Below are 461,373 nucleotides of genomic sequence, written 5' to 3'. Positions count from 1 at the left end.
ATTGCCGCTCGCTTAGACCGAACATCCATTGCAAATTTTGGTGAGCATCTTGACGGTTTTTCGATGCTTTGATCGCTGCAATGACTTCATCGAGTACATTCAGCGCTTTGGCGAGCCCTTCCAGCACATGGGCACGCGCTTCCAGCTTGTCCAGATCATGTTGTGTACGGCGTGTAACGACCTCGCGCTGATGGGCAATATAAGCTTGCAAAATGCCTTTTAAGCCGAGTTGATGTGGGGCTTTGTTGACGATCGCTACCATATTAAAATTGTAGTTTACTTGCAGATCAGTCTTTTTGAGCAAATAAGCTAAAATTCCTTCGGCATCGGCATCTTTTTTCAGTTCAATCACGATGCGCAGACCGTCGCGTCCGCTTTCGTCGCGCACTTCGGCAATGCCTTCAACCTTTTTCTCCAAGCGAATATTTTCCATTGCGGTCACAAGTCGAACTTTTACAACTTGATACGGAATTTCGGTAATGACGATCTGCTGCTTGCCACCGCGCACTGTTTCGATGTCGGTTTTGGCACGCACATAAATGCGGCCTTTACCGGATTCATAGGCATCACGAATACCCGAGCCGCCCATAATGATGCCACCTGTCGGAAAATCGGGGCCTTTGACATACGTCATCAGCTCGTCCAGCTCCATCGCCGGATTTTCCATTAAGGCGATACACGCATCGATCACTTCCTGCAAATTATGCGGCGGAATCTCGGTCGCAAAACCGGATGAAATACCGCTCACACCGTTGACGAGCAAATTCGGATACCGCGCTGGCAGCACCATCGGCTCCTGTGCGGTATTGTCGAAATTATCTTTAAATTGCACCGTATTGCGATCGATATCGCGCAAAATCTCCATCGCAATCGCTGACAGACGCGCTTCGGTATAACGCATCGCTGCTGCCGGATCATCGTCCGGGGAACCCCAGTTACCGTGTCCATCAACGAGCGTATGCCCCATTTTCCACGGTTGTGCCATCCGTACCATACCGTCGTAAATCGATGCATCACCGTGCGGATGATAATTACCCATCACATCACCGACCGTTTTGGCGGATTTGCGGTAGCCTTTTTCCGGCGTATTGCCAGATTCGTACATCGCATACAAAATACGGCGCTGTACCGGTTTCAGACCATCCCGTACATCCGGAATCGCCCGATCTTGAATAATATATTTGGAATACCGACCAAAACGGTCACCGACGACTTCTTCCAAAAACGCCGGCATATATTTTTCTTCGCTAGCCATACGTTCACCTTACCTTACCTTCCGGTCATGCCGGATTATAATCAAAAACTGCTGGCGTGCAAAAAGGAATGAACACATCCATCCTAAGAGGTACGTCCCATTCCCGTTTGCAGCTTCACCGCAGCTCGCTGTTTATGCATCATACGACGGGGGTTATGCCCGCTCACTGCTTATTCTACGTATTCGGTAAAATCGACATTTTCGACGATCCAGCGTTTGCGCGGATCAACCTTATCGCCCATCAATGTGGACACACGGCGTTCCGCTTTGGCGGCATCTTCAATTTGCACTTGCAGCAATGTGCGTGACTCTGGATTCATCGTCGTTTCCCAAAGCTGCTCTGGATTCATCTCGCCCAATCCTTTGTAACGCTGTAAGTCCACGTTTTTGCCAAATTCCTTAAGTGACTGTTCCAGTTGCTCATCTGTCCAGACGTAACGCTCGTTCGCTTTTTTGCCGGAACGCTGCGTAATTTTGTATAGTGGCGGCTGGGCGATATATACACGCCCCATATCGATCAATGGTTTCATATACCGATAAAAGAACGTCAGCAGCAGCACCTGAATGTGCGCGCCGTCCGTATCGGCATCAGTCATAATGATAATTTTGGCGTAATTGCTATCTTCAACCGCAAATTCAGTGCCGATGCCAGCGCCGATGGCAGAGATGATCGCCCGATATTCCTCATTTTTCATAACATCCGCCAGCTTCGCTTTTTCCGGATTCATCGGTTTACCTTTGAGCGGCAAAATCGCTTGAATTTTGGAATCTCGTCCTTGTTTAGCTGAGCCGCCAGCGGAGTCACCTTCGACGATAAACAATTCGTTTTTGGAAAAGTCTTTTGATTGTGCCGGGCTAAGCTTACCGTTCAGATTGGAGCTTTCGCTGCGTTTGCGTCCACTGCGCATATCGTCACGCGCTTTGCGTGCCGCTTCACGCGCACGGGACGCTTGGATCGCCTTTTTGATCAGCTTTTGGCTAATCTGTGGATTTTCCTCCATAAAACGCTGCATATTTTCGGCTACGATGGCATCGACGACACCGCGTGCGGATGAGCTGCCGAGCTGATCTTTGGTCTGACCGACAAATTCCACTTCCGCCATTTTGACGCTAATGACCGCCATCATGCCTTCGCGCAGATCGCCGCCTTCGAGATTTTTGTCCTTTTCCTTTAGCATCGCGTTTTTGCGAGCATAATCGTTCAGTATGCGCGTGTAGGCTGTTTTGAAGCCGGTCTCGTGCGTACCGCCGCCGCGTGTCGGAATCGAGTTGACAAAGGACGCGATCGTTTCCGTATAGCCTGCATTGTATTGCAGCGCCACTTCCACTTCAATATCGTCACGCTCTGCACTGAAATGAATGACATCGTGCAGCACATCTTTGCCTTCGTTTAAATATTCCACAAACTGACTTGCTCCGCCTTCATAATAAAAGCGATCCGCTTTGTCGTTACGCTCATCACGCAGCAAAATCTCCAGCCCTGAGTTCAGAAACGCAATTTCCTGCAAACGCTCTGCCAGCGTATCATAGTTCAAAGCAATGCCGTTTTGGAACACACGGATATCAGGTTTAAAGGTGACTTTGGTGCCGGTCGTTTTCGTTTTGCCGATTTCTTCTAATCCGTTTACCGGCTCACCGACATGCTCTTTACCCTTTTTATCGACCCAGTATTCAAACCGCTGCCGATGAATCAAACCGTCGCGATAAATTTCGACTTCCAGCCATTCGGATAGCGCATTGGTAACCGAGGCACCAACCCCGTGCAAACCGCCGGACTTTTTATAGCCACCGCCGCCAAATTTACCGCCAGCATGCAAAATCGTAAATACGACCTGGGGCGTCGGAATGCCGCTTTTGTGCATACCTGTCGGAATACCCCGGCCGTTATCGTGTACGGTTACGGAACCGTCTTTGTTGAGGCTAATCTCAATTTTGTTGCAATATTTAGCCAGATGCTCGTCGACTGCATTGTCCACAATCTCCCAGACAAGATGATGCAGTCCGGACGAGCTTGTACTACCGATATACATCCCCGGACGTTTTCGTACGGCGACAAGCCCTTCAAGCACCTGAATGTCGTCAGCATCATACCCGGATGGCTGTGGATTTACGCCACGGGATGAATTAGTTAAAGAATCAATCTGTTCGACCATTCAAGGTCCTCCTTCTTTCTTTGCAATATCGCTACGTGCTGTTGTAACTGCGCTGTAGTCAGTATAATAGTTACTTTGCAATTACGCCAGAGTAGCACTACAATAAACCGCTAAACACAATCATGTACGATCCGTCAGCATGAGCGCTTATTCAAACGTTGTTCAGCATACCATAAACAGGTACGTTCCGCATATGTTTCATCGACAGAAATGCAGCGTTCCCACTAGCATTTCAACAAAAATGCAAACACATGTTTCCATTGGCATAATCTATTCTAATTCATCTGCTGCGGTTCGTAAAGACAATGTTTACAAACGAGCGCCGACCTACATACAAAAATCACCGTCCACAAAGGAATCGACCCCGGCGGACGGTGAAACGATAATACCACAGCTACATCATAATAACGAGCTTTAATTGAGCACATCCCGTTTCGTAAACACGGCAAACGAAATGACGAGCGATACCGCAGCCCAGACGGCGAGCACGATGAGCGAGAACGGCAACGTCATCCCTTCAATCGGTGCCGGGCTACCGGACAAATAATTGGTCAGCCCTAAATTGACCATAAATAAATATTTGGCGCTCGCCCACGATGACGCCATATTCGTCAAAATCGTACCGGCGATGAGCGCTGCCATCATAATGACGATGCTGGCAGCCGTACTACGCACAAGCACCGATACCATAAATGCGAGCAAGCCGACACATAAGCCGACAAACCAGATCAGCCCCATTTGCATCAAAATAAATTGCCATTGATCAACCGCATGTACCGTAGCCATACTCACACCGGTATCGCTTGGCTGAAAACCGGTAAACACCGGCATCGTAAAACCGGAATAACCGAACACAAGCCCTGATATGCCATAACAAATCATAAACGTGGCGAGCACGATCAACGCTACAAACATCGTCAATGTGATCAACTTGCTCAGCAAAATTTTCCAGCGCCGCACCGGACGCGTAAGCAGCATTTTGATCGTACCGCCCGTGCGCTCACCGGACACAAGGTCAGAGGCGATCGTCATAATGAGCAGCGGGATAAACAGGCTGCTGGAATTGTCGAGAAATTCGCGCGTAAATGTGACCCCACCAGGCTCGTTTGGATTTACGTCATTTTGCAAATAATATTGCATCTGCTGGATGAAAATTCGGCGATATTTTTTCCATTCTTCCGGCACCCGGTCGCTGCCGAGCGAGTTCTGGTTGTCGGTAATTGCCTGTTGTAGCTCCACACGCCAATCATCCCCGAATTTGGAGCGATTTTCTTGCGCCTCACGCATAGACGCATACGTAAACATCGGCACGAGTACGAGCAGCACGAGCAGTACGACGTAGAAGCGCTTCTTTTTAATAATTTTAATCGTTTCGTTTTGTACGAGTGGCCAGATGCTATTCAATCGTCTCACCTTCCGTTATGCCGAGGAACAGCTGCTCCAAGGTCGGATTTAATTTGCGCACATTGTGCACGGCGATTCCAGCTTGCACCAACTCGCGAATCGCCACCGGAATTTGTTCTTCCGGCGTGCGGGTAATGATGCTGCTCGCGGTGAGTGAAGCGGCGGTATCGTTATCCAGATGCGCCTCATTATGATCGAGCATATTAATGCCTGGCAACGCACCTAGCAGTGCGGTCCCACGCTCGCATTGATCCAGCTCCCAGATGACCAGATGTTCCTTGTCTTCCACCAGTTCCTCGACGCTGCCTACCGCCATCACGCGCCCACTGCCAACGATCGCGACCCGATCGCACAATAGCTGAATCTCGCTCAACAGATGGCTGGACACAAACACCGCCATCCCCTGAGCGGCAAGTTCACGGATAAACAGCCGCATATCCCGTATCCCTTTTGGATCAAGCCCATTCGTCGGCTCATCCAAAATAAGCAGTTTAGGTCTGCCGAGCAGTGCTTGCGCGATTCCGAGTCGCTGGCGCATACCGAGCGAGTATTTGCTCACTTTATCGTGAATACGCTCGTCCAGCCGCACGATTTCGGTCACTTCTTGTATGCGGCGCTCATCTACACCTGGCTGCATGCGAGCGAAATGCTGCAAATTTTCCCACCCGGTCAAATAGGGGTACATTTCCGGGTTTTCCACAATCGAACCTACATACGCAAGCGCCTTTTCCGGTTCACGGTTCACATCGTAGCCACAGATTGTAATTTTGCCTGCGGTCGGACGGATCAGATCGACCAACATCCGAATCGTAGTCGTCTTGCCAGCGCCATTCGGACCTAAAAAGCCAAAAATTTCACCAGCACGCACCGTAAACGTAACGTCTTTAATAATCCAGCGCTTGCCGATCTTCTTTTTTACATGCTCGGCGGACAGTACGATTTCATGTGCTGACGACGAATCGCTTGCCAAAAAAGTAGGCGCTGCCGTAAGCGGAGACGCTTGTGCGGATATTGTTTTTTTCATAATTTCATGCTCCTTCCACCTGCTAGCAACGAAAATTGGGAATATACGTTTGTAATCGATTGCATCCTATTATTTCCGACCGTTCTACTCCAAACTTTGCACAATACGCTCGGCAATTTGCTCATAGCCTGTGCCGTTTGGATGGAAATGATCGGAGGACAAATATTTATTCAAATTGTTCTGGAACAGATCAAATGTAGGAATAAGCATCATATGCGGCTGTTTGTTGATCATGTCCAGCACCGACGTATTCCATGCGGTTACCGCCTGATTACCAGGTATGCGCAGCTCTGGCAAATCGCCAAACGGATTGTACAAGCCGAGATAAATAATTTGCGCATCCGGGTTAATCGTTTGCAAACGGGTCAAAATCCGCTGTAATCGCGCTGCCGTTTCCGGCGCATTTTTGAGAATTTGGCTCGTTGTTGGCGCTTTTTGCTGTAAATTGCCTAGCGCTTCGCCGCCGTTAAACAGATCGTTTGCACCGACCGATAGCATAATCAGATTCGCTTCTTTTAGCGCATGCTGTACGCCAGCTTGATCGAGCGAGGACAGCACTTGCGCTGTTTTCTGCCCGTTAATACCGAGGTTGGCGATCAATTTGGCATTTATGCCTTTTTGCTTCAGCAGCTCAATCGTACGACCGACAAAGCCGATGCCGGCGTCATCGCCTGTACCTTTGGCAAGCGAATCGCCGAGTGCAACGACCCGTACGCCATCACGAAGCGGTGGCACCGTACTTGCGGCGGAGTCGCCTGGCGTCTGCGTACCGCCTGTTTCACCGGCAGTATACTTACTGCCGACCGGATGAACGACGTCTTGAATCGCATACACAAAACCACCGATTAGCAGCACGGTAGCAATAATCGAGGCGATACTCGTAAGCCTCCAAATAAGAGAAGAAGATGAGTGTGGCTTCATACATGAACCTCCAGCTAGTCATTTGAACGTACCTAATCTGCACTACCTTGTGTAATGGTTGCATACGCAACCGTGCCTGTCCCCTTCATTATATACAACGATACAGGCAACTTCCAAATGAGCAGGCACTATCTTTTTGATATGACGACAGTATGTGCAAATTAATAGTCTGCATTCGATGTCTCCTCAACGACAAAATGCTTCCCCCATCGCAAAAGCGGCGCTCCAACCTGCCGTTATCTTTTACCCGGAGAAAGCATATCGGTATCAGCGTTCGAGATGATCCGATAAAATCGTTATGACGATACGTCTGTACAAGTTAAAATCGTGCTATCCTCGATCCAAATCGATGCTGATTTAAAATATAACCATGCGTTCATGTGCTACGATAAAATCATCTTATAACTTCGTATATCCGACATTCATTTACGTTGAAAATAATGCCCTGCTTCCAGATCGTCCATCAATCCTGGATGAGACGGTTGCCAGTCCAACCATTGTCTCGTCAAGTCATTGGCAATCGGTTTGTCCGCTGCAGCAGCGAAATGAATCCAGCCAAAATGGGCGGCTGCCTGTTCTGCAGCAATGCTAATCACAGGTACATTCAGCTGACGACCAATCATTTCAGCGATCTGTTTAAAAGGGATACTTCCTTCCGCTACTCCGTGCAGTCTGGAACCGGCGGCTGCCTGCTCCACCGCTTTGCGGAACAAAACGGCTGCATCGAGCCGATGCAAGGCTGACCAGCGATTGTTGCCGTCGCCCACATAGGCGGAAAAGCCTTTGCTGCGTGCAAGTTCAATTAGTGTGTACATAAAGCCATGATCGCCTTCACCATGTACCGTCGGTGCTAGACGTACTACTGAAGCATGAACGCCGCGTTCTAGCAGTTGATCTGCCGCTGCCTCTGAATGACGTGATGAGTGGGCAGCGATGCGATCAGTTTCGATTCCTATTTTACCTGGTGTTAACAACAATGCACCTGATGTGAGCACAATCGGCTTGTTCGTTCCTTCCAATTCGCTGCCCATCGCCACAATCGCCTGTCGATCAATTTCTGCCGATGCAGCATAATTGGCAAAATCGTGAATAAAACCGAGATGGATCATGCCATCCGCCGCTCGTGCCGCTTGCCGCAAGCAGTCCGTATCTTCCAATGACCCGCGATGCACAGCTACACCTGTTGTCTGCAATTTCTGTTCCGCTTCATCCGACCGTGCCAAGCCGGTCACCTGATGCCCTGCCTTGATTAACTCCTGCACGACGACTGTGCCGACAAATCCGGTTGCTCCAGTAACAAATAGTTTCATTTGAATAGCCTCCTAAAGTGCTCTATATTTCGTACAAACACAGCATAAAGTATAGAGTTTACTCTATAGCAATAGGGAATTTTTGGGTTTATACTATTGTTATGGAAACTACATTTTCAAGCAAACAAGTCGCTGCCGAAACCGGTCTGAGTGTACATACACTTCGTTATTACGAACAGCTAGGATTGATTCAAGGCGTCCAGCGCGATCATAACGGGTACCGCCAGTACACCGAATCCGATATTAAATGGTTTCAAGTTATTCGCCATTTCCGTGATCTAGGACTGCCGATCAAAGACATGCAACAATTCCATGCTATGCCCAAAAACATTCCCGGTTCTGCTACCGCACGCCGCGAATTTATGGAAGCTTATCGGATCAACGTTGTTGAACAATTGGCAGAACTGCAACGCACATTGCAAAGAGTCGACAATAAAATTGAATTTTTTAAAAATTTGGAAAGGAAAGAACAACTACTATCCAGCTCATCGTCTGTTCGTGAATAATGCACAACTATCGTGGACAACTAAGTCGAAGCGTAGCCCATTCGCCGATGCGTGTCCATTTTGTTACGGTGTGTATGCAAACTTGGCTCGCAGCATACGAGTTTGCGTACACGCTCTACTTCGTTTCGCATGACATAACCGCTGTTAACGATATAGTGACAGCGATTTATTTGATTTTTGTAAACTGAAGTTGTATACTTTGTTATGGCATTTATGGTTATACATTGTATAGATTGCGATTGTTCAATCGTGACCGCCAGCCGTATACAGATAAAGCATACGGGGCATTAGCTCAGCTGGTAGAGCATCCGACTCTTAATCGGCAGGTCGTAGGTTCGACCCCTACATGCCCCATTGTAACCAAAACCCGGACAGCATACGCTGTCCGGGTTTTTAGCTTTCATGATGATGATTTTTACTATATGTGCAAATGAGCTTATTTGTTAGCCTGCTCGTCCGATGTAACTACGCTGTGCAACGATAGTGCTTGTCTATCGGTCAGGCGATCGATTCCTGTGCTGCTGTTGCAGCTGGCGGCGCTTCAAGCGCAGTCAGATACACCTGCACCGCTTTCTTGCCACCAGAGCGCATACATGTACGCGGCTCGCTGTTCAGCACACCGGTTTGCACATAATGCTGCAACCGCGAGCAAACTTCCGCCAGATCAGCGCTGGTCAACTCCAAAAATAGCCGTTTTTTGGCTGTATCTAGTTGGCTGGTCGCCGTTTCCGTATGCGTGATGACGATGCGGGCATCGATGGTGCCGCTTTTTTTGCTGCGCATAGCTTTGATCTTTTGGCGTTTACCGGATTGCTGTAATGCTTGCAGACGCTCGATCATAAGCTGTGCCGCTGCGGAATTGAAGGACAAGTACAGCTCCTTTTTCCCGTCTCCACCGAAATGATATATGACTGTATCTGCTGATGGGTCATTGTCCGCCTTTTTCGCCTTCGTTTTGGCGGGCTTATTGACTGTTCGAACATCGTCCGGCAACGTCGCTGTTGACGCAAGGCGTGTGCGCAATTGCCCAATGAGCTGGTCTGGCGATTTGGCGCGTACGATTTGCTTTTTATCAATCAGCACAAACGGCTGACGGCGACATAATTTGCATTCTCCGAGGCAGCCTTTACGCTGTTGGGTTAGCTCGGGAAATTGTTGTTTCAGCTGCTCGTACATTTGTTTGGTACCCTGCTTGTCATTTTTGCTGCAATATTTAATGATCGTCATACGTCCAGCTCCCCATCCTGCCCTGTCGTTTACTTACGAATAAATTCTTGTACCCATACCCCGTTTTGGAAACCGACACCGATATGCGTATATTGCTTGTTCAAAATGTTCGCTTTATGCCCTTTGCTGTTCATCCAAGCGTTCATCACCTCGGCTGCAGACGATTGACCTTTGGCGATATTTTCACCGGCATACGTATATTTGATGCCAAATGTGTTCATCATTTTGAACGGCGTGCCATACGTAGGCGATGTATGGCTAAAATAACCTTTGTTCGCCATATCAACTGCTTTGATTTGTGCCATTTTTTGGAGCTTGCTGTCTACTGCGAGCGGTTTTAAGCCTAATTTGGCACGCTGCTGATTGACCAGCTTGGTCACTTTGGTAGCGGCTGCCGCACTGGTCGCGCTTGAAGTTGCCAGACGCGGTGCAGTATAGGCGTAACTGCCGGTATCGGTCACCGCCGCGTTCGCTGTTGGTGAAGGTGTATTCCAAATCATCGCGCCTGTCAGTAGCACGGCTGCTGTCGTTGTGACGATGATGCGTTGAAACGTTGTTTTCCACATTGTATACGTTACACTCCCCTGTTGTTTGCTCTCGTTGTTCCATCATAGGATTACACTTTACAGTTTATCATTCGCACACTTTCCCCATCAACCAGCAATGCCATTTTTGCCGTAATAATAGCGATCATTTTACAAACAAGTAGGATACAAAAAGCGGCTGCCCGCTTAAGACGGACAGCCGCTGTACCGATGACGTTTACATCCTGTGCATCGGAAACGAGTACATGTATGTGCTTGCCTTACATTTGCTTAATAAAATGACAACCGATTTTTTCGTAGCCCATATGCTCGTAGAACGAGCATGCAGATAGGCGCTCATCCCGATTCATCCCGGTTACAAATACCGAACGATCGCCCGCAGCACGCGCTTGCTGTTCAGCAGCACCGATCAGTTCACGACCGATGCCTTTACCACGAAACGCTTCCGCGATGACTAGACCAGTAATTTGGGACGTTTGTTGTCCTGTTTCATACGATGTTTTGCGATACAGAGCGATCATGCCAACGACTACATCATCTCGCTCTGCCACCAGCGTCAAAAATTGAGATTTGCCTTCCAACGCTTCCATCCGGTCACGCAGTACACTTTCTGTCATCGGGTAACGAAGTTCGCGCATCAACGAAGTGAGCGCCCCAACATCTTTACTTTCAAACTTACGGACTTTCGCAACTGGCAATAAAACATTAGTCGACATGTACATACTCCTCTTTTAGCAGAGCGGCAGCTTGCACTGCCCGCTTCCGCGCGATTTCCACACTTTCGTCTGCACTGAGCGCTACCGCCATCCGGCGTCCTGGCTTGGTGTCCGGTTTGCCAAATACGCGAATTTGCGTACGCGGCAGCTTCAATGCTTCATCCAGTCCGCCAATAACAAAATCGGTTGAAGCCTGTGCTGCTTTGAGTGTTGCCGATGCGCCCGGTGTGAGCAGATGAACGCCCGGGATGTCAAAGCCAAGAATCGCTCTAACATGCAGCGCGAATTCGGATAAATCCTGCGTAATCATCGTCACCATCCCCGTATCGTGCGGTCTTGGTGATACTTCGCTAAATACAACGCCGTCTGCCGTCAAAAACAGCTCGACACCGAACAGGCCATATCCGCCCAGATGACCGGTAATCGTGCCGGCGATCTGCTGTGCCTGTTCTAGCTGTTCCGCAGTCATGTGATGCGGTTGCCAAGACTCCACGTAATCCCCATCACGCTGGATATGTCCGATTGGCGGGCAGAACAACGTACCGGATGCCGAACGCACCGTAAGCAGTGTAATCTCACTTTCAAAATGGACAAACGCTTCGACGATGACCCGAACCGACTTGCCTCGGGCGCCCTCCAGCGCTGCATTCCAGCACGCTTCCGCATCTTCCGGTGTGCGGCATACGCTCTGACCTTTGCCGGAGGAACTCATCAACGGTTTAACGACGCAGGGTGTGCCAAGCTGAGCGACCGCTTCTTGGAGCTGTGGCAAATCGTCTGCGAACCGGTACGCTGCTGTAGGCAAGCCGAGTGTTTCGGCGGCAAGGCGGCGAATCCCCTCACGGTCCATCGTCAAACGAGCTGCTGTTGCAGTAGGCACTACATAGTAACCTTCCTGCTCTAGACGCACAAGCTCATCCGTCGCAATCGCTTCAATTTCTGGTACGATCAAATCCGGCTGTTCTTGCTGAATGATACGGCGCAATTGTTGCCCGTCCAACATATCAATCACATGAGCACGATGTGCAACCTGCATCGCTGGCGCATCCGGATAGCGGTCAACGGCGATACATTCCACGCCGAGCCGCTGTGCTTCAATAACGACTTCCTTGCCAAGTTCTCCGCTCCCAAGCATCATCATTTTCTTAGCTTGGCGAGAATTTGGTGCCCCCCACATGATAAACAGCACTCCCTTATCCACTTTTTTTACACCTGTCATTAACACATTGTAAAATTTCCGACGATATTGCTTATAAACTTTACAATATGATGACACTCTTATTTTCTTACCTTCCAAGTCAGATTGCAACCCAAATGAGTTAAATTTTTTGACAAAAATCGTATATCTATATTTGTAAGCGTTAACATTGCCGAAAACGGTCGGTACCGATTCCAATTCGCCTCATTTCTGTACGATCCGACATAAACAAATCGCCATATATTCGTCGGTTGCTGCGAACGATGTCGGTTGCAACCAACGAAAATATGGCGATTTGATGACGTTATTGATGTTATGTTTACAAAAACCGGAATTGTGCTTCAATTAGCCCATTGTACACACCGCGATGCTGGATCAGCTCATCATGGCTACCTTCCTCACGAATCTCACCATGATCAAGTACGACGATATGATCGGCATGACGAATCGTTGACAAGCGGTGGGCTACGATAAACGATGTGCGTCCTTGCAGCAGCACTTTGAGCGCCTCCTGGATGCGCAACTCGGTCTCAGTATCGATGCTCGCTGTCGCTTCATCAAGAATAAGAATACGCGGATCGGCAAGCAGTGCACGGGCAAATGACAGCAATTGCCGCTGTCCCATCGACAACACACTCCCACGCTCCTCGACTTCGGTATCATAACCTTTAGGCAATTTTTCGATAAAAGTATGCGCATGCACCGCTCTAGCAGCCGCTTCCACTTCTTCATCGGTTGCACCGAGCCGACCGAAGCGAATATTGTCGCGAATCGTACCGGAAAAAATAAACGTATCCTGCAATACGATACTGATCTGACTGCGCAAACTTTCCAGCGTTACATCACGAATATCGTAACCGTCGATCGTAATGCTGCCGCTTTTAATGTCGTAAAAGCGACTGATCAAATTAATGATCGTTGATTTACCAGAGCCGGTATGTCCAACAAGCGCAATCGACTGCCCTGCCTTTACGTTTAAATTAATGCCTTTCAGCGCCGGACGTCCGACTTCATATTCAAACACTACTTGCTTGAATGCGATATCGCCATGAATGCGTGGCAATGGCTTCGCATCCGGCTTATCCGCCACCGATGGCTGCTCGTCCATAAACTCAAAAATGCGTTCCGACGATGCCATCGCCACGAGCAACTGATTGTACATATTGCCAAGCCGGTTAATCGGGTCCCAGAAATTGCTCACATAGTTGGCAAACGCGACCAAAATCCCGATCTCAATCTCGCCGCTAGCAATAAGCATCGTACCAAAACCGAACAATATCATCGAACCTAGCCCACCCGTCACTTCAATCAATGGCCCAAACATCTGATTTAGCGCAGACGCTTTGTCCCATGATCGCTTGCTGGACAAATTCATATTGTCAAAATATTTCATATTTTGCTGTTCTTGCGTGTACGCTTGTGTCACCCGAATGCCTTGAATCGACTCGTTCAGGTGCGAGTTAATGCGCGAGTTTTTCATCCGTACTTCCTGCCATGAACGCCGAATCACTTTACGCAACTTGGTCGATACCAAAAACATAATCGGTACGGTCAAAATAACCGCCAGTCCCAGCTTCCAGTTAATGAGCAGCAAAATGACTACAATCCCAAGCAATTGCACACAGTCGATCATTACATTGACCGCACCGTTAGTGAACAAATCCTGTAGCGAATTCACATCATTCGTTACCCGTACTAGCACAGAACCGGCAGGTCGTTTATCAAAAAAGGAAAATGACAGCCGCTGAATATGGGTAAACAGATCGGTACGCAGATCATAAATGACGCGCTGACCGATAATGTTCGTATATTTGATCCGATAAGCGTTCGCCACCCATTGCACAAGGTACAGACCAAGGGCGAGCGCCGTTAAACCGTACAGCAAACCGAGACTTGGTTGTCCATTTGGCGGCTGAATCGCATGATCGATCGCTGAACCAGTAATAAACGGAACCGCCAGCTTCGTAATCGTACCGAGTATCATCATTAGCAAAATAAACGGTAACAGCTGCCGTGCATATGGCTTCATATATGCAAACAGTCGACTAAACTGCTTCCAGTTAAACGCCTTATCGATCAGCTCATCATCCTGGTAGACGAACCGGTCTTCGACTCGTACCGCTGATGTGTCCGCCACTTTTTGACGGCTATCGATCGATGTGTTGTTCATCGATGGATTACTCATGATGTCTCACCTGCTCCCTGCTGCTCGCCGCATCGGATCGGTCGTTCCACAGCGCCTTATCTTCCTGCTCACCAGCAGGCGAATCGTTTGTATGAACGTCTGTATAATTGCCGTTCTGCCTGGTCGAATCGTGCGCTGATTGCCCAGACAGACGATGCTGTTCTTCCACACGCTGAATATGATCGGCATACTGCACATGATACGTATCTTGATACAGTCCCTGCACTTTGATCAAATCTTCATGCTTGCCGCGCTGAATGACACGACCTTCTTGCAGCACCAAAATTTCATCGGCATGACGCAGCGACGAAATACGATGGGCGATAATAAATGTCGTCCGCCCGCGCATTACCTCTTGAAAACCAGACTGAATCTCATGCTCGGTTTCCATATCGACCGCACTGGTCGCATCATCAAGAATGAGAATTTTCGGGTCTTTCAGCAGCGCACGGGCGATGGCAAGGCGCTGCTTTTGTCCACCGGATAAGCCAAGTCCACGCTCACCGACAATCGTATCGTAGCCGCCCGGCATTTCCATAATAAAATCATGCGCTTTTGCAAGCTTGGCGACACGGATAATGTCATCCATACTTACCTCATCGATGCCGTAGGCGATATTGTTTTTGATCGTCGATGAAAATAAAAACGTTTCCTGAAATACAGATGCAATGCTGGCGCGCAAATCACCGATGCGAAGATCGCGAAGATCGGTGCCATCAATACGAATACTGCCTTCATTGACATTGTATGCACGCATCATCAGCTGAATAATCGTCGATTTGCCAGAGCCGGTACCACCGAGCAGACCGATCACCGAACCGGGAGGCGCATCGAGATTAATATCGACGACCGCCGCCATTTTATTGCCATAAGCGAATGTGACATGATCGAATTGCACATGCCCTTTCATCGTCGCGTGCTGAAGCGGACGCGCACTTTCACTATCGATCACATCAATCGGCTGATTCAAAATTTCCAATACACGCTCTGTCGACGCTTTAGACTGGGTATAGTTGTTAATATGGAAACCAAGCCCCCACATCGGCCCGATAATGTACCAAATGAGCGTAAAAAAAGCGACCAACTCACCGAGCGTCATCGCGCCACGAATGACAAGCGTCCCGCCAAAACCGAGCAAAATAACGATACAAACCGAAGCGAGCAGCTCCATCACCGGAAAATAACGACTCCACAGTGTGGACGTGAAAATCTGATTCGTACGATACCGTTCATTGCGCAGCGAAAACTTGTCCACTTCATGCGGCTCACGCGCGAACGCTTTGACCGTACGAACGCCTGTAATATTTTCCTGTACAGCTGTTGTTAGCGAACTTAATGCCAGACGCATTTCCTGAAATGCTGGATGAATGCGCGATTCAAATCGTAAAGCGACATACACGAGAAACGGAATCGAAATGAGCGTAATGAGGGTAAGTTGCCAGTTAAGCGAGAACATAACTGCCGCGCCAAAAATGACCATCAAAAACACATTCAGAAGCTGGGCAAAACCGAATCCGATAAAGTTACGGATCGCTTCCAGGTCACCGGTAAGCCGTGACATCAAGTCTCCCGTTTTGGCGGTGTCATAGTAACGGAAGGACAGAAACTGAAGTTTTTCATAACAAGCATTACGCAGACGGTAAGCGAGATAATTGCCTAATCTTCCGCCAAAAAAACCGTGTAAAAACTGCATAAGTGCTTTGACAATCGTCACCGCAAACAGGGTAACGACCAGCATCGGTACTTGATTGAATTGCTTCAGCCTAATGATGTCATCAATCAAGTATCGGAGCAGATTCGGATAGACCAGCCCGAGAGCGGTAGCGGTTGCAAGACATAGGATGGAAAGATACAGATAGCTCCTTCGTTCGCGATAAAAGTCCTGCAATTGCCTGAGAACGTCCATAGTGTTCCTCCTTCAATCTCCTGTCAGGTTAATTAGCATAATGAAGCTTACCACCGCCGCATTTGACCCGCAAAGAGAATAAATCCCCATTTACAGCCCTCGTTCGCAACGTAGCTTCATAATTGTTAACTAATAAACGGATTCTAATGAAATCATGCCAAATTCTCCTGATACCAGCTGATTATTCACGGATCAGTTATTTTGTAAACTAGCCTCTGTAAACAGAAAGTAAAAGCGCTATAATTTTAAAATATAAACACGTTTTTACGCTATTTTAATATAACAATAAGGAACATGTTTACATATAAAAAGAAGGAAGCCGCCAGCATCGGAAGCTTCCTTCTATCATTTTTTGGTATCGTATCCGTATTTTTGTCAATTTAATGCTACGGCTTAACGTTCCAACGCTTCTGTCATAGCGATCGGTTGCAAGCTGTACAGCAGTTCGCCAAGTTGTGCCCAATGCTCCGGGCCGTCTGCCATCTGTAACGATGCTTCCGTCCCTTGCGCCCATTCGGCAATCCGCCGTTTTAGCTCGGCTGCCGTTTGCTGAAGACGAATATTCAGACCTTCGATATAATAATGAGCCAATCCGTCACGTTGTTCGTCCAGCGCACGCCCGACCATACCGTCCAGCTCGGCGGTCAATTGCTGGCGCAGCTTGTCACGTCCCCCTTGCTCGAAAAACTGCCGCGGATTGCGGAATAGCGGCCAAAATGTTTTCCAATCCAGCGGCTTGCTCGATAACAGTGCGGAAATGTCCGGCGTTTTCCAATCTTCTGGCTCGACGGTGGAGAAACGAAGCCCTGGCGCTTGTTTTTCCGCTTCTCGTCCGTACGTTTGCATCCGATCAGCGATCAGACGACGAGCTGCCTTCTCCATCCGTAACGTCGTCGCCAGCACTTCCTGCTCTAGCTCAATCCCAAGCCTGCGCTGCAACTCACGTCCACAGGCGGCAAAATCCGCTTTCAGATCAGCGGATTCCTGATTGAGTTGTGCCGGATTGAAAATTTCCGGAATCCAGTCAAGCGTCTTGAGCTTTAGCCGCTGGCGCACATGGAACAGCAGCTCTGTGCTTTCCTCCTGCACACGGCGATCCGGGTCGGCTTCGGCAAGCGCATCGATCGTGCGACTTGCCGTCTCCTTCTCCTGCTGCAACTGCACAATACGCTCGGCACGATATTGCTCTCCACGTTCTGCCGCTTCCTGCCATGAATAGACGATATCGCGAATACGACCGAGTTCCTCGTGCGCGGCATGGATCGCTAACCCGGCAAGCGTATCATCGGCAAAGCTCATAAAGTGCCGACGGAACGCCGCAAAGCCTTCATCTTGCCCTTGCAACGCCCGGCGACTGGACAGCGCATAAATATGCGGTTCACGAATGCCGGCACCATTTAATTCCTGTTCAATGCGCTGCACGACTTGCTGCTTTTCCTGCTCTGACGAGGCAAGATCAGCAGCATTGACGATAAAAAACATATTGTCCAGCGCCAGACTGCCTTTTACCCGTCCAAGTTGTTCCAGCAGCTGCCGATCGCCAGCGGTAAACGCATGATTATAATACGTTACAAACACGAGTGCATCCGCTGTTTTCATATATTCAAACGTAACGCCGGTATGGCGTGCATTGACAGAATCGGCGCCAGGCGTATCGACAAGCACCATACCTTGCGCCGTCAGCGGGCAATCGTAATACAGATCGATGCTGCGCACAAAACAAGATTGCTGTTCTTCCGATACATAACCGCGGAATTGCTGCATATCGACGATCAAATCTTGTCCCAGCTTATGACGCGCCGCTTCCCAACCAGCCGCTGCCGCTACGACAAAGTTATAATGCGCACGCGCAGACGGATGAATGCGCGCCGGTGACAAATTGTGCACAGCACGGCTCCAATCCTGGTCGAGCGAACGATCCGGCAGCCCGAGCAGACGCAGCGCTCCGCTAATGTCCTCCTGCAATTCCTGTGCCGATTTCATATAAATGACCGCTGTGCCATGTGGACGTTCCGGCTCTGACGACATAATTTGCGTAATCGCCGCCGTCATCGGATGCGGTGATACCGGCAGCACCGATGCACCGAGCAACGCGTTGGCAAACGATGATTTGCCTGCACTAAATGCACCGAATAGGGCAAGTGTAAACTTGCCATTTTCCATCACCGCCGCACGGCGACGCAGTTCCGCTCCTTGCGATGTCAGACCAGCAATGCCATCGATCCAACCTGCTGCCTTACGAAGCTGCTCTGCTGTCGCCAGCAGACGGGTACGGCGATCGGCAGGTGGCGCACTGATATCGCTTGGATCGGCTTCGATTACGGATGGATCAGCAGCGGTTGTCTGTGCATGAACGTTCGGGTCGCTTGCTGCACTTGGAGCAGCTGCAACTAACGCTGCTGTTTGATCATGCGCTAGTGCAGCGCGCTGTTCGCGTTGTTGCGCTGCTGCAACGTCGCTTGCTGCATCAGAATCAGGTATTGTTTTATCCGCTGCTGTCATAGCATTAAATGCGTCAGCATCGACAGTATAGGCTCCATCTGCTGCGCAATCAACTTCTGCTGACTGTTGTGTCTTCATGCCTTGATTGACAGAGGCAGCGATTATTCCATCCTGCTCTGCTGTTGCAGCATTTTGATAAGCAGATGATTGAGGCTGTACGGCTGCGGCTGAACGTGCTATTGCCGCAGCGGATATGCTCGACCGATTGGCATCATTCGGCACGCTCGAATTCGATTCATTTCGCCCAAGCTGGACAGCAGCCTCATCCATGCCAATCCGTTCGATCTTAGGCAACCATTCCGGCACGCCTGTTTCGCGTGTCGGCAGCAATTGGCGTACCGCTTCATCCTGGCGTTGCTGCTGTTGTTCGCGCTCAAGTGTAGCGGTCAAGCGCTGCAAGCGCGACTCAGCTATCGCAATTTGCCCATGAAGCTGGGTCTGCTGCGCTTCGATAGACGGCTGCAACTGCGCGATCAGGCGATCGCTCGCTTCCAGTGCAGTACGCCGATAACGGGCAGCGGTCTGTTCGCGCAATGCACGCGTATAATTCAGCACATATTCACCGGAGATCGCCATATCTGAACCTGCACCAGCCGCGATATCATGTTCACTGATCTGTGGCAATGATGCGGTCAGCTCAGATTCCTGCGCCTCATTCCATAGCTCATATTCCATACTCCAGCCGCGCAGCAATGCGCGCACATGCACATCCAGATTAGCGGTGACCTGCTCACGAAACGCTTGTAAAAACTGCTGCTTACGGCGAATACGTTCCTGCATCGTTTTGTCGCGCGATGCAAACAGACCTTTTTTAAAACCAGGACGTTCGCCTTCCAAATACTGTTGTGCCAAATCGCGCACATCCGCAGGCGTAATATTCGCCTGTTCGACCAAACGACCGATCTCCCATGCCCATTGATCCTTGAGCACAGTCAATTGCTTGCCCAACGCTTGCGCTTGCTCACGCAGCTGCTCTAACTGTTGTTGTGCCGACGGCGATAGCTCGTCGCTATGTGCTGACGATACGTGTTCATCATCGCCTTCTGACTGCGGATTATCCGCCTCCAAATCAAACGACATATGATCGAATTCGTCATCATCTACGCCATCTTGTTCCCTATCATCAACATCGCCAAGCTGCTCACGCAGCCATTTGCGATGTTCCTCCGCCAGCTCCCATGCTGCTTGCGACAGGCTATAACGCAGCAGCGGCTGATAATCATGCAATAGCTCCGCGATCAGCTCACGCAGCTGCTCCAATCGTCCATAGCGATGATTGGGTGCCATGCGCGATACGTACAGCACGCCAGCAGGCTGAATGCCACGTCTTGCAAATGCCTGCTCTACCCCGCGCCGATAGTCCGCAAACGGCAACTCCTCCTCCTCATGCTTATCGATCTGATTAACGATCAAATAAAGCGGCTTCCCACGTTCATACAATGTGCGTGCAAACGACAAATTCGTCTCCGATTGCACATGATTATAATCCATCACATAAAAGACAACATCCGCACGGTGCAGCGCCGAATACGTCGCCGCTTCATGCGCATCATCGGTAGAATCAACCCCCGGCGTGTCCAGCAGCACACCATGCTCGCCCAATAGCGGAATATCGTCCCATAGCTCTACCGCTTCGTAATCGCCACCATTTTTGCAATACGCCTCTAATTCATGCAAACCGATCTGTAATGTGCCACCATCATGGGTATGCACAATCACATGCGGCTCACCGCAGCGAATCGAAGCGATATTCGCTGTCGTCGGCACCGGACTTGTCGGCAGCACCTGATGACCGCATAACCAGTTCATCAAACTGGACTTGCCCGCCGAAAAATGACCGCAAAAAGCGAGCACCAGCTCTTGTGAGCGGTACTTGTCACGCAGCTCGCCCGCTTTGCGCGCTGCTGCCGTATTTCCTTGTTGCCGCAGCTCCGCTTCCAGCCGCTCCAGCACAAGTTCAAAAGATTGTTCATTTTCCGTTGTAATCGCTTGCATCCGTATGTCCCTCCGCACTTTCTTGATCTTCTCTACTCGCTGCATGCGGTACTTCCGCTGCCTCGTTATACTGACACGAATACGCTGACTGCCGATCGCCAACACGTTGGTAACAGCCGTCCGCTCGTTCGGTGTTCATTTATCCTTAATCATTTCATCCTCATCTATTGTATCACTGTATAACTTGGATCGGAAACAGTTCATTTTTTAATTTCCGCCCGCATCATTATGTATAAAAAAGACGGTCTGCACGCTTTATGCGCAGACCGCCCATGACATCCTCTTGCTTAAATCAAGCTAACTTCAGCTTCAGCAACCGGGACAAGAATTTCGAACATTTTGCCGTGTTGCAAAATCGTAATGCCTCTGCCTTTGTCTTTCATCACAACGACATCACGCTTTTGTGCCATACGCTCGATATAATGCTCCGGTACGTCACCGGAATAATTTACCGCAATGCCTTCAACTACTTTTTCTTCATTTTCAGCGATTTCCTCGGTTACGATTTGCTCAAAAATATCCGAGAATTGTTCAAAGTTGTCTGTGTAGACGGAAATGCATTTCATAACGTTCGACCTCTTTTTATGTGTAGTATTGGTTTTCTCCCCTGGTCGGCGGGTTGCCCTTAGTCAGGAGCTTTTCGGCCTGGCTGCCTTTTTGCTCTTGACGACCAGGGATGTTTTCATCCGTTTTTTGCCTTCGCGGCAAATATCGAGCAGCGGGCACACCTGACAGGCGGGATTTTGCGCCTTACAGTGGTATCTGCCAAAAAAGATAAAGCGGTGATGCGAAAGCGTCCATTCCTCACGCGGCACCCGCTTCATCAGCTTGCGCTCAACTTCCATGACATTGTCTTTCCAATTTGCGAGACCGAGTCGTTTGGATACCCGTTCCACATGGGTATCGACTGCAAATGCAGGCACGCCAAAAGCGTTGGACACCACGACATTCGCCGTTTTGCGTCCCACTCCGGGTAGCTGAACGAGCAGATCGTGCTCACTTGGCACATCCCCACCGTACTTCTCAATTAAAATATGGCACAGGTTTTGAATATGCTTCGCTTTACTTCGAAATAAGCCGATCCGCCGTATATCCTGTTCCAGCTCCTCCAGCGGCACACGCACGTAATCTTGTGGTGTCCGGTACTTCTGAAACAAATCAACTGTCACCTTGTTAACGGTCGCATCGGTACACTGGGCGGACAGCAGCACCGCAATCGTTAGCTCAAAGGCATTACTATGATTAAGTTCGCAGTGCGCATCAGGAAACATGCCGGCGAGCGTATCCAGAATATGTCTTACTGTAGCGGCATTCATTTTCATTCCTCCTGCAAAAAACCGCCTGTACACGAGTGCAATCGTGCTGCAGACGGTATCGTCTCACGGGACCTGATGATGGGATTGCCCGTTATGTTTCAGACTCTGGTGCTCCATCTTCAATGACAATACAATTCGTATCTTATCATGTTCCGGCTGTAATTGCACGCAAACTTTACATGAAATTTCAGTAATTTTATTGTGCGTTCATACAATGATTTAATACGTACATTTCCGGCGCTTGATTGTGTTGCGGTGGAGTTTGCAGACATCGCCTACTGCTGTTCATAAAAAATAGCGCCTGCCCTACGTATTGCACGCAGAGAGCAGGCGCTAACGACTCCATCATCGGCGGCACGCTCAGTGTATACGCTATATGCGCCAACACACCGGGAGCGAGCCAACTTATGATAAATATCGATTCATTTCATACCGATTAAAATACACCAAGGTATTCTTTGATCCCTTTCACAATCGAAGCCGCGACCTGATCTTGCTTGGCAGAATCCATCATTTTGGATTCCTCTGCACGGTTGCTAATAAAGCCAACTTCCAGCAGTACAGCAGGCATTGTCGTTTCACGGATGACATGGAAGTTACCGTATTGTACACCACGGTCTTTAAAGCCGGTTGCCGCGACCAAATATTTGTGGATCGTTTGTGCCAGCTTTTTGCTGCTAGTACGCTGATAATACGTTTCCGTACCGGAAGCGGCGGATGAACTGCCACTATTAGCATGAATCGATACAAACACATCTGCGTTCAGCTTCTCGGCAATTTTCACGCGTTCTTTTAACGGCAAGAATGTATCGTCCGAGCGTGTCAGTACAACGTCGATACTCGGATCGTCTTTCAGCAATGCTTCCACTTTGAGTGCGAGTCCGAGGTTGAGTCTTTTCTCACTCGTTTGCGAACCGATCGCACCTGGGTCTTGATCGCCGTGACCAGCATCGATCACGATCACCTTTTTGCCGTCTGTGCCAACGCCTGTTCCAGGCTGTGTTGGGCCTGTTGTAGGTGGTGTTGCAGGCGGTGTTGGAGCCGGTTTACCATTGTCGGCGACAAGATCGACAATCAACAGACTGCCTTCCGTAAACACTTCATAATTTTGTTTGTTTTTCAAATCGATTACGAGACGGATCGAAGACGGATCAGAGCTGAACTGGGAATATCTCACTTGAGATACATTATCATTGTTCACTACGTTCAAACTGGAAATTCCGTCCACACTTGTGTTTTGATCCTGTGCAATAAATGCTTTGCTAAAATCGGTTGCCGGCAAATCGATAACGATCCGATTCGGAGCATCCATTTTGGATACTTTTGGCGTTACGCCTTTACTGAGTGTCACCAGTAAACGACTTTCGCTAAAGCTGATCCCATTCACCAGTGCAAGACCATTTTCGGCATCTTCTGTCGTTGATCCCGAATTCGTTCCTCCGCCGGTGCTTGTGTCTGTACCAGTACCTGTATCTGTACTTGATAGTGTAACGATTTTGTCGCTGTTGTTCCAATCTACGCCGATGCCCATCTGCTCGCTCACGAGACGGATCGGTACAAGCGTCGTACCTTTTTGAACGACCGGTGCGGTGTTCAAATCATACGTTTTGTTGCCAACCGAAGCTGCTTTTTTGCCGATAAACAGTTGAATCGATTTGCCCTCGCCATCGATCATGACGCGTCCCTGGGACTGATTCCACTGTACCTTATACCCCAGATTTTCGGAGATTACGCGGATCGGCACCATTACCGAACCTTGCATATTCTGCACGTCCTCTGGAATGCTAAGCTCCTGGCCGTTCAGTACAACTTTTGTGCTAGTGGCGGCCTCACCGAGATGGGGAAAGGACCACAAACACACAAACAAAAACAATAAAAAACCAAACTTCTTCATTCTTCACCCCTACCATTCTCATTTTGATTACCGAACTACCTAGCACGGCTGTACCGGCAAAATATAACCAGACGATTAGTTAGACGCTCCTGCCTATTAAAAGTTGCGAATAATTCCAAGCTTCATTTTCAACCTTATAAGCTGACTTCTAACGTATTCGTAAATTCTGGCACACAAACAGACCGATATAACTATGTACATCGGTCTGTACGATATCATTTTGTAGATTCATTACGTATAAACTTGCTTGAATAAGTAATTAACTGTTCCACAAACGTATTTACGCGCAATATGATATCCGGATTTTGCAGCAAATAGCTTTCATTTTCAATCACAAAATCGCTATTGCAAGCAGCTACTTGAGCAGGAATCGCCAAACCGAGCAATCCTCGTATGACAATTCTAAGATGATCCAATGGCTGCGTACTTCGTAGCCCACCTCCATTAGCCATTAACCCGACTACTTTTTGTTTAAATATGTCCATATTCGTCCAATCCAACGCATTTTTTAAAACGCCTGAATAAGAATTGTGATAATTGGGCGAGCCTACTATAATCGCATCCGCTTGTTGTACACATTCAATAAAACGTTGCACGACCGCATCTGGATAAAGATGCGGATCATGATGATATGCAGGATCAACCATCGGTAATGGCGTTTGGCGTAAATTCCAAATAAGCGTCGTCCATCCGGCTTGTTGCAGACGTTGTTCCGTATACTGCAATAAGGCAAGGGTATGTGCGTTTTGGGCTAAACTTCCACAAATCAGCAAAGCATGTGGCATTTTGTTCACTCCTTTAATCGATAAAGTTAAGGTAAATTCACAGTCGTGTTGACCGTTTGTTGTTGAATATGATTTGTTTTGAACCAAACCAAATACAATCCAATGGCTGTAATGAATGAATAAACAGCGACTATAAACAATGAAGTGGCAAAACTGAACACGGATAACAGTCCACCGATTACCAAATAGGCAAAAGCGTCCGCTACATTGCCAATGCTGGAACGCACAGCCATTACTTTACCCAACATATTGGTAGGGGATTGCACTTGTAATACAGTGGTCATATTCGTTCCAGAAATCGTACTTCCTAGTCCGAGTATACAAGCAGCGATGACAATCATCGTCATCTGATTAGCGTACGCCAACATAATGTACGCTACACAACGGATCACATAACCCATAAAAACCCATTTCACATGTTGTTTGATCGTAAGCTGGGCTAATGCCAAAGAAGACACCATCGCGGAACAAGCAACAGCAGACATTACAAACCCCAAATTCTGCTCACCACCAGCACCAATAAATTGCAACAATTTAGGAATGCCAAGTTGCAATACACCTACACCAACTAACAATTGAAGCGCAAAAGCGATCATCATAATAAAAATAGTTCGATTTCCTTTGCATATAAAAGTAAGCCCAAGCCATGCATCATACAAAATATTATCTTTCTTCCACATATTGTTCCACGTTAACTTTGTATGAGCGAAAGCAGGATATTGAATAAAATAAATAAACAAAGCTGAAAGCATATAACTCAAACTATCTATATAGAGCAAATTAGCCACATCAAAATGAAACAGCAACAATACACCTCCAAGCGAAGGACCTAGCATTAAACTCAAATTTTCGGTAGAACCCATATACGCATTAACCTTATTCAGCTCATTTTTGTCATTAACTAACAACGGAACACTAGCTTGATTGGCTGGATGAAAAAAGGCACGAAAGCTCGTAATCAGAAAGCTAACGATAACAATTTGCGCAACATTTAATACGCCTAATTGATGTGCAATCGGAATCCATAATGTAATTACGCCTCGCGCCAGATCGCAAAACACCATTAACTTTTGGCGATTTAAACGATCGCTAACCGCTCCACCAATCATCCCAATAAACAAATAAGGAATAACAGATGCAAATAAAACCGCACCTGCTCCTAATGCACTTTGTGTATATTCAAGCGATAACAATGTTAAAGCAAGTGTATAAATGGACGTTCCAAACAGAGAAGTCGTATTGGCTAACCATAACAAAGCAATATTACGATTCATAGCGACCTCCATTCTCTGAACACTCAAATGAAATGAGTACAGGTTGTTGAGCAACCATATGTTGCAAGTAACTGACAAGCGTATTGGAGCTATTGATATTGGGCAATGTATCGTGTGCAGAATACTTGTTCTGAATCACATCATAATAAACAAGCCGATCCGCAGCACGCAAAAACTGGCTGACTGAATAATATTGTTTGGCGTTATGATGTCCCCAACGTGTACGCGCCCACTTCTCCAGCCAATCGGTTCGTCCCTGCAAATCGATCAACCATCGCTTCACAACCGCAACAAAAGCGAGCCGTTCATTTTTACCGCATTGTACGCCAAAATAATGATAATATTGCGATCCTGATACAATAATGCTCTGTACGATTCGGTAGGCGAGTCCGTCTTCACGAACTCTTTTCTCCAATGTATCCATATCTTGCTCGGTCAATCCAAATGCTGCTTCTTGCACAATAAAAGTAGCTCTATTTATGAACGGAATAGGATATACAACAGCAATTCCATCCCAATTGCTTTCATAGCTAACTAAACAACGATCCGTCCTATCATATGTTATGTCGTTAGAACAAGCTGAATTCAAAGACTGTACTTCATAGGTCTTTTTTACGGCATCTTTGATCTCGATCTGCATGGCGGATGGTAAAGCAGCAGCAAGGCTGATCCCTTTTAACAACAGTCCTTGATCTGCGGAACAATGGACGAGATCATTGTCTTTTAACGCTTCATACACATTCCATTTCAAATCATCTTCGAGTCTTTTTGGACGAACAGAAACAGGAGCTATCTCTGTTGCATCATATGGTAGCAAATGAATGGCGGAACACATAGATTGAATCGAATGTAAAACATCAATAGCTCGGAAAAAAGAAAGATGGATGATCGTCTCATTTCCTTCATAACGAATCGCTTCTATCATTCCATTTGCATATAGTTTTGAGGGCAAATCAGCTTTTTGCAGCAAACGTGGCGATCCAATGCGGTATAACATATGATAGCGCTCAGCTAAAGGCGTGTATGTCATATGAAAATAAGGCGTATTGGACGACCATCCTTCACCACTGCACAACCGATCATGTTGCCAAAAGGAAGCGCCCTCTTGATTCGCCAAAAATTTTTGGGGCTGACTATATTCGTTTACCCGTATGCCGCTTAATAAACGAACTCGGTTTTGATCGGAATGGGTATACATCCTCTGCGACATAAGCTGTTTAGATTCATTTGTATGCAACAAAGTATATGGCTGGTACGTGGATAATATAGATCGATCAGTACTAAGACCTACCATAATAGATCGCTTTAATTGATCGATGACAAGCTGGGATGCAAATTGAAGTTGCTGTAGATCGAGTAATTGCTGTTGCCAATTGCTCCAATCCAATACGGGTCTTGTCAGCAAATTTTCTCGTTTACGTACATATTCGATGATAAGCTTTAATTCAGCGCTTTTATATTCAGCTTCAGTAATAGGTATTTGCATCAATGACAACAATTGCGGTATCTGTTGTTCAAACACGGCAAACGTTGCAGTCGATGAGTCAAATGTAATAATTCCCGCCTGCTCGTACATAAACATTCGTATATGGATGTTTGTACGATTGGCATAACTAGACGAGTCAAATCGTTTCTGCCAAATCGCCACTAGCATGGAAGCCGCAGACGGTGTAATAGCTTTATTGTCGTTCAATCTCCATCCACCACATTGCAAATCAATCGAGCGAGCGTCATGCGCTATGACGCTTGAATCAAAAAGGGCGTACCCACCATACCGATGCTCGCTAAAATCCGTCTGCTGCTCCATGCTACCAACATGCCATTGCTGCACATAAGGCTGCATATAGTCAAGCATGTCGTTTGCGTTCCACGGTGCACTGCCTTCTATTTTTATAGGTGCTGGATAGGCACGAGTATACGCATTCAAACACTCTGTTGTAATCTCACTGAGACTATCTTTATTGCCCAAAATGCTGCACCCATAACCGTGACCGCCAAAGACGGCAGCTTGTAATTGTTCCAAATATACAAGCCTGGTGTTCAAATAAAACTGGTCTAGTTCGCGCAGCACAATCCGAATCTCTCGCTGTACTTCATCTTCATTCCATTGTAGCTGACACAAAGTGCTCAAAAAATGAAGCACCTGCTTTAACTGTGTTACAGTTGCAATCATCGTAAATTCGGTCAAATCGCGCGTCGTTTTCGCTGTAATCTCTGTTACGAAAGGAGCGATCCGACTCGCAATCAGGTGCTCCAACAGATGAGCAACACCTGGCACCATCGCAGACGCAGCACCGACCGGATAATAAAAAGTTAGTTTACCCGTTGTTCGATAAGGAAGTTCTTCCCAATTCAATGTTGTCGCCTCGGTTAGTGTCCCCATAATGCCCTCCATAATATTGATCAATATATTGAAGTGAATCGAACAGACTATACCTTGGTCGATAATTATAGTTGTCTATTGCTTTTTGAATAGGCAATGGTTGTAAGAGCGATGCCTCTCCAGCTTGATTAGGGTAAAGTAAAGTGCTCGGAGCAATACCAAAAAATCGTTCCAATTCATAATAAAGCTGCCTTGGAGACACTATCTTTCCTGAACCTATATTTAATAATTGCGCATCTGCTCGTTGTACTAGCGGCTTTGTGCCCAGTAAATAAGCAACAAAGAAGGCGAGATCACGAACATCCATCATTTCCAAATCTGTTTGTAATTGACGGAATGCACTCCAATCCGAAGCCGATTGTATGAACAAACGATTGATCGCCGTACTCATCCAATTGCCGCTTTTGGCTGGGTTCGGTCCTAGCACGCCGACAGGTCTCAAAATAGTCGCATGTAGCGATGTCTCGACAGCCAATCTAGTTATAAATTGCTCACTGTATAGCTTGGAAATACCATATGCGCTCACCGGCACAGGCAATACATCCTCTTGTCTATTGGTAGCTTTACCATAGACAGCGAGTGAACTTATGTAAATCAAATGTTCCGGTGGCAAAACTGCACAAGCTTCATACACCGACATCATCAATCTCGCTTCATTCATCACGGCAATACCGGCGTGTTTTGCAAAAGTATCATGCATCGAACCGGCTGCAATGACCAACTGCCGTATATTATATTGCTGAAAAAGCTGCAGCAACTGTTCTGTCGTACCGATCGCTATATCCGTCATAGCAGAGGGCTCTATCCCTGACACTTGTTGAATATAATTCTGTTCCAAATGAAACCCAACCACTCTCACATTGTAACCTTGGGCAAGACAACTTTGCGCAATATGGCTTCCTATTAACCCACCACCTATAATCAATACCGTCATGTTATAGCCTCCTGATTGGTAATGATCTCATGATAGAGATGACTTATGTTCTGTACTGCACACAAAACGCGCTGTTCATCCGCCCCCATACTAAGCCTAATCATTTGCTGTGCTTGCTCACCAAATTCGCTACCTGTCATTACTAAAATTTGATATTTTTTATAAATCAGCACCGCAAACTCAGCAGCACTCACATTCAGTTGGCTAATATCCAAACAAACGAATATGCCAGCTTTGCAAGCATAGAACGGGACATTGGCATTACGCAGCAACTGATGTGCTTTTTCTATTGTGCCTAAAATTTGTGCTGACAATGTACATGGATAATCTGCATAATAAGTTAACGCATATAATGCGGCTCGTTGCGAAAAGGATGGAGCCGACATGCTCGTATTCCAACTACGACTCATTAATGTACGAATCATGAGCGGATGACCGACAATACAGCCCAATCTCGCGCCAGCCATCGCAAATGCTTTAGAAAAACTGTACACTAACAACGTTTGCTCAGGTAACCATCGAGCAGGGCTATAAAATGGTTGTCCGCCAGCAAAATCACGATATACCTCATCTGAAATACATAACGCTTTATACGTTTTGCATAAAGCGCAAAATTGCTCTACAACTTCTGGCGGTGGCACGATACCTAAAGGGTTGTTAGGAAAATTCCAAATGACCGCGCTTGCTCCTTGCTGTAACTTCTGCTCTAACATCAGCAAAGTTTCGCTCCAATTATTTTCCGTATGGAGTGGGTATTGTTCATAAGCGATATCCATTTGGGACAACAATTTATGATACAGCGGAAAACCTGGATTGGGAATGAGCACCGTTTTGTTTTTCAGCAACGAATAAATGACTGCAAGCGCTGCAGACGCACCGTTTGTAACCATAATATGATCAGCCGTAATCGTTGTATGTTCATAAGCACTTTGCAAATGTTCAGCTAATCGTTCACGCAGCTCCCGTAATCCACCTGATGGCACATATCCTTCCCACACATCCAAAGCCAATTCTGAAACATACTTTCGGATCGCTGGATGCGGTCCTCCACGAATATCACCAAATGATAAATCCAGTACGGTTTCGGATCGATTTATGTGCATGGCGTTTGCCTCCTTATGGGCGAATGCTGATTTCCACACCGCATTCGTCAATAGGTAATGTAAGTGTCTTCGTAAACAATGCTTTATTGGTCACTACCTGATGATACGCTGCAAAATCTTGCTGAAACTTAGCAATCAACGGATCATGTGCCAACACAATCGCTCCTTTGCTCAGCTTCGGTAGCCACTGCTGTAACAATGGAGCATAATCCGACTTTCCATGATGTTCTACATCGATAAACAGCAGATCAATGCTGCCATCTTCATAATTTTCGGTAGCAGTATAAGCATCTTTGTTAAAAATATGCGCCTGTTGCAAGCGACTTCGCTCCATATTCAGCCGCGCCAGCTCACAAGCTTGCTCATTAATATCAAATCCATCGATCACGGCATCAGGTTTGCTTTGTAAGCCTGCCGCCATCCATAACATCGCATATCCGCAATAACTTCCTAACACAACGATATGCTGAATCGTTTGCGTAGAACTTATAGAAAATAATAAACGTTCCATCACTTTGCTAATTGTAGTGGAGGATACGTGTACTTGTGATGCCACAAAGCGTTTAAATTCGTGAAATGAAGCTGCATCAAATGTCGCGTCACTGGCGAGCAATTCATAATCGACAAGACGCGCAATCAGCTGTTGCATTTTGTTGTCCAAAGAATGGGGTTGCACGGACGTTTCCGCCATCATAAAACCTCCTGACGATGTTGCTCAGCAATGCGTTGCCCCAGTTGATACAAATCATTCGCAATCCGCGTTCTCGTCGCTTGATCGGTCTGCCTTAAATTGCCTACTACAATATCTTTCGGTGCGACGGTAGCGCCCATTGCGCTAAACGTGGCTCGCAGTTGCGAAGCTCCAAGCACAGCATCCGCGTACTCAGCACCTACAACGACTAAAAAAATCGTCTTCCCTTTTAAGAAGTCCGCTTGTTCAGGATAATCGTATAAAGGTCCTCCAAGCACATTGAGCGCATTAATAAATCCACCGGACAATGTACGCCAATAGGCAGGAGCCGACACAATAATATGTTCAGCTTCCATAACCGATTCATACCATTGCTTCACACTAGCTTCGGCATATTCCAAAGGCCCTCTGCCATCAAAATAAGGTAGCTGCAACTCACGCAAATCCACGTAATTATAGTGATCATAATGATGATCAGCAAAACTTTTTTGCACAATTTTTAGCAGTTCACGAGCAGCTGATTTACTATCTTTGCTTGGGCCCGGTTTTAAGCTTCCACAGACGATAAGCGTTTTACCGGAGATATGAGAATTATTCAACATGATTATCCCTCCAAACCTAGCGAGATACCGGTGTTATTTTTTGTTTCATATGCGCTAAATGTTCATCTTGATTAATCAAAAAATCATTCATATCGACATCAGGCGTCATTTCCAGATCAACGGAAGGATGATAAGATGATAATTTACTTTTAGGCATTTTCAGTTTATAAGTAGCTACTTGAGACCATATGTCCACTCGTGATTGAGCAAAAAACTGACGTTCCGCTTGGGCGATACGCGGTTCTTTTGCAAATTGAATCATCTTATTCCAAATGCGTTCCGGAGTTTGCTGTTGCATTTCTTGCATCGCTTTCAAACATCCAATCAGTTGTCGCTTACATTCTGACCAGTGAGCCAACGACCAGGATAGTTCCATCCCTAACTCATAATAATCAAATGCTTGCTCATACTGTCCTTTGTGAAAGAAAATATATCCTAACGCCTCATTAATTCCTTCCAAATCCAAACGATCCTCTTGTCGTGTAGCTTCATCCCGTGCCTTTAACAGTAAAGAAATAGCTTTTTCAAGTTCGCCAGCCTTCCAAGCAAGCATTCCTGTGCGGTACTCAAATGCATGTTGATTTTTTAGCAGTCGATTAAAAGCACTTTCCCACATTTTCAATGCATTTTGATAATCGCCTTTAATTTCAAGCAAAAAAGTCATATTGGACAGTAAATTATAACGCAAATATAAAGCACCAGGATTGTTATCTTGTTTGATAAGTTGGAACGCGGTACGCTCCCGATAAAACACAGCTTCAAGTTGCTGCTGTTTGTCTGAACCGGTCAAACGCGATGCGGCAACAGTATCCATAAAACTTAATCCGTTGTAGACCCAGCCCCGTTCTAACCGATTTTGCTCATCGGATTCATTCACTAGTGTTAATGCTTTTTGATAATGTTCATTAGCAATGTCTAGATTATAAAATCGTTTTACCGCGAGCAATGCACATAAACATTCAATATGCGCTTGAACAGGTAACGAACGAGCATGTACAGCTGCAGTTTGGAACAACGTATACGCTTGATCATAAAGAGACAAATTAGCATGAACAAGTCCACAAATCCGATACGCTTCCTCGCTTACGACCGGTTTGTTAAACGCAGCAAAACATGCCAAATACGCATTTTCATAATTTTGTGTTACAAGTGCCAAGGCGGCATCAGCTAAAATTCCATACTCGGATGCTTGGTAGGAACAATTGTGGTATGTAGCAACCGGTACTTCACCTGCACAAATGAGCGGTGATTGTTCACTCAGCAAACGTTTAAAAATTCTTGCGCGTGCAACCGCAATACTGCAACTAATATCAAACGGTTCATCCAGTTCCGTAATCGCAGGAATCGCACAAGCAAATCGCAAAATTAATCCGGTCTCTCCGAACGGCATCAGCTTATATAAACGATTAAGCAACCGAATGGAAGGTCGATCCAGCCATTCTGCTTGCTCGATGATACAGACGACTCGTTTGTTCGTATGCATCGCTAGTGCTTCAATAAGTCGAACCATTTTAGCAGCACTTTGATCGATCCATTTGGCAGTCGTATTTGATTCACGACTGATTCTGCGAATAATGCTATAAATAATGGAATCAGAGTTCATGTCCAGTCTTTTCCAGCTATTCATTAATTGTTCAAATGAATGACGCGTATCGTGTACGAGCTTAAAATTTACGCCAGCCTGTTCAGCGTAAGTGATCAGCTGATTCCAAATATGTTCTACGGTGGAGTATGCTGCAAAAGAACGATCTTCGATGGAATAATGGATAGGGATGCACTGTTCCAATGACAATGAATCTGCATGAAATGGGGCAAGTTGCTCGATCCAGATGATCGGCTGTGTCGTTAAACGTTCCGGCAAAATCTCACTTATGATCACTATTCTCACTCCTTTATATGCGGAATAGATATAAAGAAAAGGGACGAGCGTCCCTTTTCACAAGCAAGTATTCTTTTCGTACCATCGTCATTACCATGCCACAACTAGGGAAGCAACTTCGATTTCTTCCGTTTGTGCTTCTTCAGTTTCGATGCTCAAATCTTCCAAAAATTCCAGAAGTTCTTTTTCCATATTTACACCTCCTCTATGTAGTTTTTGGTATATTGTGTTGCACCTAAAATTTACAACATCCCGATTTTGATGTCAATATAGTTCACTTAATTTTTTTAATTTTTTCCATTTTTTTATATTTAACATCAAAAAAGGGACTTTATTTAACATAAAGTCCCTTTTATATCATTATATGATTATAATTCTATACGTTTTTTTGACATCATGTAATGTTATATCACTCTTAACCTACACAAACAAATGTGCCCCACGTGTACGCTCGTATTCGCTAATATCCGCTTCATGTTGCAGCGTCAGACCGATATCATCCAACCCTTGCAGCAGAAATTGACGACGGTGCTCGTCCAGATCAAACTGAATTTCTAAGCCTTGATCATCGCTAAGCGTTTTGCTTTCCAGGTCGACTTTCAGACGGTAGCCTTCATTCGCATACGTACGCTCGAACAGCTCTTGTACTTGCTCCTCAGACAGCTTGATCGGCAAAATGCCGTTTTTGAAGCAGTTATTATAGAAAATGTCCGCAAACGAAGGTGCGATGACACAGCGGAATCCATAGTCCATAATCGCCCACGGTGCATGCTCACGGGATGAGCCACAACCAAAGTTAGCGCGCGATACGAGCACAGAAGCGCCTTTATAACGCGATTTGTTCATATCGAAATTTTCGTTCACATTACCTTCTTCATCCCAGCGCCATTCATAAAACAGAAACTGTCCAAAACCAGTACGCTCAATCCGTTTCAGAAACTGCTTCGGAATGATCGCGTCTGTATCTACGTTTACCCGGTCAACCGGGGCTACAATACCGTCCAACTTTTTAAATGGTTCCATTGTTAAAAACTCCTCTCAATTCGGTTCGTTCAAGTTAGCTTAATACAGGCTCGGATTTAAATTCCCAGTCGCGCACATCGGTAAAATGTCCTTTGATCGCTGCTGCTGCTGCCATTGCAGGAGATACGAGATGCGTACGTCCGCCGCGTCCTTGACGACCTTCAAAGTTACGGTTGGAAGTGGAAGCACAGCGTTGTCCAGGCTTCAGCACGTCCGGGTTCATCGCCAGACACATACTGCAACCCGCTTCACGCCATTCAAAACCAGCTTCTTTGAAAATAACGTCCAGTCCTTCTTTTTCCGCCTGCAATTTCACGCGACCAGAACCCGGTACGACGATTGCGGTCAGACGATCGGACACGGTATAGCCTTTTGCCACCTGTGCAGCAGCGCGCAAATCTTCGATCCGACCGTTGGTGCAAGAGCCGATAAACACATAATCGACCGGGATTTCTGCCATCGGTGTGCCTGGTGCCAAATCCATATATTCAAGCGCTTTTTCAGCCGCTTTGCGTTCATTTTCAGTAGTAAAGTCTGCCGGATTCGGTACGGCGGATGTGATGTCTGTCCCCATACCTGGACTTGTGCCCCAGGTTACTTGTGGGATTAACGTTTCCACATCAAATTCGATCACATGATCATAATAAGCGCCTTCATCGGTAGTCAGCTCTTTCCAACGTGCGACCGCTTCGTCAAATGCCGCGCCTTGTGGTACGTACTGCCGTCCACGCAAGTAGGAAAATGTCGTTTCATCCGGTGCGATCAGGCCCGCACGTGCGCCACCTTCGATCGACATATTACAAACGGTCATACGTTCTTCCATCGACAGAGCGCGAATCGCTTCGCCGGTGTACTCGATCACATAACCAGTTGCAAAGTCAGTGCCGTATTTGGCAATCACGCCGAGGATCATATCTTTGGCGGTTACACCTGGTTTACGTTTGCCGTTAAAACGAATTTCCATCGTTTTGGACTTCGATTGCTGCAAACATTGCGTCGCCAGTACGTGCTCAACTTCACTCGTTCCGATACCAAACGCAAGTGCGCCAAATGCGCCGTGTGTCGATGTATGGCTATCGCCACAAACGATCGTTTTGCCCGGATGCGTCAAACCAAGTTCCGGCCCCATAACGTGCACAACGCCCTGGTCGATCGTATTCAGATCAAACAGTTTAACACCGAAATCTTGACAGTTTTGCGTTAACGTATCGATCTGTTGCTTGGAAATCGGATCGGTAATATTAAAACGGTCAAATGTCGGCACATTATGATCCATCGTCGCAAATGTCAGCTCTGGACGACGAACTTGACGATTGCTAAGACGCAAGCCTTCAAATGCTTGCGGTGATGTTACTTCGTGCACGAGATGCAAATCAATGTACAGTACGCTCGGTTTGCCTTGCTCGCTGTAAATTTCGTGATTGTCCCAAATTTTTTCAAATAATGTTTTTTTACTCATCGTATTCACCCCATCTTAAATTGAGATCAGACTTTGCCTCGATTTTCGCCAGAGCATATGTACACTCTGTCTTGCCTTCGGACCCGAAAACCGATGTGTCTCATCCTAAATGACTTCAATTATTGCGTGTGACTCATTCATTAACTGAATCATTGCTCGTCACCGATTCATGCACTGGCTGGATCGTTGCCGGCAGCTTTATCAACGCCTGCATACTCTCCACTTCATCCCACTCTGTACGCCTGTATGCTATGGAACGACTGTTTATAATAACTACAATATAGCATTGTCAGAGCGATAGGTCTAAGATATTATAACTATAGAAGCTATAGGTTTATCTTATAAGCGAACCGTCTGTTTATTCCGTTAAAACAACCGGATAGCGCTACCTATTTTCTGTTTTTTGGACACTGACTTCACTTTTCTTAATACTCACTTCACAAAGGAGCTTTTACATTATGGAACTTCGACAACTACAATATGCGCTGCAAATCGCTGCCGAGCGCAATTTTTCGCGTGCTGCCGAGAAACTGCATATCGCCCAGCCTTCGCTTAGCCAGCAGCTGTCCAAGCTGGAAAAAGAACTCGGTGTGCTGCTGTTTCAGCGCAATACGAGTACGGTAGAGCTTACCCAAGCGGGAGCAAGCTTTGTCGAACATGCGCAAAAAATTATCGATTCGGTCGAGCAATTGCGCCGCGAAATGGCGGACATTTCCCAATTGCAAAGCGGGCGTGTCATCGTTGGCAGTATGCAAATTACCGGTTCCCATCTACTGCCCCATGTGCTGCCTGATTTTCGCACGCAATATCCGCAGATTGAAGTGATGCTGCTGGAAGATACGTCGCTCAATTTGGAAAAGCTAACCGCGAGCGGACAGACCGATCTAAGCTTGTTGGCGTTACCGCTAACCGAACCGTCGCTCACGTATGAGCCGGTTGCCGAGGAGCTAATCGATCTTGCTGTACCGCCCAATCATCCACTGGCAGAGCGTTTTCTGGCAGGCGATCATACCCCGGTAAAGCTGTCCGAGCTGCGAGACGAATCGTTTATCGTGCTCAAAAAAGGACAAGGCTTCCGCAAAATTGTGTTTGATGTGTGCAAAGAAGCTGGTTTTGAACCGAAAGTTGTATTTGAAAGCAACAATATCGAGACGATCCAGTCGCTCGTCGCTACCGGTATGGGCGTGACGTTTGTACCGCATTATATCGCCAGAGCGCGCCGTGGCGAATTTTTGCCGGTTTATTTGCCGCTCGCAGAGCCGATTCCAAGCCGGACGCTTGTGCTAGCACGACGCAAAGGACGTTATTTGTCCAAAGCAGCAGAAGCATTTATCGAATCGTTTAAACATACGATGGAACAGGTCGTGTCGAAAGAACAGCTGTAATGGCAATGGCAGACGACCAATGGATAGGTCGGTATGGACGTCATATGAATACATTGCGATAATGATTCGCCCTTCCAGTTAACGAAGTAGTAAATAAAATTACACAGTTGCTTCCCACTCCATTTGGACGTACGCCTTTTATACACAAAACCTATTACATTGACTGCTTTAAACATATAGTTTGATGTTGCATAGTAGACTGTCTCAATTAAAAATCAGGTTCGAACATACCTAAACATGTTCATTATCAAGCAATTATGAAGTAGGCATACCGTGAATTTTTCTAAGACAAGCTAATAGATTTCCACCAAAATTAAAATTTAATACAGTCAAGTTATACTGCACACTCTGTTTATTTTATTCAGTTGATTATTAAAAGTAATAATAGTACGATAGACATAGATTATACGTGCTGTCACCGGACGTATGCCTACTGGCTACGAATGGAATGGTGTATAACATAATCACCAATACCGGAGGTATAAACAATGAAAATCGATATCTGGTCTGATTACCAGTGTCCGTTCTGTTATATTGGCAAAGCTAGACTGCAAAAAGCGTTGGCGCAATTTCCACATGCCGACCAAGTGGAAGTAAATTTTAAAAGCTTTGAACTAGACCCATCCGCCGAGCGTGATGTACCGATGACGAACAATGAAATGCTCGCCAGCAAGTACAACACAACGATCGAGCATGTTCGCCAAATGAACAACAATATCGGCGCACAAGCTGCACAGGAAGGTTTGCATTTTGAATTTGATGCGATGATTTTGACGAACAGCTTTGACGCTCATCGGCTGATGCAATTTGCCGTTTCCAAAGGCAAAGGCGCGGACATGAACGAAGCGCTGTTCCGTGCCTTTTTTACCGATTCCCGTCATATTGGCGATCACAATACACTTGCCGATATCGCCGCTGAAATCGGATTGGATCGCCAGGAAGCGCTGGACATATTGCAAAGCGATCGGTACGGCGAAGATGTGCGCAGACATGAACAGCTCGCCGGACAACTTGGTGTTACCGGTGTACCCTTTTTTGTAATCAATGATAAATATGCCGTCTCCGGGGCGCAACCAACCGATACGTTCACCCGTGCGCTGAACGATATTTGGGCGGAAGAACAGCCACTGCAAATGTTAGGCGATGCTGCACAAGGTGCGCAATGCACGGATGATGCTTGTGCTGTGCCTGCTACCGACAACGAGTCAGACAAACAGTAATTCGCTAAATTGCATTTGATACGTTATGTACGATCCAACAAGAAGCCAGCTCCTGACATGATAGTAGGAGCTGGCTTCTTGTTCTTTTATAAACGGATAGTCGATAGCACACCATGCAAGTACCAAACTACGCAGGCGATGAGCTGTTCATACAGTAAGAAAGCTCCCATCCACATTTTACAAAATAGGCTATTCAGCTTGTACGCAACATGTAAACTAGACTCGATCTACATATACACAGCTTCTGACTCGCTCTAGTACCTAGACCAAGATTAATTTGAGTGTTAAAGCTGGAACAAGCTATTATTTATCAGGATTCCAGTGCATGATCAAAATTAACATTTAACTTGGTCAAGGTGCTAGATCAAATGTTTATACTCTATCCGTACAACACTTTACTCCATCGTCTCGGTGGAAATGCTATTGCTGTCACACCAATACGATTAAACCAACAAGCTCAACATACATTTTCAAACTATAGTCAGCGCAGTAACGCAAAACAAGCACCATGCCAACGCACAAGTTCAAAATACGTTTTTAAACCATGCCGCTGCCGCATGCACTTCGGATGCGGTTAGTTGATGTCCATTATTTTCCCAATGCAGTTCAACTTCGGCACCTGCCTCAGCCAGCAGTTGACCGAGTTCTTCACTTTCGGCACGTGGTACGATCGGATCGTTCGTGCCTGAAGCCATAAATACCGGTACCCCCGTCAAATCAGGCAACTTAATACTGCGTAGCGGAACCATCGCATGATGCAAAATCGCTCCACGCAACGCTTCTTTATTATGAAAAAGCAAACTTGCCGCAATGTTAGCACCGTTGGAATAACCGATAGCAACGATATTACGGCGATCCAATCCGTATGCTAGCGCAGCTTCATCTAGAAAAGCGTTCAGCTCATAGGTACGCGCGATCAGATCAGGCTCATCAAATACCCCTTCTGCCAGGCGACGGAAAAAGCGTGGCATCCCGTTTTCCAATACATTGCCGCGCACGCCAAGTACCGAAGCGGACGGTGCAATCAGCTCTGCCAGCGGCAGCAAATCATGTTCATTCCCGCCCGTACCATGCAGTAGCAGCAATACCGGCTCGTTCGGGTCTGTACCTTGCTTGAATACATGCTTCATCGTTGTTGTCATCATTATAGCCTCCTTGATCGATATGAATCCGGTATTATAGTGAACGAACTTCAATCGGCAGCAAATTGTTTTCAATCAATGTGCGCTGTGGCTCATACCAGTGTGGCAACATTAATTTGCTACCAAGCGCATCGGCTGGCTCATCATTAGCAAAGCCGGGCGGATCGGTGGCAATTTCAAACAAAATCCCGCCATCTTCACGGAAATAAACGGCATTAAAATATTGGCGATCAATGACCGGTGTCGGCTGAAAACCTGCCTTAGCTACTTGCGTACGCCACTGCTCATGCTGTTCAAAATCGGTTGCACGCCACGCGATATGGTGAACCGTACCCGCTCCGCCTATACCGCGTGGCAGCTCATGCGCATTGACGTCGATTATGTTGCCGATATCGCCAGTTGCCCGAAAACGCACATATCCATCTTCTTCCGCAATCCGTTCCAGACCAAGCACATGCTCCACCGTATGCAGCGTACGTTCCGGCATTGCGCTAAATAACACACCACCGCCAAAACCTTTGACCGCTTCTGTAGCAGTAATATCTTCCCATTGCCAGTTGCTGGATGTGCCTTCCGCACGTTCAACCAGCTCGATCCGTAACCCATCATAATCGGCAAAACGCAGCAATTGTTCCCCAAAACGACTCACTTTGTCCACATGCACACCGAGTCGGCTCAAACGCGCTTCCCAAAATGGCAATGCACCCGGCGGAACAGCGAATACGGTAATACCAAGCTGCCCGCTGCCTACTGTCCCACGCCGTGCTCCAGGCTGTGGAAAAAATGTAACGATCGTGCCCGGCGCCCCTGCCTCATTGCCAAAATAAAGATGATACACATCCGGCGCATCAAAATTAATCGTTTTTTTCACCATCCGCAAACCGAGAATACCCGCATAAAAGTCCACATTGCGCTGTGGATCGGTCACAAATGACGTAATATGATGAATACCTGCTGTACGAAGTTGCATACATTTCAGCTCCTTTTTTATAGCGTAAATTATAGTGCCAATACAGATCAAATAAACGTCTGATTTTAAATATCTTTAATTATAAACATTTTCTAATGTTTATTATATCCAATTTTTCCCCAAAAGAAAGTTATTCGAATAAATCTCTCGTGAATTCAAAACTAACTTACTTTATGTAAGTAAAATAGAAAGATTAGCCTATCGTGCTAACGTATGTATATCAACTTAGCAGTGCAACGATTCGGTATTGTAATAAATAAGCTGATAAATCAGCTATAGATATGCTTAGATGCAAGTTAGAATGTACGGATAAGGGTAAGCACGACTTCAATATTTGCGTTCTTCAAACGCGGTGTATAATGAAAAAGATTTTGCACAGCAAAAGACCCTACATCGTCCGCACGGGAATCTAGCATATACTTCTATTCCATAGATTCCTGTGCGTGATGGGAGTCTGTTTCCTTATGCTGTACCGCAGTAGGGGTTACACTATTGCTTTAGTATGCGCATAGGATCATCGCTTAACCAATTCACCTATTATATTAATTTTGATTATGCTTTGGCATAGCTATATTCGTGCTAGTAGCTTGTCTCAAATTTGTTCAGGGATTGCGTTCGTCTGAATGCTGCACGGTTCAAGCACGGTTCAGATGGACGCAACCTTACATCTGCTTGAGACAAGTCACTAGTAGCTTGTCTCAAATACATTTACGGTTTTTCGATCTAACCATTGCTTGATGATGAATCGGTTAAGGTACGTTTAAACACAATTTCCATTTGAGACAGCCCACTAGTAGGCTGTCTCAAGTACATGTACAGTCTGTCGATCTAACCATCGCTTGATGCTGAATCGGTTAAGTTACGTTCAAACACAATTTTCATTCAAGACAGTCTAATAGTAACTTGACCAAGCTAAATTTCAATTTTGATTGTGTGCTGATATCCTCATCCATAGGGCTTGATCCAGCTTTAAAACTCAAATTAATCTCGGTCAAGGAACTAGTGAGCTGACCGCGTTACGTGTGTAGTGTAATGTCATATAGCCTAGACAACGTTTATGTTCTGATGCAGTTATGTGCTCATACGATGGAATCGGTCAGACAGCACATTTTAGCTGGTTCTGGTTCTGGTTCTGGTTCTGGTTCTGGTTCTGGTTCTGGTTCTGGTTCTGGTTCTGGTTCTGGTTCTGGTTCTGGTTCTGGTTCTGGTTCTGGTTCTGGTTCTGGTTCTGCAAATGATATCCCAATCTCACTCTTGATGCTTGTACAATTGTGGTCGACGATCGGCAAATACCGGAATGCGTCCGCGTACATCTTCAGACAGTTCGAGATCGATGGTGGCGCGCACGATACATTCTGTTTCCCCGCCTTCAGCAATGATCTCGCCCCACGGATCGATAATCATCGAGTGCCCGAAAAATTCGCTTTTCTCATCCCGTCCGACCCGGTTGCAAGCGATCACGTACATCTGATTTTCGATCGCGCGCGCCGTCAGCAATGTGCGCCAATGATGCAGGCGCGGGTGCGGCCACTCCGCTGGCACAAACCATACTTTTGCCCCTGCCAACGCCAATGTGCGCGCCAATTCAGGAAAACGGATATCATAACAGATCGAAGCGGCAGCGGTCACATCACCGAGCGGGAATAACGCCGTCTGTTCGCCAGGCTGCATAAACTTTTCTTCATCCATCAGCTTAAACAGATGGATTTTATCGTAGCGGGTCAGTTGGTTGCCGTTCGGTGCGTACGCATATAATGTATTGTAAAACCCGCTGCTACGCTGTTCGGAGATCGAGCCGCCGACCAGTGTCACGCCATAATACGCTGCCGTCTCGCTTAACCAGCGACAAATCGGTCCATTTTCCGGTTCAGCAATGCCGTCCAAGCGATCGAGCGCATAGCCGGTATTCCACATTTCCGGCAGTACGATCACATCCGGTTTCGGTTCGGCTGTCATCGCCTCAGCGATCCATTCCCCGGCACGCTGCTGATTGTACTGCGGATCAGCGAGCCGAATATCCATTTGAATCAGGCTAATATAGTATTGCTGTGCACACATAAAACATCGCTCTCCTTGTACAAAATTTAGGGATCATTCATACCTACTAATTGGACCAAGTTAAATGTTAATTTGGATTGTGTACTGAAATCACTGATCGATACGACCTTAAAACAGCTTCAACACTCCAATTCCTCTTGGTCAAAGTACTATATTCGTTATCATCTGCCCCAAGTCATTATTTTGTTTATCATATCCTCGGTGTGCGCGGAAAAGCAATACTGTGCTAACAATCCCCCCCTGCTCGCTCTATCTTTTCCAATAACATAGCTATGCCAATCGGAAAAATCGTGATAGATTAGGATCATTATGTACATGCAGCACAAGCTGACCATTCAAAATTGAATCAACCGGAGTGATGAATACGATGTCGAATGTAAACGATACTGGCGTTTCCGCCTTCCCGATTCGCCCAGCTGCGATAATGAATGAGCTGCCCGAGCAGTTTTTTGCCAAACTGGTGCAAGATGTGAATCGGCAAGTTGCCGCAGGTCATGATGTGATCAATCTCGGTCAGGGCAATCCTGATCAGCCGACTCCACCGCATATCGTTGAAGAACTGCGCGTCGCGGCAGGCAATCCGCAATACCATAAATATTCTCCTTTTAGCGGGTACGCCTTTTTGAAAGAAGCGATCGTACAGCGGTACAAACAAGATTATGATGTGGACATCGATCCTGAAAACGAAGTGGCGATTTTGTTTGGCGGCAAAACAGGGCTGATCGAGATTAGTCAAATTATGCTGGAGCAAGGCGACATCTGCCTCGTGCCTGATCCCGGTTACCCGGATTACTGGTCTGGGGTAGCGCTAGCTGGGGCGGAGATGAGCTTTATGCCGCTGACCGAATCCAACGCTTATTTGCCAGACTACAGTGCGATTGCACCGGATGTGCTGGAACGGGCGAAGCTGATGTTTTTAAACTATCCGAACAATCCGACTTCCGCAACAGCGCCGTTATCGTTTTATGAGCAAACAGTCGCTTTTGCCAAAGCAAATAAGATCGTCGTTGCTAGCGATTTTGCTTACGGTGCGATTGGTTTTGATGGACAAAAGCCGGTCAGTTTCTTGCAAGTGCCGGGTGCGAAAGAAGTTGGGGTCGAATTTTATACATTGTCCAAAACGTACAATATGGCAGGCTGGCGGGTTGCCTTTGCGCTCGGTAATCGTGAGATTATTCGTTTGATCAATCTGATGCAAGATCATGTGTATGTAAGTTTGTTTGGCGGCATTCAAGCGGCAGCGGCACGAGCGCTAACCGGTGATCAGCAATGCGTAACCGAGCTGGTGGCACGCTATGAATCGCGGCGTAATGCGTTTTTTGAACAATTACAACAGATTGGCTGGTCGGCTGAAGCGCCTAAAGGTTCGTTTTTCTGCTGGTTGCCGGTGCCTAATGGTATGACATCACGCGAATTTGCTACTTTATTGCTGGAAAAGGCGCATGTGGCAGTTGCGCCAGGCATCGGTTTTGGCGCAGGCGGCGAAGGGTATGTGCGCATCGGTCTGCTAACGTCGGAAGAACGACTGCGTGAAGCAGTGCAACGGATCGGCAAATTGAATTTGTTCGTTTAATCATTACACGCTGCTCATGCACAGATGATCGTTCATTAGGCTAACTCGTTGTAACTACTCCACAAGTCTACTTCCTTGTTACATTGACCATATTCAATATTAATGTTGTGATGTGCTAGTATGTTACAGCGCTTGAACTAGCTTTCACACTCCAATGGATACTGGTCAAAGTACGATGATTTTACATTAAATTTCTATCGAACGCTGGCGCGGTACTTGGCAAAAGTCCAAGTCCGTGCTATCCTAATCAGCAACAACAATTAACGCAATGACGGGAATAGTAAGCAAATCAAGCGGCGTGTATAGAGAGTGAATTCCGGAGGCTGAAAGGATTCACCGCCAGCTCCTGCCGAACCTGCCCCTGAGCTTCCGGCGCCAAACGTCGGACGGTCTTCCCACCGTTATCCGGGCACGAAGCCGGACAGCTCGAGGCTGTCAATAAAGGTGGTACCGCGGAAGTTCAGACTTTCGTCCTTTGTATTCTGTATGGATACGGAGGGCGAAAGTCTTTTTTGTTGTTATGCCAAAGGAGTGAATAAGCATGGAACATCAGCGCATTGTCGTGAAAATCGGCAGCAGCTCGCTGACAGGCCCACAGGGCGGATTACATCATGAGGCGGTTGCTTTTTTCGCCTCGGAAATCGCTGCATTGCAGCAAAACGGACATTCGGTGCTGCTCGTCACCTCCGGTGCGGTCGCGGCTGGATTTCGGGAAATCGGATATGCCGCCCGTCCGAAGCTATTGCATGAAAAACAAGCGGCGGCTTCGATTGGACAGGCGCTGCTTATGCGGGATTATCAGCAAGCATTTGCCGCGCATGGTCTAGTCAGTGCACAAATTTTGCTGACACGCGGCGACTTTACGCATCGCAAACGTGCCGCCAATGCGAGCATGACGATCGAGGAGTTGCTTAAGCAAGGCGTAATCCCGGTCATTAATGAAAATGATACCGTATCGGTCGATGAGCTAAAATTTGGTGATAATGATACATTGTCCGCACTCGTTGCCAATCTGGCGCGCGCATCCCATCTGCTTATTTTGACCGATGTGGACGGGTTGTACAGCGCTAATCCGAATAAAGACCCCAATGCGGTGCGCTACGATGTGATCGACGAGATTACGGAGGAAATTTATGCGGTTGCCGGCGGTGCAGGTTCGGCTGTCGGCACAGGCGGGATGCGCTCCAAAGTCGATGCTGCCAAAATCGCAACCCGTGGCGGTATTCCCGTCTTTGTCGGACGTGTTACACAACCGGGCGATCTGCTGACGGCGGCGCGTGGTACGGGAAAAGGTTCGTATTTTGCCACCCATAGCGCATCATTGCCGATGAAAAAGCAATGGCTCGGCTTTCTTAGCGTTCCGCTGGGCACACTCGTCATTGATGAAGGAGCGGAAACGGCGCTAATCGACAATGGACGTAGCTTGCTGCCGGTCGGCATCCGTCAGATCGAAGGGCAATTTCATGCAGGTGATGTGGTCGAGGTGCACAATTTACAGCGTGAGATGCTCGGGCGCGGCATTGTCAATTATGATCATGATCAATTACAACAAATCGCCGGGCTGCCAAGCAGCCGCATTGCTGCCACACTCGGTCTCGATTATATTCAACATCTGGAAGCGATCCATCGGGATGAATGGATTACGTTGTAACATGAGCGATTTTGCATTGTATTTTGCATCACACCAGAACATAACGTATTAGCATACACAAACACGATGAGCCTGCTCGATTTGGGCTAAGCGCAAATGAGCCGGGAAGTATTATCCAGAACGGATTATGATTATCACTTCGCCTGCGGGCGTCAGGAGGTATACAAATGAGTGAAGTCGTACAAAAAGCAACACTGGCGAGCAAAGCCGCACTCCCACTTGCTAGCATTACTACCGAACACAAAAATCAGGCATTGTTAATGATGGCAGATGCGTTAATCGAACAGGCGGATGAAATTATCGCTGCCAATCATAAAGATATCGAGCATGGTCGTGCCAATGGCACATCCGAGTCACTGCTTGATCGTCTGCGTCTAGATACGAAGCGTATCGGCGATATCGCTGAAGGCTTGCGCCAGATCGTGGAATTAAACGATCCGATCGGCGAGCTGCTCGAAGTGATCGAGCGTCCGAACGGACTGCATATCGAGAAAATTCGCGTGCCGATCGGTGTAATCGGCATGATCTATGAAGCGCGTCCGAACGTAACCGTCGATGCCGCTGGACTCGCTTTGAAAACAGGCAATGCGATCGTACTGCGTGGCGGCTCAGCAGCGCTGCATTCCAACCGTCAAATCGTCGCCGTGCTGCATCGTGCACTGGAACGCTCTGCCGTTCCTGCCGATGCATTACAATTAATTGAAGATTCCGATCGCGCATCGGTCAATGAACTTATGCGCCTGAACGGATTGATCGATGTGATCATCCCACGCGGCGGCAGCTCATTAATCCAAACTGTCGTGCAAAACTCGACCGTACCAGTCATCGAAACCGGCGCTGGCATTTGCCATACAGTTGTCGATGCATCGGCGCTGACGACAATGGTGGATGAAATTTCCATAAATGCCAAAGTACATCGTCCGTCCGTCTGCAATTCGATGGAAACGCTGCTCGTACATGCCGATTATGATACGGATGCATTTGTAAAGCTGGCAGAGCGTCTGCGCGAACAATATCAAGTCGAAATTCGCGGATGTACCGCTACACTGGCACGTTTGCCGTGGGCAACCGCTGCAACCGAGCAAGATTATGCGACCGAATACAACGATTATATTTTAAACGTCAAAATCGTCGCTTCATTAGATGAAGCGCTCCAGCATATCGCCACCTATAGCACCAAACATTCTGAATGCATCGTGACCGAGGATCAAGCCCATGCGGTACGCTTTATGCAGGAAGTCGACGCAGCAGCCGTCTACCACAATGCGTCCACTCGTTTCACCGACGGCTTCGAATTCGGCTTTGGCGCCGAAATCGGCATCAGCACCCAAAAACTGCACGCTCGCGGCCCAATGGGATTGCCTGCGCTCACGTCAACCAAATACAAAATTTACGGCAACGGCCAAATACGCGGCTAATCCCTATGTGCCATCATCACTGAAGCCTGGCTGACAAAGCCGGGCTTCGTACACATCGTGGCGGTTAAGCACTTGCCCTACATGCCACACCTACCAAGCGGATACGCAAACTGCATGTTGCGAGCAGCACTTCACTGCGGACAGGAAATAAGGGGTAAAGACGACTTCAGTGTTTACGAACTTCAAACACGATGTGCAATGAAAAAAGGTTTTTGCGCAGCAAAATACCCTACCTCTTTTGAGCACGGGAATCTACATTCTCTCCCTATCCGTAGATTCCTGGTCGAGACGGGAGCCCGTCCCCTTATTCCTTCCCGGAGTGGTGTCTACTAAAGCAAAAAAGTCTGCGCACAAGCGCCTTCAAACGAAAGGAAAGATCAATTATGAGTCATTCTTCAACACAACATGCGTTAATCGAACAATCGATCTGTTTTTACGGAGCAGGTTCAATGGCGGAAGCTATTTTACGTGGGCTCGTCAATCGCTCGGTCGTTGTTCCGGGTCAGGTGACGATGCTGAATCGCAGCAATCAGGATCGTTTGCAATATTTAATTCAGCGCTATGGCGTTACGGTCGTCAACGATGAAACAAAGCGTAATGAAGCGTTACAGCAGGCAGGCATTATCGTGCTGGCAATGAAGCCGATTGATGCAGCGGCAGCATTACGGCAGCTTAGCCCGCTGCTCAAACCGGATCAACTACTCGTCTCGGTCATCGCCGGTTTGGAAATTCGCACGATTCAGGAGCTGCTTGGCAAACCGCAACCGATCGCCCGTACGATGCCCAACACATCGAGTACGATCGGTCTAGGTGCGACTGGCATCGTCTATGCGGATGAAGTGTCCCATGAGCAGCGTACAACGGTACGCCGTCTATTTGAAGCGGTCGGTACAGTCACCGAAATCGCTGAACATCAAATGGAAACATTAACCGGTATTTCCGGCAGCGGCCCTGCTTATATATACTATATGATGGAAGCGATGATTGCAGCCGGCGTACAGGGTGGGCTTTCGCTCGCACAAGCACGCGAGCTAACGATCCAAACCGCGATCGGTGCTGCCCATATGGTACAGCAAACCGGAGAAGAACCAGCCGAGTTGCGTGCCAAAGTTACCTCGCCTAACGGTTCGACCGCTGCGGCAATCAAACTATTCGATGAGCACGAAATGAAACAAACGATTATGCACGGCATCGAACGCTGTGCCGAACGCTCCCGTGAAATGGGGGCAGCATTAAAGGAGGAACTTTCATGAGTTATTGCATCGCAACGTACCGCTGTTATGACGAACAGGCGGATTTTCACAAAAAAGCAACTGCTATCGCGATCGGTATGACCGTAGGCAGTTGGACAGAACTACCTGCCGCCAAACAAGCATCGATGAAACAACATCTGGGTGAAGTGATCGCTATCGATGAAGTGCGTTCAGCAGACGGTGAGCGTTATGCCGATATTCGGATCGCGTATCCTGACGTTAATTTCAGCGGTGATATTCCTGCCTTGCTCGTGACCGTATTTGGCAAAATTTCGATGGACGGACGGATTAAGCTGACCGATCTAGAATTGTCGGAACGTTTTCTGCGCCATTTTAACGGGCCGAAGTTTGGCGTGCAAGGTGTGCGTGAGCTGCTTGGTGTGCCACAGCGTCCGTTGTTAATGAGCATTTTCAAATCGGTCATCGGTCATGATCTCGATGAGCTAACCCGCCAATTTAGCGCACAGGCGCTCGGCGGTGTCGATCTGATCAAAGATGACGAAATATTGTTCGAAAATGAACTGACACCGCTTGAGAAACGCGTGGAAGCGTGTCGCAAAGCCGCCGAAGCCGCGCAGGCGGAAACAGGCAAAAAAGTGCTGTATGCCGCCAATTTGACCGGCTCGACGTTCAAATTGCGTGAACAGGCGCAAAAAGCGATTGATGCCGGTGCCAGCGCATTGTTGCTCAATGTGCTGTCTTATGGCTATGATGTGCTAGCTGAGTTAAGTGCCGATCCGGACATTTCGATTCCGATTATGGCGCATCCGGCGCTTGCCGGTGCTTATTATCCTTCGCCTTATTACGGCATCTCCGCTTCCGTATTGCTCGGACAGCTCATGCGTCTTGCTGGTGCCGATCTGGTGCTGTTCCCTTCTCCATACGGCTCAGTAACGATGCCACGCGCGGAAAATATGGCGATTCAGGAACAGCTTATTACGAGCCGTCTCCCGTACAAACATAGCTTTCCAGTGCCGTCGGCAGGCATTCATCCAGGCTTGGTGCCGCTCATTTTAAAAGATTTTGGCACCGAAGTGATCATTAACGCGGGTGGTGGCATTCACGGTCATCCGGGCGGCGCCAGTGCTGGCGGACGCGCCTTTCAGCAGGCGATCGATGCGGCGCTTGCCGGTAGCCCGCTTGCTGATTATGCGGCGCAAGGGCATCCCGAACTGGCGCAAGCGCTGGAATTGTGGGGTGGCGAGCGATGAGTACACGACAACCGGTCATCTTTTGCGATTTTGACGGTACGATTACGAATTCGGACAATATCGTTGCGATTATGAAACATTTCTCCCCTGCCGGTTATGAGCCGATTATCGATGACATTTTGAATCAGCGTCGTTCGATTCGTGATGGCGTAGGGGCATTATTTGCGCTGATGCCTTCCACGCAAAAACAGGACATTATCGATTTTGTGATGCAGCATGCTAGCATCCGTGCAGGGTTTGCTCAATTTCTCGCCTTTGTGCGCGAGCAGCATATTCCGTATTATGTGACCAGCGGCGGGATCGACTTCTTTTTGAAACCATTGCTGGCACCGTTTGACATACCAGAGCAGCATATTTTTTGTAATGGCGCCGATTTTGCGGGTGAACGGATCGAAATTTTATGGCCGCATCCGTGTGATGAGCATTGCGACAATGAGTGCGGAATGTGCAAAACGACCGTCATGCGCGCTTTCCCGCCGGAACGTTATGAGCGCATTTTGATCGGTGACAGTGTGACCGATTTTGAAGGTGCCAAAATCGCTGATTTGGTTTACTCGCGTTCCACTTTAACCGAAAAATGCCGTGAGCTAGGTGTGCCGCATGTGCCGTTCGAAACATTTCACGACATTATTACCGACTTTCGCCAAAGAACAGGAGCGATCCATTCATGAGTTTTGTGACGATTCCATTAGAGCAAAAACAAGCGACATTACAACAGTTAAGCGGTATTAAGGAGCAATTTGCCGCCCGCCATTGGTTTCCAGGCACAAGCGGCAATCTGTCATTACGGGTCGGTGAGTACACGCCGGACAATTTTCATTTTGCGATTACAGCGAGCGGTAAAGACAAATCGGTAAGTACGCCTGCTGATTTCCTGTTTGTAGATCAGGACGGTCGTCCATGTGAAACTACCGCGCTCAAACCGAGTGCCGAGACGCTTATCCATTGCGAGATTTATCGCAAAACCGGCTGTGGAGCCGTATTCCATGTGCATACCGTCTTTAACAATCTCGTTAGCGAATATTTCGGTGCAGCCGGTCAAGTTCCGATTCAAGGGCTGGAACTGATCAAAGCGTTTAACATCTGGGAGGAAAATGCCGCCATTACTGTGCCTGTGCTGCCTAATTATGCGGATATTGCACGGATTGCCGAACTGGTGCCAGATGCGCTTAATCCGGCGGTGCCAGGCATTTTACTGCGTGGTCATGGTATTTATGCGTGGGGCGACAATGCGTTTGCAGCAAAACGCCATCTGGAAGCATTCGAGTTTATATTCGAGTATATTTATCGCGATCTGTTGCTGCGTAAGTAAATACGTATGCACATTATGCATAAAAGTAGAAAGATAAGCGCAATAACTATACTAAAATCGAACATTTTAGCAAAATATTTGTCGATTATTCGCTTTTCTCGCCATAAAAACGTACAAAAAAGCTGACATCGAATGAAATGTCAGCTTTTTTTGCATAAAAATCGATTTTTATTATTGCCCTTTATCACAAATACCCGTATACTAAATCCAATCGCATAAAACAAGCATGCAATTATCATTTGTCATCTCTACATAATCTGATGTTGTTGCGTTTGTTGCACACAAAAAAGGATAGCGTACGTACGAAACCGATTGTGGCAGCAATCGATTTCGAAGGGATGCGTTATGCTATTCATCTGTTCTTGGCAAATCAGATGTTTCTTACTTTTGTGGAACAGTCAATTGGAAACCAACTGGCAGCAGGTTGTTGGCAGCAACCAGCTCGTCTACAGTTACACCATATTGAGCAGCAAGTTCAGTCAGGCTGGCACCTTGTGGAACGACAACAGTGATTTGTTTGTTAGCTTGTGTTTGTTCATTAGCAGTTGTCTCTTTAGGGGCAGCTGCTTCTTCTTTTGTTGCTGGTTTACCAAACAGCGCTTGGAATTGAGCTTCTTGAGCTGCCAAGAAAGCGGCGTTGTCAGCAAGACGATCTGCTTTTTCTTTATTTTTTTCATGATTCGATTTTTGTTCCGATTGAGCAAAAGCATGGTTTGCGCTAAATGGAGCGGATACAGCTACAGCGCCGAAGCCTGCAACTAAAGCAGTGGATAACAGAACTTTTTGAATTTTTTGGTTCATGATTGAAATCTCTCCTTGAATTATGTTTTTAATATCATTTGTGTATTACACCGTCTGCTGACGACGCCATTTAAGTAAACAAGCTGAGTTAATGCTGATGACGTATTTACGGATAACGATACGTGAGCAGCATCATATGGATGTATAAATATAAAACAAACATAGCTTTTTTAAGCATCCGGTACTTGTTTTCATGAGGGCAAAAGTTACTTTACTCCTATTTCAAATAAATTGCAAGCCTATCGAAATAACTGCGGACACATAGAAATGCGGTTATTTTTGTTATTTGGAAATATATAACAATTAAATATAACGCTTACATTTTACATACGCTTCAAACTTTTTTGAAATAAAATGCATATTTTTTCACAATTCGTTTACATTTCAGCACATAAACTATTTTGGTTCACAATTTTGAAACAACTGTTATTTATGTAATATATACTGACATAATTTCATAAAAAGAAGCATTTTTATGATTCCAAATAGGCTTAATATAATCATTATTTTTCCAGCTGCTCGGTTAACGATACGTTACTTGATAGCTATGCGACCACTAATCGACCTTTAGTATAATAATTAGCATAGCTATTTATTTGCTATATAACTGGATCGTTTGTTTTTTTAAACTGCTCATCTACCATCCGGTCGTCTGCTTTGGACGATCATTTTGTCTATTGTTGTACAATTTTTAAACTAAATTACCTTTTTCGTAAACCTGACATGAAAAGTGATTGCTTGCTCTCATTGCCGGAAATTTCGATCATTTGTTTACGATATGTCATTTTATTAATATCGAATAGTGCTAGCCTCTACGCTGTATATTATGCACTATATTCGGATTTTTATTCACTTTTGTATGATATCCTTTTTATTATATTAATTGTATATTTTAGTAATAAAAACGAGCGGATTGTACGTCATATTTTTTTATTTTTTTTAAAATAATGTTATTTTCAAGTTCAGTTCGTGCTGTCTATTTCAATATTTTGCGCTAATCACTCCATCAGCTCTGGGACAAAAGGTAGATGATCGAAACAAAACTGGCTGCTCGATCAATTTATGAGCGACCTTATATTGACGTAAAATCGTTCGATTGGATCATTTTGTTAAATACGGATTGGATCATTTTGCTTGATAAGGTTAGTTGTCATGTAGGCTATCGTGTCATAATCGACTTCATAGTTAACGTTGTACATAAAATAAGGGATACACCTTCCCGCTGTGTATCCCTTGCCCATTGTGCTCCATTTACGATGATTCGGCATAACGAATTTCAATACGGGACAACAGCTCGGTGACTTGCTCTCTAGCGGCAGCAGGTGTATCGGCTTCAACGATTACATAACCAAGCCGATCATCCGAGCTACGGGCAATATCGACGGTTGTGCCTGGCTCCGCTCCAATATGATACCGTTTCACTTGCTGATGATTGTGCAAATGTTCCAGTCCGTTAATCGACTGCACCGTTCCTTTGCGATGAGCTAGCACATAACCGATGGCGGAAGCGTGCACTTTTTGTTTTTGAATATCGAGTGGTTCGGACAAATATTTGCGGATCGTTTCGCGAAAAATATTAATGCCGTACGCATGAATGATCAAATCAGACGTAATATTGTCGCCGCCCGGACGACCGTTCACTTCAATAATTTTCGCACCTGTTTCGGTATATTTCAGTTCGACATGGGCAGGACCATTACGAATACCGAGCGCCAGCACTGCCTGCCGGGCAACGTCGATGATCTCGTCACGCTGTTCCTGATAAATAGATGACGGAAATACATGCAATGTTTCAACAAAATAAGGTAGATCGGACGTATGCTTCTCGGTAATTTCCGCAAACGCCACCTCCCCCTGATCGAGAAAAATTTCCACACTAAACTCGGGTCCGGTCAAATATTCTTCAATCAAATACTCCTCACGCACTTTAAAATCCATATACGTCGTTTTAAATTGACGCAGCTCGGCAAACGCTTGCTGTAACACCTGTTCATTGTCCACAAAATATACACCCTGGCTGCTAGCGGCATTTGTCGGTTTGAGTACAACCGGATAACCGATCCGTGCTGCCGCCGCTAGCGCTTCCTCCAGCTCGCTGACGACAGCAAATTGGGCACTTGGCACATTTTGCTGTGCAAATACTTGTCTTGCCCGATCTTTGTTACGCGCATTTAGCGCCGCTTCCGCCGATGTACCATGAATGCCAAGCCGTTCCCCCACTTCCGCAGTGACGGCAGAAGCGTAATCGGTCGCTGGAATAAGCGCTTGAAATTGTCCATCATACGGGCTATTTTTAATCGCTGTATAAATCGATTCCGCATCCCGAATATCCGCAACTAGCAGATCATCATACCAACCTTCATATCCGTACAATGCCGGATTGTCTTTGGACGAAACGATCACAACCGCTTCGCAACCGAGCGCTTTTGCTTCTTTGACAAAGTTAACGCCATAAAAGCTCGGTTCCACAAAAATTATTCGTTTGTTTGCCATCTTGTCGTCTCCTTCTTCGTCAAACTATGAATACGTTCCGCAAGCGCCACAAAACCGATCAACCCGATTGCCATCATTACACTCATAATCAAAAATCCATAACTTGCGCCAAAACGGTCAATGATCAAACCGATACCGGACGAACCACCTGCCTGAATGAGCAGCGACAATCCAGTCCAAACCGCCATCGCGCGCCCCATAAACGCCTTCTGCACATTTTCCATCAATAGTGTATTCATCACAATTCGCAATGAAGAATTGCAAAGCCCGAGCAACAAGCTGCCAACATATACTAACCATACATACGGATTCGCATACAGAGCGAATAAATTGACGACCGCGATCGTAAAAAATAAATACACCAGTTGCTTATTAGACAAATTACCAATCAGCAACGAGACGAGAAAGCCCGATACTAACCCACCAATACCGTAAAACATATCCGCTAACCCAAATACGATACTGCTGCTCTGCAAGGTGATATTGACATAGGCTGGCAGTACGACATTGTATAACATCGTTACCGCTAGCGGTACAATCGAGATGACCCCGAGCCAGAACAGCGTTTGCCGTTGCCGCAAAAATGTGAAACCGGCGCGAAAGCTTTGCCAAAAGCTATCCTGCTTTCCTTCAGTTGGGGCATGGACAATCGACGGATACCGAACCGCTGCCAAAACAGCGCTGCTCACTAAAAACACAGTAATATTAATGAGCAAAATAACTTCGAACCCATAAAACTTATAAATGATACCGGACAACGCACCCGCCGAAAACATGCCCACTTGCAAACTGATTTCAATAAACGAATTACCATTCGCCAGCACTTTTTCCGGCAAAATCTCCTGCACCAAACTGCGTGAAGCTGCCATATAAATCGTCCAGCCGATTCCGTTAATGACCGCAAACCCGTACATAAGCGGAATGCTGAATCCCCGTACTATAAACAGTACCGCCAGCAATGCCAGCAAAACGGCTCGCAGTACATACGTCCACAAAATGACCTTTTTACGATCAAATCGATCGGTAATCATACCGGCAAGCGGTGAAACGAGAAAACCGGATAGCACATTAAACGTCAGCAAAAAGCCAACATATTGATTGGAGCCGGTTTCGGTCATGACGTACCAGTTTGCCCCGATCGTCGCCATCCCAACACCAAAGCCGGAAATCACATCGGAAATAAGGAAGTTACGAAACTGCGCATTTTTCAGTACGGATAAGAACATAACAAACTTCCTTTCCGAATATCGTGAATAAACTGGTACAGTCGCTGTTCCGTAAAGCCCAAATAGTCAAGCACATCGTGATGACTGCCACCATATTTGGGCCATTGCTCATTCGGCGTAAAGGCATACACCTGTTTGTGTGGCAGCAGCAAGCTTAAATAAGAGCCAACACTACCAGCACGACGATGTTCTTCCACTACGATAATATGTTGCCCACTCTGTTCAATGCGTTGCAAATTAGCAATCAATGCTTGTTTGTCCACATAACATAGATGCACATGATTCCATTCCGGCTGTTGCTGTTTGAGGCGGATCGCCATTTCGGTTGCCTGTTCACCGATCGAGACGAGCGCAATCGGTGCATCGTCGTTCCAGTTGCTATCGACGATCAGCTCATCGCCTTCCGCCAGTGCAGGAAGACTATCGAACGTATCGTTGCGAGATAGGCGAATATAATAAGGCTCTGGTGAAGCTGCCGCTTCACGGATGACACGGCGTGTTTCCTCCTCTCCATGCGGACAAGCAATACGAATATTTTCAAATGTTTGCAGGACACCGATATCTTCCAGCGCATGATGGGTCGTACCAAACCAACCGCCAGATACGCCGCCATAACAACTGACGATCGTAATATTTTTGCGCATATAACCAAGTGCCAGCTTGAGATGCTCTGCACAACGCAAGGCAACAAATGGCGCAAAGGTGGAGAAAAACGGTTTAAATCCTCCTTCCGCCAAACCAGCACACACATCAACCGCCGTCATCTCAGCAATGCCCAAATTGAAAAAACGATCTGGAAATCGCTGCTGAAACGGATGCTTTTTGCCGCCCAAATCCGCTTCCAGCGCCACGATCTGCGTATCAGTCTGGGCGAGTTGTGTTAATTCGTCCTTGTATGCGTCTCGTCCCGACAGTGTCATGCTAGCGCCTCCTTCCATTTGTACGCTTGCGCACGGCTAATTTTGGCATAATGGGCAGCCGGATTGCCTTCCATCGCTTTAATACCTTTCCCTTTGATCGTATGTGCAATAATCGCTAGCGGACGATCTGTGCGAATTTCTAGGGCAGCGCTAATTTGCTGGAGGTCATGACCATCAATCTCGCGCACGTCAAACCCGAATGCGCTAAACCGATCCGCTAGCCGGGGCAGCGGGGAAATGTCCTGCACAAGCCCATCATTTTGCCCGCCATTATAATCGACAATTTGAGTAAAGGAATGGAGCTGTTTGGCAGCGATCACTTGCAGCGCTTCCCAGCAACTGCCCTCCTGCAACTCGCCGTCCCCGCTAATTACAATACTTCGTCCTTGCTCACCGCGCAGCCGCTGTGACAATGCCCAGCCTGCTCCGTAGGCAGTGCCATGACCGAGACTGCCGGTTGCAAATGGAATCTGTGGCAACAGATGATTCGGATGACCGGTAAACAGCGAATCCTTTTGCCCATAGCTGTCTGCCGGATTGTCGTGTAACCAGCCGAGCACGTACAATGTACTGTATAATGCAGCGGCGGCATGCCCTTTACTTAAAATAATGCGGTTGCGCTCATCACCACCGTACAGCGCAAAGCTAGTCAGCAGTACATCGATCACCGACAGACTGCCACCGATATGACAACCGACTTCCGTTGCCGCCATATCGATAATAAGTTTACGCGCCTGGATCGTCTGTTCATGTAACTTGTTCACTGTTGAGAGCATACACTTCCTCCTTACTTGTGAGCGAGAACCAAGTTTGAATGCTGTTTAACAACACCTGACGGCTTAAACGCACTTCATCCACGTCCACATATTCTGCATCCGTATGATCAAGGCTCGCATCACCGGGACCGTAAGCGACCATCGGAATCGTCGTCCACGTCGTTGCCAGTGTGTTCATATCGCTAGTACCTTTTTTCATTTGCAATATCAATCGATCCGGCAGTACGGTACTTGCTCCACGCACAAATGATTTGACCAGCTCGTCGCGCCGGGAATTTTGGTAACCCGGTGTATGACGCAAAATGGTGATGCGACTATGCGGTGACTCCAGTTCGGCAAGCGCTTCGTGATACCCCGGTTTTGCCTGTGGGGATATGCGAAAATTCAGAACCGCTGAAGCGTAGTGATCGCCGCCATCGATACCGGAATGAAGCTCAATTAGAGCGGATACATGATCCGGATCATACGCCGTCATCTGCTGACGTAGCTGGGCAGCCAATTGATAGATACGATCGATCGGACTGATGCTGTCTTTGCCAGCGGAATGCTGTTGCTTTTGCCGCACGTCCAGCTGTAGCTTGAACAAACCGTAATAACCGAGCGTCAGATGAGTTGTGCCACTTGGCTCACCGATAATGACAGCGTCTGCCTGCACATGATCACGCACATAAAAGGCGCCAGCAGACGAAGATATTTCTTCCTCCACCGCTCCGATGACTAACACTCGAAATTGCGGGGGCACATCCAACTTTTTCAACACCTCGATAAAATTGATCAAACTGCCTTTGGCATCGACACTTCCACGCCCTGCCAGTTGGGTCGCATCGGCTGTACTCCGCCATAAGTAAGGAACGGTATCCATATGCCCAAGCAGCAGCAATGTATGTGCTCCTTCTCCTTTACTGCACACGATATTGCCAGCGGCATCGATCGTTGTCGCAATCTGCTCTGAGCGTACACGATCGCGCAAAAATTCAGCCAGCACCTTTTCATCGCCAGATACGGACGCAATGCTAATCGCTTGATGCAGCAACTGCATATCTTCCGGCACATCGATTCCGCGCCAAAACCATGTTTTGCCTGTTCCATGCAGCGTATGCGGCCCGGTAATCGCAATATCCGCTACCCCTTGTGCCAACACCAGCTCGGCAGCGCGCAGCTTTTGCTTCATTCGTCCAGATACGCCAATCTGCTCCTGCTGCGGATAAATATCGGCAATCGTCGAACCTGCATCGTTCACATCACGCAATACACCTGCCGTTCCGGTCACAAAGCGCATATGACTCGCCCTAGTAGCCACCGCCAGATGCGCAGCCAGCATATCGGCATCGATATTAATATATTGGGCGATCGACTCATCATAGATCGGCGGTGTCACACATACGACATCATACGCTTGCAACAATTGCAGCAGCAGCTCATGGCGAGTCGTTGTATAACTGCCATATAACGAATCGCGCACGATCAGCTTTTTGCCGTCTTTGCGAACTTTAAGCGGTTTGCCTTGTTTGCCTTGTACCCAGCCATGAGTACCGGCAACTTGCGCAAATACCGATAAGCCATATCCTTGCAGCGCCTGGCGAATCGGAGCCAAAATGTAATCTTCATATGCCTGCATAATTTTGCTCATATCGGCTGGTGGGCAATAACGCGCTTGATCCCCATTTTCCAATTCCAAAAATTTAAGCGGCTCATTCAGCTCAGCAAACTTTTGCTCAATCGCTTCTGCACCACCGCCGACAAGCAAAATTTTGGCACCACGACCGGACAATGCGGCTATTTCGGCAAAGATCGTCGGGTTGTTTACGATCGTGCTGCTGCCCAACTTGATCACATACAAATTGTTTATCACGGCCATATCCCCTCATGTTCAGTTATCAAACCGGTCGTTTCCGGAATGCCATAATATATGTTGGCTGCCTGAATCGCCTGCCCTGCCGCCCCTTTGAGCAAATTATCGATCGCAACTAGACTGAGACATTTGCCCTCTTGGACGACAAAGCCAACTTCTGCATAATTGGTACCATGCACCGTTTTAAGCATCGGGCCGGGCGCAGCATGACCGGAATAGCGAATAAACGGTTTGGCACGATACGCTTGAAAAAAAGCTTTTTTCACATCGCTTTCTTCGACACCTTGCTTCAATACCGAATAGGCGCTCACAAAAATCCCCCGCGCAATGTCCAAACTAAAAGCAGCAAACGAAACATCTAGCGCGTCGGAGCTGTATGTATGCGCAATCCGCGCGATTTCCGGCACATGTCGATGCTCAAATCCTTTATGCAATCTGAAATTGTTCACACGATCGGCATGGGTTTCACTACTGCTTTTGCCTGCACCGCTAGAACCGGTTTTGGCATCGATAAATACATGTCCTTCAATTAACGAATGCAGCACTAACGGATATATCGCATAAATGGACGCAACTGCCATACAGCCCGGCAAATTAACGACTGTCGCCTTAGCATTCACCTCCGATAGTTCCGGAATAAAATAATGACTGTTCGCCTGGGTGATCGTTGCTAATGACTTGGGATAATATCGCTCCAATACATTGTTATCCGTAAATCTATAATCACCACTTACATTAAAAATACGCTCTGTATGTTGCAGCACATGCGCCAAATGCTGTGGCAACACGCCGGTCGGCAATGCGGAAAAAATGCAATCATACTGCCCATCCAACTCGCTTAGCTTCGCATACGTCAGTTTCGGATTCACTTTGCGATACAAAAAAGCTTTATGCATCTTCTCAACCGCTGTGCCTGCCTTCGATTCGGACGAAACAAATTCAACGCGAAACTGCGGATGTGCGCTCAACAACCGATACAGCTCGCCGCCAACAAATCCATTTCCGCCCAGTATGCCGACTCTGTATTCACTCATCCGAGCCGTGCATCCCGCTCATAAGGTGGCTGGCTGTGCAACTGACGGGCATAGTGGGCAATTTGATCAATATGCTGATCAAGCTTTTTAAAAGCGAGTTCATACGTCAGCAGCTTTTCGTATTCAACAGGTGAGCGCAATTCCCGGCAAATGGCGAGCGTCGTATTGAGCATATGCAGTGTGTGCGGAAAGTGTTCCAGTCCGTATGGCAATTGTTCCCCTTCATATAAATGAAACGGATACTGGTTACCAAAGCCTTTCTGATTGATAAACGGCAAATGTCCAGGAATCGGTACATTTTGCCATTCACGTGCAAATACCCCCTCCTCCATCAAAATCGTTTGAATCGCCTCTTTCACTTGATAAGGGGGAATCCCGGCAAATTGCGGCAGTTCGACCTGAAGCTGAATCCGAAACATATTAAAGCTATGCGTATACCCGTCCGGAATGAATGGACCGCGAAACAATGTCGTCGACTGCAATGTATCGATCAAATGATGTGCATTACGCTGCCGGATCGCATCATAATAAGGCAAGCGCTGTAACTGACTAATCCCAAACGCCGCGGCAATCCAGGAGATCGTATAATCAATGCCAGAAGTTTGCAAAAACCGCTGTGCACGTACATAATCCGCTTCATGTTTAAAAAAAGCAATTCCACCTTCCCCGCCGACCGGAAAGTTTTTGTCTGCCATTAAACTTTGCCCGGCGGTATCACCTAGCGAACCGCATAGCTGTCCATCGATCGAAGCGGAATGAGCATGAGACGCATCTTCAACCAATTTTAATTGATAGTGCTCGCACAGTTGCCGGATCGCCGGTATATTGGCAGGCAAACCGTGCACATGAACCGGCATAATTGCTTTGGTGCGCGATGTGATCCGCCGTTCGATCTCGTCCACATTTAAGCAATATGTATCCGGATCGATATCGACAAAGATCGGGATCGCTTTGGCAGCGACTACCGCTTGCGCGGTCGCGATAAATGTAAATGCAGGTACAATGACTTCATCGCCTGGTTGTACCCCTGCACCGACAAGCGCCAAATGCAAACTCGATGTGCCGCTGGCAGTGGCAATCGCATAATTGGCACCGACATATTGTCGATACTGCTCGGTAAATTCGGCAATGACTTCGTCCGGCTGCTTCTGAATCGAAATCATCATTTGCAGTACATCTTCCTTCGTAATATTCGGAAACAACGTTTTGCGTCCGGCTGGAGCTAGTACTGCTCTGCCACCTTCGATCGCCAGCTGCTCATTTGCCCATCGCTCCTGTGGCAATTCCAATACATTCAGATTAAAATCAGTCTTCATGCTGTTTATCCCTCCGTAACAATGCCAATTTTACACATGCTCCGACTAACGGGCTTAAGCGATAATTAAATTGCACTCCTGGCTGAATATCCAGCTCTTGTTCCGTTTGTGTCCACATCGTACGCAAATCAAAGGCGCCGAATATTTTTAATCGTTCTGATTTTTTGTATAGCGTCTCATCATTCGTGAGCAGTGCCGCCACAGGTCCAAACGATAAACCGGTAAAATTAACGATAATGACATGTTCCTGACTGTGTTGTTGCAACAATCGATCGAGCTGCTGTAAATTGTTCCAATCGATTTCGATCACCGTATACGGATGATGTATACCGTTGATCGTACGAATACCGAGCCAATCGACAAACCGCCGTTCCTGTTCGGTCGCCGCAGCGTGCAGCGATGTTTGGCTACCGTATACGATGTCTTGTCCCCACAGTGCGCCATGAATGGCGCCTGTGAAGCTGTTGTACAAATTTACATACGTTTTACGGGACAATTTGGACAGTGTCGCTTCCAAACCTTTTAATTCTTTCTCGTTTTTTTCGATGCTCATAATGATACCGCTATTTAATACACGCGCCAGCACAAATGAGATCGAAAAATAATCTTTGCGCGATACTTTAGATGGTAATTCCGGTATGTTCGTTAACGACATCACTCACATTCCTTCCTGTTCCAGTATTGATGCTATTTACACATAGCTCGGCAATCGCCTGCGCTACATCGACATGATGAACAAGCCATGATTTGGCAAACTCCGGGTTTTGGTTCACCTCACATACTTTGTAGCGATGATCGGTATGATCGTAAAACAGATCAAGTCCATAAACACCTTTTCCAATCGCATCAATTAGTTGTTTTGTAATTTCTTGGATCGGTTTATTGAGGGCAATCGGCTCGATGTCGGCACCGAGATGCGTATTCGTTAACCAGCTATCATGCGAAATGCGTTTAAAAGCAACGATCGGTTCGTCCCCAACAATCACCACCCGAATATCGTAATTGGACTTATCAATATACTGCTGCACAAGCACAGGTAATGCTTTGCCTTGCGGATCGATCGATTCACGAGCAGCAATCCATGCATGAAGTGTCAACCGGTCATTAATCAATGTTACACCTCTACCCCATGATGAGCTAACTGGCTTAATGACAAATGTACCGTTAAAACGTTCCAAATATTCGTACAGCTTATCCAGTGTAAAAGCAATTTCAAATGCCGGCTGTGCGATGCGATGACGCTCAAACAGAAGCGCCTGAAATGCCTTATTCGTACACATACGAATCGATTCATAATTGTTGAGCGTGCGCACGCCAGCAAGCTCGATATATTGCGCACGCTCCAACGCTTTGCTTTGAGACATACAACGGATCAGTGCCAGCTCATATTGACGAATATCGGCAAGCTCCAGCTGCATATTATCGGTGCACACATCTATGGCGATGCCTGCTTGCAGCAAATAATCATAAATGCGGCGTTCTTCCTCACGCAACTTGGTTACACAAAACAGCAATTTTGTCTGTGCATACAAATTGGACATTATTCACCCCAATCTTCTTCGACTTCCGGAGCAAACACAAGATTGGGCTGCCCGTTAAGCCATTGAAACTCATGCTCTTGTCCGCATTCCTGGCATTCGACAATTTCACCGGTTACCGTCTGTTGATCTAGCGCCACCTCTGCCCCGCAAGTCAAGCACTTTACTGCAATTGTATTCATTGTATCCGCTCCTCCACTTCCACTTGTTTTAATTGTTTATTAAGTTGTGCTGCTTGTTCCAGTGCAATCGAATCCTGCCAAATATCACCAGGCTTATTGCCTAACCCGATTAAATGCCCTTGCCATTCCAGTTCCAAAAATTCCGCAATATATTGAAATTGTTGTACGATCGGCTGCGCTTTACGCTGTGGATCATCGCCACCGACAAGCACGAGGAAAATCTTTTTGTTTTGCACTCGTTGTTTAAAATCCGGCACAATCCGCAATGACTCTGACCAGCGATCGATAAAAACTTTTAACTGCGCGGATAGTCCATACCAGTACACTGGCGAGCTAAACACAACATAGTCTGCTTCCAAAAATGATGTGAGCACCTGTTCATAATCATCCTGCCGCGGACGGAACCCTTCCGGGTCATGCCGCTTATCGTCAATCCACTCGATCCGATGATGACGTAGCGCAACCTCGGTATAATCCAGTCCGGCTAACAATTGGCGTGCTAATATTGCCGTATTGCCATCTTCCCTGGCACTGCCATTAAGATGTAAAAAGCTCATGGTTCACCTCCATATTGAATCTGAATGAACTGCTATTAACTAACCTGCCAAGTCGTTAAGATTGTGTCCTATTCCTGACTAATCACAGTATATTACTCGATTTAAACTTTGTAAACTATTAACATATTTTACTTTTTGTCTTTTTGAACACAATATAAATACACTGCCAAAATTCGTTTAACAATACATTTATACTATCTTATAACAACATAGCTACCAAAATGCCGCTTAATTTTTTTGTCGATTTATATGTAAATTTGTAAATGATATTTTTTCTTCTATCAAAATACGCTTTTCTCCAAAATATTCTATACTTAAAAAAGCAACTTGATTTCACCGCTATATTTTGTCTGTTATGTGCGAAAGCGACGGCGCTTATGTATAGCAAATAGCTCCATCGTTGCGGCTATGGACGTTCGGCTTTCCGAACTTATGGTGACACTTACGCATAACAAAAAGGCTATTTTCCGCAGCTAACGGAAAATAGCCTTTATTTTCTTCAAATGATCGCTCGCCATACATATGCTAATTTAGCGCTGCCGAAACTTCTGTGTATACGCACGCACATCATCTGCGGTGCGAATACGATTACGGTTCCATTCTAACAAAATACGATCGATATAACGGAAATGAAGCTTACCGGCGAATACCGATTCTTTTAACGCCATTAAGATTAGTTCCTCTGGATAACGATCTTGATCAAGCCAACCGGAGATCGTTTCGCATTCCATCGGTGACAATGGACGTGCAAATTCTTTTTCAAAAATAATAAACAGATTGCGCTGTTGATCCGCTTCTTTGGCGACTTGCGTTTGCGCTGCTTCTTCGGCTTTGCGCACGACCGTCGTCCGCTCCTGCTGCTCAGACGCAAGCACTGTACCGAGCTTTGCATACAAACCGCTCAAATCATAACGTTCATAACGTACACCGGTTAACGGGTCTTGTTCATCTTCAATTGCGATAAAACCGGCTTTCATCAGCTTTTGAATGCGAGCAGCGATCATTGCTGGCGCGGCACCAGTACGCCATTCCAGTTCTTCCAATGTCGGAAATTCATTATGTTCGATCTGGCGAAAAGATAGCAACTGCAACAGCAGCATCGCTTCCGCATCGTCCAAATCAATCGCTTGATAATACTTCAGCAATGCATACGGAATATTCGCCGTCTGCATGCCCATTGCATATGCGGCACCTTGTGCCCATGATTGCCATTGTTCTCCACCCATATTCATCAACCTTTCCATGTTTCCCGAAGGAAACGAAACCACCTGTTCATCCTACACAGCAAGCGCAAGATGAATAAGCAAAAATGACAGGGCACGATGAACGAGCCATCTGTGCCCTGTACATTGCACGTTCCTTTGCCAGAACGATACTCACCAGCCTATACACTGTACATGGAATGACATCCGTTCATTCCGATGTACAGCTTTTGTTGCTCGTGCTTCTATATTACCATGCTTATCAGTCGGTTCAACCTTCTTTTGTCTATTCTAGCTATACGAGCATCATCGCTTACGGATATAAACGGTACAACATACGTGGGAAAGCGATCGTTTCACGCACATGATCAAGACCGCAAATCCATGCGACCGTACGCTCGAGACCGAGACCAAAACCGGAATGTGGAACCGTACCGTACGTACGCAAATCCATATACCATTGATACGCTTCGCCCAGATTATGCTCCTGGAAGCGTTCTGCCATCAGTTCTGGGTCATCGATCCGTTGGGAACCGCCGATAATTTCGCCATATCCTTCCGGTGCGATCATATCCGCACATAACACTACTTCCGGACGATTTGGATCGGGTTTCATATAGAATGCTTTAATATCTTTCGGATAATGCGTAATAAAGACCGGTTTGTCGTACGCTTCCGCGATTGCCGTTTCATGTGGTGCACCAAAGTCATCGCCCCACGGAATATCAAAACCTTTGCCTTTCAGGAACTCAATCGCTTCGTCATACGTAATACGTGGGAATGAGCCTTGAATGTTTTCCAGTTTGGTCACATCGCGCTCTAGCGTTTCCAGTTCGGCACGGCAGTTTTTCAGTACCGATTGCACGACATGGGACACGAATTGCTCCTGCACTTCCAAACTTTCTTCATGGTTTGTAAATGCCATCTCCGGCTCGATCATCCAAAATTCGATCAAGTGACGACGGGTTTTCGATTTTTCGGCACGGAATGTAGGACCGAACGAATATACTTTACCAAGTGCCATCGCTGCTGCTTCCATGTACAGCTGTCCACTTTGTGTCAAATACGCATCTTCGTCAAAATATTTAATATGGAACAGCTCGGTTGTATCCTCTGCCGCAGACGGTGTCAAAATCGGCGGGTCTACTTTGGTAAAACCGTTTGTATTGAAAAATTCCTGTACCGCACGGATAATTTCCGCACGAATAACCATGACCGCGCGCTGTCTAGTCGAACGCAGCCACAGATGACGATGATCCATCAGGAAATCGACGCCATGCTCTTTGGGCGTAATCGGATAGTCGGATGTCACATGAATCACTTCGATGCCAGTGACGGTCATTTCGTAGCCGGATTTACTGCGTGGTTCTTCACGAATGACGCCGGTTACGTACAGTGAGCTTTCCTGGGTGAGACTTTTCGCATCATTCCAGACGCTCTCTGGCACTTCACTTTTAACGACAACGCCCTGGATATAGCCTGTTCCATCGCGCAATTGCAAAAATTGAATTTTACCGCTGGAGCGTTTGTTGTTGATCCAAGCTCCAATCGTTACCGATGCGCCAACATGTTCATTGACTTGTTTAATCACGGTTTTAGTCGACATTGCTATATTCTCTCCTTGTCTATGCGTTGCTGCCGTGCTTACTTGTTGATGAGCTTGTACGTATCGCGAGCGATGACTAGCTCCTCATTCGTAGGCACGACCAGCACTTCAACTTTGGAATTTGGTGTAGAAATACGGCGTGCATCGCCAGAACGGATTTTGTTCAGCTCCTCGTCGATCTCCACGCCAAGATAGCTTAAATTGTCGCATACTGCTTTACGAACAACAGCGGAATTTTCCCCCACCCCTGCCGTAAACACAAGTACGTCAACACCGTTCATCGCTGCCGCGTAGGAACCGATATATTTGCGCAACCGATATTCGTACATTTCGAAGGCAAGTTTCGCGTGGGAATCGCCTTTTTCAAGACCATCTGTAATTTCGCGCATATCGCTGCTAATGCCTGAAATTGCCAGCAAGCCGCTATGTTTGTTCAGCATCGAGTTGACTTCGCTAACGGTCAGTTCTTCTTTGTTCATCACATAAGGTACGATCGCCGGGTCCAAATCGCCGCTGCGTGTGCCCATCATCAAACCTTCAAGTGGAGTCATGCCCATCGACGTATCGACCGATACGCCGCCTTGAATAGCTGTTAGACTACCGCCATTACCGATATGTGCGGTAATGATTTTCAAGTCTTCGATCGGCTGAGCGAGGAAATCGGCTGCCGCCTGGCTCACATAATAATGAGACGTGCCGTGGAAACCGTAACGACGCACTTTATATTTGTTGTAAAGTACGCGCGGGATCGCATACAAATAGGAACGCTCTGGCATCGTCTGGTGGAACGCTGTATCAAATACAACGACCTGTGGTACGCCAGGCATATTCGTTTCAGAGGCGTTAATACCCATAATTGCCGCCGGGTTGTGCAATGGAGCTAGATCGATCAGTGCGCGAATATTCTTTTTCGCTTGGTCGTCCACGATGCTGGACTCTTTAAAAAACTCACCGCCGTGTACGACGCGGTGTCCGACTGCATTGATCTCATTTACGCTGTCTACAACGCCATGCACGCTGTCAGTCAGCTTTTCGATCACTTTGCGAATCGCGGTGTTATGCTCCAAAATTTCGCTCACTTCAGTCACTTCATCTTTGCCTGTCGGCTTATGGGTCAAAATGGAAGAATCCATACCGATCCGCTCGACCAAACCTTTAGCCAGTACCGATTCATCGGTCATATCGTACAGCTGATATTTCAGCGAGGAACTACCTGAGTTGATTACGAGCACTTTCATATCCGGTCACCATCCTTGTCATACTTGAAGAAGCCTTCGCCTGTTTTGACGCCGAGACTGCCTGCACGAACCATCTTTTTCAAAATGATCGCCGGGCGATATTTCAGCTCGCCATACTCGCGGAACATCCGTTCCAATGCCGCATTAACCGAGTCCAAACCGAAACGGTCTGCCATTTCCAGTGGGCCGTATTGGAACTGGTAACCGACACGCATCGCGTCGTCGATATCTGCGGCGGAAGCTACGCCTTCTTCAAGCACATGCAACGCCTCATTGATCAGCAGGCAGATGATGCGGCTTGTTACGAAACCTGGGGATTCGTAAACGGTAATCCCTCTTTTTTCGACCGTTTCTTCCACAAATTGCTTTGTTTGCTCAAACGTATCGTCCGATGTACGCAGACCGCGAATAATTTCCACCAGATCGATTTTCGATACCGGATAGATGAAATGCAAACCGATTACACGCTCCGGATATTTAGTCGAACTTGCCAGCTCGGTCAAGCTGAGCGTCGATGTGTTGCTGGCGAGAATGACTTTGCTAGAGCACACTTGATCCAACTGTGCGAACACTTCTTTTTTCGCTTCAGAATCTTCACTGATCGACTCGATCACGAGTTCACATGAACCGAGTTCAGCGAAATGAGTCACTTTTTGGATTTTGCCGAGAATTAGCTTTTTCTCCGCCTGGGTCAGCGCCCATTTTTCCATTTGTTTGTCCAAACTCATTTCGATCATATTCCAGGCGTTATCGAGCTTCTCTGGCGTTTTTTCCACCAGCAATACTTCGATCCCTTTTTTGGCAAGCATCTCTGCGATCCCTTGACCCATCGTACCGCCGCCGATGACGCCGACTTTTTTAAAATCCATGTTTCCTACTCCACCCTTCCAATATTATGGTATGGCACGCATGTGACTTGCTAAGCCGTATACCATGCTGCCCTTACATCTTCATTAATTCTTCTCAAGCTGTATTAAAGCAAAACCGACTCGCACAAACGTCATGAACGACTGTAAGTACGAGCGCAGGATGCGCGAAAACAACGAATGAAAAATGCCGGGCTTCTATATAATCTCCAACATCTAATAATACCGTAGCACAGCCGAAAAGTAAAAAAAAAGTACCGGCTTTGTGAATTAAGCCGGTACATTTGAACTTTTCTTGAACTGTTCGCGGAATTGATCGCCAGACAACACTTCTTCACGCAGTAAAATATCGAGTGAATCGACAAAAATGTGACGACGATCTTCGAGCAGCTTACGTGTGCGCCCGCCCAGCTCCTCCAAAATCGCATTGCTTTCTTTCATCAACAGTTCCTTTGGCACCATATTGACGGTGACGATACCAAGCCCGGTCAACCCTGCCTCGACCATATTTTGCACGATGTTGAGCGCTTGATCAAAGTCGCCGCGCGAGCCGGTGCTGCGGCCTTCGTAATACATTTCTTCCGCCACCGAACCCGCCAGCGTAATCATTAACTGCTGCTCTAAAAATGGCTTTGTATATAAATACTGTTCCTGCTGCGGATTGTGACGCACATAACCGAGCGCTTGACCGCGCGGGCTAAGCGCAACTTGTCCGACACTGCCAGGGCGAACAACTTCCGCCATAATCGCGTGTCCAAGCTCATGAATCGCCACCCGTTTTTTCTCCTCAGCACTGGATTCACGGTCGGTTTTCTCGCCCATCATCACTTTATCGATCGCCATTGACATATGACGCTGCGAGATCGTCTGTTCATTTTGCCGCATCGCATAGATCGCCGCTTCATTCATGACGCTTTCTAGCTGTGCACCGGAGAAGCCGTACGCTTCTTCAGCTAGCTTATCCAAATTCGCATCGTCTGCAATCGGCTTGTTGGCAGCATGCAGTTCGAGAATATGCTTACGACCTTTTTTGTCAGGCAGATCGACCTGAATATGACGGTCAAACCGACCTGGACGCAGCAGTGCGCTATCGAGCATTTCTTTGCGATTCGTTGCCGCAATAATGAGAATGCGCGGCGCTTCATTGCTGTAAATGCCGTCCATCTCGGTTAGCAACTGGTTGAGCGTCTGGTCATATTCACGCTGTTGTCCGCCTTCACGTTTGCCGCCGATCACATCGATCTCGTCGATAAAAATGATCGCGCTTTGTTTGTTTTCACGTGCAGCACGGGTACGTGCATCTTTGAACAGATCGCGGATTCTGCCTGCACCGACACCGACGTACATTTCCACAAATTCACTGCCGGATGCGCTCACAAAAACGGAGTTTGTATAATGAGCCGCCGCTTTTGCCATGAGCGTTTTGCCGGTTCCCGGAGGACCTGTCAGCAAAATACCTTTGAGCGGGCGGATGCCGAATTTATTAATTTCATCATGGCGAACGAGAAAGTCGAGCGCTTCGCGCAGTTCGCGTTTGGCGTTGTCTTGACCACCGATTTGCTCAAACGTTAGCTTGGTTGGACCATTTTTTTTGCGGTTGCGCTCTTGACCAGCACCTACGGTCAGTCCATTACGCATTTGCATAAATAATACCAATCCACCGATCACCGCAACGAGCAATACGAGCGGTACGATGTTATAACCGAGAAAAGCGAGAAAAACAAGCAACACAGGGACGAATCCGACGACGATCTCTTTAGTCCATTTTGGCATTAGGCATTCCCTCCCGTAGCTTGGGCACTCAGCGGCAAAATGAGAAATTTGCTCGCCTTCCCATTACTGATCGATACGTATACATTACGGTCATCCATCTGTGCTTTGGCAGATATACCGCTGTTGGCACCGGCAATACGCTCCATCGTTTTTGGAATATCGGTGTACTGGCGATTTGCCATCGCTTGCGAAACAGGAAACATCGCATTTTCCCAAATGTTATTTAACTGCTGATCCGAATGATCGACCACTTCCAATTTCACTTGGCGTGTGCCGATAAGCGGTGTACTTTGTTTGCTGAATTGTTCCATAATCGAACCTAAATCTGCATTTGGTTTCAGATCGAGTTTCAAATCGATCTCTTTCTGGTTAATGGTTATTTGAGCAGAATTGACACCGGGATACGCGGTCACCATATTCATCAGCGGCTTGTAGAGCGTAAGCTGACGATAAGTGAAAAATCCCCCGAACAACACTGCAATCGACACGATGACGGTAATAATAATAGGCAAAGCCCGGAGCTTCATAAACGTCCTCCTTTAAATGTATGCATACGACATGATGTAAGCGTCAAAGGTTATACATTTATTTCGGCTGGCAACGACCTTTCGATAAGCAAAAAGCGACAGGTTTTTTTGTGTTATTCAAATTTTTTTAATATCATTTACATATAATTATAGTATACCATACGAAATATACCGATTCTAAGGCAACTCTATGAACGTTTACGATTCGTAAAATAAAGCTTATAACGCTATACCATTTGTTGACCCCCTCCTTTAGGACTACGCATGCTAAAGGTTTTCGGGGCTTTTTGTCGTTTTATGACACTTGTCTATAAACTAAGTTACTAAATTGGTCGATAATTGTATTTATTAGCGGTAATTCGCATGTTCGTAACAATACGGCAATCGCTTGAAGTTCACATTTACGTTCGGATCGTTTTCAATTTGTTGCTGTGAGGGGGAAAGCAAAGCTTAAAATTTTGTGTAATGTTCGTAAATTGTTGCCGTTACAAGCAGTCACGCTTACAGATCATTAAGTATTTCTTATCATCGTACCGTTTTTGCTGCATAGGTTGCAAGTTTCGCAGCGGTGATGTAGCAACGAGATATCGACATGCTCGTTGCATACATATTACAACTAGATTGTGTATACGAGATGGAAGATAAACATTTTAGCATCACCGTTTGATTAGATGAATGGAGGATATCGTTATGACTATGAGACGTTTTATAATCATGCTTGTCAGCTTGTGCTCGCTACTGCTTAGCGCCTGCACGTCAGCTACTACAGCTGTCACCGACACAGCTGCAAGCAATGCGACAACAGCATCATCTCGCGATACGAGCAGCCAAATTGGGGTGTCCATTTTTGATATGAACAATAAATTTGCCAGCTATATCGTACAAGGTATGAAAGTGACCGCTGCCAAAAATAACATCAAAGCAACATATGTCGATGCTGCTAACAACAGCCAACTGCAAATTCAACAGGTCGCTAATATGATCAAGGACGGCATGCGTACGATCGTAATCATTCCAAGCGATGCAGCGAGCGCGGCAGGCTCTATCAAGCTGGCGAATGAGGCGAACATTCCGATCATCGTCGTAAACCACTACTATCCAGAAGTAGACAAGGCGACTTCGTATATCGGTTCCGATGCGCTTACAGCCGGTACGATGCAGATGGAAGCTGTCGCTAAACTGCTCCACGACAAAGGCAATGTGGCGATTATAGAAGGTGTCGTAGGCAGTGATATGCAAGTTAAGCGCACTGAAGGCAACAAACACGTCATCGCCAACTATCCGGATATGCACATCGTGGTGGAAGATGCCGCGTATGACAATCGTACCCAAGGTATGACACTTATGCACAAATGGCTTGCTTCAGGCAAAACGATCCAAGCGGTCGTCGCCAACAATGACGAGATGATTATCGGTGCCATGCTCGCCGCACAGCTTGCCCATAAAGATAAAGATATGATTTTCGCCGGCGTAGATGCCACGATGGATGCATTGGAATTTATGCAAGCTGGACGCTTGCAGGTGACGGTATTCCAAAATGCGCCAGAGCAAGGCGCTGCTGCGATTCAGACTGCTTTGATGGCTTCACAAGGAAAAAGCGTCCAGAAGCAAATTATGATTCCGTATGAACTCGTCACTCGTGACAATATGGAACAATATATTGCCAAATGGAAATAAATGCACATTATGACCACAGCCAAAGGAGCCTTGTTTATGAAATGGACGATTTTAAAAAAACTGCTCACTTCTTTCTTGTTAATTGCATTTATTGCCGGTAGCGCTGGCGTTATTTATATCTATTCGCTCAATAAAATTCATCGATCGACCGACAATATTTTGGATCGATATGCGGTGTTGAAATCGGAAGCCGACAATTTGAAATTTTATGCAACTATGCAAAATTTGCATCTGCTAACGTATATGCTCAATTTTGACTCCTATTATGGCTCCGAGCTATTGACTGCCAACACTCAAACAGAGAAACTGCTCAACAGTATGAAATCGAAAGTGACCGAAGCGCAAAGCATACAACAAATCGATTATTTGCTGCAAATGAACGAGTACTATAAATCCGGTTCTGAGCGTTTGCTTGAAATGAACCCTACCCAGTTAAAAAATGCTTATATGGACATTAAAACAAGTCTAATTCCGATGGGCGGTATGATCGTTAAATTCGCACAGCAATTTTCGGATGAACAGGATGCGTTAATGACAACAGCGCGTCATAGTACCGAGGCGACGATTTTGCAAGCACGGATGACGGCGCTGATCGTAACTATAATCAATCTGATACTGGCGATTGTAATTGGTATAGTCGTATCTCGCCTCATTTCCAAGCCGCTGCAACTGCTGTCAGGCAATGCCAATCAAATCGCTAACGGCAAGCTGAATATGGCGGATGTGAACATCAAACAACAGGACGAGATCGGTCAACTTGCCGAATCGTTCAATCTAATGAAAAATAATTTGCGTGAACTTGTGCAGGAAATTAACGGCAATGCCGAGCAGGTCATCACGATCTCAAGCGAAGTGGCGAGCGGCACATCCGAGACGAGCAAAGCGGCGGAGCATGTTACCGGCATTATGTATGAGCTATCCAGCAATACCGGCACCCAGGTAGCGACCGTCGAAGATGGACTCAAATCTATCTATGATATTAGCTCCAATATCGATCAGATTGATACGAGCAGCCAACAAGCGCGGGATATCTCTATTCAGGCACAGACCGAATCGCTAAAAGGCGAGCAGGAAATTCAGCGGGTTATGGCACAGATGGGAGCGATTCAAGCACGGATGGCTCAAATGAAACAAGTCATCCGTACGCTAGGCAAACGTTCGGAAGAAATTGAAGACATGAACAATGCCATTTCCTCGATCGCCACGCAGACGAATCTGCTATCACTAAATGCAGCGATTGAAGCTGCTCGTGCAGGCGAGCATAGGCGCAGGTTTGCCGTCGTCACCTCCGAAATTCGCAAGCTGTCCACTGAAACGGACGAATCGGCAGTACGCATTCGCCAGCTTGTACAAGCTATTCAGGCAGAAACTAGCAAAGCGGGTCAATCCGTACTTGCTATGGTGGAAGATGTGCAGCAAAGTACAGCGGCGGCGGAATCGGTCAATGATCGCTTCCACTCTATCAAAGAGCTGACCGATCATACGACAGGACAGATCGGCAGCGTAACAGAAGCGCTTCAGCATTTGAATGGCAGCTCCCGCAATGTTGTGCAATCGATGGAATACATTTCTTCCACTACTGGCAATATCGCCTCTGGTGCGGAAAGTGTGAGCGCTGCCGCTGAAGAACAGCTTGCCTTTTTGGAGCAAAATGCCGCCCACACCTCCACCTTGCATCATATGGCGGAAAAGCTGCAACACGCGGTTTCCCGCTTTGAGTTGAATTAACAAGGGGCATCCTTTATCATTCCCATTTGCCAATTCAATCCAAAACATCATTAATAGTGCAACTGATGTTTTGGATTTGTTACGGTCATGGAGCACTGAATTTAGAACGGAATATGAAACGTAACAATCGCTGTTAGCATTCAACGTGAAGCGGATTGGAACATATGCAGCCGCTCCTGCATAGCTGCATACTTATCGCTACTTTACGATGCTGCTTGTAAAATAACGCTTGCATCATCGCAAAAAGCTATGCTATAGTAAATCCAATCTTTTACAAACAAATGAATGAATATACAATCGATACAAATGCAATGAGTAGAAGAAGTACGAATGAGGAGCTTTGCAGAGAGCCGCTGGTTGGTGAGAAGCGGTAGTGAAATCATTCCGAACTGGTCTATGAGCAGCCGCCTGATATGTAGGGTGAGCCGGTTTCCCCCGTTACCGGGATAGATGGTGATTGCCATCGAAAGAGCTGAAGCGCCATCACTGGCGTTTAAGTAGAGTGGTACCGCGGGTAATGCCCCGTCTCTATTATAGAGACGGGGCTTTTTGCTGTTCATATTCCGGATGTGAACAGGCTCGCTTGATATATAGGGGCAATCGATCTGCCTTGCACCAAGAACGAAACATAATCAGCAATCATAAGCACATAATGCTGGCAGCTATAGCTTATGCTCTCATATGGAATACGGTAATTTCTGTCCGCAACGATGAATATACAATCCATGAACACAGAACGGTTGATACATCGATGAATGTTCATCCTACTGCCGTACCGTTAACCTAACTTCTATAACTGCTATTAACTATTAAGGGCAACAGGCGATCATGCTAAACACGCCTCACACTCATTCGTTCGCTTACAAATAATGTGAGCCTGCTGTGTGGATGGACTATGTTTTTTTAGCTTACTTGTCCCCTGCTCTTGCCTTTTGCAACGGCTGACGAGTCGCGAATAGGGCAACACAAGCAGACGATATTTTCGGATTGAAGCGTATAAATGTCAACTACATGAAACTGGGAGGACTATGGAATGAGCCGAAATATTATTGTACTGGATACGACGTTACGCGATGGTGAACAGGTGCCTGGAGCACGGATGAATTTGCAGCAAAAGCTGACATTTGCCAAGCAACTGGAGCGGTTGCAAGTCGATATGATCGAAGCCGGTTTCCCTGCCTCGTCACGCGGCGACTTTGAAGCCGTACAGCAAATCGCTCGGACAGCCGGGCAAAACATATCGATTACAGCGCTGGCGCGTGCAGTCAAAGGGGATATCGATTCCGTCTACGAAAGTATTCGCGATGCCCAGCATCCGTTTATTCATATCGTGCTCGGCACGTCCAATGTGCATGTAGAGAAAAAGTTTAACCGTTCCCGTGACGCTGTAATGCAAATGGGTGTCGATGCGGTGCGTTATGCACGTACACTGCTGCCGGATGTACAATATTCCACCGAAGATGCATCACGCTCGGAATTTGAATATTTGTGGCAAACGATTGAAGCGGTCGTGCGCGCTGGCGCAACGATCATTAATGTGCCGGATACGGTCGGTTATGCGGAGCCAGAGGAATTTGGTCAGCTGATTGCCAAACTGAATGAGCGGCTGAAAAATTTGGATGAGCGCGTCATACTAAGCGTGCACTGTCACAACGATCTCGGTCTTGCTACCGCTAATACGCTGAGCGCAATCCGCGCCGGTGCACAAAAGGTGGAGTGTACGATCAATGGACTCGGTGAGCGAGCGGGCAATACATCGCTCGAAGAAGTCGTGATGGCGCTCAAAGTACGCGAGGAACGCTACCAATGCAGCACGAATATCCGTACCGAAGAAATTATGAACGCTTCACGCTTACTCACTCATCTGACCGGGCTGGATGTACAAGTGAACAAAGCGATTACCGGCGAAAATGCATTTGCCCATTCGTCCGGCATTCATCAAGACGGACTGCTCAAAGACAAAAATGTATACGAAATTATGTCGCCGGATCAGGTTGGTGCCGGTGAGATGGAACTGGTGCTGACCGCACGCTCTGGACGACATGCGTTTAAAAATGCGATGGCACGGCTTGGTTATACCGCTGCTGAACCGGAGCAATTGGAACAATGGTTTGTCCGTTTTCTGGAACTGGCAGATCGTAAAAAAGAGGTGTATGATCATGATCTGTTCTTTTTGCTGAGTGATACAAAAGATGCGCAGCAGATCGTCTCGCCACTGTATGAATTGGATCATTTTCAAGTCATTAGCGGCGGCTTGCAACCAACAGCGACCGTACAACTCAAAAAGAGCGGTGTCATTCATACCGGCAGCGCCATCGGTGATGGACCGATCGATGCGCTGTACAGCGCGATCTTTGCGCTCACTGGAGTCGAAGCAAAGCTGAAACATTACAAAATTAACAGCATTTCCAGCGGCAAAGAAGCGATCGGGCGCGTGCATATCCAGCTCCAACATGACGGGCAGCTGTATACAGGTCGGGCGATGGACACCGATATTATTAAAGCGAGTGCACTCGCATTTTTGAACGGTATCAATGCGGTGCTACTCGCCACGACAGAAGCAGCGACAACAGCAAGTACAGCTAGCCATTCATAATCGGTTGTTATGTGTCGATTGTTATGCAGATAGTTAGATCGACAACCTGTACATGTACTTAAGACAAGCTACTACTCTTGTTTACAATGAGCGAACTTAAATCGTTTATTTCATATGATTGATGCGCTGAAGTTTACACACACAAAAACATCCGACCAAGAAGCGAATGATCGCTTGCCTGAGTCGGATGTTTTGATGTTGTTTGAAATGTTTTCACTTGTCCATTATGGAGTGAGCGTATTCGGCAATTGCATCGGGCCGCCAAGCTTGCTGCCATCACGGAAATTGTAAAATACATAATAATAATGATCGCCTGACTTGGCAAATACTTGCCAGGCATATTTACCGTTATACGAGCCAGGTACAGCGCGTATGACTTCTGCGCCGGGCAAATCTTTTTGTAGCAATGTTGCGGTTTGCTGCTCGGTAATCGTACCCGCTGTCGACTCCACATGTACAGCATTTGTGCCTTTGGCGGGCGTGCCGTCAGGATTAAATTTAACCCATACCATAACATTTTGATTTTGTGCGGTATTGCCTTGAATGACCCAATAAATGGAAGTGTCATTCCAAACCGACTTGTAGCTATGTGTGACCGCTGTCAGCTTAGCATTTTGCTGGGCAATTTCCAATGCCATTTGCTCCTGGCTCCACGGCTTTGCCATTACATGAATATAGAACTGGTTTACACCAAGAATGATTAGCCCCAGGATCGTAATCATAATCGCGATCCATTTGCCTGTTCCCAAATTTCGCAAGACATGCCATCCTTTCTAATCTGTTGCAAGTCAGCGTGTCAGCAAGTCTTCAAACGCCGACTGCGCTTCACGACGGATTTTCTCCTCGTCCAGCGTCAGTGATACGCCATCCTTAATTACTTGTTTGCCGTCCACCCATACATGTAGCACATCTTTTGCACTTGCCGAGTAGACTGTATGCGAGATAAAGTCCGTAAATGGCAGGAAATGCGGCTGATCGATATTGAGTGACGTAATATCGGCTTTCATGCCAACTTCAAAGCTGCCGGTATCGTTAAGGAACACCGATTTGGCACCGTATTCTGTGCCCATTCGTAGCGCCTCGCTTGCCGGTACAGCGGTCGGATCGCCGGATACGCCTTTATGAATAAGCGCAGCCAGTCGCATTTCTTCAAACATATCAAGATTGTTATTGCTTGCCGGGCCGTCGGTTCCGAGCGAGACGATCACACCTGCTTTCAGCAGATCAGGCACGCGTGCGATCCCGCTTGCCAGCTTCAAATTGCTGCCTGGATTGTGCGAAATGGCCACTTTATGTTGCGCCAGCACTTCAATTTCTTCATCATTCAAATGAACAGCATGAGCTAGCAATGTCGGACGGGTAAACACGCCCAATTTTTCCAAATGGGCAACCGGACGCAGACCATAATCGGCTACATTCAGCTCGACCTCGGCAATCGTTTCGGACATATGCGTATGCAATGGCACATCCAAATCATGCGCTGCTTGTACAAAACGCTCGATAAATTGCGGTGGGCAAGTGTACGGCGCATGTGGAGACATCATCGTCGTAATACGTCCATCTGCTTTACCGTGCCAGTCGCGTACAAATTGCACCGCTTGATTCAGCTTGTCCGTCTGCTCCTGTTCTGAGCACAGACCGATAACGCCGCGCATAAGCACGGCTCGCATACCCGACTGCTCCACCACTTCAGCTACGCGCTCGGAACGATCATACATATCGAGGAATGTCGTTGTGCCGCCTTTGAGCATTTCCAGTACAGACAGCGCTGTACCGGTGTACACATCATCGCTCGTAAACTTCGCTTCCATCGGCCACATTTTCTCTTGTAACCATACTTGCAGCGCCAAATCATCACCATAACCACGCAATAGCGACATCGCTGCATGCCCATGACTATTTACAAGACCTGGAATAAAAAATTGATGGCGTCCGTCTACGACCGTCACATCGTCTTCCAGTTGCGGCTCCTGTTCACCAATATACGTAATCCGGTCATTTTCGATCACCATATGACCGTGCAGTACAGGCTTGTGCCCGTTTAAAACGGCAAAAATACCGTTTTTAATTATCCATTTACTCGGAGAGTTGTTCATTGGCTTCTAATTCCTTTCCATCTTCAAGGTAATAGGCAAGACTAAGCAAATCGGTCGTAAAATCGGCTGTATGCACACGCACATGCGGTGGTGTACGCAAAATGATCGGCGCAAAATTCAAAATCGCTTCGATGCCGGCATCGATCAATTGATCAGCGACACGCTGCGCTTCTGTATTTGGCACCGTGATGATGCCAACGCGAATATGTTTCGCCTGAATCATCTCTGCCAGATCGCTCATCGGCTTCACGGTTAGCGTATTGATCTTCGTGCCGACCTTTGGCTCATACGAATCAAATACAGCGACGATTTTCATCGTCTCCTGCAAATAGGCGTTATAGTTGGATAGCGCATGACCGAGATTACCAGCACCGATCAGCGCCACATTAATCTGCTGATCGAGCTTTAAAATATGACGAATTTTCTCGATCAAATAAGACACATCATAACCGATCCCTTTGCGTCCAAAATCGCCAAAATAAGCGAGGTCTTTCCGGATTTGCGCTGGATTCAAATCGAGCTTTTGCCCTAGCTCCTGCGACGATACGGTCGGCACTTCACGGGCATGCAGCTCATTTAGATATCTTAAATAGACAGGTAATCTTCGCACGACAGCTTCAGATATTTTTTCGGATTTCATGCTTGCTCCCCCTCTTGATTTGCAGCTTCCGTTTCCTGTGGCAGGTCACTCAACCATTCGGCAATACGGGGAATCATCTGACTTGTGTACATATGTTCCATTTTGGGACCTGGCAGTGAATACAGGAAATGTCTGCCGTAATAAGCCTCAATGACCCGCGTATCGTAAATCAACACGATCCCTCGATCGTTTGCCGTGCGGACAAGTCGCCCAAAGCCCTGTTTGAACCGGATTACTGCCTGTGGCACAGATAATTTCATAAACGGGTTTTTCTTTTCCCGTTTGAGCCGTTCGCTTTTCGCTTCTACAAGCGGATGGTTTGGCGGCTGAAAAGGCAAGCGCACGATCGCCAGGCAAGTCAGCGCCTCACCCGGAATGTCGACGCCTTCCCAGAAGCTGCTCGTTCCGAGCAATACGGATGCCGGATGCTCCTGAAAACGACGGGTTAGCTTTGTGCGACTACCACCGTCCACACCTTGACCGAAAACAGCAATCTCACTCGTAGATAATTTCTCCTTCAGCGGCTCATACACCTGCTTGAGCATGCGATAGGAAGTGAATAGCACGAGCATACGTCCACGGGTCGCACGCGCCGCATCGGCAAGCGATTCCACCAGCATCGACACGAAATGTTCATCGCCCACACTTCCTTTTAAAGTCGGAAAATCACGCGGAATGAGCACCAATGACTGTTCGCGATAATTAAACGGTGATTCCAGCATGACCGTATTCAACTTGCCCTGCTGCTCGGCTTCTTTGAGTCCAAGCTGCTCGATCATATACTGGAAATTTTTATCGATCGATAACGTTGCCGATGTCAAAATAATGCTTTTCTTTTTATCGAAAAAATGCTCTTTGAGCTGTTCGCTCACATCGACCGGTACAGCGTACATTTGCAGCGATTTGCTGCGGTAACTGGCATTGGCTTCATACCAATATACTGTATCTGTGCTATCCAACTTCACAAAATGACGCAGATCGTCACGCACACTGCCCAAATCTTTGAATAGTCCGGTCACATCGGTCACAAGTCCGTCCGTGTCCACGATGTCATCCGAATCTTTGATTTTGCCCATAATATGTTCGCCCTGCCGAATCATTTGACTTAGCGCGATATGGATGCGGTTTTCCAGCTCGGTAATGTGCGCCCATTCCTCCGGCTTTTTGTCAGGCAGCAGTCGCAGTGTAAATTGTGCCGCTTCCCCTGGCCCGGCATCGCTGCGCTGCGGCAAAAGCGCAAACAGCAGCTCGTTTAGCTTATCCCAATCTTCTTTAATATCCGCCAGCTCCGGATACAAATTATCGATCGCGATCGCCCATTCCATCGCCCGTTCGCTACCGGATGAACCGAGTTGCTGACGCAATACGGCAAGCTGCCCGTTTTTGCTGTCTTTGAACAGACGCAGCAGCGGATGAACCAATGTGAAATATTTCATGTGCATGCCCAAATGCTTACCCGCCACATCTTCCAGATGATGTGCTTCATCGATGACGAGCCGTTCATAGCTTGGCAATAGCTGATGCCCTGCCTTAATATCAGTGAACAGCTTGGAATGGTTCGTAATGACTACATCGGCGGCACCGGCTTCATGTTTGGCGCGATGATAATAACATTGTTTAAACCACGGACAAGCACGACCGAGGCAGGAATCGGTGTCACTCGCTACCGTTTCCCAGAAATCACCGCCACGATTGCCCATATTCAGTTCTTCATCGTCTCCGGTTTCGGTGGCGGTCAGCCAGACGATCATCTGAGCAGCGATTAAAACGTCCTCTTTGGGACTTTGAAATTCCTTCGTATTTATTTTATGCTCAAATTTGCGCAGACACAAATAATGTTGCCGTCCTTTAAACACAGCCGCCCGGAACGCAAACGGAATAACTTGTGTCAGCAGTGGCACATCGCGCTCACGCAGCTGTTCCTGCAAATTGATCGTATGTGTGCTGAGCATGACCCGTTCATTATGCTTTACACTATGATAGATCGAAGGCAGCAAATAACCGAGCGATTTGCCTGTACCGGTGCCTGCTTCAATCAGCAGATGCTGCTCATCGGTCAGCGCCTGCATCACTTCGTCAAACATATGGTTTTGCGGGGCGCGTTCTTCATAATCCGGCAGCAGATTGCGCAAATTGTCCTTCACCTGCTCGATAAACTGCGCAAACGATGTGTCTGCAAGCGGCATATTGCCACGTTCGTCCGCCGCTGGCGGAATATCGATCCAATCGCCCACCTTTAACGCCAACTGGCGATAAAAGCGATGGCTGTCAAGGTCTTGGGCAGGCTGCGCTTCACGCTGCATCCGTACACCGTCAAAATACCAACCGAGATCGCTATCCTGATTGTCGAACAGCTCGGATAAACGCTGCACCGTAATGAGCGGCAAATCGTCCAGCTCGGCAATACATTTTAAAAACACATGCGCAGTGGCAAGTGCATCACTATCCGCCTGATGGGGACGGTCATGCTGAAAACCAAGCGAGCTGCTCACCATACTGAGCTGGTAGCTTGGCAAATTCGGAAAAAAAATACGCAAAAAGTCCATCGTATCCAGCACTCTACCCGTAAACGGCAAATAACCGGTACGATCGAGCGCTCGCTGCAAAAAGCCGAGATCAAAGCCGACATTATGTCCGACGAGTACGGCATCCTCCAGCAGTGGAATCATATCCAGCATCACATCGTCCAGCTCTGGCGCATCTGCCACATCGGCATTGCTAATGCCAGTAAGCCCGGTAATAAATGCCGGGATGTTCCCGTTTGGCTTGACCATCGAACTGTATACTTGGCTGACGGTTAAATCATGATCTATAATGGCAAGGCCCACCTGAATAATATCATCTGTTGCCTGGGTCCCTGTTGTCTCAAAATCGAGTACAGCAAATTTCATGGATGTCTAAATCCTTTCCCAGCAGTCTGTCGGCACCTGATGTAAAATCGTCAACTATCAGCATACCAGAAGACCGCAGTTTTGAAAATCAACCATAATAAAAGGTGATACCGGGCGCGAATCGGCTCGCACAGTATCACCCTGCTTCGGCGTTATAGTAATGATAGTATACCGCAAAACGAACGGTTGTTCCAGTTTGTTTGTATAAACCGGCTTGAATGTTTGACAAATCGCGGAAACTGACCAAGCAATGATTTACAACTGTAGCCGACTGGATTATAGTAAGCATAAATACCTATATGCATTGATTAATAAGACCTATACGATTATACTTACTTATTTGCGACATGTATACAAACGAGAGCGGTGCCACTAGATCATAATCCGAAAAAAATGACGGGATGATGCCTGTACTTTTCAGAACTGCACTTTAATCTAACACGGATTCATCCAAAGGCTAAACGGACTTACGATTTGTATACATGTCCTAATCAAGCGCGTACACCATGAAGGGGATAATCGATTGAATAGCCTATTTGCAAAAATGATGTTATTTTTCTCCAGCCTAATCGTCATCGGTATTGCTGTCATCGGTATTACCGTATATCAATCGTCCAGTTCGCTAGTCATTCAATCGATCGGCAAACAGGCGGAAAATGTCGCACTGCGCGCCGTTTCGTTGATTGACCCGGCACAATATGCGGCGATTCCGCCCCGTGAAGGCGGTGAAACCCTCTATTATACAAAGCTACGTCAGCAATTGAACAAGCTGCGTATAGATAACGGGTTTCGCTACATTTATACATTGAACCGGATCGAGCAAAACGGCAAAACCGAATACGTCTACATCGTCGACGGTGCACCGCAAAATGCAGCGAAAGATGATTTTTCGCCGCTCGGCACAGTCGAAGATCATATTTACCCTGCGATGAAACAAGCGCTTGATACCGGGCAAGCAGCGATTGGCGATCTAAGCCAAGACCAATATGGCGCGATTATTACCTCTTTTGTCCCGATCAAAAATGCTGCCGGGCAAACGATTGGTGTGTTAGGCGCTGATCTGGATGCAACTAACATTTATGCGCTAATGCAGAAGTCCAAGCAGACGACGATCGCCGTCTCGCTCGTTATTTTGCTAGTGAGTCTGCTGCTTGTGTATATGCTCGCCCGCTATTTGATTCGTCCGTTGCAACGGCTGACGCAGCAGATTCACCGGGTGAATGAAGGCGATTTGACGGTAGCGATCATCCCGACAAGCAAAGATGAAATCGGGCAACTGTCAGCGGCATTTGGCAGACTCGTGACCGATACACGAGGAGTCATCGTCGGCATTCGCGACAGCGCAGCGGAGTTGCAACAGGCGGCGGTCGGATTGTCCGCACAATCGCAGGCGACTGCCGATACGAGCCGCACGATTGCCGGGCATGTGCACGAGACAGCTGCCGATACGCAAACACAGGCGGCTCATGCACTCGAAATGCAGCATGGCATGAATGAAGTGAGCATCGGGATGCAGCGCATTGCCGAAGCGGTTACGATCGTCTCCGATCGATCCGGCGATACGCTGGAGCAAAGCGTGCAAGGCAAGCAGTCGATCGGACAGGCAGTTACGCAAATGGAAGCGATCACGCAATCGTCAGAGCGAATGGCGGTAGCGACCGAACAGTTGCAGCAGCACTCCGACCGGATTGAAGGCATTTTGCAATTGATCAACGATATTGCCGGACAAACGCATCTGCTCGCTTTGAACGCCTCGATCGAAGCGGCTCGTGCCGGTGAACATGGACGCGGCTTCGCGGTCGTCGCCGGTGAAGTGCAAAAGCTCGCCGGACAGTCCCAATCCTCGGCAACAATCGTGGCGGAAATCGTCACCGCGATGCAGCGCGAAATCCATGAACTATACCGCCATATGGAAGTAAATCGCACTGAAGCGCATACCGGCATGAATGTTGTAAACCATGCCGGGCATGCCTTTGAACATATTCACGATCGCCTCGGTGAAGTCGCTGCCCAGCTTCATCAAGTGTCCGAATCGTCAGCGGAAATATCCGCCATCTCCCAGCAAATGCTCGCTTCGGTTGACGAAATGGAAGGCATCACCCGCCAATCCGCCCATCGCTTTGAGCAAGTTACAGAAGGTGCCGAGGAACAACAAGCTGCGATGGAACATGTGAACAGTTCGGCGCATCATTTGGAAGGATTGTCAGAGCGGTTGAATGGTTTGATTGGACGTTTTAAAGTATAATGCTGTTCCGGTTGTTGATCAGGCGCGCTGTTGTGCGCTTTACAAAGCAACTACACAGATGGACAGAAGCAGACGATCTGTCCGAAACGCTAGCGACCAAGCCATTGTTATGGGAATAAAGGATTCATGGAAAATATTCGTAAAACGTATGTAACTTAATTGTACCGCTTCATAACGAAAAACGGATTGCCTGTCACTTGAACCGGCAATCCGTTTATTTCGTTTATTTAACAGCAAGTCGATTCAAATCAACGTCTTTCACGTATAACTTGCCTATCTCCTCGAAACGAACTCGCTTTCTTCCCTTTACACAATCGTCGCGTGCACTTCCTTGTGCGCTTCCAGCACCACTTTGTTCGCATCATCCACAAATACGACTGTCGGACGGTGCGTCTGCGCTTCAGCGTTATCGAGCACAGCATACGAGATAATAATTACATTGTCGCCCGGCTGTACTAAACGCGCAGCTGCACCGTTCAGACAAATCACACCGCTGCCGCGCGGCCCGGTAATGACGTACGTTTCCAGACGGGCGCCGTTGTTGTTGTTGACGATCTGTACTTTTTCATTTTCCAGCAAATCGGCAGCGTCCATCAGGTCTTCGTCGATCGTAATGCTGCCGACGTAGTTCAAGTTCGCTTCGGTTACCGTCGCACGGTGAATTTTGGATTTCATCATCGTTCTAAACATGCAGGGCAACCCCTTTCGTTTCCAAAATAGCATTATCGATCAGACGTGTTTTGCCGAATTTAACAGCGAGTGCCATAATCATTTCCGGTTTCACGTCATCAAGCACGGTGTGATCGGACAGCGCTTCAAGCTGCGGAAAGCTCATCACTTCAGCATAGTCGATTACCGCAATTGGAGAAGCGGCAATTTCATTGCGCAGCAATTCGCGCACTTGACCAGCCGTCATACCCGGTTGTTCTTGCAGACGTCGCTTCGCCAGCTCTAGCGAACGGGACAGCACGAGCGCTTGCTGGCGCTCATCTGCCGACAAATATACATTGCGCGAGCTAAGCGCCAATCCATCCGCTTCGCGTACGATCGGACATGCCACAATCTCGATATCCATATTCAGATCGGCAACCATCTGGCGAATGACCGCCACTTGTTGCGCATCTTTGGCGCCGAAAAACGCCGCATCCGGCTTTACGATATGGAATAACTTGGTCACCACGGTCGATACACCGTCAAAATGACCTGGACGCGAAGCGCCGCACAATGTGTCGGTCAGCTCGGCAACGGCCACATGCGTTTTGGTCGGTGTCGGATACATATCCGCTACCGTAGGCATAAAGACGATATCCACGCCTTCACGTTCCGCCAGCGCCAGATCGCGCTGTTCATCACGCGGATAACGCTCAAAATCTTCATTCGGTCCAAACTGAATCGGATTGACAAAAATGCTAATGACGACGATATCGCTCGTCTGCTTGGCACGGCGCATCAGGCTTGCATGACCATCATGCAAAAAGCCCATCGTTGGCACCAACCCTACCAGCGTCTCTTTACCATTTTGACTGCGCTGCTGCCGCAGCTGTTTAACGGCTGCTCTAACTTCAGCAATGCTGCTTACGACCTTCACGATAAATTCTCCACCTTCCGTTGTTGTCCATACAGTGAATCAAGTGCCTTTTCATCCGGGTTAAACACATGCTGTTGTGCCGGAAAGGCGCGTGTTTTCACATCGTTTACATATTGCTCCAACGCCGTGCGGATCGTCGTGCCCACATCGGCATACGTTTTGACAAATCGTTTTTCACGATAATGATCGGTATATTGAACCACATCATGGAAGACGAGCACTTGACCGTCACAACCGCGACCAGCACCGATGCCGATCGTTGGGATGGACAGTTCGCCGGTAATGCGCGCAGCCGTATCTTCAGTCACCAGTTCCAGTACGACGCCAAATGCGCCTGCCGCTTCCAGTGCCTTAGCATCATCTAGCAAACGCTGTGCATCTTGCTCATCTTTGCCTTGGATGCGATAGCCACCGATCTGATGCACCGATTGCGGTGTCAGACCGATATGGGCGAGCACCGGTACACCGGCGCGTGTGATCGCTGCGACGGTATCAGCAATTTCGGCGCCGCCTTCCAGCTTCACCGCATGGGCATGACCTTCCTGCATAATGCGCTTAACGGTGCGCAGCGTCTCGTCTATACTTCCGTGATAGGTCATAAAAGGCAAATCCGCCACAATAAAAGTCGACTGTGCACCACGTGCAACTGCACGTGAATGATACACGATATCGTCAACCGTAACCGGAATGGTCGAATCATAGCCTAGCACAACATTGCCAAGCGAATCCCCGATCAACAGCAGATCGATACCGGCTTCTTCAGCCAGACGAGCTGTCGGATAATCATACGCGGTTACCATCGTGAGCGGAATGCGCTCGGATTTCATCTTTTTCATTTTAACAATATTTAGCGGCGTTTTGGCTGCCATGTGACATCAAGCTCCTTTGAATGTAGTATCAATTTCGGACAAAATAAAAAACCTTTTCGCCTCACACGAAAAAGGTCCAGAGTCCAAAAAAGAGTCACTTTGCGATCATCTCTCCCGTCTCGGTCCTGTAGCGGCTCAGAGCAGAATTGAATGGTGGCCAACACCTCGCTTCATCAGCGTATCCAGTTGTCGATACGAATCGTTAGTTACAATGGCAGTATTGCCGGATGTACGAAGTTTACACTCCAGCTTGTCCAGCCTCATAAGACGGTATTTACCGCTCGGTCAGCAAAATCACAGACTTTCTTTCACTAGGCGATAGGCTGCTGTCAGCAAATACAGATGATCCGGCTCATCATGATGCCGTTCTCTGATCTGTGTACAATCGCACAGGGCGGATTGCCATTAACGGTCAAACTCCCTTATTCACCACGGATGCGGTCTGCCAAATGTTCTGCCAAACAACGGTAACACATACCGTATGACGGTGCTCGCCTGCCAGCTTACACCAATCTAACATAATAAAGTACGGCTCGGTCATGCCGATACCGTCTTCCTGCATAGTATACCAGAGTGTACACGGAATTACACTTATTTTGCCGTAAAAAATATAGCTGTTTACGAATGATATAGTTATTCACTTTAAGAGCTATTCCGACTGTTTTAAAATCCAACTTCACCCGAGTACACACGAATGATGTCTCCATCCGGCTGCTCAAGCAGCAGTTCGCCATTATCCCCCAACCCGCGGGCAATGCCTGCCAGTGTGCCTTGCAATGTTTTGACCGTTACCGCTTTGCCGATCGCAAATGCAAATGCTTCCCACAATGCCGCAATCGGCGCAAAACCTTCACGATTGTACAGAGTATACAGCGATTCCAGCTCGCCCATAATCGCCGCCACGATAGCGGTACGATCGATCGGCTCGCCGCGTTCAATACGCAGCGAAGTCACAAGCGGACGCACTTCTTCCGGCAAATCTTCTAACGCCACATTCACATCGATTCCGAACCCGCCCAGCGCATAACGCACATAACCGTCCTCGGCTGCTGACTCGACGAGAATACCGCATACTTTTCGATTGCCGATCAGCAGATCGTTAGGCCATTTAATGCCGATATCGAGCCCGCTCACATGGCGCAGCGCACGGCAGATGGCGACAGCGGCAAGCAGTGTCAATTGCGACGTATATTGCAGCGGTTGCTGCGGACGCAATACGACCGTCATCCACACACCGCGTCCGGCAGGCGAATAAAAGGCTCTGCCTTGACGACCACGACCTGCCGTTTGCTGTTCAGCGATCACAAGTGTTCCTTCCGCTGCACCGCTCTCCGCCAGCTCGCGTGCCATATCCTGCGTCGAGCCGATCGTTTGTAACAAATGTAGCGGTTGTCCCCATGAAGTGGACTTGCCAAGCTGCAAACGCAGCGACACTTCATCCAATCGATCAGGCAAACGTACAATTCGGTAGCCGCGACGTGTGACCGAATCGAATTCGTACCCTTGCTCTTTCAGCCGGTTAATGCCTTTCCAAACAGCGGTACGGCTAACCGACAAACGGCGACTAATTTCCTCACCGGAAACGTATTCACCAGGTCGCTCGGTTAACAACGCCAGCAATTGCTCATCATGCATCCGTCTTCCCTCCTGTTTCCGCACAAGTACGCGCATAATCGAGCACCGCATGACGTTCGTTGACCAGTTCGCCGCTCGCCACCGCCAGTAACAGTTGCTGCATCAGCTTACCGAGCCACGGCCCGCCACATGTATTCAGTGCAGATAACACATCCTGACCGTTTACACACAGATCAGCCAAACTGTAAGCGTGCATACTATCGATCCATGTCGGTGCTTGTTCATACAATAAGCGCAGTCGATCGGTATGATCATGATCCGGCAAAGCGCTGTATAACTGCTGCCACAGCGCTGCTGTATCGCGCCCATATTGCAGCACTCCAGCGATGAGCAATAAACGCAATCTTTTCATTTTCCCATAGGCAGCGCTGCCCGGCGCATCCACTGTCAACAAATGCTCATGCAGGCGCAATAACTTCACGACATGATCAACCGCTGCATTGGAAAATGTCCACTGTTTCAGCGCCTGCCGTGCCGCTTCATCATTCAAGCCGAGCGCAAGCACCAGTAGCGTCCAACGCAGCACCCACGGCTCACCCGGCACTTTTTCCAGCCGTTCCAGCAGTTCCGAGCGTGCTGCCGGGCAAGGAATATGCACTTTCATGTAGCGCAGTAAACCGCTCGCTTGCAACAAACGAATGCCTTTGACCGGATGCGAACCGGCGATCATCTTTTCCATTTCGACCCGGATGCGCTCGGTGGCGATATAACGAATCAGCTCCCGGCGCTCCAACAATGCCGCCCACGTATCCGACTCCAATTCAAAATCAAACACCGATGCAAAGCGCAACCCGCGCAGCATACGCAGCGCATCTTCATCAAAACGTTCACCAGGCACACCAACCGCACGAATCATCCCTTTTTGCAAATCGTCCCGTCCGTGAAATGGATCAACATAGTTGCCATCCAGTCCGCGCGCAATCGCATTCATCGTAAAATCACGTCGCCGCAAATCTTCATACAGATCGCTGACAAATTCCACCTGTTCTGGACGGCGATGATCGACATATTGCCCTTCCGTCCGGTAGGTGGTCAATTCAAAATGCTCACCTTCCACAATGACCGTTACCGTACCATGCGCAATCCCGGTCGGCACCGTATGCTCGAACAGTTCCAGCACTTGCGCTGGCGTCGCATTGGTAGCGATATCCATATCGTTAATCGGCCTGCCGATCAGTTCATCACGTACACAACCACCGACAAAATAACCTTCATATCCGTGGTCAGCGAGACGGCGGAGCAGGGACAACCCCCGTTCCGCCGTGTGCGCCTCCACCCATTTCCATTGCATCATCGTATCAATCAACCCCGCACCGGCGAAGCTGTCGGCATCTGCCGTCCTAGCACCCGGTAATAAATTTGTTCATACTTGTCCATCATCGCTTCATTGCTAAACTCCCCGTTTGCACGCGTAATACAATTGCGACGCATCTGCTCCATCAGCGCCGGATTTGTTAACAATTGGATCGCATGGCGTGCCATATCGTCCGTATCGCCAATCGATGACAAATAGCCGGTTTCTCCATGCACAACCAATTCAGGAATACCGCCTGCACGTGAGCCAATCGTCGGTACGCCGCATGCCATCGCTTCCAAGGCAACGAGTCCAAAGCTTTCTTTTTCCGACGGCAGCATCAAAATGTCCGCCATCGAGATCACCTGTGGAATATCGTCTTGTTTACCGAGGAAATGTACACGCTCGGTCAAACCTAGCTCCTGAATGCGCCACTGAATTTTCGGCAAATCCGGCCCTTCACCGACAAATACGAGTCGTGACGGCACCTCACTATTAATACGCGCAAATGCTTCAACGACATCGCCGACACGTTTGACCGGACGAAAGTTAGAAATATGCATAATGATCCGGTCATCGCCAAAACCAAAATCACTGCATAGCTGCTCAATTTCGCGCGGATAATAGATGCGTTTGTCGACAAAATTGTAGGTCAGATCAATATCGCGCGTAATATCAAGCAACTCGCGTGTCTCACGAATCAAATCGCGCGAGACGGCGGTAACGGCATCGCTTTCGTTAATGGCGAGCCGGATCAAGTCTTTCAGCGATTCGTCTTGCGCCAGCACTGTAATATCGGTGCCATGTAGCGTAGTGACCACTTTCAGATGCTCACCGACCATCTGTTTAGCAAGAAAAGCGCAGACCGCATGCGGCACCGCATAATGCACATGCAGCACATCGAGTTGCTGCATTTTGGCGACCTGTGCCATTTTGTTCGCAAGGGTCAGATCGTATGGCGGATATTTAAAGACATAATAGTCGTTTACTTCAACTTCGTGATAAAAAATATTTTTATGAAAAGTTCCTAAGCGAAAAGGTACGCTATGCGAAATAAAGTGAACTTCATGCCCTTTTTCGGCAAGCAGTTTGCCCAGTTCGGTAGCCACGACGCCCGATCCGCCAAGTGAAGGATAACAAGTGATGCCTATTTTCAGCATCGTGTCCATAAGGGCAATCTCCCTTCCTTTATGTGTGTCATTCTGTGTATATGTTAATCGATTCCGCTTTCATTTCATTGCGCTCACTCGGCACATCTGTAATTGTATACATTGACCAGCGCTAGTCGTAACACTTACGTTACAGCAACCGCTCCGCCACAAATGGCGTTTTGGTCACAAAACCTTCTGCATACGGAATCATGCTGCGCTGCCCGGCAATCGCATCACGGTAACGGACACGCTCCACATAACCTTGAGTGAGCGGCGTGGCGACCGTATCATCGCCCGCTGCCAGACCGAATTGCGAAGCATAACACGATAGCGCGTCGACTTTACGCTCATAATGAGCAGTCACATCGACGAGCACGCTTGCTGGTGCCGTATCATTAATAAAATAATAATATAGTTGCTCCACCTGCACTGGAGCGAGCTCCGGCATGTAGCGGCGCAGCTTGGCATTAAATACCGCTTCTTCCACTAATCGACTGCACCATATATGATCCGGATGGCGATCTTCCCAGTAAGGCGCAAACACGATCCGTGGGGCACAGCGGCGAATTTCCGCCGTAATCGCGGCAAGTTGCGCTGCATTACGCTCCAGCCCGCGATCTGGCAACCCGAGATTGCTGCGATAGGACAGACCGAGCACAGCAGCGGCGGCAGCGGCTTCCTGCTGGCGCCGCTCCACCGTACCGTTGGAAGACATCTCCGCATACGTCAGATCACAGATGCCGACTCGCACGCCGGCAGAGGTATGTTTTATAATCGTGCCCGCCATACCGATCTCCGCATCATCGGCATGAGCACCGAAGACAAGGATATCTAGCTTTGTACTCATTTTAGTTCCTCTCCGGCAGGCTTGTACTTATGTGCAAGCTCACGCCAGGCAAAATCGCCACGATCCAGCGCTTTGACGAGAATTTCCGCAGTCGCAATATTGGTAGCAACCGGAATACCTTGCACATCGCAAATACGCAGCAAGGCGGTAATATCCGGTTCATGCGGCTGCGCCATCAGCGGATCACGCAAGAAAATGATCAAATCCAGCTCATTTTGCGCCACTAGCGCTCCAATCTGCTGGTCGCCGCCAAGTGGGCCGGACATAAAGCGGTGAATGTCCAGCTTCGTTTGCGCCATAATGCGCTGTCCGGTCGTGCCGGTCGAATACAGCTTATGACCGTGAAATACATGCTCATAGGCGGTTACAAAATTAACCATCTCATCTTTTTTGCGGTCATGCGCGACAAAAGCTATCTGGAACATGGCAATCTCCCCTAATAATTTAGTCTGTGCAAGCATATAGGCAAATCAGGCTGGATATGCCCAACTTATCATGAAGTCTCCGCTTCCTGTTTAACGTTTACGTTGAACAATATCGCATCAAACGCTGCCATCTCGACGATCATTAATCGACAAAGCGCTCAAACCCGTACACCATGCCCGTATACTCCATTACCTTTTGCACACCGATTTTGACACCTGGCATATAACCGGCACGTTCATACGAATCATGACGAATTTTGAGCGACTGTCCAAATGCGCCGAAAATAACTTCTTGCTGCGCAAACACTCCTGGTAGGCGTACGCTATGAATGCGGAAACCGTCAAATTCACCGCCGCGCGCGCCTGGAATCGTTTCTTTTTCATTCGGATTACCTTGGTGAAGCGATTCGCGCACTTCGCGCACCATTTCCGCCGTTTTGACCGCCGTACCAGAAGGTGCATCCAGCTTATGATCACCGTGTGTTTCAATAATTTCCAGATGCGGAAAATGCTTTGCCGCCTGCGCCGCAAAACGCATCATCAAAATGACACCGATCGAAAAATTTGGCGCGATCAAGCCACCGATGCCCGCTTCCTGGCATAAACGATCCAGTTCCTCAATCTGCTCTGGTGTATAACCGGTCGTGCCCATTACCGGACGCACGCCATGTCCAATCGCGAGCCGGGCATGCTCATACGCAAATTCCGGCGTCGTAAAATCAACTAGCACGTCCGCGTCCGCCGCTGCCAACGCTTGTTCCAAACTGGCAACGAGTGCAACACCAGCCGTTTTCAGACCGACCAGCTCACCCGCATCACGTCCGGCATCTGAGCGTCCAATCGCCGCTGCCAGCGCCAATTGTTCGTCACCCAGCACCAGCTTCACCACTTCGCGGCCCATCCGTCCGCCGGCTCCTGCTACAATCACTTTAATCGGTTCACTCATGTTATTCTCCTTTGCCTGCTTGTGCAGAATCGTCGGCAGTACCGTCTTCGATCCGTGTCCAACGGTCTTTATCCCGTGTATTAAATTTATGCATTACTTTGTTATGCGCTTCAGTCAGATCGATGCCGAGCGAATTGGCAAAACAGATCGTAATGAATAAAATATCGCCAAGCTCCAGCTCGATCGAATTGTCCGCTTCATCGCTTTTTTTCGGCTTTTCGCCATAAGTATGATTCACTTCGCGCGCCAATTCGCCCACTTCCTCGGACATGCGCGCGAGCAGCGCCAGCGGCGAAAAATAGCCTTCTTTGAACTGTGAAATGTAAGCATCGACTTCCTTTTGCATCGTTGCCAACGTTTTGTCTGTCATTCGTATTCCCTCCATCAACCAAATTCATTCTGTGACCGAACGCGCTGTCACAGCACAAAAAAGCGATTGCTGTATCCATATGCAGCACGGTCAGTGCAGGCTGTCCCTGCCTATTGCCGAATGTGTAACTTCCTCCTATAGTTAGGATGGAGTGGCTGCAAGCATGCTGCCGGATGAGCTATCGTTTATTTCGATTTGGTGTCATCCAGAGCGCCTACCATTTCATTCGTGCCTGTTATCATTACCATGTTATCCTAAAGCGATTTTGAAAACAAATGCTTTTTTGTTCAAAATGACATACTCATTCTTCACAATCTCGTTTATGGAGGTGTTCACGCGTGACACAACGTTTCTGGAAGCAGCTACGCGTCATATTGCCGATTGTATGTGGTGCTGCGATCTATGCGTTTGGCTTGCTCTACTTTATTATTCCGAACAAACTGATGGAAGGCGGCGTAACCGGCATTACCATTTTGCTCAATTATGCCTTTGGGATTGCGCCTGCTTTGTCGACGCTGTTGCTTAATATCCCGCTGTTTTTGATCGGGCTGAAAATGCTCGGCTGGCGGCGTATGATCTACACCGGTGTCGGGATTGGCTCATTATCGTTTTTTCTATGGTTGTTTGAATGGCTGATCAAACGCGACTGGATTACCCCATTTCAAACGGAACATGATTATATTCTTGCTGTACTGTATGCAGGTGTCACGCTTGGACTTGGGCTTGGCATTGTGTTTCGATTTGGCGGTACGACCGGCGGTTCAGACATTATCGCGACCATTTTGAATCGCAGCTTTGGCTGGTCGATCGGTCAAATTATGCTCGGACTCGATATTGCGATTATTGGCGCATCGCTGTTTTTTATTTCCAAAGAGCTGGTGCTGTATACGCTCGTCACCGTATTTATCGCCACCAAAATGATCGATTTTATTCAGGAGGGCGCTTATTCTGGCAAAGCGTTTACGATTATTAGCGATCATGCCGAAATGATCGCCGCGCAAATTATGAGAGAAATGGATCGCGGTGTGACGCTCATTCCGGCGATTGGTGCCTATTCCGGGCAAGCGAAACAGATGGCATACTGCGTCGTCTCACGTCAGGAAATCCGCCGCATCCACCTGATCGTCAAAGCGATCGATCCGCGCGCCTTTGTGATCATTAATGAAGTAAACGATGTACACGGCGAAGGCTTCCGCGAGGAGCAGTCGCATTAAAAAACTTCTACACAGCAAAAAGCCGCTTGTGACCAAGCGGCTTTCGGCAGCGTTGCAGCCGAATACGTTCGATTTCCAACCACATAAAGCGATGCTCGCTACACAGAAACGATGCTCTTTCCTACACAGGGCGAGGCAGCGAGCGCTACAACGGCTATCTTTTCCGTTTTAGAGGAGTTTACGTTACCCATGTACAGCTTACTTGTTCCATCTACGCTCATGACGTGCTTGCCACAGTGCCCAGGCACCAGCCAGCGCTGATACAAACGTCAATGTCACCGTAAAATTACGCACCTGATTCAAACGCCGGACAAGCTGCTCGGTCAGCCACGGGTAAATGCCTTGACTGTAATCCATATAATCGTTGAGCAACGTCCAGCCGAGTGCGAGCAGTAGTGTCGTATGCCGAAACATAAAGAAACGTACATATAACAATGCTTCAATCGCCATCGTCAAATGCGAAGCGGTCAGCATCCAATCCTGCCATACGAGCGGATCGCCAAGCGCGGCTCCCCAGAAAATCATCGTCACCGCCCAGACCCCATATTTTACCGAAGTGACCACAGCGAGCGCTTCAAACAGCGCCCGTAGCGCTTGCAACCAGCGCGAGCGTGGCGGAAACAACAGAAATACAATCGCTACACTAAAAAACAGACTCGCCGTCGGACTGTCCGGCACAAACACGACCATCCATGCCGGCCAATGCAGCAGCGTATATTCCAGTTGCAGCGCATACCAATAATATCCGTAAATCGTACCTAACCCATTGCAAATGAGCAGCAGCCACAACAGCGCACGGCTCGTCAAAAAAGCTCTGCTCCAAAAATAACAAATCGGCATGCCCAGTCTCCTTTGTCTCTATTGGGTATCCAGCCGTCGTTCCTGGTAACGGTGACTAGATTTGCATCAATCTTTATTATTGTAAAAGTACAAACCGTACGTGTAAACAACCAAAAAGTCCACCTTGAATTCCGGTGGACTTTTATCGAAATGTATTGTGTATACGATATTTAATGTGTATGTCCCGTATTGCGCATGCATGATCATTAGTGTGACAGCGATTTGCGTTCATAACGCTCCACTTCTGGCAATGTCGTATTGATCGCCGGTGTTAGTGAGCGTAATTCGCTCGTCCATTGTTGGAAAGCCTGTTCATCGCGATCGGCAAGCGCCCGGTCAATGAGTGTGTTCAGTTCTTCAATCCGATGGTCACGCAAGATTTGATCCCATACCATTTCTGCAGCCAGACCCAACATAACTTCGTAGGTTACCTTCATCTTGTACATAGGGCGCACCTCCATATGCTATTCAGGGATTTCTGAACTCCGCTCCTTTATCCACATAGCTTTGCGTCGTTTTGGCCATGCGCTGCAAATCTGCTTCCGTCAGTTCACGGATAACCCGTGCAGGTGAGCCTAGAGCTAGAGTATAAGGGGGAATCGTTTTGTTCTCCGTCACAATGGTGCCTGCGCCGATGAGCGAATACTCTCCAATATTCGCACCGTTCAGCACAATTGCGCCCATGCCGATCAGCGAACCTTTGCCGATGCGACAGCCGTGAACGATAGCCGAGTGTCCGACAGAAACGTCATCTTCGATAAGTAATGGATGAATTTCATGCACATGCCCTACAGCTAAATCTTGAATATTGCAGCGCTGTCCGATTTGGACAGGAGCCAAATCACCGCGAAGGACGGCGTTAAACCAAACACTGCTGTATGCTCCGATATTGACGTCACCGATTAGCTTTGCGCCTTCGGCAATAAAAATATTGTCCGCCACACTCGGCATGCGATTTTTGTAGGGTAATAACATGTCATCCGCTCCTTATCTGCATTTTAACCAAAATCAATGTAAGCGTATCAACAAATTTGTAAAAAAGGGGGGCAGATTTGATAAAACAATTGTCATATTTACCAACAGAGCGACCTTTCCTCATTCCATCCAAAACCGCCAAAACGACTTGTGCGTGTATAAACAGCGTAAAATGCCCAAATTCATAAAATGAATCGCTGTTTATTCCAATTATAACCAAATAGCCCGGCATACGCCAGGCTATCTTTAAAACTATTTAATAAAACGATTTATTGCAAATGAGTACTGTCGTTATACAGCACCGTATTCCACACATCCGTTTCGCGCTCCAACACGGTAAGCGACAAATTGCCAACACGCTCGGTATGGCGCTCTTGCATGAGCAATTTGAACAACTGCGACAACAGCCCGCCGTGGCTAACGACCAATATATTATCGTTAGGAAACTGCTGCCAGCATGTATCTAAAAAGTCCAGTGTCCGACTTTGCAGTCCAGCAAGCGGCTCCTGTCCCAGTTCAATCGTCTCCCAATCCGCGCCCCATTTCGCTTCGCGTTCTTCCCACGTCATCCCTTCAATTTGTCCAAACCCGCGCTCTTTGAGCCGCTCATCCGGCTCCAACAGTGGAATATCCAGTCGCTGTGCAATAATATGCGCCGTTTCATGCGCACGCTGCAAGCTGCTGGAAATGATATGATTCCACTGAATCGGCTCGACCGCAAGCCGCTCGGCAAGCTTTGCCGCCTGCTGTCTGCCCTGTTCATTTAAAGGGATATCACTATGTCCCTGAATACGTCCAAGCGCATTCCAATCGGTCAAACCATGCCGAATCAATCCGATACGCATCCTAACTGCCACCCTCTCCGCACTTATACTGTCTCTGACCATCTACCAGCAATCCGCTCAAAGTATATTGCTCTATATCACAAAAAGCAACCGATTTTCACCTAGTGACTTGTCTCAGGAAAATGTAAGGTTGCGTCCATCTGAACCATGCTTGAACCGTGCTTGAACCGTACAGCATTCAGACGAACGCAATCCCTGGATAAATTTGAGACAAGCTACTAGATAGGCATTATCGGTTGCTTATACGAACGTGAATGAGCAGAGCGATTGTACAGCATACGATCGTACTTCACCGATGGCGCACACGTCCGAGCCAGCGCAGTGACAGCAAAGCAAGCAGCATGCCAACGACAGACAGTATCATCCAATATTGCGGATGACTCGGGTCCATCTGAATGACGAGCGGATCGATTAGCCCGCGCTGCGAACCGGCAAAATGCAGCGACGAATGCATAACGGTCGTGGCATCACTTGTTGCCACACCGGTAGGCACAATACCGGATACCGGTTCCTGCGCAACATCGATATGGAAACTGTTCGATACATCAAGCGTTAAATACACAAAACTGCACAAAAACACCCCAATTACCGCCGCAATCCAGAAGGACAGACGGCGTCGGAACATACGCAAAATCGGGCCGCGTTTGGCACCATTTTGCAGCACCCACGGCGTTTCCGCATAAATTCGCTCCATCACATTGCGATTCATTTGTTCAGCCCGTAGCTCCAACTCTGGATCGATCGATAGTGCGGCTGCTTCCGCTTCCATCAGCTCGTGACTTTCCTGCCAGATCGCAAATTCGGCTGCGCAGTTTTCACATTCGTTCAGATGCTGATGAAGTGCCTTACGACGCGGATCATCCGGCTTCATATCCCAATAGATTCCGAATAATAGCTCGGCATCTCTGCAATTCATTTTCCCTTCATCCCTTCAATAGGCTCATCGTAGACCGAATCGTGAAAATACGGCTCTAATCGTGTTTTCACACTCGCCCTCGCCCGAAACAAAAGAGATTTGACGGAGCTTACACTTTGACAGAGGATATCGGCAATCTCTTGATAATCCAACTGGTCATATTCGCGGAGGATCAAAGCGGACCGCTGCTTTTCTGGCAACTGGTCAATTGCATCACGTACCATTTGTACACGTTCACCGCGCAATACCGCATGCTCCGGCACCATCGTGCTTGGAGCGACCGGCGTATAACCGCTTTCCTCCAGCGGTACATGGCCGGCTTTTTGCTTGCGCAGCTCACTTAGCACCGTATTACGGGCAATCGTGTACAGCCAAGTGGAAAAGGATGCATCCACCTCGCGAAAGGAATGAAGACTTTTGTACGCTTTGTAAAACGTTTCTGAACAAAGGTCTTCCGCCATCATTTCCAAATTGGCACTTTTCAGCATATGATAAATGAATGCCAGAATTTTGCGCTGATAACGACGCATTAGCTCTGAATACAGCTCTACATCGCCATTTTTTATTTCCTGAATAATCAGGGAATCTGTCATCGACATGCGACCCTCCTCGTTGTTGCCGCCGCATCGTCCCGTTCCTTATGTATTCATTAATACTGAACAGGAGCGTAAAAGTTGCGGTTCATTACTGAAATTCCGCCATCTGTAGCCGGATTGCACAACAGATAGCGGAGCAAGCACCTGCCTTTTGACCGATTGACGATCATCCAATAAGCCAAAACGATGCCTTCCCCCAGGCGCCTTGTAACCGAAAAAGAGCGTTCTTCGCCCCATTCGTTCATCTATGTTGACATGCATTATGATCCGTAGCTCCATCGTAGCTATATCGACCTGATGATCGCGATCGCATTCGGCTTAATCGGGCGTCCAGGTTGCGACCCGCTGCATCATACCAACCTGGCGATCACGATCGCGTTCCTTATTTGACTCGTTAATACAAGTAAAAGGCAACGCACAACCTTGTTATCATACCTGACTTATAGACGCAAAGCAAAGTCAAAAGGTTGCCCTATTTTGCCATTTTATCCGAACGAGTGTAACCGCTTCGGCTATCAATGTGCACATACAATCGATATAATTAAGCGATACGGCAAGCGATATGACGAACTTTGTTCATTTCCATTCCAACATAACGACTATGTATACTCTACCTGCATGCTGTACAATCGAGCAAGAGAGCAATGTAAATCACTTTTCTGTTATACCATAAAACAATAACAAGCACCAAGTCGATAGGACCTATTTAATGGCTATACACAAAAAAGAAACCGCTAACATTTGTTAGCGGCTGAGTACCCTATTTCAGGTGCTCCAGTTATTGGATAGGAGTGGAGAGAAACCATACTGTAGTTAAAGTATACTGTATGCGCTTTCATTTCGTCAACCCTTTTGCCAAATATTTTTGATTTTTTTACGATTTGACTTTTGACGCTGGAAAATTCTCTGTAGTCCATCAGACATTGAATTTAAGCCGGTCAGCCTACTGGCAGTACATTGACTAAGTTAAATTTAAATTTTTATAGTATACTTACTCCCTTTTAAATACGTGCTTGAATCAGTTTTAAAACTTAAATAAATCTCGCTTAATGCACAATGGCAACGTTCGACTTTATGAGGTGTACAGCGACGTCAGATGCTGCATGCAGTAGTTTGAACCGTTGTTAGAGTTTAACCATTTTGGCGCTGATGTACTGCGTGAACGCACAGTTCGAATGTCACAGTCCGCAATCGCTAACTTCAGACGATCTATGTTCACCAACCAAAATGCACCCCTTTAGTACAGCGGTTTCTGTCAGCAGACACCGCTGTTCATAAATGAGGTGCATGTTGATATGATAAGCACTATACGCGTGCAAATACGCTGTATTGACGATCGAGCAGCATCGCCTTCGCCTGCTCCATCTCGTTCTCATTACGGAACGACAGCCGCATTACGCCAGGCACGTCTTCACGGCTTTCGATAATTTGCACATTGCTAATATTAATGCCGCGATTGCCAATTTCGGTCGTAATTTTGCCAATAATGCCCGGATGATCCGGCACGTCCAAGTACAGGTCGTACAATGTGGTGATCATGCCTTTACGACGCTCAGGCAGTTCATCACGGAAAGCACCTGCATGTTCAAACTGCTGTTCAATACCGCGCGCATCTTGCGTTTGTAACAGCTCTATAAACCGCTGTACCCCTTCGTTCCAATCTTCCAACAAATTCAGCACAATTTGCCGATTACTAAGCAAAATATCCCGCCAGACGATCGGATCGCTGGAAGCGATACGCGTAATATCGCGAAATCCGCCTGCTGCCAGCATACGATATAGCGGATTATGTTCGTTATAGCCTCGAATCTGGTTGACGAGCGCTACCGCGATCACATGCGGCAAATGACTGATTGCACCAACGATTTCATCATGCAGTACCGGCTCAACACGTACGACTTGGGCGCGTGTATGCTGAGATAGCAACCCGGCGAGACGGTCATACGCCTGCTCTGGCACATCGGCTGGCGGCGTAAGCACATAATATGCATTTTCAAATAATAGCGCAGACGCTGCACCAACACCGGAACGTTCCGAGCCTGCCATCGGATGCCCGCCAACAAAATGTATATCTGCCCGAAAATGAAGCTGCTCGGCGCAAGCGATAATCGATGCTTTTGTACTGCCAACATCGCTAATAATGCAACCTTTTTTCAATGGCAGACGGCTAAGCTGCTCCAAATACGTGTTGAGCAAGCTGACCGGCACACAGAGGAAAATAAAGTCCGCTTCCAGCGCCGCTTCTTCCACTGACAATGTTGCATGATCAACAACCTGCCTTTCCCGAAATGTATGGATCAATTCCGGCAGATGTGTATATCCGGTCACATGCAGACCCGGTTTTCCTTTAAAGCATAGAGCGAGCGAACCACCGATCAACCCTACACCGAAAATTGCAATTTTTGTCATCATTATAATCCCACTCATTCTTTATCGATTGTCTTTCCTGCTGCTTTAAAGCGACACAATGTGAATAACCGACAAACAGCCGCTCGATGCCGTGAAGCAGTTTGCGCTGCGTCTGTCAAAGATGCCGTCTGTTTGTCGTTAAATTGCGATACTGCCATCCCTGTATTTATGAATACACTCAGTTACATTCAAACTTGATTTTACTTGAGACAGCCTATTAGACCATCTGAATGTTCCCGTGCACATCAACGTACTAACGACGTGCCAATATCCATTTAGACGTACCCATATCCATTTATTCATACGTATACACATACAACGTCTGGATCGTCACTTTACGCTAAATTCATTTCTGCCTGCTCATTTGCCTTTTTACACTTACACCATCAGACCGTCGCTTTGCGTTCTTGCAATATTTGTTCCAGCGCCTGAATAAACGCTTCATTTTGCTCCGGCTTACCGATTGTGACACGAATCCAAGTCGGATATTTGCTATGTCCGGCACGAATAATAATGCCGCGCTTTAACAACGCCTGGAAAATATCGCTGCCTGCATGACCGGTATCGACCATAATAAAGTTCGTTTCGCTTGGGAAATGCGTCAATCCGAGACGATCAAACGCAGCCGTTAAATCATCCATCCCTGCGCGGTTTTTGACACGGCAATCGTCGACAAACGCTTGCTCACGCAGCGCCTGACGTGCTGCTGCCTGGGCAATACGTGATGTGTTAAACGGCTCACGTACTTGATTGATCAGACGAATCGTATCTGGACGTCCTACACCATAGCCGATCCGCAGCGCAGCCAGACCATAAATTTTGGAAAATGTACGTAAAATGACGATATTCGCGTAACGCTCCAACAATTCCACACTGCGCGGGTACTCGTCTGCAACGACGTACTCATAATAAGCTTCATCCAGTACAACCATGACATCGGCTGGAACTTGATCGAGAAATTGAACCAGTTCTGCCTCGGTAACGATCGTACCGGTTGGGTTATTCGGATTACATACCCAAATAATTTTCGTTTTGTCGGTGACCGCCGCCAGCATTGCTGGCAGATCATGCTTACCTGCTTGCAGTGGCACTTCGACGACAGTTGCTCCTTCGATATCCGCATTGCTTTTATACACCGAAAACGTCTGATCCGCCATAATCGTCTCATCGCCTGGTTCTAGGAATGAACGTGAGATTAGCGCAATCACCTCATCCGAGCCGCAGCCAAACACGATTCCATTCGGCTGTACACCGATATGCTCTGCCAGTTGCGCAGTCAGCTCCACCGCACCGCCGTCCGGATACAAATACAGCTCGGACAGCTCGTTCATGATCGCCTGCTGCACGGATGGTGCCGAGCCATACGGATTTTCGTTGGAGGCAAGCTTGATTACCTGCTCCAATCCTAGCTCGCGCTTCACTTCTTCAATTGGCTTACCTGGCTGATAGACGGGAATGTTAACAATACGTGATTTTGGTTTCAATCGGAACAACTCCTTGTAAACGTAATAAACAGAGACGGTAGCTTAACAGAGAATGACGTAATAGGCAAAAGCACAAGCTAATAAAGCTACTTTATTTCAGTTGATCACCTCGCACCAATATAAACAGATGGTTGGTGTTCATATTGCATCAACAGGGATGATATCAAGCTGAATTTTCGTACAGCTAGCGATGAACATGCCCTGTTAACAAGCTAACGGATGTAAGCAAGGTGCCTTTTGCATAAAAGGCACCTTGCTTGCGCTCCGACAGTTCACTGTTGTGCAACACTGTAAATTCGATTCATGTTTCAATGTATCGATACGGATGATCTCATCTATCCAAAAACTGATATCATCATGTACATTCAACCGTTATGCACGCGTTCCTTTTAAGTCGGCAACGAACCGATGAATTTGTTGCAAACCGTCTGCTTTGCGCTGCGGATCAGTTAATAGCGGGATTTGCGACTCGATTTGGCGCACGATCGCACTGCCAACGACGACACCATCGCAAAACGCCGAAAACTGTTTTACCTGTTCATGGCTGGAAATACCAAAGCCAACCGCAACCGGCAGATCGGTGCTCGCCTGTACGCTTTTGATAAACTGCTCCACATTGGAGTGGAACGATGTGCGTTCACCGGTCACGCCGAGCGAAGATACACAATATACAAAGCCTTGCGCACCGTCCAAAATCGAAGCGATCCGCTCCTGCGACGTTGGCGCTACGAGCGGCACCAAACTAACACCGGCGGCGCGTGAGCGTGTACGCATTTCTTCCGATTCTTCGATTGGCAGATCGGGAATGATCATACCGCTAATATCGTGACGTTGTAATGCTTCAAAAAAGCGCTCCAGCCCATATTGCAAAATCGGATTGTAATACGTAAACAGCACAAATGGCATTTGGACGCCACGTTCGCGTGCCTTTGTTGCCACTTCCAGACATGTATCAATCGTCACGCGATGAGTTAATGCACGTTGGGATGCGCGCTGAATGACAGGACCGTCTGCAAGCGGATCGGAATACGGTACCCCAAGTTCCAAAATGTTGGCACCGGCAGCTTCAAGCTCGACGATCACATCGACCGTCGTCTGCGGATCGGGATCACCGACCGTCAGGAACGGGATAAGCGCTGTTTCGCCCTTTTCTTTTAATGCCGCAAACGTGACGTCCATGCGGTTTTGGCTTTGTCCGGTTACGCTCACAGCGATCCCTCCTGTTCGTATCTCATAATCGATTCCACATCTTTGTCACCGCGACCAGACAGACAGATGACGAGCAGTTGATCCGGCGTCATTTCTTGCGCCAGCTTGACCGTATAGGCGATCGCATGCGCCGATTCCAGCGCGGGGATGATCCCTTCGGTACGACAGAGCAGCTTAAGTGCATCCAGCGCTTCCTGATCGGTAATCGGCACATATTGCGCGCGCTCGATATCTTTCAAATAAGAATGCTCTGGCCCTACGCCCGGATAGTCCAGACCAGCGGAAATGGAATGGGCTTCCTGCACTTGACCAAACGCATCCTGCAACAAATAGCTCATCGAGCCTTGAAACACACCTTTAGTGCCGAGGCTCATCGTTGCCGCATGCAGCGGCGTATCGATTCCGCGTCCGGCAGCTTCCACACCGATCAAACGCACCGCTTCATCCCCGATAAACGGATAAAACATACCGATCGCATTGCTGCCGCCACCGATTGCAGCGACGACCGTATGCGGCAGACGATTTTCTTTTTCCAAAATCTGACGTCTTGTTTCGTCCCCGATAATGCGCTGGAAGTTACGCACCATCATCGGATACGGATGCGGTCCAACCGCCGAGCCGAGAATGTAAAATGTGTCTTCTACATTGCTCACCCAGTAACGAAGCGCTTCATTACCTGCATCCTTCAATGTGCGTGTACCGGACGTCACCGGTACGACTTCAGCGCCCAGCATATTCATCCGGAACACATTGAGCTGCTGACGCTTAATGTCTTCTTCACCCATAAACACTTTGCATTCCAGTCCGAGCAGCGCCGCTACGGTTGCTGTCGCCACACCGTGCTGACCAGCACCGGTTTCAGCGATCACTTTTTGTTTGCCCATCCGTTTGGCAAGCAGCCCTTGACCGATCGCATTGTTAATTTTATGGGCGCCGGTATGGTTTAAGTCTTCGCGTTTTAAATATATTTTAGGGCCACCTAGTTGTTTTGTTAGTCGCTCCGCATAATAGAGCGGTGTTTCACGACCGGAATATTGTTGGAGCAGGTAGTTTAGTTCTTCCTGAAATTGCGCATCGTCAGCATATTGGCGGTAGGCATCTTCCAGCTCGATCAGTGCATTCATCAGTGTTTCCGGTACATAACGTCCGCCAAAATCACCGAATCTTCCTTTTGCATCAGGTAGTATTTTCATTATGCTCTCGCCCTTTCCACAAACCGTTTGATTTTATCGATATCTTTTACGCCATCGGTTTCCACTCCGCTCGATACGTCGATCCCTTCCAGCGGATAACCTCCGACGAGTTCATGTACATTGTCTGGCGACAGACCGCCCGCAATGAGCAATGGAATGTCATGCGCCTCTGTCCAGCGGTGATACGGTGTAATGCCATCCCAGGCAAATGTTTTACCGGACCCGCCGCCATACAGCGGATCATGCGTATCCAGCAAAAACGCATCGACCGCTCCTTCATAAGGGGCAAGCTTAGCAGCCGCAGCCTTATCCGCATGAAGTCTATCGCTTGTGCCTGTAACTGTATCGGATAGAGTGGCGGAATGATCGGCTCCTTCGCTGTCCACTTGTGCTGCAATCGAGATTACTTTGATCACTTGCACTTGCAATGTCGCTCGCACTTCCCGGCAAAACGCCGGTGTTTCGCTACCGTGAAGCTGAATCACATCCAGCGGTGCCACAGCGGTAATATGCAGCAACTCGTCTAGCGTTGGATTGACAAACACGCCGACACTTTGCGGTGCCTGTCCATGCCATCGTTTCAACACTTCTAGCAGCTCTGCCGCACGCTCGCGATCAATTTGCCGCTTGCTGCGGGCAAATACAAATCCGATGTAATCAATCGGTAATGGTATCATAGATTTTAGCACTTCAACGTCTTGAAGTCCACAGATTTTTATGCGGACAGCAGACGGCTCCGGCACGATGCCAGAGCCCTCTTTTGCATGCTGTCCATTAAGGAAAGGTGACGATTCACTCATGGGAAGCGCCTGCTTCACGATTGGCGGGCGCCATCAATGTGTGCACCGCTGCCGCAATGTCCGGTTGCCGCATAAAGTACTCGCCTACGAGCACACCTGCCGCTCCGGCATCGGCAACATAACGAATGTCATCCGGCGACATAATGCCGCTTTCGCTAATCAACGGTACTCCTGCCGGTAACAGTCGAATCAGCTCTGCTGTAGTGGACAGCGACGTTTCGAATGTTTTCAGATCGCGATTGTTTACGCCGATCAATCCATGCTCAATGCTACCTTCAATCGCCAGCACCGTTTCCAGCTCGGCACGATCATGCACTTCGATCAAAATATCGAGTCCAAGCGAGACCGCTATCTTAATGTAACGATCAATCTGCTCTGCCGTCAAAATCGCCGCAATGAGCAAAATCGCATCCGCCCCGATCAGGCGAGCTTCATAAATTTGATGTTCATCGATAATGAAATCTTTACGCAACAGCGGCAAATTAACAGCTGCCCGAATATCGGTTACATACGCATTATTGCCTTGGAAATACTGCACATCCGTCAAAATCGAAATGCAATCTGCGCCTGCTCGCTCATACGCCTGTGCAATCGTAACCGGATGGAAATCAGGACGAATCAACCCTTTGGATGGAGAAGCCTTTTTCACCTCAGCGATCAGACCGACACGACGGTTCGCACGCTTCGTGAGCGCATCGCGAAAACCGCGTGTTGCTGGCATATTGGCAATGTTGCGTTCTGCCTCGGCAATGGACAATCTTTGGATCAACTGTTCAACTTCCTGCTTTTTCGTCACAACAATACGATCAAGATACATAGCTGAATGCCTCCGTAGTTTGAATTAGTTGTTGCAGCTTGTTAGCTGCCGCTCCTGAATCAATCGCCTGTGCTGCAATGACAGCACCTTCTGCCAAACTGTTTGCTTTGCCTGCCAAATAAATGCATGCTGCACTGTTGGCAAGCACTACATCACGATAAGCTCCCTGTTCACCTTCTAGCACACGCCGGATAATCGACGCATTTTCGTCTGCGTTTCCGCCGAGCATATGCTCAAGCGGATGACTGTTCAACCCAAAATCATGTGGTGTCACCTCATACGTATGCACCTCGCCATGTCGCAGCTCGGCGATGCGTGTTGGTGCAGCGATGCTAATCTCGTCGAGTCCATCATGACTTGCTACTACCATCGCGCGTTCTAGACCGAGCAGCTTTAAAGTATGTGCTACCGTTTCAATTTTACCTCCATCGTACAGTCCAATCAATTGTCGGTCGGCTCCGGCGGGATTGGTCAGCGGTCCTAACATATTAAACACCGTACGCACACCGAGTTCGCGGCGGGTTGCAGCCGCATGTTTCATCGAAGGATGGAACACTTGGGCAAACAGAAAACAGATACCGATCTCATTCAGACAGCTTGCCGCCTGCACCGCATTTAGCCCGATATTGACACCGAGCGCCTCCAACACATCTGCACTGCCCGCTTTGCCAGAAGCAGAGCGATTGCCGTGTTTGGCGACACGTACCGATACCGAAGCAGCGATGATCGCTGACACGGTGGAGATGTTGAATTTATGAATGCCCGAGCCGCCTGTACCGCATGTGTCGAGCAAGCCTGCCGACATGACCGGCACACGCCCACCACTGCTGCGCATCGCCTCGGCAAAACCGGTAATTTCTTCCACCGTCTCGCCTTTCATTCGCAGTGAAGTTAGCAAACCGCCGATTTGTGACGGTGTTGCCGCGCCGCTCATAATCGCGCTCATCACCTCATACGATTGCTCCCGTGTCAGATGCTTGCCTTCGATTACATTCATAATCGCTTGTTGGATCGTTTCCACTGTGTGCATACCCGTTTCCTCCCGAACTGTAAAATTTACTATGTGCAGCTATTGTTATCTGTCATCTATACGTACATGCTGTGCGATCGCTCAATCGCCCAGCTTCACCGGTTCATATCCGTACAAATAATCCGGATTGGCGATCTGTGATTCCGCTCCTTTACGCGGGAACATCGCTTCTGCGACACGGATCGATTTCAGCATGCCTTTTGCCTTGTTAACCGTTTCTTCGTATTCCTTCTCCGGCACCGAATCCCAGACGATGCCTGCTCCAGCTTGCACATACGCTTTGCCGTGTTTGAAAATGATCGTGCGAATCGTAATGCACGCATCCATATTGCCGGAAAAGCCTAGATAGCCAATCGCTCCGGCGTACGCGCCGCGCGCTTCATTTTCAATCTCTGCGATAATTTCCATCGCTCTTAGCTTCGGCGCACCAGATACCGTACCCGCTGGCAGACAGGACAGGAAAGCATCGAAGAAATCGCGATCTTTGCGCAGCTTGCCTGATACATTGGATACGATATGCATCACATGAGAATACCGCTCAATTTGCATAAATGAATCGGTTTTGACCGTACCGTACTCAGCAACACGTCCCAGATCATTGCGTCCCAAATCGACCAGCATCAAATGTTCAGCACGTTCCTTCTCATCTTGTAGTAGCTCCTCGGCAAGCGCTTGATCTTCCGCTTCATTTTGTCCACGTGGACGCGTACCGGCGATCGGACGCGTTTGCAGTCGGTCGCCCTCTACTTTCACGAGCGCTTCAGGTGACGTGCCGACGATAATTTCATCATCTAGCTTCAAATAATACATATATGGCGACGGGTTCATCGTACGCAGCACACGATACACTTCCAGCGGTGCTACTTCAGTCTCGATATGGAAACGTTGCGACAATACAACCTGGAAAATATCGCCGGCACGAATGTACTCTTTCGCCCGCTGAACACCGTCCAAATATTGTTCTTTTGTCATATTGGACTGAATTTCGCCCAGCTCGATATGTTCCGATACCGGCGCACGTCCTGCACTGCTAATCGGCGGTTGGGTGTGCAGCAATTGTTCCATCGCTTCCAGCTTGGCAGCAGCTTCTCCGTACGCTTCACGAATATGATCATCGCTAGCCCCTTCGGGAATATGCACATTGCTGACGAGCAAAATATGCTGTTTCACATGATCAAACACGATGATCTGATCGCAAAACATAAACCGAATATCATCCATATTCATATCGTCAATACGGTGTGCAGGCAGCTTCTCATAATATTGCAGCAGGTCATAACCGAAAAATCCGATCGCTCCACCGGTAAATGGCGGCAATCCGTCCATTTTTGGACTGCGGTAACGACGCAACAGCGCTTTAAGCTGCTCAATCGGCTTACCGGACAACTCGCTGACTTCCCCATTCATATCGACTTCAATTTTGCCATGCTTACCGGAAATAAGCAGAAATGGATCACTGCCGATAAACGAGTACCGTGCCCATTTACTTCCTCCCTCTACACTTTCCAACAGAAAAGCATGGCGCCGCTGTGCATAGCGCTGGAAAATACGGATCGGTGTTTCCATATCGCCCAGCAATCGCTTGACGATCGGAATTAGATTATACTGGCTGGACATGGCAATCACTTGTTCTACATGAGGTTGGATCATTATACTCGCTCCTTTGGCTGATCGATTCATTGGCTTATGCTAGTTTGGTAACAAAAGCTATGCGGTTACTGCACTTGTCTGCTATCGCTAAACGTAAACAAAAAGCCTCCATGCGGATGGACGCATGAAGGCTGCATGATCGTACAAATGCGGACAGCAAGCTCAGTGGCTGCCGGCTTCACCAAATGAAAACGTAAGCTACCTCCCATCATGATGTGGATGTCAGCTTCAATCCGGGTGATCAAGCTACACCGATCGCGATTGCATACACTACACGGGTACAATCGTTCACAAATGCATCACTCGTCTGTTGCTGTATGGGTACTTCTGTTCCAAAGGCTCTGCTCTGAAGCGACACGGTTCTTGTCTTCCTGCGCACACACGACCCGGAAGGCGATCAATGGCTATCCATTTGCACCTTCCGCCCTGTCCGCCGACAAGACCTACGCTTCGTTCTCATCTATACTATACTCTACTACCTGCATCTCATCTCAATACACGGCTCTGTTTGCCTGTTGATCTTGTTGTCTACTATACTCTATAACTTGTAGCTTACGCAACCCTTACGCTGTAATTTATACTCAGGAAGTTGCCAGATCAGGACGAAGACGAGTTGCCTCATTCAAATACACATGCTTGATTTCCTGCTGTGTTTTGGTTGTATTGATATGAATCATCAGTCGAATGCACTGGGGCAAACTGTTCTGCACCGCCGCTTCCACTGCGCACATCAATGGCACCATACTCCAGCCATCCATTTCACGAATGGCAAGTGCGGGAAATGCCGCATCAAGATCAGCAGTCATCGTAATCCAAATGCTGCTCACATCCTCGGCATCAAATTGATTGCGCTCAACAATTTCTCTAAGCAATACCAATGTTTCACCCAGAATCTCCTGACGATCATTGCGGGTTACTGTCGTCGCCCCGCGAATACCTCGTGTATACATGTTACGCCTCCTTCTTTAACTGCTCAACCGTTCGGACGACCAGATTGTAATCGACATGATGATCAATCGCGACTTTACCTATGGCAGATGGGACGATAAACGTCATCCGACCTTCCTGGAATTTTTTGTCGTGCATCATCGCTTCCATAATACGCTCGGTGTCCAAATGCGCCGGCAGAACCGTCGGCAAACCAAGTGCCTGCAGCATCCGCCGTGTCGTATCCGTCAAACCTGGCTCCGCGCCAAGCGCTTCACCGATCATCGCTGATCCGACCATGCCGATCGCGATCGCTTCACCGTGAATAATCTCACCATAACCGGCAACTGCTTCAATCGCATGTCCAATCGTATGCCCCAGATTCAAAATGGCGCGCAAATCCTGTTCACGCTCGTCACGAGATACGACAATCGCTTTGATGGCACAGCCTTTTTCAAGACCATAACCGATCGTTTCGGGATCGAGCGCTTGCAATCGCTCTGCATGTTCCAAACACCAGTAAGCAAATTCGGCATCCCAGATCAATCCGTGCTTAACCATTTCGGCAAGCCCTGCGCTGACCTCGCGTGCCGGAAGGGTTTGGAGTGTGGACAGATCGTACAATACAAGCTCCGGCTGATGGAATACACCGATCATATTTTTGGCAAGCCGGTGGTTGATCGCTACTTTGCCGCCTACGCTACTATCGTGAGCAAGTACAGTCGTTGGCATCTGTACAAAACGAATTCCGCGCATATACGTACCTGCGACAAAACCCGCCAGATCACCGACTACACCGCCACCAAGCGCAATTACAGCAGATTTGCGGTCAAGCCCGCCTTCGATCGCCCGGGTCATCACCTCCTCAAATACAACAACCGACTTGGATGTTTCACCAGCACCAACAACAGCAGTCACAAAACGAAACCCGGCGGCTGCAAGTGATTGCTCCAACTTGCTCAGATGCAAAGGGGCAATTTGCTCATCCGTCACGATCAGCAGCGGGCTTTGTTTGGACAATCCGTGTTGCTCCAAATAGCTGCCCGCTTGTTGCAATAACTGCTCACCGATATAAATCGGGTAGGAACGTTCGCCAAGTTGAACGTCCACTACGCGCACAGCAGGCATTAATAAGCCTCCAACTGTGCTAAGTAATTGTCATAATTTTGGCGAATCTCCGTCATGGAGTCACCGCCGAATTTCTCCAGAAAAGCCTTGGCTACTTCCCATGCCACCACACTCTCCATGACGACGCTTGCCGCAGGCACCGCGCATGCATCAGAGCGTTCCACCTGTGCGGTAAATGGCTCTTTCGTATCGATATCTACACTTTGCAGCGGTTTGTACAGCGTTGGAATCGGCTTCATCACGCCGCGTACTACGATCGGCATTCCGTTCGTCATCCCGCCTTCAAATCCACCCAGACGATTTGTCGCACGATGGTAGCCACGCTCCGGTGTGTACAAAATTTCATCATGCACTTGCGAACCGCGAATATGTCCAGCTTCAAAACCGATGCCGATCTCTACCCCTTTAAATGCGTTAATCGACATGACCGCTTGCGCGATGCGCGCATCAAGCTTACGATCATATTGCACAAATGTACCTAGACCGATCGGTACGCCTTCCACGATGCATTCCACGATTCCACCGATCGAGTCGCCTTCTTTTTTGATCTGGTCGATATAAGCTTCCATCTTTTGCTCGGTTTCTTTGTCTACGACACGAACGGACGATTCCTCGGTACGAGCAATTAGTTCATCGAGCGGCAGATCATGAGCCGGTGCTTCGATTTCACCGATACGGATGACTTGTCCGCCGATTTTAATGCCAAACTGTGCCAAAAACTGACGTGCTACCGCACCGACACCAACGCGAATCGCTGTCTCACGCGCACTGGAGCGTTCCAGCACGTTACGCAAGTCTTTGTGATTGTATTTTAAGCCGCCGTTCAGATCAGCATGACCTGGACGTGGACGATGTACACGGCGTTTTTCTTCATCCGTGCCTTCCATCGGCTCAATATTCATAATTTTTGTCCAATGCTTCCAGTCATTGTTGGCGACGACCATCGCTACCGGCGCACCGGTCGTATAGCCGTGACGCACACCGCCAACGATATCGGCTGTATCTTTCTCGATCTGCATCCGGCGTCCGCGTCCATAACCTTTTTGACGACGGGCAAGCTGGAAGTTCAGCGCTTCAAAATCGAGCTCCAAACCGCTCGGCAATCCCTCAATAATCGCAGTCAACTGGGGACCATGCGTCTCCCCTGCTGTTAAATAACGTATACTCATGTTGCGTTCCCCCTTTAAACTGTTAAACTGTGCATCGCTAAAATCCGGATTTACCTTCGCTTATTATAGTACATCGTTTAGCCATTTGACAAGGAACACCAGGCGGCACATTTATCCTTATATACACTCCCTTTAACCGCTTGGCAACTCGCCGCTTCAACGCAAAAAGCATACCGTTGCCAGCCTCAACTGGCGCTTCGGTATGCTTTGGAATACGATTCATTTAGGTCGGTAATGCTTGTTTTGCTTGCTAGCTTTGTCGATCGATTCAGCATAGCACCCGCATGACATTTAACCCTTTTTGTAATAAAAAAACGTCTCGGACGAATCAAAGCCATATTGTGCCGGAGAGAAAATTTGCTCCGTACTGCCTACAAACAATACACCACCAGGGCGCAGACTCGCCGCAAATTTGTGATACAGCATATGCTTGGCTTCTTCAGTGAAGTAAATCATAACATTACGACATACGATCAGGTCATAGCCGGTTTCAAACTTGTCCGTCAGCAGATTGCCTTTACGAAATTGCACCGCTTTTTTCAGCGTATCGTTAACGCTGTACATCATCCCGTCTGCACTAAAATGACGTTTGGCAACATCAGGTGGGACGTCTTTGAGCGAACGTTCCAAATAGACGCCTTTTTTAGCTTTTTCCAATGCACCATCATCAATATCGGTCGCATGCAGCGTAGTTGATGACAACAGATTTTTATCGGCAAGAATGGTTGCAATCGTATATGGTTCCTCGCCCGTAGAGCATGCCGCACTCCAAATCTTCAGGTTTTTGTTATTGCGTTGAAGCTGGGGCAAAATCGTATCGCGCAGCACTTCCCAGCGATTCGGATTGCGCCAAAATTCGGAGACGTTAATCGTCATACGATCGAGAAACTCATAAAACAGCGCTTTATCTTTTTGCATCGCCTCAAAAAAGGATGCAAACGTCGAATAACCATTTTTCGTACGCAATGTGGTCAAACGGCGTTTCATTTGGGCTTCTTTATACTGTGCGAGGTCAATGCCCGTACTATCTTTCACTCTTTTGATGAAGCCTGTATAGTCCGAGTCTGGTTGAATGGCGTCATTTGTAAGCATGGCATCACTTCCTTGATCATCATTATGAGTTCAGTCCATGCGGGGGCAGTTTTACATCCAAGCTGAAATATTTTTGTCGTAAACGCTTAACTCATCAGGTGCAAAAAAGTTCGCGATTTCGCGTGCTGCACTTTCCGGCGAATCAGAGCCATGAATCAAATTGAACGGCGTATGGGCGGCAAAATCGCCACGGATCGTGCCAGGCAACGCTTCTTTCACCTGAGTTTTTCCCATCAGCATACGGGACAACGCGATCACATCATCGCCTTCCCAGACCATTGCAAATACAGGGCCTGATGTAATAAAGTTAATCAAATCCCCATAAAATGCTTTGCCTTCATGCTCGGCATAATGGTGTTTTGCCTGTTCCGTGGAAGGAATAAGAAATTTGCCTCCGATCAATTTGAATCCTTTGTCTTCCAAGCGACTGATAATGCGTCCGATTAGCCCCCGCTGTACTCCGTCAGGCTTAATCATCAAAAATGTCCGTTCCATTGACTCACTCTCCTGTTATCTACAAAGTAATCTGCTATCGGAGCAATATGTATGCCCACTTGTGTATTCTAACAGAAACGTTGAAGTACAGAAAGAAATGCTGTTATATCAACATAAGGATATTTTTGATATCATAACCCGACTATGTGGAGCAGATTACTCGTTATGCGCTTTACGAACGGGAAAACCTGCCCTAAGTTCAGGCTTCCGCAAACGATGCGCATACACTGTACTGTATATATCGACAACGGGTGGCTGGTCTTTTAGTTCTAGCCGTTAATTATTTCATTATAACCAAAATACACCTGATGCGATTTGTGCACCAGGTGTATTTCGGTTAGCCTATTTTATTAAATTACGATGATGTTGTGCCGGATTTGACGGTGGCAAATCGCTTCATTACGAAGATACCAACATCGCTCTGTCGGCACATATGCCACCCAATAGCGAACCGATCGCCTCGCTGCGCGAAGGCGTTAACATCGCTCTGTCGATACTTTGTCAGTGTGAGCGCTTTGCCACAAAATGAGCAATCTCCTGCAAATGTTTGCGGGTTTTGCCTTCCGGCAATTGCTGCAACGCATCCATCGCTTTCTGGATATATCGATCTGCTAACTGCTCGGCACGCTCAATTCCGCTGCTGCCTTTGACCAGCTCCACCGCATGCGTAACATCGGTAGCACCGTCCGCGTCGTGAATACGGCGAATTTCCGGCAACAAGGAAAGCTGAATATCGTGCTCTTGCAGCGCGTACAATACAGGCAACGTAATATTACCTTGACGCAAATCACTGCCTGGCGGCTTGCCGATCTGCTTCTCCGTACCACACAGATCAAGCACATCGTCGCGAATTTGAAAAGCCATGCCCACATTGTAGCCATAACGATACAATTGACGCGTATATGCAGCCGGCGCATCGGCAGCTAGACCGCCTAACTGACAGCTAATCGCAATTAGCAATGCCGTTTTGCGACGAATGCGCAGCAAATAGCGCCGAATCGTCTGCTCGGTATTGAAAAAGTCGCGAATTTGCTCCATTTCCCCGATCGACATCTGCACTAAAGCTTTGGCGAGCACACGGTGAATGTCCGGGTTTTGCAGACGCGCCACAATGACGAGCGCTTTGGCATAAATGTAATCACCGGTATACATGGCGATCCGATTGTCCCATTTGGACTTCACAGTCAGCTGTCCACGCCGTGTATCGGCATTGTCGATCACATCGTCATGTACGAGTGAAGCCATATGAATGAGCTCAAGCGGCACCGCTACATTGCTCAGACGCTCCAGATCATAATTGCCGTACTTGCCGCCAAGCAGCACAAAAGCGGGACGAAGCCTTTTCCCGCCCGCTTTGAGTAAATGCAAAGACGCCTCATTCAGCAGCGCATGGTCGGTATCGATGCTACGGCTAAGTTCGCGTTCAATTCTGTTCATGTCTTTTTTTAATGTGCCGAAAATATCCAGTAGTTTCATTCGTTCACCCGTGTCATCGTATTGTCAGTCCATAATTGCATGTGCACTTCATGATCCAGCAGACCAAGCTCATAAGCATACTGAAAATACAGCCCCAGCCCCTGCTGTTCCTGCTTACCAAAATCATACCATAATTGACGGAAATAATGCTCCCAGTACGCGGAATCACCGCCCATTTTGTGCTGTGCTTCCGCGATGACCGGCGTCAAATCGTTTAGACTTTGCACCTTGCTTTCATGCAGCCGCTCAGCAATCTCGGTCACAAGCCGAGGATACGCGTCGGCAAATTTGCGATTTACCGCCCAGACGGCAAACGTCATACCGTAGCCTGTCCATTCCTGCCATACTTGACCGAGATCGGTTATCATATAGCCGCTATCGCTGCGCGCCGCTGCAATCGCATGATCACCGATTAACAACGCCGCATCACAGCGCTCCATCATCTCGTCCAAATTCGGATTCATCGATACGTATTCCGGCTTAAAACGATACCGCTTTTGTAAAATAATTTTCAACAGATTGATCGATGTTGCTGAAGTGTTAGTCAGCGCAATCGTTCCATCTCCCAGCTCGGCAATTGGCTTTCTGGAAAACAGAAGAATTGATCCGACGGCATGTTTGGCACTGACCGACAGACCAGGCAATAGCCAGAAATCATCCGAACGGGTCGCATATGCAAACGAAGATACCGGCGTAATGTATAACCGTTCTTCCAGCAGCGCCTGATTCAGGTTTGCCGGCAAATCGCTATGAATGACAGCCGGCTGGGACAGCGACTGCGGATCAAAATGCTGATAGATCGGCCAATCGTTCGTATACTCAATTTTACCAATTCGAATCGGCAATTCAAATGTTGTCATCGTTACTCCCCCAGCGTTCAAATAAATTATGTTCGATTCCGAGGATATCCAGCACTTTACCTACCATAAAATCAATAGCATCCTGTAACGTTTGCGGACGATAATAAAAAGCCGGCATCGCCGGAATGATACTGACTCCCATACGAGCCAGCTTAAGCATATTTTCCAAATGAATCGCATGCAGCGGTGTTTCACGCGGCACGATTACGAGCTTGCGCTGCTCTTTCAGCATCACATCCGCCGCCCGTGTCATCAAATTGGCGGACATCCCGCCAGCAATATTCGCCAGCGTGCCCATCGAGCACGGAACGATAATCATCGCTTCGACCCGAAACGAACCGCTCGCAATCGATGCCCCGATATCGGAAAAAGAATGATATACGAGCTTGCCCGGCAATGAACCAAATTGTGCCGCCAGCATCTCCTCACGCCCGGATGCCGACCAATCCAGTTCCTCTTTCAACACGCGCCAACCTGCATTAGAAATGACCAAATGAACCGTATAACCATAGGATAACAGCACCTCAGCGAGCCGGATACCATATACCGAACCACTTGCGCCCGTAATGCCAATCACATAACGTTTGGTCGCATGCTGTGGATGAAAGCCAAACACCTCGGCAGCCGCCGCAGTGTTTGGCAGATCAGCAGAGCGATCGTTTACCACCATTGTTTCACCGCCAGATCAACTAGCGTGAACGCAAACATAATGATACTAAGCGCCCCGTTCATCGTAAAAAAGGCGGTTTGCAAACGGCTCAAATCTTTTGGTGTCACAATATAATGCTCATAAAACAAAATCGCAATCGCAATGATCACACCAGCCGCATACCACCAACCAAGATGAGCGATAAATAGCAGACTGATCAAACCGATCGCCGTAATGACATGAAACCCTTGCGCGATTTTTAACGCGCGTGGCACGCCGAATCGACTCGGAATCGAATGTAACCCTTCCTTACGGTCAAACTCCGCATCATCACATGCATAGATCACATCAAAACCTGCCGTCCAAAATGTAATCGCCACAAAGAACACGATCGCCGTCCAAGTTACCGTACCGGTGACCGCCACCCAGCCGCCAAGCGGAGCAAGTGCGATCGTCATCCCGAGCACGACATGGCATAACCATGTGAACCGCTTCGTGAACGAATAAAAAATAAGCATAAATACCGCAATCGGCAACAGACGCAGCGCAAGTGGAGACAACTGCATAACCGCCCAAAAAAAGACGACCATTGAAATCACAATAAAAATAACGACTTCGCCGGAACGAAGCAGCCCTGCCGGAATCGCCCGCATCATCGTCCGCGGATTTTTACCGTCAAATGTACGGTCAATCAAACGATTAAGTCCCATCGCTGCACTGCGTGCACCGACCATCGCCACCAAAATCCAAACGACTTGCTGCCATGTTGGCAAATGTCCATTCACCACATAAGAGCCGAGCATCGCCCCCATAAACGCAAACGGCAACGCAAATAACGTATGCTCGACTTTGATCATTTCGAGAAAAATTTTAATTTTCTTAAACATGCTGCTTCTCCTTGCTTCCAATATGAAGTGCCGCAATTCCGCCTGTTAACGGATACGCCTGCACCTGCTCCAAACCGATACGCCGAAAAACAGCGGCAAGTTCTTCCCTACCTGGGAAAGCGATCAACGAATCTGGCAGCCATTTATACTGCTCATAGCTTTTGGCGACCATTTTACCCATTAACGGCAGCAAGTTTTGGAAATAAAAATAATAAATACCTTTAAACGGCTGCCATGTTGGCTTGGACAATTCCAGGCAAACGACCATCCCGCCCGGCTTAACGACCCGCTGCATCTCACGCAACGTTTTTTCCAGATCAGGCACATTGCGCAGTCCGAAGCCAATCGTTGCGTAATCAAATGTATTATCTTCAAACGGCAAGTCCATCGCATTGCCTTGTGTCAATGTAATATTGTCCTGCCAGCCATCGCGATCGATCTTCGTCTGACCGACACTAAGCATATTCGGACTAAAGTCCAACCCGTAAATCGAACCGGTCTTGCTCGCTTCAGCGATGCTAATCGTCCAATCGCATGTACCGCAGCAGACGTCAAGCGCCGAATCACCCGGCTGTACATTCATCTTTTGCATCGTAAATTTCCGCCATGTTTTATGCATGCGGAAGCTGAGCAGATCGTTCATCATATCGTATTTAGGCGCAATCGATTCAAACACCGATTGCACAAACTGTTCCTTCGGTTTTGCACTTTCCGGTTTGCTCATAAGCAACTTCACCTCTCCTGATGATCTTACACCTGATGCACAAGCGCAGCATAGCTGTCGGTTAACTCCAAGATCGCTGTCTTCAGCTCGGTATGCTGCTCTTGCTGCATACGTTCCGTAATAGCAGCAAGCGTCTGTTGCAGCAATTGTTCCACCCGGGCACTAATCTGATAACGCTGCTCCCATTCCTGACGGTAGCGAGCACTCGTTTCCGCAGTCAAGCTCTTTTCCAGCTCGCTTCGTTCGGCTAGTGTCAACTGTTCTAGCACATAGTACAGACCGTATTCACCGAAAGGCTGTACGTTTGAACCACTTTTCAGTTCGGCAGCCAACAACTCGCAACGACTGAACAAATACAATATGTCCTCCCATAACTGACGAGCAGTCATTTCTATATACGGTGTAAATGAAAGAAACAGTTGCATTTTCAACTGTATATTAGCTTCCATATACTGCTCTGTCGTTAAACTACAGCGATTGGCATGCTCATACAAGTCCATTTTCAGGCGATTATTTTCACAGATCGCTTCACTAAGACGCGCCACCATTTCAATCTCGCCCGCTCGTGCCAACAGCTCGTAAAATCGGCTACTAAAATAATCGCCAGCCAGTACATTCAGCTGACGCGACCGCATCTGTTGTTCCCGCTGATAGGCGGATGAGGTGTCGATTCGGTCATGGGTATCCAGTGCCATTTGCACAATCCCTGTGACGAGCGGAAACAATTGTTCCCGATTAGCTTGCAACCGGTTATGCGCTGCTTTGCTCAAAAACAGGAATAGCAACCGAGCGCGCACATCCGGAAACGAAGCAACCTCTGTATGCTTTTGAATCATATCGTATTCGGTGTATTTTTGGGATGTTTCCAGCAAGCGATACGGTTTCATTTCAGCCTCCGTGCCTTATCCAGGCAAGTCTTTATTTTCACAAACTTAAGCTAGTAAAACCTTCAGATTTGAACCATTCGGTTCATTATATCATATGTTGCCAACACAAGACAGGGCACTTCGGCAAATGCCAAACGGTGCTAAATTAACTTGGTCAATGTACTACGTAGTCGCAAACGAAAAACTGGCTGCCCCATTTCAACTTGCGTCATACGCTCGTAATGGGCAACCAGTCTTATGCATTTTTCAGCCTATACGAATGATACAACCCTATCTACATCTCGCTGATACAGTTGGCATTCGCACTCTAACTCCAATCATTCGATCCTTCCCAAATTGCTCTATAGTTGTATTTCAGCATCAATCATCGGTGCGAATTACGCCGTGCTTTGTTTGCACTTCAGCATCGCCGCGAATTTTGATCGCGGATGTGTTTTCGGTAAACTGGACGATCAATACTTCGCCTTTATCCAGCTTTTCCGTATGATGAAAGCGGGTATCGCGTCCGCGTGTCAGACCGATCACCTGTACGCCGTTATCTTTTGCTTTGATCACAACATATTCGCTATTTGTGTAATTGTTGGTCGAATCCATCCTGCTCCTCCTTCCGCCTGCGGCGGGATTGGTCATCGTCTGTTGCTCCCTCTCTATCATACCGAACGGTTTCGTTCCCGGCAAATGACAATCTGACAGCAACAGATGCAAAAAGACCGTGAACAATTATGATCACGGTCCCTTTCCTGAACATGGAATATGTACAGCTTATTTAATTCCATCTTTCAAAGCTTTACCAGGCTTAAACGCCGGGATTTTGCCTGCTGGGATTTCAATTTCTTCGCCAGTTTGCGGGTTGCGACCTTTACGGGCGGAACGCTCGCGCACTTCAAAGTTACCGAAGCCGACCAGTTGTACTTTATCACCGTTTTGCAGTGCGGTGGAGATCGCTTCAAAAACAGCTTCAACTGCTTTTGTTGCCTCTTTCTTTGGCAAGTCGGTTTTTTCAACCACTTGTGTAATCAAATCCGTTTTGTTCATCTTGTGTCACCTCCTGGAGTAAAATAGAACATTGCCACGTACTATTGGTTTTCGTAAATACGAAAATATACGTAAACGTTGCGAATTGGACGATTATAGTTAAGCTGCTACAAACTGCGGCAAACAGAACAAAACTATAGTAATACAGCCATCCTATAATTTCAAGCATTTTGCTGTTTTTTCCATTACCAATCGCTCAAATCGTCGTCCTGCTGCTGCATTTGACGTCGAATCGCCTGTTTTAAACGATCTTCAGGCAAATGAATCACTGCTGGGCCTACAATCCGTGCCTGACAACCAAGCCGTGTTGTGCGTTCATCCACTATCCCGAGCTTACGGCACTCGACTTCGGCAGGCTCTGACAGACCGTCCTGCTGTCCATTGTGCGGTTGCTCTACCTGGACTTTACACATTAGACATGCCGCACGACCATCACAGCGCACAGGCAGCGATAAGCCTGCAAGGCGAACGGCTTGCAGCACGGTTGTACCGCGTGCAATCGAAACCGTTTTACGTGCAGGCAAAAACAAAATATTTTCTTTTGGCATCGGACTCATTCTTCACCCCTGTTCCAAACCCGCCAGACGCAAAATACGCTGGATCAGCTGCGGATGAAAGCCGTTATGATCGATCAATTGCCGCACCAGTGCTTCATGCTGATGAGGCTGCTGGCGCATATGTGCGGATATCGCCTCATAGCGATCAGAACGATCGCGCAGCAGATTGAAAATAAGTTCATGCGAAAGCGGCATCAGACGGATCGACACGCCACCGACCGCAACAGGCACAGACGCCGGATATAGCAACTTGTCCACATGTACCCGATAATACGATTCGCGTGCCCGTACTTCAAAGTCACCGACCAGTTCTACCGTACAAGCTTCTGTTTCATAGTGACTCAACACCGAGCGGTACATACGTGTTTCATTAAGCTGAGGTCGATCCAATACATGCAACGATTGCGCCAAAGCATTGTGTAGCTTCGGAATTGCCGCAATATCGGCATATAGATCGATATCACGCGGCGCTCGTTCCAGCTGGATACCTTGCAGTAGCAAGCTACAGCTTCCGCCGAGCAACCAGTTTGTGTGCGGAGCAGACGGATTTAGCACATCGGCAAGCTTTTCCAGCGCCGCCTGTAATAACGGTGGCAATGCTAGCGAATGACCAGGCTTAGTCATTGTACTCTCCCCTTCCGCAGCCCAGGACAATAGCGTTCCATTAAGAATGCCACTGCTTCCAGGTTTCAAGCTTCATCGATTCCATTTCGTTTTTTGGATCGCGTCCCATTAGTGCTTCTACCGCTGTACGCGGGTCTGCCTGCTGAAATAGTACACGATACAATTGCTCTGCAATCGGCATCTGCACCTCATAATGACGCGACATATCATGGGCAGCCTGCGTACTACGTACGCCTTCCACGACCATATTCATCGAGTTCATCACTTCATCAAGCGATTTGCCTTGCCCGAGCATATAACCGGCACGCCAGTTACGGCTATGCTTGCTCGTAGCCGTAACGACCAGATCACCAATGCCTGCCAGCCCGGAAAAGGTTAACGGGTTCGCGCCCATCATACTGCCGACACGAATCATCTCCGCCAGCCCACGCGTCAGTAGAGCTGCTTTGGCATTGTCGCCAAATCCAAGCCCGTCAACCAGCCCGGCTCCGAGTGCAATAATATTTTTCAGTGCACCGGCAAGCTCCACGCCGATCGTATCCCGATTCGTATACACCCGAAAATATTCTTCATTCATAAACAGCGTCTGTGCCGCAGATGCCGCCTTTTCATTAGCAGAAGCGACAACAACGGTCGTTGGCATACGTTTAACGACTTCCTCTGCATGGCTTGGACCGGAAAGTACAACGACGTCCTGCTCCGGCATATCCAGTTCTTCGCTGATCACTGTGGACATGCGTTTGAGCGTGCCGACTTCAAAACCTTTGGTCGCATGCACACATAACATATCACGCTTATACAATGGCTTTAACTGTTGACATACATCACGCATCGCTTTGGAAGGTGCCACAATAATGACGGCAGCCGTCCCTGTCATCGCTTCCTCCAAATTGGAAGTCGCTGTAATCGATGCCGGCAAAACCGCATCCGGCAAATAACGATCATTACGATGATTCGTATTGATCTCTGCCGCCTGTTCGGATGTACGTGTCCATAGCGATACCTGAAATCCGTTATCCGCCAGCACACACGCAAGTGCGGTTCCCCAACTTCCAGCTACCAGAACAGTCACCTTATCAGACAACGCCAGTTCCTCCCTTGCTCGCTTTGGAGCCAAGTTTGCTTTCCGTGCCTTTGACAATACGCCCGATATTCGCGCGATGACGCCACACCGCCAGCGCCCAGATGACAATGCTGGCGACTACAATTGGCGTTGTATAGCCCATAATGAGCAACACAACCGGTGTTAACGTCACAAAGATTAGCGAACCGAGCGATACATAACGGGTAAACACAATCGCCAAAATCGCAAACACACCCGCCAGCAACGCCGGCACGAGACAGAGCGTAGCCAGCACACCAATCGTCGTCGCAATCCCTTTACCACCGCGAAAATTAAAATAAATCGGCCAGTTATGCCCCAAAATGGCGGCAAGACCACATAGCGCCGGTACCCAGTAATCCGGTGAAGCATTCAACCCTACGCCGATCCAGACGGCGGCAACACCTTTTAGCGCATCTAGCAGCAATACGCAAATCGCCGGGCCTTTACCTAGTACACGCAGCGTATTCGTTGCGCCGGCATTACCGCTGCCATGATCGCGAATATCGATGCCTTTAATCCCTTTAGCAATCAAAACACTAAAGCTGATCGAACCGAGCAAATAACTGATCACGATAGCCAACACAGATAAGATCACGTGCTTCTCTCCTTATTCGTCCGACGATTTGCGCCGGGTAAAGATGCGAATCGGTGTGCCCGTAAAATCAAAAGCGGCACGGATTTTATTGTCTAAATAACGCTCATACGAAAAATGCATCATTTCCGGCTCGTTGACGAATACGATAATCGTGGGCGGCTTCACCGCAACTTGCGTCACATAGTTAATGCGCAGACGTTTCCCTTTATCTGTTGGCGGTGGATTGATCGCAATCGCATCGGATACAACATCGTTCAGTAAATGCGTTGGAATACGCAGTGCATGCTGCTCAGCAACTTGCTTCACGACTGGCAACAGCTTATGAATACGCTGTTTGGTCAGTGCGGACAGGAAAACGATCGGTGCATAAGACATAAAGAGGAAATGATCGCGAATCGTCGTTTCAAAACGTTGCATCGTTTTGTCATCTTTTTCGACTACATCCCATTTGTTCACTACAAAGATCGCCGCTTTACCCGCTTCATGCGCATAACCGGCAACATGTTTATCTTGGTCGATAATGCCTTCTTCGCCATTGATGACCATCAATACAACATCCGCACGTTCGATCGCTTTCATCGCACGCATCACGCTGTATTTTTCGGTATTTTCATACACTTTACCGCGTTTACGCATACCTGCGGTATCGATCAATACGTAACGCTGACCATCTTTTTCAAATGGTGTATCGATCGCATCACGCGTCGTGCCTGCCACATTGCTGACAATAACACGTTCTTCGCCCAAAATCGCATTCACGAGCGATGATTTACCGACATTTGGACGACCAATCAAAGCGACTTTGATCACATCTTCATCGTACTCATCGTCTTCTAGCTCAGGCAGCTTGTTTACGATCTCATCCATCAGATCGCCCATGCCGCTACCATGACTGCCGGAAATACCGATCGGATCGCCAAAACCGACATTATAAAACTCATAAATATCGTTCATCCGGTTCATATTGTCCACTTTGTTGACAGCGACAATAACCGGCTTGCCGGAACGATACAAAATTTGTGCAACTTCCTCATCCGATTGGGTCAGTCCGGATTTGACATCACACATAAATACGATCACATCTGCTTCTTCAATTGCCAGTTCTGCCTGTACGCGAATCGACTTGAGCATCGTATCTTCGCCGTCCACTTCGATACCGCCGGTATCGATCACACTGAACGCTTTACCGTTCCATTCGGATGTACCATATATCCGATCACGGGTCACTCCCGGTCGATCCTCTACAATTGCCAACCGGTCACCGATCATCCGGTTAAAAATCGTTGATTTCCCAACATTGGGACGGCCAACGATAGCCACTACGGGTCTTGCCATAGGTATGATTCCTCCTGTTCGTTCTTTCCGTTAACCATCATAGCAAAAAACGCCTGTGTTGGCTAACAAATATGCTGTTTGATCGCGATTATCGTATGACTTGAGGATATTTGTACATATAAAAGCAATAATCGGCGAACCCATTTTCGGATTCGCCGATTATGCTGCTAGCCTGCTGCTTGTGTCCATGCTGTAAGCATGGGGGGCAAGGCAGGGGTCGTATTGGTGATTCATTTAAAGATGGGTAAACCGGTTGAAGCATTCCAGTTCACAGCGAGCAAGCCAAGCGCTTGCTCTTTACTTAAATTTGCTTAGTTTATCACCGAACAAGTCGCCCAGTGTTACGTTCATACCTTGGTTGCTCAAGGAAACGTTAGGGTTGTTCAGTTCTTCTTGCTTCGGAGCTTTGGATTTGTTTTCTCTTGGTGCTTTTGGCTCGTCAGCAGGCGCTTCCTCAGTTTCTTTGATGCTCAGGCTGACACGTTTTTCGGAAGGGTTGACGTCCAGTACTTTAACTGTAACGGTTTGACCTTCTTCCAGTACTTCTTGCGGAGTACCGATGTGTTTGTGGGAAATCTGGGAAATGTGCACCAGACCTTCTACACCTGGAGCGATTTCAACGAATGCGCCGAATGTTACGAGGCGTTTTACTTCGCCAGTAACAACGTCACCTGTATGGAATTTGTCAGCAGCGCTTTCCCACGGACCTGGTTGAGCAGCTTTGATACTCAGGCTGATTTTGCCTTTTTCCGGATCAACGCGCAGCACTTTTACTTTGACTTCGTCGCCTTCGGACAGCACGTCAGCTGGCTTATCTACATGCGTCCAAGCGATCTCGGATACGTGTACGAGACCGTCTACGCCGCCTACGTCAACGAATGCGCCGAATTGAGTTAGACGCTGAACAGTACCAGTCAGCTCTTGACCTTCTTGCAGGCTTTCCATGATGGATTGTTTATTCGTTTCGTATTCAGCTTCCAGCACGTCTTTTTGGGACAGGATCACTTTGTTGTTTTCACGATCCAGCTCTTTTACTTTAACGCGCAATGTGCGGCCTTTGTAATCGCTGAAGTCTTCAACAAAATGACGCTCTACCATCGATGCAGGAATGAATCCGCGCGCACCAACGTCTGCTACGAGTCCGCCTTTTACAACGTCAGACACGGTAACTTCGAATACTTCGCCAGCTTCAAAACGCTGTTCCAATGTTTCCCAAGCGTTTTCGCTGTCGATTGCACGTTTGGACAGAACGAGGCTTTCTTTGTCGTCGTTGATGCTGACAACCTTGCACTCTACTTCTTGGCCAACCTGTACCGCTTCAGCAGCGTTATCTACGTGTACTGAAGAAAGTTCACGAACTGGAATAATACCGTCATATTTATATCCAATACTTACATAAGCTTGATTATCTTCGATTTTGACGATTGTTCCGGTAACCGTGTCACCTTTGTTTACGGACACCACTTGCTCCAGTGCCTCCTGGTTAGTCACTTCGGTAGTTTCTTGGTTATTGTTTTCTTCCGACATGTCAATACCCTCCTCAATTCAAATCCCATTTATTTAAACTTGTCCATCCTAGAATAGAGCGTTTGCTTACTCCAATATGTCAAGTTCAAAACACTTATAATTGATTTTGATTTATGAGCTGACGAATCTCAGCCATAATTTTATCGGTCGCTTCTTCGGCTGTCCCCGTTGCGTCCTTGCCTTTGTAAGCGGTCAGATCGACAGGTGGGCCGTATACAACCTTAATTTTACTGAACAGCTTATACTGTCCGATAATCGCGACCGGAACGACGGCTGCATCGCTGCGCAATGCGAATACCGCTGCACCTTTTTTGGCAACCGCGCTTTGTGAGTTGCGTGTACCTTCAGGGAAAATCCCCATTATACCGCCTTCACGCAGCACCGTCAGCGCGATGCGGATCGAGTCTTTGCTAATCCCTCCGCGCTTGACCGGAAAAGCGCCAAGCTTGTCGATAATCGGGCCCAGCACTGGCACCTTGAACAATTCCTCTTTAGCCATAAAACGAACCGGACGCTTAATAAAAATGCCAACGATTGGCGGGTCCAAGTTGCTAATATGGTTAGAGCACAGCAACACTCCACCTTCGGCAGGAATATGTTCGGTTCCGCTGATCCGGATTCGGAATAATGCTCTGTACAGCAGACGAAGGACGGCGCGAGCGAATCGATAAAATGTCATCGGGTTTGCCCTGCCATTGCGGTATGAGCAAGCTCCAGTATGCGCGTTGCTACATCTTCAATGCCCATCGTTGTCGTGTCGAGCACGATTGCATCGTCTGCACAGACGAGCGGCGAAAATTCCCGCTGTTCATCCAGACGATCACGCTCGGCAATTTCTCGTTCGAGTTGTTCTAGCGTAATGCTTTCGGAAGCGTCCATTTCGGCAAAACGACGTCTTGCACGCTCCTGAACGGTTGCCGTCATAAATATTTTCAGTTCGGCATCCGGAAGCACATGAGAGCCGATATCGCGTCCGTCCATCACCACGCCTTTGCGTGAAGCCATCTGGCGCTGAATGGTTGACAATTGCGAGCGAACGCCTGCAATTTGTGCATATTGCGATACGCTACGATTAACCGCAAGGGTGCGGATATCGTCCGTAACATCGAGCTCATTCACCAGAACCTTTTGCCCGTTTTCATCGGGTATTAATTCAATTACTAGCTTTTGTGCTTCTTGAAGCACGCTTTCGGCATCATCAGGCTCAATGTTTAATTGAAGCATATGCCATGTGACAGCGCGATACATCGCCCCTGTGTCTACATAAACGTAGCCAAGTCGCATAGCGACCATACGGGCAATTGTACTTTTCCCCGCGCCGGCGGGTCCATCAATTGCAATGTTGATTTTCCCGTGGTTTTGCAAATCCTGGCGTTCCAATCGGGAACTCCCCCTCAACCGTATACTCCATTTCAATAAAAAAACAGGCAAAGCCTGCGTCAAGCAAATTATAACACAGTCGATACGAACATGCAAAAGCGTCTCCATTACTTATTACTTACACAATTCAAACGGTTTACTTACAAAATTAAAACGATCGCTCACAGCGGTAACGAATCAGCCGCTGACAATTCGGCTCTGTCATTGCGGTATATTTCATTGTGTAATCGAGCCATTTTCAACCATTATATAAAAAAACGGATATCACAACACCGTTTCCGGCTGTAAAATCCGTTCTGCTCGCAATCACGTATTCATTTCTTCTTCCCGTTTGACAAAACGCAGTGGTGAACGACTGTTCGCCCGGGCGATTTTGATCATCCCGCCATACCAGAGAAACAGCATCAATGGCACGATATACCATAACCAGTTTTGCGTGACCGTATTCAAAATAAAGTCGTATACACCATGCCAGAAAATCGGCAACACGAGCGACAATAAAATTACCCAGCGCCGTTTGCGCGAATTAGTGTTAAACTTCGCCTTGCCCATATAGTAGCCCATAATGACGCCGAATAGGGCATGTCCTGATACCGGCAATAGCCCGCGTCCAAGCAGCGACATAATCGACATCGAATTGTACAGCGCATATAACACATTTTCGAGCGTCGCGAAGCCGAGCCCGATCGCCACCGCGTACACGATACTGTCATACGGCTCGTCAAACTCGGTATGATTGTACAAAATATGATACAAAATAAACCATTTGATCGTCTCCTCCACCCCGGAGGAAATAATAAACGAGTCCACATATGGATTATTACCTAGCCCCAACAGGAGCGCACGCTGAATAATCATGATCGGAAACACGATCGCAATACCAAATACAAAAAAGCGGGCGACCAAATGCAGCGGCTCGGTGTCATACTTATCCTTCAGGTAAAAATAGATCAATAGCGCAATGCCCGGAGCAATTGCCGCCATCAAAACCGAAAATAAAGACACCCGTATACCCCCTCATTAATATAGCCCTGCGACCGGCAGACATAACCGTAGCATGCGAACAGGAACTCCTTCCGGTCGACTAAGACTATTTAAAATGAAGGACTACCCGGATGCCTTGTATTCAATCAGTCATTGCGTTTGAAATGCTCGCAAATGGTCTGAATGGCGTTCTCAGACATAACGACTTTTCCATATTCGTCCAGTACAGCTTCCGTCAGTGATGTCGCATCACCAAACTCCGCCAATACGGCGATCAACGCGGCATGCTTGGACATGTCCACATCCGCAGGATCAAGCGTGAATACCCACTGGTCTCTGTAATGATAAAGTCGACCGGCTTCGGTTACATTTTGCGATAATGTATGTGCCGCTTCGATTAACGTTTCAAAATCTTTAAAGGAATACGCGATAAAATCGGTTTCCTCCAATGTGACTTCCATTTCGTATATCTCATCTGCCAGATCATCTTCGTTCATCGTACCCAGATGCTGATCATATTTACCGCGCGTAACGATCACTACCATCCCTTGTGCCGGAAGCGCAAATACTTCTACAGCGAGTGGGCCGGTAGCATCAAAGCCAAGCTCTGTATAAGCTTGATCCATCATTTCAGTGAACAGGTCATGCACCTTGGGAATCTCCTGCCACATATCTTCCTTTTGAATCCCGCGCTCAGTCAGATCGTCAAACGTAAGGAAAATCCGTATTTTGTCTGAACTTAATCTTTCTAATTTCATGAGAGGATCCCCCTTAAAAACATAGGTTATGACCACAGTGAATGACCGGTCATTTCTTCCCTATTCATTTGATGATAAATATAGCGATGCTATATCTACTATGTTACCATTTATTATCCGCAAATGCACGTAATAAAACGCCTTGTACACAATTCCTTAAATTAACGCATTATTCAGTCATGATCTAGCGTTTATATGATTCATTATGGGAGCGGTAAGGTTAATAGGATGCCGTGCGTTTGTGAGCTGTAAAATCAGAGTAACAGTTGATTTTCTGTGCCTTTTATGGGTTTAATTTACATAGCGATACAGGCTCGCAAGCGCCACGTATCCCAATACATAACGGAAAAGAGCTGAATATGATGAAAAACAAAACGGTAGCATGTATGCTACTATCGCTGCTTATGCTATCGGCATGCAGCAGTCCGGCAACAAATTCATCCGCCCCGGCAGCATCCTCTGAACAGTCAACTGAAAGCGGTTCGTCCCCCGCCGCAACAGGCACGGAAACGAGCGGAACAAACACGCCTGCCGCTGACGATAAGGCGACTGGAAACGAAACGACAGCCGTGGATAGCACAGGCACAACCGATTCATCCGCAACCGGGCAAACCGGCAACGGCGGCGAAAATACAGCCGCAACTACCGACAACGCACAGGTCGCTTACACGTATCATATGAACAAAAGTTATAACATCGTGCCGAACGAGGAATCTGCGGCGACGCCGAAAAAAGTCGTGCTGCTCACCTTCGACGATGGCCCCAAAGACAAAAATATGATTAACAGTATGATGGATACGCTGGACAAACATCATGCCAAAGCGATCTTTTTCGTTAACGGCTATCGGATTAAAAGTCATCCTGAGCTGCTCAAGCTTATCCATGATCGCGGCGGTGTGATCGGCAATCATACATACGATCATATCGTGCTAAAAAAAGAATCAAAAGCGAAAGTGACCCAGCAGATCGAAGATACGCAAACATTGATCAAGCAAACGATTGACGTATCGCCGCGCTTTTTACGTGCACCTAACGGAGCGACCAATGATACGGTACATGAGCTTGCCAAAAAGCATAATATGCTTTATATGAACTGGTCGGTCGGCTCGCTCGATTGGGTCAATCAAAAAGACCCGGATGCGGTCATTACGAACGTGATGGATCAGCTTCATTCCGGCAGCATTATTTTGATGCATGAGCTGCCGTGGACGGTCGAGGCGCTTGACCGTTTGCTGACCAAGCTGGAGCAAAAAGGCTACAGCTTCGTCGATCCGAACGCCATCGACAACAAAGTGCAATAATGAACGTTTTTACTAGCGATTGTAGACACGATAATGGTCATGTGCACAGATTGCGCTCGCTCAAAGTTTGTTCACATGACCAAGCTTGCACATCATTCCTACGCAATTAACCGAAAAACGCAGAGCCGGACAATCGTCCGCACTCTGCGTTTTTAGCTATGTTTATCGCTCGTTTACATCATTAACTGCTGGAACCAGCTCCACGTCAGCGTAAAGCCGGAGAGCTTAAAGCCCCACCACAGCAGCATGCCGGTAAGCACAACAAACATAAAGATCAGGTAGCCGTAGAAAAATTTCGCCAGCTTGATTTTGCGAGACGGATAGATCGTGCTGCGGGGCGCGTATTGTTGATCGCCCTCTGCTTCTCCATCTTCTTCGGTCAGCTCCTGTTCAGTTGCTTCCCCATTTGGTTGTAATCGTTGATATGACGCTCTTTTTACCGTTTGTGATGAGCGGTTGCTACGACCTCCAGGCAGCTTAATGCGCCCGCTCGTAAGTAAACCTTCATCCCGATGTGTTCCATGACGTGCCAACCGGCTTAGACGTTCGCTCATTTTTCCCTCCGCAACGAAATAATCAGACCGGATATTAGGTCAATCATAAAATGACATAAAATTGGTGCCCATAATGTACCGGATTCAATATAAATATACCCAAGTGCATAACTACTGACGAATACCCAGCCTGTCGGAATCCAGTGACGCAAATAACGAAAATGAATCGCTGCAAACAAAATGCTCGTCCAATATGGTCCAAACGCATACTGAATCGCTCCGCGGAACAATATTTCCTCACAAATGCCAACCATAAGCGTAATAATAATAATATGCCAAAGCGGACGATGTTTGAAAATTAGCTCGTTAATGCCGCCATCGTCCATACTGCTCTCCGGCACGATGCGGGAAATAAACAGATCGACCAGCAACATCGCTGCGGCAAGACCAAGACCCCACCAAACAAACTCCATCCCTGACGGTAAAGACAGCAATGACAACGGATTGCGTCCCTGTAGCCAAATCCAGATACAGCCGACAAGCAGCGTCAATCCTTGCGTCAAATACAGATTAGCAAGCAAAATGCGATCCGTCAGTTGACCCGGCTGCACACGCTGTAATTTGAATGAACGAAACTTCTTCTTTTTCATAATCACGATCCTTTGGATGACGGAGCACACGGTGAGGTGACCGTTTAGTCTGTAAATAACTATTTCTAATACGCTCCAGATAGCAAGAAGTCGCACCGGCAGTCACCGCTTTATGTACTTCATTCGTGCACAGAATGATGAACACGACGTTGGATCGATGACCATCATGCACGTGTTCGTTTGCTTGTCGATCATGCCGCTGCTTTGCTATAAGGCGGTTACATTACCGCCATGTACCTGTTCGTTTAATTCCATGCCTAGACAGCAATATAGCATGCCGAGCATGTATTATAGCATGATCGGCTCGATGTTCGAAGCCCCTTTTTACAAATCGTTCGCTATGCCCAGATCAGCAGCAGCATGCAGCACCGTTCCGCCTATTTTTCCAATCTAGCATAGTTATGATTGTATTATCTCACACTACTGCGTTACAATAATAGTCAGACCGAGCGAATACGTATGTTTTATTGCATACTGCACTTTAATATTCGTGTTTTTAATTTAAAATCGTTATTGACATGCTATGTAACCCATGATACATTATGAAACAATTAAATCAACACGAACGCCAATGAAGGAGAAAAGCTTCAGTTCAGGTTTTCAGAGAGCCGGTGGTTGGTGCAAACCGGTAAGCCTGTCGTCGCTTTGAGCGCTCCGGAGTCACTGTATTGAACATCGTAGTAGGTACAGTCGGATGATCCCGTTAACGATCCGGTCAAGTTTTAGCTTGACCATAAGGCTTGTTCTTGTGAAAGAACAGCGAATTAGGGTGGTACCACGATAGCTCTCGTCCCTTTGCTACGATCGTAGTGTGCGGGTGAGTGCTTTTTTTGTATGAATTTTGCTTCGATGCGTTACTGCGTTCATCCATTAACCAATCATAGTTAACCAAAACATTGAACAGAGAAAATGCGCCCCAAACAATGATCTTCCATGCTTCAGACAGACCGATTTAATATTAACATTTGCTGCTGCGTGTCAGCGCTGGCGACAGTGACAGATGTTTATATAAATTATGCTCTACCCTGCAAGTTACAATCGCCAATTATACGTACATTAACAAGGAACGACCATTTTGGAGGAGGAACAAACATATGTTTAAGGTACTCGTATCCGATCCGATCAGCGATCTCGGAATTCAACAGCTGGTAGATGCACCCGATATTGCGGTGGACAAAAAAACAGGCCTCAGCGAAGATGAGCTGGTGGCGATTATCGGTGACTATGATGCGCTGCTCGTACGCAGTCAGACGACCGTTACCGCTCGCATTATGCAGGCGGCAACAAAGCTTAAAGTCGTTGGACGCGCCGGTGTAGGCGTTGACAATATCGATCTGGAAGCGGCGACACAAAGCGGCATTATCGTCATCAACGCACCGGACGGCAATACGATCACAACGTGTGAGCACACCTTTGCGATGATGATGGCGCTGGCGCGTCATATTCCGCAAGCTTACGCCAAAACGGTTGGCGGTACATGGGATCGCAAATCGTTCCTCGGCGTCGAGCTGCGCAACAAAACGCTGGGCGTACTCGGTATGGGTCGTATCGGCAGCGAAGTCGCAAAGCGTGCCAAAGCATTCGGCATGGACATCCTCGGCTATGATCCGTTCCTGACGCAAGAACGGGCGGAGAAAATAGGCGTGAAGCTGGCGAGTGTAGATGATATTTTGCGCCATGCTGACTTTATGACTGTACACACACCATTGACACCGGAAACGAAGCATATGATCTCCACTCCACAATTTGCCATAATGAAAAAAGGGATGCGTATCGTCAACTGCGCGCGCGGCGGGGTCGTCGATGAGCTGGCGCTCGTGGAGGCGATCGAAGCGGGTATCGTAGCAGGTGCAGCATTTGACGTATTTGAAAGTGAACCGCCACAGGCAGATCACCCATTCCTGCACAATCCGCACATTATCGTTACCCCTCACCTCGGCGCATCGACGGTCGAAGCACAGGAAAATGTAGCGATCGACGTATCTGAGCAAGTGCTGCACATTTTGCGTGATGAGCCGTTTAAAAATGCGGTCAATATGCCGCCAGTTGCCGCCAGCGTGATGAACAAGCTGCAACCGTACTTTGGTTTGGGCGAGAAACTGGGCAGTTTTGCCGCACAAATCTCGGCACAAGCGATTCAAGAAATTCGTATCGACTATGCCGGTGAATTGTCTGAAGTCGATACACAGCCGCTGACACGTTATATTTTGAAAGGCATTTTGTCCCGTCACCTCGGTTCAGAAGCGAATATCGTGAACTCGCTCCATCTTGCCAAAGTACGCGACTTGAATGTGATCGTTACAAGTGCGCCATCGACACGCGGCTTTACGAACTTGATTACAGTAACGCTCAAAGCACAGGATAACAGCACACATCAAGTCGCTGGCACATTGCTAAGCGGTTATGGCGAGCGGATCGTACGCATTAACGATTACTCGGTTGACGTATTGCCAGCCGGTCACCAAATTCTCGTCTCCCATACAGATAAGCCAGGTATTATCGGTAATGTCGGCTCATTGCTCGGACAAAATGACGTCAACATCGCCTCCATGCAAGTAGGACGTCAAATCGCAGGTGGCGAAGCGATTATGATTCTGACCGTCGATAAAGATGTGCCCAAAGAAGTATTGGTCGCACTCGTTGAGCTGCCCAACTTGAAAACAGCGCAAGTTGTCGTGCTAGCATAATAAAATAAAAACGAGTGATGTAGTGAACGTTCCGCTTGAATAAGTGGAATCAACATTGTATTACGCAAAAGCAGCCTATCTGCAATAGATAGGCTGCTTTTTAAACGCTAGCTTATTTACGCCGTATACAAGGCAGTCACATCACACAAATCGTTGACACTAAAGCAAAGCAATGCAATCCTCGCCGAACTAAGCGACAGAAGCAGGTATAGTTATACACTACTACCTTGACCGAGATGAATTGGAGTGTTGAATCTGTTTTAAGATCGCATGGATCAGGATTTCAGCACACAATCCAAATTAACATTGAACTTGGTTAAGGTACTACGAGTAAATCAAGCATGTTCTCACCCTAGCAGGATGAGCATGATCGATACAACTATAATTGCGTGCATCGTGCCTGTTCTCCCTTGTGATTGCCTTAAGCCCTCTCCGTTTTTTCCTATTCCATATAAAAATGCATTTTCTAATGTGCGTCATACCGTTGTCGGCAAAACCAACATCTGCATGAGCACAAGAAAATGCATAATGTAAAACGTTTGAAAATTTATATATAGCCTATTCGAAAAAGCAAATCGGCAGCCAATGAACCATTTTAGCGTAACGCACCAAAATGAATTACGACTTCCTCACCTGCAATCACACACGATCGCTATGTCGCAACGGCAACAGCAACGTAAATGTCGTGCCCTTCCCGACTTCGCTCTCCGCATGAATCGTCCCATGATGCGCCTCTACGATATTGCGCACGATCGCAAGCCCTAGCCCCGTACCACCTGACTCGCCGCGTACACGCGCTTTGTCGGCTTTGTAAAAACGTTCGAATATATGCGGCAAATCTTCCGGTGGAATGCCAGCGCCGGTGTCGGTAAACGTCACTTTGACTTGATCGTCCTTCAGCGCCGCCTGCACAGCAATATGTCCGTCTGCTGGCGTATGGCGAAACGCATTATCAAGCAAATTCGTAAACACCTGCTCCAACCGATCGGTATCGGCTTCAATGAGTAGCGGTGTCGGCTGACAGCTCGCTTCCAGCTTAAGCTCACGTTCTTTGGCACGGACGGAAAATTTACGATACATACGCTCGATCAGCTCATTTAGCTTCATTTCGCCAAAGTTCATATCCATATGCCCGGCTTCCATTCGCGACAGATCAAGCAAATCTTGCACCAATCGGCTCATGCGCAGCGATTCTTCATAAATGACTTGTACAAGTTCATCGCTTTCTTCTTTGGAAGAAGCCATACCGTCCAGCAGTGCTTCGCTATACCCTTGAATCATTTGCAGCGGTGTCCGAATTTCATGCGAGGCGTTAGCAACAAAGTCGCGCAACATTTTCTCCGTCCGCACTTCCTCGGTCACATTGCGCAGCACCGATACCGTCCCATGCACATCATTGCCGGAATAGAGCGGTGTCATATTGACCGCCCACACCTGCTGTTTGACATGAATGTTCGAACTTTCTTCCTGTCGCTCACGAATGACACGCTCAAACAGCGGATATAGCGGCTCTGGCACACGCGCTGCCGCTGTATCTTTACCCTCTTGTAGTTCATGTTCCCAGCCGGTTTTGTGCCAGCTATCCATAATCATTTCGCCGAGTGGATTATGCAAAATCATATTGCCTTGCTTATCAAATGTAATGACCGCATCGCCCATACTGCGCAGCACACTTGCCATCTGCTCTTTTTCCAATTGCAGACTCTGTATGTTACGTTCCAGTTCCTGTGCCATATGGTTAAAGGCGCTCGCCAGCTGTCCGATCTCATCGCTCGTATGCAGCGCCAGACGCGTATCATACTTTCCTTTACGGATCGCATCGGTCGCCTGAATTAACTGCTGCATCGGCTGCGTAATCTTCGTCAGCAAAAACAGAGCAAAAAACGTCGTCAGCGCAAAGCCGATAATCGACACATACGTAAACAACCGTTTGATCGCATCCGAATTCGTAAAATTCGTATCGATATACGGCAACAAAAACAACCCTAATGTCAGCAGCACACAAGCAACGAGCCCGCTAATCGTTAGCCATAACTTGCCGACCAGTGTTCTCCAAAAGTCCACTTACTTCGGTACCTCAAGCTTATAACCTACACCCCAGACGGTAGTAATCATCGCGGCTGACTCGGGAGAAACTTTATTCAATTTTTCACGCAACCGTTTGACATGGGTATCGACCGTACGCAAATCGCCAAAAAACTCATAATTCCATACATCTTTCAGCAGTTCTTCACGCGAAAATACTTTGTCCGGTGAAGTCGCCAGGAAATGTAGCAACTCATATTCTTTTGGCGTTAAGCTAATCTCATGACCGCTTGCCGTCACACGGTGCGCATCATGCTCGATCACCAAATTCGGGAATACGATATTGTTGCTGGAATTGCTGTCTTGGGACAAATAAGCGGTTGCCGATGAACGGCGCATAATCGCTTTTACCCGGTAAATGACTTCCCTTGGACTAAACGGTTTGACCACATAGTCATCCGCACCGACTTCAAAGCCTTGGACACGGTTCACTTCTTCGCCTTTGGCGGTCAGCATCAACACAGGCGTCGATTTGGACTGACGCAGACGATTGCATACTTCAATCCCATCGATTCCTGGCAACATCAAATCAAGCATAATTAGACCATAGTCGTCGGCAATCGCTTTACGGAGCGCGGTTTCGCCGTCTTCAGCTTCATCGATTTCATAGCCTTCTTTTTCCAAATACATACGCAACAGACGGCGAATACGTTCTTCGTCATCTACTACGAGAATGCGATTCATTGGTTCACTCATTACTAATGGCCCCCTAGCTGTGCGACAAAATATTCGGCAACTGCCGGATTGTCAATCTATTGCGTACAAATGGACAGAAGTACGCTAAGAATAAGCTATATGCTTGTATCTATAGCTTCCTAGCGTACTCGTTGTCCCGTCTGAGCAGCGCTATAACGTACTGGCTCAGTTATACATTTATTGCTTGATTCCTTTGTGAAGCTGGTCGATTTCCTCTTTGGTCAGCGGACGATAAATACCGCGCTTCAAATTGCCGATCAGCAACTCGCCAAACGAAATACGTTTTAGTCTAATAACCTTATGTGACAACGCTTCAAACATACGGCGAATTTGACGGTTTTTGCCTTCATAGATCGTTACGCGGATCGTTGCCTGCTTTTTATCGGTATCGACATCATAATAATCCGCTTCGGCTGGTTTGGTCATCCCATCTTCCAACTGAATACCATTGCGGAATTTCTCAAGCGCTTCACCATGAGGTACGCCTTCGACGGTAACGAGATACGTTTTGGGTACGTGGTGTCTTGGATGAGTAAGCTTGTTCGCCAACTCGCCATCATTTGTCAAAATGAGCAATCCTTCGGAGTCATAATCAAGACGTCCTACCGGATATACCCGTTCTTTGACACCTTTCATATAGTCTTGCACGATTTTGCGACCTTCTGGGTCAGAAGCGCTTGTAATGACGCCTTTGGGCTTGTTCAGCATATAATATACTTTTTTCTCGGCTGCGATCGATCGTCCGTCCACTGTAATTTCATCAACCGTCGGATCAGCCTTCGTTCCAAGCTCGGTTACAACCTCGCCGTTAACCATCACTTTGCCCGCCAGGATTAATTCCTCACTTTTGCGACGCGAAGCAATTCCAGCTTGAGCCAATATTTTTTGCAATCGTTCCATAATAGTCAATTCACCTCACACTAATGATACTCATACGCGAACAAAATCACAAGACAGGATGTAAATTAGCTGCCTTGCGTCTATACAAATAACCTGTAGATTCATCTTAAATGAAGAAGAATATCTACAGGTTATAGATAGCTATATTCGTTTAGCCGTTTTCATCCAGCCATACACATTGCCCACTGTACGCGCAGGAAATTCAGGATTTTCGTATACGTATAATACATAGTTATAAGGATCATTCACGATCTTTTGGATCATTTGCGCCGTTACATGTGCCTGCAACGGAATACGCATATCGACAACATAAACCTGCCCTACCTCTCCATTCAGCTTGGCACCAGGTGTTACTGCGGACTGGGCGTTAGCAAACGAAGATTTCCATTTTGCCGGAGCTTCCAAACGAAAATAATGCGGATGCTGCCCGCTTTGAATAAATTCCGTTGCAGCAGCACCCAATTGGTATTCGATATGATAGGCAATCGCTTTATTTCGCTTATCATAGGTCAGCTCGAAAGCTTTAATTACAAAATCAGAATTTTGTTTAAATTTGTCCCCTGTCAAAAAACCTGCTTCCTCTGAAGATGCTGTCTGCTCATCAGATGTAGCGATTTCTGTCGTATGTTTTACCTGCTGAATAGAATCGGTAGGTGCCGATTTGGGCTGTGCATTCATACAGCCGCACAATAACAGCACAACTAAAATCTCTATGTGGATTAAAAATAGCTTTAATCGCATTCGTCACCCTCATTACACTGTTGGCAGGAAAATTGGAGTCTTTATTCAAATCAAATGTATACTTTGCCTGAAAAATAACAACCGGAAAGCTAACATTATCATTATCTATATCTCCGATATAAATAGCATCAATGAAAATACAAGCAATCGCCGGATGATGCAGTACGATGAACATATGCAACAACCTGTAGCTGTCCCGCTAATTTCAGGGGAAAGCTACAGGTTGTTGTCATTTTATAAAATGTACACAAATTCCATCTACATCATATTACATTTGAACATAATCCGCCATCGAAGTAACTTGCAACCCTTCCACTATAGCCGGCGTAAAATGAGCAGCCCGAACGCCATGCGGTGGCTGCTCGGCATCACTAGGTGGTACAGCGGCGAGCTGATTGAAATAAACGGTATGCGTCTGTCCTGGCAGCAAGTCAAAATAGTTATCGCTAAATTCACCGCTATTGTCAGCCGACAGCCACACTTGACGTGCTAGCTTATCGGTCGTCAATTGGATGACGCTAACTCCATTGTCAATCGTTGCGGTTACGGTAATATGAGGCTGGCTTAGCGCTATTTCTTTGGCTGGAACGAAGTAGTTTAGCTTGCTGTCTATGACCTCGCCTTCATGCTCTAGTTCGACTAGCAATACCGCCTGCTGCGGATCGATACCGTCCAGCAATTGCTGTTTGGATAGGGACATCTGCTTCACGCAATCATTGCCTGCCAGATGGAACGATTGTGGAATTTCTTTGTACAGTTCGCCGTCCACACCGAGTACTTTCACCCGCAACGTCAATGCAGCAGGCGACAGCACATCTGAAATCGTATAAATATGGAAGTTGTCGCCATCCGTACCATCGACGGACACGGCGATATCGCGGAAGCTGCGTTTAGCGTAATAATGCAGTGCTTTCCAGCGACCATAGTAGTCCATACCTGCCCATGAAGCGACCGGCCAACAGTCGTTCATTTGCCAATACAATGTGCCCATACAATAAGGTTTGTTGCGACGATGCGCTTCGATCGCCATTTGCATCGCTTCGGCTTGCAGCACTTGACTCATATACAGGAAAGACGGGAAGTCCTTTGGCTGCGGCAAATATTTATCCATATACTCTTTGATTAGCCGGTTACCCGCACCATTTTTCTGATGACGCAGCATCACTTCGGATTCCAGTTCGAGATCGGATTCCTCTGCATACATACGTACAGATCGATACTCTGGAAACGACTGGAACCCATATTCGCTCATAAAGCGCCCGACGAAGGAGTTATAATTTTCAAATGGCTCGCTACCATGCCATACGCCCCAATAGTGAATATCTCCAGTATCGGTCAAACCTTGCGTATGCTGACTTGCATCTCCATACAGATCAACAAGCGGTGAAGACGGCCAATATTCCGCCCCCGGCGCTTCGGCTGCGACTACTTCTGGTAGCAGTTCATGGAAGATCGCTTCATAATCCGCCCAGATCGTATTACGCTGTTGCTCGGTGTAGTTTTTCTTCCAGCCCCAGCCGCCGTCTTCGATATAATGCGACCATGCCGTATCGATCTCATTGTTGCCACACCATAATACAATCGACGGATGGTTGCGCAGACGGCGTAGATTATCTTCCGCTTCCGCCTGTACACTGTCCAGAAATGCCTCATCACCTGGATACATGCTACATGCAAACATAAAGTCTTGCCAGACGAGAATGCCGTACTCATCACATAGCTCATAAAATTCATCGTTTTCATAAATGCCGCCGCCCCATACACGCAGCATATTCATATTCGCCTCCGCCGCCGACACGATCTCATGCAAATAACGCTCTCGTGTCACACGCGGGCTAAAGCTGTCATTCGGAATATGATTCGCACCTTTAGCAAATACAGGCACCCCATTTAGCTCAAAATAAAACGATGTGCCTGGCAAATCTTCATGCTGCTGACGTACGAGTCGTACGGAACGCAGCCCGGTGCGCACTTGTTGACGCGCTAACGGCTCGCGGCTAATAGCGTCCAGCACTTCCGTTGTAAACGTATACAGATTCGCTTCACCAAGACCGCGCGACCACCATAGACGCGGCTGTTCTACCGTAAGCGGCAGCTCAACGATATCCGTCCCTTCCTGTAGCGTCACTTTGCGCTCCCAGTGCTCGCCGTCTGTCCTGATATGAATATTTGCTTCCCGTTCACGCTCCGAATAGACCTCAATGACCGCTGTCAAATCGGCAGCGTCGGCTGTCACTTGATTTTGACGAATAAATACGCTCTCAATGCGCACATCTGACCAGGCAACCAGCTCGACTTCACGCCAGATGCCGCTTGTAACTAAACGAGGACCCCAATCCCAGCCGTAGTGATACGGTGCTTTACGGGCAAAGATGCTAACCCGTTTATCGCCCAGCTCGCCTACATCAGACTGATCATTACTAGCTGGCAATGCATAACCGAGCGCTTCCAACTTCGGCAAATCTTCCTGAATCGGTGAACGAAATACGATTCGTAATGTGTTATCGCCAGCTTTCGCATACGCTTTCACATCTGCACGCCAAGTGCGAAACATATTGTCTGCTGACAGCACAAGCTGACCGTTCAAATATACATCCGCATACGTATCCAGTCCGTAAAATACGAGCTCCACATGCGAATGGCGCAGCGTAGCTTCTTCTATCGTTAATGTCGTTATGTACTCCCAATCCTTTTTATCGATCCACTGCACGTCTTTTTCATTCGTTCCATAAAATGGATCAGGAATTTGGTGATGAGCGAGCAGATCGGTATGTACGGTGCCAGGCACGGTCGCCTGTAGCCACTGCGTCTCATCGGTCGCTTTAAAGCTCCAGTCGGTTAACGGTTGTCGGTAAGGCGTCAATTGCAAATCGGTCATGGGTGAAATCATCCTTTCCAATTAGCTAAAATGTTATGCATACACCTTACTACGACTGCACGCAAGAAGCAAATGCAGGGTTGACAAAATATGTTGCGACACGTAAAGTTTATAAATGCTGATGATAATGATTATCAATTTCAACAAAGAAAAAGGGGATTATGGCATGAGAAAATGGTTTTTACCTTTAATGATGGCATTTGTATTGATGCTCGCAGCATGCGGCAATGCGCAAAGCGGCAGCACGACAGCTAGTAATGAACCAAACGGGTCGGGCAACCAGTCGGGCGCAGCAACTACGACTGAAGCGAAGACGATTACATATCAATCGGAAAATGGGCCGGTTGAAGTTCCTGCGAATCCACAACGGGTAGTCGTGTTGGACGGTTCTGCCGGTACACTTGCTAAGCTCGGTGTACCGATTGTCGGTATGGACACATGGACGATGTCCAATCCGAATATGAAGCCATATCTCGGCAATGCCAAAGAAGTATCGGCTGAAAATGTAGAGCAGATCATTGAGCTAAAGCCCGATCTGATCATCGCTAGCAGCTCTACGAAAAATCTTGATAAATTGAAGCAAATCGCACCGCTTGTATCGTTTACGTACAACAAAGTCGACTATCTGACACAGATTGAAGAAGTCGCTAAAGTTGTCAACAAAGCCGAACAAGGCGCTGCCTGGGTTGCTGACTTCAAAACACGCGCCGCCAAAGCAGGCGCAGACATCAAAGCGAAGATCGGCGCTAACTCCACCGTATCCGTATTTGAAGTATACGGCAAACAAATGTACACATTTGGCGATGCATGGGGACGCGGTACGGAAGTGCTGTATCAGGCAATGGGGTTGAAAATGCCGGAAAAAGTAAAAGCCATGACGCAAAAAGACGGCTACTATACACTGTCTGCCGAAGTATTACCGGATTATATGGGTGATTACGTGTTCTTCAGTAAATATCCGGATTCGGATACATCGTTCGAAAGTACGGACACATTCAAAAACATTCCAGCGGTGAAAAATCATCATCTGTACGAAGTCGATGCACGCGGGTTTACGTTTAATGATGCAACAACATTGGACATTCAGTTGGAGCTGATCAAAAAAGACTTGCTTGGTCAAGCTTAATGATTAGACTAGTAGCTTGTCTCAAATTTATCCAGGGATTGCGTTCGTCTGAATGCTGCACGGTTCAAGCACGGTTCAGATGGACGCAACCTTACATCTTGCTGAGACAAGTCACTAGGTAGTGTCTTCAAACGATCATCCTTGTCCGTTTATCGGTCGAATGGGTCACGCTTCAAGTGAGTTGAGCTGCTTATACGACAATAATCTAATGAAAAAACGCATCAAACTGCTTATAAAGAAGTTTGAAGACACGTTCTATTACGTTGACCGAAATGAATTGGAGTATTGAATCTGTTTTAAGATCGCATAGATCAGCATTTCAGTACACAATCCAAATTAACATTGAACTTGGTCAATGTACTAGGCAGGTTCAGCGACCCTTGCTTCGTTGTTCAATTACACATCGCTATACTCAAAAAAGGAACGCCATGCGTTCCTTTTTGCCAAATTCAGTGAAGGAAATGATCGATCGATGAAAACTTCTCCTTTTAACAAGCGTTTGCGTTATTTTCCGTTACAGCTTTTCATTAGCCTTATGTTGTTTGCAGCTGTGTTTGTCGTGGCGATTATGCTCGGTGCTAAAAGCATTTCGCTCGTCGATATTCGGGATGCGATATTCAGCCCACATGTAAGCGGTGGCGACATTTCGATTATTCGCGAAATTCGGCTGCCGCGTGAAGTAGCTGGTGTGCTCGTCGGAGCAGCGTTGGCGGTCGCAGGTGCAATTATGCAAGGCTTAACACGCAATCCGCTCGCTGATCCAGGGCTGCTTGGACTAAGTGCCGGAGCGAGTGCGGCGCTAGCATTTGTGTTTGCCATTTTCCCGGCGGCAGGCTATTTCCTTACGATGATCGCTTGTTTTATCGGCGCTGCGATCGGTGTGCTGCTCGTATTTGGCATTGCCGCACTGCGTAAACGCAATATGTCACCGCTGCGGATGGTGCTGGCAGGTGCCGCCGTCTCAGCGCTATTAAGCGCGATTGCCGACGGCATCAGTCTGAAATTTAAAATCGCTAAAAGTGTATCGATGTGGACATCCGGCGGTCTGGCAGGTACGACATGGGCACAAGTGCAAGCGATCACACCGATTATTATCGTCTGTCTGCTCGTTGCGATTATGTTGTCGCGGCAGCTGACGATTTTGAGCCTAAGCGAAAGTACTGCCATCGGTCTCGGTCTCAAAACGATGCCGATCAAAATTGCGCTGTTCATACTCATTACATTGTTAGCTGGCTCAGGCGTAGCGCTCGTTGGTAATTTAGCTTTCCTCGGGTTGATGGTACCGCATATTGTGCGAATGTTTGCCGGCACGGATTATCGGGCGATTTTACCATTGTCCGCTGTGATTGGAGCGGCATTTATGGTGTTTGCTGATATGTTGGCACGTACGATTCATGCTCCGTTTGAAACACCGGTTGCAGCGATCCTTTCGATTATGGGCTTGCCGTTCTTCCTGCTCATCGTGCGCAAAGGGGTGCAATCATTATGATCAAAGCGGTACAAACGTTTCGCCGTCAACAGCTCGTCATGTTCATTTTTGTACTGCTTACCATCGCTACGCTCGTCGTCTCGCTCGGTCTCGGTTCTTCCACGATCTCATTCGATCGCATCATTCCGACATTGCTCGGGCACGGAAGCTTTATGGATCAATTCGTGTTGTTCTCGATTCGGCTGCCGCGCATGCTCATTACGCTGCTTGCCGGGATGGCGCTCGCTTTATCAGGTGCGGTGTTGCAGGGCATTACACGCAATGAGCTTGCCGATCCAGGCATCGTCGGCATTAATGCCGGTGCAGGAGTCGGAATTACTGTGTTTTTCCTGTTTGCTCCGCTTGAAGTGAACAGCTTTGCATATATGATTCCGATCGTCGCTTTTGCCTCGGCGCTTGTGACCGCGATTATTATTTATTTGTTCTCGTATAGCCGTGCCGAAGGATTGCAGCCGATGAAACTGATCATTACCGGTGTCGGCTTCTCGCTCGCTTTATCCGGGGTCATGATCGTACTGATCGCTTCGGTTGATCAGGTCAAAGTTGATTTTATCGCTCGCTGGCTTGCCGGTAATGTATGGGGAACGGATTGGCCGTTTATTGTTGCGCTGTTGCCGTGGCTAATCGTGCTAATTCCGTTCGTATTGTACAAATGTCGCTCGCTGAACTTGCTTGCGTTAAATGAAGAAACCGCCGTCGGTGCAGGCGTACCGATTCAGCGCGATCGGCTGCTGCTTATGTTGGCAGCAGTGGCGCTTGCCGCATCAGCGGTATCGGTCACAGGCGGCATCGCCTTTGTCGGACTGATGGCACCGCATATTGCGCGCGCACTCGTCGGACCGAAACACCAATTGTTTGTCCCGGTATCGATTTTGATCGGTGGCTGGCTGTTACTGCTCGCTGACACGATTGGACGCAATCTAGCTGAACCGGATGGATTACCTGCCGGTGTCGTTGTTGCTTTTATCGGAGCGCCGTATTTTTTGTATTTATTGCTGAAAAAGTAGGCGTACTCGGGCTAGTAGATTGTCTCAAGTAAAAACCGTGTTTGAACTTACCTAAATCGATTCAGCACCAACCCATTGTTAGATCGACAAACCGTCAATGTATTTGAGACAAGCTACTAGTACGTTGACCACGTTAAATATCAACTTTGATTGTGTAATGATATCCTCATCCATAAGAGCTTGATCCAACTTTAAAACTCAAATCAATCTCGGTCAATTTACTAGAGTATGTACACAAACCTAGCGTATTGAAGCATCCATTACTGCGGTACAGAATACCACTATAAATAAACCCATACAGCAGTTTCAAAAATATTTTCGTAAAAAGTCAAGCTATTAGCTCAACACCCAAACACCACAAAGGCTTTGTTTGCAGCACTATTGCAGACAAAGCCTTTTGCCTATCATCATTGCGTCATTGCCAGTACACAATCGCAAAAATGGACAAGCCGAGCCTATATTCGTTTTGCTACAATGAACTTACCGATCGGGAGGGAACGAATGTATGAACTATAGGGAATGTATTCAATCAACGATTGATTATATCGAGCAGCATCTGAAACAACCGCTTCGTGTGGAGGAACTTGCTGCGCGATCAGGCTTCTCACTGTATCACTTCTACAAAGTGTTTCAATCACAGACCGGGCTGCCGGTGATGGAGTATATTCGCAGACGGCGACTTGCTTATGCTGCTGCCGATATGGCAAGCACACGCACATTGCTCGATATTGCACTCGACTATGGCTTTGAAACACATGCCGGCTTTACGAAAGCTTTTCGCAAAACATACGGTTTATCACCGGAACAGTACCGTATGCACGCTACCGGCTATGTTCCCGAACAAATAGATTTGGCGAAACTGGCAGATTATCAACTAATCGGAGGAATGATGATGCGACCTACTTTTATAATTAAACCTGAATTTAAGCTTGCCGGTTATGCGCTGGAAACGCGTGTCAATGGCGAAAATATGACCGATATCCCCGCCTTCTGGGAACGATACAACAACGAAAATTGGGCACATACATTGCACGAAACGATCCAGCCAATCAGCCATGCCGAATATGGCGCCTGCATTATGAATGACGCTCAATCCGAGCATTTCCGCTATGTGATCGGGGTGGAAGTAGATAGCTTTGCACATGTGCCGGAAGGTCTGTTCACAACGACTGTGCCTGCGGCGACATATGCGGTGTTTACGACGCCACCTGCCAACCGTGCTGATGGCGGTTTTGTACGCGCGATTCAAGGCACAACGACGTACATTTACAATGAATGGTTCCCCAGCTCTGGTTATGCGTATGCAAGCGGTGGTGTAGATTTTGAAGTGTATGATGAGCGCTGTTATGGGGATGACAATCTAGTAATGGACATTTATATTCCGGTGCACAAAAAGGAACAGGCGTAAACGGGTGGACAAAATGATGTAGGCTGTAACAGCGACTCGTTAGCTGTAGCTAACAGACCATTTACAACTGTGCAAAATTTAATATTAGTTTGTTCTGTATTATAAAAAGGCTGTTCTGCATGGCATTATAGTTTGTCCAAAATACGGCGTTATTATACAATCCCAATCTGCTAACCGATGATGACTTTACGACTGCAAAACGAAAAAGCAAGTTCATTCGTTAAAAAGAATGAACCTGCTTTTTTGTTAGACTGTGCGAATACGCTAAGCATACAGTAGATTAAAACTAAATCATGAAAGCGGTCAAGCTACTACTCTGACCGAGATGAATTTGAGTGTTGAATCTGTTTTAAGATCGCATGGATCAGCATTTCAGTCCACGATCAAAATTAACATTGAACTCGGTCAAGCTACTACGTTGTTCCATCTAAAATCAGGCTTGAACGCAACTCAACTTGTTTATGACTAAACTATCATAAAATAAGCTCGGCATACGATGAATGTAGATGAATGTAATGGACACAAGTCAATACGATATCAATCGCGCTGATCCGGCTTAGCTTGCTCAGACTTATCCCTCTGATACGGCTGTTCTGTATTTTCCGCTTCCTCATCCTCACGTATGAGACCGCCTGTTTCCACCAGCGACGCGGGTAATTCGATTAAGGGCGCTCCCGCCTCTGCTGCCGCTTCGATCAATTCTTCCCCCAGCTCTGCCAGTTCGGGAATATCCTCGCCATACGTTTGTTCTTCCAGGCGGTTAAACAGCAACTGTGTTTCTTCTTCCAAATCGCCTTCGGTTTCAAACTGGGACGCATCCGGCAATTCACGCAAACCGCTCAAGCCAAAATAATTTAAAAACGATTTGGTCGTACCGTACAAAATCGGACGCCCAATTGCCTCCGCGCGGCCTACTTCTTGAATCAAATCTTTGTTCACTAATGTATAAATGGCACGATCGGTTTTAACCCCGCGAATTTCTTCGATCTCTACCCGTGTAATCGGCTGGCGATACGCGATAATCGACAACGTTTCCAGCGCCGCTTGCGACAGCGAGGAACGGCTTGGCGAATCCGCCAGCCGTTTGTAATAGATCGCATGTGCAGGCAGTGTGGATAGCTGGTAGCTGCCGGCGATATGGATAATCTGAATGCCACGGCGCGCCTTTTTCAAATCGGCTTGCAGCTCGTCGAGTGCGATTTGGACAACATCGGTCGGCTGCTCGGTCACTTCGGCAATCTGCCGTACATTCAACCCTTCCTCCCCTGCCAAAAATAACATGCCTTCAATAACTGCTTTCAACTTCTGGGACTTCATTAAGGCTTATTTCTCCTCTCCACTCCATCACAATGTCATCAAACAGACGACTCTGGTAGCAGCAAATTTGCCGCATTTTCATCATTTCAAGCACCGCCAAAAACGTCACGACGATCTCCTGACGCACCACTTCACTTTCAAGCAATTTGGAAAAGAGCAATTGCTCGCCCTGCTCTAACGTACGGAAGCGCTCTACCACTTGCCGAATACGATCTTTGACCGAAATCTCGTCACGCTGAATGCGCGTTACCCGTAAACGCCTAGTCGCCCGGCGTAGCGCCTTCTGGAAAGCTTCCACCAAGTCCATCGTATGTAAGCCTTCCACCGGATTGTAATTCACTTTGGCGACAAAAGGAGTCATATCCTCCGCTTCCTTCGTAAAAATCAAGCTGCGTTCTTCTTCGCGTTCACGCAAATGACCGGCAATGCCTTTATACTTCCGGTATTCTTCCAACTTACGCACCAGTTCAGCACGCGGGTCCATCTCATCGTCTTCAATATAATCAAAATCATCGATTTCCATTACTGGTGGTTTGGGCAGCAGCAGTTTGCTTTTAATTGACAGCAACGTTGCCGCCATCACCAAAAACTCACTAGTAACTTCAAGTTCAAGTTCCTTCATACTATGAAGATAATCCAGATACTGTTCCGTGATTTCACTAATCGGGATGTTCTGGATGTCAATTTCCGATTCGTCAATTAAGTGAAGCAGCAGATCGAGCGGCCCTTCAAACGTAGCGAGTTTGTATAGTACAGTCACAGGCACACTCCTTTGATTCAATATCGGTTAGCATCATGCTTACCGTAGTCCATAGCGATACATACAGCGTATCACACCAACCTTATTTTATCCTTAATGTGAATGGATGACTATACATATTCAGCAAAAAGAGGCTTAATCCTTTGCGGACAGCCTCTTTTCATGCCTTTTATACGTTTAATGGAATCAGTTTTTGAATTGGCTGGACAGATTTGCCATTTCGATCGCAGCATTTGCCGAATCCCAGCCTTTGTTGCCTGCTTTCGTGCCGGCACGCTCAATCGCTTGCTCGATATTTTCAGTCGTTACAATGCCGAAAATGACCGGTACGCCCGTTTTCAAATTAAGCGCCGCCACGCCTTTGGCGACCTCGTTGCACACATAATCATAATGGGTAGTGGAGCCGCGAATGACCGTACCGAGCGTAATGACCGCATCGTATTTACCGGATTCCGCCATTTTTTGCGCGATCAACGGAATTTCAAACGCTCCGGGCACCCAAGCGATATCGACATCTTCCTGTGCCGCTCCGTGACGATGCAGCGCATCCAGCGCCCCGCTTAGCAGTTTGTTCGTAATAAACTCATTAAAACGCGCAACCACGATCCCAAATTTTAATCCTTGTGCAACTAAATGTCCTTCAAAAATATTCGCCATAATTAGATTCCTCACTTTAGTTAGTTTAGTAGGTTAACTGTATAAAATGCACCGTACATTAATTACTGTGCGCAGCCGTACCATGTTGCTGCAAATAATGGATTAGTTCCTGAATGCTAATCAGCTTTAAATCATGCTTGCGTGCGAGTGCGCGCAATTGATCGAGCCGTGCCATCGTACCGTCTTCGTTCATAATTTCGCAGATGACACCGGCAGGATAGGCTCCGCTTAAACGTGCCAGATCAATCGCCGCTTCGGTATGACCCGGTCTTGCCAGCACACCGCCCGGATTGGCGATCAACGGAAACATATGCCCTGGACGGCGAAAATGCTCTGCACCGACCTCCGGCTTCGTAATCGCCATTGCAGTCAGCGAACGCTCATAGGCGGAAATGCCGGTCGTCGTATCGACATGATCGATCGAAACGGTAAATGCCGTTCCATGATAATCGGTATTGTGCGATACCATCGGTTCCAGCATTAGCTCGCTGGCACGCGCTGCCGTAATCGGCAAACAAACCAATCCGCGTCCTTGTGTCACCATAAAATTGATCACTGCCGGTGTCGCTTGATCGGCAAGCGCAATAAAGTCGCCTTCGTTTTCCCGATCTTCATCATCTACTACGATAATGACTTTGCCTTGCTGCAAATCATGCACAGCATCTTCAATCCGGCTTAAACCGGTCAGTTCGTCACTCATCTGCTCCGCCTCCTTCTGTCTGTATACATGTTTGTTTACATATACCCGTTTTGCTGTAAAAAATTCGCGGTTACGCCGCTGTTGCCGCCGACTGCTTGGGCATCATTGGGCGTCGCTTGACGGTATTGCAACATATGCTCTACATATTTGCCGAGCACATCGCATTCCAGATTGACCGTATCGCCTGGCTTACGGTGTGCCAATACCGTTTCTTTAAGCGTATGCGGAATGATCGAGATCGTAAAACTGCCGCTTTCGACCGCCACGACGGTCAAGCTAATGCCATCGACCGCAATCGAGCCTTTTGGAATGATATAGCGGAACAGATCAGCTTGCTGCGGCTTAATGCGGAAAATGACTGCATTTTGGTTGTTTTCAATCCCTTCGATCGTTGCTACACCGTCCACATGACCTTGTACGATATGACCGCCAAAACGTCCATTTGCCGCCATCGCCCGTTCCAAATTGATCGGGCTACCCGTACGCAGCTCCTTTAGGCTGGACAGACGATACGTTTCCGGCATCACATCAACCGTGAACAATGAACCAGCAATCGTCGTAACGGTCAGACAGACGCCGTTACAGGCGACACTATCACCCAGCCCAAGACCGTGCATAATATGGGCAGCTTGAATACCGAGTACCATCGCTTCGCCGCGGCGATCTATTTTTTTTAAGGTACCGATTTCTTCGATTAATCCGGTGAACATTTGACGTCACCTTCCTTTGCCAATTTTACAAATGATGGTACAATGCGCGCCCGCTAATACACACATTATCTTGCAAACGCTCGACTTCGACCTCATCTAGCGTCACCGCTTGACTCATCTGGTCAAAGCCGTTAAACACAAACGTAGACATGTCGCCGCCGATTAGCTTTGGTGCAAAGAACAGCGTAATCCGATCGACCAACCCTGCTTCCAGCATCGCTCCATTCAGCTTGCCGCCACCTTCCAGCAAAATGGACGAAATCTCCAGTTCACCTAGACGGCGCAGCGCTTGGTGCAAATCGACATGCTTGCCTTCTCCACAAATGAGCACTTGCACATTGTGGCTTTCCAGCTCCGCGATCCGTGCCACATCCGCCTGTGCAGTTGTGATGATAATCGTCGGCGCAACTTCCGTATTAAGCAAATGCGCATCATGCGGGATACGCAGCTGTGAATCGATGACAATTCGAAGTGGGTGCAAGCCTGGCACTTCCGTACGTGTCGTCAACTCCGGATCATCTGCGAGCGCGGTGCCGATGCCGACCATAATTGCCTGGTGACGATGACGCAGTGCATGGACATGTTCACGAGCAGCCGCATTAGAAATCCATTTACTGTCACCGGTGCGAGCGGCAAGACGCCCATCGAGCGTACTCGCTGTTTTTAAAGTGACAAAGGGCATGCCGGTCGTAATGTATTTGTTAAACGTCTCATTCAGACGTTCCGAGCGCTGTGCCAGCACACCGGTCACGACCTCAATGCCATGACTGCGCAGACGTTCAATGCCGGAACCTGCCACTTGCGGATTCGGGTCAACTGCCGCCACAACGACACGTTTAATCCTTTCCGCAATTAGGCGGTCGCTGCATGGCGGCGTTTTGCCGTAATGACTGCAAGGCTCAAGCGTTACATAAGCGGTCGCGCCTTCCGCTTCCGCCCCCGCCATATTGAGTGCATGCACTTCGGCATGCCCGGTGCCACGCTTCAAATGTGCGCCCATGCCGACTACACGTCCATCTTTAACAATGACACAACCGACGACCGGATTAATCTCGGTCTGTCCCTGGGCGCGCTCCGCCATATCGAGTGCAAGTGACATATAAAATTCATCGTTTAACAAGTTCATCTTCAGGGCTCCTTAACGTGTATCATCGTTTGTGATCCAATACGTATGTTGTATTTTAGTTACCAATAATAACATAGCAACAAAATTATATCATCCACACAATCCACCAAACGTCAAAAACCCCGCACCTCGGCAATTACCGAACGTACGGGGCACTATAGATACAGGATTGTATGACATTATATTCACAAATAAAGCTGGAATCCTTAATATGCAGCAGATTCAAGTGTGCATCGCTCTGTTCGAATCAACGAACGGAACGGTGCCACAGCGATAAACAGACATAAGCGTAGTACAACAGTAAATGTAAGCACAGCATATCCGATGGACAATTTGAAACAAGCGCAGCGATTATAACCGTAGCGTCTGCATCAAGTCTAGGTAACGATGCGAATATAAACAACAAGCACATCGTCCACTCTAAATGCTGCATTACAACAGGCTAGAAGTAACAGGCATAGCAAGCCAAGTCAGACTGCGGATGCTGAAAACAGCGGCACTCTCATGTATAGATTGCTCACTGTTGCCAACAATGATAGGCACGAAAACGTCATTCAGTGACGGCAACATCCGTTAGGATTATTCGCCCGTCGCTTATGCATACTTTGCCCATCCTGACTAGACTGCATGGATATGACAGAACATCCGCCTATACTTTGCTTGCCTACAGCATCGTACTAATACGATTGGCTTCAGCGACAGCATTGCTCCAACTATTCTGCTTCATGATTCATCTGTTGTCTGTTTATCGCTAATTTGCGAATATAATGCATGTAACGGGCTCACCGCTGATCCATATGACCAACGCTCCCGCTTCCTCTCCCATCCAGACTATACTGTCGGCTCCGGATTCTCACCAGATCCACCGTTTAATGCCAGAAGCATCGTACGGGTCACGGACTGAGAGCAAGCTACTAGCGATGAGTTGTGCCACAACTGGCTTCTGCTCATCGATTCCACTATGCTCAACACCGCCGGTGGGGAATTGCACCCCGCCCCGAGGAATTATGCTATTGAATTTTATAACCACCAAATGTTTATAAACGTGGTGAAAAAATCATATCATCGTAACAAGCAAAAAGCAAGAATATGCATTCGTTAATCTCGTCTTTCACTCCTTGGCAACCACATGCTATAGTTTTTCCACCAATAAAGTAATTTCAATTATTCCATATGGCAAATAGGTTGCAGTATCAATATAGATGGCACTATCTGTGTCTGAAAAGTCCGCATTTGAAAAAACACCTGATAGTGCCAGACCTTTAAAACCGCCGAGCAACAATGTATATATTCCTTTCCGTTCTTCTCGGATAGAATGAAATATCTCTAATGTATTCGATCTCAAACACGCTAATTGTTCGTTTAATTCGATCTTATCCTCCGCCACTTGTTCTATAGCCGAATCTAATTTAACTATAAACTGCTCCAACTTCTTCATTGTATCTGTTTGAGCAGAATGTAAATATCCTTCTATTTCTCCTGCGCAAATGATTTCACTTTGCAATTCGCAACCTTGTTCGATCATCTCAATAGCTACATTTGGAAAAAACGGCTCTAACACAACCTTTTCGTCCGTTAGCTTTGAAGTATTTTGCAACTTGTATAATGTATTTAATTTTATATTTTCATAGTGTACGTTAATATCGTCCACTAGCATTTTGGGGCGCATAGATTGTTGAATAAGAGAAAGAACTACTCCCTTTATAGATGAACCAGGTACATAATAAAAGGTACGTTTCGGATCAAATGAAGCATAATCACCATATTGATAAAATGGATAAATAATGTTGGTTCTATGAATAGCATCATGATCCTTGCTATCTGAAAAAAATGGTTTCAATTGTGGTTGTGTGAAATCTCCAGCATCTGCATAAAATGCGTGCTGGTTTCTTGGAGATAGTACTACTTTGGAAATCGTTTTGAAACGATACGGATACTTCCTCATGTTACGCCTCCTTCCAAGCTAATGGATATAATAACGAGTTACCAAATATAATATCTCTGCTGTAAAAAGGAGACTCTATAGATTTACTAGCAAGTACGACACTTTCCGATGCACAAATAATGCTCCCTGCCTCAATAAAACTAATAAACTTTCCAGCATGCTGTGTATCCCATCCGCCAATTGGATTGTACGGTCTACGTTCTGAAGTAAACAATTTCAGCGCAGATTTATTAAATTCAATCTTATTCGGCAATAACATACCCAAGTTTAAATAGTTTCCTGCTTGATTGGATGGCATAATAACATCATCAGTAATTTTTTTGACTATATAAGTATTAAGTCCTTGAGAACTTCTTGGTCCTAATATCAATAGTGTTTGTTCCGCTTGCACTAGCTTAAGCATGTCCAGTATACATGTTAGTTCTGAATTTTCTGTAATGGCAATATAGAAGTTGAACTCTTTGACCAACTTGGTTTTCTCTTTTGCAGATGGTTCAAAAACTTCGCTGACTATCACTTCGGGCACTGAAAAAAGATTCGGATCAAGACCGGGGATATTGTAACGTGCGCTATCCATAGCAGCATGAATTTGCTGAGTCGGTTCGATATGGATGTAAGGATATACGGCACCGGCATTTTGAATCTCCTTTGTCATTTCCTCAATTTGTTGAAGTTTCAAAAAAGAGCGTTTCTTTATTTCTTTATATATAGCCTTATTATGCTTCTTACTTTCAGTTGCTTCCAAACGTTCTAGCAATTCTACATGCGGGACTGGCATATACCCAGACGGAAGCAAATTAGAAATGAAAATTGCTCCTGAATTTTTCTTTACTTCATCTACGAGTTTACTTGCTTCTACTGGGGAGTGTCTGTTAGAAAATTGATGAATCAATGTACCAAAAATTTTTTGGGAATCAGGTAGTTGTGTTACCCTGCCTTTAAGTTCCATATGTACAGAGTAATACTTTAAGTTGGTCATCAGTTTCCCTCCCCAATAAACTCAACTTTAACTCGTCCATAACCACGACTACCCGAATTACCGACACGATGGATGCCATCATTCAATTGATCAATAACATCTACCATAAATGCTTTAATTTGCGCTTCGGTTACACCTGTATTCGACTGCTCCAATTTTTTGAGATTGTGTAACAATAAATCACCACTAAAACTAATGCCAGGACGAACTACTTTATATGTTCTTGGATTTGCTTTTACTTGTGGTATACCATTCTCAAAGGAATTTTCGATATTATTTTTAGAATCGATCGAATACCAGACTTGGTTTTCTTTTTTTAATTTTTGTGCACAGGTATCATCCATTTCCAAATCATTAAAAAATAATTTGGGCGTATCATTAAATCCTTCAATGCCAAACAGATATTCTGCGGATACTTTACTAATTACCTGCTCGTAGCGTTTTTTTACTCGCTCCATCCGATCAGACTCTATCTGATTGGAATTAATGCTTAAACGCTCAAGTTCTTCTTGAGCTTGCTTCCAGGCGCTCTGTAAATATTGTCGATAAGCTTCAGCGATCTGATTCGCTCTATTTTGAAAATCCACATCGGAAGCAGATACTTCTCGTACAATGTTGCGTACAATTCCTTTATAAGACGATGATGGAATATACGGTAATTGCGCCGCATTCGTAACTGTATACGCATCTACTCCGCCAATTTCAAAAGTGGTTGGCGAACCACCGATAAACAGATTAGAACAAGTCGTAAGTTTAATTGTGATTTTTGAAACACTCATTTACGTTTCCCCCTATTACTATTATGTTTTGCGTTTTTATTAGCACGAGTGGGTGCAGTTTTAGTTTTATAAAAAGCTGAGTCTACTCTAAATTGGATTAATTGTTCTCGAAGCTGGTAAAAGATTAGCAATGAATCGATATAGTCGTTGTTCCAATTATTTTGAGATTCAGCTAATTTTAAAAATTCAGCTTTGTTAAAGTAGAGTTTAGGCGGGGCTTTATGCTGTTCTTGGCGATCTTTTTCGAGTTCCTCCACTTCTTCCTTTGATTGAGGATTGGTTGCCTCAATCAAATTGGCGACTTTTCGTTTATCTGTTATCGTTTTTAAACGATGAAGCAATGAAGTGGATAACGGTAAAACTCGATATACTTCAACTTCATTGGAACCGGAAGAACTACCTCCCCTTGAAACAGTTTGGTCATCATTTGATGTTGTATACTTGGTGAATTTTACAAAGATGTCTCGAAATGTATCATTTTTTCTTTTACCAAGATTATACTCATATAAAAATCGGAGTGTTTTATTAAAAATGGTCCTACGAACTCGGTTTCGCTGTTCTTCTTCTTTTTGCTGATCTTGTTTTATAGTTGTATTCTTCATCATATCGAAACGTGAATCAGCAAATAATAATAGCAAGCGTACATAGTTTTCCAATTTATTTTGCCGATTAGACGTAAAGCTTAGCTCTCCTTGTTGACGGGAGTTTTTAACAATTACTTGCTGAACTAAAGATTCCAGAATAAGAAGCTCTAGCTCTCTTAGCAATTTGTTATGACTATTTTGATATTGCGGTATGACATGATAAAGGAATGCATTGCTGTATCGGATATTCCTGGTGCGAATATCACTATTATTGCGAATATCATCATGAGCCAGTTTTTCTAGTAAAGTATAAAAAAAGTGATGGGCAGCAAAGCCTTCATGCATCGCCTGCTGTATACGCTTCACTTGTGATACAAAATGATGCCATTGGCTCTTGTCCTCATTAGCATCTTTAAAATCTTGTAGCATTTTCAATATTTTTGAATCTGATTTGCCTTTATACTTTTTGCTATTCTCTGTTCTCACAGTTGCTGTGTCTGCTTCTTTAGCATCGAATTTATAATCATAAAACACATAATTGTTCATACTGATTTTTGTACAAGTCAGATTATCTACCCAATCCTGATTTGCGATCTTTTCCGCTTTTTTCGCAACATCAAGTTGTTGTTGCACCCGATTATAATAGTAACGGATGGGCTCTCGATTAAACGTAAACTCAATGCCAACGCTCATGGATAAAGGTGGAATGGAAATCGGATGCTTTTGACTAAACGCTGCCAATTCATAATTAATATCGTTCAAAATTGCTCTGCATACGTTCACTCCATCCATAAGCTTGGAGACAGGTACGGCTATAAAAATATCATCGCCTGCGATGTATAGAGGATACATCCTAAATGAGGCATCCTTTTCTACAAACTCAATCACTTTTTGATGCAAGTATTCGATACATATGTACTTCGAAAGAATTGTACTGATTTGATGATATTCGTCATAGGTTTGCAACTGGCTCAACATATCTCCCATTCCGTCCAAATCAGCTTTTATTACTGCAATTCTGAAATGGTTGTCGTTCGTTGCCTCCTGTTCGGAATATAGTGCATTGATATTTTCGGTAAATGCGTTGAATGTTACAGCTTGTACTTTAACATTTTGTTTTTCGGTAACCTTCTTTTTAATGGAATGAAATTTAAATAATAAATCTTTATTTCTGTCGATGATACCGTTAAGGCACGATTTCTCTTTCAATTGTTTTTTTCCTTTTTTAATGGCTTGCAAACGATCAATTTCTCCATTCACTGCAACTTCGGATAGGGTAAAAAATGTATATTTCAACAATAGCTGTCCATTTAATTTCAAATAATACGTCTCAAACAGTTCGTCAAGTTTGGCAGTTAGTTCTTTTTCGGATAGAGACGTTACAAATATGCACATGCCGGAACACTTTAGCAATTCCATATCAATATGTGAAGCAAATGAGCCTTGCTCTCCTTCTACTCCAATTTCCTCGTAAAAATCTTCGGAAATCAAACGAGAAGAACCGATAATGGTTTTGAGTGTACCGCTATTACTTTGCTTTTCTTGTTCTGACGCTTGAAGCACGTAATATAAGAAGGACTGTACTTTATCGATTGATATGGCTACTACATATTGTTCCATCATTCAGTGTCCTCCTGTTGGTATTGATTAAAAAGCGCTACATACGCTTGATGAGGGAACAATATAGGGTTATTAATTAGCATTAATAACTGATTCAATTGAAAATTAAAAGTCATTAACGAGATCGTTTCCCCTTTTTTATCTTTGACGCTATAATCTTGAAGTTTAATTTTTTTCAAACCTTCTGCAACATCTTGTACTTTAGGCAGAGCATTCTGAGCGCTTGCTTCCTCGTTTTGATTATTTGGTTTATCATCGCTATTGTTCGTCTCAGATTCACTATTAATTCCATGAAAATTAAGGCTTTTATGCCAATCAAATAAATTTCCTTCTTCTTCGTTCATTGTGCACTGGACGTCTATGCGTCCAAGTTTAGCGCCAGCTTGTTTTGAAGCCAATAACGTAAAGTCAAAATATTTTTTAATATCATCATCACATTTGTCTTTTAAAGCGCATAATATGCGGATGGGACGAGTAGATTGTTGTGTGATAGGCGGTTTGTTAATAGAAAAAATAGTTGCTAGGCGAGCTACGGATTGTTTGGAAGTTTTTAGCTTTTCAATACTATCTGCCCAATTTTTGAGAGTGTCCCCCTCCAGTTTTGTACTTTTGCATTCCATAACAGCCGCTACAGCTTCAATTGGCACAAATTTGATTTTTCCATAGCGAAAAATATAAGGCGTATATGTCTCATCTAATATGGCAAAATCAACTTCTTTTGATACAGCACCATTAGAATCAATAATAAATACAGACGGTTCGATCACAAACTTTTTAGGAATGATCATTTCAAACAATTGAGACCATATCAATTCTCTTTCCGAGCCGATTGTTGTTCCATGCAAATCATGCTTCATGTATAACTGATTTACTAGCGATTGTTCAAACTGAAGATAGTTTTCTATTACATTAGTAATCATCTTTTGTTTCTTTTCTTCAAAGCTCAACTCTGTCATAGTTAGCACTCCCCTATATCATTTAAATTTTCGTTACATCCGATTGGACTATACAAAAGCACGGTATTGTAAACAGTAATTTCACAACAATTTCTGATTCATAGCTTCATCTGTATACCACATCAATCTGACCATACCCAAGCGTCGAGTTTCGTCCAATATTTAAAATACGCGCCACATTTAGCCAGGGAGTAAATACGGAAAGATCGCCTTCAAAAGTCATTGTACCGAGTATGCCATTCCATTCCATCGATTGTTTTTGGCGACTGGAATATCGGTGCATTTCGCTCATATAAAATGAAGCTGACTGACAGTGGACATGCTGCGCCAATTCGCATGCTTCCACTGCAACCTGTTCATCCACATGTCCACCATAACGTGCCGTTAATGCTTGTACCCTTCTCGTTATGTTACGTATAATGGTCGCAAACTCAAATTGCTGTAACAATTCACCGTTACGCCGAATACGAATAGGGGTGATGAATTGAACAGAACACCATGAAGCAAGCTCTTGAAAACGATAGCTGTCTATATTTTGAGGGATAGCAGCCTTCATCATTATTTCTTCGTTCTGCCAAATAGGAGCGAACTGCTCGCCATGCAAAATGTCGATCAGTTTAAACGCTTTTCTTTGGGCTCCGAGTTTAAATTCATCATCTTTAGCTAACGAGCAAATAATTTGCTCTGTATAACGAATGGAATCTCCAAATAAAACTAACTGAAAACAAAGAATATCTCCTACACAGTATATTGTTTTTGGTCTTGGTGGCTGGATCAAATAAGGGTTTACTATGTCTTTTTGAGTATTACTTGTTTGCTTGTTTTCGAACAAATATTGATACGACTCTTTATGTTGACGTAAAATCCAACCTGTCACACCATGCAAAGTTGATCCAAGAAATGGCGGTAATCTCGTATCCTCTTTACATTGCAATCTTATCAATAAAGGTACATATGACATCGAAAATATTGTGTTCTTTTTTTTCATATCGCCCTCTGATTATCAATTATCTTTTGTATATTCATCATTTTCATTTAAATCTCCATCCATTTGATACAATGTATTAAGCCCACAATTTAATAACAAGTATAATAAAACCTAACTCTAAAGCCATGCATTCTAGTCCTAATTCAGTATAAAAAAATGTAACACAATTACATTCAATGCCAATAGACCTATATAAAACAATAATTCATTTTCAAATAATTAACAATAGTTGAATTTAAATGAAAGAAATGATTCCTCACAAGCTGGTTTCTTCACTCAATCACTAAAACAAATTGAGGTTGACCGAACTTTTGCATGGAATCATTTCAATATAAGTAAGGATATTAATTTAATGATTATTTTATTCTTAGTTGGTTAATCCGCCCGATACCCTACTTCCCCATTCACCACCGTCATCTTCACCCGAGCATCCAGCAACTGCTGCTCATGCTCATAAATATCCCGATCGAGCACCGTAAAATCTGCCGCTTTACCGATCGCGATCGTGCCGCGTGTCGTTTGCTCACTCACCGCTGCGGCGCTTCCTTCCGTAAACAGGCGTACAGCCTCGGCGATGCTCAAACGCTCATGCGGCAAATACCCGGCGGCTGGCTCGCTTTGTTGCGGATGGCGGCGCGTTACAGCGGCATGGATACCGAGCAGTGGATCAAGCGGTTCAATCGGTGCATCGCTACCGCCAGCACAAACAATGCCCGCCTGCACCAGTTTGTTCCAAGCGTATAAATAATCGGTGCGTTCTGCACCGACACGATCCAATACCCACGGAAAATCACTTGCTACAAAACGCGGCTGAATATCGGCAATAAGCGGCAGGCGCGTCATCCGCTCTACCAATTCCCGATCCAGCACTTGCGCATGGATAAAACGATCTGGCAAATGACTAATTCCAGTTAGCGGATAACTTTCCATCGCGGTCAATGTCATCGCAGCAGCGCCGTCACCGATCGCATGCACAGCGATTGGAAAACCGAGCCTACGTGCGCGTGCGGTCAGTTCATGGAGCCGCTGTTGATCATGAATCGCCATCCCGCAAGTGGACGGATCATCCGCATACGGCTGGCGCAATAATGCGGTACGTCCGCCAATCGCGCCATCGGAAAAGATTTTGGCAGCACCGATACGCAGCCACTCATCCCCAGCACCAGCACGTAGTTTTAGCGATTCCGCCTCGTCCAGATGGGTATAATAAATAAGCTGATGACTGCGGAAACGTAACCCTTCTTCATGTAACTCGCGATGAATGCGCAGCATCGTATCGATACTACCGAGAAAACGCAAATCTTCGGTATGTGCTCCGGTCAACCCGAGACGTAGCGCATCTTGACAAGCACGGCGAATAGCGTCTTTTTTGGTTGCATAATCCGGCGTGGGTTGTACAGATACAAACGCTTGATTCGCTTCTTCATATACCCAGCCATTCAATTCGCCAGATAAATCGCGTCCAAATGAACCGGATGGCGGGTCAGGTGTATGCGCGTCGATACGTGCCCGGCGAAAAGCTTCGCTATTGGCGAGAAAAGCATGGAAACATGTACGTGTCAAATAAATCGGATGCTCCGTCGTAATCTCGTCCAGTTCGGTACGCAGCGGCGGCACAGCTGGCGTAAACGCATTTTCATTCCAGTTTAAACCGACAATCCATTCGCCCGGCGGCGTTACTGCGACACGCTGGCGAATCATGTGCAGCATTTCCTGTTTAGAATGCACATCGGAAAAGTCCAGCATCGACAGCTTCATACCGTGCATAGACAGATGCATATGCGAATCGACAAGTCCAGGCAGCACATAACTACCGTCCCAATCGATCGTATGATAATGTTGCCCGCTAAGCTGAAGCGTCAGCTCGTCATGACTGCCAATCGCGCGAATGATGCCCTTTTCAGCATAGATGGCAGGTAAAGGCGGATTGGCAGCGATGCCGCTTTGCGCGTGAAAACGTCCATTTATGTACAATGTTCCGGTCATCGTTATTCTCCTTTTGTGAGTAGGTGTATAGGTAGAGCAGTACATATGCAAGATTAAAACGAATTTTCCAAGCGGTTAAGCTTGCAATTAGCCAGCCACAGCAAATTGTAATGGCGGCTAGGCTTGTGAGCTTTTGCGCCAACGATCGGCTCTATTATATAACGATGATGTACGTATACCTTTGCATATCGGTCGTCATCGCTTGCGCCTAAATCACTACCATAGTGTAGCATAGTGGCAATTTCATAAACCAGCGCCGGACGATCGCTTCGTTATAGTACCTTCAAATCGTTACTCTCATCATTTGATCGTTCAAAAGAAAAAAGGATAGATTTCAATTAAAATGAGCCACGTATACAGCATAATCTGACGAGGAGCGACGTACTAATCTTGCTCTCATTAATCCGGGCAAGGACTTCAATCCACGCTCCTGCACGAGTTAAATACTACCTTATCACCTACCTAACGATACAAAAAAGCGAGAACTGTTTGAAACAGCCCTCGCTTTTACTGCACTATTTTTCACTACGCTTAATACGATACGTGAAACGTAATACGCTACGTATACATATGCCAAATCAGATGCGTGAAACGCGTAAAATTAAGCTTCTACGATTTCAACGGTTTCCATTTTGTCACGGCCTTGCAGTGCGTCCACATATTCCATCCCTTTTACCACTTTACCAAAAACGGTATGTTGACCGTCCAGATGTGGTTGTGGTTGGTAGCAGATGTAAAACTGGCTGCCGCCTGTGTTGCGTCCAGCGTGAGCCATCGCCAGTGTGCCGCGCTCATGTTTGTTCGGGTTAATTTCACAATTGATCGTGTAACCTGGGCCGCCTGTACCTGTTCCGTTTGGACAGCCACCTTGTGCAACGAAACCAGGGATGACGCGGTGGAATGTCAGACCGTTGTAGAAGCCATCATTTGCCAGCTTCTCAAAGTTTTCGACCGTATTCGGAGCATCTTGATCGAACAGATCGATGACAACCTCGCCACCGTTTGCCAATTTGATTTTAGCCTGTTTTGTCATAATTACATCTATCTCCTCTCAGCAATGGGCATGATCATCATGCCGAATGAATAAAAATGCGACGAAATGGTTGGCACCGTCCATGCTATCCATATGCGGAAGTCAGCTAGGCTAATTTGCCGCTGACAGCTAAAACGATGCGCCGCCATTCCGGTTATGTGCCCGCATCATAAATACAGGATGCCATGCCCGCAGCAGTACAGCCGTGGCACAGCACCCTATCAGTTTACTATGAAATGTCCGTACCCGTAAAGGGTAAACGAAATACTAACGCTTAGCGTTGTGCCGGAACCTCGCCGCGTAGACGGGCAGGCACGATATCATTGCGTGTAATATCCGTAAATGTTTCACGCTCCACGATCAGGTCGGATTCGCCATCACGCACAAGCACGACCGCTGGACGGCGAATGCGGTTGTAGTTGCTTGCCATCGAATAATTGTAGGCACCGGTGCATGCAACCGCCAGCAAATCGCCTGCAATCGGCTCTGCCAGCTCGATATCCCAAATTAGCATATCGCCGCTTTCGCAGCATTTACCAGCGACTGAAACCAACTCCGTCGCTTCATCGTGCGCCCGGTTTGCCAGCACTGCTTCATAGACCGCATCATACAGCGCCGGACGCGGATTGTCGGTCATACCGCCATCAACTGCGACATATTTGCGCACATTCGGGATATGTTTGCTTGTACCGATCGTGTACAGTGTCGTACCGGCATCGCCAACGATGCTGCGTCCTGGCTCGATCCAAATTTGCGGCAATTGTCCTTCCAGACCAGCAAACTGCTGCTTCACCGCATTAGCGATCGCACTCACATAATCCGCTGCATGCAGCGGGCTATCTTCCTCCGTATACCGAATCCCAAATCCGCCGCCCAGATTGATCACTTTAAACGTGACACCAATCTGCTGCTGCAATTGACGCGCAAAATCAGCCACACGCTGCGCCGCCACTTGAAAACCGTCCACCTCAAAAATTTGCGATCCGATATGCGAATGCAGCCCCAGCAGCTCCACATGGGTTAACTTGTGCGCCAGCTTGACCGCTTCTTCCGCCGAGCCGTTACCGATATCAAAACCAAATTTGGAATCTTCCTGACCGGTTGAAATAAATTCATGCGTATGCGCCTCCACACCGGGCGTGACGCGCAGCAAAATGCCGGGTTTCAGCCCCTTTTCGGCTGCGATCGCATCAAGCATTTGCAGTTCGATAAAGTTATCGACGACAAAACAGCCGATACTTGCATCCAGCGCCATTTCTAGCTCATCCGGTGTTTTGTTGTTGCCGTGAAAATGAATGCGTCCAGCCGGGAAGCCTGCTTCTAATGCCGTATGCAGTTCCCCTTCGGAAACGACATCGAGCGATAATCCTTCTTCTTCAACGATTCGGCATATCGCCATCGTACAAAATGCTTTGCTCGCATAGGCAACTTGAAACTCCATCCCGGTCGCGCGAAACGCATCCATATATTCACGACAACGTTGACGAATCAATTGCTCGTCCATAATATACAACGGCGTACCGTATTGTTCCTTCAGTTCTACTGTATCACAGCCACCGATTTCCAGATGGCCTTGTTCATTGATCGTGCTCGTTCCATGTAAGTACATCGTTGTCCTCCGTTCGTTCTGTCAACTGGATGCAGCAATGGGTAAAGCTAGCATTATCCGTATCGCTGCGGATTGTGTAATGTATCGTCAGTATAAAATTGTTAGCTGGTGTTCAGAATGGACTATTGTGCTGAACATTTGTATTTTGCACGGTTTGTGCGTTGTCTGCTTAGTGTTCTGTCATATTGTAGCATCAAATGGAGGTGGGAGTGTTAACTTGGCATAAAGTTGTACAAAGTGATGCAGATTGTACCGTACACTTTTAAACCTAATCTCACCTACTGGTGACTTTTGTTGCTACACTCACTTCCAAACGATCCTTCATGCTCCATTTCGCTACAATATCAACTATTATTTTATATTGAAGTAGCCACTATAAGTCATCGTATTTGCCCAGAAACTATACTGCAACTATACTGCGCTAAATAACGCGTTTTAGTTTCCGATCAGGTAGGGAATGTGCTGTGGTTGGGATGATTGTATTGATTACGATGGTAATCCGGCAACTTAAGTTGAAAATGTAACACTTTATTCAAAAAAGCCTCACAAGGTAGTATACGATATGCTGGATGAACAGCATCGTATATTACTTTTATGAGGCTTTTAAAGCTTCAAAGGTAAAAGTTTTACCGTTTTCACCTGAATCCTCGGCTAACTACGCGCCCGAAATCGACAACTCGCGCACATGCAGCGATGGCGAAGTACACCCGCCCGTAAAGCGCAGATCGTTCCCCAGCTCTACTACATCATTTAACAATTCATGGAAATTTCCAGAAACGGTAATCTGATTCACCGGACGCGAGATCGCCCCATTTTCGATCAAATAGCCGAGACAACTTAGCGAGAAATTGCCGCTCGTCGGGCTTGTACCGGCATGTAACCCTTGCAACTCGGTAATGAGCACACCGTATTCGATGTCGGCAATCATTTGCTCCAAACTGCGTGTGCCCGCTTGCAAATACAAATTATGATAAGAGACGCCCAGCTTCCCTTTATACCCTCCTCTGGACGCATGACCGGTCGTCATCGTACCCGCTTTGGCAGCGGTTTTGCGATTGTGAAGGAAACCGTTCAGCTTACCTTGCTCCACTAGCACATGACGGCTGGCGGCAACACCTTCAGCGTCAAAGATCGTCGTGCCTGGTACACCTTGCATAAGCGGATCATCGACAAGCGTAATATTGCTGCCCGCAATCGTCTGCCCCTGCTTGCCGACCAGACTGGAAAAGCCTTTTTCCACCTGTTCCGCCGAAAAGATCGACGCGTGCGCAGCAAGCAATGATGATGCCGCATCTTCACGCAAAATGACCGGAACTTTACCCGAAGGCAGCGAGCTAGCCCCTAGCTTTGACACGACTTCATAGGCGGCACGCTGCGCAATCGCCTGCGGATCAATCGCTGTAAAATCGCGTAGATCATAATCAAACCAACCACCACTAACCGTCTCGCTCTCCGTACCTGCCAACACATACACGCTCATACTGCCGATGCTATCTTGCTGATGGCAATGCAAGCCGCGCGTATTGGCGATGAGCGTCTCATGCTGACGGACGCTGGCAGAACTTTGCCGCACCATCGTAATCCGTTCGTCCGCTTCCAATACGAGCTGCTCCAATCGCTTGGCAGCCGCGATCAATGTAGCAGGCGCTGTATCGATTAATCCAGCCGTGTACGTCTGTAGCTGTGGATATTGATCGGAGCCGCCAAACAGATCGCTTTCATCGTCCGTATCCAGCACCGCCGCATTGCCTGCCGCTTCCTCTAACAAAAAGTCGATACTATCCGCTTCTACCTGCTCTGTCGACGCATAGCCCATCCGTCCACGAATTAACCCGCGAAACGAAAGCCCGTGCGTTTCCGCCACACGATAACTGTCCACTTCACCAGCACGTACCGTCACTGCAACCGCGCGGCTTGCCGCATAATACACCTCCATCTCGGTATAGCCATACGCTCGTCCTTGCTCAAATAGCTGCTGCTGAAATTGCGTAATCTCCATCGCTTATTCCCCCTTTCTGCCGCCAACGGTCATTTCGGATACACGCAGCGTAGGCTGACCGCAGTTGACTGGCAAACTGCCGCTCACCGAGCCGCACATTCCCTGTCCATGATCCAGATTGCTACCGACCATATCGATTTTTTGTAGCGTATCTAAACCTTTACCGATCAGTGTTGCTCCTTTGATCGGCTCGGCAATTTTACCATTGCGAATCATATACGCTTCATTGATCGCAAAATTGAAATCACTCGTTGCCGTATTGACTGAACCACCGCCTAATGAACGGGCATAAATGCCATATTCCGTCGCTGCAATCATCTGCTCACGCGTCGAATCGCCTTCACTAATAAACGTATTGTTCATACGCGATGTAGGTGCAAATCGATACGACTGCCGTCTGCCCGAACCGGTCGGTGCCATATTCATCCGGCGTGAACCGACACGATCGATCAGATAGCCTTTGAGCACACCGTTTTCGATCAGCACATTGCGCTGTGTTTTCATCCCTTCATCATCGATATTGAGCGAGCCCCAAGCGTTCGGGATCGTGCCATCATCGATTGCGGTCACGAGCGGGGAAGCGATCTGCTCGCCTAGTTTACTAGCAAATACGGATGCACCGACACCAACAGCGGTTGCTTCTAAGCCATGACCGCATGCTTCGTGGAACAATACACCGCCAAAACCGTTTTCGATGACAACCGGTAATTTGCCGCTTGGCGCATAACCTGCTTTGACCATCGTCGCTGCGATCCGTGCCGCTTCTGCGGCTTCTGCACCGATATCCAGCCCTTCGATAAATTCCATTCCGGCAAGCGCACCTGGTGCCCGCATACCTGACTGGCGATTGTTGCCGTCCACCGCTACCGCGCTCAGACGCAGACGTGTATACGTACGTGTATCTTCTGCCCATAACCCGTCCGAGTTGGCGATCAGTACTTTCTGCTGCCAGCTCAATATGCCGACAGACGTTTGCTCGATTAACGGATCACCTTGCTTTAACGCTTCATGAGCGGTGCGCATCATGTCCAACTTGCGTGTATGCTGCGCTGCCGATGGCGGTTGCAACACCGGATGGCGATTATCGATCCGGACATGATCAAAGTTCAGCACCGTATCCAGTCTAGAGCCATCCAGCGCTCCCGCCGCTTTGCGTGCAGTACGAAGCAAATTGTGTTCGCTCAGATCGCTCGTGTACGCATATACGGAAAATACCCCTTTTAAAATGCGAATCCCCATCCCATAATCACGCCCGGACAACGCACGTTCCAACACACCGCCAATCATACCGAGATCACGATCGATCCGATCCTCCACGAAAACTTCCGCAAAATCGCCGCCTGTCTCCAGCGCAGCCTGCAATATTCTTTCCACTACGATAGGTTGCAGCATCGCTTTTCCTCCAGTCGTTAATATCGACATTTAAACATATGTAGCCATATCGAATGCAGCTTACCGCTTACATTTCCTTATATTGTAACATTTTAAATGATGCCATCCTAGGCGTGTACGTCTACCGATGTGAGCTGGCATTCGTTTCTTGATCGAATCCCCCTCATATCTAACCAAATAAATAACAACACCGACAAATTTCGATACCGTTCGTATCGAAATAATGGTTATACTGTTACTAAGCATAGTTCATATTTATAATTCAGATTAATGGACACGACCCATTTCCGACAGGAGGATTCATTTGAAAAAATTGCTGCTGATGGGGTTTAGTCTGCTGCTGTTGCTGACCTCGATTCCGCTCCATCCCGTTTCCGCTGCTGGTCAGATTGTTGCTGCAACTACGATGTATACGTATGAACGGATGACACGAGACATACAAACGCTCGCCCAAACGTACCCGGACATCATTCAATACCGCTCCATCGGCAAAACAACATACGGTCGCGACATCTGGGCGATCGGGCTTGGCAAAGGTGCAGCCACCATTTTTATTAACGGCTCTCACCATGCCCGTGAGTGGCTAACGACGACGCTCAATATGACGATGATCGAGCAATATGCCGCCGCATATGCCGCTAACCGCAACTATGCGGGCTACAATGCCCGCGCCATTTTGGAGCGGACGACGATCTGGTTTGTGCCGATGGTGAATCCGGATGGTGTAACATTGCAGCAGTTCGGTTTAAGCGCATTTCCTGCATCTGTACATAGCGCGCTCATTCGTATGAATGGCGGTAGCAGCAATTTTAAGCGCTGGAAAGCGAATCCGCAAGGCATCGATCTCAATCGACAATACGATTCATACTGGGCAACGTTGGAAGACAATATCGCGTATCCGTTCTGGCGCAATCATAAAGGCACCGCACCGGTACAAACGCCGGAAAATCAAGCACTTGTCCGCTTTACGCATGAGATTGATCCCGAAATTGCCGTATCGTATCATTCGGCTGGACGGATTATTTATTGGAGCTTCCACACATTGCCCGCCAATTTGCCGCGTGATCGGCGGCTTGCCAATCTGTTTAGCAGCATGACCGGCTATCGTTTAATGCCACAACGCAGCGACTCATCCGGCGGCGGATATACGGATTGGTTTATTACGACATTTCATCGCCCTGCCTTTACACCGGAGATCGGTATCAAACCAGGCGAAACGAATTTGCCACTGGCTGCCTTTGCCGAGGAATGGCGACGCAACCAAAAAATCGGACTATCGCTCGCCCAGGAAGGGTACAGTCTATGGAGCAAACGCAATCTGCATCCGGTGCGCACGGTCAGTGTACGCATCGACGGACAACTACCAGCAACCGACATCAAAGCATTTGTGCAAACAGGCGTTAATTATGTAGCGTACAAACCGCTGCTGGAGCAATACGGCTTTACCGCATTTTGGGATCAAAGTACACGCACCGTAACCGCCACAGCGAGCGCAGCCGGTACAGTAAGCTTTACGCTCGGCAGCAGCTACGCACAAGTCAACGGCAAAACGGTCACACTGTCCGGCAAACCGATCATGACTGACGGCTTCATCTATGTGCCCGCTCGCCTAATCAGCCAAGTTACCGGCGCAGCGCTTGCAGTAGATAGGAAAAGCGGGCAATTAAACTTTACGAGTCCGAAACCGGCAACTGCTGTCGTGCCGCCGACTGAGGCGCAGCAGCCACCGGAAGCGGCGAATGTGCCGGGCGAAACGACGGCAGTGGAAGGTGCAGCGACTGCGACAGTGGAGCAATCGACATATGGAAACTGAGCAAAAGGGATGGATCGTTCATCCTTATCTTCAATCGTTCATCCTTATCTTTATCGGGTTTTAATGATGACAGTATGTCACTCCATTTTAAAAGACATCGTTATTCTGTCGCTCATTCTAGCTAGGACAGCATCAATAAAGAACCGTTCATCCTATGATGTACGGTTCTTTGGTCTAATTCGGTAACTGGCATGACGTTCTTTATTCGATGCACATCATACGGCATTATCCCCACTTACACACATCCACCCATCCTTTCATTGCTGCATAACGCTCCAGCTCTGGCAATGTCAACTCAATCGCGGAATTGCTGCTACCGCACGCTGGAAATACGGTGTCAAACCGTTTTAACGACTCATCGAGATACACTTTCAGTGGATGAGCCAGTCCGAATGGACAGACACCACCAATCGCATGCCCAGTCTGCTGCAACACGTCCTCCGGGCTGAGCATACGCGGCTTTAACGTAAAAGTGGTGCGGAACTTTTTGTTGTCGATCCGTGCGTCACCAGCAGCTACGATCAATAAAGCGTGCTCATCCGTTTCATGTCCGCGAAATGATAATGTTTTGGCAATGCGTGCCGGGATAACACCAATCGTGTCGGCTGCCTCCTGTACGGTTGCGCTGGACGTGGCAAATTCCAATATATCCGCTTCGCGCCCAAATTGGCGAAAATGCTCTTTTACTTGTTCGATTCCCATCTGATTCATCCTTTCTTGCTCATTCTATGTACATAAATTCATTTGCCGAAGCTATAATGCGGTACGGGAGCCGACTCATTACAGCTTAATCCGTAAGCGTTAACCGTGATAATCCTCGCTTTGTTTACGCCGTAGTCGTCAGCGGCATAGGCTACAAAGCAATTTGTAACCGATATCGCCCGCTAGTTGCCCCATACCTATCCACATGAACCGGATAGTGGATCGGCTCACCTTAATAGTTGTCGATCTTAGCAAACTATACTAAAACAATCCGTCCTCACCGTCAATTCCGCTTGAACGAACAGGAAACGCCTGACATAATAACGATAGCTTGCCAAACAGATGCGACAACGCGGTGACGTAGAGCAGAGTGTCGAGCGAGACGTCACCGTTTGTGCGGCTCATTATAGGATAAGGAGAGCTTGTTCGTATGAAAGGAATCATTACAATGCTTGGCAAAGATAAAGTGGGCATTGTCGCGGGAGTGCGTACATATGTGGCTGGACAAAACGTCAATATTCTGGACATTTCGCAAACGATTGTACAGGATTATTTTAATATGATGATGATTGTCGACGCATCAAACGCAGTCAAAGCATTTGAAGGACTGGTGGAAGATTTGCAACAGCTTGGTATCGAGATCGGCGTAGAGATCAAATTACAGCATGAGGATATTTTTAATACGATGCACCGGATTTATTAGTTTAGCTAGAACACTTGCAAGCTGTACTTGCCTCTTTCCGTGAGAGGGGAGCATTCATTTGCAGGTGTTTTTAGGTATGCGATCCACGCGGTTTTATTTTTGTAATACGTATTTTACTCCTACAATATATCTTAATTTTTTAAACGTTTGTTTGCCTACTAAAAAAGAGCATCATCCCGCACAAAGCATGGATGACGCTCGCTTGCAAATGAACCGAATCATATACTGCATACTCTTTACTCTAGTCGATACGGACACTGTACTCTAACTCTACGCAATTACATCTGCGGGATAATCGCCAACACAAGCTTCAGAAACTGATCGCGCACCCGCTCCGCCGTTTCCATCACTTCATCATGCGACAGCGGCTGATCGAGAATGCCTGCTGCCATGTTCGTAATACAGGAAATGCCCAGCACTTCAATCCCGGCATGACGTGCGACGATCGTCTCGGAGACGGTGGACATGCCGACCGCATCGGCGCCGAGTGTGCGCAGCATACGGATTTCGGCTGGTGTCTCGTACGTAGGACCAAGCAGACCGGCGTATACGCCTTCCTGTACGTTCAGGCTTTGGCTTGCTGCCGTATCTTTAAATATTTGACGCAAACGGCGGCTGTACGCTTCCGACAAATCCGGGAAACGTACACCGAGCGCAGGGTCATTTGGCCCGATTAGCGGATTGCGTCCGGTCAGGTTCAAATGATCGCTTAATACCATCAGATCGCCCGGCTCATAAGCGGTGTTCACGCCACCCGCAGCATTCGTAACGAGCAAGCTTGATACGCCCAGCTCTTTCATAACACGTACTGGGAATGCCGTTACTTCCGGGCCATATCCTTCATACATATGGAAGCGACCTTTCATCATGACAACCGGGCGACCTTGAATCGTACCGAGCAGCAGCTCGCCATCATGACCTTCTACCGTTGACACCGGAAAATGCGGAATATCGCTATACGCAATCGATACACCATCCTCGATCAGATCAGCTAGCACGCCCAGCCCGGAGCCGAGAATGAGACCGACTTGTGGTGTTAGCGCGCTTTGGTTGCGAATATATGCTGCCGCTTCTTGAATCGTTGCTTGCGTAATCGTTGTCATTGTTTATTCCTCCTGAGCACCGATCGCTGAACTGTCCGTTAAACTGGCAGCACAGCGATCGGTATCGTTATGTGTAGTCCATGTTAAGCACGTAGTGCTGTCGCTATCATAAGCACAGTGAACTGGCTTTATTTAAAATGAATATCCAGCTTCATCGTGCATGTACAACCTGCTTATCGATTAACTCGTTCCGTATTGAGCAAGCAGCATCTGTACCAGCTCATTGCCTGCAACACTCATAACAGGGTAGTTTTGGTATTCCTCTATCGCCAGGATGCGAACCTATTCATCATTATGATACAGATGACCACCGACGTGAAACGATTGTAGCGCCTGCTGTTGTTCGGTTAGCGGCAGATGAGCGATGATTTTCCATTTACGGCGCAAATTCGACGAAGACGCAAATAGCAGTTGCGGAAATGCGCGCTGCTGATCCAAAGCGATAAATTCGCCAGCCTGCTCTGGTATATGTCGTTCAACTCCAATCGACAGCACGCCAAACGAAAATGCTTGCTGAAATCGATCATGCAGCGCACACACAACCTGTCCGATCGCCCATCTGCCATCATACAGCGGAATTGTAAACAGATCGCCAGCTTGATAGTTGTTCATCTATACCTCCTGCTTGCCCGCTACCGTTTGCCGGACAGCCTTTAGTAGCTTAACCGAGCTTAATTTAATTATTAAATCGGGTTCAACCTTTTATTTTATAAAGGTTTTATGACACAATCAAAATTCAATCAAAATTGAAATTTAACTTCGTCTGCGCCCTCATAGCTTGTGGCAATTGTATTCAGTGTATGTGTATTCCTTAACCGCTTAAACACGAACAGATGTGAGCACATAGACGATCAGGTCGCATTAGCACGCGGGTGATGCGCTTCGTACACGTCCTTCATATTCTTTTTGGAAATGCGCGTATAAATTTGCGTCGTCGAAATGTCCGCATGACCGAGCATCTCTTGCACCGAGCGCAGATCGGCGCCATTTTCCAATAGATGTGCGGCAAAGGAGTGGCGTAGCGTATGTGGCGTAATATCGGCTTCAATACCGGCTTCACGCGCGTACTTTTTAATGATTTTCCAGAAACCTTGCCGCGTCAAGCGTGTACCGAGCTGGTTCACGAACAATGCCGTTTCATCCACTCGTCCGCGCACGAGATGTGCACGACCGTCTTGCACGTACTCGCCAATCCGTTTCACGGTTACGCCTGTGATTGGAATGATGCGCTCTTTGCCCGAATTGCTCGCACAGCGCAAAAACTTTAAGTCCAGTCGCACATCTTCCACATCGACCGAAATTAACTCAGATACGCGAATACCTGTCGCATACAGCAGCTCCAGCATCGCCCGGTCGCGGCGTCCTTGTGCCGTATGTTTGTCCGGTGCATCGAGCAGTTGTTCTACTTCGCCCACACTCATCACCTGTGGCAGACGCTTTTCCGCTTTGGGTGCTTCCATATGGATCGATGGGTCTTGCTGAATTATACCTTCACGCACAAGATATTGACAAAACGAGCGCAGCGATACGGTCATACGCGTAATCGTAGATGACGCTCTGCCGATCAGACGCATTTCACCGAGAAATAAAGCGATATGTGTTTTGCGAATTTGATCTGGCATCATAATGTCACGCTGATGGGCAAACTCGATAAACTGGCTTAAATCGCGTCGATACGATTCGAGCGTATTGCGTGAAAGCCCTTTCTCCTCTGTAAGATAGCGGATAAATTGTTCCAAATATTCATTCATTATCAATCAGCCTCCTCTGCGCCTGGGCTACAGACGCGCTCGAATTTGCCGGATTGGGCGTATACGCCCGGTGGCAAAAGGCTGCTCGGCTAGCTGTCGCCGTCAGTCCTTCTTCATCCGTTGTCACAGCCTGCCCGATGGTCTAGCATGCAGTCCTATGATCGAGTTATGTACATGTATATGTGCCGTGCATATATACAGTTTAAAGCACACAGATATTGCTGCAAAAAGACTCTCTCCCGAACAGCCATATTATCGGGCGAGAGTCTCTGGTATTCAAATCATCTATTCAGTTGTATCGTCGATCATCTGATTGCACGGTTGCCCTGGCGTCCAATAGTAGACAGCAAGATCGCGCATCAGACGGTATCCAGCTTATTGGTCGGTTGCACCGTTATCGCCGTTTTCCTTGTCTTTGCAGCGGTGACAGATGCCGTAAAAGTCCAGACGATGGTCAAGAACAGCAAAGTTAAACTCTTTGTCCAACCGTTCTTCCAGCGGCCCGAGCCAATCCTCACGAATCTCGTCCATGCTTCCGCATTGTACACAGATCAGATGGTGATGATGGTGCTTGCTCGTATCGGTACGCAAATCGTAACGCGCTACGCCGTCGCCAAAGTTAATCTTTTCCACGACATGCAGTTCACTCAAAAGCTCAAGGGTACGGTACACGGTAGCCAGACCGATTTCGGGAGCTTTTTGTTTCACGAGCATAAATACATCCTCAGCACTCAAATGATCTTCTTCGTTCTCAAGGAGCACTCGCACGGTAGCTTCCCGCTGGGGTGTTAATTTGTAACCTTTGGATTGTAACTGGTGTTTAATTTTATCGATCCGTGCTTCCATTTTTGCCCTCCCCCTGTGGAAATCACTGCATCGCTGAAATGCTCACTTCAATTATTATAGGGGGATTGTGAAGTTAAAGTCAAACGTTTTAGCAACTCATACAAACGGTTGTTGCACCAGGGCAAAATAGCAACGGATGCCGCTGCAACTATAAACTGCACGACCTGAATAGCGGCGAAAAGGGGACATCCTTGCCGCCCAACTCCGATTGTGCCTATGCCAATCAAACGCTACTTGTGCGACATAAGCTGCCTTTGAACAGACAGCACATTTGCACAACAAGCCTATCGGCAGCACGATACAAACAACATGTATCGTATGTTCATTCATATGTCTCGCATTTATGATACGGTGCTTATCATTTTTTGATCCAAGCATTTTTGAATCAAGCAGAATAGCGGGCATCATCGCTTTCTGAGAAGCATTAGCACTATTCAGTCAGCATGGTAGCTACATTGCATTTCGGTCATCATTCCCGTTCGCTGCGCATACCGTTCGCGCACAGTTATGCTCACCGGTAGCCATACGAACATGGTCATCATGCTGCAATATTCGCTCATCCACTCCATTTTACCCGGTCACGACTTTACCGTACGCACCACCGCCGCCAGCGCTAAGCGTAAGTCGTTCTTCCCTTGCCAGCACGATATAACCGGCGATTTCACCGCCAACGACCGCTGCCAACTCCGCCGCCGAAGATCGATGCAAAATTGCCATTTCCGTCCCAAACGCTGCCAGCAACCGATTCATTTTGGCAGGGCCAAGACCGGGGATAAAAGACAGCGGTACTTGATACCGATACGGCGGACGAGCAGCAGGTGGCTGCGGTTGCTGGCGATCGGCAATATGCAGCACCCGATCGAGCACGCCGCTCGTCAATTGCGTGCTGCCACAATACGGACACCGTTCCAATATCGCGCCGGATTCGTGAATAATATGTTCACAATTACGGCAATACGTACGATGATATTTGCCTAGCCGTGGATCGAGGCCATAATTTGCTTCAATATGGGCACCATGATGCTGGCGTAGCACATCGACCCATCCATCAAAACTCGCCTCCCGCATCTGTAACACATTGTACTCGCGTCCGATTTTGCCAAGTGAATGGGCATCCGAATTGGTCAGCAGCGGATAGCGATCCAGCTCGCTTATATAACCAGCCATCGTCGTATCTGCGCTCAGTCCCAATTCGCCGCCATCCACTAATGCCAGATCAAGCACATCGCCCATCCGTGCGGTCACATTGCCGTAAATGCCTTTATGCGGAGTAAACATATGAGCAGGGATAAACAAACCGTCCCGCTGCTTCACCTGCTGCTGTAGCTCACGATAGGTCGTATGCAAGCGCTGTGAGCTCAGCTGGATATTTTTCATACGTGTGCTCATCCACTGGGCAAAGTCATCCATCCGTTCCAGATCGCGCAAATAAACAAGCACATGGCATTCCTGCTGTTCCGGCTCACGAATTTCAATCTCCGCTCCGAGCAATACGGTCGTATCGCGGTAACGAATCCCCCCGCCAGCCAGCTCCTCCATCTCACCTGTGGCGATCAAGCCACGAATATCGGCGCGTACGCCGGGCGAATGACAATCGATAATGCCGATTAGCCCGATGCCTTTACGCTCGGACGCTTCATGAGCAATATTGGCAAACGTCAAATTGCGGCTGCCGCTAATTTTGACGGGCTGCCCATCCTCGCTGCGTCCGATATGAATATGTAGATCGGCATACACCTGCTGTAACTGTGCAGAACGTTCACTGTGTAGGTCAATACCGGACAGCGGCGTTGCCGATTGCATCGGTTCCTTCATGATTGCGGCGCTACACCTTGTTTGATTAGATGCCATGCTTGCACAGCCATGATCGTTTTAGCATCGCTAATTCGTCCGGCGCGAATTTGCTCGTATGCTTCATCCAACGTAATCGCACTCATTTCCAGAAATTCATCTTCATCCAGTTGCGCTTCGCCCTGTTCCAGCTCATCTGCCAAATACAAATGAATCAGCTCATCGGCAAAGCCTGGCGATGTATAAAAAGAATACAGCAGCTTCAATTGTTTCGCCGTATAACCGGTTTCTTCCTTCAGTTCACGTGCAATCGCATCTGCCGGGTCTTCGCCCAGTTCCAGCTTGCCTGCCGGAATTTCCACCTGCGTCCGTCCGAGTGGCTGGCGGAATTGCTCGACGACGAGCATACGATCATTATGAATCGCCAGCACGGCAACCGCACCGTTATGACGCACAATTTCACGTCTGCCCGCTTTACCGTTCGGCAACAGTACGGTGTCAACTTGTACACGAATGACTGTGCCATCATAGATCGATTCGGTCGCTAGCGTAATTTCATCAAGTGCAGGATTCGGCTCGTCATTCGTTGGTTGGTGAGCATTTTTCGGTGAATCGGTCATCATGATCCCTCCTAGGTAAATGTCCGCCGTTAGCGGTAATGTATGAATAACATAAGTCATCAGTGAAGATGCTGAGAACATACTAACTTCTGAACGGTAAACAACTATAATGTAACATAATTGGCAGCTAGCTACGACTATATTGTGGCACGACTGAACGCTAAACAACCGCAATGTAAAACGCTTATATAGACCGCTTGCTCGATGACGCTCCTGACAAATGACAAAGCTTAGTTTGATGGTTGGGGTTTGGTTGTCCGTTACGGATAGGAAGCTGTAACAACATCAACGCATCATGTACATCGATATCATCGCCATAAAATCGCCTAAGCTATATGAATATGACAACCTAGACGATCCGTCTAATTATACCTGCACTTTACCCGTCTCGCGCACAATCTCGATCACAAGCCGTGCCGCATTAATCAGTTCATCGCGATGGATGCGCTCGCTCGTCGTATGAATATTTTCATAACCAACCGCCAAATTTGCAGTCGGCACGCCCATACCGTTGAAAATGTTAGCATCACTGCCGCCACCGGTATGGAAAATATCATTTGGCAGTCCGAGATTTGCCGCCGCGCGCTGAGCAAGCTGCACGACCGCATCGTCCGCTGTAAATTTAAAGCCCGGATAAACGATCACGCTCTGGAATTTGCAAGTTGCGCCCCAATCGGCACAGGTCGCTTCCAGCGCTTCTTTCATCGCCGCAATTTGCGTTTCCACTTTTGCATGAACAAGACTGCGCGCTTCGGCTTGCAGTTTCGCATAATCGCAAACGACATTAGTAGCACCGCCGCCTTCAAAGCTGCCGATGTTGGCGGTCGTCTCATGATCGATACGACCGAGCTTCATGCGCGAGATCGCTTTACCTGCCACTTGAATTGCGCTAATGCCATCTTCCGGATTCACGCCCGCATGTGCCGCTTTACCGAAAATCTCCATAATGATGCGCGCTTGCGTTGGTGCTGCGACCGCGATTGTCCCGACGGCACCGTTAGAATCGAGTGCATAACCAAAGTCGGCATCGAGCAGCGCACGATCCATCGCACGCGCGCCCATCAAGCCAGACTCCTCGCCTGCCGTAATAATAAACTGAATCTGCCCGTGCTCAATCTGCTGCTCCTTCAACACACGCACCAGTTCAAACAGCGCCGCCACGCCCGCCTTATCGTCCGCCCCGAGAATCGTCTCACCGGCGCTGCTAATCCAGCCGTGCTCATCGATAACAGGCTGAATGCCGATGCCTGGCTTTACGGTATCCATATGGGTTGTGAAAAAGATTTTGGGCAGCGCAGCATCCGTATTAGGCGCTAGCGTTGCAATCAGATTGCCTGCACCATGCCCTGTTTTTGCTGCCGATTCGTCTTCCAGCACGGTAAAGCCGAGCGCTAGCAATTGCTCGGTCAGATGATCGGCGATTTGACGTTCGTTTTTCGTTTCGCTATTGATTTGCACCAGTTCCATAAATTGTGCAACTAATCTGCTTGAATTGACCACGATAATTCGCTCCTTTTGATGACAACTAATCTGCAGTTACAACGTATATAACCGCTATGTACGTGCCGCTACCGTTTCGGCATGCTCCCAACATCGCAAACGCTTTGCAAACCGGGCGCGTACACGTTATGATAACAATTGATGTGCATTGTACCGATCATACGGTACAAGCATGAACTAGATTGACATGCAAAGGAGTTCAGCTGATGCAACAGAAAAAATGGTTTAAAGTGTTCGTTTATGTGATGCTGCTCGCCCTAATCGGCTCGGTCATTTTCACGCTTGTTCAGCCTTTCCTGTAAGGGCTGCTCCCCATTCCGGCTGTTCGTAGCCAAAATGACGCGCAAAATGCGGCACAATCTCGTCCGCAACTTGACGAATGTCATACGTACGGCCGGTAATATCCTCTAGTGACGTCACACCATATTGTTCAATCCCGCACGGAATAATACCTGAAAAACCTTGCTGTTCAATGCCTGACGCAATATTAAAAGCAAAGCCGTGACTCGTAATAAAACCACGCCGACTGCGGCATTTGTTAAATTTGATGCCGATCGCCGCGATTTTCAGATCGCCTACCCACACACCGGTGTAGGCTTCTTTACGTCCAGCTTCAATGCCTTGCTCTGCCAAATAATCGATAATTACTTGTTCTAATGTACGCAAATAACGGTGCGGGTCCATACCTCTAGCGGTGTCCAGCAACAAAATCGGATAACCGACCAATTGTCCGGGGCCATGATACGTAATATCCCCGCCACGGTCAATCTGAAACAGTGCGATTCCACGCTCTTTCAGTTCATCTTCACTCCACAGCAAATGCTCCGGATGGCGCTGCGAGCCGATCGTATACGTTGGCGGATGCTGAAGCAGTAGCAACTGTTCACCTGCCTCACCGGCGTCGATCGCTTGCACCCATTCCTTTTGTTTATCCCATGCCGCTGCGTATTCCATCAGCGGGGTATAGGAGACGTGAATAATCTGACTCATGCCAAAACACTCCTTTTCCCTATCATGACCGACTTGCCCACATCCCGGATACATAAGCAAAAGGTCGACAAAGCCACGGGGCCGTCAACCTTTTGCATGTTTATTCCGGTACGGTTCGTTGTACTGTTAACTGTACCTTACCTGTAAAACCAATACAACTTTATAGCAAATTGTTTTGCGTAAAACACAATCGTAACTATACATTATTGATCATCTGTGTGTATAATTACCACTCGCATCGGAGCAACTGCTCATTATTAAACATTAGTACAGCTTTGTATCCATACCATAGCCTTCCAAATTATCTTTTACCCGCTGCAAGAACCGTCCACAAATGACGCCGTCCAAAATCCGGTGATCTAGTGACAGACACAGATTCACCATCGAACGCACACCGATCATATCGTTAATGACGACCGGACGTTTCACGATCGATTCAAATGTCAAAATTGCCGCCTGTGGATAGTTAATGATCGGATACGATAGCACCGAGCCGAATGAACCGGTATTGTTGACCGTAAATGTACCGCCTTGCATATCGTCTAGCTTAAGCTTGCCTTCGCGTGTACGGCGCGCTAAATCGTCGATCTCATGCGCTAGTCCGGCGATATTTTTCTGATCGGCACGTTGGATGACCGGCGTCATGACCGAATCTTCGGTTCCGACCGCCAGCGAGACGTTAATATCGCGTTTGACGATAATTTTGTCGACCGCCCACACGGAGTTCATAATCGGATAATCTTTAATCGCATTTACAACCGCTTTGATCAGGAATGGCAAATACGTCAATGTCATGCCTTCGCTGCGTTTAAATTCATCCTTTAGTTTGTTGCGCAGCATGACCAGATTGGTCACGTCCACTTCAATCATCGTCCACGCATGCGGAATTTCCGATACGCTCTGGCGCATATTACGCGCGATCGCATTGCGCAGCGGTGTCACATCGATCAGATGCTCACCGCGTCCGCCGGCATTTTCATTTTGCTCCAGTTCGATTTTCGGAATGGCTGGCGTTTCGCTAAGATGGATGCCGGAATTACGCACCGCATAGTCCGTTTGAGACGGCTGAGCTGTTCCCGCTGCGGCAGCGGAAGTAGTCGGAGTCGCCGGTGTTTGAACAGGCGCTTGAGCGGTCGAAGCGGCTGGCTGCGCAGTGCCATTTTCCAACGCTTTCAGCACATCGCGCCGGGTAATCCGTCCGCCTGCACCTGTACCGGTGATGAGTGATAAATCAAGCTGATGCTCGGCAGCAAGCGATTGTACTGCCGGTGAATAACGTCCTGCCATGCCGGAAGCGTTAGCTGTACCTGTTGTCGTCGGACGTGGAGCGGAAGCGGATTGTGGCTGTGATTGCACCTTTGCCGCTGGTGCTTGCGTCGGAACGGCGGGCTGCGCAGCAGGTTCGCTGGCTGCTGGCGCTGATGCAGTACTGCCAGCTCCATAAATACGGCAAATGATTTCACCGACAGCAACTTCCTGTCCTTCCGCTGCCAGCAGTTCGCCCATCGTGCCTTCCATGACAGACGGAATTTCGGCGTTCACTTTATCGGTAATGACTTCACAGATCGGTTCATATTGCTCAACCGCATCGCCAGGCTGCTTGAGCCATTTGGCAATCGTTGCGGATACGAGCGATTCCGCAAGCTGTGGCATCGAAATATCGGTCGGGTTTCCTTGTTGGGACATCGTATTCACTCCTGAAAATTGCCGGTTCATCAACATGATGACCGGCAATTTATTTTAATAATTCCAGATGGGCAAGCTGCATGACCGCAGTAGGACACAACGGTTCTGCTCTATAATTAGAACAGTGCCAGCTCGCGCATTGCCGTTTTGACTTTGTCTTTGTTTAGCATATAAGCTTTTTCCTGTGGCGGGTTAATCGGCATCGCTGGTGAGTCCGGGCCTGCCAGACGGCGAATTGGTGCATCCAGATCAAATAGACATTCCTCCGCGATAATGGCAGCTACCTCGCCGCCAACACCGCCGGTCAGATTGTCCTCATGCACGATCAGCACTTTGCCTGTACGACGCGCTGCTTCCACAATCGCTGCGCGATCGATCGGCTGAATCGTACGCAGATCAAGCACATGGCTCGTAATGCCTTCCTGCTCTAATTCCTCTGCTGCCTGCATAATGAAATGCAGTGGCAGGCTATAACTGATAACCGTAATATCGTCGCCTTCACGCAGCACATTCGCCTTGCCAATCGGCACTACATAATCGTCTTCCGGCACATCGCCTTTAATCAGCTTATAACATTTTTTATTTTCAAAAAAGAGCACCGGATCAGGATCACGCACAGCCGCTTTCAGCAATCCTTTGGCATCATAAGCGGAATACGGTGCCACAATCTTCAAACCTGCCGTGCCGAAAAAGACCGACTCCATACATTGCGAATGGTACAAACCGCCAAAAATGCCGCCGCCAATTGGCGCACGCACAACGAGCGGACAGCTCCAATCGTTGTTGGAACGATAGCGGATTTTTGCCGCTTCGCTAATGATCTGGTTCGTCGCTGGCAGCATAAAGTCCGAATATTGCATTTCCGCAATCGGCTTCATGCCATACATCGCCGCACCGATCGCCACACCGGCAATCGCTGATTCCGACAGCGGTGTGTCCATGACGCGTTCTTCACCGTACAGTTCCTGCAAGCCTTTGGTCGTCGTGAATACGCCGCCTTTGACACCTACATCTTCACCAAGCACAAACACGTTTTCATCCAGCGCCATTTCTTCTTTCATCGCTAGCCGAATCGCATCAATATATTCCATCATTGCCATTACTATGCATCCTCCCCGTCACCTGCAAACACATGCAGCAGCGTGTCCTCTGCGCGCGGATAAGGAGCGTTGTCGGCATACTCGGTCGCTTCCTTCATAATCTGCGTGCATTCCTTTTGCAATTCCTCATCCTGCTGCTCGCTCCAGATGCCACAATCGAGCAAATATTGCTTGTAACGCGGCACACCGTCTTTTTTCCAGTTCTCATCAACTTCTTCCTTCGTCCGGTACGCCAGATCATTATCGGAAGTCGAGTGTGGAGCAAGGCGGTATACCATCGCTTCGATCAGTGTCGGGCCTTCACCGGCAATCGCACGCTCACGCGCTTCTTTCACGGCTGCATACACTTCCAGCACATCATTGCCATCCACACGCACACCGGGAAAGCCGTAACCAAGCGCACGATCGCTAATTTTGCCGCTCAGCTGTTTGTGCAGCGGTACGGAGATCGCATACTGGTTATTTTCGCACATTATAATTACCGGCAATTTATGTACACCGGCAAAGTTACAGCCTTCATGGAAATCGCCCTGATTACTAGAGCCTTCACCAAATGTTACAAATGAAACGAGCTTTTGGCGTTTCATTTTCGCGGCTAGCGCCACACCGACTGCATGTGGAACTTGTGTCGTCACCGGACTGGAGCCGGTCACAATCCGCAGACGTTTGCTACCGAAGTGGCCTGGCATCTGCCGTCCGCCGCTATTCGGGTCTTCCGCCTTCGCAAACGCGGACAACATCAGCTCACGTGCGGTCATCCCAACCGTCAATACAAAGCCATAATCACGATAATAAGGCAGGAAATAGTCATGCTGACGATCCAGTGCAAAAGCAGCGCCCACTTGCGCAGCTTCCTGCCCTACACCAGATACGTGGAAATTAATTTTACCGGCGCGCTGTAGGAGCAAAGAACGCTCGTCAAACTTGCGTGCCATCATCATATATCGATACAATTCAATCGCCTGGTCATCGGTCAGCCCAAGCTGCTCATGCCGGGTTTGCTGGTCAATAGTACCTTTTGCCTTCATTGCAGGTACCTCCTTCATAAATAACGAAGCTGTAAATGATACATTATGGACGCATTACGCTTCATGTTCACTTCTCATGCTCACTTCGCATTTACTATCGGCGTTGCTGTCCGCTCATTTGGCATATAGCCATGAGCAGGCAGCAGGCGAAAGCAAATGGATTACACGCTTTTTTGTCGGTCAGGCTGCTACTTTTAAGGGTACACTTCCTATGACCCATTTCGCAATCCCACATCTGTCATACTGGTCGAGCTAGCGATTGGCATATGATCATCACAGCCTGTGAGACGGTGATTAGCGCTTGTCTTAAAACCTGGTACTAAGACTTGAGTATAATCCTATTATAAACATACTTGCAGCGAAAAGAAAAGATGGAGTTGTCCTGCATCTGAGCAGGACAGTCCATCTTTTCCATTTTGTTCACTTTTCCATTACATGCCAATCGCTTTGCCGTCGACAGCGAGCATCGCTTCACCGAGAATTTCCGCCAGTGTTGGATGGGCATGCACCGTTTGTCCGATTTCCCACGGCGTCGCATCGAGAAATTGTGCTAGCGCTGCTTCACTAATCAGATCGGTCGCTTGTGGACCGATCATTTGCACGCCTAGCAGATCATCCGAATTCGCATCCGCAATCACTTTGACAAAACCTTCACTATCACCATGCACAAGCGCCTTGCCGATCGCTTTGAACGGGAATTTGCCGACCTTAATTTCGCGCCCTTGTGCCTTCGCCTGCGCGGCGCTTATGCCGACACTTGCTACCTCAGGACGTGTGTAAACACAGCGCGATATTTGCGACGGATCGTAGTGTACCGGCTCTCCACAAATATGATTGACCGCTGTAATGCCTTCATGACTCGCTGCATGAGCAAGCTGCAAACCACCAATCACATCACCGATTGCATAAATATGCGCTTCACTCGTCTGCATAACGTCATTGACTTTAATAAAACCGTGCTCAACCGCAATATCCGTATTCGCCAACCCAATCGTCTCCACGTTAGCACGACGACCGACCGAAACGAGCATTTTGGCAGCAGACAGCTCAATCGTCTGCTCATTGTGCAGCAGTGTGATACGGATATGATCAGCTTGCGCTGTATACGAATCAAGTTGCAATGAAGCGCCTGTATAAATCGTTACGCCGCGTTTTTCCAGCAGTCGATGCAGCTCACGTGCAACTTCTTCATCTTCCTGCGGCAAAATATGCGGCGCCGCTTCCACTACCGTCACCTGTACGCCAAAATCATTCAGCATCGATGCCCATTCCATCCCGATCACACCGCCGCCTACGATCAGCATCGATTCCGGCAATTGCTCCAATTGCAGCGCATGATCACTGTTCAAAATCAGCTTGCCGTCCGCTTCCAGACCAGGCAGATCACGCGGACGCGACCCAGTGGCGATAATTAGATTTTGGGACACAATCGTTTCCATCTCGCCATCTTCTAGCTCCACCGCCACCGCACCGCTTTGCGGGGAAAAGATCGATGGTCCGATCACGCGTCCCTGTCCGCGTACGATCGTAATTTTATTTTTTTGCATCAAATATTGCACGCCACGATGTAGCTGCTCAACAATGCCTTGCTTGCGCGACTGTACACGCTCAAATTGCAAATGTACACCGTCTGCGGCAACACCGTATTGCTCGCTATCTTGCATCAGCGCAAACACTTCGGCACTGCGCAGCAAACTTTTGCTCGGAATACAGCCACGATGCAAACATGTTCCGCCCAGCTTATCTTGCTCGATAATGACAACTTGCTTACCTAATTGAGCGGCACGAATCGCTGCCACATATCCTCCGGTGCCGCCGCCAAGCACGGCAATATCACACTGTATCGTCATAAATTACGTCACTCTCTTTTCCATAGTTTAAATGGATTGCGTGGATGTTTGCTGCTGATGCTGCATATGTACACCCGATCCAATGAACGTCCGACATGTACCGATCCGTTATCCATGCAAGCGCTGCCTACGGACACTGATCCGTCATCTATCGATCCGTACATTCCATCCTGTTGACACCACATCATCTTAATACTGAATCGCCCTTGAGTTCAAGCGGTAAAATAACCGTTTGTCCGTTAATGGACAAATACGATGTAAAGCCGAGCTTCTGTTGTCTGTATGCAAGCAAGCTCGGCTAGACCGGAATTACTCGTACAATGCGTCTTTCAGTCGACTGGACATTTTCGGCTTCGTGCTGTTCGCTTTGACGAGTGCGGTACGCAGTCTTTTATTGTCGGCTTGAAGCTGTACGATCGTGTTCAACAGCTGCTGCACCGCATCTTCTTCCTCCATGCTCAGTCGCTGTTGATGCAACAACTGCTCCATTTGATCGACGGCTGACTGTATATCGTTTGGCTGTATATTATTGTTCATGCGCATATCCTCCTTTGCACTACTATAACCGGATCAAATCGCAAAAAACCGGGCTTAGCATGCCCGGCTCCATCTTGCATATCCGTGTACATTCGTATCATCCTACTTGTTTTCTATACTTTCATAACGATTCAATCGCGTCAAGCGACATTTGCAGCAAGTGTGCTCGTTTTCTATTTTCCGTCACCATTAAAATGTCGAGCATAACACATCGCTATTGGCATGTATACGTTGGCATGCAGCATCATGAACTGAACGCAACAACACTACTTTTTGCAATTATAGCGTGCATTCGTATGAGGGCGTGTATGCAAACTTAGCGTGTTAGAACAGCCACCAACCACTGCTACTGCTACTGCTCGCATCATTTTATACGCGTTTGCGCACAGCAGCACAGCACCTCGTTGGCAGCCAAATACATGCTATTCATCGCCCTCTGCACATCGCCTATAACGAACCGCTTTAGCCGCTGCATTGCGCTTACAGTCCCGGCGTAAACAACCCTGACGCACCACGCAATTTTATAAGCGCTTCCACAAAAAAGTAATCCCCATAAATAATCGGTACATTCAAATGCCGCTGCTCAGGATAATGCACCGTACCGTGCGTAATTAAACCTTCGTCAGCACTGTCTCGTGTCGAATAATGATCATACAAACCGGTCAACAGCCGTGTTGCCACCTGTTGCAGCGTATGCCGCTCCTGATCATCGACAACATGCCGTGCCAGCTCCAGCAAGCCGCTTGCGGCAATCGCTGTTGCCGAAGAATCATACGCATTACGACAAGCTTCCGGTGCGCGAAAATCCCAGTATGGCACGATGTTCTCACCGAGCTGTGTTAGGAAAAATTGCGCGGTTTGACGGCTCAGCTCCAAATATGACGCTTGCCCTGTATACGCATAAGCAAGTGCAAATCCGTGTAGCGCCCACGCTGTACCGCGTGCCCACGCTGATCCTGGCGCATAGCCCTGACCGCCATGCTCGCAGCGCTTCTGACCGCTCACCGGATCAAATTCCACCACATGACAGATCGAATGATCCGTCCGCACAAATTCGCGTGCTACCGTGTCCGCATGCGCAATCGCCAGTTCACGATAACGCGGATCACCGGTTTCAAGTGAAGCCCAGTACAATAACGGCAAATTCATCATACTGTCAATAATCGCCACCCCACGTGTATCCATATGAGCGGATTCAAAATTCCAGGCACGAATATAATTGCCGTTCACATTAAATCGCGCTGCCAGCAAATTGGCAGCGAGCAGACTGCGACGACGCGCATCGGCATTGCCTGTTTGCACATAATGAGCAACACCGCTAAGCAGCCAAATAAAACCGAGATCATGATCGACCAGCTCTGTATCGTGCAAACAAAACTCCAACTGACGCTCACAGCTCTGCGCCCATTCGGCAATTTGCTCGTATGTCTGGTCGTGCTGTTGCTTATGCACGTTCTTTTCCTGTGCCAATAGCGATAAATGTTCGGCTAGGTCGTTCCGTTCGTGTGCATCCGTCTCTTGTTCCAATGCATTCATATGCAGTGTACACATCGCTGTATCGGCACCCGAAGTTGCGGTAATTTCAGCCGCCCTAGCAGCAGACCGACCATGTTGATAAACGAGCCACAACAGCCCAGGCCAAAAGCCTGCTGTCCACCACTGCGGCTCACTGCGATCATAACGTCCCTGTTCAGCTACATGCGGAAAATGATCCTGACTTATGCTAGCCTGTGCCACCGTTTTGCGTATTGCCCAATTCCACGCTTTGTTGATCGACTCAGTTAATGTCATATTACTCATCATCTCGCTCCTTCGCTTTTGACAGATGCCGCTAGCTGGCTGCTACTCGTTCACCGCAGACGTCCTTTGCTCCATAGACAACTCCTTTATATACCACGCATCACACGCATTATGTTCGGTACCATCCAGCGGACGTTCCAATTGGCGGAAGCCGAATTTAAGATAGAGCGCATTCGCCACTTCCAACCGGTCAAACGTTTCCAAATAACAATACCGATAATGCTGTGCCGCAAAATCAAGCGACTGTTGCACAAGCAATCGCGCCAGCCCTTTACCTTGTGCTTCCGGCGCGATATACAGCTTTTGCAGCTCACACACTTCCGTTTCCTTGCCAAATGTGCCGATCCCCGCACCACCAACAACAGTATCTTCATCATTAACAGCTACCCAGTAAGCGATTCGCGGGCTGCTGTTATAATAGTCCGCCAGCTGGCTTAGCTGTGGATCAAAATAAGCGGTACCCGGCAAATTTAGCGCAAACGACTCCAGCGATTGCTTAATAATACGTTCAATCGCAGCATTATCCCTCGGTTCAATCGGTCTAATCTTCATCTGTATTCCTCACTCTCCGCATCAGCGTAAATGCCGTAACGAAACGGTACTTGCCAAATCTATTAGGCTAAAGCTTCAGAACATGGATGCAAATGGGCACACATTAAACATGCGGACGCAGTTGCACCGCCATCCTATTCGCTAACCGCTTCTTATTTGTGCCCTGTCACCGAGCAAAGTCGACCTAGCTTAGCAATATCGCTCACCAATTCATCGACCAATTCCGGTTGGGTCGCCCAGCTAGTGCAAAAACGAATCGCACTATGCTGCTCGTCCACTGTCTCCCATAAAGAAAAAGAATACTTTGCCCGCAATTTATCCAGCACCGTATGCGATACGATCGGAAATTGCTGATTGGTCGATGAATCATAACGAAACGTAAAGCCTTGCGCAGCAAATGCATCGCGAATACGTAACGCCTGTCGTACCGCATGCTGCGACAGTTCCATATACAAACCATCTTCAAACAACGTCTCAAACTGAATGCCAAGAATACGCCCTTTGGCAAGCATGCCGCCGCGTTGCTTGATCAGATAGCGAAAATCTTTTTGCAGCGCATCATTTACGATCACAACCGCTTCGCCCATCAGCGCGCCCACCTTCGTACCGCCAATATAAAATACATCGCATAGCTGGGCGATACGCGCTAGCGTCAAATCATTGTCCGGCGCAGCAAGCGCATAACCGAGCCGGGCGCCATCGATAAACAACGGCAAACGACGCTCACGGCACACCTCATAGAGCGCTTCCAGTTCCGCATGGCTATACAGTGTACCATTTTCGGTCGGCTGGGAAATGTATACCATGCCTGGCTGCGTGACATGCTCATGTGTCGCATCGTTCCAGTGCTCATCGTACACACGCTGCACTTGTGCAGCCGTAATTTTGCCGTCATCGCTTGGCAATGTGAGCACTTTATGACCGGTCGATTCGATCGCGCCTGTCTCATGTACGGCAATATGCCCGCTAACCGCTGCCACGACGCCTTGATGCGGACGCAAAATAGCCGCGATCACCGTTGTATTCGTCTGTGTACCACCGACTAGAAAATGCACATCCGCCTGCTCATTTCCGCATGCTTGACGGATATATTGACGAGCACGCTGGCAATATTCATCCATCCCGTACCCACTCGTCTGCTCCATATTGGTCGCTACCAACTTTTGCAAAATACGCTCATGCGCGCCTTCCGTATAATCGCTCTCAAATCGTATCATCGTGTGTTCGCTCCAATTGATCCAGTTTTTGTTCAATCTTTTGCATCGCGGCATGCAGCTCGTTAAGTTCATCCGGCGGCAAAGCGCAAAACAGACGGTTAATCTGCTCATTAGAGCGATCATCCAATTGTTTATATAGCGCTTTACCTGCATCTGTTAACCGCAGCAAACTAATCCGTTGATCGTCAGCCGATGATTGTTTATACAATAGCCCCAGCTTCACGAGACGACGAATAATCCGGCTCATATAGCTGCGATCGATATTCAGCGAATCAACTAGCATATTGGCGATACAAGGTTCATTCATACCAATTTCGACCATCACCCGCGCCTCGGTAAACGAATACCCGCTATCCAGCACATGGCTGTTCAATACACCGATCATATTCGTGTATCTGCGATTGAAATGCCGAATATCAGCGATCATCGCTTTATCCATCTTGTTCACTCCCAGGTGTATTATGTAAGCTGCTCGTTCCAGATGATAAATGGTGAGGTTGCGGCGACATATCACCTAACCGCGCCACCTATCGTCTATCATTTAGTGGACGATGTCCACTTTTGAGTTACGATTACTATAGTTGCTTTTGTGGACATTGTCAACTAAATCCCAAACACTCATTACATCAAATCATCTCCCGTTAGCTACGCATGGAACGCAGCGAACAGAGGCTTATTCTAAATTATAAATAGTGATGACCCTGTATGATGCAACACGTCCAGCCCAATTAGCAACCAAACTACATAACTGCCCTACATAACTGCGAGCCACACTAAAAAAGCACCTCATCGTCCCCCAGCCTAATCTCATAACCAATCGCCAAACGACCACCAACCCCACTTTCTAACCGCATCCCGGTTAACAGCCCATTCCGACTAGCCACATGACGTGCTTCCACCGGAAAAGTAAATGTCGATTCCGCTGTGAGACGACTCACCGCCAGCAAACCATGTGTATAACATAAACGGATCGTATGAATGGACGGTTCCGCTCGCTCTGGCAATTCGCTTTTCGCTCCCTCATGCTCGGCGATACAAGCCTGCTCATACAGTTCAACTCGCTCACTGGAACTAGCATTTCCAACTAACTCCACCGCCGCAGACTGCTTGCCATCATACATAAACAGTGGAATCCATGCGCCAAGCTGCCGGATATTGCTCTCATCCGCATCGGTCAAATGATAATTTACACAAATGATACCAGGTCGCTGTTCATAACAGGCACGAATGCGGCGCACACCAGCTGGCAGCGGGCCACTCCATTCGAGCGTAAACTTTGTCAGCTGTTCGTCCTGCTCTATGTCCACGATCGTATAACTTCCACCGCCATCAGCAGGATCAACCCCTGCATCACAGTCAAACGGTATGCTCGTACGAATGCCATCCGCAAGCTGATGCCCTGTTCCATCCATCGTTTGCCATGCCGGTGCATGGATTAACGGAAACAAATCGCCTTCCGCAAACCGGGTAAATCCTTGCTCCCGATACCCTGCTGCCGACGGCCCGATCAGACCGGGCATGCCGGTACGATGAATACGGGACAAACCTGGAATATTGTACGGATCATTCAGCGCTGTATGCCAGACCAACTGCTGACCCGCCACAACGCTAACTACGGTCTGAAACCAGCCATCCGTGTCCAGTGTATAACTTGTGCACTGTGCCGGAGTCGGATACGCAGCGATCATTTCCAACTCCGCACCACAATGAATCGCATACGCAAGCGCGGCGGCTGTCCACAGGTTATAACAAGTGTGGTTCGTATACACTTCATAGCCATGTCGTCGTTCCGGCGGATAATAATTACGCACAATGTGCAGATCACCCGCTTCCGTCTGCCAGCGCTCTATCGCTGCCCAGCGAGATCAGCCGCATGGCGAAAGGCACCTGCCCGTTTGTGTGCTCCTTGTCTCGCTTCTCGTACCGCCTGTACAGTAAAGATTAGTGCGGCTGTTGCCTCATTCCATTGATGCTGTGAACTGCGTCCACGGGTTGGCAGCTCACCAAGCGGCGAGAGCATCAACAGCGAGCTATACGCACCACGCTGTAACAGCTCATGAATTGGATCAACAGCAGCGCCTGCGTAACCTGCCTCCATCATCAATGTGAGATGATAACGTGTCACAATGTCGTACGCAAACGGACAATTCGGCATATGCAGCGGGCCATCTTGGTACAAGCCAAGCGCAGTAAAACGCGGCAGATGGTATCGCTGCACATACGTATCGATCCAGCCTGCATCTTCACCGCCCAACCCTTCCGCATAGCGCATATATTCACCGGATAGCATAATCGCGTTCCAATTGATCATCCGATTCGGATCGTTCAGTTTGCTCATCGTAAATACATACGTATGTTCCGGCTCGATCTGTTGCAATTGTTGCTGCCAATACACCGCCTGCTCTGGCAACAGCGGTTTCAGTATGCGATAGGCGCCCATGATCATCACCGGGAAAAAGTCCGCATGACCATCCGGCGCACGCTGCTGCACGAGCGCTGTCAAACTGCATGTGAGCGCCGCTGCCGCTGATTCCAGCAGTTCGCTCTGTCCGTGCGTAGCGAGTACAGCAGCTGCAAGCGCATATGATGGTGTCGAATAATAGCGCTCCTGCCCGGAATACGGATCATAAATCGCACCATCTCGCTGCTGATATTTCCGATAATGCTCCACTATGCCGGTCAGCAGTTTCAAGCGGCGCTGCCCATTCCACGCCGCTGGCATCGGCGCACACTGTTCCAGCTTACGTTCATACAACGTCCATGCTTTCTCCCAACGATACGGCTGCTTATAGGCAGCTTCCAACTTCACCTGCTTCATCGAATCTCCCCTTTGGCTCATTCAATCCGTTCACATTGCGAGCTGACCGTAAATGTAAATCGACATTGTATCCGTACCGCATGCTGTACATATTCGATCGGTTGAACAGCATCTTCATCCATCTGCTGCAAGCACGGCATGTCCAGCTGTTGCCCTAGCCGCTCCCTACGATGCTCCCCAGCCGTCACCTGATTTGAAACAGCCTTCCATTCCCGACTGCTCTGCTCTACACTAATATGCAAACGAAAACTTGTTCGATAAAATACAATCGCCCGTCCTTCATGATCATGACTAGCAATTTGCTCAACATCGACCTGATAACGCCCATGTTCCAGATCAAGCCGCACTAGCGCCGACTCCCCTTGCCATAATACAAAATCTTTCCCAATATGCGGCTCAATCCGGCTTATCAAACGCTCGTTAATATCGATATCATGCCCATTGTCCTCATCACCTGCGCCAGGACGATACAGCAGAAAACAATCATGTACTTCAAGCTGTGCCTGTTCCCGTCCCACCTCTGTATGTTCAAAACACTGCCAGTGAAAGCGCCGGGTAAAGCTGTTTAGCTGTGCTTCCTTCGGATATGCACCAGCTAGTTCCAGCATCATCACTGTCTCCTGTGCACGCTGCTCTAGTTGAAGCACAGCCGCCGCGTATTGACGCCCGGATTGCTGCTCCTGCCCGTTAATCGATGGAACCGAATGCCCTGCTGACGAAATATGCAAAATCGCCTCTCTGCCCGCCGCAAAATAAGCTGCCGTATACATACCTGCACCCGGATCACATAATAAATTTTGCCCACCACCATGAATAATAAAACTGCCCACATCATTATGATTATGCGGCTCATCATTATGACCCCCTTTCGCCGCCCAACCAACAACACCCGGTACGACAAGCCACTCCAGATCACGCCAATACCGACTACCCCTATGATGATAATTGGGCGTATCCAGTTTGAGATGACGGCTTGCTGCATACGAAGTCCGTTCCATACGTTTGTCCGTATTCTCTGCACGTTTTACTTGTATCGTGTTTTGCACAGTTCCATCTATGTTTACAGTTCCATCTATACCTGCACCTGTTTCCGCGTCTACACCTGCACCCACATCTTTACCTATTTCTCCGGTTACCTCCGCGGCTACACTTTCATCTAGCCCTCCTTCAATCCATCCCTGCTCCCGTTCCCCTGTTCTTACTCCACACCATGCCCCGGCATCATCACTACTTTCAAAATAAGCCGGCTCCGACCATAACAGATCACGCCACATATGCGCCCACCGCTGACAATGATCGTCACTGAACAATGGAATCGTAAATGGCAACGAAACCGTCCAGCCGTACCGCTGCGCCAGACGACTTAACAATCCGGTCGGTAATGCCTGCCGCTCCTCACTGTCCGAAAAATTAACAAATACACCGCCCGACAAATGCGCAGCCTGTGGAAAAGAAGCGATCGCACGAATTTTGCGTTGCTGTGACTCGCTTAGCTGTACCGGATACCCTATAGCTTCCAGCATCTCTAACCAATATGTAAAATAGCCAAACCCGTACACCCAATAGCCAATCCCTTCCGCACAGCCCCCGTCGTCGCCATAACTAGCCAAAAAATAAGCAAGCGCTTTGAGTAAACGATTCAATATAAACTGCTGTCGTTCGGTGTCACGCTCGGCAAGCAGCGCTGCGATTCCACAACCACTCGCACAGACAGCAGCCCAATTATGCTCCGCTGTCTCCCAATCAAATTGCCGCTCCGGATCGCTGAGCACATCCAATACCCGCCGTCCGATTTCCAACTGTATTCGTTCCAAAATACGCTGATCGACCAACCCATCCAGCAGTACAGCCAGCTCGGCAAGCATACCTGCCGTCTCCGCTGTAAACAGATCGATCTGCTGCCATGCCGGTGTATCCGCCCGTTCTGGCAAATGTGCAGGTAAACACCATGTGTATTCTCCACATACGTCCCATAACACGTCTTCAAGAGCTGTCTGAACGATACAAACATCAAACTGTGCTAGACGATCCGATGCATCCACCGCTAACGAAAAATTACGATATGAAGCGATCGAAGCAGCTAATGAACCAAAAGGAATGTCAAACGACATTGCAGCAGCAGCTACTGCTTCATGATCAATTGTTTCGATTGGAACGAATGGTGCTGAAGCTGACAGTTTCGAATCCGCCATCCCCGCCGCTATGAAATGAACATCCGTGCTCATCAAACCAATTTCGGCTTGTCCAGCTGTGGCTGTTGCTTCACCCGCGCCTGCCTGCTCTATATTTGGCGCCTCTACATCATCTGGGACATCACATATTAGCATCCCCGATTTCGGCTCCACTTCGGTATGCTCGTCCATTCCGGTATGCGCACATTGTTCATCAGATGCTACATTTCGCGCTGCCACTGACAAATTTTGCAGTTGCTCCTGCCCCTCCGCTTGCAGCCGCAATCGCATAAGCGCCAATGCGACAAGCCGTCCTCTACGCTCAAAATATATCTTTTCATACGGAATGCGCTGCCCATCATCCCGAAACTGTCGAAATGACGCAAAATGCAACACCGGCAACGGCTCGGTCAAAGCCCGCTGCGCAATTTGCTCCAGATCACGCCACCATTTTGCATAAGCCGGATGCCGAGCCGTCGCCAACAATCGCTCGCCTATATTGTTAACATTCCATACATGCCGAACTTGTCGAATCAAACGTATATAATCTGCTTGATCCTTTCCCATATCAACACCCCTTTATCGCAATGTGATTGCATTCATTTTCAAACAATGTACACTGGCTTACTGTATCCGATCTTGTGCCGATGCTATATTACACGTATGCCAACTATTACTATGACCGTGTTAAATGTTGCTTTTAATTACACACTGGCTTTCAATTGTGCACAGACATTACTACCATTAAGAACTTGAAGCCGATTTAAAATTAAAATTAATCTCGATCAAGGTACTCTATACTACATCATCCCAAAATAAATTCTCGTCTACCGCTCGCCTATCAACAATAAAATAACGCTTTCATAAATAAAAGTATAGCCATCATCCTGCTACATCTATACATAATTTGGTCATATTGCGATTCTTCCCCGTTCTGTTTCCGCGTTTTTGCTCCTATTTCCTCCTTTTGCTTCTGTGCTCTCTAGCTCGTTTCCGTTTCAAACTAGGGCGTGTCTTTAAACATTCATCGTTGTCATTTTATTATTCAAGTTGGTCGCGTTTTTAAGTGAGTTGACCTGTGTACAAACATAATCTAATGAAAAAACCGTATCGAACTGCCTATGAAGCTGTTTCAAAACACGTCCTAACCTGCTCTTTTCCAATCTTAATCCCTATTTTCAACCTTAAATTCCCGCCATAACAAAAAGGCAAGCCCGTATGGCTCACCTTTTGATCGATTCTATTTCACCTGTTATGCCGCCGATAACGAACGATACCATACACAACAACTACGATCACAATTCCGAGCGCATCAATTAACGTATCGCCAAAATGACCGGTACGACCGGCGATCCATGTCTGGTGCCATTCATCGGTCGCCGCATATCCGTACGCAATCACCGCCGCCCATAGCAGCGGCATATACGCTAATTTCGTCCATTGCGAGCACACTCGTACAAGCAAAAAGGTCAATATCGCAAATTCGGACACATGACCGCCTTTACGAATAAAAAATTCCCAAAACGCATACGGCTCACTACCAGTAACCGTATAGCCACCATAACTGAACTCCATTAACGGCGTGATCGCTGCCAGTGACGGCTCAGCAATCCAGCTTGCCAGTAATGGTTTCACATCTTGCTCCTGATACGGCTGATTGGACATCATAAACATAAATGTCATCCAGCCCAACGTCAGCACAGACCAGATCACTAGAGGAACGATTTCAGGGCGGCGAGCGGAGTGCGAACGATAGGAAGGTAAAGTCGAGCGCATCGTATATCCTCCTTTCGAGATCAGCCCGTTCTCGCACAGATGCTGTATAGTTGCCTACTCGACAACAATCCGACATTTTTTGCAAGCAGACTTGTAACAGTAAAAGCAGTCATACAACGCCTATGGATAGCCAAAAGACCCGTACATTCGCTAAGTTCGACGGTCTGTCTGTAGCACCCACTTGCTGCACTGTAGACTGCTTTTCTGATTGTATTATTCGATCGGAGCACGCTCCACAAAATATTTATTAGTCATATAGTATGCATCACCACGAGATGTTTCCACTTTTCCTTTTTTCGGGTCCAAAAAGACAATTTCTTTACATTTAGTACAGTACCATTTCGTACGCATAATCGGTGAATCTGTTGTGTACGCAGTGCCGCATTTGCAATCTACTTTGATGAGCACTCCATTTTGCTTATAAGCACTACTTAGATGATCCTCTGATTCATCAGGTTGCTGATTCGGTGTAAGCACACGCTGGTAATCGGAAAACTGATTTTGTACTTTAAAATCGGCAACAAGCTCTGGATTCAAACCAAAAAACTCTTTGCCTATACTGGTCACAAAACGTGTATTCGTTCTGTAGCTTTCCAGCCATTCTTCAATCTGTTGGTTGGACAAAGGTACGGTACCCTTGATTCCGCTGTTCAGTGTGTATGTCATGATGTGTAAAGCATCACTCTGTTTGCTTGAGTACATTAGAAACCTCCTCTTTCTTCAAAAGCTAATGTACTACAAAATATCGTTTTAATCAAAGCGTGAATTTAACTCAAATTCCATGTTATTCAATTCGTAATCAACTTTGACCAAATTTAGGATATTCCGTAGCAAGACGTTCAATCCAGCCGTGTATACGAGTAGGAATCTCCTCAGCCAGTTGCTCCCATGTCGTCATCAGCTCCTGGTTGATGTCAAAATATTCAAATTGCAGCGAGGGCACAAATACGTGCGTTTTCAAATACTGTCGTACTTGCCAGTCTATTGTATCATTCGTTGTAAATGCGTGCTGAAATAACTCATTAACGAGCAGCCTACCATCACCCGCCATCGTTTCACTGCATGCTTCTTCCACATTGGGCAATAGCTCAAACCAATCGCGAATCGGGCTAAATGTATGCTTGCCTGGTTGCGCATAAATGACCATATGCGTCTCATCCCGCATATTGCTGCGATCCCGGCGCAGCGCTCGCAAATACCGTCCACGAAAGCTGCATTCTGCATTCAGTACACGTCCATCATGAGCGATATATACCTATACATGCTCCAACCCATACAGATGACCGATATCATAATCCCACCAAACCGCATACTCACTCAACTGCGCCAGCTGAGGATCGGCAAAATCCAAATAGCGATTGTACGAAAGTGAAGCACCCGGCGCCTCCAACACCGTTACACCAATTCGTTCCGGATAAAATGGCTCAAGGCGATCAAAATGCAAATGCGGCACATATTTCGTCCCCAGCTCCACACTCATTAAAACTCTCCTGGTGAATGTCATTCATTCGGATAAAAGGAGCATCATTTCGATTTTATCCTGTTCACTATACAAAGTATTTCATCTGTACATGCTTGTCTGTCCAGCCGCTCCTATCGAACCCGAAACATACAATAAGTTTGCCCGTATGACAGACAGAAAAGCCATTTCAAACCGACTAGAAGCTGAATTTTATGCTCTTTACCTACAGGCTATCGCTTATGACAATGTAGCTTATGTACCTCCTGATCTTTTCGCCGTCCGCAAATGGCGCAGGCATAAACATCATGACGCTAAATATGCGAACGATGCCGCGCCTAAGCAAGCGGTAGGCGTTGATCTTACTTCGTACATTCACATTCATTGTATAAATAAGCACTCATTCAATCGCTAGCTTGATTTGTGGCTTCCAATACATCATGTTGATAAGACTGTGTTTATTATTTTTGTATACAGACGATTTTACGTACGTTGCTTACTGCTTGTGTGTATCGATGTAACGCCGCATTGTGGCTTGTCGTTTGTGTATATACTGCGTGATGCTACCACCGTACAGCGATCAGCCAATCTGTCTCACTGCGTGCACGTGATGGTACATGTTTGTGTATTACGTACATGTATATGTACGTAACATCGTATTGTTGTTTACTACTCATGCGCAGATTGCAGTAATGCCGTATTATTGTATATTACTCGCTTGCATTTCCATGTAAGATGATATTATAATTTACCACTTATGCGCAAATTTCATCTAACATCGTATTGTTATTCACCAAATTAGGTACAGATTCCAAGTAACGCTGTAATGTTGTGCAACATTCGCACGCATATCTATCTAACGTCGTATGCTTGTGTACCGTTCGCTTGCATATCCATGTAACATCGTATTGTTGTTTACCCTTGCATATATACCATGTAACGTCACATTGTAGTTTATCACTTGCGTACACATTCGTGTAACACCGTATTCTAGCTTTCCGCTCGTGTGTAAATCAGATGGAAGTCGCACTGTTGTGTACTGCTCGGGTATAGATCGACGTGACATCGAATTTTTGCTTATTACTTGTAGGTATACCCAAGTCACATCGCATACCTCATTCTAGTACATTGACCAAGTTAAATGTTAATTTTGATCGTGTACTAAAATCCTGATCCATGCGATCTTAAAATAGATTCAACACTCCAATTCATCTCGGTCAAGGTACTAGTTTACTGTTTGTCTCGTCAGCGGCGTACTAGCAAATACTTGTTTACTGCTTGCTGTGTATCTATACATCGCTGCGTCCTTTGCTTATCCGTTACAGTCGTAACCGAAAAATCCTACTATCGTTTTCACAAATATCTCTGTTTCTGCCCGTATGGTAGCTTGTTCCCTATCTAACTCTAGTCGGTTTATCGATGCTCCCCATGCTAACGACCGAGTTACTATTCTACCACTACAAGTCAAACAAACACCAATCCGTTCGCCATCAACCTATTATTGCACATAATTCCCATTATATACTTTTAATTTTTTCTCTATATTTAATAGCGATTATACATCAAATCGACAAAAATTCACTAATTATTTGCCCATAATAGCTCTTTATCCGAAAATAAATTAGGGTTGCGGCTTATTTGTTCATATTTTCGAATATTAAAAAGACTATGTATACGAACAATTTTATATTTTTTGATTTTTTGTAAATAACACTGGATGTTTATGTAAACCTATGCTAAACTATCTCCATACAGAAAGGAGGTGCGTCAACATCAATAATCACATGTTGAACGCGTCCTTTACCCAAGCCGAGGTTCTAGCGTAACAACTAGAACTTTCCGGTGGCGCGGGATGCGGTCAGATTTAAATAGCGCCATTTGGGTTAGAAAGGTCACCTGCGGGTGGCCTTTTTACTTTGCTCTTGCTCTTGCTCTTGCTCTTGCTCTTGCTCTTGCTCTTGCTCTTGCTCTTGCTCTTGCTCTTGCTCTTGCTCTTGCTCTTGCTCTTGCTCTTGCTCTTGCTCTTGCTCTTGCTCTTGCTCTTGCTTAAGCATGTTTGTTGAACACCTTTTTGTAAACAGATCATGTGCACATTAATTGAATATGTTCGGAAGATCAGCTTGGTTAGTGTTTACTAAGTAAACGTAATGTATGGATTGATATGCAGTCAGCTTCCATTTTTTCTGCTTGATTTTACCGTTTGACAGCGATATATGCTTTGTATCTATATCCTTTCCAGCCCAAATTATTGTTTTTATTTCCATTTGTTTTCATTGCAAAGTTCCGCTAACATATACACAAGTATGAAATACGCCAGTTGTTAACACAGTCTTAGCCTATAATATAACGTCCATTCTACTGTACAAAAAAACAGTACGCCCACAATATTTTATACGAGCAAATAAGTGAATTAACGTATACGTTTTATTGCACATTCACCTTCCAACTCTTTTCAGTATAGACTCCTCCAGTTCCAGTTCCAGTTCCAGTTCCAGTTCCAGTTCCAGTTCCAGTTCCAGTTCCAGTTCCAGTTCCAGTTCCAGTTCCAGTTCCAGTTCCAGTTCCAGTTCCAGTTCCAGTTCCAGTTCCAGTTCCAGTTCCAGTTCCAGTTCCAGTTCATTATAACTCGCCTTGCCAAGTCAACATCTTTATATTCAGCGATCCTGCTGCCATTTTAATACTGTACTATTTGCGGTTGTTGTTCACTTTATATATGCCAAAAAATAGACGAACTAATTGATTAATTTGAAGATAACGCTTACAATTTAACTATCATTCCGAATAACTTTAGCTGTCTTCAACTCAGTATAGGCAAATGTATATCGGCTACTGATTTATTTCCAGTATTTGCAATCAGTCTACTATAACCTGCAATTTTGAACGTTATCGCTGATTCATGCCCTATGGATCGCATCATGAACCGGAATGAACTGTATTTTAACCCTACCTATGCAGGAGGAAAAGCTACATGACGAGCTACTGGGAAAAAGCTTCACATATACGAACGGAAGATTCGATTCGTCTTATTTTAACGCCATCTTCTACTGCACAGGCGTTTTACTTTTTTTTACAGGAGATCGGCCATTTTAAGACTTCGTTTCCTTATGTGACCGAACGTGAGCATTTAAATTCGTATTTGATTTTGTACACATTATCCGGTCGCGGCAAGCTCCGTTATGGCAATACAGACTACACGCTTGAAAGCGGTGATCTGTTTTTTGTTCATTGTATGGACTACCATCGTTACGAAGCTGTGCGGGAGCAAGAGTGGGAGTTTTTGTGGGTGCATATACGCGGTGAAGCGCTCGAAGGCTATTACGCACCGTTTAGCCAGCGGCAAACTCCGGTCTGTCATGTGAACGAGTATTCCGCAATTCCAGGGCTGATGCAACGGTTGCTGAATATCCAAACACCACGCAGCAACAAAACCGAGTTGATTAGCTCACAATTAATCGTGCAATTGTTAACCGATATTTTGCTGCATGCTGTGTATGTTGGCGACAAACATGGACGTATTCCGGCTCCAGTGCTAGATTTGCAACAATATTTGGAACAACATTATACCGAACCGATCACACTCGATGACCTGGCTAAAAAATATGCTGTAAACAAATTTCAACTTAGCCGTGATTTTAAACAACATATCGGTTTACCGCCGATTGAGTATTTGATCAATATTCGCATTAATACCGCCAAACATATGTTACGCTACTCCGATCAAAGTATCCAGCAAATCGCCAGCGAAGTCGGTATCTACAATGTATCGCATTTTATTAATTTGTTCAAAGCACGAGTCGACTGCACTCCGCTCGCTTATCGTAAAGAGTGGACGTAACAAGTATATAGATGCCACTGTAAAGCATAAAATGATATGTATAGACTATGATCATACGAAGCATAGCCGGAAAAGCCGTTTCTCTGCATAAGCCGATCGTTGATTACCTTGTTCGTAAGGTGGCGAGCGGCTAGACGGAGAAACGGCTCTTTGGATACTTTTGCATATGCAGCTGAATTTATGTTTAAGCTAACTTATCAAATTGCGCTGCGTATTAACGGAAAAAAAGCAGATCACTTATTTTCCATACCCCGAAAAAGAGCGCCACTGCTACAACATACGTACTGAGCACAAATACCCAAGCATTCATTTTTTCCATGCGTTATCCCTCCATTGTAGTAAAATTCTCTCGGCAGTCTGAATCCGAATGCTACAGGCTGCATAATTGAGATTATTTTTGTTTGTTTGTCCATTTTTGCTGCTGATGTTTTGTTTGCTTATGCTGTTGTGTTGATGTTCTGTTTGCTCATGCTGTTGTGACTTTGTCGGTTGCTTTGATTGCGATACTGCTACACTGCTACACTGTAGTGTAATCGGCAAACTTAGTACGGTTGTTGTATTTGATTGAATGGCAATGCTTACTAAGCTATTCCGACGGCTTACTTGAGCACAAATCTTATTATAACGTGTTTTGCTCGTTTATGCATGGAACAAGCTGATGTAGTAAAATAGTCCAACAATCGGCACAATAATAACCGATAGCTTGTTAATGGTCAAAATAGGTCATACGAAATTGACTTGATCCAATGATATGAAAAAAGAGCAACATTGATCCCTTTTCAAGGAGCATGCTGCTCTTGCTTTTAATTTATTATCGATATAAATTTGACATATAGGCACGACCCAAACATGCTAACTTCTACATCAGTTAGGAACTTTGTGCTCAATCCGCAGTTTATCAGCTACCATAGCGATAAATTCACTGTTCGTTGGCTTGGATTTGCTAATATTGATCGTATAACCAAACAGATGGCTGATCGAATCGATATTGCCTCTCGTCCAGGCAACTTCGATCGCATGACGAATGGCGCGTTCCACACGCGAAGGTGTTGTTTTAAATTTCTCCGCAATCGCTGGATATAGCGTTTTCGTAATCGAACCGAGAATTTCGATATTGTTGTACACCATCGTGATCGCTTCACGCAAATACTGGTAGCCTTTAATATGAGCAGGCACACCGATCTCGTGAATAATCGCCGTAATGCTGGCATCCAGATTGCGACCTTTAGCTGGCATCGCTACGGCTGGCTTGTTCATCGCATTGCTCATATTACTAGCAGAACTGCCATTGCTGCCCAGCGATTCACCAGTGCCGACTAATTGACGCACACGATTGACGAGTACTTCCATATCAAATGGCTTCAAAATATAATAGGAAGCACCTAGTTGCACTGCACGTTGTGTAATATTTTCCTGACCAAACGCGGTCAGCATAATAATTTTCGGTGCCGGATTCAGATTCATATCGCGCAACCGTTCCAATACACCAAGCCCATCCAGATGAGGCATAATAATATCTAAAATTAGTACATTTGGTAGCTCTGGCAAGTTTTCCATCGTTTTTAAAACTTCCTCACCGTTAAATGCGATTCCTACGACTTCCATGTCCTGCTGATTGGAAATATAATCAGCCAGCATATTAGTAAATTCACGATTATCATCTGCTAGCAATACTTGAATAGTTGACAATGGATATTCCTCCTTCATTTTGGTCACGCTCTCCTGCTGTGTTGCATCCATTTGTAGTGTGTTCATTATGCTCGATCTAATCATTCACTTCATAATTACTATAAACTTTCATTCGACACAAAAAGCATGAATCCTTCTGTCGAAAACAATAATCTCATAATTTTCCCAATTTTTCTATCCTATATGCGATAAACAGACACAAAAAGACGTAGCACGGCAGCTTATCTCATTTATTTATGATCACATATAGAAACGGGAAGCACTGCAATTACAGGCAGGCTTCCCGAATAAAAATAGTACGATGACCATTTCAAATATACAATTTAGTGTTGTACACATACATTCTATGCGTGAAAATAACTGATACATTCAAACTCGCTATTACAATCATTTAACGTAATAGTACATTATAATATGTTGACCGAATAGCACATTGATCGAGATCAATTTTATGTTTAAATCTGCCTTATGTCCTGAATGATAGCCCTATCCGTACATGATCAAAATTAAAAACATCATCAACATTAAAACTTAACATCGTCAAAATAATAATGTATTACGATGATCGCTTTAAATATAGTTTGATAGTATACAAATTATCGCTCTAACTAAGGTCATACAGCGGATTTAAAACGATTATGTTACACAGTCAATTATATACAATCGCTTAGTGTGTAATCGTTCCTACATAGGCACTACAAAAATGGATAAATGACGCATAACAATGACATAGCCACACTACAAATCAACAATATATCATATTGAAACATCGATTAACGCATCCATTAAAACTATATTGCCTCATTCACCTTAATTTGTACTTTATAATATGACATAACGATCGGAATGATGATCTTACTACATAACAATAATGACTGAATAGCTCGATCTGCTCATTTACTAGCTATACTTTGCAGCTGCTTCGGCTCCATTAATGGACAGCGTAGGCTGAACCGCCATCTTTGCGTGCTTCTGCCAGCTTAAGCATCTCCAGTGCATGATGATTCGTTTTCTCGGTAATCTCGACTCCACCTAGCATACGTGCCAGTTCGTCGACACGACCGTCCTCATGCAGCGAGACGACGCTCGTCGCTGTACGATCGCCCACAATTCGTTTTTCGATCAAATACTGATGATCTGCCATACATGCTACTTGCGGTAAGTGTGTAATCGAGAACACTTGGCATTCGGAAGACAGTTTAAACAACTTCTCTGCAATCGATTGTGCAGCGCGTCCGCTCACACCGGTATCCACTTCATCAAATACGAGTACAGGCACTTGTTCATGACGGGCAAAGATACTTTTGAGCGCCAGCATAATACGCGATAGCTCACCACCGGAAGCGATTTTGCCCATTGGGCGCAGCGGCTCACCAGGGTTAGGCGAAATGAGGAATTCAGCCGTATCGATCCCTTGGCGGGTAATCCGAATACGATGGTCATTCCATTCGATTCCGTTAGCATCATAAATATAATCAATTTTAACTTGCAGTGTTGTACGCTGCATTTGCAAGTCTTTAAGCTCGGCTTCCACTTGTTTGGATAACTCACCTGCTGCTTCACGGCGCAGCTTGCTCAGCCGCTCACCAGTTTCCAATAGCTGTGCACGAAGTTTATCACGCTTCGCTTCCAGCTTGAGCAAATGTTCGTCTTTATTTTCCAACAGATCGGTCTCACGCTGGATTTTCGCGTAATAAGCCAAAATCTGCTCAACATTTTCGCCATACTTGCGGCGCAAGCCAGAGATCATATTCAAACGTGATTCCACTTCTTCCAAGCGGCCTGGATTGAATTCAATATTTTCCTGATAGTTGCGAAGCTGATAAACGACATCTTCAAGCTGATAATAAGCGGATTGCAGTTGCTCCACTAACGGATCAAGATGTTTGGCATCATAACGTGCTACATCGCTTAGACGTGACATCGCCACACTAATCGCGCCCATCGTGCCCTCACCGTTCAGATGATGATAACCGCCTGCTACCGCTTCCATCATTTTCTCGCTATGCGCCAGCCGCAAACGTTCTTCTTCAAGCGTCTCATCTTCGCCTGGCTGCAAATTTGCGGCGGCGATTTCTTCAAGCTGGAAGCGATACAAGTCCATCATTTGATACGTTTTTTGACTGTTTTCTTGCAATTCGCGCAGTTCACGTTCGATTTTAATATAACTGCTGTATTGTTCATTGTATTTCAGCTTCACTGGCCCAATCTTCACGTCGGCAAACGTATCCAGCAAGCCTAGATGGCGCTCTGGCTTCATTAATGATTGATGTTCATGTTGTCCGTGAATGTTGACGAGCTGTTCGCCCACTTCACGCAGCATCGATAAATTGACAAGCTGACCGTTAATGCGCGCTGTGCTTTTACCGCTGCTCGTCACTTCACGACGAATGACGAGATGTTCTTCGGCGGTACCTTGAATGCCAAGACGCGCCAACGTCGACCAAACCGGGTGTGTAGACCGCAGTTCGAATAGAGCTTCCATTTCCGATTTGTCACAACCGTAGCGCACAATCTCCGCTGAGCTTCTTCCGCCTGCAATCAGACCGAGCGCATCGATGATGATGGATTTACCCGCACCGGTCTCACCGCTCAGTACATGGAATCCTTTATGAAAGTAAACGTCGATTTCTTCAATAACAGCCAGGTTTTTGATGCTCAGCATAACTAGCATGGAGCTCACTCCTTCTCGTATAAAAGACTGTTTGACCACGCTTCAGACGAAACCGGATCAAAGTTCCACAGTCAGCTGGCGCCAAAAAACGGCATGGCTGTATCGATCATACGACGGAAGCAGAACGAGCGTATTTATCGTCTTAAGACATACTATCTACCATCTTAAGAAATAAAGCCCATAATCTGCTCGATCACTTTCTGGCTGTCGTTCTCGGTGCGGCAAATAATCAGCATCGTATCATCACCTGATATCGTGCCCATAATTTGCTGCCATTCCATACTGTCCACAAGGGAAGCGATCGAATTGGCTGTACCCGGAAGGCATTTCATCACAACCAGATTGTTCGTAAAATCGATCTGCAGAAAATTATCCACCAGTGCGCGCTTAAGCTTCTGCACCGGATTGTAGCGTTGATCGGTTGGCAAGGAATATTTATATCTTCCGTCATCGGTCGGAATCTTGATCAGTAAAAGTTCTTTAATATCGCGTGATACGGTCGCCTGGGTCACCTGAAAGCCTGCTTCTCGCAACGCTTCAACTAGATCATCCTGGGTTTCGATATCTTGATGTGTAATAATTTCACGAATTTTAATATGTCGCTGTCCCTTCATAAAGACCTCCGCTTGGTAGTATGCTCTATTATAATCATGCACATGATCGCTTTGACGAATGCATTATAGCGCCTAGTTTGGTAAAACAGACTCTATAATTATTCGAGATTGTGCAGGTATATTCCTTTTTGAGCTTTGCAATTGGAACATAGTCTGCGTCTCTATCGATCATCAACGTGGCATCGCACATTACCCTATTGTAACATCAAGAACGGGAGAGTCCAAACGCTGGCTGAAACAACGAACCAGGAGGAACGTTCGTTCTCATTATATAGGAATATCTGTTCGTAAATCAATAGCCAAATTGAGTTTCGATGTAAAATTCGCCAGCAGCTTTTGAATTGCCGTATTCCAGTTGTATATTCAGTCGTATGCAAGCCGAAAGACCTGCGCCGGGCTGCAAGCTGCCAGTGCAGGTCTTTTCTTATCTCCCCTAAAGGCATGTTCATTCCTACTTGACCTAGCGCAGCGTTAGCTCCCTAATACGGCTCCTACACGGTCAAATGCCCATTCTGTTCATCTGCAATCGAAATGGTGAGTGACCGTCGATAGACAAAATCAGGGAAAATCCCCTAAACTTTCAATCCACACGCTCGCATAGCGCAATAAATCAAAAGCGGTGATGTCAGATGAGTAATCATGTTACTTTTTCGCTGCACCGCCGCGAAAACGATGTCCTGCCTCTGTCGCTGTACGCGCGGCAAGCTCGCTTAAATCCGCCAGCTCCGGAATCGGCTCCAACACCTCATCGGCAGCTGGCAGATGCCAATGTGCCAGAAACTCGATATTGCCTTCTCCGCCTGTGATCGGGGAAAAGGTAAGCCCGCGCAGCTCATAACCGAGCTCTTTGGCAAAGCCGAGCACATGCTCTAACACTTCCTGATGCACCTTCGGATCACGCACAACGCCGGTTTTGCCTACTTTTTCCCGTCCAGCTTCAAATTGCGGCTTGATCAGCGCCGCCACATCGGCAGGACGTGACAATAGCTCTTTGAGCGGCGGCAACATCAAACGTAGCGAAATAAACGACACATCGATGCTAGCAAAGTTTGGCGTTGGCCCTTCCAATTGCTCAGGTGTCATATAACGAAAATTCGTCCGCTCCATCACTTGTACTTGCGCATGATTGCGCAGCGACCAGTCTAGCTGATTGTAGCCGACATCAATCGCATACACATGCGCTGCACCATGCTGCAAAGCACAGTCTGTAAATCCGCCGGTGGAAGAACCGATATCAAGCATAATACGTCCTTCCATATCCAAACTAAAATGCTGGATCGCCTTTTCCAGCTTCAACCCGCCGCGACTGACATACGGATGTACCGCACCTTTGACATTGAGCGCGGTATCGCGTGGAATTTTCATGCCCGGCTTTTCCAAGCGCTCGGTGCCGCCGTAGACGAGCCCTGCCATCACGGCTGCTTTTGCTTTTTCCCTGCTTTCGTAATATCCCTGTTCGACGAGCAGGACGTCAAGACGTTCTTTATCACTTGCCATAAATAATCTCCTGTACGGATTCCGTATTTTTAAACGCTATTTGTAGCGCCTGATGTTTTGGCTCATTGTAATCATTCCACATTAAAAGCAGCTGTGTAAACAGCAAACGAAGCGGAAAATAAAACTTTCCGCTTCGCTGCTGTCATCGTTCAACGGTCAGACCGAATTTTTTTGAAATGTCCATGCTTGTCCCGGTGCGAGCGCTTTAAGCGAGGCGGCGATATGCTCCGGTGTCAGCCCTGCTTCACGTTGCTGATCTTTAATGCTGCCGTGCTCGATAAACGCATCAGGAATGCCCATCAGCCCAACGGTAACATCATACAAACCGCGCGCTGCATAAAACTCCAACACCGCACTGCCCATACTGCCCGCCTGTGACACTTCTTCGACGACGAGCATCCGTGTGCCACGCGCTGCCAGATCAAGCAGCATCTGCTCATCCAGCGGCTTCATAAAGCGCGCATTGATCACTGCCACATGCATGCCGTCGCGTTTCAGTTCGTCGGCAACTTCGATCCCCATTTGCACCATCGGCCCGGAGGCGATGATCGCATAGCCGTCACCTTCACGTACGTTTTCCCATTGTCCGATCGGAATCGGCAGCAGCTTTTGATCAAGCGGTACGCCCAAACCGCTAATACGCGGATAACGGTAAGCGATCGGTCCATCATTGTATTCCAGCGCCGTTTTCATCATATGGCGCAGTTCATTTTCGTCCTTTGGCATCATAATGACCATATTCGGAATATGACGCATAAAAGCAACATCATATACGCCTTGGTGTGTCTCACCATCCGCCCCGACAAAACCGGCACGGTCAATCGCAAACATAACGTTGGCGTTATGACGACAAATATCATGCACGATCTGATCGTAAGCACGCTGCATAAAGGTTGAATAGACCGCATAAATCGGCTTCATACCTTCCATCGCCAATGCCGCACACAATGTTGCCGCATGTTGCTCGGCAATACCGACATCGATCATACGCTCAGGAAAGCGATCGGCAAACGGGAACAGCCCCGAACCGCCCGGCATAGCAGGCGTAACGGCAACGATGCGCTCGTCTTGTTCCGCCAGCTCGATCAGCGTTTTGCCGAATACTTCGGTATACATCGGATTACCGGCAGCTTTGAGCACTTGACCGGATTCGATTTTGTACGGTGTAATGCCATGCCATTTGTACGAATCGGCTTCGGCTGGCAAATAGCCTTTGCCTTTGATCGTCACCACATGGATTAGCACCGGGCCGTCTACATTGTCTGCCTGATGGAATGTTTCGAGCAACTTCGGCAGATCATGACCATCGATCGGACCAAAATAAGTAAAGCCCAACTCCTCAAACAAGACGCCGGATACCATCGCATATTTCAGCGAATCTTTTAGCTTTTCGGCGGTTTTGGCAATTTTGCCGCCAATCGCTGGAATTTTTTTGAGCAATTGTTCCACTTCATCTTTGGCGCGTAAATAGCCGCGATCCGAGCGAATTTTGCCCAAATATTTATGCATCGCCCCTACATTCGGTGCGATCGACATCTCGTTGTCGTTCAGCACAACGGTCAGCTTGCGCTGCTCATGTCCGATATGGTTAAGCGCTTCAAAAGCCATACCGCCTGTAAGCGCTCCGTCACCGATTACGGCGACGACTTTATTGTGTTCCCGTTTGAAGTCACGCGCAAGCGCCATCCCCATCGCTGCTGATAGTGATGTACTGCTATGCCCGGCTTCCCATACATCATGCTCGCTTTCATTGCGTTTAACAAAACCGCATAAGCCTTTGTATTTGCGCAATGTATCAAAACGATCCATCCGCCCGGTTAAAATTTTGTGCACATACGCCTGATGACCAACGTCAAAAATAAACTTGTCTTTTGGACTGTCATACAAATAATGCAGAGCAAGCGTAAGCTCCACTACACCCAGATTGGAAGCCAGGTGACCGCCTGTTGCCGATAGCTTCTCGATCAGAAACTGGCGAATTTCTCCTGCCAGCACGGTTAACTGTTCTGTTGTCAAATCTTTGAGATCACTTGGTTGATGAATCTGTGGAAGCAGCACACCATTTCCCCGCTTTCCTTTGAACGCCACTCGGCGTCCAAATATTGTTTACATGCAAAATAATCAATCGATAATTGTACCTGCGTTTTATATTACTATCCACTATACCACAAGCCGGTTCGTTTACGAAATCAGCTATCCTATATTGCCGGATAAACGGTTTCCGCTCAATTAGAGCAGCTAGTTTTACGACCAAACTGTACACAGCGTCTGTAAACCAAACAGCCATACTTGCCAAAACGCAGATAACGGATAAACACCAGCAGGCAGTAAACTCCCGTTCATACTAAGAGTTTTCCGGCTTGCTCGTTTTATCCGCTTCTTCAATTCGTACGCTGACGCACGCCTAACTATCATCGATTGCTGAAATAGACCCTGATGGCTATACGTAACCATTAATGGTCACGTTGCACCAAATAATCTGCGATTTCTTCCAAACGACTGGCGTCTTGCAAATTTGCCGCCTGCAAAGCTGTTTTAGCGCTTGCCGTCAGACGCTCCACTTCCTGTCTGGAAGCGTCCAAACCGATAAAGTAAGGATAGGTCACCTTTTGCAGCTTGCTGTCGCTTTGCGTTTTTTTACCGAGCTTAGCTTCGTCACCGATTACGTCCAAAATATCGTCTTGAATTTGGAACGCCAGCCCGATATCAGAGCCAAAACGACGTAGCGCATCCAGTTGCTGCTCGGTCGCTCCTGCTGTTCTTGCCCCAGCCGTAAGCGAAAACATAAATAAATCCGCCGTTTTGTGCAGATGGATATACCGCAATTGCTCCAACTCGGTCATGCCCTGTTCGCCTTCCATATCTGCCACCTGTCCACCGACCATACCACGCGGCCCGGCATATTCCGCCAAATCACGCACGATCGCTAGCGCTGCTTCCGGTTGTACGCCCAACGCAGTACAGCCTGTCACCGCATAAAAAGCATGTGTAAGCAATGCATCACCAGCGAGAATCGCCAGCGCTTCGCCATACACTTTATGATTGGTCAGCTTGCCACGACGGTAATCATCATCATCCATCGCCGGCAAATCATCATGAATTAGCGAGTACGTATGTACCATCTCGATCGCACACGCTACCGGCAGCGCCGCTTCACGACTGCCGCCCAGCGCTTCTGCCGCCGCAATCACAAATACCGGACGCAGACGCTTGCCGCCTGCCATTAGCGAATACAACATCGATTGCTGCAATGTATCCGGCACATCCCAGCCGGAGGGCAAAAAGCTTTGTAGTTGCTCCTCCATCTGCACGGCAAGTTCATCGATATAGTGCTTCAGCTCTGGACGCTCACTCAATCTCGTCACCGCTTTCGGCAGATTGGAACGGCTGTTTGCGCAGCTCTCCATCTTCTTCAACGATCATTTCAATTTTGCGCTCCACTTCTTCCAGCTTGGAACCGCACACTTGGGATAACTTCATTCCTTGTTGAAACAGATCAATCGCTTTTTCCAGCGGCACATCGCCATGTTCCAATTCGGAGACGATTTCCTCTAGCCGGTCCATCGCCTGTTCAAAATTAAGCTCTTGTTCCTTTGCTGCCTTCGCCATCGTTGTCCGCCTCCTTAATGCTCCATATGTTACACTGCAATTGTCCATCCTGCAGATGTACTTTGATAATCTCTCCCGGTGTTACCTGTTTGACCGATTTGATCAATTGCTGTTCTGGCTCATCGTACACAAGGCTATAACCGCGCGCCATCACTTTCAGCGGGCTCAGCGCATCAAGCTGTTTTAAGCCAAAGCCGTGCTGCTGCTGCTTTTGCCGTAAAATTTGCTGCATGCGCAATTCCAACTGCCGGCGCGCCGCATCGGTACGTCGTCTTGCATAAATGAGTTGCTCCTGCGGATTATGCCGTGCTAGCCGCTGACTCATCCGTCCCAACCGTTCGCGCTGCACATGGCTGCGCCGCAGCAAGCTGGCGGTCAGGCGGCGTTCCAGCATATCCAGCCGTGTCATATGCTGTACAAGCTGACGCTTAGGATGAAGAAGTGCCGTAGAACGCCGCAATCGGTTCAAACGTTCGCGCTGACGCTGCGACAGACGCAGCAACCCTTGGTGGAGCTGCCGACGTATTTGGACGAGCTGTGCACGTAATTCATTGACACTCGGCACCGCCAGCTCAGCAGCAGCAGTCGGTGTAGCAGCACGCAAATCGGCGGCAAAGTCAGCGATCGTAAAGTCGGTTTCATGTCCGACCGCCGAAATGACTGGAATATGCGAGCTAGCGATCGCCCGTGCTACCATTTCTTCATTAAATGCCCACAGTTCTTCGAGCGAGCCACCACCACGTCCGACAATTAACACATCGGCTTCGCCCATCCGGTTGAGATCACGAATCGCTTTGACGATCGCTGGTGCTGCCCCCTTACCTTGTACAAGCACCGGATAAACGACGATCTGTACCGCTGGATAGCGGCGGCGCAATGTGATCACCACGTCGCGCACCGCTGCACCTGTTGGTGAAGTCACGACACCGATCACTTTCGGAAAATGCGGAATCATGCGCTTGCGTGAAGCATCAAACAGACCTTCATGCTCTAGCCGTTGCTTGAGCTGTTCATAAGCGAGATACAGACTGCCGATGCCATCCGGCTGCATCGAGGTTGCATAAAACTGATACTGTCCGTCACGTTCATAGACGGAAATATAGCCACGGGCGACAACCCGTGTGCCTTCTTTCGGAATAAACGGAAGCCGCTGATTGTACGAAGCGAACATAATTGACTTTAAGCGACTGCCTTCATCTTTTAATGTAAAATACATATGCCCGCTTGAATGATGAGTGAAATTGGAGATTTCGCCCCTCAGCCATACTTCGGAAAGCAGCGAATCGGACTCCATTTTCATCCGGATGTATTTATTAATCTCCTTGATGGAGTATATACGCTGCTGTTGCCCCATAACGGTCTCCTTTCTTACTTGAGCCCTTTATTTGAGTCCATATGCACGGCGCGCGGCGACGAGCGTGTTTTTCATCAACATCGTGATCGTCATCGGGCCTACGCCGCCCGGAACCGGAGTGATCGGCCCGGATACTTCCTTCGCACTTTCAAAATCAACATCACCGGCAAGCTTACCGTTATCAAGACGGTTCATACCAACATCGATCACGACCGCTCCCGGCTTGATAAAGCTGGCGTCGACAAAATTAGCACGCCCAATCGCGACCACGAGAATGTCCGCCTGTTGAGTCAGTTCCTTCATGTTCGCTGTACGAGAATGACACATCGTTACCGTTGCATGTTCGCGCTGCAACAGCATCGATACCGGTTTGCCGACGATATTACTGCGACCGATTACGACCGCATGTTTGCCAGCCAGTTCGATACCGGTACGTTTGATCATTTCGATCACGCCTGCCGGTGTGCATGGCAGCAAACTTTCGTCACCGATCATCAGATTACCGACATTGATCGGATGAAAGCCATCCACATCTTTTTGTGGAGCAATGGCGTCGATGACCGCTTTTTCTTCAATTTGCTTCGGCAATGGCAACTGTACCAAAATACCGTGAATATTGTCCTGTTTGTTCAGCTTGTCTACCAATGTCAGCAGTTGTTCCTGTGACGTATCGGCAGCCAGACGGTGAACTTCCGAATAGTAGCCAAGATCATGGCAAGCTTTCTCTTTATTGCGTACATAAACATGGGAAGCCGGGTCGTCACCGACGAGCACAACCGCCAATCCTGGCTGAAAGCCCTGCGCCTGCATCGCTTCCACTTCCCGCTTAATATCCTGACGAATTTCCTGCGAAATCTGTGTACCGCTAATAATCGTTGCTGCCATGATAAATCGCTCCTTTAACATATGAAAATGAATATGAATGAGGGCATATGCCCTTGTATCACTGAGCTTAAATCGTTTACCTCGTAGCGATGATCGCTTGCCTGTTGCCGCTTGTCACCTATCGATTGTCGCTTATTGGCGACCTTTCAGCTTATCCAGATCGTGGATCATTTTACCAAGCACACCGTTGACGAATTTGCCTGATTCCTCACTGCCAAAATGTTTGGACAGCTCGATCGCTTCGTTTACAGCTACCTTTGCCGGCACATCTTCGGTGAAAATCATCTCATACACTGCCAAACGCAAAATTTGACGGTCGACCCGGGACAGACGACTGACTTGCCAATTTTGCAAATAATCGACGAGCAAACCGTCGATCGCTTCACGGTTACTGTTCACACCAGCTACGACATCAAGCACATACGCTTTGAGCTGTCGTTCATCTTGTACTTCCACTTCAGACTCGTTGTCCGCCGCCGCTTCCTCTAGCAACATCTCTACAGCAACTTCGGCTTTTACTTCATTCATTTCCATTTGATACAGACTTTGTACGGTAATTTCCCGCGCTAATCTTCTTTTCATACGATTCATATCCTTTCGGCAACATGCACTGCGCGCCAGCTTGCCATTAGCTATGCTCTAAGCTACGCCAAACGTGGCTGCATCTGTCGCCTGTATATTTTATTGAAAAATAGTTAGCTTCCGCAAGTATACGGACGGCAAACAAAAAAACTGTCCACCTTCATTTCCGGAAAAGCGGGGATATTGCTCACTTCAAACCGGGAATGATGATGGACAGGGTTCATCGAAACGGACGCCAGCGATCGGCTAGCCATTCGCTGACACGTTGCCAGTGAATAAATGGACCTAACCGCAAATCACGGTGACGACCGACCGTATAACCTATGAACACTAACAGTGCAAAGAACAACATATCCCAAAACCCAACCGTCAAATACAAAATGCCGCAGCCGATGCCTGCCAGCACGCCGAGAATTCGTCCGCCGAAGTTCTCCCAGATCAGTTGCCATCTCATGAGCGAAGCCCCTTTCTACTGCACTCTGCTTTTGAATGCAGGCGAATGAACGATATTCGCAATATAGACCGAAACCGATGAGACCGGAATACCGGTAATCTCCTCAACTTCGGTATGAATACTTTTTTGCATGCTTTCCGACAGACCCGGAATCGGTGTCTCGCCATCTACAACCGCACGAATGACGATATCCAGTCCCGACTCCACCACCCGAACACGGGTTTTCAGATCACGTACACCACGTGTGCGCTCGGCAACTTTAAGCGTCATATTTTCAATCGTATCCAGCGAAATTTGCACATCGCCAAATTCGGTACGCTGATGTACCGAATGCATGGAACCGCGTTCCGTTCGAATCGATACGTAAAAAAAACGGATACTTAGCAAAAACAGCATGACCGCAATAATGACGACGGTAATATACACATTTTGCTCATTGCGGTAATCTATCGTAAAAGGAAACTGTCCGGTCAGCAGCAAAATAACAAGCACAGACAAAATGCCAATACTCAGACTGTATACAAACAATAGCAGCCGATCGATAATTTTAGCCAAAACATTGCAGCCCCTTTACATTGTACTAAACCCCAGACTGCTCGTCAGGGGTTTATGATGGGCGGCTCTACCGGATCACCTATCCCGCAGAGCACAACCCGCTGCTCGTATCCGCATTCCGCACATACGCTGTTTCATGAAAAGTGGTATTGCTCGCCCATAACGAATCAAGCGTTAATGATTTGAGGCGAATTATTTTACACGGTGGGTAAATTCGCTTTCTTCCTGTTTGTCCACCGTTTCCAAATGCACATCATGAATTTGCACGTTAACCTCAATGACAGTCAAACCGGTCATCGTTTCAATCGAGCGTTTTACATTGCGCTGAATAAGCGCAGCGACCTCTGGCAAACGATGTCCGTATTTCACAATAACCGACACATCCACCGCCGCCTCGCGTTGACCTACTTCAACCTTTACGCCACGGGACAAGTTTTTACGTCCGAGCAGCTCGGCAATTCCACCGGCAAAACCACCGCTCATACCGGCTACACCGTCCACTTCGATCGTAGCAAGACCGGCGATCACTTCGATCACCTCGGGCGCGATCTGGATTTCACCGATGTCTGTCCGTTCAAATTCAGTCGGGAATGTACTCATTATTTATACACCTCCTGCCAAGTAAACTTAATATAACATGGACCCGGTTCATTGACAAACCGAAGCGCATTGCCATTATACTTCGTTTTCTTCCAGGAATTTAATATCAAAATCACCGCGTACAAACGTCTCATGATTCAGCAAACGCAGATGGAAAGGAATCGTCGTATGGATACCTTCAATGGCAAATTCATCGAGCGCACGCTTCATACGGGCAATCGCCTCATCGCGTGTCGGCGCCCAAACGATCAGCTTGGCGATCATCGAATCGTAATATGGCGAAATTGTATAGCCCGGATAAGCGCCACTATCGACACGTACACCCGGCCCACCTGGAGCAAGATAGAAATTAATTTTGCCTGGGCTGGGCATAAAGTTACGCTCAGGGTCTTCCGCATTGACACGGCATTCGATCGACCAGCCGTTAATTTCCACTTCGTCTTGGGTAAACGAAAGCGGATTGCCTTCTGCCACACGAATCATTTCCTGAATCAGATCGACGCCAGTCACCATCTCGGTCACCGGATGTTCCACCTGAATACGGGTATTCATTTCCATAAAATAAAATTGTCCATCTTGTCCAAGCAGAAACTCCAATGTACCTGCGCCAGAGTAGTTGACCGCTTGCGCTGCACGTACAGCCGCAGCGCCCATCTCGGCACGCAGCTCAGGCGACAGCACCGGGCAAGGCGCTTCTTCGACGAGCTTTTGACGACGACGTTGAACAGAACAATCCCGCTCACCTAAATGCACGGCATTGCCGTGACGGTCAGCGATAATTTGCACTTCAACATGTTTCATGCCGGTCAGGAATTTCTCCAAATAGACGCCGCCATTACCAAACGCTTTTTCCGCTTCTTGTTGAGCGTTTGTCATCTGTTTAACGAGCGATTCTTCGCTTTCAGCGAGACGAATCCCTTTACCACCGCCACCGGCAGTTGCTTTAATAATGACCGGGTAGCCGATCTCACGCGCGATTTTGACCGCTTCGTCCAAATCGTCAACGATACCGTCCGAGCCAGGAATAACCGGTACACCCGCTTGCAACATCGTGCGCTTCGCTTCGGATTTGTCACCCATCCGATTGATCGCATCTGGAGATGGCCCGATAAACGTAATATTGCATGATTCACAAATCTCGGCAAAGTCCGCATTTTCGGCAAGGAAACCGTAACCTGGATGCACTGCATCGCATTCGGTCAGCGTTGCAACACTCATCAAGTTGGTCAGGTTTAAATAGCTATCTTTGGACAGCGTCGGGCCGACGCAATACGCTTCATCCGCAAGGCGAACGTGCAGCGAATCACGATCCGCTTCAGAATAAATCGCCACCGTCGAAATGCCCATCTCACGGCAGGCGCGAATAATACGAACCGCAATTTCGCCACGGTTCGCAATTAGAATTTTTTGAAATTTCATTGTGTATGTCCTCCTCCAGCCTGTGTGCGTAAGCTCCGTCTTACTCCGGTTTTACCAGAAACAGGGGCTGGCCATATTCAACCAGTTGCCCGTTTTGAGCAAGCACTTCGACGATTGTTCCGTTTACTTCGGCTTCCAGCTCATTCATCAGCTTCATCGCTTCGATGATACAAACGACGGATTTACCGTTTACTTTGTCGCCTGCGCTTACAAATGGACCTTTTTCCGGAGATGGAGAGCGGTAGAACGTTCCGACCATTGGAGACACAATTTTATGTAGTGTCGGATCGGCTTCCGGTGTCGTTGCAGCAGGTGTTGTCGCTGGCGCGGATGCTTGTGGTGTTGCAACCGGCTGGCTTACTTGTGGTGCGGCATCTGCAACAGGAACCTGTGCTTGCACATATACGGTTTCGGATTTACCCGGCTTGCGGATAACGAGACGGGAGCCTTCGTTTTCAATCTCCACTTCCTGAACGGAGGTTTCGTCCACCAGTTGAATCAATTCTTTAATTTCGTTTAATTTAAACATCTATTCATTCACTCCTTTGGCTTCTTCGCCTAGCAACTGAGCACAATAGAGCGCGCTCATTTCGGAAAATTGCACATAACGCTATGTATTATAGCACATTACTGAAAAAGGCGTGAATATGTTTGTTCACGCCTGGTGGAAAAGAGATAGAGTTGGCATCGCCCTACTTTATGATCCGTCCGATGCGTACCAATACACCGCTTGGATCGCTTACCGCAAATTCATACATTCCCCACGGCTTGGCATGTGGCGCGCCTTGTTCAATAATGAATTCCTGCATACGCTCTGCTACCGCATCCACATCATCAACATACAAATACAGCCCGAACGGATTGCTTTCAATCGTTGGCGGCCAACCTGGTGTATAATTCAAATGCAAATGCCAGCCACGTCCATCTTCCAAAATGCGATATTCACCATAATGACGTACTACCTTAAAGCCAAGTCGTTGATAAAACGCCTCACTTGCATCCAAATCATAACACGGCACAATAGCGACTACATGATGATTCATTCCAATCGCCCCCTCATTTTCAGTTATTGGACATCCTGTTAGCTAACTGCTTGTTCATTTTATGCTACCGCTTCTCTTTCTCTGCAAGCATACGATTGCAATACATGCCCAAATCAAAAATGGAGATGACCAGAACACGTCTGTCATCTCCATTACACTTACGTTTACATTTAATTACCGCTTAACGACGATCTTGCGGGCCACCTACAAATGCTTGTTCTTCCGTATCCAAACCGTATGCGGTATGCAGTGCTGCTACCACATCATTCAGACGACCTGCTTCGATCACACACGATACTTTGATTTCGGACGTGCTGACCATTTTGATGCTAACGCCCTGCGAGGAAATCGCTGCAAACATTTGGGCAGCTACACCCGGATGGCTAACCATACCGGCACCGACGATCGATACTTTAACAAGATCGGTTTCAGATGTTACTTCATCGTAGGGCAATTCGCCACGAATCGCCGTGATCACTTGCAGTGCACGCTCGCGTTCTTCCAAATTAACGGTGAAGGAGAAGTCGGCTTTGCCGTCCATCACACCGCTCTGGACGATAATGTCAACGTCGATCTTCGCTGTTGCCAGCTCGCTGAACATTTTGGCAAGTACGCCGGGCACATCGTTTACTCCTCTAATCGTAATGCGTGCCACATTTTTATCGTAAGCGATGCCGCTGACTACCGCTCCTTGTTCCATCGTTGCTTCCTCCTTCACTAACGTTCCTTCATTATAGGTAAAGCTAGAGCGCACAACGAGACGCACATTGTTGTGCTTAGCATATTCGACCGCACGCGGATGCAATACCGCAGCGCCGAGATTTGCCAGTTCCAGCATTTCGTCATAAGAGATTTCTTTTAGCTTGCGCGCGCATTTGACAATACGTGGGTCAGTGGAATAAATGCCATCCACATCAGTATAAATTTCACACACATCCGCCTGAATAGCAGCTGCCAGTGCAACAGCAGTCGTATCGGAACCACCGCGGCCAAACGTAGTAATCTCGCCGTCTGCCGTAATGCCCTGGAATCCGGCTACGATGACAATTTGCCCTGCTCCAAGCGCTTTTAGCACACGCTCTGGACGAATATCGCGAATACGTGCACGTCCATGTTCCGCTTCGGTTTCAAAACCTGCTTGCCAGCCTGTAAACGATACCGCTTCTCGTCCTTGATGCTGGATCGCAATCGATAACATCGCTACGGAAATCTGTTCCCCTGTTGTCATCAGCATATCCAGCTCACGTGCGGACGGATTCGGATTTAGCATTAGCGCCTGATCGATCAGATCATCGGTCGTATCACCCATCGCGGACACGACGACTACGCATTGATGTCCTTCATCCTGCTTTTCAATTACACGTTTTGCTACGCGCTGCATGCGCTCTACATCACCGACGGAACTGCCGCCGAACTTCATTACGAACAAAGCCAAGACATCTTCACTCCCTACTTGATACAGGCTGTGACCTACGCCAGCGCCCGGATTAAAAGCATATCCACTGTGCAGATATGACATCATATGAAACGATTCTCTTTAACAGTATAATACGACAACGCGTGAATCACTACTGCAAATTTTATGCGTTGGCTTATCCGTGCAATATCCGCATCATCTCAATGTTCATAAGGTGCGAACGATTGCAAATGTTAGGTGACATCATGCAAATTTATCATCAAAACAGTATAAATATACAGTGGCATTTATAAAAAACAGGCTGCCAACACCTTCGCGTGGAAGATGCCGAACAGCCTGTTCTTATTCAGGCTACGTGTATGTGCATAATATTAAGCACGGGAAACGTATTTACCTTCGCGTGTATCGATGATCAGTACATCGCCTTGGTTAATAAACAGTGGCACTTGAACGTTGTGACCTGTTTCCAACTTAGCATTTTTGGTAGCACCGGTTGCTGTGTTGCCTTTAATACCTGGCTCGGTTTCAGCAACTTCCAGCTCGACCGAAGTCGGCAAGTTAATGCCGATAATTTCGCCTTGATAGCTCACGATGTTAACGGTCATGTTTTCTTTCATAAATTTCAGTTCCCATTCCAGTTGCTTTTCGTTCAACTCGAACTGGTCGTATGTTTCGTTATCCATAAACACATGATCATCGCCGTTTGCATACAGGTATTGTACGCCACGGTTTTCGATCTGTGCACGAGCGATCGTTTCGCCAGCGCGGAATGTACGCTCGACCACGTTACCGTTACGCAGGTTTTTCAGTTTGGAGCGCACGAATGCTGCACCTTTACCTGGTTTTACGTGTTGAAATTCAAGGACGGAATAAATGTTACCTTCCACCTCTACGGTCAGACCTGTTTTAAAATCGTTAACTGAAATCAAAATAACGCCTCCTCATGTATGGTAAAGCCAATTGTCATACAATATATGCTGATCATTCCATGAACCGGTTACGGTTACAACCGGCTCCAGTCCGTACCTACTATATTGTACTATACCCTGCAATCAGGGAAAACATACGCCGCTAAAAGCGCATGTCACAGGACGAATGATCGCTGTTCGTAAGCCGCTATGCACTGCTGTCTGCCCTTGAGATACGATGCAGACCAAAACACATTACGGTACGAAACAGCTGTTTACGTCATCTGTACTATTTTATTCGCCATTCCTATTCTGTCAACCTTCCGATTGGCAAAAAATGTTAGACCGGTAAAATCGTGAATTGTTTGCTGGAATGCGTCAGTACGCGAATACCGTCTTCGGTAATGAGCACATCATCTTCAATCCGCACACCGCCAAAGCCCGGTATGTAAATGCCCGGCTCGACCGTAACGACCATACCTGGCAGCAATACGGTATCGCTTAGCTTGGACAGGCGCGGCTCCTCATGTACTTCAAGCCCGATACCGTGTCCGGCGCTATGTCCGTAAGCCTCTCCATAACCGTGCGCGGCAATAATGTCGCGGGACAATGCATCCGCTTCACGTCCGCCCATACCTGGCTTCAAATGCTCCAATGTGTGCAGTTGCGACTTCAGCACCACATCATAAATTTCGCGATGTTTGTCGGAAGGTGTACCGATAAACACTGTGCGGGTCAAGTCGGATACATAACCGTTGTAAATGGCACCAAAGTCAAACGTAATCAACTCATCCACACCGATCGGCTTGTCGCTAGCAACGCCATGCGGCAAAGCGGAGCGAACGCCGGATGCGACGATCGTCTCAAACGACGGGCCGGATGCACCGAGACGGCGCATGAAAAATTCCATTTCAAGTTCCAGTTCTTTTTCGGTTACACCTGGTTTGATGTAATTTAAAATATGTGTGTACGTTTTGTCGGCAATTTCCGTTGCCTTTTCGATCGTAGCGATCTCCTCGGCATCTTTGAAGTTGCGAATGCCTTCCAATAGACCGGATACCGGCACAAGCGTGACCGGTGCCAGCTTTTCTTTGTAAGCGGCATAACGGCTGTACGGCATTTGATCCTGTTCAAATCCGAGCGAGCTGACGCCCCAATCGGCAAGCAGTCCTTTGATCGTGTCAGCTACATTCGGTGCATGCTCGACAACTGTAAACGCGGTCGCCTGCTCCGGTGCCTGTGTCATGTAACGGAAATCGGTTAGCAAATAGGCATGCTCTGCCGTAACGAGTACATAACCTGCTGAACCTGTAAACGCTGTAATATAACGACGGTTCACGCTGCTCGTAATGAGAAGCGCTTCAAGTTGACGCTCTTTCATTGCCTGACGCAATTGCTGTAAACGTGCTGTAGTCATGAACTCTCTCCTTCGCTCCGTTCTGTCTTCAAATAGCCAAACATTATTTTACCATAGGGCAAGCATTTTTGAGAATAGCTAGTTGTAACATTCGTAGCATGAACGTTTCGTCTGCATACGCTGTGGCAATGAGCTAGGAAATCCGCTACAATGTAACGTATCAACACTTTGCATCATGCTGCCCTGGCACAGGGGCAATTCGCTATTTTAACGATCATCCCAAACGGGTGATTCATTATGGAAGGGTGACTGTATTTGCCAAAACAATCTACTCCAGTCAGCTATGGGGGCCAAGCCGTCATTGAAGGCGTAATGTTCGGTGGGAAAAATGTAAACGTAACCGCTGTACGGCGCAAAACCGGCGAAATCACCTATCTGGAAGTTCCACGTTCCGACAAACCTTGGGTACGCAGTTTGCGCCGGATTCCACTGTTGCGCGGTATTGTCAGCCTGATCGATTCAAGCGCCAAAGGCTCACGCCATTTAAATTATGCAGCAGATGCTTATTCCGAAGACCAGATGGACCCGGAAGAATATGCCAAAGAAAAGGAAAAAGAACAATCCAAAACGAATCTGAGCATGATTCTCGGCGTCGCTGCCGTCGGCATATTGTCTTTGATCGTCGGCAAGCTAATTTTTACAGTCGTGCCTGCCGCTATAGAAGGATTTCTGTTTGGACGTCTGTTCCATAGTCAGTTTTTGCACACATTGCTTGAAGGTGTAATCAAAATTATGTTGCTGCTCGCTTATTTGTGGGGCATTTCGCAAACACCGATCATTAAACGTCTGTTCCAGTATCATGGAGCCGAACATAAAGTGATCACCGCTTATGAACATGGCTCTGAACTGACGCCGGAAAAGGTGCAGCAGTTTAGCCGTTTGCACTACCGCTGTGGCAGCAGTTTTATTATATTGACCGTTATTGTCGGTGTGCTAATTTATTCACTCTTTCACTGGGACGGTATGACCGAGCGCATTGTACAACGAATTGTGCTGTTGCCGGTCGTCATCGGCGTTTCATTTGAAGTTTTAAAGTTTACGAATAGTTTGCGGGACATTCCGGTGCTGCGTTATCTCGGTTATCCAGGCTTATGGCTACAATTGCTCACGACCAAAGAGCCTACCCTTGATCAGCTTGAAGTATCGATCGCTTCCTTTAACCGGATGCGTGAGCTGGATGCCCAGTTGGAACGACAAACCGCCACAGCTACTGTGCCGGATGCTTCTCCTGACCCTGTGAAAGGATGATGAATGATGAGAAAGTCACCTCTGCAAGCGATTTTTGTTGCTATTATGGCATTGCTCGCACTGATCGGATTGGCATGGGGCGTATATCGGATGATCTTTATGCCATCTACATTTGATTGGAGCGGCATCATCGTCACGCTTGTGCTACTCGGGGTTGTGCTGTATGCGCTGCGTTCCTCAGCCGCTTTACAAGGCGGTCGCAAGCAGCCGAAGATTAAGCCGTCCGCACGTACGATGGCTAAAGTCAAAGCACAACAAGGCAATTACAAACAGGTTACCAAATCATCTCCTTTCGCCAAAACCGGCACGCCTGGCAGAAGCACATCCGCTTCGGGTGGCAGCAAGCCGAAAAAGCATTATCCATTCCAGGTCATTCAAGGCAATAAAGGCAAAGATGACGAGGAAATGCCCAAATATCACTAATATCACTAATATCACTAATATCACTAATATCACTAATTGGATCGCTCTATACGATAAAGCGTAATGATAAAACTCCAACGATTAGGCTGTAGCTAACTGCTGCTAATTGTTGGAGTTTTGATTTTATTGCAAACTATAAACTATGGCAGTGTTCGCTCCAAAAAGTACCGGCTTGCTGCCATCCATAACATGATCATACGCCCGATATTCCATTTGCTTGCATACAGCTCCACTACAATTTGCCTGTCATAAACCCGAATGCAATACATACAGCAAGCCCCCAACGTCTACTGCGCTGGGGGCTTGCTGTAGAGCGATCGCTTGCTCCAATCTGAACCTTTTCATATCTCCGCGATCTTTATCTTTATCTTTATCTTTATCTTTATCTTTATCTTTATCTTTATCTTTATAAAAAGTTTAGGCTTGTTATCGCATTACAGTCCCCAGTACGAACGCAGTTTACTTAGCACATCGAGCGGATTTTTTTTCAAATCTTTGGCGCTAAAGAAAATGCTGCCTTTGATCGTACTGTATTTGGCATTATATTTGAGCTGGTTAATAATCTCATCCGAGGTATTCCAACCGATCTCTGGTGTGTTGAGCTTGTAAATAGCTTGACCGATATACAGATCGACACCGGTGTTTTTCGTCTCGTTGACCCACCAGTCTACCACTTTGTCATAACGTGCTACTGGCAATGACAAACTCCAATATACTTGCGGAGCGATATAGTCGACCCAACCATTTTTGATCCATGTGCGTGTGTCCGCAGACATACTATCATAGGCGGTCACACCGGCTTTGGTGTCCGAACCGGTCACATCGCTTGCTTTGTTGCGCCATACGCCGAACGGGCTGACCCCAAAGCGTACGGAAGGCTTAGCAGCATGAATCGAACGATCCAATTGCTGGATAAAGTTGTTGATGTTATCGCGTCGCCATTCAGCTTTGTTAGAAAATTTGCCTTTATACTGGGCAAATGTTGCATCATCGTTGAACGGGTTACTGGACGTTTCCGACGATGGATAAAAATAGTCATCCAGATGTACACCGTCCACATCATAGTTGTTGACCACTTCCATCACCGTATCGATAATCGATTGACGCGCTGCCGGAATGCCTGGATTAATATAATATTTATTACCAAATTTCACTACCCAATCCGGATGCTTCAGCACGACATTGCTTGGGTCCAATGAGCCGACATTCGCATCTGTTGTCGCACGGAACGGGTTAAACCAGGCATGCAATTCCATACCGCGCTTATGCGCTTCCGCTACCATATATTCCAGCGGATCATAGCCCGGATTTTTGCCTTGTGTGCCGGTCAAATATTTAGACCACGGCATCGTAGACGATTTGTACAACGCATCACCAGCAGGGCGTACTTGTACAAATACCGCATTCATGCCCATCCCTTGCAACTGATCAAGCAATGTGGAAAATTCTTGCTTTTGCTTGGCTGCATTGCCAAATGAGCCTGTGCTTGGCCAATCCAAATTAAAGACGGTCGAAATCCACGCCCCACGCATTTCCTTTTTAGCGGAAGGTGTCGTCGGCTGCGAATTGCCTGCTGGCGTACCAAGCGTGCTGCCATTGCCTGTTGTACTGCCTGTCGCCTCGCCGTCGTCACCGGTATACCCGCTTGTACGTAGCGTTACCGTCTCACTGCTCTGGTTCCAGTTTACGGTTAATCCGAGCCCTTCACCGATAAAACGCAACGGCACCATCACCCGTCCGCTCCGAATTTGTACCGATGTATCCAGCGATACAGACTGGTCGTTGACCATCGCGGTCTGCTGACCTGCCGTAAGCACCAACTTTTTGCTACTACTGCTCGTAATCGTAACCGTATTCGTTTGCCCATTCCAATCGATCGTTGCGCCCAAATTTTCACTGATCAGACGCAGCGGCACCATCGTTACATTGCTGCCGCTTGTAATATACGGAGCGGCATCTCCCTTAATTGGCTGACCATCCAACACGATCGTAATATTAGGCGCTGCCGAAGCTGGCGCAGCACTAAGCGCCGGAACCAGAATGATGAGTGCCAGCAATAACGACATGTAACGCATCCATTTCATCGTTTTAGAACCTCCAGTATCTCTTTTCGTAACCGACCTACCGACTTTTGTTAGAAATTGCTCACTTTTGCTGCTGTTTTCATTGGTTTAGGTTGTCTATGTAATTAGACCGCATCCCCTCGCAAAAGTTGCGCCCAAAATAAAAGACATCTGTCATGTGATCGACAGATGTCTGCCTTATGAGTCGCTAACAAGCTCGCTTTGCAGCTTTTTGAGTGCTGCTACCCGCTCCGGGTCACGACGGAAATATTCCACCAACGTTTCGATCTGAGTGATCGAATCCCAGCTCAAATGATGCTCGATGCCTTCAACGTCCTTGTATATATAGTCCGGATTTACGCCGATAATATCCAGAAAATCCTCCAATAACTGGTGGCGATCAACGAGCCGTTTACCCATTTTCTTACCTTTGCTCGTTAAAATAAGACCACGATATTTTTCGTAAATAAGGTATTCATCCTTATCCAGCTTTTGGATCATTTTGGTAACGGACGAAGGATGTACTTCTAGCCCTTCGGCAATATCCGATACACGCGCATATCCCTTTTGCTCAATTAATTGATAGATGCGCTCCAAATAGTCTTCCATACTGGGCGTTGGCATCTTGCTCCCCCTTTGAATACACGTTCTCGTTAATGTGCTGACGATTGTATACGGCAATAGATGTTGGTTCATTCAATAATCATACATGGAATGTCGCGCAATTGGCAAGTTTTTGCGTGCTTTTTTTGCCAGTTAAAGAACCTTTTGCAAACGGTAAAACCGAGGCTCACCAGCCTGCAAAAGGTTCAATAAAGGCAACGATTCGGCTCGTTTATGTTCAACATGCCAAACGGTCAAAAACGTTTATTTTGATCCGTTACTACGTTCGTTTATACGGTCGCTTACTTGACAAGCGCGCCATTAGGCATGTTGTCTGGCACGGTCGCTAGCGTCAATTGATCGCCTACAGAAGCAGCCAAAATCATTCCGCGTGACTCCTCACCGCGCAGTTTGACCGGTTTCAAATTCGTCACGCAAATTACTTTGCGACCGACCAGCTCCTCTGGTGTGTAAAACTTGGCGATACCGGATACGACTTGACGTTGCTCAAATCCAAGATCAAGTTGCAGCTTGAGCAACTTATCCGCCTTTTTCACCGGTTCAGCAGCGATGACTTGTGCTACACGAAGCTCCACCTTAGCAAAATCGTCGATGCTGATCTCCTCGCTCACTTCCGTCGGTTCAGCTACTGCCGGCTTGCTTGCCTCCGCTTCCGGCGCTGGATCAGCCGCAGACTTTAGCACACCACCCATCGCTTCTACGATATAAGCGACTTCTTCTTTGGCATCAAGACGCGGGAAAATCGGATCGCCTTTGACGACCGTTGTGCCTGCCGGTACAAGACCGAATTGGCGTGTGCTGTCCCATGTCGTCAGCTCGCCAGCGGCAATGCCAATCTGCTGGCGAATTTGCTGTGGTGCACGCGTCAGGAACGGCTGCAATACGACGGAAATAATACGCAGCGTTTCAGCAAGATGGTACATGACCGCATCAAGCTGTGCACGATTGGCTTCATCTTTTGCCAGCACCCACGGCTGCGTCTCGTCGATATATTTGTTCGTACGGCTGATCAGCTGGCTGATTGCAGTTAGGGCAACCGAAAATTCCAGCTTCTCCATCGCCGTCTCGATTTTGTCGATCGTTTGTACGATAAACTCCTGCAATTTGCCATCCACTTCATTAACCGCACCCGCATAAGCAGGAACCGAGCCACTACAGTATTTATCGATCATAGCGACCGAACGGTTGAGCAGATTGCCCAAATCGTTGGCAAGATCGGAATTCACACGATCGACAAAGCTTTCCGGTGTAAATGTACCGTCCGAGCCAAATGGCACTTCGCGCAGCAAATAGTAACGCAGTGCATCCAAACCATAACGGTCGATCAACGTAACCGGGTCAACGACATTGCCTTTCGATTTGGACATTTTGCCGTCTTTCATTAACAACCAGCCGTGTCCGAACACTTTTTTCGGCAATGGCAGATCAAGCGCCATCAGCATAATTGGCCAATAAATCGTATGGAAGCGCACGATTTCTTTGCCGACAAGATGAATATCGGCTGGCCAAAATTGATTGAACAGTTCTTCATTGTCGCTGCCATAGCCAAGTGCGGTAATATAGTTGGACAGCGCATCGATCCATACATACACGACGTGTTTTGGATCATTTTTTACTTTAACGCCCCAATCAAAGGTAGTGCGTGATACCGCCAAATCTTCTAGTCCTGGCTTAATAAAATTGTTGATCATCTCGTTTTTACGCGATTCTGGCTGGATAAAGTCAGGATGATCTTGATAATATTGCAGCAGACGATCCGCATATTTGCTCATCCGGAAAAAATAAGACGCTTCTTTGACCAGTTCAACCGGATGACCGCTATCCGGGCTTTTGCCGCCGATCACTTCACCTTTATCATTACGCTCGATCTCGACAAGCTGTGTTTCGGTATAAAACGTTTCATCCGGAATGCTGTACCAGCCTTCATATTCACCTTTGTAAATATCACCTTGCTCTAACAAACGATCAAAAATATTTTGCACGACATCTTTGTGGCGCTGCTCGGTCGTGCGGATAAAGTCATCATACGAAATGTCCAGCTTATCCCACAAACTTTTGATCCCTGTCACGATGCCATCGACGAACTGCTGTGGAGTCTGCCCTTTTTCGGCGGCTTTGCGCTCGATCTTTTGACCGTGCTCATCGGTGCCAGTCAAATAACGGACATGATAACCTTTCAAACGCTTGTAACGTGCCATCGCATCGCCTGCTACCGTTGTGTATGCATGACCGATATGCAGCTTGTCACTCGGATAATAGATCGGTGTCGTAATATAAAATGATTTGTTTGCCTCTGGCATGAAAATACCCTCCTTAATAAAATAGTTGAACCGCCCAAACCAAACAACAGACACAAAAAAGCCCCCGCCCCTATGGGACGAGAGCTTGTGCTCACGTGTTACCACCCAACTTCCCTGCTTCCTTACGGAGCGCAGGCTCGTCAGCCTGTTCAGGCCAGCCATTAACGCTGGCTCACGCTGTAATCTTACGCCCGAATGATCGCGCTACGCTCGATTGCAGTTCCTCCCGGACCATTTTCTACAGCGGCGCTCAGACCGGTTCGCAGCAACTCCGGCTCTCTGCACTGTGCCTCATTCTGTATACTTATCCGTTCACTGGACGTCTATACTATGACTATGTTCTTCAATATACCTAACGAGCGCCCGTACTGTCAAGCGATGTCATTATACGCTATGATCGATTGGCATCTTCAGCACGATCAGGAGCGGCTATGTCCTGTATCGGCTCCGGACGTCTGTGTGCGCTCCCGTGGCGGTGGCACAAGATCGATCCCGCCCGGATGAAAGGGATGACATTTACCGATCCGTTTGGCGGCAAGCCAGCTTCCTCTCAGCACGCCATGCACTTCGATCGCTTCCAGCGCATATTGTGAACAGGTCGGATAAAAGCGACAGCTCGGCGGCTTAAGCGGCGAAATGAATTTACGATACAAATGAATCGGCACCTGCACCGCCCGACGGCTTAGCTTTTGCGGCGTATTCACTTGCTTTTGCCTGCGACAGACTCACTGACAGCGGCGGTCGCAAGCGCGTCTTGCTTAATATGCAGTGCTGGGCCTTCTTTACCGTTGCCACCGCTCACATCGCCTGGCTCACTCGGCAGATTGCCAAGCTGCACACGGCAATCTTTGCAATAACCAAACACCTCAAATTTATGCCGAATCACTTCAAACTGCTCCGGCATATCGGTCATATCCATCGGGCAAAAGGCGATCGGATACGTTTTCTCACATTGCAAACAAATCATATGATGGTGATGATGATCCTGACTGCAATGGCTTTTAAATTTGACCCCATCTTCAAATACAATCTGTTCCAGCACGCCCAGCTCCTGCATCACACGTAAGTTGCGATACACCGTATCAAAGCTAAGCCCGCTATATTTACGCTCCATATATTCATATACGTCCTTCGCCGTCAGATAGCCCGGCGCTTCCGCAAACAGCCGTGCCAGCGTACGACGCTGATCGGTAATACGCAGCCCTTGCTTGGACATCGTGTCAATAATCTGCTCTGTAGACAGCATGAGTTTTTCCTCCTGTCATCATTCCGATACGGGATGCTCGTCTTCATACCGGATGGTCTATTCCAATACATAAAATGTGCTTTTATATCGCACACTCTATCGCTACTATTCGTAATCATAACTATTATACACGAAAATAAACGCTGTGCCGAATAATTATGACCGATTCACTGACGAATTTTAAACGAAATATTCTATTCATTATGAACGATCAGCGCACTTCGGCTGCCTATAATTGTTCATAACAAAAACGAAGCCGCCACAGGCGACTTCGTTCAGATGCAGCAAGCTTGTACAACAGTACATACCGCTCAGCGATCGATGTATACTGCCGTTCCAACTGCCTGCTCTATATCGTTACATATCGATTATTGCTTTTTCGCTGGCATCTGGTTAAACAGCAAGTTAACCGGCAAGTTACTGCCCGGTGCCGCCGTGAACCAAATTTCTACAGCTTCTGTATCCAATGCACCGGTACGGTAAATCGGCACATCTTCATTAGCGGTCAGAATCGAAGCATTGTTTTTGATCGGTACACTTACTCCGTTAACAAAAATATAACCGGAATAACGTCCGCCACGCGCATTAAAGGAAATGAGCGTATTCGGTGCCACCATATCCAACTTAATTCTGTACAGTACGCCAAAGTTACCTGCGTTCGATGCATCGGTAGCGGACAATGGGTCAGTACCGATCAAGTTTTTATCGCTGTTATTGTCACCCATCGGCAGACGAACACTCGTATTGCCGATCAGATCAGGCACATGAACGAGCAATGTGGAATTGTCATACGTACCACGGTTATGAATACCATCGCGATCAAGTTTTGGCAATGTGTTCATCGCTTGCAATGGATCAGCATTTTCATCGACCATCAATACGGTGTATTGAATGTTGGAATCACTCACCACATCAGCAAATAGCGAGATTACGGTATCATTTGGCATCGTGGATGCGTTTAACTGGTTAAAGATAATCTGGCTTTGTCCTGGCTGCAATGTCATCATCGTAGCATCTTTACCGGATTGCATCGACTGGTAATAACGGTCAACCGATACTTTACCGACCGCTGTTGCATATTGATTCGGGCCGCCAAAGCCGATTGCCAGCTGGTTGATGTTCGCTGGTGTAGCATTTTGGTTGGTGGCAATTACGTACATTTTGACGCGTTTGCCGGTTTCATTTAAATGGTGAATCATAAAACGGGTTGCGCCATTGGCAGTTTCCTGGTACACAATGCCCTCAGACAGTACGCGTTCCGGACTGTTACTGCGGATCAAACGTACCGGCTCGGAAGATAACTGGAATGGAGCAATCGTACGTCCTGGCACATCGCCACCGTTAAAATCAAATGAATCCCCAATCGGTGTAAACAATGGATAAAATTCATCTGCTGTGTACAATGTATTGTCCGTAATATTGATCGTTTTGCTGAATGTGCCTGTTGCACCGTGCTTGTCGGTTACGGTCAACGTAATCGTTTGTGGACCTGGTGTGAAAAACGCGAGCTGGTTGTTTGACCAGTCGGTTTTCGTAATCGCATTTTCATCGTCTGTACTCAGATCGGTATACGTGATCAGTTCACCCATACGATAAGAATCGCTATTCGTCGTAAACATCGCGACCGGCGGCAAATTCGGCGGACGAACAGTGATCGTCATGCTATACGGATCACTCCATTGTCCATTCGCATCCATCACCTGATATGTGACCACATGTGCGCCTGCTTCTGCGAATACATCTTCGCGACCTGTCCAGCGCTCATCGACGATTGGTGTACCGTCAGATGTGCTCGATTTGGTCGTATAGGTCACTGTCGTTTGGGTAGCATAAATATCTTTTGGCGATACGGTGAAAGAAGCGGTCGGCTTCACTTGCAAGTCCATAATGACCATTTTGCCTTGTACCGTGTACGGAATATTCAATGCTGCCGTGATCGAAGTCAGCGGCACCATGAATGTTCCTTTTTGCTGGAACGATGCGCCTTTCATCAGCGATTGTACACCGTTGACGGTGTAGTATTTGCTGTCGGTTTTGAACCGCAGTTCTTTGCCGTCTTTGGACATTACCGTTTCTTTTGTTATGGAATCATATGTAAGCGTAAGCCCAACACGTTCCACCAGCGCACGTACAGATACATAGGAGACGCCATTTTTGACGGTCATCGGCTGATTGGAGAAATACAGCTTGCCATCACGGTAAATCTGATTGGAGTTCATTATAAAAATAAGCTTATTAGGCCCTGCTGTGTACACATCGGTTACGACAGAAGGCGCAGTCGTTACTGGTGGTACCGTTGTTGTAGATGGTGTTGTAGTTGCAGGCGGTGTAACTGGCGGTGTCGTTGTCGGAACCGATGTACTATCCGTTCCTGTTGCCGTGCCATCGACACTCGTTCCATCGGTGCCTGTTGTACCGGAATTTGTAGACATTCCATTATCGGTCAGCGACCCGTCACCATACACATCCTTTACAATCCCGTTTGTTGGATCGCCTTCTGCCGCGAACGCCTGACCCGCAGGAAACGTTGCTACCGCCTGCGTAAAGGCAAGCACAGCGATCAGCATGCTTTTCTTGAATTTCATTGTTCGACTCCTTCTTATGTCTTTTTTCTATACATACTGCTGCCAAAATAAAACTCCCCCGAAATGACACGTTATATAAGACGCTCCGATTTCAGAAAAGTTTCTGTCCCATTCGTAAATCCTACGTTAAAATGCGCTTGTTCACATTTCAGCCACAATTGTGCAGTTATTCATATGTATGCTAGGCAGTATACAAACGCCTACTGAAAAAACCTGTTCGGCTGTGAACAACAGGCTTAACGGGTAGGCGTTTGAGTTTGCGGCATTGCAGTGAAAGGCTATGCCTGCGTATTTAAACTAACGTGATCTGGAGCCTCATAGTAATTAAGATAAAACACATACGGACAATGGGCTCAAAACAACTTCATCGTCCATTGTCCGAGATTCATTTGATTTTTGAAGCTGGCTTAAGCTCTTATGGATGAAGATTTCAGTAGACAATCAAAGTTGAAATTCAACTTGGTCGCTGTAGCTGTAATCGTACATGAATCGCTATAAATTTGAGCGTTCGATCCACTGCAAACGATCAACTGTCATACTAGCATCACATTCAAACTACAATTTCAAACCGTCAAAGCAATGAACTCCTCTATCCGAATCCATCAAATTTGTACGCCATATCGCTCATTCAACGTTACAGGTAGACGTCCGCTCGCGGTAGCCTTGCCTGCCAATACTGCCGCCAGCGCTTCCACCGCATATTTACGGTTTTCATAGGCGCAAATATACGTTTTCACATTAGGCAATGCATTCAGATCATACGGATTGCGCATCGATGCCACGATAAACGGAATGCGCAATTGCTCATGTAGCTCACATGCCAATTGTGCCTGTCCATACGGCAACTGCCCTGCTGCGGTATAGGTAACTAGCACGACAAAACTTGCTGTAGCCGCCTGCTGTAACACATGCCGACGCGCCTGTTCATCCGGCTCTACATCAATCACAAGCTGGTGTGCAGGCAAACCGCAGAGCGATAATGCTGCCGCAAGATTCGTCTCATGTCGGGCAGGTTCGTCCACTTCGGTACGCCGGGTAATCTGTGGCCATACGACTAGCCCTGCTGCGCCAGCAGCGGGTCGCCGTAGCGGAAGTTGTCCTGTATCTTTGACGACCGTGATGCTTTGTGCAGCCACAGAACGCAATAGAGGCTTCGCATCACGCGCATCCAGCAATGCGGCAAACTGTGCTTCACTGACAGCTGGTGCATCCATCCGGCGACGCGCTTTCAGCTCCAAAATTCGCTGCAATGCCCGCTCGATCTGCTGCTGCGACAGTCGCCCTGCTTGCACGGCAGTATGCACCGCTTCGATCGCCGCCATCTGCGCGGTCAACGTATGGCTGACGAGCAATAAATCCGCTCCCGCCTGTAACGCTTGCACCGCCGCTTCCGGAATGGAAACATGCTTCGCAATCGCCTGCATTTCCAGACAATCCGTCACGATCACACCATTATAGCCCATCTGCTGACGCAACAAACCGGTCAATACAGCATGAGACAGCGTAGCCGGTATCGGTTGCGGCTCAAATGCCGGAAAGATCACATGCGCGGTCATGATCAAATCCGTTTCGGCAGCAATCGCATGGCGAAATGGCAGCAGTTCCACCTGCTCCAGCCGCTGGCGATCATGCGGCACTGAGGCAAGCCCGTAATGCGAATCGACCTCGGTATCACCATGCCCTGGAAAATGTTTGGCGGTAGCGGCTACTCCTTGCGCTTGCATCGCTTGGATCGCAGTCGCACCATGCAGCCCGACCCATTCCGGCTTTTCCCCATACGAGCGCACACCGATGACCGGATTGCGTGGATTGTTGTTCACATCTACACACGGAGCAAAATTCACATTAATGCCAAGCGCATGCAGTTCGCGTGCACTAATCGTTGCTGCCGCCGCCGTCAGCTCAAGATCATCCGCCGCACCGAGTGACATATTGCCTGGAATAAGGCTTAGCTCCTCCTGATCGATCCGGCTCACCATCCCGCCTTCCTGATCGATAGCGATCAACAGCGGCGGCAAACGGTGCTGTTTTGCCAATTGCTGCAAACTGGCAGATAGATGATACACTTGAGCCGCCGTACCGATATTGCGCCGAAAATAAATAACACCGCCGATATAATATTTTTCAATCAGCTCTGTCACTTGCGCATCCGGCACAATATCGTGAAACCCGCATACAAATAATTGTCCAATTTTTTGCTTCAGTGTCCACTGCGTCGTATCGATCGTCATGCTGTTGTTCCCCCTTTGCGATCATGCATAGGCTACATTGCTAATTTGCCTTTATTATACGAAGTTTGGCAACTGGTAAACAAGTGTAATAAAGCATAAAAAAGTATCTTTTGGAAACGATATATTACCAAAAAGCAGGTACAATCAGCATCATACGTCGACCAAGTTACACGTATCAGGCAAGACATACTGACCATAAAAAAAACCTACAGCAGCGCTACCTTTATTAAAAGGCATCACTGCTATAGGGTACACGATCATACCGGAGGAACAAGGTACACTAACGACGAGCATTTCGATGTCGGTGCTACACTAGCGTACTAGAGCGTGTCTTCAAACTACTTTACAGATCGTTCCATACGGGTAATTTGCGGCAGACTACGCTGTACAGTGTCTTATTTCTGACCTTTGTGAACAATAAAATGAGACGTAGCATCGTTTGAAGTCACCACCTAGCGTACGATCATACTGGAGAAACGCAGTAGTTGTCCGACAGTACAACTAAAGAAGGTCACCATGACACATTATAGTGCTAACGCCTGCACAAACGTCAGCGCTCACACAATGTGTAACTGCCGCATGTTCACTGACCATTTCTATCACTTATATTACCGGACACAGTTCGTTTGGCGTCGTCCCTGCTCAATCAGGCGATACGCCCGTTCCACTTCGGCTTCGGTCGGTGAAGGCACGCCATCCAGCGGATAGATGCGGCCGAGCGACTGCCATTTGTAAATGCCCATCTGATGGTAAGGTAAAATTTCGAACTTTTCCACTCCATCCAATGTGCCAATACATTCGCCTAGTGCGATCAAGTCTTCCTCCGCATCATGAATACCGGGTACAAATACATGTCGTATCCACATTTTGCGACCGTGATCCGATAACCACCGTGCCAACTTCAATGTGCGCTCATTGGATACGCCTGTTAGCTGTTTATGTTTTTCATCGTTAATATGCTTCAAATCAAGCATAACCAGATCGGTTACTGCCAGCAATTCATGAATTTTCTCACCATCATTGTATCCGTTGCTATCGAGTGTTGTATGCAAATTCCAACGCTCTTTTACTTCATGAAATAATGCTTTAACAAAAGGGGCTTGCAACGTTGGTTCACCGCCCGAAACGGTAAGTCCACCGCCGGAGCTGCGATAGTAGTTGAGATAAGGCTCGATTTCAGCCAGCACTTCATCCAGCTGCATCACCTTACCTCCATCCAAATTCCACGTATCGGGATTGTGACAATATTGGCACTTCATCAGACACCCCTGCATAAATAATACGAACCGAATACCTGGACCATCGACGGTACCAAATGTCTCCAGCGAGTGAACACGGCCTGTTACCATGATCATTCAGCCCCTTTCTTATCCATTGTCATTACCGAACAGAATCGGATCGCCGTTTGTAGTTAATAGTGTGTAGTCAATAGTGGTACCAACAAGCGAGCGCGCAGTATATCGATTGTACAAGTGCACGATCCGACTTCGGTTTGCCGTTTATTAGCTGCTCGCTTCTGTTCGGTAGCCATTGATTGTATATGGAGCTTTAAGCACCAGACATCCATCATAGCTGGATTTGCTACTGCCCCTGCACTAACCGGGGAAAAATACAATCGTGCCAGCTTTACATCCTTATATCCTTATATTTTTAAAGCTTTACATCGTGCTGTGGAACGTACGGTTGATCACATCAAGCTGTTGCTCACGCGTCAGCTTAATAAAGTTAACCGCATAACCGGATACACGGATCGTCAGCTGTGGATAATTTTCCGGATGCTCCATTGCATCCAGCAATTGCTCACGGTCAAACACGTTTACATTCAGATGATGCGCATCGCTGCCAAAATAGCCGTCCAGCAGCGCCACCAAATTCGCTTTGCGTGTTTCTTCTTCTTTGCCAAGCGCCTTCGGCACGATCGAGAATGTGTTGGAAATACCATCCAGGCTATGCTCGTATGGCAGTTTTGCTACCGAGCTCAGCGAGGCAAGCGCGCCTTTTTTGTCGCGTCCGTGCATTGGGTTCGCACCTGGTGCAAACGGCTCGCCCGCTTTACGTCCATCTGGTGTCGTACCTGTTTTTTTGCCATAGACGACGTTGGATGTGATCGTCAGTACCGATTGAGTCGGTACAGCATCACGATACGTTTTGTGCTGACGGATCATGCTCATAAAACTTTCTACCAGTTCAATCGCGATGTTATCGACACGATCGTCATTGTTGCCATAGCAAGGATATTCGCCTTCGATTTCAAAATCGATCGCAATGCCGTGTTCATTACGAATCGGTTTTACTTTGGCATATTTGATCGCACTCAACGAGTCGGCAGCGACCGATAGACCGGCAATTCCACAAGCCATCGTCCGCAAAATATCACGGTCATGCAGCGCCATTTCGATCCGTTCATAGCTGTATTTATCATGCATATAGTGAATGATGTTCAGCGCATCCATATATACTTTGGACAGCCATTGCATCATCGGTTTGTAGCGTTTCATCACTTCATCATATTGCAAATATTCGGATGTGATCGCCGGATATTCAGGGCCAACCTGTGCACCGGATTTCTCGTCTTTACCGCCATTGATCGCATACAGCAATGTTTTGGCAAGGTTGGCGCGTGCGCCGAAAAACTGCATTTGTTTACCGATCCGCATCGCGGATACACAGCAGGCGATACCGTAGTCATCACCGTAAATCGGACGCATCAGATCATCATTTTCATATTGGATCGAGCTCGTTTCGATCGATACTTTGGCACAGTATTTTTTGAAACCTTCCGGCATTTGTTCCGACCACAGTACAGTTAAGTTTGGCTCAGGTGCTGGGCCGAGATTGTATAATGTGTGCAGGAACCGGAAACTGTTTTTCGTCACACGGGTCGTGCCGTTGACAGCCATCCCGCCGATCGATTCTGTTACCCAAGTCGGGTCACCGCTGAACAGCTCGTTATAATCCGGGGTGCGCAGAAATTTGACGATCCGCAGTTTCATCACAAAATGGTCAACGAGTTCTTGCGCTTGTTGTTCGGTCAGTGTACCTTCTTGCAGATCGCGTTCGATATAAATATCAAGGAACGAAGATACACGTCCGAGCGACATCGCCGCACCGTTCTGTTCTTTGACGGCTGCCAGATAGCCGAAGTATAGCCATTGGAACGCTTCTTTGGCATTTTGTGCCGGTTTGGAAATATCAAATCCATGCTCGGCAGCCATCTGTTTTAGCTCGTTTAGCGCTCTGTACTGCTCGCTAATTTCTTCACGCTGGCGAATCGTCGTTTCGTCCATATATTCGCCTACTGTTTCATCATATTCTTGCTGTTTTTGCGCCATCAGGAAGTTGACACCGTACAGTGTGATCCGGCGATAGTCACCGATAATGCGACCACGCCCGTAAGCATCCGGCAGACCGGTAACGATACCGGATTTGCGAGCGTTACGAATTTCGGCAGTGTAAGCATCAAATACACCTTGGTTATGCGTTTTACGAATATTGGTGAAAATGTCGATTACAGATTGCGGAACTTCAAAACCATATGCTTTACAAGCATCAATGACCATGCGGATACCGCCGTAAGGTTGAATAGCACGTTTGAACGGCTCATCGGTTTGCACGCCGACAATTTGTTCTTTGTCTTTATCCAAATAACCAGGGCCGTGGGAGACGATCGAAGCTGGTGTGTTCACATCCACATCCCATACGCCGCCACGTTCGCGTTCTTCACGGGACAGACGGGATACGATGTCCCATAGTTCTTTTGTATGTTGTGTTGGACCTGCCAGAAAGGCTTCGTTGCCAACATAAGGATTCATATTTTCATCAATGAAGTTTTTCGTATCTACGTGATTTGTCCATTTGCCTTGTTTGAACCCTCTCCAAGCTTGCTTGGTTTGTTCGTTTACATTTCGTTCGATTACGGACATTGATAACCCCTCCATGATTTGTGAATTAAATCACAAATATTGTTGTACGTTGACGTGTGGCGGTATGCCACGGGTTGGTGTTCCGGTATGTTGTGCTTTGTTATGATGCTCTGGCTATGTCTTTATTATGCGGGATGGTGGGGGATAAATATGTGATAAACATCACAGTCAGGGGGGTTTATTATGATTTTTGTCACGTTCTGTAGTGGGTACAGATTGGGATGAAATATGGTACAGATTAGCCGGATTTGTAATATGTTGTGTTATCGCTTCGGTCGGAATGTAGGTTGGGATGGTGGAGTGGCGATAGGTATTGTAGGCATACAGACGGTTGATGAGCTTGGGTACAGTTGAAGTGGATTTGAAATAGTTCAAATGGGGATAGGGCTACGCAAAACCTTTTTTCATTGCACCCCGTGTTTGAAAAGCGCAAACACTAGAAGTCCGTCCTTTCCCCTTATTTCCTTGCTTACGTTCTGTGGGAATTGCAGCAGATCATTTTTTGAAGGGCATAAAGTCGCATTAGCGTGGAGAGTGACTCTGGCAGGGCAAGAAGGATCACTGCATGTAGGCATTTCAATCCATACTCTTGCACGGAGAGTGACCCTTTACCAAAGCAGATCGTAACCGTTATGTCGATGAATTTCAATCCACACTCTCGCACGGAGAGTGACCGGTATATGTAGACGCTCCTACCTATACCGTTTTAATTTCAATCCACACTCTCGCACGGAGAGTGACGCCACTCTGAGGTTGTCAGCCATCGTAGATATCATTTCAATCCACACTCTCGCACGGAGAGTGACTCGATGCGGTTACGTTTGAGGGACTGGATGTAACTATTTCAATCCACACTCTCGCACGGAGAGTGACGACGCCGGACTACCGCAAACCGGTACCACCTGGCTTCATTTCAATCCACACTCTCGCACGGAGAGTGACTGCCGTGGGAATCCACTGTGATTTCCGGCATGCAAATTTCAATCCACACTCTCGCACGGAGAGTGACGTTCTTAATTTAAAATTGATGTCTTTTATCTATAATATTTCAATCCACACTCTCGCACGGAGAGTGACGGCGTTGTACACTGTGCTATTTTTATCATTCGTGATATTTCAATCCACACTCTCGCACGGAGAGTGACCGCTATGAAGTCGGAGCTGGACAGAATGAAGGAAATTTCAATCCACACTCTCGCACGGAGAGTGACAACGGCTTCCTCTAGCTTGCGACCATAGTTACGTAAATTTCAATCCACACTCTCGCACGGAGAGTGACGGCTCTAGCCATTCCACCGGTGTATAGCCTTTATCATTTCAATCCACACTCTCGCACGGAGAGTGACGGCTATTTCGCGGCGGTAGCGATCGGTAGTCTGGCATTTCAATCCACACTCTCGCACGGAGAGTGACGTCCGTCACAATCCGTCGTCCATCTGACATGCGGCGCTATTTCAATCCACACTCTCGCACGGAGAGTGACAAGAGTTGCACCGTTGATAGTGATAGGCTTACCGAATTTCAATCCACACTCTCGCACGGAGAGTGACGCTTCTGCCTTATTGTCGTATTCCCTTCTGTGCAATTTCAATCCACACTCTCGCACGGAGAGTGACTAACGTGCCGTCCGCTTTCAGTACACGCCATACTTGCTATTTCAATCCACACTCTCGCACGGAGAGTGACCGAAATCAGAGCCCGCTCCGGTTGATCGATATGACATTTCAATCCACACTCTCGCACGGAGAGTGACTGCACCCCTGTTCCCCCCTTACACAGCAAGGGAAAAACAACCAAAAAGCGCGAACCTCCCTTTTAGCCTACTCGAAACAGGCTCAAAAAACAACAAAAAACCTCAAATCCCTTGTGTAGCAAGGAGCGCGAACCTCCTAGGGATTTTATGTGAGCTTGGGGTTCGCGCTTTTTGATCCTTTTATAGGCACATTAAAGCTTTGCTGCTCGCAAGATCATAAGAAGGATTTTAAGAACCGACTAATCGCTTAAATCTCTAGGATAGCTTGTATACGCAAACCTATATGATGCGATTCGCACTTCACTGCGGGAAGAAATAGGGATAAGGACGACTTCAGTGTTTACGGTTTCCAAACACGGTGTGCAATGAAAAAAGGTTTTTGCGTAGCAAAATACCCTACCTCACACCACTACAAAAAAAGCTCCCGTCCACCCCGCACCGGGACAAACAGGAGCAATCATCTAGATTAGACAGGAGGAGAAACAGATTTTATTAACAGCATACACAAACTAATGCTGCTCAAAACATAACAGTTAAAAACGATACCACACACGATATAACACCGCTCATTCAGCCGGCTTGCTTCCTTACTCAAACCGACCATAAAACGCATCCCGATACACATCCGCCAGCTCTGTTACAAGTGGCATTTTAGGATTCGCGGTCGTACATTGATCTTCAAAAGCACGGTCGGCAAGATCGTCCACATGCGCTTCAAAATCTTTGGCATCAAAGCCCAGTTCCTGGAACGTTTCTGGAATGCCGAGTTTGCGGTTTAGATCGCGAATCGCATTGACCAGACTGTTCACGCCTTCTTCGATAGTGCGAGCTGGCAGTCCGAGAATACGGGCGATTTCGGCATAACGCTCATCAGCGATAAAGTGCGAATATTTTGGGAACGACGCAAATTTAGTCGGTTTTTTCGCATTGTAGCGGATGACGTGTGGCATCAGAATTGCATTCGTGCGACCGTGTGCGGTATGGTATTGACCGCCCCATTTGTGGGCAAGGCTATGGTTAATGCCGAGGAACGCATTCGCAAATGCCATCCCTGCGATCGTCGAAGCATTGTGCATTTTTTCGCGTGCCAGTTTATCGCCGGTCAGTGCCGATTGCTCCAAATATTGGAACACGAGTTGGATCGCTTTGATCGCCAGTCCGTCGGTGTAGTCGTTCGCCATATTCGATACGTACGCTTCAATCGCATGCGTGAGCACATCCATCCCGGTATCGGCTACTGCGACGCGTGGCAAAGTGTACACAAATTCAGGATCGACAATCGCTACGTCCGGTGTCAGTTCATAGTCTGCGAGCGGGTATTTCGTATTGCCTTTTTCTTTATCGGTAATGACTGCAAACGATGTCACTTCCGAGCCTGTACCCGATGTCGTTGGAATCGCTACAAATTGCGCTTTTTGACCGAGATGTGGGTATTTGTAAATTCGTTTGCGAATATCCATAAATTTCTGCTTCAAGTTATCAAAACTTACGTCAGGGTATTCGTAAAACAGCCACATGCCTTTGGCAGCATCCATTGGCGAACCGCCGCCAAGCGCGATAATGCAGTCCGGTTGGAAACGTTCCATCATCTGGCGTCCGCGTTCGACGGTCGTCGTCGATGGATCAGGCTCCACCTCGGAGAACACTTCGATCACAACCGGAGTTTGACGCTGACGGAGATAATGTTCCACTTTTTCTACATAACCGAGCTGTACCATCATCGGGTCGGTGACGATGGCGACACGACTAATGTTGGGCATTTTGGCAAGATATTGTGTCGAGCCTTTTTCAAAATAGACTTTCGCTGGGATTTTGAACCATTGCATATTCACAGTACGGCGAGCCACCCTTTTAATATTAATCAAATTAACGGCTGTAACGTTCGACGATGTGGAATTGCGTCCATACGATCCACAACCGAGTGTGAGCGACGGCAAATTCGTATTGTAAATGTCGCCGATTGCCCCATGTGTCGATGGCGAATTGACGATAATACGTCCGGTTTGCAGACGATCTGCGAATTTTTGAATCACTTCTTCATTGTTCGAATGAATTGCCGACGAGTGACCCATCCCGCCAAACTCTACGATTTGGGCAGCACGCTCGATGCCTTGCTCCGCATTTTTCACTTTATAACAAGCCAGCACTGGGCTTAACTTTTCGGCGGACAATGGATATTTGGTACCTACGCCTTCCAGTTCGGCAATCAGGATTTTGGTGTTAGCTGGCACGGTAATGCCGCTCATTTCGGCAATTTTGGTTGCAGGTTGTCCGACGATGGCTGGGTTTACAGCGCATTTTTCCACATTCATTGCACTAGCGGTCAGTTTGGCAACTTCGTCTTTGCTAAGGAAATAGCAGCCATTATCGATCATCAACTTTTTCACTTGCTCGAATACCGGTTCTTCAATCACAACCGCCTGCTCGGACGCACAGATCATCCCGTTATCAAACGATTTCGATAAAATTAAATCTGTCACCGCTTGCTTCAAATCCGCACTTTTCTCGATAAAAGCAGGTACGTTACCTGGACCTACGCCAAGCGCTGGTTTGCCGCAGCTATATGCCGCTTTTACCATCGCGCCGCCACCGGTAGCGAGAATGAGTGCCACATCCGGATGATTCATGAGCGCATTCGTTTTGTCCATCGATGGCTGTTCGATCCATTGAATACAGTCGGCTGGTGCACCGTGTTTCACCGCTGCTTCAAGCAATATTTGGGCTGCTTCACGGCTACACTGTTGGGCGGATGGATGGAAACCGAAAATGATCGGGTTACGTGTTTTGATTGCGATCAATGCTTTGAACATCGTCGTCGATGTCGGGTTCGTGACAGGCGTAATGCCCATAATGATGCCGACCGGTTCAGCGATTTTTTGGAAGCTGTCATACGCGTTGTCCTCGATCACGCCGACCGTTTTTTCATTTTTAATGCTATGATAAATGTATTCTGTCGCAAAGATGTTTTTTGTAATTTTGTCTTCGTATACACCACGACCGGTTTCTTCGACAGCCATTTTGGCAAGGTGCATATGTTTATCCAGCCCGGCAAGCGCCATCGCCTGTACGATCTGATCAATTTGCTGCTGATCCATTTTCATAAATGCGGAGTAGGCTCTGTTCGCTTTATCGATCTGTTTTTGAATTTCTTCCTGTGCAGTTACCTCTACCGTGCGGGCGACATCATTTTTAACAGCCATTTCTCTCATCCTCCTCAGAATGTGCGTTGCTCTTGTCTACGCACTGATCATAGCATAGCGATAAATGTGATAATGTGATGTTTTTCACAATAAATTTTGATTTTTAAAAATTTTCTTGTCTTGTTTTTTGCTTTTGCATTTTAAATCATAGCGCGCTATAATATAAGTGAAAATAATCACAAACTTTCACAACTTAAAATTTCTTTTATTTCAACCGATAGCAAATAGAGGAAAAGTGGCATATTTGAAATTATTTTACTAATTTTTCCTTTAATTTAATGCAATTTGCTTATTTTCACGTATAATGGGGACATAAAGGAGAGGAACAATGATGAACAAATCGATGGAATTGATGAAGCATAGCGAAAAAAGCAATACGAGCAGCTTCTCGCCTGTGAATTTGGAGCGCATGCTTGCTTATGCGACAGATCGCAATATTGCGGCGGGATCGCATCTGTTCTGGGAAGGCGATATTTCTGACAAATTGTATTACATTAAAAGCGGACGCGTCAAACTAACTAAATCGACGGACGAAGGGAAAGAGCTAATCCTGTACCTGTATCAGGTTGGTGATATTATCGGTCAAGCTGATCTGTTCTCAGGCACCCGACTCGGTTTCACTGCCGAAGCACTGGAAGATACCGAAGTAGCGGTCATCGATCATAAAGACTTGGAGCTGATCATCTGTCAGCATTGTGACTTTGCGCTCGATTTTATGAAATGGATGGGCACGCACCATCGCCTGACACAGACCAAAGTGCGCGATCTGATGCTGTACGGTAAACCAGGTGCGCTCTGCTCCACTTTGATTCGCCTAGGCAATACGTACGGTAAACCACATAATGAAGACGGATCGATTTTAATCAACAAAAAGATCACTCATACCGATCTGTCGAATATGATCGGTGCGACCCGTGAAAGCGTCAACCGTATGCTAAGTGATCTACGCAAACAGGATACGATCGAGTATGAGCACGGTATGATCATTATCCATGATCTGGAGGCGCTACAGGAAGTGTGCCATTGCGAGCTGTGCCCGAAAGAAGTTTGCCGGATTTAATCCCCACTCCCCTCCCCATTGTACGGGCTTTACTGCAACCCGGTTGTGATAATGCGAAAAAAGCTTTCCACCGGAATCGTACCGGGGAAAGCTTTTTTTATGGTCGGATACTGCTGCCTTGACGTTGCAGACGGCATGTATACATTAATCAGTCTACCCAATGCTCTGCCCAGTTCTGAATCTGCTCCATCACCGGCTTGAGGGCATGACCTTTCTCTGTCAGTTCATACTCAATCCGTACCGGCGTTTCCGGATATACTTTCCGAACGAGTATGCCACTTGCTTCCAAATCTTTCATGCGCTCCGAGAGCATTTTATCGCTCATCATCGGAATAAGGTTTGATATGTCCTTGAACCGTTTCGGTCCGCTCATCAACGATTGAATAATGAGACCATTCCAGCGTTTGCCTAGGAACGAAAAGGCTGTCTCAAAGCGCGGACACAATCCCAATTGATGCTGTTCCATCATCTCACCTCTTTACTCGTCCATAGCCCAATCACATATGGATGCAAATTCAACTCTCCACTCGCAACTTTCAACTTACAATAAGTTAGCACAAATATCTTACCATATTTCCGATCATAAGCAAACGAAAACATGGCAATTTATGCGCTTTAGCAGGCGTTTTGGCGAGCAGACTAGCTAAACATCATCCACTATAATAATTGTTCGCTACCGCTTATATTTTACTCTTTTTCCAATCCATTACGGAGTCGTCACTGTCTCATCTCCACACGTCCCCTTGCAAAAAATTACGCAAATGATGCAAATCTTGTTCAATTACCGTTTCTAGTGCACGATTGTACAAAATCGCTGCTGGATGATACAACGGGAAAATCCAATATGACGTTGTACCTTCATAATAACCGCGTTCCGGGTGATCACGCTCCACATGTCGAATGACGCTTTGCCGAGGCTGCCCGTGCAGATCAGACACACGCATTCCGTTGCCGAGCAGCCGTTGCAGTCCAATATTGCCAACTGTAATGAGTAATCGTGGTTGCACGACTGCAAGTTCATAATCAAGAATCGGCGCATGTGCAACAATTTCGCTCGCCGTCGGCGTACGATTGGAACGGCTTATACGCTCCGGATTCCCTTTGACTGGACGATCTCGATATGGACGGCTACGTACCGCGCTCGTCATATACAGATCGTCGCGCGTAATGCCAGCAATGTGCAAATATTCATCCAACACTTTACCAGCCTGTCCGCAAAATGGACGTCCTTGCACGATTTCATTCCCGCCAGGTGCTTCTCCGACCAGCATAATGTCACCAGGCCATTTGCCAAATCCAGCTAAAAAACCTTCCAGCTTTTTATGTTCCACACGCCGCCGACAAGCTGCAACGAGCTCGGGCGGAAGCGGCACATGACCGATATGAAAAGAGTGCTCGCTACAATCGTTACCGTTCGCGGCTGACTCGTTCGGGTGATCTGGCTGACCGCATGAGGATGTATGAGGATGAATCATCGGTATCACTCCTTTGCGTTTCATCTGCGAATCGTTGAAAAAGGCTGGCAATCCGATCATAATGTGCGTATCCAACTATGCACAAATAAACAACGGCTAGTAGGCTGTCTCAAGTAAAAATCGTGTTTGAATGTACATTAACCGCTTCATCATCAAGCGATAGTTAGATCGACAAACTGTGTATGTACTTAAGACAAGCTATTAGTAGGCTGTCTCAAATAAAAATCAGGTTCACACATACCTAAACGTGTTCATTGTCAAGCAATTATGAACTAGGCATACCGTGAATTTATCCGAGACAAGCTACTAGTGACTTGTCTCAAGAAGATGTAAGGTTGCGTCCATCTGAACCCTGCTTGAGCCGTACAGGATTCAGACGAACGCAATCCCTTGATAAATTTGAGACAAGCTACTAGGGCGTGTCTTTAAACTGCTGTACAGATCGTTCGGTACGGGTAATTTGCGTCACACTACGTTGTACAGGGTGTTATTTCCGACCTTTACGAACAATAAAATGATACGTAGGATCGTTTGAACACACCATTTAGTCTGTTGATCAATTTTCTCGGTTGAGACACTAGTCCATACATTTATAGATCGATTGCATACAAAAATGCGTCTGCCGCTATATTACCTGGCAGACGCATTTCAAACACGTCATACAATTATTATGCAGCTCATGCTAGCTATCACATAAAAGTAATCGATACGAGACCAACGGTTACTTGCAGTATGATTAACAGGGACTTGCTGCCATCATAGATTGCAATGCAGCAAGGTAACAGCCCTTCTCTTATGCTAATAATTATCCGTACATTATGCGAATCATACTATTGTATAGTGTCAACCGATCGCCAACTCACTGCGACCATAACAACGAAGACGCTGACCTCTATTTAGTTGACGATACCGCCAATCAGATCGTTACATGACCTGCTAGCGCACGTTGCGGCTCGGTGCGACCAAATTGAGGACGCTCGTTCGTAACCGGATATGCCCAGCGTACCGCATTAGCGATAATGTGCATAATATCTTGATTGTGATACGTCGGATACGTTTCATGACCGGGACGGAAATAGAAGATTTTGCCGTGACCGCGACGGTACGTACAGCCGCTACGGAACACTTCGCCGCCTTCAAAATTGCTCAAGTATACCAGTTCATCCGGAGCAGGAACATCGAAAAATTCGCCGTACATTTCTTCTTTGTCGAGCGTGATCGAAGGGTTAACGCCTTGAGCGATCGGATGCGTCGGATTGACACACCACAAAATTTCTTGCTCATCCGCTACACGCCATTTCAGATCGCAGCTCGTGCCCATCAGTTGCTTGAACGGTTTCGAGAAATGTCCGGAGTGAAGAACGATCAGTCCCATTCCTTCGTGAACCCGACGTACGACGGCTTCTGCAATATCGTCGTCAACTAGATCGTGGGCGGTATGACCCCACCATAGCATCACATCGGTCGAGTTCAAAACAGATTCGGTCAGACCGTGTTCTTCCTGATCGAGTGTAGCGGTACGGCAGGCAAAGCCTTCTTTGGACAGCCCGTCTGCTAGTACTTTGTGGATTCCTTCCGGATATATAGCCTTCACGTCGTCACGGATTTGCTCATGTACAAATTCATTCCAGACTGTTACGTTAATCATACTGTTACTGCCTCCCTGTTGTTAAACCCACCACATCTCACCGAGTTCTTCCTCGATCATCACCTGTTGCAAGTTGTGGACGGCTTTAGTAAAACCTTCATTGACGGACATCAATCCGTCTTCGTGTTCAATGCTGACAACATAGTCATAGCCTACAAGACGAAGCGCACTAATGATATCAGCCCACGTTTTCAGATCGTGACCGTAGCCTACAGTGCGGAACTGCCATGCGCGGTCTTGCATCTCCGCGTAGGAGTGCATGTCCGTGACGCCGTTCATATTCATATTATCGGTGTCTGTAAGCGTATCTTTAGCATGAAAATGATGAATTGCGCCATTTTTCCCCAAAATTTTTATCGCAGCGACCGGATCGATACCTTGCCACCACATATGGCTTGGGTCCAAATTGGCACCAATCGCCTCGCCAGCCGCTTCACGCAGGCGCAGCATCGTGCCTGGTGTATGGACGGAGAAGCCGCCATGCAGCTCGATCCCGACTTTGACATTGTGATCGGAAGCGAATTTTCCGTTTTCCGTCCAGTACGGAATAATTTTCTGATTCCATTGCCAATCCAGCAGCTCACTGTAATCGTTCGGCCACGGTGCGACTGGCCAGTTCGGATATTTAGCATTGTCGCTATCACCTGGACAACCGGAAAAGGTATTGACTACCGGTACGTCCAGCTTTTGCGCCAATTGAACCGATTTTACGAAATCATCATGCGATTCCTGTGCGATCGCTTTTTGCGGATGCAGCGGGTTACCGTGACAACTGAGTGCACTGATCGTCAAACCGCGCGATTCAACCGCTTTTTTAAACTCGCGCAGCTTACCTGCGTCAGCGAGCAGCTCGTCCGGCTTGCAGTGTACAGCGCCCGGATTGCCACCCGAACCGATCTCTACTGCCTTGACTCCTTTTTCGGCTACATAGTCAAGCGCCTCCTCAAAGCTTTTATTGTTCAGCAATACCATAAATACGCCCAATTTCATTCGTGTTTCCTCCTGGTTCATCCGTTTTTTTAGGTAAAAGTGCGGTCGCTATCGTGTCCGATGATGTCGAATAATCTTCTATTTATTACTACGAACCGAGCGCCGATAAAGTTTTGAATTTCCAGTAATTTAATTAATAAAATTTATTCGATATGCACGCACAATAAGCAGATTGTGCTACTACCGCTATCGTTTACTAACTAAACCTGCTTTAAAAGCGATATGAATCACGTTCAAAGTACTAAACATATAACGTTGATTTTGATAATGTCATGCCATTCCTATACAGGTTCGCATCAAGATGAAGTATACGGCAACTTACCTTAAACCGTAACCGTCTCCGGCTGCAACTCGATCGCTTTACCGGTACGTGCAGATTCATAGATCGCTTCCAAAATCTGTGTTACGACGAGCGCTTGCTCCGGTTTGACGAGCGGCTCGGTATCGTTGACGATCGCTTCCAGCCACATTCTCGCTTCGCGTGCACCAGCATCTTCCGCTTCGCCAGAGTAAAAAGCGACACCGCCGGAACCGAGATCAACTTGACTGTCGATCAGTCTGCCGTTTTTCTCACCGTTAATATGCAGCCCGTCGCTCATATCCGCGCCGCCTTCTGTACCGCATAACAGCGCTTGTGCTTCGCCAAATTTGCGTACATTCAGCGCCCAGCTCGATTCGAGCGAGATTACCGCACCATTTTCCATCGTAATAAAACCGAATGCGGAATCTTCCACTTTAAATTGTTCCGGGTCCCACGGGCCGAATGCATTAGCAGAGTTTGGACGCGGGCCAAGCTTATGGAAGGTGGAACCGAGCACTGTTTTAGGCTTGTAATTATCCATCAGCCATAGTGTCAGATCAAGCGCATGGGTGCCGATATCGATCAACGGGCCACCGCCTTGTTTATCTTCATCAAGAAAGACGCCCCATGTCGGTACGGCGCGGCGACGCAATGCAATCGCTTTGCCATAGTACACATCGCCCAGATCGCCTTCTTCTACCATCTGTTTTAAATACAGACTGTCATCGCGGAAACGGTTCTGGTAAGCAATCGATAGCTTTTTGCCAGTCCGTTGCGCCGCTGCTACCATCGCCCGTGCTTCGGCGGTCGTCTTTGCCATCGGCTTTTCGCATAATACATGCTTGCCTGCTTCCAATGCGTCGATACTGATGACTGCATGCGAATCGTTCGGCGTGCAAACGTGAATAACATCGATGGTATCATCTTGCAACAATTGCTTGTAATCGGTGTACACTTTCGCGCCTGTAGCGCCGTATTGCTCGGCTGCCTCGGTAGCGCGTTTTTCCACGATATCGCAAAATGCAACGATCCGTGCGAGTGGCTGTTTGGCAAGACTAGGCAAATGTTTGCCTTGCGCGATGCCGCCACAGCCGATGATGCCAATATTCAGCGTCTGCTTAGACATTGACAGGTCCTCCCTTAGCGCCATAGCTTTTTACCCAATTGATGCTTTGCTCAACACTTTGCAGCGGTGCTTGCAGACTGTTATCCTGCTCTACGATAATCCACTCTGCGCCCGCTTTGTCGGCAGCATCCCCTACACGTGCTACTGGCACTTCGCCTTCGCCCAATTCCATCATTTGGATACCATCATCCGTACGCTTGAAATCTTTCCAATGGACGAGCGGCAAACGACCTGCATATTTGTCGATATATTCGATCGCATCATAACCGCTATATTGTACCCATGCGGTGTCCAGCTCAACTTGGATCAGGTCAGCAGGCAATTCGGCATACAGCGCATCCAGCACCGTGTGGTCGCCAATTTTCTCGGTCAATTCAAAATCATGGTTGTGATACAGCAGTACGACATCGTTCTGGTTGCACACTTCGGCAATTTTGCGCAAATTGGCAAACAGCTCCGACCAATTGCCACGCTGTTCTTCGGACAAATAAGGAACGATAATATATTTATTACCAATCGCTTTGTTATAATCGATCAGCGACTGGGCATCATTTAGCAAGTCATTGTATTGCGTATGGGAACCGACCACTTCCAAATTGTGCTGTTTTAACAGATCAGCGATCTGCTCGGCACTACGCCCGTAAAAGCCAGCAAACTCCACCCCTTGATAACCAAGCTCGGCAATCTTTGCAATCGTACCTTCAAAATCACGTTCCAAATCTTCACGAACCGTAAACAGTTGCAATCCTACTTTTAACATCGTTGTATTCACTCCTGTATGATAGATTAGTAGATCGATATGACGATCGTTATTTACTTTGTTTGTAGTGAAGTTTTACTGGTAAAAACTGCCTTGACGGTAACCGGCACGACTGCCGATAATGACATGTTTGCCTTCCAATGAAGAACGCTGGAACGCATGCATCACTTCAAGCACATGGTACGCCAGTTCACCGCTGGCACGATGCGGACGATGTTCACGAATCGCTTGCACCATCTCGCTCACGCCTTTGCCGCGATCATTACTAATCGGCTCAAATACGGGCGGCAATTCCTCAAAACTGTCCGCTCCTGCACGTTTTAAACGTACCGCACCGTCAAAAAAGTTTGGATCAGGCACATCAAGTGTACCTTCGGTGCCATAAATTTCGATCCGTGGCAGCTGTGAGCCGCCCGGAATATCGAAGCTGGTCACCATCGTAGCGATAACGCCATTTTCAAAATCGATCGTGCCGGCAAGATGAGTCGGCGTTTCGACCCGGATCGATGTGCCTGCCTTTGGCCCACTATGAATTTTGCGATCCGGGATTTGAATGCCTGCCGATGAGCTAACCCGAGTCATCGAACCGAGCAAGCTTGTAAGCGCAGTCAAATAATAAGGTCCCATATCGAACATCGGGCCACCACCCGGTGCGTAGAAAAATTCAGGGTCAGGGTGCCAGCCTTCCGGTCCCGCTCCCATCATAAACGCGACCGCGGCGATCGGACGACCGATCAGCCCGTCATCAATCGCTTTGCGCGCCGTTTCCAAACCGGCACCGAGAAATGTATCCGGTGCACTGCCGACGCGTTTGCCGGTTTCTTTCGCTTTTTCCAATGTACGGCGACCGTCATCAAGCGAGACCGCCAGCGGTTTTTCGGCGTACACATGCTTGCCTGCCGACAACGCTGTCAGATTAACGCCGGCATGAGCAGCAGGAATCGTCAAATTAATAATGAGTTCGATATCGTCCTGTTGCATCATTTCTTCCGGTGTGAAGACGTTTTCAATACCGAATTCTTTAGCCCGTTCTTCCGCACGTTCTCTCACCATGTCGGCACAGGCTACGATTTCGATCACCGGATTTGATTTCAAGTTTGTAAAATAAATAGCGCTAATGTTACCGCATCCGATTAATCCGGCTTTCATTCGCTGCACGGGTAATCCTCCTTTGGTGCTTACGAAGCGTATGATAACCCCTTATGTACGTTGGACTTATCGATACGATTGTCCGCGATTTTCAGGTACAGCCCGCTGGTCTTGTTCATTATGTGCAAACCGCACATCCAGAAGCTGTCCTTTTATGTTGTTTTTGGCTCGTAACCATAGTATTACGAAATCGTTTCAATTAAAATGAATAATATGATCAAAACATGAACAATTTGGTCAAAATTTAAATTTGTTGCTGAAATGAGGAACGTTTAATGGAAGGACACGGAGAAGATTGTAAAGTATTTACAGCAGGCTACTCCTTTCACAGGAAACCTTTTTATATGCATGAACCGGATGGAATTCAAAATTATTTATTTCGTTTGCAAACTGAAGGCAATTGTCAGCTACGTGCGGATGGCAAGTTTGTCGATGTGGAAGTAGGCGATTTGCATATGTACGGGCCAGACGAACCGTATGAGCTACGAATTGATGCGATGCCCGGTTCTACTGGCAAACAGGCTGTCGAAAGCGGGGATTATCATATTTTTTTTGGTGGAGAATGGGCAGATCGTTGGTGGCATGAACAAGGGCGTCCAGCCAAAATCAAAATTCCGTTAACCGACAATATTACCGATCTGATGCGCCAAATCGCTATGGAAAAGCGGCGGATCGACAATCCGTATCCGGAAATTTGCAGTCATTATATGAAGATACTGTGCTTGTCCGTAGATCGGTATTTATCTGAACAGCCTACCGGAGGGCCGCGCACTTATCTGGCTTATCAAATCAAAAGCTATATCGAAGAAAATGCTTCTTCCGCCTTTAAATTAGAGGATGTTGCACTACATATCGGCATTAGCATATCGCGTGCCGTACATCTGTTTAAAGAAGCATTTGACACAACGATTATGCAGTATGCGCTTGATGTACGGCTGAATATGGCGCAGGAGCGAATTATGTTTAGCCCGATGCCATTGGAGGAAGTGGCTGAATCGTCTGGCTTTGCCAACTATACGTATTTTCACCGCGTTTTCCGCTCGCGCTTTGGCATGTCCCCCAAAGAGTTCCGGCTAACCAAACGAGAGCAGCAGCATATTACTTGATCACCACTACGGATATAACGCTGATCACTCGTCAAAACTCAAATGACACTGATTTAATCTAGCGACAACGATGTAAGCCAGCATATCGGTATGTAAAATGATGAACATGTGCAGTGTACAGCAAGCTAGTTCACCGCTGACGAGATCACGCTCATTGCGCAAACGATTCTACAGCTTATCCTTTTCGCTTGCACTTTATAGACAACCAAAACAGGCATATTGGTACAGCGTATCGCTGCCAATATGCCTGTTTGTCTATTTAACACATTGAGTTGAAAAACGGGGATCGGCTGCTTGCGATTAATGAGGGTATCTTTCATCCACAATGCGTGCAACGCGCGCGCTTTGACGATCATAATTCACTTTCATTGCCTGTTGTTACCCGACTTTAGCATGTACAGCTGTATCGATATCATTATTACAGTATGACATCTGTATCTGGCTTACACTGCTAATACTGCATCATGTTATTGGCAATTGTATTGCCCTCATACTGATTATAATAACGTCTACAACGCACAATATTGCGTTCATGACAAAGCGTCTTATTTTTGCGTGCTGTGCAGACGGTGCAATTCTTCGACCACATTACGACTGATCAGTTTGCCTTTGAAATAAATCAAATCTTCCGTATCACCTGTAAAAATACAGGAAGGTTCATACTTTTTAAGAATAATACGGTCGCTATCAACAAAAATTTCCAGTCCATCTTTAACATCGATATTCATAATACGACGCAGCTCAATCGGAATTACGACACGTCCAAGTTCATCTACTTTTCTTACAATACCAGTTGCTTTCATCATTTTCGTTTTCCTCCAATATCATAATTCTACATTTATCTACAAAATTTTTAAATCGTAATTGTTATTATTAAACCACATCATTTGCCGGATGCCAAGTTAATATTTATAAGAATATGAAAAATTTTTACTATTATTTATGCTCAAATTCGAATTACGATACATTTGGCGTCGAAATTACCCCCTTTTATATGAATGGTGAGTAATATTTATCTTTAACCTCTCCATTCCAGCTTTAAACATTATTCGTCATTTTTCTCTGTTTCTCCTGCTGTTAATTGTCGATTTATAATTTTTATTTAAATTTTTTATAAAAAAGAAAGGACAGGCATTACATCCCTTTAATGGATGAAAATTCCTGTCCGTATACTTCATTGCGTTATTTTGACTTTAGCATGAATTTATGAATATCATTCGTTTATCCAATATGATATACAATCTATTGAGCTTGCTGCCTAATATTGTTTATTTACTCGGAATAAACTGCCGCACCCAGCTGCCAAATCCTGCCGGATTACGCGATTGTATCAAAATGACCCCTTCGCCGCGGAAACGACAGACGATGCCTTCGCCACTGGTCACACTGGACAACCAGCCTTTGGACGCTTTTTCAATCTGATAATTCATATAGTTTGGCCATGCGACAAGGTGAGCATTATCAACGATCACTTCTTCTCCTTGAGCAAGATTGATCGCATGAATAGCACCATATGACGATAAAAATACGGTACCTCTGCCACGAATTTCGATAATAAAGAAGCCTTCACCTGAAAATAACCCTTTTTTCAAGTTTTGCATCTGTGTGCCGACTTCGATTCCTTCGGTTCCTGCCAAAAATCCGTCTTTTTGCACGTACAAATTATACGATCCATCCAATTCAACCGCAGTCACATCGCCAATGCTGGAAGGTGCCAGCAAGACTTCCGCCGGGCCGCGAGTGGAACGCAGCTCTTGAAAAAAGAATTTCTCCCCCGATAACATACGACCGAGACCACCCATCAGCCCGCCATCCATTGTGCCTTTAATGTCTACATTTGGAGACATCGACACCATCGCGCCCGACTCGGCTTTGATCGCTTCTCCTTGTTCGATATGTACTTTCAACATCGCAAACGCGCCTTCATACAAAATTTCATATTTCATGTTCATGCACCTATCCCTTCCAAAATATTGAGATATCAAGCTTATATGTATTATGACATTTCAGCTTGACCGCTGTATATATGCGCTCTACTGGATGCGTATTATCGTTGCTCGCTGCCTATACGTTATGCCAGCTAGCATACCATTGTATGCTATCGCGATTGCATGAATCGAGTTGGATACGAATTCGATATCAGGCTGTTTTATCCGCAAGGTGATTGTACAATCGGCAATCGGTATGCCAAGACAAAGCATCCATCTAATTGATCACAACGGGAGAGGAGCTTTATTTTTCAATATAAATAGCCGTATCCTCTTTAATTACGCCAAAAAGGATACGGCTACTGCCAGCAGATCGATCATATGAGTTCTGCGAGCTTAGCGTTTACTCATCTTCCTGCTGTTGACGCTGTTGCAGCTTCTGGCGCGCATCCAATGCTTCGCTTACCACAAATGCCAGATCGTCATTTCCATACATCGACAATACGCCAAACAGCGTATCATTTGGAATATCGCCAGCTTCTTCTTTGGGCACAGTCAAACGAATGCCCTGCTCCAAACGCGGATTGTCCAACTGATCCGGATAAGCGCTGTAATACAACTCCCTCGCATCAAAGCCACGATTCACACACCATTGCGTAAACACTAAAATCATCATATCTTCATCCTGGCGATAACTTTCCACAATCTGTTCTTCGCGCTGTTTGATCATTTCGGCGCGAGTCATTTCCATATCATCAAAGTCACTCATTATGCTGTCTCCTTTTTATACATTTGCAATTAGCTCCTCCACTAACCGATGCGTATCCAGCACGAGATCGGCGCGAATGTTACATTGCTGCGGTGTATCCAAATGACTCCAAAAATGCTCGACCACGCCCGTAAAACCGCGCCGCTGCCAAATACTTTCCCAATTGCCAGGGCTTTGCTGCTGTGGCAGTGTGTCTTTTTCATACAAATATAACTGTTCCATATTCACCACTTCAGCCGAACACCCACTACCATGCAATACGAGCTTTTCCAAATCAGCGCCCGCATTGCGCGCCATGCTGTATTGCCCATAGCGTCCTTTGCCAAGCGACAACATTCCTGAAGTATGCAGCAGTGCGCCATTGCTATCATTACTTTGCTTATGCAATTGATGGGCTAATATGTCATACCGTTCATTACCCAACCATACTAGCAAATCGAGCATATGAATCAAATCATCATACATCGTCTCGCGTGCAGGCAAATGTTGTAACCGTGTACGATGCTTGCTCACCTCACATAGCTCAAAGCCCCCTGCTTCCGCCAGCCATGCCGACGCCTGCTTATATAAAGGCGCAAACCGACGATTAAACCCAACTGCAAGCAGCACACCTTTCTGTTCGGCAAGCGCTGCTAGCCGCTCGGCTTGCTTTAGCTCATAAGCGAGCGGCTTATCGACATAGACCGGCAAGCCCATTTTAAGACAAGCGCTGACCACTTCAAAATGAGTCGTTGTCGGGCTATGTACAAACACAGCATCCACATCCCATTTGACGAGCTCGTGCAGCTCTGTACTACCGTGCACAATACGATACTGATCCATCGTCTGCTGAACGGTCGTTTCGGTTCGACTCACGACACCGACCAGCTCAACATCAGAGTGCGCTGACAATAACGGCACATACACTTTGTGCGCGATATCACCAAGTCCTACGATAGCGATCCGTTTGCGTTTTCCTGTTCCTGCTGCCTTGCCCATCCTACCGTCTCCCCTTTTTTCACAGATCATCTTATTATAACAGTATCACCGCATACGGTCATGGCGCGGCTCGCTAGTGTATAACATCGCTAGCCACTTGACCGCGAATGATTGGCATTCGTATTTGTACCAAAACATACTTCTATATGATCGCTACTATCGTTCATCCTTAATGACCTCTATTGCGTATAACGAGTAGGCTAGCTCCCTCTAACTGATCGTATGCTTGTGTTATTCGATTGAACATGACACATGATGAACGAGAGAACATGATAGATGAGCAAGATCAGAATAAAAGAGCGGACATCGACCAAAATAAGTCTAAAAACGTATTCGGAGTCGCTATCCTACAATAAAATGACAAAAGATTGAATGTATAAAGCTAGCATCATTAAATTTAGAAAGCATAAATAAGTGTTATGATTACGATCATCGTTCGCTTTCTTTTGAAATAATTACCATATACGCTATCCTTTTTATATTGCATGTGATATAATAGTGTTCCAGTATCTTGTATGTATATTAAAAATAAAGTACAGGTGTTTGATGATGTAAGCTTATGTTATGATGTAAGCTGCAAAGCAAGATTGAATATAACCTCGCAGCTACGGGTATATTACAATGACTGGCATTGTCCAGCATTTCCAATTTTAACGACTCTGATGAAATGGAGTGAATGATACATGACTGAAGCTCATTATGAACAAGCAACCTTTGCCGGTGGATGTTTCTGGTGCATGGTCACACCGTTTGAAGAACTTCCTGGCATTATTAGTATCCGTTCCGGCTACACCGGCGGACATACCGAAAATCCGACCTATGAAGAAGTATGCACCGAGACGACCGGGCATGCAGAAGCAGTACAGATCGTATTTGATCCAACGATTTTCCCGTACAGCAAGCTGTTGGAACTGTTCTGGCAACAGATTGATCCGACCGATGCGGGTGGACAATTTTACGATCGCGGTTCTTCGTATCGGACGGCGATTTTTTACCATAACGAGCAGCAACGCGAACTTGCCGAGCAAACGAAGCAACAACTGCAAGCTAGCGGACGATTTGATAAACCGATCGCTACGACGATCGAACCAGCACAAACGTTTTACGAAGCAGAAACGTATCATCAAGATTACCACAAAAAAAATCCAGGTCATTACAAACGTTACCGCAAAGGTTCCGGACGCGATGCGTTTATCGAAAAACACTGGTCCAAACCGATCGACAAACAAGAGCTTAAACAGCGCTTGAGTGATATGCAATACAAAGTCACGCAGCAAAACGGTACAGAACCCGCTTTCCATAATGAGTTCTGGGATCATCATGGCGACGGTATTTACGTGGACATCGTATCCGGCGAGCCGCTATTCAGCTCTACCGACAAATACGATTCCGGTTGTGGTTGGCCAAGCTTTACCCGTCCGATCCGCGACTACCATGTCAAAGAACATATGGACCTTAGCCACTTTATGGTACGTACCGAAGTCCGTAGCCGTGAAGCCGACTCCCATCTTGGACACGTCTTTGATGATGGCCCAGGTGCAAACGGATTGCGCTATTGCATCAATTCAGCAGCATTACGCTTCGTACCGAAAGAGCAACTAGATGAAGAAGGTTATGGTGAATACAAAGTGTTGTTTCAATAAGCAAAATGTGATGACAAATGCAACTATGTACGTTTGAAATTAAACAGCATAGACTATACGAATATGGGGGCGGCAGAGATGATTCTGCCGTCTTTTTGTTGTGCTGATAAGGCTATACTCGATACTTAAGCATGTGCGCATATTTAAAAAACATATCAAACTGCCCATAAAGCCGCCTAAGCATATCATAACAACTAGCACACGCATCCAACCGTTTCGGCATAGTTAAATCGGGTAAAACATCGTTACAGAACATTATATTATGATCAGATACAATGAAATGGACAGCGCTGCGTTGTATAATGCGTTGTATACGTAAATGGCAAATGTATCGCTCTGTAATGATGATGCTACCTTATATACAAACATATCCGTTTGCATCAGCATCATTCATCTACCAACATGATGCTGGACAATGTTAAACTCATTTTAACATTCAACAGGCGATCCCCATTCGTATACTCTTTTACACATGATCCATTTCCCATTGTTATCTATCACCAAAGGAGCGATCACCATGCCGTGGAGCCAAAATGATTACCCAACATCGATGAAAAATTTGGACAACCGTGTACGTAATAAAGCGATCGAGATTGCCAATGCATTGCTGGAAGAAGGCTATGAGGAAGGTCGCGCGATTGCGATCGCCACCTCCAAAGCGGAAGAATGGGACGACAATCATCCTGAGGGCAAAGCCAAAGATTGAGCGTAGTTGGACGGTATGTAGTTATGAAGGCGTTCACTTGTAAAGACGGTATTATAATGTCAATGCGTATTTTACGCTGGTACATTGTCTTGAATCGGATCATTCTATTATGATCTCTATAGTATAAAAGATAGGTCGCGCTACATCGATTTTGTTTACGAAGCTTGTTTTGTAAACGTAGTATCGTTCAATAAGTATCCATATTCACACAATGCTGCGCTTTATCCCTGAGTATAATTTGTTCCAAAGCAGCCTGTCTGCACGGTATCGCTATGTCAGCCAAATAGCGATATCGCGCAAACAGGCTTTTTGATCTGTTATTGCTATTGTTAATGTTTTATTGATGCGCCGCTACTTCCTTTTATGTCATTCTCGCTCGCTTAAGTCTAGCGCATCAACTAATCGTATCCAATCAAAAAATAAACCCGCAGCCGTGCAGCATAGTGCACAACTACGGATTACAATTGCTGCTGAAATTACTAGACGACCACGTGCATCGACGATCTTTTTCAGTGTAAAGATCGGCATAGTCACGCTAACTACAAAGATATGAGCTAGCTACAGATACGATACATGCGTTCGCTTAATACTATCGTGCTACATCATCTTCAACAGATCAAAGCCCTTTCAACGCATCCGCTACCGACTGCTCGCCGGAAATGACATCATACCCTTTACGATACGTGTTTTTATTGTCGATCAGATGAGCGATTACTTTCGCTACATCGGCGCGTGGGATGCTGCCGCTGTCCGCCAGACGCTCGGCAATTTGCACTTTTCCAGTGCCTGGATCGTTCAGCAAACCGCCTGGACGCACGATCGTGTAGTCAAGCGAGCTTGCTTCCAACAACCGATCAGCATAATGTTTAGCGACATAATACGGCTTGATCGCGTCCGACCATTTAGTCCGGTCATAAGCGAACAGTGCACTGACCAGTATAAAACGCGATACTCCTGCCTGTTCAGCCGCTTCCATACATTTGACCGCACCATCCAGATCGATGAGTAGTGTTTGGTCATCACCTGTACTGCCGCCCGAACCGGCGGTAAATACGATCGCATCCGCACCTGCCATCGTCTTGGACAGCTCCTCCACCGTTCCTGCTAGATCGCCAATTGCCGTCTGCGCACCTAGCTGTTCCAGCGCTTCCGCTTGCTCCGGCTTACGAATGACAGCGGTGACGCTATGATCGGTTTCCTGAGCGATATATTGTGTGAGCAGTTTGCCGATTTGTCCGTTTGCCCCGATAACGGTAATGTTCATATTCAAATCCTCCTCTAACGAGCGAATACGTGGATATCCAATCATCCACAGCGATGTCAGCCTGCTCTATTCAGGCTCCATTACATCGTTACCCTAAAATGGATACCGATTACCACCTATCACTTGTTAGCTGAGCGGATATTAGTTCCACGATGCCGGTTTGATCTCGACTGGCTCGATTTCCGCCACTTTCATATAGTTCTGCCCCCAATTATACATCGCATCCAAAATCGGCATTAAACTTTCGCCAATTTCGGTGAGTGAATATTCCACTTTGGGCGGTACGACCGGATACACTTCACGGTGCACGATCAAGTCTTCTTCCAACTCGCGCAACTGACTGACTAGCATACGCTGGGTAATGCCTGGAATAAGTGATTTAAGTTCACCAAAGCGTTTGGTGCCTGTTTTGCCCAAATGCCACAAGATGAGCATCTTCCATTTGCCCCCGATCACCGACAATGTCAGTTCCTTTTCACAGTTAAAAATACGTTCTCGCATGTATCTGTTCCTCCATTTCGATCTGTTGTTATCCGTCAAAACCGTTGCTATAGCTCATAGTATACTTTTAGGCACTATGTAAAAAAAAAGTGCGTACTTACTTGAACTAACGTCTTTACTTTATACTAGCACTATAGCGAACGCAATGGTGATCGTGCAGATAAGATCATCATTTTGCTCACAAAACCGATTGTTCGCATTGAAATAATAACTTATGCCGGATATGGCTACTACAGGAGGAATTTTGAATATGGAACTGCAACTCGCACTTGATCTCGTTAACATCCCAGAAGGCATCGCACTCGTAAAAGAAGTGGAGCCATTTATCGATATCGTAGAAATTGGTACACCGATCGTCATTAACGAAGGATTGCATGCTGTTAAAGCGATGAAAGAAGCTTTTCCTAATCTGAAAGTACTTGCCGATCTGAAAATTATGGATGCAGGCGGTTATGAAATTATGAAAGCATCCGAAGCTGGTGCTGACATTGTTACCGTACTGGGCGCAAGCAATGATCTGACGATCAAAGGCTGCGTCGACGAAGCGCAAAAACAAGGTCGCAAAGTGCTCGTCGATATGATTAACGTACAGGACATCGCCACTCGTGCACGAGAACTTGATGAGCTTGGTGTCGACTACATCTGTGTGCATACAGGCTATGATGGACAAGCGGCAGGGCAAAGCCCATTTGCTGATCTGGCAACGATCAAAAGTGTCGTAAAACATGCCAAAACAGCGGTTGCAGGCGGTATCAAACTAGCAACGATGCCTGAAGTGATTCAAGCGAACCCTGATCTCGTGATCGTTGGCGGTGGTATTACAAGCCAGGATGATAAAGCGGCTACAGCTTCGCAATTCCGCGAGCTGATCGCACAGGCGTAAAGCGATGAGCCAGCTTCATTCCGCGAAAGTTCCGGTTTCAGCGCAGCTGGAGCGCATTTTGCAAGAGCTACAGGGCACATTAGCCGCTATTTCCAGTGAACAGGTCGAGCAGCTTGCTACCCGCATTTTGCAGGCTCGTTCTATTTTCACAGCAGGCGCAGGACGTTCCGGGTTAATGTCGCGTGCACTGGCGATGCGGCTTATGCAGCTTGGACTACAGGCGTATGTCGTTGGTGAAACGGTAACGCCCAAAGCAGGCAAAGGCGATCTGCTCATTATCGTCTCCGGTTCCGGTGAGACAAAAGGACTGGACAATATGGCAGATAAAGCGCTGCAAGCTGAAGTTGATATCGCCGCCGTCACGATCTTTCCCGAATCTTCCATCGGACGCAAAGCCAATCTGATCATCCAGGTGCCAGGCGCTCCCAAAGACCGTGCTCAGCAAGGCAACACAAACACCGTACAACCGATGGGTTCACTGTTTGAGCAGACGGTACTGCTGCTGTTTGACGGTTTAATGCTGCATTTAATGGAACAACGCGGCGGTGATACGGCAGCGATGTTCAGCAATCACGCCAATTTGGAGTAGTCGTGCAGCGTTACGTATCGTGTAATACTGTGCCAGGCAGATTATTGCTGCACAGAAATCTTTGGATGATTACCGCTTATACGGCTTCTACATGTAACCGTTCGTCTACAAGTAACGGTTCGGTATGTTCAACATCATAAAAGCACGCTCTTGTCCTTCATATGTTTATATTGATCCCTAAACGATCCTGTTGCGTCTGTATTGGCGCATATAGGATCGTTTTTGGTATATTATTGTTTATTTATGTAGAAATGATCGATCATTCATTCTACTCCATCTTTTACTGGACTTTAGTTGAGTCTATATTTATCCATTACCTGCGACCTCGCCAACTCGAATTTAAAGTTCAAGCTACTTCAGCTTATTAAAATATACTTGCATCACAAATTATGCCGCTCCTGTTTGCTTTACAAGATTGGTATTCACATTTAGTGTAGTCAAGACGCTACTCTATCTCAAATAAAAATCAGGATTGGCTTTGTTTATATGTGTTCCCAATTAACATTAGCAATCGCCTTTGTCATTTGGAACGTTTTGTAATATAATATTAGTAACGACACACAAGTAACATAGTATCTAAAAGTAACAAATATTAAAATCGAACTGGATAGCCGCTGACAGCAGCTATTCATTTTATTTGAGGTGATGATTATGTTAAAACTGGGCATTCTTGACCAGTCTCATATTAATGAAGGTCAAAACGCAATCGATGCGTTAAATAACACATTGGAGCTTGCACAAGCGGCAGATCGTCTCGGTTATTCGCGGTATTGGATGTCCGAACATCACGATTTCCCAAGTCTCGCCCATTCCAGCCCGGAAATTATGATTTCGCATATCGCTGCGCATACAGCGCGCATTCGCGTCGGTTCTGGTGGCATTATGTTGCCACATTACAGTGCGTATAAAGTAGCGGAAACATTCCGTTTGCTGGAAGCACTGTATCCGAAGCGGATCGATCTCGGTGTAGGGCGTGCACCTGGCGGTACACCGCTTGTCAATCGGGCGATGCAGGAAGGCAAATTTCCGTCTATGCATGCCGCCGATCGGTATCCGCAACAGATCGTTGATCTGATCGGCTATTTGAACGATGCTACGCCAACGGATCATCGTTATGCCGGTTTGACCGCTCAGCCAAACATCGATACGATGCCAGAATTGTGGCTGCTCGGTTCCAGTGGCGGCACAGCGGAGCTGGCGGCGATGACAGGCGCGTCGTATGCATTTGCCCAATTTTTCGGCACCACTGGTGGCGAAGATGCGGTTGCCCATTACAAAGCAAATTTCAAACCATCCGTCATGTCGCCAACACCGAAGTCGTTAGCAGCGATTACGGTCGCATGTGCAGACACCGAGGAAGAAGCCGAATATTTGATGCGTAGCAATGATCTGTATTTCTTAGCGTTGCGTCAAAATCGTCCATTGCCTTATTTGCCATCCGCACAGACGGCTGCTGATTATCATTATAATGCGATGGAAATGACGAATATTCGCGATAGCCGCCGCTTCCGCGTAGTCGGTACACCGGAGCAAGTCAAAGAGCGTTTAGTACAGTTTGCAGCGGATTACCAAACCGATGAGTTGCTGATCGTATCGGCGATCCACGATAACAAGGCGCGCATTCGCTCGTATGAGCTGCTGGCAGAGGCGTTTAAGCTAAATGAGCATACAGCGGTGAACGCTTAAATTTTATATTGATTAATCTTTATGATAGAGCAGACGACAGCACATAAACTAACCCAAAAAAGCAGTGGTGCTTAGGATATCCCTACCGCTGCTTTTCCGGTTAGTTTCATTTTCCGCTTACTTCCAATTACGATCTGAGTTATATTCCGTTTGTTTTGTGATAATAACGATGCGTACTTATTCGCACTTACGCACTTGTAACTTGTATGATGCCAAGCGATCGTTTTATGTGCGGTAAGTCATCGATCGAAATGAACAGAGCGCTGCGATTATTTGGATTTAACTATGGCTAACCGTCCTGCTGAATATAATTTGCTGGCAGATGGTCGACAAGCCATACGTCATGACCGGCATCATAAAATTGCACGCCGTGCAAGGCAGCAGCTGCGGCATCAATACGCAGCATTAGCAGCTTACCTTTACGTTGACCTGCCAGTGCGGCAAACGCCGTGCTCGCTGACAGATGTACATACTGTCTTCCCATCGGCTTTAAACCTTCACGGTGAATAACATCCCAGACGGATTCGGCTGTACCATGATACAGCACAGATGGCGGCGTTGTCGCCGCATAACGAACTTCCGGGCGGCTATGCCCATAACGCGCGCGGATGCGTTCTCCAACGATTTCAAAGCGCTGCTTATCCGACTGTGCGACAACGTTACGTACTTCCGCCTCGGTTACTACACCTGTATCGCCATGCGTTGACAATGCCAGCACTAGCTCGTGCAGCAGACAAGAACCGTCTTCAGGATCGAGTACAATGCCATACTCATCCGGGCGATGTCTGAGTACAAAACTCATTTGCTTGCTCAGTTGTCGTTCACGTTTAACGTTCATCATTGTTCATACTTCCTTTCCTCGTCTAACACGGATAAAGCTGTTTTATTCGTAGGTTTGCACCAAAATGACATGATTAAAACGATGTTCATTTACAATTTGAAATGTTAGGATGAATATATCAAACGTAGAGAATGTTCACGAAATGGAGAGAAACTATGCAAAATAACGAAATATCCGCAACCGGAGCAACCACAAATGGACGCTTTCCGGTCGCTCTGTTCTGCCTGACCGCAGGCGCATTTGCGATCGGTATGACCGAATTTGTCATTATGGGTTTATTGCCTAATGTCGCTAGCGATCTGCAAGTAACGATTCCACAAGCAGGGCAGCTTATTACCGGTTATGCGCTTGGCGTCGCTGTCGGTGCACCATTGCTAACTATCGCAACGAATCGGGTGGCACAAAAACCGCTGCTTTGCTTGCTCATGTTCATTTTTATCGTCGGTAATCTGGTAGCAGCACTTGCTCCCAATTATAACGTACTGATGATCTCCCGGCTTTTCACTGCACTTGCACACGGTACATTTCTCGGTACAGGTTCATTGATCGCTGCCAGACTCGTTCGTCCTGACAAACGTGCTGGCGCAGTATCGTTAGTGCTTGCCGGTTTGACGATCGCTAACATTATTGGCGTGCCATTTGGTACATTGATTGGACAGCAGCTTGGGTGGCGGTCTTCATTTGGCGCGATCACTGTCATGGGCGTCATTTCGCTGCTCGGTATTATATGGCTTATTCCGAAAATTCACCAGTCCGAGCAACCGAGTTTGGTCAAAGAAGTACGCAGTTTGTTGCATCCGCAAGTACTGCTTATTTTGTTGACCGGCGCTTTTGGATGTTGCAGTTTATTTACAGTATTTACGTATATTACTCCGCTGCTAACCGATGTGACCGGATTTCAGGAAAGCAATGTCACTTGGATTCTCGTTATGTATGGCATCGGCGTAACACTTGGCAATTTGCTCGGTGGGCGGCTTGCCGACTGGAAGCTGATGCCGTCCGTCATTGCGATTTTCGCACTGCTGTCGATATTGCTGTTTATTTTATCCGCTGTGCTGCACTCGCCGGTATTAACACTAATCGTTATTTTCCTATGGGGGATGGCGGCATTTGGCATTATGCCAGGCATTCAGTTGCGGATTATGAATCTGGCGCATGAAGCACCACGGCTTGCCGCCACCTCGAGCCATTCGGCGCTTAATCTTGGCAATGCGGCTGGTGCGTTTATCGGTGGCGTCGTGATCACCCATGCCGGATTGATCGAAGTGCCGCTAGTTGGTGGCATGCTCGCTGCGCTCGGAACCGGCGGTGCGGTGCTCAGCTATTATTTGGTGGAAAAACGCAAACTGCGCGCGGCATAAGCAAATCGTCGACGATCGTTATCGATGTAAATGAATGCGAAGGAATCGATCTCATGGTCATTCCTCCTATACAATAAGGGCGTGCTGCACGGAGAAATCCGATACAGCACGCCCTTATTGGTAATTCGATGCATCGCTCATGCGACCAAGCCGATATGAGCCGTACATGTCGAGTATGACGATGCAAACCGTTAGCATATCCATCTGCAACGATGCCATCCTGAATATACGCTAGCATATTAAGACGAACGAGGCAGTGTCGAAGCTGTTGGCACTTGAACAGCAGTAGCTGCATCCTTTACTTTACGTACTGTAAATGGCATTCTCAGCTCTACCGTCACAGTCCAAGTAATCATTTTGCCAGCGAGCCATACCGCTAACATCGTAAACATCGTTTCTTTAAATGGCAGAAACAGCAAGCACAGACCGAGCACGATTACGTCTCCAACAAAAAAAACGTTACCGATCTTCCAACCTTTCCAATCACTGATCAAACGGGACAATACATCGTCGCCTCCCGTGGCCCCTCCGTAACGGAGAACAATTCCAGCGCCAAGTCCAGTTAATATACCAGACAATACAGCGGCTGCGAGCAGACTTCCGTGCAAGTCCACGACAAACGGCGATAATTGCTCAAATCCCGCATAGAACAGTGAGAATGCACCTGCTCCGATCATCGTCATTATCATAAAGCGATGCCCTTTGAGCCACCAGGCAAGCGCAATTACCGGAATATCAAGCACAAGCGTACTCCATGCCGGCGACCAACCAAACAAATATTTGCCTAGCAAAGCCAAACCAACAAATCCGCCTTCCGACAGATTATTGTGAAAATTAATGTGATAATAAGTAAACGCAAGAATAAACGTACCGATTAAAATTGCAGCAACTTGCTTTGCTACAACCTTCCAATTGTCATTTGTTCTTCTCCTCATACAGGCTCCCTCTTTTTCTCGTAAGTGTGGTCATGAATGACCTGTTCTCACGGGAGGCGCACCTGGAGGAATTCATCCTTCGCATACATGCTGCTCCTTTTCCGTAAGATAGGCCAATAGGTTGGGCACTACATTACGGAGGAGCTAAGTATAAGAGAGATCATAACGTTTCCAAATCGTCCTTTGGGAAATCATCCTTCGGGGACACATGGTATCCTGATCCTTTCTGGTGTTAGAGTTTAAATCTGTATCTATTATACCACGGACAGCAGATCGCTAAACAACTTACCAAATCGCCGCATTTTGCAATAAGTCGCAACAGTTTGCAATAAACTGTCATTTTCCTGCTCTTTTGTGCTACAGGTTCACTATCCTACCGCTTTTGCTTCCATATGCTCTGTTTCTCATCATCGTGGTTGAAGGAGTCGTTAATCCGCGCCATTACGTCATTTTCCGCGATAATAAAGCGTTAAAACAACGATAACATACCGTTTACACTTCTCGCTCCCTCTAGCTCGCTAAAAGGGGAAATTTAGCTATTTTTTGCTTGATTATTCTATCTACTTACAGTTGCTTACGCAGCGAAATGATCATCGATCGGCAACCATACGTGCATATATCTATGCAGCTCAATATCGATATACGATCCTAAACACTACGCTTATGGCTTCGATCGATCCAGATGATGTAGCAGCTGTTTAACGATATAAAACGAATGACCCGCCGCTTCCAATTGTTGACTAACTTCTGCTGCTGGCATCGGTCGGTTAACATAATAGCCCTGGATTTCATCACAACCAGCCGTTTTCAAAAATTTCAATTGCGCTTCTGTCTCCACGCCTTCAGCCAGTACATGAATATGCAGCGCCTTGCCAAGTGCGACAATCGCTTCTGCCATCCGGCAATCTTCGTCGACATCGTCGATACAACTAACAAAACTGCGATCAATTTTCAGTAGCGATGGACGCAATTGTTTAACATAAGCGAGTGAAGCATATCCACTGCCAAAATCGTCAATCGCCAACTGTACGCCACGTTCGCGCAACTTATTCAGTTGGATGATTACACGCTCTACATTATGAATCGCCAGCGATTCGGTAATTTCCAACACGAGCTGTTGTGGCTCCATGCCCGTCTCCGCCATAATTTCCAAAAAGCGTTCTGCCAGATGCTCATCATGAAACTGATGCGGTGATACGTTCACACTCATCCGAAAATTACCGTACCCCAACTGTTGCCAAAGGCGCTGCTGCTCGCACGCCGTTCGCAGCACCCACGCACCGATTGGAATGATCAGTCCGGTTTCCTCAGCAATCGGGATAAACTCAAGCGGCGAAATGATGCCAAGTTCAGGATGCTTCCAGCGCAGCAGCGCCTCCATCCCTTCAATTTGTCCGTTATCAAGTCTGACCTGATACTGGTAGTACAGTTCCAGCTCATTGCGGCACAATACGCTACGCAGTGAGCTTTCCAGATGAAGACGATTGCCATAATGCGCACCGATCGCATCGGTGAAAAAGACGGCTTCCTGACGGGCACTCTTTTTCGCTTCATACATGGCGGCATCGGCATTTTTGACCAACTCATCCAAAGTGATTCCATCTTGCGGGTAAATCGCCACACCGATACTGACCGAAATATACAATAGATGACCATCGATATTCATCGGCTCTTGCAAACATTGCTTAATCTCGTCGACAACCCGTTCTACATGAGCATGACCTTGCAACGGATCGATCAGCAAAATAAATTCATCCCCACCAAGACGTGCCAGCGATCTATCCACCGATAACTGATTGCGAAAGCGTTCAGCCGCCATCTGTAAAATGCGATCGCCTGCCGCATGCCCAAGACTGTCATTCACATATTTAAAACGATCAAAATCAAAAAACAGCACTGCCAGTTCACGTTTACCAGCAGCAGCTTCAACTTGTGTCTGCAATTGCTCATAAAATTGACGCCGATTAGGCAGTCCGGTCAATTCATCATGCCTTGCTGCATGATCGCTTAGTCGCAAATGCTGACGCAACCGACGCAGCAATATATCGTTTTCGGAAAGAGACAGCACTTGGCGAATCGAGATCAACAATATACCAAGTACACAACTGAACAGCAGTATGCTAAATGAACCGAATTGCGTCACAACTACAATCATCAGCAACAATGTCACACTAACATAAGGCAACAGCCGCTTGACGGATAGCTTTGCTTCGAACGCATACAACACCGGCAATATGTCCTGCGCTACAGGTTGCTTCAAAAAATGAATGCCTGCAAATGCCGTCAACATTAGCGATATGCTCCATAATGGATCGATCAAGCTACCGCTCCGGTACAGCCCATGCTCCAGCATATAAAAATAAACCATATCCGCTGCGGCAAATACGAGCAATGACCACATTAGCAACCATCCGGTACGACTGTACTGCTGATCTACGCGTGCAAACAACAACAATACAAGCATAAAAATAAGCACCAGCTCCACAATCGGATAACTAAGATTGACAAGCAATATGCCCCAATTGCTATGATCGGCATCCAAACTGCGCTGCATGATCGGTTCCACAATTAGCGCCCAGCTCATCGCCACAATCGTCAGCATAAAAATCGATGTATCTAGCAAAAAGCGAATTTTCCCTAACCCGCGTAAATTGCGGCGGCTTAACAATAATAATGCGATCAAAATAAGCACATTATGAAGAATCCAAAAAAAGTCATCATACCCGACTATCGCCGTCGCAAACGGAGCATGCTGAACAGGCAGTAACAAAACAAAAATGGAGCAACCATAACAAAAATGGCTCAGCGCAAGCAATGTCCAAAATGTCCTCGTCCTGCCGCTGCACTGACTCGCCACAATCGCTAATACCGCAGTCGTTAGCAAAGCCGGAATCATATTAAGTAGCGGTCCCATCGCTGCTAGCATAGACTCATTATGCCGATAGCTGAATAGCAGCGCATAATTGATAAGTAGCCCGCTCGCTGCAATCATATAAGCATAATGACGATAACGATACATCATACTTTCCCCTCCTAGTACTTTGACCAAGATTAATCTGATTTTTGAAGCTAGATCAAGCTCTTATTTATAAAGAATTTAGTACGCAGACCAGGTTGAAACTTAACTTGGTCTGCGTACTAGGGCGTGTCTTCAAACTGCTTTACAGATCGTTCGATACGGGTAATTTGCATCAGATTAGGCTGTACAGGGCTTATTTCTGAACTTTGTGAACAATAAAATGATGCGTAAGATCGTTTAAAGACACCACCTATTGGTTTGTCTCAAATGGAAATTGTGTTTGAACGTCCCTAAATCGATTCAGCACCAAGCGATTGTTGGATTGACAAACTGTAAATGTACTTGAGACAAGCTACTAGTCTATCCAGACACGAAACCCTTTATTAACTTGGTCATTATATCGGCATATATATGGTATTTTTTAACTATAAAAATAAAAAATAGGTGTTTTTATTTTTAAAAGCACGGTGCAGTAGCTACAGATTTTGCAATCAAAACAAGCACAAAAACGCCGTATCAATACGATACGACGCTGTTGTGCTGCCCTATGCTACCTATATCCATTCCAGTTCGCTACGAAAATTCATCGCTTACTGACCCATATCCACACAAAGTTAACTTTTAATGTTGATTGTGTGCTGAAATTGTGATAGTCAGGGCTTAAATGAGCTTTAACGTTCAATTTAATCACGGTCAATGTCATAGTATGCAATACGCAAGCTAAGCATGATATAAGTGACAGATGATCAATATGTGTATGTCCACGACGTTCATTTAGCGGGGCAACTTTTCATGCAACTCTGTCGCAGATTGATCCGGTTCCTTGCTGCTAACGAGCACTTTCTGTTTCCTGTTTTTCTGCCGATGCCCAGAGGTGACGATACTGCCTTTCGCGTGTACAGCTTCGGATCGCTTGCTACGCGTTAATACAAGATTGCGACGCCAGAAACGTTCTGCCTGAACAGCAATTTTGAACCATTTAAGCGAAGCGCACCGTTTGTTGGCGGACACTGCCAACCCCCAGTGAATTACACGCGACAAAATCGGTGACGCAGGCTGACAGCTGCCAAGTCGCTCCAATGGATCATGGAATATTCGCTTCGGCACATCGATCGGTGCCTGTCCACGGCAGCAAAAGTAAAATGTCGCCGCCAAACTATAAATATCCGAAACCGGTCCCTGAATGGAACGTCCGGAATAAAATTCAATCGGTGAATAACCGGCTGTCGTCAAAATTTGATGCGTTTTTTCTTCGTACCGTACAGCTGAGCCAAAATCAAGCAACTTCGTCTGCCCATCCTCTGCCAGCAAAATATTAGATGGCTTCACATCGCGATGAATATAACCGAGATTATGTATGTATTCCAGCGCATCAATGACCGGAAACAGCCGTTTTTGCAAAAATTCCGTATCGAGCGAAGGCGCATATTGCTGAATGTATATATCCAGTGTCATCCCGCGATAATACTCCAGTACAATATATACAGTACCATGATGCTCCAACTCATCTTCATAGCGTACGATGCCAGGATGCTCCATCCGCCTTAGCAGTTCGCCTTCCTGTCGGAATTTCTGGCGCATCTCTGCAAACTTGTCTTGCAAATTAGCGGCTATACATTCGACCGTACAACGGTCTTTACTGCGCCTTGCCAGTGCGGCTGGGAAAAACTCCTTAATAACGTGCAATGTACCCTTTTCCATATGTCGTGCCACATAAATTACCGACAATTCGCCAACCGACAATGTGCGGCGGAGCTGATAGGTATCGGCAAGCTTATGATTACGGGCAAGTGTCTGATTCGTGATCAGTTGGCTCTGGCTCATCATGTCCACCTTTCTTTACATCCGATTATGGCATCCTTGCATATATTATGCTAGCCAGTCGCAGAAAAAGTAAAGCCGCACACCTGCTGAAGCAACCGATACCCAAACCGGCAGCTTACCGAAAAATGTACGACCATTGTTACAGCCATTTTAGCATAAATTTGCAAGCTTGCAATTGCCTAGACAAATAAAACAGCCCGGCATGTCGATATATTGCCGGGCAATCGCTTACAATTACTTAATTTGGTGAGTAATCTGAATAGTTCCAGTCGCTTTCACGCATAATGCGCAGCGCGCTTTGTGCAATCATCGTTACCCGCTCATCAGGATCATGCTCCAACGCGATCTGTAGCAGCGGCTCAAACTCCTGCCAACCGATAAAACTAGTTGCAAAAATGGCTGATTGACGTACCCGTGCATCCGCATCGCGCATATAACGCTGGAAGATGTCCAGCACTTCAGGCTGTGCTTCATCCATATAAGTGGCAATGCCAAGCCGACAGATCGCATCGATTTTGTCGTCCACATGTGTCACTTCCAGGCAATGCGCTTGCACCTTTTCCTTGTTGTCGACAATACCGAGCATCTGTAGCAACCATGCACTTTGTGCAGCGAGCGGGCCATGTAACAACATATACGGCAAGCTAGTTGCACGATCGACGATCATATAGATCATCGTTATTCCGTCATTCATTACAAACGCATAATATTCATCATATTGCTGTTCATTCACCTGATCGCTAACAGGCACTAGCGTAAGGCTGTCTTCTCCCGACAATCGTTCTACTACATCTTGCACAGCAAGCTGTCGACGTATACATAATCGAATCTGGTTCATACTGCGTGTTCCTCCTTCACTAATGTGGAATCGGTGTACATGCATGATCTGAACGCTCCGCATTAAGTCCGCTACTCCAACACAATGATCCAGCACCGAGCATATGGACATCAAACTTCGAATAATGCACTATCCTAACGAACATTTGTAAACGATTACTTATTATGGCATGCTCAATGCCATTATACCCTCAATACCAGTACGTATACCAATCTATTTGCAATTCGTAAGCAGCAAATTTAAGTGATGGCTAGCTCTTAATGAACATACAATGCTCTGCACTTCTTTTCTAAACAACTATACTGCGCTATGCAACTAACTATAGACGCCGAAGCGAAGCGACCCTTAAACGTGACGCTGAACTATGCAGCTAACTTCTAACGAGTAGACAGCGATAGCAACCGACTCGCTGGCTAACATGTACTGTTTACCGGAAAGATCGATCATTCACAACTCCCCGCTGCTGCTCTGACCCAATACGATCAACAGCAACGTAGTTATTTGCCGATTAATCCAGCTTGCAAACTTTGTTCAAATGTGCATCATCAATTAGTTCGTCATTCCACTTGCTGATAACTTAATTTGCTTCCGCTCCACCGCTTTTCTTTCAAACGAAATCCCTGCCACAACAAATAGGAGCAGGGATTTTGAAATAGTTACAAACAACTCGATATAAGTAGCGTACATTAACCATAATGAATTTAAGTGTTAACTCCGCTGCACGTCCTGAGTGATGACGATATCGATTTACAATAAAAGTCAATGTACAATAACAATTAACTATGGTTGATGCAATATACAGCGATAGTGTACATCAACCGCTTACCAGCACAATAATCCTGTTATTAGCGTACAGTATGCGGATTCGCTTTCCATTTAGCATGTTTGGTATCGGTTGTCGGTTGTTCACGTTCGCCATATAGCGGCGGCTTGATCATGATCGCGATCAAAAACGAGATTAGACAGAGAATACCGATAATGATAAACGTTGGTTTAAAACCGCCCATCCAAGCGGCGATACATGCACCGGCTAGCGCACCGATTCCGAAACCTTGGTAAATGACACCATAGTTTTTGCCGTGGTTTTTCAGACCGAAAAAGTCACTGACGATCGCCGGGAAGACGGTAATATTGCCGCCAAAACAGAAGGCAATCGCGGCAACGGCGGCAAAGAAAATACCGAATGTTAACGGTATAAAACTTAAGATGGCAACTGCTGCTGCTGTGACGATAAAAGTGCCGCACAATACTTTCAGTCGACCTACTTTGTCAGACAGAGCGCCAAGGATAATGCGACCGACCGTATTAAAGATCGCGATCATCGCCACCGCATTAGCGGCTGTTGCCAGATCAAGCCCGGCAAGCTGCACACCGATATCTTTGACGATCCCGATTAAGTACAGACCGCTCATACAAGCGGTAAAAAACATAATAAACAGCAAGTACGCTTGTTTTGTTTTCAGCATTTCTTTGACCGTATAGTTATGGGCGATCGCAGTGGTGACACCAGTCGATACAGGCTGGCGAATCGTCCCCTGTGCCGTATGTGCATTGTCATTAGACAATAGAGCTACATCGGTTGCCGGCGCTTCACTGACGACCGCTTCTTTAATCAAACGCGAGCCGATCACAATCATCAGCAATACGATGATACCCCAGTACAAAAACGCCATCGATACGCCAACCGAACCGATTAGCGCGCCATTAATGTATTTGAACAACAAACTACCTGTCCCGTACGCACCGACGGAAATACCGGAGATCAGACCTTTGCGCTCTGGAAACCATTTGATCAAGTTGGAGAGCGATGTCATATAAGCGGTACCGTCGGCAAATCCGACTACCACACCTGCCAATATATATAGCAGTAGCAGTGAGGACACTTGTGAGCTAAGCATCAGTCCAATACCGAGCACAATCCCCGCTGTACCAATCAAGCGGCGAATGCCCCATTTTTCCTGTAACTTGCCTGAAAATAAAGTTGCAAAGGCAAGCGCAAAGCTCGTAATGGAAAATGTAATTGCAACCGAGCTAAGCTGCCAGCCAAATTTATCAACTAGTGGCTGGTTGAACAAGCTCCATGTATAAATCGTTCCGAGTCCCATCTGGACGATAATCGTACCGAGCACGATTAGCCAGCGTTTGACCGCCGGTGCATCCGCACCTGTGTGTGTAGTCGATTGATTGGATGGATTAGCAAATAATGTTTTCATAATGGATGTTCCTTTCCGTCATAACTGCAATGTGCACTCATTGCTGCGAGAATGATCTATACATACAATGATTTATACATAATGATCTATACATCGAGTATACCCCTGCAACGTTTACAGCATAACGGAAATGGAATGAGATACCTTATGTCGGAATGAAATGCATTTAGATGTGCATGAGTTGCCGAAATTCTTTCACTTTACTACGACTGACGGGCACCTCATCGCTCACATCATGCAGCCGGAGTAAATAGGTGCTGTTAAACCAAGGCACAATTTCACGAATTTTGCCGATATTGACGATATACGAACGATGACAACGGAAAAAGGAATCTTCCGGCAATAGCGCCTGGAATTCGGTAATGCTGGCATGCACTGTATAACGATCACGCCGGGTGAACACCTCGGTCACCTTTTCGCTTGCTGATGCATAATACACATCGTCGATCGGGATAACATGTATATTGTCATTTTTCCATAGGCTGAGTTTGCCTTGTAGCGCAGGGGTATAGTTCGTCTGTGTATATGATGCCGGACGCACAAAGGCACGGCTGCTACCGACGGGACTGTGCTCTTGTTGTGCTGGAATTGCGTTTGACATTGCAGTTGGTGGCACCAATGACGGAGCGTGCACAGCGTTAGCCCCAGCATGATCACGCGCATAGGTCGCTTCCAGCTTATGCAACATCGAAGTAATGCGTGATTCACTGTATGGCTTCAATATATAATCAAATGCTTCGATCTCGAATGCTTCTGCCGCATGCTCTTTGTATGCCGTAATGAAAACAATGTACGGTTTGCGCGAAAATTTGCTAATATTATGTGCCAACAGCACACCGTCCAGCGAAGGAATATTAATATCGAGAAAGATCGCATCAATCTCATGATCCTGCACATAACGAAGCACATCTAGCCCATCTTCAAAACTGCCTGTAATTTCGATATTGCTGTACGTTTGAATATAGTATTCCAGTTCCTGTCGTGCCAGAAATTCATCTTCTACTACGATCGCTTTCATGATGCCGAACGCTCCTTTTTAATGTTAAACCGGATGCGAGTTCCTTTTTCCAATCGTTCGATCTGCAATCCTTCACCATAGATCAGTTTGACGCGCTGATGGACATTGGACAGACCGATTCGATTTTCCGGCATACTGCCGTCGTACACTTTAGCGATAATGTCAGGATCGATACCGGTTCCAGTATCTTCTACACTAATTTCAACCGAATTGCTGCAATCTTTGACCGCTAAGGTGACGGTGCCAGAGCCGCGTCCTTTTAAAATACCATGTACAATCGCATTTTCAACAAGCGGCTGAATAATCAGGCTCGGCATTTTCACTTCCACTTCGTCGATATCGTACACAACGTTTAATTTGCTGCCAAAACGTGCCTTTTCGATTTCGACATAGTTTACGACTTGACCAAGCTCTTTATTAATATCGATCAGCTCATCGCTCCACTCCAAACTATGCCGCAAATAGCCGGACAGATTGATGATCATCTCCCGCGCATTGTCTGGGTTGATACGAATCGACGAAGCGATCGCATTGAGTGCATTAAACAGAAAATGGGGATTAATGCTCGTCTGTAGCGCCTTAATTTCAGCTTTGTTAGCCATTTCTTTCATCTGTTCGATACGAGATACTTCCATCAATGTAGAGATAATCTGGGACAGACCGACAGCGAGCGTTTGCAACGAATACGTAATTTTGTGGGCGTTACGATAGTAAATTTTGAGCGTACCGGTAACGATGCCTTTTTCCTGCAACGGGATAATGATCAACGATTGTATATTCGGCACTTTGCCCTCAGCATCATCGTTAATAAGCACGATTTCGCCGCTTGAAATCGCCTGTTTAGTCGCATCGGTAATAATCTCATGACCGATATTGTACCGCTCCTCGCCCAAGCCGACATAGGCGAGAATATAGCGTTTGTCCGTAATCGCGACCGCATCTGCCTGAATATCTTGCCGGATAATCGTGCAAATTTTGCGCAATGAATCGCTGTTAATGGAGCGGAAATACGGCAGCGTTTTGTTCGCAATATCTAGCGCCAGCTTCGCCTGCCGAGCAGCGATATTTTCGCGCTCTCCTTCTACGCCTTGTACAAACAATACGATCAAACCGACACCAACCTGCCCGAGAATCATCGGCACCGCAATGATCGATACGATCTCGCGCCCGAGCGCATACGGATGCGACATTAACAAAATAAGCAGCATCGTCAACGCTTCACATGCCATCCCTGCGGCAATACCAACGATCCAGCGCCGACGGCTGCTAATTCGGTTATGAATATAGCCGGACACAATGCCTGCGATAATGCTCGTAATTAGACACGGCACCGAGGTCACACCGTTCATATCAATCAAATAACGATGCGCCCCGGATACGATACCTGTAATTAATCCAACCGGCCAACCAAATAAAATCCCGCCCGACACAATGGCAATAATGCGCACATTGACGAGCGAGCCTTCTACATTAATGCCTGTATACGTGCCCAGAATAGCAAAACCGCTAAAAATGACGGACAATATAATACGATCTTTGATGTCCAGCACTTCTTTTTGAAAAATCTGCCGAAAATGGGGCAACTTGCTTAACAAAAATAGACAAATTAACAGCAATGCCGCACGTTCCAGCAGCTGCAATAAAATAATCGGTGTAATATAGCTATTCACATTCATAATCCTCCAACGATTTCATTCCACTCTAGTCCATCCCTCTATTATAAACGTTCAACTTGCCATAATCATGTAGAAATTCAAACAAACAGGTTGGATATGTTAAATGAAGGTGACCATCATGTGAACAATGTTAAGCAGTATGTGCTTTTTATCGTTTTTTAAGATTCGTTTAACGAACCGTTCATATGACTGTTTTACAATCGACTTTATAATTATCGCAAACACATCAAGAGAGGCAGGAAGTACGATGAACCTAATGCAACGATTCCTACCCGGACAGCTCGCATGGAATGGTACATATGCGGAAGCGACGGTCACCCCTGCCGCCCATGCTGCCTTCCCTATGTTGCACCGGACAGACGGTACGTTAAGTTATTTGACCAGTTGTGTGTACAATATTCGTTATATATACAATGAAGCATCAGCATCAGCATCAGCATCAGCATCAGCATCAGCATCAGCATCAGCATCAGCATCAGCATCAGCATCAGCATCAGCATCAAAGTCATTATCCGAGCCGGATCGTACTTCTGTCTATGCCAAATTTGCCGATATCGAGCAAGAGACAGAGCTTGCTTCCACACTAATATTAAGCCAACTGCTTGACCATGCTGCCAGCTTGCTAGGATTAACGTCGCTGGAACTCAAACAATATTTGCAAGATGGCGACCATATTGCTCATATTGCCGAACACCAAGGCATCGCAGCCGAGCAATTCCGAGAACTGCTATGCCAAAACATAAGCTTGACCCTAAAAGAGGAACATTCCTCCGGTAAAATTACACAATCGCAATATGATCAATATATGCTTACGTTAGAGCAACAATTGGAACTGGTGTTGGCTTTGTAGGGTAGGTTTGGAGTTGGGGGAAGTGCGTAGGATTAGAGAGGTTTGGTCGTTGTTAATATGATGGATTAGCTATCCGGGGAGGGTGGCTTTTTGGGTTTATTTTGGGAAGCGGATCAGGCACATACGCCAGCGATTGCTAATAAACAAAAAAGACACCGGATTCGAGTTCGCAACCTCTATGACCAGCGAGCAGTTTCTCTTATTTTTGCAACTTGTCTGCTTCGGTCTCTGCTTCTTTAACAGATGGTGTATGTGTAATGAGATCAACAAAAGCTGAATGGCTAACGAGTAAGACATAACTGCTTGCTCATCTCTAAATTTTTAAAATCAAGTAATCTTTCTTAATTAGTATAACTCTGTAGCCGTCTCAAAACGTTTAAACAGCTCTAGTCATATAGAAAATCGATTATTGTAAGTAAAATTTAACTAGGGCGTGTCTTCAAACTGCTTTACAGATTGTTCGATACGGGTAATTTGCGTCAGACTAAGCTGTACAGGGTCTTATTTCTAACCTTTGTGAACAATAAATAATACGTAGGACAGTTTGAAGACACCACCTAGTACCTTGACCAAGTTCAATGTTAATTTGGATTGTGTACAGAAACCCTGATCCATGCGATCTTAAAACAGATTCAACACTCCAATTCATCTCGGTCAAAGTACTAGACTTACTTTATATCTTTAAAAACGATATCAATATCACTACCTTTGTTGATTTTAATATATTCGATTGTTTTCTTTAATTCTGCCATATGGTCAATCAGCATATACGCAGAACTTTTAACATTAGGTGTTCCTAATATAGCTGCAAATCCAGGATTGCGAGGATATAGGATTAAGTTGGTTGGTAGCTCAGGTTCATCAGATAGTCTATACATCACAGCCTGGGTAAACGGGTTTATTACTGTTTGTCTAGTTATTTTTGATATTCGACGCTGTGCTTCCTTAATTAACTCGTCTTTATCATTATTTTCGTTATAATGTTGTTCAGCTGCATATTTGTATTGATGCCATAACAATTCGGAATTATCAAGTACCATGTGATTTTGTTTATTTTTTGCCTTCTCATCAATATCCTTAGAATTTAGAGTTGCAATTATAGCACCACTTGATAGGTTAAACTCATTACTATAATGCCCTTCATCTTTCTCTTGACTAACATCTTCGTTATTCTGTGATCCAGGAACCCTGCCCTGTGAATTAACAAAATAATGATCATGATTGTCTTCGTTAACTAACGCAGCGTAACTAGAATAATAGGTATCAAATTTAATTTGTGAATCCTTTTTTTCATTGCTCTTTTCATTAGACTCATACTTCTCAATCGCTTCATTTAATTTTAACATGAGCTTTTTTCCAGTTTCCTCGCATTTTTTATATTCGTGCAAAATTTTTTCCCATATTTTTGGTCCAAGTACATTATTACCGGCTTTTTCATCTACTTCTTCCATAATGTCAAAAATGTCGATCTGTTTACCGATTTTCACAAGTTCATCATCGCTAGGTTTTGTTGATTTCATCCTCTGTATAATTTTTGTTTGTGAAATAGCATTATCTTTTTTAAACGTATTTAATACAAATTGATTCCCCTGCAATTTTTGCAACTGAATGAGTGGGTTCACTTGGTTGGTTGCAATAGTTGGTGAATATAAAGAAGCATGAAATGATGTTTTGTGATTTAAGTCTTTATTTTGAGATGGAATTTTATACAATATTCATCACTCCCTAATTATATTGTTTCTATCTATTTTGTTGACGTTTATACTTTTTAACTTTAATCTATACTCTTGCAGAAGCGGTAACTACGTACTTTCTCAGAGTAGTTGCATCCAAGCAAAAACTCAATTAAAACTTGGGCTAGTGACGTTGATAGTTTATTGTCTATTCCCCATCATACATGTTGTCGTTAATATACTATTGGCGATCGGTATAACCAGCGTATTCATTTTATTTTTTTGGTTTTCATATGCATTCACACCAAAATCTAGAAAATTCTTAATTGTATTACCTTGACTGTTTTAAATATTGGCTTTAAATCCACTTTATGTCCTTATTTGTAGCAGTAATCTACACGGTTTTAAACTATATATTTAAAACGGTCAGAGTAGTAGTATATTCAACTTCTCTCACTTGCTTAGTCGTATTTCGAAGTATACCACTCTATTGGCAAAGGATATAAAATGCAAAAAAAGCCGCGCTCAATTAACAATATCCTGTCTACGCGGCTTCGTTCTTTGATATCAAGTTGTTCATTTCAACGATTCATATAAAGCGGTAACTTCTTGTTCGGAAAGTCCAGTTGCCATAGCAACATCAGCAATAGCCATTTTTAGACGCAGCAAACGCAAGGCGGTTTGTTTCTTTTCATGCTGGATGCCTTGTTCCATACCTTTTTCTATTCCTTTCTCTATTCCTTGCTCTATCCCTTTTTCTATTCCTGCACGAAAACCATACTTCTCTGCATTTTTAGCCGCTTCCATCAGCGATGCCTGATCATGCAAATATTTCTGCCTTGCCTCATACTGCATCCGTGCCTCATGATCCTGACTCAAAAACTCCAATGTATCCATCGCTTTTTTCAATTTCGGTTCATTCATGGTTAGCACCTCCCATTGATCGGGCGTTGCGCCTTTCAGAAACAACAGCCAATTCGCGAGTCCACCTTGTTCAATCGGAATCGACTTCGCATTCAGTTTAGGTAACTCCAAAAAATGAATCTCGATATCATCCGTTAAGGCGATGCCCGTCTGATCTTCTCGCAAGTGAAACACACTATGGTACAAATCATTGTGTAGCAGCTCAAAATTCAAAATGTTAATTGTAACACATCGTTGCAGCGTACTATACGACTGCCCTTGAACGAGCTGAGACGAATATAACTTACTCCAATAAAACAGCGTTCGCTTTTCCATATCATAACGGTTAAAGAGCTGCATTTCTACATTAATTAACTCGCCGTCTGTCGTACGTGCGTGAATATCCAAAATGGACTGTTTATCGCTCGGTGAGTCTTTATCCGTATACGGATTCAGTAAAATAATTTCGCGCAATAATGGTTTCTTCGCTTCCATAAACGTGCGATTCAGAAAGGTTAGCAGTACATCCCGATTTTCCTCGCTACCAAAAATACGTTTAAACAAGAAATCATTTCGAGGATCAAGCAATTCCGTCATGATACGTCCTCCACTGACTACGCCTCGTCTTCCTCTACAACTAAAAACAACCTCAACATTGAAGTTATGGATCGTAAATAAGACGATGGGCGCTTTTTGGGCTAACTTCATTATAACGAGGAAATCAAGAGCTAGCAAGAACATTTGTTCTTATTTTGAAAATAAATAATACCGGTACGCATCAGAGATTAACGCCACTACTCATACTAACACAGCGAAAGCGACCAACTTCACATGGATGATTCCGGATGACGAACACCTATTTCAATCCATACCCCTGCATGAGGGGCGACAGTTGTACGCCATCCCATATGGTAATTTCAATCCACACTACCCTGCCGATAGCGACTATGTGCACCTTCAGATTAACTTCATCCGGTTGAAAGTTCAATGGCAATATTGGGTTGGAAACGAGTCGGTTGCCGATCCGCCTGCTACAGTAGCAGCCTATGAATCCACTCCCTCCTTCATCCCCGCAGCTTCATAAGCTAACTTTGCTCTTACGCCAACAGCATACATGGAGAGCGACCAATAGTAGCAGTAAGGCTACCAGCAATCTAATCTTTCAATCCACGCCCCCACGCGGGGAGCGATTATCAGCCTCATCAGCTCCTATCTCTCAAAGATCAGGTGAGTCGACGATCCAACCTTGAAATATGCTGCGGTTGAATAGCTTTAAAAAATTTTCGAACGGTACTTTTCTCCGCTACTCCATAGTTGATCACAAAATAACAGAAGTCTTCTAGGGTATCTTGCTGCATGAATACGCTTTCTGTATCCTCGTCGTCTTGCGTAATATAAATAGCCGCATCTTCGATAACTTCACGAATGTCAAAATCATTGCTACAAATGATACCTGCACTGAGAAGCATAGCCGCTGCTAAGCTATGAATCTCCCCTAGATCGTTTGTGTTTTTTAATGGTCGCCCTTGAAGTTCTTTTTTTACATCTAGTTGAGCGAACGCTTCCCGTATATCACGCAAATAAATCAAGTACAAATCGTATAATTCTTCTGTAGGCACATATGTTTCTTCTTGCGGATCAAATAGCATCCACTGTCCGCTATCAATAAAGTGCTCTACCTTTTTCTTCACCGAGGCGACCTGAAGTTCCTTCAGCACCTCAATATGAATATAGATTTCTTCATACAGATTGTTGATCCATTGAAACACATCTGCCCGTTAGAAAGTTTCAGCATGAATGATCACATTAGCGTCAATAAAGACTTTCCCCTCACGCTTCATGCTTATTTGCTGCTCTCATTTGCTCAATCGCTTGCATTTGCCAGATTTCAGTTTGTTGTGGAATGTATTTGGCAAGTTTATTGGATGCAGACAAAAGATCGATCTTTCCATTAGATAGCGCTTCTTCCACTACATCTTCATAAGCAATAAACCGCGTAAGTGGCTGGGGCATATCTAATGGACTGTCAGGTAAATTCAGTCGTTTTCGCTCCAACTGCCATTCGTCTTCTGTAAGTTTGATTGACTTCACGGTTAGCTTAAGTTCCTTCAAGCGCCGTACAACTGCTTCGTATGGCGTTGCTGCCATATCTGCTAGATGAATAATGGCTTCCATTGGCTCATACAGGTTACTGAGCTTAGACCATACCTCTTTTATGATAGCTTTAGGCAGCATGATCGCTGCTGCAAATCGATCCGCGGCGCGCTCATGATCAAAATCTTCATCTTGGAGCTGGCTAGCTTCTTCCAAATGCCACAGCTCATGTGCTGCTGTAAAATAACGAATCCGCAAAGGATGCAATGTATTTAAAGCTATAAACTGCTCACCAGAAAAATGACGAATAGCTGCTCCAAAATAAGTAGAGTCTTCTACATATTGATAAATGACCTTCGCTTTATTAGCTAAAATACGTTCAATATACGAGCCGATAAAGATTGGGGCATTAGCCGTTTCTTCTAAAAAATCAGCAGCTAAACCTTCCGCAATCACTTCTGCTTGCCTTTTACGATCCATGTGCTCACCTACTTCTTCAACCCAATATAATCTTCAACCGCAAATAATAGTTCTTCTAATGCTTGTTTGGATCGACGATTCGATACCGCGCCTCGTAGCTGGACTGAACATCGTTTTTCTTCGGATGACGTGCTTTGGATTAGTTGTTCCACCGATACACCCATCAAGTTCGCCAATTGCACAATTCGTTTTGGCAACAATGTGCGATTGCCCGTCAACATGTGTCCGATCAATGATTTACTGACATGTAATTGATCAGCTAGCCATTGATGCGATTTGTCATGTTCCTGCATCCAAGCCTTTACCTTTTCAATAACAATTTCATTAGTGCGCATGTTACTCGCCTCCTTGACTACATTTATCATAACACAATCAATAATTTATTGTAGTCGACTACAATAAATTATTGAATTTGCATATCATTTCAAGTCTTATATAACAAAAAATGCGAAACTTCCAGCAACTGTATGTATGCTGGAAGTTCACGCTTTTTGGCGTTTATATGATGTTCTTAAACCTGTAACTAATGTTCTTACGATAGGAGTAACAAATGGCAAATAAGCCAAAAGCTATTTCAATCTACACTCCCGCACGGGGAGCGACATCCAACAACTTTTTCTTCTCTAATCGCTCCGATATTTCAATCTACACTCCCGCACGGGGAGCGACTGCGGACGCTCACACCCCTTGCTACGCAAGGCTTAACCCCCCAAAAAACGCGAACCCCCTTTTCAGACTACTGTAAAAAAGACCCAAAACACAACAAAATCGCCGCAATCCCTTACAGGGCAAGAAACGCGAACCTCCCAAGGATTTGATGTGAGCTTACGGTTCGCGCTAAAAACGATCATTCCGCTATTTACTACCCTATCTTTTATCGTAAACAAGCAAAAAAGACACCGGACTTCAACTCCGGTGCCCTACAATTTAAATTGTAATATCTATCCATATCAACCACTACAACCTACAACCGATCTCGCCCACATCCCCAAGCAACGATCAATCGATCAATTCCCCTTGAAACACCTGCTGCCGCATCAAATATTCGCGCAATCCTTCATATTCCGGCGAAGTCCAGAAAAACTCATCATTTACCAGCTTGGCGGCATCGTCGCGGGCGACTTCCAAAACTTCAAAATCGCTCATCATATCAGCGATTTTAAATTCGGGCAATCCACTTTGACGGGTACCGAAAAATTCGCCGGGACCGCGCAATTCCAAGTCGCGGCGAGATACTTCAAAGCCGTCGTCTGTCTCGGTCATCGCACGCATCCGCTCCTGTCCGATCTCCGACTTCGGATCAGCGACTAGAATACAAAACGATTCATGCTCTCCCCGTCCGACTCGTCCACGTAGCTGATGCAATTGCGATAACCCAAACCGATCCGCATCCATCACGACCATCAATGTCGCATTCGGCACATCTACTCCAACTTCCACAACCGTTGTAGAAACAAGCAGCTGGATATCGTTTGTATAAAAGGCGCGCATCGTTTCTTCTTTTTCGGCAGCATTCATCCGACCATGCAGTAGACCGACATGTACATCCGGCAATGACTGATCGAGCTGCACGTACAGATCGATCGCATTTTGCACATCCAGTTTGTCCGATTCTTCGATGAGCGGACAGATGACATACGCTTGTCTGCCTTGCTTAATTTCGCGTGAAATAAAGCCCATCACCCGATCCATCATATTGTGTTTGACCCAGTAGGTCGTAATCGGTTTACGTCCTTTCGGACGCTCAGCGATCGTAGACACATCCATATCGCCAAATGCCGTAATCGCCAGCGTACGTGGAATCGGTGTTGCAGTCATTGTCAGCACATCCGGGTCAAAGCCTTTGCGCCGTAAAATACTGCGCTGATTTACGCCGAAGCGATGCTGCTCATCTGTCACCACAAAGCCAAGACTGCGGAAAAAGACGTCTTCCTGAATTAACGCATGCGTACCGACGATAATATCGGTCATGCCCAATTGCAGCGAGGCGAGCAAGTCTTTACGTTTGCGCCCGGTCACACTGCTTGTCAACATATCCACCGTAATGCCAAACGGTTCAAACATCTTTTTCAGCGACCGTACATGCTGCTCCGCCAAAATCTCGGTTGGCACCATTAACGCGCCCTGATGACCGGATTTGACGGTCGCATACAGACCGATCGCTGCGACGACTGTTTTGCCGGAGCCAACATCGCCTTGCAGTAGCCGATTCATACTGTATGGCGAGCGCATGTCTTTGAGAATATCTAGCTCCACCTGCTTTTGCGCATCGGTTAGCTCAAATGGCAAGCTGCGCACAAATTCACGAATCGTCGCATTATCTGCCGTATGCACAATCCCGGTTTTGCGTTTGCGATTCATGCTGCGATACGCTTGCAGTTTAAGCTGAAACAGAAACAGTTCCTCGTATACCATCCGCCGCCGTGCTTGTTTGCCTTCGCCCATATCGTCCGGCTGATGAATTTGCCGGATTGCCTGTTTGCGTGACATCAGCTTGTACCGCTGTAGCAACGCTTGCGGCAGTACTTCCGGAATCATCTCACCGTATTGCTCCAGCGCCTGATGGATCATTTTGCGAATCCAGCTTTGCGTAATATTGCCGCCGATCGAATAGACCGGCTGCAAACTGCCGCTGCGCTGTGTGCCACGATCCGGAAATTCCGAATCGGTAATCGTCATCTGGGCGCGGCGCTGATCCCATTTGCCTGTCAAAATAATGTCGCGACCGGTCGTCAGCTGATCTTTCAGAAAATGACGATTAAACCAAGTCGCTTTTACCATCCAGTTATCTATCATCACATTACAGGTCAGGCGTGATTTTTTGCCGTAACGCTGCAATATCGGCAGACCGACAATTTTGCCTTCGACGGTAATTTTGTCACCGTCCTTCACATCCTGCAGCGCCCGCAGCCGGTAGTCTTCGTACCGGAACGGGAAATACTCCAGCAAATCAAGTACGGTAAAGATGCCAAAGGCGTGAAGCTCCCCCTCTTTGGAAGCACTCACGCCGTTGACCTGCCGAACGCCAATCTGATCCAGACTGATATTCATTGTTCATCCCTCATCTATTCCTCATCCGGCCAGGCATACACGGCAATCGTGCCCGCTCCCGTATGCGTACCGATTACAGGGCCGATCTCCGAATAGACCAGCTCTGTAATCTCATAATGCTCACGCAGCATCTGCAACAGCGGCTCACATGATGCACGATTTGCCGTATGTCCTAGCGCCAGATGGATTTTGCGTACAGTCAGCTTTTGACGCAGCATATCTACGATGCGTGCCATCGCTTTTTTCTGTCCGCGTACTTTTTCAACCGGGTAAATGACACCGTGCTCATCGATCGACAAAATCGGCTTCACATTCAGCAATGTGCCAAGCGTAGCGGACGCACGTCCAATCCGTCCGCCTTTGCGCAAATATTCCAGATCATCGACGAGAAAATACAGCTCACGCCCTGCTAGTAAACGCGCCACACTCGCCTGAATGTCTGCTACCGAAGCCCCCTGACGGGCAAGGCGCGCTGCATGCACAACCGCCATCCCATAACCATATGACGCCGACAAGGAGTCAATAATCGTAATGCGTTCTTCCTGTTCCACCATCGAACGACCGATCGTTGCCGACTGATACGTACCGCTCAAACCCGAAGAAAGATGGATCGAAATGATCTGACTGTCCGGGTGTTCATGCAGCAGACGCTCATACATTGCCGCATAATCAGCTGGTGACGGCTGTGATGTGGTTGGCAATTGCGCTGCTGCTGCCAAACGCTCGTAAAATTGCGCCGACGTAATATCGACACCATCGGCATACGAATCCTGTCCGAAAAACAGGCGCAGCGGAATGATCTGAATAGCGTACGCTTGAATTAGTTCTGCCGGAATATCGGCGGTACTTTCGGTTACAATAATCGGATACGCCATCTGGGTTCCTCCTCTATGAGACTGCGGCGAATCGCTCTGATCCTAAGCAGTGCATCAAGATTCAACAGAGAACAGATAATGATACACCGGCTGTCCGCCATTGTGAATTTCCAGCTCGGTATCCGGATAATGTGTTTCAATCCAGTTAGCAAGCTGGCTTGTATGCTCATCCGTAGCTTCACTGCCGGTCAGAATCGTAATCACTTCCTGACCGTCATCGATCATTGCGCTCAACAATTGCTGGCATGTTGCAACTAGCTCGGCTGCTGTCGCGACAATTTTGGAATTGTGAATACCGATATAATGACCTTGACGGATCGACATCTCATCCATCGTCGTATCGCGCACAGCCAGTGTCACCTGACCGGATTTCACATGGGTTAGCGCCTCATTCAAATTCGCTGTGTTCGTGTCCGCATCTTCATCTTCTTGGAAGGCAAATGCAGCCGCAATGCCTTGCGGAATACTTTTGCTCGGAATAACGGTCACTTGCCGCTGATCTTCCAACAAATCACGCGCCTGCTGAGCAGCGAGCACGATATTGGAGTTATTCGGCAAAATATAAATATGACGTGCAGACAAGCTTTCAATCGCTTTGACAAAATCCTCTGTGCTCGGATTCATCGTCTGTCCACCTGCCAAAATCACATCTACGCCGAGACTGCGGAAAATTTCTGCAATGCCGTCACCTGACGATACGGCGATCATGCCGTACGCTGCCACTTCTTCTGCCGGCACGGCAGCTTCGGTCTGCGGATTGATCGGCTCCTGCGGAATATCCGCAAATAGCTCCGGCGGTGGGGCAACGTCTAACCCTGCCGACAGCAAATCACGATGCTGCTCACGCATATTCAAAATATGAATTTGCGTAATTTCGCCGTATTGCAGTGCCAAATTGAGCACCTCACCCGGCGCTTTTGAATGCACATGCACTTTAATAATCTCATCGTCCGAAATGACGATAATCGAATCCCCATTAACCGCAAGCGCCTTCCGAAATTGTTCTTCATCAAAGCGCACCTGTGACGAACCGCCCAGCTTACGATTGATAAAAAACTCCATATCATACAAAAACTCGATATCATCGGTATCCAGCTTTGCCTGCGCTGACAACGGCGTATCGATCACTACCGCTGTAGCGGATGATGGAGCGGTCTGTCCGCCTGCTGCTGCATTCGCTTGTGACGCTGCATTGCCTGTAGCTGCTTGACCGTGCTGCAAATAGTGATAAAACCCTTCATAAATGTATACAAGCCCTTGCCCGCCCGAATCGACAACGCCAACTTGCTTCAGCACCGGCAATATTTCTTGCGTCTGTGCGAGCGTCGTCTGCGCTTGTTTGAGCACTTCGCCCATCAACTCGGTAATGTCGGTCGTGCGGCGTGCATAATAGACCGCATGTTTTGCCGCTTCACGTGCCACCGTCAAAATCGTTCCTTCGACCGGTTTGACTACCGCCTTGTAAGCTGTTTCTACCCCTTGCTGCAACGCTGCTGCAAACTGGGCTGCATTCAGCTCATCACGCGAAGCCGCAGAACGGCTAAATCCACGGAACAGTTGGGACAAAATCACACCGGAATTTCCGCGTGCTCCCATTAACAGTCCTTTGGACAGCACGGTTGCTGCTTGTCCGATTACAGGCAACGAGTTCAGCTTTAGCTCTGCTACCCCTGCTGTCATCGTCAAATTCATATTTGTTCCCGTATCACCATCCGGTACGGGAAACACATTTAAGGAATTGACATGCTCCGCATGCTCATGCAGTTTCTCCGCTCCAGCCAGTACCATTGCGGTAAAATCAACCCCGTTTAAAGAACGCTTGCTCAATGAAAAATCCCCTTCCTCATCTATCATCACGACTCGTATGATCCGGCTTGCCGAATTGCCTAAGCATAGCGATCATATTTGATTCCACATGTTATGATTGCTCATTTCGTTGTTATGATTGCTCATTTCACATTTGCCTGCATGCATTGCGTACATCTGATGTTGTCAGTACGTTCCAGCCTCGTCTAACGGTTTAAACATTGTCCATCGCCCATCGAAAACGAAGCGGTCTGACATACAGTACGCAATAGCCTAACAGTCGTTGCAGTTATTTTAGCACCATGTATTCGTACCAAGTACCAAGAACAGGCATTCGCCCACATAACAAGCATAAACAACGGCTAAATATACATCTTACGTCCGGTTTTCCGAAAATAAAACGCTTTTACATTTGTCCGCAAATAAGCTTGCTCCATTGCCAAAATGTCACACGGAACTATGTTACATTGTACTATAACCAAGTTCAGAAATAAATAAAGTATTTAGAAGTGTTGACGTTGCTTTCTTGACTATGATAATATGTTATGAGTGTTGTTTCCATGCACTTTTTTCGGAAATAGGAGGTGTAACTATGGCTCGTAAATGTTATGTAACTGGTAAAACTGCTGGTAGCGGTAACCACGTATCTCACGCAAACAACCGTAATCGTCGTACTTGGGGCGTGAACGTTCAAAAAGTTCGCATCTTGGTAGACGGTAAACCAAAGCGCGTATATGTAAGTACTCGTGCTCTGAAATCCGGTAAAGTTACTCGCGTATAATGATATGTCGATGAAGAAAGCACTCTCAACGAGAGTGCTTTTTTGCTATGCAGGGTACGGATGGCGATGTATAAATAAACAAAAGCGCAGCAAAAGTTATTTTACACTTTTGCTGCGCTGTTTAATATTACACCAAGCTATCCCGAATACTACGAATTGCTGCTGCGCGGTCTGGGGCGCCGAAGACGGCGCTGCCTGCGACGAGTACGTCTGCGCCAGCCTCAACTACTTGACGGGCTGTGGAAGCGGCGATGCCACCGTCTACTTCGATGTGGAGCGCGGTATGTCCGGTTTCGTTTGCCCATTGGCGAATTTCACGGATTTTGTGCACGGTGCGCGGGATAAATGACTGTCCGCCAAAGCCCGGGTTTACCGTCATAACAAGCACCATATCTATATCTTCCAACACTTCACGAATGACGCTTGCCGGGGTTGCCGGATTGAGCGCCACGCCTGCTTTGGCACCGTGTTCTTTGATCAGGTGGATAATGCGATGCAGATGGGTACACGCTTCGGCATGTACGGTAATCATCTGTGCGCCAGCTTTGACAAAGTCAGCGATATAGCGATCCGGGTTCTCGATCATCAGATGTACATCGATGAACAATCCGGTATGTGCGGACACTGCTTGCAACACCGGCGCGCCAAATGTAATGTTCGGCACAAAATGTCCATCCATCACGTCGACATGCAGCCAGTCGGCACCAGCACGTTCCACTTCTTTGACTTCGTCCAGCAAATGTCCAAAATCGGCGGACAAAATAGAAGGAGCAATTTTGATATTATGCATCGGTTAGTACCTCCGTTTCTCGTCTTTCATCTCCTGGTAAAACTGTTGATAATGTTTGTAGCGCGTAGCGGCAATTTCGCCAGCTTCTAGCGCTTCAATCACTTTACAGCCCGGCTCATGCAGATGGGTACAGCCACGGAACTTGCAGCCATCGGCATATTCGTTAAATTCACGAAAACAGGAGCCGAGGTTTTCTACGCCAAGCTGGGTAAAATTAAGCTGACTGAATCCCGGCGTATCGGCAACATAGCCGCCACCTTCCAGCTCAATCAGCTCAACATGACGTGTCGTATGTCGTCCACGTCCAAGCCGCATACTGATCTCGCTTGTATGCAAATCACTGCCCGGAATGATCTTGTTTAGCAGCGATGATTTGCCAACTCCGGATTGACCGGCAAACATGCTAATTTTGTTGTTCAGCTCCGCCCGAATTTGAGCGGTACCTAGCTCATTTTCCGCACTGGTCAAAATGACCTGATAGCCAATCCGTTCATACAGCTGTCTCGCCTGCTCCACTTCATCCAATGTAGCGCTATCTTGCGGGTCGAGCAAATCCATTTTCGTAAAGCAGATGAGTGGCTCTAATCCGGCATGCTCAATATGTACCAGAAATTTATCCAGCAAAATCAGGCTAAGATCAGGTTCCTTGACGGAAAAGAGCAGCACCGCTTGCCGAATATTCGCCACCGGAGGACGGATTAACTCCGTCTTCCGCGGCAAAATTTGCTCAACAGTGCCTTCTCCATTCTCAGTCAATGAATAGATGACTTCATCACCGACAAGTGGTGAGATGCCTTTTTTCTTAAAGATGCCTCTGGCGCGACATTGGACTGTGCCCGTCTCGGAGAGTGGGTTATCCCCGCTCTCCGTTTCCGGTTTAACATAATAATATCCGCTTAGCGCTTTGACAATTAAGCCTTCAGGCATGCCATCCGTCCTTTCATTTGTTAAGCTTGGCAATTTGGCGATAACCGTTATCTTATCGAACGATCTGTAAGGAAGTTTAAAGACATGCTCTCGTACGTTAACTAGAACTCATTTGCATGTTAAAGTTAGTTCAAGTCGGAAGGGATAACCGTACCGATGTATAACAAAAGATAAAATTGAACTTAGTTTAGGTACGAGCTTACGGTGTACTCGTTCCCGCAGCAGGGTCGGCGGCGGCTCCACTATTCCCGTTATTATTACCCGGTCCCTGGTTATCACTACCATTGCCGTTTCCATTATTTGCGCCATTGCCGTTGTCTGGAGTATTGCCATTTCCGCCTGCATTCGGATCGGTGCTTCCGTTACTAGGTGGCGGATTAGTCGGTTTCGTGTTTGCTCCGTTATCAGGAGGCGTCACTTCGCCGCTGTTGCTTGGCTCAACGATCCCTTCCTGTACCGTACCTTGCTTCGCATCATTGTAGCTAATCGCAAACGTATCGAGGAATTTTCCATCACGATACACTTTGACAACACCATTTTCGCTTGGATCAAGGATCATGTTCACTTGCAGCGTTTGACGCGAATCGATCGTTTTCGTGCCCCAGTTACGATCGGCACCACGCGCATCCGTATACAAAATATTAATTTTGCTCGGTTGACCTGCCGTTTTTGGAGGTACAGACACAGAATACGTAAAGTCGAGTGCTTCCGGTGGATAACCACTGCTAACCCATATGTCCACCTTGCTGCCTTTTGTCTGCGCTGATCCAGCTGGTGGATTTTGACGGGTTACTTTGCCTGCTTCGATCGTATAACTCGATTCTTGTTGTACATTACCGAGTTTGAAACCTGCCTTCGCTAATGTCGATTGTGCGGAAGATTGACCCGAATTAGTCAAGTCCGGCACGGTCGCTGTGGATGCGCCTTTGCTCACCACAAGTGTGACCGCCTGCGTTTCCGGTTTTACATCTTCATTGGCGCCCGGATTTTGATCGATGACGATGCCGCTGTCCACGCTATCGCTCGTCTTATCTTCACGGGTAATCTGATTATCTTTGAAGCCAAGCGCCAGCAACTGTTTGCGCGCATCGTCATAAGTCGTCTGCCCGTCTTTGAAGTCAGGCATTTTGATCGGGTCTTTGTCTACCGTTACACTAAGTGTCACTTGTGCACCTGATTTGACGATCGAATTCGGCTGCGGGTCTTGTGCAAACACGATGCCCGCCTCTTTGCCTTCCTGATATTCGTAATTGATCTTGTTCGATACGGTCAGCCCTAACGCTTCAAGCTGCTGCACCGCACTTTGCTCCGGTTGATTGAGCACGCTTGGCACAATGACATCTTTTGTATCCAATGTCGAGCTGACGTACATCACGATCGCAGTCATGATCAATAATACGACCACAACGAGCGATACCCATACCGCCGGCTTTTTCCAGAAGCTTTTCGGCTTTGCGGCAGGGCTTGTTCTGCCACGGTCGCGTTCCATATGACGAACATCCTCCTTTGCGGGCGGTGGGATCGGAATCGAATTGGGACGAATCGCTGATATGACTTTTGTCTGCTCATCATCGTCATGGCTCGGAAAATACATCTTTGTCTCCGTACTGCGCTCCGGCAGCAGACATGTATCCAAATCGAGCAGCATATCTTGTGCCGAATGATAACGTTCGGCTGGATTTTTGCGCATCGATTTGAGGATAATATTTTCTACACTTTGCGGGATTAACGGATTGATCAGACGTGGGTCTTCAAACTCATCTTGCAAATGTTTGAGCGCCACGCTGATCGGGCTTTCTCCTTGAAATGGCAATCTGCCGGTCAGCATCTGGTACAGCACGATGCCAAGCGAATACAAATCCGACTTTTCGCCGGTCGCTACACCTTTGGCATGTTCAGGTGAAAAATAATGCACCGAGCCGACAACCGAGCCGGTCTGTGTAATCGTCGTCGATGTGACCGCACGAGCGATCCCAAAATCCGTCACTTTCACACGACCGTTCAAACCGATCAATATATTATGCGGCTTGATATCCCGGTGAATGATCTGATTATGATGGGCATGTTCCAACGCATCACAAATTTGAGTCGCAATGCGAACCGCTTCTTCAACTGACAACGGTGCACGCGCTTTGATGATTTCGTTTAGATTTTGCCCGTTGACATACTCCATTACGATAAAATGAATATCGTCTTCCTGCCCCACATCATAAATGCTCACGACATTCGGATGGGATAGCGAAGCCGCCGATTGCGCCTCACGGCGAAAACGACGAATAAACTCCTCATCATACACAAATTGCTGCCGCAACACTTTAATTGCCACATGGCGATTTAACAGCACATCAAGCGCTTTGTATACAAGCGCCATACCACCGCCGCCGATTTCTTCCATAATTTCATAGCGTCCGCCCAGAATACGTCCGATCATGGCGTCCACCCCTTACGTTGTGAATCATATGTCGTTTTATCCAGTTCAAACAAGGCAACGGTAACATTATCTTCGCCGCCTGCTTCCAGTGCGAGTGCAATGAGATGACGGGCACGCTCATCCAGCTCAATCCCTGCCAGCGTCACCGTTTCGATCTGATCACCGGTAATCATATTGCTCAGCCCATCACTACAGAGCAGCAGCACATCACCGGACACCAGCTCGATCTCGTCCAATTCCACCTTTACCTCGGCATCGGTGCCAAGCGCACGTGTTAATACATTGCGACGCGGATGAGCGGCTGCTTCTTCCTCGCTAATTTGACCGGTTTTCAGCAGCTCATTCACCAGACTGTGATCTTGAGTGAGCAGACGCAATCCGTCTTCGCTAATCAAATAGGCACGGCTATCGCCAATATGACCGATAATGCCCTGATTTCCTTTCAACAATACGGCAACAATAGTCGTTCCCATATTATGATAGTCATCACTCATCTGCGCGGTATGAAAAACAACATCATTCGCATGTAAAATAGCATCGTGCAACGCGGCGCGGCATGCCTCAGCCGACAGCCCCGCTTCCAGGCCTTGCAAATCCGAAATTACAGTTTGCACAGCCAGACGGCTCGCGGTATCGCCTGCACGATGTCCACCCATACCATCCGCTACAATACCAAGCACATACTCATCCTGTATATTGCCAACCCAAACGGAATCTTCATTTACCTGTCTGACGCGTCCCTTATCACTCAACTGTGCTGTTTTCATCAACACCGATCACCTCGCAGTCGACTCCATGTGCTTCGCACGTAATTGTCCGCAAGCGGCAGCGATATCATGTCCCTGCTCACGACGAATCGTTACGTTCACACCTTTGTCTGCCAGAATACGTTGAAACTCGAAAATATCTTTACGCGGAGTGCGTACATAATCGCGCTCAGGCACATAGTTAACCGGAATCAGATTGACGTGGCACATCATATCTTTGAGCACGTTAGCCAGTTCCTCGGCATGTTCTGGACGATCATTAACGCCACCGATCAATGCGTATTCAAATGTAATTCGACGACCGGTTTTTGCCATATAATGACGCAACGATTCCATGACATCATCAAACGGGAAGCGGCGGTTAACCGGCATTAGCTTGGAACGCAGCTTATCGTTGGGCGCGTGGATCGAAATCGCCAGATTGATCTGTGTATTCTCATCCGTAAATTTGTAAATGCTTGGTACGATCCCGCTTGTCGATACGGTAATATGGCGTTGTCCGATGTTAAGCCCTTTTTCGTGAATCATAATGCGTAGAAATTTCATCGTTGCATCGTAGTTCTCAAACGGCTCACCCGAACCCATAATGACGATGCTGCTGACACGCTCATTCGTTTCATCCAAAATCTTTTGCGCTTGTACGACTTGGGCGACGATCTCGCCAGCCGTCAAATTACGCTTCAGACCGCCCAGCGTAGACGCGCAAAATGTACAACCGATCCGGCAGCCAACCTGTGTCGTTACACAGATGCTGTTACCATAGTTATGGCGCATAATAACCGTTTCGATCGCATGGTTATCGTGCAAACCGAACAGAAATTTAACCGTACCGTCCTTCGATTGCAGCTTTGTAATTTCATTTAACATGACAAAAGAAAACTGGTCGTTCAGCTTGGCACGCAGCCCTTTGGAAAGGTTCGTCATTTCCTCAAACGAAAATACGCGCTTCACATACAGCCAGTCAAAAATTTGTGCTGCCCGGAATGCAGGCTCATTATTCTCTTTCACCCAGTCCTGAAGGTCCTCCAGGGAGAAATCGTATATAAAGGGTTTCATTGGATTTATCACACCTATTCTTCATATCTTAAATTTGTTCGTTCGCTTGCCGTGGTCACCTATACAATATAACAGCTGTTACTTACTATCGGGTTCACATCTTTACTATTTTAGCACAAAACAAACAAAGCCTAAAGAGGCGCGTTGCCAATCGGTGCCACAATAAGTTTGAAGCATCTGGTGACGCGCCAGCTATAGGCTCTGTTGGTGTAATTCGCTTCATTGCTTCATTGCAACGATAGTGCATTCCTTTTCCGTCTCCGCTCCAACGGGCTGTATAGAGCTACGTTTATGCTTTCCGGCGCAGCGCAGCGATATAAAATCCATCCGAATGATAATGTTGCGGCAAAATTTGTACGCCGAGCGCCGTCTTATCCGAGCTGGCATCCTGTGTCATTTTGTCCGTAAACAATGGTACGACGACCGGCTCAAATTCGGGATGTGCTTCCACAAAGCTGCGCACCACATCTTCATTCTCGCTCTGTTCAATCGTACAGGTGCTGTACACAAGTATACCGTCCGGTTTAAGCAATCCGCAAATGCGTTCCAGCAAGCGGCGCTGCAAAGCGGCAATCTCCTTAATGTCGGATGCGGACTTGTTCCATTTTAAATCCGGCTTGCGGCGAATGACGCCAAGCCCCGAACACGGCGCATCCAGCAAAATGCGATCAAACGAGGCAACCGGATATCGTTCCGCCAGCATCATCGCATCGCCTACCGCTGTATCGATGATCGATAGATGCAGACGCTGTGCCTGATCGTCGATCAGTTTGCGTTTGTGCTCATGAATATCGTTGGCGATAATATGACCTTTATTTTGCATTTTTTCCGCCAAATGAGCGGTTTTGCCGCCTGGTGCTGCACAGCAGTCCAGCACGCTCATACCTGGCTGCGGCTGCACCGCTTCGGCAACGAGCATCGAGCTTTCGTCCTGAATCGACAGCAAGCCGTCACGATACCAGTCCGTCAATGCCATATTGCCGCTACCGCCAACGAGAATGCCATCCGGCGCAAGCGCGGACGGCTGTGCATAATAACCCGCTTCGTTCAGCATTGCCAACATCTGCTCACGTGTCGTTGCATAGGTATTCACACGCACGCTTACGGCAGGCGGCTCATTGTTGGACATGCAAATCTGCTCGGTAACCGTTTCGCCAAATTGCCCGATCCAGCGCTCGACGAGCCATTCCGGGTGAGAATAGTGCAGCGCGATCCGCTGTATGGCAGACAGTCCTTCGGGAATGACCAGCTCATCCAACTGGCGCAGCACATTGCGCAGCACGCCATTGACCATACCGGAAACCCCTTGATGCCCACGCCGCTTGGCGATATTAACCGCTTCATTGACCGCTGCATGCGGCGGAATCCGGTCGAGATAATAAATTTGGTAAAAGCTTAGCCGCAGCAAGCTGCGCACCCACGGCTGCAACTTGTGCATTCCTTTTGCTACAAAACGACCGAGAAAATAATCAATCGTATTCAAATGCGAAATCGTACCGTATACGATCTCGGTCGTCAGCCCGGCGTCCGCACGCTCCAAACCAGCTTGCAGCAACGCCTGATTCAATTGCAAATTGCTGTAAGAGCCGCTTGACTCCACATCGGTCAGCACATTCAGTGCCACATCACGTGCTGACAGTTTGCGTGCTCCAGCTGGCTTGTTAGCTTGCGGTTTACCGCCGCTGTTATTGTTGCTACGATTCGCCGACGATGATGGTCGTGTGCCCTGACCGTCTTTGGCGCTAGCCGATGATGGCTGTCCCGGACGACGCGGGCGTTTATCAAATGAATTCACGATAACACCGTTCCTGTAGCCATTGCATTTCCGCGTGCAAAATCGGCGGCACGCAGCGCTTTTTTACCGGCAGGCTGTACTTCGGTTAGCGTGAGCACACCATCACCTGTGCGAATCACAATCCCGTTTTTGTTCAAATCAACTACAGTGCCTGGCACCGCCTCGGCAGCACCGCTTGGCAACGCATCATCCGCTTGCGGTTTGAGCGTTTTCCATACTTTAAACACATCGCCATTCCATAGCGTAAATCCGCCTGCAAACGGCACCAGACCGCGAATTTGGTTGTAAATGGCACGACTGTCTTTGTTCCAGTCGATTTTCTCGTCTTCACGCGTCAAATTCGGCGCATACGTCGCTTCATCGTCATTTTGCGGCTCAGCCTCCACTTTGCCTGTCAGCAGGCGCGGCAGCTGTTGTTGTAGTAGCTCGGCACCGGCTACGCTCATTTTGGCAAACAATGTGCCGGATGTATCTTCATCGGTAATCGGCACTTCCAGACGTGCGATCATATCGCCGGTATCAAGCCCTTCCGCCATATACATAAGCGTAATGCCGGTTACGGTTTCGCCGTTAATAATGCAGCGCTGAATCGGTGCACCACCGCGATATTTAGGCAGCAGCGAACCGTGTATGTTCACACAGCCAAGCGGTGGCAGCTCGAGCACAGCTTTTGGTAAAATTTGTCCGTACGCTGCAGTGACGATCAGGTCAGGCTCATATGCCGCCAACTCAGCGACCGCTTCCGGATTGCGCATCCGCAACGGCTGCAATACAGGCAGACCATGTTCCAGTGCAGCGGCTTTGACCGGCGATGGTGTCAAAATTTTTTTGCGGCCTTGCGGTTTGTCGGGCTGTGTCACGACGCAGACTACATTCATGCCTTGTTCCAGCAGCAGTTTGAGGCTCGCTACCGCAAAATCAGGCGTTCCCATAAAAGCGATTCTGGTCAATGTTTATTCCCCTTCCTCATCCAGTCTGCGATCATACACACGCTCAGCGATATCGGTGAACAGCACACCGTTCAGATGATCGATCTCATGCTGCAATGCACGCGCCAGCAATTCGCGTCCGGTGACCGTAATTTCGTTGCCGTCACGATCCAAACCTTTTACCGTTACTTCCATCGCCCGGCGCACTTCACCGTTCAGCGCCGGAATGCTTAAACATCCTTCCGTACCCAGCTGCTCGCCGCTGCTCGCCACAATTTCAGGGTTAATCAGCTCGATCAGACCGTGCTCATCGCCTACGTCAACGACGATGGCACGCTTCAAAATGCCGACCTGTGGTGCGGCAAGCCCTACGCCATTAGCGTCATACATCGTTTCCGCCATATCGGTCAGCAGCTTTTGCACATTCGGTGTAATTTTAGTAATTTCTTTGGCGCGTTTGTGTAACACTTCATCCGGTTCTTTGACAATAATACGAATAGCCATCGTCTCATCCATCCTTTACGTCATATCAGTTAATTTTGTGTACTTGTCATTCCTAATCCGCAAACAGTAGCCCCGCCACTCATGCTGCACCCTACTATAGGCGTTTGCACGAGCAATCGGGGCAGTTTGTCAATTTGTGTTACATCATCACCTGTGGATCAACATCGATGCTGATCAACAAATCTTTGTCGCGCGCGCTGTCTTGCAGCTGCTGAGCTACAAATTCAGCTAGTCGAGGAACGTCCATATCTCCACGCCATTTTATCATACATTGGAATCGGTATCTATTTTTTAACCTTGGAATTGGTGAAGCGACCGGTCCAAGCACATCGAGCGCCTCGGATGAGAAACGTTCCAGACTGCCTAACCAGCCGACACGCTGTGCCTGATCTTTGACCATTTGCACATAATTTTCGGCGATGCGTACGAGCAGCGGCAACTTTTCATGCGAAAAAGTAATCAGCGCCAACCGACAATATGGCGGATAGCTTAGCACCTGACGATGCTTCAATTCTTCACGCACAAACGAAGCGTAATCATGACGACTTGCATGCACGACCGAATAATGATCCGGGTTGTACGTCTGTACGATCACCTCACCAGGCAAATGATGTCTACCCGCGCGTCCCGCCACCTGAGTCAACAGTTGAAACGTCTTTTCACCCGCCCGGAAATCAGGTAGATGGAGCGCCGAATCGGCTGCGATGACCCCAACTAGCGTCACATCGGGGAAATCAAGCCCTTTTGCGACCATTTGTGTACCAAGCAGCAAATCAGCCTGCCGATCGCGGAATATGTTCAGCAGCTTTTCATGCGAACCTTTCTGCGTCGTCGTGTCCACATCCATGCGCACGACGCGAATACCCGGAAACAGCTTAGCCAGCTCCTCCTCCACCCGCTGTGTACCGGTGCCAAAATAACGAATATGCTCGCTGCCACACTCTGGGCAAACTTCCGGTGCTGGCTGGGCGTGCCCGCAATAATGACAACGCAAATTGTTGGAACGCTGGTGGAACGTGAGCGAAATATCGCAGTTTGGACATTCCGCTACATAACCGCATGTGCGGCACATGACAAAGGTTGAATGTCCACGCCGATTGAGCAGCAGTACGATCTGCTGTTGTTTCTCCAACCGATCAGCGATCGCTTCATGCAGTGGGCGGCTGAACATCGAACGATTGCCTTCTTTCAGTTCCTCACGCATATCAACGATCTGTACCGCTGGTAGCTCACTACCAAGCGCACGACCGTGAATTTCCAGCAACATCGGTTTAAATTCCTCATTGCTTTGCGAACGTGACGCATGATAACTTTCCAGCGACGGGGTTGCCGAGCCGAGAATCACGACGGCTTGATGCTGATGGGCACGGTGTACCGCCACATCGCGCGCATGGTATTTCGGGCTTTCCTCCTGCTTATACGATGTTTCATGCTCCTCATCCATAATGATCAACCCGAGATGGGCAAATGGGGCAAAAATCGCGGAGCGTGCTCCGATCGCGACCAGCGCCTGACCTTCCCGAATTTTGCGCCATTCATCATACCGTTCGCCACTGGATAGCCGGCTGTGCAGCACGGCAACATGATCGCCAAACCGACTTTTAAAACGTTCGACCATCTGCGGAGTGAGCGAAATTTCCGGCACGAGCATAATCGCTTGGCGCCCTTGCTCCATCACACGCTGAATCGATTGCAAATACACTTCCGTTTTGCCGCTACCGGTAATGCCGTGCACGAGAAATTCGCCTTCGGTACGGCTATCGATCCGCTGTGCGATCGCGTTATACACTATTTGCTGCTCAGCGGTCAGCACAAACGGCTGGCTCGGTTTAAAATGTCGATCCTTGTACGGATCGCGAAATACCTCGGTATCTTGAATCGCAATATAGCCTTTGTCGGCAAGCGCTTTGACCGTACCCGCCGTAACGCCAAGCACAGTTAAAATCTGCTTCAGCGCTACTTCGCCGCCGATATCCGCGATAAAAGCAAGCACTTCCTTTTGCCGACTCGCCCGCGCCGGGAATTCATCGATAATGGTGCGAATATCGTCTTCCGGCAGCCGTAATGCAACGGTGCGTACCGTCTTTTTCTGCACTTTATCGCGAATGCTGCGCGTCTCCGCCAGTACGCCGCGTTGCAGCAGACGTTTGATCGTATCCGCTTGCCCGGCAAATTTGCGGCTTAAATGCTCCATCCGCACTTCCTGCTGCTTGCGAATATGCGCCACGATTGCCGCTTCCGCTTCATCCAGCTCATCCACCGTTTCGAACAATACCGGCTCATCGTCCACTCCTGTTACAGACTGTTCACGTTCGCCCCATTCCGCCGGATCAGCTACGCGAATATAACGCTCTGCTTTCCCTTTAAGCGCTGCGGGCAACATCGCTTGCAGCGCCGTAATCCGGTGGCATGCATAACGCGCACTCATCCAAGCGGACAACTCGATCAAATCTTCAGATAGCGGTGGCACCAGATCAAGCAGTTCTTTAAGCGGCTTCAGCTTGATATCCGGCGTTTCCGCTTGCTCGGCAAGCCCGATTACAAACCCTTGCAACGTACGCGAACCAAATGGCACACCGACACGGCTGCCGATTTCCAGCCAGCCTTGCATCGAATCCGGAATTAAATAATCAAACGGTCGGTCAGTGCCACGGCTCGGAACATCAACGATCACCCTGGCAATCCGGCTCATCGTGCAGACACCCCGCTCATACGCTGCGCCGCCAGTTGCAATAAGCGGGCAGCGACCTCGTCTTTGCTCAGCAGCGGCACATCAGCTGCTAGCCCATGTTTATCAAAAATTTGCACCCGGTTCGTATCGGTGCCAAAGCCTGCACCAACAGCAGTCACATCGTTGGCTACAATCAAATCGCAGCGTTTGCGCTCCAGCTTGTCCATCGCATATTGTGCCACTTGTTCGGTTTCCGCAGCAAAGCCGATTAGAAATTGATCCGTTTTGCGCTCGCCCAAACTTTGCAAAATATCAACCGTCTTTTCCAGCTCCAGTATGAGTTCGGCATCTTTCTTTTTCATTTTGGTCGTATGCACCGTTTTGGGACGGTAATCCGCAACCGCAGCGGTTTGCACCATCAGATCGGTATCGCCCCATTCCGCCAGTACTGCTTCATACATCTGCTGTGCCGATTGGACGCGAATCGTCTCGATCTCGGCTGGCAGTGGCACTTGAACCGAGGCGGCGATCAGTTTGACTTTCGCTCCCATTCGCTGCGCCATTCGTGCGACCGCGATGCCCATTTTGCCGGAGGAATCATTCGTAATATAACGAACCGGATCGATGCGTTCGATCGTTCCGCCTGCCGTAACCGTCACTTTGCGCCCAGACAGCAGCCCGGCAAGCTGACGTTCACGCGCCTGATCGGCAAAATATTGCTGTACGACCGCGATAATCGTGTCCGGTTCTTCCAGACGACCTTTGCCTACATAACCACATGCCAGCATACCTTCACCTGGTTCGACCATCATCACACCGCGTTCAACTAGTGTATTCATATGACCAACAATTGCCGGATGCTGGTACATATGCACATTCATCGCTGGCGCGACCATGATCGGTGCCGTCGTTGCTAGCAGCAGCGAAGTGAGCATGTCATCCGCCAGACCGAGCGCCATTTTGGAAATCGTATTTGCGGTTGCTGGCGCGATCAGCACCAGATCAGCAAGATCAGCGAGATGAATATGGGTCACGACTTCAGGATTGCGTTCATCAAATGTATCGATATGGACAGGGTTGCGCGATAATGTTTGCAAAGTCAGCTCGGTAATAAACTTAGCAGCCGCTTCAGTCATCACCACATGCACATCGGCTCCCTGCTTCACTAGCCCACTACAGAGCGCAGCGGCTTTATAAGCGGCAATACCACCGGTAACGCCGAGCACGATCTTTTTGCCTTTTAGCATCGTATTCCCTGCTTTCATTTTGAAATCACTGCCTAGCGCAGCAGTGTTAATCGGTTAAATCAGCATTCACCATATGCTACCGACATTTTTTATGAAATTACACACTCAACCCGTTTCTTCTGCACTGTATAAAACAAGGTACTCGCTTCATCAACGATATCGTTGTTCCAGCGCTCAACGCTTCCGAAACCCAAATGATCGCTTACGTCGCCCACCTTGATATTCAAACTAAAAAGGACTGAGAAATCGTCTTCTCAATCCCTTTATTATACCGCTAATCGTACCAAAAGGGTACACGTATTCGTCTATGCTCTATCCCGTGTTCCGATCATATGACGAGCATTTTCACACAAAAAATAACAACCTCACGGTTGTTATCATTGCCCTTACCTGACCGTACAGCATAACGATGCTGCCCGAGGAAGAAGGATTTAGTTTTCGCGGTCGCTTTGTTCCAGTTCCGCTTCGGTACGACGCTCGATCTTAATGTTGTCGTTGTAAATTTCTTCCAGTGCTACACCGACAAATTTGTGAGCTTTTGGATGATGCAATTCGCTTTTGCTGCCATCGCGCAGTTGTCTTGCACGACGGGAAGCTGCTACTACGAGCGAGTATTTGCTGTCTACTTTGTTCATCATTTCATCAATGGACGGATATAACATAGTTTTCGCACCTCATATTCTGTCGGAACATTTACGCTCCGAAACTTATTTACGAATCTTGCAATGTTCGGCAACGATAATGCTTTCGATCCGCTGGCACGCCAGTTCGATCTCGTCATTTACAACCGAGTAATCATAATGCTTCATCATTTCCAGCTCATCCGCTGCCACCGTCATGCGATTGTTGATCGTATCGACCGTTTCCGTACCGCGATTTTGCAGACGGTTTTGCAATTCTTCAAACGAAGGAGGCGTCAGGAAAATAAACACACCTTCAGGAAACTTTTCCATTACCTTTAGTGCGCCCTGCACTTCGATTTCCAGAAAAATATCGTTGCCCGCTTCCAGTGTGCGTTCCACAAAATCGCGCGGTGTACCGTAATGATTGCCTACGTATTCCGCGTATTCCAGCAGCATATCGTGTGCAATCATATTTTGAAACTCAGCGCGTGTTTTGAAGAAATAGTTAACCCCATCCACTTCACCGGCACGCGGCTGACGAGTGGTCGCGGACACCGAATAGATTAGCTCCGGCTTGCGTAAGCGCAGCTCTGCGCTGACGGTTCCTTTGCCGACACCGGACGGGCCGGACAGTACAAATAATAATCCTTTAGACATGATACACTCCAATGTAGACTGCCGGCGCTGTATCCAGCTACCGGCAGTCTGATTTTGTTTATTCGTCGTTATCGTCGTCCTTAAGGGACAAACGATGCGCTACGGTTTCCGGCTGAACTGCCGATAAAATGACGTGATCACTATCGGTAATAATGACCGCGCGTGTACGTCGACCATAGGTTGCATCAATCAGCATATGGCGATCGCGCGCCTCCTGAATAATCCGTTTAATCGGTGCGGATTCCGGGCTTACGATAGAAATGATCCGGTTCGCGGATACGATATTACCAAAGCCAATATTGATAAGTTTGATTGCCATGTTCAGGTTTTTCCCCCTATGCATTTGACTCCATCGCGCCGAAACTCAGGTCGCTGCTTAGTCTTATTCCAAATTGGCGGCTTGTTCACGGATTTTTTCCAGCTCCGCTTTCATCTCGACGACATGATTCACTAGAGCCAGATGATTAGCTTTGGAACCGATCGTATTGACTTCCCGGTTCATTTCCTGAAGCAGGAAATCGAGCTTACGACCGATCGAATCATCGCTGTCCAGCAATTGCCGGAACTGCTCAAAATGACTCGCCAGCCTAGTCAATTCCTCATCGATATTGGAACGATCGGCAAAGATCGCTATCTCCATGCCGATTCTTGATTCATCCCAGTGAAAGCTGCCGTCCTGAAGCTCATTTAACCGCTGCTTCATCCGTGTACGGTATTCTTCCACCACCGTGGGCGCAAGCTCTCGCATCTCCTTATAAAGCTGTTCCAAATGAGCAAGCCTGCCCTGCAAGTCAAAGACCAAATGCCGACCTTCACGCACCCGCATGTCCACTAGGCCGTTCAGCGCCTCGTCCAATCCTTGCCTTAACAGCATCTGTAGCCGTTCGGAATCATGTTCCGGTTGGCTATGCTCCTGCACAGTCATCACACCAGGCAACGCAAGCAGCTGGCTAACTTCCAATACACCTGCCACCTCGTCATGTTGCTTCAGCTCTGCCGCCGCTGCAATATAAGCTGCTGCTGCCTCATGATTGAGCTGAAGGGATGACGGTTGCCCATCATCCTGTTCTTTATTTACAAATACGTCAATCCGTCCACGCTTCACTTTGCTCTGTACGAGTTTGCGCAGGCTGTCTTCCAACATTGCCCATTCACGCGGCATGCGAAGCATCACCTCGCAATAGCGATGGTTTACAGATTTGACTTCAATCTGGATTTTGTAGCCACCGTATTCCACGGCGGACTGACCGTATCCGGTCATACTGAATGACATCGGCATCACATCCGTTATACTATTGTAATTGATTATTTGCCTTGAAACAAGGGGTTTGGACGTTGCTTTGCTTTTGCCCATACGTATTCGGTCAGACGGGCGCTCATCTCATATAGCATAAACGGAGTCATAATGTAAATTCCGTTGAAATGCTCCAGCGCCACATCGATCAATTCCTCAGCGATCGCTACGCCCATCTGACGTCCTTGCTCCCCTTCCAGCCCGGACATGCGTCCACGAATATGATCCGGTAGCTGAATGCCAGGCACTTCATTGTGTAAATATTCAGCATTACGCCCGCTCGCAAGCGGCATAATACCGATAAATACCGGTACGTTTAAATGACTCGTTGCCGCGCGAATATCCGCAATTAGCTTCGGATCGTACACCGGCTGGGTCATCACATAATCGGCGCCGGCAGCGATTTTCTTTTCCAAGCGCTGTACCGCTTTGTCCAGATGTTTTACATTCGGATTTAGCGCTGAACCGACGACAAAGCGCGCGCGATGCTTCAGCGTTTTGCCGGAAAATGCCACACCTTCGTTAAGCTGCTTGATCATACGAATCATATCAAATGAGGTCATATCATACACCGAGCTGGCACCCGGTAAATCACCGAATTTAGACGGATCACCGGTGATCGCCAGCACATGATCAATGCCGAGCGCATTCAGCCCCATCATATGCGACTGGCTGCCGATCATATTGCGGTCACGGCACGTAATATGCACAAGCGCACGCAGTCCATACTCGCGCTGCACAAGATGTGCAAGCGCCATATTGCTCATGCGGGTAACCGCAAGTGAATTGTCCGCCATCGTGACCGCGTCGGCACCTGCCTTTTTAAGCGCTTCTGCTCCGCTCATAAAATTGCTAATATCAAGATCGCGTGGTGGATCAAGCTCAACGATCACCGTTGGACGCTCACGCACAAGATCGACCAATGTCGGCGGCGCTTCCTCCCCAATCGAATCCCAGCCGTGCAAAATATCTTTTTCCATCGTAATGCTCACCTGTGGTGAAGGCACCTTCACATTGGAAAAATCAAGCACCGGCGCACTGTAATCTTCCAGCGCACGCGCAATCGCAGCGATATGCTTCGGCGTTGTGCCGCAGCATCCGCCGACGACCCGTGCACCAAGTTCCGCCAGCCGTACCGAACTTTGTCCAAAATAGGACGGCTTCGCTTTATAGCGATACTCCCCATCGATATAGCTCGCCACCCCGGCATCCGGATAGACGGACAATGGCAATGCGACTTTGCCGCGCACGTATTCCAGCGCTCGCATAATCCCGTTTGGACCGACACGGCAGTTCAAACCGACCATATCGGCGCCCGCCTCAGCAAGAATCGCAAACGCATCCGGCAAAGCGTATCCGTCCTGCGTGCGCACCGAATCTTCCACGGTCAGCTGACACATGATCGGAATATCGGTCATTTTACGCACCTGACGCAACGCTAACGCAAGCTCCTCCAGCTCGAAAAACGTTTCCAGCAAAATGCCATCCACGCCTTCCTCCAAAATCGCATTTAATTGCTGTTTAAAATATTTACGCAGCTCTGGCAGCGGTGTATTGGAACGCTTGCCTTCACGAATCGCGCCGACCGAACCGACCACATACGCCTTGTCACCAGCAGCTTGCCGCGCAATACGCACACCAGCACGATTAATTTGCTCCACCTTATGCTCCAAGCCAAACTTGGCAAGGCGCTCATAGTTCGCTGAAAATGTATTCGTTTCGATCAGTTCGGCACCTGCGTTCACATACTGACGATGAATATCTTCAATGATCTGCGGATTAAGCAGATTCAGTTCTTCATATGAAATACCAACCGGAAAACCGAGCTGGTACAAATAAGTTCCCATTGCGCCATCGCCTACGATCACGCCTTCTGTCCATCTTGTCCGCAAATCACGCTTCATAAACGTACACCTCGCTGTCATAATGTACGCTTAATGTAACATAAAATGCAGGCAATTAAAGGCAGAATCGACTGATATAGCTAAAAGGTATAACCGCGCAACGAGCGATGTGCATACAGGCTACAGCGTACTTCATTACGTTGCAGATACATTAAACTCATATTCCTATTTGTTAAGTGTAGTACGCAAACTTTGCTGCTAGGGCATCATCCACTTCGGTATGGAATTGTAGCATCAGCATATCATTATCCTACTTTATCCATCAGACAGCGATACTAGTCTGCATTTTAAATATCCTCTAAATATGACGCCTATCACCAAATTACGCACCCGCTTTAATCCAGCGTCTGCCCGCTATACACCATGTCCGCTGGCCCAGTCATAAATACATGATTGGTCGCCTCATCCCATTCGATATACAAATCGCCGCCTTTAAGCGATACGTAGGCATTGCGATCACTATAGCCATTTAGCACAGAGGCAACGAGTGTCGCACATGCGCCTGTACCGCAGGCAAGCGTCGCGCCTGCTCCGCGTTCCCATACACGCATATCGATCCGGTCGCGGCTACGCACGGTCGTAAACTCGACATTTGTTTTGCGTGGAAACAGCTCATGCTTTTCCAGCAGCGGTCCCCATGTATGCAGATCAAACTCGACAGCGTCATCCACATAAATCACACAATGCGGATTGCCCATCGATACTGCCGTAAATGTAAACGTCTGCCCGGCAACTTCAATCGGTGCATTCAGCACTGGATTGCCAGCTATAGCAACCGGAATGCGTTCCCCATCCAAAATCGGCTCGCCCATATCAACACGTACTGTTTTCGCTTTGCCTTCCTCCGCTTGAATCGTAACGGTCTGCACGCCCGCACCGATCGTTTCGATCCGAATATCGGGTTGTGCGACGATGCCGCGATCGTATACGTATTTGGCAACACAGCGCACGGCATTGCCGCATTGCTCCGCTTCCGATCCGTCCGAATTAATAATGCGCATCATCACATCCGCACGCGCTGACGGCAATATGTATACAAGTCCATCCGCACCGATCCCAAAGTAACGGTTGCAATAGCGAATCGCCAATTCTCCCGCATGAGCAGGCAGTGATGGTTCGCCGTAGACGACGATAAAGTCATTGCCAAGCCCATTCATTTTTGTAAATTCCATGTTGTGTCTCTCCCTGCTCTATATACTGGTCAAAATGCACTCTCTCGGGTAAGCATAGCATGAGATAGCTGTCAATTGCGAATGGTTTGTGGCATCATAGAAAGGGCGGGCATAGCAAGCGCCCGCTTTCCGATAAACAGAGGAATAGGAGAATTATACACATGGCATTGGATGGTATTGTAACCCGTGCGATCGTACAGGAACTTCAGATTCTCGTAGGATCGCGTATTAATAAAATTCATCAACCGACCGAGAACGATATCGTATTTCAAGTGCGTGCACAGCGCGACAATCGCAAACTGCTGCTAAGCGCCAATCCGACTTATCCACGCGTGCAATTTACGACGCAATCGTTTATGAATCCACAGGAAGCGCCGATGTTCTGTATGCTTATGCGCAAGCATTGCGAAAGCAGTATTATCGAGTCGATCGAACAGGTCGGCATGGAGCGCATCATTCATATGCATGTTCGCCAACGCGACGAGCTGGGCGATGTATCGTTCAAACGCATTATTATCGAGCTGATGGGTCGTCATAGTAATATCATCATCGTCGATCCAGCGACCGGCACTATTTTGGACGGTATTCATCATGTCACACCAGCCATTAGTAGCTATCGTGTCATTATGCCCGGTTTTCAATACCAGGAACCGCCACAGCAAAACAAACTGAATCCGCTCGAAACGACAGCCGAACAGTTCGATGCAGCATTTGCCGCTAGTGAAGAAGCACCGTCGCGCTGGATCGTACAAACATTTACCGGTATTAGCCCGCTGATCGCGGATGAAATTGTGCACCGCACAGCCGCAGCCCATTCGGACAATCGGCAAACCGGAACCGAGCAGCCGGAACACACACAAGCCGAAGCGGTGCCAACACAAGCCAAAGCGCTGGCAAACAATGCCGAGCATAGCGGGCAAACCGAGCATCAACTGACCGCCCCACGTCTCTGGCACTATTTTTCCGAGCTGATGGAGCAAGTCCGTACTGGCTCGTTCGCACCGATGAGCGGTCTGAATGCCAAAGGGAAAATTGTCTTTTCCGCCGTCCCGCTCACATTGATCATCGACAAACAAACTAGCTATACTTCGATTAGCGAATGTATGGAAGCATATTATGGCGAAAAAGCCGAACGTGATACGGTCAAGCAGAAAACAAGCGATCTGCTGCGCTTTTTGCAAAATGAACGCAATAAAAATATTAAAAAGCTCGACAAACTGCATCAGGATCAACTGGAAGCAGGCGATGCGGAGAAATATCGGATTCAAGGCGAGCTGCTGTTTGCATCTCTGCACCAGCTTAGCAAAGGCGATCGCGAAATCGAGCTCATTAATTTCTATGATGAAGAACAGCGCCCTATTACGATTCAGCTTGATCCGCAACTGTCACCTTCCGACAATGCACAGCGTTATTTTAAACGGTATAACAAATACAAAAATAGCCTTGCCGTCATCGAAGAACAATTGCTCAAAACCGATCAAGAGATCGCCTATATCGATTCATTGCTGCAACAACTGCAAAGTGCGGCACTGCAAGACATCGACGAAATCCGCGAAGAACTTGCTGAGCAAGGTTATGTGCGCAACCGTAACAAAAAGGCGAAAAAGAAGAAAAAAGACAATCGTCCCACCTTGCATGTGTACACTTCAAGTGAAGGGATCGAAATCTATGTCGGCAAAAACAATTTGCAAAACGAATACATTACAAACCGCCTAGCAAGCAACAATGATACATGGCTGCACACGAAAGATATTCCAGGCTCACACGTCGTTATTCGCAGCAGCGAATTTAGCGATACGACGCTGGCGGAAGCCGCTCAGCTTGCCGCTTATTTCAGCCAAGCGAAACAATCGAGCAGCGTGCCGGTCGACTATACGCTCATCCGCCATGTGCACAAGCCGAGTGGTGCCAAACCGGGTTTTGTCATTTATGATCATCAGACGACATTGTTTATTACACCGGATGAGCATATAATCAAAAAGCTGGATAGTACGATTAAGCTGTGACGAGGACGGATGAACGATGTACAATACATGTTTGGACATGACACAAACACAAGCATTGGAAGTCGCCTGATCCGCTTCGTTCCCCTAACAAAGTGCTACTTCGTTGATCAAGTGAACGATCGTACTCATAAGGCTATCATGACAAACAAAGCTTCTGTCCGGCATCATGAATGCCATGGCAGAAGCTTTTTCCATATGTCCATTCATCATATTGCGTTTGTAAACGTAGTCCATTGACCGAGATTAAGTTCAACTTTAAAGCGGCTGCACATCCTGAACTATAGCATGGTCAATGCACAATCTTATCCGCTTAGTTCTTCCCCACTCGACTCGCCTCACGAAGCTGCTGTACGACAGCAACCGGAACTTTTCGACCGCCTAGCGGGCCGTGGAACACTTTACCTTGACGTTCACCGTGATAGTCAGAACCACCGGTTACGATCAAATCGCGCTGCTCGGCTAACTTCAAGTAACGCTGCTCATCCTCTGGCAAATGGTCGGAATGATACACTTCGATGCCCGCCAGCCTGCTGTGATCGAAAATGCGTACGACCAAATCGTCATCCCCATAAATACCCGGATGCGCCATCACCGGCACGCCGCCTGCTTCGATAATCCACTCTGTCGCTTCGATTGGGGTAATGCTCCGTGGCGCTACATAAGCAGCAGCTCCCTGTGCCAAATACTTATCAAATGCTTCGCGCAGATCGCTCACATAGCCTTTCGCTACTAGCGTATCTGCCATATGCGGACGTCCAATGCTCTCATCCGGTAAAAGTTCACGCCCCAATTGTGCCAGCACATCGTCGATCGTAATCTGCAAGCCAAGTTCGCGCAGCTTCTCCAAAATCAATTCATTACGTTCATCGCGAATACGGCGCAAGCCTTCCAGCCGCTCAAGCAACATCGTATCCGCTATGTCGAGGTAATAACCAACAATATGAATGTCCTTTCCATCCTCCATCGTACTAATTTCCACACCTGGCACGACGATAATTCCATGCTGTTCGGCAGCAGCGAGCGCCTCAGCTACACCTGCAACGGTATCATGATCGGTAATCGCAAGTGCAGCAAGACCCGCTTCCGCAGCCAGCTTTACGTTTTCGGCTGGCGTATTCATCCCATCCGAAGCCTGTGTATGTGTATGCAGATCAGCGAATGCTAACTGCACGTGATTTGGATTGTTCATTTCACTCACTCCTGTTCATACATCAAATTGGCAAAAAAAGCACATCCATGCGTATATATGATCCATACCCATCGCAACTGCTGCACTAATCGGACTTAATCAAGCGAATGCTCCTGCAAAAACTGCAAAAACGCCGTTGCCGGCATCCGCAGCAGTGTAGATTTAAGCTGAATCGAATAAAATTGACGCGGAAAGGACATCCCTTCGATCGTCAGCACTTTCAGCAGTCCGAGCGCCACTTCATGCTTAACCGATGATGGCGACAGCACCGTAATGCCAAGACCCGCTTCCACTGCCGATTTGACTGCTCCGGTGCTGCCCAGCTCCATTACCGTGCGTATGCGTGCCAGATCGATATGGTGGCGAATCAATTCTTCCTCCATCACTTGACGGGTACCTGATCCTTTTTCACGCAGCACAAACGAATGCTCCAACACATCATCCAGCGTCACCTGCTCCTGCGCTGCCAACGGATGCTGTGCAGGCACGATCAGCTTGAGTTCATCTTGCATCACCGGCGTAATCGTCATATCCGGGTGCTCTACTGGCGCTTCAATCAAGCCAAAATCAAGCTGATTACGGCTAATTTCGTCCAAAATTTGCGTCGTATTCATAATTTTCAGTACGACCTTCATTTCTGGGTAACGCTGACCGAGCGGTACAAGTAAACGCGGTAGTACATATTCGCCAATCGTATTGCTCGCCCCAAGCAGCAAACGTCCGGCAAGATCATCTGTAAAACGCGACATCGCCGCATCTGTTTCCCGCATCAGCTCGATTCCGCGGCGAGCAAACGGCATTAACGCATGCCCAGCCTCAGATAGCCCAATCCGCTTGGTCGTGCGATTAAACAGACGTGTGCCAAAATGCTCCTCCAACGCCTGCACCTGCATCGTCACCGCCGGCTGTGTCATATGCAGCGCCTGCGCAGCTGCCGAAAAACTGCCTCGCTCTGCTACCGTATAAAAAATATGCAATTGATGAAAATTAAACGCCACTTCCGCTTCCCTCCTTGATCCTGTCTTCCATTGTACCCGATTTACCGGTGTCAGCAACAAAACCGCTGCCAACATCACAAAAAGAGCCTGCCGCAGCAGACTCTTTTCCAAAATAAAATATACATAGGATGCGTGTTTTGACGTTCTGCTGCCGCATGTTTATGTTGCAACAAGAACCAATTTTTTGCTTATATGTCAATTATGAATACCCGTGTTACTGGAAGTTGCTATTTACGTTTACGGCTATTTTTGATAAGTGTCATTCGACGGGAATGTCTGAGCCAGGAATAATAAGACTTCAGATCACGCAACTCGATCGTCTCGGACATTTTGCCGAGGAAAGTAACAACGATCATCTTATGGAGCGGATTACCGGTAAGATCGAACTCTCCAGGCAATTCGGCAAATTCGGCAACAACGACGATATCTTCGTCGATTAGGTACACGTCTTCTTCTTTACGATAATACGAAACGATCCGAGTTTGCTTTAAACTTTCCCACATAAATCCAGCGATATCTTCGATTGGGGTTTGACCTTTGGCGATGCGGTCATTGTAACGGCTGATTGCATGATTCGTAATAACGATGTCGGCTACTTTCTTTTCTCCCAATACAACATGGAAAGGTTCATATGTGCTCCAGCGCTCCATGATTTTGTCTCTCATTAATTATTCACTCCCCATCTTCACAGGTCTTTCCCTTTAAGTATGCTCCCCTTTAGTTGTACGCCATATGCATCTGAAGACCTACACAGAGGGGCAATCTTACGCTGTATAGCCTGCCGACTTTGCGACCAAACCTATAATACGCATTTTAAAGCTAATTAATAACTTAATGTACTACTTATTAGGTACTAGAGTCCCACTAAGCATTATATCGACACTTGTATACTATCTTTTAACCCATATCTACAAAAAGTTAAAAAATATCACTGATATATCTTCAAATTAATTACATTTACACTTTAACTGAAATGTAAAGAGAATGATAAAATGAGATCGTTCCCTATGTTAAAACCCGGCGACACGGTGATCCAGCCGCAAAACAAACAGTAAAGGATCGTCAGTCTATGTAAAAGAGCGGCCTTCCGGCCGCTCCATTGTTCACGTTATTGGCAACTACAGCAATATTATCGTTCCTAAAAAAGATGATGGCATGTGTAGCGCCTGCATTTATTAGCGATACATTAGCCTGTCGTTTTGCATTAAATTCCAAAAAACTGGGTTGGATCAGGTACTTTTTTGCTATATTCGGTTTTGATCTCGTTACGATATGAGCGTTCCACTTTGCGTACATAAGAGAGACGAGACATATTTTTTACGATATCCGGTTCCCGTTCGGCATTCACATACATAACTACATAATGCATACGGCGTGAGATGTAATGTACACAACCGTACTTTTCCAGATTGCGGGCGGCTTTCAGATCGCTGACCCAAATAATATAACCGATACGCTCCGGAAATGTTGCTTCTTCTTTTAGCGGATGATTATCCGCCGCATCCACATGAGCCTCCACTGCCACATCCGCCTCCTTTTGGTAAAGGATCATTGCTAGGAACCTTGATCGTCTGTGAAACGGAATGTGCAATCGTTTCAGACATCTCATACAGCATTCGATCCAGATTGCTCTCCGCTTCTGTAAAACGGCGAACCGCCTCGATCTGCTGCATTTCCTCCTGAACCGCTTCCACTTCTGCGCGGGCGGCATGATAGTTCGGGTGGAAATGCCCAAAACGCTGGGTTTCCTCAAACAGCTCCTTTTTGCTGTTCAGCTTGCTGATCAAGCGCTGTACTTCCGGATGCTGCTGCATCCGCTCTTTCCAATATAAATAATTAGCGACTTCGATAGAATTGTTGATCATATCGCCCAAATCATAGGCGCATAATAAAACTTCGGCCATATCAACCGTTCTCGTCTCGGTAGCGCTCATGAAGTTCATCCCATTCCTCTATAATAATAGACAGCCTTGCTTTCAACTGTCCCTATCATCATAGCATAACAAAAGAACAGATTAGAAGCCCCTTTCCAAAAAACGGGTTACTCATGTGAATGATCCTGCCATCAGCAGGTTAGCCAGCAATGTTGTCGTTCACTTGTGTTCACACTTCGTATAGAGCCTCTAACGAGCGCAAAGCTGAGCTGACATTTGTTCCTATCTAGCCGCTTCCGCCAAATAATCTTCCGCCATCGCTACCAACATACGCGCCGCATGCAGCATCGACGACTCATCGATATCAAAGCGTGCATGATGATGTGGATACGTAGCCCCGGTCGCTTCATTCCCCGCACCGACAAACATAAAGCAGCCCGGCACCTGCTGTACATAATAAGCAAAATCTTCCGCCGGCATCATCGGCGGTGTTTGCGCAATCTGCGCTTCGCCAAATACAGTACGACCGACACGGAAAAAGCGCTCCGTCTCTCCTTCATGATTGACGAGCGTCGGATAGCCCATCACATATTCGATCGCCGCTTCCGCCCCATGCAATGCGCATAGTTGCTCGCTCACCTCATGAATCCGGCGCTTGATCAACAACCGTGTTTGTTCGTCAAAGGCGCGCACCGTACCGGTAATACGACTCGTTTCCGCAATTACATTTTGCGCACTGCCGCTATTAAATGTGCCTACACTTACGACCGCAGGTTGCAGCGGATTGACATTACGACTAATGATCGACTGTAACTGTACGACGAGCTGAGCGCCGATTAATAAACTATCCACCGCCATATGCGGCATGCCGCCATGACCGCCTTTGCCTGTAATATCGATAAAAAATTCATCGGTTGAAGCCATTAATGGCCCCGGCGCACTGGCAAGCTGACCGTACGGAATCGGCGTCCACAAATGCACACCATAGATCACGTCGACCCCTTCCAGCGCACCATCTTCGATCATTTGTAGCGCTCCACCCGGACACACTTCTTCGGCTGGCTGGAAAATAAGCCGAATCTCACCTTGTAATTGTTCCCGGCGCTCACTAAAATAGCGGGCGACCGCGAGCAGTCCAGCCACATGTCCATCATGCCCACACGCATGCATCACACCTGGGACCTGTGATGCGTACTCACATTGCTTCTCATCTTGAATCGGCAATGCGTCCATATCGGCGCGTAGCGCTACCGTTTTGCCCGGCTGTGTGCCGCAAATGATACCGACTACGCCGGTTTTGCCCACACCTACGCGCGTGTCCACCCCCCATGAACGCAAGCGTTCTGCAATAAAATGCATCGTTCCATGCTCCGCATAAGACAGCTCTGGATACATATGAAGATGTCGCCTCCACTGCACCATTTCCGGAAACAGGGCATTCCAATTATAGTCCCCCATCTGACTCATCCTTCCCTTCATCTCCCGGCTTGCTCGTATTTAGTTGTACCCGCGCTGATTCATCTGCTGTGATCGGGTTAAATAATTCTTTAGGCATTATTTTGACGGAAAAACAGAAGTTTGTAAAATCATCTTTTACATTTCCCCCTCTGTTCCACATTGTTATTTATACCCAAATCGCCTAGTCACAGGTAGCGTAATTAGCAGCCAAACCTAGTATAATGAACCACTTGCCTGGAAAGCTGCGCTAGACAGCCAAAAAGCCTTGTCAGAGCTTGCACCTGTGCTCAAAACGTACTATCATGAAAAAATGAACTTAACATAATTTTGCAGGCATCTTAAAACAAGGAGGATTTGTACATGACCGATACATATCGAGATGGTCATCGTCTCCCGTCACTTTTGTACATATCCATTCCGTTATTGGAGATACATCATGAACAAAATTAGACAACCCGCACCTGGTTCAAGCACGCAAAGTCTTGCCAATCGGTATCGCAGCGGAGGCAACAATCGCACGAACAATGTACGTAACATTCCAAAACCTACCGATCCGAATCGTAAAGTGATCAAGCACGGCGCGCCTGATTTTCAATTGCTCGTGCTCACCTTTATTTTGGTCGGATTTGGCATCTTAATGGTATTTAGTGCTAGTTCCAGCTTAACTTTTACGAGTGAACGTTTTCATTATGATTCGATGTATTTCACCAAACGGCATATCATTTTTGCATTGATTGGATTTGTGGCGATGTTTTTCGCGATGAAGGCGCATTACAGCAAATACAAAAAATGGTTTGCACCTTTTTTTCTCGTCACGCTGTTAATGCTGCTTGCTGTACTCGTCATCGGCAGTAAAATTAACGGTGCACGAAGCTGGATTGCGCTGCCAGCAGGCGCATCGATTCAGCCAGCCGAGTTTGCCAAGTTGGCGGTTATTCTGTACTTATCCGCCCTGATTGCCAAAAAAGGCGAGCGTTTGCGCGATCTGCGCACCGGCTACATTCCGGTTATGTTGATCGTCGGGCTTGTCGCTGGTCTCATTATGCTACAGCCTGACCTTGGTTCCTGTATGATTCTCGTTGCTACAGCTGGCTTGATCATCTACACCGGCGGGGCAAGCGTCAAACATATTTTCGCTTCGGTCGCCTTGCTTGTATTAGGCGCTGCACTCGTGTTTGGAGTCAATTCGCTGTTTAGTCATGACAGCAGTGACAAAGGCGATTCCAACTACCGAATGGGCAGGATTGAGACATTTCTCAATCCATTTGCCGATGAACGCGGCGCCGGCTACAATATGATCCAATCGTTAACAGCGATCGGGCAAGGCGGGTTTACCGGTTCTGGTTTCGGACAAAGTATTCAAAAGCTGCACTATTTGCCCAATCCGTACAATGACTTTATTTTCTCGGTCATCGGTGAGGAATTTGGCTTTGTCGGCACAGCGCTATTTTTGCTCGCCTACATCTACTTTATCGTGCGTGGCATATGGATAGCGCTCAAATGCCCGGATATTTTCGGAACGCTTGTCGGTGTCGGCATTATGGGCATGTTCGCAATCCAGGCATTTATTAATATCGGCGGTGTGACCAATACGATTCCGTTAACCGGTGTACCGTTGCCATTTATTAGTTATGGCGGTACGTCATTGATCATTACGATGCTTAGTATGGGCATTATGCTGAGTATTTCGCGCGAGACCAACCGTGCGCTGGCAGAGCAGCAAGCGACAGGCAGTGAATATGGCACACGTCGACAATCGATTTCGATGCGGATGAAATAATAGCTTTTGCTTCCATTGAAAGATTGGATCGTTAAAATAGTACATTCAACTTTCGTATTAACCACATATAAGCTGCAAAAAAGGAACGACAAGCACTAAGCTGTCGTTCCTTTTTCGCTTTATTCATGTATGTGCATGCAGGATCGATTGATCACATTACTTTAACCGAATGATTGGAGCTTCTTGTTTTGTCCATATCGATCAGCTCATCTTTGAAGGCAACACCTTCCACCTTCACATTCACTTCAACGACCTTTAAGCCAGTCAGCGTTTCTACCGCTTCGCGCACGTTTTGCTGAAGCATACGGCATACTTCATGAATCGGCGTTTCATATAGTACGATAATACGCAAATCGATCGCCGCTTCGAGCTGCCCAACTTCTACTGTAACACCCTTTTGTACATTTTTCCCGCTTAGACGCTTGGCAAAACCTTCCGATAAACCGCCCGACATAGCAGCGATTCCCGGTGTTTCCAGTGCGGCCATGCCCGCCACCTTTGCTACGACGTCATCGGCAATCTTAATTGTGCCCATATCTAATTGTAATGACTCGGTCATGTCCATCCTCCTTCGGACTTGAACCTTTTCCCCTAAAACATTACCGGTTCAAATCACATAGTTCGTACCACTCTATTTTATTGCATCTGGCGCGGATATTCAAAATTAATATTTTGTCACCTACGCTATATGCCTCAATTGCAAGTGAGCAGCTACAAAATAAGCAGTTGCCACTGCTTTTCATTTAACCTGTCTACTGTTGGCATTGGCGATAGGATAGAGGATTATCCGTACATAAGATCATGTATATATGTTTATGTAATCTTGCCAACTGCGTTTACTTTTAGAAGCTTATTGGGTATATTGTTTAAGAATTTACATAGTGAGGTGGCTTATGAAAAAGCACATATCTACCATTTTACTCGCAATCTTTTTCGTATTAAGTGCAATCGCGCATTATGCCGGTTTCCATCCGGTGCTGCAATTTTCATTTTCAGCGATCGCCGTCATTCTAGTTGCCGGATTTCTCGGACGGGCGACGGAAAGTGTGGCGCATTACGCCGGGCAGCGTCTGGGCGGCTTTCTGAATGCAACATTCGGCAATGCGGCAGAGCTGATCATTGCGATTATGCTGCTACGTGAAGGGCTGTACGATATGGTCAAAGCGAGTTTGACCGGTTCCATTATCGGCAACTTGCTGCTTGTGCTCGGTTTGAGCGTATTTGCAGGCGGACTCAAACATAAAGTGCAAAACTTTAACGTCACCTTGGCAAATATGAACGGCTCGCTTATGATCGTAGCGGTCATTGCGCTGTTTGTGCCAGCACTGTTTTTGAACACGCACTCGATCACCCATCCGCAGGTGAATACGCTCAGTTTGATCGTGGCAGGGCTACTCATTATCGCTTACATCGCCTGGCTCATTTTCTCGATGGTCACGCATAAACATGATCTGGCGGACGTAAAAGTAGCCCCGGCTAGCGCAGGCGGTCACGGTACAGGGGCAAGTGTTGCCGAACTGACTGTCGCTTCGGCTGGTGCGAGCGGCAACCAGCCGGTAAATCAGCAGACAGCAAGCGTTGCTCCTCTAGAAGAAGCGAATGAAGAAGAACAACCGGCATGGTCAAAAGGACGTTCGATTGCCTATTTGCTAATCGCGACGATCATGACGGCATTTGTCAGCGAATGGCTTGTCGGCACATTGGAAACGTTCACGTCCAGCTTTGGCTTTAGCGAGCTGTTTGTCGGGGCATTTGTAGTGGCGATTATCGGTAATGCTGCCGAGCATAGCGCCGCCATTTTGCTAGCGATGAAAAATAAGATCGGCGCGTCGGTCGAAATTGCTGTCGGCAGCAGTTTGCAAATTGCCTTATTCGTAGCACCGGTGCTCGTATTTGTCAGCTTTTTCCTTGGCAATACGATGGATATCGTATTTACAACACTGGAACTGGTCGCGATTATGGTATCGGTGTTTATCGCCAAATCAATCATACAGGATGGCGCGACCAACTGGTATGAAGGCTTGCTGCTGATCGTAGTGTATATTATTCTCGGCGTCTCGTTTTATCTCGTGTAAGTCGATTCAATCCTAGATCGTACTCGCAACGACATAATGCATGAGGCGGTGTTTTCAAACGATGTTACGCATCATTGTATAGTTCACAAACGTCACTTTTAACATAAAATAACACCCTGTATAGCTTAGTCTGATGCAAACTATCCGTATCGAACGATCTGTAAGGCAGTTTGAAGACATGCCTTAAGCGATCTGCACACAAAAAATGCCTGTACTCCGCAATCGGGTACAGGCATCTCTATGTGATCCACTCTGCTATTCGGCAGACTGTGTCTTATTATTCATCGCTTCATACAGCACGGACAAATTGCGCTCCAAATTGCTGATCAGCTGCTTACCGACCGGTTCGGACACTAGCCCGGCGCGAATCGCAAAGTCCACTTCTTTGGAAAAACCGTATACTTGTGTGTCCAACACTTCTTCATAGAGCGGACAGTAGCGTGTGTCCAAATTCTCCATCTGGATTTCAATCAATTTCTCAATTTTATCTGCATCTTCTTGAAGAAGATTTAATGCTTTTATATTCAACTGTTCCTGCAGATCAGATGAAGTCATGTTCTTCCCCCCTATGTTCGAGAACTCTCGGCCATTACTACTCCTAATATTAGACGAAATTGCAGGTCAATACAAGAACCTCACGTCAAATCAAAGCGAATTATCTTATATTTAAAATAATAACTTGCCTTATGTATTCCATACTTCCGCTAACGCTTCCCTGAAAAGTTAAAATGCCGTCCTTCCGAGGAAGGACAGCATTTTGCAATCAATCATTGTCAGCCAGTTTAACGTGCAAACCGTGTTTTTCGAAAACGGCAACGACCGCTTCCTTCGCTGCTTCTTCATCCGGACCATGAACATGAAGCTCATACTCATGATTTGTCACCAGTGTAGTGAACAGCCCGAGAATACTTTTAACGTCGATAAATTTGGTTTCATATTGCAGTACGATGGACGATGTGAACTGACCTGCAGTTTGTGCGATTTCGACTACTGCGGCATTGTTCGTGTTGCTAGTTGCCATTGAAACCCTCCTATCCTTCACTTTAATGTGTATTAACACCGTTTTCCCTACCATCATAAATGAATACGCTTTCTTATGCAACTGCTTTCTTGCGCATAAAATATGAAAAAGGGGCTATAAGCGATAAGCGCGCCACATACGGCGCCCTACCTATCTTATAACCCTTTTTGTTAGCGGATTTAACGCCGGAATTGTATTATATTGCGAGACGATTTATTTTAAATGTTCCGGGTTAAGCGGCTCCAGTTCAGGCAACACAAATCGTCCGTCTTTACGGATTAGCACATCATCAAAATAAATTTCGCCGCCACCGTATTCCGGACGTTGGATGAACACAAGGTCCCAATGCACCGCAGAACGATTGCCATTGTCAGCTTCGTCATACGCTTGTCCAGGTGTGAAATGGAAGCTACCGGCAATTTTCTCATCAAACAAAATATCTTTCATCGGATGCAAAATATGCGGGTTAAAACCGATTGCAAACTCACCGATATAACGTGCGCCTTCGTCCGAATCGAGAATGCTGTTCAGCTTCGCGGTATCGTTGCTTGTCGCTTCTACAATTTTACCGTTTTCAAAACGGAAGCTGACATTTTCAAAGCTGGTGCCATTGTAGATAGTTGGCGTATTGTACGTAATCATACCGTTAACCGAGTCACGTACCGGTGCGCTATACACTTCGCCATCCGGAATATTGCGATGACCAGAGCATTTTTGCGCGCCGATATTTTTAATCGAAAATGTCAGATCGGTCTGCTTGCCAACGAGCCGAACGTTGTCGGTACGATCCATCAATTGTTTAAGCGCATCTTGAGCTCTGTCCATTTTGGCGTAATCGAGATTGCATACGCTAAAATAAAAATCTTCAAACGCTTCGGTGCTCATGCCCGCCAGTTGCGCCATGCTTGCATTAGGATAGCGCAGCACAACCCATCTCGTATGCTTCACACGTTGCTCGCTATGTACGACATGGTGATAGAGACGGTTATACATAGTAAACTTATCATCCGGCACATCAGCCAGATCGTTAATATTTTCACCAGCACGAATACCGATATAGCCTTGCATCTGTTTCATCCGCTCCAAATCGAGCGCTGCCCATGTCATTAGACTGTCTTCGGTTGCATTCATCAGCATCGTGCGCTGCACTTTACGGTCGATCAATTGTACAAACGCATTGCCTCCACGCGCTCCGATTTCATCGATAATAGCGTTCAGCAGATCACGCTCGGTTCCGATCATTTCCACCAGTACGTTTTCACCTGGCTGTACATCAACCGAATAGTGCACCAGATTTCTGGCTAATGTTGCTACTCTTGGGTCCTGCATTTATATTCATCCTCTCCAGTTTTTGAACAACGGTTAATTATTCATCGTTTAGTTTACCATGTTGGATAGCAATTGTCTTTAATTCAAGCCATATGATCTGCAATAGATTGGTGCCTGCTGACACACAAAACCGCCGTAATGTCCGCTAACAAGGACATATACGACGGGTCGATTTAACTGCTGTATGTTATTGGGTTATATTTTCTAGTAGGCTGACCAGCTTACATTCAGTGTCTCATTCACTTTATCTTATGAGAATACACTGGAATTGTAGCAGGATAACATCGCTGCTCTGCACTAGCAAACTACTTATTTAACGCGGTCAGCCTACTAGTAGCTTGTCTCAAATACATTTACAGTTTGTCGATCTCCCCCTCACTTGATGATGAATAGGTTAAGGTACGTTCAAACACAATTTCCATTTGAGACAGCCTACTAGGACTTGTACGCAAACCTGATGTGCTGGAGCAGCTACCACTGCGGTACGGAATAAGGGGACGGACGCCCGTCTCGCACAGCAATCTACCGATGAGGAGGGAATGTAGATTCCGGTGTCTGAAAGCCGCAAACATTGAAGTTCGTCCTTACCCCTTATTTCCTTCCCTCCGTTCGCTGCATCTCGCATCCTGTAGGCAGATCACACTGCGTGTAGAGTTTAACGTCATATATCGTGTGATGTAGGAAGGGGTATGTTCAGACGATGGAATCGATCAGATAGCATAAGTAAACTGGTCAAGCTACTCGTTTGAGCTACACATGGCAGCTTAAGAGCGGAGACTCAGATCGAGGCACACTTGATTACGTCCGCTATGCTTCGCCTGATATAGTGCACGATCAGCACGATAAAATAACGATTCGACGCTCACATCATGATCTTTCCAGTTCCAATCCGCAATGCCGCACGATACGGTTACCGTCGGATTCGTTTCTTGAGCTACGCTCATGCGTATTTCTTCTGCAATCGTCTGCGCACGGCTTTTATCCACTTGCGGAAAATAGACGGCTAACTCCTCACCACCCCAACGAGCGGCAATATCGCCATCATGAGTTAGACGCTGAATAATCCGGCTCACCTGTTTAAGCACCTCGTCACCGACCTGGTGACCGTACGTATCGTTCACCGCTTTGAATTTATCGATATCGACCATTAGCAATGCGCCGCTATAGGTCGCATTTTGATAATTTTTGATCGATTCATCCAGATAGCGACGCTGATAGAGACCGGTCAATGCGTCTTTGCTCGCCATCCGGCTTAATTCGGCATGCAGGCTAGCATTGGATACCGCCAGACCGATATGGGTCGCAATAACCTGTAACAATTTAAAGTTATCATAGGAAAAATAGCGCCGATCCCGATGCCCGAGAAAAATCGCCCCATTCACTTCTCCACCGCTCATCATCGGTGAAGCAATCATCGAGCATGCCCCGGTTGCACGCATAAACACAGACTCTACGCTCGGATTGCTGCAATAGTCGGACAATATGATCGGCTCCTGATCACGATACAACATACCGGTCAGCCCTTCATCCTTCTCCACCGTTCCGCCAATGAGCGTGTCCACATTGCCATCGATCACTTCAAACCGCCCTTGTGCTGGGTCCAAATACATCACAACTACAAAGTCAGCGCCAAACACTTCAAGCAGCTCATCCGCCGCAAATTTGAAAATTTGCTGCAAATGCAAACTTTGGTTCATCCGTTTCGATATATCATTAATAAGACGCAAGTCTTCATTCATCAGCTTGGACTGCTCATACAGCTTCGCATTTTCAAATGTACGCCCCGCTGCATCGGCAATTACCGCCAGCAGCTCCAAGTCTTCCTCGTCCAGCGGCACATCGGATAATAAATGAAATACGCCGTATACGCCCTGCTTGCCCATCAGCGGAATCGCCGTCTCCATACGATCAGAATGACCTTCAGAGCGGGAATGCACTTCCATCGCTACCTGGCCTGTCGTAAACGAACGTACACACATATCTTCCAGCGGATTTTGCAATTGCAGTAGCTTGACGCGTGGAATGCTACTTTCGTAATCTTGCGCCACCAGCAGCTCAAATCGTACCTGTGGGTACATTTGATCGACGATATCGAACATTTCATGAATCAGATCATCAATCTCGAATTTATCGTACATGCGCTGGATCATCTGAAACAGTACCGAACGACGTTGTGCTTCACGTTCTACGATTTTAGCGGAATAAAGCATATCCGCCACATACGTATATTCAAACCGTTTGTAAAATAGCGCCACATAATACATGCCCAAAATCTCCAGTTCGTTCAAAGACAATGGATGCTCGGCAGCAGCGATACAGCCAAGCAGTGCAAAACATTTCTGATGTTTGCGTGTGTACAGCGGCATCGCAAGCATATGCCCCCCAGCAGCGTTAAAATCGAGCTGACTTTCGACAGGGACACGCAGTCGCAACGCTTCACCAGCTATTTTTTGCACCTGTTCACACAGGTCATCATGTGAATGATTTGGACGCACAAGCGGTTTTAATTCATCGCTGAACAAAAACCAGCTTGCCTTGCACACTCTGTCCAACGCTCGATTTTGCTGCAACCATTCGGATAAGCTCTCCTCCAGCAATGGCTCAATATGTGGGAAATCAGAGGCTGTAATATCGACATGTTGCAGCCAGAACGATTCGTCTGCCACTGGTACGACCGGATATGAGGTCATTTGATCTTCAGCACGCCAGTTATGTGCAGGCGAGTTCCACGAATTGTTTGACATAAAAGCCTCCCCAATTTCTACCCTGTATATTCCATAAAATGTGTATGCACGTTAGCTGTAATCTATACAGTTACATACGTATATGTCATTTTAACATGATGTTATCCAGAAAAAGAAAAAGTTAAACAAAAATAGTATAAATCGCTCTATGCATACTTGCCATCGCTTATGTTATACCGAAAAGCCGATTACATTTTCAGTCAAATGCGGGCTAAGTTGCTTTATTATTTATATCGGCAATTCTAAAAAAAATATCAATAATTATTTAACCGAAAATGATTGACTTTGCTATTTTTGATGAGATATAATTTATCCTTGATGAAGAATGGATAGATTCTTATTTGGGCGTAACGTTGTTTCACCCTCGCGCTTTTTGTCGCTACTAGGACAGCGGCTGAACTCTCCTAGTAGTAGTGCGGTTTTCTATCCGACCCACAACAGACAAAACGCGGCAACATGAATCAAAGACCCAAAGCCCCGATATTAACCAACTATATTTATTTAAAAAGGAGCTTGCTATAAATGGCACGTTACACTGGTCCAAAATTTAAACTTAGCCGTCGCGTAGGTATTTCCCTGAGCGGCACTGGTAAAGAACTGAAACGCCCTTTCCCTCCGGGACAACATGGTGCAAACCAACGCAGAAAAATGAGTAACTATGGTATGCAGTTGCAAGAAAAACAAAAACTGCGTTTCATGTACGGTCTGGGTGAAAAACAATTCGCAACTCTGTTTGCAAAAGCACAAAAAATGTCCGGTATCGCTGGTGAGAACTTTATGTTCCTGCTGGAAAGCCGTCTGGACAACCTCGTTTACCGCACTGGTTTCGCGAACAGCCGTCCTGGCGCACGCCAACTCGTTGCTCACGGTCACGTGACTGTAAACGGCAAAAAAGTAGATATCGCTTCTTACTCCGTAAAACCAGGTGATGTTATTGGTCTGCGTGAAAGAAGTCGTGGTCTGAGCTCTGTTAAAGAAGCTCTGGAAAACCGCACTCATCTGGTAGCTTACGTTGAATTCAACGAAGCAGCAGTTGAAGCGAAATACATTCGTCTGCCTGAGCGCTCTGAGCTGACTCAAGACATCGACGAAAGACAAATCGTTGAGTGGTACAACCGTTAATCTTAACGAACCCGAAGCGCCGGAATATTCCGGCGCTTTTTTGTTTGCTAATTTACTCTGCGATCGAGTATGTAATGATCCGGTATGTAACGTAACGGTGCGAAATTTGCTTTTCGTATACTCGTCTGCATCATGGCGCGCGTAAATGTTACAGATTGATATAGCGATAGCCTGACCTTTATAACCTGCTATGCATGGCAATAAAGGTCAGGCTATTTATTTTACAGCGTATGACTTCGTACTGAGCGATGACGAATGTATCGTTATGAGATTCGTTTCGCTTGTACGTTCTGATCGTGCTCGTTAGCTGCTGTCTCCGATTCATCATGTTCATGTTCAACTGCTGTAGGCGCTCTATCTAGGGCAGCCGGATCAGTAGCGTCATTTGCCTCCAGCGTCGGCGTCGCCTCTGTCACTTCTGCTTCCGTCTTAAACTGGGCAACTAATTCATTCAGCACATCGGCAACTTGTTGCAAGGAATGAGCGGACGTTTCCAGACGCTCCAGCGATTCCAACTGATCAGTCGAACGTTCCGCTGCTACCGAGGCACGCTGTGCAGTATAGTTAGCGATCTCTGCCAAGTTTTCCAATGAAGCATTAATCTGTTCAGAGCCTGCCGACATTTCTTCTGAGGCAGAGGATACTTCCTGAATTTCGGCAGACATGCGCTCTACCCCTTGCTGAATTTGTTCAAATAAAAGGCTCGTCTCTTGCAATGAAGCCATGCCTTTAGTAACACGAATCGCCCCATTGTCCATTCCGGCAAGCACGGTTGCCGTTTCTTCTTGCATCGCTTTAATCTGTTCGGTGATCATGCGTGTCGAGTCTGCTACATGACCGGACAAATTGCTAATTTCGGTGGCGACGACCCCGAATCCACGCCCGGCTTCACCGGCACGAGCCGCTTCAATCGAGGCGTTTAGCGCCAGCAATGTCGTCTGTTTGTTAATGCCATGAATAATATCGATAATACCGTTAATTTGCAATGCACGCTCATGTAACATACTTGCCATTTTGCCGGACTCATCCATAACGAGCTTGGCGGAATCGATCTGCTTGACCGCTTTGCGTAGCTGCTCGCTGCCTGTACGCGTCTGCTGCTCCATCTGCTGCGCCGCTTCAGCGACTTCTTGTACCGACTCCGCGATTCGCTGCACACCGATCGCCATCTCGTTCATCGCTAGTGTGCTTTCGTCTGTCGCCTGCAACTGGGTGCTTGAATCCCGCTCGACTTGTTTTAGCTCGTCCACATTGTATTTGGCTGCCTCCGCATTGGCGGCAGAACGGTGAGCTACTTCAGCCGATGTATCGCGAATCGCATGGGCTTGCAAACTAAGCTTGCGCACGATCTGCGACGTCGCTGCCAAAATACGATTGAACTCCGTTGCCATCTGTCCAAATTCATCTCTACGATCGACCTGCAAACGACCGGAATAATCACCATTCGCCATACGGCGACTCATATGCATCATACTACGAATTTGACGAATCATGCCCAAATTGTTCCACAAAATCGCTGCTGTTAGCACAATCAGACTCACGGCACCGATAATAAGCAATGTATTCAGCATTTCGCGTGCAGGCTGTTGAATTTCGGCTTCCGATAGCAATACCGCCGTCTTCCAGCCGGTATCTTTCAATGTATTAAAATAAAGCATATACGCGTTACCGTTCAACATTACCGATGTCGTGCCTTTCGGCTGACTTTCGATTAATGCTAATGCTTGTTTATTCACTCCATCCGCTCCGCTAAACGGCTGCTCTGGCTTCAAATCCGCCTGACTGCTCGCCAGTACAAGACCGGTATGATCAAGCAAAACAGCATGTCCTACATTGCCAATGTTCATATTGCCTACATAATCCTGAATACTGCCAATATTAAAATCAGCAGTCGCTACACCAATCGCCTGTCCAACACTATTGCGAATCGTTTTGCCTGCGGTAATCATACGAATATTCGTCTTTGTATCCAATTCAGGCTCAGTATAATAAATGTTATCGAAATTGTTCAATGTCCCTGTATACCACGACTGATTTAAATAATCGTACTCCGCCGCATCATATTCAAATGTCGCACTAATACGATCGCCATCTCTGGATGCATAGACTGAATGATATGTTTTGCCATCATTATACACATCAGATGCTAGATAAATTCCAGTTCCGTACGTCATCGGATTCATGATCGTCCAGCGTTCTACCAGTTGTGCATATTGCTCCATCGTCATCGCCGAACCGCTCTGTCCAACCGCATTTGCCAGCGAAGTGGCGATAATGGAATTGCGTGATACTTGCTCATTAATATTTGAAGTCACGCCAACTAATGTGCTGTTGGCAGTTCTGCCCATCTCCTCATTCAGTTTTTGTTTGGCAAACTGATAAGCCAGCAAACTAATCAATATAACCACGATGAGCACGATCGGTAATAGCGTGCTTAATGTGCGTGCCTGGATACTTTTAAATTGCAATTTTTGCAGCATGATTTTGTCTCCTCTTTTGTATGTAGTGATGCGTTGTTCACGTCACAATTTATATATATCGGTTAAATGACGCATATATTTAGCTTTGTTTTACTCTCATTTTGGACGATATGTTGTTTATATTCAGCTCTTTGATTGCCAAAATCGTCAAAAGCGTTTTTACCTTAAGTTACACGCAGTGATGGTTTTGTTGCTCCAAAATAAATTTATAATAAAATTAGTTTTCGCATCGGTTGCTATTTCATAGTGCGCTCGATCTACATAGGTATTCACCAAAAAAGGAACCTTCGTTAATATGAAGATTCCCTAATGGACACCCGTTATAGCAAAGCTTTATACGCCCAGCAATGCATTGTGCACAGATTGCATACACGATGTATGCAGTCTTGAGGCATATTAATTTGGATTTGCCCGTATTCCTTTTCTATTTCACTCCAGCTATACTTTAGCGCATGCTTAAGCTCACCTGTTACATCTACTCACGAATTCGGAATTTGCCGATCACTTCGTTCAGCTTCACCGTAACTTCCTGGAGCGAATCGGTCGAACTATTCAGCTCGTCCAGTGAATGTAGCTGATGACGCGAACGCTCCAGCGCTTCGGTTGAATACGTAGCCGATGTGCGCGCGATATTCGCCAGTTGAGTGAGCGATGCGCTAATTTGTTCCGAGCCTGCCGACATTTGTTCCGATGCCGACGATACTTCCTGTACCTCATCGGCAACACGAGCGATATCCGTACGAATCAAGGCAAAACGTTCCTTAATCTCATCGAGCAGCTGCAATCCATTGCCTACTTGTAAGCTGCCTTCCTGCATTCCTTGCAGTGCATTACGTGTTTCTTGCTGCATTTCGCCAACTTGGGATGTGATTCGGCTTGCCGATGTACCGACACTTTCCGCTAGTTTGCCGATCTCGGCGGCGACAACCGCAAAACCGCGTCCATGTTCTCCCGCACGTGCCGCTTCGATCGATGCATTTAAAGCGAGCAATTTCGTTTGCTGGCTAATCTCATGGATAAAATGAATCACTTCTCCGATCTGTTCGGAGCGTTCGTTCAACGATTGGATCACTTCGCCCACTTCATCTAATGCACCTTTGGCAATATGAATTTGCTGGTTTACTTTACCGATATGTTCATTGCCTTGCTCTGTTTTGGCCTCGATGCCATATGTCGCTTCCGATACTTGTTGTACCGATTCTGCAATTCGCTGAATGCCGATCGCCATTTCCTCCATTGCGGTTGTGCTTTCAGATGTAGAGATTAACTGCACTTCCGCACCTTGGCGCAACTGCTCCATCTGCTCCACATTAAAGCGCGCTTCAGCGGCGGCTTGCTGCATGCCCTTGGACAAGCGATCAGCAGAATGATGAATCGTATTGGCTTCTTCACGCAATGTGCCGACAATCGTCGATGTACCTGCCATAATTCCATTAAAGGCTTCCGACATCTGTCCAAATTCATCGCGGCGTGTCGTTTGCAAATGGTGCGCATAATCGCCTTCTGCCATCTGTCCGCTCAGCTTACGAATCGTCTGAATTTCGCGAATCAGATCGCGATTGCTCCACCAGATTGAAGCCAAAATGATCAACAAGCCGACGATGCCAACCGCACTAAGCAGCAGCAACAATTGATTCATCGGTCGCTCCACTTCGGCAAGCGGCAGCAACACAGCGATCTTCCAGCCTGTTTGCGCGATCGTACCATAGATCACTTTATCGTTTACAGCGGCATGCAGCACCCCTTCGCCTGTATCATTTTGCAACATGTTAGCAGATAGGTCTGCTCCAAGTACGGTCGATGCTTGTGCTCCCTGTTTGGTCAACGATGTGCCACTCGCCAGCACCATACCGTTTTTGTCAAACAAAATCGCACTGCCATTGTTGCCAACATCAAGCTTACGCACCGTATTTTCGATATTGCTCAAATCGAGATCGGCTGTAGCTACACCAGCGAGCGCGCCACCGTTCGGTTTATAAAAAGCTTGCCCGGCTGTAATGAGCGTCAAATTCAGTGTTTTATCATAATACGGCTCCGTATAAGCTACTTTCCCCTGTGCTGCTGTACTATCGGTATACCATGTCTGGTTTAAATAATCATAGGCAGGATCATCGTACGTCTGTGTCACTTTAAGTTGATCGCCTTCACGATACGCATAAATCGAACGATATTTCACATTTGGCGCATACGCGCCATTCGCAAAAAAGACACCTGTTCCATACGTGAATGGAGCAAATTTTAAATTGTCGATGCCGATTTGGCCATAATTTGCAATCGCTGTACTTCCTTCAAGTGTGCCGGCAACACTTGCCATCGCTGAGACGAAAGCAGCATGATTGACAAGTTGGGCGTTAATGTCATTCGTAATCAGTTGTAGCGATTTGATCGTGCTTTGATCGACCTGTTCGCTTAATGAGGCGCGCGAAAATAAATACGACACCAGACTAATCAAAATCAGCGTAATCAGTACGATCGGGATTAACGTTGCCATCGTTCTCGTTTTAATACTGCGGAAACGGTATTTCAGCATGCTTTCTCCTCCTAATATATAAGGCTCTATACTTTCAATATCGACAATACTGTAATAAATGATGAACTATACTATGTAAAATTTCGACAGAAAAAACGCCTCCGTAATTGGAGGCGCTTTTTCAGGCAAATAAGCTGTTTTATGCATAAACACAATCGATAAACGACAGCCGATCAGCAATAATTGCTTATTTTAGCGAGCAAAACTAAGACAGCTTCAGTTTGGCAAATTTACGTTTGCCCACCTGTACGATATCACCATCTTTCGGCTCAATCGCTGCGTTCACATCATCCAGCTTTTGCTCATTTACTTTCAGTGCACCTTGCTGAATGCTGCGCCGTGCTTCACTTTTCGATGCGGCAAAACCAAGCAAGCTTACGAGCTCAACGACACCGATGCGACCATCTTCAAGTTGGGACGGTTCCAGTACAAACTCCTGAATATCATCCGGCAGCGCGCGCTGCTGGAATACGGTCACAAAATGATTTTTCGCCGCTTCCGCTGCCTCCACACCGTGGTACATTCGTACAAACGTATACGCCAAATTCATTTTGGCATCACGTGGATGAACGGTGCCATCTACCAGACCTTTTTTCAACACTTCCAGCTCGTCATTGTTAATGTCGGTTGCCAGCTCGTAGTATTTAGCCATCAGCTCATCCGGAATGCTCATCGCTTTGCCGTAAATTTCATTCGGTTGCTCGTCGATACCGATGTAGTTGCCTAGGCTTTTACTCATTTTTTGCACGCCGTCCAAACCTTCGATCAACGGTAACATAATCGCCACTTGCTGTTCTTTGCCGTATTCTTTTTGCAGCGTACGACCCATCAGCAAGTTAAATTTCTGATCTGTACCGCCAAGTTCGATATCGCTTTCCAATGCCACCGAATCCATTCCTTGCATCAGCGGATAGAAAAACTCATGAATGCTAATCGGCAAGCCGCCTTGAAAACGCTTCGTAAAATCATCGCGCTCCATCATACGGGCTACCGTCACTTTTGCCGCCAAATTAACGACATCGGCAAAACTCATCGGGCTTAACCATTCAGAGTTAAAGTATACGGTCGTTTTCGCGGGATCAAGAATTTTGCTAATCTGCTTTTGGTACGTTTCGGCATTATGTTTCACCTGTTCTTCAGTCAGTTGTTTGCGCGTTTCAGATTTGCCGGTCGGATCACCGATACGTCCGGTAAAATCACCGATAATTAGCTGTACAACATGACCAAGCTCTTGAAACTGGCGCAGCTTTTGTAAAACGACCGTATGACCGACATGAATATCCGGCGCTGACGGATCAAGACCGAGTTTTACGGTCAATGGTTTGCCGGTAACGAGCGATTTCATAATTTTGTTGCGCAGTTCATCTTCCGGTACGATTTCTACCGTACCGCGTTGGATCACACTCAGCTGACGTTCAACTTCTGCTTGCTGCTGAGCGGTTAGTTGTTCCCATTTTGCCATTGTTTTGTCCCTCTTTTCATTATATTGACGACCATGCGCACATGATAGATGAATCATTATGCGTACATAACACAGATTAAGCGCGGATGACAGACCGATAAATGTCTTTTCCTTAAAGGCAGCACAACACAAAAAGACCTGCCGCCCCACAAGGGACGAGCAAGTCTCGCGTTACCACCCTAATTGAAATCGCCTTACCGTCTCACCGCTTATCATTGCTTCCTCGTACGTGCCTATTCACGTCCATGACAGGACGAATATACACAACGATTCAGCATCATAAACTAGCTTCAACAGGCTGATTCCCACTTCATTGACATAACGGAATGGATATTCCGGTCGGACAGAACGGTATCGCGTCTCCTGTTAAGGAACAAACGAATACAGAGGACTGCCAGACAGCTCAGGACGTGTAATTCAAAGGAAGTCTCTACCGGTTTGCACCAACCACCGGCTCTCTGTCAAGAGTGCTCTCCACTTCTACTGGGCGTCTGTCCACGCTTTTCACCTATGAAATTGTTGCCAAACTTAAATATACCTACCTTTATATCACGACTGCTTACAACAAGTCAATCATAGCATACTCCGACTTTTGACCTATCCCGCACTTATGCTCCATAAGAAACTGATTGCTGACTAGTATTTTATGCTATAATAGTGGCTGGTAAAAGGGGGAAAAAGAATGGCTGAAAAGAATGACAATCGCCCATCCACAAAACCTGCTAGTACTTCCAGTGGCCGTACTTGGGGGCGCAGAATTTGGCTCACATTCAAGTGGACCGTTATTTTCTGCGTTACGGTTGGATTGCTTGGTGGGGGAATGATGCTCGGTTATGTGTCTGCAATTGTAAAAGACGAGCCAGTACGTTCACGTGATGAGATTGTTAAAGCTATTAATGAAAACGCCGTAACCGGGTTTGCCTATTTTAGTGACGGCTCTCCAATTGGACAGCTGCGTACGGAAGAAGACAGGCGTCTGGTGACATTTGACCAAATTCCACAATCCGTTATCAATGCCATTATCTCCATCGAAGATAACCGCTTTTATGAACATATGGGTGTGGATATGAACGGTACACTCCGTGCCGTCAAACAAAAAGTGCTGCACGAATCCGTTCAGACGGGCGGCAGTACACTTACCCAGCAGCTTGCCAGACGTGTGTTTCTTAGTGCAGATAAAACGGCAGATCGCAAAATTAAAGAAATGCTGTTGTCGATGCGAATTGAACGCTTTTTGACGAAAGACGAAATTTTGACTGCTTATTTGAACAAAATGCCGTTTGGTAAAGGCTCCAACGGCTATAATATTTTTGGGATTAAAGCAGCCGCCAAAGGTATTTTTGGCATCAATGATTTGGAGCAACTCAACATTGCAGAAGCGGCTTATATCGCCGGTCTGCCGCAATTGCCAAGTGCCTACTCCGCGTTTAGCAGCGGCGGTAAATTTAATGAAGCAGGCTTCAAACGTGCCGTACAGCGGCAACAGCTTGTGCTCAAGCGCATGCAAGAGCTGGGCAAAATTACGAGCGGCCAATACAATGACGCGCTTGCCTTTAACATTAAAGGTGCACTTGCCAAATCAACTGCCAAAGCGTATTCCACCTATCCGTATTTGATGATGGAAATCGAGCGTCAAGGCGCGCTGTTGATTATGAAAAAAGAAAATCCAAAGCTGGATACGTCCAAACTTTCAACGGCGGAATATAATCAACTGTTTGAAGAATCAAGACAAAAATTGCTGACCGGCGGGTATCGCATTTATACGACGATTAACAAATCGGTTTACAATACGATGCATGAAGTCGCTGAAGACAGCAGCAACTTCTCCCCAGACAGCAAAACAAAAGGCAAAGAACAAACGGCAGCGATGATGATCAATCACAAAACCGGGGCAATTCTCGGCATGATCGAAGGACGCAACTTCCAGGAAGAACAAATGAACTATGCTACCCAGATGACGCGTCAGCCAGGCTCGGCAATGAAGCCGATTGCCGCTTATTTGCCCGCACTTGAAAGCGGAGCCGTACAACCGGCAAGCATTTTGGACGATGCGCCAATTATACTGAAAGATGGCAGCAAAGGCTTCCATATTCCAGGCAATGCTAACGGGCGTTATCAAGGGCTTGTGACAGCACGTACAGCGCTCAATGAATCGCTCAACTTGCCAGCACTGAAAATTTTCTTAAACAAAGTCGGTATCGACAAAGCATGGGCATTTGCCAAAAAGCTTGGCATTACGACGATTCAGGATGCCGATTATTCCGCTCAAACCGGTGTGCTCGGCGGTCTGAAATACGGGGTAACAGTAGAGGAATTGACGAATGCGTACGGTTCGATTCCGAATCAAGGTGTATACAATGATGCATATATGATCCGACAAATCGATGATCCGTACGGCGCTACCGTTTACAAACACGAAGCTGATCCAAAACGCGTCTTTTCCACACAAACCGCGTATTTGATGACCGATATGCTGCGTACGGTCATCTCCAGCTCCGACGGTACCGGACGCTCGATGCAAAGTCTATTTCACAAATACGGCAAAATTCCAATTGCCGGCAAAACAGGTACGACGCAAAACTATGCAGATGTATGGTTTATGGGCTATACGCCGGATGTGACGCTTGGCGTATGGGCAGGTTATCGTGAACCGATCAATACGCTATCCAATGACGGCAAAAAGCGTGCACGGACAATTTGGGCAGCGATTATGAACAAAGTGACCGATCGCGATCCCGAGCTGTTCCAGACCGATTCGTTCAGCAAACCGGACGGTATCGTCACTCAGACGGTATCCGGTTATAGCGGCAAATTGCCAACAAGCGCAACACGCGCTTCGGGCAAACTCGTCACCGATATTTTCAATGCCAAATATGTACCAAAAGACTTCGATGATGGCGTATCGTACGCCAAGTACATTACGTACAACGGAGTCAACTATATTCCACAGGACAGCACACCGGACGATATGGTTAGCCAGCGCACGGTAGTGAAACGCGAAATGCCAATCTCGCAATTGATCAAAGATTTGCAAAACGCTTTGTCCAAAATGAAAGGCAATCGCTATTCACTAAGTCACTATTTGCCGGAAGATGCTAGTGCTGATGCACCGACTCAAGTCGATCCGCGTCATGATGACGGCAATCCGCCAACCGCACCAAGCAATGTGCGTATTGCGATCAATGGCACGAATGCAAGCATTACATTTAACGGCAGCAGCTCAGCCGATGTGGTCGGTTACCGTCTGTACCGCTCTAGTGGCGACGGTGGATCGTATCAATATCAAAAATCCGGTCGCCTCGGTACAGGAAGCTTTAGCTCTACCGTATCCGGCAATGGCAATACGGCATTTTATGTAACAGCGGTCGATGTGGGCGGGCATGAATCATCGCCAAGCGCCTCGGTCAGCTACAGCTCGATTCCAACGCCATTGCCGCCTGTAGAAGTAGAAGGCGAAGAAGTTCCCGAGATGGACAAACCGGGGATGGAAACAGGTGAAAATACGCCTGGCGAAACGAATACAGAAGCACCTGCCGCACCTTCTGGAGTAAGTGCACAAGCAGACGGCTCCGGCATCGTCAATGTGAGCTGGGCAGCATCCGCTCAACCAACGACCGGTTACAAAGTGTATTTTAGTCAGAATAATGGCGGCCCCTTCAGCCTTGTAGGTACGGTACGAGACACGGCGTTCCAATATAACGCTGGCTCCACCAAAGGCGGCTGGTTCTATGTGGTCGCTGTCAACGGCAAAAAATCGTCAGCACCATCTGCAGCCGCACAAGCACAATAAGGTGGAGCTGAATACGAGCAGATGTGAATAGGATGTTATGAATATTGCATCCTATGTGCATCGTGTCGGATTGTGGTGTTGGATCGTATTAAAATGAAATTGGGATACCCATACCTCGTTTAATGCAGTGATCGTACAATTGCTTATTGGCTGCTGACTTGCCTTGCCAAAAATAGTATAAAGCGCCTCTCGTAGATTATAGGAGAGGCGCTTTTTTGTGCTATATAACATGAATACAACTACGAATAGCTACAATACTTGCAACCAAAATAGCCTGCTGCAGGATGTACTTCCTACAAGCAGGCTATAACAGATAACAGACTTATCGTCCATTCAAACTCGTATTAACGCTGATTCACAGACAGACGCAAAATCGTCTCATGCGGCAAAATAACACGCGAGTTGTCTACATTTTCCTTTTTCATCAGCTTGGTGAGCAGACGCATCGCCACTGCACCCAGATCATACATCGGTTGTGCCACAGTAGTAAGCTGCGGGCGAACCATCGAAGCAAGGCGGATATTGTCCACCGAAATGACCGAGAAATCGTCCGGTACTTTCAAGCCTTCATCTTGAATACTATGAATCGCACCGATCGCCATTTCGTCTGTAGCTGCAAAAATAGCCGTTGGACGCTTTTTCAAACCGATAAAATATTTCATCGCTTCCACACCGGATTCATAACGATAGTTACCGATCCGTACCCAGTCTTCTTTGTACTCGATATTTGCCGCTTCAAGCGCTTTCTTATATCCTTGAAAACGAGCGTAACCGTTCGCAGGGTCTTGCAATGTACCACTAATCATCGCGATATCGCGGTGACCGTGACGGATAAGCGTGTTCACCGCATCAAAAGCGGCTTGCTCATGATCGATATCAACAGACGGGATAATACCTTCTTCATCGCGTGTTGCGCACAGTACGATTGGCACTGCCGCCGTTTGAAACGCTTGCAGATGATCCTCTGTAACCGTACCACCCATGAACAGCAATCCGTCTACTTGCTTTTCCAGCAACGTATTCACAACGCGAATTTCTTTTTCCTTTTTCTTATCGGCATTACAAAGGATAATATTGTAATGATACATATTGGCAATATCCTCGATTCCACGCGCAATTTCCGCGAAAATCGAATTGGAAATATCGGGAATAACGACCCCTACGGTCGTCGTTTTTTTGCTTGCCAAGCCGCGGGCAACCGCATTTGGACGATAGCCCAGACGCTCGATCGCTTCGTACACCTTTTTACGGGTTTGCGGTTTGACGTTCGGATTGTTATTGACTACACGAGATACGGTAGCCATAGAGACGCCGGCTTCGCGTGCTACATCGTAAATAGTTACTGTCACGTTCATTCTCTCCATTACAGGTAAATTTTCGTCATGTTTTCAACGATTTTCTTAATTTTTCATTTACATTCATAATACGATAAATTGCACTATGATGCAATCATGTTAACAATTATTTAAGATAGCGCTTTACGCAACGCGTCAGCCGTAATGCTGGAATGAGAAGTGTCCCATACCGGCTTGCCTTCTTTGATCAAAATGACCTGTGGTGATTGATGTTGTACATCTAGCGCATCTGCGGCTGCCAGCGAAACATCGCGATTTTCCACCACATAAATCAGACTATAATCGACATCTTCATTGGGCTGACTGCCCAGATAGGACTGAAATTGTTGATACGCTCCTGCACTGATTGGACAGCGCGTACTATGTTTAAAAACGAGAAGCGGCTTCTGTGCGGTATGATCGATAGCTTCATTCAACTGTTCGATCGTTGTCAATTCCGTTACGTTTGCCATTTACCCACACATCCCTTTTAGTTATATTGTAATGTAAGAACGTTTTCATAATCAACTATCATAAGTATCTTATCAAAAAAGGGCTAAAAAATCTATTTTTTTGTCAATGTTAACGCTTTTTTCGCCCTTCTTGTACAATGTAACTTTCATGGTAGTTATCATTTCCATTTCAAAAATGGGTTAATAATCGCTCATTTCTGCTTCATTGGTTGCACGGATAGCTCGTTTGAACAGTTATTGTTACAATAGAACAGGAATGAGTTATAAGCATTCAAAATAGTCATACGAGAGGAGCGATTAGATGAGATTAGACGGCAAAAAAGTCATTGCACTCGTCGACGAAGAATTTGAAGATTTGGAACTATGGTATCCTGTCTATCGCGTGCGTGAGGAAGGTGCGGAGGTGCATCTGGCTGGCGCTGAAAAAGGCAAAACGTATATTGGTAAATACGGCGTACCTGCACAAGTGGAATATAGCTTTGATGAGCTAAACAGCGCGGATTACGACGGCATTCTCGTACCGGGTGGCTGGGCGCCGGACAAGCTACGTCGTTATCCAAAAGTGCTGGAATTGGTGCGTGAAATGCATGAAGCACGCAAACCGATCGGGCAAATTTGCCATGCTGGCTGGGTGCTAATCTCCGCTAAAATTTTGGACGGTATTACCGTTACATCGACGCCAGGCATTCGCGATGATATGGAAAATGCCGGTGCGATTTGGAAAGATGAAGCTGTCGTCGTGGATGGACATATTATTTCGGCTCGTCGTCCGCCTGATTTGCCGCCGTATGGGTTGGCATTTTGCGATGCGCTTGCTAAGTGAAATCAGATTGCCGCAGGTAGGTTCATACTTTGACCGTATCAAATATTCATTTTGGGGTACTGTACGGTTCGAAAGTATATCCAATCGTTGGATCGTCATATCGATGTACAAAATGCGGTGACAGCACCGAAATACAATAAGGCTGCATCCATACAGAACAAACATGAATAACAGATCATAAAAAAGCGGCTCTCCTGCAAAGGAAAGCCGCTTTTTCACTAGGACATGCACGCAAACTTGGTGTAATGGTGCATCAACCACTGCTGTACGGAATACGAGTTTGCGTACACGTTCTCATATCATCAACGCTATGACAGCAGCGTATCATCGACTCGATACGCTGCTGTTTCTATTATAATCAATCACCGTAATCGCGATTGAGTGCAAGTACGGTGATCGATCGCATGCTTAGCATTTAGCTTATGATTTATCGTGTGCAGTTCACTGCCACCCTATACATATCGCGCATGCAGTTACACTACATCCAGGCATCAATTCGCTTTACAAGAAGCAAGTGAAGCGAGCTTTTGATCTTGATGTACAAGCGCATGAAATGCTTTTACATACACGTCCAGCTCACGTTCAATTTCCGCTGCTGTACGCAGCTTCATCCACTCCGACGCCATCGCAGATGCATCACGAGCGGTCGTATGCAACACAGACTGCTTAATGCGCAGCAATGATTGTGGAGACATACTTAACCGATGCACACCGAGATGTAGCCAAAATGGCAACGAGCGCTCATCCCCTGCCATCTCACCGCATACACTTACCGGTATGCCTGCATCATGTGCGGCATTTACCGTCGCACGCAGCATACGCAGTACGGCTGGATGATACGGATTGTACATATGGGCAATATGCTCGTTCATCCGATCAACGGCAAGCACATACTGCACCAGATCATTGCTGCCGATGCTAAAGAAATCGCATTCTCCTGCTAACAGATCGGCAATCGCTACCGCTGCCGGCACCTCGATCATAATGCCCACTTCGATGCCGCGATCATAAGCGCTCCCTTCCCGATCCAGCTCTCGTTTCGCTTCGTCTAGCACATCACCGGCAGCACGCAGCTCCTCTAGTGACGAAATCATCGGATACATAATTTTCACTTTACCGTGAGCACTGGCACGTAAAATCGCCCGCAACTGTGTTTTGAACATATCGCGGTGATCAAGACAAATACGGATCGCACGATAACCGAGGAATGGATTTTCTTCTTCTGGCAATTCAAAATAATCCAGCTCTTTATCACCGCCGATGTCCAGCGTACGAATGACGACCGGCTCACCGCTTGTCTTCTCGGCAACAAGACGATAAATATCAAGCTGTTCCTGTTCTGTTGGCAATGACTGCCGATCCATATACATAAACTCGGTCCGGAACAGACCGACGCCCTCGGCACCGTTTCGCAGCGCAATTTCAAGCTCTTTCACCGAGCTAATATTGGCGGACAAACGCACACGTACTCCATCGCGTGTTACCGAATCGACTTTGCTCAGCAGTTCAAGCTGCTGTTTGCGCTGCTGTTGCTGTTCCCGCAGCTTACGGTAATGCGCTACCGTATCGGTATCTGGGCTGACGTGTACTACCCCGTTATCTCCGTCCACGATGACCTTTTGTCCGGTCTGTACGAGACTGTCCAGCTCCACTTCCAGTCCCGAAACGAGCGGAATGCCAAGCGCACGCGCCATAATCGCAGAATGCGATGTTTTGCCGCCCATTAATGTAATAATACCGAGCACATGCTGTGGATTAAGATGCACAAGCTGTGACGGCGGAAGCTCCTTCGCTACGAGCACATACGGCTCATTGTCACTCGGCAGCTTCACTTCGGGTGCACCGAGCAAATGTTTGAGCAGTCGGTTGCCCACATCTTTAATGTCGGCAGCACGCTCTTTCATATACTCATCATCCAGCAGATCAAACATCGTTACAAAGTGGTCGGTCGCCTCCTGCACAGCTACCTCTGCCGCTTTGTACTGACGTTCAATAATGCCGCGAATTTCGTTCATAAATTCAGGGTCTTCCAAAATCGCAATATGCGCATCAAAGATGCTCGATTCCTCCGGCCCGGCAATTTCTGAAAATTCGGTTTTCATCGATTCGATCTCATGCTTGGACGTACGAATTCCTTCGTACAAGCGTTCAAACTCCCGAGTCAGGTCAACCGCATCCAGCTTTTGATCCGGCACATCCCATTCCCAGGTTGGCAGCACAAATGCTTTGCCAATGGCTACTCCAGCAGCAGCCGCAATTCCTTGAATCATGCTTTTTCCTCCCCACCGTTCTTGTCATACATGACCACCGACATTACCGTGCCCTGTCCCTTTTTCACCTGTTTAAAAGGTGCATAGCTCCATGACTTCACGCGGTCAGGATTGGTAACTACCATTGGTGTCGCAAGTGACGGTGCGTTTTTTTGCAAAGTATCCAGGTCGAACTTGATCAATAACTGTCCAGCTTCCACCACATCACCGGCAGCGACATGCGCTTCAAAACAGCCCTTTTGCTGAGACGTATCAATCCCGATATGCAGCAAAATTTCCAATCCCTCCACCGTTCGGATGCCGAGCGCATGCATCGTTGGGTACAGATGGATAATCGTGCCCGCGACCGGCGATACAAGCTCACCACTTTCCGGTACAAACGCTACCCCTTCACCAACAAGCTTGCCCGCAAAAATTTGATCCGGCACATCGGTTAGCGGAATCATCTTCCCTTGTACCGGTGCGCAAAATTTGACATGCGACAGATCGCGATCCATCAGCTTGCGAATTTCTTCGCGAATTAGCTCCGAATACGTGCCGAATACGATCTGTACATTGCCGCCGCCAAGCTTGATCAAACCGGCGGAACCGAGTTCTTTTAACGCCTTGCCATCGAGCATCCGGTCGTTCACTACCGTGAGACGTAGACGGGTAATACATGCTTCTACCTGCACGATATTTTCTTTACCGCCAAGCGCTTGCAAAATGAGCGGTGCCTGATACGGAATATTGCCCACCCAATCTCCAAGTGTGGACGCTTCTTCCCGACCTGGTGTCGGAATGCGGAATGTGCGAATCGCATAGCGAAACACATTATAATAAATAACGGCATATACGAGTCCGATCGGAATAAGCAACCAGGCATTTGTTGATAAATGATAGTTAAGCACATAATCGATCGCACCAGCGGAATACGAAAACCCATGATGAATATCGAGCGCATACGTAATCCACATCGCCAGCCCGGACAGAAAAATATGCAAAACAAACAACCCCGGTGAAGCAAACAAAAACGCAAACTCAATCTGTTCCGATACCCCGGTCAAAAAGCAGACCAATGCCGCCCGCATAAATGTTTTGCGAACTTTGGGCTTTAAGTCTTCCCGCGCTTCTTGAATGATCGCGAATGCCGCCGCAGGCAGCGCAAACATCATGACTGGATACAAACCCGCCATATAAATGCCTGCCGTTGGATCGCCGCTAAAAAAGCGCGGCAAATCGCCTTGTACAATATCTCCATGCGCCTCAAACGATCCAATCTGAAACCAGACGATATTGTTCAGCAAATGATGCAGTCCAAACGCCGATAAAATCCGATACAACGCCCCGTACAGAAACAGACCAAAGCCGCCCATTGTGGACAGCACCCACGTTAACGCATTGAGCATTTCCTGTAACAGCGGAGCAAGCCATAACATCAGACAGGCGAAAACGGACGAAAACAGGCCCATGAACAATAACACGAACCGTGAACCGCCAAAAAACTGAATCGCTTCGGGCAAACGGACATTTTTGAAACGGCGGTATGCCGCCCCAGCGATCACACCGATAATAATGCCGATCAGCGTCGATGGTTGCAGCAAAGCATCGCTAAAATGCTTGACCACATAATCATATAAAGCCATACCCGCAAATGCTGCGAGTCCAGCCGTTCCTTCCTGATTGGCAAGGCCAAGCGCTACACCGATCGCAAATATAAAAGGCAAATAATGAAATATACTCTGTCCTGCAATCGTAGCGACTTCCGAAACCATGGGCAATCCCCATGTCCCCCAGGGCAAGCCGCCCACGCTAAGCAGAATGGCTGCAGCTGGAAGCACCATCGTTGGAAGCATAATGGCTCTACCGAACTGCTGCAGGGAACCTAGCCAATTCAACGCGTCTTCCCCCTTCCTATACCTGATGGTACGCTGTCAGCCATCTTTTGTCAAAGCACTTTGCCACCATTTCAGCATCATTTCGGCATGATGTTAGGTGATATATGAAACCTTCTACCCTAAGCGTGCACAAGCACCGAGCAAGCGTTTACGAATATGTAAAAATAAAGCCGCTCCAGCAACCTGTTATCGATTGCTGGAGCGGCTTATTGACCGCTTGCCGTCTATACGTCCCTGCCTGTCGCTAGCGGAACATACCTATAATGCACGCCACAGCACAATCCTCTGGCTCTGGCTCTGGCTCTGGCTCTGGCTCTGGCTCTGGCTCTGGCTCTGGCTCTGGCTCTGGCTCTGGCTCTGGCTCTGGCTCTGGCTCTGGCTCTGGCTCTGGCTCTGGCTCTGGCTCTGGCTCTGGCTCTGGCTCTGGCTCTGGCTCTGGGCAAGTGTAGGAACGCTTACGTGACCTGTCAAGCTTTATTTTAGCTGCGCACTGGACGGACGATCGCGTCTTCCACTTTAATACAGCGATCCATAATGACCGTCAAACCCGCATCAGCAGCGATCGTCGCCGCTTCCACATTAATGACACCAAGCTGTAGCCATAGTGTACGCGCACCAGCCTGTACCGCCTCATGCGCCACCTCGGTGCAATATTCGCTACGGCGGAACACATTGACCATGTCGATCGGTTCCGGCACCTCTGCCAGTGAAGCATAACAGTTTTCACCGAGAATCGTTGTTCCGGCTGCCATTGGATTGACGGGAATAATACGATAGCCACGCTGCTGCATCGCCGCCGCGACCATATACGATGTACGATCTGTTTTATCAGACAATCCAACTACCGCGATATTACCGGTTTGCTCCAGAATGGTCTTAATTTCTTCCCTTGAAGGATTTTCAAAAGCCATTGCGGACGCCTCCTTTGTCATCTTGAACACATCGTCAAGCGTTGTAGCTGCTCACCTACAAACCCTGACATGCTCCTATACCCATTCTACGTTAGCGCCAAGCGAGCGGATATGATCAAAGTATTGCGGATACGATTTGGCAACATGATGCGCATCCTGAATACGGATCGGTCGTTTGGCACGCAGACCGACGATCGACAATGCCATAATGACGCGGTGATCGTAATGCGCATCGATCGTTACGCCGCCTTCAACGCCTTCTGGACGACCGTGCACGATAATTTCCGCTTGGCGTTCCTCCACATTTGCGCCCGCTTTGCGCAGCTCATTTAAATAATCGGTAATCCGATCACATTCTTTGTAGCGCAAATTTTCTACATTGTAAAAGCGGGACGTTCCTTCGGCAAATACGGCTGCTGCTACCATCGCCAGCACCGCATCAGTAGCCGCATCACCGTCAAACTCCACCGCTTTAAGCTGTCCATTGCCTTGTACATGTACGATATCGTTCTCATGAGTAAGCGGAACGTCCATCATTTTCAGCACATCAACAACCGCTTTTTCCCCTTGCTTGCTCTGAACAGGCAGACGATGAATCGTCACATCGGACACGGTTACCGCTGCCGCTGCCAGCACGGCTGCCGAACCTGGATAGTCCCCTTGAACTGTATATTCCTGCGCTTTGTATTGCTGACGTCCTGGCACACGGTAATGCATCAGATCATCACTCGCTTCGATCGTAATCCCCGCCTGTTCCAGCACCTCCAGCGTCTGTCCAACTACGACTTTCGATTTCAGATCATGCAGCACCGTAATCTCGCTATCTTGCTCCAGTAGCGGAGTCAGGAACAGCAATGCGCTCAAATATTGCGAGCTAACGCTACCGGAAACCGTAATTTTACCGCCTTTTGGCTTGCCACCGCGAATCGTAATCGGCAGACGTCCCTGCTGATGCTCCACCTCCACACCAAGCTGACCAAGCGATTCGATCAGATCATCATGCGGACGTTTACCGAGCGAATCCGGATATGTATTGACAAATGTCACTTCCGGACAAAGCGCTGCAATCGCCATCAAAAAGCGCAATACCGCACCCGCATTGCCTACATTCAGTTGTTTTACATCGATCGGTTTGCTGCCAAATCCTTGGATGACAATCTTCTCATCATCTTCTTCAAGCACAGCCCCAAGATCGCCAATACAACGACGCATCGCATCGCTATCCTCACTATGAGCCGGAAAATGAATCGTACTTGTGCCCTCTGCCAGTGCAGCAACGAGCAAATAACGGGTCGTATAGTTTTTGGAAGAAAGGGCTCCAATCTCTCCTTTCAGCTTCGATGTAGGGGTAACAATAACATCCATAGTTTTATTCTCCTTCGGGGTTTGGTATGATGAACACAGATTGCCTTATCGATCACAATACGGCATATGTGTGAACTACTTAATGAATAGAGGGATAACGATGTCGAACCAAACACAGATTACGACAGACGAGCTGCGTGAGCGTATTAACGCTGGCGAACAGCTGCAACTGATCGATGTGCGTGAGCATGAAGAAGTCATCCAAGGAATGATCGATGGCGCGCGTCACATTCCGATGGGTGAAATTCCAGGTCGTCTGGACGAAATTGATCTGGACGCAACGACCGTGCTCATCTGCCGCAGCGGCTATCGCAGCGAGCGTGTACGCGAATATTTAAGCCAACATGGCTATACCAACTGCCTGAACATGGAAGGCGGTATGATGGACTGGGTGGAGGGCGAATAGCCCCCGCCTTTTTTCGTGCTTTACCCTATTCACTCTTAACCTGCTCTAAAAGCTGAACTTCGTCCCTATGAGCAGCACATATTAGCTATTTGTTGTGTAATCTGCTTGAATCCAGCTCGTGCACAATAAAAGCAGCCGCTAAGATGAGGAGATCACTGGACTGGTACTGTAAAAAGTATCCTAATCGGTGTATCACCCCATTATGCTTACATCGTACGGCCCATCCTCCACCGTATTGTTTACACACACGGCATGACCCCAGAACAGATCACCATCATCGAACCAGAATGTAAACTCCTGTTCCGAGAAACTAATCTGCTGAAGCGATAATTGCTTGGAAACATTCGCTTTACTCCATTCCTGCTCGTCTTCCTCCAGCCAGCTATCGTTTTTAAGCTCTGTCAGTTCTTCAGCAGCGAAAGTACGAATACGTTTATCCCACTTGACGGCATCATCAAGCAGGCGAATCAGGTGATCGAATTGAGTTTGCATATTTTCATCGTAGTCTATGCTTACCCCGACCGTTTCACCTAACCACTCGATTTGTCCGCGTAATGTATTGAACCTGCGGTCTAGCATGAACGTACCGAGACGTTCATGCTTAATGTTCACCTCACGCGTTTGCTCTTCTCGTATTTTGGCAAGCTTAGGCTCCTGCGCGGCATCGTGTTGCTGTTTGAGCTTCAACAATAAAAAGCGATTGTCTGCATGACGGACAGTCATTTGCCAGATTTGATCCGCTTGTAGCGGATTAAACAATAACTCTAGCTGTGTTCGCTCGCCTTTGTTTGTTAAAAAAAATTCGCCCTGCTGAACTTCTTCATGATCGTGCAAACGCCAGGCTGTAATAGAAATTCTAGCATTCCATGCCTGTTTGCCACCGGTTGTACCAAGACTAGCGCTATTAGCCCCGGTTAATGCAATAATATCCAGCTCAGGCCCGGTAAAAGCTTGCTGGAATTGCTGGACTTGTTCTGTAATCGATAATTCGGCATCACTCATATCGCTCACCTCTTTTTACTTTCTCACCCGAAAGCCAAGAAGCTTGAACGCGGTAACGTAATAAAACATGCGTGACGACTTCATCCGGAGTCAACAACGATGTATCCACCGTAACATGAGCGAAATGATACGCCTCTTTACGTTCTTCCATAATCGTCTGTACCCGTTCCCTTGTATCACCTGCGAGCAATGGACGATTCGTATCGCCTGCTACACGACCTACAATATGATCCACATCCGCTGTCAGTGCCACGACTAAGCCTTTAGCGAGCATCACTGCACGATTCAACTCCCGCAGTACACAGCCGCCGCCAGTGGAAATCACCTGACCGGTCGATTGCAGCATTTCTTCCAATACCTGACTTTCGAGATCGCGGAAATAGGCTTCACCTTTAGTACGGAAAATATCCTGTACCGACATTCCTTCTCTCTCGGCAATGATCGTATCCATATCCACGAGCGGATACGATAGCTGCTGTGCCAGCAGCGTGCCGACCGTCGTTTTGCCGGTTCCCATCATACCAACGAGAATAATATTGGAATGCTGAATTTCGCTTTCCTGATGCAATATGCACACCTCTTTCAGCATCTGTTTTATTCCACACATCATAACATATGGGGGGAAGTTTGGACAATCCTCTGTGGGCGGATGTGAACTCATTGCTAGATGGGAGCAAAAAGTGATAAGTTCATTGTCATTAAATAACTGTATGTAAAATAAAGGAGCGGAAATGATCCGCTCCCTTCATTTAAAACTACGAATAAAACTACCGATGAAGCTTGTGACATGTTAGATGATGAAATAACTTTGTCCGCTCAGCTCCTCGTGCACATCAATACAATTACTTCATCCACTCGTAGTGGAATGTACCTTCTTTGTCCACACGTTTGAAGGTGTGAGCGCCGAAGTAGTCGCGCTGTGCTTGCAGCAGGTTAGCTGGCAGGCGTTCCGTACGGTAGCTATCGAAGTAAGCCAATGCGCTGGAGAAGCCAGGCACCGGGATACCGTATTTTACCGCTGTGGCAACGACTTCACGCCATGCGTCTTGGTAATTTTCGACGATGTTTTTGAAATAGTCGTCAAGCAGCAAGTTTTTCAGACCGCCATCTTTGTCGTATGCGTCTTTGATGTTTTGCAAGAAGCGGGAACGGATAATGCAGCCGCCACGGAAGATCATAGCGATGTTGCCGTATTTCAAATCCCAGCCGTGCTCATCGGAAGCAGCGCGCATTTGGGCGAAACCTTGTGCGTAGGAGACGATTTTGGAAGCGTACAACGCTTTGCGAATCGCTTCGATAAATTCGGCTCTGTCGCCGGAGAACGGTTCGGTTTTAGGACCGCTCAAAATTTTGCTTGCTGCTACGCGTTCTTCTTTGATTGCGGACAGGAAGCGTGCGAATACGGATTCGGTAATCATCGACAATGGTACGCCCAGATCAAGTGCGCTCTGGCTTGTCCATTTGCCTGTACCTTTTTGACCGGCTGCATCGAGGATCACATCCACCATTGGCTTGCCTGTTTCTTCATCATATTTAGTAAAGATATCGGTTGTAATTTCGATCAGGTAGCTGTCCAGCTCGCCTTTGTTCCACTCATCGAAAATGGAATGCAGTTCTTTAGTGTCTGCACCTAGTACGGATGTGAGCAGATTGTACGCTTCACCGATCAGCTGCATGTCGCCATACTCGATACCGTTATGAACCATTTTGACATAGTGGCCTGCACCGTCCGGTCCGATATATGTACAGCACGGATCGCCGTTTACATGGGCAGAAATGGAAGTCAGGATCGGCTCAACTAACTCGTACGCACTTTCCTGTCCGCCCGGCATAATCGCTGGGCCTTTCAATGCGCCTTCTTCGCCGCCGGATACGCCAGCTCCGATAAAACGGAAACCTTTTTCTTCAAGTTCTTTGTTGCGACGCTGTGTATCAGGGAAATGGGCGTTACCGCCATCAATAATAATATCGCCTTCATCCAGATGCGGAACCAGTTGCTCAATGGTAGCGTCGGTTGCCGGGCCTGCTTGAACCATGATCAGAATTTTGCGCGGAACTTCCAGCGATTGTACGAATTCTTCAATCGAAAAAAATCCTTCCAGATTTTTGCCTTTTGCTTCTTCGAGCAGATCATGTGTCTTTTGCGGGGAGCGGTTAAATACAGATACGCTAAACCCTTTGCTTTCGATGTTAAGAGCCAGGTTCTTACCCATAACGGCAAGACCAACTACACCAATTTGTTGTTTGGACATTCCGGTTCTCCATCCTTTACATCAGTATTTGTATGTGCTCATTTGAATCTTTCATGTGACTACATTCAACATTCTACATGTTTTATGCATATAAAGAAAGTCCAAAGGCGTGATCCCATGAAAATTCATAAAAACGTTGAATTTTTGTGTAAAATTCTAACTATTTTTATGAATCGCATGTATATCACGCCCAATATTTCACTTTTCCAACCGAATAAGTTCAAAACGCAGATTTTCCAACATTTTTTTACACACTTCCACCTGTTGTTGGTCGCCTGCTTTTAACGCTTCATTGAGACGATCAAGCAGTTCATCAATTTGGGTTTCAGTGGAAGCGATGCGCTGTTCTCCCTCCATCGATAGATACAAATTTTGCAGTGATTCGCGGTTAGGGGTAGTTTCTTTCTGATACAGGATGCGCTGTTCCAACCCGGAAATTTCCACCATCCGAATGACTTCGCCAAACAAAATATTTTCCACCAAAATCTGCTGGTCACGGAAACGCTTTACGATCGCATGACCTTTCGTATCACCGATCAGCTTTTCCATCCACTCGGCAAGCCGTGCGTCATGAATACGATAATCACCGATCAGTTTATAGCCTTCCTGACTTTGCTGAAAACGCAGCTTAGTCATATGGTTGTCCGTACGGATCGACACGATAAAACAATCATCTGTCTCACGCCAGTACAGAGAATACCCTTCTTTGATCAAATCACGGATCAGGTTCTGGATATCGCGACGGGCAAAGCGAAGCTCCACGTTGCAATATTCCACTTCATAGCTTTTGTTCATAGTAATCCCTCCTTTGTGCCTTATCATTTATACTCATGCGTGTATTGTTATCATTATGCGTTATGTTGTGATTAGTAATGTGATGGTAATGTTTCATTGCTGCTGTCATAACCTGATCCGGTGGATCGAGATGTTGCGATAGACCGGAGTAGCTTGATTATTTTTACCCGTTTGCCTGTTCGTCTAAGCAGCAAAGCGCCTTGGCACACGTAATCTTCATGAAAACATCGCGAACAAATATGCTATTATAACTGTGACTTATCCAAGTAAGAAACAATGATAACGATGGATCGAAAGAGAGGTTTAATCTAACGATGAATTCGACGACAACAACGACATTTTCCGGCTTTACCGCCGCAGACTTTGATGTATTTGCCATTGATGGACTGGAGCCGCGTATGGAGGCACTAATCGCCCGTGTGCGCCCAAAGCTGACTGCACTAGGTGAGCTCATTCAGCCGCATTTGGCAACGCTGTGCGGTGAAGAAATGTACGTGCATGTTGCTAAGCATGCACGCCGCACGGTTAATCCGCCCAAAGATACTTGGGTCGCATGGGCATCCAGCAAGCGCGGTTACAAGGCGCTGCCACATTTTGAAGTTGGCATGTTTGGCACTCACGTGTTTGTCGTATTTGCCATCATTTACGAAAGTCCCCGCAAAGTTGATTTCGGACGTGCAATGGCAGCTCAGCTTGACCAAGTGAAAGCGATCGTACCTGACCATTATTACTGGTCACTAGACCATATGTCTCCACAGTGCACGCCACAAGCTGATTGGTCGGATGAGCATTTGCTGGACATGGCAAACCGTCTGCAAACGGTCAAAAAATCCGAAATCATCTGCGGTTTGCGCATCGATAAACATGATCCGCTACTAGGTGACGGTGACGCTTTCGTACGTCAGGTGGAACATACATTTCAGCAACTGCTTCCATTATATCAGATGGCATCCGTCTGAAGCTTCGGAAACAAGTCTCAATTTATAGGCGATCTCGCTATATTGGGCAGTGAATGCTGATTGGCATTTGCAAATGACGTTCGCGTTAAAATGATTATAGTAGCGACTATCGGTTTATTACGTTTGCGATATGCAGACAATAGCGGAGCAAAAGCAGCCCCACCTATGTAGCTTCCGCCATCCGCTGCTTGTATGATTAGGTTTTCATAGTTATAAGGCTTCTTCTTTATAAGACTTCTTCCATATCATTATTGTACAAAAAGCCGTACGTTTCTGCCATGAATAGCATGGTGTGAAAACGTACGGCTTTGCTTTGGGAGCAACTTCGCGAATAGTTGCACATTCTGCTGATTGTGTATTCCTTTTGCTGCTGCTCTCTTTTAACGAATGTCCGGGCGTTGCCGTACCATTAACCAGTGAATAATAAACAACAGCAACATCGCCGCTGCACTCACATAAAACGGTGCCTGTGGGCTAATTTCGTCCCAGATTTTACCGGATACGATCGGCCCCAATACTAAGCCAGAACCTTGTAACGTTAGGAACAATCCCCATACCGCCCCTTTTTCTTTGGCAGGTACCAGATTAGCCAGCAGCGCGTTCCATGCTGGCAAAATCATTGCATAGCTAAAACCGGCACATAATACAAACACCCATATCCATAGTAACATATGTGTTGAAGCCAGTCCTAACAATGCCGTTGACGCTAGCAAAAAGCCAGCGCGCAAAAACATTTTGCTGCCGAGCCGATCAATTAGACGTCCAGCCGGAATAAGTCCGAGCACGGTCACCGCACCGCCACCGATCAGCAATGCATTAAAATAAGCAGGCGTCAGCCCCAGTTCACTTACTACATACAATGTAACAATCGGCGTTAATACACCTAATGCAAAAGATTGCATAAATAACGCCGGATACAGCAACGGATGAATATGAAGCGAGCGCAAAAGCTGCCCATAATAATGCAGCCGCCCTTCGCCAGGCTGGCGTATATAAGCGGCAGAAGCTGCTTCATGACCGCTTTCCACAGCTGCTGTAGTTTGTGTAACAGCTTGATCGCCTGTACCTACTGTATCCGTAAGCGGTCTGCGCCGAGCCGTACGTCCAGGCAAAAACAATGCCACTACAACGACTACGATCATACAGAGCAATAACATGCCAAATGAAAAAGCATACGAATCCCCGCTCAGCCAGTTCATGACGACCGGTCCCAAACCCGCTCCACCGAGCGAAGCGATTTCGATAATGCCCATATGAGTACCATAATTGCCGGTCTCGCTGGAAATATCGGTAATTTTGGACATCACACACGGCCAGAGCGGTGCACTACCGACGCCCATAGCTGCACATGCCACGATCAACCAGCCCGGATGTTGAACGGTAGACATAACGACGACCGCCGCCAAAATAAGCAGCATACCGAGCGTCATCGTCAGCCGGAACCCGAGCCGCTCCGCCATCCAACCTGCCGGGCTACGCAGCGCATTATCACCGACATATTGGGAAGCAAACGCAATCCCGATCGCAAACGCTGGTAACCCGAGTCGATGTCCCATATACAGAGGCAGCAGCGTAACGAGCAAGCCCCCTTTTACAAATTCCACGAAAAAAATAAGCAACCATAAGTACACAAACAGCAATCGGTTGTTTTTTCCAGTCTTAGATGCAGCCTGATAAGTGAATGAAGACATGGGTACTCCCTTCAACGTTACGAATTTCGTCGTTTACCTATTTTATTGTAGCACAGCTAAGCACGTATTCAGCAAATTTCATACTGCTGCTTGCACATTGCCAGCTAAACAACTTTTACCCATAACATAGCGGTATGATGCCGTTTTTGGCGCTTGTCCAAAATCTGACACAAGATAACTATTGCATTCGTCACTCTTTTTGCTATACTCATTTTTGTTTGGTTTTTAAATACAGCACACTTACTCCAATTCCGAAAGGTTGTGACAGCTTAAAATGGATCATACGCAAACCCCGCTTTTCACTGCGCTTAAGCAGCATGCGGCCAGCAATCCCGTTCAATTTCACATTCCGGGACATAAAAAAGGACTCGGCAGTGATCAGGAGTTTAGAGAGTTTATTGGTGACAATGCTCTTTCCATAGATCTGATCAACATTGCGCCACTTGACGATCTTCACCAGCCAATGGGGGTTATAGAAAGGGCGCAGAAGCTCGCAGCCGACGCTTTCGGCTCCGACTATACGTACTTCTCTGTACAGGGCACTAGCAGTGCGATCATGACGATGATCATGGCTACTTGCTCGCCGGGCGATAAAATTATCGTACCGCGTAATGTGCATAAATCGATCATGGGAGCCATTATTTTTGCGGGTGCCAAGCCTATCTTCGTCTCGCCTGTGCGCGACGAAAACCTCGGCATTGATCACGGCATTACGACAGCGTCTGTACGCCGTGCGCTCGATCGCCATCCTGACGCCAAAGGCGTATTGGTTATCAATCCAACCTATTTCGGTGTCTGCGCCGATCTAAAGGAAATTGTGGAACTGGCTCATAGCCGTGGGGTACCTGTGCTTGTTGATGAAGCACACGGCGTTCTGATTCATTTTCATGAAAAGCTGCCAATGTCTGCGATGGCTGCCGGAGCCGATATGGCTGCGACTAGCGTACACAAGCTGGGCGGCTCGATGACACAAAGTTCGGTGCTGAATGTTAATGTGAAAAACGGACATGTGAACCCGCAGCGGGTTCAAACGATCATCAGCATGCTGACAACGACATCAACTTCTTATATTTTGCTCGCCTCCCTCGACACATCGCGCCGCAATCTGGCGTTGAACGGTCATGACATTGCCGAGCGAGCGATTGCACTGGCACAGGATACACGCCGCCGCATTAATGAAATCGAAGGCTTGTACTGCTTTGGCGAAGAACTGTTGGGCGGAGAAGCGACATTTAACTATGACCCGACCAAGCTGACGATTCATATTCGCCATCTAGGCATTACGGGCTATGATGCGGAAAACTGGCTGCGTGAGCATTACAATCTCGAAATCGAGATGAGTGATATGTATAACATACTCTGTCTCGTTACACCAGGTGATACGGAAGATAGCGTCAACACACTCGTTGCCGCATTAACACAAATGTCTGCCGAATTCCACGGCTCCGATCGTGAGATTCATGAACTGGTCGTAAAAATCCCGGAAATTCCACAGCTGGCGCTGATCCCGCGCGATGCATTTTACGGCGATACCGAAACGGTACCACTCGCTGAAGCCGCTGAGCGGATCATTGCCGAGTTCATTTATGTATACCCGCCAGGCATCCCGATTTTGCTGCCAGGTGAAGTGATTTCGCAAGAAAATATCGATTACATTACCGATCACGTTAAAGTCGGTTTACCGGTCAAAGGGCCGGAAGATCGCACCGTCCGCAATGTGAAAGTCATTGTAGAGGCTGATCCGATTTCCTGATTGGGTTCGGTCGAGCATATTAAAATGTAAATAGCGTCGAATGTTATACTAATAAATAAAAGATTACTCCAGCCTATCGCTTTAATTGCAATATAAATAGCCTTCATTCTAAAAAGAATGAAGGCTATTTGTGTATTACAAACTCTTACTTGCTTCAAAAGATAGCTGTGAATAATTTCAATCGAATAACTGATTTATGATTAGATGTAATGAGCTACCTAACTCATGCTTTAATAATCGATTATCTTGTTTATAATTTTTGATGTTTTCTTTGTAATCTGGATACTTATTAATAAAGAAATTAGCGTCATATTTATTTTTTTTATACGTTTGTTTATAATCTTTTAAATACTGATTCAAAGTATACTCTATATACTTTTTATTGCTAGTTTGCTTTGGATTAGTTCTTAAAATTTCATGATCTAAATGGTTACAGTCATTAATATGCAACAATAAATAGAACTCAAAATTCGGGTTGGTTACGCCCAGTAAAAAACCTGATCTTTCACATATATTGATCACTTCATCATATTGCTTCTCTTTGAAACTTCTATAATCTCGATCAACAATCAAGCAAATTTTATCAAACCCTTTCTCATAAGAACTGATTTCATTTAGCGCATAAATTTGTTCGATTACATTTTCATTAAATTGAGTTATAAGCGCTTCTGCGCGATCTCCTAAAATTAATTGTACTTGTTCGACTAACTGTTCTTCAGATATTTCATCTTCTTCATAACAATTCGTTAATCTGCGCAATTCCTCTATGATAGTAATTTCTAATTCAGCTTGAGTTGATAAATAACTTTCAATTTTAGCTGTCATTTTATATTGATTGGATTCAGAAGCAATTACTCTTTCTAAAATAACTATATCTACTAAAAGATTTTTCGGAATATACTGAGATATCGCTTTAATATAGATCGCTTCCGTTTTTTCTCCTTCCAATACAAAGAAAAACTTTTTCTTAGCTTCTTGCTTTACATGTATACGAGATTCAGATGGCATTGTCTTCGACAACCTAAACGACATATCACTAACCTCCATCTAAAAATATCAACTTAAAAAAATTTGAATTTAGGAACACTTCCGTATCTACCATCCAAATATGCTCTCAGTATGTCCCTATCAAATCTTTCTTTATATTTTTCTAAAGAATAAAGACGAGATTCATTATTGTCTTGCTTTTCAACAAACCAAATCTCATCCCTTCTAAGCATATCAAGGTCTAACAATCGATCCTCATGTGTTGTTACAATCAGTTGAGAGATAGTATTCTTATTCAAATACTTTTTAACAAAGTTGAATGTTAGATTTGGATGTAAACTTCGATCAATTTCGTCTACTACAAATACCTTCTCACTTTCGCTAGCCAAAATATCATAAATATCAACCAATCTTATAGTACCATCTGATTCTTCCCCCAATGTGTAAAAACCATCGTCGTCTGCATGTTTAAAAGTAAGCGTTTGTATTTGAATTTTATCGCCCAGCTTCTCAATTTGATGAATATTGTATGGCGTTCTTATGAATAAGTGTTTTCTTTTGCTATGCTTACTTTTCTCGTTTTTATCGCTAGTATATTCATTAAACCGATCCAAAATTCTTTTTACGATCATTTGAGGTAATTCTTTGTATAACTCCTTCTCATGTATTTTTTTAGTACATACTTCAGTAATTCCAGTTCCAAATTCCTCCAAAAAATGAGATAGCGCCAATGCTTTATCTTGATCCATAAATGTAATGCCGCTTTCAGCTAAAGACTCATTAGGAGCTATAACTTCTAACTTTTCTTCAAACCAATCATATATAGCGTTCAAAATCGATATTTTCCCTGTAACCTCAAAAGTTTTTTTGTTTTTATTTAATTCCGTAATTAATAATGTAGTAGGAAAATTTGACAAATCTGCCGCATAAACTTTTAATCTCATTTCGTCATCTTTTTCTAAGTTTAGCTCGGCATAATTAATTTTCAATTCATAGTGTTCACCATTCCATGCTCTAGTAAATAATTCTGTTTCTTGCTCATCTTCTAAAGAATATAGCCATTCTTTTTCGACTTTTTTCTCAAGTAAATGAATGGCAAATCCATATGCGTATACAATTCCATTAATCAAAATCTCATATTCAAATTGACTCGATTTTTCTTGATTTCCACAATCTATTTTGCAATATTTATCAAATGTTATACTTTTGTCCAAACTATCTACGATAATATTTCTTGAAAATTTAATTGCCTTTACTAGATTAGATTTACCAGCAGCATTGGCTCCATATAAAGCAGAAAACTTTAGTACAGAAACTGATTTAAAATCTACAACATGATTTTTATGTCTTCTCGTACTTCCTTTAACCATAGAGAACTGTTCCAACGTATGATAAGACAAAAAATTTTGCACCCGGAAATTAACTAGCATCGCGTTCCCTCCAGTGATATTTTCACTTTTATATAAATATGATATACATAAGCAAATAAAAAAACCACTTTACTTAAAAGTAAAGTGGTTTTTTCACATATCATGTATTAACCTTCTTCAGAATGAGCAACCAGTTCTTCATAAGCTTGCTCAACCGCTTTCCATTCGGCTTCATCTTCGATGTTAGCCAGTACCGTACCTTCTTCTCCGTCTTCCAGGCGCATAATATAACCATCTGCTTCCGGATTGCCGCGTTCCAGCAGCAGTGCATACAGCTTTTCGCCTACATCAAATGTTTCAACGAGTACCATTTCGACATCGTTGCCATCTTCGTCTGTCAGCGTCAGTGTAAGTTCCTCCACCTCATGATCATGATCGTGGTTGCAGTTTTCATCGTGTACGTGTTTGTCGCTCATCTTATAACCTACTTTCGATATAATTTGAATATGATATCTTTACACTTGCGTACAGCCGGCAGCTGTCCAGTAGTTCGATCGGGCGATCCGCAGCTATTGCTTCGTGCGCCCGGCTCCGCTTCAGTCCGGAGCATAGTGCTTGTCCGGAAGTTAAAAATAACACCTGTGTATCGTACCACTTTACCTACTATAGGTCAATTGAACAGCATACAGTATAACAGCGTATGTTCAGCTCTAATTGAGCGCTGTAATGACCTTTTGCGATACGAGCGTATACTCGCTCGCCCCCGCTTTTTTCATATAAAACCCGACCGTATATTGACCTGTCGTATCAAAGTTATACGTAAAGTCATACGTACGGAACCAAAAATTGTCCTTTTGCTGCGAAATGGTCTGACTCTGGATATCTTTTTGATCGCCGGAAGGATCAGTGATTGCAATCTTTACCGCCGAAATGTCTGTTTTCAAATTGTCCACTTGGGTGAACACATTAAATTTCACTTTGCCTTTATTCACATTTCCAAACGCGGTATCCCCTTTGAACAGGAAAATATGTACATTCGGCTTGTACAACTTTACGGTTTTGGCATCATTGTCATAATCAACTAGCCCGTCAATTTCACGCAATGGAACGTACGTTTTGCCGTCAATGATATAGGAACCACCTTCCACTTCATTGCCGTTAATCCAGACCCGTACTTGCTGGTAAGCAGCATCCGCAAACAACACCGAGCTGCCCATCAAAAAGAAGGCGAGCGTAAAGGACACTACTATTTTCCATTTCATCATACTGTTCCTCCTTCGACTATATACCAAGCATGCAAACATGCTGATCTTCTATACATGTATACTCCATCATAGCCGTTGTGTTGCGGTAAAAAAATTGTAATTTTTTAGGTGCTTGATTGTTTTGTTTTTATGTGTTGCATAAGGGATGCTCCCATTAGATTTGCATTGTACGTTTGAGAAATGAAACCAAAGTAATACTTTAGATAAACTATAAAATGTTATCCAAAATTAACAATTTACAACTTTACAAAAAAATTATATAGTTACCGCGTAAATACAATCATATTAAAGGTGCTTATATTTAAATATAAAATAGGAGCGTGATCTATTTTGTTTACTAAGGCGATGAGGATTTTATTAACAAGCTTTGTATTAACAGCATCAGTTTTAGGCATTCATAAGGTTCAAGCACAAGGCGATCAGCAACCAGACTTATACATAAGTAACGCTATACAAGGCTCGGAACGGCAAGTTATGGAAAATGTTATATCAACTCTCCCGGTGGAAGATAGAGAAAATGTAATTTACGTCAATAAAGAGGGGGATGTTTACGCAAATAAACCTGAATTAAAGGATGATATCGAACTATTAACAACAGTAAAAAATAACGTTTATCAAAACAGCGAAGGTGAGAAATTCGTATTTCCGCAGCTAGAGCCTAGACCCGTAGTAACAAAAGATACTTATTTTTCAATAAACAAAGTAAGTGCTCCCAGTACATGCCAAACTGACGGAACAGGACCCTATAGAAGGGTGTATAGCAATACAGGGTACTCATGGATTTCTATGAAAGTACATCTGCCGTCTGAGACAGAAATACAAGATTCAGGACCTAACAGTTCAACTGGGGATACAGGTTATATTTACACAGGTGGTTGGGGTGGAGATCAGTCACAAGCTGTTGATGCTGGAATGCAACATAATACTGCTAGTCGAAATTGGTCTGGCGCAATTAGGGTTTCTGGTCAATTACCACTTAATATGACAACTCGTTATCAACCAAACCAAGATATTCAAATGAAATTTTATGTAAATGCTAACAATCAAGTAACACTGGTAGTTACAGGAATATTAGTTGATGGTACTAAAAACTCGCAAACAGTAACTGCAGATGTCCAAGGCTTTACTACAAATGGATCAAGCAATATTTTAAAAAGAATTACAAGTATTGGTCAAAATAAAGGTAAGGAAAATTTATCTACAGGTAGTTATATGAATAATGTTCACTGGTATAACACTTATATTGGTAAAAGTTCAACTTCTAATACTGCATGGAATAGTTCAGCTCAAACAGGGGGAATGTGTTCTTATCCTAATAGTAGCAAGATAAAAGTATCTTATGTTAATCAAGGGGAAGAAACAGTAAATATCCATTTATAATCTATATCCTAACTAACGATGTACTGTTTCTTTTATTCTCAACATAGAGAAACAGTACATCGTTATATTGATATTCAAACTCTGAAACATAATTTACTTTCATACCGTCTACCTTGTAGAATTTAATTTATTCGTTTAGGAGAGGATATTGATGAAATATTTCAAACTGCTCTTGGTACTTTTTACAACTATAGCCATCAGCATGCCGCATTCGACTTATGCTCAATCCGCGTTACATGTATCTTCACCGCCCATTCTTAAAATCAACCAATACTATATTTTATTCACTTATCCCACTTCGCCTTATGTAGATCAAAATAATCGTTTACTCGTTCCTTTACGTTCACTAAGCGATTTGTTAGGCGCTAAAGTTGACTATGATGCAGCTACCAAACAAGCAACCATTCAATTGGATGGTCATCAATTAGTGCTAACCGCCAATTCTAAAACTGCCATTGTCGATCAACAGACCAAAACGATGGATACGGTTCCTGTACAACAATATAACGCTCTATTTGTGCCACTGAAAGTCATGATCGATTATTTGGCAGTGAACGGAGCTTATCATGCTGAAACGAAAACAATCGAATTAAATGATCCTAAATATATGAAAAACACACCGCAATTGACCGAAATTCCTCATGACCGAATAAATTTGAATGAAGATCAAAATGCTTTTGCCGTAACTTCGTATCAAATTAATTTGAACGCAACAGACAAAAAAGCTCGTTCCTGGACAGGTACTCTAACGTACACGTTTAAAAACATTACTGACCATACGATCGAGCAAGGAAAAGAAGACGTGCAGTCTTCTATGATGCTAGTCAATGGCGTTTCACAGAATGGAACAGTGTATAACTACATGCGCGAAAAACACAAAGCCGTAAAAGCAGGACAATCCATTACCAAAACACAAAAATTAATAGGTAATGCTGATCTGGCTTATATTATAATTAAACCTTACGCAGTCAAATAATGCGCTCCGCCCAATAAATACATTCACCCACCAAAGCTTTCGATCTGTCTGATGACCTTATCAACAGTAGAAAGCTTTTTTATTTTATAGTCGTTTTAGAGTGTGTACGTAAACTTATAGGCTGCGAGCAGCATTTCACTGCGGGAAGGAATAGGGGTACGGACGAATTCAGTGTTTACGTTCTTCAAACACGGGAGCAATGAAAAAAGGTGTTTGCGCAGCAAAATACCGTACACGCTCTAGCAAGTCATCATTACCTGAACATAAACACACCACTTACTTGATCGACCCTACCCATTTCGCTTATGGTGGAGTTACAACATATCCAACTTAGGAGGTTTATGATGTCCATTACATTGCAAATGTTAGGCACTGGCAATGCGTTTGCCAAAAAATATTACAACAACAACGCGCTCGTTGAAGCGGACGATTACACATTGATGATCGATTGCGGGATTACAGCGCCGATCGCACTGCATCAGCTAGGCAGAGAACTGGATACGATCGATGCCATTTTGATTTCACATATTCATGGCGATCATGTGGGCGGCTTGGAGGAGTTCGGGTTTCGCGGTTATTTTGTGCATCAGCGTAAGCCAGTGCTGTATATTGCTAGCACATTGCTCTCGCCGTTATGGGATCATACGCTCAGTGGCGGGATGACGCAGGAAGGCATTGCCTCGCTGGACGATATTTTCGATGTGCGACCGCTTGTAGCTGAACAATCGGTACAGCTAGCGCCAGGACTCAAAATCGAACTGTTGCAAACGCCGCATATCGAGGGTAAACATAGCTATTCGATCCTGCTCAATGACCGTATATTTTACAGTGCAGATATGAAGTTTCAGCCGCAACTATTGGAGCAGCTTGTGCGCGAACGTGGTGTGCATACGATTTTGCATGATTGCCAGCTTTATCCGCCAGGCATCGTACATACGACGCTAGATGAACTGCTCAGCTTGCCAGAAGATGTGCGTACGACAGTGAAGTTAATGCACTATAACGACACTAAAGACGATTTTGTCGGCAAAACGGCAGAGATGGAATTTATCGAGCAGCATAAACGGTACACATTGCCCGACTAAACGATAGCGGCGCACCGCAAGTAAGATTAGTACTATTTACTTTAGCAACAGGACGGTGACAGCATGTATCGTAATTTGAATACCGGTGTCGTTGAGATTGAAGGGCAGCTTACGCACGCCGAAGCTAATGAAATTGCCGATATGCCTTCCATCCATACGCTGCAATTTACCGCTGCACTGCAAGGGCAGAGCTTTCAGCATATCGATACGATCGTGCTGCCGGCGTGTCCGAATATGCGCATACGGGCATACCACTTTTACGGGCAGGTGTGCGATTTGGCATTTGTAAGCCAATTGCCCACATTGCGGCGGCTGGAAGTAATGTGTGAAGGCGAATTTGCCAATCTGGAACAAATCGCCACGCTCGGACAGTTGCAGGAGCTTCGTTTGCGGCTGTACAAACTGGATCACTTTGACTTATTGCAGCAGCTTACACCTGCCCTCATCTCACTCACGCTCGGTAAAACAGCATCGAAAAAGCCGTCGCTAGCAGGCATTTCCCGTTTTACTAAGCTACAGGAACTCACGATTGAAGGTCATGCCAAACAGATCGATGAGCTTGCCAGCCTTGTTCATTTGCAAAAGCTTCGTTTGCATCATATGACATTACCAAAGCTGGACTTTCTGTTGACACTTCCAAAGCTATGGTCGTTGCAGCTGCATTGGGGCGGTACAAATCGCTTGGATACACTTGCCGAGTTAAAACAGCTAAAATATATCGATCTAGCGCAAATACGCGGCATCACAAAGCTTGATTTCATCTCAGCGATGACCGGATTGCAATATATTCGAATCGGGGCGATGCCGCATGTTCACGAGCTGCCTGCACTTCATCAGCTGCACCAACTGCGTAAAATCGAGCTATACAATATGAAAGGGTTGCGTCAGCTGGACAGCTTGCAAACAGCGCCCGTATTGACTGAATTTGTGCAACGGGAAGCATGGGAAATGGAAGCCGATTACTATATCCCACTGCTGCAAAATCCGGCGCTCCAACGTGCATATGTCCATTTGCGCAATGAGAACAAAATGCACCGATTTCAGCATTTACTAGAACATTACGGCAAACAGAATGCAGCTACAGAGCAGGCAGCTAATCGTGAAAGCTGGCTAGGCACAGCTTTTCCTTTTGAATAAATAAGTGTAAATCAACACTTGAAAAAGAACATTTGTTCGTATATAATCAAAACAAATACAAGAACATTCGTTCTGATTAGAGGGATGATTATGCTAGCTCACCATATTGGCGAATTGCTTGAAATTGTTTATATGGATCAGACAGGCAAGTTGACCCAGCGTCGAATCGAGATCAAGCATATTCGCAATGGACGGGTATATGCCGATTGCTTGCGCTCCGGTGAACCACGCACATTCAAGCTGGAAAATATTCTCGCCTGGCAGCCTTCCAAAGCGATCCGACCTACCATTTCGGTCAAACAACTTGCTGCAATGACTACAGCTATAGCAGGCAATAATCCCGCCTCAGCCGCTGTAACGACATCTGTGTCTGCCATTTCAACACCAACAGTGCAAATGCCAAACTATAACCAACGATCCCAATCTGCGACAGCTACTTCATCAGCAACACGATCTTATTCAGCGGCTTCACTAACGAAACAACCTGCGCTTCATTTATCGTCTCCTGCGGCTACTGTCTCGCATGTTTCGTCACTATAAATGAACAGACACAACAACTTAGCTACGACTGAACTGTATGTACCGTTAGCTTAAACAAAAGCAGCGGCATCCGTGAATACAATGCCGCTGCTTTTATATATTATTGGATTTTTATACAATATATTCATATTACGTAAATCATGCATCTGTATTTAATCAAGCCGGTTCAACAACCGCTCATAATCCGCCAATTCTGTCGCAGATTCCACACGTTCATTAGAGCGCACAAATTCAATCTTCCCCTTACCGCCGCCAAGTTGTCCGCGCGCTTCCAATACATGGCGTAAATGACGTGCTGTCCCATTGCTGCCGTCGATAATATCCACTTCCTGCGGAAAATAGCGACGCAAATGCTCACGAAAAAACGGGAAATGCGTACAGCCCAAGACGAGCGTTCCATATTCATCCAGTTTATAACCGGCAAGCGCTGTATCCAAATAAGCGATCACATGCTTATCGTCAAATTGGCGCTTTTCCGCCAGCTCTACCAGACCAGGCATCGGCAAACTTTCCACAATATCGTGCATATCGATACTTTTTACAAGATTATGAAACTTTTCTTCATTTAGCGTCAGACGGGTTGCCATCACCAACACTTTTTTATGTTTGATTGTACTGTTTTGTACCGCCGGTTTGACCGCAGGCTCAATGCCGAGAATCGGAAAGTCATATCGCTGGCGCAGCTCATTTACCGCAATGCTTGTCGCCGTATTGCATGCGAGCACGATCGCTTTCACTTGCTGCTGTGCCATATATTGTGCCGCTTCCAGCACATATTGTTTGACTTCTTGCTTGCTCTTTTCACCGTAAGGCACATGCTTTGTATCCGCATAAAATAAATAATCCTCGTCCGGCAGCAGCTTCATCGCTTCATGCAATACAGTCAGCCCGCCAATGCCAGAATCAAATATTGCGATCTTCACTCCGTTCACTCATCCTTCTGTCCATTCATTCGCCGCTTGTTCGCTCGATTCGAACGATGCCGGTCTTTTTCCATGTATGATTATAGCTTGTTCTGTGCTAATTGAACATATTGACGTACCGGCAAATTACGATTCATTCATCCAAGCTAATGCAGCCGTCAACAATTGCTCAAAATGAACCGGATAATTATGCCCAAGCCCAGGCATCAGATGCAGTTGATGTTCAATTCCTTTGAGGCGCAGTTCAGCTACCAGTTCTTCAGTTCCAGGCAAACAGTCGTCATCATGCTCCCCACATACGATATACAGCTTCACACCGTATTGTTGCCAATATGTCAGCGCCTCCTGCCATTCGGTCGCATCCGGCAGCCACGGCGCAACGAGGATCAACCCAGCGATTGCTGCCGGATACGTTGCTGCCGCATGCAGACCAGCGCGAGCGCCAGACGAGAATCCGGCGATAATCGGTTTGATGGATGCAGCGCTCGCTTGCTCTAGCGGCGCTGGCACATGATGTTGTAACGCTTCCACCTGTTGAAGCTGCTCTGACGTAGCAGCGGTATCATCCACACCGATTCGTCCATCGATACGCCCCAGTTCTAGCAATGCCTGTTCCAGCTCATCACTGCTTTGTTCGAGATCAGACCAATCATAAGCACCGGAAAACTGAATTTGTGACGATTGCAGAAGTGCCAGCTTATAATTGCTGTTCAGTGCAGTATGCCATATCGGCTCTACCGCTTCATTGTTTTCCAATTCCCCATGTAGCACGAGCAATGTGCGATATGCCGCCGGTGCTGCGCCTGTTTCCGGTAGCACAATATGAAGCTGCCCAGTGCTCTCGGCAAGCGCCTCCGCTTCTCGCAATCTGCACAATTCCAGTACATGCTGCATATCCGGTTCAGCTTGCAGCACTGCCAGATCATCATCCGCGCTTAGATCATCCGCATTGTACCAGTACCCTTGCTCCAGCACAGCTTCTTTTAACAAAGCGAGTGCTTCATCCTTACGTCCACAAGCAGCTAGCAACGAATAACGCAAATTGTACATTTGCGCCGGATTCGCCTGTCCTTCTTCCAAATGTTCACATATAAAATGATACGCTGCCGCACTGCCATGCTCGGCATATATATCCATCACCCGATGCATTAACCCTGTATATGTAAAACGACTCATTCTATCCTCTCCTGTCTGTACATGCCTTGCTGCATCCTATACGGCTACGTTGACCAGCTCCAATGTAACATCAAATCAAAATGACATCACGGCATTGCTCATTCTATTCTTTACACCATATCGTAGCTTACGGAACCATCACTATATCCGATCATGTGCCGGCTTAACATTACAAACACGTCTGGCTGCTCCATCTGTCTCATTCCTTAGCTAGCGCATATAGCATGCCAATACGGACGATATTCATCCTTATCCATTGTGTTTGCCATACAGCGGTACTATGGATCGACGCTCCCATTTACCGACAGCTCGCTTCCAGAAACAGCAGCAACTTAAGCACCAACTTATTCATAACGTGTAATAGCCTCACACCACAGCAAAAAGACTGCCGGCTTCCCCGCTGCAGCCCTCCCCTATCGCTACACATAATACAAACGACGCTCTCGCAACGCTTCATCCAGATGTTCCACCCGAATTACACGTTCCAGTGGTACCGCTCCGGTTACCCCTTGCAAGCGACGCGTCTGTTGCCCGCCTCGTTTAACATGATCCGCAACAGGCGGCTCCAACTCGAAAATACGCTGCCAGCTTTCTTCTTTTGTGATCGCGGAGCGACCTGCACAGTAGCGCAACCATTCACGCCGGGTACGTGCGTTAAACGTATCATTTAATACCGCATGCCATTCATCAAAATCCGACAGCAATACTTCATCATGCTTCAACTCCAACGTTAGACAAACAAAACCTGCACGTCCTGTATAATGATGAAGCTGTAACAGATCAGGCTTTTCCGTCCATACCCACACCGGGTAACTTCCATCATAACCAGACAGACGCTGACCCATCTGGCTCATCATCCAATGATAAGGCTCACTAAACATAATATGCTTGGCATGACCGTGCAAAAATCCGATCTTTTGCGCAGACTCCCAAGCGTCTTGAGACTGAATCGTCCAGTATCTCGGCACAGCATGGCGGATGCTCATCGCTGCATTCACCTCCTGATCGACATTGACCTTCGTATCATATCAGAAAATAGACGCTAGTTTAACCCCCTATTTAATAACAGCTCATCCATGCTCACTAGATGGGTCAGCGGCATAACGAGTACGTTGACCGAGATTAATTTGATTGTTGAATCTGTTTTAAGCTCGTATGGATCAGGGTTTCAGTACACAATCAAAATTAACATTTAACATGGTCAAAATACGAGATGGTATCTTCAAACGATGCTACGTATCATTTTATTGTTCACAAAGGTCAGAAATAAAACCATGTACAGCGTAGTCTGACACAAACTACCCGTATCGAACGATCTGTAAAGCAGTTTGAAGACACGCCCTAATACTGTGACCGTTTTAAATATATCGTTTAAAACGATGTAGATTACTGCTACAAATAAGCACATACAGTGGATTCAAAGCCAATATTGAAAGCAGTCAATGTAATAGTAGATTGTCACAAGTAAAAACCGTGTTTGAACGTACATTAACCTATTCATCATCAAGCGATCGTTAGATCGACAAATTGTAAAAGTACTTCAGACGAGCGACTAGCTTCAGATTGGCAAGTATACGATCTACATACGCTATATTAGGCGCATAAAATAACACGCACAGTCCGGTATGTCTCTACCGTTCTGCGCGTGCAATATGTCGCCTAATAAGGCGTATTATTCACAACATACAAAATTTCCAAATTGATCAACTGGGCACTTAAATTGGTCAAGCCTGCTTCCATACTATTTGCAAATGACCACTCTCGAATGCTAACCACTTCACTACAATCATCGAACCGTATTATCATCCGGCTTCATAACAGAGCCGGCTTAATTAGCTTCCATATATTGATTCAGCAATTGTGTAACTTTACCACGTACCGCAAGATCGGAATTTTCACGATTGGTCACGATTTGACGCAACTGCGTCATCAGATCAAGTTCAGGACGTGCCATTTCAAGTGTAGTCTGGTTGTTTGTGTTTTTCATGATGCCATTCCCTCCAACAAATTAAATGCATTTCCTATCCTAATCATACATGTGAATCTATGCTGTTAATCGAATAGTATGAACCGGCTGCCGACTCTTATATTCAATATGCGGCAATACCGATACATGATGATTTCATAATTGTATATCACCCGTTTAAGACAACTTTAAAACAGTTGCTGCATACTTTTTTTACCAAATCCTATTAATCTGTACGCCTGCCTTTACGTTTGATCTGATCGGGAAAAACAGGCTATATTAAGCGGCTTTACCGTTATTTTCTTATACTGGTTTCTTCTTCTACACTTCTGTTATGCAATAATTGACACCATTATAAATGCTGATATATTCTACATAAGTATTGATATGTTGTGTGTCGTAAAGGTTACGATTTTTTCATTAAATGATGGCAAATTGTTTCATTGTGGCAGGGAACCGACATGTTGTGGTCGAACATACTTTTTAAACAAATAAATGTTGAGCACATTTTCGTATATAGGGGTCAACACACCACAAAGGACGACCGATGAATATAATACATATTCATTATGATGCAAAAAACAATGTGAAAATTGCTAAGGAAGTCGTGACAGCCGTTCGAAACTAATCGAAACTACCGCTCTGTCGCACAGAACGGTGATGCGTCATTTTTGCTCCATTACTTCTTAGACGAGATCATAACGAAATTTGTATACAAAGGATGGCATACTATTGAAAACATTCGTGTCCTTTGCAGCCGTACTGCTGCTAGTTAGCGCATTAACCCAAACCGGTTATGCAGCCAAATCTTCAAGCGATATTAAAAAGGAAATGGATGCTGTTGATCAGCAAGCTCATGATGCTGCTGTCAAACAAAAACAAGCACAAGCCCAAAAGCAACAATCCCAGCTACTCAAAGAGCGTACACAGGCAGATTTAAGCAATGTGCTGCTAGCGATTAACGATGTGAGCAGCCAATTGGCGCGTGTTTCTAACAATCTTTCTCAAACGGAAACCGGCTTGCGCCAGGCAAAGATCGATCTCGCAGCCGCCAAGCAACGCATCCAAGCACGCGAAGGTATGATCGATACGCGAGTGCGTATGATGTACACCGACGGTATGGTATCGTATTTGGATGTGCTCATGTCCTCCACTAACTTTTCCGATTTTCTCGCGCGAGCCGATTCGTTGCGGATGATCGTCGAGCAAGATCAAGACATTTTACAGCAGCAAGAGCAAGATAAACAGGCTGTGATCATCACCCAAAAACAGCTTAATTCCGACTATGCGCTAGCCAAATCACTTTATGCCGAAAAAGCGCAACGCAAACAAGAACTCAATGCCAAGGAACATGAAAAAGAAGTATTGATCGCCAAATACAATGCACAGATCGAAAATGCGGACGATATTAGCGCTCATCAGGAACAGCAGTTATGGGCATTAGCCGATCAACGCGCTTCTCTGTATAAGGAAAAAACAGCCGTCGAAGCACAAGAACGTGAAGAACGCGCACAAGCAGAAGCGAGTGCCAGAGCGGCAGAGGAAGCACGCCGTGCCGCGGCTGCACGCACAAACGATTCGTCTTCATCCGGTTCCAGCGACTCCGGCACCGACAGCGGCGCAGATTCCGGTGGCAATGCACAGCCTAGCGGCTCAGGTATGATGACGATGCCGGTCGTTGGTGCGCGTATTTCCTCGCCATTTGGCTATCGTATCCACCCGATTACCGGCGAATACAAAATGCATACCGGTGTCGATCTCGCCGCACCACAAGGTACACCGATCTATGCGGCAGATAGCGGCACCGTCGTCGTTGCCAGCTGGATGAACGGCTACGGCAATGTGGTCATTATCGATCACGGTAATGGCATCCAAACACTGTATGCGCATATTCGTAATGGCGGCACACTCGTCCATGTCGGTCAAACTGTCGAACGCGGTCAACAGATTGCCGAAGTAGGCTCAACCGGCAATTCAACCGGCCCGCATTGTCATTTTGAAGTGCGTATAAATGGAACGCCGGTCGATCCAATGGGGTATTTATAATATGAACAAATGCAATATGATCTTTTATCGTACGCACAACGGAGGCTCATGGCTGGCGAGAACGTATACGCTAGCCTTTTTGCTGGTGTTATGTTGCAGCAGTTTGTCGGTTCCGGTCGCTTCGGCGCACGCATACAGTGTTGCCTTTACGAGAATTAGCTATGCTAATGGTCAAATGACGCTACAATACGCGCTTGATGATTTGTCTGTACTGGAAGCTTTGCCTGGCATCGATACAAATGGAGACTATTACCTAGATGAGCAGGAAGTTCAAACCGGGCATGATCGGATTATGCAATGGATCACTGCCCACTTACAGCTAAGCGATAACGATCATCCGGTCGATCTGAGTAAAGGACAGCTTGCGCTCAATCGCGAGCTGCCGGACAAAGATAGCTTTCATTTTAAAGATAGTATGAAATATGGCGATCTGCTCATGCCTAATGCCAAACTGGTTATGCTAACCGTAACTTTCCCTGCCGCAGGCACGACCGACCGTATTCGCCTTGACGATGAATTTCATAGCGTGATCCCAAGCGAATACGCCAATTTTATCAATGTGCTTAACAACGGACAAATACAATCCACTTCAGCACTGTTTCAGTCGCCGTGGACGTTTACGGTCACGATGAATCATGCGAACGGCACGAGTCAAGTACAGCATGGCGGCTGGCTTAATTTTATTTGGCTCGGATCACAGCATATTTTGACCGGCACTGATCATCTGTTATTTCTGCTCACTTTGTTGGCACTGCGCATGCGCATACGCGATTACGTCAAAATTATTACTTCATTCACGATCGCCCATAGTCTAACGCTCGCACTGTCTGTACTGCATATCGTCACATTGCCGTCCAAATTCGTCGAATCGATGATCGCCGCTAGCATTATGTATGTCGCGCTTGAAAATTTGTTTTTCCAACGTAATGCACGCAATCGCTGGTGGATTACGTTTCTGTTCGGCTTAATCCACGGTCTCGGCTTTGCCGATTTGCTGATGGAAATGAATTTGCCGAACAGTCAGCTCGTGCCCGCCCTCGTCGGCTTTAATCTGGGCATCGAACTAACGCAACTGGCATTGCTCGCGATTGCACTGCCATTACTTACGCTATGGCATCGCTCACGCTTCTATGCGCGCACATTGCCGATTTTGAGTGTGATTACCGTTTGTATCGCGGCATTCTGGTTGTTCCAGCGGTTGGCGGCTTAAGTTTAGCTATTACATTACACTAAGGCGTGTACGCAAACTAAGCGTGTTGGGGCATCACGCAGTGAAGTGTAGCTCGCAGCATCCGAGTTTGCGTACACGCCCTAACACACCTAACAAAAAAGCCTGCCATTCAGGCAGGCGAAGTTATACTCAGACTCGGATTCATACGATGCAGCTCATCGACCGTATTCAGGAAACGATGATGGGCGATGCTGCAACGTTTGGATTTGCGTGTCGGATAAGTTTCAAAATAAGCTTCCTTACGCACCAGATTGATCCATACGATGTTATCCGCATTAATTAATGTGCCACGGTCAACTTCAAGAAAACGATATCCTTCATCACGCAGCGAAATCTGTATATGCTTGATCGAGCCTGTCATATAATATGTACTGTCTTGTGCATGAACGATAATCCGATCTTTACGACGATCATATTCCATATACCAGACAGCATCAGCTATAAGCTGGATTGTTTCTGTCGTGTACTTGTCTAATTCTCTAATAACCTCCAACAACATAATCACTCCTATATCATCGAATTTTAGTAATGGCTTCAATATTTCGGAGCAATGGTTTGAAATTGATTAACAACAAACATTGCACAAAAGCAGCCAGCGCAAACGAACTTGATCCAAACCAAAAGTTTAAACTAATAAACAGCATGCCCAACAATTTTAAAAATGGATACCATTTTTCAGGTATACGAGAGTGGTTTTTAATATTGGAAGGCGCAAAAGCAATGACGAGTACGATGCTTACACTATTCAACAGTAAAACCATGTTAGACGAAATCGTAATCAGCGCTAACAGTACAAACAATGACGATGAGACGATCATACAAGCTATACCGGATTTCAAATGATAGCCACCAGTAATTTGCCTCAAAACGGCAAACACACATAAAATGATGACCGTATTCCAAAATGTCCCGATTAGTAAACTACAAATAAGCGCGATCACAATAATGCCTACCATATTAATCAAAATAGCTAAAGCATGCTTTAGTCTAGCAATACTTGCCGGGTGTTCAGGAACGACCCGTTTAATATGCTCGGCTACATATTGAGCTATATGTTCAATCATTTGCCACCTCATCGTTAAAACTACAGTGATATCATCTATTGTTACATAGTTAGCTATGTAGCATACATACTTCCATTATACGGAAAAAACTGGTTTTGGCAATAAAATAAGGGAGGCTCCTGTTGGAAAGGAGTCTCCCTTATTCAATTCGCGTAACAATTCATTTACTACAAATCTTATTATTCATTTCGAATTTTTGCCTTGCTTTATTTCAGTAATTCTTCTGGAGGCTCGGGGTTGAAAACAAATCCGAAACTACCCAGTGATACCGAAAATAATGCTAGTGCAGACAAACAATTAGCTAGTAAAAAATAAGTTTTTTTCATCTCTATTCGCCCCATAACTTATAATTTTATGAACTTTTTCGAAAAGCTTTTCTTTCATTTCGCAAAGAATAATAGAAGAAAATGCCAGCTAAAAGAATAAAAAACAAACCAATATGCAATAAGTTATTCTGATACATAAGCACGCAAACAACAATCATAGATATTAAAATGATCGCCAAAATAAAGAAAAGCTCAAACTTAAAACGCAATTTTTCAAAATAAGCAATGAATCCTATCTTGAAAAAAGACAAAGTATAAGCAATTCCGACTGCCGTGATTGATGTAATCACTTGAATCAAGCTGCCGGTAGATGAATACTGCATGTCTGAACTAAAGTTTCCAAAAAGAGCCATAATAATAATCGCTTGTAAAAACATATAAATTCCAGTTCCTACAATTGAAACAACGATAGCCCAAATAAATGGAAGTCTAGTGATGGTAACTAAAATAAGTAAATATACGATAATTCCAAGTGTTGGCACAATGTAATAAAGATGTAGCTCGGATCGCAACAAATAAGAAACTACAGACATAATTAAAAATATAAACGCCGGCATCCATCCTTGATCTAAAATTTTCAATCTAAAAATAGAAAGCATTAAGAAAAACAGAGCATAATATTCAACGCTCGAAAAGAACAAAAACCTCACAATATCCAGCAAAGTTGTTCCCCCAGATGTCTCATAATTTAGTAGATTTAGTATACTCTATGCCCGCATAAATACACAACATAATATTATTGTCCAATAACTTTTAATCTTCCGAAATATCGGCACGTAAGACGCTGGCGACCTGGATCATTTTTGGAATGACCACTTCGTTAGTGCCGGATACGTATAAATCGCCGTCGTAATGCCGGAACGGAATGACCGCTGTGCCTTCATGCCATAAAAAGAAGTCGCCTTCGATCGACATCGTTGCTTCGCCTTGCACCGTAAATACGGATGTATATTCCATATCAGGCTGCGTAGCAAAATACGCTTTGCATTCTTCAAGCGTAATCGGTTTGTGCAGATCATCGATTTGCTGCATTTCTCGTGTAATGCGGTAACGCTGGGCCATAATAGACCTCCTCTAATTTTGCTCATTTTCAAAGTTTTATTATACACAATGCAAAAAGCCCCCGCTAGCAGGGAGCCATAACAATCTATTGCTTATGCACGGTAATAACGGATCATCGAGAACGGAGCGGTCGGTTTAAGTAAACGTGTACCTACTCCACTTGTATGTCAATCTACCTGAATCTACTTGCTGCCGCATAAAACAGAACGCTAACCGACACCACTCCAGCGTTAACTTACATGATCGGTGTGGCGTCAGTAGCCCTCCTTTGCAAATACTACTCTACATTCATCTCATTACCGATTCATCAAATGCTTCTTGTTCGTGTAATACATATACGCAGCCAGTCTGAACAGCACTAACAGCAATATTACAAACATAATGATCGGCAACGGAACATCCCGCAGCGCAAGTCGTAATGTCTCTACGAGCGCTAAGATTGGAAATGTGAGCACGCACAAAAATAGTAATGGGAACACTATTCTTGGCAATATTTGTTTCATACGAACTCCTCCTTTTCAGTTAGATTAATGATTCGTGTTTTATGACCGCTAAACGTATCTCTATGGTATGTATATGTTGATCTATGGAGTAATAGCAGCTAAATTCACGACTAGATAAGCCACTTAGTTAATTCGCGCTGACGTTGAACTATTCCTGCTACACTCCAAATAAAATTATGTGAATCGAGCTGGATCATCGCTTTTTCCAGCATGTTTACTGTTTCCTGCTCGCTGCTAGCGCCACATGGATACGTTTGATAATGTCTACCCAATGAGTATGGATAAAAAAATGCCCTCCTTCATAATAGTATACATTCAGATCATTTCCATATAATGCCCATTGCTCGACACGCTGATCGGTAGCTGGATCATCTGTGCCTACAAACACGGTAAGCGCACTATTATTGTTTTCGATGACAGGCGCTTCATAATATTCGCATATTTCAAAATCAGCACGCAAAATAGGTTCAAACAAAGTGAAAAACTCATCGTTTTCCAAAACTTCATCCGATACTCCACCGAGGTCAGCGACTTTCCGTTTTAATTGTAAAGTTGTCATAGTTGCAGTTGTTCCCGGCTCGGTCACTCGCAAATGAGGCGGCAACATGCCGGATAAAAATAGATGTTCAGGGCGGCATTGCCCAGCTTTGCTTAAGCGTCGACTCAATTCCAGCGCAATCAGACTACCCATACTGTGACCAAAAAAAGCAAATGGCTCGGCAGGTGTTTCGCTAAATAAACGTACATACAGCTCGTCCACCAAATCATCCATGCGCGTAAAACAATGACGATTCATTAAAGCTCCATGTCCTTGTAGCTCGACAGGCACCAGTTCAATAAAAGATGCCATATGTTTTTGCCATCGCACAAATACGGATGCAGAACCTCCTGCATACGGAAAAGCATATAATTTCATTTAAAATCACCTCTATGTCTGAATATAACGCATGCTCCCATCCTATACAAATGATCCGTCCAATGAATGCGATTGGACGGATCAGCAAACTATTTATGACTTGGATTGTACTATTTACGACTTAGCTTGCACTACTTGTTGCGGTTTAAGATACGGGATATACGTTTTTTTGCCTAGATAGCTTTGCAGTGTTAATCCCTTTTCCGAATAATCCATAATCGTATCGATCGAAATTGGAATTTTGCCGTTAATCGTCGTGATCACGTATGTAGGAATGGCAAAGCCGGTTGTATGCCCTACAAGACCACGCAAAATTTCGATACCTTTTTCGAGTGTTGTCATAAAGTGAGATACACCTGTCACATTGTCGCAATGATACAAATAATAAGGTCTTACGCGAATTTTCAACAATCCGTGTAATAGTGCTTTCATCGTATCGAGATCATCATTGATTCCTTTTAATAGAACCGATTGATTCTGCACAGGTACGCCATGTTTTAACAATAAGTTACACGCTCTTGCTGATTCCTCGGTAATTTCTTTAGGATGGTTAAAATGAGTATTCAGCCACACTGGATGGTACTTTTCCAACATCTCGCAAAATTCTTTCGTAATTCGTTGCGGCAGTAATACCGGATACCGACTGCCGATTCGAATAATTTCCACATGCGGAATGCTGCGCAAACGAGAAATAATATGCTCTAGCTTGCTGTCTGAATAAGTAAGCGGGTCTCCGCCTGTGAGCAACACATCGCGAATTTCGGGATGTTCGGAAATGTATTTAAAATCTTCCTCAAACGATTCGGCTTCCTGTTTTTCAAAGTACGTTCCATTTACATCTGTTGTATGATACTTGCGTGTACAATGTCGGCAATAGACAGAGCATTGTTCGGTCACAAGCAGTACGATGCGGTCTGCATATTTATGAACGATACGATTCGTCACACGATATTTCATATCGCCAACCGGGTCAACATCGGAAAACTGGTTTACGATCAGCTCATCTGCGGCAGGCAAAGCTTGCAAACGAATCGGGCAATTGGGATCGGTTTTATCCATCAAAGAAGCATAATAAGGCGTGACTGCCCAGCGATACAAACCTTCACTTTTGCTGATCGCTTCTTCTTCATCCGGGTTAAGATCGATATAGTTTTTCAGAGCATCTACCGTTTGAATCCGATTTCTGAATTGTGCTTTCCAATCATTCCAATCCCATTTCTCGTTCATTTTTTGTTCCTCCTGTTATCGATTTGATGTGATAGAGCAATCGCAAGCATAATCATCGTTGAACTATACAAATTCGATTGTTGCACACCGTGCCGTTTATTCAGCATCCGGCTCTGTCGGCAAAGAAAGGGTACGTACAGAGGAAAACATAATAAAAATAGATGAACACATTAAGCCAATCGCGCCTACAATTAGCGTTGGCGTCGTGCCTATAAAGCCACCAAGCCATCCACCTAACAGTGCGCCGATAGGTACAACACCCATCCCAAACATACGCATACAAGCATTCATTCTGCCCTGCAATTGATTTGGCGTAATCGCCTGGCGCAAGCTGCGCTGATTAATGTTGTAGACGATCACCATCGCCGCATCAATCATATACATGACCATAATGAGCAATACCGCCGGTAATACGGGCAGCAGCGTCGCCACCGGGATGATCAGCGATACGAAGCCCGCCAAAAACAAAGACAGCACTAATGTTTTGCCGATACCGAGCTTGTTAACCATAGGTCCTGCCAGAAAAGCTCCTAGCAGTGCACCGACCCCGGACATCGAAAAAATCAGTCCGATATAGATCGGCGCTAACGCTAACGTACGTGATATATACAAAATGAATACAGGCTCAATCACATACGTAAACATATTGAAAATGACAGTACCGATCAAAATGGCACGTAATGCATTGTTGTTAAAGACGAAGCCCGCTCCTTCGCGGATATCACTCCACAAGTTTTGTTCGGTTCCTTCCGGCACAACAATAACGTCCTCTTTCTTTTTAATAAAAGAAAGATATACCGCAGACAGCAAATACGTACCGACATTAAACAAAATCGATATTGGAGCCGAGAACACTTGAATTAGCGCGCCGCCGATACTTTGACCGACGACCGTAGCGCTTGAACTGCTAAATTCCAATTTGCTGTTGCCTTCCACCAGCTCGTCTTTTTTGACCACGGTAGGCAAATAAGATACGTGGGCAATTTCAAACACGACTGTATTGACGCCTACGATCGCAGCGATAATATACAGCATCGGCATGCTTAGCACATCGAAAAACAGCCCTACTGGAATACCGATCAATACGATCGCACGCACGATATCGGACACAATCATCATCGGACGCTTTGCTTTACGGTCTACCCATACACCAACAAACAAGCTAATCAGTAAAAAAGGTAAAAATTCAACTGCTGTCAAAATGCCCATTTGCAGTGGTGAAGCATGCAATGTTAACGCCGCGATCAATGGAATAGCTACGGTCGTAATCTGTACGCCAAACGATGAAATCGTATGCCCTAGCCAGAAATTCCGAAAATCATGATGCTTCAATAAACCTAATGAAACTCTACTCATAACATCCTCCTGAAATTCAATTACTTCACTTTAACTTCAATTAGCTCAAGCGCTTGCTCCAACGTCTGCACCGTTTCATCCATTGTAGGGCTATGGGCGATAAGATAGCCTAAACGTTGATAAGCATTTTGCGGAGGAACGATCATTTCGCCTGACTGAATATGAATCCGGCTAGCTTGAATATGATTCATCCGCTGTACGCGATCGATGCCTGTTAATTGTTCCAACTCTCCTTTCACGCTTGACATTACAAAACGAATACCAGCTGTGCCTGTATAATGAAGCGGTGGAAGACGGGGGCCATCAACCGCGCAATACATCTGTTGCTCCAGCAGATCGATCCCTGTTGTAAGCCGGATCAATTCAGGGATCATACCACCTGCCAGACGCCCATTAATTTCTACAATGGAGCAGCCTGCTTCTGTCCATTTCACTTCGGTATGAGCCGCCCCATTTTTAAACTGTACGGTGTTTAGCGCTTGCAACACTGTGTCCGTCATATTTCGGTATTGATCCGCTGACAGCGCCGCTGGAAACAGATGACCTGCTTCCACAAAAAAAGGTAAGCCTGCCAGCGATTTTTGCGTGATGCCAATTACGGTCGTCTGTCCTTGCCAGCTCATCGTCTCCACACTGTATTCAGGAGCGTCGACATATTGTTCAATCAACACTTCATGTGGAACAGCTTGCCCGCGTACATTCACCTGATGACTTAATATCATTCGTACTTGCGCTTGCGCAACTTCCATACTCGTACACAGTCGTACTTCGTTGGAGCCGCTATCTTCGGTCGGTTTGACTACACAAGGCAGTCCGATGCGCCGGATCGCTTCATCCAGTTCCGCTTCGGTATGCACTACTTCAAAACGCGGTTGTAACACCCCAGCTTGCTCCAGTACACGCCGGGTTTGCGCTTTGTTACGAACATAACGTACCGTGTCCACATCATTACCGGGTAGCCCATAAAATGTAGTTAACTTTGCTACTTGCTCCAAATAAAATTCGCTTGTCGTTGTAATGCCACGAATACAATCAACATCGATCGTTGTGGCAATCTGCCGCTGCAACTCATCGATATCGTTTGTATTACACACATACACTTCACACGGTATATCCTCTAATCCCCGGTATCGCTGCGGCTGATTCGTATACAATACAGGCTCCAGCCCCGATGCTGCTGCACGAGCTAACGCCATCATACCAGTACCGGTCGTATTCGCTTCGATAAATAGCAACTTAGACACGATGAATCACTCCTGACAGCACCGCATAAGACCATGAATGGACAACGGTTCGATATGGTACATGCCTCGGTTGCTCAGGCAAACGCAACCGATCGATTTGTTTGGCTATTCTGTAATTTGGATTGTAGATTGTATCGACATAACGATCGCCACGATCAGGGAAAATAGCGAGTATGTTAGCTCCATCAGACACTTGAGTTTGTAGCCATCTTGCCACCGCATATACAGAGCCGGAAGAATTACCTGCAAAAATATGCTGTTCTTTGGCTAGGTCAAGCGTGGCAGCAAATGCCTCCTCGTCATTGAGCCAGTGCACTTCATCCACAAGTGTATGATCGACATTCGCGGCAACAAGTGAATTGCCAAGCCCTCCTTGTAATCGCTGAGGCCAATCCGGCTGTTCAAAAATAACACTGCCTGTACAATCAACCGCAATGACGCGCAATTGAGGATTGTACCGTTTTAATGCACGCGCCGTGCCGCTCATTGAACCTCCGCTACCGACAGAGACAACGAGATAATCAATTTGTGCGATATCTTGCATCACTTCCTGAACGAGCGCTTCATATGCGGCAGGATTGTTGGCATTATCATATTGTCGTGGCCAATATGCACCTGGCAGCTCTGTCATTAACTGTTCCAGCCGCTCTAGACGCGCACTTTGCCAACCGTTGCTACCCATTGCGGATACGATATCAATGCGACATCCGAGTGCAGTCAGTTTTGCCATCGTAATCGCATCCATACGCGGATCGGTCACAATATGCACATCATGTCCTAGACAAGCGCCAACCATCGCTACCCCGCAAGCCATCGTCCCCGATGAGCTTTCAATAATAGGTGCTCCTTCTTGCAATTGCCCTGTGCGCTTAGCTTCCAAAAGGATTTGTTTGGCTACACGATCTTTCATGCCAAATGGATTCATCAATTCCAATTTGGCATAAATCGAGCTGTCATTCGCAGAAGCAGGCTTTAATTGCACCAAAGGCGTATGTCCAATCGCTTCAATCATATTCATACTTATCAAATGGCTGTCCCCCTTTCGCAGCATGATCCGCTTTAACCTAGTGACTCGTCTCAGGAAGATGTAAGGTTGCGTCCATCTGAACCCTGCTTGAACCGTGCAGCATTCAGACGAACGCAATCCCTGGATAAATTTGAGACAAGCTACTAGTGTGCACATTATGATTTGAGTAAAGCATCCACTTCCTCATCGCTTAATTGCTCCATATGCGCATACATACGTTCTTCTACAATAGCAGCGAATTGCCGAATCGTTGGATACAAAAACACATCGCGTAAAGGCAACTCAAGCTGTAATTGACGACGGATTCTGGACACTATTTGTGTTGCCAGCAGCGAATGTCCACCTACATCGAAGAAATGATCATCAACACCGATCCCTTCGATGTGCAGCAATTCAGTCCAGATGCCGGTGACATAGTGTTCCATTTCCGATTCCGGCGCGTTCGTAGAAGATGGCTGATGATAGCTCAGTTTGTCAGGCTTTTTTAATTGGCTGCGATCCGTTTTGCCATTTGCGTTTAACGGCATCTGTTTTAGCGGAATAATAAAGGTGGGCACCATATAATCAGGCAATAACGATTGTACATAGGCACGAATAGGCTCGGTCACATTTGCCGCTGCCGCCTCACTGAAATCAATGCTTCGATTTGTTGGCACGATATATGCAAGCAGACGTTTGATGCCAGACACTTCTTCATCCAGCATCACAACCGCTTCGTTCACATCAGGATGCAGCAGCAATACGGCTTCAATCTCACCTAATTCAACACGCATACCGCGAATTTTCACCTGATTATCGATGCGGCCGCTAAATTGCAATGCACCGTCTGAACGATAAAAGCCCAAATCGCCTGTACGATACATGCGTTCCCCTGGAAAATAACGGTCTGGAATGAATGACTGTGCCGTTTTATCAGGCAAATGCTGATAGCCACGAGCCAAACCAACACCGGCGAGGTACAACATACCGGTTACTCCCGGTGGAACAGGCTGTAAATATTCATCCAGCACATAGCAGCGATTGTTATCGATCGGTTTGCCGATACAGATTGCGCCTTCTGCCTCCATATCTTGCTCGACAACTACATGCAAAGTGGAATCGATGGACACTTCGGTCGCTCCCCATGTGTTGTTCAACGTACCCGGCATTTTGGTCAAAAATCGTCTGACGATACTAGCTGTTAACGGCTCACCAGATGAGATCGTACTGCGTAGTCGCCGCAACTTTAGGTGCTCATCCGGTGCAAGTTCATCCAGCACCAAATTCAACATGCTAGGTACAAATTGCACATGCACCACTTCATAATGGATACAAGCATCAATGATCGAGCGTGGATCGCGATGTAAGTCTGGCTCCAACAAAGCGACACAACCGCCATAACTTAGCGGCCAAAAAAATTCAACAGCGGCATCATCAAACGTTAACGTCGTTTTTTGCAGCACCGTTTCGCCAACTTGCAAATGAAACTGATTTTGCATCCAGCATATCCGGTTTACCCATCCTGCATGCACATTGAGCACACCTTTTGGTTTGCCGGTTGAGCCGGACGTATAATAGAGCGATACGAGCGACTGCGGTGTTACCGCACATTCCGGCTTCGTATGTGGGTGCTTTTGTACGATAGCCCACTGCGAATCGATGCACAAAATCGGAATGTTAGCTGTACGAAGCTTCGTTTGTGTATGCTCCTGTACGAGGCATAACGCTGCGCCTGCGTCCTGTACAATATGTCGGATACGGCTTTCCGGCAACGCCATATCAATCGGCACAAAAGCAGCTCCTGCTTTTAAAATTGCTAGCAAGCTAATAACCAATTCCAGCGAGCGCTCTACTCCTACAGCAACGACTTTATGCACATCGGCAACAGCCGAATCCGTCCAATAGCGCATTAGTTCATGTGCCAATTGATTGGAGCGTTGTTCCAGTTCGCCATAAGTAAGCGGCACATCCCGATAAATGGCAGCGATCCGTTCAGGATGAAGCTTTGCCTGTTGTTCAAACAGTTCATGCAAGCAAACATGCGCCGGAAACGGAGTTACTGTATCATTTTGCCCATAAATCATCCGATGCTGCTGTTCTGGCGATAATAACGGTAATTTGGCGATATTCATGTCAGGCTGGCTTAACATCCCAGCCAATAACGAACAAAAGCTGGATTGCATATGTTCTATTTTGGGTCTACTAAACAAACGACGATTGTATTCGAAAGTAGCCGCCAACGCTCCGGAAGCGAGTTCTTTCAAAAATAAAGTCAATTCAAAACGTGCTGTACCATTGTTCACCTCGATCGGAGACACAGCCAAACCGTTCAGCTCCAATCGTTCCTCCAATTGGTTTTGATAAGCAAACATCACCTGAACGATCGGTGAATACGCTTGATTACGTTCCGGTTGTAGCTCTTTGACGAGCAGTTCAAATGGCATATCCTGATGATCATACACACGCAAACAACGCTCTTTCACCTGCTCCAAATAGGTCAAAAATGAATGTTGTTTATCGAATCGACTGCGAATTGCTACCGTATTTACAAAAAAGCCGATCATTCGTTCCAGTTCATCCTCATTACGATTGGCAACAGGTGAACCGATAATAATATCATTTTGACCGGAATAACGATGCAACATAATATTAAATACGGCTTGCAAAATCATATAAGGAGACGCTTGCGTACGCTGTGCCAGTAAAGCAAGCTGTTTCATCTGCTCCGCCGGCAGCTCAAAATATAATTTGTCCCCTTCGAATGTTTGGACAGGCGGTCTCGGTTTATCGGTCGGTAGCTGTAATACTGGCAATTCACCGGCAAGCTCTGTTTTCCAAAATGCAAGCTGTTTCTGTAAACGATGTGATGTCATCTGCGCTTTCTGCCAGCGTGCATAGTCGGCATATTGCCATACAGATACAGATAATGGAGAAGATTTGCCTTTCACATACGCTGTATAGAGCATATTCAATTCATCGAGCAACACTACATTTGACCATGCATCCGTAATAATATGATGAATCACGATACAGATTACAGCTTGAGTAGGTGACAGCGAAAATAGACAGACTCGAATCAACGGCACTCGTTCCAGATCAAATGGTCGGCTTGCTTCTTCACTCAATCGCTGCTCAAGCAATTGCTCCATTTCATCAGCTGTAGCGGCTGTAAGTGGAACATGTACAAATGGAAGCGGAATTTGTGCGGCTACTACAGGTACAGGTTGATCGTCTACGACCTGAAATGTCGTTCGCAACAAATCATGCCGCTGAATCAATTCCGCAAATGCCGCCTGTAATGCTTGCAAATCAAGCTGCCCTTCAATCCGATAAGCAAGCGGCTCATTATAAACCGGATTGTCAGGCTCCATTTGCTGGATAAACCATAGTCGTTCTTGGGCAAACGACATTTCTAATCGGGCATCGGCAACGAAGCGTGGCGCTGCCAACAGCGAGCGATCTAGATCAGAATGTGCTTGATCGCCTATTTGCTCCAATTGCTGTGCCAATTGCCGTACTGTACGATATTCAAATAACAATGTGAATGGCAATGACTGTTGTGTCATTGTGCGCAATTTGCTCATTACTTTGGAAGCCGAAATGGAATCTCCACCAATTTCAAAAAAATCATCGTCAGGTTCAACATATTCCAGATGCAACACATCCGCTATCGTTGCGGCAATCCAATGTTCCAGTTTTGTTGCCAGCCGCTTTGTACTCTGTTCGGAAGAACGAAGTATAGACGGAACAGGCAATGCTAAGCGATCCAGCTTACTGTTTTGATTTAACGGAAACCGATCCAACTCGATTATAAAATGCGGCATCATATAGGTCGGCAATACGCTTTGCAGTCGTGTTTTCACATCGATTGTCTGCTTTGAACATCCGGGTTCGTATACAATATATGCGGTCAGACGCTGAATGGTCGGAATGTCTTCGCGCAATATAACGACCGCTTCCTGAACGCCGGCAATGGAAAGCAGCGCCGCCTCCACTTCGCCCAGCTCAACACGTACTCCACGTACTTTCACCTGATGATCATTTCTACCTGTAAACTGAATATTGCCATCTGCTCGCTTATACGCCTGATCGCCTGTGCGATACATACGCTCTCCCGCTCTAAACGGATTGGCGATAAACGATTGCCGTGTACGCTCGGCATCATGAATATATCCGCGTGCCAAACCATAACCTGCCACATACAAATCGCCAACTACCCCTGTGCTCACAGGCTGCAAATGCTCATCCAAAATATAAACATGACTGTTCCATAACGGTTTGCCGATCGCAATGGGCTCATTAGTCGCCAAATCCATTTCGGTACATTGATACAAAGTGGAACCGATCGATAATTCAGTCGCTCCCCACAAATTGTACAGACTGCCCGGCATACCGAGTTCCATATAGCGACGTCCAAGCTGTACGGGCAACGCCTCGCCTCCACCAAAACAGCCTCTTAATCGTCGCATCTGCTCGATTTGTTCCGGTGTCACTACATCAAGCACCCGACCTAACATACTGGAAACAAGCACTAGAAAACAGACATCATAACGGATAACCGCCTGAATGATCGCTTCCGGATCACGATGGAGTCCAGGTTCAAGCAATGCGACCGTACCACCGGTCAGCAGCGGCCAAAATAACTCCAATGCCGCATCGTCAAAACCAAGATTCGTTTTTTGCAAAATCGTCTCATGCGGCTGTAATTTCAGTTCCTGCTGGATCGACCAAATCGCAGTTACCCAGCCGCGATGCGTATTGGCTACTCCTTTCGGTGTGCCTGTCGAACCGGACGTATAATAAATGGAAATCAACTGCTCTGCTTGCACTGGAACAAACGGACGATCTGCTGACTGAAGCGGCAATTGTGCTTCTAACATGCGCCATGTTAGTGTATGGTCAACAGAGTATGCTTGATCGATTGGTTGATCGATTGCTAATTCGTCCGTAATCAGAACACGCATGCCGGCATCGTGAATGATTTGCGCTCGTCTTACAGCAGGCATATCGGGATCAAGCGGTACATACGCGCCCCCGGCTTTTAAAATGCCCAACAATACGATAACCAGTTCTGGCGAGCGGTTCATACATACCCCTACAGGCGTTTCGGAAGTTATACCTTTATCGATGAATATATGGGCAAGCCGATTGGATTGTTGACTTAACTGTGCATATGTAAGAGACGTATCATTCATCACGACCGCAATATGCTGCGGTGTCTCTGCTGCTTGCTGCTCAAACCATTCATGAAGATTCATATTTAGCACATCCACTTCGTTTCCCCCTGTCCTCATTATGCAAGTATTTGCCGGATCACCTGTAACGCCTGTTCAATCTGTTCCGTTCGTATGCCGGCATGTGTCACCGCACGGATGCGCCCATGTCCCAATTCGTCAACATATACGCCATGTTGTTGCAGAAGCTGTACGACCATTTCCCAAGTAAAACGCGGATCGGTCACACGGAAAAATACAATATTCGTCTCCACCGTCGGCTCGCAAGCAATGCCCGGAATAGCAGCCAATCCTGCCGCCAGACGATTGGCATGGATATGATCTTCTTCCAACCGCTCGACCATTTGCTCCAATGCAACGATGCCTGCCGCGGCAATGACACCCGCTTGCCGCATACCGCCACCGAGCATTTTGCGGATACGATATACGTTTTGAATAAATGATTGACTGCCCGCAACCATCGAACCGATCGGCGCTGATAACCCTTTAGATAGACAAAACTGAATCGAATCGGCATAGGCGGCAATCGTAGCAGCAGGTACACCCAGCGCTATGGCAGCGTTCCAGATGCGTGCACCGTCCATATGTACGGGAATACGATGTTGCTGTGTAAAACGTTGGACATCCGCCAAATAAGATAAAGGCAATACCCGTCCACCCATCCGATTATGTGGATTTTCCAGACAGATTAAACTAGGTAAAGCAAATTGCGGATCATCCGGATCGCGCGGAATCGCCTGTTGCAAATCGTACAAATCCAAGCGTCCATCCGGTTGTGTCTTGATCGGCTCGTACATTACTCCACCGCACACACTGGCACCAGCTGCTTCATAAATGTAAATATCCGACTCATTGCCAACGAGCACTTTTGTGCCACGTGGACAATGCGCCATAATGGAAGCGAGATTCGCCATCGTTCCGCTAGGCATAAAAATGGCAGCTTCTTTTCCTAACATCTCCGCTGCTTTCGTTTCCAACTTTCGTACGGTCGGGTCTTCGCCGTACACATCGTCGCCAAGTTCCGCTTCGGTCATCGCGGTTAACATGGCTGGTGTAGGCAACGTAAACGTGTCGCTACGAAGTTCAATTTTGATCTGTTTGTCCATCGGTATGCCTCCACAACTAACATAGTATTCCGTCTGCACAACTGGCAGATTAGATATAACGCCGCATCGCTTCAGCAATGACGGTCATCAATTCCAGCGGAGCCTGCAAAAAATGATGATGATCTCCGCTTAAAGTTTGGTAAGATACCGATCCATACGCACTCCATCCATCTAACAGAGCAGGATCGACTTCTTGGTCCTCCTGCCAGCCGATAATCGTTACCGGAAACGCCAGTTGTTCCGGTTGCTGTTTCATATAACGGCGGTTCGATTCCAAATCAGCACGCATAATGCCTGTATTCAATTCGATCATATCCGGAATCGGCACCCCGCCCATTTTATAAGTAAGCAGCTCGATTTCGGCAGCAAGTTCATGATCATCCAGCTCCAAAAAACGACCATACGGCCCTTCATGCGGTGCCACCTGTGAGGAAATAAACAGATGTGACGGCAACGGCCCACCATGTTGCATCAATTGCAAGGACGCTTCATAACTCGGCAATGCTGATCCACAATGACCAAAAAAAGCAAATGGACGATCCATATACGGTTGCAGCGCTTCATTTAATTGCTGTGCCAATTGCTCATACGAAGTATAGGTAGGTTCATGGAAGCGAGTTTCCCGTCCGGGCAATTGCAGCGGACAAACTTCAATTTTACCGATAAATTCGGGCCAATGACGATACATACTTGCTCCGCAACCGGAGTATGGAATACAAAACAAGCGTGCTTTGGCAAACGGGGAAGGCTCTTTAATTAACCAAGGATTCGTCCTCATTCCTTGTTCTTCCATCATAAATTCCATAGCAATCACTCCTTTTATGTTCGGGCATATCCACGTACAGGCATATGTTTAATGCCGCTAATAAAATTAGAGCCTAAATATTCGACCGTACCGGTAATCTCAAAATGGTCGTAATGTGCGAACATTTCTTCATACAGCATCGTTAGCGTTTGTTTGGCTGTTTTGTGACCGATACAATAATGCGATCCACTGCCAAACGCAATATGCGGATTCGGCGTTCTGCGAATATTAAATGTATACGGATCATCAAAAATATCCTCATCCCGGTTAGCTGAACCGAGCCAAACGACAACAGCATCACCCTCACGAATCGGCGTACCGTTAATTTCAGTATCACGCGTCGCATACCGCATAAAATGACTGGCTGGTGAAGACCAACGAAACACTTCCTCCAACCCACTATCCATACATTCAGGATGGGCGGCAAAATCGTGATACAAATCCTGCTTGACCAGCTCCAAAAAGGAAAGACTTGCCGCATGCGGAGTCGTCGCTGTAGCGCCCAGAATCAAACTGTAACAATTGGAAATGATCGCACCGGTATCCATCTTGACCCCATCCAATTCCACTCCGGTCAATACGCTAATCAAATCCTGACCTGGCGAGCGCCGCCGTTGACCGACCATATCAAGGAAATAAGCAAACAATTCGCGGTGGGCTTGCTGTAATGTTGCTTCGCCACCTTCAGACAATTGGTATTCCGCATCATCAGGAGCGATCGACATCAATACGAGCCGAGTAAGCAACGGTAAATCTTGTTCAGGTAAGCCCAACATATAACCGCTCACCGCTATCGAAAGTTCAAACATCGCATGTGCGAAATCAAGTCCATCCGCTTCCAAACTGGGCGCGAGCAGCGTACGAATTTTGGCGCGTAATTGCTGTTCATTGTTTGTAACAGGCTGCTGATTAAATCCGCGCTGCAATGGACGGCGAATTTGACCGTGACGCGGTGGGTCTGTAGCTGCCAATTGCTTGCCGCCCGCAGGGTCTTTTATGCCTAGCAAATTTAGCAATGTTCCCCGTTCAGATGTGAATGTTTCATAGTCTTTGAGCACCTGCACCACATCTTTATATTTGGTGAGCGACCAGAAACCGAGTTCCGCATTGACTTGCTGCCAATGCACCGGTGCATCATGACGCATTTTGCGCCAAACCGCATGCGGTTCTCCCTGGCTATATAACAAAGGATCGGTCAAATCGATTTTCCCGATATCGATCAACGACTCGTTCATCGCATGAGCAGATGACATAACTCAACGCCTCCTTTAACTTTCATTATCGTTTAAGTGCTTGCTTCTGATCCTCAACAATGACCGAAAGTTCAGCGACCGTCGGTTGTAAATACAACAAGCGTGCCGGAATTGGCACATCCAGCATCTGTTCCATATCGATAATCAATTCAGACAAAATAAGTGAATCTCCTCCGATGGCGAAAAAGTTATCATGAATACCGACAGGTTCCACGGATAGCTTGGCGCCCCACAATGCGGCTAGCGTCGATTCCAATGTATTGCGCGGAGCAACATACGTCGTCTGCAATCTGCGCGGAGAGCGTGTCGCAACCGGAAGCTGCTGACGGTCAATTTTTCCGTTCGCCGTCAATGGCATATCGTCCAGTGCTATCATCGCCCAAGGAATCATATAAGCAGGCAAATGCTGCCGTAAATACGTATCGATTTGTGCCAACCATTCCGTTTCGGTCGCGCTCGTTTGCTCCAACTGTACGTAAGCAATCAAACGTTTATTGCCATTCGGGTCTTGCTGAGGCATCACGACAGCTGACTGTACCGTTTGAAATTGCATGATCGTTTTTTCAATTTCATCTGGCTCCACCCGGTAGCCTTGAATTTTAACTTGCCGATCTACCCGACCGATAAATTCAATCGTTCCATCCGGCAATTGGCGTACACGATCACCGGTTTTAAACATCCGTGCACCTGGCTGCTCACTCCACGGATTCGCTATAAACGTGCTGGCGGTCGCGGCAGGACGATGCAAATATGCTCTGGCAAGCCCTGCACCGGCTACATACAACTCCCCTACTTCACCGATATCGACCGGCTGCAATTCATCATCACAAATGATCGTCCACGTGCCGTTAATCGGTGTACCGATCGGCACGGTTGTCTGTTCGGTTAGCACCGATGTCGTCCAACAAGTTGAAAATGTTGTATTTTCGGTTGGACCGTATCCGTTCGTAAATCGCAAATGTGGATACGTATGCAGCAACAATTCCAAATGTGGCACCGAAATGACATCCCCGCCTGCCAGCACATGTCGAATATGCTGGAAAGCAGACAAGTATGCATGAACCATCAATTGGAACAAGCCGGCGGTTAACCAGACAACCGTCACCCTTTCCGTCATCATCGTGTCCGCTAACTGATCAGGGCGCACGATCCCAGCGTCGTAAATGACTAGACGTGCACCTGTCCCTAGGCAACACCACATTTCCAGCGTAGACGCATCAAAAGCAACAGGAGAAACGAGCATAAACACATCATCTGCTGTAAACGAGAAATCGGTCGTATTACGCACTAGACGGGCGACTGCGCGATGGGGAATACATACGCCTTTTGGTGTACCCGTTGAACCTGACGTATAACTAATGTAAGCGAGATGTTCCGGTGTAACCGCTACAGCTCCCCGGGCAGGTGCAACCGGTGTAGGTTGCGGCGCATCCAGCACGAACAAAGGAATCGACTGCTCGGCAAACCGATCTACAAACTGACTTGGCGTAATGACTAGACAAGGCGCAGCATCGTCCAATATAAAGGCTAATCGCGCTGCCGGTATGCCGATTTCCAGCCCCAAATAACAACCGCCAGCCTTCAAAATAGCCAACAGCGAAATGATCAAGTCAAAGGAACGATCAGCCAACACCGCTACGATGCGATCCGGTTTGACGCCAAGCTGGACAAGCTTGTCGGCAAGCTGCTCGGCAGCTTCATTCACTTCCCGATACGTCATATGAGCTGCATGATACGTTAAAGCGATTTTGTCCGGTGTTGTCTGTGCCGCATGTTCAAACAATTCATGAATGCATATCGGCTCCTGTTCGGGCGATTCATTGCCGCTTGAAGATTTGCCCGCAGGCACAAGCCATCTGTCCGGTACAGTTACCATTTGATCCGGTGTATTCCAATGTGGGGCAAATGCAGCAGGTGCCGATGCGGACGCATCATACAAATGCAGCGGCTGCAAATTCGTCCATACGGTTTCGATATGCTGCAAACACTGTTCAAATGTGCCCGCAAACCCTGTACGTATCCAGCCGTGAGCAATGCTTTGCTCAGCTGGCCATACGGAATACTGACCTTCATGATTGATAAGCGTAATATAAGGCAAATGAGTCGACATTTGATCTACTCCTTCGTTTCCGAAATATATGGCATTATATGCGACACCATCGCTTTAACATGTTTGCTAGTCATCATCGAATAATGATCAGCTGCTACGATGATCGTATCGATCCGTTCCGCGTAAGGCTGCCAGTCGGCTGCACGTTCCAGCGCCTGCCCTTCATATTGTGCGCCGATCCACATGAATGTACCGGCAAAGCGCTGCGGTGTATGCTCGATCATCGCCTGATAGTTGGACAGAAACAGACGATAAAAATGCTCGGTCTGCTCATCGGTATAATCGATATCTACCGCAGACTTCTCGTCTTGACCAACGTCCAGCTGCTGAGCACCGTGCAGATCATGTAAAAAGTGCTGTTTCAATTCTGTGCTAGCGTAATCGGATAAACGTTCATGCGGCTGACTCACTCGGGAATCAAGCAGTACTAAATGCGCAACTTCATCCCCCGCTTGTACGAGCTGACACGCCATTTCATGCGCAACTACACCGCCAAATGACCAACCGAGCAATGAATACGGGCCCTCAGACTGAATGGTTCGAATCGATTGTATATATTGCGCCGCCAATTGTTTGATCGAAACCGGTGTCAGTTCGGTCACCCGCTCTGCTTCATGAGCATATAAACGCTGATCCTGAATCGCATAAACCGGCTGATCTGCTCCGAGCGCATCCGGCAAAGTGTGATAACACATCGCACTGCCTCCAACCGGATGAATACAAAACAGCGGCAAACGCGAACCTGTCGCACGTAAAGCAATCAGCTCGGATACAGATGGCGTTGCCGCTGAATGATCCGTTAGCAACAAAGCTAAACGCTCCACCGTAGGATGCTCCAAAACAGCCGACAGCGGCAGCTTTTTGCCAAATTGCTGTTCGATATGCGCCACCAATTGAATCGCCAACAATGAATGACCGCCCCAATGGAAAAATGATTCATTTACACCGGGAACTTGCACACCGAGAAGCTGTTCCCATAACTTCAACAGTTGATGTTCCGTCCAACTACTAGCTGCGCGGTAATTGGCAGCAGGCTCTGGATGAGCGTGCATAGCCGTATGCGCGAGCGCTTTACGATCGATTTTCCCGCTTGTTGTCACCGGCATATTGTCCAGCCAAATCCAACGAGACGGAATCATATAATGAGGCATATACAATTTTAAATATTCGTATAACTCGTCTATGTCAGGTGTGTCGCCCTTCAGCTGTGGCACGATACAAGCAATCAGTTGAATATGATCCGCATCTCCAATCGTACACAATGCACATGCAGCTACATGTGGATGTGTTGCCAATTTGGCTTCAATATCACCCAGTTCAATCCGAAAACCGCGTATTTTCACTTGATGATCGAAACGACCGAGATACTCAATCGCCCCGTTGGTCAAATATTTCACTTGATCACCAGTTTTGTACAAACGCGCTGCCGGATCATCGCTAAACGGATCGGCAATAAATCGTTCCGCGTTCAGTTCCGGTCGATTGTGATAACCACGCGCCAGACAAACGCCACCAATGTACAGCTCTCCAGGCACTCCTACTCCAACCCGCCTACCATGCTGGTTAAGCACACGTATATACACATTGGCGATCGGCATCCCGATCGGCACAATCGTATCCCCTTTGCGACAAGCCCAGCTTGTCACATCAACCGCCGCTTCGGTAGGACCATACAGATTGTGCAGCTCACACGATAAACGTGCAAAAAACTGCTGTTGCAAAGCCGGTGATAATGCCTCACCGCTACATATCACTTTTTGCAAACAGCTACATTGCTCCACGCCAGGCTGTGCCAGAAAAGCGTGCAACATCGAAGGTACAAAATGAACGATCGTAATCTGGTATTGGCAAATCGTATCTAGCAAATACTGCGGATTTTTATGTCCATCCGGCTCTGCCATCACCAATCCGGCACCGGTCATTAATGGCCAGAAAAATTCCCATACCGATACATCAAACGTAAATGGCGTTTTTTGCAAAATTCGATCCGTAACGCTCAATTGATATTGTTCCTGCATCCATAACAAACGATTGGCGATCGCTTTATGTTCAATCAGCACTCCTTTCGGTTTACCGGTCGAACCGGAAGTATAAATCATATACGCCAATTGCCCAGGATTATACGCCAGCTCCAAATTTTCGCATGACTCCTCATCGATCGCACGTAACAACTGTTCGATATCCAGCACCGTTCCCGCATAGCGCGCAAATAAAGCTGCCGATTGCTGATTCGTAATAATTAATGTTGGAGCGGCATCTTGAACGATCTCCTCCATATAGTGAACAGGATGCTGTGGATCAAATGGCACATACGCACCACCCGCTTTCAAAATAGCCATTAAAACGAGCGGCAACTCGGCTGACCGCTCCAGACAAACACCAGCTTTCAGCTCCGTATCCAATCCATGTTTACGCAAATAATGCGCGATTCGATTAGCTTGTTCATTGCATTCACGATAGCTAAGTTGTTGATCACGATACATAATCGCGATGTTATCCGGTGTGCAAGCCGCTTGCTGTTCAAATAATGTATGCAGCAGATGAGGACGTGGAAATAAACGAGCGGTTTCGTTCCAACTGTTTATTTCTGCCTGTTCAGCAGCCGTCAATAATGATTGACGATCAGCTTCGGTATCCGTATCGTGAGCCGCATAATGGAGCGCCTGCAAGTAATAGCCCGCAAGACGCCGAATCTGCTCATCGTCAAACAAGCTTTGATCCCAGCGTAACGCCAGTCTTAGCTCGCCTTGCTCCCCTTCCAGCGAAAATTCCGCTCCAAAAGGAAAACTGTTATCCGCATAGCCTGGTTGCTCAACAATACGCAACTCATGGTAAGAACCAAGCTTTTGCTCTGACACATAAAAATGCGTAAAGTTAAAAAACGTTTCAAACAGTGGCTCGCCACCAATATCGTGTTGAATTTGAGCCATCGGATAATGGCGATGCTGTAACATGTCCTTTTCCGTTTCCCATGCCTGTTGTGCAATCGATCGCCAGCTTCCACCATCAAGACGCAGTCGAAACGGTAATGTATTCAAAAATAAACCGAGTATGCGATCCCCATCTGTTTGCTGTGGACGACCATGAAATAAAACGCCAGATGTAATATCCTGTTCGTTCGTAATCGTTTTTAACACTTGCATATGGACGGCAATCAACCAGCTTTTTAACGGAATCATTGTCGTTTGTGCCAATTCGCGCAGTGCCAAAGACAGCGCAGCCGGAATCTCGACGTCTTGCAGCTGCATCGCAGGAGCGGTCGCTTTTTTCAGCCTCCAACGCGGCAATACGGTACGCGCAAATCCGTCCAGTGCCTGCTTCCAATAATCACGCTGTTCCGGCGCTTGCAACGCGAGCTGTTCTTCTCTCACATGCTGTTTAAACGATGACTGCAATGGCACTAGCGGCTGTAATGATTGCCCTTGTAACAATCGATCTACCGTTTCAAACCATTCTGTCGTAAAATGCGCTACACTCCACCCATCCAAAATTGCATGATGCATCACTAGCATCATATAAATATGATCTTCAGCCACTTGTACGATACGAACACGCAACAAAGCTTGACTCCAATCAAACGGCGTATTCATTTCCGCGTCTACCCAACGGCGAACTACATGCTGTTCATCCTCGGCATGATGACGCTCGTCCACATAATGGATCAACATTTTCCCTTGTGTATGTACCAGTTGTAATGGCACACGATAATGAGTAAGATCAAATGTCGTTCGCAGCACAGCATGACGCTCCATTAACCGCTGCAAAGCCTGCTCCCATATCGCTTGCTCAAAATGACCGTGGATGGAAAAGTGGATCAAATCATGATACAACTTGGCATGCGGATGCAATTCATTTTGAAATAACATGCCTTGCTGCATTTGGGTAAGTGGATACGCTTCCTCTACATCATCAGGCAAAAGAGCTTGTTCGGTCGCTGTAATTAGATCGTATGGGACATCTATGTGCACAGTTTCGCTGCTCACTGCTGTGACATGGGGAGCAAGCGCTTGAATCGTTTGATACGATAATATGTCTTTGATGCTCAGGTGCAAATTATGCTCTTTAGCGAGCGCGATCATGCTTAACATACGGATCGAGTCGCCACCGCACGCAAAATAATTATGTTGAATACCGAGCTGCTCCACCTGTAAAACTTGCTGCCAAATATGGACAAGCTTTTTTTCCGTTTCATTCGTCGGTTGTACCGTCCCCGTTACGACTGAACGATGAGGTGATGGTAGACGGCGTTTGTTTGACTTTTCCGGCAGTCGCTCTACAGTGTAGATGTGCCGCGGAATCCAATGTTCTGGCAACTGTTCACCCAAACGATATTGCAGCTCTGACATCGTAATCGCTGCGCCAGGCTGAACGACTACAAACGCAATCAACATTTGAGCGGCATTAACTTCAACCATAACTTCACGAATTTGCGGCATATTCAAGCAAACTTCGTGTATGTACGGCAGCGGAAGCGGTGAGCCGTTCAGCTCGATTTCATCTTGTTTGTTGTATAACCATTCGATTTGTCCATCTCGCCCTAGTCGACAATAATCATCGGTTCGATACAACCAGAGGCGATCGGTTTTATGATCCACTCGCTCGCTCCAGCGCGCATCTGACAACTCGGCATGGAAAACGGTTGCTGCTGGACAATCCCATTCACCGATATGCAATGTTCCGGCGATACCAGGTGGCATCATCTGCCCCGCCTGATCAAGCACGTACAATGGCTGGCTTTCCAAGCCAACTCCGATGCTTCGATCCGTACGTTCATAACGATTACCGTCCAGCGGAAGCGTTCGATAGCTAATGACACCCCCCCATGCACGCACACTATGAATATGAACAAGCTGCAATTGCGCGCTGGAAACGTTATGCCGTTCTAACCATGTTTGCATCGATGGTACGGTGATCGTTTTCCCTGTAATAAATAGCGTTTTTAGTGCAAGCTTGTGCTGTTCATGACGATCAGCTAATGACATCCATGTCGTTAACGAATGACAGCCTAGTGTAAAACGAGTCACCTTTTCCAGTTGTACAAGCTCCAACACATATTGCGGCTGGTCATACATCCAATCCGGTACGATTACTAATGTCGCCCCACTGAACAATGCGCCGCCGATTTCCCATAGTGCCAACTCATGGTCAAGCGGTTGCGACCATGCCCACACATCCGTCTTCTCCAACGTAAACGCCTGTGTAGCTAATTCATTCATCCGTAACAAACGATAATGTGGCACGACAACCGATGCTGCATCGCTTTCTGCCGTCCAATACATATACGCAGCTTGATGGGCAGCCACATGCCGATTCGGATCAATGCCCTGCTGTGCACAATCGTCTACCTGTTCAAGACATACGATATGCGCGGACAATGAGGACAGATGGCGAACAAAATATTCATTAGTGATGACAGCGTGTACACCTGTCCTTTGTAAACGTCGCTCGTTAAAAGCAGCCGGATGGGCAGCATGTAAAGGAACACAACAACCCCCTACTTTCCAAATCGCTAACAGGCTAGCAATCGCCTCGGCAGAAGGTTCCAACCAGAGCGCGATATATGCCCCTGTTGGGATGCCGAGTTTTAACAAATGAGCGGCAATCCCGTTTGCCTTCTCATTAAGCTGTGTATACGTTAGCGATGTGCCCTGATGACGAAGCGCCAGCTTATCAGGCGTATGCTTGGCATAATATTCAAACCGTTCATAACAGCTTTGTACGTGCACCAACTGTGCTAATGCCGATGCAGATGAAGACGACTCGGGTTCATTCGTTGCCACCATCTGTGCATCGTAAACCGGAAGATGCCAAATCCGCTGCTGCTCATCATTCACAATCTGCTCGATCAACTGCACAAAATGCTGCGTCAGTTGTGCAATTAGCGGTTGATCATATAAATGTTTCTGATATTCCCAAATTCCGTACAAGCCATCCTCTGTGTGCATCATATCCAGATACAACTCAAATTTCGCTGTGCCCAATGCCAGGTCGACAGGCTGAATAGTCAGTCCGGTCAAATCCAGTTCCAATTTGGAATCGTTCTGAAAAGCAAACATCGCTTGGAAAATAGGCGTCTGCCCTAAATGCCGTTCCGGTGCCAATCGTTCGACTACCAGATCAAATGGAACATCCTGATGATCGTAAGCTTCCAGCATCGTTGTACGCACTTGCAGCAACAGATCGACAAAAGTCGGGTTATGCTGCACATTCGTTCGCAATGCCATCGTATTGACAAACATCCCTACGATCGGTTCCAGCTCGGGATGATTGCGATTAGCAATCGGTGTGCCCACCACAATGTCGTGTTGTCCGGAAACACGAGCAAGCAACACCTGATACACAGCCAACAGACCGATATACAGCGTCGTGCCTTTGCTGCTGCACAATTGCGAAAACCGTTCAGTCAGATCACTTGCAATCCGAAAATCAAATGTCGCTCCTGCATTATCGTATTGCAAAGGACGATTTGCCGGCACAGGCAAATCCAACACAGGCAGTTCCCCTTGCAAATGCTGTTCCCAAAAGCGCAGTTGCTGTTCCAACTGCTCCCCTTGTAAATAATCTTTTTGCCATTGCGCAAAGTCAGCGACTTGAATGTCCAGCTCAGGCAATGGTGCGGCTATCCCTTGCAGCTCAGAACGATATACTATACTCAACTCGCGCAGCAAAATCGAACAAGACCAACCGTCCGTCACAATATGATGCATATTGAGCAACAAATAATGCTCGGTCGGATGAACTGTATCCAAATACACTCGAAAAAGCGGAGCTTGCTCCAAGGAAAACGGTTCACGAATATGCGCCAGCATTCGCTGCTCTACCGTATTCATGTCGCCATTCGGTAATACACCGTATTGAATATCACATTTCAGCTCCGGTACGATCCGCTGCATAATCTCACTGTCTTCGACAGCAAAGTAAGTGCGCAACGATTCATGCCTTTCCACCAAACGATCTATGCTATGTTGCAATACTTCCGCATACAGATGACCTGTAAGCTTGAACAATAAAGGCACATGATAAACTGCCGGATCAGACACGGTCTCTTGCACAAACCAGATTCTTCTCTGTGCAAAAGAAGCCGGAAACGAATAATGGCTCGTATCAAATGTTGTACTCAATCGTTCAGTCCTCCTTTTCGAGCTCATACTTTACACTGATTACACCTGTTAACGGCTGGAACTACGTGGCAGTCTGGACATTTTGGGAATCGATACTGTAGCGGCAGTGCCTGCCTGTTCGAGTTCATCCAAAAACTGTGCCATCTCTGCAATCGTTGGTGCATCAAAGATCGCTTTGACCGGTATTTGCTTGGCAAATTCCGTTTGTACCGCTGAAGCAATCTGTGTCGCCAATAATGAATGACCACCGATATCGAAAAAGTTTTCGTCAATACCGAGCTGTTCACGTTGTAGCAATTGGCACCAGATTAACGCCAATCGTTGCTCGGTCGCAGTGACAGGCAGCTTCACCGTTTCAGTAGTCGACCGCGCATGATCTAGTTGCGGCAAACGCGCATAATCGATTTTGCCGCCTGCGGTCATCGGGAATTGCTCTACGCTCACATAAAAAGCAGGCTGCATATACGCCGGCAGCTGTTGTTTGATGCGTTGTCGAATCTCGTCCAATGACACATCAAGCGTGCTGCATTTTAAATAAGCAATCAGTTGTTTATTATGCTGAGGCTGTTGCTGACTGACGATCACGATCGCTTTCTCGATCATTTCGAGTTGTTCCAGCTGATTGGCAATCTCACCCAGCTCTACCCGATAACCTCTAATTTTAACCTGTGCATCTTTGCGTCCGATATATTCGATCTGACCATCCGGCAAATAACGCACATAATCGCCGGTACGGTACAAACGCTCCTCTGCCCGAAACGGATTGGCAATAAACGCTTGTGCGGTCAATTCCGACTGCCCCCAGTACCCGCTAGCAAGCCGTGTGCCGCCGATAAACAGCTCGCCTGTTACGCCGATTGGCACGAGCTGTAACGCCGAGTCGAGTACGTATAAACGTGTATTGGGCAAAGCGCGACCGATCGGAAGATCACCGCGTCGTTCGATCCATTGATCCTGATCATCATAAAAAGAAGTTGCCGCTACCGTAGCTTCCGTCGGCCCATACGCATTATTCCAGCGCACACGCGTACCGGTTATCGCTTTCCATTTTTGATACAAAGATACAGATGCTTTTTCTCCACCAACCGATACTAGTTTGAGCGAATCCGGTATATGATCGCTGTCATTCCATTCGCTAACGAGCAAATGCCAGTAAGCGGTAGGCAAATATAGCACACTGATTTGTTTTTCATTTAACCAACGTACAAATTCATGTGTATCTACAACCGATGACGGACGTAATACAAGCGTCGCCCCTGCCAATAAAGTTGGGAATATTTCGTGGATCGAAAAGTCAAAACTAATCGCTGAAAATTGCACTACCCGATCATCAGCAAGCAAATGATTGCTTTCCATCACTGTCATCGTATGATCCAGCAAAGCAATTTCAGGAATGACGACGCCTTTCGGATGCCCGGTTGAACCGGAAGTATAAATCATATAAGCGGCATGCTCGATATCGATCTGTGCCGCAAATGCGCTCGTCATTGTTGGCTCTGAAACGGCAAGCTGCGGATCGGTTTGTTGTAACGAATCCACTGTGATCACACATGGATGGCTAACCGGCAAGATGTCAGCTAAGGCAGTCGTCGTCAAAATAGCAGACATTTGGCTATTTTGTACCATCCATTGAATGCGCTCTGTCGGATATTCCGGGTCCATCGGAACAAAACAAGCTTCCGTTTTCAACACCGCCAGCATAGACGCAATCAATTCAATGGAACGTTTCATATAAATGCCGATCACAGTGTTGCGATTCGTGTTGGCAACTTGCAGCCGTTGTGCGATCGATTGAACTTGCGCTTGCAGTTGTTCATACGTGACTATGCGCTCGGCATCTTCAATCGCAATCGCATGATGGTACACATTAGCGATATGAGAAAATTGCCGATACACTCCTTGTTGTTCCCATTCTGGATCGCTATCCACCCGCTTCGTCTCATTCCAGGTGACGGCGATCTGCTCTGTTTCCTGTTCGTCCAAAATGGCAGTTCGCGATACTGGCGCATCCGGCTGGACAAGCATCTGATGGAGCAGACGCATATAATGACGGGCAAAACGCTCGATCGTCTCCGGTGCAAACAAATCTGTAGCATACTCAATCGTCACATACAGCTCATCTTGCTCCTCAATAAACATACTAAGATCAAACAACGAATTTACCGTGTCCAGCTCATACGGACGACACGACACAGACAGATCAGCACTATGAAACGGATCGCTTTGCAGCGAAAACATCACCTGAAACAAAGGTGAGAAATCGGCTGAACGTTCCAAATTCAGCTCCTGTACTAGCTTTTCAAACGGTACATCCGGATGTGCAAATGCTTCCAGCACGGTCTTTTTGACCTGCTGCACCAATTCGTGCCATGTTGTCTCAGCATTGATGCCGGTACGTATCACCAATGTATTAACAAAAAAACCGATAACATGCTCCCACTCCGCACGATTACGATTGCTCATAGGTGAACCAACCAGTACATCTTCAATGCCTGTGTAACGATACAGTACAGCTTTGAAGGCAGCCAGCATCGTCATATATAACGATACGTCTTGTTGATTGCTGAATTGTTTAATCCGCTCGGCAAGCTCAGCTTCAATGTGAAAATTAAATTGCGCTCCGTTAAAAGATTGCTGTGCCGGTCGTGGATAATCGGCAGGCAACTGCATAACTGGCAGCTGACCTTGCAGTTGCTGCTGCCAATATTCCAGTTGCTGCTGCTGACGCTGACCTTGCAACATCTCGCGTTGCCAAAGTGCATAATCGGCATAATGCAGCGTCCGCTCTACTTGCGGTTGTGTAAGCCCTTGTCGGTAAGCTTCGTAAGCTTGCCACCATTCCTGCTCAAGCAAAGACATCGACCAGCCATCAAAAATAATATGATGTACAACGATCAACAACACCGCTTCCGTATCGTTCAATCGATACACATACGCCCGCAATAACGGATCAACCGCCAAGTCAAACGGTTGTTGTTCCTCCGTTTGCAGCGCAGCATGCAGTCGTTCCAACTGCTGTAGCTGCTGCCGCAAATCGATGATGCTCAGCTCCCCTTTTCGTGCGGGATGGATCACCTGAAGCGGTACACCGTTCGGACTCACAAAATTAGTACGCAAGCTTTCATGGCGATCGATCAACTGCTGATAACTCTGTTGCAGCGCTTCGATATCAAGCTGTCCATCTATATGAATCGCTTTGGAAATGTTATATACCGCTGTCGATTGATGCCATTGTTCAAAAAACCAGATTCGTTCCTGTGCATACGATAATGGCATATAAGACTGACGCGGCGCAGGCATAATCGGTTTTTCCGTCTGCTGTAGCTGCTGCTTGCCATATTCATCCACATCATTGGCAAAATCGACCAGCCTCGGATATTCAAACACACTGTGCAGCGGCACTTCCATCGAGAACACCTGACGAATGCGTGAGATTACTTTGATCGCCAGCAATGAATGTCCGCCCAGTTCAAAGAAGTGATCCTCTTGTCCGATATTGTGATGGCCGAGAATTTCAGCCCAGATGGCAGCGATTGCTTTTTCCGTATGGGTAACCGGCTCCTGCTTTTTGGCAATGCCCATATTTCGCACCGGTTCAGGCAATGCGGAACGGCTTATTTTGCCACTCGGTGTTAATGGCATACGTTCAATTTGCATAAAAATCGTCGGAATCATATAATCCGGCAATTGCGTTTTTAAATATTTACGCAATTCCAGTTCATCGATCTGCTGATCGGATACAATGTAAGCAACCAATTCCTGAATGCTCTGCTGTTCACCGGAGTAGCCTACGACTACCGTTTCTTTAATCGTGTTCATCGTTGCGATTACGGCTTCCACTTCGCCTGGTTCAACACGAAAACCGCGAATTTTAATCTGGTCATCGATCCGACCTAGAAATTCCACACTACCGTCGGCTAACATACGCGCTAGATCGCCTGATTTATACATCCGTTGACCTCGTTTAGCGGCAAATGGATTAGGAATAAAGCGTTCTGCCGTTAATGTTTCCCGATTCAGATACCCTCTTGCCAAACATATGCCACCGATATACAGCTCACCACATACACCGATCGGTACAGGCTGCAATTGAGGGTCCAAAATATAAATTTCGCAATTATCGATCGCATGTCCGATCGGTGGCAACGGATGAATATCGTCCATATTGTTGATCATTTGCGCGGTAACTACATGCGTTTCTGTAGGCCCATAATGATTTTGCAGCACACATTCGCCAAGTTGTTTGTGCCACTTTTTGATTTGTGGCGTAATGCGCAGCTGTTCGCCTGAAACGGTAATATCTTTAATTTGGTAGTCGGCATGTTCTACATGCTCTGCTACTTCCGCCACCTGCTGCAAACTAATATAAGGCAAATGCAGTCGCTGCACTTGCTCGTCAATAATGATCTGCAACAATCGCTCAGGATTTTTGCGCGTCTGTTCATCGATTAGCACTAGCTTCCCGCCCGTGCAAAATGCTGAGAAAAATTCATGAAATGACATATCAAAATTCAAAGTCGAAAACTGCAATATCGTTGTTGGACCGGTATGGGTCACATTTTTCATCTGCCAGGCGAGCAAATTGACGATCGGGCGATGATCCATAACGATACCTTTTGGCTTTCCAGTTGAACCGGAAGTGTATAATATGTACAAAATATGATCCGGTGTAACACCCGATACAGGCGCTTCATCCGCAGCTTCAAGTTCACGCCAATCGTCCAACACTAAGCGTGTAATCGGCGCTTGTTCCAGTAACGAAAACAGAGAAGATTGTGTCAATACGACCGAAATGGCAGTATCTTCCAAAATATAATGCAAACGATCCGATGGATAAGAAGGATCAAGCGGCACATAGGCTCCACCTGCCTTTAAAACACCCATCACCGCGATTATCATTTCCAATGAGCGTTCCATACAAATCCCGACACAAACATCAGGTGCTACTCCATCTTGTTGCAAAACGATAGCCAGTCCGTTGGACAATCTGTCCAGCTCTCGATAACTTAACTGCTGTTCGTTAAAAACGACCGCTACGGCATCAGGTGTGCGCTGTACCTGTTGTTCAAAATAATGATGCATGCACAACTGGTCTGGATACGGAGTTTCGGTAGCATTCCATGCGTTTAATTGGTTGATCTCCGACTCCGATAAATAATCCAATTGAGCGATCGCTTGCTCGGGATGCTGTATCACACTTTCCAGCAATTGCACATAATGACCGATCATGCGTGTGATCGTTGCTTCTTTGAACAGATCGGTATTGTACTCGACTCCACCTGACATCGTATCTCCATGCTCGATCAACGTAAGTTCCATATCGAATTTGGATGTTTTGTTATCTGTATCCAATGAACGCACATGCAATCCTTCAAGCTGCAAATGAGCATCATCAATCAGATTAAACAAAATTTGAAACAAAGGTGTTTCGCCTGCTTTGCGTTCCGGCTGTACTGTTTCTACGACCATATCAAACGGTACATCCTGATTGGCATAAGCGTCCAGCGTCTCGCGTTGCACTTCTTTGAGCACATCCACAAATGACATTTCCGCCGCTACCGCTGTGCGAATTACGAGTGTATTTACAAAAAAACCGACCAGCTGTTCCACTTCTTCGCTATTTCGGTTGGCAGCAGGTGTACCGACGACCAGTTCTGTTTGGCGGGTGTACCGATACAGCAAAATATTGTAAACCGCCAAAAAGGACATAAATGGCGTAGTACCATAAGTACGACCGAGTGCTTTAAATGCCTGTGTAACTTCATCCGGAATGGCAAAAGCGATAAAAGCTCCGTTAAATGCCGGACGCGAAGGTGCCGGGAAATCATATGGAAGCTGTAAAGAAGGCAGATGGCCACTTAGCTTCTGCTTCCAGTATTGCAACTGCTGCGCCATTTCGCCACGCTCGATCAACTCGTTTTGCCAGTGCGCATAGTCCGCATATTGAATACGCAAAGGCAGTAACGGAAACGCGGTATCATTTTTGTTCGCTTGGTATAATTGCTCCAGCTCTTTACACACAATGCCCATCGACCAGCCATCAAATACGATATGATGAATATTTAAAACAAAAAAGTATTGTTCCGCCCCGACAGCTATTAAATGCGCACGCAAAAGGGGGCCTGTCGCCAGATCAAATGGAGCTTCCGCTTCCTGTTGAAACAACTCGTTTGCAGTCACTGATTTGATATGATCCGCCAGATGAGACACATCCGTAAATGTCCAATCATAAATTGGAAGCGGATTAATCGTTTGAAACACATCGCCATCTTGCGAAGTAAATGTCGTTCGTAGCGCCTCATGTCGCTGCACAATTTGCGTAATGCTTTGTTTTAATGCCTCGCTATGCAATGCACCGGTAATATGGAACAAAAATGGAACATTGTAAAACGCATGTTGTGGATACAATTGATTTAAAAACCACATCCGTTTTTGCGCAGACGATGCGGGACATGCCCCATTACGCTCAACAGGCTGGATTGTAGCATCGACAGGCTGCTGATGTTGTTTTTGTTGTAATAATTTATGTAATAATGCTTGTCTAGATGTAGAAACCGTATCTTTGCGTGTGAATGAATCCATGACTACTACCCCTCTCATATCGTCGATATTATGATGATTCATGTACAAATGCAGCCTAGCCGTAAGTATGAAAAATCGTCACTTCGCCTTGCAATTGATTCATCAAATGATACGTTTGGTGCAATTGTCGGCAATATTCCGCATTGCCGGGGTCGAGCAAAATGCCGCTACATGTGCCACTATGCGTAATAATAATCCCTAGCCCTTTGACCGTATCGCAAATTTCAAGCACATCATGCAGTTGTTGTTTATGTAATAGCTTTTGATTCAATATCGCACTACGGGTCGAAATGCGTCCGACCGTCAGCAGATCATTTTGTTTAAGCGCCAGTGAAATATGATCTAACAAATGGTCATATTCCAGTCGGTCTTCCGGTTCAAAGCGGATTGACATTTTGTTAAATTCAGCTGTGCTCACCTCCCCCCCTTCATCAATGCTCACGATGGAAAGTGGCGGTACCGGACCAAGACATTCACGCAACCTGACTTCACGGTGATAATAGGAAACGATGCCCTCATACATTACTCCGTCCGTAGGTTCAATTTCCCGGATCAAATCTTCCAATTCAGATTGCGACAGATTCAGTTGAAAGCAACTGTCCACTGCACGAGCAGTAGCGACAATATCGGCAGAAGAACTGGCAAGCCCTTTGCCGATCGGAAGATTGCTGTCAATTTCAATCCAGCCACCTGGCGGAAGCCCATACCGTTCTAATATTTTTTGCGCAATCTGTTTGGATTTCAAACGATGACTCGGTGATACGATCAATTCCGTTGCATCCGGTAACGAACGAAACGTAACCTGTGAATAACGGTTAATCGGCAATGTGATCAAAAAATGATGTTGATCACTACCTACACCTTGAAGCAATTCACCAAAAGTACCAAATGATTTGCCTGTTCCTACTAACAAGGCTGCATGTTTGTGTTCCAAATATGAGCTCATCTGTTCATCCCTCCTGATTCAGCAAAACAGATACGTTTGGCTTCGTTCCTTCGCTATGTTGAGTTTTTGCCATTGCAAACTGCGCTCCTTTTGCTGTAAGGACAGTAGCTGCAACACTTCCTCCGGATGCGTAGAGCCTGCGGAACGTTTAGCGAACAATGCCTCGGCAGCCGAAAAGCATTGTTTCAACATCGCTGGTGAGATCATTACCGTATAACCAGCTGCTGTACATAAATGTTGTAAATAATCCACATCGATATCGTCCGGCATGCGGTGCTGCTCAATCATCCGAGTAATATATTGTCCTGCCAAAATTTGCGCTGTTCGGTAAGGAATCGCAAACATTAACGTAAGTTGGTTAGCTAGCGAAAAACCACCAAAAAACTCTGCCTTGCACCGCTCACGCATATGTTCAACATTAAATTTCATATGTGGAAGCACATAGGTTAACAGTTGCAGTGCCATGCTCATCGTGTTGATTAATGTAGCAAATCCGCTTCCTCCTTCTTTGGCGGTTTCTACCATATTCGTATAAGGTGTACGTTGTTGGCCCATCACAATATCGATGTAATAAGCCGGAATATGTGCAAACTTACCTCTTATTCTTTCCAAAATAGTAAAATTTTTCTTTTGAGGCATAGCCGAAGAAATACTACTCAAATGATCCGGAAGATCAAAAAAGCGGTATTCACTACTTCCCCAATGCATAAAATCAGTCATAAATCGGCTAAATGTAACACTGGCGTTAGATAGCTCAGCTCCAATTAAAAGCATAAAATCTTTGGAAGCAACCCCTGTTAACGCGTGGCGACAACATTTTTCAAACCCTAGCATCTGCGCCATACGTTGCCGATCCCACGGCAATTCCAACCCCGCCATCGCCCCTGATCCTAACGGACATTCATCCAAGCTTTGCCAATGCTGATAAAGTCGCTCCGCTACTTGCATAATCTGTTCCGACATTCCCGCCAAATAAAATCCTACGCTAATTAGCTGTGCCGATTGATAATGCGTATACCCAGGCATTTGCGTATAGGCATGCTCTGTAGCAAGCGGCTGCATACGCTCTGCCAATATGTATAAATCAGCGATCAAATCAAGCAAGCGGTCTCGTGCCAACATTAATTGAGCGGTTGCCTGTACATCATTACGACTGCGATCCAAATGCCATGCAGCTATACGTTCCGGCACATGCCTGTTAACATGACGCTCAATCGCAAACAAAATATCGGTCATATTTTCACCGGGATCAGCTACGAGCGAATCTTGGTCTATTTGATCAAGCGCTTGCAAAACAGTCTGCAAAGCTTCCGGTGTGAGCATTCCCAGTCGTTCGTATTCAATTGCCATTACTTTTTCAATCGTTATGTAATACTCTAGCAAATGCTGCACTTCGTACTGAAATTGCGGATATAAAATGTGATCATGTATGTATGTACTAGGCAGCTCCAATAAACGTCCAGTTAGCAAATTCTCGGTTTTCCCGTTAAATTTCTGCATATTTTCCCTTTCTGTACGCCTATGAAATAGGATTTTATGTTTGATATCGATTTGGATGCAATTCAGTTTATATTACATTTTTTGTATATTATTATCTAAAAAAGTTTTTTTGGAAAATTAACCCTTTATAGTATTATGATACAAAAAAGGTGACTCACAAGCAATCTATTTTTATAACTAAAATCTGATAACTGTTTTTTAGGTGTACGTATTTAGTTTTGTTATGTAAATTTAGATTTATACATAATTTAAAGAAAGACATATGAATAATAGGATAACTGACATAAAAAATGTATTCATGCTTGTTATATGAATTTTATATTTTTGGTCTGTTATCGGTGATCAAGCAAACGAGCCTGTTGTTTTGTTCGCAAAAGAACAAAGCAACAGGCTCGTGGTCGATATGTTGTTATGAATTGAAATGGTCATTTAAAAGATAATATTATTAGGATATTTGGCTGCGCAAAAACATCTTTTTATTGCACTCCGTGGTTGAAAATCACAAACACTAGTAGCTTGTATCAAATACATTTACGGTTTATCGATCTAACCATTGCTTGATGATGAATCGGTTAAGGTACGTTCAAACACAATTTCCATTTTAGACAGACTACTAGTAGCTTGTCTCAAATTTATCCAGGGATTGCGTTCGTCTGAATCCTTCACGATTCAAGCAGGGTTCAGATGGACGTAACCTTACATCTTCCTGAGACAAGTCACTAGCAGTCTTTCCTTACCCTTTATTCCTTTCCACAATGAAGTGCTTCTCCTAGCATACGAGTTGGCGTACACGTCATAGCACCACATGATGCATATGCATGGAATTATTGCTCTAGTTGAACTATATAGCCATAAAAAGAACCGCTACATATAGCGGTTCCAATAAACAGTAGACCGTCTACAACACTTAATTAACAGCAGACAGGTGAACTAAAATAATATCTATAAAGGTTAATTCGGTTTCAATCTGTTTGACTTCATTATTACGTTCTTCAATCTGCACGTCCAAATCCTGCTTCGCTTTTTCAAAAAGATGGAGAACACCTTCATCAAACTTGTCCCTATGAGCTTTAGTCAATGTATTGAATTTGAATTCGAGATTATAGGTTTCGGATTCAAGTTTGTCTTTTTGCTCCTTTAATGCTTGCTTTCTTTCCTCAAGTTCTTTTCGCCATTCTTCACGCACGTCCATATATTTCACCATCCTAATTAGATTAGTTTAGTTACTTATACATCATAAACTAAAATCAACAGTTGGTGAAATATAAAATTATCCATGCCTATGACTATAATCGAACTTGCATAAGGCTGCAACGCCTGCTCTTTTATTGAGCTATACAGACACGCTAAAAGGCCGGCAAGTTTACCGACCTCGTTGTTTTGTTCGTTTGTTATTTATAAAAATAACCTGTGTAAAATTAAGCTCATTTGGTCATTCACTCTATGATCGATGACAGGATTCGCATCCAATTCGTATCACGTCTCTTTTCTAAGCCTCGCTTACTTTATAAAAAAAAGCCCTTGATTCCTCAAGGACTTTCGGCGATGACCTGTAGTGGGATCGAACCACTGACCCCTACCCTGTCAAGATAGTGCTCTCCCGCTGAGCTAACAGGTCGTATTACAATAACAAGATATAATATATCAAATTATACAATTGACGTCAAGCACTAAATAACCTGCTTTGATCGTTAGTTAGATATAGTGCACAGACCAAGTTAAATGTTAATTTTGATTGTATGCTGAAATCCTTATCAATAAGAGCTTGAGCCAGTGTCAAAATAAAAATTAATCTCGGTCCAAGTAATACTAATGATTGGACAACCATATTATGCCGATCTCAGCCAGATATCGATATAAAAACGAATAGAAAAAGCTGCAAGTACGTTGCTGCTTGCAGCTTTTTCTAAAAGCATTATCTTGACCGAAATTAATTTGAGTGTTGAATATGTTTTAAGATCGTATGGATCAAGATTTCAATACACAATCAAAATTAACATTTAACTTGGTCGAGATAGCATTATTCATTATTTTGTATTTATTGGCTCTATTTCAGATACTGTTTATTTGACCATTTCAGTTTTAGCAATGATCCCTTTTACAACTTGCTCACCGAGCCTGCAATCGCCACGAGTTGATCTTTAGTCAACGAAGAATCGAGTGTGCGGATCGTGAAGTAGTTGTCGTTTAGCTCGAAGGTGAGTGACGCGCTCATTGTTGACGTCGCTGCATAATAGGTGCCTGTTACACCATTGGCAAGTTGTACTTTGGTGCCGCCTTTGCCGAAGTCACCGCCGCTATTGTCACGTGCTGCTGCCGATACGATCATATGCTTGTAGAGCAGGTTTACGCTGTCTGCGCCGTCAGCAGCGGCAACTTTGACAAATTGATCCTGGCTGCCGATTTGGGTAGGCGCATACGGTGTCGCAAAGCTTGGTACGCCGAAGTCGCTACGCGCCTCTTTCATTTGCTGAATTTGGCTTGCCGTGTAGGAAACGGCTTTAACACCGTTGCTAGCTGTATTACCCGTAGAAGGGTTGCCACTACTAGTGTTTGTGCCGGAAGAAGTGCTTCCTTTGCCGATCGATACTTTACTTTGTGCTGCATTATAGTTAACCGGTACATTCAGCGCATCGGCAAGTGAGCGTACAGGCAAATAGGTAGAACCATTATACGTAATCGGTGCCAGCTCAGTGCCGTTAGCACCTTTCGGTGTGTAGGCTTTGCCATCGACTTCAATTTGGATACCGTAATTCATATAAGCTTTAATCGCTTCCAGTTGTGTGCCGGCATATACGCCTGCCGATCCTGTCATAACCAAGCCTGCTGTCATTGCAGCTGCTATCCATTTTTTCGTTTTCATCATCAGGTCTCCTTTGTAATGTTATATTCTGGTAGATGATACTAGGCTGCTCTTTGTATTCTGTAAACAGATTACACTACAAATGTATCATTTCCGGCTCGCGCTTGTATCTAACTTGTAAACATTCGGGAAAATAATCGGTTGATACAGATTCGCGACTATTTGCCTGATGTGCATACAAAAAACCGCCTGTCCCATCGCTGAAGATGTTACAGGCGGTGCCGATTCCATATAAACTACCACGACTAGTAGCTTGTCTCAAATTTATTCAGGGATTGCGTTCATCTGAATCCTGCACGGTTCAAGCAGGGTTCAGATGAACGCAACCTTACATCTTCTTGAGACAAGTCACTAGTAGCTTGTCTCATATACATTCAGTGTATGTCTTTATCATCATCGCTTGATTATGCACGTATTCAGGTACGTTCGAACCTGATTTTTAATGGAGACAATCTACTAACGTTATGCTGCAATGTGCTGCTACCAACAAACTACAGCTGAAGTGATGCTCGTTCACCATTTGTTAGACTGAACACGTAGCCCTGCCAAAAGAGCACGATGATTTAAAACTTATCTTTGACAGATACGTTAATTGTCACTCGTTTGCCACCATACTCGGCTTTAATCGACGCGCTACCTTTGCCTACAGCTGTAATACGACCGGATGTTACCGTCGCAACCGCGGAGTTCGACGAAACCCAGATCGCGCTTGGGGACACATTGATCACATCGCCACTATCATATTCCGCCGTCAGCGTAGCGACCGCATTCGTGCCGATTGCCAGTTTGAATGAGCTTGGGGAGGCAGTCAGCTTTTTCAGTTGTGCGCTGACCGTTATTTTAACGGTAGCAGACAGACCTTGATACGAACCAGTCAATGTAGTTGTGCCTACGCCTACCGTTTTTACATTGGCACCTTTTACGGTAGCTACAGCCGGATTAGAAGATACCCAGTTCATTTTGGTGGATAGTGTCACACTTTTGCCATCTGTATACGTGCCGACTACTTTGATCGCTTTGCTTTTGTTTAAGCCAAGCTCCATATTCAGTGGAGAGACGTCGAGCGACTGAATTTTGCCTTCCATTTTCACGCTTACCCGTACGGAATCGTTCAGGTACGTTCCTTTAAGGCTAGCTGTGCCTTTGACAAGCGCTTTGATATTTTTGCCTTGAATTAACAATTTATCTGTACTGGATGTCCATTCCACATTATCCGTTACGTTCACCGTATTACCGTCGGCATCGATCGCCGTTACGCTTGGCAATGCAGCCGAAGAACCGACAACAACACTTATGTTATTCACCGACGGCATCATCGTCAGCAACTTTGTTTTGACGCTAACCGGAATGCTGACTTGCATATTGCCTACTTTGCCGACCAATGTCACATCACCAGCATCTTCGGCGGTCAGCTTGTTGTTGTTAATGGTCGCGACTGAACTATCGATGCTCCAATCGATATCTTTGGACAGATCGACGGTTGTGCCATCGACAGCGATACCTTTTACTTTCGGAACGGGTACCGATTTGCCTGTTACTAATTCAATCGAAGTTACGCTTGGTTCCAGCCTTTTCATCGTTTTGTATACGGTCACTTTAAAGCTTTTAGTAAAATCTTGGTATTGCGCTTTGATCGTTGACGTGCCTTCGATCCAAGGAGTCAGCAAACCGCCGGTAGCAGTCACATTGAGCGGATTGGACGATGTCCATGTTACATCAGCAGTCACATCTTTAACCGAGCTTGCGTTTACGACTTCCCCTTTAACCGGCAGTGCAGGCTGTCCGATAAACATCACTTGATCGTCTTCAGGTGTCAGGATTAGTCCTTGGAAAGAAGATCGTACATACAGTGTCGTGCTTGCTGTCAGACCAGCGTATTTGGCTGTCAGTGTAGTCGTGCCTTGGGAAAGTCCGGTAACTTGTCCTTCAACTACTTTGGCTACTTTGCTGTCATATGTAGACCAGGTAACCGTATCGGTAACGTCTACAGTCGTTCCGTTTGCTTTCGTAGCTGTTGCCGTAAATTCATACGGTGTGCCGATCGTTACATTCACCGGCTCAGTTTGAGACAGTGTCAGAGTGATATAAGGCGAGGTAACCGTCACCTTTTTGGTGGCAGCGAGATCACCGTATTTGGCTGTGATCGTAGCTGTACCTGCACTTACAGGGGTGACGCTTCCTTCTTTATCGACTTTAGCTACAGTAGGCGTGCTTGAAGACCATGTGGCTTTATCCGTTACGTCTGTTTTGTCGCCTTTTCCATCTACCGTATACAATGTCTGGTCGCTTGCATTATCATCAAGCGATAAAGTCAGCGCATTGTCATCGGCAAACTTTAGTGATACCGCACTTGTATCAGCAGCGAATACTCCACTTGGAAAAAGCAGTGTACTCATGAGCAGAAGCGACAACATCCATCTTCCTAATTTCGCAGTATGTGTCATTCATTTCTCTCCTTGAGTTATAGTTTCGTCTGTGTTCATTCCTTACTTAATATCGGAACCAACCGCCCAAAATTGAAGCATCGACTGTAAAAAAGCTCATTTTTTTGCCAAAATAAGACTATCGTCCCGTATGTAGCGACGATAGTACTCGTTTGTTTTGTTATGATTATAGTAACATACTTAGCAGCCTCGACGCGAGCGCACGACAAACACATGATCCGCCTTCGTAAATACACGCTGATCATCAAGCACGACCCGTTCACGATTGTGCTGAATCAGCCGTGCAAACGGTTCGATTAGCTGATCGCCCTTCCAAATCATCACTTTGGAGCCGAATAAAATCGCATTGTCAAACTGAACCGGCTGCTTCATCACATAACCGACCGAATTTAGCTCCCATGCGGCGGAATTTAAATCTTGTGGCAGCATATCCAGCTCTTTAATATGCAAAATATCGTTGAGCAAAATATGGATCGAGCCTGGCTGTAAAACGAGCCGATTTTTGTCCACATCCCAGTGCTGAATCGTGCCGTAGAGCCTAGAATGATATTCGTCATCCCGCGTGATTACGACTTTTTTGCCTTCCCACTGTTTCATAATCCCACCTCCACGCCCCATGCTTAATGCAACTCCGGAATTGCCCAGTCTACCGGCTGTTGACTATGCTCTTGCAAAAATGCATTCGTGCGCGAAAATGGACGGCTGCCAAAAAAGCCTTTGCGTGCGGCAAACGGGCTCGGATGCGCCGAGCGAATGACTAGATGATGCTTCGTATTGATCAGCGCTTCCTTCTCTGCCGCATGATTACCCCACAGCAAAAATACGAGCGGCTGCTCCCGTTCATTCAACAGCCGAATGATCGTATCGGTAAAACGTTCCCATCCTTTTCCACGATGCGAAGCCGGCTTGCCTGCACGTACGGTCAGCGCAGTGTTCAACAGCAGCACACCGTGCTGACCCCAACTGACGAGCGAACCGTGCGCTGGCACAGGTACACCGATATCTTCTTTTAACTCTATGTAAATGTTGCGCAAAGATGGTGGTACTTTCACACCGGGCTGCACCGAAAAGCTTAACCCTTCTGCCTGCCCGGCACCATGATACGGGTCCTGCCCCAAAATGACTGCTTTCACCTCATGATAGGGTGTCAAACGAAGTGCCTGAAATAATAAATCACGCGGCGGATACACGGTATGCTCCTTATATTCTTCATCCAACCAGCTCATCAGTTCCTGAAAATACGGCTGCTCCATTTCGTGCTTTAATATATCGTCCCAGTCGTTTCCAAACATAAACAACATCCTTTCTTTTTTTCCATCAAGGTCAACAGTTATGACAAGCGGATTATGCGCTTGTTTGTATCTATGATCGATACTAAACTTTCAGCGTGCTTCATTGTGTTATTACCCTATTTTTATGATAATGTATATTGGGGTTTGTTTCAGCTGTTTTTTGTTTTGGGAGGATGCTCTTGCAAACTTTATCTGCGTGGCAGGTACCACTCCGCGAAGTGCTGCTTACAATATGAAGTTTGTCGCGCATGGAGCAGGGCTTCAGGGAAGGTTTCATTTTGAAATGCTTGTAGGGCGTGATGAAAGGCATTAGCGTGACTTTGTATAGCTTAGTGCTTTAAAGGATTTATATAATTTAGATCATGCCAAACAAAAACGCTTTGTCTTCTTGCCACATTAGCGTAGCGAGAAGGCAAAGCGTTCATTTATCCTGTCCACACCACAGGATAAGAATTGGGGTGGATCGTATTTTTTACGTTCTTTTATACGCTGTTTATATGCCTCTACGGTCGTGGATAATGCATCGATTATGCATAGACGATGTTGTGTGCTAACATTCCTTTTACCTTACATGCCCTTTCACAAGTCCGGTTGGCAGTGAACGGGGCTGCTTGCAGCTTGTTTGCAGGGTCACGTAGGTGCCGGAATCGGCGCTGCTATGGAATGCATCCATCATTTCCAGTACGTGACTCGTTAAATCGCCGCCTGCGCGTGGGGTGCCGCCGTTTAGTATACAGTCCGCCATATCAGCGATACCGATTCCGCGGCTATTGTCCGCATATTGATGCAGCAGTGGCATGTCCATAAATTCGTCTCCTTGCGCAGTACGCAGACGAATTGGACCGCCAAATGTATTCGGGTCGGGAACGATCAGTGTACCTTGTGTTCCGTAAATCTCAATACATGGCAATGTGCTGCTCCATACATCAAAGCTCGTAATAAGCGTAGCAATGGCACCGCTATGAAAACGAACCGTACCGGCGATATGAGTCGGTACTTCGACATCGATCACCTCCCCAAAGCGCGGTTCGCTCGTAATGGTGCGCTGTGCGAACGATTTTTTGGTCATACCGGCTACCGTTTGTGCCGAGCCGAGTAAGGAAACGAGCGCGGTTAAATAATACGGACCCATGTCATACATCGGGCCGCCGCCTTTTTTGTAATAAAACGATGGGTTCGGATGCCAGCTTTCATGTCCATGATTGACCATAAAGGCGGTTGCCGCTACCGGCTCACCGATAAAACCATCGTCGATCAGCTTGCGACATGTTTGCAAACCTGCACCGAGAAATGTGTCTGGCGCACCGCCGAGCAGTACACCTTTGTCCTCGGCTAGGCGTACTAGCTCTTGGCCTTGCTCGGATGAGAGGGACAACGGTTTTTCTACATACACATGCTTGCCCGCTGCCAGCGCCTGACGGCATAATTCAAAATGGTCTTTGGGCGTAGTCAGATTGACGACGATTTCAATCTCGTCGCTAGCGATAATTTGCGCGGCTGTCCATTGATGTGGAATGCCGTATTCGCTTGCTGCCGCGTCCATTTTTTCAGGATGCAGATCGGCGCACGCATACACTTCGGTATTGGCAAACGTACGGGTCAGATTTTCCATATAAATGCCGCTAATATTGCCGCAGCCGATAATGCCGATTTTCACTTTACGCATAATAGATTCCGCCTTTCTCAGCATGGTTGCAAATTCAGTGTGACTGCAAATGTAGTAATGTTCTGGTTTTCTAAATCGAGCGGGTGTATGTACCGTTTAGCGTGCTGCCCACACCATTCCACGGCGCATCAGTTCTTTTGCCTCAGGAATATCAAAAATATTCGCCTGGTGACCAAGTGAGTTATAAAATACTTTGCCTTCACCCCAACGCTTCGTATACACAACCGGCATTACAATTTCCCCGTTGGCGGAATGAGCGCCTTCACTTTTGCGGAATGTCGTCGTGGCGAGCACGTCTACAACCGGATCGACATGCAAATAATATTGCTCCGAACTAACTTGAAAATCCGGGATACCTTCGATCAGTGGGCTAGATGAAGTACGTACCATATTCACTTCATAGTCAACCCCATCATTAAACGGATGCGCTACCCATTGCGATCCGGTCATAAATTGCCACTCAACACTGTTACGGAAAGAGTCACACATACCGCCGTGACAACCTGCTATGCCTACACCGCCTTGTACAGCGCGTAGTACTGGTTGCAGTTGCTCATCTTTAATTTCGCCCATCGTCCAGATCGGCACGATTAGATTGAGGCTTTGCAAACGTTCCTCATCGAGAAAAGCATCCAGCGTATACGAAATTTCGGCTTCAAAACCTTCATTACGCAGCACATCGGCAAAAATATCGGCAACTTCTTTCGGCTGATGTCCATCCCAGCCACCACTGACGAGCAATGCTTGTTTTTTCATATCGATACGCTCCTATCTTCAGTTGAAATATGTCTCTGCTCTATGCAGGTATAGCCAAATTGTAATGCAAGCGCATACAATTTGCGCGCCAATTTCATTGTTTCAGTGGACATTTTTTGCTAATATCGTACAGAGTGACCTATAAAAAGTATGGTGAATTGCAATCGAACTGCTACTCTTTTTGACAGACAATGACGGTTAATCCCAATCGCTTGGCTATCGCTGCTTAACAAACAGTCGGTAAAAGAGCACGGATGAGGTGAATGATCATGCGCGCATTTCATGAAACACGTTCTTATCATAAAGGTTGGCCAGTGCAGATCGGTTTAGTGCACAATATGAGCTTTCTCGCACACTGGCATCATGATTTGGAGTTTATTTATGTGCGTCACGGATCGGTGCGTGTTGGCATCAATTCTGAAGTACAAACATTGCAAGCTGGTGAATTTGCCTTTTGCGGTAGCGGAGATATTCACTATTATGAACATACCGGTGCCGCTTCTGAGCTAATTATGGTCATTTTTAATCCACGGCTAATCGGTGCGCCGGCGGGCTGGCCGACTGAGCAGCGTCAGCATTCCGGCTTTATTTTGCGCTCGGAAGTTGAAATGGCGCAATTCGGGCACACTGATCTGACCGGACAACATATGCGGCAGCAGCTCGGCACCATTATGGAACAGCTACTTGCCGAACAACAGCACCAGCAAGCTCATGCCGAAACGGTCATCACCGGACTGCTGCATATGCTGGGCGGGCTTTGTTTGCGCTGCATGCCTGCACATGGCCCTGCCATCCGACGCAGAGCGAGCGCTGCTCATCTTGCCGTTATGCAACGCTTGCTCGACTGGTTGGAACAGCATTGCACGCAACCGCTCACTTTGCAAGATGGTGCGGATCAGGCAGGGATGAGCGTATTTCACTTCTCTCGCTTTTTCAAAAATGTAACTGGCATCGGCTACAATACTTACATTAACGAGCTGCGTATCCAGCGCGCCGAACAGCAAATGACGATCCGTGAACGCAAGCTGATCGATATTGCGCTTGACTGCGGCTTTGGCAATGTACGCACATTTAACCGTGTATTTCGCCAATTGCGCGGTTGTAGTCCGTCCGAACGGCGGTAAACTAGCAAATACAGAGCGGATGCGGGAAAATCGCCTAGCTCCACCTCGGCACTGATATTTATTGATGCTGATTAGGTGGAGCTGGATTGGTGATGCTCTGTTTGCGAAGTCAAGTCGCTATTATTTCCCGGAAAATGTAGCGCTAGTACGTTGACCAAGTTAAATGTTAATTTTGATCATGTACTGAAATCCTGATAAATCAGATTTTAAAACAGATTCAACAGTCAGATTAATCTCGGTCAAGGTACTAGGTTGTTCAAGCTTATGAAGCGCATAAGTTGATTACAATCCAAGCTATAGCCAAATGGTTATACGATCCAAAACACAGGCTCATTTGCCACATCATGTACCGCTATCCCTTCATACCGCTTGCGCAGACGCTCTGCCAGCCACTCCATCCCTGGTTGTTCACTTTCGGCATGTCCAACCATCATAAGCGCCTTCATTCGCCCTTGCTCGACCGCATCACGTACATATTCCGGCAATTCCCATTCCGGGCCTTCGCCAGCGATTAGCACATCGACATCATCCCGACCGAGCAGCGGCAAACCAAGTGTTGCTCCGCCACGATAACCTACCAGCAGACCGATGCGCTGACAGCGCTGTTCTGCTTTTCCGGATAGACGAATATAACGCGCCTTTAGCTGCTGCTTTAGCGATACCGCTAGGTCGTTCAGAGCCTGTGCTTGATCCAGTTCCACAATCGCCCATGTTGCCGTTTCTTCCACAACCAAGCTACGCCATTGTAGACGTTCCAACAACCCTTCCATAATGCCATCCGGCTGTTCACGATGAATGACATCATGCACACGAATAATATGCATGTCCGTCTGCTGAATCAAAGCGAGCTTTTGCCGATACACCGGATCAGCATGTAACAGCTCGTGCTGATCATGATGACTATAAAATAGCCCTTCATGCACAATCAGCACATTCGCGCCCCATGCTGCCGCTTGCGCAATCATACGTTGACTAGCGGAAAAGGCAGTCACAATACCGGTTACGATCGTATCCACTGCCCCCGTTTCCAAACCGTCGACGGTCGCTCCCGTTTGTTGGCGCTTGCTCATCGTATCGGAATCGACTCCGAACAGCTCGTTCATAATATGCTGTACTGTGTAGTTTGTGCCTTGTGTATCGGTATGATGGGACATGTCCGTCTTCATCGTACATTGATTGCTCCTTTCTATCTATCACTGTTGCTATACGGTCTATCCCTGCTGCTATACGGTCATTTGGGCTAATGTCCGTACTAACAGACTCAATAGATCACCCGCTCATGCACATCTGCAATCCCGCTTTTACGATAAAAATAACTGTTAATTACATCGCGCCATTCTTTGGCATGCTCCGCTTGTTCTGCTAACCGCTCTGCCACCTGTGTATGCAAACCCGGTGCGATCTGCCCTTTTAACATTTGCCATCTTTGCAGCAAGCCAAATGCCTGTTCTGCGCCGGTAAAATGCGTATCATAAATATGCTGAATAACCGTTTTGCCTGAATGCAGCACATGCGTATACGGCACATGATGGAAAAAGAGCAACAGCTCATCCGGGCAACTTTCCAGTGAATCATACCGCTCCCGATTCACCGCTGCATATTGCGCCGTATAACCTGTTCCGGTGGTAATCGTCCGATCGACCCCAATGCCTACATGATCAGCATAATGATACGTGCCCCACGGCGAATATTCATAACCGTCCACATTTGGCCCATAATGGTGATTCGGATTGACCATCCAGCCAATGCCGAGCGGAGACGTATAATTTTCATAAATCGATAGCGAAGCAAGCAACATCGCCGTTATCGCCTCAACGACCTCGCTATCTTGTCCAAATACTAATGTCGCCCACTCGCGTGCAATCTGCTCTGCACTCAAATCCGGCTCCCAGGCAAGTCGTCCTAACCCGTACCAATTTGCCTGTGCTAGCAAATGTCCCGTCCAATTCCCATCTGCGCCCGTATTGCCAACCGCGGCAATCCCGTTCCATTCCCGCTGCCAGATCGAGCCATCTACAATTCGTTTTACCGGAGCAAAGCGTTGATGGACACCGGTATCAAAGTCCAAAATTTCTTTCCACTGTGGCACCAAATAACATACATGGCGCTGCTGTCCCGTATATTCCTGCGTAATCTGAAATTCCAGCAGTTGATGCGTCTGTTCCATCGCGCCAAATAACGGCGATACCGGCTCACGCACTTGAAAATCAAGCGGCCCATTTTTAATTTGCAACATCACATTGTCGGCAAACTTTCCGTCCAATGGCTGAAAATGATCATATGCCGCCCGCGCTCGATCTGTCGTCCGATCGCGCCAATCTTGCTTGCAGTTATACACAAAACAACGCCAAATGACCTGCCCGCCATACGGTGCTAATGCCGCCGCTAGCATATTCGCTCCATCTGCATGATCACGCCCATATGTAAATGGCCCTGGGCGATTTTCCGAATCCGCCTTCACCAGAAAACCGCCAAAATCAGGCACATACCGATACACATTTGCCGCTGCTTCCTGCCACCAGCGCCGCACCGCTTCATCAAGCGGATCAGCCGTAGACAATCCGCCCGCTTCAATCGGTGCCGCAAAATTCACGCTTAAATAAAGCCGAATCGCATACCGACGCAAAATATTCGCTACCTCCGCCACATCCGGCAAAAAAGCATCGGTAATAAACAACGTCTCTGTCGCATGCACATTCACATTGTTGATCGCAATTGCATTAAAACTAGCCGAAGCAAGCAGACGCGCATAATCATGCAGTCTATCCCAGTCACGGGTAAACGCATTATGTTGATACAAAAAAGACGGTCCAGCATAACCGCGCTCAATGCTGCCATCCGCATTGTCCCAATGATCGATCATACGTAATCGATTTGCCGGGCGACTGACGGTAGTTAATTGTTCCAACGGCTGTCCGGTGCCAAGATGGCGCAGCAGATGGAATGCACCATACAGCAGCCCTGCCGCGGTTGGGGCAAGGATGATGATTCTTGCACCTGCTGTATTGAGGTTGATGTTAGCAGTGGAGATAGCGTCAGAGCTAGTATGAGCGTGCGCTTTTGCTTCAGTAGCGTAGGTATGATCGCCTTGTGCAGTACGATCGCTATGTACAGCATCGCTACTGTCAGCCGGCAATGCGCGCAGTACATAACCTTCAGCACCTTGTGCCTCTCCATAACCGATACATTGCTGTATATCATCATATGCGTGTGGGTACATCGTAGTTAGCCATTCGGGAAGTTCGTAGGCGTTCGGTGTCGATATGTTGGATGTTGATGTTAGGGCTGATGCAGGTGCTGGGGTAGGTGTAATCAGCGTATGTAACGGAATGAGCCAAATGCCTGTATGTTGTCCGATAAAAGGGAATGGCTCTGGATTGGCAGTGCCATCGGTGTCCATATGTGTAGCGGTATGAGTGTCCGACTTCGCCTCGGTGTGCGGCGTCATATAGTTATATTGCACACTTTGTCCAAGCATCGCGCTAATGCCGCGTGCCAGCTCACTTGCTGCTGTCTGTACAACCGGATGCTGTTGCTCGGCGATGACATGGATATGACGACAACAGTTTGCCCATGCTTCTGCATTGTCGGTAGCCGGGAATGTTGGTAATGGCAGATAAGAAAGCCAAGCATCGTAGCCGGTTTCATAGCGTTGCAGATCACGTTCGGTATGGATCGTTTGCGATGATTGAGATAATGATGCAGCGGAGTAAGATTGGTTTGACATGATTGTCCTCCTGTGGTGTAGTCTGTTCTGTTTATCGTACCATTTTTGGATACGCTTTCAATTGATGGATTATAGGTTGTTACCCCTTATTTTTTAGGTTGGGCAATAATTAAAGATTGAATATTTTTTGTTACCTTATCTTCTTCTATCTTCTCCTCATAAATTTTGTTCACCATCGAACATAAAATACTTGTGCGTTTTACTCTAGAGTAAATATTTCTTGAATAAACCATTGCAAGTATTCCTATTGCAAAAAGTCCTAAACTTGCTATGAGTGCGCTTGATAACATGTATCCTGTTTTACCGCTTACTCCTTCCAATTGCTCCTGTACCTTAGCTGAATAATTACTAGCAAATGTAAGCGCAGCATTTCCTAAAGTAGCATATATAGCAAATCCAGCAATCAAAGTATTGCCTGCTTTTGCACTTTCAAATTCTCCTTGTAAATCGTCTTTCAGCAAGCCTAATTCTTCTATGCTAAAAGTCTTTTTCAAAATCATTTTTATATCATTTAATTCTTCAAACGTAGTTTTACGAGTGATTTTAAATGTTTTAGTTAAATAATTATAGCCACTATTGCTTGCTAATAGACTTTTACTCATCCATATTCAACTCTTTTCTAGTTTGAAAATAAATACAGATATTAAGAATATATGCTACACAGTTTAACAAGTTTCTATATAAACACTATATCGACAAATCAAGCGTAAAATTTTGTTTTTATATTATAGCCTAATATGAAAATGAGGCTGAATTTTTCCAACCTTAAAACGCAATATCATAGCTATTCAATGACGTTGCTACATCATCGCATATAGGACAAGGCGAGATAAAAAAGACGTAATTCCGTAAGGAACTGCGTCGTTAAATGCATCTTTCTATACTCCGTTGTAATATTTGTATGTGCATCAGATACGTAGGTAAGAATCAACAGCGTATCGTAGTATTTTTGCAGATAATTACATGGATACACAAAAAAGACGGCTCCTTCTTATTGAAGAAACCGTCCGTAAACCCCATACCTTTGCGGATTTTATACGTATGCCGAGGACGGGGGTCGAACCCGTACGGTAGTCACCTACCGCAGGATTTTAAGTCCTGTGCGTCTGCCTATTCCGCCACCCCGGCATAATATTAAAGTGTAGTTCTGTCACAGATGTTGCCTTAGTTACCATACTATACTATGTATGCTTGCATTCGATGATAGCTACTGTGATTGCCGAATACCAATATATCATATAACGAATTGTTCAACTTGTAAAGCAAAATTTTTTATACGATTTACCCATTATAAGCTAAGCCTTCACAATACCGATCACGACAAGCATTTCTCATCAAAAACAAGTATACTCTCACCTAGCAATTGACGTTTTCAGCTTACTTCCAGCAGCCATATTATTTAAGGCGTATACGCAAACTCGTAAGCTGCGAGCCGCACTTCACTGTGGGAAGGAAATAAGGAGTACAGACGACTTTTGAACAAGGAAATTTACCGCCTTTCCCTATTCGTAGATTCCCTTGTGAGACGGACGTCCGTCCCTTTATTCTGTACCGCAGTGGGGAGGCTCCAAAACGCTAGGTTTGCGTACACGCTCTAGTGTCCATCTTTAAATTATTTTACAGATCGTTCCTCATATGGTTCGTCTTCTTCCGACTAAGCTGTATATGCCACTGCTTTCATTGACAACTACAACATGATCTTTTCGACCGTTACTATGACCAAGTTGCGATTGTGAACACACTTATGAATATAAGCACATTACAAAAAGGAGCGTATGACTACACACGCTCCTTTCTCGCTGCAAAACCAAACTTTTACATATCGTGTATATATCGTGCCTTCCCCCAACACGACGAGCTTCCCTTCTTATCCCTACTCCCACTTTAAAAATAAGACTTTAAAACACCTTAACCCATCCCGCACCAGCACGATTCTCGCTAATTGTAAACGCATGTGTTTTCAAATTCGCTTCCAGGCGAGCTGCTGTATCGCTATTCGTCCACGTGATATGCAGCACATTGTCGCCAGCTTCCTCCACCGCAATCTCACCGTCAAATGCTAGACTCGTATTGCGGAAACGCAGCAGATCAAACAGCTTTTGTACGACCGGACGCTGTACTTGCTGTGCCACTTCATCTTTGCTGTAATAGTGACGATTAATATTGCGCCCTTCCTTCGTACGTTCCAGCAGCTCGATATCGTTTTCCCCTGCCAGCAAGCCGACATAATAAATTTGCGGGATGCCTGGCGCAAAACATTGGATCGCACGTGCGAGCAAATACGCTTGATCATTATTGCCGAGCGCAGAGTAGTACGTACAATTAATTTGGTAAATGTCCAGATTGTTGTACGCTTCGCTGCTGTAGATTTTTTTCACATTGGCACCTTTGCTGTACAGACTTTCGCGCGTCATTTCAGCTTCTTCGTCGGTCATTAAGTCTTTGACATCGACGACACCGATGCCGTCATGTGTATCCAATGTGGTGAACTGTTTGCGTGGGCAAATGTGCAGCCAATGTGCCAGACGATTCGTTTGTCCGCTATACAGCGCATGCAGCACGAGCATTGGCAGTGCAAAATCGTACACATAATAGCCTTGCTCAGCGATTTTGAGCTGGATGCTGTAATGCTCGTGAATTTCCGGCAACACTTCAACGCCATGCGCTTCGGTCAGGTCGGCAGCATATTTGAGCATATTCCAAATGTCCGGCTCAACGAAAAAGCAGTTAGTACCGATCTTTTTGTTAGCATAGGCAAATGCGTCCAGACGAATAACGGATGCGCCTTGCTCGGCGAGGAAATTTAGATGATCCCGAATAAAACGACGGGTCGTCTCGGTCGTAACGTCCAGATCGATCTGCTGCTCGTCAAATGTACACCATACTTTTTCCTGTGTGCCGTCTTGGAAAGTCACTTCCACATAAGGAGCACGTGGTTTACGTTTATAGATCAAGTCCACATCCGCAGCGGTCGGCTCGCCATTTGGCCAAAAATCTTTGTACCGAATAAACAGGTCAGCATATTCGGACTCGTCCTTTTTCGCCAAAAAATCTTGAAAATATGCCGATTGCTGTGAAATATGATTAATCATAAAATCGTACATCATATAAAATTTGTCGCTCATCCGGCGCACATCTGTCCAGCTGCCTAGCTCTGGATCAACTTGAGTGTAATCCATTGGCGCAAAACCACGATCGCCGGAAGACGGATAAAATGGCAGCAAATGCACACCGCCAATAACACCTTCCAAATGCTGGTCCAAAATGTCCGCCAGCTCGCCCATATGACTGCCTAGACTGTCGGCATACGTAATGAGCATTGCTTTGTTTTGAATCGACTTCGACATGTACGGATTCCCCTTTTCATCGTGTTAGTACTACACGCTCATTGGCTCACTTAAATGTACGGTCAGTTAGCTTGAATCGTACGGTAAATCACCGTTTCAAACGGACGAAGTGTACCGCTTTCATGATCGTCCATATTGCCGAGCATCCATTCGCCGCCGCTAATATCGGACAGTAAAATAGTGCTATTTGTAAAATTACACCAAACTGTCCAAAATTCCTGCTTGTATGTGCGCGTATAAGCACCAATTTGTTCGGAATCCGTATAAAGCGCCGCATAATCTCCATAAATGAGCGCTGGATGCGCTTTACGCAAACTTGCCAGACGGCGATAAAAATGCAGCACCGATTGCTCATCTTGAAGCTGTGCTGCCACATTAATCTCGGTATAATTCGGATTCACTTGCAACCACGGCTGTCCAGTCGTAAAGCCAGCGCTGGCGGAGTCATCCCATTGCATCGGCATCCGCCCTTGATCACGGCTGCGTTTGTGCAAATAATCGAGTAATTCCTGTTCAGAACGTCCACGCGCAAGCTGCTCATTGTACATATTAATGCTGTCCAAATCACGATAATGTTCGATTGAGTCAAAATAATGATTGGTCATACCTAGCTCTTGCCCTTGATAAATGAACGGCGTACCACGCATTAAGAAATAATACGCCGCCAGCATTTTGGCGGAACGCTCGCGATAAGTAGCATCATTGGCAAATTTGGACACCGAACGCACATGATCATGATTTTCCATATACAATGCCATCCAGCTCCGCTCTGCTGTTGCAGTCTGCCAGTTGGACAACGCCTGCTTAAACTGACTTAGCTTCCACGGCTTGTATGTTGCACGCTCATACATCGACCAATCGAGATCGACATGATCAAATTGGAAAATCATATTAAATGCACCATGTTCCTCATCGACATAATGCTCCATATCGGTAACCGGCACACCAGGCGCTTCTGCGACGGTCAATGCGTGATGCGGCAACAGCGCTTCCTGTTTCATTTCTTGCAAAAAGTCGGTAATGCCCGGACGATTGAGACAGACGGAAGCGACCGGAATCGTGCCCTGGTCAGCGTCATATGCTGAAGATAACAAATGCTGATCTTTTTTGATGACTGTAATCGCATCGACACGGAAACCAGCGATGCCTAGCTCAAGCCACCAGTTCATCATGTCATACAACGCATGACGCACATCTGGATTTTCCCAATTTAAATCCGGCTGTTTGCGTGAAAAACAGTGTAAATAATATTCGCCAGTCGTTTCATCAAACTGCCATGCCGAACCGCCGAAAAAGGACGTCCAATTGTTCGGTGGCTGCCCCTGCTCCCCCTGCCGCCAAATATACCAATCTCGTTTATCATTAACAAGTGAACTGCGCGATTCTACAAACCAAGCGTGTTCATCTGATGTATGGTTGGCAACCAAATCCATAATGATGCGGATACCATACCCCGCCGCACGGTCGATCAATTCACGCATATCGTCCATCGTGCCAAATTCTTCATGGATGCGGTAATAATCACGGATATCATAGCCGTTATCATCATTCGGCGAATCATATACCGGGCAAATCCAGATCACATCGGCACCGAGCGCATGAATATAATCAAGTCGCTCGATAATGCCACGCAGATCACCGATGCCATCCCCATTCGTATCTTGAAAACTGCGCGGATAAATCTGGTACACGATGCTTTCTTTCCACCAACCAGGACGACGATTCAAAAAAGCTGTTGCGGAATCGGTTCCAGTTTGGCTAGCGGATAATGGTGTTGTTTCCTGCTGTGCGGGGGGAGTTGCTTCAACGGTTGCGGCGTTTATTGCGCTCGTAGTTGGAGTCGGTTGCCCGGCTTGAGCTGTTTGAGCAGTTCGATTGTGAGCTATTTTGTTCGTGCTACCGTCTACGATCATTTGTGGATCAGGCGCGTCGATCTTGATTATTTTAGTCATCATTATTCGGCTCCTATCTATATAAGGTTTCTCTGTACAGCACAAGCAACACAGCGATATATAACCAATACTTCATTTTGACTAAAGACACTTTTAAATAAATACAACGTTAATTTGCATCGATTCAACTTATGTGGGCAAGCAAATTCCCAGCGAACATACGTAGTAGCTTGTCTTAAGTGAAAATCAGGTTCAAACGTACCTAAACACGTTCATAATGATGCGATGATGACAAAGACATATCCTGAATGTGTCTGAGATAAGCTAATAGTAGGCTGTCTCAAGTGAACATCGTGTTCGAACGTACTTTAACCTATTCATCAGTAAGCGATGGTTCGATCGACAGACTGTACATGTACGTAAAACAAGCTACTAATCCTTTGACCGTGTTAAACATTAACTTTGATCGTGTGCTCAAACCTTTTTAAATAAGAGCTGGTAGCCGTTTTTAAATTTAAATCCATCTCGGTCAATGCACGAGAACAACGAACATATCACCCACATACTGCCGCTCGTGCTACCCGCTATCCAGCACTCTGTTTTACTTAATCGCACCTTGACTCACACCGCGAATAATATACCGTTGACCGAACAAATAGGCGATCAAAATCGGCAAAATCGTCAGCAGCAATGCGGGAATAAGCAGTTCCCAGTTGTTCATATACGTACCGTTAAACGCCTTCATTTTGATCGGCATCGTAAAATAACGCTCATCTGTTAGCACAAGTGACGGCAGCAAATAATCATTCCATATCCACAGCACATTCAAAATCGCAATCGTAACCGTAATGGGCGACAGCATCGGCAATACAATTTTGAAAAACGTTTGCGGGCGTGTACAGCCATCTAGCAAAGATGCTTCTTCCAACTCATACGGAATCGATTTAACAAAACCGTGGTACATAAACACCGACAATGCACTGCCAAAACCGATATACAGCACGATCAGAAAGCCGAGCGGTGACAGATCGATCCAATGCAGCTTTGCCCCATAAATGTAAATGAGTGGGATCATAATCGACTGAAACGGAATGATCATCGAAGCGACCATGAGCGCAAACAGTCCATTATTAAACCGTCCACCACGCCGCACCATATAATACGCCGTCATCGCCGCTAGCAAACCGATACAAATGACCGAGCCAATCGTCACAATGACCGTATTGCTAAATGACGAGAAAAAGTTCATTTTCTCAATCACTTCTGCAAAATGCGCCAGACTAAAACTCGTCGGCAACGCAAACGGACTTTCCAAAATCTCACCATTACTTTTAAATGAGTTAATAATAATGAGCGCGAACGGAAATACAAACAGGATGAAAAAGATGATCAGCAACGCATAGATGAGTGGCAATGTCACTTTTTTGTTCGCTACCATTATGCCGACACCTCGAGTCTTTTGCTAAAATAGACTTGCAATCCGGTAATGACCGCTACGATTACAAACAATACAAATGCTTCAGCTTGTCCGACGCCGTAATTGTTTTCGTTAAACGCTTTTTGCACGACTTGCATCGATACCATCGTCGTACTGCCATACGGCCCGCCAGCAGTGAGCGAGTAGTTCAGATCGTAGACCATAAACGCATTTTTGAGTGTTAGGAACACGGTTACGACAAATGAAGGCACCATCAGAGGCAATGTTACCGCACGCAGGCGCTGCCAGCCATTAGCGCCATCAATCGTTGCCGCTTCCAACACATCCTTCGGCACATTGATTAGCCCTGCCACAAAAATGATCATCATATAACCGGCAGACTGCCAAATCGATACGATCACAATCGCCCAGAACGCCATCGTCTCATCACCAAGCCAGCCAAGACGCAGCGATTCGATCCCGAATTTCTCCCCGAGCGCCGGTAATGTCTGGACGAAAATAAACTGCCAAATATAACCGAGCACCAACCCGCCGATCAAATTCGGCGTAAACAATGCCGTGCGGAAGAAATTTTGCAACCGTACCCCGGATGTAACGAGAAAAGCGAGCAAAAAACCGAGTATATTAATCAAAATGACCGTCGCCAACACAAACTTGACCGTCAGCCAAAGCGCATCCCAAAAGCGCTGATCTTGAAATGCTTCACGATAATTGCTTAGCCCGGCAAATTGCAGCGGATCGATCGGAGACGAGACGGTGTTAAACGTCATATACAGTCCATAGGCAAACGGCACAACAACGGCGAGACAGAAAAAGAAAATCGTCGGTCCGGTAAAAAACAGTTGCAATAACCAGCGCCGGGCTGGATTTTTATCAAACATCATTATACATACCACCTGTCTGTAAACGGTTTGGTTGGGGGAACAGCGTGCGTGAAGTTAGCCGTACAGCATTATTAGCTATAGCTGTAGTAGAATGTGGATGGCGATTAGATGATCACAAAAGTGAACTCATCTGTTCGCCGCTGGAAGGATACGCATAAATGGATGGCGATTCGTCATTTCATAGGCTATATGCATTGTCCGCTTATCCGGTAAGGCAGTCTGTCACTGTTCGTTTGTAATGATGGGCTAGACAGACTGCTTTTTTACCGGAGTTATGGAGTTGAGATTGGGCTGATCATTTTGTTCATTTTAAACATAAAGCACGATGAATATGCCAATTAGACGGGTAAACTTATCTCTTTATTTAAAACAGCAACACTTATTTCTGGTTTTTGTAATACGTTTCGATCGCCTGTGCCAATTCAGCACGGGTTTCTTTTTTGACAATATATTTTTGGATGTCCGGTGCCAAAATATTGCCCCAATCTTCGACTTTGACATAGTTGGAGCTAAATGGCATCGTGCGGTTTGCTTTGATTGCATCGGCAATCGCGGCACCAAGCGGGTTGCTTACTTTGTACGGATTGTTTTTGAATGCCGAGATCACTTGCGCTTGATTGACCAGGAAGTCCTGACCTTTTTGGTTAAATACGATCCAGTCGAGGAATTTCTTCGCGGCTGCTTGTTGTTCTGGTGTTGCATTTTTGTTGATGACCAAAATATTCGTTGGACCGACAGCGATTTTGTTGTTAAGCGGATTGGCTGGATTGTTATCTACTGGCACCGGCATAAAACCAAACGATTCGCCAGATACCGCTTTCAACGAATCATATGCCCAGTTGCCGTTAAACAAGATTGCCGATTCGCCTTTGCCGACGCTCACATGGGCATCATCATAATATTTGCCGAGCGGACGTTCACCATATTTGTTATATTCCGGTGAAGTGAGCAGATCGAGTGTATCGTAGTAGCCGTTCCAGACCGGATTACTTGCCAGATCAAATGTGCCGGCTTTGAGCTGATCAACAATCGTCGCTGGGTCAGCCGCTTGATTGAGGAACTGTGTGCTATAATGATTCGCCACCGACCAGTTTTCCGTCTGGTATGCGACCGGATACGTGACGCCGGATGCTTTAATTTTGTCCAACAGCGCTTTTAGTTTGTCGCGTGTATTGATCGAAAAGGGATCAAATGAGCCGCCGACCGCTTTTTCCACTACATTTTTGTTATACACGAGTCCGAAGCCTTCGATCGAGAATGGGAAACCGGCGATTTTGCCGCTTGCGTCCTTGACGCCGTATTGTGTTTCCTGATTCCATTTTTCCTGTGACAGGTCGATGCCAAAATCTTTGTATTTGTTGGTGATCGAATCAGGCGACATCATCGCCATTGTGACCGTTTTACCGGAAGCGGTCAGCTTGTCGAGCAAATTGACCGTATCGCCGACCGCGCCGGATAATGCTTCCACTTGAATGTCCGGATTTTCCGCCATAAAGTCTTTTGCCGCCTGCGCCCATTGGGTTGCGATCTCACCTTTACCGTTTGTAATGACAATATTCACTTTGCCATCGGCTGTTTGCGCCGCATTATCGGTTTGTGAGCTAGCATTGCCACAACCTGCCAACGTCAACGCCAGTACGCCGGACATTGTCCAAGCCAATGTTTTTTTCCAAGTCTTTTTCACAGAAATCCCTCCATTTTGAGTATGTGTGTGTGTAGCCTTGATTGGGAACGATACCAAAAATACGTATATTAACCGCTTTCATTTTCAGTTGTAATGATCGATGAATGCTTATAAGTGCTACATTCACGTCTATCTGAATGTTTCGTCTGAATTACTAGCTTCTCACATTGCTAATAGTAGCTTGAAATTCAATCGCTCACTAGTGATCCGTACAGCGATCGTTTGTATAACGGACAGACGGTATAATGATCTAGCCTAATGAAAGTATTGGTACGTCCATGCAGCAAAATAACTTGTGATGATTGGTAAGTTTGCTTTGCAGCAACTATAGTGACTATCGTTTCGTTTGCTGTTGTAATAAGCTGCTTGCAGTTATACATCCCGCTAAAAAAATATCGTTTATTCGTTGTTATCATACGTAAAATTATAAAATAGTAGCTGCACTCCCTTCTAAAGCTATTGTTATGCAAAATGATTGATCGTGTTGTGCAGATCGTGGCTAAGCTTCAAATGATAACCGGCTGTGTAGGAGCGGTTATAGTTATTGCTTATGCAGAATAACTACCAAATTTCCCGCCTTGCAATAATGAGTGTAAGGATTGACACGGTTTCAATGACTGGATTGAAGCTTGCAGCTACGACTAAAGTGCAGCTTATAGCAAGTGAATTGCTTTGTGAATTAAATATAGCATCGATTGGGAACGGTTTCAATAACTAATTTTAATTTTAGAGACTTATATTTTTTACGTTGTGTTTACAGTTTGATGGGCGAGATCGTGTAGGAGTAGTAGCTGTAAATAGGGCTTGGAAAGAGCTTATGATGTGCACTGCGTCTGAGACTGCGAATGCGAACGGCTGTGTTTGGATGTTGATCTGAAAAATAGAATGGATTGCCGATGTGTGTTAGTAAAGTGATCGAAGTATTATAGACAGCGCAACGCAAAAAGGCTTCTCAAAAAAGAAGCCTTTTTCAGGTGAAACATATGGGTTGATTGTATGCGGGGAGCGATAAACAGGAGCAAGTTACATTATCAATCTCTAATTTTCGGATGGAGAATGACTAGAGTCACAGATAACATAGTCAAATCGTTTAATAACTTTCAATCCACTCTCGCACGGAGAGTGACGGTCGTATTCCAAAACAATGTACCCCCGGTAATCACCTTTCAATCCACACTCTCGCACGGAGAGTGACACTCGCCGTACTTTAATGTCAGTCCTGCGGAATTGTCCTTTCAATCCACACTCTCGCACGGAGAGTGACTCCAATCCCAACTGATGTATCTGGAGAAACTAGAGCGCTTTCAATCCACACTCTCGCACGGAGAGTGACCCAAAAAACTGATTGCGCAACTCAACATAAGTACTTTCAATCCACACTCTCGCACGGAGAGTGACCCTATCCGAGCTTTATTGGTAACTTTAGTGGGTTCTTTCAATCCACACTCTCGCACGGAGAGTGACTTCGGATGCCGACACCTACTATGTTGAGCGTAATCCCTTTCAATCCACACTCTCGCACGGAGAGTGACTGCACGCTCTTTCACCCTTTACCCTACAAGGCATTTCAAGGCAAAAACGCGAACCTCCCTTTTAGGGTAGCTGAAAACAGGGAAAAATACAACAAAAACGCCGAAATCCCTTACAGGGCAAGGAGCGCGAACCTCCCAGGGATTTAATGTGAGCTTGGGGTTCGCGCTGAGAAGTAGCTGCGGCATAGATAGTAGATAGCAACCGGTAAAACGCTATCGCTACAAACAATCGTTTACTTCATCCTATAATCCCGTACCCCACTTAGAGCATGTAAGCCAATGATCAAATGTATTTACGCCAATCAGCCATTCATTTTTTAAGTAGGGCAGTTTAAGTAGGGCAGAAAGACAAACTACATCACAAGCGAACAACTTCTTTATTCATAAACTTCGCTCACCCTTCATCCTCACTACAGCCTTGCTTCCCTTCTCCATTTATACGACGATCTAATCATGAGCTGCATTATACCGATTTCTGCTAAAATCATACCGCCACTCCATTGGGAACGTTCCCAAAAATAACCGCCCTACGCCCCTCCTGCTTTTCCTGTTAAGTAGATTCGCGGATGACCAGTTCTACAGGAAGTTTACACAGTGAGGACGATAGTGGCTGTTGATCCATTAACTGAACGAGCATCGTGACCGCCTGTTTACCCATCAGTGCGATCGGCTGGCGAATCGTGGTGAGTGAGGGGCTAAGCACTTCAGCAAGTGGCTGATCGTCAAAGCCAATGATCGCCAAATCAGCCGGTATGCTTAAACCAGCCTTCCGTGCTGCCATCATTAAACCGCTAGCAATCTCGTCACTGCCGGTAAATACCGCTGTCGGGCGATCGTTCATAGCCAAAATAAGCTCCATCACCTTTTTACCATCTTCAATCGTATGCCGATCGACGAGAATCCAGCTTGGATTGATCGCAATGCCTGCTTCTTCCAATGCACGCTGGTACGCCTGATTGCGGTCTTTATCTTTGCCGTAATCAGTAAAAAGCCCGCCTGTACAGTACATAATTTTGCGATGACCACGGTCAATCAGATGCCGGATCGCTGCATAGGTGCCTTCGTGTTGATCGACACGGATCGTTGGCACATCACTCTGATTTACATATTCATTACATAACACAATCGGGCCAAAGGCGGTATACGGCTCGATTGCTGACCATTCGTTTTCGATCGCTGCCATAATAATCCCGTCTGCCTGCTTGTTTTTGAGCAGTTCCAAATAGGCGAGTTCTTTGGATTTGTGCTCATTCGTTTGGCAGATTAATGTCTGATACCCTTGCCGATAACCTTCCTGCTCAATCGCATCAACAAGATAAGCAAAAAATGGATTTACAATTTTCGGCACGATGACTGCAATCGTTGTTGTCACTTGCCCGCGCAGCTTACGTGCAGACGGATTAGGAACGAATCCAAGCTGTTCCATTGCCTCTATTACCTGACGCCGTTTATCCGGTGAAATATGGGGATAATTATTAATGACACGAGATACGGTCGTTTTGGACACACCCGCTTGGCGGGCCACATCAATAATATTGACCATACGTCACACTCCAATGTTGTTATTGAAACCAGTTTCAATCATTTTAGCGCATAATTTGCGATTGGGAAAGCGCTATCGCTAAACGAGTATTTAGAGCTACTTATATAGTGACAAGATCGGTTTATATAAGCAGGTTCAACCAAAGTGGTAGATTACAGTTATATCATCTCCACTCCAAAACATACCTAATAAGCTGTCTCAAATAAAATTACTTAAACGCGTTTGTGATCAAGTCATGATGAGATAAATATACCATGAATGTATCTAAGACAAATTACTAGTACCTTGTCTCAGGAAGATGTAAGGTTGCGTCCATCTAAACTCTGCTTGAACCATGCAGCATTCAGACGAACGCAATCTCTGAATAAATTTGAGACAAGCTACTAGCTGATTCAGCCGCTCTCGTTATGGTTTATTCGATAGCATAGGTGCCATGACTTTACATGCTGGATAAATTAGACGATACCGCTCAAAATGCAGCGCATTTAGGAAAGGATGAATACAGATGAATACACAACATAATAATTCAACTTCGGATAACAAACCTAAACGTGATGACGAAGCTTTCGAACAAGGTACAGGCTCAGGTGTAGACCCGATTCCTGAACCTGATCCAAATGCCAATCATCGCGCTGCCGACCTGTTAGAGGAAGTAGTCGATGAATCGGTAGAGAAGCTCGAAGACGACTTTAGCGGCGACAAACATAAAAAATAATAAGGTGTAGTGCTAACTATACCATTTCAAAACACAAATTAAACGCAAAAAAGAAGATTCATTCGCAGCTTGCGCGAATGAATCTTCTTTTTTGCGTATGGGCCCAGAGGGACTCGAACCCCCGACCAACCGGTTATGAGCCGGTAGCTCTAACCAACTGAGCTATAGGCCCGTATAACGGAAAGAGTGCTCTCTTTCAACGTATCTAGTAAACAGCGACTAAATTAATATACCGCAATTTCCACGTATTTGTCAACATTTTTGCGGTGGAATGCCTGTATGGACGTCGTATGCTACGTAAGTTCGGCATCATGCGGATGATACGCGGTTTCGCTCATCGTGACACTCTTTTGCTGAACATAATACGCATATTCCAGCTCATTTGCTTTTAATCAGATGCTTTTTAAACACATACGAAACGATGCCTGTATTCGATTAACATAAACACAAAAAGCTGTATGCCGCTTGTGCAGACATACAGCTTCATTACACACCAGATCATCCACTAATAAATATCAATCAAATGAACATGACACTAGCGCGTGTCTTCAAACTGCCGTACAGAACGTTCGATACGGGTAGTTTGCGTCAGACTAAGTTGTACAGTGTCTTGTTTCATTGTAAAAGAGACCTTTGTGAATAATAAAATAATGTGTAGGATCGTTTGAAGACACAGCCTCATACGCCGACCGCTTTAAATATATAGTTTAAAATCGTGTACATTCCCGCTATAAATAAGGCATACAGTAGATTCAAAGCCGCTATTAAAAGCAATCAACATACACTTAGCATGTCTCAGATACATGGATGGTGTATCTATTTAATCATCGCTTGCTCATCTATACGTGGAGACATGTTCAAACTTGATTGTATTTGAGACAGCGTATCAACTGCCCGCCTATTCACTTATTTGCCGAATGCTTCCGGGTTGGCGCGCCAAGAGTGCAGCAGTTCCAAATCTTCCTCTTTTACCGTGCCTAATTCGACTGCCTTTTCGATCAAAGCAGTATAGTTGGATAACGTCTGCAAAGGCAGATTGGCTGCTTCAAAAGCTTGTACTGCTTTGTCCAATTGGTAGCTGAAAATCGCCAGCACTACGAGCGGTTCTGCGCCTGCTTCACGAATCGCTTCAGCCGCTTTGATCGAACTGCCACCTGTAGAGATCAAGTCTTCGATTACAATGACACGTTGACCAGGCTTGATTAGCCCTTCGATCTGATTTTGCTTGCCATGTCCTTTGGCTTTGTCCCGCACATACGCCATTGGCAAATCGAGCTTTTCAGCTACCCATGCCGCATGCGGAATGCCGGCGGTTGCCGTGCCGGCAATGACGTCCACATCCGGGTATTGATTGCGAATGATCGTAGCGAATCCGTCAGCGATCTGGTCGCGGATAAACGGATATGACATCGTGAGGCGATTGTCGCAATAAATCGGTGATTTAATGCCAGATGTCCAGGTGAATGGCTCCTGTGGACGAAGTGCGACGGCTTCAATTTTCAGCAGCGCGGCTGCAATATGAGCTGGAATTTCTTCAATCGTTAACATGTTCATTCATCTCCTTTATAATCTGCTCGGCTGCTTTTCTCGGATCGGCGGCAGCGGTAATGGGACGTCCTACAACTAGATAGTCATTACCAGCTGCAATGGCGCGTCCCGGCGTCATAATGCGTGTCTGGTCGGCTACATCGGCACCAGCCGGGCGGACACCTGGTGTGACCGTGATAAAAGAACCGCCACATGCTGCCTTAATCGCCGGTCCTTCCAGTGGTGACGATACGACACCAGCCAGTCCGCATGCATGCGCAAGAGCTGCATATCGTACGACCGTTTCCTCCACACTGCCTGGAATGCCAATCTGCTCGTTCATCGTCTGTTGCGATGTGCTGGTCAGTTGGGTGACTGCAATGAGCAGCGGACGCGTCAGCATTGCATCTTCGCTAAGCGCTTGCTCCATGCCAGCTACAGCTGCTGTCAGCATTTCCTTGCCACCTGCGGCATGCACATTAAACATATCGACGCCAAGGCGTGTAATGCTATGTGCGCCGCCTTTGACGGTGTTGGGGATATCGTGCATTTTCAGGTCAAGAAAGACCGAGTACCCTTTTTGCTTCAATTCACGCACAAATTCCGGCCCAGCGGCATAAAAAAGCTGCATGCCTACCTTGATATAACACGGAATGCCTTGCAGCGCATCGATCAGCTGACGTGCTTGCTCCACATTCGGATAATCAAGCGCCACGATTAGCCGCTGTGCAGCAGCGGTATGTACATATTCGGTCATCGTTTGCCATCTCCTTGTCCTATTGCTATTTTGGTTATATTGTACTAGGCAGTGTCTTCAAACGTTCAACGTTGTCATTTCGTTGTCATTTTATTATTCAAGTAGGTGGCGTGTTAAGGGAGTTGAGCTGCGTATACAAGCGTAATCTAATGAAAAAGCGCATCGAACTACCTATGAAGCCGTTTGCAGACACGACCTAATACTTTAGCTCACTTTAATTCATCGTATGCCTATCTCAAGCTCGCTTGACTATGAATAAATTACAAGTTCAGGTGCATTTACACCTAGTAGTCTGTCTCAAATGAAAATCGTGTTTGAACGTACCTTAACCTATTCATCACCAAGCGATGGTTAGATAGACAAACTGTAAATACATTTAAGACAAGCGACTATTACGCAGACCAAGTTAAATTTCAACTTTGATTGTATACTAAATTCCTTATCAATAAGGGCTTGATCCAACTTCAAAACTCAGATTAATCTTGGTCAAAGTACCAGTTTTTAATCGAGATCGCCTGCGGATATGCCGCCGCCCCCATCAAACATAAAGTTTGTACGTATCTAAATATCACTGCTCCATTCATAAATACGCACACAAATGACGGCGGACGCGTCAATGGTCCGCCGCATATGTGGTTTGTATCGGGTTTAGCTCAAAATCGTTTCTTGATCTTGCAATTGACCTACAGCGGCTTGAATGTCTCGACTGTTCTGATCCGCTTGTTTTTCCTGGCTCAGCGCAGGCATTGCATAGGAGGAGAAATTGATCGTATCGAGCATCGTCAACAGCGCTTCGACCGTATCGAGCGATGTCATACAGACGACGCCGTTTTCTACCGCTTCACGGCGGATACGGAATCCGTCACGCTCCGGTGTTTTGCCTTTCGTCAATGTGTTGACGACGAAGTTTGCCTGTCCGCTGCGGATCAGATCAAGGATGTTCGGCGTGCCTTCGGACAGCTTGTTCACAACCGTAACCGGAATGTTTGCTGCTTTCAGCGCTTCGGCTGTACCGCCAGTTGCAATAATTTTGTAGCCGAGACGGTAGAAGCCTTTGAGCAGGCGTACAGCCTCATCTTTGTCTTTGTCTGCTACGGTCGCAATCAGTGCGCCGGTAGACGGAATTTTCATCCCTGCGCCGATTAGACCTTTGAACAGTGCTTTGGCATACAACAGATCACGTCCCATCACTTCGCCGGTCGATTTCATTTCCGGGCCGAGCGTTGGTTCTACGCGGCGCAGCTTGGCAAACGAGAACACCGGTACTTTAACCGATACATAATCGCTTTCCGGCCACAGCCCTTCGGTATAACCGAGATCAGCCAGTTTGCGTCCGAGGATCGCCTGGGTAGCGATGTTTGCCATCGGGATATTCGTTACTTTGCTTAGGAACGGTACAGTACGGGAGGAGCGAGGATTAACCTCGATCACATACACTTCGTTTTGGAAAATAACGAACTGGATGTTTACTAGACCGACTGTTTTCAGTTCTTTGGCAATTTTGATTGTGATGTTGACGATTTTCTCTTTCAGCTCTGGCGATACATGTTGTGGCGGATACACGGCGATCGAGTCACCGGAGTGAACGCCTGCGCGCTCGATATGCTCCATAATGCCTGGCACGACAACCGTTTCGCCGTCACAGATCGCATCGACTTCCACCTCTTTACCGAGCATATAACGGTCGATCAGCACCGGATGTTCCGGGTTGATTTTTACCGCTTCTACCATATAGCGCAACAATTCCTCGTCAGAGTAGACGATTTCCATTGCACGTCCGCCGAGTACGTAAGATGGACGTACTAATACCGGATAGCCGAGCTTTTGTGCCGTTTCGACCGCTTCGTCGACCGATTGAACGGTGCTGCCTTGTGGCTGAGCGATGTTCAGACGGGACAGCAGCGCTTCGAACTTTTTGCGGTTTTCCGCTTCGTCGATACTTTCCAAGCTTGTGCCGAGAATGTTGACGCCTGCATTTTGCAATGGAGCTGCCAAGTTGATCGCTGTTTGTCCACCAAACTGTACGATGACACCGATCGGTTGCTCCTGCTCGATCACGTTCATTACATCTTCGAAAAACAGCGGCTCAAAGTACAGTCGATCCGATGTGTTAAAGTCGGTCGATACCGTCTCCGGGTTGTTGTTAATAATAACCGCTTCATAGCCCGCTTCTTGAATCGCCCATACCGCGTGCACGGTCGAATAGTCAAACTCGATCCCTTGACCGATCCGAATCGGCCCGGAGCCGAGCACGACGATTTTTTGCTTGTCGGCTTTGGTGACTTCATTTTCGGTTTCATAGGTAGAGTAGTAGTATGGCGTCGTCGCTTCAAACTCTGCCGCACACGTATCTACCATTTTGTATACTGGCACTAATCCGAGCTCTTTACGGTACGTGCGGATGGAATGTTCGTTGCTGAATGTGCCGTTTGGATCGTTAGGTTGACGCAGTTCAGCGATGGCGCGGTCGGTAAAACCGAGACGCTTCGCCGTATAAAGCGTTTCATCAGACAATTGTTCTTCAAAAGCGATCACCGATTCGTAGGCAACGATACGCTCGATTTTATCGAGGAACCACCAGTCGATTCCGCTTAGCTCATGAATATGCTCCAAGCTGTAGCCGCGACGGAACGCTTCAGCGACGAGGAACAGACGCTCATCATCCGCTTTGATTAGACGCTCGGTCAGCTTCTCATCGCTCAGCTCTACCGCATCTTTTAAATACAGACGGTGGACACCGATTTCGAGCGAGCGTACCGCTTTGTGAATCGCTTCTTCAAATGTACGCCCAATCGCCATCACCTCACCGGTCGCTTTCATCTGCGTACCGAGCTTACGGTTGGCACTGGTGAACTTGTCAAACGGCCAGCGTGGAATTTTTGCCACGATATAGTCCAGTGTCGGCTCAAAACAAGCGTACGTTTGACCGGTAACCGGGTTTACGATCTCGTCCAACGTGTAGCCGAGTGCGATCTTCGCTGCCATTTTGGCGATCGGATAGCCAGTCGCTTTGGAAGCGAGCGCCGAGGAACGGCTCACACGCGGGTTTACTTCGATCACATAGTATTGGTAGCTCTGCGGATCAAGGGCAAACTGTACGTTACAGCCGCCTTCGATATTCAGAGCGCGAATGATTTTTAAGGATGCGGAACGCAGCATTTGGTATTCACGGTCAGACAGTGTTTGGCTTGGCGCGACAACGATACTGTCGCCCGTGTGTACGCCAACCGGGTCAAAGTTTTCCATATTACATACAACGATACAGTTGTCGTTGGCATCGCGCATCACTTCGTACTCGACTTCTTTCATACCGGCGATGCTTTTCTCAACGAGGCATTGTCCGATCGGGCTGTAGCGCAAACCTGCCGCTACCGTCTCGCGCAGTTCTTCCTCGTCAGCGCAAATACCGCCGCCTGTACCGCCAAGCGTGTACGCTGGACGAACGATAATCGGATAACCGATCTCATTCGCAAATGCCAGCGATTCTTCCAACGTAGTCACGATGACGCTTTCCGGTACCGGCTGTTCCAGCTCACGCATCAGGTCGCGGAACAAATCGCGGTCTTCCGCTTTTTCGATCGAGTTCAGCTGCGTACCGAGCAGCTTTACATTTTCGGCTTCCAGTACGCCAGCGCGTGCCAGTTCAACCGCCATATTCAGACCGGTTTGTCCGCCGAGTGTTGGCAGCAGCCCATCCGGGCGCTCCTGACGGATAATTTGGGTCACGAATTCCAGTGTGATCGGCTCGATATACACTTTATCTGCCATATTCGTATCCGTCATAATCGTTGCCGGGTTGCTGTTGATCAGTACAACTTCAACGCCTTCTTCTTTCAGCGCCTGACATGCTTGCGTACCGGCATAGTCAAACTCAGCGGCTTGACCGATAACGATCGGACCAGAGCCGATGACGAGAATTTTTTTGAGCTCTTTATTGATAGGCATAATTAACGTGCTCCTTTCAAAGCGGCGAACATTTCGGTCTGACGTGTTGTTTGAGGTTGATTTTGTTTATGCTCACGAATCATCGCGAGGAACTGATCGAACAGATAGCTGTTGTCAAATGGGCCTGGCGCCGCTTCAGGGTGATACTGTACCGAGAACGCCGGATATTTGCTGTGCTTTAATCCTTCGATCGTTTTATCGTTGTTGTTAATATGCGTAACTTCCAGTTCCGTACCCTGGATCGATTGTTCTTTGACAGTGTAGCCGTGGTTTTGGGATGTGATGTAGCAGCGGCCTGTGCTCAAGTCTTTGACCGGGTGATTACCACCGCGATGACCGAACTTCAGCTTTTCCGTGTCCGCTCCACATGCGAGTGCAAACAACTGGTGTCCGAGGCAAATGCCGAAGATCGGGTATTCACCGAGCAGCTCAGCGATGACTTTAGCCGCAGCAGGTACATCTTTCGGGTCCCCAGGGCCGTTGGACAGCTGAATCCCGTCCGGATGCAAGCGACGAATCTGTTCAGCCGTTGTATCTTGTGGCACGACAACGACATCACAGCCGCGCTGTGTCAGTTCGCGTACGATCCCGCTTTTGGCGCCGTAGTCGATTAGCACGATGCGCTCTTTGGCACCTGGGCTGCTGTACATATGTTGTGTCGTAGTACGGCTTACTTGATCGCTCGCCGCAGCGCTCGCTTGCAGGCGCTCCATCAATTCTTCCGGCGCAAGCGCTGCTGTTGTCAAAATGCCGCGCATTGTACCTTGGTGACGGATGCGGCGTGTCAGCATCCGTGTATCGATATCGCTAATGCCGATGATGCCGTATTCGCGCAGCAGCTCATCGATCGAATATTGTGCGCGCCAGTTGCTTGGAACCGGCTCATGCCGTCGGACGACGAATCCATTAATGTATGGACGAACCGATTCGAAGTCATCACGGTTAATACCGTAGTTTCCGATCAGCGGGTAGGTCATCGTCACGATCTGTCCGCAATACGATGGATCAGACAGTACCTCCTGGTAACCGGTAATCCCTGTATTAAATACAACCTCGCCTGTCGTTTCGCCCTCCGCACCGAAGCTGCGGCCTGTAAATAATGTTCCGTCTTCCAATAACAATTTTGCCTGCATTCCGTTTCACTCCTCTGTCTTTCCTATAAGTTATAATGATGGACGATGGTGATCATACGTCCTTCCTAATCAAGGTCTGAATAATTATATCACAACATGGTATATTTATGCACTAGTGGTTATGGATTTTTCCGACCACACGATTTGACCATCCACAATCGTCAGTACAGGCCATCCTTGTAGCTTCCATCCGGTAAATGGTGTATTTTTCCCTTTGGACAGGAATGTGTCCGGATCAACCGCGCGCTCTTGCTCCAGATCGATCAACGTCAAATCGGCAGGTGCACCTTGTTCCAGTCTGCCTGTATCAAGGCGGAATACGCGTGCCGGATCAGCGGTCATACGTCGTACGAGCAGTTCTAGCGACCAGCGTCCGGTTTGGACAAACTTAGTGTACAGCAGCGGAAATGCCGTTTCAAAGCCGGTAATACCAAACGGTGCTAGCTCCATACCTTTAGCTTTCTCCTCCGCACTATGCGGTGCATGATCGGTCACGATCATATCTAGCGTCCCGTCTTCCAATGCAGCGATACATGCTTCCACATCACGCGGTGAGCGCAGCGGCGGGTTCATTTTCCAATTTGCATCCAGACCTGGAATGTCTTCATCCGACAAAATAAGATGGTGCGGGCACACTTCGGCAGTTACGTTAATGCCGATCGACTTTGCCAGTCGAATAAGGCGGATCGATTGCTCGGTGCTAACGTGGCATACATGATAATGCACACCGGTCGCTTCAGCGAGTAAAATATCGCGTCCGACATGGATCGCTTCCGATTCGTTTGGAATGCCTTTCAATCCGTGCTTACGGGCAAATTCGCCATCGGTTACGGCTGCGCCTACTACTAGCGAATCGTCTTCACAGTGCGCAATGATCGGCATATCAAGCGAAGTCGCCAGCTTCATCGCATCTTTCATCATCTGTGCGTTTTGTACGCCTACACCGTCATCGGTAAAACCGATCGCGCCCGCTTCTTTTAATGAGGCAAAATCGGTCAATTCCCGTCCGAGTTCATTGTACGTAATCGCTGCATACGGCAGCACTTTGACACCGTTCGCTTGTGCCGCTTTGTCGAGAATAAGCTGCACGACGTCCGCTTTATCGGTTACCGGCTTTGTGTTCGGCATACAGGCGATCGTCGTATAGCCGCCTTTTGCCGCTGCTGCTGTTCCGGTCACAATCGTCTCTTTATGCTCAAAACCCGGTTCGCGCAAATGGACATGCATATCGATTAGTCCCGGCGCAAGCAGCTTGCCTGTGCCGTCAATTTCGGTGACGTGCTGTCCTTGTCCATGCTGGCGCAAAATGTCATCTGCCGCCGTATCCGCCGAGTACAGCTGTTTGATGATGCCATCTTCGACCCATACGTGGCGCGATTGCAGTTCGCCTTGTCCGTTCAGTACATTTGCGTTTTTGATAAAAAGTGTCATCATTAACCTCCGAAATTGTTAACCGCTATCCACGCGATTATGAATTTTCGGTATCCATACTGCTGCATAAAGCGTGCATATACGGATACCTGAATTATGATTCAAAGTTTCGTATCGATATGCTTAATTGCGCAGTGCACGTTCGATGACTGCCATGCGGATCGGCACGCCATTTTGCATTTGCGTAAAAATTTTGGATTGAGCACTTTCAACGAGTGCATCGTCGATTTCGACGTTACGATTAACCGGAGCCGGATGCATAATGATTGCATGTTCTTTCATTTGAGCAGCACGTGCTTCGGTCAGTCCATAATGCAGACGGTAATCTTCGGCAGACTTGAGCATGCCGCTTGTATGACGCTCCAATTGTACACGCAGCATCATAACGACATCGGCTTGCAGCGCATCTTCCATCGTGACATAACGCATGTCCGCAATGTCGCTTGCGCGCATATTGTCCGGTGCGCAGAAAGTAACGTTTGCCCCCATCGCTTGCAATGCCCAGAAGTTGGAGCGAGCGACACGGCTATGCATAATATCACCGACAATCGTAACATTCAGTCCGCGTACATCGCCAAAATGACTGCGCATCGTGTACAGATCAAGCAGCGCCTGTGTCGGATGCTCGTTGTTACCGTCTCCCGCGTTAATAAGCGGCACATTCACTTTCGTTGCCAGCTCTTGCAGCACGCCTGCTGGCTTAAGGCGGATAATACCAGCATCGATGCCCATACTTTCCAGCGTGCGTACCGTATCATAGATCGATTCGCCTTTCTCGACACTGGATGCGGCGGCGGTAAAGTTCAGCACTTCGGCACCGAGCCGCTTTTCCGCCATTTCAAACGAGAAGCGCGTACGGGTACTATTTTCAAAAAACATATTTGCTACAAATTTGCCTTGCAGTACGGAAACTTGTTTCTCCGTATGTGCATCCCAGTAAGCGGCGCGATCGAGAATCGAAGTCAATTCCGTAGCGCTCATGCCTTTTAGTCCAAGCAAGCTGCGTTGTTTCAGATTAGTCGTTGTCATGATCATACCGTGACCTCCCGACGCTGCAAAATGTTAACCTGGTCATTGCCATCCACTTCACTCAGTCGCACTTCAATCTGTTCCAGCTTGGACGTCGGCACATTTTTACCGATATAGTCCGGTCGAATCGGCAGTTCACGATGTCCACGATCCGCGAGCACAGCAAGCTGAATCTGGTTCGGACGTCCGCAATCCATCAGCGCATCCATCGCGGCGCGAATCGTGCGACCAGTGTACAGCACATCATCGCACAAAATGATCTTTTTATCGCGGATGCTTAAGTTTTGTGGTGTCAATCGTACTTGCTCGCCCAGCGCAGCTTTAGGTTCATCGCTGCGGTCATCGCGATAACCTGTAATGTCCAGTTCACCGTAAGCAACCGTTTTGCCTTCAATTTCCTGAATGCGCGCAGCGATGCGTCGTGCCAAATAGACACCGCGTGTACGAATACCGATCATAATGCAATCTTCGATCCCTTTATTCTTTTCCAAAATCTCATGTGCAATACGGGTTAATGCCCGGCGAATTGCCGTCTCATCCATAATCATGTTGATATGCATATCCATCGTCATGATTTGTAGCCTCCTCAGGTTTATGTTGCTTACACCTAAGGCCCCGTGGTTAACAGGCATATCGTCTTACGGTCATACTGTACATTCCAGTGCCATTGCGGCTATACCGTCCAACACAGGGCATAAAAAAACTCCCTGCCCCGAACGGCAAGGAGTGTGCAGTCATCTACCAGCGGTATGACTGTCATACTTGGACGCACCACAGCATCACCACTCCAGCGGAGGGTGTGTGTAGCTGTAGTGAACATCGTTCACGTTACCTTGCCAGTCTCACAGGACTGAATTAAAGGTGCTTATTCATCTGAACTGAATTATGACAGAGATCATGCAGTCTGTCAACCGCATAAATATGGCGCTATAGCGGGATGGATCGCGATCTGTTTATGATGAACAGCGTATTTGATGGAGTAACTAGGTTAACAGCGTCAACAGCGTACAAGCTACAAGCTGATCACGGTATGTTCGTTATACCGCTAACGGCTCGATATCTGCGCTACATTAAATCTGTATTTGAACCTGCGCTATTATTAAAGCTTATCCGTTTGCGCACATTGTACGTTTTATACTTATCTCATAGCCAATCTCATACCAATCTACATATAACAAAAATACAACAAAAACCGTATCTACACAGTATGCAGATACGGTTTGTTTTACAACTAAGTCTATTACTTACTATTACGTTGACTATGATTCATTTGAGCTTTAAAGCAGCTTAGAGTTTTTCTTTGCTATCGACATAAACAAGAAATCAAAGCCAGCCTTGAACACTGTCAAACTACTATGCCTGCACAGCTCAATCCCAGCTTACTGCTCCCATATGCCTATATGAAGGACAATACTATGGTCATCGCCTTTATCGGCTCAAACTTAGTATATTCAAGCCTGGTACATTTAACCGATTGCCTAAGCTTACCGATTGCGCAGCGCGAACAGCTCTTGCTCCATATCGTCTGGCAGCGGAGCATGGAACTCCAAATATTCGCCGGTCGTTGGATGTACAAATCCAAGTACAGCAGCATGCAGCGCCTGTCCTTGCACAAACGATGCTTTTGCGCGTACGCGTCCATACATCGGATCGCCAACAAGCGGATGATCGATAAATTTCATATGCACACGAATCTGATGCGTACGACCGGTTTCAAGTCGCAGCTCTACTAGCGTAAAATCGCCAAAACGTTCATTTACAGCAAAATGAGTAACAGCATGTTTGCCGTTTTTGTCGGTGACAGTAAACATTTTGCGGTTTTGCGAGGCACGTCCGATCGGTGCTTCAATCGTACCGTGATCGTGTTCAACATTACCGTGCACGAGCGCGATATATTTACGTGTGACCGAATGGTCTTTGAGCTGGGCAGATAACGATGCATGAGCTTTGTCATTTTTGGCTGCCATCAACAGACCGCTTGTATCTTTGTCGATCCGGTGCACGATGCCTGGACGCAGCTCGCCGTTAATGCCGGACAGATCGGTGCAATGATACATCAAAGCATTGACCATCGTACCGGAATAATGACCGGCAGCGGGATGCACGACCATGCCGCTTGGCTTGTTAATAACGATCAGATCGGAGTCTTCGTATACGATATCAAGTGGAATATTTTCCGGTTCCAGCCCGGTAATGGACAGATCAGGAATGTTGACGATAACCTGCTCCCCTTCCGCAAGCTTGCGGTTAGCTTTGACCGGTTGTCCATTCACGGTAACATGCTGATCCACGATCCAGCCTTGAATCTGCGAACGGGAAAAGCCTTCCGGCATGCGATCGGTAATGTATTTATCAATCCGTGCTTTGGCATCGTCCGCCTCGACCGTCCATTGAAAAGTTTGCTGTTCCGCTTCGTCCTCATCTGTCAGTTCATCCGCCAATTCAATATCAACGGACTGCCGTTCCAGTTCCTCTACGTGTTGTACACGTTGTTGTTCTTGTTCATGATTGCTCAATTTGTTCTTCTCCTCTTTCCTGCTGGCAGGCTACTTTTTCTCGCGACGCATATCGATAATTGCGTCCAAAATGATCAACGCCACCCCAACGACGATGCATGAATCGGCAACGTTAAAAATCGGGAACGTATAGCTGCCAAAATTAAACTGAAAGAAATCAACGACCTCTCCCATACGCAAACGATCTATAAAATTGCCGATCGCTCCACCAAGCACGAGCGATAACGCCACAGGCAGCAGCTTATCCGGACGAGATTTTACTTTTTGAATGTACCATACGAGCGCAATGACTACCGCAATCGTAATCACGATAAAAAACCAGCGTTGATTTTGCAAAATACCAAATGCCGCTCCTTGATTACGATGTGATGTAATCATAAAAAAGTCACCAATTACCGGAATTTGCTCTCTCAGCTCCATCCGTGTCGCCACCAGATGTTTGCTGATCTGGTCGATTATAATAGCCACGAGCGCAATTACATAATAGATCACGTTCATCCTCCACCCTGTTTGTTCGATCCCTGTGCCGGCGGCAGCGGAGCACATTACATTCTGTCCGATGGCATCGTGAACACAGCTTTTCTTATTGTAGCATAGGGGGCAGAGTGCGTCTATTGAACGTTCCGCAAGCATTTCTGTTTACAAAAAAGCCTGACGCCAGCAGGCAACCATCCTATTCGATGGTTCGCCAGTTGACGACAGGCTTATCCAATATAGCTTGAAGTTAATGAGCTAAACGATCGTTATCGCTCTCGTTAACAGTCTAGCATTGCATCAGGAAACATGAATACCGACTGTTTGACCGACCAGTTCTACCTGTTCCATCCCTTCCACTTCAGCGAATGTTACATCGGTAACGAGTACATTTTCACGCAGCACATTATCAAACGCTTCGATCGCTGCACGCAGTTCGTCGCTTACATTCAGCGTCAAATGCACGTATTTCTCGATCGGCAGGTCCAGTTTTTTGCGGTAATCTTGTACGGTACGTACTACTTCGCGTACCCAACCTTCTTGCTCCAGCTCCGGTGTAATATCGGTGTTGAGCGCTACCGTCAAACCGTAACCAGAAGCGGAGGCAAAGCCGGACTTTGCTTTTTTCTCGACCAGCAATTCCTCGCTCGTCACATGCAGTTCTTCACCTTCCGGCGAAGTGATGTTCAGTACACCTGCTTGTACGACATGACGCGTTTCTTCCGCCGTCATTTCTTTGAAGAAATTTTGCAGGAAGCCGACGTTTTTGCCGTATTTTTTGCCAGCGACTTTCAGATTAAGCTTAAAGCTGAAATCAACAAAGCCGGCGTCATCATGCTCGGTGCGGATGCCTTTTACATTGATCTCCTCTTTGATGATGTCCTCATAGCTTGCCAGATCAAAGTCTTGGTCGAGCGATACGATCAGCTCGGACAATGGCTGACGATTTTTGATGCCTGTTTCGTTGCGCACATTACGCGCCAGCTCTACGATTCGACGTGCGGTTTCCATATCGCGCTCCAGCTCAGCATCGATCAGCGCTTCATTGGCGACCGGATATTCATCCATATGCACGCTCTCACCGCTGCTTAAGTTGAGGTAAATGTCCTCCGCTAGCATCGGTGTGAACGGTGCCAGTAGCTTCGCGGTTGTGAGCAACACTTCGGTCAGTGTACGGTATGCATCCAGCTTATCTTCGGTCAGCCCGGCACCCCAGAAACGGTCACGGGAACGACGGATATACCAGTTGCTCAACTCATCGACAAACGCTTCAATCGCTTTGGACGAGTTCAGATAGTCATTTACAGCCAGCGCTTTTTCCACCACGATGATCAAGCTGTTCAAACGGGAAACGATCCAGCGATCCAGTTTATGTTGGGACAGTTGGAATGGATGCTCAGCCGGATCAAAGCCATCGATCGTCGCATATAACGTCATAAACGCATGCGTGTTCACGAGCGTATCGACCAGCTTGGACTTCGCTTCACCGACGATACCTTTGGAGAAACGTTTGCTGTTCCACGGTGCGCTATCGGACAGCAGCGCCCAGCGGAATGCATCGGTGCCATATTCTTCGATTACTTCCCACGGGTCGATCACATTGCCTTTGGACTTGGACATTTTCTGTCCGTTTTCATCCAGTACGTGCCCGGTTGCCATAACTGCTTTGTAAGGCGCCTGCCCAGTCAGCAATGTCGATACGGCAAGCAAACTGTAAAACCAGCCGCGCGTCTGATCGATCCCTTCACAGATCATATCGGCAGGGTACTGCTGCTTGAATGTTTGTTCATTTTCAAACGGGTAATGCTGCTGGGCAAATGGCATCGAGCCACTATCGAACCAGACGTCGATCACTTCTGGTGTCCGTTTCATTTCGTATTGACCACAGGAACTGCGCACTTTCACTTCATCCACATACGGTTTGTGCAGCTCCAAATTTTCCGGCACATCACCGATGGCGCGCTCGCGCAGTTCGGCAATGCTGTGCGGTGCGAATTGCTCGCCCGTTTCCTCGCATACCCATACGTTCAGCGGTGTACCCCAATATCGGTCACGGCTAATGTTCCAATCGACCAAATCTTCCAAAAATTTACCAAAACGTCCTTCACGAACATGCCCCGGATACCAGGTCACTTCGTTATTGTTAGCGATCAGTTGCTCTTTGATCGCAGTCGTCTGGATAAACCAGCTGTCCATCGCATAATAAAGCAGTGGTGTATCACAGCGCCAGCAAAACGGATAACTGTGCTCGTAGCGCTCTTTGCTAAACAATGTGCCATGTTCAGACAAATATTTGATAATGTCCACATCGCAATCTTTTACAAAACGTCCGGCAAAATCGGTGACCTGTGGTACGAATTTACCTTCCAGATCAACCAGATTGACGAAGCTAATCCCATGTTCACGGCAGACGCGATAGTCGTCTTCACCGTGTGCAGGTGCCATATGCACGATACCTGTACCGCTTGCATCGGTAACAAAGCTTGCGCCAAGCACGATATTCGTTTTTTCTGCCTGAATATAGTTGAATGGTGCATCATACGTCTGACCGACCAGTTCGGAACCAGGCAATGTGCTTAATACTTCGTATTCCGCTTTCAGTGGCTCCATTACTTTTTCGACCAGATTTTTGGCGACGATATACACTTCATCATTTTGACGTACACGTGCATATTCCATCTCCGGATTAACCGCCAGCGCAACGTGGGATGGCAGCGTCCACGGTGTGGTCGTCCAGGCGAGTACAAATTCACCGCTGCGATGCAGTTTGAATTTAGCCGTTGCACTTAAGTCTTTTACGTCTTTGTAGCCTTGGGCTACTTCGTGCGAACTAAGTGTCGTCTGACAGGAAGGGCAATACGGGCTAACCCGATGACCGCGATACATTAATCCTTTGTCATGGATCGTAGCGAGGATGTTCCATACGCTCTCGATGTATCCATTATTAAGCGTGATGTACGGATGATCCATATCCGTCCAATAGCCGATCGCTTCGGTCAGATCACGCCACTGCTGTTCATATTCAAATACGCTCGCTTTACATTCATTGATGAATTTCTCCACACCGTAATCTTCGATTTCCCATTTGTGCGAAATGCCGAGCTTTTTCTGTACGCCCAGTTCGACCGGCAGACCGTGTGTATCCCAGCCTGCTTTACGAACGACACGATAGCCTTTCATCGTATTGTAACGACCGATAAAATCTTTGATCACACGGCCAAGTACGTGACCGATATGCGGCTTGCCATTTGCAGTTGGCGGCCCTTCGTAAAACACAAAATTCGGCTTGCCCTCCCGCTTTTCGATCGAGCGCTCGAATGTGCGCTCCGCTTTCCATTTGTTCAGCATACGCAAATCGCGTGCGCGCGCTTTTTCTTTGACATCTACTCTTTGCATCTGTTCCCCATCCTCTCTCCAGTTCAGACCTTTATGCGTCTGTTCTTATCCATCGGTGACCGTAACACGGGATGAACCGTATGCGCCACCTATCGTATCCATCGCCAAAACATCAAAAAAACCCCGTCCCTGGAAAGGGACGAGGTTGCTCGCGTTACCACCCTTGTTTCATTCCGATCCAAAAGGAATTCAGCTCTGTCAGAACAGACGCCATCCCCGTATCCAAATGACACTTATGCCCGTACGATTCATACGGCGCCCTGATAACGGCAGGCAATCCGGCTTGGCTTACTGAACAGGTTCAGCCGCGCTTCTCCGGGGAGATTTTCCATAGCTCATCGTTTATTGGCTTGCACCAACCGCCAACTCTCTACAAACGAACATAGCCTGTACTGGCCCCATCATAGAATGTATGCAACTATACTGCGGCACAGAAGCACACTTCTGTCACCGAGTCGTTCATAAGTGACGACTTCCGAAGAAGATGTCACGGTCATAAAATATTTATAGCGCTTTGATCGCAAAATGTCAACCATTTGCCATCCTCCGGCAATCGTCTCACCGCACGCTATAGATGAATGACCTGCAAGACGGCACAACCGTGCCTTTTTGAAAGACGGTTAGTGCGAATGAAGACGAATTAATACAAATCCGAGCTGGTCGGACGATGATCTTCGGCATCGCGCTCATCCAGACGCTCGCGATTCCATTGTTCACGGTCGCGCTCATTGCGCTCCTGACGTTCGCTGCTTGTACGCTCTAACTCACGGGTTTGATTTTCGAGTGCGTCCCAACCGTCTTGACCGAGCAGCTCAAGCTGAGCTTCAACTAGTGTGCGGAAACGGGTACGATAGATGGAAGCTTGCTTTTTCAGTTCTTCCACTTCCATCGACACTTTGCGCGCCTTTGACAGCGACTCATTAATAATACGATCCGCATTTTTCTCGGATTCTTTAATAATGAGTTGGGCTTCTTTTTTGGCGTTGTTTTTCACTTCATCTGCCGCTTCCTGGGCGACGATGATCGTTTTACTCAGTGTCTCCTCCAAGTTTGCAAAATGATCCAGACGCTCCTGCACGGCAAGCAGCTGATTTTGCAAATCTTTGTTTTCGCGGATCAGTCCCTCATAATCCTTAATTACTTGATCGAGGAACTCATTCACTTCATCTTCGTCATAACCACGCAGCCGACGCGAGAACTCCTTATTATGTATATCCAGCGGGGTTAATGGCATGGTAGACACCTCCTATAATATTCAGGCCGTTGAATTGCCTTGTGTATTGTTATCATACTGTATTTCAGCATGGTTGAACACTATGTCGCTGCCGAAAAAACCCCCATGATAACGAGATCAGCGGCGCTCTGTTACTGGCTGATTCGTCGTGTTGCGCCCAGCTACCTGCAACCAACAGTTCGTATCGATTATACATAATCAGCCCGGCAAATGCCGTGATCCTGTTGTATATACACCGATATGGGGCTCCTTTGAAACAAGTAGATACTCTAATATTTATTATTCAACAGAGTAACCTCATCTTCCTGCCGACGCTTTAGATGAATTTTCCGATTTTTACGCGATAACGACCCTTTTTGGTCACACCTTCCAGTTCCAGCACTTTAAACCTGCCCATTCCTTGTACCGAGACGACGTCGCCTTCTTTTAACGCATGGGAAGGGTCTTCCTCTGGCTTCCAATTCACCTTGCAACGACCCGCTTTAATCGGCACCAGTATTTTGCTGCGGCTTAGCCGGTACACATCGCTTGCGATACCGTCCAGTCGCATCGACGCCACCGACAGTTCCATCGTTTGCAATTGCTGCTGGGCAGCGCGCAATTGTTCGATAGGCAACAATTCGGTCAGCACATGCAACCGGTGTACTTGGTTCATATTCAGATGGAGATAAGACGCAATCTCGGTCGCCACTACCGTATGACAACCGTCATCCAGCACATGGATGTCACCGATCTTCTCCCGCTTCATACCAAGCCCAAGCAGAGAGCCCATATAATCGCCATGTTCCAGCTCGGTAAACCGCTGTCCTTCCGGTGTAATTTGCAGAACGTTCAGCTGCATATCCGTCTGCGACAAGTCGGCATAATCAGGCGCGACCAGGGCGCGTTTACGCTCGGCATGCTCTGAACCACCATTCAGCCGGACTTGTACATCCGGCTCGCGCGCAGCCAATGTAGACAATATATACGCTTGACGCGGATCGAGAAAATCGGTCAGCTTTTGTTCATGATAACGCGCCGCACTTTCAATCCATTCCGCAGCTCGTTCTACAAACTCACGCTCATCCGGATGAAAATGACTAAAAATAGTTTTGTTCATACCTGCTAACTACCTTTCCGCCACACAACCGCAATCGCTACAATTCCCCATACGCGACTGCCTATGTTTGCTAAAGTGTATCATTTATTTACAATCGGCAAGCGCTGCAAAATAAAAAGCCGAAGCATGCAGCAGCACAATGATCCGGCTATTGTCTGCTTCTTGCTTCAGCTTTGAATCGTTCAAATTAGTTCAAGCGATAAGCAACGATTAGAACAGAATCGTTTGCAACAAATAAATCAGTCCGCTAAACGCCAGTTGCAACACAAACAGGGCAACGATTGGCGAAATATCCAGCACGCCACCAATCGGCGGAATAAAGCGTCGGAACGGCGCAAGATAAGGTTCAACCAGGCGTGCAAGCAATTGACCAAACGAGCTCTCCCGTGCGCTAGGCAGCCAGGACATCAAAATATAAATAATAATCATGTACATGTAAATTCGGTATGCGATACCAAGCACTTCAAAAAATACGTTCAACGTCCGATCACCTCATCTTGTTATAATCAAAATCGTCGCTCATAATTTCAGCGATTGTGCCTTCGATTTCGACTGTATCCGGTGTACACAGGAAAATATTACCGCCGATTTTGGAGATGCTGCCACCAAGCGCATAGACGGTGCCGCTCATAAAATCGATAATGCGCAGCGCTTGATCGTTGCGCACACGCTGCAAATTAACGATAACCGAGCGGTGGGAACGCAGATGATCCGCAATATCTTGAGCTTCATCATAACTGCGCGGCTCGTTCAAAATGACTTTGACATTTTTCTGTGAATGAATACTGACGACATTATTGGCTCTACTGTTTCTACGTGCTTCTGCGGGAGAAGTTTCACGAGAATCGACTTCTTCCTCGATAATCTGCTCACGTTCCACGACTTCCTGTTCTTCCTGAAGCCCGAGAAAATTCATAAACCGATTCATTACACTCATCGTTAATCCTCCTCTTTGCCCACCAGGATGGAACCGAGGCGTACGAATGTCGCCCCTTCCTCAACAGCAATCTCAAAATCACCCGACATGCCCATCGACAGATGCTGCATCGGCGCTGCCGTTAATTGGAGCGTGTTCAACCGATCCCGCAGCTCACGTAGTCCTCTGAATACCGGACGTGTCTGTTCTGGCTCATCGACTTCCGGAGCCATCGTCATCAGCCCGACAACATGCAAATGCGGCATCTGCTGCAATGCCTGCAAAAAGTTCTCCGCCTCATCCGGTTCCAGCCCATATTTGGAAGCTTCGCCGGATACATTAATCTGCACAAACACATTGACGATCAGCTCCAACTCGGCTGCTTTTTTCTCCAGCTCTTTAGCGAGTGATAAGCGATCAAGTGAATGAATATATTCAAATTTACCGATAACATCTTTGACTTTATTCGTCTGCAAATGTCCAATAAAATGCCAAACTCCACGTTCGTGCAGAGCTTCCCATTTATCCTTCGCATTTTGCCAGCGATTTTCACCCACATGCAGCAGCCCGGCATCCAGCACCTGACCGGTCTTCTCGGTCGAAACGTATTTCGTTACCGCCACGACCTGCACATCGCTTGCCTGACGTCCACTGCGCTCGCATGCCGCCTCAATAAGCTGCTCTACCCGAGCGATTCGTTCCTGCAATCCCACTTTGTAGTCACTCCGTTTCTATGCCAGCCCAGCTTGCCATTCGGCCTGTAACACCGCCATCCGCACGATAGGAAAAAAACAAATCGTGGCGCTCGTACGTACACCAACGACTAATTTCGATATGCTGCGGCTGTATTCCTGCAAAAATCATCAATTCACGGTTTAATTGTTTTAAATCGAGCCATGTTTTGCCCGGAGCGCCTAGTTTGGCGTATGTAGGCAATTGTCCATTACCCGCCAGCTTCGCCGTCCAAACATCGACATGCTCCATCACACGTTGATCGACTTCATATTGCTGCATCCCGATCGACGGGCCAATCGCCGTATGAATATCGGCTACCTTGCTGCCGTATTGCTGTTCCATCGTACGAATCATCTCGCCAGCGATGTTTGCGACTGTACCTTTCCAGCCTGCATGAGCAAGCCCGACGACACGGCGTACAGTGTCTGTAAAATATAATGGCACACAATCCGCATAAAAGGAAGTCAGCAGTATGCCCGGCACATCGGTAATCAATCCGTCTGTTTCTTGAAAAGCACTGCTCCGATCGCTCCAACCGCGTCCGGCATCATCTGCCGTTACACAAGCAATATGGTTGCTATGCACTTGTTCGCCACATACCCAGCCCTGGCTGTCAAAACCAATTTGCTGACATAACAGACGACGATTAGCGAGTACAGCGTCCGCTTCATCCTCAACATGATAGGCAAGATTAAACGAATCATACGGCGCTGTACTCATCCCTCCGCGTCTACCGGTAAAACCGGCTTGTATCCCTTGACGCCAAGCTGTGCTGCCAAGTCGGAACAGCTCCGGCTGTTCGGATACCGCTTCGCCTTGCCGATTACTTTGAAATGGTTCCATTATGCACCTCGCTATGTTTGCTATCTATTGCCCAATCGAGCGTTACGATCATACCGTTTTATCGTTGTTTATTATATGCAATTACGATGACAGATTATCAGCCAATATAAGTATGCATCTGTATTTATTACTGTAGCATATGCTGCGCGATCACATCGATCATCCTAAACAAAAAAGGCCTGTTTTCCGCAGAAAACAAGCCCTTTTATCATAACCTGTAACTACTGCGCAAATGATGTTCTAGTCGTTTTTGTGACGGGAACGATTACGCAAGAAGGTCGGGATGTCCAGTTGATCACCACTTGGCTGCTGCTGATTGTTGAACTGACGCGGAGCAGGTGCCTTTTCTTCAGCTTGCGGCTCGCTCGTGGAGCTTTGGGCTGGTTGGCTAGCTGCCGGACGACGTACAGGCTGCAGCGGTTGTGCAGGCTTATGTTCAAATCCGGTCGCAATGACGGTTACTTTGATTTCTTCCTTCAGATTCTCGTCGATAATCGCACCGAAAATCATATTCACTTCCGGGTCGGAAGCGCTAGTTACGATTTCAGCCGCTTCGTTAACTTCGTACAATGACAAGTTCGCGCCACCTGTAATGTTCATGATTACGCCGCGTGCACCTTCGATCGACGTTTCTAGCAACGGGCTCATAATCGCTTTACGTGCTGCTTCAGCTGCACGGTTTTCACCTGTCGCTTCACCGATCCCCATCAATGCCGAACCGCGCTCGGTCATGATCGTTTTAACGTCGGCAAAGTCAAGGTTAATCAAGCCCGGTACAGCGATCAAATCGGAAATGCCTTGCACCGCTTGCCGCAGCACATTGTCCGCTTCGCGGAACGCTTCCAGCATCGGTGTCTTTTTGTCGACAATTTCGAGCAAACGATCATTTGGAATAACGATCAGTGTGTCTACTTTTTCCTTCAATGCTTCGATGCCTTGTTCTGCATGCGAGAACCGCTTGCGTCCTTCAAACGTGAACGGGCGAGTTACTACGCCTACAGTCAGCGCGCCGCATTCTCTGGCAATTTCAGCAATGACCGGTGCTGCACCTGTACCTGTACCGCCGCCCATACCGGCAGTTACGAATACCATGTCTGCACCTTTTAACGTATTGCTAATCAGATCACGGGATTCTTCGGCTGCTTTTTTACCGACTTCCGGATTAGCGCCAGCGCCGAGTCCGCGTGTCAGCTTATCACCAATTTGTAGCTTATGTTCGGATTTAGCAAGATGCAATGCCTGTGCATCTGTATTTACCGTTATAAACTCCACGCCTTGTACACCATTTTCGATCATTCGGTTGACGGCATTGCTTCCGCCGCCGCCGACACCGATGACCTTAATCTGGGCCAGGCTTTCCATTTCAAAATCGAATTCCAACATCTATCCCATCTCCCCCTTAATGTCCATGAATGGCTATTTTCCAGTCTAGAATGAACTTCATCAAATAAATTCACTGAACATATTTTTGAGCCGTTCAATCAAGCCCGGTTTTGCGCTGTTATCCGGGGTCGATGCGGCCTTGTTGCGCACCGGTGCTTTTTTGCCTGCACCAGCCGTACCGCCGCCACCGCGAATGTTACGGATTACATTATACAAAATGCCTACACCGCTTGTATAAGCAGGATCACGTACACCGATATAATCAGGAACCGCCACTCGTACGGAAGCTGCCAGCTCCTCGCGAGCGATTTCAAGCACGCCCGGCATGGAAACTGTGCCTCCTGTGAGTATATAACCACCAGGAAGCTCCTGATAACCGAGCTTTACAACTTCCTGACGAATCAGTTCGAAAATCTCCTGTACACGCGGCTCGATAATCGCGGCCAGGTCTTGCTGCGTGAACTCTTTGTCAACATTGCTGCCGATGCGCTGAACTTTAAACACGACATCAGATGCCGCTTCTTCAGCGAGCGCGCAGCCGTATTTCAACTTTACTTTTTCGGCATTTTCGGTCAGTGTGCGCAGTCCGTAAGCGATATCGTTCGTTACGAACTCGCCGCCGATCGGCAACGTCGCAGTCGCCTTAAGCGCTCCTTCCTCGAATACCGCAATCGTGGATGAACCGGCACCGATATCAACGAGCACCGCACCCATCGTTTTCTCATCTTTGGACAGAGCCAATTGGCCTGCACCAAGCGAGATCAACACCAAATCTTTAATATGCAAATCCGCCTTTTCCACACAGCGCAGCAAATTGTGAATGGATGTTTTGGCGCCGGTAATAATGGTAGCTTCCACTTCCAGTCGTACGCCGATCATGCCGCGCGGGTCCTGAATACCTTCCAGTCCGTCGACCACATACTGTTTGGCGACAACATCGATAATTTCACGTTCAGGAGGAAGTGCGATCACCTCTGCCGCCTTTAACACCCGCTCGATATCTTCTTCGCCAATTTCACGATCTTCGTTGGAGACGGCTACAACTCCATGGCTCGTTTGAAGTCCGATATGATTTCCCGAAATACCTACGATCACTTCAGATATTTGAATGCCGACCATACGCTCTGCATGATCAACTGCATTTCGGATGGATTGCACAGTCTGGTCAATATCGACGATTGCGCCTTTGCGAATCCCTTCCGAGTCGGCAGATCCAACTCCAATAATATTAAAGGTTCCATTGTTAATTTCCCCGATAATAGCACGAACTTTGGATGTACCGATGTCCAAACTAACAATGATGTCATTGTTGCTCAAGCCCCTGGCACCTCCTGCAAATTCCATAAAATGACGAATTTCCTCACTCCCTGTACGTTGTACGGGGATGGAAACTCAATGTCCGAAAAACATTTTTTAACATTACGCTCTACATTAGTATTCCACATGGTCCATACTTTCCCTCTTTTTTCTACAAACTTTTTAAATGTATTGTGAACTTTAAATTCCCTATGAAGCTGTAAAAGTTTAAAGAAAAAAGAACGATTGTACCGATATTCAGTCACGGCTGCACCATACGGGAGTCAAAGTTTACAAAAATTTAATATCTTCCAACCTCATTCTAGCATTTTTCCGGCTGTACAGAAAGTGCAGACATCATATCTGCATCATAAGCGACATAAATATTCATTTCAAACTACTGTAATAAGTAGACAAAATGCGACATCGACTTATTGTGTTCCTGTACCGTCATCGGTTTCGCCATCGTCTTTTTGCGGCACAAACGGCGTGTACGAATCAGCTTCCAGCATTGTAATAATGCCTGGCGGTTGTGTCTCAATTACCTGATTCAAATATTCCACCTTATCCGCCAGCAGTGAAATGCTCGTAATGACCTCAAATTGAGAGCGGGTATAGATCATAATGCGATCTGGAAAAGAAACTGTCGGTGATGGCATAATTTCCGAAATGTCCGATGTTAACTCGTTCGGAATCGTGCCTAACACTTTGCAAAGCGCAATCTTTTCCTGCTCATAATCCGCCCACTGGGTTAGCACCGGCTTCTCCACGGCAACACCGCGATCATCGGCACGCACAGCGGTACCATTTTGCAAAATAGCGGTCAGTTCGCCGGAAGTGGCAAGCTCATAAGCGACGACTGGATATTCCTGCACATGGATATCGATTTTACCCGGAAAATCCTTCGTAATCGTAGCATCTTCAATCGCTGGAATCGTCTGCAATCTCGCTTTGATCGTCGCTGCTGACGTACCATAAAACGCATCACCTTTGGCAAGCTTGGTCGCTGCAAGTAAATCTTCCTTGGAAGTGAAAGCATTGCCGGTAAACGTAATCTGCGATATTTTGCCGAGCGGCGAAAACCAGAATACGACACCCAGCATGACAACAAACAAAATGCTCAGCATCACGATCCATTTGAAACGCGGAGTAATTTTTCGTCTGCGTTTGGGGGACGGTCTCGTCTGGGCAGAAGGTTCATTTTTTGGTACTATACTTAATCTTTGCTTAGGCATGGCATGTCTCCAGTAATTCGTATTTCGGTTAACTTAGCAGATGTGCAGCCCTTTGCTGCTCATTCATCCGGCAAACGTCAGCAGACAACGCCAAACGTTCTGCTCAGTGCTTAACTGACTTGTGCTCGGCAATTAGACGCTGCATTTCTTCCAGTAACAAAAATGCAGATTGCGGCGTTCCCAGTGCCGAAGAAGCATCAGACATCCGTTTACGCTCCGCTTCATCGTCCATAATACGATCTACAATCGCAACGAGCGCTTGCCCGCTCAGATCGCGCTCTAGCAACATTTCGGCGGCACCTGCTTTTTTCAATGCCAATGCGTTTGCTTCCTGATGGTTGTTCGTCACATTCGGAGATGGAATCAGAATCGACGGTGTACCAAGCGAAGTGATCTCCGCCAGCGATGAAGCACCGGCACGACCGATTAGCAGCGATGTGGCAGCAAGCACTTCCGGCATATTCGGAATGTACGGCAACACATGCAAATTAGTCGGGATCGTCTCCACCGCTTCTTCAATACGCTCATAAATCTCATCATAATAAATTTCGCCGGTCACAAACACATAATGCACATCCGGCTTATGCTGCAATAACGGCGCCGCCTGTACCATCGCTTCGACTAACGCGCGCGCGCCACGGCTGCCACCAACCATCAGCACAATCTGTGCATCGGCAGGCAAACCTAGTGAGGCAAGCCCGCGTTCACGATCAGCATGCTGCACCATCGTCGCCCGTGGATTGCCGGTAAACAGCACCCGCTTAGCACGCTTAAAACGAGGCAATGCATCTTCAAAGCTAACCGCGACCGTACTCGCATAACCGCTTAAAAACAAATTCGTCAAACCGGGAATCGCATTTTGCTCATGCACGAGCGTTGGAATGCCGAGCTTGGCTGCCGCATAAACGACCGGACCACATACATAACCGCCTGTACCGATTACAATATCCGGGCGAAATTCATGAATAAGCTTTTTTGAAATTTTCACACCCTGAATGAAGCGATTGATCGTTTTAATATTTTCAAGCGAAAACAGACTCCTTCGGAATCCGGTAATATCAATCGATTCGAAGCGAATTTTCGCTTCAGGCACAATTTTCGTTTCTAATCCCCGTTTACCGCCAATGTACAAAAACTCAGCTTTGATACCTTGCTCTTTGCATTGCTCAGCAATCGCCAGTGCCGGATAAATATGTCCGCCCGTACCGCCTCCAGTTAAAATAATTCGCATCATCGCCCCCCCTTTCCAGTGAAATATAATCTATTCTTAACGATTACAGCTTATGAACAGCACGCTTAAACTGATCACCGCGCACTTCATAGGAAGTAAACATATCCCAACTTGCACATGCTGGAGATAATAGCACAATATCACCCGCACTTGCTATTTGGCTTGCCTCATACACTGCTGCTTCAATCGCAACTACCGTATTTTCAGACTCGTCGATCAAAGCGATATTCGTTATGCCGGCAAGCGCTGCGACGTGAGCGAGCTTATGACGCGTTTGTCCAAGCAGTACGATGCCTTTGATGCCATTTTGCAATTCAGGCAGCAGCTCCATATAATCGGAGCCACGGTCAAGACCACCCGCAATTAGTACGATGTCCTGATCTTGAAATGCTGATAGCGCCATGATCGTCGCTCTTGCATTGGTTGCTTTGGAATTGTTGTAGTAATCGACTCCATCGTGCTGACGCACATATTCAAGCCGATG

370 protein-coding genes, 4 tRNA genes, 3 pseudogenes, 2 CRISPR repeat arrays, 1 riboswitch and 4 other annotated features (2 of these 384 only partly in view) are annotated in these 461,373 nt (G+C 46.9%); of the genes and pseudogenes, 59 read left to right on the top strand and 318 right to left on the bottom strand.

All coding sequences use genetic code 11. The annotated features are described in order from the left end of the window. The 6 genes from gyrA to U1I11_RS08840 all read right to left on the bottom strand — a co-directional run. Nucleotides 1-1,255 carry the 5' portion of a DNA gyrase subunit A gene (gene gyrA / locus U1I11_RS08865; protein ID WP_322905704.1) on the bottom strand. It extends 1,208 nt beyond the left edge of the window, so 1,255 of the gene's 2,463 nt are visible here — the first part of the coding sequence; its start codon is at nucleotides 1,253-1,255; its stop codon lies beyond the left edge, outside the window. Nucleotides 1,256-1,425: 170 nt separating this feature from the next. Then, nucleotides 1,426-3,408, bottom strand: coding sequence for a DNA topoisomerase IV subunit B (gene parE, locus U1I11_RS08860; RefSeq protein ID WP_322905703.1), 1,983 nt, complete (start codon nucleotides 3,406-3,408; stop codon nucleotides 1,426-1,428). Nucleotides 3,409-3,822: 414 nt separating this feature from the next. Further along, the gene (locus U1I11_RS08855) at nucleotides 3,823-4,812 is read right to left on the bottom strand and encodes an ABC transporter permease (protein WP_322905702.1); all 990 of its coding nucleotides are present in this window, start codon (nucleotides 4,810-4,812) and stop codon (nucleotides 3,823-3,825) included. Continuing rightward, nucleotides 4,805-5,836: an ABC transporter ATP-binding protein gene (locus tag U1I11_RS08850; RefSeq protein ID WP_322905701.1), complete on the bottom strand. Its 1,032-nt coding sequence runs from the start codon at nucleotides 5,834-5,836 to the stop codon at nucleotides 4,805-4,807. The genes U1I11_RS08855 and U1I11_RS08850 overlap by 8 nt, the downstream gene beginning before the upstream one ends. An 84-nt stretch (nucleotides 5,837-5,920) precedes the next feature. Then, complete coding sequence (locus U1I11_RS08845) at nucleotides 5,921-6,757, bottom strand: GDSL-type esterase/lipase family protein (protein WP_322905700.1); 837 nt, start codon at nucleotides 6,755-6,757, stop codon at nucleotides 5,921-5,923. Between the two features lie 422 nt (nucleotides 6,758-7,179). Further along, entirely contained in the window at nucleotides 7,180-8,067 is an 888-nt protein-coding gene (locus tag U1I11_RS08840) for an SDR family oxidoreductase (protein WP_322905699.1), read from the bottom strand. A gap of 101 nt (nucleotides 8,068-8,168) precedes the next feature. Here U1I11_RS08840 and U1I11_RS08835 point away from each other — a divergent pair, with 101 nt between their 5' ends. Both U1I11_RS08835 and U1I11_RS08830 read left to right on the top strand, forming a co-directional pair. After that, nucleotides 8,169-8,573 (top strand): MerR family transcriptional regulator, encoded by a 405-nt coding sequence (locus U1I11_RS08835; protein ID WP_322905698.1) that lies wholly within the window; start codon nucleotides 8,169-8,171, stop codon nucleotides 8,571-8,573. A 281-nt stretch (nucleotides 8,574-8,854) separates the two neighbouring features. Then, a tRNA-Lys gene (locus U1I11_RS08830) sits at nucleotides 8,855-8,927 on the top strand. A 144-nt stretch (nucleotides 8,928-9,071) separates the two neighbouring features. Here U1I11_RS08830 and U1I11_RS08825 read toward each other — a convergent pair. The 21 genes from U1I11_RS08825 to leuC all read right to left on the bottom strand — a co-directional run bounded on the left by U1I11_RS08825 (nucleotide 9,072) and on the right by leuC (nucleotide 36,190). Next, nucleotides 9,072-9,800, bottom strand: a complete 729-nt coding sequence (locus tag U1I11_RS08825; RefSeq protein ID WP_322905697.1) for a YuzB family protein — start codon at nucleotides 9,798-9,800, stop codon at nucleotides 9,072-9,074. 29 nt (nucleotides 9,801-9,829) lie between these two features. Further along, nucleotides 9,830-10,366 (bottom strand): CAP domain-containing protein, encoded by a 537-nt coding sequence (locus tag U1I11_RS08820; protein WP_416235432.1) that lies wholly within the window; start codon nucleotides 10,364-10,366, stop codon nucleotides 9,830-9,832. A 239-nt stretch (nucleotides 10,367-10,605) separates the two neighbouring features. Continuing rightward, nucleotides 10,606-11,061, bottom strand: coding sequence for a GNAT family N-acetyltransferase (locus U1I11_RS08815; RefSeq protein WP_322905696.1), 456 nt, complete (start codon nucleotides 11,059-11,061; stop codon nucleotides 10,606-10,608). Then, the gene (gene purT, locus U1I11_RS08810) at nucleotides 11,051-12,238 is read right to left on the bottom strand and encodes a formate-dependent phosphoribosylglycinamide formyltransferase (protein ID WP_322905695.1); all 1,188 of its coding nucleotides are present in this window, start codon (nucleotides 12,236-12,238) and stop codon (nucleotides 11,051-11,053) included. Before purT ends, U1I11_RS08815 begins: the two co-directional genes overlap by 11 nt. A 340-nt stretch (nucleotides 12,239-12,578) precedes the next feature. Next, a complete protein-coding gene (locus U1I11_RS08805) occupies nucleotides 12,579-14,429 on the bottom strand; it encodes an ABC transporter ATP-binding protein (RefSeq protein ID WP_322905758.1) in 1,851 nt (616 codons plus the stop codon). 7 nt (nucleotides 14,430-14,436) lie between these two features. Further along, nucleotides 14,437-16,350 carry an ABC transporter ATP-binding protein gene (locus U1I11_RS08800; protein ID WP_416235602.1) on the bottom strand — a complete coding sequence of 638 codons (1,914 nt, stop codon included), beginning with the start codon at nucleotides 16,348-16,350 and terminating at the stop codon, nucleotides 14,437-14,439. Between the two features lie 393 nt (nucleotides 16,351-16,743). Continuing rightward, complete coding sequence (locus U1I11_RS08795) at nucleotides 16,744-20,847, bottom strand: dynamin family protein (RefSeq protein ID WP_322905694.1); 4,104 nt, start codon at nucleotides 20,845-20,847, stop codon at nucleotides 16,744-16,746. Beyond that, on the bottom strand, nucleotides 20,822-20,986 hold the full coding sequence (locus tag U1I11_RS08790) for a hypothetical protein (RefSeq protein WP_322905693.1): 165 nt from the start codon (nucleotides 20,984-20,986) through the stop codon (nucleotides 20,822-20,824). The genes U1I11_RS08795 and U1I11_RS08790 overlap by 26 nt, the downstream gene beginning before the upstream one ends. A gap of 148 nt (nucleotides 20,987-21,134) precedes the next feature. After that, entirely contained in the window at nucleotides 21,135-21,413 is a 279-nt protein-coding gene (locus U1I11_RS08785; protein WP_322905692.1) for an NAD/NADP transhydrogenase alpha subunit, read from the bottom strand. A 63-nt stretch (nucleotides 21,414-21,476) separates the two neighbouring features. Then, nucleotides 21,477-22,163 (bottom strand): endonuclease III, encoded by a 687-nt coding sequence (gene nth, locus U1I11_RS08780; protein ID WP_322905691.1) that lies wholly within the window; start codon nucleotides 22,161-22,163, stop codon nucleotides 21,477-21,479. Between the two features lie 436 nt (nucleotides 22,164-22,599). Continuing rightward, nucleotides 22,600-24,057 (bottom strand): N-acetylmuramoyl-L-alanine amidase family protein, encoded by a 1,458-nt coding sequence (locus tag U1I11_RS08775; RefSeq protein ID WP_322905690.1) that lies wholly within the window; start codon nucleotides 24,055-24,057, stop codon nucleotides 22,600-22,602. A gap of 215 nt (nucleotides 24,058-24,272) precedes the next feature. Continuing rightward, complete coding sequence (locus tag U1I11_RS08770; RefSeq protein ID WP_322905689.1) at nucleotides 24,273-24,929, bottom strand: NADPH-dependent FMN reductase; 657 nt, start codon at nucleotides 24,927-24,929, stop codon at nucleotides 24,273-24,275. After that, nucleotides 24,869-26,116 carry an MFS transporter gene (locus tag U1I11_RS08765; protein WP_322905688.1) on the bottom strand — a complete coding sequence of 416 codons (1,248 nt, stop codon included), beginning with the start codon at nucleotides 26,114-26,116 and terminating at the stop codon, nucleotides 24,869-24,871. The genes U1I11_RS08770 and U1I11_RS08765 overlap by 61 nt, the downstream gene beginning before the upstream one ends. After that, a complete protein-coding gene (locus U1I11_RS08760; protein ID WP_322905687.1) occupies nucleotides 26,106-28,499 on the bottom strand; it encodes a peptidase M16 family protein in 2,394 nt (797 codons plus the stop codon). The genes U1I11_RS08765 and U1I11_RS08760 overlap by 11 nt, the downstream gene beginning before the upstream one ends. Beyond that, nucleotides 28,435-29,433 (bottom strand): NAD-dependent epimerase/dehydratase family protein, encoded by a 999-nt coding sequence (locus U1I11_RS08755; protein ID WP_322905686.1) that lies wholly within the window; start codon nucleotides 29,431-29,433, stop codon nucleotides 28,435-28,437. The genes U1I11_RS08760 and U1I11_RS08755 overlap by 65 nt, the downstream gene beginning before the upstream one ends. Continuing rightward, nucleotides 29,430-30,536, bottom strand: a complete 1,107-nt coding sequence (locus U1I11_RS08750; RefSeq protein ID WP_322905685.1) for a pyridoxal phosphate-dependent aminotransferase — start codon at nucleotides 30,534-30,536, stop codon at nucleotides 29,430-29,432. Before U1I11_RS08750 ends, U1I11_RS08755 begins: the two co-directional genes overlap by 4 nt. 13 nt (nucleotides 30,537-30,549) lie before the next feature. Continuing rightward, nucleotides 30,550-31,230 (bottom strand): O-methyltransferase, encoded by a 681-nt coding sequence (locus U1I11_RS08745; protein ID WP_322905684.1) that lies wholly within the window; start codon nucleotides 31,228-31,230, stop codon nucleotides 30,550-30,552. Further along, nucleotides 31,227-31,829, bottom strand: a complete 603-nt coding sequence (locus tag U1I11_RS08740; RefSeq protein WP_322905683.1) for an NADPH-dependent FMN reductase — start codon at nucleotides 31,827-31,829, stop codon at nucleotides 31,227-31,229. The genes U1I11_RS08745 and U1I11_RS08740 overlap by 4 nt, the downstream gene beginning before the upstream one ends. Before the next feature lie 16 nt (nucleotides 31,830-31,845). Beyond that, on the bottom strand, nucleotides 31,846-33,708 hold the full coding sequence (locus U1I11_RS08735) for a tetratricopeptide repeat protein (protein ID WP_322905682.1): 1,863 nt from the start codon (nucleotides 33,706-33,708) through the stop codon (nucleotides 31,846-31,848). Between the two features lie 420 nt (nucleotides 33,709-34,128). Further along, nucleotides 34,129-34,731, bottom strand: a complete 603-nt coding sequence (leuD, locus tag U1I11_RS08730; RefSeq protein ID WP_322905681.1) for a 3-isopropylmalate dehydratase small subunit — start codon at nucleotides 34,729-34,731, stop codon at nucleotides 34,129-34,131. Between the two features lie 34 nt (nucleotides 34,732-34,765). Next, a complete protein-coding gene (gene leuC, locus U1I11_RS08725) occupies nucleotides 34,766-36,190 on the bottom strand; it encodes a 3-isopropylmalate dehydratase large subunit (protein WP_322905680.1) in 1,425 nt (474 codons plus the stop codon). A 458-nt stretch (nucleotides 36,191-36,648) separates the two neighbouring features. Here leuC and U1I11_RS08720 point away from each other — a divergent pair, with 458 nt between their 5' ends. Both U1I11_RS08720 and U1I11_RS08715 read left to right on the top strand, forming a co-directional pair. Beyond that, nucleotides 36,649-37,575: a LysR family transcriptional regulator gene (locus U1I11_RS08720; protein ID WP_322905679.1), complete on the top strand. Its 927-nt coding sequence runs from the start codon at nucleotides 36,649-36,651 to the stop codon at nucleotides 37,573-37,575. Nucleotides 37,576-38,063: 488 nt separating this feature from the next. Beyond that, on the top strand, nucleotides 38,064-38,795 hold the full coding sequence (locus U1I11_RS08715; RefSeq protein WP_322905678.1) for a DsbA family oxidoreductase: 732 nt from the start codon (nucleotides 38,064-38,066) through the stop codon (nucleotides 38,793-38,795). 524 nt (nucleotides 38,796-39,319) lie between these two features. Here U1I11_RS08715 and U1I11_RS08710 read toward each other — a convergent pair. After that, entirely contained in the window at nucleotides 39,320-39,925 is a 606-nt protein-coding gene (locus U1I11_RS08710) for an alpha/beta hydrolase (protein ID WP_322905757.1), read from the bottom strand. 46 nt (nucleotides 39,926-39,971) lie between these two features. Beyond that, nucleotides 39,972-40,907: a ring-cleaving dioxygenase gene (locus tag U1I11_RS08705; protein WP_322905677.1), complete on the bottom strand. Its 936-nt coding sequence runs from the start codon at nucleotides 40,905-40,907 to the stop codon at nucleotides 39,972-39,974. A 1,073-nt stretch (nucleotides 40,908-41,980) separates the two neighbouring features. Here U1I11_RS08705 and U1I11_RS08700 point away from each other — a divergent pair. Then, nucleotides 41,981-42,145 (top strand): hypothetical protein, encoded by a 165-nt coding sequence (locus tag U1I11_RS08700; RefSeq protein ID WP_322905676.1) that lies wholly within the window; start codon nucleotides 41,981-41,983, stop codon nucleotides 42,143-42,145. 10 nt (nucleotides 42,146-42,155) lie between these two features. Here U1I11_RS08700 and U1I11_RS08695 read toward each other — a convergent pair whose 3' ends face one another. Further along, nucleotides 42,156-42,965 carry a carbon-nitrogen family hydrolase gene (locus U1I11_RS08695; RefSeq protein ID WP_322905675.1) on the bottom strand — a complete coding sequence of 270 codons (810 nt, stop codon included), beginning with the start codon at nucleotides 42,963-42,965 and terminating at the stop codon, nucleotides 42,156-42,158. A gap of 367 nt (nucleotides 42,966-43,332) precedes the next feature. On the opposite strand from U1I11_RS08695, the gene U1I11_RS08690 reads away from it, so the two are divergent. From U1I11_RS08690 to mtnB, 7 genes are all read left to right on the top strand, one after another. Continuing rightward, nucleotides 43,333-44,538, top strand: coding sequence for a pyridoxal phosphate-dependent aminotransferase (locus tag U1I11_RS08690; protein ID WP_322905674.1), 1,206 nt, complete (start codon nucleotides 43,333-43,335; stop codon nucleotides 44,536-44,538). Between the two features lie 259 nt (nucleotides 44,539-44,797). Further along, nucleotides 44,798-45,017: a binding site (T-box leader), on the top strand. A gap of 62 nt (nucleotides 45,018-45,079) precedes the next feature. Next, nucleotides 45,080-46,189, top strand: coding sequence for a glutamate 5-kinase (gene proB / locus U1I11_RS08685; RefSeq protein WP_322905673.1), 1,110 nt, complete (start codon nucleotides 45,080-45,082; stop codon nucleotides 46,187-46,189). Nucleotides 46,190-46,356: 167 nt separating this feature from the next. Then, entirely contained in the window at nucleotides 46,357-47,607 is a 1,251-nt protein-coding gene (locus U1I11_RS08680; RefSeq protein WP_322905672.1) for a glutamate-5-semialdehyde dehydrogenase, read from the top strand. A 383-nt stretch (nucleotides 47,608-47,990) separates the two neighbouring features. Continuing rightward, nucleotides 47,991-48,860, top strand: a complete 870-nt coding sequence (proC, locus tag U1I11_RS08675) for a pyrroline-5-carboxylate reductase (protein ID WP_322905671.1) — start codon at nucleotides 47,991-47,993, stop codon at nucleotides 48,858-48,860. Continuing rightward, nucleotides 48,857-50,071 (top strand): 2,3-diketo-5-methylthiopentyl-1-phosphate enolase, encoded by a 1,215-nt coding sequence (locus U1I11_RS08670; protein ID WP_322905670.1) that lies wholly within the window; start codon nucleotides 48,857-48,859, stop codon nucleotides 50,069-50,071. Before proC ends, U1I11_RS08670 begins: the two co-directional genes overlap by 4 nt. Then, nucleotides 50,068-50,742 (top strand): 2-hydroxy-3-keto-5-methylthiopentenyl-1-phosphate phosphatase, encoded by a 675-nt coding sequence (locus tag U1I11_RS08665; protein ID WP_322905669.1) that lies wholly within the window; start codon nucleotides 50,068-50,070, stop codon nucleotides 50,740-50,742. Before U1I11_RS08670 ends, U1I11_RS08665 begins: the two co-directional genes overlap by 4 nt. After that, entirely contained in the window at nucleotides 50,739-51,383 is a 645-nt protein-coding gene (gene mtnB, locus U1I11_RS08660) for a methylthioribulose 1-phosphate dehydratase (protein ID WP_322905668.1), read from the top strand. Before U1I11_RS08665 ends, mtnB begins: the two co-directional genes overlap by 4 nt. 381 nt (nucleotides 51,384-51,764) lie before the next feature. Here the strand turns inward: mtnB and U1I11_RS08655 are convergent, their stop codons facing one another. The 18 genes from U1I11_RS08655 to U1I11_RS08570 all read right to left on the bottom strand — a co-directional run bounded on the left by U1I11_RS08655 (nucleotide 51,765) and on the right by U1I11_RS08570 (nucleotide 71,290). Further along, complete coding sequence (locus U1I11_RS08655) at nucleotides 51,765-52,184, bottom strand: LysM peptidoglycan-binding domain-containing protein (RefSeq protein ID WP_322905667.1); 420 nt, start codon at nucleotides 52,182-52,184, stop codon at nucleotides 51,765-51,767. Between the two features lie 1,251 nt (nucleotides 52,185-53,435). Further along, complete coding sequence (locus U1I11_RS08650) at nucleotides 53,436-54,677, bottom strand: ATP-grasp domain-containing protein (protein WP_322905666.1); 1,242 nt, start codon at nucleotides 54,675-54,677, stop codon at nucleotides 53,436-53,438. Next, nucleotides 54,659-55,903, bottom strand: a complete 1,245-nt coding sequence (locus U1I11_RS08645) for an MFS transporter (protein ID WP_322905665.1) — start codon at nucleotides 55,901-55,903, stop codon at nucleotides 54,659-54,661. Before U1I11_RS08645 ends, U1I11_RS08650 begins: the two co-directional genes overlap by 19 nt. Next, nucleotides 55,885-56,823, bottom strand: a complete 939-nt coding sequence (locus tag U1I11_RS08640; protein ID WP_322905664.1) for a transketolase family protein — start codon at nucleotides 56,821-56,823, stop codon at nucleotides 55,885-55,887. The genes U1I11_RS08645 and U1I11_RS08640 overlap by 19 nt, the downstream gene beginning before the upstream one ends. After that, the gene (locus tag U1I11_RS08635) at nucleotides 56,820-57,599 is read right to left on the bottom strand and encodes a 1-deoxy-D-xylulose-5-phosphate synthase N-terminal domain-containing protein (protein ID WP_322905663.1); all 780 of its coding nucleotides are present in this window, start codon (nucleotides 57,597-57,599) and stop codon (nucleotides 56,820-56,822) included. Before U1I11_RS08635 ends, U1I11_RS08640 begins: the two co-directional genes overlap by 4 nt. After that, nucleotides 57,571-59,457, bottom strand: coding sequence for a M20/M25/M40 family metallo-hydrolase (locus U1I11_RS08630; protein ID WP_322905662.1), 1,887 nt, complete (start codon nucleotides 59,455-59,457; stop codon nucleotides 57,571-57,573). Before U1I11_RS08630 ends, U1I11_RS08635 begins: the two co-directional genes overlap by 29 nt. Then, entirely contained in the window at nucleotides 59,448-60,485 is a 1,038-nt protein-coding gene (gene argC, locus U1I11_RS08625) for an N-acetyl-gamma-glutamyl-phosphate reductase (protein ID WP_322905661.1), read from the bottom strand. The genes U1I11_RS08630 and argC overlap by 10 nt, the downstream gene beginning before the upstream one ends. Then, on the bottom strand, nucleotides 60,482-61,801 hold the full coding sequence (locus U1I11_RS08620; RefSeq protein ID WP_322905660.1) for a DegT/DnrJ/EryC1/StrS aminotransferase family protein: 1,320 nt from the start codon (nucleotides 61,799-61,801) through the stop codon (nucleotides 60,482-60,484). Before U1I11_RS08620 ends, argC begins: the two co-directional genes overlap by 4 nt. Next, nucleotides 61,791-62,456 (bottom strand): degT/DnrJ/EryC1/StrS aminotransferase, encoded by a 666-nt coding sequence (locus U1I11_RS08615; protein WP_322905756.1) that lies wholly within the window; start codon nucleotides 62,454-62,456, stop codon nucleotides 61,791-61,793. The genes U1I11_RS08620 and U1I11_RS08615 overlap by 11 nt, the downstream gene beginning before the upstream one ends. Beyond that, complete coding sequence (locus U1I11_RS08610; RefSeq protein WP_322905659.1) at nucleotides 62,422-63,342, bottom strand: ATP-grasp domain-containing protein; 921 nt, start codon at nucleotides 63,340-63,342, stop codon at nucleotides 62,422-62,424. Before U1I11_RS08610 ends, U1I11_RS08615 begins: the two co-directional genes overlap by 35 nt. Next, nucleotides 63,342-63,521 (bottom strand): lysine biosynthesis protein LysW, encoded by a 180-nt coding sequence (locus U1I11_RS08605; protein ID WP_322905658.1) that lies wholly within the window; start codon nucleotides 63,519-63,521, stop codon nucleotides 63,342-63,344. Before U1I11_RS08605 ends, U1I11_RS08610 begins: the two co-directional genes overlap by 1 nt. Then, nucleotides 63,518-64,078, bottom strand: a complete 561-nt coding sequence (locus tag U1I11_RS08600) for a flavodoxin family protein (RefSeq protein WP_322905657.1) — start codon at nucleotides 64,076-64,078, stop codon at nucleotides 63,518-63,520. The genes U1I11_RS08605 and U1I11_RS08600 overlap by 4 nt, the downstream gene beginning before the upstream one ends. Nucleotides 64,079-64,608: 530 nt before the next feature. After that, nucleotides 64,609-65,304 carry a DnaD domain-containing protein gene (locus tag U1I11_RS08595; protein ID WP_322905655.1) on the bottom strand — a complete coding sequence of 232 codons (696 nt, stop codon included), beginning with the start codon at nucleotides 65,302-65,304 and terminating at the stop codon, nucleotides 64,609-64,611. Nucleotides 65,305-65,593: 289 nt separating this feature from the next. Continuing rightward, nucleotides 65,594-66,886 carry an asparagine--tRNA ligase gene (gene asnS / locus U1I11_RS08590; RefSeq protein ID WP_322905653.1) on the bottom strand — a complete coding sequence of 431 codons (1,293 nt, stop codon included), beginning with the start codon at nucleotides 66,884-66,886 and terminating at the stop codon, nucleotides 65,594-65,596. Nucleotides 66,887-66,924: 38 nt separating this feature from the next. Then, nucleotides 66,925-68,124: an acetate/propionate family kinase gene (locus tag U1I11_RS08585; protein ID WP_322905651.1), complete on the bottom strand. Its 1,200-nt coding sequence runs from the start codon at nucleotides 68,122-68,124 to the stop codon at nucleotides 66,925-66,927. After that, the gene (locus tag U1I11_RS08580; protein ID WP_322905649.1) at nucleotides 68,121-68,993 is read right to left on the bottom strand and encodes a 3-hydroxyacyl-CoA dehydrogenase family protein; all 873 of its coding nucleotides are present in this window, start codon (nucleotides 68,991-68,993) and stop codon (nucleotides 68,121-68,123) included. The genes U1I11_RS08585 and U1I11_RS08580 overlap by 4 nt, the downstream gene beginning before the upstream one ends. Before the next feature lie 267 nt (nucleotides 68,994-69,260). Continuing rightward, nucleotides 69,261-70,763 carry an AAA family ATPase gene (locus U1I11_RS08575; protein WP_322905647.1) on the bottom strand — a complete coding sequence of 501 codons (1,503 nt, stop codon included), beginning with the start codon at nucleotides 70,761-70,763 and terminating at the stop codon, nucleotides 69,261-69,263. Continuing rightward, a complete protein-coding gene (locus U1I11_RS08570) occupies nucleotides 70,763-71,290 on the bottom strand; it encodes a hypothetical protein (protein WP_322905645.1) in 528 nt (175 codons plus the stop codon). The genes U1I11_RS08575 and U1I11_RS08570 overlap by 1 nt, the downstream gene beginning before the upstream one ends. Before the next feature lie 690 nt (nucleotides 71,291-71,980). On the opposite strand from U1I11_RS08570, the gene U1I11_RS08565 reads away from it, so the two are divergent. From U1I11_RS08565 to U1I11_RS08555, 3 genes are all read left to right on the top strand, one after another. Further along, complete coding sequence (locus U1I11_RS08565) at nucleotides 71,981-72,967, top strand: substrate-binding domain-containing protein (RefSeq protein WP_322905643.1); 987 nt, start codon at nucleotides 71,981-71,983, stop codon at nucleotides 72,965-72,967. Nucleotides 72,968-73,003: 36 nt separating this feature from the next. Continuing rightward, nucleotides 73,004-74,695 (top strand): methyl-accepting chemotaxis protein, encoded by a 1,692-nt coding sequence (locus tag U1I11_RS08560; protein ID WP_322905641.1) that lies wholly within the window; start codon nucleotides 73,004-73,006, stop codon nucleotides 74,693-74,695. 302 nt (nucleotides 74,696-74,997) lie between these two features. Beyond that, nucleotides 74,998-75,228 (top strand) — a binding site (T-box leader). Between the two features lie 500 nt (nucleotides 75,229-75,728). Further along, nucleotides 75,729-77,291 carry a 2-isopropylmalate synthase gene (locus U1I11_RS08555; RefSeq protein WP_322905639.1) on the top strand — a complete coding sequence of 521 codons (1,563 nt, stop codon included), beginning with the start codon at nucleotides 75,729-75,731 and terminating at the stop codon, nucleotides 77,289-77,291. A 224-nt stretch (nucleotides 77,292-77,515) separates the two neighbouring features. On the opposite strand, the gene U1I11_RS08550 is transcribed toward U1I11_RS08555, so the two are convergent. Genes U1I11_RS08550 through dinG form a run of 4 tightly spaced genes read right to left on the bottom strand, consistent with a single transcriptional unit; the run spans nucleotide 77,516 to nucleotide 82,918 of the window. After that, nucleotides 77,516-78,049 (bottom strand): cell wall elongation regulator TseB-like domain-containing protein, encoded by a 534-nt coding sequence (locus U1I11_RS08550; protein WP_322905637.1) that lies wholly within the window; start codon nucleotides 78,047-78,049, stop codon nucleotides 77,516-77,518. A 30-nt stretch (nucleotides 78,050-78,079) separates the two neighbouring features. Next, nucleotides 78,080-79,387 (bottom strand): amidohydrolase, encoded by a 1,308-nt coding sequence (locus U1I11_RS08545; RefSeq protein ID WP_322905635.1) that lies wholly within the window; start codon nucleotides 79,385-79,387, stop codon nucleotides 78,080-78,082. Beyond that, a complete protein-coding gene (locus U1I11_RS08540) occupies nucleotides 79,368-80,027 on the bottom strand; it encodes a redox-sensing transcriptional repressor Rex (protein WP_322905633.1) in 660 nt (219 codons plus the stop codon). The genes U1I11_RS08545 and U1I11_RS08540 overlap by 20 nt, the downstream gene beginning before the upstream one ends. Further along, nucleotides 80,024-82,918: an ATP-dependent DNA helicase DinG gene (dinG, locus tag U1I11_RS08535; RefSeq protein ID WP_322905631.1), complete on the bottom strand. Its 2,895-nt coding sequence runs from the start codon at nucleotides 82,916-82,918 to the stop codon at nucleotides 80,024-80,026. Before dinG ends, U1I11_RS08540 begins: the two co-directional genes overlap by 4 nt. A gap of 523 nt (nucleotides 82,919-83,441) precedes the next feature. Here dinG and U1I11_RS08530 point away from each other — a divergent pair. Beyond that, the gene (locus U1I11_RS08530) at nucleotides 83,442-85,163 is read left to right on the top strand and encodes a methyl-accepting chemotaxis protein (protein WP_322905629.1); all 1,722 of its coding nucleotides are present in this window, start codon (nucleotides 83,442-83,444) and stop codon (nucleotides 85,161-85,163) included. Nucleotides 85,164-85,469: 306 nt separating this feature from the next. Here the strand turns inward: U1I11_RS08530 and panD are convergent, their stop codons facing one another. From panD to U1I11_RS08480, 10 genes are all read right to left on the bottom strand, one after another. Continuing rightward, nucleotides 85,470-85,853 carry an aspartate 1-decarboxylase gene (gene panD / locus U1I11_RS08525; protein WP_322905627.1) on the bottom strand — a complete coding sequence of 128 codons (384 nt, stop codon included), beginning with the start codon at nucleotides 85,851-85,853 and terminating at the stop codon, nucleotides 85,470-85,472. Then, nucleotides 85,846-86,751 carry a pantoate--beta-alanine ligase gene (panC, locus tag U1I11_RS08520; protein WP_322905625.1) on the bottom strand — a complete coding sequence of 302 codons (906 nt, stop codon included), beginning with the start codon at nucleotides 86,749-86,751 and terminating at the stop codon, nucleotides 85,846-85,848. Before panC ends, panD begins: the two co-directional genes overlap by 8 nt. Further along, nucleotides 86,748-87,620 carry a 3-methyl-2-oxobutanoate hydroxymethyltransferase gene (panB, locus tag U1I11_RS08515; protein WP_322905623.1) on the bottom strand — a complete coding sequence of 291 codons (873 nt, stop codon included), beginning with the start codon at nucleotides 87,618-87,620 and terminating at the stop codon, nucleotides 86,748-86,750. Before panB ends, panC begins: the two co-directional genes overlap by 4 nt. Nucleotides 87,621-88,283: 663 nt before the next feature. Then, entirely contained in the window at nucleotides 88,284-89,255 is a 972-nt protein-coding gene (locus U1I11_RS08510; RefSeq protein ID WP_322905621.1) for a biotin--[acetyl-CoA-carboxylase] ligase, read from the bottom strand. Continuing rightward, entirely contained in the window at nucleotides 89,248-90,549 is a 1,302-nt protein-coding gene (locus U1I11_RS08505) for a CCA tRNA nucleotidyltransferase (protein WP_322905619.1), read from the bottom strand. Before U1I11_RS08505 ends, U1I11_RS08510 begins: the two co-directional genes overlap by 8 nt. Nucleotides 90,550-90,557: 8 nt before the next feature. Beyond that, nucleotides 90,558-91,718: an N-acetyl-alpha-D-glucosaminyl L-malate synthase BshA gene (bshA, locus tag U1I11_RS08500; RefSeq protein ID WP_322905617.1), complete on the bottom strand. Its 1,161-nt coding sequence runs from the start codon at nucleotides 91,716-91,718 to the stop codon at nucleotides 90,558-90,560. 130 nt (nucleotides 91,719-91,848) lie between these two features. Then, on the bottom strand, nucleotides 91,849-92,547 hold the full coding sequence (bshB1, locus tag U1I11_RS08495) for a bacillithiol biosynthesis deacetylase BshB1 (RefSeq protein WP_322905615.1): 699 nt from the start codon (nucleotides 92,545-92,547) through the stop codon (nucleotides 91,849-91,851). Next, entirely contained in the window at nucleotides 92,544-92,972 is a 429-nt protein-coding gene (locus U1I11_RS08490; RefSeq protein WP_188775440.1) for a methylglyoxal synthase, read from the bottom strand. Before U1I11_RS08490 ends, bshB1 begins: the two co-directional genes overlap by 4 nt. A gap of 142 nt (nucleotides 92,973-93,114) precedes the next feature. After that, the gene (gene dapB / locus U1I11_RS08485; protein ID WP_322905613.1) at nucleotides 93,115-93,918 is read right to left on the bottom strand and encodes a 4-hydroxy-tetrahydrodipicolinate reductase; all 804 of its coding nucleotides are present in this window, start codon (nucleotides 93,916-93,918) and stop codon (nucleotides 93,115-93,117) included. Nucleotide 93,919: 1 nt separating this feature from the next. Beyond that, nucleotides 93,920-94,288: a nucleotide pyrophosphohydrolase gene (locus tag U1I11_RS08480; protein ID WP_322905610.1), complete on the bottom strand. Its 369-nt coding sequence runs from the start codon at nucleotides 94,286-94,288 to the stop codon at nucleotides 93,920-93,922. A 338-nt stretch (nucleotides 94,289-94,626) separates the two neighbouring features. Between U1I11_RS08480 and U1I11_RS08475 the strand changes: the two genes are divergently transcribed. Next, nucleotides 94,627-95,502: a YitT family protein gene (locus U1I11_RS08475; protein ID WP_322905609.1), complete on the top strand. Its 876-nt coding sequence runs from the start codon at nucleotides 94,627-94,629 to the stop codon at nucleotides 95,500-95,502. A gap of 198 nt (nucleotides 95,503-95,700) precedes the next feature. Here the strand turns inward: U1I11_RS08475 and U1I11_RS08470 are convergent, their stop codons facing one another. From U1I11_RS08470 to U1I11_RS08290, 37 genes are all read right to left on the bottom strand, one after another. Next, nucleotides 95,701-96,342 (bottom strand): DUF1405 domain-containing protein, encoded by a 642-nt coding sequence (locus U1I11_RS08470; protein WP_322905607.1) that lies wholly within the window; start codon nucleotides 96,340-96,342, stop codon nucleotides 95,701-95,703. 206 nt (nucleotides 96,343-96,548) lie between these two features. Beyond that, the gene (locus tag U1I11_RS08465; RefSeq protein ID WP_322905605.1) at nucleotides 96,549-96,788 is read right to left on the bottom strand and encodes an IDEAL domain-containing protein; all 240 of its coding nucleotides are present in this window, start codon (nucleotides 96,786-96,788) and stop codon (nucleotides 96,549-96,551) included. A gap of 22 nt (nucleotides 96,789-96,810) precedes the next feature. Then, on the bottom strand, nucleotides 96,811-97,317 hold the full coding sequence (locus U1I11_RS08460) for a gamma carbonic anhydrase family protein (protein WP_322905603.1): 507 nt from the start codon (nucleotides 97,315-97,317) through the stop codon (nucleotides 96,811-96,813). A 269-nt stretch (nucleotides 97,318-97,586) separates the two neighbouring features. Beyond that, entirely contained in the window at nucleotides 97,587-98,162 is a 576-nt protein-coding gene (locus U1I11_RS08455) for a histidine phosphatase family protein (RefSeq protein ID WP_322905601.1), read from the bottom strand. A 289-nt stretch (nucleotides 98,163-98,451) separates the two neighbouring features. Next, on the bottom strand, nucleotides 98,452-99,078 hold the full coding sequence (locus U1I11_RS08450; RefSeq protein WP_322905599.1) for an anti-sigma factor family protein: 627 nt from the start codon (nucleotides 99,076-99,078) through the stop codon (nucleotides 98,452-98,454). Further along, entirely contained in the window at nucleotides 99,075-99,671 is a 597-nt protein-coding gene (locus U1I11_RS08445; protein ID WP_188775420.1) for an RNA polymerase sigma factor, read from the bottom strand. The genes U1I11_RS08450 and U1I11_RS08445 overlap by 4 nt, the downstream gene beginning before the upstream one ends. Before the next feature lie 1,308 nt (nucleotides 99,672-100,979). After that, nucleotides 100,980-102,086 (bottom strand): prephenate dehydrogenase, encoded by a 1,107-nt coding sequence (locus U1I11_RS08440; RefSeq protein WP_322905597.1) that lies wholly within the window; start codon nucleotides 102,084-102,086, stop codon nucleotides 100,980-100,982. A 383-nt stretch (nucleotides 102,087-102,469) separates the two neighbouring features. Then, nucleotides 102,470-103,567 (bottom strand): histidinol-phosphate transaminase, encoded by a 1,098-nt coding sequence (gene hisC / locus U1I11_RS08435; RefSeq protein WP_322905595.1) that lies wholly within the window; start codon nucleotides 103,565-103,567, stop codon nucleotides 102,470-102,472. Between the two features lie 372 nt (nucleotides 103,568-103,939). Beyond that, nucleotides 103,940-104,746 (bottom strand): tryptophan synthase subunit alpha, encoded by an 807-nt coding sequence (gene trpA, locus U1I11_RS08430; RefSeq protein ID WP_322905755.1) that lies wholly within the window; start codon nucleotides 104,744-104,746, stop codon nucleotides 103,940-103,942. 26 nt (nucleotides 104,747-104,772) lie between these two features. Next, the gene (trpB, locus tag U1I11_RS08425) at nucleotides 104,773-105,969 is read right to left on the bottom strand and encodes a tryptophan synthase subunit beta (RefSeq protein ID WP_322905593.1); all 1,197 of its coding nucleotides are present in this window, start codon (nucleotides 105,967-105,969) and stop codon (nucleotides 104,773-104,775) included. Beyond that, nucleotides 105,969-106,769 (bottom strand): phosphoribosylanthranilate isomerase, encoded by an 801-nt coding sequence (locus U1I11_RS08420; protein WP_322905591.1) that lies wholly within the window; start codon nucleotides 106,767-106,769, stop codon nucleotides 105,969-105,971. Before U1I11_RS08420 ends, trpB begins: the two co-directional genes overlap by 1 nt. Beyond that, nucleotides 106,762-107,586, bottom strand: coding sequence for an indole-3-glycerol phosphate synthase TrpC (trpC, locus tag U1I11_RS08415; RefSeq protein WP_322905589.1), 825 nt, complete (start codon nucleotides 107,584-107,586; stop codon nucleotides 106,762-106,764). The genes U1I11_RS08420 and trpC overlap by 8 nt, the downstream gene beginning before the upstream one ends. Beyond that, the gene (gene trpD, locus U1I11_RS08410) at nucleotides 107,576-108,616 is read right to left on the bottom strand and encodes an anthranilate phosphoribosyltransferase (RefSeq protein ID WP_322905587.1); all 1,041 of its coding nucleotides are present in this window, start codon (nucleotides 108,614-108,616) and stop codon (nucleotides 107,576-107,578) included. The genes trpC and trpD overlap by 11 nt, the downstream gene beginning before the upstream one ends. Nucleotides 108,617-108,697: 81 nt before the next feature. Next, nucleotides 108,698-110,266, bottom strand: a complete 1,569-nt coding sequence (gene trpE / locus U1I11_RS08405) for an anthranilate synthase component I (protein ID WP_322905585.1) — start codon at nucleotides 110,264-110,266, stop codon at nucleotides 108,698-108,700. A 581-nt stretch (nucleotides 110,267-110,847) separates the two neighbouring features. Beyond that, on the bottom strand, nucleotides 110,848-111,216 hold the full coding sequence (gene aroH, locus U1I11_RS08400; RefSeq protein ID WP_322905583.1) for a chorismate mutase: 369 nt from the start codon (nucleotides 111,214-111,216) through the stop codon (nucleotides 110,848-110,850). Between the two features lies 1 nt (nucleotide 111,217). Continuing rightward, entirely contained in the window at nucleotides 111,218-112,312 is a 1,095-nt protein-coding gene (aroB, locus tag U1I11_RS08395) for a 3-dehydroquinate synthase (protein ID WP_322905754.1), read from the bottom strand. Nucleotides 112,313-112,320: 8 nt separating this feature from the next. Next, nucleotides 112,321-113,490, bottom strand: coding sequence for a chorismate synthase (gene aroC, locus U1I11_RS08390; protein ID WP_322905581.1), 1,170 nt, complete (start codon nucleotides 113,488-113,490; stop codon nucleotides 112,321-112,323). A gap of 291 nt (nucleotides 113,491-113,781) precedes the next feature. Next, nucleotides 113,782-114,582 carry a CheR family methyltransferase gene (locus U1I11_RS08385; RefSeq protein ID WP_322905579.1) on the bottom strand — a complete coding sequence of 267 codons (801 nt, stop codon included), beginning with the start codon at nucleotides 114,580-114,582 and terminating at the stop codon, nucleotides 113,782-113,784. Nucleotides 114,583-114,633: 51 nt separating this feature from the next. Then, complete coding sequence (ndk, locus tag U1I11_RS08380; RefSeq protein WP_322905577.1) at nucleotides 114,634-115,077, bottom strand: nucleoside-diphosphate kinase; 444 nt, start codon at nucleotides 115,075-115,077, stop codon at nucleotides 114,634-114,636. A gap of 501 nt (nucleotides 115,078-115,578) precedes the next feature. Beyond that, nucleotides 115,579-116,553 carry a polyprenyl synthetase family protein gene (locus tag U1I11_RS08375; protein ID WP_322905576.1) on the bottom strand — a complete coding sequence of 325 codons (975 nt, stop codon included), beginning with the start codon at nucleotides 116,551-116,553 and terminating at the stop codon, nucleotides 115,579-115,581. Beyond that, on the bottom strand, nucleotides 116,550-117,413 hold the full coding sequence (locus U1I11_RS08370) for a menaquinone biosynthesis protein (protein ID WP_322905574.1): 864 nt from the start codon (nucleotides 117,411-117,413) through the stop codon (nucleotides 116,550-116,552). The genes U1I11_RS08375 and U1I11_RS08370 overlap by 4 nt, the downstream gene beginning before the upstream one ends. Further along, a complete protein-coding gene (locus U1I11_RS08365; protein WP_322905572.1) occupies nucleotides 117,400-118,083 on the bottom strand; it encodes a UbiX family flavin prenyltransferase in 684 nt (227 codons plus the stop codon). Before U1I11_RS08365 ends, U1I11_RS08370 begins: the two co-directional genes overlap by 14 nt. Further along, nucleotides 118,074-118,949 carry a UbiA-like polyprenyltransferase gene (locus tag U1I11_RS08360; RefSeq protein WP_322905570.1) on the bottom strand — a complete coding sequence of 292 codons (876 nt, stop codon included), beginning with the start codon at nucleotides 118,947-118,949 and terminating at the stop codon, nucleotides 118,074-118,076. Before U1I11_RS08360 ends, U1I11_RS08365 begins: the two co-directional genes overlap by 10 nt. Then, a complete protein-coding gene (locus U1I11_RS08355; RefSeq protein WP_322905568.1) occupies nucleotides 118,942-119,673 on the bottom strand; it encodes a demethylmenaquinone methyltransferase in 732 nt (243 codons plus the stop codon). Before U1I11_RS08355 ends, U1I11_RS08360 begins: the two co-directional genes overlap by 8 nt. 26 nt (nucleotides 119,674-119,699) lie before the next feature. Beyond that, a complete protein-coding gene (locus tag U1I11_RS08350) occupies nucleotides 119,700-120,560 on the bottom strand; it encodes a heptaprenyl diphosphate synthase component 1 (RefSeq protein WP_322905566.1) in 861 nt (286 codons plus the stop codon). Nucleotides 120,561-120,920: 360 nt separating this feature from the next. Further along, a complete protein-coding gene (gene mtrB, locus U1I11_RS08345) occupies nucleotides 120,921-121,154 on the bottom strand; it encodes a trp RNA-binding attenuation protein MtrB (protein ID WP_322905564.1) in 234 nt (77 codons plus the stop codon). 168 nt (nucleotides 121,155-121,322) lie between these two features. Further along, nucleotides 121,323-121,595 (bottom strand): HU family DNA-binding protein, encoded by a 273-nt coding sequence (locus U1I11_RS08340; protein ID WP_322905563.1) that lies wholly within the window; start codon nucleotides 121,593-121,595, stop codon nucleotides 121,323-121,325. 185 nt (nucleotides 121,596-121,780) lie between these two features. Beyond that, nucleotides 121,781-122,152, bottom strand: coding sequence for a 2Fe-2S iron-sulfur cluster-binding protein (locus U1I11_RS08335; RefSeq protein ID WP_322905562.1), 372 nt, complete (start codon nucleotides 122,150-122,152; stop codon nucleotides 121,781-121,783). A 3-nt stretch (nucleotides 122,153-122,155) separates the two neighbouring features. After that, complete coding sequence (locus tag U1I11_RS08330; RefSeq protein WP_322905560.1) at nucleotides 122,156-122,776, bottom strand: hypothetical protein; 621 nt, start codon at nucleotides 122,774-122,776, stop codon at nucleotides 122,156-122,158. 40 nt (nucleotides 122,777-122,816) lie between these two features. Next, nucleotides 122,817-123,860, bottom strand: a complete 1,044-nt coding sequence (locus U1I11_RS08325) for an NAD(P)H-dependent glycerol-3-phosphate dehydrogenase (protein WP_322905559.1) — start codon at nucleotides 123,858-123,860, stop codon at nucleotides 122,817-122,819. Continuing rightward, nucleotides 123,853-124,476, bottom strand: a complete 624-nt coding sequence (gene plsY / locus U1I11_RS08320) for a glycerol-3-phosphate 1-O-acyltransferase PlsY (RefSeq protein ID WP_322905557.1) — start codon at nucleotides 124,474-124,476, stop codon at nucleotides 123,853-123,855. The genes U1I11_RS08325 and plsY overlap by 8 nt, the downstream gene beginning before the upstream one ends. A gap of 12 nt (nucleotides 124,477-124,488) precedes the next feature. Continuing rightward, complete coding sequence (gene der, locus U1I11_RS08315) at nucleotides 124,489-125,811, bottom strand: ribosome biogenesis GTPase Der (protein ID WP_322905555.1); 1,323 nt, start codon at nucleotides 125,809-125,811, stop codon at nucleotides 124,489-124,491. Between the two features lie 297 nt (nucleotides 125,812-126,108). Continuing rightward, nucleotides 126,109-127,338, bottom strand: a complete 1,230-nt coding sequence (rpsA, locus tag U1I11_RS08310; RefSeq protein ID WP_322905553.1) for a 30S ribosomal protein S1 — start codon at nucleotides 127,336-127,338, stop codon at nucleotides 126,109-126,111. A 94-nt stretch (nucleotides 127,339-127,432) separates the two neighbouring features. Further along, nucleotides 127,433-128,017: a lysophospholipid acyltransferase family protein gene (locus U1I11_RS08305; RefSeq protein WP_322905551.1), complete on the bottom strand. Its 585-nt coding sequence runs from the start codon at nucleotides 128,015-128,017 to the stop codon at nucleotides 127,433-127,435. Next, nucleotides 128,014-128,718: a (d)CMP kinase gene (gene cmk / locus U1I11_RS08300; protein ID WP_322905549.1), complete on the bottom strand. Its 705-nt coding sequence runs from the start codon at nucleotides 128,716-128,718 to the stop codon at nucleotides 128,014-128,016. The genes U1I11_RS08305 and cmk overlap by 4 nt, the downstream gene beginning before the upstream one ends. A gap of 306 nt (nucleotides 128,719-129,024) precedes the next feature. Beyond that, nucleotides 129,025-129,723, bottom strand: a complete 699-nt coding sequence (gene prsW, locus U1I11_RS08295) for a glutamic-type intramembrane protease PrsW (RefSeq protein ID WP_322905547.1) — start codon at nucleotides 129,721-129,723, stop codon at nucleotides 129,025-129,027. 125 nt (nucleotides 129,724-129,848) lie between these two features. Continuing rightward, the gene (locus U1I11_RS08290) at nucleotides 129,849-130,460 is read right to left on the bottom strand and encodes a genetic competence negative regulator (protein ID WP_322905546.1); all 612 of its coding nucleotides are present in this window, start codon (nucleotides 130,458-130,460) and stop codon (nucleotides 129,849-129,851) included. 359 nt (nucleotides 130,461-130,819) lie between these two features. On the opposite strand from U1I11_RS08290, the gene U1I11_RS08285 reads away from it, so the two are divergent. After that, entirely contained in the window at nucleotides 130,820-131,761 is a 942-nt protein-coding gene (locus tag U1I11_RS08285; RefSeq protein ID WP_322905545.1) for a polysaccharide deacetylase family protein, read from the top strand. Between the two features lie 173 nt (nucleotides 131,762-131,934). Here the strand turns inward: U1I11_RS08285 and U1I11_RS08280 are convergent, their stop codons facing one another. Then, nucleotides 131,935-132,315, bottom strand: a complete 381-nt coding sequence (locus tag U1I11_RS08280; protein ID WP_322905543.1) for a hypothetical protein — start codon at nucleotides 132,313-132,315, stop codon at nucleotides 131,935-131,937. Then, nucleotides 132,312-132,905: a type II CAAX endopeptidase family protein gene (locus U1I11_RS08275; protein ID WP_322905541.1), complete on the bottom strand. Its 594-nt coding sequence runs from the start codon at nucleotides 132,903-132,905 to the stop codon at nucleotides 132,312-132,314. Before U1I11_RS08275 ends, U1I11_RS08280 begins: the two co-directional genes overlap by 4 nt. A gap of 562 nt (nucleotides 132,906-133,467) precedes the next feature. Next, nucleotides 133,468-133,703: a binding site (T-box leader), on the top strand. 296 nt (nucleotides 133,704-133,999) lie between these two features. On the opposite strand from U1I11_RS08275, the gene serA reads away from it, so the two are divergent. Next, nucleotides 134,000-135,592, top strand: coding sequence for a phosphoglycerate dehydrogenase (gene serA, locus U1I11_RS08270; protein ID WP_322905539.1), 1,593 nt, complete (start codon nucleotides 134,000-134,002; stop codon nucleotides 135,590-135,592). Nucleotides 135,593-136,231: 639 nt separating this feature from the next. Here serA and U1I11_RS08265 read toward each other — a convergent pair. The 5 genes from U1I11_RS08265 to U1I11_RS08245 all read right to left on the bottom strand — a co-directional run bounded on the left by U1I11_RS08265 (nucleotide 136,232) and on the right by U1I11_RS08245 (nucleotide 142,892). Then, nucleotides 136,232-137,656 carry a HAMP domain-containing sensor histidine kinase gene (locus tag U1I11_RS08265; protein WP_322905537.1) on the bottom strand — a complete coding sequence of 475 codons (1,425 nt, stop codon included), beginning with the start codon at nucleotides 137,654-137,656 and terminating at the stop codon, nucleotides 136,232-136,234. Continuing rightward, nucleotides 137,657-138,373 carry a response regulator transcription factor gene (locus U1I11_RS08260; protein ID WP_322905535.1) on the bottom strand — a complete coding sequence of 239 codons (717 nt, stop codon included), beginning with the start codon at nucleotides 138,371-138,373 and terminating at the stop codon, nucleotides 137,657-137,659. Nucleotides 138,374-138,550: 177 nt separating this feature from the next. Further along, nucleotides 138,551-139,273 (bottom strand): pseudouridine synthase, encoded by a 723-nt coding sequence (locus tag U1I11_RS08255; protein WP_322905533.1) that lies wholly within the window; start codon nucleotides 139,271-139,273, stop codon nucleotides 138,551-138,553. A gap of 141 nt (nucleotides 139,274-139,414) precedes the next feature. Next, nucleotides 139,415-140,014 (bottom strand): hypothetical protein, encoded by a 600-nt coding sequence (locus U1I11_RS08250; RefSeq protein WP_322905532.1) that lies wholly within the window; start codon nucleotides 140,012-140,014, stop codon nucleotides 139,415-139,417. 268 nt (nucleotides 140,015-140,282) lie between these two features. Then, the gene (locus U1I11_RS08245; RefSeq protein WP_322905530.1) at nucleotides 140,283-142,892 is read right to left on the bottom strand and encodes a beta-mannosidase; all 2,610 of its coding nucleotides are present in this window, start codon (nucleotides 142,890-142,892) and stop codon (nucleotides 140,283-140,285) included. A gap of 166 nt (nucleotides 142,893-143,058) precedes the next feature. Between U1I11_RS08245 and U1I11_RS08240 the strand changes: the two genes are divergently transcribed. The 4 genes from U1I11_RS08240 to U1I11_RS08225 all read left to right on the top strand — a co-directional run bounded on the left by U1I11_RS08240 (nucleotide 143,059) and on the right by U1I11_RS08225 (nucleotide 147,922). Next, complete coding sequence (locus U1I11_RS08240; RefSeq protein WP_322905529.1) at nucleotides 143,059-144,018, top strand: iron-hydroxamate ABC transporter substrate-binding protein; 960 nt, start codon at nucleotides 143,059-143,061, stop codon at nucleotides 144,016-144,018. Between the two features lie 472 nt (nucleotides 144,019-144,490). After that, on the top strand, nucleotides 144,491-145,507 hold the full coding sequence (locus U1I11_RS08235) for a FecCD family ABC transporter permease (RefSeq protein WP_322905528.1): 1,017 nt from the start codon (nucleotides 144,491-144,493) through the stop codon (nucleotides 145,505-145,507). Further along, nucleotides 145,504-146,514, top strand: a complete 1,011-nt coding sequence (locus tag U1I11_RS08230; RefSeq protein WP_322905525.1) for a FecCD family ABC transporter permease — start codon at nucleotides 145,504-145,506, stop codon at nucleotides 146,512-146,514. The genes U1I11_RS08235 and U1I11_RS08230 overlap by 4 nt, the downstream gene beginning before the upstream one ends. Nucleotides 146,515-147,019: 505 nt before the next feature. Next, entirely contained in the window at nucleotides 147,020-147,922 is a 903-nt protein-coding gene (locus U1I11_RS08225) for an AraC family transcriptional regulator (protein WP_322905523.1), read from the top strand. Between the two features lie 720 nt (nucleotides 147,923-148,642). Here U1I11_RS08225 and scpB read toward each other — a convergent pair. The 17 genes and pseudogenes from scpB to U1I11_RS08140 form a co-directional block, all read right to left on the bottom strand. Further along, nucleotides 148,643-149,239, bottom strand: a pseudogene (gene scpB, locus U1I11_RS08220) (SMC-Scp complex subunit ScpB); the annotation flags it as partial. Beyond that, a complete protein-coding gene (locus tag U1I11_RS08215) occupies nucleotides 149,208-149,999 on the bottom strand; it encodes a segregation and condensation protein A (RefSeq protein ID WP_322905521.1) in 792 nt (263 codons plus the stop codon). The gene U1I11_RS08215 and the pseudogene scpB, both read right to left, overlap by 32 nt. 186 nt (nucleotides 150,000-150,185) lie before the next feature. Continuing rightward, nucleotides 150,186-150,656: a 6,7-dimethyl-8-ribityllumazine synthase gene (ribH, locus tag U1I11_RS08210; RefSeq protein ID WP_322905519.1), complete on the bottom strand. Its 471-nt coding sequence runs from the start codon at nucleotides 150,654-150,656 to the stop codon at nucleotides 150,186-150,188. A 94-nt stretch (nucleotides 150,657-150,750) separates the two neighbouring features. After that, nucleotides 150,751-151,356 (bottom strand): annotated as a pseudogene (gene ribB, locus U1I11_RS08205) (3,4-dihydroxy-2-butanone-4-phosphate synthase); the annotation flags it as partial. Nucleotides 151,357-151,391: 35 nt separating this feature from the next. Then, nucleotides 151,392-152,066 (bottom strand): riboflavin synthase, encoded by a 675-nt coding sequence (gene ribE, locus U1I11_RS08200; protein ID WP_322905516.1) that lies wholly within the window; start codon nucleotides 152,064-152,066, stop codon nucleotides 151,392-151,394. A 25-nt stretch (nucleotides 152,067-152,091) separates the two neighbouring features. After that, the gene (gene ribD, locus U1I11_RS08195) at nucleotides 152,092-153,192 is read right to left on the bottom strand and encodes a bifunctional diaminohydroxyphosphoribosylaminopyrimidine deaminase/5-amino-6-(5-phosphoribosylamino)uracil reductase RibD (RefSeq protein ID WP_322905514.1); all 1,101 of its coding nucleotides are present in this window, start codon (nucleotides 153,190-153,192) and stop codon (nucleotides 152,092-152,094) included. An 810-nt stretch (nucleotides 153,193-154,002) separates the two neighbouring features. After that, nucleotides 154,003-154,201: riboswitch (FMN riboswitch) on the bottom strand. 123 nt (nucleotides 154,202-154,324) lie between these two features. Further along, on the bottom strand, nucleotides 154,325-155,137 hold the full coding sequence (locus U1I11_RS08190; protein WP_322905512.1) for a hypothetical protein: 813 nt from the start codon (nucleotides 155,135-155,137) through the stop codon (nucleotides 154,325-154,327). Nucleotide 155,138: 1 nt separating this feature from the next. Beyond that, nucleotides 155,139-156,116, bottom strand: coding sequence for a hypothetical protein (locus U1I11_RS08185; RefSeq protein ID WP_322905510.1), 978 nt, complete (start codon nucleotides 156,114-156,116; stop codon nucleotides 155,139-155,141). Continuing rightward, nucleotides 156,116-156,895: an RAMP superfamily CRISPR-associated protein gene (locus U1I11_RS08180; RefSeq protein ID WP_322905508.1), complete on the bottom strand. Its 780-nt coding sequence runs from the start codon at nucleotides 156,893-156,895 to the stop codon at nucleotides 156,116-156,118. Before U1I11_RS08180 ends, U1I11_RS08185 begins: the two co-directional genes overlap by 1 nt. Beyond that, on the bottom strand, nucleotides 156,892-159,102 hold the full coding sequence (locus U1I11_RS08175) for a Cas10/Cmr2 second palm domain-containing protein (protein WP_322905506.1): 2,211 nt from the start codon (nucleotides 159,100-159,102) through the stop codon (nucleotides 156,892-156,894). The genes U1I11_RS08180 and U1I11_RS08175 overlap by 4 nt, the downstream gene beginning before the upstream one ends. Continuing rightward, nucleotides 159,099-160,055 (bottom strand): DUF6602 domain-containing protein, encoded by a 957-nt coding sequence (locus tag U1I11_RS08170; RefSeq protein WP_322905505.1) that lies wholly within the window; start codon nucleotides 160,053-160,055, stop codon nucleotides 159,099-159,101. Before U1I11_RS08170 ends, U1I11_RS08175 begins: the two co-directional genes overlap by 4 nt. Nucleotides 160,056-160,161: 106 nt before the next feature. After that, nucleotides 160,162-161,043: a CRISPR system precrRNA processing endoribonuclease RAMP protein Cas6 gene (cas6, locus tag U1I11_RS08165; RefSeq protein WP_322905503.1), complete on the bottom strand. Its 882-nt coding sequence runs from the start codon at nucleotides 161,041-161,043 to the stop codon at nucleotides 160,162-160,164. A gap of 375 nt (nucleotides 161,044-161,418) precedes the next feature. Beyond that, a complete protein-coding gene (locus U1I11_RS08160; RefSeq protein WP_322905501.1) occupies nucleotides 161,419-163,029 on the bottom strand; it encodes an amidohydrolase in 1,611 nt (536 codons plus the stop codon). A 601-nt stretch (nucleotides 163,030-163,630) separates the two neighbouring features. Continuing rightward, entirely contained in the window at nucleotides 163,631-164,062 is a 432-nt protein-coding gene (locus U1I11_RS08155; protein WP_322905499.1) for a peptidylprolyl isomerase, read from the bottom strand. 274 nt (nucleotides 164,063-164,336) lie between these two features. Continuing rightward, nucleotides 164,337-165,671, bottom strand: a complete 1,335-nt coding sequence (gene lysA / locus U1I11_RS08150; protein WP_322905497.1) for a diaminopimelate decarboxylase — start codon at nucleotides 165,669-165,671, stop codon at nucleotides 164,337-164,339. Between the two features lie 655 nt (nucleotides 165,672-166,326). Next, complete coding sequence (locus U1I11_RS08145; protein ID WP_322905495.1) at nucleotides 166,327-167,670, bottom strand: TldD/PmbA family protein; 1,344 nt, start codon at nucleotides 167,668-167,670, stop codon at nucleotides 166,327-166,329. Nucleotides 167,671-167,673: 3 nt separating this feature from the next. Next, complete coding sequence (locus U1I11_RS08140; protein ID WP_322905493.1) at nucleotides 167,674-169,062, bottom strand: TldD/PmbA family protein; 1,389 nt, start codon at nucleotides 169,060-169,062, stop codon at nucleotides 167,674-167,676. Between the two features lie 304 nt (nucleotides 169,063-169,366). Here U1I11_RS08140 and U1I11_RS08135 point away from each other — a divergent pair, with 304 nt between their 5' ends. After that, a complete protein-coding gene (locus U1I11_RS08135) occupies nucleotides 169,367-170,875 on the top strand; it encodes a M14 family zinc carboxypeptidase (RefSeq protein WP_322905491.1) in 1,509 nt (502 codons plus the stop codon). A 225-nt stretch (nucleotides 170,876-171,100) separates the two neighbouring features. Here U1I11_RS08135 and U1I11_RS08130 read toward each other — a convergent pair whose 3' ends face one another. Beyond that, the gene (locus U1I11_RS08130) at nucleotides 171,101-171,577 is read right to left on the bottom strand and encodes a YbaK/EbsC family protein (protein WP_322905489.1); all 477 of its coding nucleotides are present in this window, start codon (nucleotides 171,575-171,577) and stop codon (nucleotides 171,101-171,103) included. A 430-nt stretch (nucleotides 171,578-172,007) separates the two neighbouring features. Here U1I11_RS08130 and U1I11_RS08125 point away from each other — a divergent pair, with 430 nt between their 5' ends. After that, the gene (locus tag U1I11_RS08125; protein ID WP_322905487.1) at nucleotides 172,008-172,280 is read left to right on the top strand and encodes an ACT domain-containing protein; all 273 of its coding nucleotides are present in this window, start codon (nucleotides 172,008-172,010) and stop codon (nucleotides 172,278-172,280) included. Nucleotides 172,281-172,558: 278 nt separating this feature from the next. Here U1I11_RS08125 and U1I11_RS08120 read toward each other — a convergent pair whose 3' ends face one another. The 7 genes from U1I11_RS08120 to U1I11_RS08090 all read right to left on the bottom strand — a co-directional run bounded on the left by U1I11_RS08120 (nucleotide 172,559) and on the right by U1I11_RS08090 (nucleotide 179,891). After that, nucleotides 172,559-173,383 carry a purine-nucleoside phosphorylase gene (locus tag U1I11_RS08120; RefSeq protein WP_322905485.1) on the bottom strand — a complete coding sequence of 275 codons (825 nt, stop codon included), beginning with the start codon at nucleotides 173,381-173,383 and terminating at the stop codon, nucleotides 172,559-172,561. 282 nt (nucleotides 173,384-173,665) lie between these two features. Further along, nucleotides 173,666-173,995 carry an immunity 26/phosphotriesterase HocA family protein gene (locus U1I11_RS08115; RefSeq protein WP_322905483.1) on the bottom strand — a complete coding sequence of 110 codons (330 nt, stop codon included), beginning with the start codon at nucleotides 173,993-173,995 and terminating at the stop codon, nucleotides 173,666-173,668. 239 nt (nucleotides 173,996-174,234) lie between these two features. Further along, entirely contained in the window at nucleotides 174,235-175,134 is a 900-nt protein-coding gene (xerD, locus tag U1I11_RS08110; RefSeq protein ID WP_322905481.1) for a site-specific tyrosine recombinase XerD, read from the bottom strand. Nucleotides 175,135-175,509: 375 nt separating this feature from the next. Continuing rightward, on the bottom strand, nucleotides 175,510-175,980 hold the full coding sequence (gene fur / locus U1I11_RS08105) for a ferric iron uptake transcriptional regulator (protein ID WP_322905479.1): 471 nt from the start codon (nucleotides 175,978-175,980) through the stop codon (nucleotides 175,510-175,512). Nucleotides 175,981-176,550: 570 nt separating this feature from the next. Next, nucleotides 176,551-177,783 carry an endonuclease Q family protein gene (locus U1I11_RS08100; protein ID WP_416235609.1) on the bottom strand — a complete coding sequence of 411 codons (1,233 nt, stop codon included), beginning with the start codon at nucleotides 177,781-177,783 and terminating at the stop codon, nucleotides 176,551-176,553. 8 nt (nucleotides 177,784-177,791) lie between these two features. Continuing rightward, nucleotides 177,792-178,394 carry an NUDIX hydrolase gene (locus U1I11_RS08095; RefSeq protein ID WP_322905474.1) on the bottom strand — a complete coding sequence of 201 codons (603 nt, stop codon included), beginning with the start codon at nucleotides 178,392-178,394 and terminating at the stop codon, nucleotides 177,792-177,794. A 363-nt stretch (nucleotides 178,395-178,757) separates the two neighbouring features. After that, nucleotides 178,758-179,891 carry a M20/M25/M40 family metallo-hydrolase gene (locus tag U1I11_RS08090; RefSeq protein WP_322905472.1) on the bottom strand — a complete coding sequence of 378 codons (1,134 nt, stop codon included), beginning with the start codon at nucleotides 179,889-179,891 and terminating at the stop codon, nucleotides 178,758-178,760. 206 nt (nucleotides 179,892-180,097) lie between these two features. On the opposite strand from U1I11_RS08090, the gene prli42 reads away from it, so the two are divergent. After that, nucleotides 180,098-180,193, top strand: a complete 96-nt coding sequence (gene prli42 / locus U1I11_RS08085) for a stressosome-associated protein Prli42 (protein ID WP_322905471.1) — start codon at nucleotides 180,098-180,100, stop codon at nucleotides 180,191-180,193. Here prli42 and lipB read toward each other — a convergent pair. The 19 genes from lipB to U1I11_RS07990 form a co-directional block, all read right to left on the bottom strand. Continuing rightward, nucleotides 180,168-180,881, bottom strand: a complete 714-nt coding sequence (gene lipB / locus U1I11_RS08080) for a lipoyl(octanoyl) transferase LipB (RefSeq protein WP_322905469.1) — start codon at nucleotides 180,879-180,881, stop codon at nucleotides 180,168-180,170. The two genes, prli42 and lipB, sit on opposite strands and share 26 nt — an antisense overlap. A gap of 264 nt (nucleotides 180,882-181,145) precedes the next feature. After that, nucleotides 181,146-182,567, bottom strand: a complete 1,422-nt coding sequence (locus U1I11_RS08075; RefSeq protein WP_322905467.1) for a dihydrolipoamide acetyltransferase family protein — start codon at nucleotides 182,565-182,567, stop codon at nucleotides 181,146-181,148. Nucleotides 182,568-182,683: 116 nt separating this feature from the next. Next, nucleotides 182,684-183,667, bottom strand: coding sequence for an alpha-ketoacid dehydrogenase subunit beta (locus tag U1I11_RS08070; protein ID WP_322905466.1), 984 nt, complete (start codon nucleotides 183,665-183,667; stop codon nucleotides 182,684-182,686). Between the two features lie 2 nt (nucleotides 183,668-183,669). Next, nucleotides 183,670-184,695 carry a thiamine pyrophosphate-dependent dehydrogenase E1 component subunit alpha gene (locus U1I11_RS08065; RefSeq protein ID WP_322905463.1) on the bottom strand — a complete coding sequence of 342 codons (1,026 nt, stop codon included), beginning with the start codon at nucleotides 184,693-184,695 and terminating at the stop codon, nucleotides 183,670-183,672. A gap of 431 nt (nucleotides 184,696-185,126) precedes the next feature. After that, nucleotides 185,127-186,545 carry a dihydrolipoyl dehydrogenase gene (gene lpdA / locus U1I11_RS08060; protein WP_322905461.1) on the bottom strand — a complete coding sequence of 473 codons (1,419 nt, stop codon included), beginning with the start codon at nucleotides 186,543-186,545 and terminating at the stop codon, nucleotides 185,127-185,129. Between the two features lie 309 nt (nucleotides 186,546-186,854). After that, nucleotides 186,855-187,082 carry a hypothetical protein gene (locus U1I11_RS08055; RefSeq protein WP_322905459.1) on the bottom strand — a complete coding sequence of 76 codons (228 nt, stop codon included), beginning with the start codon at nucleotides 187,080-187,082 and terminating at the stop codon, nucleotides 186,855-186,857. A 480-nt stretch (nucleotides 187,083-187,562) separates the two neighbouring features. Beyond that, nucleotides 187,563-188,885, bottom strand: a complete 1,323-nt coding sequence (locus U1I11_RS08050) for a glycoside hydrolase family 88 protein (RefSeq protein WP_322905457.1) — start codon at nucleotides 188,883-188,885, stop codon at nucleotides 187,563-187,565. A gap of 39 nt (nucleotides 188,886-188,924) precedes the next feature. Beyond that, complete coding sequence (locus U1I11_RS08045) at nucleotides 188,925-189,434, bottom strand: GNAT family N-acetyltransferase (RefSeq protein ID WP_322905455.1); 510 nt, start codon at nucleotides 189,432-189,434, stop codon at nucleotides 188,925-188,927. A 152-nt stretch (nucleotides 189,435-189,586) separates the two neighbouring features. Continuing rightward, nucleotides 189,587-190,651: a threonine aldolase family protein gene (locus U1I11_RS08040; RefSeq protein ID WP_322905453.1), complete on the bottom strand. Its 1,065-nt coding sequence runs from the start codon at nucleotides 190,649-190,651 to the stop codon at nucleotides 189,587-189,589. Continuing rightward, nucleotides 190,638-191,090 carry a MarR family winged helix-turn-helix transcriptional regulator gene (locus U1I11_RS08035; protein ID WP_322905452.1) on the bottom strand — a complete coding sequence of 151 codons (453 nt, stop codon included), beginning with the start codon at nucleotides 191,088-191,090 and terminating at the stop codon, nucleotides 190,638-190,640. The genes U1I11_RS08040 and U1I11_RS08035 overlap by 14 nt, the downstream gene beginning before the upstream one ends. Before the next feature lie 334 nt (nucleotides 191,091-191,424). Beyond that, nucleotides 191,425-192,462 (bottom strand): hypothetical protein, encoded by a 1,038-nt coding sequence (locus tag U1I11_RS08030; RefSeq protein ID WP_322905450.1) that lies wholly within the window; start codon nucleotides 192,460-192,462, stop codon nucleotides 191,425-191,427. A 35-nt stretch (nucleotides 192,463-192,497) separates the two neighbouring features. Further along, nucleotides 192,498-193,469 (bottom strand): hypothetical protein, encoded by a 972-nt coding sequence (locus tag U1I11_RS08025; protein WP_322905449.1) that lies wholly within the window; start codon nucleotides 193,467-193,469, stop codon nucleotides 192,498-192,500. A 17-nt stretch (nucleotides 193,470-193,486) separates the two neighbouring features. After that, nucleotides 193,487-196,207, bottom strand: coding sequence for a heparinase II/III family protein (locus U1I11_RS08020; RefSeq protein WP_322905447.1), 2,721 nt, complete (start codon nucleotides 196,205-196,207; stop codon nucleotides 193,487-193,489). 678 nt (nucleotides 196,208-196,885) lie between these two features. Then, nucleotides 196,886-197,416 carry a VanZ family protein gene (locus tag U1I11_RS08015; RefSeq protein WP_322905445.1) on the bottom strand — a complete coding sequence of 177 codons (531 nt, stop codon included), beginning with the start codon at nucleotides 197,414-197,416 and terminating at the stop codon, nucleotides 196,886-196,888. Nucleotides 197,417-197,629: 213 nt separating this feature from the next. Further along, nucleotides 197,630-198,118: a hypothetical protein gene (locus tag U1I11_RS08010; RefSeq protein WP_322905443.1), complete on the bottom strand. Its 489-nt coding sequence runs from the start codon at nucleotides 198,116-198,118 to the stop codon at nucleotides 197,630-197,632. A gap of 97 nt (nucleotides 198,119-198,215) precedes the next feature. Continuing rightward, the gene (locus U1I11_RS08005) at nucleotides 198,216-198,581 is read right to left on the bottom strand and encodes a hypothetical protein (protein ID WP_322905441.1); all 366 of its coding nucleotides are present in this window, start codon (nucleotides 198,579-198,581) and stop codon (nucleotides 198,216-198,218) included. Nucleotides 198,582-198,671: 90 nt separating this feature from the next. Continuing rightward, on the bottom strand, nucleotides 198,672-198,896 hold the full coding sequence (locus tag U1I11_RS08000; protein WP_322905440.1) for a hypothetical protein: 225 nt from the start codon (nucleotides 198,894-198,896) through the stop codon (nucleotides 198,672-198,674). A gap of 1,871 nt (nucleotides 198,897-200,767) precedes the next feature. After that, nucleotides 200,768-200,929 carry a hypothetical protein gene (locus U1I11_RS07995; RefSeq protein ID WP_322905439.1) on the bottom strand — a complete coding sequence of 54 codons (162 nt, stop codon included), beginning with the start codon at nucleotides 200,927-200,929 and terminating at the stop codon, nucleotides 200,768-200,770. Nucleotides 200,930-201,327: 398 nt separating this feature from the next. Further along, complete coding sequence (locus tag U1I11_RS07990) at nucleotides 201,328-201,495, bottom strand: hypothetical protein (RefSeq protein WP_322905437.1); 168 nt, start codon at nucleotides 201,493-201,495, stop codon at nucleotides 201,328-201,330. Between the two features lie 348 nt (nucleotides 201,496-201,843). On the opposite strand from U1I11_RS07990, the gene U1I11_RS07985 reads away from it, so the two are divergent. Next, the gene (locus tag U1I11_RS07985; protein ID WP_322905435.1) at nucleotides 201,844-202,710 is read left to right on the top strand and encodes an AraC family transcriptional regulator; all 867 of its coding nucleotides are present in this window, start codon (nucleotides 201,844-201,846) and stop codon (nucleotides 202,708-202,710) included. A gap of 864 nt (nucleotides 202,711-203,574) precedes the next feature. On the opposite strand, the gene spo0A is transcribed toward U1I11_RS07985, so the two are convergent. The 19 genes from spo0A to U1I11_RS07890 form a co-directional block, all read right to left on the bottom strand. Continuing rightward, nucleotides 203,575-204,399, bottom strand: coding sequence for a sporulation transcription factor Spo0A (gene spo0A, locus U1I11_RS07980; protein ID WP_322905434.1), 825 nt, complete (start codon nucleotides 204,397-204,399; stop codon nucleotides 203,575-203,577). A gap of 931 nt (nucleotides 204,400-205,330) precedes the next feature. Beyond that, on the bottom strand, nucleotides 205,331-207,073 hold the full coding sequence (gene recN / locus U1I11_RS07975) for a DNA repair protein RecN (protein ID WP_322905432.1): 1,743 nt from the start codon (nucleotides 207,071-207,073) through the stop codon (nucleotides 205,331-205,333). Nucleotides 207,074-207,237: 164 nt separating this feature from the next. Further along, nucleotides 207,238-207,687: a transcriptional regulator AhrC/ArgR gene (gene ahrC / locus U1I11_RS07970; protein WP_322905430.1), complete on the bottom strand. Its 450-nt coding sequence runs from the start codon at nucleotides 207,685-207,687 to the stop codon at nucleotides 207,238-207,240. 642 nt (nucleotides 207,688-208,329) lie between these two features. Further along, the gene (locus U1I11_RS07965; RefSeq protein ID WP_322905428.1) at nucleotides 208,330-209,184 is read right to left on the bottom strand and encodes a TlyA family RNA methyltransferase; all 855 of its coding nucleotides are present in this window, start codon (nucleotides 209,182-209,184) and stop codon (nucleotides 208,330-208,332) included. Nucleotides 209,185-209,340: 156 nt separating this feature from the next. Continuing rightward, on the bottom strand, nucleotides 209,341-211,242 hold the full coding sequence (gene dxs / locus U1I11_RS07960; RefSeq protein WP_322905426.1) for a 1-deoxy-D-xylulose-5-phosphate synthase: 1,902 nt from the start codon (nucleotides 211,240-211,242) through the stop codon (nucleotides 209,341-209,343). A gap of 395 nt (nucleotides 211,243-211,637) precedes the next feature. Then, the gene (locus U1I11_RS07955; protein ID WP_416235601.1) at nucleotides 211,638-212,591 is read right to left on the bottom strand and encodes a polyprenyl synthetase family protein; all 954 of its coding nucleotides are present in this window, start codon (nucleotides 212,589-212,591) and stop codon (nucleotides 211,638-211,640) included. Beyond that, entirely contained in the window at nucleotides 212,533-212,793 is a 261-nt protein-coding gene (gene xseB / locus U1I11_RS07950) for an exodeoxyribonuclease VII small subunit (protein WP_322905424.1), read from the bottom strand. Before xseB ends, U1I11_RS07955 begins: the two co-directional genes overlap by 59 nt. After that, nucleotides 212,762-214,147, bottom strand: a complete 1,386-nt coding sequence (gene xseA / locus U1I11_RS07945; RefSeq protein WP_322905422.1) for an exodeoxyribonuclease VII large subunit — start codon at nucleotides 214,145-214,147, stop codon at nucleotides 212,762-212,764. Before xseA ends, xseB begins: the two co-directional genes overlap by 32 nt. 27 nt (nucleotides 214,148-214,174) lie before the next feature. Then, entirely contained in the window at nucleotides 214,175-215,032 is an 858-nt protein-coding gene (folD, locus tag U1I11_RS07940; RefSeq protein ID WP_322905420.1) for a bifunctional methylenetetrahydrofolate dehydrogenase/methenyltetrahydrofolate cyclohydrolase FolD, read from the bottom strand. Nucleotides 215,033-215,164: 132 nt separating this feature from the next. After that, on the bottom strand, nucleotides 215,165-215,614 hold the full coding sequence (gene nusB, locus U1I11_RS07935) for a transcription antitermination factor NusB (RefSeq protein WP_322905418.1): 450 nt from the start codon (nucleotides 215,612-215,614) through the stop codon (nucleotides 215,165-215,167). Between the two features lie 220 nt (nucleotides 215,615-215,834). Further along, nucleotides 215,835-216,068 (bottom strand): DUF2273 domain-containing protein, encoded by a 234-nt coding sequence (locus tag U1I11_RS07930; protein ID WP_322905416.1) that lies wholly within the window; start codon nucleotides 216,066-216,068, stop codon nucleotides 215,835-215,837. Nucleotides 216,069-216,083: 15 nt separating this feature from the next. Then, nucleotides 216,084-216,623 (bottom strand): alkaline shock response membrane anchor protein AmaP, encoded by a 540-nt coding sequence (gene amaP / locus U1I11_RS07925; RefSeq protein ID WP_322905414.1) that lies wholly within the window; start codon nucleotides 216,621-216,623, stop codon nucleotides 216,084-216,086. Nucleotides 216,624-216,815: 192 nt separating this feature from the next. Further along, complete coding sequence (locus U1I11_RS07920; protein ID WP_322905412.1) at nucleotides 216,816-217,223, bottom strand: Asp23/Gls24 family envelope stress response protein; 408 nt, start codon at nucleotides 217,221-217,223, stop codon at nucleotides 216,816-216,818. A 75-nt stretch (nucleotides 217,224-217,298) separates the two neighbouring features. After that, nucleotides 217,299-218,642: an acetyl-CoA carboxylase biotin carboxylase subunit gene (accC, locus tag U1I11_RS07915; RefSeq protein WP_322905410.1), complete on the bottom strand. Its 1,344-nt coding sequence runs from the start codon at nucleotides 218,640-218,642 to the stop codon at nucleotides 217,299-217,301. A gap of 40 nt (nucleotides 218,643-218,682) precedes the next feature. Further along, nucleotides 218,683-219,171: an acetyl-CoA carboxylase biotin carboxyl carrier protein gene (gene accB, locus U1I11_RS07910; protein ID WP_322905408.1), complete on the bottom strand. Its 489-nt coding sequence runs from the start codon at nucleotides 219,169-219,171 to the stop codon at nucleotides 218,683-218,685. Between the two features lie 163 nt (nucleotides 219,172-219,334). Next, nucleotides 219,335-219,685, bottom strand: a complete 351-nt coding sequence (locus U1I11_RS07905; RefSeq protein ID WP_322905406.1) for a VOC family protein — start codon at nucleotides 219,683-219,685, stop codon at nucleotides 219,335-219,337. 181 nt (nucleotides 219,686-219,866) lie between these two features. Next, entirely contained in the window at nucleotides 219,867-221,120 is a 1,254-nt protein-coding gene (locus U1I11_RS07900) for an aspartate kinase (protein ID WP_322905404.1), read from the bottom strand. Nucleotides 221,121-221,473: 353 nt separating this feature from the next. Continuing rightward, the gene (efp, locus tag U1I11_RS07895) at nucleotides 221,474-222,031 is read right to left on the bottom strand and encodes an elongation factor P (RefSeq protein WP_322905402.1); all 558 of its coding nucleotides are present in this window, start codon (nucleotides 222,029-222,031) and stop codon (nucleotides 221,474-221,476) included. 319 nt (nucleotides 222,032-222,350) lie between these two features. Next, nucleotides 222,351-223,427, bottom strand: a complete 1,077-nt coding sequence (locus U1I11_RS07890; protein ID WP_322905401.1) for a M24 family metallopeptidase — start codon at nucleotides 223,425-223,427, stop codon at nucleotides 222,351-222,353. A gap of 255 nt (nucleotides 223,428-223,682) precedes the next feature. On the opposite strand from U1I11_RS07890, the gene U1I11_RS07885 reads away from it, so the two are divergent. After that, the gene (locus tag U1I11_RS07885; protein WP_322905400.1) at nucleotides 223,683-224,675 is read left to right on the top strand and encodes a DUF1385 domain-containing protein; all 993 of its coding nucleotides are present in this window, start codon (nucleotides 223,683-223,685) and stop codon (nucleotides 224,673-224,675) included. Between the two features lie 3 nt (nucleotides 224,676-224,678). After that, nucleotides 224,679-225,098, top strand: coding sequence for a hypothetical protein (locus tag U1I11_RS07880; protein WP_322905399.1), 420 nt, complete (start codon nucleotides 224,679-224,681; stop codon nucleotides 225,096-225,098). A gap of 140 nt (nucleotides 225,099-225,238) precedes the next feature. Here the strand turns inward: U1I11_RS07880 and U1I11_RS07875 are convergent, their stop codons facing one another. From U1I11_RS07875 to adhE, 11 genes and pseudogenes are all read right to left on the bottom strand, one after another. Next, entirely contained in the window at nucleotides 225,239-225,367 is a 129-nt protein-coding gene (locus tag U1I11_RS07875) for a hypothetical protein (protein WP_322905398.1), read from the bottom strand. A gap of 165 nt (nucleotides 225,368-225,532) precedes the next feature. Beyond that, nucleotides 225,533-227,182, bottom strand: coding sequence for a family 10 glycosylhydrolase (locus U1I11_RS07870; RefSeq protein ID WP_322905396.1), 1,650 nt, complete (start codon nucleotides 227,180-227,182; stop codon nucleotides 225,533-225,535). Between the two features lie 177 nt (nucleotides 227,183-227,359). After that, entirely contained in the window at nucleotides 227,360-227,785 is a 426-nt protein-coding gene (gene mntR, locus U1I11_RS07865; RefSeq protein WP_322905395.1) for a transcriptional regulator MntR, read from the bottom strand. 281 nt (nucleotides 227,786-228,066) lie between these two features. Next, nucleotides 228,067-230,085 (bottom strand): methionine--tRNA ligase, encoded by a 2,019-nt coding sequence (gene metG / locus U1I11_RS07860; protein ID WP_322905394.1) that lies wholly within the window; start codon nucleotides 230,083-230,085, stop codon nucleotides 228,067-228,069. 419 nt (nucleotides 230,086-230,504) lie between these two features. Next, nucleotides 230,505-230,789 (bottom strand): membrane protein insertion efficiency factor YidD, encoded by a 285-nt coding sequence (gene yidD / locus U1I11_RS07855; protein ID WP_322905392.1) that lies wholly within the window; start codon nucleotides 230,787-230,789, stop codon nucleotides 230,505-230,507. A 101-nt stretch (nucleotides 230,790-230,890) separates the two neighbouring features. Beyond that, nucleotides 230,891-231,331, bottom strand: a pseudogene (locus tag U1I11_RS07850) (Fur family transcriptional regulator); the annotation flags it as partial. A gap of 368 nt (nucleotides 231,332-231,699) precedes the next feature. Then, nucleotides 231,700-233,916, bottom strand: coding sequence for a stalk domain-containing protein (locus tag U1I11_RS07845; protein WP_322905388.1), 2,217 nt, complete (start codon nucleotides 233,914-233,916; stop codon nucleotides 231,700-231,702). A gap of 602 nt (nucleotides 233,917-234,518) precedes the next feature. Continuing rightward, nucleotides 234,519-236,147 (bottom strand): beta-N-acetylhexosaminidase, encoded by a 1,629-nt coding sequence (gene nagZ, locus U1I11_RS07840; RefSeq protein WP_322905386.1) that lies wholly within the window; start codon nucleotides 236,145-236,147, stop codon nucleotides 234,519-234,521. A gap of 608 nt (nucleotides 236,148-236,755) precedes the next feature. Next, nucleotides 236,756-237,496 (bottom strand): pyruvate formate-lyase-activating protein, encoded by a 741-nt coding sequence (gene pflA, locus U1I11_RS07835; RefSeq protein ID WP_322905384.1) that lies wholly within the window; start codon nucleotides 237,494-237,496, stop codon nucleotides 236,756-236,758. Between the two features lie 309 nt (nucleotides 237,497-237,805). After that, nucleotides 237,806-240,070 (bottom strand): formate C-acetyltransferase, encoded by a 2,265-nt coding sequence (pflB, locus tag U1I11_RS07830; protein WP_322905383.1) that lies wholly within the window; start codon nucleotides 240,068-240,070, stop codon nucleotides 237,806-237,808. Between the two features lie 573 nt (nucleotides 240,071-240,643). Beyond that, nucleotides 240,644-241,823: a CRISPR direct-repeat array (repeat unit 32 nt; unit sequence ATTTCAATCCACACTCTCGCACGGAGAGTGAC). Between the two features lie 587 nt (nucleotides 241,824-242,410). Beyond that, complete coding sequence (gene adhE, locus U1I11_RS07825) at nucleotides 242,411-245,023, bottom strand: bifunctional acetaldehyde-CoA/alcohol dehydrogenase (protein ID WP_322905381.1); 2,613 nt, start codon at nucleotides 245,021-245,023, stop codon at nucleotides 242,411-242,413. Between the two features lie 331 nt (nucleotides 245,024-245,354). Between adhE and U1I11_RS07820 the strand changes: the two genes are divergently transcribed. Then, on the top strand, nucleotides 245,355-246,083 hold the full coding sequence (locus tag U1I11_RS07820) for a Crp/Fnr family transcriptional regulator (protein WP_416235608.1): 729 nt from the start codon (nucleotides 245,355-245,357) through the stop codon (nucleotides 246,081-246,083). A 148-nt stretch (nucleotides 246,084-246,231) separates the two neighbouring features. On the opposite strand, the gene U1I11_RS07815 is transcribed toward U1I11_RS07820, so the two are convergent. Next, nucleotides 246,232-246,549: a winged helix-turn-helix transcriptional regulator gene (locus U1I11_RS07815; RefSeq protein WP_322905752.1), complete on the bottom strand. Its 318-nt coding sequence runs from the start codon at nucleotides 246,547-246,549 to the stop codon at nucleotides 246,232-246,234. Nucleotides 246,550-246,808: 259 nt separating this feature from the next. Beyond that, nucleotides 246,809-247,558, bottom strand: a complete 750-nt coding sequence (locus U1I11_RS07810; protein WP_322905377.1) for a uracil-DNA glycosylase — start codon at nucleotides 247,556-247,558, stop codon at nucleotides 246,809-246,811. Here U1I11_RS07810 and U1I11_RS07805 point away from each other — a divergent pair. Then, a complete protein-coding gene (locus U1I11_RS07805; RefSeq protein ID WP_322905375.1) occupies nucleotides 247,550-247,675 on the top strand; it encodes a hypothetical protein in 126 nt (41 codons plus the stop codon). The two genes, U1I11_RS07810 and U1I11_RS07805, sit on opposite strands and share 9 nt — an antisense overlap. Before the next feature lie 799 nt (nucleotides 247,676-248,474). Here the strand turns inward: U1I11_RS07805 and U1I11_RS07800 are convergent. The 5 genes from U1I11_RS07800 to U1I11_RS07780 form a co-directional block, all read right to left on the bottom strand. After that, nucleotides 248,475-249,206 (bottom strand): ThuA domain-containing protein, encoded by a 732-nt coding sequence (locus U1I11_RS07800; protein ID WP_322905373.1) that lies wholly within the window; start codon nucleotides 249,204-249,206, stop codon nucleotides 248,475-248,477. Between the two features lie 21 nt (nucleotides 249,207-249,227). Then, nucleotides 249,228-250,196, bottom strand: coding sequence for a sugar phosphate isomerase/epimerase family protein (locus U1I11_RS07795; protein WP_322905371.1), 969 nt, complete (start codon nucleotides 250,194-250,196; stop codon nucleotides 249,228-249,230). Between the two features lie 323 nt (nucleotides 250,197-250,519). After that, complete coding sequence (locus tag U1I11_RS07790) at nucleotides 250,520-251,623, bottom strand: Gfo/Idh/MocA family protein (protein WP_322905369.1); 1,104 nt, start codon at nucleotides 251,621-251,623, stop codon at nucleotides 250,520-250,522. Then, nucleotides 251,616-252,383: a sugar phosphate isomerase/epimerase family protein gene (locus U1I11_RS07785; protein ID WP_322905367.1), complete on the bottom strand. Its 768-nt coding sequence runs from the start codon at nucleotides 252,381-252,383 to the stop codon at nucleotides 251,616-251,618. The genes U1I11_RS07790 and U1I11_RS07785 overlap by 8 nt, the downstream gene beginning before the upstream one ends. A 75-nt stretch (nucleotides 252,384-252,458) precedes the next feature. Further along, entirely contained in the window at nucleotides 252,459-253,541 is a 1,083-nt protein-coding gene (locus U1I11_RS07780) for a Gfo/Idh/MocA family protein (protein WP_322905366.1), read from the bottom strand. 266 nt (nucleotides 253,542-253,807) lie between these two features. Between U1I11_RS07780 and U1I11_RS07775 the strand changes: the two genes are divergently transcribed. Beyond that, nucleotides 253,808-254,638 carry an AraC family transcriptional regulator gene (locus U1I11_RS07775; protein WP_322905364.1) on the top strand — a complete coding sequence of 277 codons (831 nt, stop codon included), beginning with the start codon at nucleotides 253,808-253,810 and terminating at the stop codon, nucleotides 254,636-254,638. A 545-nt stretch (nucleotides 254,639-255,183) separates the two neighbouring features. Here the strand turns inward: U1I11_RS07775 and U1I11_RS07770 are convergent. The 4 genes from U1I11_RS07770 to U1I11_RS07755 form a co-directional block, all read right to left on the bottom strand. Further along, a complete protein-coding gene (locus tag U1I11_RS07770) occupies nucleotides 255,184-255,444 on the bottom strand; it encodes an AbrB/MazE/SpoVT family DNA-binding domain-containing protein (RefSeq protein WP_322905362.1) in 261 nt (86 codons plus the stop codon). A gap of 462 nt (nucleotides 255,445-255,906) precedes the next feature. Continuing rightward, nucleotides 255,907-256,584, bottom strand: a complete 678-nt coding sequence (locus tag U1I11_RS07765; RefSeq protein WP_322905360.1) for a TIGR00266 family protein — start codon at nucleotides 256,582-256,584, stop codon at nucleotides 255,907-255,909. 385 nt (nucleotides 256,585-256,969) lie between these two features. Next, on the bottom strand, nucleotides 256,970-257,335 hold the full coding sequence (locus U1I11_RS07760; RefSeq protein WP_322905358.1) for a hypothetical protein: 366 nt from the start codon (nucleotides 257,333-257,335) through the stop codon (nucleotides 256,970-256,972). Nucleotides 257,336-257,350: 15 nt separating this feature from the next. Continuing rightward, nucleotides 257,351-258,313: a Gfo/Idh/MocA family protein gene (locus U1I11_RS07755; RefSeq protein WP_322905356.1), complete on the bottom strand. Its 963-nt coding sequence runs from the start codon at nucleotides 258,311-258,313 to the stop codon at nucleotides 257,351-257,353. A 683-nt stretch (nucleotides 258,314-258,996) separates the two neighbouring features. On the opposite strand from U1I11_RS07755, the gene msrA reads away from it, so the two are divergent. Both msrA and U1I11_RS07745 read left to right on the top strand, forming a co-directional pair. Then, the gene (msrA, locus tag U1I11_RS07750; protein ID WP_322905354.1) at nucleotides 258,997-259,956 is read left to right on the top strand and encodes a peptide-methionine (S)-S-oxide reductase MsrA; all 960 of its coding nucleotides are present in this window, start codon (nucleotides 258,997-258,999) and stop codon (nucleotides 259,954-259,956) included. Nucleotides 259,957-260,473: 517 nt separating this feature from the next. Further along, nucleotides 260,474-260,662, top strand: a complete 189-nt coding sequence (locus tag U1I11_RS07745; RefSeq protein WP_322905352.1) for a DUF2188 domain-containing protein — start codon at nucleotides 260,474-260,476, stop codon at nucleotides 260,660-260,662. Between the two features lie 616 nt (nucleotides 260,663-261,278). On the opposite strand, the gene U1I11_RS07740 is transcribed toward U1I11_RS07745, so the two are convergent. Beyond that, nucleotides 261,279-261,926 (bottom strand): SDR family oxidoreductase, encoded by a 648-nt coding sequence (locus tag U1I11_RS07740; RefSeq protein ID WP_322905350.1) that lies wholly within the window; start codon nucleotides 261,924-261,926, stop codon nucleotides 261,279-261,281. Nucleotides 261,927-262,067: 141 nt separating this feature from the next. Next, on the bottom strand, nucleotides 262,068-262,427 hold the full coding sequence (locus U1I11_RS07735) for a transcriptional activator HxlR (RefSeq protein ID WP_322905349.1): 360 nt from the start codon (nucleotides 262,425-262,427) through the stop codon (nucleotides 262,068-262,070). 250 nt (nucleotides 262,428-262,677) lie between these two features. Between U1I11_RS07735 and hxlA the strand changes: the two genes are divergently transcribed. From hxlA to U1I11_RS07720, 3 genes are all read left to right on the top strand, one after another. Further along, complete coding sequence (gene hxlA / locus U1I11_RS07730) at nucleotides 262,678-263,310, top strand: 3-hexulose-6-phosphate synthase (protein WP_322905347.1); 633 nt, start codon at nucleotides 262,678-262,680, stop codon at nucleotides 263,308-263,310. 4 nt (nucleotides 263,311-263,314) lie between these two features. Continuing rightward, on the top strand, nucleotides 263,315-263,899 hold the full coding sequence (gene hxlB / locus U1I11_RS07725; protein ID WP_322905346.1) for a 6-phospho-3-hexuloisomerase: 585 nt from the start codon (nucleotides 263,315-263,317) through the stop codon (nucleotides 263,897-263,899). Nucleotides 263,900-264,550: 651 nt separating this feature from the next. Further along, on the top strand, nucleotides 264,551-265,585 hold the full coding sequence (locus U1I11_RS07720) for an LLM class flavin-dependent oxidoreductase (protein WP_322905344.1): 1,035 nt from the start codon (nucleotides 264,551-264,553) through the stop codon (nucleotides 265,583-265,585). A gap of 289 nt (nucleotides 265,586-265,874) precedes the next feature. On the opposite strand, the gene U1I11_RS07715 is transcribed toward U1I11_RS07720, so the two are convergent. After that, nucleotides 265,875-266,426: an RNA 2'-phosphotransferase gene (locus U1I11_RS07715; RefSeq protein WP_322905342.1), complete on the bottom strand. Its 552-nt coding sequence runs from the start codon at nucleotides 266,424-266,426 to the stop codon at nucleotides 265,875-265,877. 155 nt (nucleotides 266,427-266,581) lie between these two features. Between U1I11_RS07715 and U1I11_RS07710 the strand changes: the two genes are divergently transcribed. Next, nucleotides 266,582-267,787, top strand: a complete 1,206-nt coding sequence (locus U1I11_RS07710; protein WP_322905340.1) for an MFS transporter — start codon at nucleotides 266,582-266,584, stop codon at nucleotides 267,785-267,787. Nucleotides 267,788-268,026: 239 nt separating this feature from the next. On the opposite strand, the gene U1I11_RS07705 is transcribed toward U1I11_RS07710, so the two are convergent. The 7 genes from U1I11_RS07705 to U1I11_RS07675 form a co-directional block, all read right to left on the bottom strand. Beyond that, complete coding sequence (locus U1I11_RS07705) at nucleotides 268,027-268,722, bottom strand: YitT family protein (protein ID WP_322905338.1); 696 nt, start codon at nucleotides 268,720-268,722, stop codon at nucleotides 268,027-268,029. Between the two features lie 661 nt (nucleotides 268,723-269,383). Beyond that, nucleotides 269,384-271,744, bottom strand: a complete 2,361-nt coding sequence (locus U1I11_RS07700; protein WP_322905336.1) for a putative bifunctional diguanylate cyclase/phosphodiesterase — start codon at nucleotides 271,742-271,744, stop codon at nucleotides 269,384-269,386. Nucleotides 271,745-272,515: 771 nt separating this feature from the next. Beyond that, nucleotides 272,516-273,568, bottom strand: a complete 1,053-nt coding sequence (locus tag U1I11_RS07695) for a serine/threonine protein kinase (RefSeq protein WP_322905334.1) — start codon at nucleotides 273,566-273,568, stop codon at nucleotides 272,516-272,518. 235 nt (nucleotides 273,569-273,803) lie between these two features. Next, complete coding sequence (locus U1I11_RS07690) at nucleotides 273,804-274,403, bottom strand: HEAT repeat domain-containing protein (RefSeq protein WP_322905332.1); 600 nt, start codon at nucleotides 274,401-274,403, stop codon at nucleotides 273,804-273,806. Nucleotides 274,404-275,248: 845 nt separating this feature from the next. Further along, complete coding sequence (locus tag U1I11_RS07685; protein ID WP_322905330.1) at nucleotides 275,249-276,616, bottom strand: L-lactate MFS transporter; 1,368 nt, start codon at nucleotides 276,614-276,616, stop codon at nucleotides 275,249-275,251. Between the two features lie 166 nt (nucleotides 276,617-276,782). After that, nucleotides 276,783-277,634 carry a LytR/AlgR family response regulator transcription factor gene (locus U1I11_RS07680; protein WP_322905329.1) on the bottom strand — a complete coding sequence of 284 codons (852 nt, stop codon included), beginning with the start codon at nucleotides 277,632-277,634 and terminating at the stop codon, nucleotides 276,783-276,785. Further along, nucleotides 277,631-279,304, bottom strand: a complete 1,674-nt coding sequence (locus U1I11_RS07675; protein ID WP_322905327.1) for a sensor histidine kinase — start codon at nucleotides 279,302-279,304, stop codon at nucleotides 277,631-277,633. Before U1I11_RS07675 ends, U1I11_RS07680 begins: the two co-directional genes overlap by 4 nt. 253 nt (nucleotides 279,305-279,557) lie before the next feature. Here U1I11_RS07675 and U1I11_RS07670 point away from each other — a divergent pair, with 253 nt between their 5' ends. After that, entirely contained in the window at nucleotides 279,558-280,160 is a 603-nt protein-coding gene (locus U1I11_RS07670) for a hypothetical protein (protein ID WP_322905325.1), read from the top strand. A gap of 668 nt (nucleotides 280,161-280,828) precedes the next feature. Here the strand turns inward: U1I11_RS07670 and U1I11_RS07665 are convergent. The 8 genes from U1I11_RS07665 to U1I11_RS07630 all read right to left on the bottom strand — a co-directional run bounded on the left by U1I11_RS07665 (nucleotide 280,829) and on the right by U1I11_RS07630 (nucleotide 291,063). Beyond that, nucleotides 280,829-281,872, bottom strand: a complete 1,044-nt coding sequence (locus U1I11_RS07665; RefSeq protein WP_322905323.1) for a hypothetical protein — start codon at nucleotides 281,870-281,872, stop codon at nucleotides 280,829-280,831. A gap of 537 nt (nucleotides 281,873-282,409) precedes the next feature. Beyond that, nucleotides 282,410-283,333 (bottom strand): Rpn family recombination-promoting nuclease/putative transposase, encoded by a 924-nt coding sequence (locus U1I11_RS07660; RefSeq protein WP_322905322.1) that lies wholly within the window; start codon nucleotides 283,331-283,333, stop codon nucleotides 282,410-282,412. Nucleotides 283,334-283,959: 626 nt separating this feature from the next. Continuing rightward, complete coding sequence (locus U1I11_RS07655; RefSeq protein WP_322905320.1) at nucleotides 283,960-284,505, bottom strand: hypothetical protein; 546 nt, start codon at nucleotides 284,503-284,505, stop codon at nucleotides 283,960-283,962. Between the two features lie 61 nt (nucleotides 284,506-284,566). Next, complete coding sequence (locus U1I11_RS07650) at nucleotides 284,567-285,310, bottom strand: ImmA/IrrE family metallo-endopeptidase (protein WP_322905318.1); 744 nt, start codon at nucleotides 285,308-285,310, stop codon at nucleotides 284,567-284,569. Nucleotides 285,311-285,318: 8 nt separating this feature from the next. Further along, the gene (locus U1I11_RS07645) at nucleotides 285,319-285,645 is read right to left on the bottom strand and encodes a helix-turn-helix domain-containing protein (RefSeq protein WP_322905316.1); all 327 of its coding nucleotides are present in this window, start codon (nucleotides 285,643-285,645) and stop codon (nucleotides 285,319-285,321) included. 664 nt (nucleotides 285,646-286,309) lie between these two features. Further along, nucleotides 286,310-288,361 (bottom strand): ATP-dependent DNA helicase RecG, encoded by a 2,052-nt coding sequence (recG, locus tag U1I11_RS07640; protein ID WP_322905314.1) that lies wholly within the window; start codon nucleotides 288,359-288,361, stop codon nucleotides 286,310-286,312. A gap of 14 nt (nucleotides 288,362-288,375) precedes the next feature. After that, complete coding sequence (locus U1I11_RS07635) at nucleotides 288,376-289,236, bottom strand: DegV family protein (protein ID WP_322905312.1); 861 nt, start codon at nucleotides 289,234-289,236, stop codon at nucleotides 288,376-288,378. 54 nt (nucleotides 289,237-289,290) lie between these two features. Further along, entirely contained in the window at nucleotides 289,291-291,063 is a 1,773-nt protein-coding gene (locus U1I11_RS07630) for a DAK2 domain-containing protein (RefSeq protein ID WP_322905310.1), read from the bottom strand. A 571-nt stretch (nucleotides 291,064-291,634) separates the two neighbouring features. On the opposite strand from U1I11_RS07630, the gene rpmB reads away from it, so the two are divergent. Beyond that, complete coding sequence (gene rpmB / locus U1I11_RS07625; RefSeq protein WP_082472268.1) at nucleotides 291,635-291,823, top strand: 50S ribosomal protein L28; 189 nt, start codon at nucleotides 291,635-291,637, stop codon at nucleotides 291,821-291,823. 127 nt (nucleotides 291,824-291,950) lie between these two features. Here rpmB and rpe read toward each other — a convergent pair whose 3' ends face one another. From rpe to dapF, 16 genes are all read right to left on the bottom strand, one after another. Further along, nucleotides 291,951-292,613, bottom strand: coding sequence for a ribulose-phosphate 3-epimerase (gene rpe, locus U1I11_RS07620; protein ID WP_322905308.1), 663 nt, complete (start codon nucleotides 292,611-292,613; stop codon nucleotides 291,951-291,953). Between the two features lie 3 nt (nucleotides 292,614-292,616). Continuing rightward, a complete protein-coding gene (rsgA, locus tag U1I11_RS07615) occupies nucleotides 292,617-293,540 on the bottom strand; it encodes a ribosome small subunit-dependent GTPase A (RefSeq protein WP_322905306.1) in 924 nt (307 codons plus the stop codon). A gap of 199 nt (nucleotides 293,541-293,739) precedes the next feature. Beyond that, complete coding sequence (pknB, locus tag U1I11_RS07610; protein WP_322905304.1) at nucleotides 293,740-295,971, bottom strand: Stk1 family PASTA domain-containing Ser/Thr kinase; 2,232 nt, start codon at nucleotides 295,969-295,971, stop codon at nucleotides 293,740-293,742. After that, on the bottom strand, nucleotides 295,968-296,741 hold the full coding sequence (locus U1I11_RS07605) for a Stp1/IreP family PP2C-type Ser/Thr phosphatase (protein ID WP_322905302.1): 774 nt from the start codon (nucleotides 296,739-296,741) through the stop codon (nucleotides 295,968-295,970). The genes pknB and U1I11_RS07605 overlap by 4 nt, the downstream gene beginning before the upstream one ends. Nucleotides 296,742-296,747: 6 nt before the next feature. Beyond that, nucleotides 296,748-297,794: a dual-specificity RNA methyltransferase RlmN gene (gene rlmN, locus U1I11_RS07600; protein WP_322905300.1), complete on the bottom strand. Its 1,047-nt coding sequence runs from the start codon at nucleotides 297,792-297,794 to the stop codon at nucleotides 296,748-296,750. 289 nt (nucleotides 297,795-298,083) lie between these two features. After that, nucleotides 298,084-299,589, bottom strand: coding sequence for a 16S rRNA (cytosine(967)-C(5))-methyltransferase RsmB (gene rsmB, locus U1I11_RS07595; RefSeq protein ID WP_416235600.1), 1,506 nt, complete (start codon nucleotides 299,587-299,589; stop codon nucleotides 298,084-298,086). Then, entirely contained in the window at nucleotides 299,586-300,521 is a 936-nt protein-coding gene (gene fmt / locus U1I11_RS07590; RefSeq protein ID WP_322905750.1) for a methionyl-tRNA formyltransferase, read from the bottom strand. The genes rsmB and fmt overlap by 4 nt, the downstream gene beginning before the upstream one ends. A 21-nt stretch (nucleotides 300,522-300,542) precedes the next feature. After that, entirely contained in the window at nucleotides 300,543-301,022 is a 480-nt protein-coding gene (gene def, locus U1I11_RS07585) for a peptide deformylase (RefSeq protein ID WP_322905298.1), read from the bottom strand. 139 nt (nucleotides 301,023-301,161) lie between these two features. After that, nucleotides 301,162-303,714: a primosomal protein N' gene (gene priA, locus U1I11_RS07580; RefSeq protein ID WP_322905297.1), complete on the bottom strand. Its 2,553-nt coding sequence runs from the start codon at nucleotides 303,712-303,714 to the stop codon at nucleotides 301,162-301,164. Beyond that, nucleotides 303,711-304,940: a bifunctional phosphopantothenoylcysteine decarboxylase/phosphopantothenate--cysteine ligase CoaBC gene (coaBC, locus tag U1I11_RS07575; RefSeq protein WP_322905296.1), complete on the bottom strand. Its 1,230-nt coding sequence runs from the start codon at nucleotides 304,938-304,940 to the stop codon at nucleotides 303,711-303,713. The genes priA and coaBC overlap by 4 nt, the downstream gene beginning before the upstream one ends. Before the next feature lie 431 nt (nucleotides 304,941-305,371). Continuing rightward, nucleotides 305,372-305,602: a DNA-directed RNA polymerase subunit omega gene (gene rpoZ, locus U1I11_RS07570; protein ID WP_188775127.1), complete on the bottom strand. Its 231-nt coding sequence runs from the start codon at nucleotides 305,600-305,602 to the stop codon at nucleotides 305,372-305,374. A gap of 45 nt (nucleotides 305,603-305,647) precedes the next feature. Beyond that, nucleotides 305,648-306,220, bottom strand: a complete 573-nt coding sequence (gene gmk, locus U1I11_RS07565) for a guanylate kinase (protein WP_322905293.1) — start codon at nucleotides 306,218-306,220, stop codon at nucleotides 305,648-305,650. 58 nt (nucleotides 306,221-306,278) lie between these two features. Further along, on the bottom strand, nucleotides 306,279-306,539 hold the full coding sequence (gene remA / locus U1I11_RS07560) for an extracellular matrix/biofilm regulator RemA (protein ID WP_017814687.1): 261 nt from the start codon (nucleotides 306,537-306,539) through the stop codon (nucleotides 306,279-306,281). Between the two features lie 63 nt (nucleotides 306,540-306,602). Next, entirely contained in the window at nucleotides 306,603-307,493 is an 891-nt protein-coding gene (locus U1I11_RS07555) for a YicC/YloC family endoribonuclease (RefSeq protein ID WP_322905290.1), read from the bottom strand. A 32-nt stretch (nucleotides 307,494-307,525) separates the two neighbouring features. After that, nucleotides 307,526-309,418: a bifunctional homocysteine S-methyltransferase/methylenetetrahydrofolate reductase gene (locus U1I11_RS07550; protein WP_322905288.1), complete on the bottom strand. Its 1,893-nt coding sequence runs from the start codon at nucleotides 309,416-309,418 to the stop codon at nucleotides 307,526-307,528. 335 nt (nucleotides 309,419-309,753) lie between these two features. Beyond that, nucleotides 309,754-310,590, bottom strand: coding sequence for a diaminopimelate epimerase (gene dapF, locus U1I11_RS07545; RefSeq protein WP_322905286.1), 837 nt, complete (start codon nucleotides 310,588-310,590; stop codon nucleotides 309,754-309,756). A 161-nt stretch (nucleotides 310,591-310,751) separates the two neighbouring features. On the opposite strand from dapF, the gene U1I11_RS07540 reads away from it, so the two are divergent. Continuing rightward, complete coding sequence (locus tag U1I11_RS07540) at nucleotides 310,752-312,596, top strand: Rqc2 family fibronectin-binding protein (RefSeq protein ID WP_322905284.1); 1,845 nt, start codon at nucleotides 310,752-310,754, stop codon at nucleotides 312,594-312,596. Nucleotides 312,597-312,906: 310 nt separating this feature from the next. Here the strand turns inward: U1I11_RS07540 and U1I11_RS07535 are convergent, their stop codons facing one another. From U1I11_RS07535 to U1I11_RS07510, 6 genes are all read right to left on the bottom strand, one after another. Continuing rightward, on the bottom strand, nucleotides 312,907-313,785 hold the full coding sequence (locus U1I11_RS07535) for a PHP domain-containing protein (protein WP_322905282.1): 879 nt from the start codon (nucleotides 313,783-313,785) through the stop codon (nucleotides 312,907-312,909). Between the two features lie 95 nt (nucleotides 313,786-313,880). After that, nucleotides 313,881-314,783, bottom strand: coding sequence for a selenium metabolism-associated LysR family transcriptional regulator (locus tag U1I11_RS07530; protein WP_322905280.1), 903 nt, complete (start codon nucleotides 314,781-314,783; stop codon nucleotides 313,881-313,883). 227 nt (nucleotides 314,784-315,010) lie between these two features. After that, complete coding sequence (locus U1I11_RS07525; RefSeq protein ID WP_322905278.1) at nucleotides 315,011-315,448, bottom strand: hypothetical protein; 438 nt, start codon at nucleotides 315,446-315,448, stop codon at nucleotides 315,011-315,013. Nucleotides 315,449-315,987: 539 nt separating this feature from the next. Beyond that, on the bottom strand, nucleotides 315,988-316,302 hold the full coding sequence (locus U1I11_RS07520) for a YlbG family protein (protein WP_322905749.1): 315 nt from the start codon (nucleotides 316,300-316,302) through the stop codon (nucleotides 315,988-315,990). Then, on the bottom strand, nucleotides 316,274-316,717 hold the full coding sequence (locus U1I11_RS07515) for a YlbF/YmcA family competence regulator (RefSeq protein WP_322905276.1): 444 nt from the start codon (nucleotides 316,715-316,717) through the stop codon (nucleotides 316,274-316,276). The genes U1I11_RS07520 and U1I11_RS07515 overlap by 29 nt, the downstream gene beginning before the upstream one ends. A gap of 222 nt (nucleotides 316,718-316,939) precedes the next feature. Further along, complete coding sequence (locus U1I11_RS07510) at nucleotides 316,940-318,115, bottom strand: amidohydrolase (RefSeq protein WP_322905274.1); 1,176 nt, start codon at nucleotides 318,113-318,115, stop codon at nucleotides 316,940-316,942. 436 nt (nucleotides 318,116-318,551) lie between these two features. Between U1I11_RS07510 and ftsW the strand changes: the two genes are divergently transcribed. Continuing rightward, nucleotides 318,552-319,895 (top strand): putative lipid II flippase FtsW, encoded by a 1,344-nt coding sequence (ftsW, locus tag U1I11_RS07505; RefSeq protein WP_322905272.1) that lies wholly within the window; start codon nucleotides 318,552-318,554, stop codon nucleotides 319,893-319,895. Nucleotides 319,896-320,046: 151 nt separating this feature from the next. Here ftsW and U1I11_RS07500 read toward each other — a convergent pair whose 3' ends face one another. Then, nucleotides 320,047-320,454, bottom strand: coding sequence for an Asp23/Gls24 family envelope stress response protein (locus U1I11_RS07500; protein WP_322905270.1), 408 nt, complete (start codon nucleotides 320,452-320,454; stop codon nucleotides 320,047-320,049). A gap of 334 nt (nucleotides 320,455-320,788) precedes the next feature. Here U1I11_RS07500 and U1I11_RS07495 point away from each other — a divergent pair, with 334 nt between their 5' ends. Further along, complete coding sequence (locus U1I11_RS07495; protein WP_322905268.1) at nucleotides 320,789-321,970, top strand: calcium:cation antiporter; 1,182 nt, start codon at nucleotides 320,789-320,791, stop codon at nucleotides 321,968-321,970. Between the two features lie 255 nt (nucleotides 321,971-322,225). Here U1I11_RS07495 and U1I11_RS07490 read toward each other — a convergent pair whose 3' ends face one another. The 4 genes from U1I11_RS07490 to U1I11_RS07475 form a co-directional block, all read right to left on the bottom strand. Further along, nucleotides 322,226-322,525 (bottom strand): Fpa/YlaN family protein, encoded by a 300-nt coding sequence (locus U1I11_RS07490; protein ID WP_322905266.1) that lies wholly within the window; start codon nucleotides 322,523-322,525, stop codon nucleotides 322,226-322,228. A 208-nt stretch (nucleotides 322,526-322,733) separates the two neighbouring features. Then, nucleotides 322,734-322,991 carry an HPr family phosphocarrier protein gene (locus tag U1I11_RS07485; RefSeq protein WP_322905264.1) on the bottom strand — a complete coding sequence of 86 codons (258 nt, stop codon included), beginning with the start codon at nucleotides 322,989-322,991 and terminating at the stop codon, nucleotides 322,734-322,736. Nucleotides 322,992-323,204: 213 nt separating this feature from the next. After that, nucleotides 323,205-324,320 (bottom strand): aminopeptidase, encoded by a 1,116-nt coding sequence (locus U1I11_RS07480; RefSeq protein ID WP_322905262.1) that lies wholly within the window; start codon nucleotides 324,318-324,320, stop codon nucleotides 323,205-323,207. Nucleotides 324,321-325,084: 764 nt separating this feature from the next. Next, a complete protein-coding gene (locus tag U1I11_RS07475; RefSeq protein WP_322905260.1) occupies nucleotides 325,085-327,064 on the bottom strand; it encodes a sensor domain-containing diguanylate cyclase in 1,980 nt (659 codons plus the stop codon). A 522-nt stretch (nucleotides 327,065-327,586) separates the two neighbouring features. Between U1I11_RS07475 and rpsD the strand changes: the two genes are divergently transcribed. Continuing rightward, nucleotides 327,587-328,186: a 30S ribosomal protein S4 gene (gene rpsD / locus U1I11_RS07470; RefSeq protein WP_322905258.1), complete on the top strand. Its 600-nt coding sequence runs from the start codon at nucleotides 327,587-327,589 to the stop codon at nucleotides 328,184-328,186. Between the two features lie 263 nt (nucleotides 328,187-328,449). Here the strand turns inward: rpsD and U1I11_RS07465 are convergent, their stop codons facing one another. From U1I11_RS07465 to tyrS, 3 genes are all read right to left on the bottom strand, one after another. Continuing rightward, on the bottom strand, nucleotides 328,450-330,666 hold the full coding sequence (locus U1I11_RS07465) for a methyl-accepting chemotaxis protein (protein ID WP_322905256.1): 2,217 nt from the start codon (nucleotides 330,664-330,666) through the stop codon (nucleotides 328,450-328,452). Between the two features lie 475 nt (nucleotides 330,667-331,141). After that, nucleotides 331,142-333,196 carry a methyl-accepting chemotaxis protein gene (locus U1I11_RS07460; RefSeq protein WP_322905254.1) on the bottom strand — a complete coding sequence of 685 codons (2,055 nt, stop codon included), beginning with the start codon at nucleotides 333,194-333,196 and terminating at the stop codon, nucleotides 331,142-331,144. Nucleotides 333,197-333,401: 205 nt separating this feature from the next. Continuing rightward, nucleotides 333,402-334,658, bottom strand: a complete 1,257-nt coding sequence (gene tyrS / locus U1I11_RS07455) for a tyrosine--tRNA ligase (protein WP_322905253.1) — start codon at nucleotides 334,656-334,658, stop codon at nucleotides 333,402-333,404. Nucleotides 334,659-335,340: 682 nt separating this feature from the next. Between tyrS and U1I11_RS07450 the strand changes: the two genes are divergently transcribed. Next, on the top strand, nucleotides 335,341-338,448 hold the full coding sequence (locus U1I11_RS07450) for a transglycosylase domain-containing protein (protein WP_322905251.1): 3,108 nt from the start codon (nucleotides 335,341-335,343) through the stop codon (nucleotides 338,446-338,448). A 344-nt stretch (nucleotides 338,449-338,792) separates the two neighbouring features. Here the strand turns inward: U1I11_RS07450 and ccpA are convergent, their stop codons facing one another. Next, complete coding sequence (gene ccpA, locus U1I11_RS07445) at nucleotides 338,793-339,797, bottom strand: catabolite control protein A (RefSeq protein ID WP_322905250.1); 1,005 nt, start codon at nucleotides 339,795-339,797, stop codon at nucleotides 338,793-338,795. Between the two features lie 116 nt (nucleotides 339,798-339,913). Continuing rightward, nucleotides 339,914-340,255, bottom strand: a complete 342-nt coding sequence (ytxJ, locus tag U1I11_RS07440) for a bacillithiol system redox-active protein YtxJ (RefSeq protein WP_322905248.1) — start codon at nucleotides 340,253-340,255, stop codon at nucleotides 339,914-339,916. A 301-nt stretch (nucleotides 340,256-340,556) separates the two neighbouring features. Between ytxJ and U1I11_RS07435 the strand changes: the two genes are divergently transcribed. After that, nucleotides 340,557-341,078, top strand: coding sequence for a type 1 glutamine amidotransferase domain-containing protein (locus U1I11_RS07435; RefSeq protein ID WP_322905246.1), 522 nt, complete (start codon nucleotides 340,557-340,559; stop codon nucleotides 341,076-341,078). A gap of 491 nt (nucleotides 341,079-341,569) precedes the next feature. Here the strand turns inward: U1I11_RS07435 and ptsP are convergent, their stop codons facing one another. Continuing rightward, the gene (gene ptsP / locus U1I11_RS07430) at nucleotides 341,570-343,348 is read right to left on the bottom strand and encodes a phosphoenolpyruvate--protein phosphotransferase (RefSeq protein WP_322905245.1); all 1,779 of its coding nucleotides are present in this window, start codon (nucleotides 343,346-343,348) and stop codon (nucleotides 341,570-341,572) included. After that, on the bottom strand, nucleotides 343,345-345,225 hold the full coding sequence (locus tag U1I11_RS07425) for a glucose PTS transporter subunit IIA (RefSeq protein WP_322905243.1): 1,881 nt from the start codon (nucleotides 345,223-345,225) through the stop codon (nucleotides 343,345-343,347). The genes ptsP and U1I11_RS07425 overlap by 4 nt, the downstream gene beginning before the upstream one ends. Before the next feature lie 263 nt (nucleotides 345,226-345,488). On the opposite strand from U1I11_RS07425, the gene U1I11_RS07420 reads away from it, so the two are divergent. Next, on the top strand, nucleotides 345,489-345,674 hold the full coding sequence (locus U1I11_RS07420) for a hypothetical protein (protein ID WP_322905241.1): 186 nt from the start codon (nucleotides 345,489-345,491) through the stop codon (nucleotides 345,672-345,674). A gap of 30 nt (nucleotides 345,675-345,704) precedes the next feature. Here U1I11_RS07420 and U1I11_RS07415 read toward each other — a convergent pair whose 3' ends face one another. Both U1I11_RS07415 and aroA read right to left on the bottom strand, forming a co-directional pair. Next, nucleotides 345,705-346,136, bottom strand: a complete 432-nt coding sequence (locus U1I11_RS07415; RefSeq protein WP_322905239.1) for a CoA-binding protein — start codon at nucleotides 346,134-346,136, stop codon at nucleotides 345,705-345,707. 75 nt (nucleotides 346,137-346,211) lie between these two features. Then, on the bottom strand, nucleotides 346,212-347,501 hold the full coding sequence (gene aroA, locus U1I11_RS07410; protein ID WP_322905237.1) for a 3-phosphoshikimate 1-carboxyvinyltransferase: 1,290 nt from the start codon (nucleotides 347,499-347,501) through the stop codon (nucleotides 346,212-346,214). Nucleotides 347,502-347,601: 100 nt separating this feature from the next. Here aroA and U1I11_RS07405 point away from each other — a divergent pair, with 100 nt between their 5' ends. Further along, the gene (locus U1I11_RS07405; RefSeq protein WP_322905234.1) at nucleotides 347,602-347,907 is read left to right on the top strand and encodes a rhodanese-like domain-containing protein; all 306 of its coding nucleotides are present in this window, start codon (nucleotides 347,602-347,604) and stop codon (nucleotides 347,905-347,907) included. A 192-nt stretch (nucleotides 347,908-348,099) separates the two neighbouring features. Here U1I11_RS07405 and U1I11_RS07400 read toward each other — a convergent pair whose 3' ends face one another. From U1I11_RS07400 to U1I11_RS07385, 4 genes are all read right to left on the bottom strand, one after another. Then, nucleotides 348,100-348,909 carry a DUF2262 domain-containing protein gene (locus U1I11_RS07400; protein ID WP_322905232.1) on the bottom strand — a complete coding sequence of 270 codons (810 nt, stop codon included), beginning with the start codon at nucleotides 348,907-348,909 and terminating at the stop codon, nucleotides 348,100-348,102. Further along, nucleotides 348,902-349,498, bottom strand: coding sequence for a shikimate kinase (locus U1I11_RS07395; protein WP_322905230.1), 597 nt, complete (start codon nucleotides 349,496-349,498; stop codon nucleotides 348,902-348,904). The genes U1I11_RS07400 and U1I11_RS07395 overlap by 8 nt, the downstream gene beginning before the upstream one ends. A gap of 253 nt (nucleotides 349,499-349,751) precedes the next feature. After that, nucleotides 349,752-351,161, bottom strand: coding sequence for an NADP-dependent phosphogluconate dehydrogenase (gndA, locus tag U1I11_RS07390; protein WP_322905228.1), 1,410 nt, complete (start codon nucleotides 351,159-351,161; stop codon nucleotides 349,752-349,754). A gap of 198 nt (nucleotides 351,162-351,359) precedes the next feature. After that, complete coding sequence (locus tag U1I11_RS07385; protein ID WP_322905226.1) at nucleotides 351,360-351,956, bottom strand: hypothetical protein; 597 nt, start codon at nucleotides 351,954-351,956, stop codon at nucleotides 351,360-351,362. A 314-nt stretch (nucleotides 351,957-352,270) separates the two neighbouring features. Here U1I11_RS07385 and U1I11_RS07380 point away from each other — a divergent pair, with 314 nt between their 5' ends. Then, complete coding sequence (locus U1I11_RS07380) at nucleotides 352,271-352,915, top strand: YktB family protein (protein ID WP_322905224.1); 645 nt, start codon at nucleotides 352,271-352,273, stop codon at nucleotides 352,913-352,915. A gap of 380 nt (nucleotides 352,916-353,295) precedes the next feature. On the opposite strand, the gene U1I11_RS07375 is transcribed toward U1I11_RS07380, so the two are convergent. Beyond that, the gene (locus U1I11_RS07375) at nucleotides 353,296-354,606 is read right to left on the bottom strand and encodes an MFS transporter (protein ID WP_322905222.1); all 1,311 of its coding nucleotides are present in this window, start codon (nucleotides 354,604-354,606) and stop codon (nucleotides 353,296-353,298) included. Nucleotides 354,607-354,880: 274 nt separating this feature from the next. On the opposite strand from U1I11_RS07375, the gene U1I11_RS07370 reads away from it, so the two are divergent. Then, nucleotides 354,881-356,359, top strand: a complete 1,479-nt coding sequence (locus U1I11_RS07370; RefSeq protein ID WP_322905220.1) for an aminotransferase class I/II-fold pyridoxal phosphate-dependent enzyme — start codon at nucleotides 354,881-354,883, stop codon at nucleotides 356,357-356,359. Between the two features lie 177 nt (nucleotides 356,360-356,536). On the opposite strand, the gene U1I11_RS07365 is transcribed toward U1I11_RS07370, so the two are convergent. The 4 genes from U1I11_RS07365 to U1I11_RS07350 form a co-directional block, all read right to left on the bottom strand. Then, nucleotides 356,537-357,367, bottom strand: a complete 831-nt coding sequence (locus U1I11_RS07365) for an RloB domain-containing protein (RefSeq protein ID WP_322905219.1) — start codon at nucleotides 357,365-357,367, stop codon at nucleotides 356,537-356,539. 53 nt (nucleotides 357,368-357,420) lie between these two features. Next, entirely contained in the window at nucleotides 357,421-358,716 is a 1,296-nt protein-coding gene (locus U1I11_RS07360) for an AAA family ATPase (protein ID WP_322905217.1), read from the bottom strand. Nucleotides 358,717-358,883: 167 nt separating this feature from the next. Continuing rightward, the gene (locus U1I11_RS07355; protein WP_322905215.1) at nucleotides 358,884-359,192 is read right to left on the bottom strand and encodes a DUF1292 domain-containing protein; all 309 of its coding nucleotides are present in this window, start codon (nucleotides 359,190-359,192) and stop codon (nucleotides 358,884-358,886) included. Between the two features lie 234 nt (nucleotides 359,193-359,426). Further along, nucleotides 359,427-359,978: a copper amine oxidase gene (locus tag U1I11_RS07350; RefSeq protein WP_322905748.1), complete on the bottom strand. Its 552-nt coding sequence runs from the start codon at nucleotides 359,976-359,978 to the stop codon at nucleotides 359,427-359,429. Nucleotides 359,979-360,311: 333 nt separating this feature from the next. Here U1I11_RS07350 and U1I11_RS07345 point away from each other — a divergent pair, with 333 nt between their 5' ends. From U1I11_RS07345 to U1I11_RS07325, 5 genes are all read left to right on the top strand, one after another. Further along, entirely contained in the window at nucleotides 360,312-361,361 is a 1,050-nt protein-coding gene (locus U1I11_RS07345; protein ID WP_322905213.1) for a hypothetical protein, read from the top strand. A gap of 151 nt (nucleotides 361,362-361,512) precedes the next feature. Then, nucleotides 361,513-362,337 (top strand): copper amine oxidase N-terminal domain-containing protein, encoded by an 825-nt coding sequence (locus U1I11_RS07340; RefSeq protein ID WP_322905211.1) that lies wholly within the window; start codon nucleotides 361,513-361,515, stop codon nucleotides 362,335-362,337. A 344-nt stretch (nucleotides 362,338-362,681) separates the two neighbouring features. Then, nucleotides 362,682-363,422: an MBL fold metallo-hydrolase gene (locus U1I11_RS07335; protein ID WP_322905747.1), complete on the top strand. Its 741-nt coding sequence runs from the start codon at nucleotides 362,682-362,684 to the stop codon at nucleotides 363,420-363,422. 63 nt (nucleotides 363,423-363,485) lie between these two features. Next, entirely contained in the window at nucleotides 363,486-364,559 is a 1,074-nt protein-coding gene (locus tag U1I11_RS07330) for a leucine-rich repeat domain-containing protein (protein ID WP_322905209.1), read from the top strand. 90 nt (nucleotides 364,560-364,649) lie between these two features. Further along, the gene (locus U1I11_RS07325; RefSeq protein WP_322905208.1) at nucleotides 364,650-365,099 is read left to right on the top strand and encodes a hypothetical protein; all 450 of its coding nucleotides are present in this window, start codon (nucleotides 364,650-364,652) and stop codon (nucleotides 365,097-365,099) included. Between the two features lie 152 nt (nucleotides 365,100-365,251). Here the strand turns inward: U1I11_RS07325 and murI are convergent, their stop codons facing one another. The 4 genes from murI to U1I11_RS07305 form a co-directional block, all read right to left on the bottom strand. Further along, nucleotides 365,252-366,022, bottom strand: a complete 771-nt coding sequence (murI, locus tag U1I11_RS07320; protein WP_322905206.1) for a glutamate racemase — start codon at nucleotides 366,020-366,022, stop codon at nucleotides 365,252-365,254. Between the two features lie 126 nt (nucleotides 366,023-366,148). Continuing rightward, nucleotides 366,149-367,198, bottom strand: a complete 1,050-nt coding sequence (locus U1I11_RS07315) for an alpha/beta hydrolase (RefSeq protein ID WP_322905204.1) — start codon at nucleotides 367,196-367,198, stop codon at nucleotides 366,149-366,151. A gap of 419 nt (nucleotides 367,199-367,617) precedes the next feature. Continuing rightward, a complete protein-coding gene (locus tag U1I11_RS07310; RefSeq protein WP_322905202.1) occupies nucleotides 367,618-368,184 on the bottom strand; it encodes a DUF3841 domain-containing protein in 567 nt (188 codons plus the stop codon). Nucleotides 368,185-369,026: 842 nt separating this feature from the next. Further along, nucleotides 369,027-369,185 (bottom strand): hypothetical protein, encoded by a 159-nt coding sequence (locus U1I11_RS07305; protein WP_322905200.1) that lies wholly within the window; start codon nucleotides 369,183-369,185, stop codon nucleotides 369,027-369,029. A gap of 711 nt (nucleotides 369,186-369,896) precedes the next feature. Here U1I11_RS07305 and U1I11_RS07300 point away from each other — a divergent pair. Together U1I11_RS07300 and U1I11_RS07295 are read left to right on the top strand one after the other, a co-directional pair. Beyond that, complete coding sequence (locus U1I11_RS07300) at nucleotides 369,897-371,210, top strand: peptidoglycan DD-metalloendopeptidase family protein (protein WP_322905198.1); 1,314 nt, start codon at nucleotides 369,897-369,899, stop codon at nucleotides 371,208-371,210. 1 nt (nucleotide 371,211) lies between these two features. Continuing rightward, on the top strand, nucleotides 371,212-372,420 hold the full coding sequence (locus tag U1I11_RS07295) for a HupE/UreJ family protein (protein WP_322905196.1): 1,209 nt from the start codon (nucleotides 371,212-371,214) through the stop codon (nucleotides 372,418-372,420). A 130-nt stretch (nucleotides 372,421-372,550) separates the two neighbouring features. Here the strand turns inward: U1I11_RS07295 and U1I11_RS07290 are convergent, their stop codons facing one another. The 28 genes from U1I11_RS07290 to U1I11_RS07155 form a co-directional block, all read right to left on the bottom strand. Beyond that, nucleotides 372,551-372,934 (bottom strand): LytTR family transcriptional regulator DNA-binding domain-containing protein, encoded by a 384-nt coding sequence (locus tag U1I11_RS07290; RefSeq protein WP_322905194.1) that lies wholly within the window; start codon nucleotides 372,932-372,934, stop codon nucleotides 372,551-372,553. 19 nt (nucleotides 372,935-372,953) lie between these two features. Continuing rightward, complete coding sequence (locus tag U1I11_RS07285) at nucleotides 372,954-373,505, bottom strand: accessory gene regulator ArgB-like protein (protein WP_322905192.1); 552 nt, start codon at nucleotides 373,503-373,505, stop codon at nucleotides 372,954-372,956. 206 nt (nucleotides 373,506-373,711) lie between these two features. After that, nucleotides 373,712-373,831 carry an AgrD family cyclic lactone autoinducer peptide gene (locus U1I11_RS07280; RefSeq protein ID WP_322905190.1) on the bottom strand — a complete coding sequence of 40 codons (120 nt, stop codon included), beginning with the start codon at nucleotides 373,829-373,831 and terminating at the stop codon, nucleotides 373,712-373,714. A 26-nt stretch (nucleotides 373,832-373,857) separates the two neighbouring features. Then, nucleotides 373,858-374,493, bottom strand: a complete 636-nt coding sequence (locus U1I11_RS07275) for a hypothetical protein (protein ID WP_322905188.1) — start codon at nucleotides 374,491-374,493, stop codon at nucleotides 373,858-373,860. 91 nt (nucleotides 374,494-374,584) lie between these two features. Beyond that, nucleotides 374,585-374,893, bottom strand: coding sequence for a hypothetical protein (locus U1I11_RS07270; RefSeq protein WP_322905186.1), 309 nt, complete (start codon nucleotides 374,891-374,893; stop codon nucleotides 374,585-374,587). Nucleotides 374,894-375,189: 296 nt separating this feature from the next. Beyond that, nucleotides 375,190-375,396: a hypothetical protein gene (locus tag U1I11_RS07265; protein ID WP_322905185.1), complete on the bottom strand. Its 207-nt coding sequence runs from the start codon at nucleotides 375,394-375,396 to the stop codon at nucleotides 375,190-375,192. Between the two features lie 214 nt (nucleotides 375,397-375,610). Continuing rightward, nucleotides 375,611-376,312, bottom strand: coding sequence for a thioesterase II family protein (locus U1I11_RS07260; protein WP_322905183.1), 702 nt, complete (start codon nucleotides 376,310-376,312; stop codon nucleotides 375,611-375,613). A 114-nt stretch (nucleotides 376,313-376,426) separates the two neighbouring features. After that, nucleotides 376,427-377,539, bottom strand: coding sequence for an arginine 2,3-aminomutase (gene blsG, locus U1I11_RS07255; protein WP_322905181.1), 1,113 nt, complete (start codon nucleotides 377,537-377,539; stop codon nucleotides 376,427-376,429). 96 nt (nucleotides 377,540-377,635) lie between these two features. Then, the gene (locus tag U1I11_RS07250) at nucleotides 377,636-378,895 is read right to left on the bottom strand and encodes an MFS transporter (RefSeq protein WP_322905179.1); all 1,260 of its coding nucleotides are present in this window, start codon (nucleotides 378,893-378,895) and stop codon (nucleotides 377,636-377,638) included. A 20-nt stretch (nucleotides 378,896-378,915) separates the two neighbouring features. Continuing rightward, complete coding sequence (locus U1I11_RS07245; RefSeq protein ID WP_322905177.1) at nucleotides 378,916-380,139, bottom strand: ATP-grasp domain-containing protein; 1,224 nt, start codon at nucleotides 380,137-380,139, stop codon at nucleotides 378,916-378,918. Further along, nucleotides 380,132-381,157, bottom strand: a complete 1,026-nt coding sequence (locus tag U1I11_RS07240) for a PLP-dependent cysteine synthase family protein (RefSeq protein WP_322905746.1) — start codon at nucleotides 381,155-381,157, stop codon at nucleotides 380,132-380,134. The genes U1I11_RS07245 and U1I11_RS07240 overlap by 8 nt, the downstream gene beginning before the upstream one ends. Nucleotides 381,158-381,321: 164 nt before the next feature. After that, on the bottom strand, nucleotides 381,322-386,403 hold the full coding sequence (locus tag U1I11_RS07235; protein WP_322905175.1) for a non-ribosomal peptide synthetase: 5,082 nt from the start codon (nucleotides 386,401-386,403) through the stop codon (nucleotides 381,322-381,324). Nucleotides 386,404-386,438: 35 nt separating this feature from the next. Beyond that, nucleotides 386,439-387,485 (bottom strand): low-specificity L-threonine aldolase, encoded by a 1,047-nt coding sequence (gene ltaE / locus U1I11_RS07230; protein ID WP_322905173.1) that lies wholly within the window; start codon nucleotides 387,483-387,485, stop codon nucleotides 386,439-386,441. 49 nt (nucleotides 387,486-387,534) lie between these two features. Beyond that, the gene (locus tag U1I11_RS07225) at nucleotides 387,535-388,290 is read right to left on the bottom strand and encodes a thioesterase II family protein (protein WP_322905171.1); all 756 of its coding nucleotides are present in this window, start codon (nucleotides 388,288-388,290) and stop codon (nucleotides 387,535-387,537) included. Between the two features lie 14 nt (nucleotides 388,291-388,304). Then, entirely contained in the window at nucleotides 388,305-389,543 is a 1,239-nt protein-coding gene (locus U1I11_RS07220) for a cytochrome P450 (protein WP_322905169.1), read from the bottom strand. 25 nt (nucleotides 389,544-389,568) lie between these two features. Beyond that, complete coding sequence (locus U1I11_RS07215) at nucleotides 389,569-391,653, bottom strand: amino acid adenylation domain-containing protein (protein WP_322905167.1); 2,085 nt, start codon at nucleotides 391,651-391,653, stop codon at nucleotides 389,569-389,571. Nucleotides 391,654-391,658: 5 nt separating this feature from the next. Further along, a complete protein-coding gene (locus U1I11_RS07210; protein ID WP_322905165.1) occupies nucleotides 391,659-398,774 on the bottom strand; it encodes a non-ribosomal peptide synthetase in 7,116 nt (2,371 codons plus the stop codon). Nucleotides 398,775-398,822: 48 nt separating this feature from the next. After that, complete coding sequence (locus U1I11_RS07205) at nucleotides 398,823-405,356, bottom strand: non-ribosomal peptide synthetase (protein WP_322905163.1); 6,534 nt, start codon at nucleotides 405,354-405,356, stop codon at nucleotides 398,823-398,825. Between the two features lie 55 nt (nucleotides 405,357-405,411). Next, on the bottom strand, nucleotides 405,412-406,302 hold the full coding sequence (locus U1I11_RS07200) for a GHMP family kinase ATP-binding protein (RefSeq protein WP_322905161.1): 891 nt from the start codon (nucleotides 406,300-406,302) through the stop codon (nucleotides 405,412-405,414). 18 nt (nucleotides 406,303-406,320) lie between these two features. Beyond that, the gene (locus U1I11_RS07195) at nucleotides 406,321-407,802 is read right to left on the bottom strand and encodes an argininosuccinate lyase (RefSeq protein WP_322905159.1); all 1,482 of its coding nucleotides are present in this window, start codon (nucleotides 407,800-407,802) and stop codon (nucleotides 406,321-406,323) included. 907 nt (nucleotides 407,803-408,709) lie between these two features. After that, nucleotides 408,710-408,994, bottom strand: a complete 285-nt coding sequence (locus U1I11_RS07190; RefSeq protein ID WP_322905157.1) for a hypothetical protein — start codon at nucleotides 408,992-408,994, stop codon at nucleotides 408,710-408,712. Nucleotides 408,995-409,348: 354 nt separating this feature from the next. Continuing rightward, nucleotides 409,349-409,420, bottom strand: a tRNA-Val gene (locus tag U1I11_RS07185). 480 nt (nucleotides 409,421-409,900) lie between these two features. Continuing rightward, nucleotides 409,901-410,668, bottom strand: coding sequence for a stalk domain-containing protein (locus tag U1I11_RS07180; RefSeq protein WP_322905155.1), 768 nt, complete (start codon nucleotides 410,666-410,668; stop codon nucleotides 409,901-409,903). A 560-nt stretch (nucleotides 410,669-411,228) separates the two neighbouring features. Beyond that, on the bottom strand, nucleotides 411,229-413,109 hold the full coding sequence (locus U1I11_RS07175; RefSeq protein ID WP_322905153.1) for an Ig-like domain-containing protein: 1,881 nt from the start codon (nucleotides 413,107-413,109) through the stop codon (nucleotides 411,229-411,231). A gap of 180 nt (nucleotides 413,110-413,289) precedes the next feature. Further along, entirely contained in the window at nucleotides 413,290-413,706 is a 417-nt protein-coding gene (locus tag U1I11_RS07170; protein ID WP_322905151.1) for a hypothetical protein, read from the bottom strand. Between the two features lie 23 nt (nucleotides 413,707-413,729). Continuing rightward, nucleotides 413,730-414,401: a uracil-DNA glycosylase gene (locus U1I11_RS07165; protein ID WP_322905149.1), complete on the bottom strand. Its 672-nt coding sequence runs from the start codon at nucleotides 414,399-414,401 to the stop codon at nucleotides 413,730-413,732. Nucleotides 414,402-414,963: 562 nt separating this feature from the next. Then, nucleotides 414,964-416,067, bottom strand: a complete 1,104-nt coding sequence (locus tag U1I11_RS07160; RefSeq protein WP_322905147.1) for a Gfo/Idh/MocA family protein — start codon at nucleotides 416,065-416,067, stop codon at nucleotides 414,964-414,966. A 96-nt stretch (nucleotides 416,068-416,163) separates the two neighbouring features. After that, on the bottom strand, nucleotides 416,164-416,823 hold the full coding sequence (locus tag U1I11_RS07155; RefSeq protein WP_322905145.1) for a ThuA domain-containing protein: 660 nt from the start codon (nucleotides 416,821-416,823) through the stop codon (nucleotides 416,164-416,166). A 269-nt stretch (nucleotides 416,824-417,092) separates the two neighbouring features. On the opposite strand from U1I11_RS07155, the gene U1I11_RS07150 reads away from it, so the two are divergent. After that, on the top strand, nucleotides 417,093-417,947 hold the full coding sequence (locus U1I11_RS07150; RefSeq protein ID WP_322905143.1) for an AraC family transcriptional regulator: 855 nt from the start codon (nucleotides 417,093-417,095) through the stop codon (nucleotides 417,945-417,947). A gap of 308 nt (nucleotides 417,948-418,255) precedes the next feature. Here U1I11_RS07150 and U1I11_RS07145 read toward each other — a convergent pair whose 3' ends face one another. From U1I11_RS07145 to U1I11_RS07100, 10 genes are all read right to left on the bottom strand, one after another. Beyond that, complete coding sequence (locus U1I11_RS07145) at nucleotides 418,256-419,113, bottom strand: Nif3-like dinuclear metal center hexameric protein (RefSeq protein WP_322905141.1); 858 nt, start codon at nucleotides 419,111-419,113, stop codon at nucleotides 418,256-418,258. Nucleotides 419,114-419,208: 95 nt separating this feature from the next. Then, nucleotides 419,209-421,674, bottom strand: a complete 2,466-nt coding sequence (locus U1I11_RS07140) for an alpha-glucuronidase (RefSeq protein ID WP_322905139.1) — start codon at nucleotides 421,672-421,674, stop codon at nucleotides 419,209-419,211. A gap of 86 nt (nucleotides 421,675-421,760) precedes the next feature. Continuing rightward, nucleotides 421,761-422,276, bottom strand: coding sequence for a hypothetical protein (locus U1I11_RS07135; RefSeq protein WP_322905137.1), 516 nt, complete (start codon nucleotides 422,274-422,276; stop codon nucleotides 421,761-421,763). Between the two features lie 440 nt (nucleotides 422,277-422,716). Further along, a tRNA-Leu gene (locus U1I11_RS07130) sits at nucleotides 422,717-422,802 on the bottom strand. A 770-nt stretch (nucleotides 422,803-423,572) separates the two neighbouring features. Further along, the gene (gtfA, locus tag U1I11_RS07125; protein ID WP_322905135.1) at nucleotides 423,573-425,021 is read right to left on the bottom strand and encodes a sucrose phosphorylase; all 1,449 of its coding nucleotides are present in this window, start codon (nucleotides 425,019-425,021) and stop codon (nucleotides 423,573-423,575) included. A gap of 62 nt (nucleotides 425,022-425,083) precedes the next feature. Next, nucleotides 425,084-426,976, bottom strand: a complete 1,893-nt coding sequence (locus tag U1I11_RS07120) for a glycoside hydrolase family 13 protein (RefSeq protein WP_322905133.1) — start codon at nucleotides 426,974-426,976, stop codon at nucleotides 425,084-425,086. A gap of 538 nt (nucleotides 426,977-427,514) precedes the next feature. Continuing rightward, nucleotides 427,515-428,351 (bottom strand): carbohydrate ABC transporter permease, encoded by an 837-nt coding sequence (locus U1I11_RS07115; RefSeq protein WP_322905131.1) that lies wholly within the window; start codon nucleotides 428,349-428,351, stop codon nucleotides 427,515-427,517. Beyond that, nucleotides 428,351-429,235: a carbohydrate ABC transporter permease gene (locus U1I11_RS07110; RefSeq protein ID WP_322905129.1), complete on the bottom strand. Its 885-nt coding sequence runs from the start codon at nucleotides 429,233-429,235 to the stop codon at nucleotides 428,351-428,353. Before U1I11_RS07110 ends, U1I11_RS07115 begins: the two co-directional genes overlap by 1 nt. A gap of 379 nt (nucleotides 429,236-429,614) precedes the next feature. Next, nucleotides 429,615-430,919: an ABC transporter substrate-binding protein gene (locus tag U1I11_RS07105; RefSeq protein WP_322905127.1), complete on the bottom strand. Its 1,305-nt coding sequence runs from the start codon at nucleotides 430,917-430,919 to the stop codon at nucleotides 429,615-429,617. Nucleotides 430,920-432,082: 1,163 nt separating this feature from the next. Continuing rightward, a CRISPR array of direct repeats spans nucleotides 432,083-432,451; the repeat unit is 32 nt; unit sequence CTTTCAATCCACACTCTCGCACGGAGAGTGAC. 550 nt (nucleotides 432,452-433,001) lie between these two features. Then, nucleotides 433,002-433,994, bottom strand: a complete 993-nt coding sequence (locus U1I11_RS07100; RefSeq protein ID WP_322905125.1) for a LacI family DNA-binding transcriptional regulator — start codon at nucleotides 433,992-433,994, stop codon at nucleotides 433,002-433,004. Between the two features lie 505 nt (nucleotides 433,995-434,499). Between U1I11_RS07100 and U1I11_RS07095 the strand changes: the two genes are divergently transcribed. Next, nucleotides 434,500-434,709, top strand: coding sequence for a hypothetical protein (locus tag U1I11_RS07095; protein ID WP_322905122.1), 210 nt, complete (start codon nucleotides 434,500-434,502; stop codon nucleotides 434,707-434,709). 98 nt (nucleotides 434,710-434,807) lie between these two features. On the opposite strand, the gene U1I11_RS07090 is transcribed toward U1I11_RS07095, so the two are convergent. The 22 genes from U1I11_RS07090 to murD all read right to left on the bottom strand — a co-directional run. Continuing rightward, nucleotides 434,808-434,881, bottom strand: a tRNA-Ile gene (locus U1I11_RS07090). A 734-nt stretch (nucleotides 434,882-435,615) separates the two neighbouring features. Beyond that, a complete protein-coding gene (pyrE, locus tag U1I11_RS07085; protein WP_322905120.1) occupies nucleotides 435,616-436,257 on the bottom strand; it encodes an orotate phosphoribosyltransferase in 642 nt (213 codons plus the stop codon). Beyond that, a complete protein-coding gene (pyrF, locus tag U1I11_RS07080; RefSeq protein WP_322905118.1) occupies nucleotides 436,244-436,993 on the bottom strand; it encodes an orotidine-5'-phosphate decarboxylase in 750 nt (249 codons plus the stop codon). Before pyrF ends, pyrE begins: the two co-directional genes overlap by 14 nt. 648 nt (nucleotides 436,994-437,641) lie before the next feature. Then, nucleotides 437,642-440,938 (bottom strand): carbamoyl-phosphate synthase large subunit, encoded by a 3,297-nt coding sequence (gene carB / locus U1I11_RS07075; protein WP_322905116.1) that lies wholly within the window; start codon nucleotides 440,936-440,938, stop codon nucleotides 437,642-437,644. Nucleotides 440,939-440,940: 2 nt separating this feature from the next. Continuing rightward, nucleotides 440,941-442,071, bottom strand: a complete 1,131-nt coding sequence (gene carA / locus U1I11_RS07070; protein WP_322905114.1) for a glutamine-hydrolyzing carbamoyl-phosphate synthase small subunit — start codon at nucleotides 442,069-442,071, stop codon at nucleotides 440,941-440,943. A 105-nt stretch (nucleotides 442,072-442,176) separates the two neighbouring features. Continuing rightward, nucleotides 442,177-443,502, bottom strand: coding sequence for a dihydroorotase (locus U1I11_RS07065; RefSeq protein ID WP_322905745.1), 1,326 nt, complete (start codon nucleotides 443,500-443,502; stop codon nucleotides 442,177-442,179). A gap of 123 nt (nucleotides 443,503-443,625) precedes the next feature. Next, nucleotides 443,626-444,531: an aspartate carbamoyltransferase catalytic subunit gene (locus U1I11_RS07060; protein WP_416235607.1), complete on the bottom strand. Its 906-nt coding sequence runs from the start codon at nucleotides 444,529-444,531 to the stop codon at nucleotides 443,626-443,628. Nucleotides 444,532-444,533: 2 nt separating this feature from the next. Further along, entirely contained in the window at nucleotides 444,534-445,103 is a 570-nt protein-coding gene (pyrR, locus tag U1I11_RS07055) for a bifunctional pyr operon transcriptional regulator/uracil phosphoribosyltransferase PyrR (protein WP_322905110.1), read from the bottom strand. Between the two features lie 912 nt (nucleotides 445,104-446,015). Then, the gene (locus U1I11_RS07050; RefSeq protein WP_322905744.1) at nucleotides 446,016-446,978 is read right to left on the bottom strand and encodes an RluA family pseudouridine synthase; all 963 of its coding nucleotides are present in this window, start codon (nucleotides 446,976-446,978) and stop codon (nucleotides 446,016-446,018) included. A 99-nt stretch (nucleotides 446,979-447,077) separates the two neighbouring features. Continuing rightward, nucleotides 447,078-447,539 carry a signal peptidase II gene (gene lspA, locus U1I11_RS07045; protein ID WP_322905108.1) on the bottom strand — a complete coding sequence of 154 codons (462 nt, stop codon included), beginning with the start codon at nucleotides 447,537-447,539 and terminating at the stop codon, nucleotides 447,078-447,080. A 282-nt stretch (nucleotides 447,540-447,821) separates the two neighbouring features. Further along, entirely contained in the window at nucleotides 447,822-450,917 is a 3,096-nt protein-coding gene (ileS, locus tag U1I11_RS07040) for an isoleucine--tRNA ligase (protein WP_322905106.1), read from the bottom strand. Between the two features lie 132 nt (nucleotides 450,918-451,049). After that, nucleotides 451,050-451,331: a binding site (T-box leader), on the bottom strand. 226 nt (nucleotides 451,332-451,557) lie between these two features. Next, a complete protein-coding gene (locus tag U1I11_RS07035) occupies nucleotides 451,558-452,151 on the bottom strand; it encodes a DivIVA domain-containing protein (RefSeq protein ID WP_322905104.1) in 594 nt (197 codons plus the stop codon). A gap of 316 nt (nucleotides 452,152-452,467) precedes the next feature. Next, nucleotides 452,468-453,250, bottom strand: a complete 783-nt coding sequence (locus U1I11_RS07030; protein WP_322905102.1) for a YlmH family RNA-binding protein — start codon at nucleotides 453,248-453,250, stop codon at nucleotides 452,468-452,470. Nucleotides 453,251-453,460: 210 nt separating this feature from the next. Further along, nucleotides 453,461-453,730 carry a YggT family protein gene (locus tag U1I11_RS07025; RefSeq protein ID WP_322905100.1) on the bottom strand — a complete coding sequence of 90 codons (270 nt, stop codon included), beginning with the start codon at nucleotides 453,728-453,730 and terminating at the stop codon, nucleotides 453,461-453,463. Between the two features lie 7 nt (nucleotides 453,731-453,737). After that, nucleotides 453,738-454,187: a cell division protein SepF gene (locus U1I11_RS07020; protein ID WP_322905098.1), complete on the bottom strand. Its 450-nt coding sequence runs from the start codon at nucleotides 454,185-454,187 to the stop codon at nucleotides 453,738-453,740. A 2-nt stretch (nucleotides 454,188-454,189) separates the two neighbouring features. Beyond that, nucleotides 454,190-454,879 (bottom strand): YggS family pyridoxal phosphate-dependent enzyme, encoded by a 690-nt coding sequence (locus U1I11_RS07015; RefSeq protein ID WP_322905096.1) that lies wholly within the window; start codon nucleotides 454,877-454,879, stop codon nucleotides 454,190-454,192. A gap of 7 nt (nucleotides 454,880-454,886) precedes the next feature. After that, nucleotides 454,887-455,744, bottom strand: a complete 858-nt coding sequence (gene pgeF / locus U1I11_RS07010) for a peptidoglycan editing factor PgeF (protein WP_322905094.1) — start codon at nucleotides 455,742-455,744, stop codon at nucleotides 454,887-454,889. Between the two features lie 240 nt (nucleotides 455,745-455,984). Next, a complete protein-coding gene (ftsZ, locus tag U1I11_RS07005) occupies nucleotides 455,985-457,127 on the bottom strand; it encodes a cell division protein FtsZ (protein ID WP_322905092.1) in 1,143 nt (380 codons plus the stop codon). Nucleotides 457,128-457,187: 60 nt separating this feature from the next. Next, nucleotides 457,188-458,444, bottom strand: a complete 1,257-nt coding sequence (gene ftsA, locus U1I11_RS07000) for a cell division protein FtsA (protein WP_322905090.1) — start codon at nucleotides 458,442-458,444, stop codon at nucleotides 457,188-457,190. 410 nt (nucleotides 458,445-458,854) lie between these two features. Beyond that, nucleotides 458,855-459,658 carry a cell division protein FtsQ/DivIB gene (locus U1I11_RS06995; protein WP_322905088.1) on the bottom strand — a complete coding sequence of 268 codons (804 nt, stop codon included), beginning with the start codon at nucleotides 459,656-459,658 and terminating at the stop codon, nucleotides 458,855-458,857. Between the two features lie 103 nt (nucleotides 459,659-459,761). Further along, nucleotides 459,762-460,889, bottom strand: a complete 1,128-nt coding sequence (gene murG / locus U1I11_RS06990; protein WP_322905743.1) for an undecaprenyldiphospho-muramoylpentapeptide beta-N-acetylglucosaminyltransferase — start codon at nucleotides 460,887-460,889, stop codon at nucleotides 459,762-459,764. Between the two features lie 43 nt (nucleotides 460,890-460,932). Next, nucleotides 460,933-461,373, bottom strand: the 3' portion of a protein-coding gene (murD, locus tag U1I11_RS06985) for a UDP-N-acetylmuramoyl-L-alanine--D-glutamate ligase (RefSeq protein ID WP_322905087.1). Its footprint extends 1,032 nt past the window's final position; the window shows 441 of its 1,473 coding nt (coding positions 1,033-1,473); the start codon falls outside the window, past its right edge — the gene reads right to left on this strand; the stop codon is at nucleotides 460,933-460,935.

The organism is Paenibacillus campi, from assembly GCF_034659835.1.
Classification (GTDB): domain Bacteria; phylum Bacillota; class Bacilli; order Paenibacillales; family Paenibacillaceae; genus Saccharibacillus; species Saccharibacillus campi.
This window is presented reverse-complemented; position numbering and strand designations above follow the sequence as displayed.

Bases quoted from the DNA above. Each gene is read 5' to 3' on its own strand.
- U1I11_RS08000 (WP_322905440.1), bottom strand. From the start codon at position 198,896: ATGAGTGTGGAGCTGGGGACGAAATATGTGCCGCATTTGCATTTTGAT.
- U1I11_RS08750 (WP_322905685.1), bottom strand. From the start codon at position 30,536: ATGCACATAAATCGATCCGAAACCGTACTGGATTTATCATTTGGTGAT.
- U1I11_RS08260 (WP_322905535.1), bottom strand. From the start codon at position 138,373: ATGAGTGAACCAATGAATCGCATTCTCGTAGTAGATGACGAAGAACGT.
- U1I11_RS07995 (WP_322905439.1), bottom strand. From the start codon at position 200,929: ATGCTTAAGCAAGAGCAAGAGCAAGAGCAAGAGCAAGAGCAAGAGCAA.
- U1I11_RS07715 (WP_322905342.1), bottom strand. From the start codon at position 266,426: ATGATGAACGTTAAACGTGAACGACAACTGAGCAAGCAAATGAGTTTT.
- U1I11_RS07135 (WP_322905137.1), bottom strand. From the start codon at position 422,276: ATGAGTAAAAGTCTATTAGCAAGCAATAGTGGCTATAATTATTTAACT.
- U1I11_RS08225 (WP_322905523.1), top strand. From the start codon at position 147,020: ATGAACTATAGGGAATGTATTCAATCAACGATTGATTATATCGAGCAG.
- msrA (WP_322905354.1), top strand. From the start codon at position 258,997: ATGACTGAAGCTCATTATGAACAAGCAACCTTTGCCGGTGGATGTTTC.
- U1I11_RS08815 (WP_322905696.1), bottom strand. From the start codon at position 11,061: ATGTCGACTAATGTTTTATTGCCAGTTGCGAAAGTCCGTAAGTTTGAA.
- U1I11_RS08120 (WP_322905485.1), bottom strand. From the start codon at position 173,383: ATGACAACGATTACGCAAGCAACGATTCAAGAAGCGGCAGCATATATT.
- U1I11_RS07485 (WP_322905264.1), bottom strand. From the start codon at position 322,991: ATGGCAACTAGCAACACGAACAATGCCGCAGTAGTCGAAATCGCACAA.
- U1I11_RS07555 (WP_322905290.1), bottom strand. From the start codon at position 307,493: ATGTCATTCAGTATGACCGGATACGGTCAGTCCGCCGTGGAATACGGT.
- U1I11_RS08610 (WP_322905659.1), bottom strand. From the start codon at position 63,342: ATGTCCAATTTGTATGCACAGACAAAATTGCTGTTTTGTGTAACCAAG.
- priA (WP_322905297.1), bottom strand. From the start codon at position 303,714: ATGAGCCGGATTGCCAGGGTGATCGTTGATGTTCCGAGCCGTGGCACT.
- U1I11_RS07540 (WP_322905284.1), top strand. From the start codon at position 310,752: ATGGCATTGGATGGTATTGTAACCCGTGCGATCGTACAGGAACTTCAG.
- U1I11_RS07060 (WP_416235607.1), bottom strand. From the start codon at position 444,531: ATGACAACGACTAATCTGAAACAACGCAGCTTGCTTGGACTAAAAGGC.
- U1I11_RS07905 (WP_322905406.1), bottom strand. From the start codon at position 219,685: ATGAATCATCATGTAGTCGCTATTGTGCCGTGTTATGATTTGGATGCA.
- ptsP (WP_322905245.1), bottom strand. From the start codon at position 343,348: ATGATTCAAGGAATTGCGGCTGCTGCTGGAGTAGCCATTGGCAAAGCA.
- ribD (WP_322905514.1), bottom strand. From the start codon at position 153,192: ATGAACTTGTTAAACGATGAATTTTATATGTCACTTGCACTCGATATG.
- U1I11_RS08055 (WP_322905459.1), bottom strand. From the start codon at position 187,082: ATGAACAATAATATACAGCCAAACGATATACAGTCAGCCGTCGATCAA.
- U1I11_RS08680 (WP_322905672.1), top strand. From the start codon at position 46,357: ATGAGTGAAGTCGTACAAAAAGCAACACTGGCGAGCAAAGCCGCACTC.
- U1I11_RS08760 (WP_322905687.1), bottom strand. From the start codon at position 28,499: ATGGGGACACTAACCGAGGCGACAACATTGAATTGGGAAGAACTTCCT.
- U1I11_RS08605 (WP_322905658.1), bottom strand. From the start codon at position 63,521: ATGAATACAATTGCAGTAAAGTGCTTGACTTGCGGGGCAGAGGTGGCG.
- U1I11_RS08125 (WP_322905487.1), top strand. From the start codon at position 172,008: ATGAAAGGAATCATTACAATGCTTGGCAAAGATAAAGTGGGCATTGTC.
- U1I11_RS08745 (WP_322905684.1), bottom strand. From the start codon at position 31,230: ATGATGGCGGAAACGTCCGTGCAACCCCATTCTTTGGACAACAAAATG.
- U1I11_RS08355 (WP_322905568.1), bottom strand. From the start codon at position 119,673: ATGAGCAAACCGGAAAGTGCAAAACCGAAGGAACAGTTTGTGCAATCG.
- U1I11_RS07510 (WP_322905274.1), bottom strand. From the start codon at position 318,115: ATGGGGGACTATAATTGGAATGCCCTGTTTCCGGAAATGGTGCAGTGG.
- U1I11_RS07165 (WP_322905149.1), bottom strand. From the start codon at position 414,401: ATGTTTGGAAACGACTGGGACGATATATTAAAGCACGAAATGGAGCAG.
- U1I11_RS08460 (WP_322905603.1), bottom strand. From the start codon at position 97,317: ATGTTATTACCCTACAAAAATCGCATGCCGAGTGTGGCGGACAATATT.
- U1I11_RS08280 (WP_322905543.1), bottom strand. From the start codon at position 132,315: ATGAGCGAACGTCTAAGCCGGTTGGCACGTCATGGAACACATCGGGAT.
- U1I11_RS08640 (WP_322905664.1), bottom strand. From the start codon at position 56,823: ATGACACTGTCGGGACGAGACGCATACAAGGACGAATTAACACAACTC.
- murG (WP_322905743.1), bottom strand. From the start codon at position 460,889: ATGCGAATTATTTTAACTGGAGGCGGTACGGGCGGACATATTTATCCG.
- hxlB (WP_322905346.1), top strand. From the start codon at position 263,315: ATGAGCCAGCTTCATTCCGCGAAAGTTCCGGTTTCAGCGCAGCTGGAG.
- U1I11_RS08045 (WP_322905455.1), bottom strand. From the start codon at position 189,434: ATGAAGATTAGACCGATTGAACCGAGGGATAATGCTGCGATTGAACGT.
- U1I11_RS08190 (WP_322905512.1), bottom strand. From the start codon at position 155,137: ATGAGGAAGTATCCGTATCGTTTCAAAACGATTTCCAAAGTAGTACTA.
- U1I11_RS07515 (WP_322905276.1), bottom strand. From the start codon at position 316,717: ATGAGCGCTACCGAGACGAGAACGGTTGATATGGCCGAAGTTTTATTA.
- pgeF (WP_322905094.1), bottom strand. From the start codon at position 455,744: ATGGAACCATTTCAAAGTAATCGGCAAGGCGAAGCGGTATCCGAACAG.
- U1I11_RS08655 (WP_322905667.1), bottom strand. From the start codon at position 52,184: ATGAACCAAAAAATTCAAAAAGTTCTGTTATCCACTGCTTTAGTTGCA.
- U1I11_RS07420 (WP_322905241.1), top strand. From the start codon at position 345,489: ATGCACGCCACAGCACAATCCTCTGGCTCTGGCTCTGGCTCTGGCTCT.
- panB (WP_322905623.1), bottom strand. From the start codon at position 87,620: ATGGCAGCCAAAACGCCGCTAAATATTGTTAAAATGAAAAAGATGAAA.
- U1I11_RS08455 (WP_322905601.1), bottom strand. From the start codon at position 98,162: ATGCGTATCGGATTGATTCGGCATGGTTTGACCGATTGGAATGCGCTT.
- U1I11_RS08565 (WP_322905643.1), top strand. From the start codon at position 71,981: ATGACTATGAGACGTTTTATAATCATGCTTGTCAGCTTGTGCTCGCTA.
- U1I11_RS07155 (WP_322905145.1), bottom strand. From the start codon at position 416,823: ATGAAAAAACAAGCATTGCTCGTCAGTGGTGGCTGGGATGGACATCAG.
- U1I11_RS08070 (WP_322905466.1), bottom strand. From the start codon at position 183,667: ATGGCAATGATGGAATATATTGATGCGATTCGGCTAGCGATGAAAGAA.
- U1I11_RS08420 (WP_322905591.1), bottom strand. From the start codon at position 106,769: ATGAGTGAATCGTCACCTTTCCTTAATGGACAGCATGCAAAAGAGGGC.
- U1I11_RS08050 (WP_322905457.1), bottom strand. From the start codon at position 188,885: ATGATGAGTAATATGACATTAACTGAGTCGATCAACAAAGCGTGGAAT.
- U1I11_RS07380 (WP_322905224.1), top strand. From the start codon at position 352,271: ATGAATTCGACGACAACAACGACATTTTCCGGCTTTACCGCCGCAGAC.
- pflB (WP_322905383.1), bottom strand. From the start codon at position 240,070: ATGTCCGTAATCGAACGAAATGTAAACGAACAAACCAAGCAAGCTTGG.
- U1I11_RS07205 (WP_322905163.1), bottom strand. From the start codon at position 405,356: ATGGATTCATTCACACGCAAAGATACGGTTTCTACATCTAGACAAGCA.
- U1I11_RS07145 (WP_322905141.1), bottom strand. From the start codon at position 419,113: ATGAAGACGGACATGTCCCATCATACCGATACACAAGGCACAAACTAC.
- U1I11_RS07525 (WP_322905278.1), bottom strand. From the start codon at position 315,448: ATGAGAGACAAAATCATGGAGCGCTGGAGCACATATGAACCTTTCCAT.
- U1I11_RS07180 (WP_322905155.1), bottom strand. From the start codon at position 410,668: ATGATGAAAACGAAAAAATGGATAGCAGCTGCAATGACAGCAGGCTTG.
- rlmN (WP_322905300.1), bottom strand. From the start codon at position 297,794: ATGAAACCCTTTATATACGATTTCTCCCTGGAGGACCTTCAGGACTGG.
- aroA (WP_322905237.1), bottom strand. From the start codon at position 347,501: ATGGATGTTATTGTTACCCCTACATCGAAGCTGAAAGGAGAGATTGGA.
- U1I11_RS07110 (WP_322905129.1), bottom strand. From the start codon at position 429,235: ATGATGTTTGATAAAAATCCAGCCCGGCGCTGGTTATTGCAACTGTTT.
- U1I11_RS08835 (WP_322905698.1), top strand. From the start codon at position 8,169: ATGGAAACTACATTTTCAAGCAAACAAGTCGCTGCCGAAACCGGTCTG.
- U1I11_RS08805 (WP_322905758.1), bottom strand. From the start codon at position 14,429: ATGAACAACACATCGATCGATAGCCGTCAAAAAGTGGCGGACACATCA.
- U1I11_RS08465 (WP_322905605.1), bottom strand. From the start codon at position 96,788: ATGTACAAGATGAAGGTAACCTACGAAGTTATGTTGGGTCTGGCTGCA.
- lpdA (WP_322905461.1), bottom strand. From the start codon at position 186,545: ATGACGATACAGTGTGATATTGCCGTGCTTGGCGGCGGCACCGGAGGA.
- U1I11_RS07220 (WP_322905169.1), bottom strand. From the start codon at position 389,543: ATGTCATCTGCTCATGCGATGAACGAGTCGTTGATCGATATCGGGAAA.
- U1I11_RS08445 (WP_188775420.1), bottom strand. From the start codon at position 99,671: ATGACAGATTCCCTGATTATTCAGGAAATAAAAAATGGCGATGTAGAG.
- U1I11_RS07920 (WP_322905412.1), bottom strand. From the start codon at position 217,223: ATGAGTACATTCCCGACTGAATTTGAACGGACAGACATCGGTGAAATC.
- U1I11_RS08285 (WP_322905545.1), top strand. From the start codon at position 130,820: ATGATGAAAAACAAAACGGTAGCATGTATGCTACTATCGCTGCTTATG.
- U1I11_RS08580 (WP_322905649.1), bottom strand. From the start codon at position 68,993: ATGGATTTTAAAAAAGTCGGCGTCATCGGCGGCGGTACGATGGGTCAA.
- U1I11_RS07535 (WP_322905282.1), bottom strand. From the start codon at position 313,785: ATGAACAATCCAAATCACGTGCAGTTAGCATTCGCTGATCTGCATACA.
- U1I11_RS07745 (WP_322905352.1), top strand. From the start codon at position 260,474: ATGCCGTGGAGCCAAAATGATTACCCAACATCGATGAAAAATTTGGAC.
- leuC (WP_322905680.1), bottom strand. From the start codon at position 36,190: ATGAGTAAAAAAACATTATTTGAAAAAATTTGGGACAATCACGAAATT.
- U1I11_RS08650 (WP_322905666.1), bottom strand. From the start codon at position 54,677: ATGGCAAACAAACGAATAATTTTTGTGGAACCGAGCTTTTATGGCGTT.
- U1I11_RS08130 (WP_322905489.1), bottom strand. From the start codon at position 171,577: ATGGGAATCGAACAAGTAAAAGAGCATTTTCGCCAATTTGGGCGCGAA.
- U1I11_RS07710 (WP_322905340.1), top strand. From the start codon at position 266,582: ATGCAAAATAACGAAATATCCGCAACCGGAGCAACCACAAATGGACGC.
- rpoZ (WP_188775127.1), bottom strand. From the start codon at position 305,602: ATGTTATATCCGTCCATTGATGAAATGATGAACAAAGTAGACAGCAAA.
- U1I11_RS07120 (WP_322905133.1), bottom strand. From the start codon at position 426,976: ATGATGACTAAAATAATCAAGATCGACGCGCCTGATCCACAAATGATC.
- U1I11_RS08255 (WP_322905533.1), bottom strand. From the start codon at position 139,273: ATGGAACGATTGCAAAAAATATTGGCTCAAGCTGGAATTGCTTCGCGT.
- prli42 (WP_322905471.1), top strand. From the start codon at position 180,098: ATGCAACAGAAAAAATGGTTTAAAGTGTTCGTTTATGTGATGCTGCTC.
- U1I11_RS07235 (WP_322905175.1), bottom strand. From the start codon at position 386,403: ATGAATCTTCATGAATGGTTTGAGCAGCAAGCAGCAGAGACACCGCAG.
- U1I11_RS07250 (WP_322905179.1), bottom strand. From the start codon at position 378,895: ATGAGTAGAGTTTCATTAGGTTTATTGAAGCATCATGATTTTCGGAAT.
- U1I11_RS08005 (WP_322905441.1), bottom strand. From the start codon at position 198,581: ATGCGGGATGAGACGCATATGGTCATTTATGCGCAACCAGGCAAGCAT.
- U1I11_RS08545 (WP_322905635.1), bottom strand. From the start codon at position 79,387: ATGAACAACTCTCCGAGTAAATGGATAATTAAAAACGGTATTTTTGCC.
- U1I11_RS07815 (WP_322905752.1), bottom strand. From the start codon at position 246,549: ATGGAACAGCATCAATTGGGATTGTGTCCGCGCTTTGAGACAGCCTTT.
- U1I11_RS08015 (WP_322905445.1), bottom strand. From the start codon at position 197,416: ATGCGCTCGACTTTACCTTCCTATCGTTCGCACTCCGCTCGCCGCCCT.
- accC (WP_322905410.1), bottom strand. From the start codon at position 218,642: ATGAAATTTCAAAAAATTCTAATTGCGAACCGTGGCGAAATTGCGGTT.
- U1I11_RS07790 (WP_322905369.1), bottom strand. From the start codon at position 251,623: ATGTCTAAGCAGACGCTGAATATTGGCATCATCGGCTGTGGCGGCATC.
- U1I11_RS07100 (WP_322905125.1), bottom strand. From the start codon at position 433,994: ATGGTCAATATTATTGATGTGGCCCGCCAAGCGGGTGTGTCCAAAACG.
- parE (WP_322905703.1), bottom strand. From the start codon at position 3,408: ATGGTCGAACAGATTGATTCTTTAACTAATTCATCCCGTGGCGTAAAT.
- U1I11_RS08240 (WP_322905529.1), top strand. From the start codon at position 143,059: ATGAGAAAATGGTTTTTACCTTTAATGATGGCATTTGTATTGATGCTC.
- nusB (WP_322905418.1), bottom strand. From the start codon at position 215,614: ATGAAAAGAAGATTAGCGCGGGAAATTACCGTACAAAGTCTGTATCAA.
- U1I11_RS08795 (WP_322905694.1), bottom strand. From the start codon at position 20,847: ATGCAAGCGATTACAACGGAAAATGAACAATCTTTTGAACTTGTGCTG.
- U1I11_RS07160 (WP_322905147.1), bottom strand. From the start codon at position 416,067: ATGCGTAAAGTGAAAATCGGCATTATCGGCTGCGGCAATATTAGCGGC.
- U1I11_RS07955 (WP_416235601.1), bottom strand. From the start codon at position 212,591: ATGGAGAGCTGCGCAAACAGCCGTTCCAATCTGCCGAAAGCGGTGACG.
- ribE (WP_322905516.1), bottom strand. From the start codon at position 152,066: ATGTTCACCGGATTAATCGAAGAAATCGGTACCTTAAAAAAAATAGAT.
- U1I11_RS07115 (WP_322905131.1), bottom strand. From the start codon at position 428,351: ATGGTAGCGAACAAAAAAGTGACATTGCCACTCATCTATGCGTTGCTG.
- U1I11_RS08710 (WP_322905757.1), bottom strand. From the start codon at position 39,925: ATGAAGCATGTATTCAAGCAAGGTACAGACCCGAACGAGCCGGTATTG.
- U1I11_RS07195 (WP_322905159.1), bottom strand. From the start codon at position 407,802: ATGCAGAAATTTAACGGGAAAACCGAGAATTTGCTAACTGGACGTTTA.
- U1I11_RS07490 (WP_322905266.1), bottom strand. From the start codon at position 322,525: ATGACTTCATCTGATCTGCAGGAACAGTTGAATATAAAAGCATTAAAT.
- U1I11_RS07690 (WP_322905332.1), bottom strand. From the start codon at position 274,403: ATGAACCAGATTCGATTATGTATACGTCGACAGCTTGCTGTGCAAGAT.
- mntR (WP_322905395.1), bottom strand. From the start codon at position 227,785: ATGCCAACGCCCAGTATGGAAGACTATTTGGAGCGCATCTATCAATTA.
- U1I11_RS07635 (WP_322905312.1), bottom strand. From the start codon at position 289,236: ATGGCGTATCCGATTATTGTAACCGAAAGTACCGCCGATATTCCGGCA.
- metG (WP_322905394.1), bottom strand. From the start codon at position 230,085: ATGCCAGAGGCAAACAAATCATTTTATATTACGACACCGATCTATTAT.
- U1I11_RS08595 (WP_322905655.1), bottom strand. From the start codon at position 65,304: ATGGGTGGAGAACAATGGCAATCATGGGCACAAGGTGCCGCATATGCA.
- ltaE (WP_322905173.1), bottom strand. From the start codon at position 387,485: ATGGACAAACAGATCAAAATTGAACTTCGTAGCGACACGTTTACGTTG.
- U1I11_RS08635 (WP_322905663.1), bottom strand. From the start codon at position 57,599: ATGCTCTCAACAGTGAACAAGTTACATGAACAGACGATCCAGGCGCGT.
- rsgA (WP_322905306.1), bottom strand. From the start codon at position 293,540: ATGCCTGAAGGCTTAATTGTCAAAGCGCTAAGCGGATATTATTATGTT.
- U1I11_RS08450 (WP_322905599.1), bottom strand. From the start codon at position 99,078: ATGAATTGCAGAGATGCCGAGCTATTATTCGGAATCTATTGGGATATG.
- U1I11_RS08840 (WP_322905699.1), bottom strand. From the start codon at position 8,067: ATGAAACTATTTGTTACTGGAGCAACCGGATTTGTCGGCACAGTCGTC.
- U1I11_RS08235 (WP_322905528.1), top strand. From the start codon at position 144,491: ATGAAAACTTCTCCTTTTAACAAGCGTTTGCGTTATTTTCCGTTACAG.
- dinG (WP_322905631.1), bottom strand. From the start codon at position 82,918: ATGAAATTTGCTGTACTCGATTTTGAGACAACAGGGACCCAGGCAACA.
- asnS (WP_322905653.1), bottom strand. From the start codon at position 66,886: ATGTCGACTAAAACCGTGATTAAACAAGTCAATGAACATGTTGGCGCA.
- proB (WP_322905673.1), top strand. From the start codon at position 45,080: ATGGAACATCAGCGCATTGTCGTGAAAATCGGCAGCAGCTCGCTGACA.
- U1I11_RS08040 (WP_322905453.1), bottom strand. From the start codon at position 190,651: ATGATACGATTTGAGAGCGATTATACGGAAGGCGCGCATGAGCGTATT.
- U1I11_RS08360 (WP_322905570.1), bottom strand. From the start codon at position 118,949: ATGTTTAAGAAAATTAAAATTTTTCTCGAAATGATCAAAGTCGAGCAT.
- U1I11_RS07685 (WP_322905330.1), bottom strand. From the start codon at position 276,616: ATGAAAACATTATTTGCTAATCCATCCAATCAATCGACTACACACACA.
- U1I11_RS08820 (WP_416235432.1), bottom strand. From the start codon at position 10,366: ATGTGGAAAACAACGTTTCAACGCATCATCGTCACAACGACAGCAGCC.
- accB (WP_322905408.1), bottom strand. From the start codon at position 219,171: ATGTTTAAATTAAACGAAATTAAAGAATTGATTCAACTGGTGGACGAA.
- U1I11_RS07190 (WP_322905157.1), bottom strand. From the start codon at position 408,994: ATGGACGTGCGTGAAGAATGGCGAAAAGAACTTGAGGAAAGAAAGCAA.
- U1I11_RS07845 (WP_322905388.1), bottom strand. From the start codon at position 233,916: ATGAAATTCAAGAAAAGCATGCTGATCGCTGTGCTTGCCTTTACGCAG.
- U1I11_RS08100 (WP_416235609.1), bottom strand. From the start codon at position 177,783: ATGCAATCGGCAACGCCGCTGTCCGGTATTGACCTACACAGTGAACGT.
- U1I11_RS08615 (WP_322905756.1), bottom strand. From the start codon at position 62,456: ATGTCGTTAACGAACATACCGGAATTACCATCTAAAGTATCGCGCAAA.
- U1I11_RS07360 (WP_322905217.1), bottom strand. From the start codon at position 358,716: ATGGTTAAAGGAAGTACGAGAAGACATAAAAATCATGTTGTAGATTTT.
- U1I11_RS07350 (WP_322905748.1), bottom strand. From the start codon at position 359,978: ATGAAATGGAAAATAGTAGTGTCCTTTACGCTCGCCTTCTTTTTGATG.
- ileS (WP_322905106.1), bottom strand. From the start codon at position 450,917: ATGCAAAGAGTAGATGTCAAAGAAAAAGCGCGCGCACGCGATTTGCGT.
- rpsA (WP_322905553.1), bottom strand. From the start codon at position 127,338: ATGTCGGAAGAAAACAATAACCAAGAAACTACCGAAGTGACTAACCAG.
- U1I11_RS07140 (WP_322905139.1), bottom strand. From the start codon at position 421,674: ATGTCAAACCAATCTTACTCCGCTGCATCATTATCTCAATCATCGCAA.
- U1I11_RS08620 (WP_322905660.1), bottom strand. From the start codon at position 61,801: ATGAAGACTGATTTTAATCTGAATGTATTGGAATTGCCACAGGAGCGA.
- U1I11_RS07890 (WP_322905401.1), bottom strand. From the start codon at position 223,427: ATGACTACAGCACGTTTACAGCAATTGCGTCAGGCAATGAAAGAGCGT.
- U1I11_RS08825 (WP_322905697.1), bottom strand. From the start codon at position 9,800: ATGACGATCATTAAATATTGCAGCAAAAATGACAAGCAGGGTACCAAA.
- U1I11_RS07650 (WP_322905318.1), bottom strand. From the start codon at position 285,310: ATGGATCGTAAAAGGCAAGCAGAAGTGATTGCGGAAGGTTTAGCTGCT.
- fmt (WP_322905750.1), bottom strand. From the start codon at position 300,521: ATGGGAACGCCTGATTTTGCGGTAGCGAGCCTCAAACTGCTGCTGGAA.
- U1I11_RS07740 (WP_322905350.1), bottom strand. From the start codon at position 261,926: ATGAACATTACCGTTATCGGGGCAAACGGACAAATCGGCAAACTGCTC.
- U1I11_RS08365 (WP_322905572.1), bottom strand. From the start codon at position 118,083: ATGGTGGTAAACGATCGCTCTGCTGATCTGCCAAACACTGCGGCGGCT.
- U1I11_RS08540 (WP_322905633.1), bottom strand. From the start codon at position 80,027: ATGAAATCCGAAAAAATATCTGAAGCTGTCGTGCGAAGATTACCTGTC.
- gndA (WP_322905228.1), bottom strand. From the start codon at position 351,161: ATGTCCAAACAACAAATTGGTGTAGTTGGTCTTGCCGTTATGGGTAAG.
- serA (WP_322905539.1), top strand. From the start codon at position 134,000: ATGTTTAAGGTACTCGTATCCGATCCGATCAGCGATCTCGGAATTCAA.
- U1I11_RS08160 (WP_322905501.1), bottom strand. From the start codon at position 163,029: ATGACCGGAACATTGTACATAAATGGACGTTTTCACGCGCAAAGCGGC.
- U1I11_RS07735 (WP_322905349.1), bottom strand. From the start codon at position 262,427: ATGCGAGAACGTATTTTTAACTGTGAAAAGGAACTGACATTGTCGGTG.
- U1I11_RS06995 (WP_322905088.1), bottom strand. From the start codon at position 459,658: ATGCCTAAGCAAAGATTAAGTATAGTACCAAAAAATGAACCTTCTGCC.
- U1I11_RS08790 (WP_322905693.1), bottom strand. From the start codon at position 20,986: ATGAACACCGAACGAGCGGACGGCTGTTACCAACGTGTTGGCGATCGG.
- aroH (WP_322905583.1), bottom strand. From the start codon at position 111,216: ATGTATACACGAGGTATTCGCGGGGCGACGACAGTAACCCGCAATGAT.
- U1I11_RS08440 (WP_322905597.1), bottom strand. From the start codon at position 102,086: ATGATGACAAAAATTGCAATTTTCGGTGTAGGGTTGATCGGTGGTTCG.
- U1I11_RS07035 (WP_322905104.1), bottom strand. From the start codon at position 452,151: ATGCCATTAACCCCGCTGGATATACATAATAAGGAGTTCTCGCGTCGG.
- U1I11_RS07930 (WP_322905416.1), bottom strand. From the start codon at position 216,068: ATGAGATGGCAACTGATCTGGGAGAACTTCGGCGGACGAATTCTCGGC.
- U1I11_RS07755 (WP_322905356.1), bottom strand. From the start codon at position 258,313: ATGGGCAAGGCAGCAGGAACAGGAAAACGCAAACGGATCGCTATCGTA.
- U1I11_RS07680 (WP_322905329.1), bottom strand. From the start codon at position 277,634: ATGAAAGCGATCGTAGTAGAAGATGAATTTCTGGCACGACAGGAACTG.
- U1I11_RS07260 (WP_322905183.1), bottom strand. From the start codon at position 376,312: ATGAAATTATATGCTTTTCCGTATGCAGGAGGTTCTGCATCCGTATTT.
- U1I11_RS07020 (WP_322905098.1), bottom strand. From the start codon at position 454,187: ATGAGTGTAATGAATCGGTTTATGAATTTTCTCGGGCTTCAGGAAGAA.
- nth (WP_322905691.1), bottom strand. From the start codon at position 22,163: ATGAATGCCGCTACAGTAAGACATATTCTGGATACGCTCGCCGGCATG.
- U1I11_RS07280 (WP_322905190.1), bottom strand. From the start codon at position 373,831: ATGAAAAAAACTTATTTTTTACTAGCTAATTGTTTGTCTGCACTAGCA.
- U1I11_RS08505 (WP_322905619.1), bottom strand. From the start codon at position 90,549: ATGATGCAATGGAAATGGGTGGAGGCGCACACGGCGGAACGGGGGTTG.
- rpsD (WP_322905258.1), top strand. From the start codon at position 327,587: ATGGCACGTTACACTGGTCCAAAATTTAAACTTAGCCGTCGCGTAGGT.
- U1I11_RS08630 (WP_322905662.1), bottom strand. From the start codon at position 59,457: ATGGCCGTGATAAACAATTTGTATGTGATCAAGTTGGGCAGCAGCACG.
- lysA (WP_322905497.1), bottom strand. From the start codon at position 165,671: ATGTACTTACATGGAACGAGCACGATCAATGAACAAGGCCATCTGGAA.
- U1I11_RS07400 (WP_322905232.1), bottom strand. From the start codon at position 348,909: ATGAGTGATGCCGAATTATCGATTACAGAACAAGTCCAGCAATTCCAG.
- U1I11_RS07215 (WP_322905167.1), bottom strand. From the start codon at position 391,653: ATGTCGACTCATTTGCCTTATATTACGCTTATCAATCATGAAGGTCAG.
- U1I11_RS08340 (WP_322905563.1), bottom strand. From the start codon at position 121,595: ATGAACAAAACGGATTTGATTACACAAGTGGTTGAAAAAACCGACTTG.
- U1I11_RS08850 (WP_322905701.1), bottom strand. From the start codon at position 5,836: ATGAAAAAAACAATATCCGCACAAGCGTCTCCGCTTACGGCAGCGCCT.
- ftsZ (WP_322905092.1), bottom strand. From the start codon at position 457,127: ATGTTGGAATTCGATTTTGAAATGGAAAGCCTGGCCCAGATTAAGGTC.
- U1I11_RS08020 (WP_322905447.1), bottom strand. From the start codon at position 196,207: ATGGGAAAGGATCAAGCAGATTATATACGTTTGATTCGACAAGTTCGG.
- U1I11_RS08645 (WP_322905665.1), bottom strand. From the start codon at position 55,903: ATGTTCTTATCCGTACTGAAAAATGCGCAGTTTCGTAACTTCCTTATT.
- folD (WP_322905420.1), bottom strand. From the start codon at position 215,032: ATGGCAGCAACGATTATTAGCGGTACACAGATTTCGCAGGAAATTCGT.
- U1I11_RS07880 (WP_322905399.1), top strand. From the start codon at position 224,679: ATGATGAGAAAGTCACCTCTGCAAGCGATTTTTGTTGCTATTATGGCA.
- U1I11_RS07295 (WP_322905196.1), top strand. From the start codon at position 371,212: ATGAACAAATGCAATATGATCTTTTATCGTACGCACAACGGAGGCTCA.
- U1I11_RS08305 (WP_322905551.1), bottom strand. From the start codon at position 128,017: ATGACATTTTATCGATTCGCTCGCGCCGTCCTTCGTCTGCTGTACAGA.
- U1I11_RS07200 (WP_322905161.1), bottom strand. From the start codon at position 406,302: ATGAGCTCATATTTGGAACACAAACATGCAGCCTTGTTAGTAGGAACA.
- blsG (WP_322905181.1), bottom strand. From the start codon at position 377,539: ATGAACGAGAAATGGGATTGGAATGATTGGAAAGCACAATTCAGAAAT.
- U1I11_RS07330 (WP_322905209.1), top strand. From the start codon at position 363,486: ATGTATCGTAATTTGAATACCGGTGTCGTTGAGATTGAAGGGCAGCTT.
- U1I11_RS07405 (WP_322905234.1), top strand. From the start codon at position 347,602: ATGTCGAACCAAACACAGATTACGACAGACGAGCTGCGTGAGCGTATT.
- ytxJ (WP_322905248.1), bottom strand. From the start codon at position 340,255: ATGGCAAACGTAACGGAATTGACAACGATCGAACAGTTGAATGAAGCT.
- dapB (WP_322905613.1), bottom strand. From the start codon at position 93,918: ATGAGTGAACCGATTAAAGTGATTGTAGCAGGAGCCGGCGGACGGATG.
- U1I11_RS07765 (WP_322905360.1), bottom strand. From the start codon at position 256,584: ATGAAATATGAAATTTTGTATGAAGGCGCGTTTGCGATGTTGAAAGTA.
- U1I11_RS07365 (WP_322905219.1), bottom strand. From the start codon at position 357,367: ATGCCATCTGAATCTCGTATACATGTAAAGCAAGAAGCTAAGAAAAAG.
- U1I11_RS08115 (WP_322905483.1), bottom strand. From the start codon at position 173,995: ATGAACAACTATCAAGCTGGCGATCTGTTTACAATTCCGCTGTATGAT.
- U1I11_RS07720 (WP_322905344.1), top strand. From the start codon at position 264,551: ATGTTAAAACTGGGCATTCTTGACCAGTCTCATATTAATGAAGGTCAA.
- U1I11_RS08570 (WP_322905645.1), bottom strand. From the start codon at position 71,290: ATGAAGCTCCGGGCTTTGCCTATTATTATTACCGTCATCGTGTCGATT.
- U1I11_RS08695 (WP_322905675.1), bottom strand. From the start codon at position 42,965: ATGTGTGCACAGCAATACTATATTAGCCTGATTCAAATGGATATTCGG.
- U1I11_RS07270 (WP_322905186.1), bottom strand. From the start codon at position 374,893: ATGGCCCAGCGTTACCGCATTACACGAGAAATGCAGCAAATCGATGAT.
- cas6 (WP_322905503.1), bottom strand. From the start codon at position 161,043: ATGAAAAAAAAGAACACAATATTTTCGATGTCATATGTACCTTTATTG.
- trpA (WP_322905755.1), bottom strand. From the start codon at position 104,746: ATGGACGTCACGTTTGCGGCATTAAAAGAAAAGGGCGAAACAGCGCTT.
- U1I11_RS08140 (WP_322905493.1), bottom strand. From the start codon at position 169,062: ATGCTGCAACCTATCGTAGTGGAAAGAATATTGCAGGCTGCGCTGGAG.
- U1I11_RS08095 (WP_322905474.1), bottom strand. From the start codon at position 178,394: ATGATGACCGATTCACCGAAAAATGCTCACCAACCAACGAATGACGAG.
- lipB (WP_322905469.1), bottom strand. From the start codon at position 180,881: ATGAGTCAGATTATTCACGTCTCCTATACCCCGCTGATGGAATACGCA.
- U1I11_RS08010 (WP_322905443.1), bottom strand. From the start codon at position 198,118: ATGTACTCAAGCAAACAGAGTGATGCTTTACACATCATGACATACACA.
- U1I11_RS08065 (WP_322905463.1), bottom strand. From the start codon at position 184,695: ATGAAGGCAAAAGGTACTATTGACCAGCAAACCCGGCATGAGCAGCTT.
- U1I11_RS07310 (WP_322905202.1), bottom strand. From the start codon at position 368,184: ATGAGCATCCGCCATGCTGTGCCGAGATACTGGACGATTCAGTCTCAA.
- U1I11_RS07495 (WP_322905268.1), top strand. From the start codon at position 320,789: ATGAAAAAGCACATATCTACCATTTTACTCGCAATCTTTTTCGTATTA.
- pyrE (WP_322905120.1), bottom strand. From the start codon at position 436,257: ATGTTAACGATTGAAGAAATTCCAGCTCATATTGCAGCCGCGCTGCTG.
- U1I11_RS08585 (WP_322905651.1), bottom strand. From the start codon at position 68,124: ATGAAAGTGCTCGTAATCAACTCAGGTAGTTCCTCGCTGAAATATCAG.
- U1I11_RS08575 (WP_322905647.1), bottom strand. From the start codon at position 70,763: ATGCCAAAATGGACTAAAGAGATCGTCGTCGGATTCGTCCCTGTGTTG.
- der (WP_322905555.1), bottom strand. From the start codon at position 125,811: ATGGCAAGACCCGTAGTGGCTATCGTTGGCCGTCCCAATGTTGGGAAA.
- carA (WP_322905114.1), bottom strand. From the start codon at position 442,071: ATGCAGGCAAAATTGTTATTGGAAGACGGAACATTATTTACAGGCCGC.
- U1I11_RS07660 (WP_322905322.1), bottom strand. From the start codon at position 283,333: ATGACGGAATTGCTTGATCCTCGAAATGATTTCTTGTTTAAACGTATT.
- U1I11_RS07225 (WP_322905171.1), bottom strand. From the start codon at position 388,290: ATGGAATTTATGATGGAAGAACAAGGAATGAGGACGAATCCTTGGTTA.
- U1I11_RS07550 (WP_322905288.1), bottom strand. From the start codon at position 309,418: ATGAAGCGTGATTTGCGGACAAGATGGACAGAAGGCGTGATCGTAGGC.
- hxlA (WP_322905347.1), top strand. From the start codon at position 262,678: ATGGAACTGCAACTCGCACTTGATCTCGTTAACATCCCAGAAGGCATC.
- U1I11_RS08670 (WP_322905670.1), top strand. From the start codon at position 48,857: ATGAGTTATTGCATCGCAACGTACCGCTGTTATGACGAACAGGCGGAT.
- U1I11_RS07265 (WP_322905185.1), bottom strand. From the start codon at position 375,396: ATGAAACAAATATTGCCAAGAATAGTGTTCCCATTACTATTTTTGTGC.
- U1I11_RS08035 (WP_322905452.1), bottom strand. From the start codon at position 191,090: ATGGATAAAGCGATGATCGCTGATATTCGGCATTTCAATCGCAGATAC.
- U1I11_RS07990 (WP_322905437.1), bottom strand. From the start codon at position 201,495: ATGAACTGGAACTGGAACTGGAACTGGAACTGGAACTGGAACTGGAAC.
- pyrR (WP_322905110.1), bottom strand. From the start codon at position 445,103: ATGACGATGGATATGCATATCAACATGATTATGGATGAGACGGCAATT.
- bshB1 (WP_322905615.1), bottom strand. From the start codon at position 92,547: ATGAGTACAAAGCTAGATATCCTTGTCTTCGGTGCTCATGCCGATGAT.
- U1I11_RS07700 (WP_322905336.1), bottom strand. From the start codon at position 271,744: ATGATGTATCGTTATCGTCATTATGCTTATATGATTGCAGCGAGCGGG.
- U1I11_RS07875 (WP_322905398.1), bottom strand. From the start codon at position 225,367: ATGTATTGCATTCGGGTTTATGACAGGCAAATTGTAGTGGAGCTGTAT.
- U1I11_RS07805 (WP_322905375.1), top strand. From the start codon at position 247,550: ATGAATCATCGGTATCACTCCTTTGCGTTTCATCTGCGAATCGTTGAA.
- U1I11_RS07030 (WP_322905102.1), bottom strand. From the start codon at position 453,250: ATGAACAAAACTATTTTTAGTCATTTTCATCCGGATGAGCGTGAGTTT.
- xseB (WP_322905424.1), bottom strand. From the start codon at position 212,793: ATGGCGAAGGCAGCAAAGGAACAAGAGCTTAATTTTGAACAGGCGATG.
- U1I11_RS07965 (WP_322905428.1), bottom strand. From the start codon at position 209,184: ATGGCAAGTGATAAAGAACGTCTTGACGTCCTGCTCGTCGAACAGGGA.
- U1I11_RS08180 (WP_322905508.1), bottom strand. From the start codon at position 156,895: ATGAGTGTTTCAAAAATCACAATTAAACTTACGACTTGTTCTAATCTG.
- recG (WP_322905314.1), bottom strand. From the start codon at position 288,361: ATGAATATCAGTCTGGATCAGATTGGCGTTCGGCAGGTCAACGGCGTG.
- ftsW (WP_322905272.1), top strand. From the start codon at position 318,552: ATGAACAAAATTAGACAACCCGCACCTGGTTCAAGCACGCAAAGTCTT.
- U1I11_RS07340 (WP_322905211.1), top strand. From the start codon at position 361,513: ATGAAATATTTCAAACTGCTCTTGGTACTTTTTACAACTATAGCCATC.
- U1I11_RS08145 (WP_322905495.1), bottom strand. From the start codon at position 167,670: ATGGAGATTACGCAATTTCAGCAGCAGCTATTTGAGCAAGGACGAGCG.
- U1I11_RS07500 (WP_322905270.1), bottom strand. From the start codon at position 320,454: ATGACCGAGTCATTACAATTAGATATGGGCACAATTAAGATTGCCGAT.
- U1I11_RS08470 (WP_322905607.1), bottom strand. From the start codon at position 96,342: ATGCCGATTTGTTATTTTTGGAGCAGAGCTTTTTTGACGAGCCGTGCG.
- panD (WP_322905627.1), bottom strand. From the start codon at position 85,853: ATGTTTAGAACGATGATGAAATCCAAAATTCACCGTGCGACGGTAACC.
- U1I11_RS07645 (WP_322905316.1), bottom strand. From the start codon at position 285,645: ATGCGCACTAATGAAATTGTTATTGAAAAGGTAAAGGCTTGGATGCAG.
- U1I11_RS08715 (WP_322905678.1), top strand. From the start codon at position 38,064: ATGAAAATCGATATCTGGTCTGATTACCAGTGTCCGTTCTGTTATATT.
- ndk (WP_322905577.1), bottom strand. From the start codon at position 115,077: ATGGAACGGACATTTTTGATGATTAAGCCTGACGGAGTACAGCGGGGG.
- U1I11_RS08025 (WP_322905449.1), bottom strand. From the start codon at position 193,469: ATGAAGCAGGTGAAGTTGGAAGCTGCCTATAAGCAGCCGTATCGTTGG.
- pknB (WP_322905304.1), bottom strand. From the start codon at position 295,971: ATGATCGGACGTATTCTGGGCGGACGCTATGAAATTATGGAAGAAATC.
- U1I11_RS07375 (WP_322905222.1), bottom strand. From the start codon at position 354,606: ATGTCTTCATTCACTTATCAGGCTGCATCTAAGACTGGAAAAAACAAC.
- carB (WP_322905116.1), bottom strand. From the start codon at position 440,938: ATGCCTATCAATAAAGAGCTCAAAAAAATTCTCGTCATCGGCTCTGGT.
- U1I11_RS08385 (WP_322905579.1), bottom strand. From the start codon at position 114,582: ATGCTTACAAATGACGCCATTCAACCAGACTCGGACTATACAGGCTTC.
- U1I11_RS07150 (WP_322905143.1), top strand. From the start codon at position 417,093: ATGCGCGCATTTCATGAAACACGTTCTTATCATAAAGGTTGGCCAGTG.
- gmk (WP_322905293.1), bottom strand. From the start codon at position 306,220: ATGTCTAAAGGATTATTATTTGTACTGTCCGGCCCGTCCGGTGTCGGC.
- U1I11_RS07775 (WP_322905364.1), top strand. From the start codon at position 253,808: ATGGAAGGACACGGAGAAGATTGTAAAGTATTTACAGCAGGCTACTCC.
- U1I11_RS07435 (WP_322905246.1), top strand. From the start codon at position 340,557: ATGAGATTAGACGGCAAAAAAGTCATTGCACTCGTCGACGAAGAATTT.
- gtfA (WP_322905135.1), bottom strand. From the start codon at position 425,021: ATGTCGAAGTCGATTCAAAACAAAGCAATGCTCATTACGTATGCCGAC.
- U1I11_RS08185 (WP_322905510.1), bottom strand. From the start codon at position 156,116: ATGACCAACTTAAAGTATTACTCTGTACATATGGAACTTAAAGGCAGG.
- U1I11_RS08720 (WP_322905679.1), top strand. From the start codon at position 36,649: ATGGAACTTCGACAACTACAATATGCGCTGCAAATCGCTGCCGAGCGC.
- trpB (WP_322905593.1), bottom strand. From the start codon at position 105,969: ATGAAAATACTACCTGATGCAAAAGGAAGATTCGGTGATTTTGGCGGA.
- argC (WP_322905661.1), bottom strand. From the start codon at position 60,485: ATGAGTGAATACAGAGTCGGCATACTGGGCGGAAATGGATTTGTTGGC.
- U1I11_RS07705 (WP_322905338.1), bottom strand. From the start codon at position 268,722: ATGAGGAGAAGAACAAATGACAATTGGAAGGTTGTAGCAAAGCAAGTT.
- U1I11_RS07315 (WP_322905204.1), bottom strand. From the start codon at position 367,198: ATGAGTCGTTTTACATATACAGGGTTAATGCATCGGGTGATGGATATA.
- U1I11_RS08705 (WP_322905677.1), bottom strand. From the start codon at position 40,907: ATGCAACTTCGTACAGCAGGTATTCATCATATTACGTCATTTGTGACC.
- nagZ (WP_322905386.1), bottom strand. From the start codon at position 236,147: ATGACGATCGATACGACGCAGTGGACACTGAAGCAAAAAATTGGACAA.
- U1I11_RS08785 (WP_322905692.1), bottom strand. From the start codon at position 21,413: ATGAAATGCATTTCCGTCTACACAGACAACTTTGAACAATTCTCGGAT.
- remA (WP_017814687.1), bottom strand. From the start codon at position 306,539: ATGGCAATCAAACTTATCAATATTGGCTTTGGTAATATCGTATCCGCG.
- U1I11_RS07985 (WP_322905435.1), top strand. From the start codon at position 201,844: ATGACGAGCTACTGGGAAAAAGCTTCACATATACGAACGGAAGATTCG.
- pyrF (WP_322905118.1), bottom strand. From the start codon at position 436,993: ATGACCGAATATGTACATACCGCTGCTGCACAGCGGCTAATCGTGGCG.
- U1I11_RS08075 (WP_322905467.1), bottom strand. From the start codon at position 182,567: ATGTCCCAACAAGGAAACCCGACCGATATTTCGATGCCACAGCTTGCG.
- U1I11_RS08370 (WP_322905574.1), bottom strand. From the start codon at position 117,413: ATGACAACATTTGAATTGCCGATTCGAATTGGTAAAATTGAGTATACG.
- U1I11_RS07325 (WP_322905208.1), top strand. From the start codon at position 364,650: ATGCTAGCTCACCATATTGGCGAATTGCTTGAAATTGTTTATATGGAT.
- U1I11_RS08775 (WP_322905690.1), bottom strand. From the start codon at position 24,057: ATGAAGAAGTTTGGTTTTTTATTGTTTTTGTTTGTGTGTTTGTGGTCC.
- trpE (WP_322905585.1), bottom strand. From the start codon at position 110,266: ATGATCCAACCTCATGTAGAACAAGTGATTGCCATGTCCAGCCAGTAT.
- U1I11_RS08490 (WP_188775440.1), bottom strand. From the start codon at position 92,972: ATGTTCCAGATAGCTTTTGTCGCGCATGACCGCAAAAAAGATGAGATG.
- U1I11_RS08250 (WP_322905532.1), bottom strand. From the start codon at position 140,014: ATGCGATTAAAGCTATTTTTAATCCACATAGAGATTTTAGTTGTGCTG.
- U1I11_RS08740 (WP_322905683.1), bottom strand. From the start codon at position 31,829: ATGTTGAATAATTCTCATATCTCCGGTAAAACGCTTATCGTCTGTGGA.
- U1I11_RS08690 (WP_322905674.1), top strand. From the start codon at position 43,333: ATGTCGAATGTAAACGATACTGGCGTTTCCGCCTTCCCGATTCGCCCA.
- leuD (WP_322905681.1), bottom strand. From the start codon at position 34,731: ATGGAACCATTTAAAAAGTTGGACGGTATTGTAGCCCCGGTTGACCGG.
- U1I11_RS07695 (WP_322905334.1), bottom strand. From the start codon at position 273,568: ATGATGAGCCAGAGCCAACTGATCACGAATCAGACACTTGCCCGTAAT.
- U1I11_RS07795 (WP_322905371.1), bottom strand. From the start codon at position 250,196: ATGAAATTGGGCGTATTTATGGTATTGCTGAACAATAAAAGCTTTGAG.
- mtrB (WP_322905564.1), bottom strand. From the start codon at position 121,154: ATGGATTCGACCAACAATTACACAAATAGCGAATATGTTGTGATCAAA.
- U1I11_RS07460 (WP_322905254.1), bottom strand. From the start codon at position 333,196: ATGCTGAAATACCGTTTCCGCAGTATTAAAACGAGAACGATGGCAACG.
- U1I11_RS08335 (WP_322905562.1), bottom strand. From the start codon at position 122,152: ATGAGTCCGATGCCAAAAGAAAATATTTTGTTTTTGCCTGCACGTAAA.
- proC (WP_322905671.1), top strand. From the start codon at position 47,991: ATGAGTCATTCTTCAACACAACATGCGTTAATCGAACAATCGATCTGT.
- U1I11_RS08175 (WP_322905506.1), bottom strand. From the start codon at position 159,102: ATGATGGAACAATATGTAGTAGCCATATCAATCGATAAAGTACAGTCC.
- U1I11_RS07770 (WP_322905362.1), bottom strand. From the start codon at position 255,444: ATGATGAAAGCAACTGGTATTGTAAGAAAAGTAGATGAACTTGGACGT.
- pflA (WP_322905384.1), bottom strand. From the start codon at position 237,496: ATGGTAACAGGCCGTGTTCACTCGCTGGAGACATTTGGTACCGTCGAT.
- U1I11_RS08765 (WP_322905688.1), bottom strand. From the start codon at position 26,116: ATGAATCGTAATATTGCTTTGTTATGGTTAGCCAATACGACTTCTCTG.
- U1I11_RS07395 (WP_322905230.1), bottom strand. From the start codon at position 349,498: ATGCTGAAAGAGGTGTGCATATTGCATCAGGAAAGCGAAATTCAGCAT.
- adhE (WP_322905381.1), bottom strand. From the start codon at position 245,023: ATGGCTGTTAAAAATGATGTCGCCCGCACGGTAGAGGTAACTGCACAG.
- U1I11_RS07170 (WP_322905151.1), bottom strand. From the start codon at position 413,706: ATGAAACAGTGGGAAGGCAAAAAAGTCGTAATCACGCGGGATGACGAA.
- U1I11_RS08510 (WP_322905621.1), bottom strand. From the start codon at position 89,255: ATGCATGATGAGCAATTGCTGGCGTTGTTAACCGAGCGACCTGGTGAA.
- U1I11_RS07810 (WP_322905377.1), bottom strand. From the start codon at position 247,558: ATGATTCATCCTCATACATCCTCATGCGGTCAGCCAGATCACCCGAAC.
- U1I11_RS08845 (WP_322905700.1), bottom strand. From the start codon at position 6,757: ATGAAGCCACACTCATCTTCTTCTCTTATTTGGAGGCTTACGAGTATC.
- U1I11_RS08755 (WP_322905686.1), bottom strand. From the start codon at position 29,433: ATGACGGTATTGATTATAGGTGGTGGGTTAATAGGAAGCCATATTGCG.
- U1I11_RS08480 (WP_322905610.1), bottom strand. From the start codon at position 94,288: ATGACAGACAAAACGTTGGCAACGATGCAAAAGGAAGTCGATGCTTAC.
- U1I11_RS07240 (WP_322905746.1), bottom strand. From the start codon at position 381,157: ATGAATATGATTGAAGCGATTGGACATACGCCTTTGGTGCAATTAAAG.
- U1I11_RS07370 (WP_322905220.1), top strand. From the start codon at position 354,881: ATGGATCATACGCAAACCCCGCTTTTCACTGCGCTTAAGCAGCATGCG.
- U1I11_RS07305 (WP_322905200.1), bottom strand. From the start codon at position 369,185: ATGAAAAACACAAACAACCAGACTACACTTGAAATGGCACGTCCTGAA.
- U1I11_RS07800 (WP_322905373.1), bottom strand. From the start codon at position 249,206: ATGATTAACGTAACAGTCTGGAATGAATTTGTACATGAGCAAATCCGT.
- mtnB (WP_322905668.1), top strand. From the start codon at position 50,739: ATGAGTTTTGTGACGATTCCATTAGAGCAAAAACAAGCGACATTACAA.
- U1I11_RS08230 (WP_322905525.1), top strand. From the start codon at position 145,504: ATGATCAAAGCGGTACAAACGTTTCGCCGTCAACAGCTCGTCATGTTC.
- coaBC (WP_322905296.1), bottom strand. From the start codon at position 304,940: ATGCTAAAAGGCAAAAAGATCGTGCTCGGCGTTACCGGTGGTATTGCC.
- U1I11_RS07285 (WP_322905192.1), bottom strand. From the start codon at position 373,505: ATGATTGAACATATAGCTCAATATGTAGCCGAGCATATTAAACGGGTC.
- U1I11_RS07820 (WP_416235608.1), top strand. From the start codon at position 245,355: ATGAACAAATCGATGGAATTGATGAAGCATAGCGAAAAAAGCAATACG.
- U1I11_RS08700 (WP_322905676.1), top strand. From the start codon at position 41,981: ATGTGCTCATACGATGGAATCGGTCAGACAGCACATTTTAGCTGGTTC.
- U1I11_RS08290 (WP_322905546.1), bottom strand. From the start codon at position 130,460: ATGAAATTAGAAAGATTAAGTTCAGACAAAATACGGATTTTCCTTACG.
- ribH (WP_322905519.1), bottom strand. From the start codon at position 150,656: ATGGCGAATATTTTTGAAGGACATTTAGTTGCACAAGGATTAAAATTT.
- U1I11_RS07065 (WP_322905745.1), bottom strand. From the start codon at position 443,502: ATGACACTTTTTATCAAAAACGCAAATGTACTGAACGGACAAGGCGAA.
- U1I11_RS08600 (WP_322905657.1), bottom strand. From the start codon at position 64,078: ATGAGCTTTTTACATCTTAATGGCAGTGCCAGGGAAGATGGCAATACG.
- U1I11_RS08350 (WP_322905566.1), bottom strand. From the start codon at position 120,560: ATGAAACCGTATCGCTTGCTGGAAACATCCCAAAAATACACCGAATAC.
- trpD (WP_322905587.1), bottom strand. From the start codon at position 108,616: ATGCACACAGTGGAAACGATCCAACAAGCGATTATGAATGTAATCGAA.
- U1I11_RS08560 (WP_322905641.1), top strand. From the start codon at position 73,004: ATGAAATGGACGATTTTAAAAAAACTGCTCACTTCTTTCTTGTTAATT.
- U1I11_RS08245 (WP_322905530.1), bottom strand. From the start codon at position 142,892: ATGACCGATTTGCAATTGACGCCTTACCGACAACCGTTAACCGACTGG.
- U1I11_RS07385 (WP_322905226.1), bottom strand. From the start codon at position 351,956: ATGAACAAAAGCTATGAAGTGGAATATTGCAACGTGGAGCTTCGCTTT.
- rpmB (WP_082472268.1), top strand. From the start codon at position 291,635: ATGGCTCGTAAATGTTATGTAACTGGTAAAACTGCTGGTAGCGGTAAC.
- U1I11_RS08800 (WP_416235602.1), bottom strand. From the start codon at position 16,350: ATGGACGTTCTCAGGCAATTGCAGGACTTTTATCGCGAACGAAGGAGC.
- U1I11_RS07785 (WP_322905367.1), bottom strand. From the start codon at position 252,383: ATGTTAAAAGTAGGATTGCAACTGTTTACGGTTCGTGAAGATTTGGAA.
- dapF (WP_322905286.1), bottom strand. From the start codon at position 310,590: ATGGAATTTACAAAAATGAATGGGCTTGGCAATGACTTTATCGTCGTC.
- U1I11_RS07465 (WP_322905256.1), bottom strand. From the start codon at position 330,666: ATGCTGCAAAAATTGCAATTTAAAAGTATCCAGGCACGCACATTAAGC.
- U1I11_RS07670 (WP_322905325.1), top strand. From the start codon at position 279,558: ATGAACCTAATGCAACGATTCCTACCCGGACAGCTCGCATGGAATGGT.
- U1I11_RS07095 (WP_322905122.1), top strand. From the start codon at position 434,500: ATGAATACACAACATAATAATTCAACTTCGGATAACAAACCTAAACGT.
- U1I11_RS08665 (WP_322905669.1), top strand. From the start codon at position 50,068: ATGAGTACACGACAACCGGTCATCTTTTGCGATTTTGACGGTACGATT.
- U1I11_RS07450 (WP_322905251.1), top strand. From the start codon at position 335,341: ATGGCTGAAAAGAATGACAATCGCCCATCCACAAAACCTGCTAGTACT.
- U1I11_RS08155 (WP_322905499.1), bottom strand. From the start codon at position 164,062: ATGACAAAACAGGCTAAAATCAAATTGGCAAACGGTGGCGAGGTTGTC.
- U1I11_RS07175 (WP_322905153.1), bottom strand. From the start codon at position 413,109: ATGACACATACTGCGAAATTAGGAAGATGGATGTTGTCGCTTCTGCTC.
- trpC (WP_322905589.1), bottom strand. From the start codon at position 107,586: ATGTATCTTGATCGTATTGTTGTGACGAAAAAGCAGGAAGTTGAACAG.
- U1I11_RS07335 (WP_322905747.1), top strand. From the start codon at position 362,682: ATGTCCATTACATTGCAAATGTTAGGCACTGGCAATGCGTTTGCCAAA.
- rpe (WP_322905308.1), bottom strand. From the start codon at position 292,613: ATGCATAATATCAAAATTGCTCCTTCTATTTTGTCCGCCGATTTTGGA.
- xerD (WP_322905481.1), bottom strand. From the start codon at position 175,134: ATGAATGAATATTTGGAACAATTTATCCGCTATCTTACAGAGGAGAAA.
- aroC (WP_322905581.1), bottom strand. From the start codon at position 113,490: ATGAGTATACGTTATTTAACAGCAGGGGAGACGCATGGTCCCCAGTTG.
- U1I11_RS07475 (WP_322905260.1), bottom strand. From the start codon at position 327,064: ATGTCAAACAATTCGTGGAACTCGCCTGCACATAACTGGCGTGCTGAA.
- purT (WP_322905695.1), bottom strand. From the start codon at position 12,238: ATGTGGGGGGCACCAAATTCTCGCCAAGCTAAGAAAATGATGATGCTT.
- fur (WP_322905479.1), bottom strand. From the start codon at position 175,980: ATGGAAGCACGGATCGATAAAATTAAACACCAGTTACAATCCAAAGGT.
- ahrC (WP_322905430.1), bottom strand. From the start codon at position 207,687: ATGAAGGGACAGCGACATATTAAAATTCGTGAAATTATTACACATCAA.
- U1I11_RS07415 (WP_322905239.1), bottom strand. From the start codon at position 346,136: ATGGCTTTTGAAAATCCTTCAAGGGAAGAAATTAAGACCATTCTGGAG.
- U1I11_RS07480 (WP_322905262.1), bottom strand. From the start codon at position 324,320: ATGCAGGACCCAAGAGTAGCAACATTAGCCAGAAATCTGGTGCACTAT.
- xseA (WP_322905422.1), bottom strand. From the start codon at position 214,147: ATGGGGCAACAGCAGCGTATATACTCCATCAAGGAGATTAATAAATAC.
- def (WP_322905298.1), bottom strand. From the start codon at position 301,022: ATGGCTATTCGTATTATTGTCAAAGAACCGGATGAAGTGTTACACAAA.
- U1I11_RS08170 (WP_322905505.1), bottom strand. From the start codon at position 160,055: ATGACAGAGTTGAGCTTTGAAGAAAAGAAACAAAAGATGATTACTAAT.
- U1I11_RS07355 (WP_322905215.1), bottom strand. From the start codon at position 359,192: ATGAGCGACAAACACGTACACGATGAAAACTGCAACCACGATCATGAT.
- U1I11_RS08555 (WP_322905639.1), top strand. From the start codon at position 75,729: ATGAGCCGAAATATTATTGTACTGGATACGACGTTACGCGATGGTGAA.
- U1I11_RS08375 (WP_322905576.1), bottom strand. From the start codon at position 116,553: ATGAAACTACTGGATATTTTCGGCACATTAAAAAAAGACATGAACAGA.
- U1I11_RS07870 (WP_322905396.1), bottom strand. From the start codon at position 227,182: ATGAAATGGATGCGTTACATGTCGTTATTGCTGGCACTCATCATTCTG.
- bshA (WP_322905617.1), bottom strand. From the start codon at position 91,718: ATGGACACGATGCTGAAAATAGGCATCACTTGTTATCCTTCACTTGGC.
- U1I11_RS08275 (WP_322905541.1), bottom strand. From the start codon at position 132,905: ATGAAAAAGAAGAAGTTTCGTTCATTCAAATTACAGCGTGTGCAGCCG.
- recN (WP_322905432.1), bottom strand. From the start codon at position 207,073: ATGCTAGTTATGCTGAGCATCAAAAACCTGGCTGTTATTGAAGAAATC.
- tyrS (WP_322905253.1), bottom strand. From the start codon at position 334,658: ATGGCAAAATGGGAACAACTAACCGCTCAGCAGCAAGCAGAAGTTGAA.
- U1I11_RS07760 (WP_322905358.1), bottom strand. From the start codon at position 257,335: ATGAGTGACTTTGATGATATGGAAATGACTCGCGCCGAAATGATCAAA.
- U1I11_RS08330 (WP_322905560.1), bottom strand. From the start codon at position 122,776: ATGACTAAGCCTGGTCATTCGCTAGCATTGCCACCGTTATTACAGGCG.